Below are 334,947 nucleotides of genomic sequence, written 5' to 3'. Positions count from 1 at the left end.
ACACGAAAAAAGATTAGGGAATGTTCAAAAACATCCCTAATCTTTTTAATTTTTATTGCGGTAAATTTAGATTGCCTATATTTTCAGCAGTCTCCTAACCAGCAACCTTTTTTATAAAGTAATAACTGTCCACCTGGGGTGGACAGTGTCCACGAGCGGTGACAGGCACCACGTATTTAAATTATTCAAACAATGATGTATGATATGTATTATTAGTTTAGGAATGAGAGGGATGTAGGATGAAGTTGTCTGGTGAGGAGCTCGAGGTGTTGCAGATTCTTGAGGAGAGTCATAGGATTCCTGTTGAGGATATTGCCTTGATGGTGAATTCGACTGTGGAGGATGTTAATGCGCTCATTAAGAAGCTAGAGGATGAGAAAGTGATTGTTAGTTACCCGGCTTTGATTGATTGGAGCAAGGTAGCTGGCAAGGATAGTATTGTGGCGATGATTGAGGTTAAGGTGACACCCAAACGCGGGGTTGGCTTTGACGAAGTGGCGGAAAGAATTTATCGCTTTCCAGAAGTGACTTCCTTATACCTCATGTCTGGTGCCTATGATTTATCAATCACCATTGAAGGAAAAACGATGTCGGAGATCGCTCGTTTTGTTTCTGAAAAGCTGTCAACCATCGATAATGTCATTTCCACAACCACACATTTCATGTTAAAAAAATATAAACATGATGGCGTTATTTTTGGAGAAAACAATGATCGCGATCGTCGAATGGTGGTTTCACCATGATGAAGGAACACCAACACTATTTATCTGAAATGGTGAAGGAACTTAAACCTTCTGGAATAAGGAAGTTTTTTGACCTAGCAGCCTCCATGAAAGGCGTCATTTCCCTAGGAGTCGGTGAACCAGACTTTATCACACCTTGGAGTATCCGGGAAGCAGCCATTCTATCGCTAGAAGAAGGCTTTACATCGTATACAGCAAATCCAGGTTTGCTTGAACTAAGACAGGAAATCTCCTTCTACTTAAATAAGCGATTCGGAATCCAGTATAATCCGGTCGATCAAATCATTGTGACGGTCGGTGCCAGCCAAGCAATTGATCTCACCTTCCGTGCGATTTTAAACCCTGGGGACGAGGTATTAATTATTGAACCCGCCTTCGTTTCCTACGCACCGTTAGTCACGTTAGCCGGCGGCAAGCCAATACCCGTTTCAACACACCCAAGCAATGGCTTTAAGCTTACACCTGAACAAATTGAAAACGCGATTACCAGTCGTACCAAGGCAATTTTATTATGTTCCCCAAATAATCCAACGGGAACTTATCTAAATAAAGAAGAGCTGACAAATATTGCTGCTGTGGTCGAAAAACATGACCTGCTCGTCGTCTCTGATGAAATCTATGCAGAATTAACCTATGATGAAGACTATACTAGCTTTGCCTCGATTGAAGGAATGTACGAACGGACCATCTTAGTCAACGGCTTCTCAAAAGGATTTGCGATGACGGGCTGGAGATTAGGTTACTTAGCTGCCCCAGCATCATTTACGGAGCAAATGGTGAAAATTTTACAATATACTACCATGTGTGCGTCACATATGCTCCAGCACGGTGCAATTGAGGCACTAAGAAATACGTATCACGAAGTGGAAAGCATGAGAAGAAGTTATCGCAGGAGACGGAATTACATTGTTCAATCTTTAAATAACATTGGTTTGGACTGCCACACGCCAGGTGGTGCTTTCTACGTCTTCCCTTCTATTATAAAAACAGGGTTGACCTCTGAACAATTTGCGGAAGAGCTTTTATTAGCTGAAAAAGTAGCCGTAGTACCAGGAAGTGCTTTTGGAGAGAGCGGCGAAGGCTATGTCAGATGCTCCTATGCCACTTCTCTGGAACAACTCCAAGAGGCAATAAAACGAATCAAACGGTTTGTCGATTCATTAGAAAATAGCAAGGTTCAAGTCGAAGAACTGTATACAAAAAAGTAGCAGGAGAACGTCAATCCCCTCACACCCGGGGTTTGGCGTTTTTCATTTGGTTAATATTTGCATTAGCAACAATATTTACATAAGGAACCTTCGTTCTCTCTAAACCAAAATAATATGTTAAAATTCATTGATGGAAATTTAGTTAAGAAAAGAGGATAAAGAAAAGATGTCACAGCAGGAAAGTTCCAGATCAATTGTCTTACCACTCACGATTTCAATTATAGCCATATCGTTCTCAGCGATTTTTGTAAAATGGTCCGATGCGCCCGCTTCGATTTTAAGTATGTATCGGATGCTGTTAGCTAGCCTTTTAATGCTGCCCATCGTCTGGAAGTACCGTGCGGAATTTACAAAAATCACAACAAAAGATTGGGTGTTTTTATTTTTTTCAGGTCTGTTTCTAGCCCTGCATTTTGTTCTTTGGTTTGGTTCCCTAAAATTAACGACCGTTGCCAGTTCCACAATCATCCTTGCCCTGCAGCCAATTGTTTCATTGGTTGGCGGATACTTTCTCTTTAAAGAACGGACAACGACCCCAGCATTGATGACGATGGGCATAGCGATTATTGGCGCAATGATGATTGGCTGGGGAGATTTAGCCTTAAGTCAGGACGCTATTTTTGGTGACATTCTCTCATTTTTAAGTGTCATTGCTGTCGTTGGCTACTTGCTGATCGGCCAACGTATTGTAAAAAAAGTATCTCATTGGATTTATAGCTTTTGTGTGTTTTTCATTGCTACGATTATTCTATCAATTTATAACCTAAGCACCAGTGTAGCTTTTAACGGCTACCCTGCCGAGGAATGGGGAATTTTCTTATTACTGGCAACCGTTCCAACGATCAGTCATATCATCAATAACTGGCTTCTAAACTATGTGAATGCAACCACCATTTCAATGAGTATATTAGGTGAACCTGTTGGTGCTTCGATCCTGGCAGTCATTTTACTAAATGAGCATTTAGTAAACTGGCAAATCGCAGGTGGAATGCTCGTACTCCTTGGTGTCTTTTTCTTTTTAATGCAACAGCAAAAAAGAATTCATTTTAAGGGCAGAACCGCTAAAAGTGGAACCTAAGAAACCTCCAACTGGGGGTTTCTTTTTGAATTAGCAGGCTATTGTCTACCGTAAAATGTTTCTTTTACATAACATAGAATGAAACTGACAAATGGAGGTGTTTAAATGTACAAAGTATTTGCCGGGTCCTTCAAATCAAGGGAAAATGCACAGGAGCGCATAGGCTTCCTTCGGTCAAAAGGAATTCAATCCTTTATCGTTGCGACGGTCATCTCAGGTGAAACCTGGTTTCGGGTGCAGGTAGGTGCCTTCTCCATTCGGGAAAATGCAGAACAACGGGTAACTGATATCAAGGGAAGCACAGGAATAAATGCCTTTATACTAGCAGAAAATGTGAACAGCCCAACTCCAACTCCAAGCCCTGGGCCTATTGACCTAAATCCAACTTCAATTTTAGGTCCTACCCAGCTATCCGCTGAAAAAATGAACACATATGTAAGATCAATTAACCCAAATGCGCCATTACTAGGGGATTTTTACAAAAAACTGGGAGAGTATTATGGAATTAGAGGTGACGTGGCCTTTGCACAAGCGATGCACGAAACAGGCTATTTTCGGTTTACAGGTGACGTGAGAAATGGGCAGCACAATTTCGCTGGAATTGGAGCAACAGGTGGTGGATCACGTGGTGCAAGCTTCCCTACACGGGAGGAAGGTGTTCTTGCACATCTCCAGCATTTGTATGCTTATGCTACTAATTCACCCTTGCCTAATCGATACCCACTGGTTGACCCGCGCTTTCGACTTGTAAATAGAGGCTCTGCGACAACCTGGACCGCTTTAAACGGAAAATGGGCTGTACCTGGTACTAGCTACGGACAATCTATCCTGAATTTGTATAAAAGAATGTCAGAATTTTAATTTCATAGATGGTCATTAGAAAAGCAAAAAGCAGCTGGCTTTTTGCCTTTTATCGGTTTATAGTAAAAATGTTTCACTAGTGCTATTTCTCTACTAATTCCGTATTCTTTCGTGTTATTATTAAGGAAAATTAAGTAAATTTGAGGGCAAACGGATGAATAAATCGGGACAAACTACGCTGGTATTAATATCGGTATTATTTTCAATTTTTCAAGCCATTGTGGAGCATGATCATTTTTTTACAATAGACTTTCTTATTTTTACAACGATTGCTTGGGTGGTTGGCTGGCAATACGACCGGACACGTTACTATGGGAAACAAGCACGTGCTAGTGAAGAAAGCTATAAACAATTAATCGATTCATTACCTAAAGCCATTTTTATTCATTACAACAATAAAGTTATTTATGCCAATAAAGCTACTGTTTTCATGCTTGGCGCTGATAGTATGGATGGTTTGATTGGTATATCTCTTTATGACTTTATTTTACCCGAATATCATGAAAGGATGGTTGAACGCCTGAAACAAGTAAAAAAAGGGAAGCGGCCATTAATTAATACGGAATATAAAGCAAAACGATTCGATGGGACGTTTTTTTTCTTTGAAGGCTCTTCCATGTCCATTACCTTTAGAGGAAAAGATGCTGTGCTTTCCATCGGAAAAGACGTTACAGAACGAAAGGAACAAACCGAACAACTCCTGCAAAAGTCTGAAAAGCTGGCTCTACTTGGCCAAATGGCTGCAGGCATTGCTCATGAAATTCGGAACCCGCTTACTTCCATTAAAGGTTTCATACAATTGTTCAAAGTCGAGAAACACCAGGATGAATACTATGATATTGTGTTATCAGAGCTTGATCGTATTAATAACATTGTCGGAGAATTTCTAGTACTCGCCAAACCAACTGCGGCTGTTTTTGCCGAAAAGGATGTCAGGGAATTAATAAAAGATGTTGTGACCTTAATAAATACACAATCCATTTTAAGCAACGTACAAATTTTCGTGGAATTCGAATCTGACTTACCTAAAATTAGCTGCGAGGAAAATCAATTAAAGCAGGTTTTTCTAAATCTACTGAAGAATGCGATAGAATCAATGCCAAGTGGCGGTACCATTGATGTTAAGGTAAAAGAAAAGGAAGAAGGAAAAATTTCTATTCAGATCATCGATCAGGGCATCGGGATTCCAAAGGAAAGAATTCCAACACTCGGTGAACCCTTTTATACTACGAAAGAAAAGGGAACGGGTCTTGGCTTAATGACCTGTTATAAAATTATTGAAAGCCATAATGGAGAATTGTTGATATCCAGCCAGGTAAATGAAGGAACTACAATAGACATCATTTTGCCAACAATCATCCAGCCCGTATTTATCCTATCATAAAATGGAAAAACCCTCGCAAAGGGTTTTTTAAAATTGTAAAATGTACATCAAGGAGGCGAAGAGAGGTTTGAATAGTCGTAAAATCATTTATGTAAGCAAGGGTTTGCCAAAAAATAGTATGTATAAGGATGAATCCTATGTGTCCGGAATTTGGAAAGAACCATGCAATGAAATTTTTGCTGGTTTCGACCAAATAACAGGCGATCAGGTTGCGAACCCAGAGTATCATGGCGGTTCTGATCGAGTCGTTTGTGTATATCCCTTCGAACATTATGCCCATTGGCAAAGTGAGTTTGGCCAAGCCTTAACACCTTCTGCATTTGGAGAAAATCTAATAGTAACGGGGATGACAGAAGACCAGGTTTGTATTGGCGATATCTTTCAGATAGGGGAAGCTGTCCTGCAGGTATCACAAGGGCGGTATCCATGCTCAACGATCAATAAACGCAATCACAATCATCTTCTTTTAAAAAGAATCATTAAAACTGGCTATACAGGATACTTTTTCAGAGTCCTGGAGGAAGGTGTGGTGAAAGCCGATTCGCCAATTAATAAGCTATTTTCACATCCCGAACAAATCACTGTTTCCTCTATCCATCATCTCTACTTCCATGACCCATCGCCGTCCATGGAGATGATTGAAAAAATAGTCGGTGTGAAAGAGTTAGCAGCTCAATGGCGAAAATATCTGCTTGAATTAAAAGATAAACACCTGTAATGAGAAAAGCGCAAGCGCCCTGGTCAGCGGCGTATGGCCTGGAGCGCTCCAACCGAGATAAAGGAAACACGAAGAGCCGGAGGCGATTCGATGTTGACTTATCGTAGGGCGGAGAGCGAAGGACACTAGCCGCTAGGGTGCTGGAGCTAGACAGTAAACTAAATTCAAAAACTTATCCTTATCTTTAGGAAAACTCCCGGGGGAACCTGGGGGTTGTGTGTAACCATCCTAAGAAGCTGTATATCTCCGCTATACGAGAGTAAATCTCGCTATACGAGAGTAAATCTCGCCATACGAGAGTAAATCTCGCCATACGAGAGTAAATTCTGCCATACGAGAGTAAATCTCGCCATACGAGAGTAAATCTCGCCATTCGAGAGTAAATCTCGCCATTCGAGAGTAAATCCTGCCATACGAGAGTAAATCTCGCCATACGAGAGTAAATCTCGCCATTCGAGAGCAAATCCCGCTATCCGCAACTATTCTCCGCTATCCGCAACTAAATCCTGCCATCCGCAACTATTTCTCCCCATCCTGCATTATTTCTCCGCCATCCACTACAAGTGAGAGCCATCACCACTTATCATGAATATCCCATGGTTTCCATGAACGCTGACTTTCAAAACTACTTTATTTTGCGAAACAATCTTGATAAGCTAGAAATATACTTCCCTTAGCAATATAGTCAATTAATAAACGGAGATGTTCATTCTGAAAAAGGCCCTAAAAAGATTCCTTTTATTCATTCTTGTATTGTCCGTATTTATTTTTATTAACAACAGTTCGTTTTTTATGAAGGAACGTGATGGTGACCCTTTGCTTCTTGCGCATCGAGGGCTCGGACAAACCTTTAGTATGGAGGGAATTACCGGTGAAACGTGTACAGCAGAGCGAATTCATACACCTGAACATCCATATTTGGAAAACACCATACCTTCCATGGAAGCTGCCTTTCTTAATGGTGCGGATATAGTTGAATTGGATATTAAGCCGACAAAAGACGGTCATTTTGCTGTTTTTCATGACTGGACACTCGAATGCCGCACAAACTCCGAAGGTACCACAAAGGAATACACAATGGCAGAATTAAAGCTGCTAGATATTGGCTACGGTTACACCGCGGATAAGGGAAAAACCTATCCGTTTCGCGGTAAAGGTGTTGGTCTTATGCCCTCTCTAGATGAAGTATTAACCCCTTTTCCAGACCAATCACTATTAATTCATATTAAGAGTGATGACCCAGAAGAAGGAAAACAACTTGCTCAAGTTTTAGCAGAGCTGCCAGAAAACCGTTTAAAACAATTGACGATTTACGGGGGTGACCAGCCGATTGCCTCCTTGAAAGAAGAACTTCCTGACCTTCGCGTCATGTCAAAGGCTACGTTAAAAAGCTGCCTGCTTCCTTATATCGCGGTCGGTTGGACCGGTTATATCCCAACCTCATGCGAGAAAGCCCAATTGCATATCCCGGAAAAGTTCGCCCCATGGTTATGGGGCTGGCCAAACAAATTTTTAAGTCGGATGGACAGCGTTGATACGCGAGGAATCTTGGTTGCCGGTGACGGAGGATGGTCAGAGGGATTTGATTCCGCGGATGACCTGAAAAGGCTCCCATCCAACTATAACGGCGGAATTTGGACCAATCGGATTGATAAAATTGCTCCCCAATTGAAAACAGAGTGAGGGGGAATCCTTTCCCCCTTGCCATTAAAGCAGCATTTGTTTCACTAATTCCTTGTTACGCTTCTTAAAAAGTTCATTATGGGATGAAACCATGGCGACTTTCGCCGCGTCAGGTTGAATAAATTGTTTGGCTTTATTCACGGCGTTAGCTGCATCTTGGAATGCACCAGCAATCAAATTAATTTTTCCTTCGTACATTAAAATATCACCCGCAGCATACAAGCCCTCGATAGAAGATTCACTTGTCGCATTGCCCTCAACATAATAGTGATCGACCATCGCAATATCCAATTCACTATTTTTCAATAAAGCTGCATCCTGTTCATACCCATGACTAATCACCACTTCATCAATCGGCAAGAAGGAAACCTCACCAGAATCATGATTTGTCAATTCAACGGTCGCAATTTCATCACGGTCGCCATTAGCGATCAATTTGGTAATGGACGTTTGAAAGAAACAGTCGACAGAACTATTCAACAGCTTTGTTGCCTGTGCTTCCTGCCCATGTCCTCCTAAACTCTCTTTGCGATAGGTTAAATACACCTTTTTGGCAACCACTTCGAGCTCGTTTGCCCAATCAACAGCAGAATTGCCGCCGCCTGAAATAATCACGATTTTATCTTTAAATTGTGCAAACGATTTAACCGTATAATGCAAATTGGAGACTTCAAATCTCTCTGCTCCCTCTATTTCCAACTTTTGAGGCTTCAAAATTCCACTGCCAATGGCAACAATCACTGTTTTAGAAAAGTGCAGCTGCCCGGAGGATCCTTTTAAGACAAATATTCCTTCTCCATTCCGTGTAATCGATTCCACTTTTTCTTTCAAGACAACGGTTGGGTTAAAGGTTAATGCTTGCTCCACAAGCTGTTTGATAAGATTTCCTCCTGTGATCGGTGTTAATCCCCCTACATCCCATATCATTTTTTCAGGGTAGACATGAATTTTACCCCCTAATTCCGGCTGAAATTCGATGACCCTTGTTTTCATTTCTCGTAAACCACTATAAAAAGTAGAATAAAGTCCTGCTGGCCCTCCACCAATCACCGTCACATCAAACAAATCATGTTGTTCCATTTACGTTCACTCCTTAACCAATTGTAATTGATTATCATTATCAATAAGGTTAATAGATTCTCTTTCGTTTTACAACACCTATTTTTAAAATTCTATTGCACCTATATTTGACGACTTTTTGACAGACGAAAAATGTACAACAATCCTTGAGAACATAAAGAAATGAGATACGGTTGGTAAACACTATTAAACAATAAAAAAACTTTTCAAAAAATTGTAATTGACAATCATTATCAACCACCTTTATAGTAAGGTCATAACGACAATGATAATCATTATCAATTAATTCTTATTAGGGAGGTTTACAATGGATCGTCTCTTAACAGATGACCTAAGCATTGGCTACGGAGAACGCTTAATTGTCAAAAATCTCAGTATCGAAATACCAGATAAGAAAATCACAACGATCATCGGACCGAATGGCTGTGGAAAATCGACATTATTAAAAGCCATTACAAGAATCATCCCCCACCGTTCTGGGGCCATCCTTCTAGACGGAAAAAATTTAGCAAAGGTAAACACAAAGCTTCTAGCGAAACAAATGGCGATCCTTCCACAAACACCAGAAAGTGCTAGTGGATTAACAGTCGGCGAACTTGTATCCTACGGACGCTTTCCCTATCAAAAAGGTTTTGGCCGCTTAACAAAAAAGGATTATGAAGTAATTGACTGGGCTCTTGAAGTCACAGGAACAATCGATTTTAAGTTTCGCCCAGTAGACGCACTATCAGGCGGACAGCGACAGCGTGTTTGGATTGCGATGGCACTCGCTCAAGAAACGGAAATCATCTTCCTAGACGAACCCACAACTTATTTAGATTTGGCACATCAACTCGAAGTCTTAGAACTTCTGCAAAAATTAAATTATGAACAAGAACGGACGATTGTCATGGTCCTTCATGATTTAAACCAAGCAGCACGATTTGCGGATTATATCATTGCCTTAAAGGACGGGGAAATTGTAAAAGCAGGAAGTTGTGAGGAAGTGATCTGCCATCAAGTGCTGAAAAAAGTATTTAATATTGACGCTGTAATCGGTCACGATCCGCGAACAAAAAAACCAATGTGTGTAACTTACAATCTACTAAAAGGAGAAACAAAACATGAAAAAATTACTTCTGGCTTTTATACTGCTCGCAGTGTTAATTATTAGTGCTTGCGGCACCAAAACTTCAACAAAAGAGGACACAGCTGCACCCGAAGAAAAGAAATCCGAAACGATAACCTACCAATCTGAAAATGGATCAGTTGAAGTTCCAGCTGAGCCAAAACGTGTCATTCTGCTATCTGGCTTCACTGGTAATGTACTAGCCTTAGGTGTCAATGTCGTCGGTGTCGATGTGTGGTCAAAGAATAACCCCACTTTTGAAAAAGAAATGAAAGATGTTGAAGAAGTATCTGATCAAGACCTAGAAAAAATTATCGAACTAGAACCAGACTTAATTATTGGTCTATCAAACATTAAAAATATAGATAAGTTGAGCGAAATTGCTCCTACTGTTACCTACACATGGGGAAAAGTGGATTATCTAACACAACACTTAGAAATTGGAAAACTAGTAAATAAAGAAAAAGAAGCTCAAGCATGGATTGACGAATTCAAGAAAGAAGCTGAAAGTGCAGGTGAAGAAATTCGCGCTAAAATTGGTGAGGATGCTACTGTTTCTGTAATGGAAAGCTTTGGTAAGGATCTCTATGTTTTCGGCAGCAACTGGGCACGTGGAACAGAAATACTTTATCAAGCAATGAATTTAAAAATGCCTGAGAAAGTAAAAGAAGTTGCAGAGGGAGCAGGCTATTTTGCTTTATCTGCCGAAGTTATTCCAGAGTATGCTGGAGATTATGTCATTTTAAGTAAATACTCAGATGCGGATACTTCCTTCCAAGAAACAGAAACCTATAAGAATATACCTGCGGTTAAAAACAAACGTGTTTTTGAAATGAATGGTCAAGGTGCTTCTTTCAGTGATCCAGTCACACTTGAAAAACAGCTTGCGTTTTTCAAAAAATCATTTCTAGGAAACTAGTTTTTCAAGAGGGACTCTACTAATCTTAAATCCCTCTCCCTATTCTATCAAAGAAAAGATGAGAGACGTATGACAAACGAAAAACAGCGTTCTATTCCTTTTGTTTACAAATTGCTAATCGGTATTCTTATTTTCGTTGGAATGTTTGTTGTTTCCATGATTATGGGAGCTGTTGATATCACCCTACGAGATGTATGGTTGGCACTTTTTTCTGATACTAAAGGTGAAAATATATTAATCATCCGAGAAATCCGTTTACCACGTGAAGTTGCGGCCATTGTCGTCGGAGCCGCGCTTTCAGTCTCTGGGGCAATTATGCAAGGAATCACTAGAAATCCGCTTGCTGATCCTGGCATACTTGGTTTAACAGCAGGAGCAAATGCAGCATTAGCGATGGTCATTGCCTTTATCCCAGCAGCGAATTATTTCAGCATTACCATTGCCTGCTTTATTGGGGCTGCCGCTGGAACCACCATAGTTTTCGGCATGGGAGCGATGAAAAAAGGCGGGTTTTCCCCATTAAGAATTGTATTAGCAGGGGCAGCTGTTTCTGCCTTTTTATATGCGATTGCTGAAGGAATTGGCATTTATTTTAAAATATCAAAAAATACCTCGATGTGGACGGCTGGCGGAATGGCAGGGACTACTTGGGATCAGCTTAAAGTCATTGTTCCGTTCATCCTTCTGGGGTTATTGGTCGCTCTTTTTCTCTCAAGACAGCTAACCATTCTTAGCTTAAATGAAGAAGTGGCCGTTGGATTAGGTCAAAATACAACGATGATAAAGTGTTTTCTTTTCATTGCGATTATTTTATTAGCGGGTGCTTCCGTTGCCCTTATCGGTAATATGGTATTCATCGGCTTAATGGTTCCCCATGTTGTTCGGGCAATTGTCGGCACCGATTATCGTTTTATTATCCCAATGTCGGCTATTTCCGGAGCCACGTTTATGCTTTTTGCCGATACCATTGGCCGGACCATTAACGCACCATTTGAAACACCTGTCGCCGCTATTGTTGCAACACTGGGGTTACCTTTCTTCCTAGTGATTGTCCGTAAAGGAGGCAAAGCATTCTCATGATCCAGCCCTCTTTACTTAGAAAACAAAAAATGATTTTAACTATTTTATTCGCACTAATTATCATTACGATCGTTATCGGCTTGTGTTTAGGATACTCTTCTCTATCCTTTAATCGTTTAGTTCCAACTATGCTTGGACAAGGTACATTCAAAGAGGAATTCGTGTTGTTTTCGGTTCGACTGCCACGAATGACCATTACACTTCTTGCGGGTATGGCCCTTGCCTTATCCGGCGCCATTTTACAAGGAATTACCCGTAATGATTTAGCAGACCCTGGGATTATTGGGATTAATTCTGGTGCAGGTGTCGCGGTTACCATATTCTTTTTATTTTTCCCAATTGATTCAGGTTCGTTTACCTACATGATTCCAGTTGTTGCTTTTGTCGGGGCTATGTTGACAGCTATCCTCCTCTATTTATTTGCGTATAGCAAAACTGAGGGACTGCAGCCTGTTCGATTAGTGTTAATTGGGGTAGGTTTTTCAATGGCGCTCTCAGGAGCAATGATTGTGCTGATTTCTTCTGCTGAACGAGCTAAAGTAGATTTTATTGCCAAATGGCTGGCAGGGAATATTTGGGGAACAGATTGGCCGTTTATTTGGGCACTTCTCCCTTGGTTCATTGTTCTTCTTCCTTTTACCTTATACAAAGCCAATCGGTTAAACCTTCTTGGTCTTAGTGAACCAGCAGCCATCGGCCTGGGCGTTTCAATTGAAAAAGAACGAATCATCTTACTCATGACAGCCGTTGCCCTGGCAGCTTCTGCCGTTTCGGTTACAGGTGGTATTTCCTTTATCGGATTGATGGCTCCCCATATGGCAAAGGCGCTAGTTGGACCAAGAAATCAATTATTTATTCCGATTGCTGTTCTCATTGGAGGCTGGCTCTTAGTGTTTGCAGACACAATCGGACGTAATCTCATGGGCTCCGCTGAGATCCCCGCCGGAATAATGGTCGCTTTAATCGGAGCTCCGTATTTTATATTTTTATTATTGAAAAAGTAAGGCGCTACCCTGTGAAATCAGGGAGCGCCACTTTTTATATTTTTTTGACATATTCTGATTTTAGACTCATTGCCCCAAAACCATCAATTTTGCAATCGATATTATGATCTCCATCTACCAACCGAATACTTTTTACTTTGGTTCCTTGCTTTAACGTGGATGAACTTCCTTTTACTTTAAGATCCTTGATAACCGTTACCGCATCACCATCGTTTAAAATATTACCATTTGCATCTTTAACAACTTTTTCGTCTTCGGTGGCTGCAGCTTCTAAACTCCATTCATGACCGCACTCCGGACAAATCATTAGACTTCCATCTTCATATGTATATTCAGAATGACATTTTGGACAATTTGGCAAAGTAGACATACTTTAGTTCCTCCATTCGTTCCTATTCTGTATATATTGTGGCATAGTCCTATCAAACAGACAAGCCTCTCAAAGATTCGAAAAGATTAAACGAAATTTTTAAATTGAGAATTTAAATAGTATTAATTACTTGACATGGTTTAAAATCTATATTATATTTATCTCGAATTAAAAATAAGTTAATTGAATATATTTTAATTCAGACAATTAAAAATCAAAAAGCCTATATAGATTCAAAAATAACAACAAGGGGTGTACAGCATGGGTTTTTTAAACAAATTATTTGGTAATTCCACTAAGGAGGAAGAAACAATGACAAATCCAAAATTAAAAATCGGTATCATCTTAGGAAGCACACGTGATGGACGTGTAAGTCCACAAGTAGGCGAATGGGTTAAAGGAATCGCTGACCAACGTGGAGATGCAGATTATGAAATCGTTGATATCGCAGATTTCAAACTGCCATTCTTAGGCACTACTGATGGGTCAGAACCAGGAATCGCTGCTTGGAATCAAAAACTTGCTAGTTTAGATGGATTCGTATTCGTTGTTCAAGAATACAACCACAGCATTACAGGCGCTTTAAAAAATGCTCTTGATTTTGCACGTGAAGCTTGGTACAACAAAGCTGCTGGTATCGTAAGCTATGGTTCAACTGGTGGAGCTCGTGCGGCTGAACACTTACGTGGAATTTGTGGAGAATTAAAAATTGCTGATGTTCGCACACATCCAACATTGTCATTATTCACAGACTTTGAAAACGGATCTGTATTCAAACCAGCTGATTTACACCAAACGAATATGACTGCTATGCTTGACGAAGTAAACGCTTGGAGCGGAGCATTAAAAACAATTAGATAATATTTAGTGGACCCCGACTACAACTGTCGGGGTCATTTTTGTTCCCCTTAAGCCATCAGTGGGCTGGGTAAAATGACAATACAACGCTTTCAAAAAACTATTGACGAACATATTTTGAACATGTTATCCTTCTTAAGGATGATTAGTTTGTTCAGTGAACAAACTAATTAATAGTAAAGTGTAAACCCTTACCCCCTTTTACTTATTGCTCAATTCTTTATTTTAGGTAAGCGATGTCAATATTACTATTACACCTAGAAAATCAGGAGGAATCAACATGGAAAATTATTTACCAATTATTTGGGTTGCCCTTGGGGTTGCCTTGCTACTCTTCTTAAACATGAAAGTAAAACTTAACAGTATGCTTGCTCTTTTAATCTCTGCTATTTTTGTAGGGATTGCAAACGGGTTGACATTACCTGATGTCATTGCATCCATAAAAGCCGGATTTGGAGGCACGCTCGGAAGCCTCGCCCTCATCATCGGTTTCGGTGCCATACTCGGTAAATTGATGGTCGATTCAGGTGCGGCTCAACGTGTTGCAACAACACTTTTAAACAAATTCGGTGAAAAGTATGTTGAATGGGCGATTCTACTTGTCGGAGCCATCTTCGGTATTTCCGTGTTTTATGAAGTTGCCTTTATTATTTTAGCTCCACTTGTTGTAAGTATTGCTGTTGAAGCGAAAACACCGTTTTTACGTCTTGGGATGACAATGGTTGCTGCTGCTACCATGGCTCATAGTATCTTCCCGCCACAGCCTGGCCCGGTAGCATTAGTTGATGCATATGGTGCGGATATGGGTATGGTTTATATCTTAGGTCTTGTGGTTGTAATTCCTGCTGTCATTTGTGCCGGTATTATTTTACCAAGATTATTACGTAACTTGGACCGCCCAGTACCTCCTTTATTAAAAAAGGAAAAGGAATTCACGGAAGCAGAAATGCCATCCTTTGCAGTAAGTTTACTTGTTCCATTAACACCTGCCATCATTATTACTGCTGCAACGATTATTAATTATTTTATTGAAAAAGGTTCAACTATTTATCAAATTGTAAACTTCTTCGGAAGTGCAGAAATTAGTATGATTCTAGCTGTTTTAGTGGCTATTTATGTGTTTGGTATTCGTGTTGGACGGACTATGTCAGACACCATGAAATCATTCTCTGGTGCGATTGAAGGAATTGCCATGATCGTCTTTATCGTTGGTTCTGGCGGTGCTTTTAAACAAATCATTTTAGACTCTGGTGTTGGTAACGCCATCGCGTCGTTAATGCAAAATTCAAGTGTTTCACCATTAATCATGGCTTGGTTTATCACTGCCCTAATACGTATTGCAACAGGTACGGGTGTGGTATCTGCAATTACAGCTGCAGGTATCGTTGGTCCGCTTATGCATACCTTCGATGTAAACCCTGTTCTAATGGTATTAGCAACTGCAGCAGGTAGTAATACGATTACACATGTGAACGACGCTTCCTTCTGGTTATTCAAAGAATACTTTGGATTATCGATTAAAGAGACGTTCAAAACATGGGGTCTTCTGTTATTCGTAAACTCAATTGTTGGTCTTGGAATCGTTTTACTTCTAAGCTTGTTTATCTAAGATAAAAAGCGCCATAGTCTAAATCAGACTGTGACGCTTTTTTGTTTTTTCCAATTTGTCCAAGCCTCATTCTCAAGTATGCATACCTTATTTTTAGAGATAAATTAGTTATGTTGAAAGGAGAATGGACAAGTGTCAAAAGTTATCCATATGAATCTTAGAGTTGACCCAACTCAATATATTCCGCAGATTCGCGATATTCCTGGCTATGATTATATCCATTTGGTCAGGCAGCCTAAATATATGGTCAATCTTCCTCTTCTCAACGAGAAGGTTCACTACTATAGTGAGATATTTTCACCAGAAAAATATGTAAAAAAGAACAAAGTATCGCTCATCCATGCACACCATGGGCAATTAGGGCTTTTACTACTCCCATTTAAGGAAGAAACCCGTCTAACTTTGAAACTCAAGGTAAGGACCGATCACATATCCAGAGACTGTGACCAGTCCTTTTTTAATTGGACTTGGCTTTAACATCATCCTTTAAGGGTTAATAATTCCTTGCTCCTTGGCCTTAAACACAGCTTTATGCCTTCCCGTCACATCTAATTTAGAATAGATAGTGGAAATATAATTCTTCACAGTCCCTTCTGTTAAGAAAAATTTCCGGGCGATCTCACGGTTGGTTAATCCATTTGATAGTTCGCTTAATACCTCCATTTCTCGATCCGTAAGGCCAAAATTGTTTTTTGCAGTTTTCTCTTCTTTTTCCGGATTAAACGGTTGAATCCACTGCGTTATTAATTGCTTGGCAATTTCTTGTGTAATCAGTGTTCCACCATGATGCACGAGTCTGATTCCGGCTGCAAGATCTTTAGGATGTATCGCTTTTAATAAATATCCTTCTGCACCAGCAGCCAACGCCTCTCTAACATATCCAAGTTCTTCAAAGGTGGTTAAAATCATCACTTTAACACTCCTGTTACAAATTCAAGTAATCTATGAACAGGAAAGAGGATGACTTCAAATTGAAATCATCCTCTTTTTATAGCAATCTCAAAACCTTTAAAAAACAATCGTTTTATTTTGATGGACAATAATCCGGTCCTCGATATGCCACTTTACCGCTCGGGCCAGTACACTTCTTTCCACTCTACGGCCAATTTTCTTCAGATTGTCGACATCATTACGATGATCAACGCGGGCAATATCCTGTTCAATAATCGGACCTTCATCAAGATCATTGGTTACATAATGGGAGGTTGCCCCAATTAGCTTCACACCACGGGCATGCGCACGTTCATACGGTCTTGCGCCCACAAAAGCTGGTAAGAAGGAGTGGTGAATATTAATGATTTTGTTAGGATTTGCAGCCACAAAATCAGGCGTTAAAATCTGCATATACCGCGCCAAAATCACCAAATCAATCTCATGCTCTGTTAACAGTTGCAGCTGCTGGGCTTCAACTTGTCTCCGGATATCTTTATTTGCAGGAATGTAATAAAACGGGATATTCAATCCTTCCACCGCATCCCTTGCATCTTCATGGTTGCTGATAACAAGCGCAATCTCAGCCATTAAATCACCGCTTTGCCATTCCCATAATAGCTCGAGCAGACAGTGAAGTTCCTTCGATACAAAAATAGCAGCCTTTTTCACCTGATACACATGGGTTAATTTCCACTCCATTGAAAACTTCTCAGCAATACCAGCAAACTGCTCCTCCATATTCTTCGCCTTTTCCTTGAGACCAGGGCATTCGAATTCAATCCGAATAAAAAATACTCCGCCTTCCGGATTGGTTGAATATTGACTGGATTCGATGATATTGGCTTGATACGAAAACAAAAAATTTGAGATCGTTGATACAATACCAGGTTGATCGGCGCAGCTGACTAATAAACGTCCGCGATTCTGATTTACTTTCTGAAAAGATTCAATTTGTTCTTTAATATATGAATTCATCGTCATACCCTCTTTTTTATTATTAGAAAAGATTATACAGGAGCCAGACCTTATTAGCTAAATATTTTTCGAAAATTCCCGAAATTCGATTTTCCAAACAGAAAATGGTAAGATTTTTACAAAAAGGTGGTCTCCCTTTAAAGCTAGAAAGGAGGGGTTAAAAATATGCAGTTAGTTGTAAAAAATATGAATGAAGAATTGGCAAAGCAAATCCTCACTTGGAAATACGTATCACCCTATGATTTTTATAATAATGAAGAAAGCTCTGAATCTCTTAAGGAATTGCTAGAGAACCCCTATTATGCAGTATTGAATCAAAACAATGAACTGGTTGACTTTTTTTGTATTGGAAAATCTGCACAAGTTCCGTTTGGTTCCACTGTTGGTGCCTACTCCGAAGAAATAATCGATATCGGGATTGGACTGAATCCTTCTTTAGCTGGCCAAGGTTTTGGTGCTGCATTCTTCTCGTTCATCCTTTCCTATATCCAAGAAAACTTTAAGAGTGATTCCATCCGATTAACCGTCGCATCATTTAATAAAAGAGCCATTCATCTATATACAAAACTCGGATTTCTGCCAAAAATGAAGTTTAATAAAGAATCAACTGAATTTATTACAATGGTAAAGAATTTAATAGTATAAGTAACGGCCGTTGACAAATGGTCAACGGCCGCTTTATTCGACTAGTATTATTGAAATTTCCCCTGAATTCCCCGCTGTTCAGGCGTAAAAAACGTCTCGACCAATTCCACCTTAGCCGGTCTGCTAAAATAGTAACCTTGCATGTTGTGGCAGCCAATACTGCATAAGAACTGATATTGTTCCACCTCTTCTACTCCCTCTGCTACCACATTCATCCCTAGGTTTCTTCCCATGGCGACTAATGTTCGACAAACGGATCGTTGATTTTTGTTGTCTAACCTTTCGATAAAAGATTTATCAATTTTAATCGTATTAAATGGATATTGGACAAGGTAACTAATCGAGGAATAGCCAACCCCAAAATCATCAAGAATAATATCGACACCAACATCCTGTAATTCATTTATCGTATTCAAGGTACTCTGAACATTGGTCATAGCTGTTCTTTCTGTGATCTCAATCTTTAACAAGTTGGCTGGAAGTTGATACCGCTCTAGGTTTTCTTTTACACTTCCCAAAAATGACTCAAGATTAATTTGTCTTGCTGGCACATTGATCGATACATAAAAAGGCGGTAACTTCATATCCAGCCATTGCTTACGTTGTTTGCAGGCAGTTTCCAGCACCCAGTTTCCTAATTTTATGATCAAATCTGACTCTTCGGCAATCTCAATAAACTCTCCCGGTGACACCGCACCCAAAACAGGATGATTCCAGCGAAGGAGTGCTTCTAACCCGATCACTTGCTTACCGTAAACATCAACAATCGGCTGGTAATCCAAATACAATTCATTCTTTTCAATGGCTTTATGTAAATATTGTTCAAGCAGCAGCTTTCTGGAAAGACTTTTGGACATTCCCGCTTCATAGGGCCGAATTCCGCCTCCACTTTCCTTCGCTAAGTACATCGCATGGTCTGCTTTTTGAAGTAATCCTTCAGACTCAATACCGTGATCAGGAAAGATACTCAACCCTATACTGGCACTTAGTACATAGTCATTTCCTTGCAGTTTAATCGGTTCCGCGATGATCCTATTAATCCTAGCGGCTGCTTCCTCAAGGTCCGCTCTAGTCGTCATGTTTTTTAGTAGAATGACAAACTCATCTCCGCCTTGACGGGAAATAAGATCATCATATCTCAAACTGTCCCTCAATCGTTCAGCGATCACCTGTAACACTTTATCCCCCATTTTATGGCCAAGGGAGTCATTGATATTTTTAAATCGGTCAAGATCCAAGAATAAGATCCCTACCAACGTTTTCTTTTCTTTTGCTTCTGTTAATGCTTTATGGAGCTCATGATCCAATTTTCGTCTATTTGGCAGACCCGTTAATGTATCATGGTAAGCTAAATAAGTTAACTTTTCCTCTGCCTTTTTCCGCTTGGTTATATCTACTACTATTCGATCAATCCTAAGCGGCTCCTTTGTATAATCAGAAAAAATTGGAACGATAAAATCAGAGACCCATTTATGGTCACCGTTTTTCGTAACAATCCGGTATTCATGAAGTGAGGATTCCCCCTTCCTCACCAACTCCATATGCCTTAAGGCGCCTTTTTTATCTACGGGCAAAATAAGTTGCTCCCATAAATATGGTTCCTTAAGGAACTCCTCTTCACTATATCCAAAAATGGTTTGACATACTGGCGAAATGGAAATGTTTTTCATTGTTGTTGCCTCCAATGACCACAAACAAATCTCAATACCGGTGAAAATATTATCCCAATTACTTGGAATAGACTGCGAAGTATGATGCTTTTCGTTTTCGACTTCCGTAATATAGCCGCAAATTCCAAGAATCACACCATTTATTTCAATTGGAATCGACTGAATTTCCACATTTAATAGATTCCCGTTCCGATGTTTTAGCTTTGTTTGATAGCTCAACCTATCGCCTTTAAGCACAGCATTAATATGCTCGATTGTCCTGCCAATTTCCTCTTCTGCCAACATCGAAACAAAATTCCGCTGATACTCATCATGCCGCGAATAACCAGTAACTTCTTGGGCAGCTTCATTTGAAAAAACAAGACTGCCTTCCAGATTCATCAAAAAACAAGGTAGTGGCACACCCGAAAGTAAAGGCTTACAAATTTCGATAAAAGAACTCATTTCTGGCTTTTTGGTCTCATTTCTCAAAAGAAAGCTCCTTTCCACGAACACTGAGAATCAAACACCTTTCCTACTAATGAGACCATATCCTAAAATCAAAAAAATGACTGTGATAGATATCAACAAAATCAGACATTTTTTTCATCCTATAACCAGTAATTAAAAATGCCACAACCCTTTTGGAGAAACGAACCTTTGTCACTATCCTAGAAAGTATTTTGTCGTGAAAGGTCAGTTTTTCCGGACAGAAAAGGTCAAAAAACCCCCTTGTCTTTCATGAGAAGACAAGGGGGGTATTTTACTAATATTGTTGCTGATTATGCCATTTCCATGCGTCGGCAATTATCTGTTCTAAATCCCGCTCAGCTTTCCAGCCTAATTCACTGTAAATCTTCTGTGATGAAGCCACAAGTCTGGCTGGATCGCCTGCACGTCGCTCGGCCATTTCAACATTTGCCTTAACCCCGGTTACTCGTTCACATGTATCAATGACCTCTTTTACCGAAAACCCGAGACCATTTCCTAAATTATAGATCTCATTCCGTTTCTTCTCTGTCAATAATGCCTCCAGGGCAAGGATATGAGCGCTGGCTAAATCGGTTACGTGAATGTAATCCCGGATGCAAGTTCCATCTGCTGTATCATAATCAGATCCAAATACAGCAACCTTTTCACGTTGACCTAATAACTGCTGAAGGATAATCGGTATTAAATGCGTTTCAGGATCATGGCTTTCACCAATTTTAGAAGATCCATGTGCACCTGCTGCATTAAAATAACGCAGTACCACATAGCGCAACCCATAGGCGGAAGCAAAATCAGCAAGCATTTGTTCAATCATTAATTTGGAGTGGCCATAAGGATTGATGGGAGCTGTTACGGTTTGTTCATCAATGATTTCAACAGTTGGTATCCCGTATGTAGCGGCAGTAGATGAAAAAATAAAGTTTTTCACATTGTTTTTCATCATTACGTTTAAAAGAGTTAACGTTGCCGCGACATTATTTTGATAGTACTTTAGTGGATCCACAACGGACTCACCCACCAAGCTAAAAGCAGCAAAATGCATAACAGCCTTGATCGGATAACTAGAAAAGATCATTTGCAGATCTTCTTCATTTCCAAGGTCACCCTTAACAAAAATCGCCCTGTGATCAATCGCTTCACGATGACCGGTAGACAAATTATCTAATACAATAACCTCTTCTTTTTCTACTAATTCCTTAACAAGATGACTGCCAATATAACCAGCACCACCAACAACAAGAATCATAGTCATTTCCCCTTATGTAAGATATTTAACCCTAATGATTATTTTATCACATTTAGTATAACAATTTCTAAACCACTTACGTCCAAATTCTATACGTTGAAATAAATGGAAATTGTTTAAGTTGAAGGGATTGAAAATTTAGAATATAATTTCTTTTATGACACTGCTATCATTATTCAAAAGTAATAAATATTAGAGACAAATTGGGGTGATACTATGAAGCTTGTTAGATTGATTACATATTACTTACTAGGGATGATTTCCATTTTTTTCGTGAGTATTTTTCCACACTATTTTTCTACTAGAGGAGTCCCAGATTCTCAAGGCTACTTCGAGCAATTAATCACTTTTGGTCAAGACTTGTTTAAACCTGAATCGTGGATTTATAAAATGGAAGTTTCAAAAGCAGGCGGGGCTCCCATGATGGAGATTATGTGGCCGGCATTTATTTATTCCATGCAGATTTTAGCAGGGGCACTATCAATCGGTTTTATTGTGGCGATACTCTTGGCACTAGGATCAGCCTTCTTACCTGCGTTCGTGCTTCGACCGATAAAAAAGGTGCTTGATGTTTTGGAATCCGTACCAGACTTAATTGTCGCCACCCTCTTACAAGTGTTATCTATTTATATCTTTAAGAAATTTGGCGTTGATTTATTTAGTGTTGCCAGCTTTAAAGAAAAAGCTTATTTTGCACCAATCGTCACATTGGCTATTTTGCCGCTGGTGTCGATGTTCAAGATTCTTTTGCTCATGATCGAGGAAGAATTTTTAAAGGTATATGTCACTTTTGCAAAAAGTAAGGGGATTAACAAATTAAGGATTTTAATCAGTCATGTGATAAAAAATATCATGCCCATTTCGTTTCATCATATGAAGATTATTATTTGGGGAACGCTATCTAGTCAATTTATTATTGAACGGATTTTTAATGTCCACGGGCTGACGCACTATTTACTTGAGAACTTCCAACCGATCACCGTATTTGTTACACTCGCCCTTATTTTCACACCATTTTACCTCTTATTTCAATTAATCGATATTTGGCTAAAAGAAGAACAGCCATTATCGTACGAAAAAAAGCGAGGTTCCTCGTGGCATAAATGGCGGCTGCGAACTATCTTGGGATGGTCAAAGCGTTCGACTGAAAACATCCTTTATACCATTAAATCTATCAATCTTCGAAAATTATCGCCATTTCGTCCAATTGTCTCTTTTCTATTTTTATTTGGCGGCCACATGAAAAATTGGAAGTTTGCACTTGGAGCTTTATTTTTTATTTTAGCCATCAGTTACAGTGTGATTTATTCGGTAACTACCGATAATCATGTCGATCAAGTCCGGCTTCATTATTCAGAAGACGGTGTAACACTACTTGGTGCGGCGCCGCATGCACCAACCGAACCATTTTTCTTTGGTTCTGACAAGTTAGGATACAGTCTCTTTGACCAATTAGTAATTGGTGCAAAGTATACGTTAATCTTTGCCTTGTTAATTGCGTTGTTGCGTGTCGCGAGCGGGCTATTATTTGGTGTCTTTTACGCCTTTCACCTAGGACCACGCACCCAGCATTGGCTTGGAAAACTGGTAGATTCCATTCATTTTCTGCCGTTAAGTTTAATTGCCTACATCTTACTCGCACCGATTTTAATGCCGGCATTTACGGGTTTTGGCTATGATTTTACCTACTCCTTTATCGAACGTATTTTATTGGAAATGTTCATCTTAACCATCCTGGTCGTTCCGTTAACAACGGTTTTATTAGGCAAGGAGATAAAGCGTGTTCTCGACTATGAATTTATTGCCAGTGCGCGCGTTTTAGGGGGCAGTAAATTTCATCTGTTTTGGCGTCACATCTTCCCGCATATCGGACCGCGGTTAACGATTTTACTCGGGACTCAATTTATTCAAGTCCTGTTAATCTTTATCCATTTAGGGATTTTTAACTTCTTCTTTGGAGGAACAAAACTGTCATTTGACCCAATGGGGGGAGATCCGCCAACCTCTATGACACAAGAATGGTCAGGATTAGTCGGACAAGTCGGACGCACGGCTATCGGTGCCGGAAGATACTGGTACTTATGGATATTGGTTGCGTTCATGATCTCAATCTTTGCTATGCAGCTCATTATTCAAGGGGTGAAAGAGGTGCAGCAAGTAAAAGTCGGTGTTTTATACAAACTTCCAAAAGCGCGTAACCGGAGAGCGGCTGCAAATGCCGGTGATCTTCTAGACTATCAACTAACGAAGGATAGTTTTAAAGTAATGAACCCTGAACCTAGAAGTAATCGCAAAATGGAAAAAGGCTTTAAAATAACATTTAAGCAAAAAATTGAACGATTAATGTAAAAAGCGGAAGCGCCCTGGTTAGCCGCAGCGATTCCTATGTTTGGGCTTCATGGATGTTACATGAGGCCCATTTCCTATTGCGATTTCTGTTTTTGGGCTTCATGGACGTTTCATGAGACCCATCTCCTATCGCAATTCCTGTTTTTGGGCTTCATGATCGGTTAATGAGGCCCATTTCCCCTGATGGCCTATATGTTGGGCTTCATGAAAACCATCCATCTACGAATTCTCTAAATTTTTATAAACATCATTCGCAAATTCCTTGAAAGGTGAATCGGGTAAGGTCCCGAAATGATTCAAAGCTACTTGGGCAGCTTGAAGAGCTTCTTCCCTTTCTCCTAGTTCCCAGTGGCAAAGTGCTTTATAGGGATATCGAATATAATAAAGTGCCAAATCAAACGGATGGTGCGTGGTAGCTGCAGTCTCTACCATTTCAAAATAAGAAAGTGCTTCTGAAAATTGTCCCAGTCCAAATAGGGCTTTTCCTTTTTCCAATTGGTACAAATCCTCCACAACTTCCTCCATCTTTGGTGCCGCTAAGTATTGGTTTACAATGTCAAGTGCCTTAGAATAATCCTGCTTCACATTAATTAACGACATAACCACGATGAGATCGTGAATAAGAATGGAGGGTAAATCATCCGCAAATTCTCCGTATTGTTTTAGCTTCCGCAAATACAACTCCAACTGTTCTTCATTTTTAAACATAAGTGCCTGTCCTGCACCAAGTCGGTATAAATCATTAATCCGATAAAAGATTCGGTGCTCTTTTGAAAAATCAATCGCACTTTCCATCACCTGGCTGGCAGCCGCATTATCGCCAATTGCAAAATGCAAAATCGCTTCATGGTAATCAAGGTCAACGCGCGACATCGGGTCGATGTAGACATGGTTCAATTCAATCTCGGTACGCTCTCTTACCAGTAGGTCTAATGCATTGGAATAATCATGTTTAATAAAGTTTACCATTGACCTAAAAATCGTCATTTGCGCACGCCTAGCTGTCAGATTCATCTGGTCATACATGGTTGCGGCTTGGTCAGCGTAGGCCTCCCAGCCAGCTATTTTTTCCTCGTATAAACTGCGGCTATAGATATCCAGCAAGCGCGCAGACTCATAGCCTTGTGTAAGGTTTTCTTTAAAAGGTTCAATCAGCGTTAGTAGTTCATTGTAAGAGTCGGCAGACTTTTGATTATATAATTTCTCTGCTTTTTCAAGGACCTCCCTTAACTCCTGCGTGCTGATTTCCTCTAGTAGTTCGGTTACTTCAACCCCGAGCCCCTCAGCAATATATCCTAAGCTCTCCATGGAGGGCTTCGCTTTATTGTTCTCGATTAAGCTAAGCATCCCTTTTGTAAGGCCATCCCCTGCCAATGCTTCAAGCGTCAACTTTTTCTGCTTCCGTAATTTACGTATTCGGTCACCTAACATGAATAGAGCAGCTCCTCCAAAAATCTTCATTTGTTTAATTATATTAAACATACCCGTGATTTGGAAGATGCAAACATTATTAATTGTTACCGTAATTCTACTCATCTACTTTTATGGGCACTATCCTTACATTATTGTTACCGTAATACTCCTTCTCTTTTACGGGCATAATCCTCACATTATTGTTACCCTAACTCCACTCCTGCGCTTTTTACGGGTACAATCATCCTGCTTTTTAAAAAATGTTTAATTTAATTAAACTAACCTATTGATTTGGTAAAAACTTCATGTTATGATTTGTTTAATTAAATTAAACTTTTAAAAATATCCTAAAGGAATGAGGAAATTTAATGGATAATAGTAACATGTTGAAAAAAGCCACCTATCACCTTTGGACATTTACCATAAGCAAACTGATTGCGTCCTTTGGTTCACAGGTCTATTCCTTTGCCATTAGCTTTTATATTTTGCAAGCAACAGGATCTGCAAAAAGTTTTGCTTTGAACTTGATTTGCAATGTATTACCACGCACCATCGCAGCACCATTTGCAGGCTATATCATCGATAAATATCCACGGAAGAGGATTGTCATTATCTCACAAATAGCCACCACCTTGGCCATTGGTGGATTACTAGCCGTCAGTGTCACCTCTGGATTATCCTTAACTGCTATTTATATCACTTCCTGTATTTTGTCCCTTACATCGATGTTTTCGAGCGTAGCGTTCACTTCCTCTATTACAGGTCTTGTGGACGAAGCAAGAATTCAAAAAGCCATGTCGTTAAACCAAATGTCGATTTCCTTTGCGGCAATAGCTTCTCCGGCTGTAGGAGGTTTATTGTACGGAGTGATCTCTATGCCATTATTCCTTATATTCTATATGGCTGCATCCGCCGTCGCCATTGTTCTCGATGCAACGATGAATTTCACTTTGTTTGCCGCCCAAAAAGCGGAAACTGTTGAATCGGCGAAAGAATCTATGTGGCAGGGAATGAAAGCGGGTGTATCCTATTTAAAATTACAGCCAATGTTGATGACGATTATCTGGATAGCATTATTAGTTAATTTCCTTTTCAGTGCCTATCAGGTTGGTTATTCCTTCATTCTGATTGAAAAATTGAAAATGGTTTCCCAGCATTTTGGTTTTACAGAGGGCGCCTTTGCCATTGGCATGCTGCTGTTATCGATTTACCTATCAGTCCGGAAAGAGATCAAATTTCCGTTGCTCGTATCAAAAAGGGGAATAATCCTTATGGCAGCGATCATGGGAGGTACCACTTTACCTTTACTATTCACCATGTCTTATAACATCATGTTTGGCTACTATATACTACTTGAACTTGGCCTAGGAGCATGTATTGTTTTCGTCAATACACCAACACAAGTGATGATGCAAAAACAAATTGCTGACGAATTTAAGGGGCGCGTTTTTTCCCTCATTGAAACAGTTGCCATGGCTTTATCTCCATTAGGAATGGTGCTTTATGGATTTCTATACGATGTCTTCCCAGCTGAATGGGTTCTGCTCTTGTCATCTGGATTATGTGTGGGTGTAGTCCTTGCTATGTTAAGACCATCTGTCATCCGAAAAGTTCACCCAGAACTTACTGAAGAAAAGATAAGTAAGACAAATAAATACATTAAGCAGAAGGGTGTTATATGAAGAGTATAAAAAAAACAATTAAATTCATCGGAGTAGGTATCATAATAGTACTAATAATAGCACTCTTTTCTCCCACTTGGACTCAGCACATAAAAGGAAAGAACAGTATTAGTGTATTGGAACAAGTAGAGATAAATGGAAGTAATCACGAAATTATGATACGCGGCAATGATAAGGATAATCCAGTTATTATTGTTGTACATGGGGGACCTGGAACTCCGGAAATGCCGTATGCCGATCAATACCAAGACTTATTGGAAACCAATTTTACGGTTGTTCATTACGATCAAAGAGCAAGCGGTAAATCCTATCATTTTTTTGAGGACTATTCTAATCTTTCAACAGATTTATTGGTAGAAGACCTATTGGCTATAACGGATAATATATCAGAGCGATTTGGGCAAGAAAAGGTTATATTGATGGGTCATTCATTTGGTACTTATATTGCAACCCAAGCTGCCTATAAAGCTCCTGAAAAATATGAGGCATATGTTGGCATTGGGCAGATGAGCGATATAAGAGAAAGTGAGTTTGATAGTTTGAGCTACACGATTGAACAGGCTCAAAAGGCAGGAAATAAGAATGATGTTTTATATCTGCAAGGATTAACGGAGAAAATAAAAAATGGCGAAACAGTTGTCCCACGAAATTATGTTAGTAAATATGGCGGGAGTTCTAGATTGATTGATGATCTTGGTGATGATAACATAAGTGTTTTATTCAGCAGTGAGTATAACTTATTAGATGTAATTCGTTATAACGTTGGGATGGGCTATTCTCAAAAGATGTTGTTAAAGGATCTTTTAGAAAATCCATTACCTTCTAAAGTAACAGAGCTTGAATTACCATTCTATTTTATCATGGGTAAATACGACTATATGACTTCATCTAATGCAGCAAAAAAATATTTTGATAGGATTGAGGCCGATAGAAAGGAATTTATTGCTTTTGAGCAATCTGCCCATTATCCACAATTTGAAGAGAAGGAAAAATTTTATCAGTGGATGTCCGATACTTTTATAAAATAGGCTGTGTTAATGTAGACTTTTGATTTTAAACTTGTTGGGTGGAGCGAAAAGCGCTCGACTCCTCGAAAATGCTACGCATTTTCTTCGTGCGGTGATTATTCGAGGGAGTAAATTCAAAGTCCTGCGGGATGATGTTAATTAAAAAACCGCCTTCTCATCACGAGAAGGCGGTTTTGATTATGCGATTGAATTACCTCAACCGTTATTAAGCACCTAAAACATAAAATACATATCTGCTCATACCTTCTGCCGCCACAAATACAAGCAACGCAGCGTAGACAAGGGAGTAGCTGACTTTTGGTTTTGAAGATAATGAAAGATAGCCCATTACTCCAAGACCGAGCATTTCAATTGCCCATCGGAAACCAATCATCCCAGAATATGATTCTAGCTTGGCAGCAGCACTTTCACCCGTGATCAGTTGAATTTCAGGTGTATAGCCAGCAAACATCGCTGCACCGATTACCTGTATAGCCACGCCGAATATACCGATGAGAAATGCCCATTTGACGACCTTCTTCATTTGATCTGCTTTGATTGTCCGAAGCATCAAGCTTGCCCCAAGAACCGGTCCGAGTGAAAAAGCAGTACCATAGAAGACAACATAGGTATTCAAATGATCCCACCCATTAACTCGGGTGACAGCATACGCGGAAGCCATGCAATAGATATCAACCAATCCAATAAGGCCTGTGATAAGCAAAAGAATAGGATGGACTTTCTTTTGAACGAACAGCAAACCAGTTGTTAAACAGACAAGCGCAATAAAGGCACCGGTAAAAACAATTTCGTTACTCATCCATGATCGTCCAAATCCTCGTAAGACATTAAAGGCATTTTCCGGACTGCCAAGGTGAAAAAATGAAGCAATTAACCCAATAAACGATACCACCACAGTGACTAGCAGCGGTAATTTCATCATATTTACACTATTTCCGCCAGATTTTGTGATTTTCCCATGGATCAACCATAGAAAGAGCACACTTCCCACTGCAGCAGGAATCGTTACGGTAAATAGTAATAATGGCCATTCATGCATTGGAATCCCTCCTTATTAGATGTTGTTTGCTCCACCAATAACCAAATTTGGTTTTGTGATGGATGAGCTCGGTAAACCTCTGATATCCGCATTGGCACCATGTTTGGCACGCAATTCATCAATCGGTCCGAACTCAATGGCACGCATGACACATGAAGATACACAAACAGGGTCTTCACCGTTCTCCCTTAAGTCGTAGCACGTATCACACTTTGTCATTTTGCCGAGTTCTTCATTATATTGTGGTGCCCCGTATGGACAGTTCCACTCACAATACTTGCAGCCAATACATTTCGTATGATCTACAAGGACCACTCCATCACTTTCTCGCTTAAACATCCCACCCGTTGGACATCCTTGGACGCATGCTGGTTCGTCACAGTGATTGCACGAAATCGAAAGATGATAAAGCGTCGGCTTTGGAAAACTACCTTCTTCAAAATCATAGACTCTACGGTAGTTTCTTCCCACTTCTAAAGAGTTTTTATCCTTACAGGAAACGGTACATGTTTTACAACCGATACATTCTGCAACGTTTATATAAAATCCCATTTGCACCATGGGTCAAACCTCCTTCTTTTTAAAATTTAATGATGCGCTGATCCCACTTAACATCTTCCTTCAGAGGTTCGCCATCCCATTTTTTGATGTTACAAACGGCTGTATTCCATCCAGATGTTCCAAGACCGGTCGCAATGGGTCCTGTTAACATATTATCTGCTCCTGCTTTATCGATTTCTTCTTTTTCATCCAATTCCACCCAAGCGCCATGCGGCAGTGCAACAACCCCTGGTGTCATTGTTTCGGTCAAGTGAGCAGGACGTAAGGTTTTACCGTATTCATTGAATAGAAGCACGGTATCTCCCTCTTTAATTCCCAGACGCTTACCATCACTTTTATTGATAAACACTGGATTTGGCCATGCTTCTCGCAGCTGTTGGACATTATCAAAGGTACTATGAGAACGTCTTAGATAGTGTGGGTTATAGACTTGGAAAGGATATTTTCCTTTCTTTTTGGACTCCCAATCTTCAAAAGTATCTTCAAATCCCTTTGTTTTTGGTACATATTTTGGAATCGGGGCGATTTCGGTCCAGCCGCCCTTGGACTCTTCATGAATCGTTTTACAATGGATTTCAAATTTCCCACTTGGTGTTTTCAATGGTTTGCCTTCAGGGTTTTCAATAAAGTCTTTATAAGCAATAAAGCCGAAATTGTCACCAGGTTTGCGTTGGACCTGATAGACACCTTGATCGATTAACTCTTTTAACCCGATTCTTCCTTGCTGCGGTGTACCAACCACGCCCCACTCTTTAATGTCTTGTGCGGTAATCGTCACTAATGGCTCATAATCGACTCCATTCTCTGCAATCACCTTACTTGTTGCTAGTTTATTAAAGAATGCTTGTTTTTCACTAATAGGATAAAGCAGCTTAGAATCTAAGCCGAGTTTTGCTGCCAATTCTTTTGCTATTTGCACATCGCTCTTCGCTTCGTATAACGGAGCGGTAATGTTGGAATAGACAATATACATTTCACGATTGCCCTGGAGCATTCCGCCTTCTGTTTCCCACTCTGTCGTTACAGGCAGAACCACATCCGAATATTTTGCATTGGTGGTTAAGACATACGCATGAGAAACGACAAATTCAACCTTTTTATGTGCTTCAATTCCCATTTTCATCGCACCGCGGGTCTGAAGCGTAGCGTTAAATTGGTGATAGATTAATTGAATATTAGCCTTGCGCTCCCCTTCACCCTTTTGATGAAACTTACCATCTAAAACAGCTGTGAAGATTTCATTATGATTCAACAAATTGGTCACAGGATTCTTAACAGATAGATAGCCATCAGTTCCTGCTTTCACTAACCATGGTCCGCCATTACCGGCAGCCCGATGGCAGCTAACACCTGTCATACTTCCTGAACGGCCCATATGTCCTGTCATCATACCAAGTGTCGAAAAGGCTTGAACCCAGCCTTCGCCATCATTAATCCGTGCCGGTCCCCAGCCAGTTAACAACGCCACTCTGTTTGTTGAGCCAATTTGGCGGGCCAATTCACGAATTCTCGTTGGTTCTACACCACAAATTTCTGCTGCCCATTCAGGTGTTTTCGGCTGATTGTCATAGGTTCCAAGCAGATAATCCTTAAAGTTTTCCTTTTGATCTGCTCCTTCTGGCATATGTTCAGCATCAAATCCCACTGTATAACGATGCAAGAATTCCCAATCAATAAGTGGATTCGTAAGCTGGTCATCCTCATCCAATAAAGCATTCATAATACCTAGCGCCAATGCATGGTCGGTTCCAGGTCGAACAGGAACCCAATCCGCTTGGAAAGTTCTTGCTGATTCTGTATAGGATGGATCAATGGAGATAAACCTTGCCCCAGCCTTTTTTGCCTGCATAAAGTTGTAAGTAGGACTACCAGGGCTGCTCCATGCTGGATTTTCTCCCCATAGAACGATTAATTGTGAATTTCTAAGATCGATACGGTCGTTGATACCAAGATCGGTCCAGCCCTCTGCTACACCCATCATCGTTGGCGCCCAGTACCAAGCCCCCCAAGAGGTGGTTCCATAGTCTGTTGTACAGCCTCCATTTAAGGATAATACCTTGGTAATTTGACCTGCACCGGTTGCCCAAAGAGCTTCATTACCATATTTTTTTGAGATTCTCGTAATCTCGCTTGATACAATATCAAGTGCTTCATCCCAAGAGATTCTAACCCACTGGTCCTTACCACGAAGCTCTTTTTTACCTCCGCCAACTGCCCAGTTTTTTCTCTTCATCGGGTATTTTAAACGGTCGGGACCAAATACTTGATGGCGCTGAGAACGTCCACGCAGGCATCCTCTTTGTTGTGGGAAATCAGGGCTGTCAGGATGCGTGTCATCCGTTTTTTGGCGGATCACCACGCCATCTTGAACAAGAACTTTGTTCACGCAACGGCCGCCACAATTGTGCCAGCATGCTGCAGCCTTCCATATTCCCTCGCCATTTTTATCGTCTGTCCCAGTACCTGTTTCCGCTTTTACCACCAAACCTCTAGAAACCGGAATCACAGCAGTAGCTGCCGCTGCACTCGTCCACCCGATAAATGATCTTCTTGTCATTTTAAAGTCTTTGATTTTTTGCACTAGATCCAACATTTTTGAACCTCCTCGTCCTTACTTTTGGATCAATTCTATATTCAATAGTTCTGTTAGAACCTTTGAATCAATAGTTAAATAGTGTTGCAAGAGTGTTGCCAACCCTCGGTAAAAGTCAGTTTCTGCATGCTCCTGAACCAGATTTGCCAGCTCCGGAACAAATTTCCCTAAATGCTCGTTGATAAACTGCTTTTGTTCCTTTAGTAAATAAACAATCTCCTGAATGGCTGTTTCTGACTTTGACTCTGCTGACTCAATGCCTAATCGATTTAAGTGATAAAGAAAATCTAGTTCCAGTCCGATATGATCATCGGCTTCGATATTATAATCACCAGCTCGAAAGCCGTATTTGTTGTAAAGCTTCCTCACATCCATCGTTGTCTGTTGAAATAGTAATTTGTCTTTCCGGACATAGACAGATTCCCACGGGGATGCCTGTACTTCAAATGGACCAATAAACATTTTCGTGTAATCCCAATGTAAATCTTCATAATGTTTTTCAATCATTCCTGGATTAAAAACGGCTAAATAGTCTTTAATTTTATTAACACTAGCTCGAATCCCGTCTGACTCCTCTTTAAAAGGAAATAAATCGATCATGTTGTTTTGAATAAACAGCTTTACATACTCCCGCGGCGGCTCTTCAATAAAGAATCTCCTTAAAATGTCATAAGCAAATTCCCTTGCATAAAAAATATCCACTACATCTTCGATGGTTATTGCTGGTTTTGTTGTTTCCATCTGTGCACACCCCTTCTTGTTACATACTTTCAAGGATAAATTCTGTTGGTTTTGTCCAATCAAGATGGACTTCGCGAATGGTTTGCTGACCACGATCCACTTCCACAACATTTGAAGAAATAAGAATCTTTACATCCTTCTCTTTTAATTGCGGTATCGCCTTAATGGGAAACTGGACGTAATCATAATCCGCATTCGAACGATACGGAACTCCTTTACGTTCCAAAACCTTTACAACTTTTCGCTGATCACGTCCGAATACCTTCGCTGTTTTGAAGTAATAATCAACAGTAGAAAAATGATAGGTTTCGTCCATGATTTGATCATGGTTTTGTTGATAGATTTGCCCAGTAAATTTATTTTCTAGTGAGCAATAATGGACACCTAGTTTTAACTTCTTCTCCAGCGCATATTGAACCAATTCAAGACAAAGCTTCTCACTTTCAGCCACTGCCAGTCCCCCCGCATACCAAAAGTTGTAGTAGACATCATAAGGGGGATTTTTTAGTTTAAAGCCTTTTTCGCGGAAGGCTTCGGCATTTTCAAGCGGGAAGCAAAATTCTAGTAAGTTAATCCCAAAGATTTCAAGGTCTTCTAAATCAAGGAGCAGCTTCTTCATTTCATCGCCTGTTCCTGGAATCACTGGCATTTCCACTAGTACATTCGGAATATAGTTTTTCGCTAACGAAATTTTTCCAAGGATATGGTTCCTTTTTTGCTGGGAATCTTCTAACTTAATACTGAAGCGAATCTCCTTCAAACCGGCGTCACTTAAACCTTGAAGAACCTTTTCTGTTAATAGGTCCCCTGCTGTATACAACCTCGTGTGGGCTCTAGGAAACAATTTCTTTGCTGTCTGGAAAAATGCCATTGTTTCATCTGGATGTAACAATGGCTCCCCGCCAGTTAAGGCAAGATGTGTAAGCCCGATGTTTTGGTCAAACAAAGATTGCAGCTCCTGATTCACATTTTTTTGGTTCTGCAAATAAAATTGGTAGTTATCCTGATTTTTGTTAAAACAGAAATAGCAATCCCGGTGGCATTTTAATGAAACAAAACTGGTATAGCTGCCACTGCCTTTTTGACATGCTTCACAAGCACTCGAAATTTTTTGATTCGATAAAACACTTTTTCCATTATTTCTAAACGTAGCTCCATCAGCTTTAAGATTTTGAATTTGCAGTTCTAAATCCTTTTCATTTTTCCGATCCTCAAAAGGCAGACCGAATGTTTCAATTTGATTGATGGTGGCTTGTTCAATATTTTGGTAGATCGTTGTATAGTTATATAATGATGGATTGTTCACTATCTTCTCTTTTTCATTCATGAGAGTCTTCATCTTATCCACCTTTCTTTTCGCTCCTTGTGAATCATTTCACTTACTACTTTTAGTATAAAAGGATAATGAATTGATTGATATGTCCCCGGTGAACGAAAAATCCTGTCTTTTTTTGTGCGTCGCGGACATGAGGATTTTACGATCCTGTGACATTCATTGTTCTTCCTTCGTAAATGAGATACCATTAAGGTAACAATCATGAGTATGATAGAAAGGATGGGGACTATGAATGAATCGATGATTGTCCCAAACTTTGTACATCAATTGCTTTCTACTACAACAGAAGACACCGCACAACTAGCAAACAAACTGTGCAGCCTTCTCTCTCTCCCTGTTCTGATCACCGATTCCTACTATCAAATCCTTTCATCGTCCTATCCTCCAGGGGTTCCTGTACTTACTACCATTTTGGCTATTCAACCATTGGATTTGATTGAAAGCGTAACAGCCTTTAGTTGCCAAATTACAACAACAATGTCCGATGAATATGGTCTTGTTTCCCCGATTACACAGGGAAATAGTACGCTTGGTTATTTATTTATTTTGCCAAGTAAAAAGGAAAAACCTGAAACCTATTCATCCATACTTGAATTTGCCGCATCACTTGCTAGTATTCAGCTTCATAGAAAACTAGAAAAGCGACAAGAGAAAATGAAGTTCAAGGAACCATTCTTATTCGACTTACTCTATGGAAATCTCAAACAACCAGAGGATATTTATGAATATGGGAGTGTGTGGAATTGGGATTTTCACCTTCCACATACGGTGTTAGTTTTTTCATTAACCGACTTTAATCCTATTTTGACGGGCAAACAAATGATCAACCATCTACTCTATATCGTGGAGCGAACCTTAATCGATGGAAGAATAAAGCCCATTACTTTAAAAAGAAAAAGCCAAGTGATTGTGATTTTTCCTTTAGAGGATGATCAGCAAAAGAACCATCGAGCTGCGATTGAAGGTTTTTCCACTTCGATCATCAACCAGATGAAATCACTCCATCCCGATCAGGCTCTTTCCTGTGGTATTGGAAAAACGTACACAAGTCCTGTCGACTTATTTCGAAGCTTTCAGGAGGCTAAAGTTGCTTTAGAGCTTGGGGAATTAATGGGGATGATGATTCCATTTTTTTCAGATTTAGGCTTGGAAAGAATCTTATATAAGCATGACCTGCAAGATTTAAAAGAATTTTACGAAGCGACATTAGGGGAATTGCTGCTTTATGACGAAACGAATAACGCGCAATTAATGGAAACACTTGAAGGATTGGCCGCCAATCAATTCGATATGACAGCGACTTCAAAAGCCCTGTTCCTCCATAGAAATACTTTACGATACCGTTTGAAAAAAATCGAAGAAATACTCAATGTAAAGTTGGATGATTTGAACATCAAACTAAATATAACCGCCGCATTAAAAATCAAGCAGCTAAGAAAAATGTAAACGGGAGGCGGGTTAGCTTGAAAGAAGCTATCTATCGTAATACTTGTCCACGGAATTGCTATGGAACCTGCGGCATCCTCTCACATGTTAAGAATGGGAAGCTGATCAAGGTGACCGGGGATCCTGATCATGGATATTCGAAGGGGCGGCTTTGCGCGAAGGGTTATGCCTATACAGAATACGTATATAGTCCAAACCGGCTTAAATATCCGATGCTTCAAAGCCCTAGAGGCTCTGGAAATTGGAAACGGATTTCATGGGATGAGGCTTACACCATCATCGCTTCAAAAATGGTTGAACTGAATCAGCGCTATGGCTCTAATTTAGCAAGTGGCTACAATAAATATTCCGGTAATCTCGGTTTGCTTCATTATGCGACAGAAGGAATGTTTAACAGCATGGGACCACATACCATGCCCATTGGCAATCCTTGTGCACTAACAGGAAGGCTTGCCATGAATCGATCCTTCGGGGAGAATTACAGCTCTATTCCTGAGGATATGGCAGGAGCAAAACTGATTGTTCTTTGGGGGGCAAACCCAGCGATAACGAATGTGCACCAGATGAAATTTATCTATGAGGCTCGTAAACAAGGGGCAAAGCTCGTCGTCATTGACCCTGTTTTTTCGCAAACGGCGCAAAAGGCCGATCTTTATATTCAAATTCATCCTGGTACAGATCAGTTACTTGCTCATGGCATTGCCAAACTTGTTATCAATAGAAAGCAACACTGTATTCAGTTCCTTGAAAAACAAACAGAAGGCTGGCTTGAGTATAAACAATATCTTGAAAACCATTTATCGATTCAGGAGGTCTGTAGACAGACAGGTGTTTCCATCGAGGCACTCAGGGAACTTAGCGAGTTATACGGAACGACTAAACCGATTGCTACCTGGGCTGGGCTAGGTGTACAGAGGAATAAACGCGGAAGTGAGAGCATTAGCGCCATCAACAGTCTCGCAGCAGTCACTGGGAACCTTTTTATTCCAAATGGCGGACTTTACTATATGCATTTTGATGTCGAGGATTTTCCATGTGCACTCCTCAATCATAAAGGGCCAGAGCACCCGTCAATCCCAGCCTCACGGGAAGTGGATATTAGTGATTATGCAGCAAATGCCCTGCTGCTTTCTGACCCACCTCTTAAGCTGCTATGGATTGCATCAAGAAACATTACCCAGGATCAAAATTTTAACGCTTGGGATGAATTGTTTCAGCAAATAGAATTAATTGTTACCGTTGATCTGTACATGACAAAGACAGCAGAAAGATCAGACATTGTCCTGCCTGCTGCCACGCACTTTGAAGAAGAAGACTTAAATGTAGGCTATTGGCATTATTGGTTATCGTTCAATCAAAAGGCGATTCCGCCTTATTATGAAGCTAAAAGTGACCTTCAAATCGCCAGAGAGTTAACGACAAAATTAAACGAACTGTCACCGGGCTTTTCAAATTTCCCAGCTTCCAAAGAACCGATTGATTGGATTAAAGAAGAACTGACTCCGGAGATTATGGAGCTATATTCATTTTCAAGTTTTGAAGAACTCATGGAGCGGCCATTTAAAAAAGATATCACAAAGGTAATGAGTGAAGACAGAAACAAATTCCGCTTATTTTCACCTGCTAATCAAAGGGCACATGACCAGGCTGGATTCGATAAAGCAAATGAATATAAATTGATCACTCCGCAATCTTTATTAAAAATACATTCACAGTATGAATCGTTAAATTGGCTTAATAGCCCGCAGGATGAATCCTGCATCGAACTATCCATTGAAGCTGCCCGAGTGAATGGGATTAAAGAACGGGAAAAAATTGAGGTATATAATGACCAGGGAAAAATCGTAGGTGTTTCCAAAATTAATCCGCATTTGCCCAAAACGATCATCCTTGCTCATCAAGCTGGTGATCATCCTATCAATCAATTAATTTCACAACCAAATGACCAGATTGGCAGTACGTATTTCTATGACAGCATGGTAAAAATCAAAAAAGCGGAAGCACCCTGATCAGCGGCGTATGTCCTCCTCGTAAAAGCTAACGCTTTTCCTTCGTGCGAAACCTATGCTGCCGAAGCGTTCCTTGTGGAGCGCTCCAACCGAGATAAAGGAAACACGAAGAGCCAAGCCGCTACTTGAATTACTTCTTTGCAGCTTTGCGACGAGCTGAACAGCCGCTACTTTGAATATGCTTTGGCGCAGGAGCAGGTTTGGCGCATTCGATGTTGACTTATCGTAGGGCGGAGAGCGAAGGACACTAGCCGTTAGGGCCGCTTGCGCTGGACAGTAAACTAAGTTCAAAGACTTATACTTTTATTTTAAAAATGGAGGGAGACAAATGGTTAAACAGCTGGCATATTCCTTTAATGCCGATGATTGTATTGGCTGCAAAGCATGCGAGATTGCCTGTAAAAATGAAAACCAAACTCCTTCCCATATAAGATGGCGAAAGGTTAGTAAAATTGCATCTGATTTTTTTCTATCTGTATCATGCAACCACTGTGATACCCCAGAATGCTTTAGAGTATGTCCGGAGAGTGCATTTACAAAAAGACAGGATGGAATTGTCGAAATCGATGAAAGCCGCTGCAATGGCTGTCAATTATGTGTTTCTGCATGCCCCTACCATGCTCCACAGTTTAATCCAGAAACACAAAAAGTAAGTAAATGCCAGATGTGCTATCCGCGTCAGGATGCCGGACTGCCGCCTGCATGTGTGGAAGCATGCTCAACAGGCGCGCTATCGATTGTCGACCTAAACAAATTTTCAGACCCGGAAGCGGTCATGACCCTTCCAGGTTTTCCAGACATACGGATGACGTGTCCATCCATCGTATTCTATCCAGTAAAGCCGAGAAAAAGGTATTTTTTAAAGTAATGGGGCGGATAGGATGATGAAGGACATTTCTTCATAGATTCGCTTTGGTTTTGTCCTTCATAACACCGATGAAGGACATTTCTTCATAGATTCGCTTTGGTTTTGTCCTTCATAACACCGATGAAGGACATTTCTTCATAGATTCGCTTTGGTTTTGTCCTTCATAACACCGATGAAGGACAAATCCCACGCTCATTCATCTGAGATTTGTCTTCAATACATCTTCAAACCCACCCTACAGGGATATCCTTCCAGAAACTAGTTACTTTGCCCTGATTTATCCTTATAATAAATAACTCACTCATTTCAGGAATAGACTGAAGTAATCCCAGAAAGGAGTGAGCAGACGATGAGTGTGTTAGATCGCAGTCCTTTTTTATATTTATCCTGTATCATCGCTGGTTTTGCCTTATTAAAGGTACCGTTAACAGGATTTTTCACACCGCTTAGTCCGTTAGTTGTTCTTATTGGTATCCTAGCCATCCTTTTATTCTCCTTTGTCTTGATCATCCAGGGGTTACTATCGTTAGCAGGAAAAAAAAGATAGTTATATACGCATACATCAAAAAGAGAGCGTATTCCTTCGCTCTCTTTTCCTTTTCAATGGCTATCCACGAGCAGCGCCTGTCACCGTGTCCCGTTTCGCCGGAATCAGTGTTACCAAACTGCTTTTACAAAGACAATGTACGTGTTACAGTTGTTTTCATTAGTATGATCCTGGTTTCCACCAAGGGTTAAGGTGGTGCCGGCTTCGACTGTTTTTTCAAACACGGTGTGTGTCACGCCATCTACTAGGATTTTTTCAGGTGTTTCTGCATATTCCTCTGTTAACCAATCTGGCCGAATGATGCGGTCGTCGTGTGCAACCGATACTTTCGCCCTCTGAGTTACGGTAAAGTGGATAAGGTCTAACGCTTTATAGTTACTTTCAGTGTTTGCTACTTGAATATAATCACTGCCTAGTAAACTCTCTGGCAGCGATTGGAACTCATTTCCTCGATCAAAGTAAATTTGATCACCGTTCTGTGCGTTTACTTTTATGCCACCCGGTTCATATACGCCTGAATAGGAAAAATCAGAAATCAGCAATGAGCCTTCAGGTTCGATTTCATCTGCCACTAAGAGTTCTACAGGTCCATCTCCAATTGCCGGCTCTGTCCCTAGCTCATATTCTGGTAAGGTAGGAAGTTCAGTGGAAATCCCAGCATCACACGGTACCAAAATGGATTCGACGATAACCGTATCAGATGTAAGTCCCTCTATGAATCCTGAAACCTTGATCTTTCCTGGAGTAAGTGTGGAACGAACAGCTACCCGATTGATACCGGCTTCAATGTCTAAGTAAGTGTTATTGGTTGAGGCTTCTTTGCCACTGTTATAGCCACCCCGCCAAATCGCTTCGCCTTCCAGTACAAAATCAATCCGCCCTTCAAAAGTTGGAACGCGTTGACCCTCATCATCCACCACTTCCGCATCGATTAAGGCAATATCGGATCCATCTGCCTTTAGTCCCTGCGGACCTGTAATCACTGTAAGCTTGACCGCTTGAGGTTCACCTGCTGTTTTCTTGACATGCTCAGCTACGATCACATTATCTCGGTTATACGCAATGGCCTCTATTCTACCAGGCTCCCAGCAAATATTTTCAAACGTAAACAAATAGGTCGAGCTTCTCAAACCAAATCCTTTTGATTTTCCGTTCACATATAATTCAACTTCTTCTGCATTGGACATGACGTAAATGTCCTTAACAGTTCCTTCTGGATAATTCCAATGACCAATGATATGGACTTGTGGATCCACTCGATAAATAGCCTTTGCGGCATAAAAAGCTTCTTTTGGCAGCATGACACCATCAACTTGACCACTAACCCGAGATACTTCCGAATGGACACGTCCATGACTAGTAGAATCAGAGAATATCCAGTTCGCGCCGCCACAATGGGCCAGATCACTAATTTTTTCAAAATGCTTGGCTTGATTTCGAGCAAATTCTTCCGAAGTCAGATTATAGGCCGACCCAGACGCTGTTTGGTAATCTTCGTATCCTGGAGTATATCGGTCCCACACCCGTCTGGCTGCTTCTTCCCGGTTATATTCACCCTCAATCACTGGCTTACCTTTCTTCTTTAATTCCCAGCTTCCTTCCGTACCAATGGAAACATCGATATAGTTCGCCATAATTAAATTACTTCGTCTGTGAGCATATGCGCGCATGCCCATAGGATCCCAAGTATCGACGATTTCTATTAATGTTTGGGCTTCTTTCTCGGGTACACTTTGGTTTCCGCCTTCCCAAAGTAAAATCGAAGGACTATTACGGTAATATATCACCAAATCACGAAAGGCTTCCGATCGAATTTTATACGCGACATCGCTATACACACCGCCAACCGTACTGCCTTCCCCATCCACACCTGGCTGCAGCGTAATCAGACCTAATTTATCTGCGGCCTCGATATCCACTGGTGAACCGGCAGAATGGCCCCATCTGATAAAGTTCCCGCCTGCCTCTTTCATTAATTGAAAAATAAAACCATGCATCCAGTTTGGATAAGCGGTTCCTAAACCTGCCCATTCGTTGGTGGGTCTTTGCCCCCAACCAGTTAATTTCACCGGTTGACCATTGAGAAAGAATCCTTGATCATTGGTAAATTCAAACGTTCGAATTCCAAGTGGCGTATCATAGGAGTCTGCCACTTTCCCATCCGTTTTGATGAAGGTTCTGACCGTATAGATATAAGGATAATCAGTTGACCACCTGTGTGGATTGACCAATTGGCCCGTTGTCCGAAAGACAAACTTTTCATTTGATGCGAACTCCCTGCTATCATTCAACGTAAGGACGACTTTGCCGTCACGGTCGATCACTTCCGCCAAAAATTCAACCTTTTTTGCAGTGGAATACTCATTGATTACTTCTGCTTCCACCGCCACATTGGCAGATTCCCGCTCAATGTCAAATGCATAGACATACGTACCTTGCGTTTTTAAGAAACTATATAAAGGCAGGGTGATGTGCAGCTTATCCTTTATATGAAGATAAACATTTCGGTATATCCCGCCATGTGTGGGATGCCAATGGGAATCGTGCCAGCTAAGGACATCTTCTTCAGTCCCCTCGGCGATATAGGGAAACGTGTTATCCACCATGACGGCAAGCACATTTTCCCTTTCCCCAAAATGTAAAAATGGTGTTAAATCATAGCCAAATGGAATAAACCCATTTTCACTTTTTCCTTCCAATTTAATTCCATTCATGTACACATCGGCAGCTTGGCGAACTCCTTCAAATTCGATGAAGACCTTTTTGTCCGCATTTTTTTGATCTAGTTTAAAACACTTCCTGTACCAGGTTTTCCCAGTAAACATCCCTCGTTCGCCATTATGACCACCTTCCATAAAATTATCGAAGGTATCCACGTCATTAAACGTATGTGGTGTGCTGACGATTGACCAATCTGAATCATCAAACTTTGGATGTTGTGCATCTACCACAGCTTCCTGCTGAAATCTCCATTCTGAATTAAAATTTAATTTAGAAGAATTTACTGCTAGGATGGAATCAATTCGATCGAGCGTACCTGTTCCATTCTTTCTTTCTTTCATAACTATATCCCCACCTAGTTCACAAACTTTTAATCCACGAATTTTTACTGTGACAATTTATATAATTTTGGAGGTAATCCAAAATATTTTTTAAAGGTTCTTAAAAAGTAACTTTTGCTTTCAAAGCCTAATCGATAAGCGATATTTTCAATCGGCTCATTGCTAGTCTCGATTAATTCTTTGGCTTTCTCCATTTTTGCTCGATTCACATAATCAAAAAAGTTTTCATTGGTGCTTTTTTTGTATAATCTGCTAAAATAACTCGGGTTCAAATGAAGATGGTCTGCGACCTCTCCTAATGTAATTTTTTTATCTAAATTCATTAACACATATTCTTGAGCACGAAGGATTTCTGCATTTTTTGGCTGATCATGGATATTCTTAATCGCTCTTTGAACTTTTTCCAAACCCGCTATTAGCATTCTATCTTCTTTTTGTTTATCAAGTTTTTCCTTTAATTTCAGTAATATATCCCTTAAACTATCCGTATCAATCGTTTCTTTTAAGATATAATCAAAGGAATTCAACCTCAGAGCTTGCTGCACATAAGAAAAATCATCATGGCAGGTTAAGATGATAGAATGAAAATTCAAATTCAAATTTTTGGCATTTTTTACTAAATCTATCCCGTTCATGATTGGCATACCAATATCTGTAATGATCACGTCGGGATATTCCTCACCCATCGATTCAAGCGCCTGTTCGCCATCCTGATAGAGACCCATGACAGTAAACCCTAAATCTCCCCACGGAATCTTTGAATCTAGAAATTCTAAAACATGATAGTCATCATCAACGAGAATCACTTTATACATTTTCCGATTCCTCCTGGTTCCTTGGTATATAAAAGGTAATGATGGCTCCGCCTACTGGTTGATTCTCTATTTCCATATGGAATTTCTCACCATAAATTAGTAACATCCGTTGATAGACATTCGTTATGCCGATACCGGTAAACGAGGATTTATTCTTATTTAACCTGTTCTTTGACTTTGTCGTTAAAAGTGTTCTCTTTAATATCTCCAAATCTTCCGGAAGGAACCCTTTCCCATTGTCCTTAACCTGTATCAGCAAAAATCCATCTTCCATCCATGTGGAGATTAGAATAACTCCACTCTTTTGTTTATAGCCATGAATAATGGAATTCTCAATGATTGGCTGAAGGAAAAATCGAGGGACTTTTTCCACGAATGTGTTGAGTTCACATTCTTTTTTGATTTCAAAATTATACTTGCCTCTAAAATTCATTAATTTAATATAATGTTCAATCACTTCGATTTCTTTCTCTAATGGGATAAACTCATTATTTCTATTAATGGTCATCCGTAACAGCAAGGAAAGTGACTGAATCAATTTAGCAATTTCTTCATTTCCATCTATCAATATTTTTAACCGGAGGGAATTTAAAATATTGAATAAAAAATGAGGGTTAATTTGCGCCTGGAGCATTTCCAGCTCTGCTTTACGCTTACTATTTTCTTCTTCTTTGATTTGTTCTATCATGTTTTCTATTTGATCCATCATTTTGTCCAATGAATAACCTAATTGCTCAATATCACCCTCGCCTTTAATTCCTGAACGAAGTTTCAAGTTTCCATTTTCAACTTCCTTCATTACGGAGCTTAATCGAGTAACAGGTTTGGTCAGCCTTTTAACAAGTATGACAAGAATGATAAGAAAAACAAGGAAAAAAACTAGCTGCAAAACCAAAGTATTCTCTGTCACCTGATTAATGGTTCCAATCGCATTTTCATATGGAACCATGCTGACCAGCGTCCAATCTGCATAGGAAAAAGGATAGCTGACCATCAGATAATCTTTATTCTTATAGTGTACAATACTAGCATCATCGTTTTCGTTTCTATTTTTTTCCTTAAAGGAGATTTTCTTTTGTATTTGGCTTGCATTATTATGAGCTAAAATAACCCCATCAGAATTAAGCAGCATTAATTCCTGTCCTTCATCTAAGGCAATTTGTTTAAAAAGGGAGCTTATTTGTGTTTCATTAATACTAATCAAGGTAATTGCCTTTGATGTTTCAGACAGTCTTAATACTCTTGCAATCGAAATTAAATAAGGATTCACTTTTTTTTCAGAAAGGATATAGGTCGGATGAACGCCTATCCAGTAGGTTCCATATTCGTTTTCATCATTCAATTTTTTATACCATTCTTCCTGCAAGAAAAGCTCAGGATTATGACCATAATTAGAATAATTCGTGTAAGAGTAATCGCCATTTGTTAGAATCGTCAAATAAGAAGGATTTAAAAAATTCGTTACACCTTGCAAACTCCTTGTTATTTCAATTGTGTTTAGGGCTTTTAACTCTGGGGTAATCTGGTTTCTGTTTAAATTTTGTTTTAAGACCGCATTAATGTCATTGTCAAATTGGATATAATTAGTCAAATGTAACATTTCATCAAAGCATTTTGAAATATCTAAATTAAGACTTTGTAGGGTATCTTCTGATTGATTCGCCGCTTGCTGAACCAATCTATTTTTGATTAACTTATTGGATAGCAAAAAGTTCATCATAGAGGGCAGGAGTAGACAAATAACAGATGCGATGATTAAACGCCTTCTTAGCGGCAGACTGCCGACGATGTGTGACATCCATTTCATAGTTGCCTATCCCTCCTCAAGGATGTTTAAATGTAGTTAGTAGGAATGACTCTATAAAAGTTAATAAAGAGAGATCGCTGTCTCTCTCTATTTTATAAAAAGTTCATAAACGAAACAAATTTATTTTTTATTGGCGTCAATGACACCTTGCACGCTTTGTTTGGCTTTTTTCGCTGTTGTTTCTAAATCTTGTTCACCTAACAAATACAATTCAGCTTCCACATTAAAGGCATTATAAGCTTCCGTTAAATAGGATGCAGGAAGGAATTGTTTGGATGAAATGGTATTGCCTAATACATAGGTTAGAGCCTCAATATCAACTGCATCAGGATTGGTGGTATTAGCTGCTAGGTTTTTCAATACGTCATTCAAATCAATTTGTTTCCATGCAGGGATTGATTTATTCTGTACAAGCATCCCTTCTGTTGTCATCCAGCGAATAAATTCATATGCTGCATCTTTATGCTCTGATTTTTTGCTGATGGACATAATATCTGCTGTAGTAAAGGCATTTAATGAATCACTCTCACTATTCTTTGGCCATGGTGCCCATGTGATAGGAAATTCTGGCGTAAATCCGCCCCATTCTGTAACCATATAACTAGTAATCGGAACCATACTTGCTTGTTGAGAGAAAAACTGTTGGCGATAATCAAGCTTTTGCGAAATAATATCCGTATATGGTACAGAAGTTTTATCTTCTTTTTCTAATTCATAACGTAATTTCAATGAAGCTTTGACCATGGAATCATCCATATTAGAAGAACCATCTTCTTTTAACAGCTGTGTTCCTTCTGTTTGACTTAACAATTTCATCGTATGATGTTGATGCGGCCAAGTGTGAAGGTATGAACCAAAGTGGTCTTTCGTTGTTAATTTTTTAGCGTATTCTTTATACTCATCCCAAGTCCAATCTGTTGGAACCTCCAAGCCTGCTTTATCCAAATGATCTTTGTTCAGCATAACCAGGTACTTATTAAATTTACTTGGCAGTCCGTAGTATTCACCTTCAGCAGACGCGGGTGATGCACTCATATCATATTCTTCTTCTATCTTTAACTTCTCATCATCCATATATTTGTTTAATGGCTCGATCATTCCGACGGATGCCCTTTGAGATAGAAATCTAGAATTCGATAGCATGATGACATCCATTGTGTCTCCAGAGGCTGCAATTAAATCCAATTTTTTGTAATAATCTGCGGAATTCATGTTTTCAACAAGCACATTAACATCGACCTTAATGCCAGGATGTTCTTTTTCAAATGCCTCAACGGACTTTTTCCAATTCCCATTCTCTTCATTAATCCATGTATAGAACTTTAACGTTACATCTTCATTCTTCTTCTCTTTACTGCTGCTATTTGCATCTTCCTTGTTCCCACATGCTGCTAACACAAGGACCATCAACACACTAATCATCAGTATAAACCAATTACGTTTCATTTTTTCTCCCCCTTTTTTATACTAGCCATTTTACTTTGTAAAAAAATTCACATACTTTCGACCGCTCTACCCTTTTACACTTCCCATAGAGAGACCTTCAATCACTTGTTTTTGTCCAATGATAAATACAATTAACAATGGTACGATTGCAGAAACGGCAGCTGCCATCATTAAGGAATAGATAGATCCATGTGCATCTGCAAACTGCTGAATACCGATTTGAATCGTATACAGGGATTCGGTCCGTAAGAAGATGAGTGGATTTTGATAATCATTCCATGTCCAAATGAAACGCAGAATTGCATAAGTAGCAATCGCTGGGCGAACTAATGGAAGTGCTATACTAAAAAAGCTCCTAAAATGGCCTGCACCATCCATTTTTGCTGATTCTATGATTTCATCATTAATTCCCATAAAAAACTGCCTTAGCATAAAGGTTCCAAATGCACTAAAACTATTTAGTAAAATTAATCCTTGGTGTGTATCAATTAACCCTGCCTCTGAATACAAAAGGTACTGCGGTACGACTATAGCTTGAGGTGGAACCATATAGGTAGCGAGGACCACCATAAAAAGGAAATCCCTTCCCTTAAAATTTATCTTTGCAAAGGCATAGGCCGCTACACTGGAAACTGCAACAGAGAGGATCGTCGTAAGAACCGCTATTTTAATGGAGTTCCAATAAAATAATGCAAACGGTTTCTCGCCAAACCAAACTTCACTGTAATTTTCGACTGCATTCCATACAGAGGGAATCCATTCGATTGGGTATTTTAATACATCTCCCTCTAATTTAAAGGAGGATGATGCCATCCAAATAAATGGTAACAAAAATACAATTCCACAAATTCCAACTAGGACAGTTGTTAGGATTTTGCGAAAATCCAACTTTTTTATAATCTGTTCCATCTAACCCCTCCTTTTCGAAATAAACTCATTAATAATTAACCCATTTTTTCTGGCCAAACCATTGAATGACTGTAAACGCAATCAAGATAATGAATAACACAACAGCGATGGCTGAAGCATAACCAGTTTTTAACTCTTCAAACCCTTGTTGGTAGAGGTAAAAAACAGGTATGGTCGTTGAATTTGCGGGTCCCCCGTTGGTTAAAACCTTGATCAAATCAAATACTTTGAACGTGTGGACGATTCCTTGGATGAGCAGTAAAAAGGTGGTCGGCGTTACAAGTGGCACGGTAATCTTTCTAAATTGATACCAAGCCGACGCTCCATCAATCTCTGCTGCCTCATATAACTCTTTTGGAATATTTTGTAGTGCTGCAAGATATAGAATCAATTGGAAGCCGATTTGTGTCCAAATGATAATGATCATAACAGATGGCAATGCCCAGCTGACATCCGCAATCCACTGCGGCGGATTGGAAATTCCTAGTGCCATTAAGAATTGATTAATCGGTCCGGCTGACGGATGGAATAATACTTGGAAAACCAATGCTACAGCGACTGTACTTGAAATATACGGCAGAAAATAAATAACCTTGAAAGTCTCTTTTAAATAGATTTTCTTGTTAATAAAAACTGCAAGAAGTAATGATAGGAATAAACCAATTGGAACGACCAACAGTAAAAGAAAGTTATTCGTAAGCCCTTTCAAAAATACCTTATCTTGAAATAGTGTAATGAAATTTTCGAGACCTACAAAATTAGCACCCTCAAAACCTGAAACAAAATTCCAGTCTGTTAAACTTAACACAAAGGAAGCAATAATCGGATAAAGAATTAAGATAGAGCTTCCGATTACCATAGGAGCTATAAATACATAACCCGGTAAAGATTCTCTCCATTTATGAAAGCGCACTCTATTACTTGTACTCTTTTTTTTACTTTTAATAACTGTGGATATAGTAGTTTGATTATCCATAGCTTCTCTTTCACCCCCTGATACTATTTATTATAGTTTCATAATTTTCAAACGAAAATGCACTTTGTTTACCTGTTTGGTAATATATTTACCTCTTATGGAGTGTTATTGATAGACCAAAAGAAAGTCAGTATAATGAATTAGTACCTAGAAAGGTGGGATAAAATGCATACGAATGGAACGTTGGGGTTTATCTATAAATTGTCTGATTGGGCTATGAAATTGGCCTATTTAAATATCCTATGGATTTTATTTACTATCTTAGGAATAATAATTGGCGGTTTCTTTCCAGCAACCTTTGCATTATTTTCTGTCATTCGACTTTTACTTCAAAATAAAGAGGAAGCTTCAATTTTTACAACCTTTTGGAGCTTTTACAAAAAGGATTTTTGGAAAAGTAATAGAATCGGTTGGAGTATTGCCCTGATCTTTGTCATATTTTATTTGGATATACAGTTTGTCCAAGAATCGACAAATCCGTTTCTGCATATTTTCTATTATCCACTGCTTATTTTAGCTTTTATTTTTTGCCTGACGGTTCTTTATATTATTCCAACTTATATCCATTTCAATTTAAAAATTGTTCAGCTCTTCAAAAACTCCTTTATTATTATGATTTTGAATCCACTGAATACGATTACGATGATTTCGGGAGTGATGTTCATATACTTTGTCTCTATCTTTATTCCAGGCATTATCCCCTTCTTCAGTGTGAGCTTGTTGGCTTTATTCATCATGATTGCTGCATTACGCTCCTATAAAAAGGTAGAAGATAAGAAAGAACATATAGAATCAGCGAGATTTCATTAAGAATATAAAAAATAAAAAGCGTAGTGGACATCTATTTCGATGTCTTCTACGCTTTCTTTCATAAAACCCGCTATTTTTTCCGTTTCTCTCTGTCTGCTTAGGTTAATTCCTTTAATTTATTATTTTTAAAAAAAGGTAACTTTGTTTCTGATATGATGATGGCAACAAGAATCAGAATCGCACCAAGCACCATCTTTATCGTCATCGTTTCATTTAAAATCGCAACGGAAAATACCATTCCCCAAAATGATTCTGTCGAAAGAATAATCGCTGCCTTTGTTTCGGTTATCATTTTCTGTGCAACGGTTTGTAATAAAAATGCAATCGTTGTTGAAAAAACACCCAAGTATAAAAGAGATAGTACACCTTCCCTTTGGACCGCAAAGGATGTTTCTCCTTTGAATAAGACAACGATTACTCCAATGATTGCAGCTGTCATCATTTGAATGAGTGTTAATAAGACAGGGTCCGAATCCTTTACATATTTTGCCGTATAGAAAATATGAAAAGCAAAGCCAAATGCACAGCCAAGTGTCAACAAATCCCCGATATTGACACCAGCGGAAAGCTTAAGTGACAATACGCCAACACCAATCATCGCTAAAACAGCGCCCGTTAGTTCATAAATATCGATTTTTCGCTTATACATTACAAATGCAATAAACGGTACAATTACAACATTAACGGCCGTTAAGAAGGCATTTTTAGATGGTGTCGTATATTGGAGTCCCACGGTTTGGAGCGCAAAGGCCAAATATAAAAAGATACCAATGATAACACCTTGGATAATAGTAGCTTTTTTAATATTTTTCAGTCGTTTATGAAAGATAACACTTAAAATGATGGCCCCAATGATAAATCTTATTGCCAAAATTTGATAGGGTGTAAAATGTTCCAAGGCTATCGCACTGACAACAAATCCACTTCCCCAGATAATCGCTGTAATCGAAAGGGCTATTTCTCCCATATACTTTTGCATTTAATCACCCCTAAGATTGTTCTAATTGCACGAGAAATACACTCGAAGTCCATGTAAAGGAAGTATCAACTAACCCTTTTCCCGTATGAGGATCAACTCTCAACCGAGGTTCTACATTCTGAACACCAATATGACTTATTATAATTGCGGTTTTACTAAAAGCAAAGGATTAAAAACTAGTTTTTACTATAAATATAATTGTATATTTATAATTATCAAATTTTCCACCGAGATAAAACCAGCTAAAACAGCGCCTAGTTGATGTAGTACAGGTTCTCCGAGAAAGCATACACTTTCTACAAAAAACCGTACTGCTCCTACAAAATTGAGTCTATCCGTGATGTCCATTTTCAACCCAAAAACAAAAGACAATCCGTGGGGAGACGAATCGTCTTTTTAAAGAGCATTTTACCATTCTACACCCGTTGTCTCGAGTGTTTTACGTAATCGTTTGATGGCCTGATTATGAAGCTGTGAAATGCGGGATTTATGTAATCCAAAAACTTTACTTACGTCTGTGAAGCTTAAATTTTCGAAGTATATGAGTGCCAAAATGAGCTTTTCCCTTTCTGGCAAGGTGTCAATCAGTTCCGCTAAGGCTTTTTTTCGCTCCTTTGCCTCGAGCCATTCATCCTGCTTAATCGATTTGTTGTCCTCAATTTGCTGAACTGCTGCATTTTCTTCTAAACTTTTCGGTTCGTCTAATGAGTCTTGATGTATAAAGGATAGCTGTAATTGTGTTTGTTCATATTCTTTCATGCTTATCCCCATATGTTCACTGATTTCCTTCGGGGTAGGACGGCGCATATAGGACTGTTCTAATGTGTCCAAGGCATTCCGAAAGGTCTTCTCTTTTTTTCTTAATGTACGGGATACATGGTCATTTTGTCGTATTCCATCGAGAATTTCGCCGCGAATCCGCTGAGCCGCATAGGTTTCAAATTTGATTCCTTGTGTAGGATCAAACTTTTTGCCTGCATCCCATAAACCTGTCATTCCATAAGAAATGAGGTCATTTTCATCCGCCGCATCCGATAGGCTCCTTTTCATATGTCTTACAACTCTATGAACCAATGGAATATATTGATCCATTGCCTCTTCCACATTCCAATTCACTATATATTCCCCTTCCCATTGCTTCCTCTTGTCCTTTAAAATAAAACCACCATTATGACCTTAGCAATCTAGAAAAATTGCGAATAAACCCTTTAATCCCTTTGTGTTCTTGTGACACAGCAGTACCTGTTACAAATCTTTCCGCTAAATTTCTTAGCATCGTTGTCGCTTGAGCTCGTGGAAAGGCGATATAAAAAGGGACTTGTTTCAATACAGCCTGCGTGACGGCGGCATCATCTGGAATTGCTCCAAAAATCTTTATTTCTTTCTTTAAAAAAGATTGGACCGCCAGCTTGAATTTACTCGCTACCTCAATTCCTTCTTTTTGGCGCGACACCCGATTTACGACCAATTGAAACGATAATTCAGGATTTTGACTATGCAATATTTTCACAACCGAATATGCATCGGCTATTGAAGTCGGTTCAGGCGTTGTCAGGAGGATAATGTCATCCGCTGACAAATGACATTGCTGGGATTCAACGGTTAAACCTGCACCGGTATCGATCAGAATAATATCCGCATACCCATGTAATTTTTCTAACTCCTCAAAAAAATACTGCCTCTCCTCATCCTGTAAATGAAACAGTTGTTGGAATCCAGAACCTCCAGCAATATATTCCAGCCCATTCGGTCCTTTTTCTAGTACACTCCAAATGCTTTTCCGTTCACGAATCATATCCCATAAGTGATACTTTGGGGTCGTCCCCATTAAAATATCTAAGTTTGCCATGCCAATATCGAGATCGATCACGACTACTTTCTTTCCCAGCTCCATTAAACTAAGCGCGAAACTTAAGGTGAAGTTTGATTTCCCCACGCCGCCCTTACCGGAGGCAATCGTGACAACACGGGAAGTCCGTCCTTGGCTAACTAGTGAGTTAGATAATTGTCTTAATTGGTGTGCCTGATCCTGCTTCATTCTCATCTACTCCTAGTATCTTTTTTGCCAAAAAAAGGGGGTCTGTTTGCATAATATCCTGTGGAACTCCTTGTCCTAAACTCACATAGGTTAAAGGATACGGATAGTGATAGACCATATTAAGAGCCACACCGTAGCAGCTCGTTTCATCCCACTTTGTTAAAATAAGCTTATCGATTGGGACAGACTTCATCTGTTCAACGATCTTCCGCATATCTCTCCACCGGGTTGTCATACTTAGAACTAAATAATTTTCCTGTGGTGCATCGTAACGTAAATATTGATTGATTTCTTCAATATATTCTTCCTCTAGATAATTTCGGCCGGCACTATCCATAAAGATCATATGGCAGTCTTTCAATGCCTCCATCGATTTTTGCAAATCGTTTGGATTGGAAACTACTTCTAATGGGATATTCAAAATCCCAGCGTACGTTTTTAACTGCTCCACTGCTGCAATCCGGTATGTATCCGTCGTCAACAACCCAACCTTTTGCCTTTGTTGAAAAACGCGTGCTGCCGCTAACTTGGCAATCGTGGTCGTTTTACCTACGCCAGTAGGTCCTACTAAGGTAATCAGAAACGAACCAGATTCTGTATCTTTTGCTTTTCCTTCTTCAAAAAGCTGTTCAATAATCGCTAAGAAGCACTGCTCAATCTCTTTAGCAGATAGGTTTTGAATCTGCTTCAATTTTACTTTTTTTACTACATACTGAATCACTTCTTCGTCCACTTCTTGGTCTCGAAGGCGCTGTACCCACTTTTCCACTACGGTTGGGATTGTTTTCTGTTCATTCTTTACGATGGCACTAATTAATCCCTTTACCTCGGACAGCTCTTTCAGTACTTCATTTTGGGTGTCATTCACTGGTTTTCCGACTTCTAAAGCCAATTCCAAGCGAGGCGGTTTCTCGGCGAAATGATCGGCAGCCGCCACCACTTCCACCTGTTTTTTCCGAAATAGCCCGAGAAACCCTCCTGTTTTTATTGGTTTCGTATTTAAGATGAACGCTTCTTTCCCTAAATCGGCGAAGATCATCGGATAAGCTTCATTTACGTTTTTGACGACATAGGTTTTGATGATCATAGATTTACCACTCCAACACTCTGCACTTCGACATTTGGTTCCAGTTCGTTATAGGAAAGAATTGGAATATCCGCCAATGTCCGTTCCATCATTTGCCGTACATACATCCGAATCCCCGCTGAAGTTAAGATAATTGGTCGGATTCCTAGTTGAGACATCTGCTCAATTTTTTGCGAAAAGGAATGAATCATTTGGTTCGAAGATTCCGGGTCAATGGTAAGAACATCTCCTTGCTCTGTCCGTTGGATCGAGTCAGCTAATTTCTTTTCAATTCCTGCTCCGACTTGAATTGCGTGAACCACACCATTCCGTACATATTGGGACGTTAATTGCCGAGCTAAGGCTTGCCTTACATATTCCGTTAGGATGTCAGGATTTTTTGTATAGACCGAATAATCTGCGAGTGCTTCAAAGATTGAGGTAAGGCTTCTGATCGAAACATTCTCCTTTAACAGCTTTTGTAGCACTTTCTGAATATCACCAACAGAAAGGATATTCGGAATTAACTCCTCAACTAAGGATGGCTGGTTTTCTTTCACATGATTAATTAATTGTGTCGTTTCTTCACGCCCTAAAATTTCATGAGCAAATTTGCGAATCGTTTCTGAAAGATGAGTGCTGACAATCGAAGAAGGGTCGATGACGGTATAGCCAAATAGCTCTGCCTCGTCTTTCTTGTCCTCTGTAATCCATAACGCAGGCAGTCCAAATGTCGGCTCTACCGTTTCAATTCCATCGATTCCATGTTCTTCATCATTAGGATTTAGCATCAAGAAATGGTCTAATAAAATCTCACCCTTAGCTACTTCATTTCCTTTTACTTTTATCACGTACTCATTATGGTGGAGCTGGATATTATCACGAATGCGAATGACAGGAACCACTAATCCTAAATCCAGCGCAATTTGTCGGCGAATCGCAACAACCCGATCCAATAAATCTCCGCCTTGATTGACATCTGCAAGCATAATAAGACCAATCCCAAATTCGAATTCAATCGGATCTTCTCTCAGTAAGGCAAATACATTTTCTGGCTTGCGAACGGCTTCAATCTCTTGTTCCGTTTGCGTACTTTCAATCGCTTCCTCTTGTTTTGTGCGCTTCGTTTGAATAGAATACGCAGCAAAAGCGAGTAATCCAGCAATACCCCATGTAAGAAATATTCCAATTGGTGTTACGATACCGAGCAAGGCAATACATCCTGCTACAATATACAAAAGGCTCGGGTATGCGGACATTTGCTCCGTTAAATCATCACCAAGATTACCATCAGAAGCTGCTCTCGTTACCATAATCCCTGTTGCCGTCGAAATTAACAGTGCGGGGATCTGACTCACCAGTCCATCACCAACAGATAATAGTGTAAATGTATTGATAGCTTGTGAAAAATCCATTCCGTGCATCGTCATTCCAATGATAAATCCACCTATAACATTAATAATCAGAATAATAATGCCTGCGATCGCATCGCCTTTTACAAATTTACTTGCACCATCCATCGAACCGTAAAAGTCCGCTTCTCGTTCGACTTTGCTTCTTCTTAGACGTGCTTCCTGATCGTTGATCATCCCCGTATTTAAATCAGCATCAATGCTCATTTGTTTTCCAGGCATGGCATCTAACGTAAATCGGGCCGCCACTTCCGCTACCCGTTCTGAACCCTTAGTAATCACAATGAATTGAACAATCACCAGGATTAAAAAGACAATAAATCCTACAACCATATTCCCGCCAATGACAAAGTCACCAAACGTTTCAATAACTGCTCCGGCCTTTGCTGTTGAAAGGATGATCCGTGTGCTGGATACATTCAAAGCAAGACGAAAGAGAGTTGTCAGCAAAAGAAGGGCAGGAAAGATTGAGAAATCTAGCGGTTCTTTGGTGTTCATGGTAATTAATAGAATCATAATCGAGATCGATAGATTAATAATTAGTAATATATCTAAAAGTACCGTCGGTAATGGGATGACCATCATCGCAACGATCATGATGACAGCGAGCAATACTCCGAGATTTTTTATACTCACAACACCACCTCCTCTACTTGCTTAAAGTCCCTTTAACTTTATAAACGTAAGCCAACACTTCCGCTACGGCTTTAAATAACTCTTCTGGAATTTCTTCTCCAATTTCAACATTTGCATATAATGTTCTGGCTAACGGTTTGTTCTCCATGATGACCACCCGATGCTCCTTCGCCACTTCCCTCATTTTAAGTGCTATATAATCAGCACCTTTTGCCACTACAACAGGCACCTTCGTTTTACCCGCCTCATAAGCGATCGCAACCGCAAAATGCGTTGGATTGGTAACCACTACCTGGGCTTTCGGAATTTCCTGCATCATCCGTGCACTTGAGATTTGACGTTGTTTTTCCTTAATTTTATGTTTAATTAACGGGTCACCCTCGGATTTTTTATGTTCATCTTTAATATCTTGCTTTGACATTCTTAGTTTTTTGGCATGATCAAATCGTTGATAAAAAAGATCCGCTACCGCAACCACGAGATAGACCGCAGAAATCGTCACTCCCAGTTTTACCGTAAGGGAACCGAGAAACGAAGCCATCCTTAACGGTTCCATTTGCGGCATTTTCAGCAACACCGATTTTTGCTGCCAAAGAAATATCCCCGTTACCGTTACAATGACCACTAGTTTTAAAATCGATTTAATCAACTCTACCAAGGTTCGTGCCGAAAAAAGACGTTTCGCCCCTTCAACCGGATTGATTTTTTTTAGGTCCATTTTGATGGCTTCAGCGGAAAATAGAAATCCAACCTGTGCTAACGCAGAGACAAAGGCACCCAGCCAGGCGGCTAAAATAATGGGACCCGCTATCATCACGCTATCTTTTAATAAAGTAAAGAATAATAATGAAGTCGATTGTTGTGTTACATCCACCACTAACCAATCCGAGAATCCTATCCGATACATATGTAAGAAGCGTTTGGCCATCTGCTCTCCATAAAATGATAAGAAAGAGAAAGAACATAACAGGACAATCGCATTCGATAAATCGGTACTTTTGGCTACCTGTCCTTTTTTCCTTGACTCTTGCTTTTTTTGCGGAGTAGCTTTTTCCGTTTTTTCAGCAAATAGCTGCAAATCTAATGTTAAATACATCATTTAAGCCCCTAGTATCTTCAACATTTGTTCGAAAGAGTCAATCATTATCTGAATCAGCTTTTCCAAAACCAGTAAAAAGACTGGAATGAAAACAAACAATACGATAAAATGAACGGCCATTTTAATCGGAATCCCGATTACAAATAGATTCATTTGCGGTACCGTCTTGGCTAATATTCCTAACGCAATATCTACTAAAAAGATTGTTGCAACAATGGGTGAAGCAATTAATATCGCAATCCAAAACATATCCTTCACAATCAATAGCGATAAGTGAACGAGATTTTCCGAAACACCTGAAGGCAGCCAGGAATCAACTGGAATCCAATCATAACTCGCCAGCACCCCTTTAATGAGGATATGATGACCGTCTATGGACAAAAAAAATAAAATGGCTACGATGTAGAAAAATCTTCCTGTAAGATTTTCCTGGATTCCGGTTTGGGGATTAAACATGGTCGCCATTGCAAAACCACTCTGCAAGTCAATAAAGCTACCAGCCAGCTGAACAGCATACAATAAAAGATTTGTAAGAAATCCTAAGCATAGACCTACAAGGACTTCTTTTAAAACAAGCAGAATAAAAGTAGAATCCATCTCAATCATCTGTTCAGGCCCAATCAAGCCAACCACTAGCAAACTAGTAAAAAAAGCACTCCCCCACTTGAATGGTGCCGGAATTTTCCGCTCCATCCATAACGGCGCGGTTACAAAGAAACACGTTAACCGAACAAACACTAACAAGAATATTGGCAAAAGGTTGAGAACACTCATGGCATTACCCTATGTAACGTGTAAGATTTGATAGGATATTCCTTGTATAATCCACAAGATGAGTAAGCATCCAAGGACCAAAAAACAGCAAACTAACAAAAACAGCAATAATTTTTGGGGCAAAGGCCAGTGTCTGTTCTTGGATCTGGGTAATCGCTTGGAAAATACTAATAGTTAATCCGACCGCCAAGGCAACTCCTAAAACCGGGGCCAAAACGAGGATCGTTAAATAGATTGAGCTTTGCGCAAGCCCCATAATGCTGTCTGGTGTCATAAAGTTACTCCTTATTTAAAGCTTACGAACAATGATTGTACAACCAAGTGCCATCCATCTACCAAAATAAAGAGAAGGATTTTAAAGGGCAGAGAAATGAGCGAGGGCGGTACCATCATCATTCCCATTGCCATTAGCACACTCGCTACAATCATGTCGATAATAATAAACGGGATAAAGATTAAAAATCCCATTTGGAAAGCTGTTTTGAGCTCACTAATGGCAAAGGCTGGAACCAATGCTGTTAGTGGAATATCTTCAATCGATTGGATATTCTTCGTGTTTCTGTATTCTAAAAAAAGCTTTAAATCACTTTCACGTGTTTGTTTAGCCATAAACTCTTTCATAGGAGAAACCGCTTCATCCAGAGCATCTTCTTGACTTATCTTTCCTTCTAGAAAGGGTTGAAGAGCCTGATTGTTCACTTCTTGAAAAGTAGGCCCCATGACAAAGAAGGTTAATATTATACTTAGTCCCATGATTACTTGTGTCGGCGGCATTTGCTGCGTGCCGAGTGCGGTTCGGACAAACGATAGTACAATTGCAATCCTCGTGAACGAGGTCATTAAAAGTAGGATACTTGGCGCAACCGATAGAATCGTAAGTAGGAGGAGTAACTTAATCGATAAAGCTGTACCTTCTAAATCTTCCGAGCCTCCCATATCAAAATGAATCCCTGGAATGGAAGCTGTGCCTACTTCAGCAAAAACCGGTTCTTGTCCTAAAAATAGAAGTAAAGGTGTAAGAAGGAGTAGTTTTTTCATTCAGTCTCCCCCTTTTTTTGTTGGTCAGCGTCGGATTTCACATCATTTAATTGCTTTGAGAGAAGTTCATCCCACTTCTCCTGTGATGTTTTCTTAAGCCCAGCTCCCCATTTTGATACCGTATCAATTGGCTTTTCTGCAATGGATTCGAGTAGCCTTCTTTGTTCTACACCCGGGGGAATGGTTCGAATGAGATTCACATCTTCCGCCACACCTAATAGATATAAGGTATCTCCCACCATCACCATTTGTAAGGACCGATTGTTTCCAAGAGAATGTCCGCCAAGAGCATGAAACGGCCCCCCTCCAGGATACATCTTCGTTTTCTTCGAAAGATATTTTAGTACGATAAAAAGAAGGAACAAGATTAATAGGAAAGATCCGATAAATTTTAACGCATACGGGACCACTGAGGCCTTTTCGAGTTCGGGACTTGCTTTTGTTTCCGGTTGATCTGCCGGTGATTCTTTTTCGAATTGTTCATACACCATTCCCTCTTTTGCTTCTACGACCGATAGCGGTAAAAGGGAAAACAGCAGACTAATCGTTAGTATTCTCATCCATTTTTTCCATGTACACACAAGACTGTCCCTCTTTACTTGATTTTTTTCTCTTTTTCCTGGTCGGAGATCACGTCAGTAATCCGGATAGCAAATTTGTCATCCATGACAACTACCTCACCAACAGCAATTGAATGTTTATTCACCAGTACATCCACGTATTCACCAGCTAGTTTATTTAAGCCAATAACCGAACCCTTTTGCAGCTGAAGAATTTCGCGAACCGTTTTCTTGGTTCTTCCCAGCTCAAAAGATACTTGAAGGGACACATCCGTTAATGACTGTATTTGTTGTTTTCCTTGAGCAACCGGTGCATGGTCTGGAAGTGGTGAAAACTGCACCGACTGAACTGCTCCAAAGAAACCGGTCTTCTGTTCCTTCACGTTAGTCCACTCCTTTCAAAAGAGAGTTTTAGATTGATAGACGTTGATGAAAATGGCGAATCGTAGCTATTTCATCCATCAAATCCTGCTCAATTTTCTTCTGTTTCTGGACATATTTCTCAAATGCTTTTTCACGCAAATGATTCCATGTTTTTTCATCTTTTTGCTTATCTAAGAGATCTAGCTTCTTATTAGCCATTTCTTTATCAATCAAATTGATCTGTTCTTCTAACTGGGACATTTGCTGGTTTATATACGTCAGATACTCATTTCGTTGTTGGATATCAGCAATGGAGGCCGTCCCTTTTCTTGTTTCCGCCTGTTGTAAAAATAGATTTCTTTTCTGTTCCAAGGACCGATGTTCTACCATAATCGCTTCCTTTTTCCTCCCGATTTCCCCCAACTCTAGTAAAGCTTGCTCTTTTTCCTTTTCTTTAAGGTTTAAAATGTGAATATATGGAAAATAAAAAGTCACAGTTGTCCCTCCTCCCCAAATTTAGTTAGCAGTTGTTCAATGGTAGATTCTATCGATGGGGATTCGTTTGTCCCTTGCTTCACAAATTGATCAATCCATTCCTTTACATCCACTGCCCGATCAATATCCCGATCCGTTCCTCTTTTGTAAGCCCCAATATGAATTAAATCCTCTGCATTTTGATAGACACTTTGATGCTGCTTTAGGATCTCCGCCGCTTGTAAATGTTCCCGCGTCACAATCTCACTCATCACACGGCTTACACTTGATAAAACATCGATTGCCGGATAAACCCCTTTTCGAGCAAGGTTCCGGTCTAAGACGATATGTCCATCCAAAATCCCGCGAACACTATCGGCTATCGGTTCATTCATATCGTCACCATCTACCAATACCGTATAAAATGCCGTAATACTTCCGTTTGCATTGGTTCCTGCCCTTTCCAATAATCGCGGTAGCAAAGCAAACACGGAGGGAGTATAGCCTTTTGTTGCTGGAGGTTCACCAATCGCCAAACCGATTTCTCTTTGTGCCATGGCATAACGGGTGACAGAATCCAGCATTAAATTAACATTCATCCCTTGGTCACGGAAAAACTCGGCAATGGCAGTAGCAATCATCGCTCCCTTGATTCGGATCAGCGCCGGTTGATCCGAAGTAGCTGCTACAACAACCGACTTTTTCAACCCTTCTTCACCTAAGTCGCGCTCAATGAAATCCAATACTTCCCGGCCACGTTCACCTATTAATCCGATGACATTGACATCTGCTTCTGTATTCCTGGCAATCATGCCAAGAAGGGTACTTTTCCCAACGCCGCTGCCTGCAAAGACCCCTACTCTTTGTCCTTTTCCAACGGTTAAAAGCCCGTCAATCGTCCGAACACCTACACTCAAGGGTTCTTTGATCCTCGGTCTAGTTAAGGGGTTCGGAGGGAGATTATCCGTCCCAGCCTCCAGAAGTCCAGCTGGAAGTAAACTCCCATCCATTGGGTTGCCAAGCCCATCCAACACTTTACCTAAAAGGTCCATTCCAACCTTAACGGTTAGCGGTTTTCCCGTCGATACAACATCGCAACCGGGGGCAATCGATTGAAGTTCTCCAAGTGGCATCAATAAAACTTTATGATTACGAAATCCTACCACTTCGGCTTTGATTGGATTCTGTTGCTGTGGGGAAAAGATGTGACAGATATCTCCTAGTTTCACATCGGGACCTTGAGATTCAATGGTTAACCCAATCACCTGTGTTACTTTTCCGTTCATTTTGATTGGATTAATCGTTTCTAGCATATCGAGATAGGATTTAATATTCCATTTACCCACGGGAATCCTCCTGTTGATGAGCAAGTAACACTTTTTTGATTTCACTTAGCTGGACATCAATTCTCGCATCCACACTGCCAGATGAAGTTCGAATAATACATCCCCCCTGCTGGATTGAATAATCAGGGAAAACCTTTATCTCTACTTGTCCGTTGTCGATGGCGAGTAATTGCTCTCTTTGCTTTTGAACAAAAGAGAAATCTTCGGGAGCCACACCAATTGAAATCGAGTCGGTCTCATACACGGACGACAGTGTTTGTTTAATAATATGAAGTAAAGCGTCAGGTTGAGTTTTCAATTCTTGTTGTATCACCTTTTTGGCAATTTCCATCGTCAATTCAATCACAAACGGGTCAGCCTCTTGAATAATAGCAGCTTTTTCTTGATATGCTTGCTCTAAAATATCGGCTGCTTTTTGCAAAAAAATTTGATTTTGTTCCTTTGCATGCTGATTGCCATCCTCGATCCCAAGCTGATAGCCTTCTTCATACCCCAGCCTTTTCTCTTCTTCCAACTGTGAACGAAAACGTTCCTCTTCCTTTGTCCGCCACTCGTTTAATTCTTGGTGTGCACGTTCCTTTTGCCGCGCTAACTCCAACTGTAGTTCTTCTTTCTGTAGATCAACAAATGGCTGCGGTGGCATATCTTCCATCAATATTTGCTCTTTTGTTGGAACACCGACAACTTTTTGTTCGGTTTTAGCTACGACGTTAAATGCTTTTACAAGCCTAGATGACACGATTCTCTTCCCCATTTCGAGAAATGATGATAACGCCGTCTTCCTCTAATTTCCGAATAACCGTTACGATCCGACCTTGGGCGTCTTCCACATCTTTCACACGAACTTGGTCATTAGAATTTAACAGTTCTTCAAGTCCCTCTTCACGACGTTTTGAAATGTTTCGGTAAACCGTATCTTTTACACCCTGTGTTGTCATCCTTAATGCTAGATACAGGTCGTTATTTTGGACATCCATTAGAATCCGCTGAATCGAGCGATTGTCAAGATAGGCAATATCATCGAACACAAACATCCTCTGTTTGATTTCATTGGCTAATTCAGGATCCTCATTTTCCAACGTTTCCAAAATATTTTTTTCTGTCCCTCGGTCCACGCTGCTTAAAATACTGACAATGGAGTCAATTCCTTTTTGTGACTCGTGTTTTTGCGAACTTGTCATTGTGAGCTTTTCTTGTAAAACCTGTTCAACTTGATGGATAATTTCCGGCGAGGCCGTGTCCATCATCGCAATCCGCTTCGCAATTTCAATTTGCCTTTCTGGTGGAAAGACTGAAAGCGTCGCTGCTGCCTTTTCTGCATCTAAGTATGATAGAACCAAGGCAACGGTTTGAGCATTTTCATATTGAAGTAGATGAAAAATTTGTGTTTGTTCGACCTGCTGAATAAACTGAAACGGTCTGTTATTGGTCCGATTGCCCATCCGTTTCAGTAAGCCTGCAGCTTTATCCGGACCAAAGGTGCGTTTTAATAACTCTGTTGCCGTATCAATTCCTCCATACGAAACGACGTTTGAGTCAACGGCCAACTGATGAAATTCCCTTATAATCTTCTCCTTTACATCTGAGGTAACCTTGCGCAAATCGGTAATTTCCTTTGTGATACTCTCTATTTCATTCTCTTCTAAATGTTTCATAATCGAAGCAGAAACATCCGGTCCGACGGAAAGCAATAATATTGCTGCCTTTTGTGTGTTTGTATACTGTTCCATCTAATCGCTCCCTTAACCCTAATCCCTTGAAAGCCAATTTCGCAGCAGTCCTACAAATTCTTCCGGCTGTTGCACTGCCATTTGCTCCACTTGCTTTTTAATGGCCACTTTTTCATCTTCCTTCAACTCAACAGGCTTAACCGGGGCTTCTTGATAAGTAGGAAATGGGTCTTCTTCTTCCTCTTTTGATTTTCTCCGGCGCACTAAAGTGAATAGAAGGATTAATAACACCAATCCACCTGCACCAATAAGGGCATATTTCCACCAAGCCCATGCTGGGAGAACACTGGATTCCTCCACTATTTTTGGCATTTCTGCTTTCCCGTTAAATTCCTGAGAGAATACGGTAATTCGTGATTGGATATCTTGATCGGTTAAAGCTGGATTTGAACTTAGCGCCGTTCGAACGACATTTGAAAGAATTTGTTGAATACTATCCCTTGTATCCTGTGTTAAGGATGCAGGTTTGTCTGGATTAGGGGGTTCTACACCGACATTGATGGTCAAATCCTCAATTTTATAAGGACTTTGAACGATTTCATTTGTAATTCGATTTACTTCATAGTTCACCCGTTTCTCTAATTCTTCTGAAGTATTTTCTTGCGATGGGTTGGTACCTGCATATCCAGCAATATCCGTTTTTCCCGTACCGTCCACACCAGCAGCCGTATCTTTTCCACTGTATTTTTTCGAAATCTCTTCGACACTGACGGCAATACCCTCATTTTCAGCGGCTGGTTCTACTAAATCCTCTCGTGTTTTCACCTGATCAAAATTGAGGCGTACAAAGGCTTGTACGAGAACTTTGTTATGACCCATAATAGTTCCGAGCATCTGTTGCAGGTCTTTTTGAATATCTGCTTCAATGTCTTTCTGAATCTTCCTTTGCTGGTCATAGTTATCTGATGCGCCAGTCATTTGTTCCGGCAGATCCAATCCTTGCCCTCCCTGGTCCGTCATCACAATATTTTCTTTAGGCAGGTTCGGTACACTTTTTGAAATTAAATGATATAAAACCTGAATTTCCTTTGGTTCTAATTCATAGCCCGGTTCCAGTTCAATGACTGCGGAGGCTGAGGCTTTCTCCTTCTCATCTGGCTGCACAAATAGGCTCGTTTGAGGAGTTGTAATCACGACAGCAGCATTTTTCACCCCTTCGACATGCCGCAGCAGGTCGGCCACTTCTCCTTGAAGCGCCTCTTTTTCCATCGCATCCAACTGACGATCCGTTGCCCCAAACTGCAAACCCTTTGTCATATCAAAAAAACTGATCGTGCCTGTTTTGGGAAGACCTTTGGAGGCCAATGAAACCAATAAATCATCTACATCTTGCTGTGGCACTAGAATCGTTGTCCCGTTACGATCCAGTTTATAATCGGTAAAACCTTCTTGATCCAGTACCGCTTTGATATCACCAATCTCCTTTTGACTCATCTCCGTAGTGAATAATGGGACATAAGTGGATCTTGATAGAAAAAAGATAGAGAGAGACAAAACTACGATGATGGCGATAAAAGTACCAATAAATAGAAACTTTCTTTTTTTACTGATTGAATTCCAAAAATCTAAGTATTTTTCTTTAAAGTCACGTATTTGTTGATTCATGCTCACTCCACTATTTCATCGGTATATTTTACTAGATTTGCATTCTCATCATTTCTTGATAGGCTTCAACCGCTTTGTCTCGTACTTGTGTCGTGAGAGATACGGCAATACTCGCTTTTTGTGCCGCAATGGTGACATCGTGTAAATTAATGGCTTCCCCTTTTGCCAGTGATAGGGACTTCGATTCAAAGTCTTTCACTGCACCATTTGCGTCCTGGATATACTGATTCAGCATCGCCCCAAAAGAGGGAGAGGAATCCGTCGTACTTTGAGGCTTATTAATCGTTGGTAAACTATTCGTAAACGCTTGAATAGTAGATATGTTCATTATCTATTTCCCACCTTATCTTCCAATCTCAAGGGCTTTCACCAGCATGGCTTTACCTGCATTAAACGCGGTTACATTGGCTTCGTAGGCACGTGACGCAGCCATTAAATCGACCATTTCCTTTGTTACATCTACATTCGGCATCATCACATAGCCTTGTTCATTGCTGTCAGGATTCGAGGGATCATAGACTGCCTGAAATGGGCTTGTATCTTCTACAATTTTATTTACTCGGACTCCAGAGAGTTCTCTCTGGAGAAGATCTGTAAAGGATGTGGTTTGGTTTGCGGCCACTTCCACCATTTTTCTGCGATATGGGACCCATTCTCCATTAACAAATTGCCCTCTAGTCGTGTTCGCATTCGCAAGATTAGAGGAAACAACATCTAACTTTAATCGATTGGCGGTTAAGGCCGATCCGCTAATCGAAAGAGATTGAAATATCGACATTGTTCTAATCACCTCGCCCTAATCGCTGTTTTTAGTAAATTAAACTCTTCATTCAAGCCATATGTTAACGATTGATACCAAATCGTATTTTCACTTAACTTCGCCATTTCATAATCTAAATCCACACCATTACCGCTATTTTGAAAAACCGCGTTTCCCTGTTCAAGCTTAGGAGAGGGAATTTGATCTGTTTCTCCGATCAGGACATGCTTTGCATTTGAGCGGTTCCCAATAAACTGGCTCTTTACTTCTTGCTGCAGCAATTCTTCAAAGGATACCTTCGTAGGTTTAAAATTAGGAGTATTAACATTGGCGATATTATTTGAAATGGATTTTTGACGTAAAGATGAGGCATCTAAAGCTCTCGACATAATCCCAATCATCTGATTCATTTTTTCACCCACTTTTATTAATCTTCTAAACTACAATGATTTCATTGCCTGTGCCCAAGTTGTTTTTAATTCCTGAAACATTCCTTCTATTTCCTTAAGAATCTCGATGTCTTTCGTGATATTCGCTTCGATCAATCTTTGTTTCATATAATCATAGAGAGAAAAAAGCGAGTTGGACGTTTCAATCTCCATGTTTAACGTCACCAGGAGCTCCGTAATAATTTCTTGTGTTTTCATAATCAAAGAATGTGCTTTTGCTGGATCCTTTTTCTCAATCGCAAGCTTTGCCTGGCTTAGAAACTTCACGCCGCCATTATAGAGCATGAGTGTCAGCTCTTCTGATTTTGCCATCATGATTTGATTTCTTTGGTAGATTTCATTTGGATTTATCATTTTTCGGCTCCTCTTTTACTTCTTACTGTCATAAAAAACTCCCTTTGAAACCGTGACCCGATCTTCATATTGACTTCTAAGGTATTGTTCATTATGTACGTAGCGAACATGATTGGACAGTCGCTTCATCGTTTGTTGCATTTGGTTTTGAATTTCCATTTCAAGAGCTGTAAGTTCCGTGAGCTGCATCTGTATGGTTTCATTAATGAGGACCATTCCAGCTTCCTCGTCCAATTTATTAATAGTAGAGATACAGACTTCCCTCTGTTCAATCAAAACGGGTACCTTTTCCTCTTCCCCTTGATGCAAAGCGGTCAATATCGCCTTCGAAAGTGTAAAATATTGCTTCAGCTGTGTTTCTTTTACCTCTATCATCTCTTCATCACCCTATTACCTGTCATAAAGGAGATTGGCAAATTTCCTTTATTCTTACTCCGAAATGCTCTTCAATCACCACAACTTCACCTTTTGCAATCAACTTGCCGTTCACATACACATCCACGGGTTCTCCCGCCATCTTGTCCAATTCGACAATCGACCCACTAGTTAATTCAAGAACTTCGCTTATTTTCTTTTTCGTTCTTCCCAACTCCACCACAATCTCTAAGGGAATATCCAGTAAGAGGTCCAAATTCATTTTTTCATTTAGGTCTTGTCCAACATCATCCGATTCTAATTCAGAAAACTGAAACGGTTCATTGACTGCACTCTGTTTGTTGTTTCCAAGAAGTGCATCCATTTCATCTTGTGTGAGATTCCCCTTTTCAATCATTTTTGCCTTCTCCTTCTATCAAGTGCTCAATTTTAATGGCAACTCTTGACTTCTTCGTTCCCGGGTGTGCTAAAAACTTCATTTCTTCATTTACCCTTACTTGCAAGGGCTCATCCACCAATTGGTTTAATTGAATGACATCATTTACATTTAAGCCCAGTATTTCTTCCATCGTAATCGTCGCTCGCCCTAACTCCGTAATAACAGGGACAATTAAATGCTCGATCCGATCTTGTAAATATTCACTTTCTTCCCTGTTTTTCACCCATTTTCCATGACCGTACCAATTATGGGAGGATAACTTTGGAATATAAGGCTCTAACAATATGTATGGAATACAAAGATGCATCGTTTCTTCCACTTTTCCAACTGTTAGTTGAAAAGCGATGACGATGACCGTCTCCGTCGGGATTCCCAATTGCAAAAATTGGGGATTTGTTTCCATGTTTACATACTTGAGCGGGAGCACCATAATATCACTCCAGGCCTTCTGCAGGATTTGAACGACTCCCTCCAATAGACGCTTAAATACGTTTGCCTCAATAGGAGTTAAGGAAGACCGTCCCCATCCCTCTGCCGTTCCTTTGCCTCCTAAAAGTCGATCAATCATCACAAAAGCCATTTCAGGATTTAAATCCATCGCCATTCGAATTCCTTGTTCACCTGATTCAAATACACTTAAAATGGTGGAGTCCGGCAGCTTGTTAATAAATTCTTCATACAGCATTTGTTCAACAGTAGTAACTTCCACTTGGACAAACGAGCGTAACTCAGATGAAATTAAGGATGCAAGCTGATAAGCAAAGTTTTCATGGATTCTCGTCAGCACCCGTACCTGCTCCATCGATAACCGCAATGCTTTTTTAAAATCATATACTTTCAAATTGGTAGAGGTACCACCAATTTGGGAATTTGAAACACGATAGTCCATTCAATCACACCTCTTATTCCAAAATGAATGTTAAAAAAAACCAACAAAAAAAGACGAGACTACTCCGAAGAAATAGTCTCGTCCATAGATAAATAAACTAATAGATTAGGACAATCTAAATTTCGGTAACTGGCTGGCATATTGTTTTCACAATTTAGCCCCTATAGCTTTGCGTCTCTGAGTTTCCTCAGATTTGCCTTTTTCGTTTTTTTTAAAATTTAGTACAAAAAAAATCATAACATTACAATTATTAATTTTCAAATATTTTTTGTAGAATACCCCCACAAAATGGTGAATTATATCGAATGTTTACGAAACTTTAACATTATGTCTATATATATTGAAAAATATGTAAAAAAAGAGAGAATACCGCGATTGATATTCTCTCTTTTTTTATCTTTTTAGATTTACTAATTCTTCTAATATCGAATCGGAAACAGTAATGATTTTTGCATTTGCTTGAAACCCTCTTTGAGCAGTAATCATCTCAGTTAGTTCTTCGGATAAATCGACATTGGACATCTCAAGTGCCCCTGAGATAATTTGTCCATTACTTCCCTCTGTAAGGAGTGTGGCCATGGAGGCAGCATCTGCATTAGGTGTTAAAGTATAAAGCGACCCACCAGCTTTTAATAATCCCTTTGGATTATCAACTGCTATCGTTCCAATTTTAAAACCGGAATCTTCACTGGTCCCATCTGGGTTTACACCAATAATGCGGCCATTTGTATCAATGGAGAACGTAATGTATTTGTCAGGGACGTTAATGGGTTCCCCATCTTGGCCGACTACAAACATACCATTTTGATTGACTAAATTATTATTGCTGTCTAATGTGAAATTCCCAGCTCTTGTTAAAAACTGCTTCTGGGCAGCATCTTCAACCACAAAAAATGCGTCACCATCAAGATAGAGATCTGTGCCGATATTTGTTGTTGTTGGACTCCCCGGTGTATGCAGAGTATCAATGCTTCCAATCCTTGTTCCCAAGCCAACCTGAATCGGATTCGTTCCACCCGATAATGGAAGTGGATTCGGACCTAGGGTTTGTGTTGGACCTGTTGCGCCCTTAACTGTCTGACTAAAAATATCTTCAAATACAACCCGACCTTTTTTAAAACCTACTGTATTAACGTTTGCGATATTGTTACCAATGACATCTAATTTTGTTTGAAAACCTTTTAATCCGGATACCCCTGAATTTAATGAACGAAGCATGTGTTTGTTCCTCCTCTTATTGATTCATTTCCATTGAATGGATAGAACTTGATAAAATTTCTTGGTCACCGATTTTATAGTAAACTTGATTATTCTTGTAATTAATCCCTGTAACCGTACCGCTCTCTTCCACATTGGTTTCTGGATTTGTCCAGGTTACCTTATTCCCAAGAACATATGAATATTGACTTAAATAATTGCTTGATTCCAAGTAGGACGTCAGCGAGTTATTCAAGTTTGAAAGCTGTTCTAATACGCTTAACTGTGCCATTTGCGCAACGAATTCCCCGTCTTTTTGCGGTTGTGTTGGGTCTTGGTTCTGAAGCTGCGTAACCAGTATTTTCAAAAACGCCTCTTTTCCCAGCTCCTGCTTTGGCTGGGTGCTCGTTGTTACTGCTGAGTAGGAATTAATCGTATTAATGGATGTCATCGTTTCTTCTCCCCTTACACGGTTGTATTGATTTGTGAAACCCATCCAGTGTCCGTTATGTAATCGCGGTACTCATCTTGTGTTTGCAGGTGTACTAGTTCACTGCGCTTTCGTGAATCCTGCTGTCCCTGCCTTGCTTGGGAATCACCCTTTTGCGAGAAAGTCCCCATGAAGTTTGTGTTGGTGATTTGCTGCGATATATCTAATTTTCCAACTTGTAGCCCCTGTGTTTCTAAAGCAGAGCGTAATGCCTGAACATGGGTTTCAAGCAACTCCTTCCCCATAGGGGTACTGGTAAGGAACTCGGCTGCAACCTGTCCATCCTGTATCGTTACTTTTACTTCGATCTTACCTAAATGCTTTGGCATCAGGGTAAATGTAGCCTCTAGTCCATCTTCTAATCCTGTTACATTTATCGATGTTTGTAAAAACTTTGTTATTTCTTGATCAAATTGGTCGGCATGTATGGTTTGAGTAGTAGGTATTACCTTCTCACTTGAGATAATCGGCTGATTCGTCGGCGCTGAATTGGTCATGGTAAAAACATCCGCTTGCGGATTTTTGACAGTTTGTTTCAAGTCGGGTAATTCTTTTTGTTTGAATTCCTCACTAGATACCAGCTTTTCCGTCTTTTGCGTCACGATATCCGTTTCATTAACCATCTCACCTGAAACTGGCTCAAGAATCAATGCTGCCTCTACCGGTTGCATTTCTCCTGTTTGTTTGCCAAACGTCACCAGGTTTTTTACCGTCGATTGGAACAATGGGTTATCTGCTGTTTGTTTCACCATCATCTCTATGTTGGGCTCAACTTGTGTCTGCTCAATTACCGACAATTTCTTTATTCCTTCTGGTTCGATAACAGAACCAGGTATTACATTTTGCACGAGAAAGGAGGGTTGGACAAATGGGTTCATGAATCCAAAAGGCTCCGTCTCTTGTCCCTCTTGTTCCTCTTGCTGACCTTGGACTTGGCCGATTAGCTGTAGCAACGCCTCAAAACCAGCAGCCTGTTCTCCCTCACTCGCTGCCATTTTGCCAGTTTGATTACTGCTTTTCATTTGTATTCCCGAAAGCTGGATCACGTTCTGCCACCTACTCTTTCCTTTGTATAAAAGGTACCCATTAAGCGAAATTACCCCCTGTTGTTAAGGTATCAAAGTAGCGCTGAACACCTGTTACCCAGTGATTATTAAGTTGAGTTGGGTCATTTGCCGCTCCGATTGGTGCATACTTGGCACCGATTTGAGCGATCGTTAATTTCCCTTTATCTAGATAGTTTTGACGGAGGTTACGGGCCATATCAAAAATGCTTTCTTCAATGGATGAATAAGATCTTAAACCGTTTTTCCCCATCATCCCTGCCACATTATATTTAAAGCGAGCTGCGTTAGATGTTCCATTACCCGTTTCATGGATAGAAATGGCCGCCAGAAGAGCGGGAGCAATGCCATACTTTTTACCAGCTTCTTCAAAAAGGTGACCTGTATTCTGCAACACCCCTTTTAGATGGGCATCAAGATTGTCGCTGCCCGTCGTTTTTGAAGTAAGGGTTACACTTTGTGAAACTCCAGCACCTGTCTGAGGGACAACCGAGCCCAAACTAGTCATAAGCAGGGATGAAATATCTAGATTACCGCTAGACTTCTGATTCAATTCAGTTTGCAACAATACTTGTTCTAGCAATTGCTCAAAGGAACTGCTAGTTAGACTTGATAGACTCGAAAGTTTACTATTCCCCAGGCGCGAAGTATCCATAATGGTTTTTTGAAGTAGCCAATTACTAGATAATCCTCCAATATTCATAGCCTACATACCTCCGCCCATTTGCTGTGATAGCCAAGAGCTTTGTGAATTAAGACGTGACATCGCTTGCTCCATTGCCGCAAATTGGCGATAATATTGTTCTTCTTTCCGTTGTAGCTTCACGGTTTGGCGGGTAATATCTATTTGCGTATTTGACAATAACTTCCCTATAATACTTTGATCATACTGGTTATTCCCGGTATAACCCGCTTTATTGGTCAATTCTTTAATCCCGTCCTGTAAAGTCTCAGAAATCCGATTAATAATCCCACTTGTTCCTTTACTAGAATCTCCAAGTTGTGAAAACAGTTTTTCAACTGCATCAGGGTCAGCTTGAATGGCCTCTTTTAATTTTGTTTCGTCCACATAAAGTTTCCCTTTGTCCTGATAGCTTCTAGATGAAATCCCGATGGACGAAAGGGAATTGTAGGAACTGCCATTATCGACAATAGAAGTCATCGCACTGCGCATTTTCGTAACCAACCCAGAGAGGATACTGTCACTGCGAACAAGACCGCTTTTCGCTTTTTCTTCCCAATTTTCAATTTGTTTCTCAGACATCTCACTTTTCTGTTCTTCCAAGAGAGGTTGGAAGTCCCTATAAACAGGATCACTTACCGCCTTGTTGATTTTTTCCAGCAGACCATTATATTGATCCACAAAATCTTTAATATTTTTAACGACTCCGTCCGTGTTTTGGGAAACCGTTACCGTGGTTGCACCAATGGTTGGACTTTTAAAGGAAAAACTTATTCCCATGATGGTCGCATGATTTGATGTTAAGGTTGTTATTTCATTTCCATTAAAAATGACATTGGCATTTTGTCCTGTAGCGACTAAATTTGTTGTATCAAGGCCCAATGTATTTTTTAAAAACGCCTGACTTTCAGGACTTGTATTCATACTTAGGTCAATTTCGCTACTGACCCCAGTTTCCTTTGTTTTTAATATAAATTGCTGTAGCGTTGGGTCATAAAAGGCTTGCAGCCCTAAGCTTTTCCCCGTACTATCCTTGGCACCGTTTATTTTTGCAACGACATCGTTGATTTTATCGGTTGTTTTAATATCAAGTGTTACCGTTTCATTGTTTACTTTCATTACAATGGAAGTATCCGCTGTTAATTGCCCTGCACCTTGAACAGAATTTCCAAGCGACTTCGTTGGGTCCAGACTTACTTTATCCCCAGCAAAAGTAGCTGAACTTGCCAATTGTTTTACTTCTACTGAATAGGTACCTGCTATGGAAGTGCCTGGAGCAGTGGCTGAAACGGAATTCTCTTGGCTAGAAGCAACATCAAACGTATTATACGTTTTTGATAGACTCATATTTAAAACCGTATTCGACCGAAACGCTAACAAATCCGCATTCCATTGCCGGTATGTATCACTTAACCATGTTTGCTTTTGTTGGTTTTGTTTCAGTTTATTAAGCGAGATACTCTCCGCATTCATCAGCTTTTTAACAATAGAGTCTGTATCCATTCCTGAAGCAAACCCTGTTAACCTAGTGATAGAGGAATAATTCACAGCTAATCACCCCATATAAGTATAATCTCTATAGTAGTATCGGCAGGTAGTAGGAAAAAGGAGAGGGTTTTTTTAAAAAAAGATGGGATTTCCTGATATAGTGGGGATATTTCCTGATAAAATGAATTTTTTCCTGATTTCTGTCAGACTCCTAGCAGTGCTTTTTCAACATGGAAAAAAGGCCTTAGGAATTCTAAGGCCTTCTTGAAAAATTACTTAAAAAAGTTTGAATAGATTAATTAACCAGTATGCGATGTTACCGTTAGCATGTTGTTGATTTTCCTTTTTTACAGAGACAGTTGTATAGCCAATTACGAGTTGATTGTTGGACATACCTTTGAATTCCACTTGAACTTCTTCATATTTACTACCTTTTCCTGAATTTCCTCCACCGATAACTTGCCAGTTGAAGTCACTGCGTTCAAAGAAAAACGTTCCCTTTTCTGCCTGTTTAGCAAGCCCTTTATTCTTGGAAATCGGTTTAATCCCATTTAAAGTGACTGTCGAAAGGTCAAAATTCGCTTTCATACCCTTTGGTAAAGTTACTTCAACTTTAAAAACACCATTGCTTTCATTGTCTTCATCATTATCATGCTTTTTATTGTTATTATCGTTTTTGTTGTTTTTGTTGTTTTTGTTGTATTTGTCATCATCATCATCATCATATTTTTTATTGTTATACTCGTGCTTGTTGCATTTGTTATCATCGTCATCTTTTCCCCCACCAGGATACACACGAATGGTAGCAGGAATATATCCAGCAATTGTCTTTTCTAGTGTTGTTGTCCATCCTGCTTGATCCGTCACCGTTACAATTACTTTGTAGCTTCCTGGATCCTTTAGTGTTACAACGTCACCTTTCTTATAGGTTTTTCCATTTAAGGTTATGGTTTCATGAACAATACCAGATAGAGCATCTGAAGCCGAATAACTAAGTTTTATCTTGCTTCCTTGTGTATATTCTTCATTCCCATTCCATGTAACAATAGGGGCTGTCTTATCTACTTTCACATCTACTGTTTTTGCATTCTCAATGTTACCAGCCTGATCAACACTGTAGAAAGATATTTTATTTATGCCTTCTTCGGATACCGTAAATGCTGTTCCTTCTACGAATTCTGAGCCATTAATAGAATAGAATGTTTTCGCTACACCGCTTAGGTCATCAGTTGCTGTTAATTGGACTGCTACTTCCCCTTGATTCCATTGGTCGGGAACATTTGATGTGGTTTCTGGAGCGGCACTGTCAATTTTCACTTCAACAGTTTTTGTTTCTTCAATATTTCCGGCGTTATCAACACTGTAGAACGATACTTTATTTACGCCTTCTTCGGAGACCGTAAATGCTGTTCCTTCTACAAATTCTGTGCCGTTAATAGAATAGAATGTTTTCGCTACTCCGCTTAGGTCGTCGGTTGCTGTTAATTGGACTGCTACTTCCCCTTGATTCCATTGGTCGGGAACATTTGATGTGGTTTCTGGAGCGGCACTGTCAATCTTTACTTCTACTGTTTTTACGTCTTCTACGTTGCCTGCGTTGTCTACGCTGTAGAATGATACTTCATTGACAGCTTCATCGGTTACCGTAAACGTTGTTCCCTCTACGAATTCTGAACCATTAATAGAATAGAAGGTTTTCGCTACTCCGCTTAGGTCGTCAGTTGCTGTTAATTGGATTGCTACTTCTCCTTGATTCCACTGGTCGGTAACATTTGATGTGGTTTCTGGAGCGGCAGTATCAATCTTCACTTCTACTGTTTTCACGTCTTCTACGTTGCCTGCTTTGTCTATGCTGTAGAATGATACTTCATTGACAGCTTCATCGGTTACCTTAAACGTTGTTCCTTCTACGAATTCTGAGTCATTAATAGAATAGAAGGTTTTCGCTACTCCGCTTAGGTCATCAGTTGCTGTTAATTCAACTGCTACTTCCCCTTGATTCCATTGGTCGGTAACATTTGATGTGGTTTCTGGAGCGGCAGTATCAATCTGCACTTTAACTGTTTTTACTTCTTCTACATTACCTGCAAAGTCCTCACTGTAGAAAGAGACTTCACTTATTCCTTGATTTACGGTAAACACGGTTCCTTCCACAAATTCCGAACCATTAATAGAATAGTAGGTGTTTGCCACACCACTTAAATCGTCGGTAGCCAATAATTCTACGGCTACTTCCCCTTGATTCCACTGGTCACCAATATTCGATGTCGTCACAGGAGCAGTCGCATCAACTTTCACTGAAACCGTTTTTACTTCCTCTATATTCCCTGCGTTGTCCACGCTGAAGAAGGAAACAGTATTCAGTCCTGGATCACTAACAAAAGCTGTTGCCCCTTTAACATATTCAGCACCATTTACGGAATAATAAGTGTCTTTAATTCCACTAAGATCATCCGTTGCCGATAGTTTTACCAAGAAGGAATGCTTTTGCCACTCATCAGTCACGTTCGAAGTTGTAACCGGTGGATTCTCATCAATTTTCACTTCCACTGTTTTCACTTCTTCTATATTGCCTACGTTATCGACACTATAGAATGAAACAGTTGAAACTCCAGCCTCACTAACAACAAAGCTTGTACCCTCTGCAAAATCTGAGCCGTTAATTGAATAGAATGTTTTCGCAACTCCACTTAAATCATCTGTTGCCGTTAATTCTACAGTAACAGCTTCTCGATTCCACTTATCCGCAACATTTGATACCGTTACAGGTGCAGTTGTATCTGATTGGTCGACATCAACTGTCACCTTGGTGGATTCGCTGGATTCTTTTCCTGTTGGAGAGACCGGAACGATTGTATACGTATGTTCACCTGGTTCCAAGCCCTTTAATGCTAATTCTGGATCACTAGTATTTCCGACAAACACTTGCTTTCCATCTACTTCTTCATAGACATTATAGGAATCAGCGTCTTTAACTGGATCCCAGCTAAGCACAACTTCGTCACCTTTAACTGATGCTTTTGGAGTCGTTGGAGCCTCTAATATCGGCTCTACATCGGCAGTCACTTGGTTTGAAAAAGGTGAATCTCCATACTTACTATGTGCGATTACCTCATAGGTGTAAGTACCATAAGGCATATTGTTAAACACAATACGGGTATTCGGTGTGTTTTGTACAAAAACTCGTTCTCCATCTACTACTTGATAAATATCGTAAGAAGTTGCATAGTCGACTACATCCCACCATAGAGCAATAGACTTGGCTTCCTGATTCACGTAAACTTGCACTTTTGGTGCCGATATTTTAGGATAAACAATGGTAGCTTCTATTCGAGAAGCCTTTGCTGATTCACCAAAGCGATCACTATAAGAGGTGATTTCATACACATAGTCACCTTCTGGTAAATTGTTAATCGCTGTATAGGTATTGTTAATGTCTGAAACAAATTTTCGCTCGCCATTTATAATTTGGTAGAGCTTATAGCTTTTTGCATATTCTGCTTTGGTCCATTTTAAATAAAGAGTATCTACATTTAAAACTGAGCCTGTAAAACCTTCTGGCTTTTGCATATCTGGATGAATCACTTGTTGCTCCAGCCTAGCTCCCAATGATTCACCAAAACGGTCACTATATGCAGTTACTTCATAAATATAGTTTCCTTTTTCCATATTGGGTAAACTCAGCTGCTGATACGTTGTCTGTTTTAGTAATACCCTTGATTCATCGATGATCTGATAAATCTTGTAATTCGTCGCATAATCTACTTTACTCCAGCTTAGGGCTCCATCATTTCCATTTGTAATCGATAAATTCAAATTCCCAGGAGCCTTTACATCTGGATGGATTAGACTAACCTCAATGCTGGCAGCCTTTTCTGATTCCTTAAATGTATAGCTGAAAGATGTCACTTCATATAAATGTTTTCCTTCTGGTACATTCGTTAGTGTCACATTTAAATTAGTCGTGGAAGTAACAAGGGTTCTCTTGTTATCTTCAACCTTATAAATATTATATTTATTCGCGTGATTAGAACGAGCCCAGCTTAAGGTCACGTCATTACCGTTTGCTATGGTATATGTCAGATTAGCAGGTGCCTCCATATCTGGATATACGATATCTAGCTCAACACGAGACGCTTGTTCTGATTCACCAAATATACTATTATAGGCTGTTACCTCATAGATATAATGCCCTTCAGGTAAGGTAGTAAAAGCATAAGCGGTCTTCTCGGTGGTAGTGACTAAGCTCCTGATTCCATCCACCACTCGATAGATTTTATAATAATGGACATAGCTTGCCGTGTCCCAACTTAATGTTACATCATAAAGTCTTTCTACCTTTGATTGAATATTACCTGGTGCTTGCATCTTTGGATAAATGATTTCAATAGAAACTGGTTGCGAGAGGGGTGATTCCGATCCATTTACAATGGACGATACAACGAATGAGTAGGTTCCCTCTTTTAAGGTGATAAACGCTTTGTTAGTAGTTGGTTGTGACGTCAGCGTTTTCGTATTACCGTCCATTCTATAGACTTTATATCCGGAGCTGTAAGGCACAGCATCCCATTCGATCACAGCACTGCCAGGATAACGTTCATAGATTTTTAGATTAGCAGGTGCCTGGACCTCTGCAGCCAACACACCGAAAATAGGAAAGAATAGTTGAACGATCAGTATGAAACTAACAATGATTGGGAGTGATTTAATTTTCCTCAAAAAAACTCCCTCCTTTTTTATAAAATAGTTTTAAAAAAGAGATTTAAGTTCCCTTAAATCTCTTTTTTAGATATTAACGAAGTAATTGAAGTACTGCTTGTGGCTGTTGATTTGCTTGAGCAAGCATTGCTTGAGCTGCTTGAGAAAGAATATTATTCTTTGTGAATGTCATCATTTCTTTCGCCATATCAACATCACGAATACGAGATTCTGCAGATGTTAAGTTTTCAGCCGTTGTGCTTAAGCTGTTGTTTGTAAATTCAAGTCGGTTTTGCACCGCACCCATTTTAGAACGCTCAGCAGCAACCGTTTCAATCGCTGTGTTTATAGCTGTGATCGATTTATTAGCTGCAGCTTGTGTTGAAACGTCTGCACCACCAACTTTAAGTTCATCCTTATCCGTTAATGCTACAGTTGCTGAAAATACTGTCGAACCGTCAGCTCCCTTGAATGCAATACCATCTGTTGTACGTGCTACTACTTCACCATGTGTATCTAAAAGAACATTATCATTTGCATCAAATTTATAAGAACCAGCTTCAAGACCGCTATTATCGAATTGTGCAGTTGCTTTCACATTTGTTCCATCGTAGCTTAACGTACCAGATTTAACCGCTTGGCTGAATGTAAATGTATCATCACCAGCTGTACCATCAAACGCTTTCGTAGTAAAAGTTAAACCATCTGCACTATCTGCTACCACTTTTCCATTCTCGTCTTTCACTTCAAAAGTACCTGCATTATCGGATACACTGTAAGTTCCAGCCTTTAATGTATCACCTGTTGTTGTAGCCCCAGCAGTAACGGTACTAGATTGCTCAATTCCAACTTTACCCGCAACACCTAAACTAAATGATTGTGAATCCCCAATCTTAAGGCTCATATTCTGGTCTTGGTTAGCACCAATTTGGAATGTACCGTCAAATGAACCGTTTAAAAGTTTCTTACCATTAAACTCTGCAGAAGAACCGATACGGCTTACTTCTTCAGCTAATGTGTCAATCTCGGATTGAAGTTTTACACGGTCAGAAGATGTGTTTGTATCGTTGGCAGATTGTACCGATAGTTCACGCATACGTTGTAAAATTGAATGTGTTTCATTTAAAGCACCTTCAGCCGTTTGTAGTAAGGAAACACCGTTTTGTGCGTTCTTTTGTGCTGCTTCCAATCCGCGGATTTGTCCACGCATTTTTTCAGAGATTGCTAGACCAGCTGCGTCATCACTTGCACGGTTAATACGAAGACCGGAAGACAATCTTTCCATGTTTTTTGCTGCTGCATTTGATCCAACTGTTAACTGACGATGTGTGTTTAGTGCTGCTACGTTTGTGTTAATTCTCATTTTATGTACCCTCCTATAGTTGAGGAATATTTTCCCTCTCTATTCTTATATATCGACATGAATTTAGAGGAAGTAGAGGGGATAATAGAAAAACTTTTTATTTTATTGCAATTTTTCTTCGCTGGTTTTCCATTGCAAAGATTTCTTTCACCAATCGCTTTTCATCACTACTAGATAGATTTAAAAATTGAATGCCATAAAAAAAACTACTTCTATTGATTCTTTCGATTTTTCGAACGATTCTCCCTTCTAATGAGAATTCCTCATCATTTAGGTAAAAATGAACCCTAACGTATACCTGTTGCTTTAAAGAAAAATCATAATAGGAGATGATTCCTGCTCCACCTGCACTTATATCCTCGATCTCACAATAATCATTTTGATTCACATCGATACTTCCAACTTTGAGAACTTCCATAATTGAATTTTTGATCATCACGCGTAGTCTGAAATTGTCTCTTTGATTGGTCTGTTTCTCTTCTTTATTTAGCTTTTTTTGTTTCTTCCATTCTTTTCGTCTAGCTAAATATAGAATAGAAGAAACGATGATCACAGCAGCTACTATTAGTAAAATCAAATACGCTTCCATACTTCCTCCTCATTTTATGATGAAATAAGACATCCCCATCTCAAAAGGGAAGATGGGGAAATCCGAAAACTATTTTTTATCGTAAAAAGTCAGCTAAACTTAACTGCATGATTTTACCACCAGCGGTTAGCGCAGCTTTTAAAGCTGTTTCTTGCAAGGTCAATTCAGTAAAGGCTTTAGTAATATCCGTATCCTCAGTATTTGACAGCATCTTTTTATTTAAAAATTGGGCTTGATCCAATTTATTGGCCGCCAGTTCCAGTAAATTTTGATTGGTTCCGACAATGGTCCGTTGCGTAATCAGGTTATCCATTTGTTTGTCTACCGAATTCAGTAATGAACCTGGATTTTCCCCATTTTCTAAGGTTTGAGCAAGATTCTCCATTGTTTTAAATAAGTTTTCCCCGTCAACTTCAAATCCAAATACGGAAGAAGCATGAACTTTTCCATTTACATTGATTCCTTGGCCGATCGTCCATTCTTTTCCGTTGTCACTCGTCTGCTGTAACGTATCATATTGATACGGCTGAGTATTCAGATCTGTTCCCGAAAAGAGGTAACCACTGCCATACGCTGTATTCGCAATATTCCCCACCTGCTGAATCAGGGAGCGAATTTCAACTGCGATATTTTTTCGGTCGCTGCTATTTACAGTATCATTACTGGCCTCTACCGTTAGCTCGCGAACGCGATGTAGAACATCGGTGACATTCCCAAGTGCACCATCCATCGCTGTGCTCCAATCGATTCCATCTTGTGCATTTTTTTGAAATTGCTCAACATGACTAAGGGAGGAACGATAGGTTAATCCTTTTAGTGCGTCACCAGGTTGATCCGATATCTTTTCGAACTTTTTCCCAGAGGATATTTGTCCCTGAAGTTTCTCCATAGAGGTATTATTACGATTTAAATTTTGAATAAATTGCTGGCTCAGCATTTGATGTGTAACGCGCATTCTACTCCTCCTCCCTTGTCATAATCTACGTCCTTTACTTCATTCCGTTAATCAAGGTATTTAATAGATCGTTTACCGCAGACACATAACGTGCAGCAGCATTATAGGCTTGCTGGTATCGAATCATATTTGTCATTTCTTCGTCAATCGAAACTCCAGAAACAGACTGTCTACGATTGTCTACCATTTGGACCATCGCCGTGGCATTTTCACCTGATAACTGTGCTCCTAGAACGTCGGTTCCTAATTGGCCAATGACCTTTTTATAAAAATCACCAATAGTCGTGTTCGTTCCACCAATATCTATTTTTTGAAAAAACACATCACTCATCAGAGTTGCATTAGAGCCATCCCCAATATTATCAGAGGAAGCAGCCGCCACTTTAGCAGGGTAGTCAACCAAAGCTGGATTGATGATGATATTTCCAGCATCCTTCGGAGGCTGTGTCGGATCATCTTTATCGACAAAAAACAGTAATTTTTCTAATGGCGCAGTTGGATCCTCACTTCTCGCTTGAACATCATCCAAATTCCTTGCCTGATCACCCGCATGAATCGCATTCATGCTTTCTGCGATCGTCGTTGCCAAAAGATTGATACTTGTTTTTAACTCAGGAATCCTTCCAACGGTTGTACCCGTTGCATCCATATAACCAAGTGTTTCAAGTAATCCCTTGATTTCTCCGCCTTTTAATTCAACAAGATTACCAGCAATTTTAGCCCCGCCATCTTGAGGATTCACTGTAAATGTGTTGGCGGAATTCCCTTCTACCAACTTTACACCACTAATCGACACATCGACCTTTCCATTTACGGTTGGGGTAACTTCGATGTTAGCGATTTTAGAAAGGTTATCAAGCAGTAAATCGCGGCGATCAAGCAAATCATTGGGTTGTTTCCCAGCACCAATATTTTGTGCAATTTGTTGATTTAAAGTAGCAATTTCATTTGCCGCTGCATTCACTTCATTCGCTTTTACTTGTAGCTGATCTGTCAGACTTTTTTCGTAATCTGCTATACCCGAAAAGATTTGATTTAAGTTACTGGCTACCTCTTTTCCATTCGCTACGACAACTACTCTTGCAGATATACTTTCAGGTTGTTTTGAAAGCTCCTGCAGACCTTGCCAAAAACGATTGAGGGAGCTGCTTAAGCCCGAATCTGAAAGTTCGTTAAAAACATCTTCAAGCTGAGAGAGAGAATTTGCTTTTGCTTCCCAATATCCAGCTTTTTGCTGTTCGTTCTGAAATTGGTTATCTAAATAACTCTCGCGAATCCTCCGAAACTCCGAAACCTCCACACCCGTTCCCATTTGCATCGGGAGCGTTCCATTATTGGGATTTGGTGAGGCCAGTGGTCGGGTAGCCTGCAGTACAGCTTCTTGCCGCGTGTACCCCTTCGTGTTTGCGTTGGCGATGTTATGTCCTGTTGTACTAAGTGCAGTTTGTTGGGATAAAATTGCTCTTTTTCCGATTTCTAATCCATGAAAGGTTGAGTACATCTTTTTTCTCCCCTATGCTTTTAAATCAAACAAACGAGCATATTCTCTTGAATCCTGTGCTTCCGCTTCTGAACTATAAAGACCCGAATCCTTTGATTGTGGTATCATTTGCTCGATCATAAACTGTGTATAGGTTAACGACTGCTGAATCAATTGCTGATTATGTTTGTTTACATGATCAATTTCTTCAAATAAACGCTGAAGTAATTTCACTTTCGACGTCCACTCCGCTTTTGTCACTCCGTCAGGCTGTTGTTCAATTAACTTCGAAAGGGGAAGATAGGGTTTGTCGTGTTCTAATACTTCCATCCTCAGCTCATCTGCTTCTTTGATTTTTTTGATGAGCTTAGATTCATCCGCCATGACAGCAAGCAACGGATTGATTTCTGCAGAAATTAAGATGTCCTGCTTTTTCTTTGCGGTCTCTAATAATGTGATATGCAGGTCGGTTAACATCTGCAAAACTTCTGTGAGGCTATTCATCGATTTTCGCACCTGACTTCCAAGCTGAGAGTAATTTTTCCGCTAACTTTTCACTGTCTACTTTGTAAGTGCCATTGGCAATTTGACTTTTCAACTGCTCTATTTTTGCATCTTTTTCTTTTTGAATTTGCAGTTGAGCTTCGCTTGATAGCTCTACCTTATCCGTTTGAGGCTGTTTCGTTGCTTCAGACCGGTTCGGTTGTTGTTTTTGATAGGCTTGATAAACAGTATCGATTCGATTTATCGGATTAATTTTCATAACGTCCGCTCCTTTTAACTCTATCCATACTTTTTGTATCGGCAGTTTATTGCTGAATGTTTAGAGTAATTCTCATTTTTTCACAAAAAAGAAACGGCCGCCTGAACAGCCGCCGCTAAATTGGTATACATTCCACTATGTCCTCATAATTCCATTCGCGATTCCCATCATTTGATCTGCATAACTAAGCGCCCGGGCATTTGCTTGATAGCCCCTTTGTGCTTTGATCATATCGGTCATTTCCTGATTTAAATCCACATTCGAAGATTCTAAAAAGCCTTGTTTGATTTGATAATTAGCATTCACAGCGGTAACAGCTCCACCTGTTAACCGGTAAACTCCGCCATCATCCTTTAACAACTGTGGATTACTGAAGTCGACCAATCCGATTTGCTGGTTTGTCCCCGTAACGGTTCCATCGGTTGCCACCACAAATCCATTGTCCGTGCTCCATTCAATGGGATTTTGATTTTGATCAAGTAGCACATCACCATGGGCGTTTACTAGCTGAAATCTTCCCCCGCCAACAGGAGATTGCTGAAAGGCTCCACCTCTCGTATACAAAATTTCCGTTGTTGTTCCTGTTGTTCGTTGTACTCGAAAAAAACCGTTTCCTTCGACCATGAAATCAAAGGGTTGATCTGTTTGCTTTGGCGCGCCTTGAGTTTCATCCAATGGTGTTGCCGCTATACGCGCTCCAAAAGTAGTTCGAATGCCTAGAGGAGACAGACGTCCCATCTCCTTTTGCTGCTCTGCTTGGTTTTGCATCGAAACGGTTAAATTTTCACTAAAAACGGCTTCTCTGCGCTTAAATCCTGTCAATTCCACATTTGAAATATTATTGGCGATGGTATCTAACTTCCCTTGGTAGGCGCGAACACCAGACGAAGCAATAAATAAAGATGTATTCATAGCTTTTATACCCTTCCAATCGTATTTAATTGTTCTAGTGTTTTATCGTACGCTTGAAGTACCTTTTGATTCGCCTCATACAACCGAATATTTGTCATCATTTCGGTAATCGTTTGAGATGTATCAACGTTTGATTGCTCGATCATTTTATGGTGCAGCTGTAAACCTGCAGGGAGAGTCTGTGCCAGCATAGCGGGTGCTGCCCCCTCTAGCTCATATAAACCATTATCTTTTTTAACTAATTGATTCGGGTCATTGACCACCATGATTCCAAGTGAAGCAACCGTTCGTGCACGTGCTGGGTCATCCGGGTTAACGATAATATCCCCATTATTTCGGATCAACACATTTCCAGAAGTCAATTCTTGGTCCGATATGGGTCTGCCATTTTTCCCTAAAACCAAATCTCCAGACGAAGTTGTCAACTGCCCATTTTGATTTACCGAGAACCTTCCATTTCGCGTGAATTGGAAACTGCCATCAGCGGTTTGCACGGCAAAAAAAGCAGCTGGTTTTATGTATTCCCCGTTTTCTAACCTAGGCGGCACCGCTTGGTCGTTTATCGCGACATCATAAGGCATGTTGCTAGTCACTAGACTCCCCTGTGAAAAAAGTGGTAACGTTTCTTGATTATAGACCCCCATGGACAGTGTACCGATCTTTGGCGTTTTTCCCGAAGGTTCTGTTTGCCGAATGCGTTCTAGTAACATTTCCGGGAAGGAACGCAGCGGACTTGAATCCTGTTTAAAACCTGGGGTTTCGACATTAGCCAAATTATTCGTTAGTGCATTTTGTCTTCTCTGTAACGCAATCATCCCGGATGTAGCGGTATCAATTCCTCGTAGCATAGTCGTGCTCCTCTCTACATGTATAAATTTACTAACAGTCCTTTAATTTCACCAATCGTCTTCAAAAGGTCAACAGAGCCAGTTTGTTTTTCCATCACCTGCTCGGAAAGTTTGATCAACTGCTGATCAATTTGTTTAATTAATTTTAGCCTTTTATCTCTACCATTGGAGTGAAATGACCGATACTCTTCAATGGAGTAACCATTTTGAACGACTTCTTTTAAAAAGTCTTGAATGCTTTGTTTATACGCCAGTAAATCTTTTACAGATTGAGAAGTGCTTAAACGAATACCGTTTTGATCCAGACCTTTGAGGAGAGTTTGCAAACGATCCTGCGTTAAATCAAATTGTGTTTCTTGATAAATCTGTTGAAAAGAAGGGGATTCTTTCCCTTTCTCCCGCACAGGAATAAAGCGATCCTGACTGATAGCTTGGCTTTGTTGGATCTTCAAGCGGATACCCCTTTCGGTCGAATTTTTCCGTTTCATGGAGAATGAAATTTTTTTAAACTAAATTAAAGATAAACCAAAGGAGAATTTTATGTCTAGTATTTTTGGAATTTTGTTGGCACTCCTCGCAGTTGGTATTGGGATGATTTTAAAAGGAGCACCACTTGCATCCTTGAACAATCCAGCGGCATACCTGATTATTTTTGGCGGAACAGCAGCTGCCGTGCTTATTGCATTTCCGTTTCGAGAAATTAAAAAATTTCCGAAATTGTTAAAAATTGCTCTGTTTGAACCTAAACTTCCTTCAAAAGCAGAACAGGTTGCTAGATTAATAGAATGTGCAGAAATGGCCAAAAAAGAAGGCTTTTTAGCTTTAGAGGAAATTGCTGAAACAACTGACGATCCTTTTTTTAAAAAGGGGCTCGAAATGATCATCGATGGCTATGATGTCGAATTTATTGAGGAAGTTTTATTTGATGAAGTCGAGGCAATTGAGCAGCGTCATAAAACAGGCGCCCTTATTTTTACTCAAGCAGGCACGTATGCTCCGACTCTTGGTGTACTCGGGGCCGTAGTTGGTCTAATTGCTGCTCTCGGTTCATTATCCGAAATAGAAAAAATCGGTCATTCGATTTCAGCTGCATTCATTGCAACCTTACTTGGGATTTTTTCCGGTTATGTACTATGGCATCCATTAGCGAACAAATTAAAGCGTCTTTCCAAACAAGAGCAAGAATTAAAGCTGATTATCATTGAAGGGCTGCTCTCCATTTATCAGGGAGTTTTACCGAGTGCCTTGGAGAAAAAGCTGACGGTCCATATCCCTCCGTCTGAACGCAAAATAGTAGAAAAGGAAATGGAACAGGATCATCATTTTGAGGAGAAATCGGCATGAGAAAACGGAAAAGAGCCTTTACCTCTGACCATGAAGATCATGTAGATGAATCTTGGCTGATTCCATATGCCGACCTATTAACGTTGTTACTAGCATTATTTATCGTCTTATATGCTGCAAGTACCGTTGACAAGGTAAAGTATCAGTCCATCATGGAATCCTTTCAATCTGAATTAACAGGGACAAAGATTGACAATCAACAAGCGGGTTTATCTCCGAACCCTTCTTCTCCACAACCGGAGGTGGGTTTGCCGGAAGTAGAAGTAAAAGGCGAAACAAATGACGAAGAACTCGATGTATTGAAGAAACAACTTGAAGGCTACATCAAAAACAACAGCCTAGAGGATATGGTCACTCTCTTAGAAACAAAAAAGGGAATTGAAGTGTCCTTAAAAGATGTGGTGTTATTTGATTCTGGAAGAGCGGATTTAAAAGAACGCTCCTATCAAACTTTAAACGGGCTCATCGGCCTGATTAATACCGTTCCCAATCCGATAAGCATTGAAGGTCATACGGACAATGTTCCGGCACACAATACCATCTATACTTCCAATTGGGAATTGTCCGCCGCTCGAGCAGCAAGCGTTCTCCACTATTTTGAGTCACAAGGGGTTCAAGCAAATCGGTTGCAATTTTCAGGGTTTGGAGAATTTCAGCCCCTTTATCCAAATGATTCGGATGAAAACCGTCAGTCAAATCGTCGGGTAACCGTGGTGATTTTACGAGGTAGTTAAAAATTCTAGGGAGTGGAGGACGCAACTGTGAAAAAGGTTGTTTTATATGGTTTTAGTGTACTAGTTTTGTGTTTTTCTATATTAGCAGACGTGGGAACAGGACGTAACGAAGAAGAAGCAGTTGCTACTCCCTTCACAAAAGTGGTGTTAGCCGAAGAAATCCAATTGGATGTACCTTTACTTAATCAAATGGAAGAACCCCGGTTATTTAACGGCTGCGAAGTAACCAGTTTGGCAATGTTACTTCACTATTGGGGAATCGATGTGACTAAAAACGAACTCGCCGCACAAATCCCAAAGGTTCCTCTTCTCTACGATGATGGGAAAAGCGGAAATCCCAATATGGGGTTTGTCGGCAATATGGAAGATGGTCCTGGGTTAGGTGTCTACCATGGACCTATTTTTTATTTGGCGAATACCAATGTCAATAATCAGTTGAAGGTTCAAAATCTATCAAACTATCCTTTTTCTGTCGTTTTGGAAAAGGTCAGTCAAGGTCTGCCTGTTTGGGTAATTACTACAACGAGCTTTTCACCAATACCAACTGTCAATACATGGTCTACTCCACAAGGGTCGGTAGAGATTTCGTTTAAAATGCATAGTGCGGTTATTACCGGCTACGACCAGGAATACATCTATCTAAATGATCCCTACGGAACGAAGAACAAAAAGGTAAACAAAGAAAAATTCATCGCATCTTGGGAACAAATGGGATCACAAGCAATCGTCATTGAACGTAAATGAGAAATTTATTAAAAGGCTGTGTTAAAGGGTAATGTTGATATTTTAACTCGTTGATTTTTGCGGAAGGCGCGAGACTCCTGCAGGAGGACGGGACAGGGGAGACCCCGCAGGCGCTTTAGCGCCGAGGAGGCTTCCCGAACCGCCTGCGGAAAGCGAAGCGCCTGGAGCACAAATCAACAGCCAAGTTTAATACGGCTTTTAAAAAAGATTAAACTTTAAAAATAAAGTTACCGATACCTTATTACAATCAAATAAAAAACATGAATCGTACGAATGAAAATGGGGGGAAATATGTTAACGTTCATAGCAGGTGTAGTTACAGGATCTTTTTCCATGCTATTCATCATGAGCCTAATGTCAATCGGCAAAAACGCCGATCACCATATGGAAATGTCACTTCAAAAAGAACATCAATAGAACAATGCACTGTCCGCCTCAGGTGGACACTGTCCACGAGCGGTGCCTGTCACCCAAAAATTGTCACCCAAAAATGTCACCCAAAAATGTCACCCAAAAAAGGAAGGGACCTCCCTTCCTTTTTTTGCCTATTTACTTTTATACAAAGTTCGAATGAATTCTTCCTATTGAACATATACAGGAAAGGGAGCCTGTAGCACTCATGGTAAATGGGAGGAGGAAAATAAATGAACGTTTTAGAAGTAAAGAATTTACAAAAATCATTCGGTGCGATCCGTGCGGTTCAGGACATTAGTTTTTCTGTAGAAGCCGGAGAAGTATTTACTATCATTGGACCAAATGGAGCAGGAAAAACCACCACATTGGAAATGATTGAGGGCTTGGTTACACCGGACCAGGGAGAAATCCATTTCGGTGACATGAATTGGGGACATCATGCGGTAGCGATTAAGATGAAAATCGGAGTACAGCCACAATCGAGTGCTATGTTTGACTTATTAACCCCTGAAGAAAATTTAGAGCTTTTTGCTACCTTTTACGAAAAAGCTCGACCAACAGAAGAAATTCTAAAACTAATAAATCTAACTGAACATCGGAAAAACCAAGTAAAAAAACTATCTGGCGGCCAGCGTCAGCGGCTTGCGATAGGACTTGCGATGATTAGCGACCCCGATATTATTTTTCTCGATGAACCAACAACTGGCCTTGACCCCCAGGCTCGCCGAAATATATGGGACATTATCCTTGAATTGAAGAAGTTAGGTAAAACCACTATCCTGACTACACATTATATGGAAGAGGCAGAAAAACTAAGTGATCGCGTTTGTATTGTTGATCAAGGCAGCATTGTGGCGATCGATACACCATCTGCACTCATTGAAAAATTGACCAAAGAACGGGAAGTGCGCTTATCGTTTCTTGATGGCGAGGAAGCGGCAGCTGCGGCGGATGTTTTTGCAAGTAATTTCGAGTCTGTTTCCCGTACCGAGCGGGAAGGTACAACGTTAAAGCTTTGGACCATCAAGCCGGAAGATACACTCTTGGATTTGTTTAAATTCACAAAGGAAAAGGAGTATCAGGTCGAGCAGGTCTCGATCCGCGAAATGAGTCTGGAGGATGTTTTTATTGCTTTTACAGGGAAGGAATGGAGGGATTAGCTTGAATAAGTCAAAACAGTTCAAAAAAATGTTCATGGCGCAATTAAAACTGACCCTTCGTGAAAAACAAGCATGGTTTTGGGGGATATTTTTCCCTGTCATCTTAATGGTCATTTTCATGGTGATCTTTAGCGGCAGCTCAGATGATGAATTCCAAGCTGAAATTGCAATTGTCGCCGCGGAAAATCCGAATCCGACCTCTGACATGCTGCTAGCACAAATCACTCAACTTTCTATCTTGGATGTCAAATCAGGTAAACCCGTTAGCCGAGAAACAGCCGAACAATGGGTGACAGACAAAGAAGTGGATGCAGCGATCATCTTACCTGGATCTGCTGAAGACACTACATTCGGATTAGTCATCAACAAAGAAGACGAACGAGGAGTCACCACGCAAGCACTATCAGCCATTCTAGATAAGATTGTTCAGCAGGCAAACTTAGCTGCGGTCGGGGCAGCACCTACCTTTAATATTGAACTCGAATCAATTACAAGCGGAAGTAACGAATTAGATTATACAGATTTTCTGTTAACTGGGATGATTGCTTTATCCATTGCTCAAGGTGGATTGTTCGGAATGGTTGATTTAGTGGAAATGCGCCGCAAGGGATTGCTCAAGCGACTGCGAATGACACCTGCCAATATGAGCATCTTTGGTCTAAGTGATATGGTCATGCGCCTGTTATTCAGTGTCATTCAGATTTTACTTTTATCACTCATTGGGGTGTTTATCTTTGGTGCCAATCTCTACATTAATATATTTAGCCTGCTGATTGTCTTTTTAATTGGCGCTCTATCCTTTAATGCCCTAGGGTACTTCATTTCTTCCTTTAGTTATACGCAAAATGCTTATATGGGAGTTGCAAATATTGTCAGCTTCCTCATGATGTTTTTAAGCGGAGTATTCTTTCCGGTTGAAACGATGCCGGATTGGCTCCAGCCAGTGTCCAATCTATTGCCGCTCACGTATTTTGCTGAAGGCTTGAGAGACAGCATGGTGTATGAAACGGGTGTGTTTTCAAGTTCACTTTGGTTTGGAATTGGAATCATGGTCATTTGGGGTATTGTTGCCTTTTTGATTGGGTCTTGGTTGTATAAAAGAAAATCGATTGTTGCTACTAGGTAATCGATTGAAAAGAAAAGGCAAGCGCCCTGGACAGTAATCTAAGTTCAAAAACTTATACTTTCTTTTCTTACAAAAAAGGAAGGGGAATCCCCTTCCTTTTTGAAAAAACTATGAATAAAACAGTCAAAGCTACTAATTATTGATATTTGTCTAACTTTATTGGGTCAGATCAAGATATGTGATACGTTTTTCCTTCATTCCAACTTATCAATTTGGTTGAACTATTTTCTATTAACTAAACACTGGCAGCCAATCTCCATGTGCTTCTATTAAGTCATCACACAATGAAACAATATCATCTAATGATAATTCCGCTGCTGTATGTGGATCCAACATGGCTGCCTGGTAAATATGCTCTTTTTTCCTCGTAACCGCAGCTTCGATGGTCAATAGCTGGGTATTGATATTGGTTCGGTTTAATGCAGCAAGCTGTTCAGGAAGCTCACCCATATAGCATGGTGTTATTCCGCTGCGGTCTGAAACACACGGGACCTCTACCACTGCCTTCCGAGGAAGATTACTAATTAAGCCGCCCGTATTCAAGACATTGCCGCCGAACTTAAATGGAATATTGCTCTCCATGGATTCAATAATTCTTGAACCATATTCACTTGAACGGTCATGAGAAAGATTTGAATTCCTTGTTAGTTCTTCACGCATTCCATCCCAGCCGCGAATTTGATTTTCACAGCGTCTCGGATATTCATCAAGCGGGATATTGAACTTTTCAATTAAATCCGGATATTGACGTTTAATGAAATAAGGATGATATTCCGCATTATGTTCTGAAGATTCAGTCACATAAAACCCGAATTTGTCCATTAACTCAAACCGGACCTTGTCATGATGCTTAGACATCTGCTTCTGCTTAGCCCGTAGTTTAATTTCAGGATACAAATCTTTTCCATCCTTTTTCACTTCAAGTAGCCAAGCCATATGGTTAATACCAGCTATTTTCTCTGAAATGCCTTCATGCTCCATTCCCAATGATTCGAATAGCACCTTTGTACAGACTTGGACACTATGGCATAATCCAACTGTTTTCACGTTTGTATAGCGAAGCATCGCACCAGTTAAAGAAGCCATCGGATTCGTATAATTTATGAACAAAGCATCCGGGCAAACTTCCTCGATATCCTTTGCAAAGTCAAACAAAACAGGTATGGTGCGTAATGCGCGAAAAATCCCGCCGATTCCAATCGTATCCGCAATCGTCTGGCGGAGTCCATATTTTTTCGGTATTTCAAAATCAATGACTGTACTTGGTTTATAGCCGCCAACTTGAATGGCATTTATCACATATTTAGCTCCTCGTAATGCTTCCTTTCTGTCCAAATAGGCTTTAATATGAATACTTTTGTTATAACGATTTCTCAAATTCGCAAGCATGGCCTCCGATTCTTTTAAGCGTTTCTCGTCAATATCAAATAAAGCGAACTCAAACCCATCAAGGGCTGGTACCATCAGGCAGTCCCCAAGGACATTTTTTGCAAAAACCGTACTTCCTGCGCCTATAAACGTGATTTTTGACATGATTATTACCCTCCTGAAAAAAAAATTGTCATAAATCGTTTTGACTATTCGACCATTTAAAATAAAGAAAAACCTGCTATACTCATATTATAACGCTTACATTTTTCCTACAATGGTAATAACTTGCGAATGGAGGGTAAAATATTGTCTAGTGAAAAATATGGTAATTATGGGTTCTGTTTTCAGGATATGCCCGATAATAATGTAGCAAATATTTTTTCGATGGGATTGGAGCTTCAAACTTCTATAGATTATCATTGGGATGGGATGATAAGAAAGGATATTCAAGGGGTAGAAAAATATGTTTTTCAATATACTCTCTCCGGTCAAGGTGCAATTACCTTCAAGGATAAGCTGTATTCATTACATCAGGGTGATGCATTTTTCGTCCAGTTACCTAGTCAGCATTGCTACTTTCTTCCCGAAAGCAGTGAAAGCTGGGAATTTATTTATATTACATTAATAGGAAGTGCCGCCACTTCCTGCTGGAACTTTATTCATGATCATGCCGGCGGGACTGTAAATATTCCTCCCGAAGCAAATCTCATTCAGCTATTGCACAGCCTCCTGCAAGAAACAAAAGAACAAAAAATAATCGATGCTTATCTTTCATCGGCTAGAGCCTACGAATTTATCATGGAATGCTATCGTTTCACGAAAAACCTGAATACTACCAATCAAGAATTGCCTGAACCCATTTCGCAGGTAATTACCTTTATTCAACAACAATATGGGGAATACATTTCCGTTGAAAAAATGGCGGCCATAGCTGGGCTATCAAGTTATTACTTCATTAAACAATTTCGGAAGTACACAAATACGACGCCGTCTAAATACTTAACGAGAGTCCGAATAAAGAAAGCTTCGGAAATGCTTCTTCATTCCGATTTATCGATAAAAGACATCGCCGCTAAAACAGGATATGAAAATGCAAACTATTTCAATAAAGTCTTTCGAAAAATAACTGGTTTTTCTCCAGGAGAATTTAGAGAAGGCCGAATAAGCAATCTGGATTATTTAATCATCTAGTGTGCTGTAACCAAGCATTAAATAGGTTGCTATTGATTTCCTTTTCGATGGTTTCTAATATAAAAAATAGGACAAGTGGAAATTCATTGTTGCGGCTAGGTCATGAATGTAAAAAGGAAGGGGATTCCCCTTCCTTTTTTAAAAATCATGAGAATCCAACCATTGCAACTAAAATCGCTAAACCTACTAGTAGGATGAAAGCTAAATAACCAATAATACTTAAAATGGTAACTATCCAACCGATCACCTTGCGATCTGTCTTAATTAAATAGATTCCTAAAGCAATGGCACCAAAAACGAAACCTAAAATCCCCCAAAGAACAGGGCTTTTGCCATACTTTTTGGAATCAATAGCTAAATAAATCGTAATGATAATATTTATTGCAAATCCAAAAAACCCTTCCAACCTTCTCTCCCCTAACTATGTATCCAAGTATTTTCATTAAAATTATACCAGATAATTCTACTATATCTCGGTGATTTCCCCAAAAAAAGACAATTAGGTTATAATATTCGAGGGAGATTTTTACCGGAATTTTTCTTCTCTCTCGGTCACTCTAGACAAGTTAGATGCGGTGACTAGGACCGATTCTATAATTCTATCTTTGAAACAGGTAAAAGTAGCTTAATCCCCCGTTTATTAAATGGTAGTATTTTTAGGTCGGCTATCAAATGACTGATGTATCCACCAAGGCAGCAATAGAAAACTCCCTCGATTCCGACGGATACTTCAAATTTCGAAGCAATTACCCCAAAGAATATGACGCCCAAGATGGAATGGGTATAGCTCCGGTGCGAAGACAAGGACGCGATTATGATATAAACCCCAAGCAGGATTAGCCATATTTCCGCTAAAGAGATGCCTCCCATCAGTACACCAATTCCTGTGATCGTTAACATATGCTTTTGTTTGATAAACCCCGCAACCACCATAATCCCTAAGCCAATCCCGAGGCCAAGCCATTTCTCTCTTGCACTGCCTTCATAAAAGCTATAAAAAATCATCAATATCCCAATCAACTGAGCTGCCATTTGAATCAACTTATGAGACAAGGTGATTTTTCCGCGAAGCTTTCCATCAATATCAAGATCAGGCATTAATCCCGAAACTGCTCCTAATCCGACAAACAAGGCGGTCTCTGATGGAGAGGCTTGAAACGTGTTGGCAACGATGAATCCTGTTGCAGCGCCAATTGCTGCATGTGCTGTACCATTCAATGTTGATTACACCCCTATTTCGATAGTAACTCTTCTTATCTTACATTAAAACATTTGTTCTGTTTAGAAAAAACAAAAAATCCTACTATTATCCTATCCTATTAGCCAAACAAAAAAGCCAAGCAGTCCGCCATGCTTTCGGTAATTAGTTTGGCCCTAGGTATTTTTCAAGAAATTCAGCCATCATCGAATACGAATTTAGTTTATTTTTTAATTTTACCATCGAATGTCCTTCCTCTTCGATACGAATAAATGTAACAGGATGGTTCCGATCCTTTAGTTTAATGACCATCTGCTCGGATTCTTGAATGGAGACTCGCGGATCATTTACACCATGAATAACCATTAATGGGGCGGTAATTTTATCAGCATGATTCAACGGGTCAATTTGGTCAAAGTAATCTCCATCTTTTTCAATCGTTCCATATTCTGCTTCCCGCAGTTTTTTCCGCCAAGGGCTTGTTGTTTGTAAGAATGTTCGAAGGCTGGACATTCCCACAATATCGATACCAGCTGCCCATAATTTTGGATAGTGGCTGAGTGCAGCAAGCACAATAAATCCACCATAGCTGCCACCTACAATCGCTATTTTCTCCGGATTAATCTCCCCTGTTTTTTTAAGCCATTCCACTAGATAGATGACATCCTTCAGGGCGTCCATTCGGTTGCGGCCATCATCAAGGTGAGTGTATGTTTTTCCATAACCCGTACTTCCGCGGATATTGGGAGCAGCCACCGCATAACCTTGGGTTAAAAAATATTGTAAAAAAGGGCTGTAGACAGCACGAGTTTGACTTTCGGGTCCTCCATGAATATAGACTACAAGTGGGGATCCCTCGTCTCTATGATTAGGCTTAAAGTAAAAAGCAGGTATCAGACGTTGGTCAAACGATGGAAACGATATGATCTCAGGCTCAACTAATTTTTCCTCCAGGATTGGAGCACGTGAGATGTACGTAACCCGCTTGGCTTGGAGGGTGTTAAATTCAACCTCCCAGATATCAGAGGGATGCGCAGGTCCATTTAAGACAAACCCCACCTTTAGTTGATCAGGTGTAAATCTAAGATTGCTAATCACTCCCATTGGAGTCTCCCATGTATACAGCATACTTTGAACCAGGTCTACCAGATAGCCCTTCGATATTCCTCCTTCGTTCATGGAGAAAGCTAATTTATTTTTATCCTTATTCAAAACCAGGTCTTCAAGATCCCACTCTCCCTGCTCCAGCCAAGTCAATTGTTTACTGGCTATGTGAATGAATCCGAGTCCAAAGAATTCTCTGTCCTGATTCGTTAATAGGTAGATATGATCCCCATCCTTATTAAAATGAATATCTTTATAGCTAGCTTCCCCCTTATGCACTGTAATCCAGTCCATTTTTCCAGTTAAAAGTGAAAATACCCCTAAATCATGATCAAGGGGCGAGTTTGCTTTTTTAATCAATAGTGATTTTCCATCTGGAAACCATTTTTCAACTAAATACGTCCCTTCGGCCGCAAACACAAGTTGGATTTCCAATGTCTCCAGATTTTGAATATAAACATCTAAAGAATGTTGACTTCGGCGGTTGCTGGACCATGCAATCCATTTCCCATCGGGAGAGCTGTCACCAAACAAATGAATATGTTCAGGGGAGTTGGTCAGCGGTACTTTTTCGCCGTCCTCTTTTATTAAGTACAATTGCTCCTTTTCATTTCCATCCACGTCCATCCCAATAATAAGATCCGATGTGCTGGCAATATATTTAATAAAGGTGATTCCTTTCTTGGTAAAAGACGTTTGGGCAGGCCACCTAGCCTCTCGGTCAAGCTCCCATACCTGTGGTAACCCCGTAAAATCAGAAATAAAGCTAATTTTCTTTCCTTTAGGATCGTATTCAAAACTTTTCACCATACGTACATGAATAAAAGGGTCAATCGTTATTTTATCCATTCCATTACCACCATTCCTAAATTGAGTTATCATTACTCCATTCTATTTAGGAATAGCTCATATCATTCTGTATTTATTGAATGCAAAAAGAGTATTCGGAGGTTGAATCGTCTTTTTTATATACCGCTATTCTAGAAACTCAATGAACCATTTCACACATTGATAGGTGGTTTCCCAATCCGCCTGGTCCTCTATCCCCCAGCAAGCATAAAGTGTCCCTAAAGCCACTGCTGCTTTTAACAAGCGTTGCCGGTCTAGCCCTAGCTGATTACTGATTGTATCCACTCGGAGTTTCAGGATGCTTTTTGGATCAGTTTTTGACTCTAGCTGATTCACCAAAAAGGATACCACATCAAAGTATGAATCACCTGCGACTCCTTTTGGATCAATCGCCATCCACCCCTGCTGCTTGGAATACAAAATATTTTCATGATGTAAATCACCGTGAAGCAGCTCTGGTCCAGCTGATGTATCCTCGATATACTTGAAAAAATCCTCTGCTAACAGAACATGATCATGGGAAATCGGTCCATGGGGAAAGTTTTTCCGATAGCGCGGCAGCCCCGCGAACCAGTGTATGAGTGATGGTGTTGATGTTCCATTAGGTACAGGTCTGCGAATCTCTTTCCATACTTTTATAAATGTTTCCACAACAAGCATTTCATCCTTTTCTTCTGAAAGCATCCTTCCAGGAATGAGCCGCTCTAACAGCATCACACCATTCTCCGGATCAGTCTTCAGCAGTTTGGCACAGCTATTTCCATCATACGCCTGCAGGGTTACTATCTCATTTCGCGTATCAAAATTGGGCACACCGAGCTTTAAAATCAACCGGGTTCCCTCTGAAGTGTTTACCTTAATTACATAATTATAAGAGAGATTCTCAACAGGGCCATCACTGGTAAGATTCCATTTTTGTAAATAAATTTGGACAGTATCCTCCAATGTTTCTAACCAAAGCTTCCCATCGAAGCCAAAGGCGTTGATAATTTTTTCTTGAAAATCACGAGGTATTTTCATCAAACAAGATTCTCCTTACTATATTCCATTTCACAAATTAATAATTCAACATCCCCAGTACCAATCCCTTTTTTAGGGGGAAAAAGATTAAAGACGATTCGCAGGGACGAATCGTCTTTAGATAAATCAATTTATGCAGTAGCTCTAGCCTTATCTCTTCCAAATGTTCTGCGGATGAATGGTACCACCCAGCGATCTAAGCCGTATCTGCCTGCGTTGTATCCTGCTGTTAAGATAATGAAGCCTAAGAAAATATCTGTTGGGTTATGAGAAACAGTTCCTGCTAAGAAGAAGCTGAAGTTCATGACTAAGCCAAAGAATATTGCTGCTGTTGTTAAACATCCAAGAATAAGGCCTAAACCGATTAACGTTTCACCCCAAGGTACAATGTGGTTGAAGACATCAATATTTGGTAATGCAAAGCTTTCTAGGAAGTTAACATACCAGCCATAAACAATGTTGCCGTCTAGACCTTTAACTGGATTTGCGATTGCTCCTTTTAAGAATCCAGAAGCATCAAATGCACCACTCTGTAGTTTTCCTAGACCTGCAGTGAACCATGCGTAACCAAGATATAAACGAATAACAGTCAAAATAACTGTTGCGACATTACTTTCTCTTAAAAATTTATTAAACATATGTCATTCCGCCTTTCAAAATTTGCTTACTCTTTATATTTACACTATAGTTGATTTTAAACATTAACAACATGGAGATAGTGTTAAGTTCACAATTTGTTTGAAATGATTTGACGGATTTTTGAACAGCTAACCTACTCAATATTTTCCCCTCATTAAGATTGGTTATGCCACGGTCAGATACCACGATTGTGATAAAATAAGATTTGATGTTTCCCATTAAATACATTAATTGAGCTCCAATAAAAAAGGATATCCTAATAAAACATTAGGATATCCAATACTCAATTTATCTCGTATAACGTTAGTATCGCAGATATTGCCCCTACCCAAAGAAGTTCTTCACTACATCAATCACTTCTGTCTCATAACGTGCAGAGGTGTAGCAATGGTCACTTCCATGAATCCAATGGAGAGAGCCCTTTTCTGCAAAAATTTCGGCCAGTCTCCATGAAACAAGAGGCGGGACAGCATCATCATGTGTGCCATGAATCAACTGCACTTCGGCGGTAACCTGCTTTGCTGCCTCATAAATATTGAGTCCGAACACATCCTCGAGTAAGGATTTTCCGACCACATTGCCGCCGAGATCAATGGCTCCCGTTTCGATGTAATGGAGTAATGCTTCCCCATATAATTTTCTTGATAAAACATCCTGCATATTCGCTGCTGGACTTAGCAAAATGAGTTTCTTTACCTGCTCATGTAAAATTGAAGCGGCTAAAATAGAAACGGCCCCGCCCATACTAAATCCAAGCAGATTCATAAAATTCGCATCGACATACTCGAAATTAACAGCATAGTCAAAAATGGCTAAGCAATCTTTCACTTCAGATGTCATCGTCATGTCGATTAACTGACCATCACTTTCCCCGTTGCCAATAAAATCAAAGCGAAAGCTAACGATTCCCTTATCCGCCAATACATCCGCCAGCTTTTTAAATATAAAATGAGATTCGCCTTTATGCCCGGTAAACCCATGATTAAATATAACCGCTGGAAACGGACCCTCCCCTTCTGGTTTTGTCATCATTCCCCTGATGGTCATTCCGTCTCTCAACACTTCAAAATGTTTTATTTCCACCACAGCACAACCTTCTTTTAAAGTGGTTACCTTCGATTGAACATATGTTTTGCGCAAAAAGAGGACAGTAGACCTCCTAAAAGGCAGCTACTATCCATTTTTTATAACGAAACTTTAATAATCACATTCTTTTCTGCAGATTCAACAATGATTTCCATCAATTTCGATAACCTCAATACCTCTTCATTTTTTACTATTGGTTCTTGTCTTTTCTCGATTACTGATACTAGATTATCATAGAAATGCTCATCCAACTCAATTGGTTCCGGAAGCGGATGGGTAGTGGTCGCTTCCTCACTTGGAGGTGCCATGGTTTTGGTTAAGCCTTGGCCTGCTTTAATTGGTTTTGGTGCTGGGGCAACTACATCTCTATTTTGGATAATAATTTTACCGTTATTACTCCAATCTTCAATAACTGCAGTCCCTTCAGTCCCTTTAGCATACCATCTAGGCAGACTAATAAAGTTGGTTGTACCCACTTCTACTAACGCTCTAGCTCCATTTTCAAAAGTTATAATGGTTTGAAAGCCATCATCGACTTCATCGCCTAAAATATAGCTGAGGTTTGCATAGACACTTGAAATATTGCTATCTACCATAAACAATAGCTGGTCCAAAAGGTGGACGCCCCAATCAAGTAACATCCCTCCACCATTCTCTTTTAAATGACGCCAATCGCCTGGAATACCATTAGCGCCATGGACTCTTGATTCAACGTGGAATACTTCACCAATTTTTCGATTATCATAGATACTTTTTATCGTTAAAAAATCTTCATCCCAGCGGCGATTTTGGTGAACCATAAAGACTTGATCCGTATTCTTTACAGTATCCATGATTTCAATTAGTTCTTCACTATGAATCGTAACCGGTTTTTCACAAACTACATGCTTACCGGCAGCAATTGCTTTTATGGCAATTTCCTTATGAACATCGTTCGGAGTGGCAATTAAGACAATATCGACAAACTCATCGGCAAGTAATTCATCTAAACTATCGAAAACTTTATAGCCATCCTCCATACCTGCTTCATTTCTATTAGGTTTACTGTCATATACACCATAAACCTTGACTTGCTTATGGTCTATCAGGATATAGCGGGCATGGTAAGTTCCCATACCACCATATCCAACGATCGCTAGGTTATATATAATTTTTGTCATTATGTCCTCCCTAAACCCTTATACCCACCATATGTCTGCAGGTGTTTCTCGGATTAAGACATCCTTCAAGTTTTTCACTGCGCGATTAAAGCCTTCATCAATAGACATTAATGGGTCCTCATGTTCAATGCTAACCACATAATCATAGCCATAAGTAAGTAGTGCACTCAGCATATTAGACCATTCCTGCATGCCATGACCACAGCCGACACTTCTAAATGTCCAAGCGCGTGTTTGTACATTACCATATGGCTGCATATCAGTTAAACCATACATATTGACATTATCCTGGTCGATATAAGTATCTTTCGCATGGAAGTGATGAATCGCTCCAGCTTTTCCAAGTATTTTAATAGCTGCGACAGGATCAATTCCTTGCCACCACAAATGGGAAGGATCAAGATTAGCCCCGATTGCATCACAGGTTTCCTCTCGAAGCTTCAACATTGTATATGGTGTATGAACAAGGAAGCCACCGTGCAATTCTAGTCCGATTTTAACATTATGGGACTGTGCTAATTCACCAATTTCCTTCCAGTATGGAATCAGTTTGTTTTCCCACTGCCAAGTTAAAATATCGGCATATTCAGTTGGCCAAGCTACAACTGGCCAGTTAGGCTGTGTGGCATTTTCACTATCACCTGATGTTCCAGAGAAGCAATTCACTACAGGTACACCTAGCAATGAAGCTAATTTGATTGTTTTTCTTAAAGTTTCATCAGATTGTTTTGCAAATTCCTTATCCGGAGAAATCGGATTGCCATGGCAACTAAACGCGCTGATGATTAATCCGCGGGAAGTAACCGCCTTTAAATATTCTATGCGCATTTGTTCATCCGCTAAAAGCTCATCTAATGGGCAGTGGGCATTTCCTGGATATCCTCCAGTCCCAATTTCAATGGCATCAAGACCGGATGCCTTTACATGATTAAGCATTTCTTCAAATGACATCTGAGAAAATAGTACTGTAAAAACTCCTAATTTCACTCTAAAACCCTCCTTCTTTTTTTGAAGCAAAGCTGGGACAACGGGTCGGGTCCATTGCCCAACTTGTATTTTACAATGAATCTGGGATTGGGACAGGGGGTCTGTCCCTTAGTCCAGCTATAGGAAAGTCTAAATTCGTCAATCGGTGAGTTTTTTCTTGCATTTAACCTATCACAGAGAAACAATTCTCTTGGATACTTGAGACTCAATCGCTGCCAAGATAATTTCTAAGGATTTTTTACCTTCTTCTCCAGTTATTAGCGGCTCCTTATCTTCTAAGATAGCTTCAACAAAATGATCGATGACATTGGTAGTTGTTTGTCCGCCATCTTCATTGGTTTGAATTTTACTTAATTTATGGTAAATCACTTCACCATTTTGATATTGTTCAATCAAGGAATACTCAGGGTCTGCTTCTATTTTTAAAACTCCCTTTTCACCATAGATGATGGTAGAGTTATCAGCGCTGTTGGAAGTATAAGCCCAGCTTGCAGCTAACGTTCCAATTACGCCATCAACTGTTCTTAAAATACAGACGGCATTATCGTCTACCTCTGAGAAGTTCTTCGCATTGGTTTCAATGAAACTTCCAACCTCTGAAAATTCACCAAGCAGATAACGCATTAAGTCGGCTTTATGAACACCAAGGTCACCCATCGCACCAATGAAAGCTTGCTCTTTTTTGAAGAACCAGCTTTCTGCTCCGTCAATGCTCCAGTCTTCTGGACCGCCATGGCCAAAGGTAGTTTTAAAGCTGGTAATTCTACCAAGTTTACCGCTATTGATAATTTCTTTAGCTTTTTGGTGTGAAGCAACAAAGCGTTGGTTATGACCAATCATCAATTTTTTGCCGTTTTCCTTAGCTGCGGCAATCATAGCTTCTGCTTCTTCACTGGAAGTAGCCATTGGTTTTTCACACAATACATGTTTTCCTGCATTTAATGCGTCAATTGAAACTGGTGCATGCAGGTAGTTTGGCAAGCAAACACTAATAACATCTACTTCTCCAAGTTTTAAAAGTTCTTGATAATCCGTGAACGCCTTCGCACCATATTTTTCAGCCATTTCTTCCGCACGTTCCGGAACAATATCACATACAGCTGCGATTTCTACATTTTTATTTAACTGATACTCTGGTAAATGACGATATCTTGCAATACTTCCACAACCAACTACCGCTACTTTTAATTTACTCATATTCTTAATTCCTCCAATTGCATTTTTTTTGCAAGCGTCAAGTTATTTATTTAAATAAGGAAGCTTAGTTTTTAAGTAATTCAAGCTGATTCCAATGCTTTCAAATGGATCCAGGCGGCAAACATCCTGTTCAACCACCCACCATTTCACACCGGCTTCTTCACCTTTATTCAGTACAGCCTCAATATCTACTCCCCCTGTACCTAATTCAGCGAATGCTCGTTCCTCGTCAGTCGTCATATCTTTTAAATGAACAATTGGTGTACGACCCCGATATTTTTCGATCCATTCAACTGGATTTTCACCAGCCCTTTGAAGCCAGTAAATATCGAGTTCAGCCTGTAAACTTTCTGCCCCGATAGCTGAATAAATTGTTTCTAAAACAGATTTACCGCTTGTTGCTAATGTCCTCAATTCAAAATCATGATTGTGGTAAGCAAGTGATAGCCCCGCTTCAGTTACAACTGGTCCGGTACTTTTCAAGAAACTGATCAGAGATTGGTAGCCTTCTTCGGTTCGATCTGCTTCAAGAATATATGGACAGACAATGTACTCACAGCCTAAAATTTGATGGTCCTCAATTACTTTGGACAAATTCCGTTTCATTTCCACTAATGGCACATGACTTGAAGCCGCTTTCAATCCGAATTCTTCTAGTACATTTCGAATTTCTTGGGGGGAGTGACCATATAGTCCGGCAAGTTCCACGCCATGATAGCCAAGCTCTGCAACTTTTCTTAGAGTGCCGATAAAATCCCTCTCACAATATTCTCGTAATGTATACAATTGAACAACAACAGGAATCTCTCTCATATTTTCGCCTCCATTTACATTTTATAAAAACGCTTTCAAAACAGGTAAGGTGCGACTGCCCGCCGCACATTAAAATAACCCACCTATAATCATATAGGTTTTAGGTGGGTTTTTTGGTATTAATACAGCTTATCCAAAACAGACTCTGCCGTATTCTTAATCGCTTTTGTCGAGCGTTCTTTTAAACCTAATGCCGCCTTTGTCGATAAGATATCTAATAAGAAAAGTTGTGCGATTTTAGATAAAAAAATTCCGCCTTCAAATGGAGATTCTTTATTGGCCGAGAGTAGTTTGATATCAGCATATTTAGTAATTGGTGATCTTGCCTGATTGGTAATGCAAATGATAAAGGCTCCATTGTCATCTGCAATTTTTAGGGCATCGATTACATCTTTTGTACTGCCAGATGAGGAAATAGCAATCACCACATCATTCGGTCCTAATAATGAAGCAGTCATGGCCATAATATGAGAATCAGATACATGTTCTGTGTTATATCCCAGTCTCATAAATCGGTACTTTCCATCTAAAGCAGTAAATCCCGATGAACCTACACCATAGAAATAGATTTTTTGAGCCAGGTTTATTTTTTCTATAGCTTTTTCAATATCCCTTTGTTGATTTAAAGACTGGGTATCATTGATGCTACTATTAAATTGAATAGCAATTTTCTTTGAAATATCCTCAATTGAATCATTTTCATCTATTTTCCCGTATACTTGCTTATCATCATTCATTAGATTTTGAGCGATCGCTAACTTAAAATCCTGAAACCCTTTATAGCCTAGCTTTCTACAAAATCGAAGCACAGTCGTATCGCCGACCTCTGTTTTTTCTGCCAAATCGGTCACTGACGAATAAACCGCTTCTTCATGATGTGTCAGAATATAGTCCGCTACTTTTTGTTCAGTTTTCGTAAGTGAATTATATACGGATTGTATGACTAATAAAGGGTTTACCTTTTCTACCTTTGCCATAAGTCTTTCTCCTTTATAACGTCAAAGTAAATTTTAAACAGAACGGAGATTTATTTCCCCTTAATAAATACATTTTACCCAATCTTCACTGGTTTTTTATCCATAAATGATTGATAGGCTCCCAGTGCCACTTCAGCGGCTTTCATTCCGTCGACTCCAGAAACAAGTGGAGCTTTTCCTTGTTTTATACTTTCGACAAAATCTTCAAGTAGACCAGCATTCATATCATCTCCCCAACCTACCCATTGTGCACCACTTTGATTTGAATACATGGTCACCTTCTGGTCAAAAGCATCAACTTTTACCGTACCGTTGGTTCCAATAATTTCAAGTGTGACATCCCCCCAGGTGGGATAGGCCTTGTTCCTCGACCAGCTGCAGTCTAATGTTGCAAACATACCATTACTAAATTCCATTGTTAAAATTCCACTGTCATCGATCGGAACATCGCTAAACATGCTAGTTCCGATTTCTGCGTATACTTCCTTTACTTCGGCTCCGGTGTACCATCTCATAATATCCACTACATGAACTGTATGATCTAGAACAGCACCGCCGCCGGATTTATCTTTTTCAACAAACCAGCCGCCCGGATTAGATCCCCTATTGGTTCCTTTAATAGCTAGAATTTTTCCTAACTGACCTTGGTCAACGAGTTCCTTAACTTGTTTAACTGGGACATTAAATCTTACAGGAAAAGCTGTTTCTAATATTACATGATGGTCCTTGCAAACTTTAATCATTTCTTCCATTTCTTCTTTATTCACACCAAGCGGTTTTTCACACAATATATGTTTTCCCGCTTCAGCTGCTGCCAGCACATGCTGATAATGCATGCTATTTTCCGAAGTTATCACAACCGCATCAATATCTGTATTCAATAGTTCATGGAAATCAGGATAATACGCTGTTTCAAATTGAGTAGCATACTTTTTCCCTCTTTCCTCATTGTCATCTGCAATTCCTGCAATCATTACACCTTCCATACTTTGTAAAGCAGCCGCATAATCAAAGGCATGAAGGTGGGCAAAACTGATAATTCCTATTTTCATGATAAGGTATCTCCTTTACTGTCCAAAGTAACAGGGAGTCCTGTTTTTAAAGACTTTAAGGCCGCATAGGAAATTTCCATTGCCTTATATGCATCTTCAGCTGTTACAATCGGGGTCAGTCCATCCTGCAGGCATTTTAAAAAGTGTTCAAGTTCAACGAAATAGGGTGATTTCTTTAATGGACTATGAGGAACAGCTACTCCGCCATGTTCTTCACCATTTGATTTAACATCTATTAAAACTGGTTCTTCCTTTATACTGTCGTACTCTATAATTCCACCTTTACCAGCAAATTCAAATTGTGTGGAGAAGGTATTATGTGCCCAGGTTCCTTCTACATGGGCCATTACCCCCGATTTAAATCGTAAGGTGACTAAAGCATAATCCAGTTTTCCAACCTCGCGTCCAGCAAGTCCCTTTGCATATACTCTTTCGACTTCCCCTAAGGTCCAGCGCAGAAAATCAAAATCATGGATGATTAAATCAAGGATGACTCCGCCGCTTTTATTTAAATCAGCATACCAATCGTCCCATCCTTCGGGAAAGTGTCCCCCGCGCTTTGTTCGAACCACTCCCACTTCTCCAATTGATCCACTTTTCACCAGTTCTCTAGCCTTTTTATATTGCGGGAAAAACCGGACTACGTGCCCAACGAATAATTTCACATGTTTCACGTTGCAATATTCGATCATCTCTTTTGCATCTTCCAGATTATAGGCCAGTGGTTTTTCACAAATAACGTTAATACCATAATCTGCAGCTTTTAAAACATATTGTTTATGTAAAAAAGTAGGCACGCAAATATCGATTACATCAATGTGTTCAAGGCTTTTGACCGCTTCCTCAAGCGATTGAAAAACTCTAGTTTCTTCTGATAACCTGATTTTCTCAGCCCGCTCTTTGTTTAGATCGACGATGCCTGCTAGCTTAACATGATTCATTGAATTATAGGCTAAAGCATGTTCTTTGCCCATTGTCCCAGCACCGATCAACAATACATGTTGCATAATCTCACTCCTTTTGGAAAGATGAATAATTTTTACAATTTGTTAGAATATCACAAATTCGCTTTAGTGACTATAATCAAAAACTATATTCATAAACCATCTATTCGCTAAAGAACGATTAGTCGGAAAAAACACTATTCGATACAATACGATGGTATAAATTTCTTCCCAGCGTTCCTTCTTCGCCGAAAGTATAAATTCCATTATAGAAAAGCCGCTCCGCTTCAAGTTCCTCAATTCTAACCGTTGGATCATCAAGCCATTCTTGTACCCGCTCTTCGGCACTATGAATTCTTGTTAAAAGCCCTCCATATCGAATATCCAAAACTTCCCATCCGAAAGGCTTATTGGTAGAAAACCATAGTTTTTTGTGGGCCAGGCGTAATTTTTCCACATCTTTTCTTAATGATGATAGTTTTTCTGAACAAGCATGCACCGCATCCTTATCAGCTTGGTCATAAGCATTTTTTAGATTAATACCTAATTCTGCCTTCACACTCAGAACTCGTGCCAGTTCCTCATAGAAATGAAATAAAAGGTTCATATCGTGATTTTTTCCCTTGGCGTCATGCAAAGGCTGAATTAATTTTTCGTAATGCTGCGCGATCGGGAATCCTTCAATATTTTTATCATATAAACCGATTAGAATATCCTGCCAAAGAAGAAATTTAGAAGGATTGGATTCATATAAATTGTCCTTCATCACACCTGGCGTTTCATCAAAGTGATTGAGCAATAAAAAGTCCTCCAAATGATAACCAGTGCAAAATTCAAACCGTTCCGCTAGATGTTCAGGACCTACTTCTTGATGGTAGGTGTACTCTGCATATAATTGCATCCCTGGTAAAACTGTTTGAATTGGGGTTTCCGCTCCATTATCTCCCCACATCGTGGCAAAAACCTCTTTAATACCAAATTTTTTATTTGCCTTTAAAGCTGCTTCTGTTGTTCTGAATGCTTTTCCATAATTTGGTGCAATGCCATTCCAGGTCCATAATCCACCAGCAAAAATGGGTTCGTCAACCAACAATTTATGCATAGTCAACATTTTTTCATAATGACTTTCTTCGGTGTGATAGTAATCCCAGTAAACCATTTGTACATTTGGAATCATTTTTATAATCTCTTCTGGTATTGTTGCATCTTTATCATAGTAGTTGCCGACCTTGGAGGCTAAACGGAAATACATATCACTCCAAATCATGGGCTTCAAATCTAAGTCCTCAGTAATATGAATGACTTGTTTAAGATGTTGGTTCATAATTTCGAATCGGTTATGATACCCGTTTAGTTCCAGATATTTTCCTAATCCAAGCTCATGAGCCTCATCCATACCTATATGAATCCGGTTCGAACGATAAGGTTTGGTTGCAGATTTAATGATAGTCCTTAAAAATTCATAGGTCTTTGGTTCCCCTGCTAGTAAAATACTTTCTGTATCCCTAAATTCATTGGAATAATTCCACTTTAATGCTTCCTTTAAGTGTGCTAGGGTTTGGATGCAAGGGATCATCTCAATGCCCAATTCTTCTGCATAATCGTCACAGATTTTTATCTCTATTTCAGAGTATCTTCCACGCATATAACCAAAGTATGGATATTCCGGAACTTCATATGTATCCTCTGTGTAAAGCATTGCTAGATTTAACCCCATAACCGCCATTTTACGAAGCAGCATTTGAATCCCATCTGTTGTTAAAACGGCATTTCTCGATGCATCAATCATGACACCGCTCGTTTCAAATTGTGGGTGTTCGACGATATGAAATTCTTTACTCTTTTCGAAGTTTTGCAGCCATAATCCTAACGCTCTATAAAAATGGATCTTTTTTTCAAAACAAATCTCCCCTTGCCCATTCGCATTTTTCACTTCAATTGGGCCAGGTCTTTTTACAACCGAAATGGGATACCCATCACTACCAATTGTAAAGTTTAATTCCTCAGACAAATGGCTAATGCCGGTTAGTAGTTCTGAAATACTTCCAGTTACTTGTAATTTCATAGAAATTCCTCCTTTTGAAAAAATGATTAACCCCTCCACCATTTATGTAGATTCATAAAACATTAACGTCTACATACTTTGCCTATCGATAAAATGGTAAACAGCACCTATTATCCCTGAATGGTTAGAGTATTTTGCAAGTGACAGCTTGGTGTTTTTATGGATAAGTGGATTCGTATATTTCTCTACCACGCCATTTACCTCTTGTAAAAACCGTTCACCTCTTCCAGAGATGCCCCCACCTAGAACAACAACTTCAGGATTAAAAATATAGATAAGATTTGCTATGCCAATTCCTAGATGCTTGTAAAATTTCTCCACAGCCTTAGTCATTCCAGGATCACCATTATCAAAGAGCGTAAAGATTTCCTCACCCGTCCATTCTCGGTTTTCCTTATACTTTTTAGCTAGGTTAATCAAGCCAGAAATAGATGCTATCTTTTCAAATGGTTTGCCCTCAACAAGCATATAGCCCCACTCTCCGGCACTGAAGGAATGGCCAGAGTACAACTCGTTATTTAGAACGATTCCTCCGCCGATACCTGTTCCGATGGTTAATACAATAAAATCCTTTGCCAAGTGATTACCCTTCCATTTTTCACATAGAGCAGCACAATCTACATCATTCCTGACTTCTACTGGCAAGTTTACTGCATCTGAAACCAATTTTTTGATTTCCAAGCCTTGATAATTTGGAATTGTATCTCCCGCTGCGACAATGGTTCCTGTATTAAAATTCACCTGTCCGGCTGTGCTAATTGCGATCCCTTCAAATTCCTCTTCCAGCTTGGCCTCATTTGTTTTATTGATTACTTTTTCGACGATTGCTTTTCCGCCAAGATATGCGTCGGTATCCATATGTGAATGGCGAATGACATTCCCTTCTTCATCCACAACTCCAAACTTAATATGTGTGCCGCCAATATCAAATGCCAGATACTTTTTCATGGTATAAAGCCTACCTTTACTAAATTCCATTAAACATAAAAGTTAGTGATAATGAACCTTGAGCCCTACCTCAAACATTCTTTTCCAAGGTGAATATACTTGCTCCAGTTTTATGTGTACCAGTTCCGGTGTATTCAAATTCTCTTGGATAAAATCTTGGAGTTTTTCTTTGATTAGCTCTTCCATTTCATGGAGTTTTAGGGAAATATCAAAATAGTTTGCTCCAAACCGCTCGATATCATTTTGAAGAATGTCATGCTTCACAACTGCCTGATAGCCCCAATCCTCAATTAATCTTGCATAATAGAATTCTCTTCCCTGTTTTAAAAATTTTGATGGATCATGATTACGATTAAAAGCTTCTATTATTAAATGAGCGATGACAGTACCTAACGTATTACCCGATGTGTTCCAACCGGCATAGCAAGGCAACCTATCCACTAGTTTATTATCACGAAGGAGGTTCATTAGGATCACATCACTGCCATTACAGAGCGCTACATCCCCAACACCTACAACTTTCCCCTGGTCCAAATAAGAGCTAATCAAAGTAACAAATTCCTGATAATGAATCTCCGAAAAATAGGAAGGATCGCGCTCACTAAGCTTATGGGCAGGTTCTGCAATATCGTCTTGGCTTACTGCTGGTGAATGAATCATTAAGATGCCATCTGCACTCGTTGAATCATCAGTAATCAGTCCACCTGCTGCGGCAATTTGTGATGTTACACTTTCTCCTAATGGGCGATCTTCCAGTTTTGGAATAATCAAAGGTCCCTTTGTTGATGAATATCGGGTAAAAATAGTTGGCTTAAAGTTGTGAATGGTACAAAATACTCTCGAAAACAAGGTACAACCTACTTCATCTGCACCAGGATAAATTGCCACTTTCTCACTTATTCCCAAGTTCAAGACACTTTGTACAAGAGCACGCTGCTCCTTCGTGCTAAACCCATATTCCGCATTGTCATCTAGAGGAATGATTAAAAAGTCGATGATTTCCTCCTTTACAAGCTGCAATGCGTGGTGATTAGCTTGTGCATTTATTTTTCTCCGCTCCGTGTAATCTGATAGTACCTCGACTGGTATTTCCTTCTGTAATTGATTGAATCGATCTGTGTTATCAGTCACGATGGATCGATCTAGTTTATCTAAGAGCCTTCCATACAAGTGGAGCTTTTCTCCATAAAATGCATAATACTCTGGCTCTTCATCATCACTATTGTAAGCTGGGGACCTCATGATCAGGTTATTGGCATAGATTTTCATACCAGGATTCTTTTTCTTTAATTCTTTTAGTATGGTTAACCTGGTTAAGACTTCTTCAGGATGTAAATGATGAAGCCGTGATGGAACAATTCCGCCATAAAGAAGCATATCAAGTGACACAATCAGATAATCCGCATGAACCGTTTCTTTCTCCAGCCAGGTTACTAATTTCTTATAGGGCGCTGGCTGTTTTTTGTTACCTACTAGTTGTTTGTCTGGTACTATAAAATGTAAATCGGTCATTGCGGCTAGCTGAGAAGGGTATATGTAATTACATGGTCTTTCATCTAATGGTAGATAAACAATTTTCATTTCCCGCCTCCACTAATAATGCTTCCTTAATTGATCCTCTAAAAGTCCCATCAATAGCCCGCTTGAAATTTCTGCCACAGTCCATCCGGATTCAATAGCCCAAGGTCCCCATCCCATATCTGCAGGTGAACCAACTACTTCCATTCGTTCTACATCAAATGCCCGAGTCCATGCTCCATTGATTTGAGGATTCTCACTTTTTATTTGTGCATTTATAAAAAACTTACAGTTTTCAGTCCATAAATCCTTAAACAGTGAGTCGCCTGTTACCCAATAAGCTTGAATAAAACCGATAGGCAGCCAATTATTGGAATAAAGCATATCCACGATTGGGTCACCATTTTTCGCAACAAGGGAACTTTCACCCTCACCCATTTCATGACGCATACTAGCTTTATAACCTGTATCCTGTTCTAGGTAAGCACCTGATTGATGTTGGAAGTTTTGAAGGTCATTCGTCACTCTATATAACCAGGCTTTATGTTCACTATTATTTGAAACCCAATACAACCAGCTTAAAGGCAAAATTAGCCGACAATATTCTTCAGTCTCACTTTGCTCGCGAATTGTATCTGGATAAATACTCATTATTGTGGTTAAACCTTTGATCGCCGTTTCTTTAAATGCTTCAATATTTGTTACTTTATAGGCCAACAGTAATGCTGCATAGTAATAAGCATTGTAATGGGCGGATGGGAAATTTCCAGGCCTTTCTTTGAGTTCCTGTAATTTTCCCTTCGTTAAGTCGATGTTATCTGTCCTTGCTACCCTCGTACCATCTGTCCCGGTTGTTTGTACTAAAAACCTCAGTGCATGAACACATGCCTCTAGATGCTGATCTGTTTTTAGATAGTAGCATTTTAACAATTGGGGTATGAGGGCTCGGGCAACATCATCTTGATAACAAACTCCCCATGCTTCATTCGTCCATCGCATCATTCCGAATAAATCTCCAGGTTCCATACAAAGATAATTTTCAAATACAAAGTCCGATAAATTCTCAGAGACTTTGAGACTCCTAGGGTCACCATACAATAAATAATCAAGCAGGTATGGCAGTGAAATTTCACCAATACAATCTGCTCTTAAAATCTTACTAATCCGCTGGCTCCCATCACTGTAAATTTCTGTTCCCAATCCTTCGATGGCTCCGCTTTTTCCTTCATCTAAAATAATTCCGGCATTTTCAAACCAATCCTTTGCTGCGTGAGCTGTTTCCTTTAGTTGAACCTCAAAAGGAAGAGTTGGATTAGCTGATATAGTTGAATAAGCAGGTTGATAATCCTCTAAGTTGATATCCTGTTCAAGTAACCATTCCATTATAAATGCAATGACCTTCTTCACTTCATCCCAAGGACCAAAACGGGATTGCTTAAAGGAGCTTATTTGAAATGAACATATCAATAAATTTTCCGGTGTATCAAACCATAAACCGCGATCAGAGATTTCCGTATAGGTTTCATCCGTCACCTCAATAGAATCATGGGCGTGCTGTCTAACAAACTGCAGCATCGGAATTTCCTTACTGCAGGTGATATCGTGGGGTTTCAATCGCATACCGCACTGATTTTCAATCAAAGTTCCAACCTTCAAGTCCTTTATCGTTGGTTCAGGTGAACAGTAAACTAAGCGCTCATACCTGGTTCTCTCTGGTGGAGAAGAATAAACATGGCCAATACTTGCCACATATTCTACAAATGTCTTTTTTCCTTTAAGTATTTGCTCTTCAATCGCCCTGCGGCTCTTTGGATCTAGTAATAATGGTTCATCACTCACACCGCCAAGAATGGCAATACCATCAAAATCATTTAAATCTGTTTTTGTGATTTCCTCTGTAGGTAAGACAATGACTTCTGAAGCTGATTGTTCTACTAATAAATTTGAAAAATCACTCCTCTTATTTGTAAAAACAACGACTTTATTATTCTTCATGCCACTACCTCCGGGAATTCCAGTTAATTTTTCAATAGAAAGAGGCGGAAAATGTTTTTTAGTTATTTTATTTTCCGCCAACTCTTTCCAAATGGGATTTTATGGGTTATTTTTTACTTTAATATCTTTTGTGAATACTCTGGTCTTTTCGTTATAAGTTACTTTTACCTGGATGGTCGCTTTACCATTTTTTAATCCTGTCACGATTTGTTGATTCTCTCCAGTATCGCTATCTCTAATTGTTAGAACATCCTTTTTAGAAAGAATCGACCACTCATATTTCATATCCTGCCAAGGTATCTTGTAGCCATTATTGAAAAAGCTTTGAAGGGACAAAGTAGCTTCGTCGTTTATAGCTAGGACAGAATCGCCACCTTTTACCACATCGCGGTTCCAAGGGGATACCTCTACAACTGCTGATTCAGCTTCGATTCCATTCACAAACGCACGAATGGCCGCTTTTCCTTCTTTTAATGCTTTTAGTTGTCCATCAGCGTTTACTTCGATAATATCTGGAGCAGTACTTTCAAACCGAATATTTGTTTCAATTACCGGCTTCCCACTTTCATCAAGAACCGATTCATTGACAACTGTAGGTGTCCAAATACTGCCGATATCCATTGTTGGTACTTTTGAGGGCAACGAAATGGAATACTTCGGAACTTGGGTAATAGTTTCATATTTATTGAGTTTTATATTATCGAAATACAATGTAGCACCATTTGTTGCGAACTCATCCATTTTCAAGGTCATTCTGATTATATTAGTAAGATCGGCCCCGTCTGCGGCTAGCTCATCCAACATGATTTCTACCTGATTCCATTGCTTAGGCTGAATTTTGACCTTTTTTTCTCTGGATGAAGCCCAACTGTAGGCATTATACATAAATTCCATTTTTAGGACTTGCTCCTTTTCTGTATCATTGTAAACAGCAAAGGAAATGGAATCATAGTCACTCCAATTTTCATTCGTAAAGTTTGTATACTGCCTGTCAGATCCATCCAATAATGGGGAATCCGAATCAATAAAGGCTCTTACTGGTCCCCATCCGTTCGGGAAGGATGCCTTAAGTGATTGTTTACCAGAAAAAGTGTGTTCCTGGCTAAATGATCGGCCCACTACGCCATTGCCACCGACATTAAACTCACCTTGGAAATCACTAACTGTGTAGGACTCAAGTAAATTTTCACCCTTCGGATTGCCTAGAGTCACATCTCCGTAAACCGTTTCGTCAACAGGAATATCAAAGCTCAAGGTTTTGCTAGGATAACCTTCTTTTGTAAACGTAAAGGTATTTTTAATGGAAAATAGATCATTGACGATCATTCTTCCATCACGATCCGTCACTTCAATGGGTAAGCCATTTTCATCGGTTACGGTTACATCTGATAATGGCTTACCATCCCGGTCAACAACCCTGAGGTTTAGATTTCCTGTTGGTGGTGTATACTCACCTTTTGTGAAATGGTAGATATCGTTGTAAAATTGACGGCCAACCGGGCTCTTATGATGATACAAATCATGAATCGCATATACATCCTGGTAATAGGCGAGCATTGAATCAGACATATATTCATATTTCACTCCGCCTATTAAATAGTTATATAAAGCTTGACGATAATGCGGATCTTCAATGGCTCTTAAATCAAATTCCATTTCAATCCCTTGGTTATTGCCATAGGAAAGTTCTGCTGTTTCTTTAATTCGATCAATTGTTGTATCAGCTTGGAAGTAATGATTTGGTTGAACCAGTGTAAAGTCAAAGCCATGACGATTTCCATTTGCTTTTTCTCCAGCTCCTGACCAAGGAATCCACCCAAGACGCAAGTCCAGTCTATTCAAATATTCCGATGCATATTGAACATTCTCTTTTTCGCCAGGAACTGTTGTATCTAAATCTTCCTGGAGCCAGTAAAAGCCTGCAAGATTTAGATGTTTATAATTCCGTTCATTAAATCGGGAAACCATTTCATCAATGTACCACTTCACTAATTCATTACGAGTCTCTAAACTTTCTAAATTAGCAGAAGTCCCATCCCCTTTAAAATCGCCAAAGTCCTTGCTCTGAGGATCGGGAAAAGGAAGGGTTAGATATACATTCACTTTTTTGTCTTTATTATCTAAAGTAGAACCGACTTTTTTTACAGCTTTATCAAGGGCATCTAATTGCTGATTCTTCACAAATACCCGATCCATCGCCCATTTCCAGTCCTTCAACGTACCCGGTTTAGCCCCCTCAACCCATGAGTAATATCTTGCGAGACTTCCATTATAAGGTGATTTGGTAACCAGCATAAGAAAGGTATCGAAAAAGTAATCCTCTGCAATACCTTTATCATTTAAATACCCCACGTATGGCATAAACTTTTCTACATCATAATCCCCAATCTTTTCACCATCATAATTGGCTGGATCATAATAACCTGAATAGATTAATACCATATTCGAAGAATGATTGGTTTTTGGATCGTCCTTTGGTAAAAACTCTGCACGAACTGGAATCATCGGTGCGCCTAAAAATAAACAAATCGCAATAAAACAAAATATGATTCTTTTAAAATACCCCTTCATCTTTACACCCCACTCTTTTCATATTTTTAGTTCATGGACTAGGAACCTCATAAGTGAAACATGAGCTGTTGTTTTAAAGTGTAAGTTTCGCTTGCTGCTGTACGTTTTGCTTAACACCCTTCGTAGAAAAATCGAACAGTTTATAATTGATGAAACATAGTAGACTAAACACGCATAAGAATGGTAAAAAACGGAAAATATTTGATAGAAAAACGAGTAATCCGACAATTAGAATAAACACTAAAACTACCAGTGGCTTCGAAAAGGTTAAGTAAAAGACGTTTTGAAGCTGCTGCTTAAAGGTCATTTCATAATTCAGTAACAATGGATAAATGAGTAGACTCATTGAAATAATCGTAACAGCCGCAAATAACAGAAACGGTAAAAAGATAAATTGATAATGTTCCAATGATTTCATCAGCAACATAACACCGATTAAGACGATTATGGATGCCAATTGTAAAATACTAATCCATAAACCGCTCTTAAAATTCCGTTTTAATAGATTAAAAAATGTACGAGTAATAGGAGGCTCATTACCTTTTCTCCATTCCCGTATCATTCCCAGCATCGCCATCCAGGCAGGACCAATTGTTATAACAGGTAGTGAACTAAGAATGAATAACGCGTTTAAGTAGACAAAATTAGCTGCTACTTCTAATAATCCAGCTATTTTTCCATCATGCTCCATAATGAAACCTCCACTACTTACTTTTAAATTTCCTATTACTTAAATCCAGTCATCGAAATACCTTCAATAAATTGCCTTTGGACAAAGAAGTAAAGAATAACAATTGGTACTGTAAACATCGTGGCTGAAGCCATCAACATACTCCAATCGATTTGGTTAGAACCAATAAAGCCTCTTAATCCAAGGGATAATGTCCATGTTTCCGGATCATTCAAATAAATTAATGGTCCTAAATAATCACTCCATGCCGCTAGGAAGGTTAAGAGCGCCACGGTAAAAAGTACTGGCTTGGACAATGGCAAAATAATTTGCCAGTAAATCCTAAATTCTGATGCTCCATCCATTTTGGCAGATTCGGAATACTCATTCGGTATTCCCATAAAGAATTGGCGAAGTAAAAAGATATAAAAGGCGGCACCAAAGAAGTTTGGCAATATCAATGGCAATGTCGGAGCATTCTCCACAATTCCCATTTTGGTATATAAAACATATAACGGTATCATCGTTACCTGGTACGGTAAAATCATCGTAGCCATCATTATGTAAAACAGGACATTGCGGCCTTTAAATTTCATTTTTGCAAAGCCGTAAGCAACCAAAGGTGCCGATAATAATTGGCCCGCAACAGAAAATAGACAAATAACAACGGTATTCCAAATATACTTGAAAAACGGAATAGCTTGAGTTGCGTCTGTGTAATTACTCCACTGCCACTCACTTGGAAGCCATTTTGGAGGAATGGCAAATATTTCGTCCGGCGTTTTTAAGGATGTTAGGAAGAGCCATAAAAAAGGAACTAGGAATAAAAATCCTACTGACATTAAAATTGCATGAGGCAGGAAGCTCTTTTTAAGGACGACCGAAAACCTTCTTTTCCTTTTTTTAAGTATAAGTGGTTGTGGGGAATGCTGATTGGTAGCTTTCTTCCCATTTACTGAATATGAAGTGTTTGCCATTAATTCTCACCTCCGTAATACACCCATCTGGCAGACGTTCTAAAGATTACTAATGTTAAGATTAAAACGATAATGAACAGAATCCACGCCATGGCAGAAGCAACTCCATAATTCAGGAATTTAAATCCAGTTTGATAGAGATAAATAGCATAGAATAACATTGAGTTTTCAGGCCCACCTATGGATTGAGCTTGTGTACCGAGTACGTCCGCTTGTGTGAAAATTTGGAACGATCCAATTAAGCCCATAATTAACAGATAAAGAGTGATTGGCGAAATAGCTGGAATAGTAATGTGCCAAAACTTTTGCCATCTATTCGCACCATCAATTTCAGCTGCCTCATAAAATGTTCTTGGAACACCCTGTAGAGCTGCTAAGTACATAACTGTATTCGTTCCTGTCCCCCAGAAGCCCATGATGATAATGGCAAACTTCGTATATGCTGGATCCAGCAACCAGTTCGGCTCAATTAGTCCGATAGATCCTAGAAATTCATTTATTAGGCCATATTGAGAATTGAATAACCACATCCATAATAGTGAACTCGCAATAGCCGGAACTAACGTTGGCAGAAAATATATCGTCCGATATAGGGATTTACCCTTTACATTCATGTTTAAGATAACCGCCATTATAAGGGTGAATATTAATTGAGGAATCAACCCGAATATCGTAATAAAGACGGTATTATATAGCGATAAATAAAATTTATCGTCGGCAAATAATTCTGAATAGTTTTCCAGACCTACCCATTCTGGCGGATTAAAAAGATTATATTCTGTTAAACTGTAATACGCTGACATGACAATTGGATATAACTGAAACAGAACAAAGCCAATGATCCACGGACTTACAAATAGCAAACCTGTAAAAAATGTTTTGCGGCGCCTTTGTTGGGGAGATAATTCCTCTATTTTCTTGCCATTGATGCCAATCATTTATTTTTCCTCCTTTCGAACAAGACCGAATGGTATGTTGTGCACCATTCTACTCATCAGCAGCAAAATGTCGGATTGTATATAAAAGATAAATTATTTTCAAATCGTAAGGAGAAATTTAAAATATAGGCAATTGGCAAATTGCCAATTGCCTCAAACCATTTACATTGAACCTAAACTTCTACTATAGATTACTATTTTTTCTTTTTATTTTCTTTATCCGCAACAGGCTGAATTTTCTCTTTTACGTTGTCCATGGCTTTCTGTGCTGAAAGTTCACCTTTCAGTGCCTTTTCAGTTTGCTCAGACAATGCCTGTAAATATTCATTTATATAGACACTGTTTGGAAATCCAGTTAAATTCTCACTCTTAGCAGCTTCGTAGAATTCCCACATAATCTTCATGTCTTTATTTTCTGTCAACTTAGGATTGTCGAGAGCCGACTTTACAATTGGAATATTCCCTGATTCAATTGCATATTCAATTTGATTTTCTTCGGCTACAAGGAATTTCATGAAATCCCATGCTTCATCTTTGTGTTTTGCATTTTTAGGAATATACATAGCAGTTGGTGATACCATACCAGAACCCTTTAAATCAGGGCGATTTGCCGGATAAGGGAAATCGGCTACTCCGATTGGCCCATTTTCGACACGATGTTCGTTAAAGTTATTCTCCCAACCAATTAACATCGCTAATTTCCCTGTGAGAAGAGGATCTTGTGGTGTTTCCCATGCTCCCATACCCGAACGGATTTTATTGATTGCTTCAACACCGAATTCTTTATAAAATTCTTGTTGGAATGCAATAGCTTGGACGTTTTCAGGGTTATTAGGGGTTACTTCACCAGTTTTTTCATCATAGAAAGAACCGCCGAACATTACAGGCCAGAAAACGTTGTCAATCCAAGGATAGTCAGGAATAAATCCAATTTGAGTTAACTCACCATTTTCTTTTTTGGTTAGTTTTTTAGAATATTCAAGAAGCTCTTCCATCGTTTCAGGCGGATCGGTTAAGCCTGCGTCTGCAAACGCTTGTTTATTATAGAAAAGCTTAGAAGCCATACTCATTGTTAAAGGTAATCCATATTGAACATCCTCAACACGCATTCTTTCTGTAGCAGCAGGAATTAAGCCATCTAAATCAAATTTATCTTCGTCGATATACTTATTCAATGGCTCTAATGCTCCAGCTGACGCCCATGGTCCAACCATGTTCCAGTAAATATAAGCGATGTCTGGTGCATTTCCTCCTGAGATTGCAGTCAATTGTTTTTGATCATCCTGGGAGCCTAGAAATTTAACTGTTACTTTGTCCTGACTTTTATTATATTTTTCTACTAATGCTTCTAACGGACCAGAGTCTTTGTCACCTAGTACAGTCCAAAATTTGATTTCTACTTTTTCATCAGATTTTTTACTAGAATCTGTTCCTGCGTCCTTTGTACACGCGGTAGCAAATAGCAGTACTAGAATTACTGCTAACAATAACGAAAACTTTTTCATGATCTTAAGACCCCCATATTTTTAATAATTTTGGTTCATCGAGAAAACACGAAATCCACAAACTAGTAATCTGTAAATATCACCTCCCGAAATGAGTCGTTTTAGCTAAGTATGAAACTTCGAAGTTTCATATTTTTGCAGCCTAGCCCTACCTTTGTAACCGAATACATTTTTTAAAAAGGCAAACACTTTCACAACTTGTCTATTCTTCTCTGAACCCTAGTTAGGACAAACTGTTTGTAAAAGTTTCAATTTATCAACATATCTTTTCGTAATAACAGTCGGTCTAGTAATCGAGGTTCCCACCACAACTGCATGGGCTCCGTTTCTAATTGCGTGAAAAGCATCCTCAGGCGAATTAAATCTCCCCTCTGCAATGACGACTGTATCTGGATCTGCCTTTAATTCTTTAATAAGTTCAAAGTCAGGCCCCTCTATCTGTCTGGAATAAGGCGTATAGCCTGATAGAGTTGTGGATATAAAATCACATCCCGCAGTCATTGCGTAGCTTCCCTCTGCATATGTGGAGATATCCCCCATGATTAAACAGTCGCTATTTTGTTTAATATAGGCAACCAAATCCTCTAATCGCTCGTCATGAGGGCGCTTTCTTGTTGTTGCGTCCAGTGCGATAACATCTGTTTTACTTTCGATTAGTTCCTGAACTTCTCTTAAAGTCGGAGTTATAAACACATCACTATCCTCATAGTCCCTTTTAATAATTCCTATGGTTGGGAGACCAGTCGCTTCCTTGATAGCGATTACATCTTCCTTTCCATTTGTTCGGATTACAACAGCCCCACCCTCTTTGGCAGCCTTACTCATTTTGGCCATCACATCGGATCCAAATAACGGTTCACCTGGAAATGCTTGACAAGAAACAATTAATTTATGTTTAACAATGTTCAAGAACTCCTGTTTCTTCATACTTCTTCTCCTATCCACCTTTTTAGAGTCGTTTAAATATCTAAGGAAAGGTTTAATATTAAAAATGTCTGTTACCTTTTTTAGGTATACTTTTTAAGTCTCATAGAATCATATTAACTAAAAGGTGGAGATTTGCTCCATTTTTATACTTAATGTTGGATATATCCTCAATTTGAATTTATATGATAGAAGTTATGTTGTCAATTAAAATATTGGATTATTTAAAAAAATGTAAATCCCTCTCCCTTATTGTCCTTCCGTGTAACTTTCTTACTATTTTAAATTATCTACTAAATTATTGTTTCTAAAAAGACATGTTAATGATAGAATGAAAGCGTTACCTAAGGTGGATTTATTCTCCGTTTCATTTATTTATGTTGGTGCTCGTATCCTTTTTTTATTTTTTTGCTAAATACACCTAATTATGCAGGAGGGATTTCATGTTTAAAAAGAAGTTTTTTATCGGGACAATTATCTTTGCCATGGTGTTTCTGCAATTTCCGGGAGGTTCGATTATTTCCGCGCAGGAGAATCGTTCAGTAGAAACTATTGAAATATCAAATATTACGGATAGCAGTTACAAGAACCTGGCCGCAGGGCTCGAATATACTTTATCTCGGTCTCCGATTGACCCACACAGTGACGCGACAGGTAAAGAGTTAACAGATGGGTTTTATGGTGGAGTGGATCGCAACAATGCCAACTGGACCGGATTTAAAGGCGAACCTTTATCCGTTACCTTAGATCTTGGTTCCCAAAAATCAATTGAAAAAATTTCAGCCAACTTCCTTCGCGATTCGGCTAAAAGTGTCTTTTATCCAGCTGCGGTTACTTATTACGTATCCAAGAATGGAACCCAATGGAGTGTCCTTTCTCATCAAAGTCCAAAAAGTGCCTTATGGGGTTTGGGGCCAGCTGAAACCGACAATATGATGTGGAATGGTCAATTGGAAGGTATCACCGACCAGCCAGAAGCAACTTCTGTTTATGCTCGATATGTGAAGGTAGAGTTTATCCCGGAGAATTGGGCTTTACTTGATGAAATTGAGATTTGGGGATATGACGAACTGAAATCTGGAGCAGTAGAAATCCCTCCTACACCTTCAACATATACGACTCCATCTCAAGAAACAACTGGAGGAATCAGTGATCTTGTCTTGTTGTATAATGGAACCTATCCAAATGGACGAGGTGATTGGACACGCGATGAAATCAAACCATATGTCACCTATGTTGACAAAAATGGAAAAGCGCTGGATTGGCTTTACGATGGGGTCCTTTATTTAGCTATCACCTCTCAAAGTGGCAATGATTTGGGAGCACTAACTTCTGCAAACCCTTCTAATAAGGCAGATTGGCAATGGTATATAGACAAAACATTTGCCGAAAGTGGCGATCTCGAAGAGTTGAATCAAGCTGTGCAGGATGCAGGCGTTGAACTGAATGATCCTTCCCACAAAGTAAAAGTAGTATTAACCGTCCCTTATCCAAATATGTATCAAACAAACTTTGGCGATGTTGATGGTGACGGTATTTCTGAAAACTTAAGTACTTATGAAGGCAAGCAAAAAGCGGTAACCTGGTATTTAAAGCAAATTTTCTCCAATTGGGAAGAAGCCAACTTTTCTCACTTGGAACTTAGCGGCATTTACTGGATGAACGAAAACATTGAAAATGACGTTCCTTTTGAAAAAGAAATAATTGAGTACACCAGTAATTTAGTTCATGAAGAACAGTTAAAATTCTTCTGGATTCCAAACTGGTATACCAATGAGATTCATGAGTGGCAGGAAGTTGGCCTTGATGCTGTAGCCATGCAACTCAACCATTTCTTCTACGATAACACTGAATATCGGGTCGAGTGGGGAGCACATCGCGCCAAGAATTATGGTACAGGTGTAGAAATTGAATTTGATGAGCGTTTATTGACTGATCCAAATTACTTTGAACGTTATTTGCGTTACCTAAACGGCGGCGTTCAGTATGGTTATATGACAAATACATTCAAGGGTTATTATCAAGGTAACGATACTATCCTAAGTGCTGCCTATGGTGAAAGGTCCGAGCAAAGAATGGCATACGATTTACTCTATGAATTCGTAAAAGGTAGTTATAAACCTAGACCTATCATTGAACTTACACCTTCCACTAGTGGAGCTACAAGTGAACCCATTGTTTTTACCGTGGATGTAACCTTAACTGGTGAGGGTAATCAGGTTAAGTCCATGAAATGGGCCGAGGGTGAACGGGATCCTGGGTATTTCCATTCAAATGGAGTAGAGATAACGGATAACCAAATTACGGCATTAAAAAATGGAACCTACTCAATTTATGTTAAAGACAGCCATGGCATTGAAAGAGTACGAAATTTCGACGTTACCACGTTAATTCCTGCGGGATATACCAACCTAGTATCAGGCTTAGCTTATACGATTTCTCCAGAGGCGACTTTAGATCAACAAGGATTAACCGATGGAGTGTATAACGGAAGTCTTTGGAGTGGAAATTGGACGAAATTCCAATATACACCTGAAGCATCCATCGTATTTGATTTAGGTAAAATCAATACCGTTCAAAAAATCAATAGTAATTTCAGTAATGGGGGCTATGGTATTGCTTTCCCAAATTCGATTACTTATTCTTATTCCCAAGACGGCATCACTTGGATTCCTTTAAAGGAAATTGAACCATCCCGTATTGATTCAGCTACAAAGATGACCTGGGACGGCACTTTCGATGGAGTTCCTGGAGAAGAGGATACATCTGTTGTGTATGCTAGATATATTAAGATTGATATTATTCAAGATGCTGAATGGACTTTTATGGATGAAGTTGAGGTTTGGGGATTAGATGGAATTCAATATTTAGATAGTCCTGTACTCTCGGAAACAACCAAACCACACGGACAAACTGCTGGAAATGTAAAAGTAGATATATCCGCAAAAGCACTTGGTCTTGGAAATACAATTACTGAAATTAAATGGGCTAAAGGGGAAAAGGATTCGTTCTACTTTGCAGATGCCGGGAATTCTATTAAGTTAAACAACCCATTTTTCATGGTACAAAGCAACGGGGCATATACCATTTATGCTAAAGACTCAGCTGGAAATGAAGTACTGAAAACTGTTTTAATCACAAATATTAAAGAAAAGTAAGTGAGTAACCTTAGACCTGGTGTTAAGTAGATATTCCGATATCCTCTTAACATCGGGCTTTTTTAAAGGCTCTTTTCTTAAACTTTGTTGCTATTTATTATAAAAGGATATCCTAATAAAACATTAGGATATCCAATACTCACTATATCTCCTCTAACGTTGGTATTGCAGAAATGGCCCCAACCTTGGTGCAAACAAGTGCACCTACTTTATTACTAAATGAAATAATTTTTTTAAGCACTTCAAAGTCTTCGAATGCTGGATTTACATTGGCGAACTGGAAAAGCGTAGCACCAACAAAGGCATCGCCAGCACCGGTAGAGTCTATCGATTTTACTTTTACACTTGGAACGATTTCGCTCTTCTGACCATTAGAGATGTAGGTTCCCTCGCTTCCTAATGTAACAGCAACAATTTTGGCGCCTAATTGATGAAAAGCTTGGGTGCCCTCAGCTAAATCACTGATTCCCGTAATAATTTGTAATTCTTCATCACTTACTTTTACAAAATCCGCAATCGCAATCCCCTTCTTGGCTAATTTGATAAAATCAGGAACCCTGTTTTTCCAAAGGTCTATTCGAAAGTTAGGATCAAACGAAATAAACTTCCCCCTATTCTTTGCATTGCGCATGACATTGAAGTAAGTCGTTTGAAAGGGGTCATTTAATAACGCTGTTGCTGAGCCAAAGTGGTGAATAGCAACGTTATTAAGTTTATCATAATCAAGTTCTTCCTCTACTAAAAAGGCGTCCGCCCCGCGATTAAAGACAAAATCTCTTTCTCCATTTGCCTGTAAGGATACAAAGGCCAATGTTGTAGGGTGTACATCATCGAGCACAACCATTGACGTATTAACTTGAGCGTCATCAAGTGCCTTCTTTAAAAAATGTCCGAACGGGTCATTTCCAACTTTTCCACAGAATAGAGCAGTACCTCCGAGTTTTGCAATCGTTGCACACACATTAGCTGGCGCCCCTCCTGCTTGTTTTTGAAAATTGGTACCTTCCATTAAATTGATATCGACATCCGTACAGAAAAAGTCAATTAATAATTCACCGACACAAACGATGGATGAACTCATTCCAAACACCCTCCTATTAAAAAAGAGCTCTAACCAATTATCCGATTAGAGCTTCAAATTGTTATCTCCAAATTGAATCAAGTTCAGTTAATGTTAAATTCAACACCTTTGTTGTTCCTTCATTTGAAAATAAGAGAAGTTCTTTGCTTCCTTCACTTGGGAAAAGTAAGTTAGTAATAGCAACCTCCCCATTTTTGGCAAATACCTCGATAGAGGAAGTATCCAAAAATACCTGTAGCTTTAAACGTTGTTGATCCAATTTCAGAGGTGCTTCTTGTATCGCTGGAAAAGATGTCGAAAAGCTACTATCCCCAGAAAGAGTTCGGTCCACGAATACCTTCTCTTCTAACACATCATAACCTATCACCGTTTTTTCTTCTTCAGAATGTTTGATGACAAATCCAAATTGGTTTGAACTTTCTTTTTCAAATTCAATATTTATTTCCATTAAGGAAGATGATAATGGAATATTGCCGGCTTCTTCTGTAGAAATTTTTATTTCTTTTCTAATCGTACTAATTTCAGCAACAGGTTTTTGGAATAAGCGAATTCCATCTTCGGTTGAAACTAATGACAATTCTCTCGGTAAGGTCATCGCACTCCGCCATGCTTCAGTTGGAACTTGATTCGCATAGCGCCAGTTACTCATCCAGCCCAGATAAATGCGTCTTCCATCCTGTATATCAGACCAACTTACACCTGCATAATTATCCCGTCCGTAATCTAACCATAGAATTGTTGAATCATCATGATCATTTACAAAAGTCGTACCATCAAACCGACCAATAAAGTATTGTGTTCTTGACCCTTCTTTGGTTTTACCATTATCACCGATGCTTACAATCATGACCCACTTATTTTCTCCACCCTCTACTGGCAGGTTAAATAAGTCAGGACATTCCCACACTCCATCATGTGAACCTGCCGCATGTCCAAATTCACTTGCAAACTCCCATTCCTTTAGGTTTAGCGAAGTGTAAATCGTAATGGTTTGACCAGTTGCCAGCACCATCACCCATTTATTTGTCTCTTCATGCCAAAAAACTTTTGGATCACGATAATCGATAATGTCTATATCCGAAAGAACAGGATTGCCTTCATACTTTATCCATGTTCTTCCATTATCCTTGCTAAAAGCTAAGCTTTGCTGCTGAAGGGGTCTGTCAGAATTAGGATAGGTGCCTGCGCTTGTATAAATGGCAACCAATCCTTGCTGACCCTGGTCAAAAAAGCCAGTAGTATTATTCCAATCTACCACTGCACTTCCTGAAAAAATCGCTCCTAACTCATCAGGGAACAACGCAATCGGTAGGTGTTCCCAATGAATCATGTCCTTACTTACGGCATGTCCCCAATGCATCGGTCCCCAGGTAGTACCATAAGGATGGTATTGATAGAACAAATGATATTCCTCGTTAAAATAGACCATTCCATTTGGATCATTCATCCACTTTTCTTTTGGTGAAAAATGAAACTGAGAACGGTACTTCTCTTTATATGCTTGTGTCATAAAATATCTCTCCCTTTTTCCAAGCTAGTGAAAAAGACTGTACGCATGTGCAAGCACTGTACAGCCTTATTCTGTTTATTCTTGATTTCGATCATAGCCTTTTTGTTTAATGTCCAACCACTCTTGTAGACCAAGTCGATCTAATTCTACTAGATAATCAGACCATTCTTTTTCGACACCGCCATTGGCAATCCATTCCGCACGTTTTCTTTTAATAAAAGCAAACAAGTCAGTTTCGATGGCAGAAATTCTGTCAAGGTCCTCAATCGAGAAGAATACTTTTGGATAAATATTTTCAGCTTCCATATAAGGAACCATGACTTCCTTCATTAAGTTCAATCTCCAAGCCGCATCATCTGGTTTCGTTGTCACTGTTCCATAGTAGCTGTCTAAGATCGCTAACGGTCCGCCAACAGATGTCTTTTCTCTTAATTCAACTGGTGCCGTACCTTCTAGAGGAAGGTGTTTTAACATTTTTACACTGTCATCCCATTCAAAAATATTTTGCTGCTTTTTATCTCCAAATGTACCCCAGTTGTTTTGGACAGATTGTGCAGGATCATAAAGTTGGTCAATCCACTTCGCTGTTAATTCCAGATTTTTATTTGCTGAAGTAACAACCAATTTAGAACGATCAAAGCCCATTCCATTAGTTCTTGCTACATTTTGGTGCCCTTCTGGTCCTTTTAATGGAGCAAGTAGATCGTAGTCATCACCCATTCCGGTGATATTCCCTTTATCCCATGTAAAGTACAAACCATACTTTTTGTCTCTGCCTTTTGCTAGATACGTATTCCAATCATGTTCAAATGCTTCAATATCGATAAGACCTTCATTATATAAATCGTTGAACCAGCTAATCGCCTTTTTATAACTCTCATCCGCTGCGGTAAGTTTTACTTCTCCGTCATTCGTTACCACCGTGAAATCCCAGTTATCGCCGAGACCAAATGCGCCGAATAATGAATGTGGATCTTGTCCGCCATCATTAATAATGAAAGACATTGGGATTTCGTCTGCTTCGCCATTGCCATTTGGATCCTGTGTTTTAAAAGCGATTAAAACTTGTTTTAATTCTTCTGTTGTTTTCGGTACAGCTAATCCTAATTTATTTAACCATTCCATATTGATCCATGGGAACGCATCAAGTGAGTGAATACTTTCTTTCCCTTCACCTAACTCCTCAATCCATGGGAATGCATACATATGGCCATCAGGTGCTGTCATCATCGCTTTATACTGTGGTGCCTTTTCAAGGACAGCTTGTAGGTTCGGCATATATTGGATTAAATCTTCAACTGGAACAATAACCCCGTTTTTTGCATGCTTTAATAATTCATAGTCGCTGAAGGCAGCGTTAAAGATTGCGTCTGGAAGTTCTCCACTAGCAATAGCTAGATTTCGTTTTTCACCAAATACATCACCGGTATAGTTTCTCCAATCAATTTTTACTCCCGTTTGCGTTTCTAGGCGTTGAAAAATTAACTTTTCATTTGGGTCCTTGGGAGCAAGCGGTGAACTGGATGTCATAATCTTTAATGTTTTTTCTTCTTTCAATGGAAACTTTACATTTGTAAGCTCATAATCCTTAGAAGAGAAACTCCCGCTGCTGCTTTTACTGCTGCAGCCGGTAAGAATAAGTGACCCTGAAAGAAGTAGTGCTGAAGCGGTTGTTAGTACCTTATTTTTCATCATAGACCCTCACTTTTTTTTATTTTAGCGAACCAACCATTACTCCCTTTTCAAAATATTTTTGGAAGAATGGGTACATAATCAATAATGGTAAACTTGCAATCACAATTGATGAATAACGAATCATTTCTGAGATTCTCATCAGCTCATTTCGAGCCTGAATATCTGCAACCATCCCTGGCTGTACTTCGTTTTGAATCAGAATCGAACGCAGGACTAATTGCAATGGATATAATTCTCGATCATCCAGGTAAATCATGGCATCGAAGTAAGCATTCCATTGACCTATAAAGGCATACAGGGCAAGAACAAAAATGATTGGTTTTGATAAAGGTAAAATAATACTTAGAAAAATTCTTAAATCCGAGGCCCCATCGATTCTCGCTGCTTCCTTCAGTTCATTTGGAACCGCTTTAAAGTACGTTCTAGCAAGGATAATAAACCAGACATTAACGGCACCTGGTATAATAATCGCCCAAATCGTATTGAGCATTCCTAAATCTCGGATCACAAAATAAGTAGGAATCAAGCCTCCTCCAAAAAACATCGTGAATAAGAAGAACATCATAAATACCTTTTTACCAACTAAACCGTCTACTGATAACGTATAGCCAGCAAGAACGGACACCGCTACGGTCACAATCGTAAATCCAGCTGAATATAGGATTGAATTGATAAACCCTCTGACGATCGTGTCATCGGTAAAAATTCGGATATAACCTTCTAGTGACCAATCTGAAGCGTTTAACGAAAGTCCTTTTCGAATGATTGCATTCGGTTCTAAGAAAGAAGAGAGAAACACATACAATAGTGGGCCCACAATCGCAATCACAATAACCGTCAATAGGATATTATTGGTGAGAAGCAGGATTCGATCGCCTTTTGAATGCTTAATTTGGTTGTTCATTGTTTCCCTCCTTCCTTAGACGAGACCTTCGCCTTCGTTTAGTTTTTTAACCACTTGATTGACAAACACGAGTAAAAACACATTCACAACAGCATTAAATAATCCAACAGCAGTAGCAAACGAGTAATCCCCTGCCAGTAAGCCTCGTTTATATACATAAGTGGCAATAATCTCTGATGATGGAGAATTCATCGGAGTTTGCATTAAGTAGGCTTTTTCAAACCCAATTCCCATGATTCCTCCAGCCGCTAAGATAAACAATACCGCCATTACCGGCTTAAGCGTTGGAAGATCAATGTGCCAGATCCGCTGTAAAAGTGACGCTCCATCGAGTGTTGCAGCCTCATGTAGCTGCGGGTCAACGTTAGCAAGTGCAGCAACATAAACAATCGATGCCCAGCCTGCCCCTTGCCATACTCCTGACCAAATATAGATGGATCTAAAATAGTCTGGGTCCGACATGAACGATATCGGCTTATCTAAAAACGTAGATAACATTGCATTAATCGGTCCAACCGGTGATAGAAAGAGGAAAACCATCCCTGAAACAACTACCACTGATATGAAATGCGGAGCATAAAGGGCTAATTGAATGTTCTTTTTGACACTCGATTTTCTTAGCTGATTCAACATCAGAGCCAAAATGATCGGAATCGGAAAACCTATTAGTAGTTCAAAAGAACTTAATTTAATCGTGTTCATTAATATTTCGATGAAGTTCGGTGATGTTAGGAAGTTGGTAAAGTGTTTAAAGCCAACCCACTCACTTCCGGTAATTCCCCTGATTGGGCTAAAATCCTTAAAGGCAATCGTTGCTCCATATATGGGAATATACTTAAATATGATCGTTAGAATAACGGCAGGAGCAATCAGCAAATAAAGAATATAATTCTTTTTAATATAAAGAAGGTTCCTGCTCAACTTAGTTGGTTTACTTGCATGGACCTGCATAACTTTCTCTGTTTTCACTACTTCTTCCAATCTCTTACCCTCCCTTTACAAAGTTTGAAACCCCTTTCAATGACCTAAATATAACAAAATGATAAAAAAGAAGAGTTTAATATTTTTGGTTGAAGCAGTTTAAAATTTTCGGGAGTTACTATCGCTTTCACAAAGTATCCATTCTCACATATATAGAAAAATCCTCTAGTTCATAAACTAGAGGACCCTACGGCTTTTTGATATCCTTTAAGCCATTATTAATTTTTTCCGCTGCTTGATTAGCAGCGATGCCAACATCTTTTCCTTCTTTACCTACTTCCTCAAACAATTCCTTAATAGCTTCGCTGATGATTGGGTAAGCTGGAGTTGCTGGCCGATTTTTCGAGTAGTTTTGGTCTTGTTGGACAAAGATATTTTTGGGATACTTATTGAGTTCAGGGAAGTCTTTTGCAACTGAATACCTAGCAGGTAAATCCCCGGAAATTTTGACAAACATTTTTGAACCCTCATACCCTGTAGCGAATTTTACAAATTCCCAAGCTTCCTTCGGATGCTTGGTTTTGGATGAAATCCCAAGTGCCCAGCCGCCATTTGGAACAACTTGATTTTTCCCCTTCGGCAGGGGGGCGACCCCAAAATCTTCTCCTAGCACAAAACCAGGAGTTTGTTGCAATTCCGACATTGCCCAAGAACCCAATATCGTCATCCCAAGCTTATCAGTTTCAAAAGGAGCCGGAGGCATTTCCACCGTCGCTACCCCATGCTTCCTATATAAATCTTGATAAAAGCGCAAGGCTTCTAATGCTTCTTTAGAATTGATATACCCCTCCGCAGTTGATCCATCTGGACTAATCACATCTGCCCCGAACTGCCATAGAATCGGCATTTTAAAATAAGCAGGACCTTCTCCAACATTAAAGCCTTGTGCAGGATCAATCCCTATGATACCTTTTGTTGGATTGTTGATTTTTTTAGCAATCTCTAGCACTTCATCCCACGTCATGGGATGGTTTGGATCTCCTGAAGGAAAGGGGATTCCGGCCTCTCTGAAAAGATTCATATTGTAAAATAAGGCAATACTCGATTCGACAATGGGAGCGAGATAAATTTCATCTTTATAGATTAAACCCTTTAATACTCCTTCTGGAATATCTTCAATATTCCCTTCCTCTTTCATATAAGGATCAATCGATAATAGCGAACCTGAATTTGCATAAAGTGCTAGGTTCGGACTATCAATGGCCATAATATCGGGATGGTTTCCTGCAGCTAGTTCAGTACGCAGCCTTAATTCGTATTCATTTCCCCAGTGCATCGATTGCATATTAATCTTAATTGTGGGGTGCGATGCTTCAAAAGCTGCGATTAACTCTTCATAGGCTTGATTAAACGCTTGATTGCCTAAATTCCGTAAAAAGGTCAACTCGATTTGCTTTGCCGGTTTTTCATTATCTGGTCTGTCACTTGAAAGTGGGGAAAAATAGAAAAAAGCAAAACCTGCTAAACCGAAAAGAAGAATGACCGCTATCCATTTCTTCACCTTTATCTCCTCCTCCCTTCAAACCAACCTATTCCCTTATCGAGTTCCGAAATTCTACTGGTGTTTGTCCAAAGTGTTTTTTAAAGACCGTACTAAAATAACCCGAGTTTGAAAACCCAACTAAGTTGCTGATATCAATGATTTTCAGCTGTTTATCTTTAAGTAATTGTTTGGCCTTTTCCATTCTTAAGGTAACCAGATAATCACTGAAGTTCTGGCCGACATGATGTTTGAAGGTTTCCGATAAATGGGCACTATTAATGTGAAACAAAGTGGATAAGGTGGTAAGGGATATTTCACTTGCATAATGCTGGTCCAAATAATGGCGGATACTATCGATTAATTTCTTATTGGAAAAACGAGCAAGACGTACCTTTTCAATGATTGACGTTGCTAATTGAATCAAATCCTCTTTCACTTTATGTTGAGAATAAAGCTTCCAAATATTTTGTTGGCAATTCCAAATCGAATTTTGAATGTCTTTCGTCTCGACATCATACTTTTTGACTAATGACCCTAACATAAACAACACTTGGTTGGCCGCAAATGAAAACGACATAACCGAACGACCTTCCGTACCTTCAAGAACAATCTGTAAATTATCTGTAAAAGCAGCAAAATTGAGATTTTCAATTGAATTCGTTATCCGTTTCTCGAAATCTGGTGAAAAGTCAAACACTTCTTCACTTGCAGCAGTTTGATCCATAATCTGCGACTTCGATCCAAGTTGACTTTGACTCCAAGCAAGTAAACTGGAAATATATCCACTCCTGTATTCTGACAGCCCATTCACAATCATACCAATACCAATAACAGTTTCTAATTTTAGTAATTTGTTAATATTTTGCTGGATGTGCAAAACGAACTGATTGGTCGGTGGAGAATCGGATTCTATTAGCAGTAAAAATTGAACCATATTAGGGTAACTTGGATCCGTAAACACATAGATCGCTGTCTGCTGTTGGGCGATTTCCTTACACAGCAGCTGGAATGGTATCCTTAGTTCCTCTATACGATTGGAATCATGGCTTTCTCTAATTTCCACTGTTATAAACTGTACTTTTCCATTTTCATTTGCCAGTTCTTCTAACTGAAGCTGCTGAAGCCTTTCCATCACAATTGGAAGCTGTAAACGCTCTTCCTTTGCTAAATGAAGGATAAATTGTTCCTGTACTTCTTGTAAATGAGAATGAACGAGTCGGCTCATTTGTGCAAATTCAATTTGTTTTCTTTTCTCTTCCTCTACTTCTTTCCGTATTCTTCTCAATGCTTCTATTAATTCATCAGGGGCAACAGGTTTCAATAAGTAGTCTTTAACGCCTTGTTGCAGTGAATTCCGCACATAATCAAAATCGGAATAACCCGATAAGACAATGACTTTTACATGAGGAAACTCTTGATGACAACGTTTTGCCAATTCTACTCCATCCATAATAGGCATTCTCATATCGGTAATCACTACATCAATATCCTTGGTTTGGAGGATTTCAAGAGCTTCCTTCCCATTTGAAGCTTCTTCAACAAGTTGGAACCCCTCTTCTTCCCAGTCCACCTTTAAGCGTAATCCTTTTCGAATTTGAATCTCATCGTCCGTGATCAACACCTTCATCCTGTCCATCCCCCCTTTTCAAATCAATTCGTAATGTTATCTTAGTGCCCTCATTTTTAATAGATTCAATATGATAGGAAAAGTCATTTCCATAGGTAAGCTTTAATCGTCCTAGAACATTTCTCAAACCAATGCTGTTCCCTTTGCTTTCCAGCACCACCATCGTTTCATCCGTTTGCTCTAAGTTTGAAATCATCTCCTCTGACATCCCTATACCGTTGTCTTCCACGGATATGCTGATCTGATTTCCAACTTTTTCAGTTTTAATAAAAATATCTGCAAACGTCTTTTCGCTGAAACTATATTTCACAGCATTCTCCACGAGTGGCTGCAAAATGAACTTAATGACGGGGAGCGTTTCCGTGTCAGGATCCACATCCAAGTGAATCATGAGCATGTCCTCATATCTCAACTTTAAAATATTCGTGTAACTTTTGATATAGTTTAATTCTTCACCTAAAGAAACAATATTGTTTTTTGTATTTAAGGAATATCTCAACATCTTTCCTAAATATACACTAACATTCATGACCTCTTTATTTTTCTCTTGAAGTGCTAAACTTCCAATAATCTCAAGCGTGTTATTCAAAAAATGTGGATTTATTTGTAATAGTAAGGCTTTATATTCCGCATCTTTCCGGCGTAAATTGGCGTCATATTCTGTTTCAATTAAATACTGTAATCTCTCAATCGTATGTTCAGTTACATTGATAAGATAATCAACTTCATTATTTTGAGCTTTAATGGTTGGCATAAACCTTTTTGCACCTGAAAAATCTCCCCGTTCGATAAACCCCATCGCTTTTGCTAGTTTTCCTAATGGACTTGTAATGTTGTTAGACAAAATAACCGCAGCCACAATTGTTATGATAAAAAGAATTGCACTGGTTAGCAGAAGATTCTGCTGCAAATGATTGGCCCTTGCGAACAATTCGGACTCCGTCACTTCACTAATTAATATCCAATCACCAACTGGCAGCTTTTGAAAGAACACTAGATACCTTTCCTTCTGATAAGCAGCCTCAATGAGTCCTTCTTGGTCCTCGCCTGTGGTAATTTGCTTCAGACTTTGTTGCAGTATCGAACTTGGGGTCTTTATCTTCCCTGACAAAACATTTTCACCGTGCTGATTTAACAAATAGGTATGCTCATTTTGTCCCTTCGATATTTTATTTAGTGAAGTTTCTAGTAATGCCGAAGGAAAATTCACTTTTATGACCCCTGCCGAAATCATCGTATTGGTATCAATGAGAGGTAAAATATAGCTATTGATCTTCTTCACTTGCATTTCATGACTTTGCTGAAATGGGTCTAAATGCGACTTAGCATAGTCCTGATTATTTTGGGTATAGTCCTGATACCAATCCGTCTCATGGAGTAAGGAATTCATCCCCCAAGTCCCGGCCCCATCATCAAGCACCAACGAAATCGACATCGCATTGGAATTGTTTATCATGATTGAGGATAATCCCTGTCTAAGCTGATTCGTCACTGAATCAAGTTCTTCCTTACCAGCACCTTGTCTATTTAATCTCAGCCATTCTTGTGTAGTCTTGTCAACTAGCACTTGTTTGCCTAAATCCTCTGCCTGCGTCGTGATGGAATCAACATAAAGAGAAAACTGATCCATCATTCCAATGGTCAACTCTTGTGCCTGTTCGCGAATAACAGACGTAAAAAAGCTAGGAATAATAATTGATAGAATAATAAATGGAATCGTTAGCAAACATGTAAAAACAAGTAATAATCGATTGCGTAATGAAAAAAGCATGTTACCCCCCTTTTAAAAAAAGACGCGAAAACCCTTACAATTATTCGAAATAGGAATAACCTATTATAGCATTTTGCTATTACTAGACTCTAGTACTTGAAAAATCACTGTTTTTCGTAAATTTTGATACTATCCTGCGAATGTGTCAAAATAGGTAATGAATGGCAGTGGAAATTTTATCAAATTGGAGGTTATAGACGATGAGAACAATGAAACTAGGAAATAGCGCCTTAGAAGTACCAGTGGTTGCAGTTGGCTGCATGCGAATGAAATCGCTGGAAAAGAAAGAAGCCGAAACCTTTATTCAAACTGCTTTAGAGGAAGGGGCAAACTTCTTTGACCATGCTGATATTTATGGCGATGGCACAAGTGAGGAAATTTTCTCTGACGCGATACATATGAATACAACTGTTCGGGAGAACATCATCCTGCAATCAAAGTGCGGTATTCGTAAGGGAATGTTCGATTTTTCAAAAGAGCATATTTTGAATTCTGTTGATGGAATTTTGAAACGGTTAAAAACCGACTACCTTGACACTTTACTTCTACACCGCCCTGATGCATTAGTGGAGCCGGAGGAAGTAGCAGAGGCATTTGATATTCTTGAAAGCTCCGGAAAAGTACGACATTTTGGTGTCTCCAACCAAAAGCCAATGCAAATCCAACTGCTGCAGAAATATGTGAAGCAACCGATTGTGGCTAATCAGCTGCAACTGAGTATCACGAACGCGAATGTAATTTCCAATGGGATTAATGTAAATATGGAGAATGAATCAGCGATTGATCGCGATGGAAGTGTCCTTGATTTTTGCAGACTGAATGATATTACTATCCAGCCTTGGTCACCGTTCCAATACGGATTCTTTGAAGGTGTCTTCCTTGGTAGTGAAAAATTTCCTGAATTAAATCAGAAGATAAATGAAATCGCTGCAAAGTATGAAGTAAGTAATACAACCATTGCTATTGCCTGGTTACTGCGTCATCCGGCAAAAATGCAGCCAGTCATTGGGACAATGAATGCGGAAAGGCTGAAGGACTGCATAAAGGCAAGCGAAATTCATCTAAGTCGTGAAGAATGGTATAGCATTTATCGTGCTGCCGGGAATATCCTGCCGTAGTTTGACCACATCAAAAAAACGCTCAGAGATATGAATCACTCTGGGCGTTTTTTACTAATCAATAAATTGAACAATGAGCATCCAGATTGGGACAATAAACAGGGAGGCAATGGTAGAAACAGTTACCATTACCGCTGCATATTTTGAATCTGCTTTATAAACTTTTGCTACCACAGGAGCATTTGTCATAACAGGCATGGCTGCCTGCATAATAAATACTTGTTTCATCAGTAAGGGAATGGGTAAAAACCAAACTAACAACGCCATGATTCCTGGTGCAATAACAAATCGTCCTATTAAAATGCCAGCCATGTCTTTTGAAAACTTTATAGAAGTAATTCCTGTAAAGAAAATAGAAATTCCAATAAAAAGCATGGACAATGGCGTCACTAAACTCCCTGAAAATTCAAAGTAAGACATTAAAAAGCTTGGTAACGAAGCATTAAGTAGTAATAATAGTAAGGCTAGTAAAAATCCAATCAGTGGTGGATTAAAAATCTTTTTTAGATTTGAGGCAAAAGTGTTTTTACTTGCATCATAATCCAAACCGTCTTTACTAATCATTTGCACCCCTAAGGTCCAAAAGAAAAACGTATTAGCAAAATAGTAGAGGAGGACAAAAGGTAAGCTTTCCGGCCCAAACAGGGCAAAATTTAATGGAACTCCGATAAATATACTGTTTGAATTAAAAAACATAGAAGAAAATGTGCCTTTCCGACCATCCTTTACCTTTAAAAGACGGACAGCTCCGAAGGAAATAAACATGGTAATCAAGATGGAAGCAACAGGAATAATCAATCCAGGAGCCAAGTGAATTAACTTATTTCTCGAAAAATCAGTCAGTATGAAGTAAAGCATATTTGCCGGTAATGCAAAATTTGTAACTAATTTGGCAATAAGACCTGAATTCTCGTTAGTAAACCATTTTCGAACTGATAAATAATACCCCGTCCCCATTAAAAGAAGCATGGTTAAGACACTTTCAATCGCTAACATTAAAACATCCATTTGTAGTTCTCCATGATAAATTTTGTCTAATTGTGTGAAACAATCATCAAAAAATAGTTTAGCATAAAATCAAAAATAACTTCATGCAATTTCCAACTTCAACCCAATCAATCCTCCTTTTTATCTAAGTTTTCCAGTTTAACAAGCAATATGTTAAACATTACAAAAAGGCATCTAATTATCTAATAGGTTGATAAGCATGTATTCCCAGGATAAAATGAAAATTAGGACAAATGGGCGGACTTAAAAGATGGAAGTGAATTCAACCAAAAGTGTAATTGAAAAATTAAATTTCAGTAAGTATCCAGCAAAGCTTATTCTTAATATGCCTGTGGACGTTGAAGAATTCAAATCAATTGAGTATGACACTACTATTAATAATGATCAATATGACCTCATTTTTACCTTTATTTTTCAATTGGAGGATTTCGTAACAAATCTACGGGAAGTCGTTGAAAAACAATTAGTGAAGGATAACGGATATATCTACTTTGCTTATCCAAAGAAAAACAACCCAAAATATAAGGAATACATCGAACGAGATAGTATCTATACGGAAAAACATTATGATGAAGAAGGATTTTTTCGTGGCAGTAACTTGAAGTTTTCAAGAATGGTAAGTTTCAATGAGGTATTTACCGTAATCGGACTGAAGGCAATTCCAGTAAAGAAGAAAACGACCACAAAGAGCACAAAAAATAGCCAATGTGTGGATGACTACATCCAAAATGTGGAGGATATTAAACAATACCTCCAAAAAAGTGAGACCCTGTTAAACATATACAACGAACTAACACCAGGCTATCAAAAGGATTGGGCACGCTATGTATACAGTGCAAAAAGAAAAGAAACCCAAGAAAAACGACTGCTCGAAATGGAAACCGTTCTGACCGAAGGCTACAAAACAATGGATCTATATCGAAGAGCTAAGAAATAGGAAAACAGTGGAAGCACTTGGGGTGAATACCAATGTTTTTCTCACTTATGGAATCAAAGGTTAGCTTGAAATGATGATTAAATTCATCTAGGGTTTCCCGGTATGGGCCATGGATGTCCGTTACAGTTCCTGGCTCCGAATTTACCATTTGTGTAACTTTTAAGCCTAAATTATAGGTGAATTCACTATAGCCGCTAAAACCAAGCTTCTTACAAACTCGGATAATCTAAGTCGTTGAGACAAAAAGATCATCCGCTGCTTTTCGAATGCTGAGTGACTGATTTTCAAATTTCTTTTCTATTAAAAAGGAGAGAATATCCTTTTCAGATTGATTCAAATCCTTATCATTTATGTAATCTAAGAAAACTTTTTCTGACTTTTTCATTTTTCTACCTCATGTCTTTCCTATTTCTTATTAGTATAACTCTTCGTTCCATTCCCATTACACTAGCAGATTCTCGTTTGCTCTAGATGAATCCTTCATAATAATCAAAAAAGGCGATCCGATTGAAGTCGAATCGCCTTTTTTATTAAATGCTAATTTACAATTCTGATACCACTTGATCTCCTTGTTTGCTTTTCCCTGTATGAATAAGGAATTTTGGTCCAAAAACCATCACTACGAAGAAAACAATCGACAGGATAAACACCCAAATATAGATTTGATTGACGGCAGGTGTATTCCAAACACCTAAAAAGTGAAGCATTGCTGGAACGGTTAGTGTTACCCATGACAGGACAATGGCTACTATACCAACATAGGCATCAATTTTCATTTTAAGTGAACCTGTTAAAAAGAATAAAAACCATAAAAATGCCCACAGTCCCCATGTTAAAGCATTGACAACATCATGGAAGTGAATAAGAGAGACAACCGTGTACACGACGGCAATAATGGATACCCATAAGCTATACCAGCCTAGGCCGTTACCCTCAAGTCCCTTCACGGAGGTAACCCCAACATATAAAAACGTTAAACCAAATAAAAAGATGGCAGCATTATTATATAGATCCCAATTACCTTGACTAGACGTCATGATTAAATAAAATGGGTTAATGATTTGGATGATTCCGACGAATAGATTAAAATACCCAACAGGCTTTGCTCCTGCCTTTCCTAAAAACATAAGTCCGTTTAGAAAAACAACAGCACCTGATAAAAATAGACCTACAAAACTCATAGTATTCGCTGCTGTGAAAATACCATTCTCACAACTTTCCCCTCCTTTAAAATAAGAAAAAGCAGTTTCCCCTCCTTAGTAAGGAAAGGAAATGCTTTTTGTTCCTGTACCAATATATCATATTGATAGAACAAAAGTTAACAAGCCTTTGAACAAAATTTAAATTTAATTATTTCCAATTTCGCTATAAGCAGCCATAAAAAAACCGCCCCTAATTAAGAGGCAGTTCGTTTAATGCTGTATGAATGTAACTGTTTGACCAGGTTTGAGATAAGAAAGAAGAACAAAATCTTCCTCAATAACTCTACCCGCAACATTAACCCGTTCATCGGCCGGCAAGTCACAAAGGGTGATTTGGACCTCGCCGCGGTATCGCCCATAGCGATCATTATCCCTTGTAATACTGCCAACCCAACGCTCCGTTGTATTCTCTGGAAAGATTGGATCAACACTTCTTGTATCCATGAACCTTAAAACATCACGGGAAAAATCAGGGCGAAGCTTGAACTCTCCTTCTTGGAAACCATCGATTCGAATCGTGATACGATGATCACGATCAAAATCGATTAATTTCTGAAGAAGCTCCTCGCTTACCTCTGGATCACCGATATAGACATCCTCAACTCCAGTGTCGAATAACTCCAATGCAGCCACAAACGGGTCCATTTCACGGTGTTCTTCCAAGGTTGGCAGCCCTTCAAATAGTGGACCCCGTTTTTCTCCATCACCTGGAATATAGGCACAAACTGGAATACCCAGCTTTTTAAAAAGTTCATTTTGCTTCTGAAAAAACACATCAGATAATCCAGTCTCACGCCTTGGATAGAAATTATGCCATGCTAAAAGCTGACTCGCTTTTAATCCACCATCCAAAAGGGCCTGTACTTCATCCTCAAACAAAATGCTCGCATTCAAGGCAAGCTTAAACTCTTGTGCCAAACCCAAAATCATATCATGATCAAAAAAGTCATCTAATCGGAGTCCGATAACACCTAACGTTTTTAACTCATACAAGCTAGCCAATCCCAAATGCGCAGGCGTTCGTAACGACACATCCGCATAAACCTCTATACCACATTCCTTTGCAAGTTGAAGCAGGTTCATCGCACGACTAGCTAAATCCCCAGATTCCTCTGGAATGTGAAGCGAGGTAAACGCCCGCTTCACACCCATTTTTCCAGCAAGTGCAATTCGCTGTTCTGCTAAAGGATCATTTAAATAGAAGGAAATACCGATCAATCGAACTCACCAGCCATCTCATCTTTGAAACCGAATAGATACGTAAACACAAATCCTGCTGCATAGGCGATTAATACACCCACTAAATAAAGGAGAACTTGACCTGTTACCACAATGAAAGCAAGTGGAAGACCAGATACTCCGATTGCAATCGTTGCAATACCAAAAGCTGCTTGGAACGCACCACCGACACCAGCACCTAAACATGCTGTTAAGAACGGACGGCCTAACGGAAGCGTAACACCGAAGATTAACGGCTCGCCGATTCCAAGAATCCCTGCTGGCAGACCGCCGCCGATTGCTTGTTTTAAACGTTTTTTCTTTGTTTTAACATAAATTGCAAACGCAGCACCGACTTGCCCTGCTCCACCCATTGCTAGGATTGGCAGAAGTGGGTCATCACCAATGGTATTAATTAACTCTAAGTGTATTGGTGTTAAACCTTGATGTAATCCAGTTACAACAAGCGGCAGGAAGGTAGCACCAAGAACAAATCCGGCGACAGCACCGCCCATATCAAGTAACGAAGTTAAACCTTTTGTGATAATATCTGAAACGAAACCACCAAGCGGCATAAATACAAGATAAGTAACAATACCAGTAACCAATAAAGCAACCGTTGGCGTCACAAATAAATCAAGAGACGTTGGAACATACTTACGGACTTGTTTTTCAACTAAAGCGATAAAGATTGCAGCAAACAGAACGCCAATTAAACCACCGCGTCCAGGAAGTAAATCGGTTCCAAACAAATGAATACCTGCAACGGCCGGATTAATAATTAAGATACCGGCAATCGCACCAAGTGCTGGTGAACCTCCAAATTCCCTTGCTGCATTCGTACCTACTAAAATTCCAAGATACCCGAATAATCCACCGCCGATAACGGATAAAATAGTCGCAAGCTGTGAATCTCCTGCTAACCAGCCTGCTTGGATAATGGCTTTTGTGATCCCAGTAATTAAACCTGAAGCTATAAGGGCTGGAATTAACGGAATGAAAATTCCAGATATTTTTCGTAAAAACAACTTAAATGGTGTTGCATTTTTCTTGTTGATTTCGGCCTTTGTGCTTGCAGCCCTCTCTTTTAAATTGATTCCGCCTGAAGCATCAATCAACTTACCAAACTCTTCAGTTACTTTATTTACTTTTCCAGGCCCTAGAATGATTTGAAGTGTTTCTTCTTCTACCACTCCAAGAACTCCATCTATCTTCTTGATTGCAGCCATATTAACAGAAGCCTCATCATTCGGTGTCACACGAAGTCTGGTCATACAATGTGTGTAATTGCCAATATTACCAGCCCCGCCTAGTTGTTCAAGAATCTTTTCAGCTAAAACTTTATTATTTTCTCCAGCCATTTCATTTCCCCTACTCTCTGTTGTATTTGTAATGTTATCCCCAGTCAACACGATGTAAACAGTGTTCACATCACCCCCTGCAAGTCTAATTCCTTTCTTTTATAAACCGTATCGCTTCTCTTGTTTGATCAATGGCTTGAATCGTATGCTCATATTGAACGGTCGCCATGGATAAAAACAAAATATCCATCATATATAACTGTGCGAGACGTGATGACGTCGCAGCACTTCGGAAAGCAGCTTCTCCTGAATAAGAAGTAAAAAGTTTTATGTCTGCTAAAGACGAGACGGAGGATTGTCCGTATTTAGTCAAACTAATTGTTTTCACCCCTCGTTCTTTCGCAAGTGACATTACGTTGATAACCTCAGCCGTTTCCCCAGAATGAGAAACACCAAACACCACATCATCTTTATTGGCATTGGCAATGATGGTCGCCACAAGATGTGTATCAGTAAAAGCGGTTGCATTTTTTTGGATCCGAAGAAACTTCTGCTGGGCATCCTTGGCAATGATATTGGAGGCACCAATCCCAAAAAAGTGAACATTTTGAGCGGGTAACAATGATTGAACCGCTCGTTCCAATTCCTCATAATTGATGATCTCCTCTGAATCTCGGATGCTCTGAATACTATTGCTTGTAGTCTTCTGGACGATAGAAAAATAAGATTCACCAGGTTCGATGTCTCGGTACCCTTGTTCAACAGGCTTCACTAAATCACCTGCAATTCTAACCTTTAAATCCTGAAAACCATTTAAACCAAGTGATTTACACAATCGAATCACGGCAGCTCCGCTTGTTTTAGCTTGAGCACCGATATCACTAACGGTACTGTTTAAAATACTTCGAGGATTTTCAAGAATAAATTGGGCTATTTTCCGCTCGGAAGCCGGAAGCTGCTCAAGCATATTTTGGAGCATTTTCAATCCGCCTGTTGCCACAAAAATTACCACCTTTTCTCCAAATCAGTTTTCAACATTTTTGATGGCGATTTTCACATATCCATTCGCATTCGCTAATAACTTTTCTGCTTCTTCTTTCGTTTTATCCACTTTAATCATGACAATCGCTGTTTTCACTTGCAGATCCGCTTTTTCCAGGGTTTCTACTGCTGTTTCATAGGAAACTCCAGTAATTTTGCGGATAATGCCGATGGCCCGTTCCTTCAACTTAAGATTACTTACCTTCACATCCACCATAAGATTCTCATACGCTTTACCAATGAGAACCATCGATGACGTTGAAATCATATTCAAAATCATTTTATGAGCCGTACCAGACTTCAAGCGGGTTGAACCAGTCAGCACCTCTGGACCGACAATGACCTCAATCGCCTGATCAGCCTCTTTACTAATCGCCGCATTTTTATTACACGAAAGTGCTACTGTTTTCGCACCGATGCTTCGTGCAAAGCGAAGCGCACCAATGACATAAGGTGTCCGACCACTGGCAGCGATCCCAATCACCGTATCGTTCTCAGTTAGTTCCAGATTCTTCAAATCATGAACACCAAGTTCCGGATCATCCTCGGCTCCTTCAACCGCCTTCAAAAATGCGCCTTCCCCCCCAGCCATCAATCCAATGACCATTTCAGGATCAGTGCTAAAGGTAGGCGGACATTCAACAGCGTCTAATACCCCTAATCTGCCGCTCGTTCCAGCACCTAAATAAATCAGGCGGCCGCCCTTTTTAAAGGATTCAAATACAAACTGAACCGCAGTCTCTATTTCAGGTAAAACCGCTTTGACAGCAAGTGCTACCAATTGATCTTGTTCATTCATGATCCGTAATATTTCGTGGCTCTCCGCTGTATCAATTTGCATAGAATCTTTATTTCGGGATTCGGTGGTTAATAATTCGAGATTTTCTTCGATCATATTCCTTCTCCTCCAGTTGGTTTTTCTAGTTGTAAACGATTACTGTAACTTCAGTATACCGCCAGTGAAATAGTAAATCAATATTTTTATTTAAAAAGTAAAATTTTATTTCAAAATTTATTCTAGTAGGTATCGTCGGATTGCCTGTGCAACTCCCGCTTCATCATTTCTCCCCGTCACCACATCTGCCAGCTTCTTCACTTCCTCTGGTGCATTCCCCATCGCAATTCCAAGCCCGGCAACGCGAAGCATCAGCGTATCATTATAATTATCTCCAATAGCAGCTATTTGAGAGATCGGGATTTGGTGCTTCTCACTAAGCTTAATTAGCGAGGAGGCCTTACTCACTCCTGACGGTGAAATTTCCAAGTTAAGAAAATTTAAACTGCTGCTAATTTCCAGCCCTTCTACCTTTTCCCCCATCACCTTTGAAAAATCAGCAAGTCTGTCTCCTTCATCAAACACAGCAATTTTGGTAATCTTAGGCTGATTACTCCTAAAGTAATGATAAAAATCATCCACAAGCTTTACCTGGCACTGCCCCCGAAATTGTTCAAGCTCACCAGACTTTCCACCTGTTTTCGCGAGGGTTGGAATATTATTGGCAATCCAGTTTTCATTCCACTTGGCTTCTCGTGGAACCAATAGCGTATCCCCCTCGTAAAAATGTGCATAAAGGCTTTCCCCTTCGCATAATTCCCAGAAATTCAACAGATGATCATGCTGAAAAACAGCTTGCTCACTGATTTCACCATACTCATCAAGCATAATCGCACCATTATATGCAATAATCGGCTCCCCTTTTAGCCCAATGGTATTAGCTATCCAGCGCGTCGCCAGCGGAGAACGGCCACTGCAGATAACGACCCTCCCTCCTCTTTCGCGGTACGCTTGAATCGCTTGAATATTTTCAACATCAATTTCTTTTTGCTCATTTAATAATGTTCCATCCAAATCAGTCGCTAATAATTTATATTTCAAACTACTCTCCCCTTTGTACTATTTTTTCAATATGAATATTGTTATTATTAAAATAAAATTTCAAAATAAGCAACCCTATATACATAAGGTAGGTGCTGAACATGCTACAGCCAGAGCTTGCAGAAAAAATTGTCAGGGAAGTTCAAAGATTAATATCCGAAGAAATTATTGTCGTGAGTACAGATGGTATGATCATCTCCAGCACTAACCGGGAAAGAGTTGGCACCTTCCATCAAGGCGCCTTAATTACTTCCCAGCAAAAGAAAAAACTGATTATTACCGAAAAGGAATCCCATCAATTAGAAGGGGTAAAGTCTGGTATCAACCTCCCGATTTTTTTTCAGAATGATGTCATTGGTGTAATTGGGATAACCGGTGATCCTAAAACCGTCACTCCCTTTGGTGAAATCATTCGCAAAATGACAGAGCTGTTAATTAGCGAAAACTATTATGGTGAACAATTTGACTATCATTCCCGCGCAATGGAAACCTTTGTCCTTGAGTGGCTCCAAGCAAAAGAACCAAGTCCTGACCTGCTGGAACGAGCACGGGCACTGTCTATTAATTTAGAGCTTAACCGAACAGCTGTCATGATCCAGTTCAAGCAAAGTCCTTTAACAAGAGACGCATGGTCGTCCATTTTGAACTCCTTTTCTCAAAATAAAAATGATGTCCTAACAAGGTACGGTAATGAACGGATCATCGTCTTAATCGATGGTTCCAATTCCATTCAACCCTCTGCTATCAAAAATCGACTGAAACACTTTTTGGATTTTATCAAAAATAGCTTTGGGATTGCTGCTTATGCCGGAGTTGGCCATTGTACACCTCCTTCCAATCTGCATGAATCCTATATACAGGCCAAAAGAGCATTAAACATGGCTAGGGGAGATCGCAGTATTATCTTCGATGAGGAACTAACACTTGAGATGATTACAGGGGAACTTACTACCGCAACAAAATCTGAATATATAAAGCGAACCATTGGACCCATTTTAAAAGAAGCTGACCTGTTAGAAACGTTAGCTGAGTTATTTAACCAAAACCATTCCTTAAAAAATACAGCAAAATCGTTACACATTCATATTAATACCCTTCATTACCGTTTGAAAAAAATTGAGGAGCTTACCCACCTAAACAGCAGCCGAACACATGATTTACTTTGTTTGTATCTGGCCGTACTATTTTTGGATGAATATCCAAAAAACAAATAAAAACAAGCGAATAATTTAGATGTTTATCCATAGCAGGCATTGGCCTGCTTTTTTTATAATGTAAATAGCATGAAAATAGTACGAAAACAGGGGGAAATCACATGCTCTCGAATGATGTAAAAGAAAAATTAATTTCTATCGTCACCAAAGAAAACTTCGATGATTCTAAAATAGAACGTTTAGTCTATTCCTATGATGCCACACCTAACTTCCAATCGATGCCGGACGCGATTGTCAGCCCGCGAAATGCAGAGGAAGTTTCTGAAATTTTAAAGCTTTGCAATGAATATAAAGTTCCGATTGTTCCGCGCGGCTCTGGGACTAACCTTTGTGCAGGAACATGCCCGACCGAGGGCGGTGTCGTCCTTCTTTTTAAACATATGAACAAAATCCTTGAAATTGATGAAGAAAACCTAACGATTACTGTCCAGCCAGGTGTCATCACACTGGATTTGATTCATGCCATCGAGGAAAAAGGTCTGTTCTATCCACCAGATCCAAGTTCGATGACAATCTCGACGATTGGCGGCAATATCAATGAGAATTCAGGCGGCCTGCGCGGCCTCAAATATGGCGTAACGCGAGATTATGTGATTGGACTTGAAGCAGTACTGGCCAATGGCGATATCATTAGAACCGGCGGAAAGCTTGCAAAGGATGTTGCCGGGTATGACTTGACACGTCTATTTGTAGGATCTGAAGGAACGCTTTGCGTGATTACCGAAGCGACCCTGAAACTGGTTCCGATGCCGGAAACCCGGAAAACGATGCTAGCCCTTTATCAAGATTTGTCGGCTGCGGCTCGTTCTGTTTCAAAGATTATTGCCAATAAAATTATTCCGACAACACTGGAATTCTTGGATCAGGCTACCTTAAAGGTAGTCGAGGATTATGCACAAATCGGACTTCCAACCGATGTTCAAGCGGTGCTGTTAATTGAGCAGGATGGGCCTCCAGAAGTAGTCGATCGCGATATGAAAAAAATCGCAGAAGTGTGCAAGCAGGAGCAGGCAGTATCGATTCAAATTGCCGCAACCGAAGAGGAAGCAATGGCGCTAAGAACCGCTAGACGTGCAGCCCTTTCAGCGATTGCCCGGTTAAAGCCAACAACTATCCTTGAGGACGCAACCGTTCCACGTTCAGAAATTGCCAATATGGTAAAAGCCATCAATGAAATTACTGAAAAATATCAGTTGACGATTTGTACTTTTGGCCATGCTGGAGATGGCAATCTCCATCCAACCTGTGCGACGGATGCACGCGACCATGAAGAAATGGAGCGAGTCGAAAAAGCCTTTGCGGAAATTTTTGAAAAGGCGATTGAATTAGGCGGAACGATTACCGGGGAACACGGAGTCGGCGCCATGAAGGCACCATATCTTGAGTGGAAGCTGAAAAAAGAAGGAATCGCGGCCATGATGGGAATTAAACAGGCATTTGATCCGAATAACATCATGAATCCTGGAAAAGTCTTTGCCAAAGACAGCAAGAAACGCGTGGTGATGACAAGATGACAACCCTACTCGAACAAGAAAAGATTCAGGAACAATTTAAAGAGCGGATGAACGAGGATGAACTGTTAAACTGTATGCGCTGCGGTTTTTGTCTGCCCACCTGCCCAACCTATATTGAATCAGGGTATAAAGAATCCCATTCGCCTCGCGGCAGAATTGCGATGATGAAAGCGGTCGTCGACGGAATCGTCGAACCCGATGAGGATTTTGAACGATCACTCGAACTCTGCCTTGGCTGCCGGGCATGTGAACCCGTCTGTCCCTCAGGTGTCAATTACGGTCACTTGTTAGAAGAAGCAAGAGATATTATCAATCAAAACAAAAAACACTCGCTGCCCGTAAGAGCGATTCGAAAAACAGTTTTTGAAGGGTTATTTCCACATCAAAACAGGATGCGTACAATGGTAGGTCTGCTTGGCCTTTATCAGCGTTCTGGAATTCAAACTCTTGCTCGCAAAGTGGGCTATTTAGGTCTTTTACCTGATAATTTAGCGACGATGGAAAAGGTGCTCCCAAAAGTACCAACCATGAAGGAAATGAAAAATAGACCAGAGCACCTGCCGTCTTTAGCGGAGAAAGTTCATAAGGTTGCTTTTTTCAGCGGCTGTTTAATGGATACAATGTTCCTGAAAACAAACGATGCCACGATGAAATTGCTGCAAGTAGCAGGCTGCGAGATCGTGATTCCTAAAGAGCAAACCTGCTGTGGTGCCTTGCACGGACACAGCGGTGAAAAGGACGCTGCAAAGGAGCTTGCCAAGAGAAATATAGCGGCCTTCGAAGATTTGGGTGCAGACTTTATTATTACCAATGCCGGCGGCTGCGGCGCTTTCCTTGTGGATTACGACCACCTTTTGAAGGATGACCCGGTTTGGTGCGAACGCGCAGCAGCTTTTAAGGCAAAAATTAAGGATATTTCTGAAATCCTCGTTGCGGTTTCTTTTCACAAAAAAGTGAAATTAGAGCTGCCGGCAACGGTGGTTACCTATCAGGATTCCTGCCATTTACGAAATGTGATGAAAACCGCATCTGCACCTAGAACACTGCTACAATCTATTCAGGGTGTGCACTATCAAGAAATGAAAGAAGCAGACCGCTGCTGCGGTTCTGCCGGAATCTACAATATCGTCGAATCAGAAATGTCGATGGTCATGCTCGACTATAAAATGGCTCAGGCAAAAGCAACCCACGCAACGACGATCGTAACAGCTAACCCTGGCTGTCTGCTGCAAATGCAGCTCGGCATCGAGCGCGAAGGCTTGACTGATAAAATGCGTGCGGTTCATATCGTAGATTTGTTAGCGGAAGCAGTGGAATAGTATAGAAAAAAGACGATTCGAGGGGGAGCGAATCGTCTTTTTGTACTATATATCTGCGATTCGAGGGGGACGAATCACCTTACTATTTGTTATGCACTTGCTTTCGCCTTATTTTTACCAACTTTTCTATTGATGAATGGAACCACCCAGCGGTCAAGACCAATACGACCTGCGTTGTATCCAGCTGTTAAGATAATGAAGCCTAAGAAAATGTCAGTCGGGTTATGAGATACCGTTCCTGCTAAGAAGAAGCTAAAGTTCATTACTAATCCAAAGAACATTGCTGCTGTTGTTAAACATCCAAGCATAAGGCCTAAACCGATTAGTGTTTCGCCCCAAGGAACGATGAAGTTGAAAACATCAATGTTTGGTAATGCAAAGCTTTCTAAGAAGTTTACATACCAGCTGTAAACCATGTTGCCATCTGGTCCTTTTACTGGATTAGCGATTGCTCCTTTTAAGAAGCCAGAAGCGTCGAAAGCACCGCTCTGTAATTTTCCTAGTCCTGCTGTGAACCATGCGTAGCCAAGATATAAACGAATAATTGTTAAAATAGCTGCAGAGATTTTATTTTCTCTTAAAAAATGATTAAACATAAAACATTCCGCCTTTCAAATTTAACTTGTTCTCTATACTTACACTATACTTGTTTTTACCATTTCGAACATTACAAATGTGAAAATGTTCACAATATGTTAAAATTGTTTTGACGGAAATATGAACACACCCAAATTTGCACATAAAGAGGATTTTATTAAAAATTATGTCGAAAATGGTCGAAAATCAATGTGTTTGTGGTCTGTCCTTTTTGTCTTAATTTTCGTAAAATGAAAGTAGCTCTCGATAATACCCATTTTTTTCACACATTCCACCCAATAAATACATAATTCGTCTTAAAATATCAGGAATCTCTACCTATTTAGTTGGGAATTTTTCAAAAATGGCTTCAAAATGTGATAAATGGTTACAATGAGAGAATTAACACAATGAAAGGGGTTATTAACATGGCTTTATCATTATCTAAAGGTCAAAAGGTTGATTTAACAAAAACAAACCCAGGTCTAACAAGAGTGGTAGTAGGTCTTGGCTGGGACACAAATAGGTACGATGGAGGAGCAGATTTCGATTTAGACGCAAGCGTTTTTCTTTTAGATTCAACTGGAAAATGCGCTTCAGACCGCGACTTCATTTTTTACAACCAACTTGAAGGTGGAAATGGTTCTGTCGTCCATACTGGTGATAACCGTACTGGTGAAGGCGAAGGCGACGATGAGCAAGTTAAAGTAAACTTAGCCAATGTTCCTGCAAACGTTCAAAAAATTTCCTTTGTTATTACGATTCATGATGCGGAAGGACGCGGACAAAACTTTGGACAAGTTTCAAATGCTTTCTGTCGCATTGTAAACGAAGACACGAACCAAGAAGTGATTCGTTATGATCTTGGTGAAGACTTCTCAGTGGAAACAGCGATCATTGTAGGTGAATTATACCGCCACAATGGTGAATGGAAATTCTCAGCAGTAGGGTCAGGTTATCAAGGTGGGCTAGCCCGTATTGCTACAGACTTTGGATTACAAGTTTAAAAAAATGAAGACAAGTGGGAAATTTCCTTCTTGTCTTCTATGTCGTTAACAAATCTTATAAGAAGGAGACTACTATAATGGGAATTCAATTATCAAAAGGTCAACGTATTGACCTGACAAAAACAAATCCAGGTTTGGTTAGAGCTATTATTGGATTAGGTTGGGATACAAATAAATATAATGGTGGATCTGACTTTGACCTGGATGCATCTGCATTCCTTGTTGATGCTAATAACCGGTGTATGAACGATTCTGACTTTGTTTTTTATAATAATCTTCAACATCCAAGTGGTTCTGTTACACATACGGGAGACAATCGTACCGGTGAAGGCGATGGAGATGATGAGCAATTGGTCATCGATTTTTCAAAGATTCCTTCTTATGTAAATAAAATTGGGATTACCGTTACCATTCATGATGCGGATCAGCGTTATCAGAATTTCGGACAGGTTTCAAATGCATTTGTTAGACTGGTTGATGAATCAACCAACATCGAGCTGCTTCGATTTGATCTTGGAGAGGATTTCTCTGTGGAAACAGCTGTAGTGGTTTGTGAACTTTATCGTCATGGAAACGACTGGAAGTTTAATGCCATTGGTAGTGGTTTCTCTGGCGGACTCGCTGCTTTGTGTAGAAACTATGGTCTACAAGTATAATAATTTTCTAGGTTTATAGAAGGAGAATTTCATAATGGACATTATTAATCAGGTACTTGCAACGTACGCTTCATTTTTTGATTGGGAGATGTGGGTTGTAGTTTTGTCCGACCCCGTTTCTTGGGGTTACATCGGTTCACTTGTCATCTTAGAAGGATTACTTTCTGCTGATAATGCATTAGTTCTAGCTGTAATGGTAAAACATCTTCCTGAAAAGCAGCGTAAAAAGGCATTAACCTACGGACTTATTGGAGCTTATTTCTTCCGTTTTATCTTCATTGGTCTTGGAATGCTTCTCATTAAGTTTTGGTGGATCAAAGTCCTCGGTGCAGCTTATTTAGCTTGGATTGTTATCAAGCATTTCTGGCTGGGTGAAAAGGATGAGGACGCAGAAGAAATGAAAAAACAAGGATGGCTAGTTCGAACATTTGGAATGTTCTGGGCAACTGTCATTTCAGTTGAAATAATGGATTTGGCTTTCTCCGCTGATAGTATTTTGGCTGCCTTTGCCGTATCCGAACAAGTATGGATTTTATTAATTGGCGGTATGCTAGGAATTTTAATGATGCGTACGGTTGCAAAGTTTTTCTTAGTCTTAATTGATAAGGTACCTGAATTAGAAACGACAGCTTTTGTCTTAATTGCGATTATTGCTGCTAAAATGTTTGCAAGTGTTTTTGGATTCCATTTGCATCACCTTGTTTTCTTTGGTCTGTTAATTTTAGCATTCCTAGGAACATTCGTTGTTCACCACTTTAATAAACAAAAATCAGCAGAAGGTGAAGTAGCTGCGACGAAAAAATAAGGCAAAAAAGAAGGACCAGGAATGTTTCTACTTTTATAAAAAGGAGAGGGAAAAATGATTCAGTTAACAAAAAAAGGCGAGTCTATTAATTTATCCAAGGATTCAACCGCTACATTTGGCGAGATCCTAGTAAACCTAAATTGGAATCAAAAGCCTAAAGCTTCCGGTGGATTTTTCTCCGCTCTCTTTGGCGGCGGCTCCCAAGCGGCAGACCTTGATTTAGGCTGTCTCTATGAATTGAAAAATGGCCAAAAAGGTTGTGTTCAAGCTTTAGGAAATGCTTTTGGCAACTTAAAATATGAGCCTTATATTCAACTCGATCACGACGATCGAACTGGCGCTTCTGTTGGCGGAGAAAACGTTAGAATAAATGGAAATAAGCTATCTGAGATTAAACGCATTCTAGTGTACACGTTCATTTATGAGGGAGCTGCCAATTGGAATGAAGTGGATGGCGTCGTAACTTTAAAATACAAGGATGGGCAAGATATTGTCGTAAAAATGGATGAGCACCGCAATGGTAAAACGATGTGTGCCATCGCCATGATTGAAAATGTTCAGGATAAAACATTTAACGTAAAAAGATTGGTTGAATATTATGATGGTCATGAAAAGATGGATCAAGCCTATCGCTGGGGCATGAGATGGACGACAGGAAGAAAATAAGTTTTGCACGTAGAAAGGGCCTGTCCAATAAGTCCCGAAAATAAAGCACGTGGAAAAAGACGATTCGCGGGGGAGCGAATCGTCTTTTTGCTACTCGTTATGAAGTTGTTTTCCCCTTACTTTTACGCTTTTTGCATGATTTGTTTTATGTTAAAGTATTAAATGCTAGTTTAGATAGCTAAACTATGTTTAGGAGGGAAAAACATGTCATTTATTAGCGATATTCAGCTACACATCCAAAATATTAAGTATTCATCCCCTACCATATACTCCGGCATCGAAATTCTCCTAGTATTAGACGGTACACTTGTTGTTGAAACAGATACATCCATGCACCAGCTAAGTGAAGATCATTTATTTGTGATTAACCGTAACCAACCATATGAAATTCGCGGTATCCAAAAAAACACGGTACTGAAAATGGGTATTCCTGATTCTTATCTATCCCACTTTTATCCTGAATATCGCTTCCATAAATTCAATTTATTTTCTCCAGAAATTGACAGAGGGAAAGAAAAGACGATTACAGAATTACGAAAGCTGCTCGCTGAAGTGATGGTCATCCATTTTCGTCAAGAAGAAGGCTATAAACTAGAGATGAGTGAAAGGATTTCTAAAATCTTACTGATCTTAATTAGACGATTTAAAGCGGATGAAACAATAGATGTCGATGTAAATGTGGAAGATGATCGATTAAAAGGAATTATTGCTTTCATTGAACAACATTATGATGAGCCGCTTACGTTAGAAGAAGTAGCAAATAAGTTTTATTTATCATTTAGTTACTTTTCACGTTATTTTAAAAAGCAATTAGGTATTGGTTTTACCCGATATATAATGAATATTCGCTTAAAACACAGCTTAAAGGATTTATTATATACAAAAGATTCCATTTCTTATATCGCATTGAAACATGGGTTCCCTAACGCAAAAGCATTTACAAATTTGTTTAAAGAAGTCTATGGGGAAAACCCCTTTTCCTATCGTGAAAAAAATGCGAAAGAGCATGTTCGTTTAGTCCAAGATTATCATATTGAAGATAAAGAAACACTTCTAAGTTCCCCTGAAATCTTAATAAAACTAAGACTTTTAATAGCACAAGGGGAAGATACAAAAACGATTAGCGATAGTGAAACAAATTTTGAATCGATAACGATTGATATCCAATCTCCTAGTAAACGGAAATTATTTCATCCAGACAATTTATTGATGATTGGTGAACTTAGAGAACTGCAAAAAGAAAGTGTACGAAATCAAGTATTATTAGCTAAAGATGGTTTGCAAATAAAATATATTGGGATACATAAACTTCTGACAGGTAGAACAATTGCTCCTGACGTAGAAACGGATGAATTAATTCCAACTACGTCACCTTATTATAATTCAGATGAAGCGATTGAATTTTTAAAATCCAATCATTTATCTTTATATGTTCATGTTAGGTATAATCGGATTGCTTCAGAGCAAGAGGCATATTTGGAAAAACTTCAAAGATTCTTTAAACACTGTATAACAATGTTTGGATGTAGGTATGTAGAATCTTGGTGCATTATGATTACTGACGCTTTAGATATATATCCAAATAAGAAGGAACTAGAAATTTTTTATTTAAAAATACACGGATTACTAAAATCAATGACCCCTAACCTTAAAATAGGAGTACATTTACCCTTCTCATTTAAAAAATCTACTATAAACAGTAATGATAATTGGATACTGCAGCAAAGTGAATATATTGATTTTATTGCATTTCAGGCAAATATACATGAAGTTATTGATTATAAAGAACTTGATGACACGAACTTTGAATTAGCAAAAACTTTTATTAAAGAAAAGACGGAGAAAGTAAAACGATATTTAAAACATTATTCCATAGAGAAACCACTTCATTTAATTACTTGGAATACGATTTCGGGTAATACGCGATATACAAATGGTACTTTTTTTCGCGGGGCTTTAGTTTTAAATGATGCGATTAGTATTTCAGATGCGATTGAAACACTCGGTTTCTGGATAAACACGGAAACCCATGAAAAGAGTTTAGATATGAATAGTATTCCATTAGAAGGTTTGGAAATGTTTCATTATTTTAACGGCAAACGCCCGGTTTATTTCGCGATGTCATTTTTCAACAGACTACAGGGGAACATAATAGCTAGAGGACCATTGTTTATTATGACAGAGAACGAAATAGGTTATCAGCTTGTACTAATGAACTCAACGATTATCAATCCTTTTTTATCAATTGAAGATACGTTTCTTCAAAAATTAATGAAAGAAATGAGAGTGACTATTAACGGTATTCCTAGTGGGACCTATCAAATTCGAAAATTTATTTTTGATAAAGATCATGGTGCGTTATATAAGCTGTGGTGGGAAAATAACAGTGAGTTTGGGATCGACCGAGAAATTATTGACTATATTACACAATCAAGTCACCCATCACTTGAAGTCTTTGATGAAAAAATCGACGGGGAATGGTCATTTTATTCTTACCTAACTGTAAATGCCATTCACTTTTTTGAAATACGAAAAGTATTCTTCTAATTCTAACCCCACTAGGGTAAAAAAAATGCGGTGAATTTTTATCTCCTATTACCAAGCGTTGAGAATTTCATGTAGGAATGAATAAAATACAACAAGAAAAGCCTCCTATTTAAAGGGGCTTTTTTTTATAATAATGAACGAAAAGGAAAACACCGGTAGTTTCCAATTTTTTCACGGTCTATTATCTACTTTTATTTGGAATTATAAAATAACCGATACGTTCTACTCAGGAGGTAGGAAACATGGAAACCAGTTATAAAGGAACGAATAAATTAATCACAGGGATTGTCTTTGGTGTTATCACGTTCTGGCTATTTGCTCAATCTTTAGTCAATGTAGTCCCTGCAGTCCAAAAAGATTTAGGAATTTCACTTGGGACATTAAACATAGGTATCAGTTTAACCGCATTATTCTCAGGTATTTTTATTGTAGCAATGGGTGGTTTAGCTGACAAAATAGGTCGAAAGAAAATTACCAATATTGGGCTCATTTTAAGTATCATTGGTTCTCTCTGTTTAGTTTTAGCGAATGGAGCAACTCTCCTTATTATTGGCCGTATTATTCAAGGTTTCTCGGCAGCATGTATTATGCCTGCAACGATTGCTTTAGTAAAAACGTATTATGAAGGGGCAGATCGTCAACGAGCACTTAGTTACTGGTCTATCGGTTCTTGGGGTGGATCTGGTGTCTGTTCATTTGCAGGTGGTTTAATTGCTACCTACTTAGGTTGGAGATGGATCTTCATTTTCTCGATTGTTTTTGCCATTCTTGGTTTGTTTTTAATTAAAGATACTCCAGAGAGCAAAGCAGAAACTTCAGGGAAATTCAAATTCGATTTTCTCGGGTTAGGTATCTTTATTATTGTCATGCTCGCATTAAACGTTTTAATCAACTACGGATCTGATTTAGGCTGGACAAGCCCACGTTCCATTATTTTGGCCGCAGTGACGGTTGTTGGGGCCATTATCTTTATTAAAGTAGAAAAAAGTAAAAAAGTGGTACTGATCGATTTCTCTTTATTTAAAAATAAGCCATATGCAGGTGCAACATTTTCAAACTTCTTGCTCAATGCGATTGCAGGTACAATGGTTGTTGCCAATACGTATGTACAAGTAGGTCGAGGATTTAGTGCCTTCCAATCAGGTATGCTATCACTTGGTTACTTAGTGGCGGTTTTAGCGATGATTCGTGTCGGAGAGAAGATTTTACAAAGAATTGGTGCTAAAAAGCCTATGATATGGGGAACCATTATTACGACAATCGGTGTCGCGATCATGGGCTTAACTTTCCTACCCGATTTACCCTATACCATTGTTGTATTTATTGGATACGCCTTATTCGGTCTGGGACTAGGGATTTATGCCACGCCATCTACTGATACTTCTGTATCAAACGCTCCATCCAATAAAGTGGGTGAAGCGGCTGGTATTTATAAAATGGCAAGTTCACTAGGCAGTGCATTTGGGGTGGCGATTTCAGCTACTATTTATGGCATCATGTCAGCAAATAGCCTAGAAATTGGGGCAACTTGGGGGATTGTTACCAATGTTATCTTTGGGGTATTAGCACTTCTTTCAATTATCTTTATGGTTCCTAAAAATGCAGGGATAGAAGATCATGAAGCAAGTGGAGATAATGTCGCATAATCTTATTTGGAGGTCATGACAATGAAAAATAAATTAATGCAAATGCTTGAAGACCGTAAAGATGAAATCATTCAGATACGCCGTCATCTTCATGAAAATCCTGAACTTTCTTTTAAAGAAGAAAAAACAAGCAAATATATTGAGGATTTTTATAAAGGCAAGGATGTACAGGTTGATACAAAAGTAGGCGGAGGTCATGGCATTATTGTCACCATTAAAGGCGGGAAACCAGGAAAAATAATTGGCCTCAGAGCGGACTTTGACGCACTTCCCATTGAAGAAGAAACAGATGTACCGTTCAAATCAAAAAATCCTGGTGTCATGCATGCCTGTGGACATGATGGTCATACAGCTTACCTGCTCGTTCTTGCAGACTGTTTAATTCAATTAAAAGCTGAAATCCCTGGTACGATCAAAATTGTCCATCAACCCGCTGAGGAAGTTCCGCCAGGTGGAGCAATCGGCATGATTGAATCTGGTTTATTAGATGATTTAGACAATATTTTCGGTATTCACCTATTACCACTTGGACCATCTGGTTTAGTTGGATATAACAGTGGTTATGTATTCCCAGGCCGTGCCTACTTTAAGGTAAAAGTCCAAGGTGTCGGCGGACATGGTTCCTCCCCACATTTGGCGAATGACTCTATCGTTGCAGGGGCACACTTTGTCACCGCGGTTCAAACCGTGGTGAGCCGCCGGTTAAATCCATTTGCTATGGGTGTCGTCACCATTGGTTCATTTGATGGAAAGGGAACCTTTAATGTCATTAAAGATAGCATTGAAATCGAGGGCGACGTTCGCGCAATGACGGACGAAACGCAGGAAACGATTGAGCGAGAAATTCGCCGCATCGCAAAAGGAATTGAAGAAGAATTCAATGTTAAGTGCGAGGTAACCTATACACCTGACTATCCGCCAGTTTATAATGATCCTGAAGTGACGGAAATGGTAGCTTCTTACTTAAAAAAGGCAAACGATAAAGACATTGCGGAGGTTCAAGAATTTCCTCCAATGTCTCCATCAGAGGACTTTGCCCATTATGCGAAAAAAATCCCAGCATGCTTCTTCTACATTTGCTGTACACCAAAAGGGGTTGAAAAACCATACTTCAACCACCATCCTAAATTTGATATTGATGAAGATGCCCTTTTAGTCGCAGCAAAAGCAGTCGGAACGGTCGTTTGTGGATATTACAATATGGACTAAAGAAGAAACGACAAGGACCATGTTAGTGGATAACATGGTCCTTGTTATTTCGGTACCATTCAATCGTTCTCCTCAAACCCGATTCAAAGTCATACACCGGTTTCCAACCCAACAGATCTCTGGCCTTTTTCGCAGATAGGTATTGATTGCTTTCGTTGCTCATTTGTTTTAGAATCATCGGCTGTAAATCACTGTTCATGTTTTTCAAGATTCGCTCCACCACTTCCAAAATGGTAAGCGGGGTTTCATAACTGAAATGAAAGGCTTCACCAGCAAACCGCTCGATTTTTTCTGCTGCCAGCAAATGTGCCATAACCGCATCCTCTATATAAAAAAAGTCCCTGACAGAGCTGCCTTCACTGTGAAGCACTGGCGGTTTACTTTTTAAAACAGATTGTATCGTTTGTGGGATGAGTCTAGTAAAATTCAAATCACCGCCCCCAAATAAATTCCCGCAGCGAACAATACATACCGGCAGCTGATACGTATGAAAATAGCTAGTTGCAAGCAGATCAGCACAGCTTTTTGAAACATTATAGGGATGTCTGCCAAGTAAGGGCATGGATTCGACATAGGGGGGAATGGCCAAATCACCGTACACTTTTTCGCTCGAAGTGACGATCACGCTTTTAACAGAAGCTTGCCGACAAGCCTCCAACACATTCCAAGTTCCACGGATATTGGTTTCAAAGGCAGCCATAGGATTTAGATGAGCTTCCCCGACAACTGCCAGGGCTGCCATATGAAAAACAGTATCAATCCGATTGTCAACCAAGGCTTGTTTAATCACATCGAAATCCCCCAAGCTGCCATAAACATTATTCATTCCTTGGAACGACGGAGGTTTTCTAACCAACCCCGTTACATTTGCCCCTAATCGAAGCAATTCCTGTACCATATGTCTTCCGACAAAACCTGTACAGCCTGTCACTAATACGTTTTTATTGTTCCAGCCATGCATGTCTATCAAGCCTCTCTAATGCAGAATCCCTGAACAGTACTCCTACCCTGCTTAGAAATTACCCATTCCATTTGAGCTTTATTTCTAGCAAACTGAAAATCTCCTTGATCAACAAGGATGCCAAAGTACAAACCTATTTTCGCGATAAGCACTGGCAGAACATTGATTTCTTGCTTGGTTAAACCGCCATACCCCTTCAGAAATTCCTTTCCCAACTCTTCGTTATGCTGTTGGATTAAAAAGAAGTAAAGGGCATAGGCAACGTCAAATATTCGTTCTCCCCGCTGTAAGGTATCAAAATCCATAAAACATTGAACCTCGCCATTCTGGTTATACAGTTGATTCCACGGATTCCAATCACCATGAATAATCGTCTTTGGAAGATTACTTGTATCTATGGCATGCTGATTCATCAACGCATAAAATTCTTCAAATTCACTATTCTCATGACTCGCTTCTGTATGCCCATTTTCCTTTAACTCATGCATAAGCGATAAAGGATCAAGCTGATAATACTGATACCCTCCAGTAGACTTCAGACTTTCTTTGACACTTATTAGGTTTTGATGGATCTTGCGAAGCATTTTTCCACTATGATAGGCTTGAAGCGGGATCCATTGAAAAGGAGCCGCCTCTATAAACGGAGTAACTTGAACCAAATAATCCTTATACCTTGCGTAAGGATGACCATCACGATTCAAGACAGGGAGCAACGCTGGTAAACCTTCCTTCGAAAGCATTGAAATAATCCCATAAGCATGCTGCAACCGCTTTAGTTCCATATTCACAAGGAAGATTCGCACAACATATTTGCCCTTGTTGGTACGTATCTTTAGATTCACATTAATATAACCCCCACTAAGAATGTCCTCCACCTCAACCAAATGGCCAATTTCAAATTCCTTGCAAAGTCGTCTAAGGTCTTTCACGGCAGTTCCTCCCTTCTTTCGACCTACCAATACTTATTTAAATCCTCCTGTGTTGCAAATCCATCAAAGCTAGGCTCCAATTGCTTAACCATCTTCACAAGCTTAGTGATTATATCTTGATAAATCGTAAACACCATCGGGGTATTTTCGTGTGTTTCATGGATAACTTCTGCACGATTATCACGATTAATGACTCTAACACCGCTAAAATGATAAAAGATAAGCGGACTTTGGTCGATCCATACATGACCATCTTTTTCTGTAAACGTATATTTTTGATAATTCCAGATCCCAACATTTACGCCAGCTGTTGTAATATCACAGATGTTGGCAAATAATTGCGGCATCTCATTTAAATATTTTTGATCACCAAAAATTCCTTTGCGCGGGTCGATATTACAAGCCTCCAAGGTCTTTTCTCTCCACCAGGCTAAACATGCCAGCCCCATCTCATCATGCTTAAAGCTGATAAAGCCTGAATTGTATTCTCCCGTTAACCTTGTTAATCTTTTGATAAATTTCTGTCCCCATTCTGGCCTGTATTTTTCTTCCCGTGATAATAAAACAGAGCAATCTGGCTGCGCTTTAAAAATCAATTCAGGGTCTTCCCAAAAGTATAAATCTGAATCCATAAACGTTACCCGCGAGGATTTTGCATATTTTTTAAGAACCGTTTCCAACCATAGTGCTTTCAATGACCAGCAGTATTCATGGATTCTCCGTTCCTTTTTAAGAGCTACAATATCCTCACCCAGTTCTTCATCCCGTGAAACAATGACCGAATCCCAATTCATTTTTTCCAGCAGATCGTACGTTTCTTTATCGACACAGAGAACATGAAAACGAAATTTTCCCGCTCTAACTTTAGTAAGAGAGACAATAAGCGCAAGAAACTGATACAATCTACTCTTCGTCATGATCGTGCAGTAGACACTTTCCAACCTAAATCACCTCAATTTCTACTCTAATTCTGCTAATTTAATGGTTTTGATCAGCTTATCGATATCAATGACAATCGGATCTTTATGAGTGCTGCGGTCTGTCTCCGGTGGTACCTCTTCCCCAATTAATCCATAATAATCAAGTTCCATGTGATTGCTTATGATATGAAAGCATGGCATTAAATAGGTGGGTGTAAACAACTCCACTACCTTGGTTCCTGGGTTACAAAAGATAAGGTTCGTAAGCCCAGCCCCATGCGGAGAGACGATGACTTCTGCAGTGTTAAATAGCTCAATTTTTTCAATAAATGACAAGGTAGATAATGTAACCATCTTAAATCCGTATTTTTCTAAAACAGAAAATACCTCTTTTTCATTCACTACCTTCCGATGTGGTGCATCCTCGCGACTGATATAAATTCGTTTCTCGTGACTTTTTTTTCGAATCTGAACCTTTGCTAAAAATTCATTTCTTAGAAACTGACAGACATTTTTCGGTACATGGGCGGTGTAGCCTGCCATAGAAGAAACAATTACTTGCTTGGCTAAAATATGCGTATCCGGTTGACATTCAATCAGCATGTCTTTTGCAATCCCAAGCAATTGCAAGCTTTCATCCTGAAATTGACAATACTCCTCTTTATAATGGATACCGCGATTGATGACAATTCGATCGTAGGCTATTCCACTTTTACGCAGTAATTCCAACCGTGGCAAAACATCAAACATCCAATGGAAGTAATTGAAGCTAACTTGAAAGGTGATCACAGCTAAGGTTTCAATGGTATAGGTAATCGGGGAAAGTTCTTTTAGATTAAAAATGTGATGCTTTGTAGGAGTTAGATTATACTCAAACGAAACATCCCACAGCAGCTTATTATCAGGTGTGATGACACTTCCGTTCCTTCCCCAGACACGTCCCCAAGGAATACATGCCACAAATTGCCTAGGAATTTGGGGATGATACTGCCAGTTAATGGCTTCGACTCCCTTTGGCTCGTTCTTCATCACGGTCCGCTGGATCGGAATTCTTTTATACATAGCAGTGCCGGTCTTATCATCGAAATTGGAGATAAAATCGACTGTCCGACCGTAGTAACCTCTAGGGGGATCTATTTTCATTTACGTTCACCACCTTCATTCCAATATCTATTCAAATCCCGCTGCTCTACAAATCCAGTAAAGGTGGGATCTATTTTTTCCACTAGCTCAATTGCCTCGTCAACCGCTTCACCATAAAGTTGATAGAGGAATATTCGTCTCTTACTCACTCGATTAACCGATTGAATATTGCCTTTGGCTGTTACTCGTAAACCACTAAAATGATAAAAAATGAGCCAATGATCATCGATTTTAATGGTTCCATCTGCTTGTGAAAACTGATACTTCAACTCATTCCAGGGGCCAATATTGATGCCAAATGTCGTGATGTCGCAAATCGCAGGAAACAAACCTGGGAGCTCGTCTAAATATTTTTGATCCCCAAAAAGGCCTTCTGCTGGATCAATCCTGCAGTCTTCCAAGCATTTTTCCTTCCACCAGCCAACAGCATTGCGGCCAATTTCATCCTGTTTAAAAGAGATAAATCCAGAATTGTATATACCCGTTATCTTACTTCTCTGTTGAATGGCTTGGTTGGCTCTAGGACTATATTTTTCCTCAATAGAGAGCAGTACCGAACAGTCTGGATGCTTTTTAAAAACTTGTCTTGGGTCCCCCAGAAAATACAAATCCGAGTCCAAATAAGTAATCATGTTGACGGCTGGATACTTCCGGAGCACATAGTCACAGATTACCGGCTTTAATGTCCAACAATACTCATGAACCTTTCGTTCATTCTTTAGCGAGACAATCCGGTTTGGTAATTTTTTTTCCGGGATCAGCTTTGAATTTTTCCATTTCATTTTTTTCAAAAGTGTAAACGTTTCTTCATCAATGCAATGAATAAAGAGGTAAAAATCGTCACCCATCACCTTTTTTAGCGAGGTAAGTAAGGCTAGACCTTGATAAAGCCTCGTTTTGGATAAAATCGTGCAAAAGTAGTACCTCATTTTAGCTTCGGATTCCATGCAATGTTCCCTTGCTCCCACATCTGATTGACGTCTAACACATTTTTATACGTATCAATGGCTGTCCAAAATCCATCATGCAAATAGACAGACAACTGACGGTCTTCGGTTAATTTTTTCAACGGTTCTTCTTCAAAAGTGCAATGGGGTTCATCCTTTAAATAGTGGAATACCTCTGGAGTTAACACAAAATATCCCCCATTAATAATTCCTTCTGTCTGCGTTTTCTCTTCAAAGGATTCCGCCAGCCCCTTTTGAACGGATAGCGTACCAAATTGACTTTTCCTCTTGGTGCCTGTCACCGTTGCTATAGTTCCCTTTGTCTTGTGGAATTTGACCAACTCGTGTAAATTTACATCCGATAGGCCATCACCATACGTTAAAAGGAAGCTTTCATCCCCAATTAATTTCTGGGCCATTTTGATTCTTCCACCCGTCATCGTATTAACACCGGTTTCAAGAAAAGTAATCTTCCATTTCTCTTTTTGACCTAAGATATTAATTTCTCCAGTAGAGGAATCCATCGTAAAACTATTGTTCTTCCATTCATAGTCCATAAAATATTCCTTGATTTTCTCACCCTTGTACCCAAGTAATAAAACAAACTCATTGAATCCATAATTCTGATAAATTTTCATGATATGCCAAAGAATCGGCTTGTCCCCTATTACCGCCAGTGGTTTCGGAAGGTCATTGGTGATTTCACTCATTCTCGTGCCTTTTCCTCCGCAAAGTATAACGACTTTCATGGTTTTCCCCCCTTCGGTTTGTTAGCTTTTTGAATACTCCTCGATTTGCTGTAAGCAGATTGTCTTTACGTCCCCTTGTGCTAAGTATTCCTTTGTCCATTCCACACTTTTATTAATCGCTTGCTCCACATTCCATTTCGGAAACCAGCCTAATAAGGATTTCGCCTTCGAACAATCCAGCCGTAAATAATGCGCCTCATGTGGATGTTGACCGCTATCCATTTCATAGGAAGCATTGTTTCCCCATTTAGAGCAAATTTGTTTCACAATCCAATCCACTGTTTTTCCATCGCCATCATCCGGACCGAAATTCCATCCTTCGGCAAATCGTGTTCCATGTGCGTATAAGTTCTCCGCTAATATCAGATACCCGCTCAAAGGATCCAAAACATGCTGCCATGGCCGAATCGCGTGCGGGTTGCGGATTTTCACTTTTCCGCCCGAGCTTAGCGTCCGAAAGCAATCCGGCAGCAAACGATCCGGAGCCCAATCCCCGCCGCCAATCACATTTCCAGCTCGCGCGCTAGCAAGACCAACACCATTTTGAAAAAAAGAATTTCGATAGGCATCGGTGACAAGTTCTGAACAGGCTTTGCTATTGGAATACGGGTCATAGCCGCCAAGTACATCGGTTTCCCGATATCCCCATGGCCACTCTTTATTGCTATAGCATTTGTCTGTCGTAACATTTACTACCGCTTTGATGGTGATCCCCTTTTTGACGGCCATTCTTACTGCCTCCAATAGATGAACAGTACCCATTACATTGGTTTCGTACGTTTCCACCGGATTGAGGTAAGAAGCTCGTACCAGCGGCTGTGCCGCCATATGAATCACAATCTCTGGCTTCGCTGCCAGCAACGCTTTTTGAAGTGTATCTTGGTCGCGAATATCGGCATAGTGTGTGGGGATGTGCTGCTCCAACTGACATAACTCAAATAGACTGGGAGTAGTCGGCGGCTTTAAACTATATCCGGTTATGTTTGCACCTAACGAATGCAGCCATAAGCACAGCCAGGATCCCTTAAAGCCAGTATGACCAGTCACAAAAACATTTTTATTTCTCCAAAAATCCGTATTTACCATCTTCTAATTCCTCTCTCTTCTTTTTGGACAATCCCCGTTGAATCCTTAAACATACTATGATTCATTGAAAAAAGAGTTTGGACAAATGACCGGTATACCTTATTTTTCTTGACGAAGTGGGTATCAAATAAGCTGGATGAAGGACATTTGCTTCGGTTTTGTGCTGGGGTTGTCCTTCATACGCTGGATGAAGGACATTTGCTTCGGTTTTGTGCTGGGGTTTGTCCTTCATACGCTGGATGAAGGACATTTGTTTCGGTTTTATGCTGGGGTTTGTCCTTCATACCCCGGATGAAGGACATTTGTTTCGGTTTTGTGCTGGGGTTTGTCCTTCATACCCCGGATGAAGGACATTTGTTTCGGTTTTTTGTTAGGGTTTGTCCTTCATACCCCGGATGAAGGACATTTCTTCCGGTTTTATGCTGGGGTTTGTCCTTCATACCCCGGATGACTATAGTAATCTTCGATATAACGCTAACTGCCTTTGTGCCGTAACCTCCCAGGTAAAATTAGCTCTGACATGTAGTGCACTATCCAGGCCCATCTTTATGACTTGCCCAGGATTAGATAGAAGTTTAACAATCTGCCAAGTCAGTTCATCTACCACCCGTTCTGGATGAATAAGGATGCCCGTTTTCCCGTGTTCAATGATTTCTGGAATGCCACCTGAATTTGTCGCAATTACAGGAGTGCCTACTGCCATCGCCTCGACATTCACAAGTCCGAACGGTTCAGCGACCGAAGGAACTAGCAGCAAATCCGCCATTTGAAACCATGTGTGAATCTCATCGTGAGTAATAAAAGGATTAAAAATCACATGACCATTCACCTTCTCTGCGAGCTCCTGCAACCGCGATTCATATGCTCTAGTCTCAGAGGTAGGTGCAAGGGAACTGCCGGCAATAATAAGCATAATCGACGGATCCGCTTTAATGAGTGCCGGCATCGCCTTGAAAATATGGTGTACGCCTTTTTTTTCAATCAGCCGGCCAACAAAAAGGAGAACTTTTCTATCGGTTACACCCCATTCTTTTCTCAACCGCGCCACATTTGCTTTTGATTCCTGGTGCCATTTAGGCTGAAATTGATCAACATCCACCCCTAAATGGTTAACCGTAATCTTTGACGAAGAACATAAAGTTTCTTTTACCATATGATTCTTTAAAAAATGACTATTGACGATTATCGCATCAGCCGCCTCTAGGCATATCATCAATTCCTCTTTGCCAATATGCGGTCGTGACATAAACAAAGTAGACTGAAGCACTAATACAATCTTAGTCTTCGGCATCGCTAAACGGACCACTCTTGCCAATCGCGGGCGATTTTCAATATGGATAATATCCGGCTTTACCTCCTGCAGGCACTCAATTGTTTGATTTATATATGGATTGCTCTTCGAGGACAGATAACGATAGAAAGTAATCGAACCCCTCTCCTCGAAGGCCGGCTGATTACTAAACAGCTTACCAAACAGCGTTACATCTGCCTCTGCTTGGAAAAGCTCCGCCAGTTTCACCATCAACATCTCAATCGAACTAGATCTTCTACCACCAATCGGGAAAGTACCTGGTGAAACCATCGCCACCTTTATCCTTCTCCCCATACCTCCACCCCTTTTCCATAACAGACGATCACTCTAGTTTATTCTTATGAGTACAGAATGGTGTGGACAAGGTGCTCAATCATGACAAAATTCGATGAATTTCCCGGGAAACTTTCCGAACCCTTTTGAAAAACGAACTATATATAGCTTTTAAGAAAGTTTTTTGTCGAGGATAAAACCTTAGCTTTTTGACATAGCCTCCAAATCCAGTCAAAAATAGCTAGAAATTTCAGTCCTCCTGCATTGATCCAAATGCCCTTTCTGAATGCACTTCGGTCACTTCACATATGTTTGAATTTCTCTACTTCAAAATGGAAAATTTCGTTTATGATAGATAGAATGAATGTAAAAGGGGGAATTTATCAATGGAAATTCAGAAAATTGGTCAAATCGGGGTACCCGTGAAAGATTTAGAACGCGCGATACAATTCTATAAGAATAAGCTAGGTCTTCCACACTTATTTACTGCTGGAAATTTAGCATTTTTTGAAAGTAGTGGAACTCGTCTTCTACTTAGCCTTCCTGAAAGTGATGAATTTGCAAATGCCAGCTCCATTCTTTACTTTCAAGTAGAAGACATTCATGCAAGCTATGAGGAATTACTCTCGAAGGAAGTAAATTTTATCGATGAACCCCATCTCATCGCAAAAATAGGACAAACTGAAACCTGGATGGCGTTTTTTAATGATGGCGAAGGCAATACACATGCGTTAATGAGCGAAATTCAAGAGAAATAAAAACAAGGCATGATTCAATCAGACGTTGAATCATGCCTTGTTTTTGCTATCCTAATATCCGAAAATAGCAACATACTGATTTTGCAGTACAAACCGATTTTCTAACCATCCTAATGTGTTCAGAACATACCCTAAAGAATCTGCATTATATCTTCCAGCAATTTTTTGATACGCCAATAGCTCATACACTTTATTGGAATCAAAATCTACAGGATATAAGCCACTTAGAGGATTTACAAAACCAGTAATTGGACTTTTCAGTTTACCGTTTTCTTCATATATTTCATTTAAATACTCAGCATCTCTTGTTGAAATGTCTATCAAGTACTTTTTATTATTGATTTTACTGATAACTTCCACTTTGTAATTGTCTTGATAGGCAACCTCATATTGGTATTGCTCATTATATAAATTGAAATCAAATAGTAATTGTGCAGTATTTTCCACAAAGGAATAAAGATAATGGTACATGATTCCACCACTGCCACCTGTAGCAATACTGATTAAAATATCATCTACTCCATTGCCAGTAAAATCCCCTAAGAATATCGTAGGATTGTAGCCAGCATTTTCACGAAGTGGAACACTTTTTACGCTGCCTGTTCTTCCATCTTGAACGTGCAGGGTGATATTTTGAGTAAACGGACTAGCTGGTGTCTTACTTCCGGTTAAATAGACATGATCAGGTACTCGATCCCCCGTTACATCACCACGTGCAAACGAAACAATATTCGGCTGATTCATAGTTGTCCTAGAATAATCGTTATACATAACATACCTCTTTTCATGATGAGATCATCATCTTAACTGGCCTTCATTTAGTACTATCTAAGCACCAGCATCATAAAATTTATAAGGCCAGCTGTATTTATCTAAAACATTGTACGCTCCGCGCTTTCAAAGTTTCCGGAGGATTGAATATCTTTAATGATTCATCATAAAGGGGGAGGTAAATAAATGAAGAAATACGGTTCTTTTTCTGGTACGGTTACCATGATTCAAGATTATTCAGTAGGATCAGATGAAGAATTAAAAGGGTGCTTTAAATTAATGTCCTTATTAGGTGAAGATGGTTCAATCGTAAATTTCGTTATTAGCCCAACAACCTATTTTCTAGACCGTGTTATGGTTTCCGTTGGAGACCGTGTAACTGGTTTTTATGATGCCAATGTACCCGTCATTCTTATTTACCCGCCACAATATCAAGCCCTCATAATCGTAAAAGATAACAATTATCAAAATGTAAAGGTTGACTATTTTAACAGCCAGTTGGTGAGTAGTGATGGTCAGCTACAATTGAATTTCTCTAGTTATACACCGATACTATTACAAAACGATCAACCCTTCACATTGAATCCTGCAAACCGAAATCTACTTGTTGTATATGGTCCTGCCACATTTAGCATTCCAGCCCAAACTACTCCCTATAAAATCATTGTTTTGTGTTAGTCATATTTAGTAAATTAAAGAGGGTGCCCCTAAAAGTTAGACTTTTGGGACACCCTTCTTTTACATTCTGTTACTCGTGTCTATTTCAGCTTTTTTACAGGAACTGTATCTAATTAATTCGTCCTTCTCTGCGTCTATGGAGGCGTCGAGAAAAGCAGTGAGCCCGCGGCCTCGGCGAATCACGCCGAAGCCCGCGGGCTCACCACCTTCGTGATGCCTGACGACTCTTACCGGGTCGCCGACGTCATCACATGGCCAAGGGTGGCCTACCGATTAGAGTTCCCCTGGCCATAGCTTTTGCCATAGCCTTTGCCATAGCTTTTGCCATTGTTGTTGCCATTGTTGTTGCCATTGTTTGTTGCCATTGTCGTTGTTGTTGCCTTTGTCATTGTTAATGCCTTTGTCATTGTTGTTGCCTTTGCCATTATTGTTGCTTTTGTCATTGTTGTTGCCTTTGCCATTATTGTTGCTTTTGTCATTGTTGTTGCCTTTGCCATCGTTGTTGCCTTTGTTATTCTTGTTGCCTTTGTCATTCTTGTTGCCTTTGTCATTGTTGTTGCCTTTGTCATTGTTGTTGCCTTTGCCATTATTGTTGCCTTTGCCATCGTTGTTGCCTTTGCCATTGTTGTTGCCTTTGTCATTGTTGTTGCCTTTGCCATTGTTGTTGCCTTTGCCATCGTTGTTGCCTTTGCCATCGTTGTTGTCTTTGTCATCGATGTTGCCTTTGTCATCGATGTTTCCTTTGTCATCGATGTTGCCTTTGTCATCGATGTTGCCATTGCCGTTGTCCTTGTTGAGTTTGAAGTTCAACGGGATGTCCTTTTCCAGCGGAGTGCCTGCCGAAGAACCACCGACATGCACGCTGTACTTTCCATCAACGGTAGCCCACTCGCCATCAGCCCAGTTCCCTAGGTTGTCCGGGTCTTCCGGAATGAAATAAGAGAACGGGTGGTTGGAATCAGCCTGGTTAATCCTCACCGTCACCTGTTGGCTCTCACCGGGCTCAAGGTCAACCTTCTGGAAGTTGACAAGTCGCTTGGTCGGCTGCCCCGCCTCGTCCGGGAGTGTCAGGTAGACCTGTGCCGCTTCGGCACCGGCAACGTCGCCTGTGTTCGTGATGGTGAAGGACACGTCAATACCAGACAACGAGCCTTTGTCTTGGACCTCCTTCACCTTGAGATCGTCATACTTGAAGGTCGTGTACGACAGGCCGTACCCGAATGGGAAGAGCGGCTTCACGTCGTTGGCTTCGTACCAGCGGTAGCCCATCTCGAGGCCCTCGGTGTACTTGGCAATTAGCTGGTCGGAACCGTTACCGTACGGACCAGGGCCACCTGGTTTGCCGGTGTCTTGACGGGTTCCGGGGTACTGCTCCTCGGTCGCAAAGGCGGCCTCACGCTCGGTGGCACCGAACGTCATCGGCAGCTTACCGGAAGGATTGACCTTACCATAGAGCAAGTTGGCCACGGCATTGCCATCCTCCATGCCTGGGAACCAAGCCTCAAGCACGGCAGGTACCTTATCCAGCCACGGCATAAGCACCGTACCGGAAGTCTTCAGAACCACAGCGGTGTTCTCCGCATTGGCCCCCAAGACCGCATCGATTAGCGGCTCTTGCTCCACCAAGTCCTCTTTGTCCGGGTTCGTGTTAAGGTCAATGGCCGGGAATCCCAGGGTGTCGCGGTCCGCGGTCTCATGCGGGTTGTCGCCGACCATCAGCAGCACGACGTCGGACTCAGCAGCCAGCTTAGCGGCAGCCTCAGGGTCACGTCCATCGTTGTATGTTACTTTGGTGTCGTAGCCCAGCTCCTTGATGACATTCTCTAGGCCCTCCTGTGGTGTGACCGTGTAAGGGGTCACGACGTTCTCGTTGTTGTCCCGAACAGAGCGCGGGGACATCTTGGCCTCACCGGCAAACCATTCTACGCCGATCAGTGCGATCGACTTCGGCTCACCATCCAGTGGCAGGAAGCCGTCATCGTTCTTCAATAGCACCGCCCCTTCCTCAGCCATCTTCAGTGCGCTGGCACCGTTAGCAATCGGATCGACGATTTCCGGGAGGAACTTGTCGTAAGGCTCATCCATGTGGCCATACTCGATCATCTTGACGTACCGCGGACGAAGTAGATTGTCGATGTCGTCCATTGTTACCTTACCCGAGTCGAGGACCTCCTGGATCTTCTCCTGGGTGTAGTACTGCGGTGCCCAGTCGAGCTCGACATTCATACCCGCCTTAATGGCAGAGACCATGTCGTGAATCGCGCGACGGTCACTCATGACGTAACCATCAAAGCCCCACTTGTTCCTTAGTGCATCTTGGAGCAGTTCAGAGCTGTCACAGGCAAAAGTACCGTTGACATCCGGGAACGAGCACATCACGGAGGCCGGATCAGCATCCTTGACGGTCATTTCGAATGGAAGCATGTACAGCTCATTCATGGCCTTTGAGGGAACCTGGACACCCATCGTCCACCGCTCGGTTTCCTGCTCGTTGCCAGCTAGATGCTTGAGTTGGGCCTGGACCCCTTGGTCCTGGATGCCCTTGACTTGCTGTGTCGCAAGGGTACCCGTCAGGTACGGGTCTTCACTGAAGTACTCATAGTTCCGGCCATTGTACGGGTGACGCACGAGGTTCATGCCCGGTCCGAGCAGCACGTGATGCGCGAAGGCCCGTGTCTCCTCGCCAAGAATCCTGCCGGCCTCATAGTTCAGCCCTCGGTCAAAGGTCGCGGCCATGGCCAGGGTGGACGGTAATCCCGTCGCCTCCGGATCATTGCCACACGATCCGCCCTTCACGCCCGTACCACCGTTGGTCATGCGAACTGTGGGAATGCCCAGTTCTTCGATCCCACGGATCTGCCGGCCGGTGTCCTGCCACTCACACCCGGGCAGGGTACCCTGGGGAGCGAATTCTCCGTTCATATACTTGCTACTACCGCCCCTTTTGATGATGACCGTTTCACCAGTGTCATTCTCATTGAAGCGCGAGATGGCAATTTGCTGGATCTTCTGTTCCAGCGTCATCGCATCTAGAAGTAGCTCGGTGCGCTCCTCAGCAGAGAGCTGGGTGTTCATCCAGGGTCTGGTCCCTTCCATCCCACCGTTCATCGCATAAGTTGGAAGTACTAACGCAGACATGAAGATCATTGCTGTCAAAAAAATTAAAGTAATGCGTTTTATCATCTTATTTCTCCCTTAAAATCTATTTTTCTATCAGTATTTAAATAATTCGTTTTGTCATCTCCCTTACTTTCTATTAAGTCTATTACTATAGAGGAAAACTATTACGCTAGCATGAACCCATAATTACAGAACAATAACAAATAACACGAGATTAGTAATGCTCCCAAAGTCCTCATGGCTTTTCACTCTAGCATATAGAAAATTTTTCCTGTACAATTTAAGTAAGGAAAAGTAAAAAGTGCGGTGAATCGTTTGTTTAAATTATTGCTAATTGAAGATGATGAAACATTATTTAATGAAATCAAAGATAGGTTGTCTGGGTGGTCTTACGATGTATATGGTATTGCTGATTTTGGTCAAGTGATTCAAGAGTTTACAGAAATAAGGCCTGATTTAGTCATTATTGATATTCAATTGCCAAAATTTGATGGGTTTCATTGGTGTCGAATGATTCGATCCCATTCGAACGTTCCCATTCTATTTTTATCTTCACGTGATCATCCTACCGATATGGTTATGTCCATGCAGCTTGGTGCAGATGATTTTATTCAAAAACCTTTTCATTTTGATGTACTCATTGCGAAGATACAGGCGATACTTCGGCGAGTATATAATTACAATAATGAACCAATTTCACTTAGAACATGGTGCGGTGCAACAGTAGATTTTGAGAAAAATACTGTCGTAAGCGACTCAGGATCAATTGAGCTAACAAAGAATGAAATTTATATCTTAAAACTACTAATTGAACAGAAGAATAAAATAGTTAGTCGAGAAGAATTAATCAAAAGCTTATGGGATGATGAGCGCTTTGTAAGTGATAATACCTTAACTGTCAATGTAAACCGATTACGAAAAAAACTGGAGGAGCTTGACTTAGGACAGTTTATCGAAACAAAAGTTGGCCAAGGGTATATCGCTATAGAGGAAGGGAATTTTAGATGATCAAAAAATATTTAATTGAAAGGATCAGCTGGATTCTTCTCTTTTTATTTTTACAATTCTTTATCATCCTAGTCTCTTATTTTGATACAGCAATCCCATTATTACCTATCGTCTATATTGTCTTTTTATCAACGATTATTTTCATCCTATTTTTAATCATCCGTTACAATAAGGAAACAAAATTTTATAAAAGTATTGAAGCATGGGAAAACAATCTTGATTTAACGAGTATATCTAGTCCAGAGAGTCCTTTTGAAAAAATCATTGAGAATGCGGTTACGAACCAGACTGAATTGCTGAAACAAATTGCTTCACAAAATCTGATTTCCCTAGAGCAGGAGAAGGATCAATTATTATCTTGGATTCATGAAGTGAAAACACCGTTAACAGCTTTACGATTAATGATTGATCGTATAGACAATAAAACAATGAAATCTCAATTAACCTATGAATGGTTGCGAATTCATCTACTACTAGACCAGCAGCTTCATCAAAAACGTATACCATTTATAGAAAATGATTTGTATATTGAGGTTATCGATTTAGCCGTCTTAATTACGAAGGAAATTAAAGATTTACAATCGTGGTGTATTCAAAAAGGAATGGGCTTTGATTTACAAATAGAGGTTAAAGAAGTACTTAGTGATTCCAAATGGCTGACCTTTATCATCAGACAGCTTTTAACAAATGCAATAAAATATAGTGATGCTTCCGATATTATCATTAAAAGCTATCAACAAGATGAACAAACCATTCTTGAGGTAAAAGACTTTGGCCGCGGCATCGATCAAAAAGATTTATCTCGTATATTTGATAAAGGCTTTACATCAACCGCAAAACATCAAGATAATGCTGCAACAGGCATGGGGTTATATTTAGCAAAAAGAGCAGCAAAGCCATTATTAATAAATATAGATGTACATTCAACCCTTGGAACTGGTACAACTTTTACTTTAATCTTTCCAAAAAGAAATCAATTCCTTCATATCACAAGCATGTGACAAAAGTGTCACATGCTTTTATTATTTGTATTGTCAATCGAAGGAATTGAACAACAAAGCCATTTATACTAAAACTATCAAATCATGGGGTGTGTGGATATGAATATATTAGAAGCAACAAAAATTCATAAAAGCTATGGCAATAAATTTAACAAACAAGAAGTACTGAAGGGCCTGGATGTAACCATTAAAAAAGGGGAATTTGTTAGTATCATGGGAGCATCGGGTTCAGGGAAAACAACTTTGCTCAATGTTCTTTCCTCTATTGATAAGGTTAGTAATGGGACAATTAGCGTCGAAGGAAAAGAAATGACAGCAATGAAGGAAAAGCAACTAGCAGAATTCCGAAAGAATCATTTAGGCTTTATTTTTCAAGAATATAATTTACTAGATACACTAACAGTGAAAGAAAATATACTCTTACCATTATCGATTACAAAAACACCAAAGAGCGAAGCAGATCATAAATTTCGTACTTTGGCAGAAGAACTCGGCATTTATGACATTAAAGATAAATATCCAAATGAAATTTCCGGTGGACAAAAACAACGTACATCAGCAGCTCGAGCCTTTATTCATGAACCAAGTATTATTTTTGCTGATGAACCAACCGGAGCGCTCGATTCAAAATCTGCTTCAGATTTGTTAAACAAACTAAGCGATTTAAATCAAAAACGAAATGCCACGGTTCTAATGGTCACTCACGATCCTGTCGCTGCAAGCTATTGCAATCGGGTTATTTTTATCAAAGACGGACAAATTTATACTCAATTAATAAAGGGTGAAGAATCGAGACAGAACTTCTTTCATGACATCATGAAAACACAAGGGGTATTAGGCGGGGTGCAAAATGAGCATTAACCAACTCATCGTTCAAAACCTGAAAAAGAATGTGAAAAATTATTATCTCTATGTGTTTGCCTTAATCTTTACGGCAGCTCTCTATTTCGCCTTTGTCACACTTCAATATGACCCTTCGATGGATGAATCAAAAGGTTCGATTAAAGGTGCAGCTGCACTCCAGGCAGCATCCGTTTTACTCGTTGCGATCGTCTCGATTTTTCTTATATATGCAAATAACATTTTTATTAAACGACGCAGTAAAGAAATCGGTTTATTTCAATTAATAGGAATGACGAAAAGTAGAATTTTTCGCATTCTTACAGTTGAAAATTTAATCCTATATTTCGGTTCCTTAATCATTGGGATTTTTATCGGATTTTCTATTTCAAAATTAATCATGATGATCTTATTTAAGATTACCGGTGTAGAGGCCGTCGCCACATTAAGATTTTCAACAGAAGCATTGGTTAAAACTATTGTGGTTTTTGCTGTTATCTATCTCTTTATCATGTTGATGAATTATATATTTATTAAAAGACAAAGTATCTTATCTTTATTTAGAGTTCTTTCATCGACAGAAGAAAAAGTAAAAAAAGTGTCCATTTTTGAAATGTTATACGGAATGATAGGTATCTTAATGATCCTTTTAGGCTATTATATTTCATCCAAATTATTTGGTGGGGACTTTACAACAATGAATGAACTATTCTTAGCCATGCTCTTCATTTTAGCATCTGTTATTTTTGGAACTTATCTTTTTTACAAAGGATCTGTTCGCTTTATCTTTTATGTGATTCGAAAAAAGAAAGGCGGTTATTTAACGATTAATGAAGTATTGTCTCTTTCATCCATTATGTTTCGGATGAAATCAAATGCTTTATTATTAACAATCATTACGACCGTATCCGCACTTGCTATCGGCTTGTTATCCTTAAGCTATATTTCGCACTACTCAGCAGAAAGATTAGCCCAAAATAATGTGGTTGCTGATTTTTCAATGACAAATAAACAAGATGCTGAAAATTTTAAAGAAGCATTAGAAGGAAATGAAATTAAGTATATCGAAAAAATGATTGATGTCATTCAGGTAAATGCAAACTTAGAAAAAATAACGGAAAAAAATTTAGAGGAGCTAAATTCTGATCTAAAGAACATGACCATTCCTGTCATCAGTGACAAGGCCGTCAATAGTATCGATTTATCTGCAGAGGAAACCCTTTTTACCGGTTATAATGATTTACTACAAAAATTTATGCCACTAAACAGTTCAGGTCAAATCCAATTAAAAGGAAAAAATGAAGTGATCCCGCAAAAATATTTAGGCTTAAGGAAGGATTACATCGTATCATACTATTTTACAAGCGGTGGATTACCCGTCGCCATTGTGGACGAATCTATTTTTGAGCGATTGAAAAAAGATATTGACCTAGAAATTCAAAAAAAATCGACTCTTTATATTGGAATTGATTTGCAAGATGAAAGTAATTTGGAAGAAGCGAATGATCTTTTTCAAAATATGACTTTTACTGGTAAAAATGATTCGCTTCTAGAAATGAGCAATAAGCAGAAAAGAAACATGGGGCTTATCATGTTTATCGTTGGATTTTTAGGATTAACCTTTTTAGTTACATCTGGTTGTATTTTATACTTTAAACAAATGGATGAAAGCGAAGAAGAAAAGCCAAATTATACGATATTAAGAAAACTTGGATTTACACAAGGAGACTTATTAAGAGGCATTCAAGCTAAACAAATCTTTAATTTTGGTATCCCTTTAGTGATTGGCTTAGCCCATAGTTATTTTGCCGTAAAATCTGGTTGGTTCATGTTTGGTACTGAATTATGGACACCAATGATAATTGTCATGTTATTATATACCGCATTATACTCAATTTTCGGTATACTATCCGTCCTCTATTACAAAAAGGTGATTAAAGAAGCACTTTAATCATAGAAAAAGATAAAGCTCCAGTCTACTATGACTGGAGCCCAATTTATAACTATACATTTGCAACTACTTTCGGCATAGCGACCCAATGACCCTTACTTATCTCAACGAGCTCAGATTGATGCAAGTGATATTTATCTTCATCTGTCTGCTCTTCCATTAACGTTCTTTTCTTCTTCGCTTCGATCTTCGGATCGGGAATTGGAATGGCAGAGAGCAGGGATTTTGTATAGGCATGCTGCGGGTTCGAATAGAGCTCCTCGCTTTCGGCAAGTTCTACGATTTTTCCGGCATACATGACTGCGACACGGTCACTTATATGCTTAACCATTGAAAGGTCATGTGCAATAAATAAATAAGTCAACCCAAGGCGATGCTGTAGGTCTTCTAACAATGTAATGACCTGAGATTGGATGGATACATCAAGTGCGGACAGCGGTTCATCACATACGAGAAATTTTGGTTCCACCGCAAGTGCACGCGCAATTCCGATCCGCTGCCGCTGCCCGCCGGAAAATTCATGCGGATAGCGTAAAGCATGTGATGGCTCAAGCCCCACCATATCTAGCAGCTCTTCGACTCTCTTTTTTCTCGCATCCTTACTATCTGCGAGTTTGTGAATATCCAATGCTTGCCCGATAATATCAAGCACTTTAAAGCGTGGATTAAGCGAGGCATACGGATCCTGAAAAATCATCTGCATATGCCGGCGCATCACTTTCATTTCACCTTGCGAAAGCCGGTTCACTGGAATCCCTTGGTATAAAACCTCACCACCAGTTGGTTCATTCAGACGTAAAACAGCTCTTCCTGTTGTCGATTTGCCGGATCCGGATTCACCAACGAGCCCAAGCGTTTCACCCGGCTTAATATGGAAGCTAATATTATCTACCGCTTTTAATACATTTCCTTTACCTAAATCAAAATATTGCTTGAGCGAACGGACATCAAGTAATGGTTTGCTTGAATCAGTGCCAGGCAAAATTAGCGGAGTACGCTTCGGCTTCTTTTTCTCATTAAGCCGAGGCAGTGCATGTAATAGCTTTAATGTATAGGGATGCTTCGGATTTTCAAAGATTTCCTCCGTCGTACCTGACTCAACAATTTCTCCATTCTTCATGACCGCCACACGGTCACACATACCAGCAACAACACCCAGATCATGTGTAATTAAAATAATTGATGTACCAAATTGCTCTTGCATATGTTTCATCAAATTTAAGATTTGCGCCTGTATGGTTACATCGAGGGCTGTAGTTGGTTCGTCCGCAATTAATAGTGTTGGTCGGCAGGCAAGGGCGATGGCAATCATAACCCGTTGGCGCATCCCTCCAGAAAATTCATGCGGGTATTGATTATAGCGTGTCTCGCTGTTACGAATCCCTACAAGCTTCAGTAATTCAATGGCTTCCTTCTTCGCTTCTTTCTTCGATAATTTTTGATGTTTTCGTAAACTTTCGGCTATTTGCTTCCCAATCCGAATCGTCGGATTCAAGGAAGTCATTGGGTCTTGAAAAATCATCCCGATATCACGGCCGCGAATGCTTTCCATTTCTTTTTCCGTTTTATCGGCAAGATTTTTCCCTAAGAATAAGATTTCTCCCTCTTTCATGAAGGAAGGCGGAGATGGCAGCAGTCGCATAATCGACCGGGCAGTAACACTCTTACCGCTTCCTGATTCTCCAACAATCCCTAATGTTTCCCCTTTTCTTACCTCGAAGCTCACGCCGCGTACTGCTTCAAATTCTTCATCTCGGGACATAAATGATACCCGTAAATTATTTACCTTCAAAATTGGATCCACTGTTTTCCCACCTGCCAAATAGTCTATCTTCAAAATCCTATAATTTACTTTTAGGTTGTTTTTGTTGCTCTATGAAATACTACAATATAGTAAAATAACTTTATATTGACATTATCCAAGATTAAAGTATACTATTTCTATCGGAATTACGCAATTGGAATTATTGAGAGAGGAGGTCGTTTCAATGGAAGCTGCCAACGCAGCAAAAGGTAACCGTGTTCATGAGGGTTCAAATTTTTCCGACATGATTAGCCGTACATATGCCAAGATGCAGCTGCATCCATCTTATAAATGGGTTCTTTTCATACTTGGTCTTCCCGTTCAGCTTATTGTATTCCTTATTTATTTAAATAAGAAAAAAAGAGATGCATATTCTTCTTTAGTAGAAAAAAGTAGACAAGAATTACTGGAATCAGGGTTTAAGGAAGAATTAACACTTAAGTATAAGAACCAGCTGCAATGTAAGCAGGCATTTTTCGGTCAAAAGGTTGATGAAGCTAAAACCAATCAGCTGGCAGAGAAATGGGCGGAGGAACAATTACAAAAAACAGTAATCGAAACAACAGAAACTATATTAGAAAAGCATGGGCAAAAAAGGCTAACCTTTCAATCTACTTTTCAAACGCTGCTATTGAATCCGCTTTTTTTATGTTTAACCTTTATACCTGGTTTGCCAATGTATATCTTCATTTTGCTTTATAGCAATCCGTATGTAAAATACATTTTCGAACGGCTTATTATGAGTATATTCGTTATTATTGGCGTTGCTTTTTTCGTATTTACTATTTTGTACATATCACCATTAGATCCGGCAGCAAATATCCTGGGCGAAACAGCTACGAAGGAACAAATTGCTGCATTTAACCACTTGTATGGACTTGATCAGCCGTACCTGACTCAATTATGGAATGCACTAAAAGGAATTTTTACGTTTGACTTAGGCTCATCCTTCTCAGGGAATGAAGAGGTTGCAGCAAGCATTGCCAGGAAATTTCCGATTACATTAATTCTGACATTAATCGCAATGATCATGGCGATTGTCATTGCAATACCAATTGGAATTATTTCAGCAACAAGACCAAATTCTTTTCTGGACTATACGTTCATGTTTATCGCTCTTATCGGCTTATCTATTCCTAACTTTTGGCAAGGGCTAATCTTTATTTTAAATTTCTCGATTAAATTACAATGGCTGCCAGCAACCTTCAATCCAGAAAACTGGCTTTCAATTATTATGCCGGCCGTCGTTCTTGGGACAGGTCTAACTGCTTCCATTGCGAGAATGACAAGATCATCGACACTTGAAGTAATTAATGAGGATTATATTATTACAGCCAAAGCAAAGGGCCTGAATCAACGGCAAGTGCTCTGGAAGCATGCTGTCGGGAATGCGATGATTCCTGTCATTACCGTAATCGGATTGATGTTTGGCGGAATGCTTGGAGGGGCGGCTGTTACCGAAAAGGTTTTTAATATCAGCGGGATTGGAAGTTACATTGTAGACAAACAGTTCATTCCTGATATTCCTAGTATTATGGGCGGAGTCGTCTATGTCGCAATCACGATTTCATTAGTGAATTTATTCATTGACATCTTGTATGCGTTTTTCGACCCTCGCATCCGTTCAAAAATGAAACAATCGTAAAGCAGGTGAAGTGATGTCTAAAATCTTGAAAGAAAATGAAAGCTTTTATAAGAGGCATGCGCTAAAACTATCTCCTGAATATACACAAGGAAGCTTTACTTGGATAACATCGCTTGCACTGACTGTTGTATTTCTACTAAGCAGTATCGATTTTTCAGAGATGGCAATCAAGCCTGTTGTATTTGGAGTCTTTACTGCCTATGCATTGTTTACACTCATCCAAATAATCATTACCTTAAAGATCAAGCAGGATTTGAAAAAGCTTGGGCTGATTAGGCAGTCAACAAGAATGTTAGGCTATATCCAGCTTTTAAGTATTTTTACAGGGAATATTTTTGTCGCAGCCTTTGCTTTTCAATTAATAAAAAAGAAAAAAACGCCTGAATATGTATTTGCTGTTTACATGCTGCTGATTCAGTTTTTTGTAATGGCCGTATCAGCACTCAATTTGTTTAAGCCTTATGTTTCAGACACGTTTCTACCGGCGATGTTTGTCTTCCTCATCATCGCTCTGTTTCAGCTAACGGTCCTTTTCCTGATTGCGAAGGAGAAAAAGGGCGCAAAAGTGGCGGGATGGAAGCCTTTTATCGGCATCCCTCTTCTCCTGACTGCGTTAACAGGTAACCTGTTCGCACTCGTACTTGGCTGGAACATGTTAATGGAAAAACGTAACCGCAAAAATCCTAGTACCGGAAAGTGGTACAAGGTTTGGGAGAAGATCACCAGTAATACGACATCGATGCTTGGCTTATTTTTCATCGTATTTGTATTTGCCATTTCTGTCTGCAGTTACCTGACATTTGACTATGGGATGGCGATTGAAAATAATTACAGCGCCATCCTTCAAGCTCCAAGTCTTGTGTATCCGCTTGGCACGGACAACTTTGGCAGGGATTTATTTTCACGAATTGTATTCGGAGCCAGAATCTCTCTGATTGTCGGCTTCTTATCAACGGCAATTCCTTTCATAATCGGAGGTATACTGGGGGCCATTTCCGGCTATTACGGCCAGCGCACCGACAATATCATCATGCGTGTGCTTGATATTTTGTACGCTATTCCCGGTATATTGCTAGCGATTGTGATTATCGCTGCGTTTGGTTCCAACACCGTGACACTTGTCATCGCCCTAAGCGTTGGATCGATTCCGACATACGCACGAACGATGCGCGCGAATGTGCTGATGGTTTCAAATTATGAATATGTTGACTCTGCCAGGGCGCTCGGTGCAAGTAATCTATCCATCATTTTTAAACAGGTGGTGCCCAACTCGCTTGCCCCGATGATTGTAAAAGCTACGCTAACGATTGGCGGAGCGGTTATTGCGACAAGCAGTTTAAGTTATTTAGGACTTGGGATCGAGCCTCATATTCCGGAATGGGGTAATATTTTAAAGATTGGAAGCACCTATCTGGAGTCCCATTCTTATCTTGCCATCTATCCGGGACTCGCGATTATTGCTCTTGTCTTATCCTTTAACTTTTTGGGAGACGGACTCCGGGATGCCCTGGATCCAAAGCTAGATTAATAGTTTTATATTTTGGCTATGTTATTACCCATTGTTGATTTTCGTTTAGGTATGAGAATTCATAGGCGGAGAATTTCCGGTTATTGTCTATAGTAGAGGCTTTAGAGGCAGAAATCAGCGGAGATATTCCGCTTAACTGCTCTAAATAAGACAAAATCCATCGATTTGGATCGTATAACCGGAAAAACTCCGCTTATTTTAAGGGAAATATGGGTATTTCACAATATAAACGGAATTTCTCCGCTTATATTTCGAACAGCGTGAAATCAACATTCAGTTATAACAGAGCCTATATTTTAAGGAGGAAATTATTATGAAGAAAACCCTTTTACCTTTACTCCTCGCTTTCGTTTTACTGTTGGCGGGATGTGTAAAAACAAAATCTGATGTGGCAGAGAAACCATCATCTGATTCAAAATCAGGCGGTAATGCAAGTGAGCAAGTGGAAATTGAAGTTCTTGGAATGAGCAGTGGTGAAGCAGACCTGAATATTGTCCGCGATCAGCTCGTAAAGAACGGCTTCAAAGTGAAGCTTAATATTCAGCCAGACTATGGCAGTTATAAAGCACAGCAAGATGCAGGAAATTTTGACGTCGCTTTATCAAGCTGGACAACCGTTACAGGAAACCCGGACTATGCCGTCCGTTCCCTTTTCAAAAGCGGAGGGGATTACAGCATTATGGCTGATCCTGAAATCGATAAGCTGATTGACAAAGCAAGCACGCAAACTGCCAAGGACTATGTAAAAACATATAAAGAATTGGAACAGCGTCTTGTCTTTGATAAAGCCTATATCGCGCCACTTTATATTTCTTTAAAAACACAAGCGATCAATAAAGACGTGTTAAATCCAAAATCAGTCAGACTATCAAAATCTCGTTCCATGGTGTGGGAAACAATAGACTTCAACGATGCAGCCAAGCGTGTAACGGAGCCGTTTATTTTATCGCAAGCGATGCCAACCCTAACATCACTTGACCCCATTAAGGGCAATGATGGTTCCATTAACATGATTAATACGAATATGTATGTTCGTTTAATTAACTTAACCGATGATGATAAAATTACAGCAGATGGATCTTTATCACGCAACTATAGCATTGCAGATGGCAACTCTGAGTATTACTTCTTATTAAGAGACGATATTAATTTTGCCAAAATAACGGATAAGAAAGCTGTCGACACAGACGAGCGTGTTGGTGCTGATGATGTCATCTTCTCCTTGGATCGTGCAAAGGATAAAAACTCTGTACCAGATCACCGCACATACAGCCTGCATGAGCATATTAAAACGGCAGAAGTTGTCACGGATTTAAGCGCGCTTGAAAAGGCAAAGCAATCCGGCAGCGATAAATCAGTAAGAGAAGCACTTGAAAAAGGCTTGGATACGCCTATTTCCACGCTTGTAGCTGATAAAACTCAAGCGAGTAATAAAGAAGGTAAATATCAGGTTGTAAAAGTAACAACAACAGAGCCATTCCCGCAAGTGCTTAACTATTTGGCACACCAATCTGCCGGAATTGTTTCTAAAAAGCAAGTTGAAAGCATCAACACATACGATGTTGCATCCTTCGATGTAACCAAGGACATTCCTTACGGTGACCAAAACACAGTTACAGAAGGGGATAAATTTAACAATACGTTATACGCAAGTGGTCCATACATCCTTTCTTATAAAAACGATTACGAAGCGATTTTTCACAAAAACCCTGGCTATATGAAGGGAACTGAGCACGAAGCTAAAATCTCAAACATTAAGCTTCGATTCATCAAAGATATCGATAGCTCCATTTCAGCATTACGCAACGGCGAGATTTATGTATTATACAGCGTTCCCGAAAACAAACAGGATGTTGTAGAGAGTGATAGCAAGCTGAAACTGCAAAGCATGGAAAGCAACGGTGTAACGTACCTGCTCTTCAACACAAAAAATCGTGAAGTAGCTAAGAGCGAAGACCTTAGAAAAGCAGTCCTTTACTCGATTAATCAAGATGAAATCATTAGCTACTACCAAGGCAAGAAAATCAAAGCCGTATCAACGGTAAGCCCAATCGTAAAAACTGGAAACGAGCTTAAAGCAGATCCAGACAAGGTAAAAGAATTCTTAAAAAAATAACTGTGTTAAATGATACTGTTAATTTTATAACCTGTTGATTTGAGCGGAAGGCACGAGACTCCTGCGGGACTAGCAGGTCAGGGTGAGACCCCGCAGTCGCACAGCGGCGAGGAGGCTCACCGACCGCCCGCGGAAAGCGAAGTGCCTGGAGCTCAAATCAACAGCCAAGTTTAACACAGCCAAAAAAATAAATATCAAGTAAGTAAAATGTAAACGGATGGTGACGAACACCATCCGTTTTTTGAAATTTGTTGGATTCTCCTTATAATGTTTTATCTAAAATAAAGAGCCACAGAACAAAATTTCTTCGATTATTCCTACCGATGACTAAAAAAGCACTTTAAGTAGAAAATACCAAGGGGACGGTTCGGTTCTCCTGGTTCTTTTAAGCCAGAAGAACCGCCCCCTTGGAAACTTTCTCAATTAGAAACTTTCTAGTTGACAAAACATCGGTACTATACGATAATAATAACTGTATTAGAATTATTCTAATTTAAGTTTTACTATATTTGAGGAAAAATTTTCAAAACATATACTTAGGAGGAAATTGATTATGTCATTAATCGGTAAAGAAGTACAAGCATTCACAGCTAACGCATACAAGAACGGAGATTTTATCACTGTTTCAGATGCAAACTTTAAAGGTCAGTGGAGTGTAGTTTGCTTCTATCCAGCAGACTTTACATTCGTTTGCCCTACTGAATTAGAAGACTTACAAAATGAATATCCAACATTAAAAGATCTAGGTGTTGAAGTTTACTCTGTATCAACAGATACTCATTTCACACACAAAGCTTGGCACGACAACTCACCTGCTATCGGCAAAATTCAATATACGATGATTGGTGACCCATCTCAAAGACTTACTCGTGCATTTGATGTACTTGATGAAGAAGAAGGTCTTGCACAACGCGGAACGTTCATCATTGATCCAGATGGTGTTGTACAAGCTATGGAAATCAATGCAGACGGTATCGGCCGTGACGCAAGCACACTTGTAAACAAAATTAAAGCAGCACAATATGTTCGTAACAACCCAGGTGAAGTTTGCCCAGCTAAATGGCAAGAAGGTTCAGAAACTCTTAAGCCAAGCCTTGACCTTGTAGGAAAAATTTAAGGAGTAGATAAAATGTTACTAGATGCAGATATTAAAGCACAGTTAGCCCAATATCTAGATTTGATGGAGGGCGATGTCCTTCTAAAAGTCAGCGCTGGATCCGATGAAGTATCGCGCGACATGTTGCTTTTAGTAGAAGAATTAGCTGCCATGTCCTCCCACATTAAGGTTGAGAATACAGAACTACAAAGAACACCAAGCTTTAGTGTAAATCGTATCGGCGAAGATACTGGCATAACTTTTGCTGGTATACCTCTAGGACACGAATTTACTTCATTAGTATTGGCTCTCTTGCAAGTTAGCGGAAGAGCCCCTAAAGTGGATCAAAATGTCATTGATCAAATTAAAGCCATTAAAGGTGACTATCACTTTGAATCCTACATCAGCTTGACTTGTCACAACTGTCCTGATGTTGTCCAAGCTCTGAACTTAATGAGCCTTCTTAACCCTGGTATTACTCATACCATGATTGATGGGGCTGCTTATAAAGAAGAGGTTGAAAGCAAAAACATCATGGCCGTTCCAACCGTTTTCCTAAATGGAGAAAATTTTGGCGGCGGTCGTATGACGGTTGATGAAATTCTTGCAAAGATGGGTTCTGGTGTAGATGCATCCGAGCTTTCTGATAAGGAACCATTCGACGTGCTTGTAATTGGCGGCGGACCAGCAGGTGCAAGTGCAGCTATTTACGCTGCCCGTAAAGGCATCCGTACTGGTATTGTTGCTGAACGTTTCGGCGGTCAAGTGATGGACACAATGGGTATTGAGAACTTTATCGGTACGAAATATACCGAAGGTCCTAAAGTTGCTGCAAGCCTTGAAGAACATGTCAAAGAGTACAATGTTGATGTGATGAATTTACAGCGTGCTAAACGTTTAGAAAAGAGAGACTTCGTTGAAATCGAACTTGAAAACGGCGCTATTTTAAAAAGTAAAGCTGTCATCCTTTCAACGGGTGCCCGCTGGCGTAATGTTGGCGTCCCAGGTGAAGCCGAGTTCAAGAACAAAGGTGTAGCTTACTGTCCTCATTGTGATGGTCCATTGTTTGCAGGAAAAGATGTTGCTGTTATTGGCGGCGGTAATTCCGGTATTGAAGCAGCGATTGACCTGGCAGGTATTGTGAATCATGTCACAGTTCTTGAGTTTGCTCCAGAGCTAAAGGCTGACTCTGTCCTGCAAGATCGTCTGAACAGCCTACCGAATGTAACGGTTATTACGAATGCGCAAACGAAGGAAATTACCGGTACTGACAAAGTAAATGGTATTACCTATATTAACCGTGAAACCGGCGCAGAGAAGCATATCGAATTACAGGGTATTTTTGTTCAAATCGGTCTTGTTCCTAATACGGATTGGTTAGGCGATACGATTGAACGCACCCGCTTCGGTGAAATCATTGTAGATAAGCACGGTGCTACAAACGTCCCTGGCGTATATGCGGCAGGCGACTGTACAGACAGTGCTTATAAACAAATCATCATCTCAATGGGATCAGGTGCAACTGCAGCACTAGGAGCATTTGATTACCTTATCCGCAATTAAACTTCCAAAAGCCGCTTGCTATCTTATCGATAGTAGCGGCTTTTTTCACTGTAAAAATCTCCCTTTTGTTTGAAATGATATGAAGAGTCTTTCTGACTCTAATCCATTGTTTATGCTATACTTTAGAAAGTTTGTTATCTGAGAGGAGTTATTTTTTTGGAGTTGTTAGACTCAAAAGCCAAAACGAAATCATTCTCTATATTTATATTTATTACGGGGATTGTACTTGTAGCCTTTAATTTACGCCCCGCCATTACATCATTAGGACCTTTAGTCGGGATGATTCAGAAGGATGTTGGACTATCACATTGGAGCGCAGGTTTATTGATGAGCTTGCCGTTAGTGATTTTCGCCCTCCTGTCTCCGATTGTTCCAAAAATAGCTAATCGACTAACAAATGAATTGACATTGCTGATTGGTCTATCATTCCTTTTGATCGGTATTCTCATTCGTTCAATCCCGATGACTTTCTTTCTTTTTACAGGGACGCTTTTAGCTGGCATGGGTATCGCCATCGGAAATGTTCTATTACCAGCCATTGTTAAAGACAAATTCCCAGAAAAATTCGGTTTAATGACAAGTGTTTATTCCACATCAATGGGCTTAGTCGCATCCTTGGCATCAGGAGTAAGTATTCCTTTAGCCATTAATTTAAAGCTAGGATGGCAGGGTGCCCAAATTGTCTGGGCGATACCGGCAGTTGTGGCAATCCTAGTGTGGCTCTTTCTTCACAAAAAGAATAAAAAAGAGACCAGAGTCTTCCAACAGAATGCAGGCTCTAACACAACGCGAATTTGGCGTACACCTCTTGCCTGGCAAATCGCTATCTTCATGGGGTTTCAGTCCTTTTTATTTTATGTAACAATTTCATGGTTACCTGAAATTTTGCATAGTCAGGGCATGAGTATGGAAACAGCGGGATGGATGCTTTCTTTAACCCAGTTAGTAGGATTACCGGCAAGTTTCTTCATTCCTGTTCTAGCTGGACGTACTCAATCACAAATTTGGATTGGCTTCATGTTAGGGATGTGCTCAGTTTTGGGTTACAGTGGATTATTATTTGGCTCATCCTATCCTATTTTGATTGTCAGTATCACCCTAATTGGTTTGGGATTGGGAGGAGCTTTTCCCTTAGCTCTAACGTATATCGGACTTCGTGCTCGAAACGCAAATCAAGCGGCAGCATTATCTGGAATGGCACAATCGACAGGTTACCTCCTCGCGGCAGTTGGCCCGTTGTTTATCGGCTATTTATATGATATAGCCCATTTGTGGACCATTCCAATCGCTACGCTCATCTTCGTTTCAGTAATCGTCATGATTTTTGCCATGCTGTCCGGACGTAATAGGTTTGTATAAGAACGATGAAAAAAGACGATTCGGATAATGAATCGTCTTTTTTGCTATTGCTCGTTAGGAAGAATGCCGGTTATTTAAGCTTTTACACCTTGCAAAAGTTCCCCGTATTTATGAAGACTATTTTCCTTTGTATAAACATCCGCTTGACGCAATGTTTCAACGATCGTCGGCATATCCAATGCCTTTACAAATTCATTAATCGCTTGAACACCTGCATCTGCATAAGCTTCTCTTTCTTCTGGTGTTTTCAAGAGCGGTGTAGCCATATGATCGGATGGTGCATCAAAGTAAGATCCCACTGCACCAGATTGATAAGCATATTTTCCTAATAGATTACCAGGATTCTTACCCATCCCGGCTAACATATGCTGCACATCATACGTAACTGAATTAGATTCAGGTACATTTAATGGAACATCTTCTAGTCGGCCTAAAACTTTATATGCACCAATGCTCATATCATGGAACGCATCCATCAGATTGAATTTGGCTGCCTCTGCTGCTTTTAATACATCCATATACAGGATGGGCACATTTGTTTCATCAAAGAAATCACGAACCATGCCACTTACTGTCATGTGAGCTGGGCCATGACTCGTAATATATACTTGTCTTCTAAAGCCTTGTTTTAGCAATGACTTTGCAATTTTATCCAAATAAGCCATTCCGTCTTTTATGCTCATTTGAATGGTCCCCCGGCCAATAATCGTTCCCCCTGGGAAAAAATAAGGTAAGTTGTGCAAAACAAGCCCATCAGATGCTTCAGCCATTTTTAAAGCAATCGCTTCTGCTAAAACAGTTTCAGAATCCAGTGGCAACGCTCCATGAGTTTCCGTTACGCCAACTGGAACATAGATAATATCATTTCGATCTAAATATTCCTCGACTTCCCCATTTGTCATTTTTGAAAGGAATCTAGTACGCATTTAAACCTCTCCCTACAATTTCTTTTTATTAACTTTTACGACGCTCTTCTTTCTTTTAACACGGCATACATTTCATTTGTGCTCTTTGAATTTAGATTAAAGATTAACCCTACACCGATTAGGATGATAATAAACGCGACAACTGGCATACCTGTGTACATTTTTAAAATACCTTCTGCCACTTCTTGTGGTTGTGACTTTGCACCAGATACAAATCCAACCCAACCTAAAGAGTAACTTCCCACCGCTGCTCCTACTCCCATTCCTACTTTACGAGCGAAAGAATAGAGGGAGTAAAGGGTTCCTTCAATTTTCTTGCCAGTTTTGTACTCTGTGTAATCGATACAGTCGGTAACCAATGCCCAAACTAGCATAACGAACACGGATGAACCGATTGTTGCGAAATTGTATAATGCCGCAAATACATATACATTTTCAAACGTAACTAAAGTCATTAAAGTGGTTGCAACTAAACTGAATGCTGATGTCACAAGAATCAAGTTGCGTTTATTGAATTTTGCTACGAGTTTTGGAATAACAACGAATAACGCAAGTATAATTCCCATGCTTATGAATGAGTTAATCGCAAATGCACTAGGCATGTTATAAAACTCTGCAAATACATAAGCAGCTAAAGTAGCAACCCCTGAAATAATTAACGTAGATCCAAGAGTTGCCACCATCATACCGATTAATGGTCTGTTGGAAAGGGCTACTTTAAAGGCATCCTTGAAATCGTATTCCGGCTTAGCTCCAGCAGGCTTTTCGTCACGGATACGTTCCGTTGTTAATTTTACAAGCCCTGTATAGGATAATAAGGATAAAATACTGAATACAATCGCGATATAAAAGAATGCCTCGGGAACGATATTTCCAGCTTTATCATAGATGAACATTGGAACAAAAGATAAGAATCCAACTCCTACAATCATACCGCCGATGGAACGAGCACGAGATAATTTTGTACGTTCAACAGGATCATTTGTGATAACAGATGCTAATGAACCATATGGAATGGCATCAGCCGTATAAGCAACACAGAAGAATAAATAAGCAGCGACTACCCAAATGTGAGTAGCGGTAGAACCCCAACTTGATATGTCTGCAAAAGCGAGTAAACAGGCTGCTGCTAGTATCCATTTAGAAAAGCTGATCCAAGGCAAGAACTTATCTCCGCTTTTCCCTATTCTAAAACGGTCAGTAATGGTCCCCATAACTCCTGTGACAAGAGCATCGAATACTTTTCCGACTAAAAACATTGTCCCCATAAAGTAAGGGCTTACACCCAATACGTACGTACAAAAGACAATAAAGAAAGAACCAATATATAAGTTAACGAAACTTCCTCCAACATCCCCTAGCATATAGCCAACTTGATCTTTTACTCCAAACTTCTTCATATAGTAACCCCCCTGTGTGTCCTTTTGTTTTTTTGTAAGCGTTTTATTTATTTCTTGAATTAAGTATACATCGTATAGTAAAAACATTTTTATACTACAATTGCATGTATTTATAGTATAATTGCGTAATTTTCATTCAAGTGGCAGCAGCATAAATAGACGCATGATTTCTCATGCGCCCCGAAAAGATTCATTACTTAAACTTTTTTCTATACTCTTTCGGTGTTACACCTTCTACCTCCTTGAAAAACGTAGAAAAATACTGGGAGTTGCTAAACCCCACCATAATAGCAATTTCAGTCATGGAAAGGTTGGAGAATCGGATCAATTCTTCTGCTTCTTTGATTCTTCTAAGATTCCGATAATTACTAATCGTGATTCCCTTTTCTTTTTTAAACGAACGCATTAAATGGGAAGGATGAACATGTATTTTCGCAGCCAGTTCTTCCATAGAAATATCCTCTGCAAAGTTCATCTCTATGTAGTTTTCGGCTTTTTCTACAATCGTTAAGTTATTACTGTTAGACTTTCTGATGGCTGGATCAGAATACTCGGTTATCATATTTGAATGAATCTTATCTAATTCAGAAATGGTTTCGGCATGCTCGATCATAATCGCATACTTTTCGGATATAAAATGACCTTGCCATGAACTTAACCCGCCCTTTTCGGCGACATAACTATAAAGGGTATTGTGTGACAAAAGTATATTTTTAAAGGAACGGACTTTATCATTTGGAATTCTGCTAAGAATCTTTAATTGATCCCCTTGAAACACCTTAGCCACGACTATTTTGTATTCCGCTACCAACTCTTGATCACTATGTTGAATAGCATAGAGTAACTTTTCCCTTTTCATTCGTAAATTTTCAATATGTTCATTCGTAAGCCCGTTGCGACTTTTAGGTGAATGGGAAGATTCTGTTTGTCGATCGTCTTTCATCTAAATCCCTGCCTTATGTATTACGCGATAATATCCTATTGTATCATTCTTTTCCATATTTCGGATTTGATTCTTGAGGAAATGCTGCGATAAAAGTATTTTTCCCGCTTGTTAACAGTAGAGAGCATGAATAAAAGAAGTGGTCATTAGACTAAAAAAGACGATTCGAGGGGGGCTCAAATCGCCTTTTTTGACTTCCGGTTAGGCTGATAACTTATTTGCAGATTTTTTGTTGTATGTCTTGCGGATGAATGGTACTACCCAGCGGTCAAGACCAATGCGTCCTGCGTTGTATCCAGCTGTTAAGATAATGAAGCCTAAGAAAATGTCAGTCGGGTTATGAGATACTGTTCCTGCTAAGAAGAAGCTGAAGTTCATCACTAGACCAAAGAACATCGCAGCTGTTGTTAAGCATCCAAGTAAAAGACCTAAACCGATTAATGTTTCGCCCCAAGGAACGACGAAGTTGAATAAATCAATGTTTGGTAGGGCAAAGCTTTCTAAGAAGTTAACGTACCAGCTGTAAACCATGTTGCCGTCTGGACCTTTTACTGGATTAGCAATCGCATTTCCTAAATACCCTGATGCGTCGAATCCGCCTGTAATTTTATGAAAACCAGCTGTGAACCATGCGTACCCGAGGTATAAACGAATAACGGTTAGAATAGCTGCTGCGATCTTATTTTCTCTTAAAAATTTGTTAAACATAAAGCATTCCGCCTTTCAAATTTAACTTGGTTTCTATACTTATACTATATTGGATTTCAATGGTTATTAACATGGCTATAGTGTTAAGTTCACAGTTTGTTTGAAATGTTTTGACGAAACAATGAACAGCATATCGTGACTGATTTATGCCATACTATTTATGCGTATATGTTACTTACATAAACACGTAACAAGTGATAGGATAAAAATGAATTACACTCAGTTTTATAAAAAAAGACTAATAAGTGAGGATGAAAAGGATGGAATTAAACAAAGATTGTATGTATTGCATGGAGGATGAAAGACGTGACAACCTGATGATTGAAATTGCAAAGCTGGATGTATCTACAGTCTTTCTTTTTAAAGAACAGACATATACCGGCAGATGCAATGTCGTTTATAAGAATCATGTAAAGGAATTATTTGAGCTTGACCAGCATGAATTAGCCGCGTTCATGAATGACGTAAAGAAGGTTGCGGCTGCAGTAGATAAGGCTTTCCATCCTAGTAAAATTAATTATGGTGCCTACGGAGATACACTACATCACCTCCATATGCACATTGTGCCTAAATACGAAAACAAAGAAAATTGGGGATCCACTTTCGAAATGAACCCTGGGAAAACATACCTAACAGACAATGAATATAGCGAAATGATTGAAACAATAAAAAACGCTTTGTAACACCATTAAACAAAGCATGAATCAAACATGTTGATATCATGCCTTGTTAATTTTTAAATATAAGGCTGTGTTAAAGGTAAATGTTGATTTTATAACTATGTTGATTTTTGCGGAAGGCGCGAGACTCCTGCAGGAGGACGGGGCAGGGGGAGACCCCGCAGGCGCTTCAGCGCCGAGGAGGCTTCCCGGACCGCCTGCGGAAAGCGAAGCGCCTGGAGCACAAATCAACAGCCTTGTTTAACACAGCCAAATATAAAAACTAACTATTGATTAAATAACAGCTCCCACTAACACTTTTACATTTTCTTTTAACAACTGCTGCATATTCCACTAATTCTTCCACACTTTCAAATGCTTGATCCTGATTGGTCACAATCGCAATAGACAATGATACCAGCGCTATTTTTTCTATAACACCCTGCCGATTTTCTGCTATTACGTAATGTTGTGAGAGATGGTTGGGAGTATAAAAGTCAATAATAATCTGATCAAAATCATTAATAAGGGATTCGCAAATAGAACGGATATCATGATGGTCTACTACAGCGATAAAATCGTCTCCACCAATATGTCCTAAAAAAGACCCTTTATTAGTAAAATCTCTTTTAAGAAGCTCTGCTGTAGATTTGAGAAGATTATCCCCTTTTTTAAATCCATATGTATCGTTATAGGCTTTGAAATGGTCTAAATCAAAATATAAAATACTAAACTTTTCCTGATGGATAATTTCTCTTAGTTTTTCTTCAATGGTATGGTTCCCCGGCAGCCTGGTTAAAGGATTTAAAACGCTTGCAAATTCTACCTGAACTTCAACTAATTTCATTAGTAATCTTTGAATACTTACAACTCCGATATATTTATTCTCTTTCGTCACAATGACATAATCGTATCGATCCTTTTCTTCCCTGTCCATTGCTAGTTTGCTTACCTCTGTTATGGATTGAAAGTAATCGACAATGAGAGAATCTGAATTCACGATTAATTCAATCGGTCTCCCCATATAGAGATGGTAACCATATTGAGTTCCCAATTTTTGATAAAAATGTGTCCTTGATATAAGAGAAATAGGGACTTCGTTATTTACGACGACTATTCCTTGTATTCTTGCATTTTCATTAAACAGCCTATCCACAGCACTATTTATTTCAAATTGGGCAATACAAGGCACCTGTTCTACAAGATCACCTATATATGCAATGATTGTTTTCACCCTCTTTCTACTACACTGTTTTTAATAGTAAATTTCTCGGTGAAATTTCATGATGATGAATCGCATACTGCGGGATTATCCCTGGTTTTATTTCCTCTTTTGGTTTACCTAAAGCATATCCTTGACCGTAATGAACTCCTTGTTCACAGAGAAAGGCCAATTCCTCTATTCTTTCTATTCCTTCTGCAATAATTTCCGTAGAGGATTGCTTCGCATAATCAATAATAAGTTTCACCAACTGCTGTTGCTCTCTATTTTGATCAATATTTTGAATAAGTGCTTTATCTAGTTTAATAAATTCAGGCTTTAAATAAATTAATGTTTTTAGACTATTATATCCAGATCCTACATCATCGATGGCAATTCGGAACCCTTGTTCACGATAATTTGAAAGAACCTTTTCAAACATGGCAAACTCTGTAACGGCACTTTTCTCAGTCAATTCAAAAACAACCTGCTTAGGATCAATTCCAAGCCCAGATAATAGTTGAAGTGTTTCTCCACTATGATAATTAGAGTCGAGTAAGACATGGGGGTGAATATTGATAAAAATTAATGAAGTTCTCTCTTGTTTATTCTCTTTGTATCTTTCAATAAAACGTTTAAGCGATAGATTTCTACAAAAACATTCAAAAAAGAATACTTGATTAGATTGTCCGACAAAATCATAAAACGTTTCTGTGTCCGAAAATAGGTTGGTTGCAGCAGGTCGATTTAATGCTTCATATCCTATGGTTTCTCCTGAGTTTAATTTAAGAATGGGTTGAAAAAACGTATCTAACGCTTGATTTTTTATTATTTTTCGTAATTCCTTCAACCTCTTAAAATAGACGATATCATTTTTTCTTCTGTTGATTAGATACATTAGAAAAGAATAAAAGTGGTTAGACCTTAGATTTGAATGTAATTGACTATACATAACTGCACCTACTTTATTTGGTTACTTTATATTTTACTTGTCTAATGTTAAGAGAATGTAAAATTTTGTCGGATTTTACGTTAACTTCAAATAAAAGTAGACAAAATGGCACTTCCCCATAAAAAAAAGGGGTCTAAACGACCACTCTAGAAAAAAATAAGGTTCAACATTAAACATCTTAATGAGATTTTTTATTGCTATTTTTCCACAATGATTTCATCAATTTCTTCACCTAAATGACGGCCAGGCTTGTCCTGAATGCACATGATTCGATCTCCTGCTTTTAAATCAAGAATAGAAACTTCACCTTTCTGCTCTTCAACTAAATAAACGCTGGAGGATTTTTGTAAAGTTGCTGAGATAATTCCCTCTTCACCACGGCATTCTACTCGCATAAACGGTCTTTTTTCTATTTTTACTCTTCCAACTGGGATGGATTTTTCAGCCTCTTCCCCGTTTATTGTTAGTTGTGCCCCGGGGTTAATTTCATGAAGATACAAGGTTTTTCCATGTTGAAATAAATATTGATGAAAGGATCCACAATTAATCCGAAATGGACGTGGGGGATAACCTTCTGAATGGCGGTTTTCTGATAAAACTTTAACATATCCATGACCTGTGTTGCCCACAAACATACCATCCGATTTCTCCAAGATATCCACGAAGTCAACGCAAACCCGCATTCCTTCGCCAATTTCCTTTATTTCAATGACTTCTAAAAATGCATTATTTTCAAGTTCTGTCATATCTGCTCACTCCTAGTCTTCTATTATACTACGCTTCCTTAGGAGAGTTGCAGGGGTTTTTATGAAAAAAAATCCTAGAATAAAGGAAACTATCCTACCTAGTTATCTTATTAGCTTCATAAAAGAATTGAAAAAAAAAACGATTCGAGGGGGAGTCGAATCGTCCTTTTGCTACTACTAGTTATGCTGCTGCTTTTGCTTTGTTCGCGGCCTTCTTGTTGAATGTTTTGCGGATGAATGGTACCACCCAGCGGTCTAAACCAAACTTCCCTGCGTTGAATCCTGCTGTTAAGATGATGAAGCCTAAGAAGATGTCTGTTGGGTTATGAGATACTGTTCCTGCTAAGAAGAAGCTGAAGTTCATCACTAGACCAAAGAACATTGCTGCTGTTGTTAAGCATCCAAGTAAAAGACCTAAACCGATTAATGTTTCGCCCCAAGGAACGACGAAGTTGAATAAATCAATGTTTGGTAGGGCAAAGCTTTCTAAAAAGTTAACGTACCAGCTGTAAACCATGTTGCCGTCTGGACCCTTTACTGGATTAGCAATCGCATTTCCTAAATACCCTGATGCGTCGAATCCGCCTGTAATTTTATGAAAACCAGCTGTGAACCATGCGTACCCGAGGTATAAACGAATAACGGTTAGAATAGCTGCTGCGATCTTATTTTCTCTTAAAAATTTGTTAAACATAAAGCATTCCGCCTTTCAAATTTAACTTGGTTTCTATACTTATACTATATTGGATATCAATGGTTATTAACATGGCTATAGTGTTAAGTTCACAGTTTGTTTGAAATGTTTTGACGGAACTATGAACAGCTGGCATGAGTGTTAGTCCGTCTTTATATATCTTCTAATTTGTTATACTTTAGACGTTATTACAGGATAACTTGTTTTCCACCCTCATGAGTACGAAATGTAGCGAGTTAGGAGGTCGCTTTGGCATAAAACTATCCTAAAATTATTTACCCTTTTTTTAATTTTTCTACTATTTAAATGGTTGTTCACATCACGGCAGAACTATGTTACTATCGGGAAGGTTTTGGTAATTAATGCAGCAATCGTTAACGTAGGAAATGGATCATCATGCCATCCAAACCAATATCTTTAAAAATACATATGAGGTGTATGATGAAAGCACACAAACTAATTCAATCGGAAAACACGAACCTTCTAAAGGACATTGTCGATCTTAAAATAAAACTAAGCAAACTATATAACCAAACGGGACCAAACACTTCCGAGTATGTAAGTTTATCCATCCAACTAAGTAAACGAATGAATGAATATTTTGATGAAAAAGTCGCCCAGCTAAATTAAACTTGAAAAGACCAGCTTAATTTAGCTGGTCTCTTTCTGTTGGTGCATTTTCAACCTACCAATTAGGTTTCATATTAATCGTTTAACTCCCGCATTGACCCAAACACCTTTTCCGAGTGTCTTTCGGTCACTCTAGGCCTCCTTCAATTAATAGTTCAAAACATATATGACTTACATCCTAATCTTTATTTTTTCAACCATGTCCTTTTTGCCTTTTTTCTTCTATATATATGGTGAAAGGGGGCCTAAAATAAAGAAAGGAGTGAAATCTCTTGGAGCAAATGATCCCTATCATTAGTGAGGTAGGATTTCCAATCGTTGTCACCCTCTATTTGCTATACCGGATTGAATCGAAGCTAGATATGGTGGTCCAATCGATTCAAAATCTCCCCGAACGCATGAAGGGCTAAAGACAAACCCTTGTGGTGACCCGTTAATATTAATAGAACCTTAAACCTTTGTTCATAGTTTGTTCATACTTTAGCGGTAAGATAAATACATGAAGAGGACAACCTTTTTTATTCTCTCTTCCATAACCCCCCTTTTATAGATTTCTTTTGGATTCGGCAACTGGCCGAATCTTTTTTTTGCCTTTTTTGGAATGAGGCAATTACCCCTTTTCCTTCTATTTGTTTAACAACCAATCGATTTTACTTGCCAGCAAACTTGAAACGTTTTCATTTAACACTCCCTCTCTTGTATGCGCTGGAGTCAAGCAGCATATCTTTCCCTTTCCATAACGGTGCTTCCAGCCAGCGATCGAATCCCCATCAATTCCCGTACTCCGAAGGTACACTTCTGTATTTGCCTCATCACAAGTAACAAAATAGTGTTCATCAGCAAGGTTAAATGTTTTTTCTTTTTGAATATAGGTAACTTCATGAAGTCCAGGCGGATGATAATCAAAAGCTCCTCGCAACATTTGAGTGTACCTGCTTTCACTTGGATAGCCAGCCAAACCAGCATGCCAGGCTAGGAAACTGCCGCCCGCTTTAACATAGGGTTCGATTTTCTTGTCTAATTCCTCTGTCAACCAGGTGATTACCTGCCTATCTTTTGGGTTAAGTTTGTTCATTTTCGCATTGATGAACAAGTCTGGTTGATTGTCGATTACGTGTGAAACTTCCTGATAGCGAATGTATTGTAGTTCCATTTTATCTTTGATTAATAATCTTGTAATCGCGGCCTCTAAACCAGCCTTTACACCCCTCGCATCATGCCAATAATCCCCAACTAATGCAGCAACTTTTACCATCCCTCACTCATCCCCACAAGTCCAAACTTTTTAAAAAGAAATAATTATCCCGTCTTTACCAGCATAGGTTCCCATTGTGGCGCCCATGTAATTGACGATGATATCCTTTGGGCGGAATCTCTCAATCAATTCCTGTTTCAGAGCTTCAACATCTTCTTCATTTCCCGTATGTGTGATTCCAAAGATAGTTGAAGAAAAATCGGTACCTCTTTCTTGAATCACATCTAGCACTCTCTTTTTGAACTTCTTTTTACCGCGGATCTTTTCAAAAATCTCTACCTTCCCGCCTTCAACTCTTTCTAGCAGCACTTTGATATTGAGAATTTTTGCAAGCGATCCTTGGAACTTGCTAAGTCGGCCGCCCTTCACGATATTCTCCAATGTGTTTAATAAGACTAGTATATTCATATTTTCACGGTATTCCATTAAATCAGCAACTATTTCATCCACCGTATATCCTTGTTGTGCAAGTTCTGCTGCACGGGTAATTTGGAGCCCATGTCCGAGCGAACCCGCCAGTGTATCAAATACAGTAACCTTAGCATCGGACAGGTCCTTTCCAATGCAGGCCGATTGATAGGTACCGCTGAGTCCAGACGAAATCGTAAAACATAGAATTTCCGTATCTGCGCTGAATTGAGAGAACGCTTCAGCAAAGGAGGCAGGCGAGGGCTGTGATGTCCTCGGAAGAGCCTCAGACGACCACATTTTTGCGAAGAATTCCTTTGGGGTAAGATCAACTTTTTCTAAATAATCATGTCCTTCGATCGTAACAGTCAAAGGCACTAAGGTAATATCATATTTTTTGATTAAATCTATGGGTAAATCAGCCGAGCTGTCTGAAACAATCTTAATCATGTTACTCTCCACCTTTAGTACAATTTACTCAATCCAATTATACCAATCGGGATTATTTTTTTGCTAATAAAAAGATTTTGTAAGGTTTTTCCCTGTAAAGGTAATAAAAGTAAAACTGTGGCATTATTGTATTAAAAAGTGACTACAGCATACATATAGAGAAGTGCTATTTTTTAAACATTGTCAATAGTTAATTTGAAGGGAGTTTTCCAACATGCTGCGAATAAAATGGATGATCCAACTTTTTTTAAAAGAGCCTTTGTGGTTTAAACTACTAATCACTTTAACCTTACTCGCCTCGATTACTTTTAGCAGTTCCTTTTTTTCAAACAACCCATTGTATCAAAGTATTAGTAAATTAGCTGCCGCAATCTTTTTCTGCGCTTATGGCTTTAAATTGAAGATGAATCGCAAAATATCAACCATCTTCTTTACTGTAGCGGCTATATGTATATACCTATCTATCATGGCTGTTTATTAGGGGATCTACTATTTTTCATGTTTTGGTGTTCTAAGTTGAAATTTTGGTCAACATGGTGTGTCTGCTATGATAATAATGAAGAACGATTTTAATTGTTAACGCAAGGATGTGAAGCGTAATAATGTATGATGTGATTGTGATTATTGGTATTACCCGGAGATTCTAAAGGGTTTCCAACCAAAGATGAAATTGCTAATTATCTGGAGTAGTACTCCCAGACTTTTGACTTACCAGTTGAATTAAATACGAATGTCCAAAAGGTCTATAAGAAGACTGTCACACAACGCTCCCTTCTCAAAGAACGCCTGCGGAATTACATGAGTTGTCCGAATGCCACACTACTACTTCAGATACGAACTCTTAATTGAAACAAATTCATACAGATAGCAACAAAGTTTAAGAAAAGAGCCTTTTTTTATTTGTATCGAAAAGATCCATTCACCATGCTTTGTAATAAATAGGTATTTTCATCGTTTTATTCTTAAAATCAATCTTTGGAGTTAAGCTATTTGACGTTTTTTTTAATTCAATTACCCCTGCATCGGTAATGCTAAAACGAGCTATATATTCATCATTATTATTAATAATTACAAATTCATCTTTATTTGTAAATAAAGCAAAATTGAATTGCATGATGAGTTTCCAATTGTGAACTAAATTGTATTTATCTAAGGGGATGACTTGTTCTTCCACGGTTATTTCTTCATCTGGCTCTTTTTTTTGTTTATTATCATCCCCTCCAATTACTCCTTCTCCTCTCTTTTCTACTCATATAGATTAACTATGATTGGTTTTGTAACCGAGTGTGGATGTTTGTACCAAAGATAAAAAAAAGAGTCTATTTATCCCCCTGAACACTAGGCATTTTCATTAAATTTGAACCTTTTAATAAATCGATGGATAAAAGGGGTAACTTCTTTAAATAATGGTTTTAATTGTTTAGATGTTGTAACAATCATATCGATAGTTTCCATAAGCAATTCAACATCGATATTATTAAGAATATTTTCTATCTGGTTTTGAGTGGCTTGTGTTCTGGTTGCGGGTTCTATTCCCCTAAAGCCCAGAATCCAATCTTTGTTCCGAAGCGAGCTGTTTTCAAAAGAAGATTGCTCTTTTTTTTCGGACTCGGGCATTATTTTTGAATGATTGTCGCCTTCGTCGTAGGTTTCTCTATGTTTCCTGTTTCCAAACATTAATCTTGAGAAATGGTCGATTTCTCCATTAGGTTTCTGTACCTGTCTATTTTCCATCTCCTCCAATGGCATTATCCTTCTTTCCTGTACTTTTAGATAAACTATGATTGGTTTAGTATCAGAGTGTGGGCGTAGGTACAAAAAATAAAAATGTGGCTGTCAACCAGAATGTGTATACAATTACCCCGCAAAATTTCCACTCAATACTTGTTTCTCATTCTGATTTGTACATAAAAAAGATGCCACAATAGATATTCTATTATTATCTTGTTTTTCATATTTTTCGATCGTTACTTCACACACTATTCTATCTTCCGTAAAAACTGGTCTTAAAAACTCAAAACTCATAGTTCGAGCCAGTACATTGTTATCTCCACCCACTTTTGTAGGTAATGTAGCTGTCAACAACCCTTGTATGACAAGTCTTCCCAGATCATCAGGAGTAGTATGGTGAGCGCCTTCATCACCTGAAACCTTAGTAAACAATTCAACATCTTCTATTGTGAAAGTCCGTTCAAATGTAATGATATCGCCTACATGTAAAGCTATTATTATTTCCCCCTGTATGATTAAATGAAAACTCTCCTCAATTTATTTGTGAGAGTATCTTCAGATGCTGTTGTTCTATATATGCTTTTAAACTATTTAATTATTTATTTTTTTCAATCCAATCAAATTTCCAGTAAACCCTATAAAACCTGTAACTGCAAATACGATGGGAATGATCAATGTATTAACAGGAGATGGAACTTCAACCACTAAACGATAAACACCAAATAGACAAATGATCAGACTTCCTATTAGTCCAATAATCCGTTTTGTTTTATTATCCATATTATTCCCTCCCTTTATATACAATTTCATCTTTCTCTTTTAATTTCCTTCTTTTCCGAACTTCTATATGAAATGCAAGATAGGTAACCCCTAATAATCCTACAATACCAAAAGATATTGCAATAAAATCTTGTTTTGAATAAGTAAAGTTACTAAAACCAATAAACAAATTGATCACTACAAAGACAATTAATAGCAAATGTATATTCTTTGATAAAAATTTCTTCATCACTTTCTCCTCCTTCAAATACCTTCTCATCTTTATCTACATCATACAGTTTTTTGGTATTAATTTGATTCTTCAAATAAAAAAGGTGTCTGTCCCTCAGTAATTTGTCCATTCCTTAATGCATTTGAAGAATAAACCGTTTAACAGGTAAAGGAAAAGGGGTGGATAAATTTGATTAGGCGACAATTTAATAATCAAGGAAATCAGTCTGAGTTTAAAAGTTCTAATAACAAGAATAACAAGAACAACAATAACAACTGACTGTGGAAGAGTTTAATGAAGCAGTAAGGCGACTTGAAAATCTTACCCAAGATAGGGAATTTAACGGCGCTTCATTTTTACCAAATAATGTTTCAAATGTAAAATTATTTACAAGAAATCATAGAAGAGTGGATTAATCTGTCCACTCTTTTTTTGATAATAGATTAAAGTTGGCTTTAGATAAACAACATTAAAAAACATTGGATTGTCCCAATGTTCTTTACTTTCTTCCTAATTATGTTGAATGACCGATTTTAGCGATAAAATCTCTCTTGCCTCATCAGGCGTAGCCAGCTCTTTTCCTACTTCTTTAACTAATCTCTTTGCTTGTTCTACAAACTCTACATTGGATTTCGCCAGTACCCCTTTTTGAATGAAGATATTATCCTCCATCCCTACTCGCAAGTGGCCGCCCAATGCCAACGTTGTCATCATAATCGGAACACTCATTCTTCCAACTCCAAAGGCACCCCAAGTTGTATTTTCTGGGAGCAATCCTTTTAAAAAAATTAAATTCTCAACCGTAGCAGCGATTCCGCCAGGTGCCCCCAGGACAAATTGAACATGCAGAGGCTCTTTTAGAATTCCCTTTTTTACATAATACAAGGCATTATAGAGCATCCCCGCATCAAACACTTCGATCTCTGGTTTCACGTTGACCTTACCCATCTCGGTGCCTAAGCGTTCTAAAAATTTAGGATTGTTATCAAAAACAGTTTCATGTCTCCAATTCATGGTCCCGGCATCAAAGGTTGCTAATTCGGGAAGCAATTCAACAAAGGGACGAATGCGGTCATCTTCATTTAATCCAATCCCACCTGATGATGTAAGGTTAATCACGATATCACAGCGTTCCCGAATTAACGTAACGGTTTCACGGAATTTTTCGATATTCATAGAAGGTGTGCCATCATTCTCACGCACATGTATATGGGCAATCGCTGCTCCTGCTTGGTAACACTTGAACACTTCATCCGCTATTTCTTTTGGTGAATGAGCTAAGTTGGGTGTATCTTCTCTCCTGGTGACAGCACCTGTGGGAGCAACTGTCAGGATTACTTTATTTTTCAAATGGTCCATGCTCAACATTAACACTCCTTCTTATTAATCTAAGATCGCAACTGCCCTCACCCAGCCGGCACTTGCACTCTTTATTTTCACTGGAAAACAGGAAACTTTAAATCCAGTAGGCGGCAATTTTTCTAAGTTTGTTAGTTTTTCAATTTGACAATAGGCCTTTTCAATTCCGGCAAAATGGCCTTCCCAAATGAGGCTTTTATCCTTCGTCTTAGCAAAGTCCTCGGCAATATAGCCAAGCGGCCGATCCCAGCTCCAGGCGTCGGTTCCCATTGTGCGTATTCCTTGATCAATCAGCCACAATGTGACATCTCTGCCCATTCCGCAGCCTGACGTCAAATACTCCTTGGTTCCCCACTTTTTAGAAGCGCCTGTGTGAATTAAAACGATATCGCCTTTTTTCAAGGTATAATTGATTTTTTCGAAATACTGTTGAAAATCTTCAATCGTAGTGGCATACCCATCTGGTTTATCGGAAAAATCTACGACCACACCATCACCATAAAACCACTCTAACGGAACCTCATCAATGGTCCAAGACTTCTCCCCATTATTCATTGTTGGGTGGTAATGCCAAGGGGCATCCACATGTGTTCCGGAATGTGTCGTAAGTTTTACATTTTCTAGTGCCCAAGCCAAACCACCTGGAAGGTCGTCTTTCGTTGCCTTTGGGAAAAAACTTAACATGTAATCGATTTGGTTTTCGTGACTTTGATAATCAATTTCAGGAATCATTTTCGGTGGATCCGACGGAAGATTGCTTTCAATCGCAACACTTAGATCGATAATTTTCATATTGTTCTCCTTCCAAAGAGAGTGCCATGGGGACGGTTCTGCCCATGGCTTCCCATGGTTACCCTAACGTTTCTTTTTGAAGAATCGGTTCTGTCATTTTTTTCAATGCTTGGCCAAATGTAGCGGATGGATTGATGCTTGGATCGAGTTTGCCTTCCCAGTCAAGTTTCTCCCATTCCACTAAATTAACAGAAGTTTCAACGACCAATTTAGACCGTTCGATTCTTTGATTCATAAATTCAGCTAGTAATCTATCGATATCCTTCTCACGGGCAACCAGCTCAGCTAGTACCACAGCATCTTCAATAGCAAGTGCGGCACCTTGCCCTAATTGTGGCGGTGACGAGTGGACAGCATCACCAATGAGCAATACGCGCCCTCTGTACCAAGGTGACGGCATTAAAATTTCCTCATATGGTCGGTAAACAACTTGCTTTGGATCGACAATCTTTTCCCGTAATTCTGCCACAATGCCGCCAAATTCTTTTAAGCGATCACGCATTAACAAGTGTAATTGATCCTCCGGCATATGCGCATCGCGTGCCTCTGGAGAAACAGCTGTAAGATAGATGGAATCTGGACCCATCGGAACGATGACCGCTTTATTTTTTTCACCGTAGACAAGCCCGCCCCATTCAAGGCCTTCTGGTTTAGCCATTGGGTATCTCCAGCCGCCCTGTCCAACAAAATTTGGCTGGAATTCGTCACCAAACACCTTGCTTCTAACCTGTGACCGAATTCCATCTGCACCAACCACTAAATCGTATTCTCCGGAAGTGCCCTCTGTAGATTCTACATACACACAATCTTCCCGATTCTCTATTTTTGAAAAAGTAATCCCCATTTTAACCACAGCACCATATTTAATCGCATGATCGAGTAAAATTTGGTGCAAATCTCTGCGGGAAACTCCATTATTCGCTGGATAGTTATCCGCTCTAGGAGTTGGTACTTCCGTTAAAACATCGCCCTTGGCATTATAAAAACGCCACCCTGGAAATTCACAGCCCTTCGCTAGACATTCATCCGCCACACCTAATACGCCTAATTCCCTTAATTGGTTGGACGCCTGAATAATTCCTACTCCATAAACATTCCACTCACTATTTTTTTCCCATACTTCTGTTTGAACACCCTTTTTTTGCAATGCAATGGCAGTCGATAAACCGCCGATCCCGCCGCCTATAATTAGCACCTTTTTAATTTCTCCCACAGTAACATCCCCTTTTTGCGGAATATTCAAAACCTTCCAAGCAGAATCATACCTTTCGGAACTAAAACACCTATTTACTGCTGACTAACTCGCTCTTTGGAAGCTTCGCATTAAGCTGCTGCTGAATCCAATCAAACAACGGAAAGGCTTGCGTTAGATTATCCGATTGACAGTGAGCTGCACCTGTTTGATCAGCTGTCACAATGTTTAATACTTTTTCACAGGTTAATGCATTGTAGACACGGTAGGCTTGGTCAACATTAGCTTGTTTATCCTCTTCACCATGAAGAACATAGGTAGGACATGTTATTTTTTCAGCTACGCCGCGTAAATTATAATTTTTGAGTTTTTCTCTTGCCTCTGGCATGCTGTCTACACCCATTACATGCTGCAGAATGTTCCCTAACGGATGATCTTCTGCTCTCGTTTTCCACATATCGTTATAATCATAGACTGCACTATAAATCCCACACGCCTTAAACCTTGGTTCAAATGCTGCGATTCGAGCAGCCATATATCCACCCATCGACCAAGCCATGATCGCCATTCGGTCCGAATCAACGGCTGGATGATTCTCAGCCCAATCCGCGACAGCAGAACCTGCCTTCTCAAAATCATAGCGAGAAGCAATATGGTTTAAACGTAAGGCTGCGCCTTGACCTGGACCATCAACCGCAATCAATCCCAACCCACGTTCGTATAGAATTTGAGATAACGCAAAATAAATTTCTTCAGCGGTAGAATCAAGTCCTCCGAACATCACGACAACAGGTGATTTTTCCGCTTGCGAACCACGGCAAAAATAACCCGGTAAAAAAGAATCCTCATAAGGAATTTCGATGATTTCAGGAGGGTTTTCCATCAACTTAGCCCCTTTTCGAAACACGTCAATTCCCTTTACATACGTATCCATTTTCCTTGGATCATCCGGCTGCAAGAAAAATTCACCGAGGCGGGTATAATTAGAAGCACGTAAGAAATGAGCACGCGCTGTAACGAGATTTCCTTGATCAGACGCTTCATGTCCTTGAGCTAAAACCCTGTCACCCAATCTCGTCCATTCTGTGTACCAGCTATCATAATCTCCGAGCGTAATTCGTTCAGCCGCCTGCAAACATTCACTGAAATTACTGCCGCCAAAATTAGAATGCCCAATGATACGTACTAACTGATACGACCACATATAGCTTTCTGGCCAATAATGCCACATAATCGATAACGCATCCTTCCTAGTAGATTCATAGCTATCTAATTAGCTGTATTTTAAACTTCCATCTGGATTAAATAGATTAAAGGAAGACCAGGCATCATTTGGGTTTTCAGAAACTTTCCATTTTTTTGGACCCCAATCTGGCGCGAATACTAAATGTGCTCCTGCGTACAGTTCAATTCGATTTCCACCTGGCTCGATCGCATAAAGGTTCAGGCCTTCGGCAACGGCATGTTTTCCTGGGCCCGATTCAATTTCAAACCCATGCTCGCGGATCGTATCAGCAGCATTTAGTAATTCTTCTCTGCTCTCTACCGCAAAACATACATGATGGAATCCACCTTTAAATCCCGCATTAATAAAAGCAATATCATGGGAAAGGTTCGACACAGACATCCAAGCGCCAATCTCATCTCCAAAATCCGAATAAATCCCCTCATTGTATCGAATTCCTAAATCTTGATAGAATAAACGATCCACAGTCGTATTATCCGTTAGTACCGTAACATGGTCTAAACGACGTACTCCAATTCCACGGCGTACTTGCTTTTGTGGGCGGTTTTTCCAAACGCTCTCTTTTCCTTCAGGTGCCTGATACCATTCAACATCCCAAAATACCTCAGATAAGTGTCCTCCAGGGGCAATAAATTGATAGGCTTTACCGTGCCCTAAATCACCGTCAATCCAACCCTTTCCTAACTCAGTTCTTTCAAGATGCTGAACTACATTTTCTAATGCTCCCTGACTGTCAGCCCGCCAGCCGATATGACCTAATCCAGGACCAGCAGCTTCTGTGATTTTTAAAGAATGGTGAAAGTAGTCTCCCCATGCACGTAAATAGACAGACTGTCCCGTTCTAGTCGTCTCTTCAAGCCCCCATACTTCCTTTAAATAATTGACTGTTTCCTCCGGTTTAGGGGATAGCAATTCTACATGTGCCAACTGCGATAAAAAATGTGGATTTACCATTATTCGTCACTCCTTATGTTTTAGTAGTTTTCTAATGTTTAAAAAAACACTATTTTAACAATGAATCCCTCCCTAAAGTGTTAACGCTTTCAAAAACAGTCAATAAATTAATAGTTGTTTTATTAACAGTTAACACAACAACTATTAGAGGTTATTTTATCAACAGGTGATTCGTTGTGTCAATATAAAGAGTCAAACTTTATCCAATTTTTAAAATATTATGATTATACTTAGATCTTTATGAATGATTTAATAGTTTTACTATTTTGCTTATGATAAATTTACAAAGACGAGACATTTTAATAAGATAGTAGTACTAGAACGAACTATTAAAGGAGAAACACAAATTGGAACATAGTTTACTTGACTCATCCGTTGGTTATTTATTAAATAGAACCGCCTTAAATTTAAATAATTTGTTTGCTCGAAGATTAAAGGACTATAATATAACACCTGAACAATTTGTGTTAATCACACGATTAATAGAGGAAGAAGGCATCAGTCAAAAAGAACTAGCCTTACGATCGGAAAAAGATCCTCCTGGTATTACCAGAATGTTAGACAACATGCTGGCAAAAGGATTAATCACTAAACAACATAACGACAGACGCTCGCTCGCCATTTATCTAACGGAAGAAGCTAGAGCGATCTATAAAGACCTTTTAATTATTGAACACCAAACCATGAAGGATATTATTAATGGGCTGACAGAAGAACAAGTGAATAGTCTTAAAACCTTGTTATCACAAATTAAGCAAAACATTGGGGAATTGGTTTGAGGAATTGGCCAATACCATAGGGAGTAGTTTATTTATAAGAACCACCCCTTTTGCGTCCTACGGCGCAGGGGTGGTTTTCTTGTATCTACACGCGATTAAAGAAGCTACAGTAGGTTTCTAGTCGATTACTTCCTTATTCTTTTTATCCTTTTTCACCATGTAAAATAAATAGAGTCCAATTAATACATAAGTGATAAACATGCTAGTAATTAACTGTGTTTCTACATTGAAGGAAGTGAATGATAACAAAAATGTCGGCAGGTGAAGTGCTAGTAATGTTACAGGCAAAATGGCCGTCTTCGCCCAAACAGAAAATAGGATAATAAAACAAAGAAGTAGCAATCCAATGACCCAACTGCCTATCATTCCAAAATCAATCATGGGCGTTTTATAAATAGAATCAACGAATAGTACTCCTACGAAAATAAGCATACTAAGGATAATCGGCAATAATAAAATGAAAAACTCCATTATTCTCGATACTTGATTTCTAGCTACATAGCGATAAGCAAACATTACTCCTCCAAAGAACAGGATACTATATACAAGCGTTCCGATAATTTTGAATAAACTATAGCTTAACGTACCTTGTATAAGGTCTCCAAAAATAGTAAATGACATGGAACCAATAATAATGAGTGGAATATATTTCGCCCAAGATCGATAGTCCGTCTTCATCTCACTTGAAATAGTCATCATATATTCCTTTGGAGATGCCCCTACAATTTGATCAATGGATTTTCCATTTTGCTCAGCCTCATGTAGATGAGCCTCAAGTTCTTCCGTAATTTCTTTAATCTCATGGTTGTTTTTCCCGCTTGAAAACAAATATACCCTTAAGTCATCAAGAAACTTCTTACTTTTTACAGATAGTTGATTTTCTACCACGTTCTCCACCTCAACCCTTAATTTTCTTACTTAATAACCGCATTCACACATTTTTCAAGTTGGCCCCATCTACTTAGAAAATCATTTAATGCTTGCTGTCCCTCGTTCGTTAATGAGTAGTACTTTCTCTTAGGGCCTGCTGTAGAATTCCTCAGAACAGAAGTGACAAGTCCTTCACGTTGCATTCTCATCAATAATGGATAGATGGTACCTTCACTGATCGTATCAAAACCATACTTACTTAAGCTCTCAGCCATCTCATATCCGTAACATTCCTTCTTCGCAATGATTGCTAAGAGGCAGCCATCTATTATTCCCTTCATCATTTGTGTTTGTGACATCCACTCACCACTCTCAATGTCTTGTATTGCAAGGTATATACCAAGTATAAATATATATACCTTGCAATGCAAGAGTATTAAGAAAATATTTCAAAGTCCAACTAAAAAGCATCCTTTCCGGTCGTTTAAAATAAGTATAAATAAATAATTACCAATAACAATAAGAACACTGCAAGTAACAGTGTTCTGTTGTTCGTCATCGATCTATATTAGTTTTCTGAAATATTTGAGAGGTAATCAGCCAGTTGAACGAAGGTTCCTGAAAAGACCTCCTGAATCATTACTTGCGACCCTTCGTAAAGCACGCTTAGATGTTTAGATGCCAATGGCTGGCGAATCTAAAGTCGGTCTGCAATTTCTCCCACGGTGAGTAGTCCGTCTCTAAGGATATTTCAACAATCTTTAATCGATTGGGCTCGGCAAGAGCACTTAATAAAGTAGTATTCATCTTAACACCACGATTTATTAGCGTTATAAACTGAACAACCTACAAATATCGACAAAGTTACACTTACCCTTCTGGTAAAATATAGTAGTCAAAGTTTTAAAATAGAATGTCGCAGGTTGTGGGGGGGAATATATTTGGGCATCATCGTAGAAAAAAAAGTTGAAGAAAATCTTCATTCACAGAAATGGTTTAAAAATTGGAAGGTTATCACGTTAAGTACCATTAGTATCATTGCACTTATTCTTGCCGCCATCAGCTATTATCAAGCAACTCACTTTAATGCCAACAGTAAGATTAATAGCATAGAAGTCAGCGGCATGACGGCAGACCAAGCTCTAAAAAGGTTACAAACATCCGTTTTAACAAATGAAATCCACATAGGTGAACAACAAATAGTAGATGGAAAAGATACGAAGATGGGATTCACAACGGATGATCTACCCAGAGTCAAACAACATTTAAAAAACCAGTGGTCATTCTTTCCCTCTTTTAAAGAAAAAGATTATACCTTAATGCCTGGCCAGCAGGACCAATATCGCCGCGAAACACTCAAAAACGAACTGGAACAAAAGCTCACCTCAATGAATCAAAGCTTAACAGCTCCTATTCATGCACATGCGTCCCTGGTAGAAGGAGAAATCGTTGTCTCGAAAAGTGTGGACGGGACACAATATGATGTCGCTAGTCTAATGGAGGAATACGAAAAGCATGGATATACGAGTGAAATTCATCTAAATCCTATCTACCTGCTTCCATTCAAAGAAGACAGCGAGAAGGTTAAAAAAGAAGAACAAAAACTACAGGAACTTCTTCAACATTCCGTTGAGTATAAAGTACAGGATAAAGTACATACATTAAGTGGCAGCGAACTAATAAAAAATGCAACGATCTCTGAGGATTTGCAGGTCTCGTTTGACCCGAGCACGATTAAAAGTAAAATTACCGAAATTAATGCTGCCCAGTCCACATTGGGTAAGGATTTCAGCTTTAAGACCCATTCAGGTTCCATTATTTCTGTTAAAGGACAAGGCTATGGCTGGGCACTAGATATGGAAAAGGAAACAGCCCAGATTCAAGCAGCATTTGAAAATGGAGAGACATCGATTACAGCTTCCAATACTCATGGAAATGGCTGGAGCGGTGAAGGCTATGGCTATGAAACCACAGCAAACAATGGGATTGGGGATACCTATGCGGAGGTGTCTATTGCCGAACAGCGGATTTGGATTTACAAAGCTGGACAATTAGTCCTGACAACCAATGTCGTTACCGGTAAACACAGCACCGGAGAAGATACATCTCCAGGAGTATGGTATATCCTTTTTAAACGAACACCTTACACATTGAAGGGCAGTGCCGTCGGCAAAGCCGATTATTCCGTTCCAGTAAGTTATTGGGCACCCTTCACAAACAGTGGTCAAGGTTTCCACGATGCTGGTTGGCGGACAAACTGGAGCAGTACTGCCTATCTAGCGGCAGGCTCCGGTGGCTGTATCAACGTCGCCCCTAATGTCATGAAAACCGTCTATGATAATCTTAGTGTTTATCAGCCAGTTGTTGTGTATTAGGAATTTAAATATCAGGAGAACGGCTTAATCCAAGATGGGTTAAGCCGCACTTTTTTAAAGAATAATTGGAAGAATGCCTACCAACTATTGAGTTTTCTTATTAGGTATTTAAACCCCTCGTATTCCGGCACTTCGGAAAACTACTGCAACCCAGAAATGCCCCTCTTTTCCCTGTCTTTAGGACCATTGGGCTCCCGCATTTACCACAGGTCTGATTAAAACCGTTTGAATCAGAATCTACCATTTTCAATGGAATGGGCTTTGCACTTCCTGGATTTAACAGCAGAATATAATCAATTAACTCATCCCTATTTACCAGCATCACTTGTCCTTTAGCGGCTAATTCTCTTGCTGCTTTGGTAAAATAGCTATTCGAAACGACCCATGCTTCCTCGGCCTTATAATACGATTTTGCCCCCAATACCTCTTGAACTGCTTTTATCCCTACATCCTTTGCATACCGCTTTGCTTGCACCACAATCTTTCTTCCGTCCTTCTTAAGCAATAGATCAGCCCCATAATCCCCGCTAGCACTCGTTACTTCCGCAGCATATCCTCTCGATTGATAAAGTTCCTTAAGATAATGCTCAAACAGAATACCATCCATCTTATCGATATCCTCAATCCCAGAATTCCTTAACCGCTCCTTTTCTCTATTACTCTTTAAAACTGCAAAAACAATAATTAATACCACGATCACTCCTACCACCATTAGTGTTAGATAAAGTTGTCGTGTAAAGTAATAGGAAATTCCAGCCACCACTAAAAGAACCGACTTTATACCATCTTCTAATTGTCTTTGTTGCTTCTTTGTCCTTCTCTTACTCAATTAAATTCCCCCATAAGAGCATAATCACCCCCCCATTCTACCATTTTCAACCAATACCCAACTACTATCTTCGACAAATAATGAGCAAATTCTTCTTAACTAAATGATTGATTAAAAGTGCCACAAGCCCTTTTGAAAAACGGGCTTTAACTCCATTTCAAGAGAATTTCTTGTCGTGGACGAAGTTTTTTTTCAATTAAATTTCTAAAAGTCTATTCAACAAAAACTATTTCCGAATTATCAATCTATTTTGTATACATTTGTATACAATTCGTAGTATATTGCTGTTAAAAACGAAAGGAAGTTTTTTATGGCTGAAACATACCGAAAATCGAAAGTTGAAAACCTCCATAGTTTAATTAAAATTTTCCTAGACCAAACAAATGAAAAATATAGTAGTCAAAGGCACATATCGGATAGAAATTACTTAAGTGGTCAATCAGATGCTTACAAGTTAGTTCTTAAAATTATAGAAAAAGACTTTGGAATACCGTTCGAGGAAAAATAACCGGTAAGGAACAATGGATAGAGGGGGAAAAAAGAGGAAGAAATACCAATTGATATTTCTTCCTCTTTTTTTCACCTCCCAACCGTTTCCCCTAAGAGAAGTTCTGAGCCCCTGTATTGTTTAATTTCATAGAAAAAGCGCCTTTACATAGTGCGAGACGCCCTAGTTAAACATTCTATTATTCTGGGTTATATTGTACCGATATACATATCAACCTCTGGAGTTTCACCAAATGTAGAAGAAAAATAATATAAAGAAAAGGGAATCAATAGGGGTGGAGCAGCTAAATATTCTCTAGTTTATGAGCGAATAAGGAAAGGGAGCAAGTATTTTTTCAGCGCTATCCACATGAGGATATTCCTTTAACTTTCCTTCATACACGAATTGAAATTTGCAAACCTTCTGCAAGTCATGTGGTGCGATAAGGGATGGAGGTTTCTCAAAATGGTTGATGTTACATTCTATTAGTAAAGTTGCAACAAACTGAGAACAGAAGTAAGCTTTTTTCCTATCTATTGGCTTATTAAACATAACACCGAATAAACCTAAAAAATTATAGCGATAGTGTTTCTTTTGGGCTTCGATCTCTTGTAAATAGTGTTTCAGCTTTTGCATTTGATCCTCTGTTACAGTAAAGGAATAAATGGCACAGTCTGCATGTGTAAATAAACCTGCCCTAACTTCCTCTTTAACAAATCCCCCAATAAATGGGTTTCTAGCTGTTTTTCTCCCGAAACTATATACCTCGGACAACTCGTTATCAAAGGCTATGGATGCATGATTATATGGTTTTCTCGTATAGAGCTTAATCAACTTTGTTAAAAAGGAACCTGAATTTGTTAAAAGAATATACACCCTTTTTCCCATCATTATCAACCTCCTCAAAGAGACACATTGGTGATGAGCTCCGTTTTTAACCGCTCACTTTTAAGTTCGCTATCCACTGCATTTTTCAACCCATCCGTGTTGCTGTTGATAGGTAGGATTTTCCCTCGTATCAAAGGATTAAGGGCTATTAAAAACGGATTAATGCAAATGTCAGCCCTAAAGAAATTTACATTAAAAATTGGAAACTAAGAGGGTGTAAAAAAAATGGATATTATATCCTCTAATTTCCTATTGTCTTTTTTTTATTGGCTGTGTTAAAGGAAAATGTTGATTTAATAACTATGTTGATTTTTGCGGAAGGCGCGAGACTCCTGCAGGAGGACGGGATAGGGGAGACCCCGCAGGCGCTTTAGCGCCGAGGAGGCTTCCCGAACCGCCTGCGGAAAGCGAAGCGCCTCGTGACAGGCAAAGACCGCCTGTCACTGCGGTGATTATTCAAAGAAGCATTCCTTAGTGGAGCACAAATCAACAGCCAAGTTTAACACAGCCTTTTATTAAAATGCTATTTCGTATGATAAAAAGGTATTTTCTCGTTTTAAAATCTGTATTTGTTAAATTTTTGAAGGTTATCTTTATGACATTGGGCCTGACCCCAAAATCAAAGATGAGCAACTTCTCTTCATTCAAAGAAGCAAGCTGCTTGATTTGAGGAAGAAAAGAATGCCATCACCACTTTGATACATTCCTATTTTCCTTTTGATCCGTACCTTTAATATTTTAAAAAGCTATCGATACATACTTTACTTCTAGGTACTCTTCAATCCCGTGATGACCACCTTCTCTTCCTAAACCACTATCTTTAAACCCTCCGAACGGTGCTTGAGCAACAGCAGGAAGTCCATCATTAAGACCTATTATTCCATATTCAAGTTTTTCACTAATCCGGATTAAACGGTAGCGATAGCTCAATGTAATCTAAATCGTTTGTAGTTGGAATTTCGTTATTTGCATAGAAGTAAATCTAGGAATGGGGCAGTTTATCCTTTTTGCAACGTGGCTATTTGTTTTCTAGTTGTACCTCCTAAGGGTGGCATAATGAATAAAAGCCGGAACATCATTCCGGCTTCCTTCTATCTATTCTAATGCTGCTTTCACTTCTTCTACCATCGATTGTGTTGACGTAATCCCATTTCCTGCAATGTACCAATTCACCGCGTCTAGGTAAATTATCTTTCCATTTTTATACGCATTTGTTTTCATTACCAACTCATTTTCAAGGGTATCTTTTGCTCCTACTTCCCCACCAATTGCAGCAGAACGGTCAACAACAAATAGAACATCTGGATTTTTTTCTAAAATATATTCAAACGTGACACTTTGACCGTGCTGGGAAACTTCCAGGTTGTCGTCTACTGCTTTGAAGCCAAATACATCATGTACAAATCCATAGCGCGATCCCTGGCCAAAGGCACTTACTTTTCCTTCATTAGCCAATAAAATCAATGTTTTGCTGTCAGATGCGGAGGCTTCTTTATTTAACGCTTCAATACTAGCATTTAGCTCATTCATTTTTTCATCAAGTGCGTCTTCCTTTTCAAAAACTTCAGCTAAAAGTTTGAAGTTCTTTTCAAGAGAGGACATGTAGTTTGCATAATCTACATCTACAAATACCGTTGGGGCAATTTCTGCAAATTGGTCATATAGCTCTGCTTGCCTTGATGAAATGAAAATAACATCTGGCTGCAATTCATGCAGCGCTTCAAAATCAGGTTCTTTTAAGCTTCCAACATTGGTATATTCTGAACCTGCATACTTCTCTAACTTCTTTGGTACAATTGCTTGTGGAAGAGCAGTAATTTCTACACCCAAAGTATCTAGCGCATCTAGTACTCCAAAATCAAATACAACTACTTTCTTGGGGTTCTTTTCAATGGTAACCTTTCCGTATTTATGGGTAATCCTGACTTCTTTCGCTTCTTCCGTTTTCTCACCTTCATTACCTGAGGATTTACTCGCTTCTTCTGTGCTGCCGCACGCTGCTAATATGAAAATCATTGCGAACATAATAGCTATAAATCTTAATTTTTTCATCCTTTTAGTCTCCTTTAGAATTAAATTTAGCCAAAATACGTATGTACACTCGTCTTTTAGAACATCAGAAAAACTCTCTGTCTACCAGTTGAATCTTGTGTTCAGCTCCTCTTATTTATCGATTTAATTGAAAATGATTATCATTATCACATTTATATATTATAGTCATAAGAAAATTGTGTCAATAGGTAATTGAGAATTATTTTCAACTAAAGTTCTTAATAAATGGTGCCAGGTTGGTGCCTGTCTTTTTCAGTGGCGGGTTAACGACCATAAAGCTATTAATCAAAATGGGCTTGTTATGGAAGAGTATTATAATGTCTCGTATGATTGAGTAATTTTCGTAAAAAAAGGTAAAGCTCGAATTTACATGCAGCCATAAATCGAAGCAACAAACGCGCCGTAGAGTTTAACACAGTCTTAAAAAAGGTTATTTTCAACAAAAGGAGAACTTAATAAAGGAGTATCAAAATTTTGATTAGAGGGAAATGAAATGATTACATTAGAGGAAGTAACTAAACAAAACTGGTTAGACATTATAAGACTTAGTAGTGCAGAAGACCAACAAAACAGAGTATTCGAAAAAACAATTGCATCAAACTGTTTATCTTTAGCACAAGCCAGTATGGAAGAGAATTGGACAGTTAAAGCTATCTATCAAGGTGATACACCAATAGGCTTTACGATGTATGGGTATTCAGAAGAACTTTCTGGCTATGAAATTTGTAGAATTATGATTGATTACAGGTTTCAAGGAAATGGGTATGGTAGGGAGGCATTACTGTTGGTCATAAAAGAAATGGTGAACCAATTTAAGTGTGACGAAATATTTATAACCTTTGTTCCCGAAAATGAAAAAGCAAAACAACTATATGTATCAGTAGGTTTTAGAGATACCGGCAGAGTAATCAAGGCTGTTGATGATGAATTAATCTATTCCATAAAAAGCAAGAACCAAATACACTAGAGGATGAACGTGTTATATCCCTGTGTTAATAGCCCCATTTTGGCTGAATCTACTTTTTTTTTGTTTTCTAATGAAAAAAACACAAACGAAAAGCAGTGAATATCACTGCTTTTCGTTTGCCGTCTTATTCGAATGCTTTAATGGACGGAGCCTCATAGTTTAAAAACCTTTCGAGTAAGGCCGCAGGTTCATCCTCAATAATCGCCATTGAACGGAATTTCTCTTGCAAGAATTTTTGGTCGATCATATGATCAAACAAGCTGATCAGCGGATCATAATAATGATGAATATTGAGCAGGCCGCATGGCTTTTTATGCAAACCAATTTGCCCCCAGGTGAATACTTCAAAAAATTCCTCTAGCGTACCAGTTCCTCCAGGCATGACGACAAACCCATCGGCAAGCTCGACCATTTTAGCCTTTCGCTCATGCATCGTTTCCACTTTATACAGCTCTGTTAACCCTCGATGTGATATTTCACGTTGTTCCAACACTCTCGGGATTACACCAATCACATTCCCGCCTTCACCTAAAACGGTATCCGCAACTGCCCCCATCAGGCCAATACTCGAACCACCGTAAACTAAAGTGATGTTCCGTTTTGCAAGCTCTTTTCCTAATTGGATCGCGCCTATTTTATAAGCTTCTGAAGCACCCAAACTTGATCCGCAATAAACCGCTAATCGTTTCACGCTACAGCCTCCCAAATTATTAATCCCACTTTAATCTGATTATAGTTAATACTAGCGTTGAAAACAAAGTAAAAGCAGGGAGAATCCCCTGCTTGTTAAGAAAAGCTGCGTTCTTGTTTTTTATATGTGTGAGAAAATGCTCCTGGTTTCTCCCACTTATACGGCAAATGTTTCGTTTTTTGATTGATGATAGAGATAAGTTCATCGAATCCCTTCATCGCATAGAGATTAAAGGCTAGACCACCGGTAGTCTTCACCAGTATACTCCGTGTAGGCAAATGGTCCTCTTCGCTTACGTTATCATAGAATTTGGTTTCCGCGACCTCTTGCCATCCATATTCATGGATTGATGTTCCTTTCCCCCTATTGGTATTCTTCACCGTGAAGCCGTCTTCGTGACAAATAACGGTTGTATCGTTGCCATATATATAAAACAAAAATGAAACCACCACTGCTAACAACAGAGCTAATATACCGAGTAAAACATGAATCGTAATAACTCCAATACCAATAATTCCAATGATAGCAGCCGCAATTGCCGCCAATCTTACCGAATTTTTATTCGAAAACTCTTTACCCATCACAACACCCCTTTTGAAAATTTCATGTAATCCATTTCATTATATGTATGTCCAAAAAACTACATAAAAAACACACACTAACCACTAGCACCCTTTAATATTCATTATTTAATGTATAATTGCCCAAAAATGCATAAACGGTGACAGGCACCATTACTATCTTAAGAAATTCTTAAGATTTCTCGTAAATCAATATTAAGATTTTTAGTTTACTATTATGATATTAATAGCAGTAATGAGAGAGCAGGGTGAAGGATGGAGCATTATTTTGTACTAGTGGTCGATGACGAAAAGGAAATCCGCGACGCGATTGAAATTTACCTTAAGAATGAGGGAATTACGGTCTTAAAAGCAAAGGACGGATTGGAGGCACTTGAGGTTCTAAGTGAGCGCCAAATCCATCTAATCCTTTTAGATGTAATGATGCCAAGGCTTGATGGAATTTCAGCTACCTTTAAAATACGAGAAAAGAACAATATCCCGATCATCATCCTAAGTGCCAAGAGTGAAGATACCGACAAGATTCTTGGGCTACAGGTTGGCGCAGATGACTATATCACAAAGCCATTTAATCCCATGGAACTTGTGGCCCGCGTTAAATCACAGCTGCGAAGATATGTAACCTTTGGCACCTATGAAGGAATTAAAAAAGTCATTGATTTGAATGGACTCACCTTCGACCGAGAAGCAAAGGAAGTCACCGTCCATGGCGAACCTGTGAAACTAACACCGATTGAATACAAAATCGTAGAACTCCTCATGACCAATGCCGGGAGGGTGTTCTCGATTAATGAAATCTATGAGAGAGTTTGGAAAGAGCCCGGCTACAATGCTGAAAACACAGTAGCCGTCCACATTCGCAAAATCCGCGAGAAGATTGAAATTGACCCGAAGAATCCAAGATTTGTAAAGGTGGTGTGGGGCATTGGCTACAAAATTGAAAAATAGAATGGCGATTGCTGTCCTGACACTATTGTTCACCTTCGGACTTAGCAGTCTCTTATCCTTGTTCATCTTGGCAAACTCGTACTCAAGCAAAGACTATTTCCAAACTCCACAATTTTGGAGCGAGCTCGAGCAATTTTCCGGCTATTTAAGTGTATTTGAACTAAATGACAAGACCTTAGAGGAAGCGAAGAAATCACTGAAGATCGAAGAAGCGGGGATCAATCAATATCGTTTTCGCAATGGAAACTTATCCGAGCAGATTGCAAGTATTGAAGCAGAATTTGCGTCCCAGCCGGTTTTTGATAACCCAGGGGAAAATGCTCCATTAGCAGCGAAAAGAGATACAGAAATTGCGGAAATTACGAAAATTTTTAACGATGAGGAGTATGTGAAAACGAAGATACTCAAAGAAAAAGAACAGCGTTTAGAAAAGTACTACAAAGAAAGAGAAAACTATCGGAAAGACTTTTTACGCTACCAAAAGGCTTTTCTTTACTATTTTACAGAGGGCCCAAAGGTTTACACCAATTTAAATCTGGCTTCAAACGATTCAGCCACTAAATACTGGAGTGATAAAAATACCGCTTTATATGTAACTAGCTATTCACTATCAAGAGATCATGGGTTTCGCTTTACGATTTCCGATGATGGCGAAATCATCGACTCTATTTTTCCAGAAAATAATGAAGTGGTAGAAGGGCAAATCGCTGTCCGTAACTCCGCTAACTTCTTAACGGAACAAAAGAAAGAGTATGAAGAAACACAATTCTTCCTGATAATCTATAGCTCGGCTGGTTTACTTGCGCTCATTTTATCGCTTTTTTGGATAAAAAGATCAAAGGCATTGACGACTGAAGTGGAGCGGTGGCGACCTATTTATACGAAACTTCCAATTGATGTAAGAGCGGTTTTACTGCTTGGTAGCTTTGTCGCTGCAATGCTTACCCACATTATTGTCAGTGATTATTGGCTTTATATAGACAGGAATACCTATTTATATAGTGTCGAGCTCGGTCTGATGGCTATTTTAGCAACCGTTCTGTGCGGCGTAACCCTTTTGCAGTGGAAGCTTTTATCGACAGAAAATTGGACATCCGCTTGGCAAAAGACACTTTTACAAAAAGGTGGACGTTTTGGTAAGGTCATTTACCAGAAGTCAGTCGTTTATCTTGATCGATTGGCGGACAGCCTGCATGAAGCCTTTTTAAATCGCAGCACAGGTACACAGCTGTTTATCGTTTTGGGAACGGTGTTTGCGCTAGGTCTAGCGGCCATCATGGTCGTCATTCACCCTGTTTTTATACTCGTTTATCTAATACTTCTAGCTGTGATTGGAATTCCACTTATGATCACCATCGTCAATCGAATTGGCTATTTTAACCGAATCGTTGAAAAAACAAATGAACTGGCCGTAGGTAAATTAGGTGAAGACCTTCAGCTGACCGGAAAAACTGCATTGGCGACCCTTGCTGGTAATGTAAATGTATTAAAACAAGGCGTGAAGGCCTCCGAAAACGCACAGGCAAAAAGCGAACGCCTAAAAACGGAGTTAATCACAAATGTCAGCCATGATCTGCGGACACCGCTAACCTCGATTATTACCTATACTGAGCTTTTAAAAGCGGAAGCATTAACAAACGAGGAAAAAAGTGCTTATCTAGAAATCATCGACCGAAAATCAAAGCGTTTAAAGATCCTGATTGATGATTTATTCGAAGTATCAAAGATGGCGAGTGGGAACATAGAGTTATCGAGGGAAAAGGTCGATCTCGTCCAGCTTTTACAACAAGCACTTGGTGAATATGATGACATGATTCAAGAATCGACGTTGCAGTTCCGCGTCACCAACCCAGAAAGTCCTTTATGCGCTTGGGTCGACGGTCAAAAGTTCTGGCGTGTATTCGATAACGTGATTGGCAACATCCTTAAATACTCACTTGAAAACTCACGGGTTTATATTGCAATCGTTGAAAAAGATGACCAAGCGGTAATCACCTTTAAAAATATATCTAAATATGAAATGAGTGATAACAGTGATGAACTGTTTGAACGCTTCAAACGCGGCGATACTTCAAGGCATACAGAAGGATCAGGCCTCGGTCTTGCGATAGCCAAATCTATCATCGATCTGCATGATGGTACACTGGACATCGAAACAGACGGCGATTTATTTAAAGTCATGATTCTATTAAACATACTAGATTAATAGATTCTTAACGATTACTTAATAATGAATTTACAATTAAGAGATAGTATTAAATAGAGGAAGAGTAAAGCCAATTTGCCCTTTTTCATGACCCCTATTGGATTCGGCTTAGCCGAATCATTTTTTTTTGGAAAATTTTACGAAACCATTACTACTATCATCCGTATAACTACTATTAGGAAAGAAGGTGACGCATATGCAGAAAAAGTGGTTTACTAGCTTAATCTTGTTTGCAATGCTATTTATTTTTCCAAGCACAAGTTTGGCTGTGGAGTATTCCATTACCAATGTAAAAATGGACGCGTTCTTACAAGAAAATGGAGATGTCCAAGTTGAAGAAATCCATACATATGAATTTGCAGGTAAATTTAACGGAATAACCCGTGAAGTGATTCCTAAAAAAGGAGCTGCCATCAGCCAATTTACGGCAAGGGAAAACGGGCAGCCTTTAAAAATTGAAAGAGAAGATGACCTCTACAAAGTCCACCGTAAAGGAGCGGATGAAACCATTACCGTAACGCTCCACTATACGATTAAAAACGGGATGGAGATTTATCAGGATGTGGCCCAAATTTACTGGCCGTTTTTCGATGAGCGGAATGAATCTTCCTACGAAAATCTGACAATCACCATTCATCCGCCTAAACCGACTGACGATGTGATTGCCTTCGGATATGATGAAGCCACTAACAAGGTAACGATACAGGAAGATGGTGCTGCACTTTTTCATTTAGGCTTTGTTCCTGACGGTACCAACGGGGATATCCGCGTTGCCTATCCAGTCAGCCTTTTTCCGGCTGCGCCTAAAACTGCAGTTAAACCGATGAAAGAGGACATACTAAAGGCAAAGCAAGAACTTATCGACCAGGCTGCCGCTGATGCGGCAACAAGAGAAACACTTTCCACGATTAGCACGATAGGCATTCCCGCTTTTACACTTGTTTTACTAGTGTTAATGGGAAGTAATTGGCTGGCAGCACGAGCCAAAACAAATGACTTCATGCGGGAAGGCAGTACGTTTCATTCTGTACCAAAGCAAATCTTGAGCTTACCAGCAACGATTTTCTTTACAAACAATGGCTATCTGCCCCCACAAGCGATGGCTGCTGGATTGCTTGATTTGGTGCGACAGGGCTATGTGAAAAAGACGTCAACCGACAGCTTTGAGAGGATCAATCCTAAATCACCTTTAAAGCACGAGAATGTGTTACTGGAGTTTCTTTTTGATAAAATCGGGTCAAAAAATACCTTTAGCTTTAACAATTTAACAACCTATACCATTAACAAGCTAAATCATGGTAAATACCGTTCATTTCAAGCACAGTGGCTGCAAGCAGTTAAGCAAGAAGTTGTAGACCATTCCCTTTATGAAAACAAAACGGGTTATCGATTACTTGTTGGTTTTTCTAGTGTATTGTTGCTTCCGTTTTTGTTCCTTTTCCCGATTCATGACCTTGTAGGATCCTTTTTTGCGGCACTTCTACTGTTTCTTACGGTTATCATCTACGCCATTGTTTATCGCCCTAAAACGTGGGAAGGTGCCCGAATTGCTTACGACTGGAAACAATTTAGGGTTCGCTTTAAAGAATTACCACAGGAAGAGTGGGAAAAATGGTCGGAAGATGATCAGATGCGCGCCTATATATACGGACTCGGAATCAGCAGCAAAGAGATTGATCGAAAGCATGATGCACTAATAGAAGCACTAACTTCGGATAATGACGTTTATGACGATTATAATGTTTCTGCTGGCTTCTACGCCATTGCCTTTATCGGACCTGACACTTCTGCAAAATTCCGCTCTGCTAATGAGTCAACAAGCAGCAGTGACGGCGGCGGGAGTTCCAGTTCTGGTGGGGGATCAGGTGGAGGCGGCGGTGGGTCAGGTGCTTTTTAAATGAAGCTTGAGATAATTCTCAAGCTTTTTTACACTATAAAAAGAAGGATACTAAACAATGAAACGGGAATTAGTAGTGTTATTAGGCCCTGTTATTATTCATTGTTGATTTTCGTGTAAGTATGAGATTTCATAGGCGGAGAATTTCCGGCTAATGTATATAGTGGAGGCAGTAGAAGCAGATATAAGCGGAGATATTCCGATTAACTGCTCTAAATAAGCCAAAATCCATCCATTTGGACAATATAAGCGGAAAAATGCCCCTTATTTTAATGGAAATATGGGTGTTTCCCAATTTAAACGGAATTTTTCCGCCTATTTTTCAAACAGAGTGAAATCAACATTCAGCTATAACAGAGCCTATTATTGATTCTATAATTTAATGGAGGTTATCGTATGTATCCAAATATACTAAGACATCCGGGACCAACACCCATTCCTAAAAAGGTTCAGCTAGCCATGAACCAGGATATGATTAGCCATCGTACGGAAGAGTTTGTACGGCTCTATCAAGAAACAACCAATCGGGTAAAACCTATTTTCGGGACAAAACAAGATATTTTACTGCTGCCATCAGGCGGTACTGCAGCATTAGAAGCGGCGGCCGTAAATACGGTTTCCCCTGGAGAAGAAGTGGTGGTCATCACGGTCGGCGCCTTCGGAAATTACTTCGTCTCGATTTGTGAGAAATATGGATTCAACGTACATAAGCTCGAAAAAAATTGGGGCGAAGCATGTACGGAGGAAGACCTAATCGAGTTTCTTAAACCCCTATCAAATATAAAGGCTGTTTTTGCAACCTATAACGAAACCTCAACAGGGATCATAAACCCGATTGGAAAATTAGCAAAAGTTGTCCGTACGCACACTGATGCGCTATTTATCGTCGATGGAGTCAGTTGTCTAGGCGGTGCTCCAGCTGAAATGGATCAATGGGGAATTGATATCTTAGTAACAGGATCACAAAAAGCGATGATGCTGCCCCCTGGTCTTGCGCTAGTAAGTGTCAGCGAACGGTCATGGAAAGTGATAGAGGAAACTACGAAACCTGCCTATTACTTAGATTTGCTAAGCTATCGCGACTGGGCAGCAAAAGGGATGACCCCCAATACCCCTGCCATTTCACTGATTTTTGGACTTTCCGCTGTCTGTGATTTAATCGAGGAGGAAGGCGGATTTTCGCAAACAGTAGCCCGCCATGACCTAATGAAAAATATGGTTCGTGAGTCCATGAAGGCTCTTTCGATTGGACTGTTGACATCCGATGAGCATGCCTCACCGACGATAACGGCGATATGTGCTCCTAAAGGTATCGAAATTCCAACATTTATTGGCCATTTAAAGGAGAAATACCACCTTGATTTTGCAGGCGGTCTTGGCCACCTGCAAGGGAAGATTTTTAGATTTGGCCATATGGGCTATTGCTTCCCAAGCGACATCCTTCAAGCCGTTTCTCTTATCGAAGCTGGATTACAGGATTTCTCCTATTCCTTTGAAGCAGGTGCTGGAGTGAAAGCAGCACAGAATGTTTTCTTGGCTGCGCAGCGGAACTAACATTGTACGCACGAGATATTGTCGAAATGACAATGTCTCGTGCCTTTCCAAATCTTGCACCTCTACAAATCCAAACATGTTATATATTTAAACTTTTTTTGCATTCCCCTTATCAAAAAAAATACTCACAAATGCTGACATCCAACATTTGTGAGTATTTTGGATTGATTTTTTATTCTGCTTCGCCCACTACAGTAAATCTTTCATTTACATGCTTTGGATTTTCGACTTCATCTACTACGGCAAGAGCAAAGTCTGCATAGCTTATATAGCTGTCACCGTTTGAATTGACCAGAAGGTGATCTTTCCCTGACTGATAAGTTCCTGTTCTTTTTCCTTCCGCATCGAAGACAGCAGAAGGGCTGATAAATGTCCATGTTAAGTCCGCCGATTCCTGTAATTCTTGTAGGTTCCTTCCTTGACCTTTCGCCGTTGGTTTAACAAAATCCGGAAATTCAGGAGTATCAATTAGTTTTACGGTTTTGTTTTCGTCGACAAAAAGACTTCCAGCTCCGCCAACAACGATTAATTTGGTACCTGTTCCTTTTAGTGCCTCAATTAGCGCATGACCTGCATCCACATGAGCTTGCTCTTCTCCAAGCGGAGCACCAAAGGCATTAATAACAACTTCAAATGCATTTACATCACTAGTTGTTAAATCGAAAACATTTTTCTCAATGACTGCTACATTTTTATCTTGAAGTTTTGATGCATCTCTTACAATAGCCGTTACTTGGTGTCCCCTGCTAACGGCCTCTTTCAAAATCAGACTTCCTGCTTTTCCACTTGCTCCGATTATCGCGATATTCATAAAATTCCTCCTGATCGTTATTTCCTTGTTGCCTTTCTAACCACTGGCGCAACCTCTGTTGCTAATAATTCAATATTTTCGGCTACTTTATTAAAAGGTAAACCACCTATATCAACTTGCGCTAGGAAACGTGTGTGACCAAAAAGTTCATGTTGGCGAAGAACTTTCTCGACAATTTGCTGCGGACTGCCTACGAACAATGCTGTATTTGGACTAGCCATATGCTCAAAGTCAGCCCTTGACATCCTCGTTCCCATTCCCCGTTGGCGATTCACATAGGCCCAATAATTTGAATAGTAAGGAAAGAACTCGTCTTTGGCTTGCTGTGTCGTTTTAGCCATGTACGTATGCCCTGTTACACCCACTTTTAATACTTCTGGTGAGTGACCTGCCTCAAGCCCTGATTTACGGTATAGGTCTACTAGCGGCTTAAAACGTAATGGATCACCGCCTAAAATGGCCAGCGCCATTCCTACCCCAAATCTTCCAGCACGAACAGCACTCTCTGGGGTTCCACCAACGCCAATCCAAATCGGGATTTGACCCTGTACAGGTCGTGGTGAAATTTCGGCATTTCTTAAGGCTGAACGATGATTTCCTGACCAAGTAACGGTCTCATTTTTATTTAATTTTAAAAGCAAATCCATATGTTCGGTAAAAAGCTCATCATACTCATTTGTGCTATACCCAAAAAGAGGGAATGATTCAATAAAGGCACCTCGGCCAGCAAGTATCTCTGCACGACCGTCTGATAGCAAATCCAAGGTTGCAAAATCCTCGAATAAGCGTACAGGGTCAAGTGTACTTAACACACTTGTTGTACTGGTTAATCGAATACGTTCGGTGACTTGGGCAATGGCCGACAAAACAACAGCTGGGGAGGAGACGGCGTAATCTAACCGATGGTGTTCCCCTACCCCAAATACATCCAATCCGGCTTCATCGGCAAGCCTTGCAGCTTCTAAGATTTCTCTCATCCGCTGCTTGGCCGTAATCGTTCTACCCGTTAGAGGATCCGGACCAATATCTGCAAGTGTGTAGATGCCAATTTCGATGCCGTTTTCTTCAATAGTAGACAATTGGATTCCTCCCAATTTTATATTGCTAACTCCACTCGATTTCCAGATGGATCATGCGTTACGTATTTATTGTTTTCTTCCGTAACATTCGCACCAATCTGTCTCAAATTGCTTACGACTTGATTACGTGCTTCTTCATTCGACAAAATGAGTGTGAAAGCTTCTAGACCTACGCTATTTTTAGCAGGAGTTGGTGCTCCTACCCCATTCCAAGTATTAAGGCCAATATGATGGTGGTATTTTCCAGACGAAATGAAAAGCGCCTGGCCGCCATATCGATTGACGACATCAAATCCAAGTCCTTTTACATAAAACTCTTCTGTTTTTTTCAATTCAGAAACATGTAAATGAATATGGCCCATTACCGTTCCCTCTGGCATTCCATTCCAAGTGGTGCCTGGCACCACAGTGGTTAGTAGATTTTTAAAATCAAGTGGATCAACGGTCATCGCCACTTCTTCACCTTTCCAGCTCCATTCAGCAGGAGCTCGATCGATATAAATCTCAATTCCGTTTCCATCCGGATCATCTAAATACAATGCCTCACTTACAAGGTGATCCGAAGAGCCAAACTTTACTCCCTTATTTACCAAATGAACAACAATATTGGCCAAATCCGACCTTTTTGGTAAAAGGATCGCAAAATGATATAAACCTGTTGTTCTTCCTTTTTTCGGTATAACATTTTCAGGTTGTTCCAGTGACAAAATACTCGTTTTACCATCACTTGTCAGCTTTACTGTGGAAGCTGTTTGTTCTAAAATATCGAAACCAAGGACTTCTTGATAAAAAAATAACGAACGCTGTAAATTTTCTACCTTAATTTTGACATGCCCTACAAATGTAGTTGGTTTAGTGTGAAAGCCCATTTGATTGTCCTCCTAGGATTTTTAAAATTTTGTTAAGTTACTTACTTTATGTAACTAAGTATATTTCTGTATATAGTTTTTGTCAAGAAACTAGGTTTATATTTGTTACCCCTTTGTGGTATACTATTTTATATAGAGAGGTGTTAGTACGATGACGATGAAACAGCCAACCATTTGTCCTAGATTTGAAAAAGCCATTTCGCTATTAAGTCAACGATGGACTGCATTAGTTATTTATCAATTATTATCAGGTACGCACCGGTTTAGTGAGATCCAATCAGCGATTGGTATAAGCGGAAAAGTATTATCCGAGCGCTTGAAGGATTTAGAACACCAAGGTGTCGTTACACGTAAGGTTATACCTGAAACACCTGTAGTGATTGAGTACTCATTAACAGAAAAGGGTCATTCACTCGAACCCATTTTACGAGAAATCGAGAACTGGTCTCAACTTTGGGTTCCACCTGTAACGGAGTGATTCTTTTCGCTAACTAAATCAAAACAGCTAGTATGATTATGTGCAAAAAAGCTACAAAAAAAAGGTAGAATTTTTTTTAAAAATCACTATTGCTATTATGAACATATATTGATAATATAAAATAGCTAATTGGAAAGCTAATATTCAATCTATATCGAGTCTTTCCAAGCAGATAATTTTGACCACTTCTTCACCGGAGTTAAGGCCATACGGACAGCCGGGTCAAATGCCGATTGGCAACTTTAGTTGCCTTATTGATTGAGTTAAAAGCTCAAATTTTATAAGTTGGTTACTTTACAACCAGTGCATATGCACAAAACTTGTGAAACGGTCAATAAGAGTGGTAAAAGTGATTATTTGCTATATAGACTCTGATCTTATGATGATATATTTTGAATATTAAAAGAGCTTTCTTACCTATGGTCCTAGGACTTTTATAGGAGACGTATGACTATGGTCATTCGTATGCCTTTTAATATGAACGATTATATCTAAAGCAAGCAAGTGTAGTGCGCGATGAGGCGTTTTCCACTTGCTTTTTTTGTTGGAAAAAAATTTTATTTTAGTTGGGAGATAGGGAAAAATGGGAAAAGCACTTATTATTGGCGCTGGCGGCGTAGCTTCAGTAGCCGTTCATAAATGTGTTCAAAACAGTGAAGTTTTTGAAGAAATTTGTATCGCAAGCCGTACAAAATCTAAATGTGATGATTTAAAAGCAAAATTAGATGGAACTAGCAAAACGAAAATCACTACTGCACAAGTCGATGCAGATAATGTGGATGAGTTAATCGCTTTAATTAATGAAGTAAAACCAGATATCGTTATGAACTTAGCGTTGCCATACCAAGATTTAACGATCATGGATGCGTGTCTTGCTACAAAGACACATTATATGGATACAGCAAACTATGAGCCAGAAGATACGGCAAAATTCGAATACAAATGGCAATGGGATTACAAAGAGCGCTTTGAAAAGGCTGGCATTACAGCTCTTTTAGGAAGCGGATTTGACCCAGGTGTAACAGGTGTATTCTCTGCATATGCGCTAAAGCATTATTTTGATGAAATCGAATATATCGACATTCTTGATTGTAATGGCGGCGACCACGGCTATCCGTTCGCTACTAACTTTAACCCTGAAATCAATATCCGTGAAGTTTCTGCTAACGGCAGATACTGGGAAAATGGTGAATGGATCGAAACTGAGCCAATGGAAATCAAACGCGAATATAACTTCGCTGAAGTTGGCCAAAAAGATATGTACTTGCTTTACCATGAAGAGCTTGAATCACTTGCGCAAAACATCCCAGGAATTAAGCGTATTCGTTTCTTCATGACATTTGGCCAAAGCTATATTACGCACCTTAAAGCGCTTGAAAATGTTGGTATGACGAGCATCGAACCAATCGAATTCGAAGGAAAGCAAATCATTCCACTTCAATTTTTGAAGGCAGTTTTACCAGATCCAGCTTCCCTTGGACCACGTACAGTTGGTAAAACCAACATCGGCTGTATCTTCAAAGGCAAAAAAGACGGAAAAGATAAGACGTATTACGTGTACAATATTTGTGACCACCAAGAATGCTATAGAGAAGTCGGTTCACAAGCCGTCTCTTATACAACAGGCGTTCCTGCCATGATTGGTGCAGCGATGATCATGACTGGCAAATGGAATAAACCAGGCGTATTCAATATTGAAGAATTTAATCCAGATCCATTCATGGAAGAGTTAAACAAATGGGGACTTCCATGGGTAGAAGATTTTAATCCAATTCTTGTTGATGAGTTGCCAGAAGAAGCACATCAGCCTGAGTTAGTTAAGTAAACATGCGTTTCGAAGAACTACCTACACCGTGTTATGTAGTCGATAAAGAGCTAATTGAAAAAAACCTTAAAATCCTGAACGGTGTTATGCAGCGTACTGGAGCGAAGATTGTTTTAGCACAAAAAGCCTTTTCGATGACAACAATGTATCCCCTCATTGGACAATATTTAAGCGGTACAACAGCAAGCGGCTTATATGAAGCACGTCTAGGCTACGAAGAAATGGGCAAAGAAAATCATGTCTTTGCCCCTGCCTACCGTGACGATGAAATCGATGAAATTATCTCCATTTGTGATCATATAATCTTTAATTCCTTCTCTCAGTTGGAGAGATTTAAACATAAAGCACTTCAAGCCGGCAGAAAAGTCGGCTTGCGCATCAATCCTGAATGTTCTACCCAAATTGGGCATGCTATCTATGATCCATGCTCACCAGGTTCTAGATTTGGTGTAACGTTAGAGCATTTCCGTCCCGATTTGCTTGACGGTGTTTCCGGACTTCATTTCCATACACTTTGCCAGCAAAACTCAGATGATTTAGAAACCACTTTAAATGCAGTCGAAGAAAACTTTGGGCAATGGCTTCCGCAAATGGAATGGATTAACTTTGGCGGCGGTCACCATATCACAAGAGAAGATTATGATATTCCTAGATTAGAAGCTTGCATTAAAAGAATGCAGGAAAACTACGGATTAGAAGTATATCTTGAGCCAGGCGAGGCCATTGCGCTCAATGCAGGATACCTAATTACGTCTGTCCTAGATTTACATCAAAACAAGTTGGATATTGCGATTCTTGATACGTCTGCAACCTGTCATATGCCGGATGTATTGGAAATGCCTTATCGCCCGCCTCTTTATGGATCAGGTGAAGCAGGGGAAAAGCCCTATACCTATCGTCTTGGCGGACAAACCTGCCTAACAGGCGATGTGATTGGCGATTATTCTTTTGACCAGCCGTTACAAAGCGGTGATCGACTCGTTTTTGGCGATATGGCGATATACACGATGGTTAAAAACACAACCTTTAACGGTATGCCGCTTCCAGCGATTGCGGTTCAAGATAAAGACGGAGATTGCCAAGTCGTGCAAAAGTTTGGCTATCAAGATTTTAAAATGCGATTAGCTTAATCGTGAAAAACCAGATTCTGAAAATGGGAATCTGGTTTTTTTATAGCATCAAACCTATTCGTTACCTTGAACCGCAAAAATGAGCTGCGGAGGGCACGAATAACTACTATTCGTTACCTTGATCCACTAAAACGAGCCGGCGAGGGCACGAATAGCTTCTATTCGTTACCTTGATCCACTAAAACGAGCCGGCGAGGGCACGAATAGCTTCTATTCGTTACCTTGATCCACTAAAACGAGCTTAGACGGGCACGAATAGCTTCTATTCGTTACCTTAAACCACTAAAACGAGCTTGTGCGGGCACGAATATAATCGAACAAAAAAACCATCCTGCCCGGTATCCAGCAGGATGGTTTTTTCAGTTATGCTGCTCTTCTTTTTTGATAGAATACGATGCCCCCGCCAACGATCACAAGAAGTAATCCCATCACTAAGAGGTTAACATGATTGGTCGCTGTATTAGGCAGTTTATGTCCAGTATTGCTTGCCTTTGATTCGACCAACGTATTAGTAGGCTTATTATTATCTGAAGAAGACACTTTACCTACTCCATTTGAATCCTGTTTACCGCTGTTATCAACCGGTGCAGGAGGAGTTGGTTCCGCTACCGTAATGCTAGCTGTCGCTGTGTGCGCTCCACTCTTAGTTTGCACGGTAATCGTTGCACTTCCTGCACCGACCGCCGTTACCAATCCATCACTGGTCACGGTAGCCACTTTTTCATCAGAGCTTGTCCAAGTAACTACCTTATCATCTGTTGCATCAACTGGTTGAATAGCTGCACTTAATTTTACTGTTTCGCCAACTTTAAGACTTGCTTGCGTTTGATCAAGAGTTATTCCTGCAATACGTTTAATTGGATCAACTTGAATTTCATTTACAGAAACCGTTCCACTCACTTCGTTTCCAACTAAAACAAGCGGACGTCCGGTTGGACTTACCTCTGCGGCAATAAATTCAAGTCCTTCTGGTGATACATCTCCAGCAATCGCTTGGGAGAAATCTCTGCTGTTAAGATAGTTGGCAAACTGAGGATTCTGTGGATTTGAAATGTTATAGGTCATAAACCCGCCAATTCTCTCAAGTCCAACAAATGCATAGACCTGATCGCCAATCATGCCCACTTTTACATCTTCTGGCTCCGGCCCTTTTTTCGCACTGCGTTTTTCAAATACATTATCATCATTTGACCAGTTAAAATTGTCCGGATAACGTTGAGAGGTAATCATTTCGAAATCACTGCCACTATCATAGACAAGCTCCATGGTGTCGGCATTCCAAATAGAGAACGAACGGCCGCCTAATGTATAAATCGCATCAGTTCCCCGATCGGTTAGTACTTCAAGTTTATTATAATCCTTTGAATTTTTCATTTTATCAAATGCAGCTTGTGCTTCTTCTGCAGTAAATCCTTCAAAAAGGTCAGTGTTTAATGCGATCGTATCCTTCACATCTTTAAATTCAGCTACATTGATAAAAGTGGGATCATCCTCTGGCCATTCAGTGGCATCTCCTTCATTAGCCGTAAGCAGATAATCAGTACCACTAATGTTTACATAGGCAACAGAATCTGGCATATATGCTCCTAAAATTGGAAGTCTTTCGATTTCGATTTTTCCATTTCTTGCAGCATCCAGTTCATTTCCTACTAAAGAATGGTCTTTATATCCAAGCGACTTTACAGATAACACTTTGCCTGCTTTGATATCAATGGTGGCAATCGCATTATTCTCTTGCAGAGTTACAAACGCTTTCGTGCTATCGTTAGAAACAGCAATGAATTCTGGTTCTAAATCTGTTACCGCGTCTGCTTTTGATCCATTTTTCCGAATATGAACATCATCAGCAATAACAGTTTCATCGGTAAATTTCACTTGCGTTACGATACCTGTTTCAACTTCAACAATCGTAACCGATCCTTCCGGGTCCACCCCTTCAAGTCCACCGCGAGGCTCTGCTTCATTTGCCGATAGAATGTATTTCGCATCAGGTGTTAGTTTAACCATATCCGGCTGGACACCTGCATCGTATGTTTTTTTGATGTCGCCATCATAATTCATCACAACAATTTTCCCGTTTTTGGTATAATCAACATCTTGAACAGCTGCCACGATCGTATCGTTTGACGTATTAATTTCGATACTCGTTAAGTCACCATATGTAAAACTATCTGTGTTTACCGCTGCTGCAATATTAATAGATGTTTCTTTTTGAAGCTGTTGCTCTGTGTCCGAAGAGATTAACCCTTTTAAACTAACAATATCAAGAGTTTGTCCAAAGCCATTGATGACGTAAAATTTTTGGTTGTCCGCATTGTATTTTACGATTTCAGCAACGCCGCCATCTTTATTGGTTTGCCCTATGCTATACCCTGCGATTTTTTTGATGTCTAACGTAGTAGAAATTCCCGTTTCCGCACTCACATTTTGAACATTAAATGGAACGCCTGTTAACAGGATACTTCCTGCTAATACCAATTTTCCGAATATGTTGCGCTTAACATGACTCTTCATTTCATTTCCCCCTGATCGTTAATGCTGTTCCTATATCTTGCGCATTCTAGGTATTTTGACACTATTACTATAGTAGCAAAGGGTTTTGTTTATTTTATTGAATATTTGTAAAATTACTGTAAAGATTGGTATGTTGCCTTATACCTCTAATTTCTTTTTTAAAATGGCTTTTAACCGATTCGCTTCGGATACTCGCTCATGCAAATCTTCTGCCACTTCCCACGTGAATTGTCTATTTAAAATAGCGCTCTTTAATTCTCTTACATTCCTGCATGGCCGATAAAGAATCGTGTATACGGAACCGTATTGCATAAAATGATGAGTATCACTTCCGCCGACAACAGGTTTATCCAGCGATACGCCGAGCAGCTTTACATCTCTAATATTTTCCTCAATCCCACGAGTATGCAAATCCTTCCCATTTAAATCGAAAGCGTCCAGTTGTTTTAACAAAGAAGGGTCTAAATCCTTTAATGGCGTGGATGGACGAAAAGGATGGGCACCAATGACAAGCATTTCATAGTTAGACCGCAGCTTCAAAAGCTCAGCAAGGGGAATAAACGATCCCTCTTCTGTATACTCTACTAACTGCGCTCTTAATGCACGCACATCTTGTAGATCACCAATACATAAAATATGACCAACCTCTAAAATATCAACTTCCATTCCAGGGAAGACTTTTAACCCAAAAATATCATAATAGCCATCTATATATGGAAAATGTGCATCTAACGTATCATAAACCTCATGAAAATTCTTTGTATTAAAATGCTCGGTTAAGGCGAGACCATCAAGACCGGATTGCAATGCCTTTTTAGCCATTTCTTCTATATATGATAGTGAAAAATCGGACTTCTTCGATAATTTACCATGGGTGTGAAAATCAAAATTCAACTAGAAGCACTCCTTTATTAAGGCTCTTTGGAAAAGAGCCTGCAAAATATATTTTATAGCGCAAAAATAGCTATTCTCACGTTAAAATCGGCTTTAAGATTTTAACAACAATCTTACGAAAGTAGCCTTCATAAAACATAATGTAAAGCATGGACGATAATTAAAAATAAAAACGTGATCATGATAAACGCGTAATCGATATACGTTAATTTTAAATAACTCGTTTTTAACTTAATCATCTCTTTGTTCTGGGCACCGTAGCTAAAGCCCTTCGTTTCCAACGCCTCTACCGTGGTTCTTGAGCGCTTTGCTGTGTTTAAAATAAGCGGATAAAAGGAACGAATAAAAACAATCAAGAAATAACTGAGCTTTCGCCAATAGAAAAGGCCATTTTTCGCAGGTGCCTTGCCCCGCAAGCGATACGATAAAATGATTTGCTGAAATTCTTCTAATAAAGTAGGTAAAATTCGATAACCATAGGCAACACTAAATGAAAACTGAGCGGGAAAACCCATTCTTAATAACGCATCGCTAAACTTCTCTGGATTTAAGCTTGTAAAAACAGCGACACTCGCCAGCGAAATAGAACCCAGCTTAATGCTTAGCCAAAACATAGGAAGAACGGTCTCTAGAGTCCCTCCAAAAAATAGGGAAATGATGAAGAGAATCGCCATTTCCCCTAGTAATCCAAGTCCAAGAACTCCTAAAATTAGCGGACTTACTTTGGCTTTATAGGTTAGAAACACCATGAATAGTAAATAGCCTAGTAAAACCACATGACTATGAATAAACCAAGGAACAATCGCAAAATAGCTATACCAGATTAGCAGTACGCGCGGATCAAGCTTAGTAAGCATGTTTTCCTCGATCCCATAGGCTGTCCGCACCAGTTCACCCTTCACATATTCAAGCGAAAGCTTTTCATTCAGAAATTTACTAACTTCCATTCAACACACCTCGCTGTTCCGCTTGTTTCCAGCATTCTACAAAGGAATCAATCGTCACACAATGCGGAAGGTCCAGCTGATTGCACAATCTGATCAATTGAGGCGGTACCAAACCCGCACGATTTAAAATCTCCTTTTGTTTAAAAATATCCTCACTGCCATCATCTGCAATCAATTCACCATCATGCATCACTAGCATTCGATTTGCCCATTCCGCTACAAGCTGCATATCGTGCGTGGCAATAATAATGGTATCGACATGTTTTTTTAAATTCTCGAGCATCAGTACGACGTTACTCTTCGTCGCCATATCTAAATTCGCTGTCGGCTCATCTAAAATAATGATCGAAGGACGCATGGCCGCACCAATCGCTAACGATACACGACGCTGCTGCCCGCCACTCAGTAAACGTGCATCATGATGCTGAAAATCTGTTAAATGAAAATCTGCTAAAATTTGATCAACAAGGACATCTAGATTTTCTACTTTTCTAGCTTTTAAATAATATTCAATTTCCCCTCGAACACTATCATCGATAAACATTTCTTCTGCATTTTGAAAAACAAAAGCCACATGATCGGATAGTGTTTCAGGTGTAAATTTTTTCAGCGGATTTCCGGATAGCTCCATTACACCTTCTGTTGGCTTCACAATCCCACCTAAGATTTTTAACAAAGAGGACTTTCCTGCACCATTATTCCCAACGAGCGCTACTTGATCGCCTTTGTAAAAAGTAGTCGAAACCTGGTGTAGGGCATCTTTTGCTTGCTTCCCAAACGTTCGATAACGAACACTTATATTTTTCAAAGCGAGAACTGGTACCTTTTCATCGTGATGATTTCGTTCTGGAAGCGGGCCAAAATGTGGTGTCACACCGCTAAAGTAGCCAATGGCTTCGTCTAATGTAATGGGGTAAGACGTATTTCGCTTTAAAGAATGAGCGGCTAAGGTAACTTGCGGCGGGAAAATTTGCTGTGCTAGCAATTCCTCCACTGAACAAAGAGCCTCACGTACATCCTTCTTCCAGCACACTCTCCCCTGATCCATTAACACGACCTGCTTACAATACGTAGCAATAAACTCTGTATAATGTTCAATTACAATAATCGTCGTCCCATACTCTTCATTCAAGTTTTTGAGTACGTCATAAATCGTCTTGGCATGCTGTGGATCTAACTGGGCAATCGGCTCATCGATAATCAATACTTTTGGTCTCATGGCAATGGCACCCGCTAAAGCAAGTAAATGCTTCTGCCCGCCGCTTAACTGCCAGACAAATTCCTTCGCCAATCGGGAAAGACCCGTTACCTGCAATGCCCATTTTCCACGTTCTTTAAAATCCGCAAAACCATAATTTAACGGAACAAATGAGGCATCATCTAAGACAGTTGGACGCAGCAGCTGATTTTCAAAATCTTGATAGACATAACCAATCGACTTCGAAAGGGTGGCGACATCATGTTCAGAAGCAGTTAGCCCATCAGCCACTACTTCTCCCTCAAATTCACCAACATAAAATTTAGGGATTAGACCATTAATGGTTTTACAAAGGGTTGATTTTCCAGAACCGTTTCCACCGATAATCGCTAAAAAATCCCCTTCTTCAACCGTTAGGCTAGCCTCATTCAGAACCTTTTTTTCATTTCCAGGATAGTGAAAAGACACATTGCGAATTTCTACGATTGGTTTAGACACTCTCACTTATATCCTCTTTGCCTTTTTTCAATAGGTAAAAAATAATCGCAACAGAGCATACGGCTGCCACACCTATAATAATCCAGATAAAAGAAGTCCCGTATGTTTCAACAAATTCCGGCTCCCATACTCCTACTTCAAAATCTGATTCAGATAACGCTTCTGCAAAAAAGGCAACCACCGACAATACAAGACTAATCACGACAAATTTCGGTGTGACAATATTTTTCAATGGAATCGTCACCTTATTGCTTCTAGGCTTCATGCCTAATAAAGGTTCAATTTTTCCATATAAACGAGGAACTAAGTAAAGCGTTGGCAGTAAAGCAAATAAGGTACCAGAGAAAATTAGATCGGTTAAAAATTCAACACCTTCTACGACAAATATACTTTCTGCTAACCCAGGAACGGCCTCGAATTCTTCCACCCCAACCATTACTTTAACAATATCAACAATCGTACTTAAAACGAGGAATATACCATAGCCAAGTACTGCCCCAATAGCCACTTGTGATTTTTTCTGCGGATTGCGGACCAGCAGTCCTCCGATCACCATACCAAGTGAAAATAAAATAAATTTCTCCACTTCACCAATTCCACCAAACTGCCCTAACATTAACTCGCCAAAAATCAATTCCCCCGTTGAGGCTCCAATGGCAGCGTAAATTGGGTGGAATAGCATACATAACGCTAACGGAATAAAGGCAAACGCATCAATCTGTAATTCGATTGGCCCAACATTTACAGAAGGCACAAGCTCGGTAAACATATTACTTAACCCGTAAAGACACATAGACAAAATAAATACCATCATTTTTTGAGATTGTGTTAATTCATATCGCTTCGTTGACATCATTTTTCCCCCTTAACCCTTATTACCATTTATTGTAGCGGTGGATTGTAAAGAAGGTATTAAGAAATAATGAGAAAATTGTAAAAAAAATTTATTTTTAAAATTTATGAAAAATATTTTTCATTTTGTGGTAAATTACATAGGGAGGGATTTTATGAAGTGGGATGTTACAAAACTAACTCCTAGCCAAAAAAGGATCGCCGACTTCATCGAAAAAAGTGGCGAACATATTTTATATTTTTCTGAAACGGAATTAGCACAGAAACTGCATGTGAGTAATGCGACTATATCTCGCTTTTGGAAACAAATTGGCTACGACAATTTCAAATCATTTAAAGCAGCAATAAAAGAAAATGAACAGGTTTCGCCAGAAAGTAAATTGAAAAATTCCTTACTGCAAATTCAACATCAGCAGCTTGCCATTCACGAGCATTTACTAACCATGACGCAGAATCAGTTTGTGAATACGCTGGAGGCACTAGATCGTGAGCAATTTGAACAAGCGATTACCTTAATGACGAATTGCAGGAAAATTTATATCCATGCACCTAGTTCGGCAGAAGGAATAGCCGTGTTAATGAAACACCGTCTTGCCCGATTTGGGCTGGAAATCGAACTGTTGCCAAAAAGCGGGCATGATTTATTTGAGTCCCTTATGCATTTCCAAAAAGAAGACGTTGTATTTATGTTCGGATTTGTAGAGATGAGTCGAGAGGCCTCCGTGCTGTTGGATTATGCAAAAAAAGTGAAGTATAAGACGATCATAGTGACTGACTTACTTATTTCCGATTTTTATGAGGAAGGAGATTATATTTTCTATACAAATCGAGGAGAATTGTGGGAATTTCACTCGATGATTGCACCAACCCTTTTAGTAGAAACCTTTATTCTTGGCATTGGCCAAAATCTTGAACAGCAATCACTCGAGAATTTACAAAAACTAAGTGAAATACGAAAAATGTATAAAGACCAATTACCAAGGCTACCGTAGTTGGGGGGTTATTCAATCTGCTTGGCAGCTGTATTGCTTTTGCTGACTAGTTCCAGATTATTCGGGTTCAAAGGGAATCAGGGGGGCTCGGCTGATTACCTTTAACAGGGTTTTTCGGGTTCAACGGGAATCAGGAGACTCGTCTGTTTACCTCTAACAGGTTTTTTTGGCTTCAACGGGAATCAGGAGACTCGTCTGATTACCTCTAACGGGGTTTTTCGGCTTCAACGGGAATCAGGAAGCTCGTCTGTTTACCTCTAACAGGTTTTTTCGGGTTCAACGGGAATCAGGAGGCTCGGCTGATTACCTCTAACAGGGTTTTTCGGACTCAGAGGGAATCAGGTAGCCCTTCTGATTACCTCTAACAGGGTTTCTTGGGTTCAGAGGGAATCAGGAGGCTCATCTGTTTACCTCTAACAGGGTTTTTCGTGTTTAGAGGGAATCAGGAGACTCGTAGATTCATTAAAGTTGGACATGGTTCTATAAGCAACAAACTTATAAAAAAGGACTGTCCGATAAGTCCCTAAAAAGGGGAGCTTCCAAAGGTCAGTTGCCTGACTTTTTGGACAGCCCCCCTTCTTTGTCGTATTAATCGCAAAAAGCAAATGTACCAATAATAATTAATAAAATAAACAAAATGATAATAATGATAAAGTTATCGCACCCACGAGTTTGAACACATGGTGCTGGGGCCGCATAGCCGTAATACATGGGAGACTGTGGAAGAGCAGTAGCCCCCATCGTAAATTGTGGAATCATATTATCCATTGTAACAACTTCCTTTCCTATGCACGAGAGCTAGTAGGTCAATACCCAATATACTACTCATGCAAAAGGAAATTGGAGCCCGTCTAGAAATAAAAAATGGGTTCACCAAATATCATTTCCTAGACCAGATAATTCCTACCTATCTAGTATAAATTAAAAGTTATTGTTTTTGCTTTGCAGTTATTGATACCCTTATTTAATTCCTAGTTGACAAATCGGATTAATCTGTATTATTATGTAAATATGGAAAACAAATAAAAACCAACCTAACGGAAGTCAACAGAATCCTTTAATAAATCAACTGAATAGGGGAGATAGTGAATGAGTAAAGTCATTAGGTACGATGAAGAGAAAAGACGTAAGGAATTAATAAACAAACTGATTACGTATGGCGTCTATAAAATCGACAATACCAATCTTTTTCAATTATCCCTTCCTGATTTAGAAAAGGAATACAAAAGATTGCAAACCAATGTCCACCCACATTGTACCACGGGTTTACGCTGGGTCAATAAAAGATAATCTCGAATTTCCTGTCCTACTATTAACTATTAAATATGCCGAAAAGCCTAATTCTGGTAGCGAATTAGGCTTTATTTTTTTTTTCAACAGATAGTTATCCTCTTACTTTCCCACAATCACTTCACGAGAAAATGTCCCTTTTTTGACTACTGCACGGTCTATAATTGCAAATCCTGCTTTGATGAGAACTTTATCAATCGGCTCAACCGTTACCACGACAACTTTATCTGCAAACCGGCGCGCACTTTGGAGCATTTCGAGCTGCTCTTCAGGCGAGATAACGGAGCACAGATTATAGGGTAAATCGATAATGGCGACATCATAGTGTTGGCGGATAGTACGCATATCGGTGAACGTTACTTCTCCCGAATACCCAAAATGCGCGATATTCTCCCTTGTCCCAGCAAGAATAATGGGGTTATGATCGCCCCCGACAATATCAATCCCCATTGACAGTGCCTCCACGAGTACAGTCCCGATGCCGCAGCAAGGATCAATCGCCTTTATCCCAGTTGGGTTCGGAATGGCGATATTCACCACCGCTCTTGCCACACGGGTGCTGAGCGCCGTCGAATACTGATGAGGCTTCTGTTGATGGCGAAACCATACAGACTCACTTTTCAGATATTCCCCAAAAACCCATCGTCCGTTACGATTCATAATTGCAAACAAACGCTGTGGGTTATGAATATCCGCGTTACCGACTAGCTGCAATCCCACTTCCCTCTCCATTTTCCGCCGCATCTCAAAGCTTTCCTCTTCACTGCCATTTTTTACATACATGACTTTGAACGATTCCCCGCTTACCTCGAATGTTGCGACTTTGGCAAGAAGCTCTTGAAAGCTTGCCCCCTCAAAAAGCACCGCAATTCTTTCTTTCATAAACGGACTTCTGCTCGGGTCTATTTTTACCGTGCTTTCTATAATATTCTTTTCAGAATCCATACCGAAAAAGCAGCGCATTTCTAAAGCACTCAAAGCCTGCTCATCCTCATAGCTGGAAAAAGTATAAATATATTTATCCAATTTGCTCTCATCCTTTTTCATAGCATTAAAAGAGGCGTACATGATTTTTAAATGCAAAAAAGCACTAGGTCCGTCCCTAATGCCTTTCCTTTTGAGGCGCAACATGCTATTTGCACGTTAAAATCGCCTTTAAGATTTTAATATCGATCGTTACGAAAAACAGCCTTATCTAAAAAACACCTTATCGACATTGTACTTCGATTTGGATTCATTAATAATGAATGTTTCATAAATTTCTCTATGTACAGGGTCATCAATCACACAAACCTGAATCTTCGTCACTTCATCTCGATGAGGTTTCATCGGCGATACATTATCCTCAAAATGCTTTTTGATTCTTGGGCGCAGCTTTCTTGCTTTCCCTACAAATAAAAGCTCCTTATCCTTGTTATAAAACATGAAGATACCACCCTTATCACGAGGGATAAGATGAAAATCGGTAAACCCATAAATATTGCTTAGCTCTGGATTGTCTTGTTTGGTAATCGTAACGTCTGATTTTGGAACGGTAATGTTTATCATGTAAGTCCACTTCCTTTTTCTACAGTGCTTTAAATGCTAACACAAATCGATATTAATTACTATGTCCAACTGCCGAGAATTCTACAAATTTAGACATAATTATATCCAATTAATCGATTCATAAACAGTGTTAAGAATCCTTTTAAAAAGTGAACCTCGGACTGTTTCATCACTTCGGTCACTCCAGCACCCCTACATTGACCCAAATGCTTTTTTACCCTGCACTTCGGTCACTCCGGCACCCCTACATTAACCCAAATGCCTTTTTATCCTGCACTTCGGTCACTCTAGGTCCTCTGCATTGACCCAAATGCTTTTTTATCCTGTACTTCGGTCACTCCAGCACCCCTGCATTGACCCAAATGCCTTTTTATCCTGCACTTCGGTCACTCCAGCACCCCTGCATTGACCCAAATGCTTTTTTATCCTGTACTTCGGTCACTCCAGCACCCCTGCATTGACCCAAATGCCTTTTTATCCTGCACTTCGGTCACTCCAGCACCCCTGCATTGACCCAAATGCTTTTTTATCCTGTGCTTCGGTCACTCCAGCACCCCTGCATTGACCCAAATGCCTTTTTATCCTGTGCTTCGGTCACTCCAGCACCCCTGCATTGACCCAAATGCTTTTTTATCCTGTGCTTCGGTCACTCCAGCACCCCTGCATTGACCCAAATGCCTTTTTATCCTGTGCTTCGGTCACTCTAGGTCCTCTGCATTGATAATCCATACTTGAAAAAGACAGTGGATTCACACCTACTCCTTAAGTAAGGTCTTTTTCCATAGGCAAACAAAAAATCCCGGCTGATAAACAGTCGGGATTTTTGTTTCTGATTTAATCTTCATGCTTCTTTTTGCATGATTTGATATATAGACAACGTTTTTTGTAATTCTTTGAGGATTAAGGTTTGCTCTGATGCCTTTTGTTTGTATTCGTTTCGCATTTTTTTTAAGTAGGAGGTTTCTGTTTTGGTTAACGAAAGTATAGACATGCGAATCCATTCATTCACCGCTTTTTCCTGGTTATTTAAATGTTGTATGTCACTTTCAACCATTGAAAGGAAAAACTCAAGATGCTGTTCGGGTCTCACTTTTTTTCTCATTGCATTTACCTCCTATATCCTTTTATTCATTTTATAAAGGATTAGGTTAAATGAGTAGGTATTTAACCGTATCTTTACTTCAACTTAACAAACTTAATTTAATATCAACGGTACTTCCTCATTAAATTAGAGGATTGACTCAACAAAAATAGGCATATCAGGGCATGAAGATCGAACCTTTTTGAGAGTGCCCTTTTGAAAATCTTACAACTTTCAGCCCGAAGTTGAATACTGTGTTAAAAAGCCTTTTTAGGAGTGGTTATTCATGGATATCCCTGTTTCTGGCTTCATGTATGCTTCAGATGGTTCAGACCCTATGCATTCCCATCGACTTTATATTACTTCCTGGGATGGAAGAGCTGTTCATACCCATGGATTTAGCGGAATTACCTCGTTTGAAGATGGACACACCCATCAATATGCCGGAATGACCGAACCAGCACAAACTGGTGTCCCGCATACACATAGATACTTTACCTTTACCTCCGTTGATAACAGACATAGACACCAAATACAGGGAACGACAGGACCGGCCATTCCAATGGCAAACGGCGGACATTATCATGAATTTAGTGGCTATACCACGATTGAGGGGGCCAATCCTCATAGACACCTTTATAGAGGAAGTACGACTCTTTGATACCAGGCTCAAAAAGGTAATCACAGAAAGTGTATTAAGCATGATTTCATTATAGAAATCATGCTTTTTTCTTTATTACTAAATTTCCTTTCAAACACCATGTCCTTTTCGCCTACTTTTCTATATATAAAGGGTGAAGGAGGTGATAACGATGGCACAAGCAGTGATTACCACATCTAAGTTACGCCTAGTGTTTCAAGTGGGCATGAATGATGATGGTAAACCAATCGTAAAGGCAAAGACATTCAGCAACATCCAGAAATCTGCGACACCTGACCAGCTGTTACAAGCAGCACAAGCCATTATTGGTTTGTCAGGCGATACTCTCAGCAATATCGAGAGAGTCGACAATTCTGATTTACTAGTTTAATCGGAAAATAAATAAAGTGAGGAGGTGAATAGAATGGCTAAAACATTAGAGTTAGAGTTTGTGACCGAGTTTGGCAAATCTGCTCGGTTATCGGTAGAAAATCCAAAGGAACCGATTGAAGAAGCAGTAGTAAAGCAAGCGATGGAGGAAATGATCGCGTCTGGCGTTTTCACTTCAACAAACGGTAATTTTGCTGCTGTGAAAGGAGCAAGAGTAATCGATCGCAATGTAACCGAATATGAGATTGTTTAATAGCAAGGAGGCCAGTTTCCATTGAAACTGACCTTCTATTTTTTATCACCATTCGAGCCTATAGTTACCGGAAGCTTATTTTCAAAGGGGGGTGGGGCACTATAACCGGCCTATAGTTACCGAAACCTGTTTTTTCAAAGGGGTTGGGGCACTATACTCAAAAAAGCAGCCTGATGACTACTTCATCGGGCTGCTCTTTTTTAATTACTAGCAATCATAGGACTAGATACCAATTTTGTATACACGATATACCGATCAGGTGCATCCCCAATAAAATTAAATGGGTAGCAGGTTGTTAAGGTGAGCGTTTCGTAATCAGTTGGTACCATTACCGTCATATCGTCTGCTGATACAACTTTTAACTCTATGGTTTCATAAACAAAATCACCATAGGGAGTAGTGAAGGTCACTTGTTCACCTAGTTTTAGATGTTCCAGCTTCCTAAACACCGTATCCCGATGTCCACTTAAAATGACATTGCCGCCTTGACCAGGCAAGGCGCTGCCAGCAAAGTGACCTGCACCTTTTTTCAACTCATTGTCATGAGTGCCTTGGACAACAGGGACAGTTAAGTCAATCGAAGTGAACTGTAATTCACCAATGGACGAACCTGGGTCTGGCAGTTTGGGCCAGGCCTGCTCAAACGTATGATTAGGTAATTCTGGTTCATATTTATTGACCACTTCGTGGGCTAAGAGGACTGTCTGTTTTGATAAATCCCACCCAAAATAGGCTACAATACCAACACCGGTTAAGATGAGCAAAATTGGAAAACTAAGCAGTACCCATTTCAACTTTTGATACCATTTCTTTTTCCGCTTTTTCTTTCTTACTTTTTCCATGCTGTATTAAGCTTCAATTTCGGATTTGCGCGCAAAACGCATTGCAGGGACAACCGCAACTCCGCCTAATAAAATTAATAATCCGCCTAAAGCCATATATTCTACAGTGTTGCTAGCTGTGTTTGGCAGTGGAGCATTTGGCATCGGAATGAATTTACCAGCTGATTCTAATTGTTGTTTAGCTTGGACTGCGTTATTTAATGCAACCATTTTCGCCTCAATAGCAGCTGGATTTAAATCAGCTTTAGTAGGATTAACGACTGCTAATACGTTTCCTTTTAAATCCATTAACTGAACTTTAAGGCCCAAAGTTCCAGATTTATACGTTGTGATATCAATAGGATTTCCTTTGTCATCAACGATTGACGCTTGAAGGTGTGCTAGTTTAACACTTTCAAGGAATAAGCGTGATAATTCCGCTTTTTGAGCTGTCGGAAGATCTTCCGGATTAGCTGCACCCTTTAAAATTTGGCTTACTTTATTCGTATTATCAAGAATACCTTTATATTCTGCGTCACTTAAATTAACAGATTGTAAATATGCATATAAATAATCGACATCTGCGATATTTAATGCTTTTAAAGAATCTACTAATTTTTGTGCTGCAGGATTTGTTTCTGCTGCAAAAACAGCATTTCCTGGAACTGCTGCAAAGGCAGATAGTCCTAGGCTTAGTGCTGCAATGACAGCGCCTTTCTTCATGGTTGACTTTACGTTCATCTCTTCACCCTCTAGTTTTCTTTAGAATATCAGATTTACAATAACATATTTTGCTAATTCCCTCAATACAACATAGTGAAAATTGTCACATTTTGTTAGAGTTATAGGACAAAGGGGACGGTTCTCATGGCTCTTTATGGCCAAAACCCGCTGAAAAAAGCCGGAAGAACCGTCCCCTTGGCCAAAATATTATTCTGCAAAACTGTATAATGGCAGTACCATACCCTTGAAACCCCCTACATTGTAATCGTTTTCCCGCATTCACAAAAATATCATTCTAGTCTAAATTATTCAAAAATACTTTACAACCTATCTAGTTAATGCCTATAATCACTTTTATGGTTTCAAATTTTCTGCATATATTTAATATTTGAAACAAAGTAAAAATGAGGAGGAAAAAAAATGAAAGCAAAGAATTGGTTATTACTTTTAGCATTTGGTTTGATGCTCAGTGTACTAGCCGCATGTTCCGGAGAGAAGTCAAAGGAATCTGGGGGTACAAAAACGGGGGAGACGGCAGAGGGAAAAGTACTAAACTTTTTAAACCCTGAAGCCATTCCGTCAATGGACCCATCTTTAGCTACAGATGAGTCTTCCTTTATCTATTTGGCTGCAACAATGGAAGGACTATACCGTTTAGATGAAAAAACACAAGCAGCTCCAGGGATTGCTGAAAGTCATGAAGTAAGCACGGATGGTCTGACTTGGACCTTTACATTACGTGAGGACGCAAAATGGTCAAATGGAGATCCAGTAACAGCACATGACTTTGTCTATGCATGGCAGCGTGCCGTTGATCCGGCAACAGGATCAGAATATGGACCATACATGATGAGTGGCGTAATCAAAAATGCGGAAGCTATAAACAAAGGAGAACTTGCCGTAGATCAGCTGGGAGTAAAAGCTGACGGTGATTTTACACTTGTTGTTGAATTAGAAAACGCAACACCGTACTTTGAAACATTAACAACATTCGGCACATTCTTCCCGCTAAATAAAAAGTTTGTCGAAGAAAAAGGCAATGGTTTTGCTACAAGTTCCGAAAACTTATTAGCAAATGGGCCATACACGATTTCCAATTGGACAAGCACAAGCGATTCATGGGAACTAGTGAAGAATAAAGAGTATTGGGATGCAAAAACAGTAAAAATGGACAAACTGACGTTTAAAGTCGTAAAAGATCCACAAACGGCTCTAAATTTATATGAAGAAGGAACAGTAGATAGAATGGATCTAACATCCGATCTAGTTGACCAATATTCTACAAATGATGATTATGTGGTGTCAGCAGAAACATTTTCTTATTTCCTAAAATTTAATCAAACAAAATCAGAAGCATTAGCAAATACAAATATCCGTGCTGCACTAAGCAGAGCATTTGACAAAGAAGCATTAGTTGGCGAGATTTTAAACAATGGATCCATCGCTTCAAACGGCTTAATTCCGAAAGACTTTACACCAATGCCTGATTCAGGTGAGGATTTCCGTAAAGTAAGTGGCGACCTTGTCAAGTATGACCTTAAAGCAGCGAAAGAATTCTGGGAAAAAGGATTGGCGGAATTAGGCACTGATTCCGTTGAGCTTGAGTTCCTAGCTGATGATGACAAGACAACGAAAAACCTAGTGCAATACGTTGCAAACCAGCTTTCAACGAACCTAGAAGGATTAAAAGTTACCATTAAACAAGTTCCAAAAGAACAGCGTTTAAATTTAGATTCTACTATGGATTATCAAATTCAGCTTTCCCGTTGGGGCCCTGACTTCCTAGATCCATTTACCTTCATGAACCTATGGACCACCGACAGCGGAAACAACTGGACTGGATATTCCAGCGCAACCTATGACAAGTTAGTGCGTGACACAGCATCAACGCTTGCTACCAATGCAAAAGCACGTTACAACAACTTCTTAGAAGCTGAAAAAGTGCTATTTGAAGATGCGGCGATTGCTCCTGTTTACCAGTCTTCTAGAGCACAATTAGTATCTCCAAAAGTTCAAAATGTGTTCGTAAACCCATTTGGTGCAACATACGAATATAAATGGGCAGATATAAACGAGTAAACAAAAGGCCATGGGGACGGTTCGGTTCTCATGGCTCTTTTTAATATCCTCTAAAAAAGCCGAAGAACCTTCCCCATGGCCACACTATTATTCTGCAAAACTGTACAGTGGCAGCACTTCACCCCAAGAACGCCTCGTGTTGTAATAGTTATCCACCAATTACAAAAAATAACATTATAACCAATAATTATATAAGAATACTTTACAACCCACTAGGTTTTTGATTATAATCATTTATAGTTTCGAATTTTCTGCATATACATAATATTCGAAATGGAGTAAAAAACAAGGGGGAAAAAAAGTGAAAGCAAAGAAATGGTTATTATTTTTAGCATTTGGATTAGTACTTAGTGTACTAGCCGCATGTTCTGGCGATAAGACAAAAGAACCTGCTGGCACGAAAACAAATGACACCGCAGAGGAAAAAGTACTTAAGTTTTTAAATCCAGAAGCGATTCCATCCATGGACCCTTCTTTAGCTACAGATGAATCTTCTTTTATCTACCTAGCCGCAACGATGGAAGGTCTGTACCGATTAGATGAAAAAACACAGCCATCGCCTGGGATTGCTACTAGTCATAAAGTAAGTACCGATGGTCTGACTTGGACCTTTACATTACGTGAGGATGCAAAATGGACAAACGGAGACCCTGTAACCGCACATGATTTCGTGTTTGCGTGGCAGCGTGCCGTTGACCCTGCAACCAAATCAGAATATGGCCCATACATGATGAGTGGTGTAATCAAAAATGCGGAAGCCATAAACAAAGGTGAGGCAGCAGCAGATCAGCTGGGAGTAAAAGCGGAAGGCGATTTTACACTCGTGGTTGAATTAGAAAATCCAACACCATACTTTGAAACATTAACAACATTCGGCACATTCTTCCCGCTTAACAAAAAGTTTGTCGAAGAAAAGGGCAATAGCTTTGCAACAAGTTCCGAAAACTTATTAGCAAACGGACCATACGTCATTTCCAATTGGTCAAGCACAAGCGATTCATGGGAACTAGTGAAAAATAAGGATTATTGGGATGCAAAAACTGTAAAAATGGATAAACTGACCTTCAAAGTCGTAAAAGATCCCCAAACAGCATTAAATTTATATGAAGAAGGAACCGTTGATCGAATGGATCTAACATCCGATTTAGTCGACCAATATTCTACAAATGATGATTACACGATTTCAGCAGATACATTTGTCTACTTCCTAAAGTTTAATCAAACAAAATCAGAAGCTTTAGCAAATAAGAATATCCGCGCTGCACTAAGCAGAGCATTCGACAAAGATGCATTAGTAGGCGAAATTTTAAACAATGGATCCATCGCTGCGAATGGATTGATTCCGAAAGACTTTACACCAATTCCTGGATCAGGTGAGGATTTCCGTAAAGTCAGCGGCGACCTTGTTAAGTATGATCTTAAAGCAGCGAAAGAATTCTGGGCAAAAGGGTTAGCAGAAATAGGCACCGATTCTGTTGAACTAGAGTTCTTAGCAGATGATGATCAGACAACGAAAAACTTAGTTCAATACGTTGCGAACCAACTTTCAACGAATTTAGAAGGATTAAAGGTTACGATCAAACAAGTACCTAAAAAGCAGCGTCTTGCTTTAGACTCAGCCATGGACTACCAGCTTCAGCTTTCCCGTTGGGGCCCTGACTTCCTAGATCCATTCACCTTCATGAACCTATGGACCACGGACAGCGGAAACAACTGGACTGGATATTCCAGCGCAACCTATGACAAGTTAGTGCGTGACACAGTATCAACGCTTGCAACCGATGCAAAAGCACGTTACAACAACTTCTTAGAGGCTGAAAAATTGCTGTTTGAAGATGCGGCAATCGCTCCTGTTTACCAATCTTCTAGAGCACAATTAGTATCACCACGAATTCAAGGTGTATTCGTGAACCCATTCGGTGCAACATACGAATATAAATGGGCAGATGTAAACAAGTAAATAGATGAAAAAAAGGCCATGGGGAGTTCTCATGGCTCTTTTTAATATCCGCTAAAAAAGCCGGAAGAACCGTCCATGGCCAAACTTTTTATCCGTCTATTTTTTGTACAAATGATTTATGAAAATCCGCCTGACTTTTTCCCTTTTTTCCTTTCCATTCAACAAAAAGAAGATTCATAGCAATAGCAAGGTAGACAGCTATTGGGAAACTGAGTGACGCATCCAAAAAGATGGAGAATGGGATAACAACAATTCTAAAGGAAACAAACACCCATGTAATCGCATAACTTCTTAGGATCCATGTTTTGTGTGAGGGTATTCTTTTCTGGAATCCCCGCAGGACCCCCATAGCGGTTGTCACAAGCCAAAGAGCATTTAACACCAGGAAAGCAATCATAGTTGACCTGCCACCTGTAGAAAAGAGAGAAATGTATGGAACCAATAAGACATTAATAAAAATGGTAAACCCATAAATTTTCCCCAAATTTCGATGTAGCTTTGGGTATTTCCGACTCATTTTAGTCAATTGAAACGGTCCGATCGCCAGGGCAATCGTACCAAGGATAATATGAGGATAGAAAAATGCTTCCCAAACTGGCAAATTAAAGTTTGCGTTTTTCATTTTTCCCTTCACCATCGGTGCGTTTTCAGTGCCAATGACAAAAAACATCACTAATATATAGACACTGAATAGTAAAACCATCGCATAGAGTCCAATTACAGCCAGATTTACCTTTTTATCTTTTTTCAAAATCCTACTCCCCCTATTAATTTAACTTTTTATGATTTTTTCAAAACATAAGTATGGAACTTTCCGTAATGGAAACCGAATAGATCCTCTTACTTGATAACCAGCTCTTTCATACATCCCAACCGCCGTAGGATTTTGGGAATACACATCCATACGAATACTGGTATGTCCTTTTTCCATGACATATTCCTCAGCAAAGTTTAGCAGTTTTTTTCCTATCCCCTTACCTTGATGGAGAGGATGAACTGCTAATCGATGAATAATTAATGGCCTGCCTGTAAGATCCCCCCATTGAAGCTTCTGATACTGTTTGCTTTCCTTCGTATCGAGAACCATGGCACCAATAAGGCGATTTTCCTCTTTGATTCCAAAAAGAGTTCCATTTTTTAAATCATTTTTCATAACAAAACGGTTGGGGTAAAAATAGTCCCATTGATCAATACCCCTTTTTCTTAAATCTGAAGTGACTTCAGCGTAAAATTGATTCACTTCGGGTAATTCTTTTATTCCAATTGTTACGAATTCCATGCCCATCACCTCTTGTTTTGAAAAATAAAACCGCCAGTCGGTTTGGTAAAGGGGTGGGAGAACCCTTATACGGATTTTGCCCACCAGTTATTTTATAATCTATGACAATGTTCGGATAAGCAATCTAAAAATATCACTTGTTGCTACTTGTTCCTCTTCAGATGAGGAAAGGATTTGCGTTACTCTAAGGCCATATGAAAAAGTCATAAATAAACTGGCCATTTTCTCTGCATCGATATGGGGGGGAATTACACCATTTTGTTGCCCCATCTCAATCCATTGAACACCAGTTGCCTTACTATAGTGGTAAACACTTTTTAAAATACTTTTAACCTTTTCATCATCCTGGCTTAACAGATAAATGAATATTAAATTTCCTACATCATTTGGGTTCTGTCTAGTATGGAAAAATTGAGTGGCCATCCCAAAACGTCCAGCAGCAGGGTCTTTTTTCGAAGGCTGGCTGATGATCTGATTAAATTTTTCATTAACTTGTTCTATTTTGATTTTTAGAATAAGGCCAAACAATTCATCTTTGCTAGCAACGTAATGATAAATAGCTCCTTTCGAAAGTCCTGTTCTATCAATAATGTCTTTGAGTGTCGTTTTTCTGCAGCCTTTTTCCAGAATAAGTGCCTCAGTTTCTAATAGGATATTCTGATAGGTTAAGTTATCATGAGAAGTGGAGTTAGACATTTTTTGTACCATCCTTAGTAAATTTCTAGAAGTATTATTTTACATTCATGATTAAATCTAAGCGAGTTTTTGCGTATCGGCGATAGATGACTGTCCATAGAATCGTAACACCGAGCACACTGTAGAAAATAATTTGTGAAATGGCTAAAAAGGCAGAAATCGAGAGTTCGTACACAAGAATCGTTTTAATGACTGCCTCGGCTAACAGGGAAATTCCCCACACAACAGTCATTAATCGAATGACAAAGCGAAAATAGGGAAACTCCCAGTTAGTCGCAAACTTTCCCTTCTGTTCTGACTCATTAGTTGAACTGAATCGAATGGCAAAATGATAAATGAGCGGTTTTGAAGAAAATAGAGACCCAATAAAGATGAGTCCTAATATTCCCGTTACTAGGGATTCTCTCATTAAAATCAATTTCTCACTGCCGCCTAACAAAAACGCAAATAAGCTAAGAACGAAACCCGTCAGAATAAACAGGCCAAAAGCGTCGGCTTTCCTATGTTTGATAATTTGATAAAGATTATCCAGCAACGGAACCAATGTTGCAATGAGCAATGAAACAAAACTTGAAAAGTGATCCAAAAGTAAATTATAAATGAGAACAGGTACGAGTCCATTTATAAAGATACTAACGATAACGGTTTGAATGACTTTTCTTTTAGAGGTTATGCTCAAGGTACTCACTCCTTTTATTCTTGGATTTATATTCCAATTATACAAACCGACCGTCGGTTTGTCAAACGTATTTTCAATCTGCATAGCCACGGTTGTCCACGGGGACGTTCTCGTGGTTCCATTAAAAGCCACCAGAACCGTCCACTTTCCCTTATGCGAATAACCAGAAATAACAACAAAAGAGGGGGAAATGCCATTTGGTTTTGGCAGTTCCCCCCTCTCTTTTCTATATGCTCTTTACACTTGTAGCTGCTGTTACCACTTTTCTTTTTTTGATCAACTGTCGGATGTTTGAGACAGTAAATATGGCTAAAGCAAGCCAAATGCATGAAAAGGTGATGACATGGTCCATTGTAAACGACTCCCCGTAGATAAGGACGCCGAGAACTAAGCTAATGGAAGGTGCAATGTATTGTAAAAAGCCGATGATGTAAAGTGGAATCTTTTGTGCTCCGATACCAAACCATAATAGCGGTACGGCTGTAACAACACCTGAACCTAGTAAAAATAAATCAATTTTAAGAGACCCTCCCAAGAAGCTTCCCTGACCGTTTACGCCTAAATAGGTTATAAACAATAAAGCGAAGGGTAAACTAAATAACGTTTCCAGCAGCAGTCCTAGAATGGAATCTACTTTTATTAGTTTTTTAGACAAGCCATAAAAACCGAAGGATAAGGCTAATACCAGCGCAATCCATGGAAGCTTCCCAAGCGAGATTGTCATATAAATAACACCAATACCCGCCAGCACAAAGGAGACGGCCTGCCATCTATTCATCCTTTCACGTAATACAAAAACCCCTAATAAGACTGTAACAAGAGGATTAATATAATAGCCTAAACTTGCCTCCACAATGTGGTTCGTGTTCACAGCAAATATATAAGTGAGCCAATTGATACTAATCAAAAGTGAAGATAAGATAAGGCCAAACCACGTTTTTTTCTGACTCATCTGAACTTGAAAGAAGTTCTTTAATTGTTTTCGCTTCATAAGAACCACGATAACTAAAACGAATAAAAACGACCAAATAATCCGATGGGCTAAAATTTCAAGCGCTGGAACTTGATTTAAGAATTTCCAGTAGATTGGTAGTATCCCCCAAACTATATAAGCCCATGCTATAAAGGAAATACCGATTGTATTATCACGATCCATATTTTCACCAGTTTCTATTTTTATCTGAGCTACTAAAGCTCAGCCCACAAAAGGATATATAATTATATCACAAATTCCTTTTTTGAAAAGGAAGATAAAGGTTGATTCATAAAATAGAAAAACTCACAATTGGATATTTATGTTAAAATGAATACATAAATAAGTCCAAGGGGTGTTAATGAAAATGAGAAAGATAATAGTTGGTTTAGTAGTTTTTCTTGTGATAGTCCTTACTGGATGCGGCAAAACGACTGAGGATTCTACCAAAACTCCCACAGAAAGTTCGGAACAAAAATAGAAACGACAGAAACGACATCACAATCTGAAAGTTCAGCATCCCCAGAAGTATCAACGGCGAGTGTGGATGTCGGTGGTGTTTGGAAGGCAACGGGAAAAGAGGATAAGGTAAGTAGCAATTGGTACTTCAATAGCGGGCAATTAGTAGTAAATTACCTAAATAATTTTTCTTATGTAGTCGCTAAAAATAAAGATCCTAAAGGGTATACTGTTGTGACGATAAAAAATAATGTAGGCAAGGAACATGCCTTGTTGTTGAAAGAAAATGGCAGTAATCTTGAAGGTATAACTGTTGAAGATGAAGCTTACGACCAATACTTAGCTGATCGTACTGTGCCAGATGGACAGGTTATCGAATATACTTTTCAAAAGAATGCATGGGGAAGTATGGATGAAGCAATTGATTTTTGGGAGAACACCTATAAGAATACTGATAATGAGGTTTCTAAAAAAATATTATGGGAAAATTACCGAAGAGATTTGTGGAGTTTAGTTGAGGATGGGACTTCAAATAATACGATAACGTTACACTTTAAAAATAGTGGTGGGGCTGGTGGAAGCTATTATCAATTTGTTAAAAATGGTGACAACACGGAAATCACCAGCTTCGATGGAAATGCCTCGTATCCAAATAGTCCTACCATGAGATATACAGTTCAGAATGCAGATTATAAAGTGATAAAGACAGAAGAATTGTGGAAGCAATAATAATAAAATTAAAAAAAAAAGGATACCAAACACTTCGTAAATGGTATCCTTTCCTTATTCCAATACAACATATCCTGTATCTAAATTTTAAGCATCAATTGTTTTTGGATCCCCTTTTCAGTGCCATTTCTCTTCTTAATGGGAACACCATAAATAACGCAAATGGCTAAAATTGCATCGACAATGGCAGCCACGATTATGTTGGAACTATTTCTCGAATAGATTGATTTCAAAATCATCAGAAAGTGTTTCTATGATCTTATTTACATCTTCTTCGTTCGCGGTCCCTTTTTCGGCTTTTTCTTTAATGCTTTCGAGAAGTGTGGTTTTTTTGTTAAGTTCTTTTATCACCACTTTTTTTGCAATATTTGCTATAAATGGTGCTTCTTCTTCTTTAAATTTATCAATTACTCTAATTGCTGCATCTGTTTGTTCAACAATCAATGCTTGATCTTTAGAGGATAAATTTGTTTTGTCCTTTAGCGATTCCATTTCGTCTCTCACATCGTTAAGTGTACTCGATAATTCTTCTGCAGTGGAGGCAAACTCCTCTGATTTCGAAGAAGCATTATCAATACTAACAGAGCATCCTGTTAGTAAAAAAACCAGTAGCATTCCAATTAATCCATATTTTTCCATGCCCTTATCCCTACCTTCTTCCCCTTTTACGTGACATTTATAGAAATTTCAGATCTTAAACTGCATTTTTCACTATTATAGGCTGTGGAAGAACCACTGTCTTTTGTCAAATAAAATAGATGTTATTCCATTCATAAGCTTGGAATAGATCCATTCGGAACCTATATTACTGAAAATGATGATGGATAAATCTTGATCCTGATAATGATTTACTCCAACTCTTAATCCTGGTAATGAGCCTCCATGAGCATGCATTTTCTCGTAAAATGACATTGGCCCATTTGCTACGTACCAGCCATATCCATAACCAATTCCCAATAGATTAACCTTCGTTGTAAAGGAATGCATTTTTTCTCTTTGCTCTGGGGTTATGAGTTTATTCGAATCAATGGCTGATAAGTATTTGACCATATCCTCTTTTGTCGATAAAACATTTCCTGAAGCAAATAACAAGGATGGATGAATTTGTTCTGCCAACTTCCCATTCTCATACCCCTTTACCTTCACTTTTGTCATCGTTTCATCATTCAGTATGAAAGTATGATCCAATCCTGCTTTGTCAAAAATATTCTTCTCTAAATAGGTAGCGTAATCAACGCCGGACACCTGTTCAATGATTTTCCCCAGCAAATAATAACCAGTATTAATGTAAGCAAATTTCTCTCCAGGTTCGGATACTACAGGTTCATTCTTGAAGCTGTTTAAAATTTCCTCATCCGTATGGGGTTTCGTATAATTTTTTATTATCTGTTTTGCATCTAGAAAATCAATATATCCAGAAGTGTGATTTAGCAATTGATGAAGTGTTATCTTTTTACTATTTGGGAGATCCGGAAAATACTTCGATAATGAATCGTTAACGGAAAGCTTACCTTGTTCCTCCAATTGCAAAATAGCTATGGCAGTCATTGATTTTGTCAACGAACCTACCGGAAACAAGTCGTCATTGGAAAAAGAAAGGTTATCGTCTTTATCCGCTTTTCCATAGGATTGATCTAAAATGACCTTCCCTTCTTGAAGTACAAGTATGGAGCCGCTGAATTTTTCTTCTTTCACGTAGTTAGCTACATAATTTTCTACCTTCTCCTTTTTGTTTCCCTTTAAGTCAGAGTGAGTAGTACTCGTAGCAAAAGCAGCAGAACCTCCCAATACCATTAAGCTGACAAAAGCAATGCCTGCAATTTTAAATATTTTTTTCACGTTTTTTCCTCCTATATTCTGAATACCCTAACTATAAATTTTTGAAGTCATATCAAAAAGTGAAGGTTGGCTATATCTTTTTGGAAAAAAGTCATATTGGTTCATCATCATCAAAATGATAAAAAAAACCTTGAAACAGCGATGGCTATCACTGTTTCAAGGTTTTAATTTCAAATAGTTGGATAGCGGAATCGAACAGAGAACTTCCGAGCCTTCATTCTTATCTGATTCAATCCGTAAGGAACCACTTAATGAAGTAATTCGATCGTTCATGGTTTGTAATCCAAACCCCAGATGAAGAGAATCTGTTCCTATTCCATTATCCTTTATTCGTAATATGAGTTCTTGCTCATGATATGAAATTTTGACACTAATTTTAGTTGCCTGACCATGTCTTTTCGCATTGGTTAACCCCTCCTGCAAACAACGAATACATGTATATTTAGTCCTCTCTCCGAGTTCTCTTTCGTAACCTTCAATCAGAAAATCAACGCTTGTACCGGTGTGCTTCGTAAATTCGTCAATCACTTGATGAAAAGATCGGGATAAGGACTGATGTGCTTCTAAGGGCGACAGCTGATGAATGGTTTTTCTCACATCCGCCAAACCTTTTCTCGCAAGACTGGAAATTTCCTTAATGCTATTTTCTGCCTCTCCATTTTTAATAAGAAAGGGAAGAGCATCTAAACTCGTAATAACGGAAGTGAAAATATGGCCGACGGTGTCATGCAAATCTTGTGAAACTCGGTTCCTTTCTTCCATAATGGTTAGCTCTTCGATTCTCTTAGAATATTGCTTTAAAGCCTTATTTTTTTCTTGAATGGATTCAATTAATAGTTTCTTCTTATTATTTAAAACCGTTACCCTGCCAAGGCAGAACCCGATCATATAAAAAAGAGAAGTATTAATCGTAATATATAAGAAATTTTCTGTGAAATGGCCACCTAACCATGTACCAGTTAAGAAAATAACTAAACTCATGAATGCGCCAATCCATAACAATGGCCGAATTTGACAAACGTAAGCAATCATAATAAAAGGCACAAATAAGAAATCATATGAACCGATCAAATGAAATTGCTTCATCATAAATAAAAACATACTCCCCGTCAACAACGTTTCTGCAATAAAATAGCTGATAAGTTGAATAGATCCTGGACGATAAAAAAGCACGGTACAATGGCTGGTCTCCTTTTTCACAGCGCAATCCATCTTTTAAAGCGCCTTTTTACAAATAATAGTAAACATACATTGTAGATCAAACCTATTAATAGTGTTATTTCGATAACAATTAAACCAATCGCGATATCATAGGGGTAACCATTGAAACCAATTTGTGTGATTTTAATAAATAAAAGTAAATATCCTATCAATAGCCAACCGATTAATAATAGGATCATCAGACAAATTCTCCACCAACGAATTTTAATAGAATGATTTTCCCGAGTGATTCTTTTATAAAAAGACCAACCTAAAATCGCTAGGATAATGGTACAAATGATTGTTACGACGAGCATAAAGATTCCTGCCATTTTAAAAAGTGGCGGAGGAAATTCAGATATTGTGGGTTCACCGCCAATCAGTATTTGCAGCATGCCCTTGGCTATATCCTGTTTAGGCTCAGAATTCGATTCCCCAATAAGTAAGACCACTCCTATGTTTTCTTCAGGCAGCATCATAACCACTGAGGATGATCCAATTCCGTCACCACCTTTGTAAAGCACTCTTTGATCGGAAAGCATTCCCACTTCAAAGCCTCCATTTGTATACTGCCAGGATTTGTGCTCTGTAGGAACTACCCCTTCATACGACAACGCTAATGTATCTTGATTTAGTAATGAAAATGTTTCATCACCTAAAGTGGCAGAAACAAACTTAGCCAAATCTAAACTATTGGTATATATGCCGCCCTCTGGGTCCTGACTTTTCCCAAATGTTTGATAGTTTAGCAAGTTAGTATTCCGGAAACCAAAAAACCAGCTATACTCTTTAGCGATATCCTTTGACTCCATGGTTTTAAGGTCTTCACCAAAAGCGGTATGCTCCAGACCTAATGGCTCAAACACATTTGTTTTCATATAATCGTAATAGCTCATTCCGGTAACTTCTTCAATTAGTAAGCCAAGTGTATTAAAACAGGAATTACAATATTGACCTTCTTTACCTGGATTAGATGTCATATCAACGGTTCTTAACGCTCTAATCGAATTTTCTAATGAATTTCTATTTTTCTTTTCATCTGTAAAAATAGCACCGTCGGCTTCAAATCGATCTACTCCAGCTGAGTGAGTTAATAAATGTTGAATCGTTACTTCTTTTGATTTTTCCTTGTCTTTATACGTAAACCAAGGTAAATATTTTTGAACACGATCATTAACCTTTAATTTCCCCTGTTCCTGGAGTTGAAGAATAGCTGTTGCTGTTAATGACTTTGTTACAGAGGCTATGGGATATATTGTTTCAGCCATTGCTTTTTTTTCTAATTTTATATCCCTGTACCCTACCCCATTGGCTGCAATCACCTGATTATTCGATACAATCGCATAGGAACCACCTACAATCCCAGCGTTTTGAAATTGCTCTTTTACATAGGTATTCACTTTATTTAGTTTTTCATCTGAGATACCATCAATCTCTGCGGATACATGGCTGGATAAAAGAATAGTAAAAAAAGAAAGAGCCAAAAGAAACAAACTAATTTTCCTTCTCATTATGACCTTCTTTTTACTGCGGTTAAAGTAGAGAGGATTAGAAAAATTACTCCCCCAGCCCAGCCAATTAATGGAGCATTTTCAAAGTCTGCTGTTGTTCCAATTATAATAGCAATTATGGCAAGTAAGAGAAAAAACACAGTTAGTCCTTTCATGATAAGCCCTCCATTTTCAAGAATATTTTATGATAAGTCCAAACGTCACGTGTAAGCTGCTTTTTTTACTATTAAGCAGCAACATCCCTTTTCTTAAACACAGAAAAGGCCAGGAATTGGAACAATAAGAAGTAAACCACAAGCATGATGATGGAGAATGTCAATGTCATCCCCTCCACCATTGGCATTCCCTCAAAATACTGTATGAGATCGGTATTAGCAAACAGCACAAATTTTGCCCATTCAAATTTGGGGGCTAAAATACTTGTCAACTGACTACCTGTAAACATTAAGAATATCGATATACCAATCGCGAGGGAGCTATTCCTGAACACTGCAGAAATCATAAAAGCCATCGTGGTCAGCATAATCATTGTGATGGATTTTAATCCATAAAAAACGACAAGATGGAAGAACATGCTTTGTTCGGTTACTTTTCCATTTACAAAATTTAAATAAGGGACCGCTTGATCTGGTGTTCCGAATAAAATCACTCCAATTAGTGACGAAAGCCCAAACAATAAGACAAGCATCATGAGCGCAAACGATACAACCGTTAGGTACTTAGCAATGAGAATTCTGCTGCGGCTAATGGGCCGAATTAACAAAAGTTTGATGGTTCCCCAGTTAAACTCCGAGGCTACAATCCCCGCTGCAATGATAATCGTAAATAGTCCCGCAAATTGAATAATACCTGAACATTCATCCACGAAAGTCCACACTGAACTCTTTTGTGTTGGCGGAATATTATGTTCGAGTCTGTACTCATTTACAGCTATTTCCTTTTTTAAATAGTTCGTTAGGGTCGTATTACCATTTCCCATGTCATCTAATTCACTCTTGTATTCTTTTAGATCCTGTTGAACCTCCTGCCTCCAATTTGTTTGATTTGGGACGCTCTGATTTTCTTGAACCTTAATCACCGTACCGACAATCCCTACAATTAAGACGAGTAGACCAATCATCACATACGTTCCAGGCCTTTTAAAAATTTTCATTAGCTCATTTTGAATCAGCTTAAACATATACCTCTTCCTCCTTATTTTCCGTTACCTCTAGGAACCGGTCTTCTAACGTTTTGACCATTTCATTAATACTAAAGATTTGAACATCCGCTGCTACAAGTTCATTTACAACCGAAGGAATATCTTCTCTGGTTAAGGGTGCAAGAATACTAGTTTCTTGGATTTCGACACCCATTCCCGGATGGAGTTTCGCGAGTACAGCGACAGCTTTTTCCAACGGTGCCACCTCAAATTTGTAGGAATTCTCTGAATCCTGTACAAAATCGTTAATCAATTGCACATCGATCAGTTTTCCACCCTGAATAATACCGATTCTGTCACACATCATTTCCATTTCTGAAAGCAAATGACTGGAAACAATCACAGCCATATTTTTTTCTCTTGTTAGCATCCGCAAGTGGTCGCGAATTTCTCGAATTCCGGCAGGGTCTAATCCATTGGTTGGTTCATCCAGGATCAGAACCTCAGGTTCATGTAACAGTGCTTGAGCCAAGCCTAATCTCTGTCTCATACCCAATGAATAAGTTTTGACTTTATCGTGAATTCTAGCTGTTAAACCAACCAGTTTAACCACTTCATCAATCTTTTCTTTACCGATGCCCTTTGATAAGCGGGCATAATGAAGCAAATTTTGATAGCCGCTTAAAAATTTATACATTTCTGGGTTCTCGACAATGGCACCAATATGGCTGACTGCTTTTTCAAAATTATGTTTAATACTGTAACCGCCAATCTTGATATCACCAGACGTTACCCCAATCAATCCAACCATCATTCGGATCGTGGTAGTCTTCCCAGCTCCGTTTGGACCTAAAAATCCAAATATCTCACCTTTATTTACTTCAAAACTAATGGAATCAATAATTTTTTTCCCTTTAATCACCTTTGATACATTTTGTATTTCAACAACACCGTTCATTTTTAGTCTCCTCTCCTCTATCCCTTTTCGATTCTTTTGACAAATTCGTTATCCGTTAACAAATATATCCAATAAAAGTCACATTAAAAAGTGACCAATGTATAATGAAGAGTCACTTTTTTCAAAAAAAAATAAACCTTCGAAAAAAGGTTTATGATTTGGACTTATTTTTTTTAACAGGAATTAGACTTTCTTCTACTGCTTTCATAATCGCAGCAGAGCGATTTTTTACATTTAATTTTGAATAAATAATCGAAACATAATTTTTGACTGTCCCCACCGACAAAAACATCATTTCCGCGATATCACGGTTTTGCAGCCCCTGAGCTAGGTAGCTTAACACTTGTATTTCACTTTCCAACAGATTATAGGGATTATGATTCGTGACATGACTCTCTGAATTTGACTGTACCAATTGATCATTACGATCGGAAAGCGATAAATACACTTCTTTTGCAAGTTGTTGTGGTATTAAGGAACCGCCATGATAAACCAATTCAATACCCTTTACTAAGAATTCAGGATCGACGGCTTTAAGGATGTATCCTTCTGCTCCTGCATTAAGGGCATTTCTCACATTGGTAATATCCTGAAAGGTCGTTAAAATAATGACCTTTACTTCCGGCCAGCGCTCCTTAATTATTTTTGTAGCCTGGACTCCATCCATAATAGGCATTTGAATATCCATTAAAATGACTTCCGGAAGTGCTTCTTCGCAGAGCCGGATTGCTTCTTGACCATTCTCGGCATATCCAATCACTTTTATGTCGGAGATGCTTTCTAAAACAATCCCCAAACTTTTCCGAATCAACTCCTGATCTTCTACTAAAATAGCACGAATCATATCGTAATACCTCCTTTAAAAGGATTGACTTAACCTTTGGAAGCTCGTAATGTCTTAACTCTACTCTTATTAATTGTATCTTATTTCAAGCAAACTATAAATCTGCTTCTTTCACAAGTCCCTGTATCTTTAAATATAAATTTACGTCCTTACATTCAATTTAACATCCACTTTTAAGTGCTTTAAATTTCTACCGTTCTTTTGGCAAAATCTTTCGGTGACCTTTGGCAATGATTATGAAATATCCTTTTAATAATTTATAAAACACCCACACAAGACCTGCACTAAGCAATGCTAGAAACAGTCCTGGTGGAATCGGCAATATGAGTGCTAATTTCCAAAATCGCCTCCTCACGTTCTTCTTTAGGCATCGCATGCAACTGTCGTCTTAATTCATCTAAATAACGATTCTCCTTATTCTCCATTAAAATCCTCTCCTTTATTTTTTCAATACTTTAAACAATACTCATTTAAAGTCATAAAAAATAGTGACTTTTTTCCAAAAAATAAATTTCTATACAAGTAAAAAAGAGAACCCATTGGCTCTCTCTGAATTATCCTGCATGTAAGTCCTTTGGTACTGGAACAGTGCATGTCACCGTCGTTCCAAGATTTAGTTCAGACTGAACTTTGAATGTTCCCCCAACCGTACGCATCCTGTCTGACATGGAACTCAGTCCAAAACCATATTTAATATCCTCAATTCCTATCCCGTTATCCTTTATCTGCATTTGAATCGCATCATTAAAAAACTTAATATAAATAGAGACTTGTGATGCATGTCCATGTCTTTTTGCATTGGTCAAAGACTCTTGAACGCACCGTACTAACGAGTATCTAACCAAATCTCCTAATGGCTCCTCGTTTCCTTCTGTTCGTATTGTGACTTTAGTTCCCGTATGCTTGATAAATTCATCAACTAAGTTTGTGCATCTCTCCAAAAACGTTTGCTCTTTTTCTACTATAGATAAATGGTGGATGGTATTGCGTACATCTGTTAACCCTTTTCTAGCTAAATTTGCTAGTTCTTTAATGTATAAATTTGCCTCTTCCTTATTCGTAATGAACGGAAGTGCATCCAAGCTAGTAATAATCGCAGTAAAGACATGCCCTACCGTATCATGCATATCTTTAGAGAGCCTGCTTCTTTCCTCAAGTATGGTTAATTCTTCAATTCTTTTAGAATATTGTTCTAACGTTTTGGAAAACACTTTTAAGTTAGCATAATTATCCTCAATCATGTTCATTTGAAGGATGGCTGTTTGAATGAATTCATCGGTGGTGATCTGGTCTGTTTCAGATTCTTTATCCGCTGCTTGTGTATTTTCTGTAACTTGATGTGCAGTGGAGATTACTTTGCTAATTAAACTCTTTATGTTTGTAACCGCTGAATTAAAACCTTCAGCTAGTTGTCCTAAATCATCTTTTCTGTTTATTTTAAGTTGAATACTAAAGTTTCCCTGTCCTAATTCCTTGACCGCTGTTAATAGCAGTTTTAATGGAGCTAAGGTGCTTCTTAAGGCGAGCGTTTGAATAATAATCGAGAATATAAGTAACAGTGTAAAAGCACTAGCTAGGCGCGTTAACATCTTTAGTTGGGCATCCCTTATTTCACTTGCACTAAAATCCATTACAAACATGGCGATCACTTTTCCCTGCTCATCCTTTATAGGAATTAAAATACTGCTCCATTCACCGAGTATATCTGAATAAATACCGGAGCTTTTCATTTTCCCAGTTCGTGCAATTTCTTTGTACAGTTTAACGAAAATAGGATTTTGTTCAACCAAGTCGCCTGGTCTCATACCAATGTCCAAATAGTTTTTATGTATGGCCAATGCCATTGATTCATCATCGTTATTAACCCCAATGTCCACGATAACAATCTGTGCAATATTCGGATTTTCTTTTGATAGTTTTGTAATCTCCTTTAAAATTCTTTGATGTACATCAGAATTTAAATCGTGATTCGTAAGGATTTCCTTAATATCCTTTAATTCAAATCGGCCAAATGCCATTTGTGCTACACCACGAGCCTGCTTATCCAAGTTTTCAAACATTAGTTTTCCCTGAATGTAGTAACTGGCGGCAGTCAGTACGGTACCGATTAGGATGATACTTATACTGGATAAGATAATCGTCCGTTGGATAATGGAGAACTGAAAGTAATCCTTTATTCTGTTCATGGTTTCTTCCCTTCAAACATATTTAATTAGGAATAGATTCTCTATATAGAAAGGATTCTTCATAATCCTTTCCCAAACCAGCTAGCCACGTTAAGACAAATTCAAATATTTTAGGAATGAGTTTTATTACCAATATTATCCTATCATCAAAGTCACGGGGTCAATATTATATTAGAATTCCGAACGTTTTTATTCTTAATAGTAAACCTAAATTCTACTAATCTAATTAATAGATTGTTACACCTTTGTTCATAGTTTGTTCATCCTTAATGGGTATGATATGTACATGCAAGAGGAAAACCTTTTACTTTCTCTTTTTCAATCCCCCCTTTATTTTTGGATTCGGCAAAGTGCCGAATCCTTATTTGTTGTATCCGACCACCATCTTCGACTGATATTTCTTATAAAAAGGCCACGAGCCCTTTTGAAAAACGAACTTTGTAGTCGCGACTTAGAAAAAGCTTGTCGAGGACAAGCTTACTTCTTTACTGCAAGGGTACATAAACGATCATATTGGGCTAGATTTTTACAAAAGTTGACGACCGATGACAAATGCGTGGATTGTCGAGGTTAAGGAAATTTTTTTGCTGCAAAACAAAAAATGGCAGGTCCGTGGACAATGAATCATCATTGCCACAGACACACGCCACTAATTTTGCCTTTTTAAATGGTTGTTTGCTCTGCATACTTTTTGAAATTGTCTAGAATCGCCTGCCAACCCTGTTGTTGTAACTCGACTGGATTCTCAGTTTCAGCATCAAACGTTTCAATTACCTTGGTTTCGTTATCATGTCCGTTAAAAGTGATCGTAACTTTTCTTCCATCACCCAGTGTATATGCAATAACTTCATGTAATTTCACTTCATCATAAATTCCGCCGAAATCGAAACCAAAACTGCCATCTTTGGCTTCCATTCTTGAACGGAATTTCCCACCCACTCTTAAATCATTCTCTGCAATGGGCGTGTGCCAGTCATCGGAAGCTGAGTTCCATTTTGTTATATGAACAGGTTCTGTCCAATATTCCCAAACCTTTTCTACAGGTGCTTGAATGGTTGCTTCTACTGTTACTTTTTTAGATGTTTCCATGCCATTAACCGCCTCTCTTACTACAAAAATTTAAATGTTAATTTCCAAAATTTGCTACTAGCTATATTGTTTTGAAAAATAACACTACTTCTTCAATATTGTATCCTTTTAACGCCCAACTAATCCACTTATTTCCTTCCGAACCATGCCTAACCTGCCGACTTTGCCCGCCAACCTGCCGATCCGCCAGTATTTCTCGCCATCCACCAGTATTTCTCGCCATCCACCAGTATTTTTCGCTATCCGCCAGTATTTCCGCCTATCCGCCAGTATTTCCGCCTATCCGCCAGTATTTCCACCTATCCGCCAGTATTTCCGCTCATCCGCCAGTATTTCCGCCCATCCGCCAGTATTTCTCGCCATCCGCCAGTATTTCTGCCCATCCGCCAGTATTTCCGCCCATCCGCCAGTATTTCTGCCCATACGCCAGTATTTCTCGCTATACGCCAGTATTTCTCGCCATCCTCAGCCAAATGCTTTAAATAGGAAGATGTCCCTAAAATTTTCTTCTACCCTTGAACAATTTTATAAAATTTACATAATCTATGTATATGAGGTACACCAAAAAAGACCGTGACTTGTACCTACACCACGGTCAAAAACAACTCTTTAATTGATTGTTTAATCCATCCTGTCTGGACCACGGGGTGGATTATTCTTTTGGGGTTAACACGCAGACATCACGCTCTTTCTGAAAAGAATTATGGTAATTGAATGGTTTTGATATGCTCCAAATTCCAATAGATGGGGTTCCCTTCGGCGGTTATCAAAGCTATTTTATAATCTTGGACCCTTTGCAATAAACCGATTTTCTCCTCCTTGTCCCCACCATCCAGGATGACCAATTGATTTTCCAATTTCTTCAACTGCTCTTCCAATGATCTTGCCAACGCAGTAGCTACTGGCTTCAAAGATAGATTTTCTAATGAATACGGGGTTGCATCCGCCGGGTACGGGATCAGCCATTTTACATGGTTCATGGAAATAAACATCGTTTTATAGACCGGGGAGTGAAAAACAAAATAGTCATTCATAATGCTGGTTAAATAGCCATGGACCGATTTGTTGCCGGTCACATAAACCTGTACAAATAATCCTTTCGCACTCATTAATATTTTTCGATAGGAGATTGCATCCGTTGCAATCGGTGTTTCAGCTGGCGGGTCATATACCGTATCATCCTCTTCTTTTTTCGTCTCATAAAATCGTTGAATATGAACATATGGAATATAATTAAAGTTCCTGCCATCATATAAAACAAACAGGTCCGATCCAGATTCAATAACAACACCTCTTTTTAAGCTGCCGCCAGAAATCTCAACATCTATAGTTTTGCCTACAAAGTCTAAAAACATCTTCCTTCTCCTTCCGTTTTACCCTTGAAGAGCTCCGCCAAATAGCCAAGAAACCCAATAATATAGAATGACTAACGTAAACAAAGTCGCTGGTGGGATAACAACCACGGTTATTTTTATATATTCCATCCAACTGATCATGACTTTTCCTTTTCTTACAATATGCATCCACATTAATGTTGCCAGCGTCCCCATTGGAAGCAGTAACGATCCCATGTCGCTGCCAATGACATTCGCCAGGTAGGCAATCTTTAAGGAGAGCGGATTTAAATTCATCTCCATTAACGTGAGCGTTCCAACCATTAGCGCAGGATGGTTATTAAAGATATTGGAAAGGACAGAAAGCAGGATCCCCATTAACACACTTGCATTCAGCAGGCTGCCAGAAACCATCGGACGCATAAATTGAATGAGCCAGTCAGTTAAACCAATATTATTCAAACCGTAAATAATCACATACATACTAAAAGCAAAAACGATGATATACCACGGCGTCTTTTTCAGCATATCGCTTGGTGGAATTTTTAAATAAGCCCATCTCCATCCCAACAGGACAAGCGAGCCAATCACAGCCATGATTGACACAGGAATGTTAAAGAACGATGCAACAAAGAGACTTAAACGGACCGCAAAGACGAATAATAGAACGTTTCTCATAAATCTTGAGCGCGCCTTATCTGAAGTATGCTCCACCAGACTTGGCTTGAGCGGGTGATACCTACTGTGAGTTAACCCCTTCACGTTCGTCGGCACTTGTTTGGGCAGGACCTTTTTAAACCGAAGGAACAATAACCATGTAAGCAGCAGTAGGCCAAGAGTCGCTGGAACAAACATCATCGCTGTATGCAAATAAAGATCCATGTGCACGATTTTCAACGCAATCAAATTTACAATATTACTTACGCCGATAGGAGCACTTGAAGCAGTGGCAATTAAAGCCCCAGACAATAAATATGGTATTTTTTGATGATTTTTTAAACCCATATTGTTTAATAACATCACTAAGATCGGAGTGGTAATTAATATACTGCCATCGTTGTTAAAAAAGAGGGTCATCAGGAAACACAGAAGATTGACATACCAGAACAATCGAATGCCGGATCCATTTGCTTTTTCCGCAAGCTTCTCGGCAGCCCAGTTAAAGAATCCAAAGCTTTCTAACACAATCGCCATTACAATCGTAGCCATAATGGTAATCGCCGCACCACTGATGGTCTCCGTTATAATACCAAGGTCCGTTAAGGAAACACTTCCACAAAGCACCACAATAATCGCACCGATTGTGGCGGGGATGGCTTCATTAATGCCCCTTGGCCTCCAAAGAATGAATCCTAATGTAATTAAAAAAGTTAGTACCGTAATCCAAACCACAGAATTTCTTTCTCCCTTCATCTAGCTAGTATGATCTTGGTGAGATATCCTCCTCAATTCCTTCCGCACTTGTCCCCCCCTTCCATCTATCCCTCTTGTCAGGTTGTACAATAACTTATGTAACACAGTACTGGCAGGCTTTAGGTTTGTACCCGATTTTCCGAAATTCCACGTGAGTCTAAATATGAATGGACATATCACTCGCCTAAGATTTCCTTGATTTATGAAAAAAAAATAAGGAAGATGCGTAATCACATCTTCCCAATAATCTTATTTTATTGTGATTTTTATCATAAGAAAAGCGCAAGCACCCTGGTCAGCGGCGTATGGCCTGGAGCGCTCCAACCAAGATAAAGGAAACACGAAGAGCCGGAGGCGATTCGATGTTGACTTATCGAAGGGCGGAGAGCGAAGGACACTAGCCGCTAGGGTGCTGGAGCTGGACAGTAACCTAAGTTCAAAAAATTATACTTTCTTATCTTTTAAAAAAATGGCTGTCAAAATGACTGCCAACCAAAACCAATATACATGTTCTGCATAGAAAGTTACTTATTAATGATTTGGCATCTGTTCTCTAACTTTAGGCTATCAGGGGCAGGAGAATAATAAATTCTGTCCCCTTATCCTTTTCACTGATCACTTCTATTTTTCCTTTGAAAGAACGGCTCTCTGAAATAAATGTATAGTAAATAAATATAGGTAATATCGTAACCGTTAGTTGCAGCAAAAAATCCTTTATTATACTCATCTTCGCTACCTTCCATAATCTGATCTAAATCTGAATCCTAGTAATCATCCCCTATTATACTTAATGCTTCTATAATTTGTAAATTCCGACTCTTCTTAAAAGTCTTTAGAATGAATTATGAATTCCCACGACTCGCTATTTTTTTCTTTAAGGCTGATTTAGCTTTATCGTCGATAAATATCCAAGTGCGAAAACTTTTCTAAGTCTCACTCGGGGAGTGACTAGGCACTGATATTTCACTTCATTACAAGAAACAAAACCATCAATCCAATCGAAACTCCCTGTCCTACAGCTAACCCGATGAGCCATTTTTTAAATAGCTCTTCTCTCTTGGCACCACTCTCAATGCTAAGCTTCCATTTTTCTTCCCACTTAGCCTGCAATTCTTTTTGATCATGCACAATTTGCTGATTAAACTGTGCAAATTCTGCCTTGTGACTCTCTTCAACCACACTAACCTCTTGTAAAAGCACACCTAACCGATCGCTCACAGCTTCATATTTCACATTCAAGGTAGCAGCCTGCTCACTCAAGGCTTCCGTCAACTGTTCTTGAAGAAGTCTAATCGCTGTCAGCACCCTTTCTGCTTCCCCTACAATAAACTCCTGGTCATCCAGCTCCAAACCTTTTACTTCCGCTAACAGTTTTTCTGTCTTAAGCAGATAATCTTGATACTCCTGATGCCAGAAAGAGATTTTCTTTTCTAAACAGGCTATGGTCTCATCGAACCGTTCCATTCCGCGATCAAAAACTTGTGACTGTGGGTCAATAACCTCTTCCTTTAGCTGCTCACTGACTTGCACGGGAAAGTGTTTCAATGATTCCTTCATTTTATCAATAGATTCATATACTTCTTCATTTAATTCCGCTAGTGTTTCTTCCCGCTCTTTGATCATCTTCTTTAGGTCATCATAGAAAAGATCGTTATTAATTTTTTTTAATGATTGAATGGCTTTATTATATTTCTCATCGATTGTCGTATTAGAAGTAGTCATTTCCAATGATCCTTTCTGCTTGTTTTAAAATAATTTGGCAGTACTGATGATAGGCCCATCGTTCCACATCAGAAGCATCATCAGCGAACAATTTCTCCTGCCAACTCGATAAGGCCTTCACAAACTCTGCTTTTAATATATCATCCAACAGCTTAGGCCGTAGCAAATCCTGTTCCCATTCCCGCTTCGCCCGTTCCAATTTATCCTGAAGTTCAATCCTCCGTACTTCCTTTTGTTGTTGCTTTTCCCGCTCTTCTAGCAAGTTTTCATCCGCTAACCGCTTGTGCTCGTTCTTTAGCGTCAATAGCTGCATGATATCTTTTTTACCATTGCTCTTAAACTGATTGATTTGGCTGACATAATAGTCATAAGTGATATCGTTATTCCGCTCCAACGTATCCAGGACAATCCGATAATCCTCTTCAAAATTTCCAGGCTTTAAGTATTGATCGATACCCCGGCCATGTTTCAACGAAAGACCGACAAGCGTTGGATCTGTGTTAAAATCAAACCTTGCCGTAGAAGAAATATTCTGCATGCTGCGCGTCAACAGAAGCCAAGTATGGGATAACTGCTTTTGGTAAAAATCAAACATTGCCATCTCTACCATTTGGAAGCTTTGCAGCAGCTTCGAAATCTTCCGTTCCTTGAAAACAACCTGATCTTTTTTATCAAATTCAAAATGCTCACCTAACAGGCACCTGTATTTCTCTAACTGAATCTCATCCAAGACCCTACCTTCAGCCTCATAAAACTCAAGTTCCTCTTGTAAATAGTGAACCGTCGATTCCAAACTCACGTAGACCCGCTGATCTTCATCCTTGCTTTCTTCAATCATTTTAATCTCGTTTCTCATCCGTTCAAGGTCGAGGTTCTTCTGCTTGCTAATGCTATACTCGATGTTTCTAATCTGCATAATCTGGTTTTCAGGCGTTATTCCTACTTGGGTCGGTCTATAAACACCAATCAGCACCTGACCCTTCTCATACTTTTGACCACCATCCCGTACAGTTTCCTCATTGAAATGGTCAATCGCTTCATAAATCCACTGGTCCTTTTCTTCCTCAAGCCTCGTAAGCAAATCGGCAATCATGCATCATAACCTCTTTTATTAACTATTTATTCGTCTTTAAAATACTGTTTGCTTTGAACTGAAGTTTCATTAAATTTTGGTCGTAGCGCATAGCTGACCGCTTCCACTCATGCTGCACGCTGACTCGCTCTTCCATTTTTTCAAAAACACCTCACAAACTTGCATTCAGCATTTCTGTCACTCTAAAACTATATATTTCCATTTTACTATAATTCTGGGCAAACTTCGACAGTATCCTATTTAATCAAACGTTTGATTGAAGCAGCCGTAACTCCTTTTTAAAAACGAACTTTTCGTTGTTTTCATGAAAATTATTTGTCGAGGAAAGAACAGTTTCTTAAGAATCAGTTTCAAAAACGATTATCAAAGGCTAGATTATTACAATTATAGACTGGCAATGTCAAAAATGGGTTCAATCAATTGTTTGATTAGTTTGAGGAAGAATCCATTAGCAGCATGGATATTTCCAAAAAGGAAGTGCGAGAATTGTCGAGAGTTATTACCACTGAATACACTTTCGTGTTATTCAAAATAATGATAATATTAAAATTACAATAATAATCAATCAGATAAAGGCAAACCTATTGAAAAATAGCGACGCAAAGTCACAGATCTAATGTTAAACCAACGATGATGGCTGGACTGCCAGATTTAATTTTTCAAGGGGAGCTGTTCTGTTTGAATCTTAAATCCATTCTTTGTTTCTTTCGCAGACGACACAAATATAGTTATTACACGAGCAAATGCATCAGATGTGGCAGAAGCAGCAAATCTATTTAAAAAAAGTTCATGCACTACTATCCACATCATTAGATTATTCGGTAAAATAGAACACCAGCTGCGGCCATTTCCCTGTATTCAATAGGGAGAGGCCGTTATTATTTTCCTAATGGCTTTTTTTAATATATAAAGCCATACGCCAGTATTTTTCTCCATACGCAACTATCTCCCGCTATATGCAACTATTCCCAATTACAAACTCAAAATTTCACCTTCTTTACTGTATTTTTTTTCCTATTTATCTGCTATTCTAAATGGTAAGGTAGTGTATTGGAGGGAGATAGTATGCGATCTAAAAAAAAGAAACGAAAGTGGCCAAAAATCACAGGAATCGCCTTATTAGTAGTGCTCGTTTCCGCTGTTATCTATGGGTTCACTTTCTATAACTCATTAACCACAGCTGTTGAACAAATGCATGAACCTCTCAAGCGTGAACAATCAGAAAAGCGTCAGAAACCAGTAGTATTAGAACAAAAGGATCCATTTTCCGTGTTAATGTTAGGTGTCGATGAACGAGAAGGTGACCGCGGGCGTTCTGATACGATAATCGTTTTGGCGGTCAATCCAAACAATAATTCGGTGAAAATGCTCAGCATCCCACGAGACACACGAACGGAAATAATAGGTAAAGATAAAGAAGATAAAATAAACCATGCATATGCCTTTGGTGGCGTGCCAATGGCGATGGATACTGTCGAGAATTTCCTTAATATTCCGATAGATTACTACATGCAAATAAATATGGAGGGCTTCAAGGACCTTGTCGATGCCGTTGGCGGTGTAACGGTCCAAAATGATTTAGATTTTTCTGTAGGAGATTTCAAATATCCGATTGGAGAAATCAAGTTAAACGGCGATGAAGCATTGAACTACGCTAGAATGAGGTATGAGGACCCAAGAGGTGACTTTGGCCGCCAAATGAGGCAGCGGCAAATTATTCAAGCGGTGATTAAGGAAGGGGCAAGTCTATCTAGTCTGACTAACTTCTCAAATATATTCTCAGCCCTAGGGAATAATGTAAAAACAAATCTTTCATTCGAGCAAATGTTGGATATCCAAAAAAATTATAAGAATGCTAGCAATACCATTCAGCAAATGGAAATCAAGTCCCAAGGAACAACAATGGATGGAATTTACTATGGAATTGTCTCCGCCGAAGAACAACAACGCATCCAAAACGAGTTGAAAGGGCAATTAGAAATAAATTAGAAAAACCACTGTGGGACTCACAGTGGTTTTTCAGTAGCTGGTCGGTGCCTGGCACCATCTTACATGTACTCCATGGTTGGTTGTTTTAATTATTTTTAAAAAAGTATCAAAATTGCTTTTTCGTGCTAATGGGTATAAAAAATAGCCTATTTTAATGCTCAAAAACACATTTTGACGGCTTTTTGTGTTTCAAATTAACATTTTCGCCTTTTGAAAATCAATCAAACCATGTCTATTATATATGAAGAGAAAGGGAGTGCTTTGAATGGAGAAACGCCAGATTTCCGAAAGCTTTTATCAGGTAAAAAGCAGAGATCGAGTAGGCGGGACAATAAGGACGGACGTGTTTAGATTAGAAAGTGGCCTTTTTGAAGCCTTCTCCTCCTACCGGCAGGACCAAGATGGGAGTATCGTGGGGTTTGCTACAAGCTTCGACGATGAATATGCTATCCTGCAGTCAAGAAAAGTATTGAGAAAAGAATGGAAAGAAAACTAGACCATGGGGACGGTTCGGCTCTCATGGTCTTAACATCAAGTACAGAGCTAGCAGAACCGTCCGAAACCACTAAAAAAGTGACATTTTTTAAAGCCTCGAAGATTTTTATCTATATGCAGACAATATTAAGAAGCTAACAATCTACATAATGTAGATTGTTAGCTTCTTTTTCTCATTAAATGGACTTTTTTCATCGTCATCGAACCGTCCCCATGGTCGTCTATGGCATATTTTCCGCAAGACTAACATATTGTCTTTACAATAAAAAGATAAGAGGTGTTTTAAAAATGGGAATTTTATTTATAATCCTTGGATGCTTTGTTATTTACTACGTGTATAAAGTTTGGAATGACTTCCAATCTGGTAAATCTTCTAGGAGATCATTCACTTCAACTGAATTGAAAACTAGAAATGATATTAATAGATATAAAGAAATTCAAAAAGTTAAATATGAAAAACGAGATTGATAATAGGCCATCGAGTTATGGCGGTCTGATCCCAGAAACTTTCTATAAAGATTCCACTCAAAAACGCAGACCCGTTAAAAGGTCTGCGCTTTTTTTCATACTTGAAAGTTACTCTTGTTATCTTGGTGCTTGGCAGCTTGGGCATGTACTATGACTTGAATCATATTGTTTCCCGCAGTTTCTACAGAACACCACTCCTGAAACTCCTGCTGGCTTCGTTTGTCTTGAAGCAGCTACTTGTGCGGAAGCCTGCTGCTCCACTTGAATTGAACTTTTCTTACCGGATTTCGTTAAAGAAACAATCACCAATATCATCGTAATAAGGTTAACAACTAAGCTCGCAATGGTAAGCCAATTCCATAGGGTAAAATCTCCAAACATCTGTGTTAACCTCCAACTACTTCATTATCAGTTTCTATGTTGTTTTTCTTTTGTTTACGGAACATGACCAATGCAGCAATGGCAATACCTAGTCCACCAATTCCTCCAATAGATCCCGCAAACAATGGCTTGTTGTTGTACCAGCGGACGATCGGGTTCGTAGATACAAGCAATTCTTTCACTTCTTTAGAAAGTTCATTACCTGCTGCATCAACTGCAGTAATCTTTACATTCTGCAACTCGTTAGAGCTTGGGATAGCAAATGTAAAGTTCTCTCCATCTGCCTTGTGGGTAACGATTTTACCATTCAAATAAATGGTAGCACCCTTAAGAACAAGATTGTCCTTGATGGATACCGATACGGTTTTCGTTTCAACTGGATACTGGTGACCATTTTCTAGATCGATTGGTACAATCACAGGAGCGGTCTTGTCGATCCCGAATGCAACCTCAGCTTTTTTCACTTCATCGATGGTTTCATTAATATTACCAGCTACATCCTCTGAGTAAATAGCAACGGTGTATTTACCATCTGCAGAGAATAAGCCTTTTTTCACCACATACTTGTACTGACTCCAAGTACCCTCACCACCTGTTTCCATTACAGTGTAATCTGTTCCTTCAACCAAATCATGAGGTGTTCCATTTTTCGTCATCTTCACCTTAATGGTATCTTTCTTCAAGCTGTCGACATTTGTTTCTGTCAAGATAACGTCTTGTTCATCCTTAATATACTTACCATCAATCGCTTTTAAGGTTTCATCAAAGGTATAAACAGAACCAAAACGGTTCACAGAGAACATGATCGTTTGGGTTGATACATTTCCAGCAAAGTCAGTAAGTGTTGCTGTTAAGGTATAAAGATCGTCATTTTCCTTCGTTTTTTCAAAGTTATTAAACGTATAGACTTGACCGTTTGCAGCCTCTGCAGAGCTTCCAGCCAATGTCACGTTGCCCTTATTCCAACCTTTCAAGCTAATCGAAACGGCACTCTTATTGAAATTCGTATCTGAATAAGAGATAACTGGGGCAACATCGCCATTATTAGCAGACTTGTCTGCTACGCCCGTGATGCTAAGCTCAGGCATGGTTTGGTCAATGATGAATTCATCCACGGAATAATCAGCAGCCACATTACCGGCCATATCCGTATACGCTATATCAAAACGATACGTCGCATCTGCAGAATATTGGATGGTAGCGGTGTGAACATCACCTCTTGTAGACCATCCACTTGTATTCGGGAATGCTACTGGTCTACCACCATCTGTTGCGGTGCCTGTCACCTGAATACGACTTGTTTCAAAGTTATGCTCTGTAATAGAAATCGTCGCTGTTCTAGCAGCTTTAAAATAATTACCGTTAGCTGCTGAATTGTTATTATACGCTACGTTAATAACAGGAACCGTTTTATCAAGTGTAAATTTATGCTGGGCGATAGGTGCAGCCCCATTGCCTGCATTATCTTTGTACGTAATATCAAAGGTGTAATCTCCATCTGCACTGTATTTCACCGTTGCAGTATGAGTGGTTTTGTTTGGGTCCCCTGAATTTGCTCTGGTTGTCCAACCTACTAATTCTGGAATAACACCATCGGTATTCGTAATCGCATGTACTACATCTTTTGCTTTAAAGTTACGCTCCGTAATAACAATGGTCGCTGTGCGGTCCTCCTTGAAGAAATCAGGGTTTTGCGCATCCGCTGTGTTGTTATCATACGTAACCTCCACTGTAGGAGCTGTCTTATCGATGCTAAAATCAATAAACTTTTCCGAAGTGTTTCCTGCTCGGTCAGTTATTTTCACTTTGACAACAATTGCATTACTATCATGATTGACAGTAATCATTTTGGTCATTTCATTGACGAGGTTCTCTTCTGTCTTTGTTATATTCCAGCCTGCAGTATCTGTGTCAGTAGCAAGATTTCCATCCTTTTTGACTTGGACGATTCCCTGTTGATTATTCGTCGTATCATAAGGAGCAACAACAGACCATTCCACTTCTGCAAGACCTGAATACGTATCTGTAACGGTTACCTTTACATCAACATTTTTGTTATAAAGATCTTTATTTTCATTGTCTTTAAAAGTTGTTTTTTCAACTGGGTCAATCTTGATTGCAGATGTTTCTTCGTGTTTCTTAGCATCTTCAATGACTGCACCATTTGGTGTTACAAACTCACTAGTATTAGCAACTTGGTCTGTTGCTTTAGCAAAAATTTGACCTTTAAATGATGCTGGAACTCTGAAGGTAACTTCACTATCAGTTGAAATAGCTGCAATACTTCCAATAGCCGTTTTCTCTATTTCAGATAAAGAACCATTTGGTTGTAATGCATAGTATTTTCCATTCTCGTAATCTTGTAAATAAACGGTTATTGATTTAACACCACTCGCTGCCTTGCCCGTTTCGGTTTTATCTTCTGCATTTACCGTAACTTGCGTTGGCTTCTTGAAAAAGAATCCATATTCTGTTAGCTCAACAGAATTTTTCGGACCAGACAGTTCCACAGCATTTTCACCTTCTGCTTTAAAAGTGAACTTGGTGATTTCTGGGAGCTTTTTATCGATAAAAATCGTTCTTTCTAATTTGTTCTCAGGAATATCCAGTAGATTACCAGCATTATCACTTACCTCTACTGAAATATCGTATGACCCATCATCGTTAATTTCTACATCAGCGCTAGGAACAGAATCAAGAGACGTACTTGGTACTAGCTCATGGTCATAATGATATCCTTTTTCGAATAAGTTCACCTGAACTTTAGCATTTTTAATACCCGATACAATGTCAGATTCTGTATCTTGAACATTCACTTTAAAAGTTACATCATTGCTGTAAAAAGCGTTACCCGTTTGTTTGTCCACATATGATCTTACATCTTCACCGTGTGCAATCTGAATATCTGCAGTAGGAGCTGTTTTCTCAATCATTAATTCGTCATTGCCCTCTGCTTTGATATTTGAATTGCCTTCATTTACCGGGTAGGTGTCATGATTGTTCACATTGTCTGTCACGACTACATCAAAAGTGCCTTTAAAACTTTCAACGTCAAGAGTAAATGTTGCATTGGCATTCAAGCCATTTCTTGTAATGTCTGCTTCTAACTTTTTAACTTCCTGTCCATTGGATGGTTTCGCATTAATATATAGATCTTTAATTCCAGCAATGTCATCCTGAACATTTACGGTGATTTCAATTTTTTCATTAAAGAATGTACCAAAGCTAAGGAAATTGATCGCTTTTGCAATTCCACTATCATACCTAGGCTCAAAGGTTACCGCTTCTTTGCCAGGAATTAGTTCTGGCTTTTTCGTATCGATATAAATCGTTTTTTCTGCTACAGTACGATTACCTGCATTATCCTTAACATCAGCAGAAACCTTGTAAGAACCATCTTCTTCAATACTTATTCCAGCGTTGTTTAAATCAACTGTTGTCAAAGTATAAGCAACCTCAGGAGTTTCCTTATCAGAATATAGATCATTTTTGTAGATCTTATCATCGTTCGATTTAATGGTAACAGAATTTACACCTGATTGTAGATCGCCCGCTAATAAATCAAACGTTACATCATCACTATAAATATCATTTCCAGAGTCATCGACATAGTGTGTTACCGTTTCTTTATCATATTTCACGCGTAGGGATGTATCAGGATTAATACTCTCAATCATGATTTTTCCATTTTCTGCAACCATATTTGAATATTCATTTGTGATTTTCACTTGATTTTCATTGTTAACATAATCTGTCACTACTACAGTTAGTGTTCCAATATGGCCATCTTTAAGAGTGAATTTTTCTTTGGCAGTCAACTTTCCTTTTTCAAAGCTGCCCTCTACTCTTTCAGGGACATTTTTTTCATCCGTAGACTTTAATGTAATCCCTTTAACTCCTGAAGCATCGTCTTTACCCATAACGGTCACTTCAACTTCCTTATTAAAGAAAGTCCCAAAAGAAAGGAAGTTTATGACACTCGCAAGGAACCCATTATTTTTTGGAGCTAACGTAACTGCTGTTTTTCCACCATCAAGTTCAGGAGCAACTTTATCGATATTAATGTTTACTTTCTTTACATTCGATTCATTACCGGCTTTATCCACACTCCAAATACTGTAAATGCCTTGATAACTTTTATCCTCAGTTTGGAATGTAAATTGATTGGTGTCAGAGTCAAATGTTGCTTCTTTGCGATTTTCTAGAGAGTATTCACCTTCACTATAGTAGACCTTATCAATCGGAGTGGAATAGCGTACACCATTTTTGCCAATTTTCTCTTCCACATTATTGATACTACCAGAGACAGTAACAGCCCCACTAAACCAAAGCGAATCTCCAACTTTTACTTTATCATTACCTGTTAGTAGGATTGACTCCTCTACTTCAGGCTTTTGTTTATCAAATACAAGATATAAATTTCCAGGTAATTTAATCGATTGTTCATTTTTTGAATAGAGGGGTTTCTTTATTTTAACACTAAGACTTTTCATCATAATAGAATCATTAATGTTTAAATACTCGGATGCCCATCCTTTGTCAAATTTCAACCGGTCAAATGGCTTCACTGGTTTTAAATCAAATTTTGCATCTTTTGAAAAAATATACAAATTTTTTATTTCATTTCCATCCGTAGCTACTTTTTCAATTAATGATCCAGTCGTTGGTATAATCTCCATATAATTTCCCCATGGTTCATCGGAGATTGGGATCGGTTCAAATGAAACTTCAACGGGTGTATCATCCTTAATGTCTTTTAAGGTGTAAGTATACGTCCCATCATCATTGTCAATAAAGTTTACGGATTCAAGATCTTTACTTATATGATTCACAAATATCTCTTTTACTCGATAAGATTCATCAGGTGTTATTGTTATAGCAGCTTGACTGCCATGGTCAATTTCAGAATCTACGGATGTAATCGTACCATATTCAACATATTCACCATTTTCATCTATTTCACTAATTACAGAGGTAGTCACTTCATGCGTATTGATCGCAAATGTTACTGTAACCTCCATATTTTTCTTAACCTTTTCAATAGTATAGGAAAAGTTTTGTGTGCTTTCCTTCACATCTTCTGGAATGTCTACTTCTACATACTCTTCTTCTTTTGCGTTTTTAATTTTAATACTATCAACATGATAATCAGCTTCTGGAATAGCTGTAAACTTAGCCTTGTCACCATGCGTTACTTTTACTTCTCCACCATTTGAAGTATAAGTATCAACTGTTCCAAACTCATTAGTCGTAAACGTAATAAAATAGGATTTGGTTACAAATTCAACTGCAATGGTTGTATCTCCTGAAATTGCTGGTATCTTTGTCGTATAACCATGCTTTTCTTCATTTGAAACCTCTACTAGATCCTTATCACCAATCTTTACAGACTTAATTTCAGAATTCGTGTCTGGAGTGATGATTACTTCAACTTCTGTACCTTCTAAAACAGGAACAGGACTTGAAGTATATTCTGTACCGTCGACTTCAACTTTACCAGTTCCGGTGCCTGTAGATTCAACTGTTACATTATAGTTAACCGGTTCAGGTTCTGGGGTTGGCTCAAGTTCTGGATCATCAGCAGTCAAGTCATCCGTAATGGGGGGCACTCCTTCTGTGATCTCAAGCGTATCTTCCCCATTTTCTGCATATACCGGTAGGTTTGTTCCCACTGGTATATTATAGGTTACGAGCAAGATGGCAAGTACCATCGCCAAAATGCGGCTGCCCTTTGATTTCTTCCTTGTATGCATTTGTTTCTCTCTCCTTAATGAATGAAAATCATGTAGTTGGTTATAAATCTTAAATCACTTCATTTGTATGGGTGATTTTAATATCCTTCACGATCTTAAATTCAATCGCTAGCGGCTTTGTAACATTCTCTCTTTCTAATTCCGCAGTTGGATTTAACACGGTTGTCCCAAAATCCTGTGCCAGGACTACGGTACCGTTATCAAGTACTTCCGTTTCATTCATCAGAACTTCAGTACCGTTTTCGAGTACCTCCGTTTCATTCATCAGAACTTCTGTCGAATCAGAATAAATCTCTTCAACCATTAACACTTGAGTGTCTTCAGCCAGGACAGTTGTAGCCTCATTTGTAATAGAAAAGTTCGCCTGCTCATTAATAACCTCTGTCGGCAGACTTTTCACCACTATCGGATGAGAAGTTTGTTCCGTAATTCCTTTTCTCTCCAAGCGCTTAGACTCCTCAGACATTGAAGGCTTGGTCTTTGCTGTCTTTCCTGTCTTTCCTGTTCTGCCAAATCGTGAACTTACTGGAGCAGTCAACGTTCCTCTTTCTACATTAAATGCACTAGGTCGATGATGCTTATTGCCCGTAAGTTGGTTTTGTTCCCGGATTTTTTGTATCTGTCTTGCAGCCGTTTTACCATTCAAATCGCCAATAATAGCGGGAATGTTCATCTTGAAAAACATAAATATCACCACTATCAACAGAACGGCTGCAAGGGAATATCCGACAATAGAAATCATTAACCAAGTTGTTGCACTCATTCGAATTCCCCCTGTCAATTCCGATATGCTTTATCAATTTCTTGAGCGATTAAATCAAAACGATCCACTACATCATTTTTTATAGCTATCGTTTTGTCTGTTGATACGTCTACATTATTTGTGCTTTTCTTCACAGATTCAACAACAGAACGAATATCACTTTCTGTTACACCATCCGCTTTAAACTTCCTTGCATGCTGTTCGACAGAATAGATCGTCAATCGGTAAAGTTCCAGTTTGACAATTTCACTTTCATCATCAATCAGTTCAATCAACTCTTTGATATTTTCCCAATAAGGCAGATATTTTCCTTTATCAGAAGCCTCTTCAACCAAAATAGTAATATCCTGATTAAATCGGCCAATATCCCGGTAGATAACAGCCATTTTATAAAAATCACTATCCTGTGAACCATAACGGACCGCATCATCAAACCACTTAACCGAGCTGATCATTCTAGTAGTCTGATTATCACTGTTCTCATTTTTTCCATAGTCGTAGTAATACCAATAAGCTTTACCGATTTCAAATGCAAGATTGGCATACGTAGGATTTTCGTACAAGTCCATTAAATGGGGACCGATTTTCTTTGTAAGAGCTTCTTCTTCTTCAACTGAAAAGGAAGCATTATTTTTAAAGGTATTCACTAATTCCTCATAAGCCTTTGTCTCTGTTGGCTTAATATCAATGGCCTTCAAATAATAGTCAATTTTATTACTATCCGCAGTTGCAGCCGAGGCATTTTCGATATTGGTATTGTAATCATCATTTGTTGTTGAAATGTTCATTACTTGACCCAGAATGCCTACCAACAAGAAAAGAACCGCTGCCCCGCTTACAAGACTAAAGTTGCGTAGCCTTGCTTTTTGTTTTGCGCGATAAAGATCATCCACTTCTTCGTAATGATTCAGTGCATATAACAACTCGGCACAAGATTGATAGCGGTCAGCAGGATTAAGCTGCGTACATTTTTGAATGATTCTTTCCAAACCGCCGGATAATTGTGGATTCCAATGACGAATGGGATATAACTCGTAAGGAGGTTCAGTAGGGTTCTGCCCTGTTACCAAATGATAGAGCGTGACACCAAGACAATAGACATCCGTTCTCGCATCCGTTTGACCTTTACCGCCGAACTGTTCAGGTGCCGCATATCCTTTTGTTCCCAAGCTTACCGTATCTGCCAAATTTTGCTCCTTGTATTCCCTGGCGATACCAAAGTCGATTAGTTTAATGTTGCTATCCGGTTTTAACATCACGTTTCCAGGCTTCATATCACGATAAATGATGGGAGGATCATATGTATGCAGGTAATCCAGGACCTCACAAAGCTGCTTGGACCATTCAATGACTAAATCCTGCGGCTGAGCTCCATACTCATCCAAAATTTTATTCAACGGTTCACCTTCAATGTAGTCCATAATGACATAAATCACATTTTCATGTTCAATAATGTCTACAATACGAGGTAACGAAGGATGGTCTAGCTTCTTAATCATGTTAGCTTCGTCAATGGCACTTTGAATGAAAATTTGGTTATTCTTATCTCTTCCGTTTTTCACAATTTCTTTTACTGCCCACTGTTTGTTGAGACGCTTGTCCATTGCCAGGTATACCTTTGACATACCGCCTTGTCCAATCAGCTTCAGTATTTCATATTTACCTTCTACAACTGACCCAATTGCTGCCAAACGAATTCCCCATCCTTACAGAATTTTAACAAGCACGACGGTGATATTATCGGTTTCTTGTCGTTGCTTATTAAGTTCAACCAACTCTTTTGCTTTTTGTTCCATTATGGCTTCATCCCTTAGTGACACTGGTGAGAAGGCATGATAAATTTCAGCCTCCGAAATCATATGACGGAACCCATCTGAACAGAGCAAATAAACCTCTCCCCGTTTAGATGTTCCAGCCATAAACTGCGGCTCTACGAGTTTAGAAGCTCCGATACATTGCAAAAGAACATTTCGTCGTGGATCTAACTCGGCTTGCTCAGGCGTTAGTGTTCCTCGTTTAATCTCTCTACCGACAACCGTTTGATCTTCGGTCAATACTTCAAGCTTTTGGTCCAACCGATACACTCTCGAATCTCCGACATGGCCAATCAACATAAACTGGGAATCTAGTAAGAGCAAAGCTGTCAATGTGGTTCCTAGCTGAATTCTCATTCGTCTTCCATACTCTGCGATTCTCTGATTTTGCTCTTTAATGATTCGCTCCCAGCGATATCTGATTTCATCCATATTACCATCCGCAAGTTGTATGGGAAGTTCCTGTTCGAACCATTCTGAAAAGGCATTGATGACACTTGCACTGGCAACTTCACCTTTGGACAGTCCTCCCATTCCGTCACAAATGACGGCTAGAACAACCTTTCCAACCGATGTATCAGCAATCTTTACACATAAACTGTCTTGATTGGTTGCTTTTTTTATCCCGATATCGCTGTATGCCGCTGTTAATACTTCCATTTTGCGAACCTTCCTTGCTTATATGTAAAAAACGAAGTCTTCGTTTGCTAGTCTTAGTTTCGTTCCTGAGAAAATCTCAACCTCTTTTTCTACCGGAATCGCTCGTCCTTCTACATACGTTTTATTTGTCGAGTTATGATCGATAATATAATAACGACTATCCTTTGTAATAATATCTGCATGACTTCGGCTAATGGCATTATTATTGGATATAAAATAATCACAATATTGACTTTCCTTTCCAATACGGAAGGATGGCTTGTCAACACTGACTTTTTCCTCTGTTTTTTCTCTGATTAAATACGGGAAAATCGGTTCTTCTCCACTATCTGCGCCAAGCACCGTTGTACCACCATCATAAGGTTCTGCTCCAAGTACGGTAGTTTCACTAAAACTTTGTGTATCAGCTTTTCTAGTTTCAGGCTCATCTGCTACTGGTTCTGGAGCCGGAGTAGGAGTTAGAGGCGATTCAACCTTATTAACAGGTCTGCCACAGTAAACACAAAACGTTGAACTTTCCATATATTGTTTGCCACAATGGCTACAAAATTTTGAAACTACTTCTTTTACCTCAGGAGCGCTAAATGGATCGTAGGCAACCAGGGCATCGATCGACTTTCCATCCTCCGGCTTAGCAAAAGAACGATTACGATCTCCAATTTTTCTCGAATCAGATGGAAGATAAGACTTGTTTTCAATAGGTTTTCCTATGATTTCAAAGACGGTTTTTTCAAAGCCGTTAATCGAAAAAATAGCGTTACTCTTAAAATAGTGCAAATACGTACTAATATACCCATGATCTTCGTGTTTTGTAAAAACAACACGAAATGGCAAATCAGAAAAAAAATCTGCCAAACCATATGGATTTTGGTTATTCACAATGGGCCAGAAAATACATTTAATCTTTTTTGTTCTAGGATCAAGAAATATCGATTGACAATCTAACATGAGATTGTTTACATTCATCAAATTCTTTTCACATTCCTTCACAACAGCTACAAGTTGTGCGATTACATCCAAAAACATTTTCTTGCTTACAACACCACTAAAATAGGATTGTAGCGTCGTCATATCAACGATTGAACTAGTTAACGCTACACCCTTTTTGTTCAATACTGCATGAACAGGAATAAGATTCTCAAATAATCCCCCAGCAATTGCGTTTAATTCACGTTCATTGATGGCTTCGGGATGTAGTAACTTGTTCACAACATTATATTTATTCTTACTCTGTTCAACTGTTGTTTTACCCATAAATGTCTCCTGCTATCAAAATTCTACTCTTATAACCAATTTGCTCTATTTACTGCTTTTGATTGCGCATCCTTATATTGGCTTGCTGCATATCTTAAAAACTTCCCATAGTTTTCTAACGCCTTCGTCATATTTTTTGAAGTGGAATCATTGCCATCCACCCGATTCCACTGCTGCTGGAACTGTTTGGAATCCTTACCCTGCCAAGTTGCACTAAGTGTCTGCACGTCCCTATCGGCTGCAGTCATATTTTTTTTATGTCTTGATATGTATGTATCAATGGCGTCTGCAGCCGTTTCAAACTTACTGTGGTTTACCTTTATAAAATGACTCAAAAAATCTCCCCCTTTAAAAACGGCTTTAAGATTTTAACAACAATGGTTGCAAACACAGCCTTACTTAAACAAATCTGCCAAAGTTGTGTTCGCTTTTTCAGCCTGAGTATAGCCGGGATCAACCTGTTGTTGCAGAAATTTTACATAATTATCAACCACTGTATATCTTGGTTCATGAAACGTACTCTTTATTTTATAGAAGGAATCCATCGCATGCTCAGCAGCAGTACCATCCCAGACACTATTTAAAGCTCTTATTGCAGACTCCACAGATGAAAAATCATCCTTGATTCTATTATTATAGTTAGCAATATTTTTCGCAGCCGCTGCCACACGCCCGGTATCTACTTTTATTAGATCAGCCATTGTTATCCCTTCTTTCCCTATTATTGAAGGCAACTTATCACGCTAGATTTAGGCTCTACTGGTACTATTCGTACTTTCCTCTTTCACTTTGGAGGTATCAATATTATTCAATTTTCGCTTAACATCCCGATAGTGATCCGCTATTTTATAAAGCTTTGAGGCGCACTTTTCATTACCGATCCCTTCAAAGCCCCTATCGATTCCCGCTGCAATACTTTCGATTTCGTTTATGATGCTTTGAAGCTCTTGTTTAATATAATAGAGCTCATGCTGTGCGTTGGCACTCATGGACAATCCCCCTACCCCAGATTATTCATAATTTTCCGTTCCGTTGCTTCAAAATCCTCCGCCGTTTCTTCCAAATAGGAAATATGTCTTTTGATTTTCCAGCTTTCCCCTGTCATCAAATCAGCCTGCAGTAGGCTCCATAAATCCACAAGCTCAACCTTGGAATAAAGGGAGTCCAGACTGCGATCAAGATTGTTCAATCTTTTATTGACTGTGCTTAGGCGCTGAGCATAGTTTCGAAGTTTTTGCGTATCTACCTTTATCAAAGGGTGGGCACTAGCGTATTTGTAACCAGGGTTTAATTGCATTTTCGCCCATGATATGAATCCTGTGATGACATCCCCGACGTTAGCGATGATTTTATTGACGAACTCTTTCGCCATATTGGCAGCCTCAAGCACCGCAGCAATAACAGCTGTTACGCCATCAATCAGCTTTTGCACCATATCTGCGGTAAAAGAAAGGGCATCAAGGAGGAACGGTATTAACACTTCGCCAAAAAACTCCGGATTAATCCAAGCGATTACACCAAGTGTTACCCCCACAAGCACTGTCGCAATGAGTGCAATAGGGTGTGTGGCAAGAAACAATCCGATGTTCGCTATTAACGCACCAGCCAATAATTTCTTTTGACCATCAGGCAGGGACATGAAGCCTTCCACTGCATGAATCAGTGCGTTACCTACTCCAGCCGGCAGTTCATCCATCTCCCGTGTGAATCTGCCTATGCTTTCGGCAAAACGATCCATTTCCCCTTTGATGACACGTCCATGTTCATCAAAGTCAACAAAGGTCATACTATGTTTGGCTGTTAAGGCGCCCAACCCATAGTCTCCATAAACATTGTCTTTTGTTTGGAGCGACATGTAATTGGAGCCGGGAACCGGATTCAATATCGCACCTACCAATGACCACTGATAATGGTTCATCTTCCCCGTCATATCCCGAATTCCGTCTGCATAAAGCGGATTATTTAGAAATTCCTCCGCGAACCCCGGGCCGTCGCCATTTAATGCCTGGATGATTTTCGCCCTCATTTCCGGCGGCGCAGTAATCGCTGCATAGAAAGATAAGTTCCCTCCGAGCGAGTGTCCTGCTGTGGCATAAGCGTCATACGGATACTGTGAATTAATATATGCCATATATTCTGTAGCAATCTTCTGCTGATCGACACCAACACCCTCATTGATCATTTTAAAATCGGTATTAACCCAGTCTTTTTCAAACTGATTGCCATGGGCTTCACTGCCCCTAAATCCAACAATGGCATTATTCGGGTTCGTTTCAACCAACAATCCATAAAACCCAGAGTGTTGGTTGTCATCCTTTATATCAACAACCTTCCACGAACTGTATTCAGAATCTGGCGAAATGAACTCTTCATATAAATCCAAATCTGCTTCAGCTTTGCTTACTGCAAGAGGGGTCTTTGCATCTTCAAGGTTTTTATCCAGAGTTGCCTTCACATTGGTATTGTAGTCAAGGATGTTGGCCAAGGTAGGCTCGATTCCTTTCTTTTTCAAGTAGGCAAGATCTTCAACACTAATTTCATAATAAGCAAGCTGCGACGCGACAAATAGATCTTGATCCGAATATGACATGATTACTGCACCTGTCTTTGATCAATGTATTGATTTAACGGAATATTGATCTGTCCATCATCTAGACCGAACCCATTTTCCTGGAACCCTTTTAGCATTTGATGGAAATCATCATAAGCCTCGGCATTTTTCTTAAAATATTCCTCGGATTTTTCGATTGTCTCTCCATCCGTATAGTAGATTTCAAGCGCAGCATTTATAGGGAGTTTTTCAGCAAATAATTCCTGTAACACTTGGTATTCCTTCTCTGCGTCAATGGTAGATACGGAAGTTTTATCCAACAGCAAGGTAATAACAATAGGAACTTTCGTATATTCTTTGGTGAATTTTTCTATCGAAACCATACTTTTATCTGTATATTTGGTATCGGCAAAACCAACATATACCTTGATGAAAAATTTATCTGTTAGTTCACGGATTTTGTCACTTGCAGTCTGTTTGATTTCATCTTCGAGCAGTGCCTCAACATATTCATCAATAATCCAGTTACCTTCCTTTTGGATCTTAGCTTCAAACTTTAACTCTTCCTTACCTTCCGGCGCAGCGACTACCTTAAACGTATTATTCGTCAATGTGCCATACCCTTCACCCGAAGTAAAAATGCTAAAATCCTCATTATATTTTTCCTTCAAGAGCTTTTTAGCTATTTCCGCCCGATCCGGACTGTTTGACATGAAGCTCATACATCCACTCACTCCCAATAAAGAAATAATCGCTAAAAATGACCATGCTGCACGCTTTACTCTTCTCATGTATACATCGCCTTTCATCGGTAAATCTATATAAACCATAAAGTAATTTTCATTTTTAAATGATACTAAAGGCGAAGGGACTCCAACGCCTTTAGTTCAGGGAAGATATCTTATTTAAATGCGTCAGCTAAATTAATATTTGCTGTTTCTGTTTCGAAGTAGCCTTGTTCCACATTTGTTCTTAAAAATCTTACATAGTTATCAAGAATATCTTGATAGTTTTGGAAAAATTTCGCTGCAAATTCATCAAAAGAAGCAATTGTTGCTTGGGCTGCTTCACCATCCCAAGAATTCGAAAGATTTTGTAACGTTTTTTGACTTGTTTTTAACTCTTCAGCAAGTCTTGCATTCAACCCTTCAATCGTTGTTGCAATTTCGCCAACCTGGGCCGTATTTACTTTAATTTGTCCAGCCATTCCCCTCACTCCTTTTCATTTCAATTAGTTTGTCAATTTCCTTACTTGAGCCGTATTACTATCTTGCATGGCCGCATAATTGGCTCTTTGAGTCTCAAGAGCTTGACTAGCTGTTAATAGTTTATCCGCCATACTCTTTAAATCATCGTTGAAGCCACTGATTTGATCAACAAATGCAAGGTTATCTTCGCCCTCCCATGCTGCCCCCATTGTTCCTGCTACCTGCATAAGTTGGGTATAGATCCCTGTGTAAGTTTCAGATAGCTCGGCAATTTTTTTAGAAGCAGTTTCTAGTTCTTGAGGTGTTACTCTAATCACTTTTCCCATTTTCATTCTCCTTTCAATCGTTAATAATCTATATCAGCATGAGCTTAGAACCGTTTTGAATGCCCAGTTCTGCAACAGCCATGTTAATATTGTAAATAATGCCAGAGGTTGCATCACACAACACGGCACTTTTGGTAGCTTTGTATTTTCCATCTGATAAATCACTTAGCAAAGCAGACACTAGTTGTAGTACCTCACTCATTTGACTTTCTAACGGTAGGTAAACATCAAAGCTCCTATTGGCAGCAGGAAGGAAAATTTCAACAAGTACTTTATTCATCGTTGTCCTCATTCTCCTTTTCCGAGTTTAATAGCTTCACTTTGACACTTTTCCCTTTTTGTAAAGAGAAACCAAATTGAGCCGTCATATCCTCCCGTAATTCAGCTGTTGTTTTTAATGGTTTGAGGTTGTATTGTTCAGTGATGCCACTGCCAACCCAGATACCATCACCAGGATTGATATGTTGTTTATACCACTTATCAAAAGTGATTCCTGATAGATTTTTAGATTGCTCGGCAAAAACAATCGTAATATTATACTTCGCCTCACCCTTAAGGAGTATTAAGCCAAGTTTTTCTTCGCCTTCTTTTGAAAGAGCATTTTTTAACGCAACAACAGAATGAATGATAATGACTTTTTGATCAAAGTGTTCCACTTCAATTCCTTTTTCTATTGCCTCTTTATAGGTGTTATTACGATAAACCACGAGATCAAACATCGACGCGACAACATTTTCAAACTCTTTAACAGTGGAATAATAAGTAATATCCTTATTATTTTTATTAATAAAACTTTGCTGTCCATCAATAACGGTAACATCAAAGCCACATTTCTGTGCCATGAATCTAGCTAATTCATGAGTAAAGCCAAGATGTTCACTGGATGCAGATAAAATCATGTTAATATAGGCTTTGCCGAATGGATAATAATGAACATTCAGCGAGCTCTTTTCAACACCCATCGGGATAGTCAGGCTTCCATTTGGACTGACATAGTCACCAAGGAATTCCATATCCACCACATCTGGTAAAATCGGAATCTTCTTCGCTGTATTTCCCTTCCAAGCAGCATGAAGCTTCATGGATTCACGTTGGATGAACGGATATGGTACTGGTTCGTCTGTAATGTGAGCCACCTGGAATTCGTAAATGGCATCTCTTTTAACAAGACCTCTGCCTTTGAATTTAGAAGGATATAAACCATCTGTTTTCCCTACCACAGTGGAATAATCTGTTTCATCATTCAACTGTAACGTTAACAGCTGCTTAAAGTTTTGAAGCAATCGGAATCTTACCGCATTCGTTCCAAGTGCCGTTAAGACAAAATAGATTCCATATTTCGTCCCTTCACGTGACAGGAATGATACAGCCGTTTCTTTTTCTTCGTAAATTTCCGTAAAGGCAGCAAAGTTATTGATGGCAACCACAATCGAAGGTACCTTTTCACCTGTCGCATTCATATAGGAAGCATGATCGCCGCCATAATCGGCAAATAATTTTTTTCTTCCTTCCACTTCACTTTGAAGCAATTTAAACAAGTTGCTGATTTTTTCACTTTCATAGGAAAGAATAACATCTCCCACATGCGGAGCTTTTGCAAAAGCCCTTAATGTTTCAGAAGCAAAATCGAGTATATAGATATTGACTTCATCTGGCGTATGCTCCTGCATAAGGGAATAAACCATTGTATTTAAGAAGGTTGTTTTACCGCTGCCAGCTACCCCGTAAACAATGGTATTTCCTTCTTCTGAAAGAGGGAGACGGAGCAGGCATTGCTGTTGTCTGGCTGGATCATCGTATTCACCGATAACCGGGTTCAATACAAATGAATTGGTGTGATCAGCTTTATATTTTTTCGTAACATCATTCAAGAGAATCATCGCTGGAATCGGCTCCAGCCAAAGCGGACGGATTTTAATCTGTTCTTCAGCCGCAATGTTCCTTAGGTAATCGGTAATAACATCCATCTGCTTCTTAGGATTGGCAAATAGGCTTTTCTTTTTATCCAATTTTGCTTGTTTAATTGGACGACCGTTCCGGTCAATGACCACGACACTGTTATCCTTTTCGACGACCACTTTATCCGATGGATAATAAGGTGCCCCTGCCCAGGCTGACTGCCCCATTTCAAACAATTCGTTATATCCTACTTGGAGATAGAAGCGTCCTGTATCGGTTAGTTCTGCAGCATCCGGGCGTTTTAACATATCCATACTGTCTGCTCGTTCCTGAACTTTAAGACTTACTCGGAATTTACTATTACTCCAGATTTGATCATCAACGACGCCACTTGGCTTTTGTGTTGCCAAAATTAAGTGTATCCCCAGGCTTCGGCCGATACGTGCCGCACTTACCAACTGGGCCATAAACTCCGGCTGCTGTGTCTTAAGCTCAGCGAACTCATCCGATATGATGAATAAATGCTGTAGTGGTTCACGAACAACACCCTCGCGATAAAGCTTTTGGTATTTATAAATATCAATATTACTTTCGCCAACCTGTTTACTTGCCTCGGCAAAAATCGCTTGTCGTCGTTTCAATTCACTTTCGATTGAGATTAACGATCGTTTGATGGCAGCACCATCTAAGTTCGTGATAATCCCCGCCGTGTGCGGCAGATTTTCAAATGATTTCGCCATACCGCCGCCTTTATAGTCAATCAGGATAAAGGCTACTTCGTTCGGATGATAGTTCACGGCCAGAGATAAAATATAGGCGATAATAAACTCACTCTTCCCTGAACCTGTCATACCTGCAACTAAACCATGCGGACCGTGGAACTTTTCATGTAAATCAAGCTTAAATAATTCGCCTAATGTGTCGACACCAACAGCCGCTTCCAATGACTTCGTCGGGTCGTTATCCCTCCACCGCGTTAAAGCATTTAGATGCTCGACCTTCCCTACACCAAACAGCTCCAGGAAGGTAACCATTTTCGGTAGATTAAAGGAACTTGCCAGCGTATCAAGCGGCACATTGGCAAGCTTTACACTTAATTCATTTGGATCATCTGTTACAAAGATATCCGGAACAAACGATGTTGATTTCCCTGTAATATCGTTTTTATCGAACAATATTCCACTGTTTTCATCTAGCTGAACAACCATCGTACATTCCTTCGGAAGGTTTTGAAGTTCATCATAGAAAGTAACAACACTGATATGTATATTCTTTTTCTTGGAATAAACCTGCTTTAACATTTCAGCCCTAACAGCAAGCTGCCTACTCATCGCAAACACAATATAGTATGGCTTCACATCTTCCATTTCACTATCATTGGTCCCGGCACGAACCTCAATTTCCTTTTCTATGTAAGCTGAAACTTCCTTTACTTCATTGTTATTGGTTGCAATAAAACGAAATTTATTATCATTGCTCCACACATGTGGCAGCCACTTGGTAAAACCAAATTCGTCTTCTTCCTCCTGGTCATAAACAAAGACCATTTTCACTTCATCGTAACTATACATGGCCGCTACTTGAAAAATTAACCCTTTAGTAAATTCAACCGTTTGTTTCCGATTGCCAATGACACCAGATATGTTGTTTTCAAATAATGATAAAGTGATAGGAATGTTTTTTAATACTTTAGGAGCCTCGACTAATGTATACAGCTCTTCCTCTAAGTTATCGTCGTCAATGGAGAATTTCTTTTCGGAATAGGTAATATCGGCTGCGATTGTCCCGCTTCCTGTACCCACTCTTACCTTCAAGAAATCATTTTGTCCAAGTCCGCGTTCCCAAAGGTCTCTGCTGACATGTTTAATCCTGCTAATAAGATCGGTTATCGGAACATGGTTTTCCCGCAGGATTTCCTCCTGCTTTTCACTTTCCTCATTAAACATAACGGCGATTTTATCTAAGTATTCTTTATATTTTTCTTGGCGAACTTTTTCCTTTTTACGCCTGCGTCTCCTATCATATTTTTTAGACAAAATCGGCCATAGGATCGTTCCAAGCAGCATACTGCTGGACATCATAATGGAAGGCATCGCTCTTGAATAATCGCCGGTCGCCATTGCATTGTTAATCGCAAATAAAGCCGTAGCCATCGAGGCCATCCCCATCGTCACCGACGGACCTAACACCAACATCAGCGGCATCTCTTCCCCAATCGCATTGGGCGGTGGTGAATCGATTTTAATAACTGCCTTTTCTACATCTCTCTTAAAGCGAGGGGAACGATAAAAATAATCCATAGCCGGCGCTTCATATTCTTCCTCTTCGTCTGGAATTACTGCTTGTTGATTAATAAATGGTTTTAGGAAATTGCTTTTTAACGAAAGCGTTCCATCCGGATTATTAACCGCAACGAAGAAGCTTCCCACAATCAGTTTGTAACCCATTATGTAGATCATATCGCCTATCTTTAAATCCCTGCTTTTCACTCGATCGCCACCGACAAAGGTTCCGTTGGTACTGTTAAGATCGGTAATGCTCCATTTTCCGCTCCGGAACGATAGTTTTGCATGTGAGGCTGACACGAAGTGATTGTTCAATATGATATCGTTTTTATCGGTTCTTCCGATGGTAATATCCGTATCTTTGTCTACCAAATATTTCGTGAAGGTTTGGCGATCATCCGTGCTGGGTTCAATAAACACAATGGTTTTATTATCCTGTTCCTGCGTATCCAAATTGTAGATACTCAACGGACTTAGCACCGTATTACGGATGGGTTTCCCAGAATGATCCATAACCTTAACATCTTTGTTAGACTTAAGAATCCACTCACCATTGATTCCTTCAATCCCGATTAATTTTTTCGACCAATCATTAGAATCATATATCCAATATTGGCCTCTAATTTTCTCAGGAAGAGTAATCGAATTGATACTTGCTTTGTTTATTAACGTTACAATCATGTACTACTTCTCCTTACTGCGTGTGTTGAAGCTAACCTGCGTTAAGTAAATGACTATCAGCACCTATATTATTATATTGAAATAATAATTGGAAAACAGGTCCGACAATGGAGAAACAATTCGTTTACTGTATGTAAATGAACGATTTTTTCTGTTGAATTTTTAGTCCGACTACAGACCTATAAAAAATCCATTTTACTACATCTTGAAAAAAATTGTCCGATAACTAACTGGGTAAAATATCCCGAAAATACCTGATTGTAAACAATCACTAAAATCTTGTGGTGTCAGGTAACTTTACGATTACGGATTGATCACATTGAATTTTTCCGAGGGGGTATTGAGGTTTTTACCATAAACACTGTGATAACTTACCACTTATTCTACCACTAAAATGTAAATTTTTTGATAAGTTTTTATAAAAAGTTTAAATACTTTGGATTGAAACGAAAAAAGGCTATAGGTTAGCACCCACTGCCTTGATCGATCCATTTCCTTGTTACCTGCCAAAATCGTATTCCCCCCCAAATTCATTTGTTTACCTGCCTAATCATTCCCGCACCACCATGGTGCCTCCAACCCATTAAAAAAGCACCATATTCCCAGTTTCCTTTGCATGGGTTTCTGCTTTTTTTAATAGGAAAGCAGAAACGATGGTCAAAAAGGCTAGAACCCCAAACAGGACAAAGAATTGTTCTGCCAACTCAATCAATCCTTTGCCGTTAAGCACTAAATCACGAAAAATTTCAAGGACATAGGTTAATGGGAAGATCAATGCAATCATTTTTCCCCATAATGGAAAGGCAAGTACAGGTATCCTGACACCTGAGAAAAATTGCATCGGTTCTTCAAAGAGGGTAAACAGAATCCCCGCATCACGTGAGAATAAAAAGACAATGTTAAGGAACCCACCCCAGACAATCGCCGATACGCTCAGTAATCCTAATCCTAAAGGCACATTCCACCAATGAATATCTCCAGCATTACCTGTAACCACCAGAACGATTAGAGTGAACCCAGTAAAAAGCCATACAGCTTCCAGAAGATTACCTGCAGCTCGTGAAAACATCACGACTATACGTGAAACAGGAGTCAAAAAAATCAGTTCAAGTGTTCCGGCTTGTCGTTCATAGGACATTCCCCAAGCCGATTGTACAAGGCTCCAAAAAAAGATATATCCTAAATAGCCCGTTAAGAGAAACATCGTAATTTGATCAACGTCCATGTAAGTAGAAAGTGGACTTGAATCTGATAAGTTAAAGGGTTTAAAAGAATAATAGGCTGTTACAAATAAAAGGGCTGGCCAGATGAGCAAAGAAAAGTAAATGAGCTTGTTATGAAAATTATGTTGATGACTTTTTACCGTCTCTGCAACTAAAATCGAAAGAAGCTTCATGCCAATTTCTCCTTTGCTAATGTTAGAATTGCATCCTCTAGGCGCGGACGTTTCAGTTCAAGCTTTTGAATGGGTACTGATTCCTTCATGCAAACACTAAAGATCAATGCTGTCGGATCAAAAGGCGCCATAATATGCATTTCCGAAGAATCCCCTAGTTCAGAAAATTCAATGGAACACCCTGTAAGACTTTGTTTGATACGATTTTGCTGGGAAGTAGATATAGCAATGCTTTCAATTTTTACATGAAAATTCTTTACGACTGAGGCGGTAATATTTTCAGGAGTATCATGCAAAATCAACGAACCTTTCTCGATGATATACACTCTGTCACAAAGCTCTTCAACCTCTTCAAGATAATGACTGGTAAGTAGGATTCCCTTCCCTTGATCTTTTGCTAAGCTTTTAACCATTTCCCGAAGTTGTTTCGCAACTGGAGCATCAAGTCCAAGCGTCGGTTCATCCAAAAATAAGTACTTCGGGTCATTAATGAGTCCGCGAGCAATTTGCAGCCTTTGCTTCATTCCTTTCGAATACAATTCAACTGGCGTATTGGAGGCTTCAGTCAACCCAACTTTCTCCAATAAAACTTGAATCCGAGCCTCCAACTCACCGCCTGATAATCCGTATAGCTTACCAAAGTAGCGGAGGTTTTGTGCTCCGGTCAAACGCCAGTACAGCATTCGTTCGCCCCCAGCAATCATATTAACCATACCTTTCACCTTTATGGCATCCTTAACCGCATCGAGACCATCAATCGTGATTTTTCCTGCTGATGGATTTAATAGAGTGGAAAGCATTTTAATCGTAGTTGTTTTACCAGCACCGTTTAAACCTAGTAATCCAACAATCTCTCCTTCCACTATCTTTAAATTAAGCCCCTTTACAGCATTGACTTTCTCCTTTTCAGAGCGAAAAAAGTTGATCTTTTTCTTCACGGTATAGACTTTTCCTAGATTCATAGCTTCTATCATAAAAATCAACACTCCTTATCCAAAATGCTTTTCTAATACGTACTTTTCCATTCTCTTAATAAAAAAAGCACCAATGGGAAAATAGATGATTCCTAGAATGATCATTTTCCATAGGAACGGGAGGATATCGGAAAGTGATTTTTCTTCAATCCAAACCATCCTTAGCGCATCCACTCCATAGGTCAGAGGCATAATACTTCCAATCCAGCTTACTGCCTCAGGAAGAAATTGAACCGGAAACGTAATGCTGCAAACCAATCCCATCAAGACAAACAGTGTGTTTTGCGTAATATACGTATCTCTGAAATAGAGCATAAATGACCCGAGCACGAGTGCCTGGCTAAAGGTAGCAACAATCACAATAAACAGAACGACAACGACGCTAAGCCAATTTATATTTTGTAAATGAAGTCCAAAAAAATAACCAGTACCCGTAATGACCGCGAATTCAATAGCTACACGGGTTAATCCTTGCGCTACATAACCAAGAAAGTATCCTTTTCTGGAGGAAGGGGTCAGAAGGAGAGCTTCAAGAGTCCCTTCTCTTAGTTCTGTGATAATCGCTCTACTTGCAATCATTAAGAGGGATACTGAAAAGGAATAGAGTAGTCCTCCTAATATCACATAGGAAAGATAATCATCTGTGCCCGCATATGTAGAAAAACTTACTGACAAATCTTTTTTGAAAACGTAAAAGTAAGTTAAATAGGCAAAGATGATGATGTAAAAACCGCTTAATATATGACCTAAAAAGAATGACCAAGGAAATGCCCGTTTCATCACGAGATAATTACGCCCAAACGTAGCAGAAAAGGCTAACCACATTATTTTTCCTCCTTATGGCCAATAAAAGGCTGATCAAAAAATTGGTTAAGGTCGACCTTTAATTGGTCCAATGTTTTTTCGTTTGCTTTATAAAATACAAAATATCCATGCCGTTCTCCCTTAATAAGACTTGCCTTCTCTAAAATCTTTAAGTGTTTAGAAATCGTAGCTTTTGCCAAACCTGTTGATTCTGTTAATTGCTGTGTGCAATAAGAATGATGATAGAGCAATTTAAGGATTTGCATGCGTGACCGATCACTTAAAGCAGAAAGAATCGTTAGTAAATCCTCTGGAACGGCCTCTTCTACCTTTTCGTCTGGAAGAGGTACCTGTAAATACACAATGATTTCTGGGACTTCCATTCCAACAAGCAGATGAGGTGCGATAAAACTAGATGGATAAATCGTTACCCTAGTAATCTCTTCATATCGAAAGACCCATGTTTCTGCTTTGTAGAACTTTAACGTTCTTGCATCTAGCTTGAAACGGGGATGGATCGAATTCATGGCGTCCAAGGGATTTTGTTCAAATTGATTCTTTAGTTCATGTACGGATTTTATTAACCATGGTTCAACTCGGAACAACTCTCTAGCGAAATGTTCTTGGTGATAACGATAAAGAAAGTCACACAGAAATTCTCGGTAGTATCCTGGCTTTGAATGAACTTCCATTTCATTTGCAGTCGATTCGTTTACAGACAAGTTAGCCCGATTTCCTAGTAATAAAGAGAGAAACTCCGTTTCACTTATTAGTTTCATTCGTTCAATGACTTCTTCAACATGTTTTTCCTCATACTGAAGAACATCAACTAAATCAAGAAAGTTTAACCATTCATTGCTTAACTCACCAAAGAGACAGCACGTCTCCCATAAAGAAGGTGACATGTTCCTTTTTATTTTCTCCGCCCATTCAAGCCTCGTCAGGTGATGGGAGGGATTATTCAAAACATGTAAACTGGTCATGAGCTCACGAAACGGCGAGTAAATAAAGCGTACATGTTTAGATAACCATTGATTTACAGATTCCATTCTGATCTTCCTTTTATTTGATTCGCTAAACGACGAATCAAATTGATAATTTTGCAAAATTATTCAATATTCTATATAGCGGCTTTGGAAATGTCAACACAAAAAAGGTTATTTTCACCAAAAGGAGTATTTATTAAAGGAGTATTAAAATTTTGATTAGAGGGAATGCAATGATTACATTAAAAGAATCCATTTCAATGAAAATGGCAATACAAAAAAGCATATTTACCTCTATCCTTGAAGAGGTAAATATGCTTTTCTACTTTTATGTTACCATGGGTACCATGGTTTTTGTTTTTTAGGAAGCTGGAAAGCGTATCGTGACTGTAGTTCCATGGTCTATAGAGGATTGGATGTCAATCGTGCCTTTAAATTTTTCAACGATATTAAAGCAAATCATCATCCCTAATCCTGTTCCTTTACTTTTTAAAGAATAAAAAGGAGTACCTAGAGATGCAACTTCTGCTTCTGACATTCCTCGTCCCTGATCGATTATTTTAATGACAACAAAATCTTTTTCCCTTCCAGCTGTCACAAAAACCACATCACCAAAATTGGAAGCCTCAATCGCATTTTTAATAATATTTATGAGTAATTGTTTAAACTCTATGTTGTTAGCTGAAATCGTACAATCTCCCGTTACGTTTAGTTCAATCCGATTATCATGTAAAAGTCCATAGGAATGAAGCAAATCTGTTACACTCTGAAGAACAACCTTTGCATCGACATTTTCAGTGACATTCTCTTTATCTGGTTTAGCAATCGATAAAAATTGTGATATAACCTGTTCAGCTGTATTTAATTCATCAATCATCAAAGTAACATGTCCTTTTCGATCATCGCTTAAGGACGAGTCTTGCTCAAATAGCTGCAAAAATCCTTTTACAACGGTCAGTGGATTTCTAATTTCATGTGCAACAGCAGCTGCAAGCTGGCCGGTTGTTTTCAAACGCTCTGAATGTTGTATTTGTGCGTAATAGATTTGTTGTTTTTTAATTCGTCTATTCGTTAAATAAAAAATAAAATAGATAATGATTTGACTCGCAATAAAGTTAATGAAATTTCCTATTAAATCCTCTTTTATATAGGGATATTGAAGTCCTCGATCAATCAGCATAATATATCCAAATATTACCGTGATTGATATACCGTTTAATATCAACGAAAAATAAAAAAGCTTTGAATCAAAAAATAAGATTGAAAGTGCTGGAATAAAACATAGAAAAATAAAGGTAGACCACGTCTCTGGATAAAAGAGGAAAAGCATATAAAAGTAAACGGATGCGACAATGATGATGATCAATCTTAGAATATCAGTACTATTCTTAGGATATAGCAGTAAACATACAGACAGAATGAACACCAATATACTGTGAGATATGTAAACAACTCCGAATTCACCAAATCGCGGGTTATCAATTAACAATCCAGCTATCATAATGGCTACTATAATCCACACGACAAAATAATATATTTTTTTATTAAATGTAATCGAAATCTCCTTCATACAAACCCCTTTTGCGGTAATCTAACTTGCATACTTTAAAATATACCATTTATAGATACAAAAGGATAATGAGTTTTTATCATGGAATGCTCTGGCCAAAACAGGCAATAAGTAAAAACCAGGCACTACTAAAGGAGGCTATCCTTCAGGGGTACCTGGTCCAATAAATTTATCCTAATCAATCATCTCAAACAGGAGCCTGGCGATATCACTATTTTCCATTCTTCCACTAAACTTATGTTTATTTAATCCATATGCATAGATGGGGACGTCCTCACCGGTATGACCTTTTGTTGTCCAGCCGGTACTGGAATAGTGATTGATGATGTTAATAAGAGCCTGTTTTGTATCTTCTACTTCCATCTCTAATGTTGTTTGGATGGTCTTCCAGTCTTCTTGATGAAGAGATAGGTGCATGTGACGTGTGATCCTTGATAATTCTTTTGTTTTATGCAAATCTGCTGCAATAACAGAAGGAGTTGATTTAATAGATCGGATCACCGCTGGATTCCATTTATAATTATCATTTCGATCAATACTCATTCCGCCCGTGGAGTGATCAGCTGTTGCAATCACGATGGTATCCTCCCGATTTAAGGCAAATTGTATTGCCTCATGAAAGGCTGCTTCAAAGTCTTTCAACTCACTCATGGCTCCAACAATATCATTGTCATGCCCTGCCCAATCAATTTGGCTTCCCTCTACCAAAAGAAAAAAACCATTTTGATTTTGCTGGAGGCGTTTAATCGCAGCATTGGTCATTTGCGAAAGAGAAGGTACTGTTGTTCCATAGCGATCGAGGTGTTTAGGAAGTTCGATTGGGGCAAATAAGCCTAGCAATTTCTCGTTCCGATCTGCTAAAAGTTCGATTGAATTTGTGGCAAAACCAAAACCATCTTTTATAAACTCTTCAACTAAATTCCGATCATTTCTAGAGAAGTAGGAGGCTCCTCCCCCTAACATGACATCGATTTTGTGTTTGCCACCAATTCGTTCATCCAGATAATCATCGGCAATTTCATGATATTTCTCCCGGGATTCATGGTGTGTAGCGAACGCCGCAAGTGTAGCATGATTGATTTGGCTCGTTCCTACGAGTCCAGTAGATTTGCCACGAAATTTGGCATATTCCAAAATACTCGGAACTGCCTGCTTTTCACTATTCAATCCAAGTGCACCATTATAGGTTTTATAGCCTGTTGCTAAAGCAGTACCTGCTGCAGCCGAGTCGGTAATGTTACTTTTTGCGTCCAATGAATAAGTCGATTGGGTGCCGACAAAATAGTGATCAAATAAAGTAGGATTCATGAGCCCCATTCGCGAGTCATGATTAAAATAACGAAGGCCAGTCGTGTACGAAAAACCCATGCCATCCCCAATTAATAAGATAATATTTTTCACTTTCTTCGTTCTATTGAACGGATGGTCTAACATGGAAGGCAATGTATTTAAACGAAAATCACTTAACGGGGCGGTGGAATGTAACAAATCAAACAGCACCTTTCGCATTTAGGTAGGTATTTCGTGTTTATTTAACCAACGGAAGCAAGTAATGTCACTCAAGTTATAGCACAGAAAAGGGGAACTTTTTCATGAAATACAATTGTTTTACAAAAACTCAAAAAATTCTTAATAATTCATTTGAGTTCCACCCTAAACTAGACAAAAAAACTCCTACTCCGATGCAGGAGTAGGAGTTAAATTTCGTGATAACTTTGCCATTTTTCGGGACTGAACAAGGCGCCCCAAGAACCGCCTCCTCGGTCCAATGGCAAAATAAATGTATACTTCGCTTTACATCATGCATACAATACATTACACAATGTAAAATTCACCATACAGGAGGTGTAATGCATGACCTATCAAGAAAAGAAAAGTATTGTATCATTGATCAGCGCCATCGTTATTTTCGTATCTTATTGCTTGTACATGTTTCCTCAGTATCCTGAAGGTGGCCTGGAGTCGATGGAAACCTTTCGCTATTGGGGATCCTTTGTCCTCATCTTGACTCTCGTTTCCATCGTTGCGCACATCGTGATCAGCATTATTTTTAACATTGTCTTTAGAATGACGACGCGGGAAAAGGAACCCAGATTTGCGGATGAACTGGATAAATTGATTGAGTTGAAAGCGTTTCGAAATTCATTTTTTGTGTTTATCCTCGGCTTTCTTATTTCAATGGGATCGCTGATTTTTTATCAGCCGTTACAGGTAATGTTCATAATCCTAATCATTTCAGGTTTCATTTCCGATTTAACCGGCTCCATTACAAAATTTTATCACTATCGGAGAGGAGTGTAAGAGTGGCTAAAAATCTTGTCGGTAATCATATTCGAAAATTACGATTCAACCATGATGAAATGACCCAGCAGCAGTTGGCTGACAAGGCGGGAGTAACCAGACAAACGATTGTAGCTCTCGAAAAGGGAAACTACTCCCCATCGCTAGAACTGGCTTTTCGAATTGCACTTGCCTTTAACTTACCTTTGGAAGAAGTATTCTTTTATGGGGATAACACGAAGTTATAGGAAATAGCTTTACCGTTTATTAAATATAAAAGGCGGAGATCAAATGAACTCAAACAAAAAAGCAGCAAGAATTGTGGGAGTACTGTTTATACTTGCGGCCGTATCAGCCATAATCGGTCTACTTTTATATGATCCCATCCTAAATGAACCCGATTACCTGATTAAAGGTAGCGAGCGTGGTAACCAAGTGGTACTGGGAGCGGTGATGGAATTAATTCTTGTCGTTGCCGCGATTGGAACGGCAACGACCATGTTTCCACTATTAAGAAAGTATAATGAGACGATCGCTCTTTGGCATCTGTGCTTCAGGTTTCTTGAAGCAATTGTCATTACAATTGGTATCATCAGCATCCTGTCCCTATTAACCTTAAGTCGCGAGTATGTTGCAGCAGGTTTCCCAGATATCGCCTTTTATCAAGCTTCAGGAACTTTATTAAAAGCAACACACGATTGGACATTTTTGCTTGGCCCCAATTTCTTGCTCGGTATCAATACAATGATGTACAGTTATATATTTTATAAAACCAAGCTTGTACCAAGGTTTATCCCTATCCTAGGTATGACAGGGGCAACGCTCGTTTTTATCTGCTCCTTTTTAGTCATGTTTGGTTTGATAGAACAGCTGTCTATTTGGGGAGGTCTGTTAGCCCTGCCTGTAGCAGCAAATGAAATGATCTTAGCAGTATGGCTACTCACTAAAGGATTCAATGAATCGGCAATCGATTCACTGACTGCAAAAAAGGACATGGATTGAAAGTGCCTGTCACCGTAGGTCTCCATTGAGGGCATTTGGGATTTGTCCTCAATAGGTGGTCTTGAGGACGAATCTCCATTGGGCGCATCAAGGATTTGTCCTCAATAGGCGGTCTTTGGTTGCCAACACACGTTTAGCCCCGCACTAAAGAAGCAGGTAATCGTTAATGATTACCTGCCTCTTCTCTTAAAATATTAGCATTGTTTATAATGCAGCCGATCCACCATCGATTGAAATGACAGCACCATGAATATAGGATGCTTCGTCGCTAAGCAGAAATGCTACGACATTCCCTACTTCATGGGGTTGACCTAATCTGCCCATCGGAACCGCATCAGCCATTGCTTTAATCGCTTCGGCCGGGAATGCTTTTACCATTGGTGTCTCATTCGTTCCTGGAGCAATGGCATTGATACGAATATTTTCTCTTCCATATTCTCCAGCAATGGTTTTTGTTAGACCAATGACAGCATGTTTTGTCGCAGAATAAGCTCCTAATGTCGGCATTCCAACTAAGCCGCCAAGAGAGGCAGTATTGACAATCGATCCACCGCCCGTTTTTAGCATCTCATTGACGACATATTTCAAACCGTAGAAGACACCTTTTAAATTAACATCCACAATGGTATCGAATTCTTCTTCGGAACATTCTAACGTTCGAACGCCAGAACCGGAAACTCCAGCATTGTTAAAAAATAGATCTATTTTTCCAAAGCGGTCAACTGTTTCAGCTACATATTTTTTTACATCCTCAACTTCACTCACATCTGCTTGAATAAAAATAGCATCACTGCCTAATTTTTCACAAAGCTGTACCGTCTCTTCTCCTTTTTCTTTAGACAAATCTACGATTGATATATTTACTCCTTTTTGAGCAAGCTTTAATGCAGCTTCTCTTCCGAACCCACTGCCCCCACCTGTAATAATCGCTGTTTTCCCTTGCATTTGATTCACTCCAATTTAAATTATTTGTGATGTAGGATTATATAACCATTATAAGGATTTTCATTATGTGAAATAGTGAGCAATCCATGCTTTAATTATAGCACTTTCTGATTTACTCGAAACAATTTACGGAAAGCTGCATGTGGCAATTTCTTGACATCTTCCCACAGGCGTCCCCATGGTCTTTACAGAAATTTTACAATGAATTCCAACCTATGAAAAAATGTTTTCTAAATTTCCGTGTCTGACTTTGTACCTATATGTCAGATTATGATTCTCTCTCGAATACTTAAACCAGCTCAACACGTTGAAAACCATGCTAATATTGGTTGGTTTGTTTGTATAAAGATCACCTCAATCTTTCATATTCTCTCTATTTTAAGAAGCAGAAAATTCAAGCAAACTAGTACCTTTCTAATATTAAGACATGTTTGACATTAGTCATTATTCCCTATTTATCAACACCTAGTGGTTTGTTAACATTTGTAACTGTTAGGAATATATTTCCACGCAATTGTTAAATTGTGGATTATGACGCAGCTATAGTTTGGATAGTACTAATGAGAAATTTGAAGTGTGGGGGAGTCAGGTGGGACTGTTTAAAACATATGCATGCACGATGCAGCATGACGCCGCTGATTGCGCTGCAGCAGCTATTTCAACGATATTACTAGAATATAAAAGTGAAATGTCCATCATGAAAATTCGTGAAATAATAGGTACTGATTCCTATGGGACAAGTGTTAAAGGGATCGTAGATGGATTAGAAAAATTACACTTTAATGTAAAAGCCATTAGAACCATCGCCAGTGACATGACAAAAGACATAACCTTTCCAGCAATCGCCCAGATTAGAACCAAAGAGGGCTTAAATCACTTTGTTGTGATACATAAAGTATTGAAGAATCATCGTTTTTTAATTGCCGATCCGGAATTAGGATTGATGAAAACATCGTTTGAGGAATTTGAGGAATTATTCACAGGTGTTTTAGTATTAATGGTTCCAAATAGTGAGTTTGAAAGAATTACATATAAAAATATGGGAATGTTCGATTTGTTTCGCGCCATCATATTGCCTCAAAAGAGAATGCTAGTTACCATTATTTTGGCATCCTTATTGTTGAGCATTATTGGGATTTTTCTAAGCCTATTTCCAAAGATATTGATGGACGAAGTGATTCCCTATCAACTGAAAAATAGCCTTTATATTCTACTAATCGCCTTTGGAACGGTTACGCTTTTTCAAATCTTATTATCTGCCTTCAGACAGCATATTCTTTTATTTTTATCGAGGAAAATAGATATCCCGTTATTATTGGGTTACTACAATCATATCGTACACTTACCTTACCAATTTTTTGTCACCCGAAAAGTGGGGGATATTATTACGAGATTTCAGGATGCCATGACGATTAAAGATATTTTTACGACTGTTTCGATCTCGTTGGTTATGGACATTCTGTTAGCTTCGATCACTGGGATTGTCTTGTGGAATATCAATTCTACCTTATTTATGATTCTACTCGTGATCGTTTTCATCAATATTCTGCTTATTTACTTTTTTAAAAAGCCCTATAAAAAGCTAAATTATGAACAAATGGAAGCTGGAGCTGCTCTCAATTCGCATTTAATTGAATCGATAAAAAATATCGAAACCGTAAAATCTCAAAATGATGAAAAAGCGCAGATGTATAAATTAGAAAGTAAATTTGTGGCCACGCAAAAAATTGGTTATCGCGAAGGGGTCATCGGCAACTTTCAAAATTCGATTTCTACTTTTATCGGCTCTTTAGGAAACATCCTGTTTATGGCCATTGGGGCGATTAGCATTATGGATGGAAAAATGAGTATCGGAGATTTATTGGTTTTTCAAACGTTAAGTCAATATTTTACGGAACCTGTTCAGAATCTCGTTTCTTTACAATTAACTTTTCAAGAAGCTCAAATTGCGATGAAACGATTGAGTGAATTGATGACGCTGGATCGTGAGGATTCGAAAAAAGAACAAGTAAAAAACATCCCGTTAAATGGAGAAATTGAATTTAAACAAGTCAGCTTCGCATATGGCTCTAGGCCGCCGGTTATAAAAGATTTATCCTTAACCATCCCGCAAGGTACACGGGTTGCATTTGTTGGCGAAAGTGGTGCAGGAAAAAGTACGATTTCGCGTCTGCTGTTAAAATTTATTGATCCTCTAGAAGGAAAAATAACGATATCCGGGTATGATCTTAAGGATGTCGATTACAATTTTGTTCGATCAAGAATAGCGTATATCCCCCAAAATATTGAGTTATTTACAGGGACCATCATCGACAATATTAAAGTAGGAAATCCTGACGCTACATATGAAGAAATTGTTTTAGCCTGTAAAAAATCCGGTGCGAGTCAGTTTATTGATAAGTTACAAAATCGGTATGAAACATTCGTTGAGGAGTCCGGCAGTAATTTTTCAGGTGGTGAGAAACAACGAATTGCCATTGCAAGAGCCTTAATTGCTAAACCGGATATTTATATTTTTGATGAAGCCACATCAAACCTAGATTCGTTTAGTGAACAGAAGATTCAAGATCTTATATTTGGTCAGAGAAGTGAAAAAACAGTCTTTATTATTGCACACCGTCTGTCGACCATCATATCCTGTGATTTAATCTGTTTTATCGAGAATGGGAGAATCATCGAGCAGGGAACACATGAAGAATTAATGCAATTGAATGGCAGGTATGCACAGATGAATACTTTGCAGTCTGGAAGAAAAGTTGAAATCTTTGAGGATTTATTTGATCAGGAGGTAATGGCATATGAGTAAATTAGAAGTGAAAGAGAATAAAAAATTAACCTTAAAAAATGTCCTTATTAATGAACTACGAAACATTGAAATAGAGAAGCTGGAATCTGAAATCCAAAAATTTGTAAACTATATACAGATCCTACATATTCAAGCCTTTGGTCCGCTGATCACCAAGTTAGTAGGAACCAATATTCATGATGATGGAACACTCACCTTTGATTATGATTTGATTGTTCAAGCACATGATTATCACCTTCATAAAGATAAGTTTAAGGTAAAACAAGCATATGCTTGTGAAAATTGTCTCTATACTCGATTTGAAGGGAAAGCAGAATACCTAAATTATGCGCACTCCAAATTAGATTTACACATTTATGAAAATGATCTGATCACAAACGGTGAAATATATAGTGTGTTCTTATCGAACGCCCCAGATAATATGGTAGTGGACTTATTTAGACCGGTGACAAGAAATGAAACTTTATAATACCAATGAACTCAAAGATTCAAGAATATTTTTTGATAAAAGGCCACCGATATTCTTAACCCTATTTATCGGTATGGTAGTCGTTATTCTTGTGGTAACCTTTTATTTCTCCAAGGTTTTTGTGAAACCATATATTGTTAAAGCACAAGGAGCAGCGATAACAAGCGATACTCAACTGATCTCTTCACAAATGAATGGCGAGGTAATATCCATTCATACAGAAGAGGGGCAAAAGGTTTCGACAGGTGATGTCTTATTTACGATATCCAATGGACAAGAGGGCCTGCAAAATGCCGCCTTAACCGAACAAGTAGCGAACCTGAATGAGAAATTAGGAGTCATGACAAGGTATGAAGAATCGCTAAATAAAAAAGTGAACCATATGAGTAACTCGAGTCTTGAGCAGGAGTATTATGGTAAAGTTGAATACTATTTACTCCAGGTAAAGACAGAAAGCTTCAATAAGAAAAACTTGGATATACAATTAAATGATAAGAAGAATAAAAAAGTCGAGCTTGATCGTGAACTTACGAGTCTTACCAATGAGCTAAAGACGTTGAAGGAAAACAGGAATAAGGTGAGCAGCGTACAGGAAACGAGTACAGAAGAACATATTGTCGAAAGCATCGTCGAAGAAAACAAGCTGAAAGAGACTGAAATGGAAGGAAAAATCGACGCGAAGAAAAGTGAAATAGAGGGTATTAAGGAAGAAATAAGCCAAATCGAGCAGCAGGTGAACAACCCTTCCTCGCAAATAAAAGATACATATCATCAATTAACGAGTGAACTAGGTGTAGCAAGATCCGATGTTCAATCAAAATTAGTAGAATTAGAGGGTCAGATGGCTATTAATACCGGTCAAGAATCTTCTTTGGTCGTAAAAGCAAAAAATGATGGAATTGTTCACTACCTCCTACCGCTGCAAGTGGGGATGTCCATTCAGACCAACCAAGTCGTGGCAGAGGTTTCTAACAACTCAGATGATGATTTGCAGGTAGAAGCCTATATAGATGCGAAAGACATCTCAAAAGTAGTCGTTGGTCAAAAAGTTCGCATTGCGATTGAAGGGATAAATACCTATAAATACGGGACAATCGATGGAGAACTTATTTCTGTAGATTCTGGAGCTTTAACCCAAGAAACAAATGAAGGGAATCAACTCTATTTTAAATGTTTGGTCAGTGTCCCTACGAATAAGCTGGATGCAGGCGATGGAAGTACGGTAAAACTAATCAAATCGATGCCTGTGGAAGCGAGAATTGTTTATGAAGAAGAAACCTATCTTGAATGGGTCCTTGGGATGCTCAATTTTAAGAATTCATGATATCGGCCAAACCATTAACTTATAAAGGAAATAAAAAAATGAAAATAATGATGAGACTTCATATTCTTTATTATCTATGCCTATTGGTGTTTATCCTAACCATTCCCAAGCTTTCAACAGATGCCAATATCTTAAAAATCGTATTGTTTTTACTCACTATCGGGGTATTTATCTTTTTATGTAGTTATTATATCGTACTGTCTTTTAATAAAAAGATTGGCGCGGTAAAAAAATATTCAAATATAAATGTAGGCATCATGTGTGGCGGCATTATTTTAACCCTCACCTTTGGGCATTACATCTATACAAAATGGAACAGTCTAGTAGTATTACTAACGATTTTCATTATTCTATTTATCGTTTCAAACTTTTTAAATTATAAAATTAAAAAAATAGTAGAAGATCAACAGTTTGATCTCATGAAGGAAGTCAAATTGTTTTATAAGATGGGTCAAGCTTTAGATAAAACGCCCATCAATAATGCGATTTCTAAACTGGACTATCTGTTTTATGGGTTTTGTATTGCCGTTTTTATCGCAGAGGATATTTATATATTTGCCGGGGCTGTAGGTGTCATTTTGATTTTATCCATCAAATATGTACGAGCCATAAAGTCGGAATTTCTGAAAAGCGGATTAATCACTGTAAAAGAAACCAATTTATCCATTGCTGCTTATTTTTTCTTTTATTTGTTTTCGATTGTATGGATGATGTTTATTCCGAACCTTTCTACCCTGTTAGTGGGAGCCGCTAGTTTATTAGCGATTAAAATATATATTCGTAGAATTGCTGAAAAAGTGTATGAAGAAAAAAATGGCATTTCGAAGTAACCCATACATTTGGTATATCGTACATTTATGTACTTTATATAAAAAAATAAAAAAGTGGAGGAATTACAAATGGAATTAGTATTACCAGCAAAGTATGTAGAAATTGAGCAAGAGGAAATGGCTTATCTTGATGGAGGTGCCTACCTTTCAGCCTCTCAATGTACAGGGATCGCTGCAAGTATCGCGATGTCTCCAGGTGCATTAGTCGCAGGAGCAGCAACAGCAGCAGTTATTTCTAAAATTATTAAGTATGGAAAAGGTGTTGGCGGTCCTCTAGGATTTATAATTGGAACGGCAGCTGGTTATGCAACTGGATTTATTTCTAAGATTGCATACGGAATTGGAAAAGGTGCCATTTCAGGCAAAGGATTATCGATCGCCTGGTCATGGGATCCGTTTAACTTTGGAACACAAACTTATATCGGCAAAGCTTCATGGGCTTGATTGAAGTGAGGTTGGGTGTACCCTCCCCTTCATACATCTCCTACTAGCGCCAAACAGCTTATGTTCGCCCGAGAAATAAGTATATCCCCATATAACTTAAAGCTCGTACATAAGTAGTGATCCAGGAAAAAGGCATTAGGGATGTAAGGAATTCAATAATGAGATTCAGGCGGGGAGTCAAGGAAATCATGACATAATCCCCCTGAATCGTCAAGTTGGTTGATTTGGCGCAAAAAGGTTATTCTTAAGAAGTTGTCCTCTATTTAATAGGGGGCAACTTTTTTTATAGACAAAAAAGAGAGGTTTCTAAGTTGCCAGAAATCCTCCCTCGTTATTTACCATGAAACTACAATCCACTCATCCTGCTTGACGATTGAAAAGTCATCGTCAAATTCTTGTGGTCCTACCAATTGAACACTTTCTCCCGTTTGAGCCACATGGTTGATACCTTCTATCATTTTTTCTGCAGACTCCCCTTTATCCACCATCAAATCACATAAAATATCGATATTGTTTAGCGCAGCACTTGCAACCCCAGTACTCATCCCGACGAGCACCTCATCATCTTTCACAATGGCAAAAACATCAGAATACGGAATCGCATAAAGTGTGGCCTCATATTTCACCGCAACATTTATCCAATCCTGAAATTTTTCTTCATGCATCAAATTAATATATTTCGAATCACCGATCATAATAAAATCTTCGGCCGATGTTTCTTCCTTTTCATCCACTAGGGTTTCCGAAGGCTCCTGTGATAAAGATGGAATTTCATTTTCCTTTTCATCTCCTGTTTGAGAAGAAATGAAAAGGGGACTTTGCATTTCAACATTGTCATTATTTTCACTGTTAACGAGTTTCATATCTTGATTGCTCTCAATCATTTCTTTTTCAGCAATCGTTTCGGTATGTTCCAAGGTGATCGTTTGTGGAGATAATTCATTGGTAGCATCCAACTTCCTCTGAGAAACATCTTCAGTAGAACATGCAGCCATTAATAGTAGAAAAGTTATCAAAATTAAACCATGCTTCATCTTTTTCACTACCTCCCAAAATAATCTCTACCTTTTAAACGTTTTACAATTAAAAATGTTCCCTATTTTCTAAAAAACAGTTCAAAAGTTACAAATTTAAAAATCAACTACTCCAAAACGACCACTTATATTCGAAATGCAAGTAGAAAAAGATTCTCCGTCCCTATTTAATTACCCGCATCTACATGGAAGTAAACTACTTTCGCGGAATTTTCACTCAATTTATTAAATAGAACGGGCACCTCGTATCTGGATAGTCCTTTTTGGCTGTTTTTTTAGAGTAGAAAAAACAAAGGACATGAGTCAGTATGTACCGAACTCATGTCCAACGTATTGCAAATATGGTCTAGCCTTTTACTGTTCCAGCAGCTGTCAGCCTTATTACTATTCATTGATTCAGTATTAATTTTTCGATTGCAAAGGCTACTCCATTTTCATTATTCGATAACGTATGGAACTGAGCTGCTTCTTTTACGATGGATTCTGCATTGGCCATGGCCACTCCACAGCCCGCATACTCAACCATACTGAGATCATTCTCGCCATCCCCGATGCAGATGACCTCTTCCCGTTTAATCCCAAGTTTTTCGGCAAGTAGTCTGACTGCATTTCCTTTGCTGACACGTGGGTCAAGGATTTCTAAAAAGAACGGAGTACTTTTAACGAACGTATATTTTTCCCAAAATGATTCAGGTATGTTGGCAATGGTCGTATTCAAACGTTCCGGTTCATCAATGAACATTACTTTCGGAATCAGCATGTCCTCTGGTACTTCATCAATTGGCCGATAATGGATAGGAATTTGATTGATATGGGCTTCATGAACGGTGTATCGGCTTATCTCTCTGTGAGGTGTATAAAGATTTTCTGTATCAAAGAACTGGAGCGGTGAATCGATCTTTTGGCTCAATTCGTATAGTTCTTTTAAGTTTTTATAGGTTAAGGTAATTTGGGATTCGACATCCTTGCTGTACGTATTTTGCACAAGAGCCCCATTAAAGGTAATCACATAGTCATCTTCATCGTTTAATTTCAATTCCTCAATAATCGATTGGACACCGACGATGGGCCTCCCCGTACAGATGACCACCTTCACGCCTTTTGCTTTTGCAGCTTGAATGGCGTCATTTACTTCCTTTGTAATTTCTTTTCGATCATTCATCAGCGTTCCATCAATATCGATTGCTATTAATTTATACAAAACTTGTCCTCCTACATCCTGGTTGTCCGTTAGCATATACCTATACTACAAGAAGGGCAATGAATTATCCAGAAATCCAGACTATTTCCAATACGCCGCAGCAAACAACACACTATCGAGAGTCTTAATCATTTTTATTAGGACATCCTGTATTAGTAAAGAAATTACCGAGAAAAATGACAAAGCAGCTTGATGACAGGATCATCAAGCTGCTTCTTTTTGTTCTATGTAAATTTTGATATTACCGAAACTTCCACTTTGTATGCGCTTTGTAAACTTGGCCTTTGTCAATGATGCAAGATGGGAAGTGTTGATGGTGAATGGAGTCCGGCATGCCTTGTGTTTCGAGGCATAGGCCAAAATACTTCCGGATGGGAATACCATTGATAGAAAAATCCCCTTCTAATTGGTTCCCGGTGTATAGCACCACACATGGCTGGTCGGTTTCCACCTTCAAAACACGACCGCTTTCCTGATCACTCAGAACGATTTTGTTTAGTTCATTTTCTTGCAGAAGGAAAGGATGGTCATAGCCATTTCCGGCCAGTATATTTTGTGGGTGTTCTGATACCACACCATCCTGTATCATTCTTCCGGCAGTAAAATCAAACGGAGTATCCTCCACTGTGAGGATTTTCCCAGTTGGAAGCAGATCTTCAGTTAGTTCAAGAAACTGCCTGCTTTTTAACTGTAACACATGATCCTGTATATCCCGCTTACCATTACCAGATAGATTAAAATACGTATGGTTGGTGACATTCAGCAAGGTTGGTTGATCAGCCACGCCTTCATATACTAGGAGAAACTCATTCTTATTATTCAAAGTATAGATGACTTTCATGTGAAGATTTCCTGGATATCCATTTTCTCCGTCCTTACTTAAATAAGAAAAGACCAGACTCACATGGTCCTCACCTTCTTGAACCTCCGCCTTCCAAATCACCTTATCAAAGCCCTTTAACCCACCATGCAGATGGTTTCCATGATCATTTTTCTCCAGTTGATACACCTTATCATTCAATTCAAACTGGGCTCCTTGGATTCTTCCCGCTACACGGCCGACTACTGCTCCAAAATAGGGAGAATGCTTCTCATAGTCCTCCAGTGTATTAAAGCCAAGAACGACATTTTCTACACTTCCCTGTTGGTCTGGAACCATGATTTTTGTGATGATGCATCCATAATCAAGGCACGTTACTTTCATTCCTTTATCATTGACCAATGTATAGGCAGTCACATCCTGCCCATTCAACTCTCCAAACTTTTCTTGATGTAATTTCATTTTAGAAACTCCAATCCATTTTATTAAAAGAATAATCACAAACACGAGAACCGTTCCCCGTGTTTTTGCGAGAACCGTCCCCGTGTTTTAACAGTCTAAATTTTATAGGGCAGAGTTTCTATGCCTCTTTTGCTTTTCTTTCCTGAATAATTCGTATGCATTCATTAAATTCAGTTTCTGTATAATCATATTTTGATAACAATACTAATCGTAAGAATGATCCTAAAGCAGGTAAAATCGATACGACTAGAAATAATGATTTTAAAGTAAATTCTGTTTGTTCAACATTCGCTTGATAACCGATAAATGTCAAAATAAGCCCAGTGGTAGCTCCTGCTAAAGCAACAGATATCTTTCCAGCAAATGTTTGTCCACCAAATACAATGGCTTCAAATCTTTGTCCTGTTTTCGCTTCACTATATTCAACCGTTTCTGATAGCATCGCAGAAATAATCGGGCCTGTCGCAGAATATAAACATTGAGTAATCGCTAAAAATGTGATAACTAATGGGATACTCTCATAACCCACGGAGAAGAAAATAATACGTAAAATGATATCACTTACTAACAGAGTGATTAAAATGTGTTTCTTCTTAAAGTATTTTGTTAAAAGTGGAATAAATAAAAATCCTACTGCACTTAATGTCCCGATGATTCCAAATACACTCATTAATTGAGGAGCATTCAAATTATAGGTAAAGAAATAAAGGATAATTCCTTGTACAATATTCATAAAAATATTTAAGAAAAATACCGTTAAAATCATAAACATATACTTATTAACTTTAGCGGATGCTATAACATCTTTAAATGTAACTTTTTCACTATGAGTTGGTTCAACTCGTTCTTTTGTATATTTATAGCCAATAAACATTAAGATATAGGCTGCTACCATGATAATCCCAACGGTTATCAAATAACTTGTAGATGGAGTGAAGCTTTTATTGAAAACCCCTAACATGATTGGAACTAAAAATCCTACCATGCCAATTCCGCCGTAAACGCCTAAATTAGCTACTGTTAGCAATGTTGTACGATCTTGACCCTTTTTAGAAATCACTGTAGAAAGAGACCAAAACGGAATATCAGAAAATGCGTACATCGTTCCCCAAAGAATATAAGTAGCTCCTGCATAAAGGATTTTCCCTGTTACACTTATGTCTGGTGAAATAAAACAAAGGATGGATGAAATCACAATAAATATGGGAGCAAATTTCATATACCCTCTAAATTTCCCATGTTTTGTTCTTCTTGTATCCATAAATCCCGCTACGATCGGATCAATAACTGCATCCCAAATTCTAGCAACTAAGAAGATGATACTTGCTGCTACGGCTGAAATCCCTAAAATATCCGTATAAAAGAATAAAATGAATGTACCTACCAAACCAAAACTAAAACATTGCCCGAAACCATAAGAAAAATAGGCAAGATATTCCTTAATACTTATTTTTTCATGAAGTTCATCTATCTTCGTTTCTTCAACACGAACTGCTGCACTTTGCATTTTATTTCCCCCCCGTATTATTTGAAAATGAACCCATATTGACGGTCAGAATCCATAATCGCTTTAATTGTTTTAGGATCAAATTTATAGTTATGATTGTGATCTAATAATCCATTCACTTCTTGTTCAACATCTGTTAACTGTGTATAGCAAAATCCACTACAAAACTCTATTTTCATTACGGCTTTTGTTAGATTCTCTATTTTTTGTAACACATCATCTTTCGATTGAATACGTTCCCCATATCCCCAAGAAGCTTCTGAAATATCTTCCTGATAGGCTACACCCCCATATTCACTAATAATGAATGGTTTTTGTTGGTGCTCATAACCTTTACAGTATGTTTTTCGACCACTCGTTAAGGAAGGACTTTCTTTTATCGCCATTTCTTTATTTTCATAAGAAGCAATTAATGTATCCTCATTCGTATTGTAATCATGAATGGTACATACATCTGTCAATGTATGCTCCCAGCCATCATTTCCAATCACTAAACGTGTGCAATCTAATGATTTAACGGTGTAGTACAAGGCATTCACAAAATGTTGTTCTTCTTCATGGTGAGATATTTCATTTACTCCCCATGACTCATTCATCACAACATAGGTAATAACAGAAGGATGATTGATATGTTTGTCCACAAATGGATGAATCTCTTTGAACATATTTTCGTTTGACTTACGGCTAAACTCAAACAAACTTGGCATTTCTGCCCAGACAACAAGGCCTAATACATCACATAAATATAATAACTTATGACTTTCGAGCTTTTGGTGGATTCTCAAGCCATTAAAGCCCATTTCCTGAATTTTCTTCAAATCATCTAAAAACTCATCTGTCGTTCCTGTTAAGCCAGCATTCGGATAATATCCCTGATTTAAAATGAGTTTTTGATAGAATTCTTGATCATTGATATAAATTTTTTCTTCATGGGATTCAATTCCTCTCATCCCAAAATAACTCTCGATTGAATCTTCTACTCTATCATTCTCATCCAAAATATTGAGTTCAATATCATATAAATTAGGATCCGTTGGATGCCAGTAAAATAATCTAAAATTAGGCAAATTACTACTAACATCGATTGAAAATTTAGCACGACTATTTTTAAAGGAACTCATCATTTTTGTAATCAATTGACCCTTATATGTAACTTTGGCTTCAATAAAAACGTTTTTATGATGGTTGATGGTTGCATCAATGGCTAGTTCTGCTGTGTGAATATTAGGCTTCATCGTAAAGTTCGTAATGTAAGTAATTCCTGTTTCCTCCAACCAAACATTCTGCCAAATTCCAATTGTACGGGTATACCAACATAAAAAGTTTTCATCTTTCCAACTTTGCTTTCCAATTGGTTGATTGGTATCATTATGATCTTCTACTCTGATGGTGATTGTATTATTTGTACCAACAAAATTCGTTACATCCACTTCAAAAGGCACATGCCCTCCTTCATGAGTACAAACCAATACATCATTGATCCAGATATCGCATTTATAGTCAATGGCTTCAAAATTTAAAAGATAACTTTTATTTTCTTGTTTATTCAATTGGAATTCTCGATAATACCAAACTACAGGGTAATATTCCTGAATATCAATACCTGACTTTTCAAACATATAACTATAGGGCACGGTAATTTCTAAATCAAATTCTTCCTTTTTAATCGGCCCAGTAATGTTTGCGCCTCCATTTTTATCTAACTTAAATAACCATTTTCCATTTAAATCTATCCAGTTCTTCCTAATTTTCTGAGGATTTGGATACTTTAGTTTTTCCAAATTAGACACTCCTTTACGTTAACTCTTAGTTGATAGTAATAGACTCAATATACCATACCAACTGTAGGTTTTATTCTTCCTATTTTTACTACTTTTCCTGTATGAACTGCGATAATTCAGTAAAAATAACTCCTAACCCATGAGCACCAGCATCTGGATACCCAAGACTTCTTTCTCCAACAGTTCCTGCGCGTCCCATATGCGCTACAATCTTTTCAGTTGCTTTTGCTCCTTCTACAGCAGCTTCTGCAGCTTTAACAAAGGCATTTTTCATCCGATCTCCAGTCGCAGCACAAGTCGACAAGGTATCTGCATATGGTACCAACGCATCAATTAACGTCTTATCTCCTACAACCGCACCACGGCCGAAAGAACGTTCTCCAACTGCTTGGATACCTTTCACTGAGGCTTGGACCATATCGGCAAATTCAGATAAAGTCAATTCTGCTTTTGGACCAACATTTTTACCGGCTGCTCTAAATGCAGATCCCCAAATCGGACCGGATGCCCCACCACAATGCTCCATAATGACCATGGAACAAGCATCAAGGAAAGCGCCAATGTCACTAGATTTGTTTTCCATAATTTCGTGCCATTCAGCTTTTAGCTGTTTAAATCCTTTAGCAACACTCATACCGAAGTCTCCATCACCAGCATGGGAATCTAGTTCACAGAATGGTACTTCATTTCGAATAATACATTCACTCATTTGATCGACGATGAAAATCATATTATTTAAAGTGATTTGATTATTGTGTATGAAAGAGTAATCCTTATTTGTTTCTACCACAAAAGAAACCTCTTTGTTTTCTTTATCATTTCCTACTACTTCAGCATAAGTAACAGCTGGAACCTCACCACTAATTTTAAGTGCTGGAGTATCACAAGCATCTGATAATAGACTTTTTAGATCTTCATCTAATTTCATAATCGAAACAGATGCTCCTGCCATATCAATCGCCGTCATATAGTTTCCGACAAAAGTTCTTGCAATGGTAACATTTTTATGTGACAATTCGCGAATCACAGAATGGTTTAATAAATATAGTTCTTGAAGTGGCGAGCTGCCAAATCCATTGATCAATACAGCTACTTCTTCTTCTCCATCTTCTATTTCCAGCTCTTTTAATAGTGAAGTCACCATGCGTTGTGCAAGTTCATCTGCTGAAATGATTTTTTCACGACGGATACCAGGTTCCCCATGAATACCGACCCCAAACTCCATCTCATCTTCAGCAATCTCAAACGTAGGAGTTCCTTTTGCAGGGACTGTACACGAAGTAAAGGCAAAGCCAATACTTTTCACATTATGAATAGCTTTCTCAGCAGCTGCCTTAACTTCAGAAAGCTCATAACCGCGTTCCGCTGCAGCACCAGCGATTTTGTGGACGAGAACAGTCCCAGCAACTCCACGTTTTCCTACTGTATATAGGCTATCTTGTACAGCAATATCATCGTCTACTTTTACATAATCGACTAGAATTCCATCTTGCTGTGCAAGATAAGCAGCATTCTTGAAATTCATCATATCGCCACTGTAGTTTTTGATAATCAATAAAGTTCCTTTATCGCTAGCCGTTTCTCGAATGGCTTGATAGATCTGGATTTGGGAAGGTGATGCAAAAACATCACCACAAACTGCTGCATCCAACATACCTTTACCGACATAGCCAGCGTGGGCGGGTTCATGCCCACTACCGCCTCCACTAAGAAGGCTTACTTTATTTTTGTTGATTTCTTTCCTTTTAATCACTTTATACTTCTCTAACAAATCCAACTCCGGATGTGCTAGGACAATTCCCTTGCACATTTCACGAACGACATCTTCAGGTCTATTAATAATTTTTTTCATATTATTTTGACCTCTTTTTATAATCGGACCCAATTTTATCTGCTGCAATGATAGCGGCAGCTACTGATTCGGGTGAAACTGGAAAAGGCATCGAATAGATTGACTCTTCTGGGATACAAGCTTTTTCAGCTACTTCCATTAACTCTTCCTGTGTAATAGTGTCCACACCGATATCAGAAAGACAAACTGGAAGTCCAACTGCCAAACAGAAGTCTAATACTTCATCTATTTCCTCAGTAGGTGCGTTTTCCAGTACTAATTGTGCCAATGTACCAAAAGCTACTTTTTCACCATGAAAGTAATGGTGTGCTCCTTCTAAAATCGTAAGACCATCATGAATCGCATGTGCGCCTGCCAATCCGGCACTTTCAAAACCCAATCCTGATAATAAGATATTGGCTTCAATAATATTTTCTAAGGCTGGAGTTACCGTATTACAATCGCTGGCAGCTTTTGCTTTAACCCCATCCTCTAACAATGTCTTATAACAATGTGTAGCTAAAGCGAATGCTGCATTGGTTCCTCTTGCAGGTGGGCATAAGCCTTCACGTACTCCGCAAGGCAAACCAGCATTGACGTTAGAGTAAGAACGTGCAGTTGCTCTTGCTTCGAAATAAGTTGATAATGCGTCTCCCATACCAGCAACTAAGAATCTAGTAGGTGCATTTGCAATGACCGTCGTATCAATTAATACAACACTTGGACTTTGCTTGAAGTATGCGTAATCATCAAAAGCACCATCTGGTGTATACATAACTGCGGAATGGCTTGTAGGTGCATCTGTAGCAGCAATTGTTGGCACGATGATTAATGCATCACCCTCTGCTACACATTTTGCTGTATCAATAGCCTTACCGCCGCCTAAACCAATCGTACAATCGCAGTTACTTTCTTTAGCTACTTGTTTTAATCTTGCAATTTCCTGGCGCGAACATTCACCATTGAATCCGCTTTCTACGAATGTAATCTCGAATTTGTCTGCTGTTGCATCCAATTTTCCCTTTACACGCTTCACATCTTCAGGATGTGCGATTAATAGAGCAGATGTACCGAATGTTTTCACGAAATAACCTAAATTTACTATTTCATCTTCACCTTGAATATATTTTGAAGGACTAATAAATGCTTTTCTCATGTGTAAAACCTCCTAATATGCTTTGAAATCCCTTACATAAGAGTCTACTCTCCCTTGACCTAGATTACATTAGAATTAAATGCAGAGTTTTTACAATTATCTATAGTACTTTTTTGCGTTTTTACAATTTAAATGGTATTATTTTGACATCTTAATAGATAAAAATAATATCATTTTCAATCTATTAACCTTGGAATATTACTATTAATTTCTTAATTAAAATGACCATTTTCAAGCTAATTAAATAGAAAAAAGGATAATAAAATTTAGTAATCTATTTTATCTCACAGGAGGTAGAAACAAATTGAAAACTAGTTTAATGAATTTAAATAAAATACTTGATTTAAAAAAGTGGAAAAGTCTTCAAGATTCTCTTGCACTTGTTACAAAATTAGCGATTATTACCGTTGATTATAAAGGAGTACCAATCACTCATCACAGTGGTGTTCGTCCATTCTGTAAGGCTATGCGTGACGATCCAAATACGGCAAAGCTTTGTGAAAAGTGTGATGCACGAGGAGGATTAGAAGCAGTCAGAAAGAATGCGCCCTATATCTATTTATGCCACTGGAATGTTATCGATATTGCCATTCCAATCATCATTGATGATAAATATGTAGGTGCCATTATGGCGGGGGAAGTAAAGCTTGCAGATGGTAAAGAACATGATTCATTGGAACAAATGCTTACCGTTCCATCAAAGGGATTTGAACACATCAATAATAAAGAAGAAATTCAACGTTTATACGATTCCATCCCTACCCTCTCCTATTCAGAAATTAACGAGGCTGCTCAAATGTTATATAGTCTTTGCAACTATATAGTAGAGGAAGCCATGAATAAAAATTTAATTTTAGAAGTATATGAAAAGATGGATCCGGTAACAACTGTTGATTTTTCAAATGGATATTCTCTAGATAATATCCAACATATACAGAAGGAATTGGCAAATACGGTTACGAATGCTTACGTAAAAACTTCACTGAATGATCATTTTGTGTGTAAAAACAAAACATTACAGCCTGCCTTTGACTATATATATAAAAATAAAAGTGAAAAAATATCTCAACAGATGATGGCTGGTTTATGCCACATCACCACCAGTTATTTCAGCCGATTATTTGTAAAAGAAACGGGTAAGAATTTTTCTACCTTCATTTCTCTTCAAAAAATAGAATGGTCAAAACAACTATTAGAAAAAACGGATCTATCCATTGCTCAAATTAGTGATGAATTGGGATTCAACGAACCTGGGTATTACATAAAGACATTTAAAAAATATGAAAATATAACTCCTAGCGTATATCGGAAATACTATCAAGAAACGTTATAAAAACTTTTTTTGCATAAATCTTTATGTGGAGCATTATGATTGTTGGAGTCTCGGACGGCCACATTAGCGGTAAAACTTAAAGAGGATAGCAGCGATACTATCCTCTAATATAACTGGATTTCTTAGTGAATTTATCATTTATTATCCGAAAATTGTAATATTGGCTATCTGACAAAAAAAGAGGTGAAAAACGTTCGTTATTCAACGGTCTCGAACCGTCCCCATGGTGAGATGCATAACTATCCACGTTAAAACACAAACTATCCTATCTTATTCATTACAGGTGGGATTTTCCTATGCCTTTTTTTCGAAGATACGGAAAGAAATTACAGAAGCAAGATTTATCTCCAAAAAATCAAAATATCCCCTCCCAATATCTGATAAGCTCGAAGCTTGTTGAGAACATAGCTAAAATTCAAGACATATTTACCGATACTCCAGATTTAGTTATGAAAAACTTTGTACTTAAACAATCAACCAGACAAGTAACACTAATCTATTTAAGCGGGCTTACGGATAAAAATACGATTAATAACGCGGTGTTGAAATCATTATTATTTGAAGCTGATCATGCGGATAAAGACCTTGAAGAAAAAGTGGCACTTGGGCAAATAAAAGAAACAAACACCTGGAAGGACATTGAAGATGCCATTCTACAAGGAAATAGTGTCCTATTTATAGATGGGCGGACTGAGGCATACGAATTTGATACACAAGGATGGCCTCAACGTGGAATCGAGGATACTCAAATTGAGTCATCTTTACGAGGGGCACATGAAGGGTTCATCGAATCTGGAAGCTCGAATATTGCCTTGATTCGCAGGCATATTCCAAGCCGAGAGCTGAAAATAAAAGAAATGACGATTGGTGAAAGAGGAAAAATCAAAATTTCGATTATGTACTTAGCCGATGTCGCCAATCCTGAAGTATTGCAAGAGCTTGTTGACCGAATTAACAAACTAAATGTTGATTTTATTATAAATGCGGGTTCATTGGCAGAATATATTGAGGACAACCCGTATTCTCCGTTCCCGCAATTATTTCTAACAGAACGTCCTGATTTTGCTGCGTCGGAAATATTTCAAGGACGAATCGTTATAGTGGTAGACCGATCTCCAAATGTCCTCATTGGACCGGCAACATTTGAAACTTTTTTCAAGAGTATGGATGATTATAGTGTTCGCTGGATGGCTGCCTCTTTTTTACGGTTCATGAGGTATTTAGGTTTTTTCGCCGCTATCTTTCTGCCAGCAACCTATATTGCTGTCATTTCCTTTCATTTTGAAGTCATACCCTTAAAGCTGCTTTTATCTGTTGCTGCCTCGAGGGAACGAGTTCCATTTCCGCCATTTATCGAAGCCATCATCATGGAAATCACGTTAGAAATGTTGCGCGAAGCAGGGGTACGCCTTCCTGAGAAAATCGGTCAAACCGTTGGTATTGTTGGTGGTATCGTGATTGGCCAAGCAGCTGTTCAAGCAGGTATCGTTAGTAATATCATGGTGATTGTCGTAGCTTTAACAGCCATCGCTTCCTTTATTATTCCCAATTATGATATGGGGGCGGCGATACGTATGCTCCGTTTTCCGATGATGATTGCTGCTTCCTTATTTGGTTTCGTTGGACTCTCAGTCGGATTAATGACCTTAATTGTCCATTTTGTTGCCCTTGAATCATTAGGCACCCCTTATGGCAGTCCACTCGCTCCTTTACGATTCCCAGATTGGAAGGATCTATTTATTCGTCTTCCGGTGCGGTCTATCGTAAAACGCCCTGAAAGTACTAGGGCCATTCAAAGGAAAAAAGCGAATCCCAAACTTCCAGAAGGTGAAGAAAATTGGTGAAACATAATAAAAATCAACTAACGGTTATGCAATATATCTTTTTAATTCATGGTGTCCAAGTAGGCGTTGGACTATTATCACTACCACGTGAATTAGCAAAAATAGCAGGGACGGACGGATGGATCTCCATTATTATTGGCTATTTTTTATCAACAGTTGCTGGTTTACTCATCATTCAGGTAATGAAAAAGTACCCAAATGGAACCATCCTTGATCTCATCACCCATTATTTTGGGAAGTGGGTCGGAAAGATCGCTGCTCTCGTTTTTGGCTTGTATTTTGCCTTTTTAGCATCGATCATTTTTATTAGGGAATGTCTCTTTATCCAATTTTGGATTTTACCGCAAACAGACATGTTTATCTTGATGTTATTGTTGTCCATTCCTACTTACCTGCTTGTGCGGAATAATATTAAAATAATCGCCAGGTACTCCCAATTGGTTTTTTTTATGACGACATGGCTGATTTTCTTATATTTTCCGCCTTTGAAGGAAGCCCACTGGCTCCATTTCCTTCCTGTTGTAAAGGAAGGCTGGATACCCATTTTCACAGCAGTTAATGTAACGATTTTTTCCTTTATAGGCTTGGAAATCGCCTTTTTTCTCTATCCTTTACTGCAGAAAAAACAAAAGGCATCAGCAGGACTTGTCATTGCGAATACACTTACACTACTTATTCTATTGACGACCACAATAATCACCTTTGCTTTTTTTAGTCCAGACGAAATTACTCAATTTAAAGAACCAACCATTAGTGTGTTAAAAATCGTTGAATTTAAGTTTTTGGAAAGAGTGGAAATTGTCTTTCTCTCCTTCTATTTCTTTGTCATCTCTACGACAGTCTTGCCTTTAATGTACTCAACTGTTTATTGTGTAAGTCAATTAGTTGGCGCACAAAATCACAGTAAATTTGTAGGCTGGTATCTCCTTTTAAACCTTGTATATATTGTGTTTATCACTCAATCGTTTGATAAAAATGATCAACTTTCAAAACTAGTTCAGCCAATAAGTCTATTCCTTGCTTACGTTTTTCCAATTTGTTTATTACTTTACGTTTCGATTCATGACCGTGTAAAAAGGAGGGCCAATCTATGAAACGTTGGGTACTTGCGCTGGTTTCCATCCTCCTTGTTTTCCTTCTATCTAGTTGTGGAGGTAAAGCTCCATTAGAGGATTTGACCCTTGCCTTAATCCTTGGTGTGGATTTAGATGATAACAATAATTTGACCTTTTATGAATTAGATCCAGTTTTTAGTAAAGGCGCCAAGAAAGGATTGGAGGCTTATGGAGTAAAGGCAAAAACAATTCGAGATTCCAGAAGAGTATTTGACGGCTTAACAATGGGAGAAGTCATGGCTGGAAAAATCCAAGTCTTACTCGTGGGCGAACGTGTCTTGGAACAGGCTGGCTGGTTTTCTATTCTCGATACCGTCTACCGGAATCCCAATTTCTCTATGAATACACGAGTAGTAGCCGTTAAGGGGACTGTTTCAGATGTTGTCTTTTACAATCCAGGTGAAAAACCGGATTTATCATTGTACATAAAAGCAATGATAGATAAAAGTTATGATCGAACGAGGGCAGTAAAAGGGACTCTTCAAGAATTACACAGGGAGGTCTACGAGAAGGGGATAACTCCCGCTATTTCCGAAGTGAAAAAGGAAAAAAAACTGGAATTATCGGGAATGACTCTCCTTTATAATAAAGGGAAATATGCTGCTTCCCTGGATGTTCCTGAATCGACATTGCTACTTGTGTTAAAGAATGAAAAGAGACATGAAGTCACCATGTCGATTCCGATTTTCCCAATCGAAAAAGAGGACAACATCTTCCATAAAAACGTGATGAGCTTTCAGGCCAGTAAAGTAAAAACGAAGATAAAAACAGGATATAAAAACAATACCTTCCATTTTGACGTGAAAGTCAAAATGAACGTAAATATAGTGGAACGTATTTTTCCAGAGGACAAAGTCAAAAAAGCAGAGCTCGTAAAGTTAATGGAAAAAGAACTGCAAAAACAATTTACGGACCTTATTAAGAAAATTCAAAAGAAAAAAGTTGATCCCATCGGATTTGGTCTTTACGCACGTGCATACCATTATGAACAATTTAAAAAAGTAGACAACGACTGGGGTAAAGCACTCGCTGAATCCAAAATCAATGTTTCTGTAAACGTAAAAGTAAACGCGTATGGGGCTGTCAAATAATGGGGGGTGGTCATGGGGACGTTACTAACACATTCTTTTACCCTCCTCTCGTGAGGATGGTGCCTGTCACCGGGAGTGTCACCGGATTGATGTTGACAAATAGTTTAAGAAATCATATGATAAAAATCCTGCCAATCGCACGGTTGGCGTTAAGGGGACTTGAAAAGTTCATTCTACTTTGAAAGGGATGGATACTATGAATAAAGAGCAATTGATGGACAGTGCACGTAATATGAAGGATAAGGCCTATATACCCTATTCTAAATTTCCAGTTGGCGCAGCATTACTATTAAAAGATGGTACTGTTATTAATGGAGTAAACGTGGAAAATGTTTCATTAGGTGCAACAAATTGTGCTGAGAGAACAGCTATATTCACCGCAATAGCAAGCGGTTACAAAAAAGGTGACTTCCAAGCGATAGCGATCGCTGGTGACACCGTCGATTATCTTCCACCATGTAGTATTTGCAGACAAGTGTTAGCAGAATTTTGCTTGCCTGACATGCCAGTTTATCTAACCAATGAAAAGAAAGAAATCTTAGAATTGACCTTAAAAGATCTATTACCATTTGCTTTCACCGATTTACAAATGTAAAGTGTGGGTGCCGTAGGAACGGTTCTCATGGTACAAAAAGAGAACTAACCAGTTCTCTTTTTTGTATTTAAAACCTATTATTACCTTTCCACATCCCGACAAATGTTTCTCCCCATTCGGCTATCAAGAGGGTCCGCACTTATCGGTTAAGGGTTCTGGTTAAGTACCCGAGCTGATAAATAGACGGAAAAATTCCGCTTAATTAGGAATAATTATTAAAATAAGCTTAATTAGACGGAGAGATTCCGCCTATTGACTCGAAAAACGTGAAAAAAGATGAAATTGCTTTGCATAACCGGAAAACCTCCGCTTATTTTCCCTAAAACAAGCTCTATTCTGCATTTAACCGGAAACTCTCCGCTTATTTTACTTTGGCTGGTTACTCGATTAAGGACTAGACATCTTATTTAAAAGAGAGTGAGGTTTATCTCAAAAATCCAAGAGAACCTCATTTTGGTGCATTACGGTGAGCCGTATCATAGTAAGTTAGGTTTAATATAAATCAGGTTTTGGTATTCCCAATAACGAAACTCGCCACTCCTTATGACTTTTTCAGCGGTCTTGAACCTTACCCTTGCTTCAGATTATTATTTACAAAGTTTTGAATGTATTCTAGCTGCTCTTCAGTTGGTATGATTCCCCGGGCCTCTTTAAATCTAGAAACGGCTTTATCAAGAACAACCTCTTTATCGACAATTTCCCCTACATTTATTAAATCGTCAAAGAAGCTCCACATTTCTTCACGTGTTTTAGGATCTTGATGGCCGGTTACATACAAATCCACATCATATTTTTTTATTTTATCGAACAGGATGGTAAGTTCGTTCTTATCATAGCTCCATTCACCGCTATAAAAGTCCTGATAGATACAATCACCTAGAAACATTATCTTTTCATCAGGAATGTAAATAATGGATGAATCGTGTGCGTGTACTCCTCCTACATGTTCCACTATACAAGTTATCCCGCCCAAATCTATTTCAATCTTACAATTAAACGTTATATCCGGCACCTGTAATTCTAAATTGTCCCGTGAAGGCATTTCACGTTTAATCATATCCCGGCAAAATTCAATTTCTTCACCGGTCTCCACTCGTGCGTCTAATGAAGCATCATCCCACTTTAGTGTTTTTAAATACTCCAATTTCTTCTTAGTTTCTTCATGACTAATCGTTAAAAGTCCCATCGTCTTAATCCCAAAGATATGATCCCAATGCCAATGGGTAATGGCAACAAACTTCAGGGGTGCTATATCCATACCTGCTACCAGGTTAAGAAAATCGCTCGCATGTGCAGGCGAATTTCCGGCATCTACCACCAAGCTATAGGAATCTCCACAAATTAGACCTAATGCGGGTCGATCTGTTTCTGAATAGTGCTGCATATAATAAACTCTATTTGTTATTTTTTTCAACATATTAATACCTTCTCTCCTTTTACTGTTTATTCTACCTTCATCGAGCCGGAAATATTGAGAAAATTAATTTTAAAACCAAAAAGCCTGCCAGCAAAACTACTCGGCAGACTTATTCTTAATCATATTACTCTACTTAGAAAATGTTCTAAAAACCGATTTGCTTCTACTCGTACAAACGCGAAATTTTGGCTCCCCTTCGACGTGTCCGACTGTTCTTCCTACTTCTTCTCCTTCTGTGACAACCCGGACGTTCATTGATTCCATCGTCACAAAACTTGAATCACTTGCAACAGCTACTGCAAGTGGGTCATGAAGCGCACAGCCACTCATTCCTGGATAACTGGATTCATAATATCCCATATAATGCTCAGCCATGTCTGCATAAAAATGAGCCGTTTTCCAGCCTTAAATCATTATTACTTAATCCGAATTTTTCCTTCCCCCTCAATCCAGCTTGGATAGAAGGAAAGCTCTAAGGAAATAGGACTCATCTCAGGTGTCAGTCTCGGCAAATGGATTCCGATTTCCATTTGCCCTTCATAACGAGACATCGATGTTTCCGGATTCTCAATTTCATTCCCATTCCTATCCTTAGCCCCTGAAATCAGATGATAATTAAATTCTTCCTTAGTATCGATTTTAAAGCCTACATGTGTCCCCTCAACAATCAGATTAGTTAATAAGTTCCCTTCTGGCTGCTTAAGAATTTGTTTATTTTGGGTATCAATAATGATATTTGCATCCTCTTTATCGACCGCCTGAATTTTATTGAGGATGATATATAATTCTTTGGGCTCATTGAAGTAGTTGCTTTGCAAATAAATGATCGCTTCATCATCAGAAATCCTGCTTGCTGTCACTCCATTTGCAATTTTATTCCAGGTCTGCCCTTGTTCATCAACAATGTGCAGGTCTTCAAATTCCAGCAGTTTCTTCGTATTCGCAGGATCCATTTTTACGTGCACAGCTACTCTTAGCGGGTAAATTTCAGCAGTGACAAATGTAATCTTTTCCCCTTCAATCGTTACGGTTTTATCTAGCTTGATGGTCTTCTTCTTTTGAATATCCTTTTTCAGTTGGAATTGAAGGAGATACTCCTCTGTTTGCCGATCCTTTTTCACCTTTACCCTTAATCGAAAGCTTCTTTCTTTTAACGGCGTATGAAAGTGGTATTCGAACATATCATTAAAGGTGGTTTCGCCATCCTGAGAAATAAAATCTCTTCCCCCAGAGTAGGAACCAAAATCAAGCTTCTTACCATCAAATCTTTCTAAATGGACTTCCTCAATTGTTAGCTCCTTTTGCTTTTCCAACGATTCCAAAGAGTAGAATAGTACCAAGCTCTCTTCATCTGCAATCGCTCCATCAACTGTGAACGCTAAGCCATTCTTCTCTTGCGATACATTTATTTCTTCATAGTAATCATGTTGGATTGCCTGCAATTTCCCTTTGTCGAAACGAATTAGTTCTACCAATTTTTCCATCCCAGGGATGACCGCAACGTATTCTGCAAAGGCTGGTGAAAGTCGTACCGATGTGAAAAAACCAATAAATAGGATGGCAGCAGCAACGCTAAGCATCCACTTCTTTGCCCGCGGCCTACGCTTTTTCTCTACTTTCGCTTTTTGAAAACCTGCCACTATCGCATCATCCAGTAACTCTAGCGGTATATCGATGTTATCATAGCTGTTTTTATGGTTGGTTAATTTCTCTTCTTCCCTTTCAAACATGAAGATCACCGTTCCTTTCCTCCAGCTTTTCTCGAAGTGACTTTAAGGCTTTGTTCAGCCAAGTCTTAATTGTGCCTTCCGGGCATTGCATCGTTGCTGCGATTTCAGATATTTTCATATCATTAAAATATTTTAGCATCAGGATTTCACGAGATCGGTCATCCAATCCTAACATCGCATCTTTCAGTTCCATTTCTATGTGATTCTCCGAAATGCCCTGGTGAATTAGAATCTCATCACCTAACACTACACGCTTTTTCTTTTTCAGCTGATCATTGCAATAGTTAATCATAATCCGAATCAGCCAGGTCTTAAAATAGGCTGGCTCTTTGACTGTGCGAATACTCTTATAGGCACGATAGGTAACTTCCTGAATTGCCTCTATTGCCTCTTCCTCATTTCTAAAAAAAGAAAGGGCTGTTTTATATAAATCGATTTTGTATAAGTGAATCAGTTTTAAAAAGGCCGCATCATCGCCTTTGATGGCATCCCTCACTAATTGATGGACTTCACTCATGTTTCCCTACCCCCTACCTTAACTACCTGCTGTGTTACATATTAGACTATTAAGGTGGGAAAAGGTTTTAAAGATAATTATTATTTTAAAATCATTAAGTATATACAGGAAATTATTATAAAAAAATCTATATCATGACTAAATGGGGTGATTAAACATCAGGATTCCAAATCATAGTTGGCGAGTTTCTTTATTAGAAATACAAAAACCTGAAAATTCTAGCTGCGTGGGGGTCCGACTCCGCAGCAACACCGCGTTAAACTTTAGCAGAGTGGGGGTCTGACCCCGCAGCAACACCGCGTTAAACTTTAGCAGAGTGGGGGTCTGACCCCGAAATTTGGTGTACAATAAGATAAAAGAAAAACGGTAGGTTAGGATGAACGCAATGAAAATCTTAGTGGTGGAAGATGATCGAACGATTGCTTCTGGATTGGAGTATTCCTTGAAGCAAGAAAACTATGAAATCGTGCTTTGTCATACTGCAGTCTCAGCCATAGAGGTGATAAATCATCGTATTGAAGAAATCGATTTATGCTTATTTGACTTGTCTTTACCCGATGGAAGCGGGTATGACTTGTGTAAGCATGCGAAACAGATTCGCGATATCCCAGTCATTTTTTTAACCGCTTTTGACGATGAAGTGAATGTCGTGATGGGGCTTGATATCGGGGCAGATGATTATATTACAAAGCCCTTTCGCATCCGTGAACTGATATCAAGGATCAAAACGGTCCACCGTCGCTACAACCGCCATTCCCAACCGAAAAACACGATTGATCTCGAAACTATTCAGATCAATACATTAGAAGGAAAAGTCTACAAAAATGGCCAGGAAGTCGTGTTAACCGCCTTAGAATATCGACTCTTCCTCTTATTTGCCACGCACATTGGACAAATTCTCACAAGAGCACAGCTGCTAGATCGTATTTGGGATGTTGCCGGCGATTTCGTCAATGATAACACCTTGACCGTGTATATCAAACGCTTGCGGGAAAAGCTGGAGGATGACCCGCAAAAACCAACAATACTGAAGACGGTTCGCGGCATGGGCTATAAGGTGGGTGATTGAATTGCTTCGCAATCAAGAAGTTCAAATCTACCTCACCCTCCTTCTTTCGATAAGTGTCATCGGAGTTACAGTGGCGGTCCTTTTCGTATCGCTGCCTGCGGCCGGATTGGTGCTGGCACTATCCGTTTTGCTGATTAGCTTCAGTTTGATTTTCACAAAATGGCGTTACCGTCAAATCGAAAAACTCTCAAGCTATTTAAAACAAATCAGCAGCGGTGACTTCCATTTGGACGTCCGTGATAATTCAGAAGGAGAACTGAGTCTATTAAAAAGTGATATTTTTAAAGTGACACGAATGCTTTCAGAGCAAGGAACACTTTTACAAGAAGATAAAGCAAAACTGACCAATGCGATTTCCGACATCTCACACCAATTAAAAACCCCTCTTACCTCGATGATCGTCATGGCCGACTTGTTACGTGACAAACGGCTGGAGGATGGTAAGCGGGCAGAATTCACTCGGAATCTTCAAGTCCAGCTCGAACGTATGGAATGGCTCGTTTCTTCCTTATTAAAACTTTCGAAAATCGATGCCGGTACGATTTTCTTTAAAAAGGAAAAGGTCCTGGTCGCTCCCCTCATTCAAGCGGCCACAGCTCCGCTGCTGATTCCTATGGATATTAAAATGCAACATGTAAAAATCGGTGGGGATGAGCAGGCAGCTTTTATCGGTGACTTTAATTGGACCGCTGAGGCACTGATCAATCTCATCAAAAATAGTGTTGAGCACACGGCCGAAGGCGGCGAAATCTCCATCCACTTTTCCGAGAATGCTTTATTCACTGAAATCACGATTTCGGACAATGGGAAAGGCATCGCAAAAGAAGACCTTCCTTACATATTCAGACGGTTTTATAAAGGAAAAAATGCAGGTGACGATAGCGTCGGCATCGGGCTTGCGTTGGCGTATAGCATCATCACAAGTCAACATGGCGATATCGAAGTGAACAGTTCACCCGGTGTGGGCACCAGTTTTCAGATAAAGTTTTACAAGCAGGTGATTTAAATCCCTGCTTCTTTTTATTGGCTCCGAATGTGAATAAAATGTCACTTTCGAGTCACTTTAAAGTCATACTAGCTCGATATACTAACCTCAAGACAATGAAATACTGGAGGTTTTCTCATGAATATAGTAGAAGTTAAAAATCTATCAAAGGTGTATGGCAAAGGTGAAACAGCGGTTACGGCGCTTGATAACGTGTCCTTTTCGGTAAAAAAAGGCGAATTTGTTTGTATTATCGGGCCGTCTGGTTCGGGAAAGTCAACGCTGCTACATTTACTGGGCGGGGTTGATAGGCCCACAAGTGGAAAAGTCCTCATTGATCAAACCGATATTTATGACTTAAATGAAACCCAGCTGGCAATTTTTAGACGCAGGCAGATCGGCTTGATTTATCAATTTTATAATTTGATTCCCATCTTAACGGTGGAAGAAAATATCACGCTGCCGATGCTTTTAGATGAGCAGAAGGTGGATCCCGGCCATTTTAACAGAGTGGTTGAGATTTTGGGTTTGAGAGAGCGTCTTTCCCACCTGCCCAACCAGCTTTCCGGCGGCCAGCAGCAACGGGTCTCGATTGGACGAGCGTTAATCAGTAATCCTGCGATCATGCTGGCCGATGAGCCGACAGGCAATCTTGATAGTAAAAATAGTAAGGAAATTATGGAACTGCTCAAGATGTTTAACAAGACCTACAATCAGACATTAATTGTCATTACCCATGATGAGCGTATTGCCCTTCAGGCAGACCGGATTATTTCCATTGAAGACGGCAAGGTCGCCAAGGATGAGGTGCTTCGTTCATGAACATTGTCCAAAAAGTCACCATAAGGCATTTAAAAGAGAAAAAACGTCAGTCCCTTGTAACGATGATCGGAGTGATCATCTCGGTGGCAATGATCACCGCGGTTACCACCCTTGGTTATTCGTTTTTAGACCTAATGGTTCGCCAGCATATTGCCAAACATGGAGAATGGCATGTTCTGTATAAAGATGTCACGTTAGACCAACTCAAAGCCATTGAAAAGGACAGCGGAACGAAATCCATGATCCTCTCTAGCGATGGCTATGCCACATTAGAAGAATCAAAAAATGAAAATAAACCTTATTTATTTTTTCAAAACTATAATCCCATTGGCATGAAGCAATTCCCAATCGAAGTGATCGATGGAAGACTTCCGCAAAATGAAAACGAGATTGCGATTTCGGAAGCGGTGATCAAAAATGCAAAAGTCGATTACAAAATCGGGGATCAACTCACGGTGGACATTGGTGAGCGATGGAACCCAGCAACCGAAAAAGAGTTTACTCAGACGGACGCTCTTCAACGGGATGAGGATGGTGTCACAGAAGAGCTGCGAACCAACGAAACCAAAACCGTCACCATTGTTGGGACGATTGAACGCCCTTCTTGGGAACCAACATGGTCACCTGGTTACACCGTGATTGGCTATATTGACGAAACATCCGTAAGCAAAACCGATAGCGTCGATGCTTTTGTGGTGGTAACGGAATTAAACCGTTCGCTCTTTAACCATGCAAAAAGTCTCGCTGCTGCACAGGGGATTGAGACAGTAAATTTTAATAGTGACTTGCTCCGTTACTATGGAGTAACGAATAATGCTCAATTACACAAGACCCTTTATTCCTTAGCGGCCATCATTATGAGTGTCATCATTATCGGCTCTGTGGCTTTGATTTATAATGCCTTCTCAATTAGTGTATCCGAGCGGACCAGACATTTAGGGATGCTATCAAGCGTTGGCGCAACCAAAAGGCAAAAGCGAAATTCTGTCTTTTTTGAAGGATCCGTGATTGGAGCAATCAGTATCCCGATTGGAATTCTTGCCGGTCTGGCGGGGATTGGCATCACCTTTGGTTTTATCAACCGTATGTTAGAACAGGCTCTTGGCGTTTCCGAAAAACTGGCGTTAGTGGTCACACCATCATCGATTCTCATTGCCTGTGGGATTTCGATTATGACGATTTTTATCTCAACCTTTATCCCGGCGCAAAGGGCCTCAAGGGTTTCAGCGATTGATGCAATCCGCCAAACCCATGACATCAAGCTGACGGGGAAAACCGTGAAAACCTCAAAGCTTGTAGGTAAAATCTTTGGGCTTGAAGCTGAAATTGGGTTGAAGAATGTCAAAAGGAATAAGAAAAAGTACCTAGCAACCGTGTTTTCGCTCGTGATTAGCATTGTCCTGTTCTTATCGGTAACCTATTTTACCGACAATCTGAAGAAATCACTGACCATGTCGCAAAATGATCTGACGTATGATATTCAAATTTACAGCACCCAAATGGAGAAGGAAGACTTGGCAGACTACACAAAGCTTGATCATGTCACCAAATCTATCGTCGTCGAGGAAGCAAATTTGGAGACATTCTTCGAGCGGGAAGAAGCACCAGTTCAACTGAAAAATCACCTAGAAGCCCAAGATGGAAAGTACCTTTATTATGTTAAGCTGCATGGGTTGGATCAAACAAGTTTTGAAGCATATGCTGAACAAGTCGGTGTCGATGCGAAAGGTTTCACGAAGCAAGACACACCAAGAGCGATTGTCATTGACCAAATTTCCTATGAGGACGGTGAAACGAGAAAGTTTGTTGAAACAAAATCAATTCATTCAGAGGTTGGGAAGCAGATTGACTTATTGACGATGCCTACCGGGGATAGAGAGAATGAACAACCGAAACGAGAAGTAGTGGGAAGCGTGCAAATTGGCGCACTGACTGACCAAGCGCCAATGGGCATCGATACCGTTGGGATTGGCGGCGTTAACCTCATCGTCCCACAAAAAACCATGGATTCCTTGTTAACGAATACGGACATCGAGGTGACCCCGTATGTGTACCTCAATAGTTCAGACCCAATGGCGACCCAAACGGCGATTGAAGACCGAAAAGATTCGAACGTTCATGTATTTAATGTCTACCAAATGCGACAACAAGATGAACAGATGATTATGCTCATGTCGGTCTTTACCTATGGGTTCGTCACGCTGATTTCCCTTATCTCGATTGCCAATATCTTTAATACCATTTCCACCAGCATTTCGCTCAGGAAACGGGAATTTGCGATGCTCCGCTCGGTGGGCATGACCCCGAAGGGATTTAACAAAATGGTCCAATATGAAAGTATTTTTTATGGAGTGAAGGCCCTTACCTACGGACTGCCCATCAGCGTCCTCGTCATGTTTGGCATTCACCGCTCCACTGGCTACACCTTTGAATACGGATTCCAGCTTCCCTGGATGAGCATACTCTTCGTCATCATCGTGATTTTCCTGATCGTCGGATCCGCCATGCTCTATTCCATTTCAAAAATAAAAAACGAAAACATCATTGAGAGCTTAAAACAGGAATAGTCATGGAGACAGTTTGAGACCAGCCATGCAAACGGTTCTCATGGTTCCAGGAAAAGTGGCAGTCACCTTCCAAATTTTTGGATGGTGCCTATGGCACTTTAAGTTACTTAGCCCTTATCTACCAAGATAAGGGCTCTGACTAATGTCGTGGACATTCATCCTATTAAGGAACCGAGCAAAACCAATTAACCTACCAATCTTCAACAAAAATCGAGGAGTGCCAGTGGAATTTGGTGCCTGGCACCCAGTTTTCTGAATACCCCCTATTCGTTACCGCTAGCACTACTTTTTCCCCTCAATGGGCACGAATCCCCCCTATTCGTTACCGCTTGCCCAGCTTTTTCCCCTCAACGGGCACGAATACCTCCTATTCGTTACCGCTTGCCCTGCTTTTTCTCCTCAACGGGCACGAATACCTATTGGTTACCGCGGGTATGCGGAGGGGACTGACCTCATTTCATTGGAAGATATGAAGATAAGCACGAATTTTGTCGAATTCATAGTGACTTTATTCTTCTTTAATGTTTATAATAGGTAGTATCTCAAAAAGGGCAAACTCACTGAAAAGTGAAGACGCAAAGCTATAGGGGCTTCTGTCCTAGGGACCAGCCAGCCAGCTACCATCAAATGAAAAAGGGGAATTTTGATGTCAAAAAGTATTTGGATCACACCTGAAGAGGCAATGAGAAAGAAGAAAATGAAGAAGAACCTAATGTATATTTCAATTATGATTTTCACAATCATTCTTAGTACAGTTGTTACAATACTAGCCAGCTCAATTTAGAATTGACTATGCATATGTAGATCGTTTTGGTTTCCTAATCTTTCTACTAATACACTAATAAAAACATAACTAGCAATATACCCTACTGGGGACAAAATCGGCATTTTGCCGATTTTTTTTTGCCCATAAAACAATACTAAGCGCTATGTTCCTTGGCAAAAGCGCCAGGCACTTGGTTCTTTCAAGTACTGCCTTTTCTGTTAGAGGTTAGTCCATTCAAACCTATGATTGGATTGTAGATGTTGCCCAGCACGGGTTCTTCTCGCTGTTTCAATACCTATTAGCCTTATTAAAGGGGCAGTTTATAATAGGTTATTAAGATAAATTTAAAGATTCTATGGATTGAAACGAAGATTTATCGAAGGTTAAAGGATGTATCTAATCACTCATCTTTATTTTATATTACATAATACCAACCCAAATAAGTTGCTTTAGACAAAAAAATAACCTACGAATAAAGTAGGTTTTCTTGACAGTAGAATCTTTTATTTTGTTATTATTATACCGATTCGACTTGATTTTCTTTTACGATAACCTTCTGCTTTAGTTTAAAAATTATAGGCAATCCTATTAAACCTAAGAAAACAGTCATTGATCCAGCTATTGCAACAAGAAGTCCAACACCAATAGTCTCAGCCAACACTGCTCCAATTGCTGGGGCGATTAGCATCGCGAAAGTTTGAGAAGATTGGGTGACTGATGATACCCTTCCAATCAATTGGGATGGTGTTTGAACCTGAAGAATATATCCAAATGGAATGGTCGCCCCTGCACCAACTGCTCCAAGGATAAAAGCAAAGACCAACCACAATAAAAGCGGAACTTCTACAAGCCTCATACCACCGATGCCCATTAATATGACTGTTGACCCACTAAATATAATAGTAGAACTCATAAAGAGTAACGGGTGTTTTTTCCAAACTTGAATGAATCCGACTGTTAGGGAACCCACAACACTTCCTAACCCAATTGCACTAACCATTAATCCAAAGCCTGCTTCATCAAAGCCTAGGTTTTGGGATAAATAGACAAGTAATCCATCGTATAAAAAGATAATAAACATAACAATGGCTGTACCGATTATCGCTAATTTTAAGACAAAGTTTCGATTAATATGAGATAGCCCTTCTTTGAACTCATTCCAGAATTTACGATTAGTTTTATTAGTATTGGTTTCTGTTGACTCACTCTTTAAACTTGGTAGTCCAATTAACAAGAGAGTGGCAATAGTAAAGCCGAATGCAATAACAATAAATGGACTGTTTGGTCCAAACGTAGCAATTAAGGCACCTCCAAGAGCTGGACCAATCACTTTCATTGAATTTACGGACAACTGACTTAATGTAACTGCCTGTGCTAAATTCTCCTCTGAAACAGTAAGGCGGATGGCTCCTTGTTTGGCTGGATCAAATATAGCACCACATGTTGATTTTAATAAAACAAGAAATAGTAGGAAGTAAATGTTTGGAACAAAAATTAATGAAATTGCTATGGCTATCCTGATACCTGTACAAATATACATTACTTTATTTCTTGACAATCGATCCACAAAAACACTTGCGAATGGTCCGACAACTACCCACGGCAGGCCTATTGATATTGATAAGGCTGCGACCCAGATTTCACTAAGTTCCCATGCATAGACAACTAGGGCAAATATAGCCGTAAAGTCTAGCCAGTTTCCTAAATCAGATAAGACTTGCGCGGTAAAAAGCTTACGATAAGGACGTTCACTTAACGGGGTGATTAATTGCTTCATTCGTTTTCCTCTATTTCTTTAAAGGCTTTATCTCTTCTTTCCTTAATTTTTGGATACATTCCAAACGGGTCCTGAGTAGGTGGTTGTGCAGGTCCTTTAAAATGTTCAATGGTTTCTTCAATCCACTCCAATTCAGCTTTTAATATTTTTTGACCATAATTAATGGCTATTTCTCCATATTCACTGATAAAAGAGTAATCATTCTTCGGCCACTCTATAAAGTAATTAAGCATGTCTTCAGTTTCCCTTTTTCGTTGTTTCAAGTGGTCAATAAATAAGATTCTTTCATCAGGCAGCGCTGCTTCCCAAGCTGTCATTTTAACCATAAGTTCATCTCGAATAACTCTTGATGAGGTTAAGCTTTTTAACCAATTTTGAAGCTCAGTCCATCCCTCACCAGTAAGATCATAAATCTTTTTCTGTCTACCGCCTTGTTCCTCGTTAATAGTTTGAATTAAACCTTTCTGCTCTAATTTTTTTAGATGAGGGTAAATACTTCCAAAACTTATTCCCCAATAAAGACTTGCACCCTTATGTTCGAATTCAGCTTTAATATCATATCCAGAACATGGTCTAGAGCTTAATACGGCTAAGATTGAATGTTCTACTGACATTATTATGACCTCCATGTATTATTTTTTATACCGCTTAATATATCGCATAGATACATCAAATTGATATATCAGATTGATATATAGTTTATAAGAGTCTTTACTAATTGTCAAATGTTTCAAGAAAAGGATATGATATGATTACCTTTTTGGTTAGTTTGTGAAATGTTTCACTTAAACTAACGAAGCAGGTTTGTTCAATAACTATTGCTTATTTATGGTAATAATATTATTATGTCTTTATACATAGAATTTCTATATACATAAAATATCTAAGTATAAAAAATTTAATCTGTAATTGGAAATGGGGGATTATGATTTTAATTTTATTTGGTAT

The 334,947-nt window shown here is 39.2% G+C and carries 304 protein-coding genes, 3 pseudogenes and 3 riboswitches; of the genes and pseudogenes, 98 read left to right on the top strand and 209 right to left on the bottom strand.

Annotation, left to right across the window (positions count from 1 at the left end):
* Positions 1-239 precede the first annotated feature (239 nt).
* From BLR86_RS13640 to BLR86_RS13610, 7 genes are all read left to right on the top strand, one after another.
* A complete protein-coding gene (locus tag BLR86_RS13640; protein ID WP_090762290.1) occupies positions 240-743 on the top strand; it encodes an Lrp/AsnC family transcriptional regulator in 504 nt (167 codons plus the stop codon).
* Positions 743-1,951, top strand: a complete 1,209-nt coding sequence (locus BLR86_RS13635; RefSeq protein ID WP_090762324.1) for an aminotransferase — start codon at positions 743-745, stop codon at positions 1,949-1,951. The genes BLR86_RS13640 and BLR86_RS13635 overlap by 1 nt, the downstream gene beginning before the upstream one ends.
* A 166-nt stretch (positions 1,952-2,117) precedes the next feature.
* On the top strand, positions 2,118-3,029 hold the full coding sequence (locus BLR86_RS13630; protein ID WP_090762288.1) for a DMT family transporter: 912 nt from the start codon (positions 2,118-2,120) through the stop codon (positions 3,027-3,029).
* 105 nt (positions 3,030-3,134) lie between these two features.
* Complete coding sequence (locus tag BLR86_RS13625) at positions 3,135-3,890, top strand: SPOR domain-containing protein (protein ID WP_090762286.1); 756 nt, start codon at positions 3,135-3,137, stop codon at positions 3,888-3,890.
* Between the two features lie 154 nt (positions 3,891-4,044).
* Entirely contained in the window at positions 4,045-5,274 is a 1,230-nt protein-coding gene (locus BLR86_RS13620) for an ATP-binding protein (RefSeq protein ID WP_090762284.1), read from the top strand.
* 67 nt (positions 5,275-5,341) lie between these two features.
* The gene (locus tag BLR86_RS13615; protein ID WP_254782328.1) at positions 5,342-5,992 is read left to right on the top strand and encodes an MOSC domain-containing protein; all 651 of its coding nucleotides are present in this window, start codon (positions 5,342-5,344) and stop codon (positions 5,990-5,992) included.
* Positions 5,993-6,694: 702 nt separating this feature from the next.
* Positions 6,695-7,675 carry a glycerophosphodiester phosphodiesterase family protein gene (locus tag BLR86_RS13610; protein ID WP_090762281.1) on the top strand — a complete coding sequence of 327 codons (981 nt, stop codon included), beginning with the start codon at positions 6,695-6,697 and terminating at the stop codon, positions 7,673-7,675.
* 24 nt (positions 7,676-7,699) lie between these two features.
* Here the strand turns inward: BLR86_RS13610 and BLR86_RS13605 are convergent, their stop codons facing one another.
* Positions 7,700-8,755 (bottom strand): NAD(P)/FAD-dependent oxidoreductase, encoded by a 1,056-nt coding sequence (locus tag BLR86_RS13605; RefSeq protein ID WP_090762279.1) that lies wholly within the window; start codon positions 8,753-8,755, stop codon positions 7,700-7,702.
* 307 nt (positions 8,756-9,062) lie between these two features.
* Between BLR86_RS13605 and BLR86_RS13600 the strand changes: the two genes are divergently transcribed.
* The 4 genes from BLR86_RS13600 to BLR86_RS13585 all read left to right on the top strand — a co-directional run bounded on the left by BLR86_RS13600 (position 9,063) and on the right by BLR86_RS13585 (position 12,866).
* Entirely contained in the window at positions 9,063-9,908 is an 846-nt protein-coding gene (locus BLR86_RS13600) for an ABC transporter ATP-binding protein (RefSeq protein WP_090762277.1), read from the top strand.
* Entirely contained in the window at positions 9,859-10,782 is a 924-nt protein-coding gene (locus tag BLR86_RS13595) for an iron-hydroxamate ABC transporter substrate-binding protein (RefSeq protein ID WP_090762275.1), read from the top strand. The genes BLR86_RS13600 and BLR86_RS13595 overlap by 50 nt, the downstream gene beginning before the upstream one ends.
* 69 nt (positions 10,783-10,851) lie before the next feature.
* Positions 10,852-11,862, top strand: coding sequence for a FecCD family ABC transporter permease (locus BLR86_RS13590; protein ID WP_090762273.1), 1,011 nt, complete (start codon positions 10,852-10,854; stop codon positions 11,860-11,862).
* Positions 11,859-12,866 (top strand): FecCD family ABC transporter permease, encoded by a 1,008-nt coding sequence (locus BLR86_RS13585; RefSeq protein ID WP_090762271.1) that lies wholly within the window; start codon positions 11,859-11,861, stop codon positions 12,864-12,866. Before BLR86_RS13590 ends, BLR86_RS13585 begins: the two co-directional genes overlap by 4 nt.
* Positions 12,867-12,900: 34 nt before the next feature.
* On the opposite strand, the gene BLR86_RS13580 is transcribed toward BLR86_RS13585, so the two are convergent.
* A complete protein-coding gene (locus BLR86_RS13580; RefSeq protein WP_090762269.1) occupies positions 12,901-13,236 on the bottom strand; it encodes a zinc ribbon domain-containing protein YjdM in 336 nt (111 codons plus the stop codon).
* 261 nt (positions 13,237-13,497) lie between these two features.
* Here BLR86_RS13580 and BLR86_RS13575 point away from each other — a divergent pair, with 261 nt between their 5' ends.
* The 3 genes from BLR86_RS13575 (at position 13,498) to BLR86_RS13565 (ending at position 16,180) form a co-directional block, all read left to right on the top strand.
* Complete coding sequence (locus BLR86_RS13575; RefSeq protein WP_090762267.1) at positions 13,498-14,097, top strand: NADPH-dependent FMN reductase; 600 nt, start codon at positions 13,498-13,500, stop codon at positions 14,095-14,097.
* 277 nt (positions 14,098-14,374) lie between these two features.
* Complete coding sequence (locus BLR86_RS13570; protein ID WP_090762265.1) at positions 14,375-15,703, top strand: gluconate:H+ symporter; 1,329 nt, start codon at positions 14,375-14,377, stop codon at positions 15,701-15,703.
* Between the two features lie 132 nt (positions 15,704-15,835).
* Positions 15,836-16,180 carry a hypothetical protein gene (locus tag BLR86_RS13565; RefSeq protein WP_175492890.1) on the top strand — a complete coding sequence of 115 codons (345 nt, stop codon included), beginning with the start codon at positions 15,836-15,838 and terminating at the stop codon, positions 16,178-16,180.
* Positions 16,181-16,189: 9 nt separating this feature from the next.
* Here the strand turns inward: BLR86_RS13565 and BLR86_RS13560 are convergent, their stop codons facing one another.
* Together BLR86_RS13560 and purU are read right to left on the bottom strand one after the other, a co-directional pair.
* Entirely contained in the window at positions 16,190-16,612 is a 423-nt protein-coding gene (locus BLR86_RS13560; RefSeq protein ID WP_090762263.1) for a response regulator transcription factor, read from the bottom strand.
* A 99-nt stretch (positions 16,613-16,711) separates the two neighbouring features.
* A complete protein-coding gene (gene purU / locus BLR86_RS13555) occupies positions 16,712-17,611 on the bottom strand; it encodes a formyltetrahydrofolate deformylase (protein WP_090762261.1) in 900 nt (299 codons plus the stop codon).
* A 165-nt stretch (positions 17,612-17,776) separates the two neighbouring features.
* Between purU and BLR86_RS13550 the strand changes: the two genes are divergently transcribed.
* Positions 17,777-18,256: a GNAT family N-acetyltransferase gene (locus tag BLR86_RS13550; protein ID WP_090762260.1), complete on the top strand. Its 480-nt coding sequence runs from the start codon at positions 17,777-17,779 to the stop codon at positions 18,254-18,256.
* A 47-nt stretch (positions 18,257-18,303) separates the two neighbouring features.
* On the opposite strand, the gene BLR86_RS13545 is transcribed toward BLR86_RS13550, so the two are convergent.
* Both BLR86_RS13545 and galE read right to left on the bottom strand, forming a co-directional pair.
* A complete protein-coding gene (locus tag BLR86_RS13545) occupies positions 18,304-20,397 on the bottom strand; it encodes an EAL domain-containing protein (protein ID WP_090762258.1) in 2,094 nt (697 codons plus the stop codon).
* Between the two features lie 274 nt (positions 20,398-20,671).
* Positions 20,672-21,643: a UDP-glucose 4-epimerase GalE gene (gene galE, locus BLR86_RS13540; protein WP_090762256.1), complete on the bottom strand. Its 972-nt coding sequence runs from the start codon at positions 21,641-21,643 to the stop codon at positions 20,672-20,674.
* A 216-nt stretch (positions 21,644-21,859) separates the two neighbouring features.
* On the opposite strand from galE, the gene BLR86_RS13535 reads away from it, so the two are divergent.
* Complete coding sequence (locus BLR86_RS13535; protein ID WP_090762254.1) at positions 21,860-23,992, top strand: ABC transporter permease subunit; 2,133 nt, start codon at positions 21,860-21,862, stop codon at positions 23,990-23,992.
* A gap of 219 nt (positions 23,993-24,211) precedes the next feature.
* Here BLR86_RS13535 and BLR86_RS13530 read toward each other — a convergent pair whose 3' ends face one another.
* Positions 24,212-25,528 carry a helix-turn-helix transcriptional regulator gene (locus BLR86_RS13530; protein ID WP_254782327.1) on the bottom strand — a complete coding sequence of 439 codons (1,317 nt, stop codon included), beginning with the start codon at positions 25,526-25,528 and terminating at the stop codon, positions 24,212-24,214.
* Positions 25,529-25,773: 245 nt separating this feature from the next.
* On the opposite strand from BLR86_RS13530, the gene BLR86_RS13525 reads away from it, so the two are divergent.
* Positions 25,774-27,087, top strand: a complete 1,314-nt coding sequence (locus BLR86_RS13525) for an MFS transporter (RefSeq protein ID WP_090762250.1) — start codon at positions 25,774-25,776, stop codon at positions 27,085-27,087.
* Positions 27,084-28,115, top strand: a complete 1,032-nt coding sequence (locus tag BLR86_RS13520) for an alpha/beta hydrolase (protein WP_090762248.1) — start codon at positions 27,084-27,086, stop codon at positions 28,113-28,115. The genes BLR86_RS13525 and BLR86_RS13520 overlap by 4 nt, the downstream gene beginning before the upstream one ends.
* Positions 28,116-28,320: 205 nt before the next feature.
* Here BLR86_RS13520 and BLR86_RS13515 read toward each other — a convergent pair whose 3' ends face one another.
* The 5 genes from BLR86_RS13515 to BLR86_RS13495 are packed head-to-tail and all read right to left on the bottom strand — an operon-like array spanning position 28,321 to position 34,388.
* Positions 28,321-29,154, bottom strand: coding sequence for a dimethyl sulfoxide reductase anchor subunit family protein (locus BLR86_RS13515; RefSeq protein WP_090762246.1), 834 nt, complete (start codon positions 29,152-29,154; stop codon positions 28,321-28,323).
* Between the two features lie 15 nt (positions 29,155-29,169).
* Positions 29,170-29,715, bottom strand: coding sequence for a DMSO/selenate family reductase complex B subunit (locus BLR86_RS13510; RefSeq protein ID WP_090762244.1), 546 nt, complete (start codon positions 29,713-29,715; stop codon positions 29,170-29,172).
* A gap of 19 nt (positions 29,716-29,734) precedes the next feature.
* A complete protein-coding gene (locus BLR86_RS13505; RefSeq protein ID WP_090762242.1) occupies positions 29,735-32,308 on the bottom strand; it encodes a molybdopterin-dependent oxidoreductase in 2,574 nt (857 codons plus the stop codon).
* 18 nt (positions 32,309-32,326) lie between these two features.
* Entirely contained in the window at positions 32,327-33,049 is a 723-nt protein-coding gene (locus BLR86_RS13500) for a TorD/DmsD family molecular chaperone (RefSeq protein ID WP_090762240.1), read from the bottom strand.
* Positions 33,050-33,068: 19 nt separating this feature from the next.
* On the bottom strand, positions 33,069-34,388 hold the full coding sequence (locus BLR86_RS13495) for a radical SAM protein (RefSeq protein ID WP_090762238.1): 1,320 nt from the start codon (positions 34,386-34,388) through the stop codon (positions 33,069-33,071).
* Positions 34,389-34,613: 225 nt separating this feature from the next.
* Between BLR86_RS13495 and BLR86_RS13490 the strand changes: the two genes are divergently transcribed.
* The 4 genes from BLR86_RS13490 (at position 34,614) to BLR86_RS13475 (ending at position 39,255) form a co-directional block, all read left to right on the top strand.
* On the top strand, positions 34,614-35,831 hold the full coding sequence (locus tag BLR86_RS13490; protein ID WP_175492889.1) for a PucR family transcriptional regulator: 1,218 nt from the start codon (positions 34,614-34,616) through the stop codon (positions 35,829-35,831).
* Between the two features lie 17 nt (positions 35,832-35,848).
* Positions 35,849-37,840 (top strand): molybdopterin-dependent oxidoreductase, encoded by a 1,992-nt coding sequence (locus BLR86_RS13485; protein WP_090762234.1) that lies wholly within the window; start codon positions 35,849-35,851, stop codon positions 37,838-37,840.
* A 328-nt stretch (positions 37,841-38,168) separates the two neighbouring features.
* Complete coding sequence (locus tag BLR86_RS13480) at positions 38,169-38,708, top strand: 4Fe-4S dicluster domain-containing protein (RefSeq protein ID WP_090762232.1); 540 nt, start codon at positions 38,169-38,171, stop codon at positions 38,706-38,708.
* A 349-nt stretch (positions 38,709-39,057) separates the two neighbouring features.
* A complete protein-coding gene (locus BLR86_RS13475; protein ID WP_090762230.1) occupies positions 39,058-39,255 on the top strand; it encodes a hypothetical protein in 198 nt (65 codons plus the stop codon).
* A 110-nt stretch (positions 39,256-39,365) separates the two neighbouring features.
* Here the strand turns inward: BLR86_RS13475 and BLR86_RS13470 are convergent, their stop codons facing one another.
* The 6 genes from BLR86_RS13470 to BLR86_RS13445 form a co-directional block, all read right to left on the bottom strand.
* Positions 39,366-42,317 (bottom strand): glycoside hydrolase family 2 protein, encoded by a 2,952-nt coding sequence (locus tag BLR86_RS13470; protein WP_090762229.1) that lies wholly within the window; start codon positions 42,315-42,317, stop codon positions 39,366-39,368.
* A 44-nt stretch (positions 42,318-42,361) separates the two neighbouring features.
* Complete coding sequence (locus tag BLR86_RS13465; protein WP_090762227.1) at positions 42,362-43,132, bottom strand: response regulator transcription factor; 771 nt, start codon at positions 43,130-43,132, stop codon at positions 42,362-42,364.
* On the bottom strand, positions 43,125-44,939 hold the full coding sequence (locus BLR86_RS13460; protein WP_090762225.1) for a cache domain-containing sensor histidine kinase: 1,815 nt from the start codon (positions 44,937-44,939) through the stop codon (positions 43,125-43,127). The genes BLR86_RS13465 and BLR86_RS13460 overlap by 8 nt, the downstream gene beginning before the upstream one ends.
* Positions 44,940-45,059: 120 nt before the next feature.
* A complete protein-coding gene (locus tag BLR86_RS13455; protein WP_090762223.1) occupies positions 45,060-46,385 on the bottom strand; it encodes an ABC transporter substrate-binding protein in 1,326 nt (441 codons plus the stop codon).
* Between the two features lie 66 nt (positions 46,386-46,451).
* The gene (locus BLR86_RS13450; RefSeq protein ID WP_175492888.1) at positions 46,452-47,294 is read right to left on the bottom strand and encodes a carbohydrate ABC transporter permease; all 843 of its coding nucleotides are present in this window, start codon (positions 47,292-47,294) and stop codon (positions 46,452-46,454) included.
* A gap of 28 nt (positions 47,295-47,322) precedes the next feature.
* Positions 47,323-48,153 (bottom strand): carbohydrate ABC transporter permease, encoded by an 831-nt coding sequence (locus BLR86_RS13445; RefSeq protein ID WP_368086783.1) that lies wholly within the window; start codon positions 48,151-48,153, stop codon positions 47,323-47,325.
* Positions 48,154-48,435: 282 nt separating this feature from the next.
* Between BLR86_RS13445 and BLR86_RS13440 the strand changes: the two genes are divergently transcribed.
* The gene (locus BLR86_RS13440; RefSeq protein WP_090762219.1) at positions 48,436-49,080 is read left to right on the top strand and encodes a YesL family protein; all 645 of its coding nucleotides are present in this window, start codon (positions 48,436-48,438) and stop codon (positions 49,078-49,080) included.
* A gap of 97 nt (positions 49,081-49,177) precedes the next feature.
* Here the strand turns inward: BLR86_RS13440 and BLR86_RS13435 are convergent, their stop codons facing one another.
* The 38 genes and pseudogenes from BLR86_RS13435 to BLR86_RS13250 form a co-directional block, all read right to left on the bottom strand.
* Positions 49,178-50,059, bottom strand: a complete 882-nt coding sequence (locus tag BLR86_RS13435) for a DMT family transporter (RefSeq protein WP_090762217.1) — start codon at positions 50,057-50,059, stop codon at positions 49,178-49,180.
* Between the two features lie 408 nt (positions 50,060-50,467).
* Positions 50,468-51,175 (bottom strand): sigma-70 family RNA polymerase sigma factor, encoded by a 708-nt coding sequence (locus tag BLR86_RS13430; RefSeq protein WP_090762215.1) that lies wholly within the window; start codon positions 51,173-51,175, stop codon positions 50,468-50,470.
* Positions 51,176-51,227: 52 nt separating this feature from the next.
* Positions 51,228-52,097 carry a MinD/ParA family protein gene (locus BLR86_RS13425; protein ID WP_090762213.1) on the bottom strand — a complete coding sequence of 290 codons (870 nt, stop codon included), beginning with the start codon at positions 52,095-52,097 and terminating at the stop codon, positions 51,228-51,230.
* Positions 52,057-53,184 (bottom strand): flagellar biosynthesis GTPase FlhF, encoded by a 1,128-nt coding sequence (flhF, locus tag BLR86_RS13420; protein WP_090762211.1) that lies wholly within the window; start codon positions 53,182-53,184, stop codon positions 52,057-52,059. The genes BLR86_RS13425 and flhF overlap by 41 nt, the downstream gene beginning before the upstream one ends.
* Positions 53,181-55,211, bottom strand: coding sequence for a flagellar biosynthesis protein FlhA (gene flhA, locus BLR86_RS13415; protein ID WP_090762208.1), 2,031 nt, complete (start codon positions 55,209-55,211; stop codon positions 53,181-53,183). The genes flhF and flhA overlap by 4 nt, the downstream gene beginning before the upstream one ends.
* 13 nt (positions 55,212-55,224) lie before the next feature.
* A complete protein-coding gene (gene flhB, locus BLR86_RS13410) occupies positions 55,225-56,310 on the bottom strand; it encodes a flagellar biosynthesis protein FlhB (protein ID WP_090762206.1) in 1,086 nt (361 codons plus the stop codon).
* A complete protein-coding gene (gene fliR / locus BLR86_RS13405; RefSeq protein WP_090762204.1) occupies positions 56,311-57,084 on the bottom strand; it encodes a flagellar biosynthetic protein FliR in 774 nt (257 codons plus the stop codon). It abuts the gene before it with no gap.
* Between the two features lie 4 nt (positions 57,085-57,088).
* The gene (fliQ, locus tag BLR86_RS13400) at positions 57,089-57,358 is read right to left on the bottom strand and encodes a flagellar biosynthesis protein FliQ (RefSeq protein ID WP_090762202.1); all 270 of its coding nucleotides are present in this window, start codon (positions 57,356-57,358) and stop codon (positions 57,089-57,091) included.
* 11 nt (positions 57,359-57,369) lie between these two features.
* Complete coding sequence (gene fliP, locus BLR86_RS13395) at positions 57,370-58,122, bottom strand: flagellar type III secretion system pore protein FliP (protein ID WP_090762200.1); 753 nt, start codon at positions 58,120-58,122, stop codon at positions 57,370-57,372.
* Positions 58,119-58,703, bottom strand: coding sequence for a flagellar biosynthetic protein FliO (locus tag BLR86_RS13390; RefSeq protein WP_090762198.1), 585 nt, complete (start codon positions 58,701-58,703; stop codon positions 58,119-58,121). Before BLR86_RS13390 ends, fliP begins: the two co-directional genes overlap by 4 nt.
* A gap of 14 nt (positions 58,704-58,717) precedes the next feature.
* Positions 58,718-59,065 (bottom strand): flagellar motor switch protein FliN, encoded by a 348-nt coding sequence (gene fliN, locus BLR86_RS13385; RefSeq protein WP_090762196.1) that lies wholly within the window; start codon positions 59,063-59,065, stop codon positions 58,718-58,720.
* A gap of 28 nt (positions 59,066-59,093) precedes the next feature.
* Positions 59,094-59,540, bottom strand: coding sequence for a flagellar export protein FliJ (fliJ, locus tag BLR86_RS13380; protein WP_175492887.1), 447 nt, complete (start codon positions 59,538-59,540; stop codon positions 59,094-59,096).
* The gene (fliI, locus tag BLR86_RS13375; protein WP_090762321.1) at positions 59,537-60,832 is read right to left on the bottom strand and encodes a flagellar protein export ATPase FliI; all 1,296 of its coding nucleotides are present in this window, start codon (positions 60,830-60,832) and stop codon (positions 59,537-59,539) included. Before fliI ends, fliJ begins: the two co-directional genes overlap by 4 nt.
* A 25-nt stretch (positions 60,833-60,857) precedes the next feature.
* Positions 60,858-61,604 carry a FliH/SctL family protein gene (locus BLR86_RS13370; protein WP_175492886.1) on the bottom strand — a complete coding sequence of 249 codons (747 nt, stop codon included), beginning with the start codon at positions 61,602-61,604 and terminating at the stop codon, positions 60,858-60,860.
* Positions 61,594-62,595, bottom strand: a complete 1,002-nt coding sequence (gene fliG, locus BLR86_RS13365) for a flagellar motor switch protein FliG (protein ID WP_090762190.1) — start codon at positions 62,593-62,595, stop codon at positions 61,594-61,596. The genes BLR86_RS13370 and fliG overlap by 11 nt, the downstream gene beginning before the upstream one ends.
* 18 nt (positions 62,596-62,613) lie before the next feature.
* Entirely contained in the window at positions 62,614-64,200 is a 1,587-nt protein-coding gene (gene fliF / locus BLR86_RS13360) for a flagellar basal-body MS-ring/collar protein FliF (protein WP_090762188.1), read from the bottom strand.
* 31 nt (positions 64,201-64,231) lie between these two features.
* Complete coding sequence (gene fliE, locus BLR86_RS13355; RefSeq protein ID WP_090762186.1) at positions 64,232-64,528, bottom strand: flagellar hook-basal body complex protein FliE; 297 nt, start codon at positions 64,526-64,528, stop codon at positions 64,232-64,234.
* A gap of 15 nt (positions 64,529-64,543) precedes the next feature.
* Positions 64,544-64,978 (bottom strand): flagellar basal body rod protein FlgC, encoded by a 435-nt coding sequence (gene flgC / locus BLR86_RS13350; protein ID WP_090762185.1) that lies wholly within the window; start codon positions 64,976-64,978, stop codon positions 64,544-64,546.
* Between the two features lie 8 nt (positions 64,979-64,986).
* The gene (gene flgB, locus BLR86_RS13345; protein ID WP_090762183.1) at positions 64,987-65,370 is read right to left on the bottom strand and encodes a flagellar basal body rod protein FlgB; all 384 of its coding nucleotides are present in this window, start codon (positions 65,368-65,370) and stop codon (positions 64,987-64,989) included.
* A gap of 30 nt (positions 65,371-65,400) precedes the next feature.
* Positions 65,401-65,763, bottom strand: a complete 363-nt coding sequence (gene fliS / locus BLR86_RS13340; RefSeq protein ID WP_090762182.1) for a flagellar export chaperone FliS — start codon at positions 65,761-65,763, stop codon at positions 65,401-65,403.
* Between the two features lie 15 nt (positions 65,764-65,778).
* Positions 65,779-66,138 carry a hypothetical protein gene (locus BLR86_RS13335; RefSeq protein ID WP_090762180.1) on the bottom strand — a complete coding sequence of 120 codons (360 nt, stop codon included), beginning with the start codon at positions 66,136-66,138 and terminating at the stop codon, positions 65,779-65,781.
* A gap of 22 nt (positions 66,139-66,160) precedes the next feature.
* Positions 66,161-66,406: pseudogene (gene fliN, locus BLR86_RS13330) on the bottom strand (flagellar motor switch protein FliN); the annotation flags it as partial.
* 121 nt (positions 66,407-66,527) lie between these two features.
* Positions 66,528-67,466, bottom strand: coding sequence for a flagellar motor switch protein FliM (gene fliM / locus BLR86_RS13325; protein WP_090762176.1), 939 nt, complete (start codon positions 67,464-67,466; stop codon positions 66,528-66,530).
* A gap of 121 nt (positions 67,467-67,587) precedes the next feature.
* Positions 67,588-67,674: riboswitch (cyclic di-GMP riboswitch) on the bottom strand.
* Positions 67,675-67,859: 185 nt separating this feature from the next.
* Positions 67,860-68,684 (bottom strand): flagellar hook-basal body complex protein, encoded by an 825-nt coding sequence (locus BLR86_RS13320; protein ID WP_090762174.1) that lies wholly within the window; start codon positions 68,682-68,684, stop codon positions 67,860-67,862.
* Between the two features lie 16 nt (positions 68,685-68,700).
* Positions 68,701-69,114 carry a flagellar hook capping FlgD N-terminal domain-containing protein gene (locus BLR86_RS13315; RefSeq protein WP_175492885.1) on the bottom strand — a complete coding sequence of 138 codons (414 nt, stop codon included), beginning with the start codon at positions 69,112-69,114 and terminating at the stop codon, positions 68,701-68,703.
* A gap of 14 nt (positions 69,115-69,128) precedes the next feature.
* Entirely contained in the window at positions 69,129-70,199 is a 1,071-nt protein-coding gene (locus tag BLR86_RS13310; RefSeq protein WP_090762170.1) for a flagellar hook-length control protein FliK, read from the bottom strand.
* A 40-nt stretch (positions 70,200-70,239) separates the two neighbouring features.
* Positions 70,240-70,920: a glucosaminidase domain-containing protein gene (locus BLR86_RS13305; RefSeq protein WP_090762168.1), complete on the bottom strand. Its 681-nt coding sequence runs from the start codon at positions 70,918-70,920 to the stop codon at positions 70,240-70,242.
* A gap of 3 nt (positions 70,921-70,923) precedes the next feature.
* Positions 70,924-72,447, bottom strand: a complete 1,524-nt coding sequence (gene fliD, locus BLR86_RS13300; RefSeq protein WP_090762166.1) for a flagellar filament capping protein FliD — start codon at positions 72,445-72,447, stop codon at positions 70,924-70,926.
* A 216-nt stretch (positions 72,448-72,663) separates the two neighbouring features.
* A complete protein-coding gene (locus tag BLR86_RS13295; protein WP_090762164.1) occupies positions 72,664-77,106 on the bottom strand; it encodes an OmpL47-type beta-barrel domain-containing protein in 4,443 nt (1,480 codons plus the stop codon).
* A 73-nt stretch (positions 77,107-77,179) separates the two neighbouring features.
* Entirely contained in the window at positions 77,180-78,448 is a 1,269-nt protein-coding gene (locus BLR86_RS13290) for a flagellin N-terminal helical domain-containing protein (RefSeq protein ID WP_090762162.1), read from the bottom strand.
* A gap of 97 nt (positions 78,449-78,545) precedes the next feature.
* The gene (locus BLR86_RS13285) at positions 78,546-79,037 is read right to left on the bottom strand and encodes a PilZ domain-containing protein (RefSeq protein ID WP_090762160.1); all 492 of its coding nucleotides are present in this window, start codon (positions 79,035-79,037) and stop codon (positions 78,546-78,548) included.
* A 76-nt stretch (positions 79,038-79,113) separates the two neighbouring features.
* Positions 79,114-79,992 carry a flagellar hook-associated protein FlgL gene (flgL, locus tag BLR86_RS13280; protein ID WP_090762158.1) on the bottom strand — a complete coding sequence of 293 codons (879 nt, stop codon included), beginning with the start codon at positions 79,990-79,992 and terminating at the stop codon, positions 79,114-79,116.
* Between the two features lie 34 nt (positions 79,993-80,026).
* Positions 80,027-81,493, bottom strand: coding sequence for a flagellar hook-associated protein FlgK (flgK, locus tag BLR86_RS13275; RefSeq protein WP_090762156.1), 1,467 nt, complete (start codon positions 81,491-81,493; stop codon positions 80,027-80,029).
* Positions 81,494-81,505: 12 nt separating this feature from the next.
* The gene (locus BLR86_RS13270) at positions 81,506-81,976 is read right to left on the bottom strand and encodes a flagellar protein FlgN (protein ID WP_090762154.1); all 471 of its coding nucleotides are present in this window, start codon (positions 81,974-81,976) and stop codon (positions 81,506-81,508) included.
* Complete coding sequence (flgM, locus tag BLR86_RS13265) at positions 81,969-82,235, bottom strand: flagellar biosynthesis anti-sigma factor FlgM (RefSeq protein ID WP_090762152.1); 267 nt, start codon at positions 82,233-82,235, stop codon at positions 81,969-81,971. Before flgM ends, BLR86_RS13270 begins: the two co-directional genes overlap by 8 nt.
* A gap of 135 nt (positions 82,236-82,370) precedes the next feature.
* Positions 82,371-83,147, bottom strand: coding sequence for a flagellar hook-basal body protein (locus tag BLR86_RS13260; RefSeq protein ID WP_090762150.1), 777 nt, complete (start codon positions 83,145-83,147; stop codon positions 82,371-82,373).
* A 5-nt stretch (positions 83,148-83,152) separates the two neighbouring features.
* Positions 83,153-83,995, bottom strand: coding sequence for a flagellar hook-basal body protein (locus tag BLR86_RS13255; RefSeq protein WP_090762148.1), 843 nt, complete (start codon positions 83,993-83,995; stop codon positions 83,153-83,155).
* Between the two features lie 14 nt (positions 83,996-84,009).
* On the bottom strand, positions 84,010-84,447 hold the full coding sequence (locus tag BLR86_RS13250; protein ID WP_175492884.1) for a YaaR family protein: 438 nt from the start codon (positions 84,445-84,447) through the stop codon (positions 84,010-84,012).
* Positions 84,448-84,535: 88 nt separating this feature from the next.
* On the opposite strand from BLR86_RS13250, the gene motA reads away from it, so the two are divergent.
* The 6 genes from motA (at position 84,536) to BLR86_RS13225 (ending at position 89,517) form a co-directional block, all read left to right on the top strand.
* Positions 84,536-85,339 (top strand): flagellar motor stator protein MotA, encoded by an 804-nt coding sequence (motA, locus tag BLR86_RS13245; RefSeq protein ID WP_090762144.1) that lies wholly within the window; start codon positions 84,536-84,538, stop codon positions 85,337-85,339.
* Positions 85,336-86,073 (top strand): OmpA family protein, encoded by a 738-nt coding sequence (locus BLR86_RS13240; protein ID WP_090762142.1) that lies wholly within the window; start codon positions 85,336-85,338, stop codon positions 86,071-86,073. Before motA ends, BLR86_RS13240 begins: the two co-directional genes overlap by 4 nt.
* Positions 86,074-86,100: 27 nt before the next feature.
* The gene (locus BLR86_RS13235; RefSeq protein ID WP_254782326.1) at positions 86,101-86,817 is read left to right on the top strand and encodes a C39 family peptidase; all 717 of its coding nucleotides are present in this window, start codon (positions 86,101-86,103) and stop codon (positions 86,815-86,817) included.
* A 291-nt stretch (positions 86,818-87,108) separates the two neighbouring features.
* Positions 87,109-87,234: a DUF3789 domain-containing protein gene (locus BLR86_RS25670; protein WP_139185612.1), complete on the top strand. Its 126-nt coding sequence runs from the start codon at positions 87,109-87,111 to the stop codon at positions 87,232-87,234.
* 227 nt (positions 87,235-87,461) lie between these two features.
* Positions 87,462-88,391 carry an ABC transporter ATP-binding protein gene (locus BLR86_RS13230; protein WP_090762140.1) on the top strand — a complete coding sequence of 310 codons (930 nt, stop codon included), beginning with the start codon at positions 87,462-87,464 and terminating at the stop codon, positions 88,389-88,391.
* 1 nt (position 88,392) lies between these two features.
* Positions 88,393-89,517 carry an ABC transporter permease gene (locus BLR86_RS13225; protein ID WP_254782325.1) on the top strand — a complete coding sequence of 375 codons (1,125 nt, stop codon included), beginning with the start codon at positions 88,393-88,395 and terminating at the stop codon, positions 89,515-89,517.
* A gap of 231 nt (positions 89,518-89,748) precedes the next feature.
* On the opposite strand, the gene BLR86_RS13220 is transcribed toward BLR86_RS13225, so the two are convergent.
* Positions 89,749-91,050 carry an alpha-glucosidase/alpha-galactosidase gene (locus BLR86_RS13220; protein ID WP_090762138.1) on the bottom strand — a complete coding sequence of 434 codons (1,302 nt, stop codon included), beginning with the start codon at positions 91,048-91,050 and terminating at the stop codon, positions 89,749-89,751.
* 144 nt (positions 91,051-91,194) lie between these two features.
* Between BLR86_RS13220 and BLR86_RS13215 the strand changes: the two genes are divergently transcribed.
* Positions 91,195-92,079, top strand: coding sequence for an AraC family transcriptional regulator (locus tag BLR86_RS13215; protein WP_254782324.1), 885 nt, complete (start codon positions 91,195-91,197; stop codon positions 92,077-92,079).
* Positions 92,080-92,224: 145 nt separating this feature from the next.
* Here BLR86_RS13215 and BLR86_RS13210 read toward each other — a convergent pair whose 3' ends face one another.
* From BLR86_RS13210 to BLR86_RS13095, 23 genes are all read right to left on the bottom strand, one after another.
* Positions 92,225-92,485: a hypothetical protein gene (locus tag BLR86_RS13210; RefSeq protein ID WP_090762134.1), complete on the bottom strand. Its 261-nt coding sequence runs from the start codon at positions 92,483-92,485 to the stop codon at positions 92,225-92,227.
* Positions 92,486-92,670: 185 nt separating this feature from the next.
* Entirely contained in the window at positions 92,671-93,297 is a 627-nt protein-coding gene (locus BLR86_RS13205; RefSeq protein WP_090762132.1) for a metal-dependent hydrolase, read from the bottom strand.
* Positions 93,298-93,442: 145 nt separating this feature from the next.
* Positions 93,443-95,230, bottom strand: a complete 1,788-nt coding sequence (locus BLR86_RS13200) for a S9 family peptidase (protein WP_090762130.1) — start codon at positions 95,228-95,230, stop codon at positions 93,443-93,445.
* Positions 95,231-95,356: 126 nt separating this feature from the next.
* Complete coding sequence (locus tag BLR86_RS13195) at positions 95,357-96,250, bottom strand: aminoglycoside phosphotransferase family protein (RefSeq protein WP_090762128.1); 894 nt, start codon at positions 96,248-96,250, stop codon at positions 95,357-95,359.
* A 131-nt stretch (positions 96,251-96,381) separates the two neighbouring features.
* Positions 96,382-96,888, bottom strand: coding sequence for a DoxX family protein (locus BLR86_RS13190; RefSeq protein ID WP_090762126.1), 507 nt, complete (start codon positions 96,886-96,888; stop codon positions 96,382-96,384).
* Between the two features lie 325 nt (positions 96,889-97,213).
* The gene (locus BLR86_RS13180) at positions 97,214-98,029 is read right to left on the bottom strand and encodes an alpha/beta hydrolase (RefSeq protein WP_090762121.1); all 816 of its coding nucleotides are present in this window, start codon (positions 98,027-98,029) and stop codon (positions 97,214-97,216) included.
* A gap of 44 nt (positions 98,030-98,073) precedes the next feature.
* Positions 98,074-99,135, bottom strand: a complete 1,062-nt coding sequence (locus tag BLR86_RS13175) for a Gfo/Idh/MocA family protein (RefSeq protein WP_090762119.1) — start codon at positions 99,133-99,135, stop codon at positions 98,074-98,076.
* 18 nt (positions 99,136-99,153) lie between these two features.
* Complete coding sequence (locus BLR86_RS13170) at positions 99,154-100,122, bottom strand: sugar phosphate isomerase/epimerase family protein (protein WP_090762117.1); 969 nt, start codon at positions 100,120-100,122, stop codon at positions 99,154-99,156.
* Between the two features lie 171 nt (positions 100,123-100,293).
* Positions 100,294-101,319, bottom strand: a complete 1,026-nt coding sequence (locus BLR86_RS13165) for a Gfo/Idh/MocA family protein (protein ID WP_090762115.1) — start codon at positions 101,317-101,319, stop codon at positions 100,294-100,296.
* 42 nt (positions 101,320-101,361) lie between these two features.
* Entirely contained in the window at positions 101,362-102,132 is a 771-nt protein-coding gene (locus BLR86_RS13160; protein ID WP_090762113.1) for a sugar phosphate isomerase/epimerase family protein, read from the bottom strand.
* 119 nt (positions 102,133-102,251) lie between these two features.
* A complete protein-coding gene (locus tag BLR86_RS13155; RefSeq protein ID WP_090762111.1) occupies positions 102,252-103,109 on the bottom strand; it encodes a MurR/RpiR family transcriptional regulator in 858 nt (285 codons plus the stop codon).
* Positions 103,110-103,183: 74 nt separating this feature from the next.
* Complete coding sequence (locus BLR86_RS13150) at positions 103,184-104,161, bottom strand: Gfo/Idh/MocA family protein (protein ID WP_090762109.1); 978 nt, start codon at positions 104,159-104,161, stop codon at positions 103,184-103,186.
* The gene (locus BLR86_RS13145) at positions 104,158-105,168 is read right to left on the bottom strand and encodes a Gfo/Idh/MocA family protein (RefSeq protein WP_090762107.1); all 1,011 of its coding nucleotides are present in this window, start codon (positions 105,166-105,168) and stop codon (positions 104,158-104,160) included. The genes BLR86_RS13150 and BLR86_RS13145 overlap by 4 nt, the downstream gene beginning before the upstream one ends.
* A gap of 118 nt (positions 105,169-105,286) precedes the next feature.
* Positions 105,287-107,170 carry a beta-N-acetylhexosaminidase gene (locus BLR86_RS13140; protein ID WP_090762106.1) on the bottom strand — a complete coding sequence of 628 codons (1,884 nt, stop codon included), beginning with the start codon at positions 107,168-107,170 and terminating at the stop codon, positions 105,287-105,289.
* A gap of 69 nt (positions 107,171-107,239) precedes the next feature.
* On the bottom strand, positions 107,240-108,118 hold the full coding sequence (locus BLR86_RS13135; RefSeq protein ID WP_090762105.1) for an ROK family protein: 879 nt from the start codon (positions 108,116-108,118) through the stop codon (positions 107,240-107,242).
* A 42-nt stretch (positions 108,119-108,160) separates the two neighbouring features.
* Positions 108,161-109,699, bottom strand: a complete 1,539-nt coding sequence (locus BLR86_RS13130; protein ID WP_090762103.1) for a DUF4127 family protein — start codon at positions 109,697-109,699, stop codon at positions 108,161-108,163.
* Positions 109,700-109,711: 12 nt separating this feature from the next.
* A complete protein-coding gene (locus BLR86_RS13125) occupies positions 109,712-111,631 on the bottom strand; it encodes a type 1 glutamine amidotransferase family protein (protein WP_090762101.1) in 1,920 nt (639 codons plus the stop codon).
* Positions 111,632-111,730: 99 nt separating this feature from the next.
* Entirely contained in the window at positions 111,731-114,202 is a 2,472-nt protein-coding gene (locus tag BLR86_RS13120) for a DUF4855 domain-containing protein (protein ID WP_090762099.1), read from the bottom strand.
* A 73-nt stretch (positions 114,203-114,275) separates the two neighbouring features.
* Entirely contained in the window at positions 114,276-114,893 is a 618-nt protein-coding gene (locus BLR86_RS13115; protein WP_090762097.1) for a YesL family protein, read from the bottom strand.
* A 35-nt stretch (positions 114,894-114,928) separates the two neighbouring features.
* Positions 114,929-115,714 carry a carbohydrate ABC transporter permease gene (locus tag BLR86_RS13110; protein WP_254782330.1) on the bottom strand — a complete coding sequence of 262 codons (786 nt, stop codon included), beginning with the start codon at positions 115,712-115,714 and terminating at the stop codon, positions 114,929-114,931.
* Positions 115,715-115,848: 134 nt separating this feature from the next.
* Complete coding sequence (locus BLR86_RS13105) at positions 115,849-116,787, bottom strand: carbohydrate ABC transporter permease (RefSeq protein ID WP_090762093.1); 939 nt, start codon at positions 116,785-116,787, stop codon at positions 115,849-115,851.
* A gap of 194 nt (positions 116,788-116,981) precedes the next feature.
* Entirely contained in the window at positions 116,982-118,292 is a 1,311-nt protein-coding gene (locus BLR86_RS13100; RefSeq protein ID WP_090762091.1) for an ABC transporter substrate-binding protein, read from the bottom strand.
* Between the two features lie 219 nt (positions 118,293-118,511).
* Positions 118,512-119,219 carry an N-acetylmannosamine-6-phosphate 2-epimerase gene (locus BLR86_RS13095; protein ID WP_090762089.1) on the bottom strand — a complete coding sequence of 236 codons (708 nt, stop codon included), beginning with the start codon at positions 119,217-119,219 and terminating at the stop codon, positions 118,512-118,514.
* Positions 119,220-119,659: 440 nt separating this feature from the next.
* On the opposite strand from BLR86_RS13095, the gene BLR86_RS13090 reads away from it, so the two are divergent.
* Positions 119,660-122,374 (top strand): DUF4855 domain-containing protein, encoded by a 2,715-nt coding sequence (locus BLR86_RS13090; protein ID WP_090762087.1) that lies wholly within the window; start codon positions 119,660-119,662, stop codon positions 122,372-122,374.
* A 142-nt stretch (positions 122,375-122,516) separates the two neighbouring features.
* On the opposite strand, the gene BLR86_RS13085 is transcribed toward BLR86_RS13090, so the two are convergent.
* The 8 genes from BLR86_RS13085 to BLR86_RS13050 all read right to left on the bottom strand — a co-directional run bounded on the left by BLR86_RS13085 (position 122,517) and on the right by BLR86_RS13050 (position 133,426).
* On the bottom strand, positions 122,517-123,455 hold the full coding sequence (locus tag BLR86_RS13085) for a carbohydrate kinase family protein (protein ID WP_090762085.1): 939 nt from the start codon (positions 123,453-123,455) through the stop codon (positions 122,517-122,519).
* Between the two features lie 61 nt (positions 123,456-123,516).
* Positions 123,517-124,965, bottom strand: a complete 1,449-nt coding sequence (locus tag BLR86_RS13080; protein ID WP_090762082.1) for a glycoside hydrolase family 32 protein — start codon at positions 124,963-124,965, stop codon at positions 123,517-123,519.
* Between the two features lie 75 nt (positions 124,966-125,040).
* Positions 125,041-126,657 (bottom strand): ABC transporter substrate-binding protein, encoded by a 1,617-nt coding sequence (locus BLR86_RS13075; protein ID WP_090762080.1) that lies wholly within the window; start codon positions 126,655-126,657, stop codon positions 125,041-125,043.
* Between the two features lie 19 nt (positions 126,658-126,676).
* On the bottom strand, positions 126,677-127,564 hold the full coding sequence (locus BLR86_RS13070) for a carbohydrate ABC transporter permease (protein WP_090762078.1): 888 nt from the start codon (positions 127,562-127,564) through the stop codon (positions 126,677-126,679).
* 15 nt (positions 127,565-127,579) lie between these two features.
* Complete coding sequence (locus tag BLR86_RS13065; RefSeq protein ID WP_175492895.1) at positions 127,580-128,515, bottom strand: ABC transporter permease; 936 nt, start codon at positions 128,513-128,515, stop codon at positions 127,580-127,582.
* Between the two features lie 217 nt (positions 128,516-128,732).
* On the bottom strand, positions 128,733-130,046 hold the full coding sequence (locus BLR86_RS13060) for an ABC transporter substrate-binding protein (RefSeq protein ID WP_254782323.1): 1,314 nt from the start codon (positions 130,044-130,046) through the stop codon (positions 128,733-128,735).
* Between the two features lie 28 nt (positions 130,047-130,074).
* On the bottom strand, positions 130,075-131,655 hold the full coding sequence (locus BLR86_RS13055; protein WP_090762072.1) for a response regulator transcription factor: 1,581 nt from the start codon (positions 131,653-131,655) through the stop codon (positions 130,075-130,077).
* Entirely contained in the window at positions 131,630-133,426 is a 1,797-nt protein-coding gene (locus tag BLR86_RS13050; protein WP_090762070.1) for a sensor histidine kinase, read from the bottom strand. Before BLR86_RS13050 ends, BLR86_RS13055 begins: the two co-directional genes overlap by 26 nt.
* Before the next feature lie 200 nt (positions 133,427-133,626).
* Between BLR86_RS13050 and BLR86_RS13045 the strand changes: the two genes are divergently transcribed.
* Positions 133,627-134,544 (top strand): aldo/keto reductase, encoded by a 918-nt coding sequence (locus BLR86_RS13045; protein ID WP_090762068.1) that lies wholly within the window; start codon positions 133,627-133,629, stop codon positions 134,542-134,544.
* A 54-nt stretch (positions 134,545-134,598) separates the two neighbouring features.
* On the opposite strand, the gene BLR86_RS13040 is transcribed toward BLR86_RS13045, so the two are convergent.
* Positions 134,599-135,552 carry an AEC family transporter gene (locus BLR86_RS13040; protein ID WP_090762067.1) on the bottom strand — a complete coding sequence of 318 codons (954 nt, stop codon included), beginning with the start codon at positions 135,550-135,552 and terminating at the stop codon, positions 134,599-134,601.
* 250 nt (positions 135,553-135,802) lie between these two features.
* Here BLR86_RS13040 and BLR86_RS13035 point away from each other — a divergent pair, with 250 nt between their 5' ends.
* A complete protein-coding gene (locus tag BLR86_RS13035; RefSeq protein WP_090762065.1) occupies positions 135,803-136,489 on the top strand; it encodes a YdeI/OmpD-associated family protein in 687 nt (228 codons plus the stop codon).
* A gap of 226 nt (positions 136,490-136,715) precedes the next feature.
* On the opposite strand, the gene BLR86_RS26100 is transcribed toward BLR86_RS13035, so the two are convergent.
* The 7 genes from BLR86_RS26100 to BLR86_RS13005 form a co-directional block, all read right to left on the bottom strand.
* A complete protein-coding gene (locus BLR86_RS26100) occupies positions 136,716-136,874 on the bottom strand; it encodes a hypothetical protein (RefSeq protein ID WP_175492883.1) in 159 nt (52 codons plus the stop codon).
* Between the two features lie 157 nt (positions 136,875-137,031).
* Positions 137,032-137,670 (bottom strand): AmiS/UreI family transporter, encoded by a 639-nt coding sequence (locus BLR86_RS13030; protein ID WP_090762063.1) that lies wholly within the window; start codon positions 137,668-137,670, stop codon positions 137,032-137,034.
* Positions 137,671-137,901: 231 nt separating this feature from the next.
* Positions 137,902-138,909: a MupG family TIM beta-alpha barrel fold protein gene (locus BLR86_RS13025; RefSeq protein WP_090762060.1), complete on the bottom strand. Its 1,008-nt coding sequence runs from the start codon at positions 138,907-138,909 to the stop codon at positions 137,902-137,904.
* Positions 138,906-140,270, bottom strand: coding sequence for a PTS transporter subunit EIIC (locus tag BLR86_RS13020; protein WP_090762315.1), 1,365 nt, complete (start codon positions 140,268-140,270; stop codon positions 138,906-138,908). Before BLR86_RS13020 ends, BLR86_RS13025 begins: the two co-directional genes overlap by 4 nt.
* Positions 140,271-140,355: 85 nt before the next feature.
* Positions 140,356-141,210, bottom strand: a complete 855-nt coding sequence (locus tag BLR86_RS13015; protein ID WP_090762058.1) for a MurR/RpiR family transcriptional regulator — start codon at positions 141,208-141,210, stop codon at positions 140,356-140,358.
* Positions 141,211-141,234: 24 nt separating this feature from the next.
* The gene (gene murQ / locus BLR86_RS13010; RefSeq protein WP_090762056.1) at positions 141,235-142,146 is read right to left on the bottom strand and encodes an N-acetylmuramic acid 6-phosphate etherase; all 912 of its coding nucleotides are present in this window, start codon (positions 142,144-142,146) and stop codon (positions 141,235-141,237) included.
* Between the two features lie 117 nt (positions 142,147-142,263).
* Positions 142,264-143,127, bottom strand: a complete 864-nt coding sequence (locus BLR86_RS13005; RefSeq protein ID WP_090762055.1) for a Cof-type HAD-IIB family hydrolase — start codon at positions 143,125-143,127, stop codon at positions 142,264-142,266.
* Positions 143,128-143,228: 101 nt separating this feature from the next.
* Between BLR86_RS13005 and BLR86_RS13000 the strand changes: the two genes are divergently transcribed.
* The 3 genes from BLR86_RS13000 (at position 143,229) to BLR86_RS12990 (ending at position 147,174) form a co-directional block, all read left to right on the top strand.
* A complete protein-coding gene (locus BLR86_RS13000; protein ID WP_090762053.1) occupies positions 143,229-144,341 on the top strand; it encodes a CdaR family transcriptional regulator in 1,113 nt (370 codons plus the stop codon).
* 101 nt (positions 144,342-144,442) lie between these two features.
* Positions 144,443-145,855, top strand: a complete 1,413-nt coding sequence (glcD, locus tag BLR86_RS12995) for a glycolate oxidase subunit GlcD (protein ID WP_090762051.1) — start codon at positions 144,443-144,445, stop codon at positions 145,853-145,855.
* The gene (locus BLR86_RS12990; protein WP_090762049.1) at positions 145,852-147,174 is read left to right on the top strand and encodes a (Fe-S)-binding protein; all 1,323 of its coding nucleotides are present in this window, start codon (positions 145,852-145,854) and stop codon (positions 147,172-147,174) included. Before glcD ends, BLR86_RS12990 begins: the two co-directional genes overlap by 4 nt.
* An 89-nt stretch (positions 147,175-147,263) precedes the next feature.
* Here BLR86_RS12990 and BLR86_RS12985 read toward each other — a convergent pair whose 3' ends face one another.
* Positions 147,264-147,770, bottom strand: a complete 507-nt coding sequence (locus tag BLR86_RS12985; protein ID WP_090762047.1) for a DoxX family protein — start codon at positions 147,768-147,770, stop codon at positions 147,264-147,266.
* 408 nt (positions 147,771-148,178) lie between these two features.
* Between BLR86_RS12985 and BLR86_RS12980 the strand changes: the two genes are divergently transcribed.
* The 7 genes and pseudogenes from BLR86_RS12980 to BLR86_RS12950 all read left to right on the top strand — a co-directional run bounded on the left by BLR86_RS12980 (position 148,179) and on the right by BLR86_RS12950 (position 156,286).
* Complete coding sequence (locus BLR86_RS12980) at positions 148,179-148,757, top strand: TerD family protein (protein ID WP_090762044.1); 579 nt, start codon at positions 148,179-148,181, stop codon at positions 148,755-148,757.
* A gap of 77 nt (positions 148,758-148,834) precedes the next feature.
* A complete protein-coding gene (locus tag BLR86_RS12975; protein ID WP_090762042.1) occupies positions 148,835-149,413 on the top strand; it encodes a TerD family protein in 579 nt (192 codons plus the stop codon).
* 34 nt (positions 149,414-149,447) lie between these two features.
* The gene (locus tag BLR86_RS12970) at positions 149,448-150,218 is read left to right on the top strand and encodes a TerC family protein (protein WP_090762040.1); all 771 of its coding nucleotides are present in this window, start codon (positions 149,448-149,450) and stop codon (positions 150,216-150,218) included.
* 51 nt (positions 150,219-150,269) lie between these two features.
* A pseudogene (locus tag BLR86_RS12965) lies at positions 150,270-150,884 on the top strand (Tellurium resistance); the annotation flags it as partial.
* A gap of 204 nt (positions 150,885-151,088) precedes the next feature.
* Entirely contained in the window at positions 151,089-153,431 is a 2,343-nt protein-coding gene (locus BLR86_RS12960) for a helix-turn-helix domain-containing protein (RefSeq protein WP_090762036.1), read from the top strand.
* A gap of 242 nt (positions 153,432-153,673) precedes the next feature.
* On the top strand, positions 153,674-155,077 hold the full coding sequence (locus BLR86_RS12955) for an MFS transporter (protein ID WP_090762034.1): 1,404 nt from the start codon (positions 153,674-153,676) through the stop codon (positions 155,075-155,077).
* 21 nt (positions 155,078-155,098) lie between these two features.
* Complete coding sequence (locus tag BLR86_RS12950; protein ID WP_090762032.1) at positions 155,099-156,286, top strand: amidohydrolase; 1,188 nt, start codon at positions 155,099-155,101, stop codon at positions 156,284-156,286.
* 22 nt (positions 156,287-156,308) lie between these two features.
* On the opposite strand, the gene BLR86_RS12945 is transcribed toward BLR86_RS12950, so the two are convergent.
* The 8 genes from BLR86_RS12945 to BLR86_RS12910 form a co-directional block, all read right to left on the bottom strand.
* Positions 156,309-157,247: an NAD-dependent epimerase/dehydratase family protein gene (locus BLR86_RS12945; RefSeq protein ID WP_090762030.1), complete on the bottom strand. Its 939-nt coding sequence runs from the start codon at positions 157,245-157,247 to the stop codon at positions 156,309-156,311.
* Between the two features lie 5 nt (positions 157,248-157,252).
* Positions 157,253-158,176 (bottom strand): phosphotransferase, encoded by a 924-nt coding sequence (locus BLR86_RS12940; protein ID WP_175492882.1) that lies wholly within the window; start codon positions 158,174-158,176, stop codon positions 157,253-157,255.
* A gap of 23 nt (positions 158,177-158,199) precedes the next feature.
* On the bottom strand, positions 158,200-159,093 hold the full coding sequence (locus BLR86_RS12935; protein WP_254782322.1) for a putative nucleotide-diphospho-sugar transferase: 894 nt from the start codon (positions 159,091-159,093) through the stop codon (positions 158,200-158,202).
* 42 nt (positions 159,094-159,135) lie between these two features.
* Positions 159,136-160,239 (bottom strand): glycosyltransferase family 61 protein, encoded by a 1,104-nt coding sequence (locus BLR86_RS12930; protein ID WP_090762024.1) that lies wholly within the window; start codon positions 160,237-160,239, stop codon positions 159,136-159,138.
* Positions 160,236-161,186: a putative nucleotide-diphospho-sugar transferase gene (locus BLR86_RS12925; RefSeq protein ID WP_090762022.1), complete on the bottom strand. Its 951-nt coding sequence runs from the start codon at positions 161,184-161,186 to the stop codon at positions 160,236-160,238. The genes BLR86_RS12930 and BLR86_RS12925 overlap by 4 nt, the downstream gene beginning before the upstream one ends.
* Positions 161,165-161,935, bottom strand: coding sequence for a sugar phosphate nucleotidyltransferase (locus BLR86_RS12920; protein WP_090762020.1), 771 nt, complete (start codon positions 161,933-161,935; stop codon positions 161,165-161,167). Before BLR86_RS12920 ends, BLR86_RS12925 begins: the two co-directional genes overlap by 22 nt.
* Positions 161,936-161,956: 21 nt before the next feature.
* A complete protein-coding gene (rfbG, locus tag BLR86_RS12915) occupies positions 161,957-163,021 on the bottom strand; it encodes a CDP-glucose 4,6-dehydratase (protein ID WP_090762018.1) in 1,065 nt (354 codons plus the stop codon).
* Positions 163,022-163,472: 451 nt separating this feature from the next.
* Positions 163,473-164,627 (bottom strand): glycosyltransferase family 4 protein, encoded by a 1,155-nt coding sequence (locus BLR86_RS12910; RefSeq protein WP_090762016.1) that lies wholly within the window; start codon positions 164,625-164,627, stop codon positions 163,473-163,475.
* 365 nt (positions 164,628-164,992) lie between these two features.
* Here BLR86_RS12910 and BLR86_RS12905 point away from each other — a divergent pair, with 365 nt between their 5' ends.
* Positions 164,993-165,364, top strand: coding sequence for a VOC family protein (locus BLR86_RS12905; RefSeq protein ID WP_090762015.1), 372 nt, complete (start codon positions 164,993-164,995; stop codon positions 165,362-165,364).
* A 51-nt stretch (positions 165,365-165,415) separates the two neighbouring features.
* On the opposite strand, the gene BLR86_RS12900 is transcribed toward BLR86_RS12905, so the two are convergent.
* Complete coding sequence (locus tag BLR86_RS12900) at positions 165,416-166,135, bottom strand: spore coat protein (RefSeq protein ID WP_090762012.1); 720 nt, start codon at positions 166,133-166,135, stop codon at positions 165,416-165,418.
* A 186-nt stretch (positions 166,136-166,321) separates the two neighbouring features.
* Here BLR86_RS12900 and BLR86_RS12895 point away from each other — a divergent pair, with 186 nt between their 5' ends.
* The gene (locus tag BLR86_RS12895; protein WP_090762010.1) at positions 166,322-166,813 is read left to right on the top strand and encodes a hypothetical protein; all 492 of its coding nucleotides are present in this window, start codon (positions 166,322-166,324) and stop codon (positions 166,811-166,813) included.
* A 273-nt stretch (positions 166,814-167,086) separates the two neighbouring features.
* Here BLR86_RS12895 and BLR86_RS12890 read toward each other — a convergent pair whose 3' ends face one another.
* Positions 167,087-169,996 carry a beta-glucosidase gene (locus BLR86_RS12890; RefSeq protein ID WP_090762008.1) on the bottom strand — a complete coding sequence of 970 codons (2,910 nt, stop codon included), beginning with the start codon at positions 169,994-169,996 and terminating at the stop codon, positions 167,087-167,089.
* Between the two features lie 252 nt (positions 169,997-170,248).
* On the opposite strand from BLR86_RS12890, the gene BLR86_RS12885 reads away from it, so the two are divergent.
* The 4 genes from BLR86_RS12885 to BLR86_RS12870 all read left to right on the top strand — a co-directional run bounded on the left by BLR86_RS12885 (position 170,249) and on the right by BLR86_RS12870 (position 174,733).
* Complete coding sequence (locus tag BLR86_RS12885; RefSeq protein ID WP_090762006.1) at positions 170,249-170,941, top strand: response regulator transcription factor; 693 nt, start codon at positions 170,249-170,251, stop codon at positions 170,939-170,941.
* Positions 170,938-171,942 (top strand): sensor histidine kinase, encoded by a 1,005-nt coding sequence (locus BLR86_RS12880; protein ID WP_090762004.1) that lies wholly within the window; start codon positions 170,938-170,940, stop codon positions 171,940-171,942. The genes BLR86_RS12885 and BLR86_RS12880 overlap by 4 nt, the downstream gene beginning before the upstream one ends.
* Positions 171,943-172,041: 99 nt before the next feature.
* The gene (locus BLR86_RS12875) at positions 172,042-172,803 is read left to right on the top strand and encodes an ABC transporter ATP-binding protein (RefSeq protein ID WP_090762002.1); all 762 of its coding nucleotides are present in this window, start codon (positions 172,042-172,044) and stop codon (positions 172,801-172,803) included.
* Positions 172,793-174,733 (top strand): ABC transporter permease, encoded by a 1,941-nt coding sequence (locus tag BLR86_RS12870; RefSeq protein ID WP_090762000.1) that lies wholly within the window; start codon positions 172,793-172,795, stop codon positions 174,731-174,733. The genes BLR86_RS12875 and BLR86_RS12870 overlap by 11 nt, the downstream gene beginning before the upstream one ends.
* 52 nt (positions 174,734-174,785) lie before the next feature.
* Here the strand turns inward: BLR86_RS12870 and BLR86_RS12865 are convergent, their stop codons facing one another.
* Entirely contained in the window at positions 174,786-176,537 is a 1,752-nt protein-coding gene (locus tag BLR86_RS12865; RefSeq protein WP_090761998.1) for an ABC transporter ATP-binding protein, read from the bottom strand.
* A 244-nt stretch (positions 176,538-176,781) separates the two neighbouring features.
* Between BLR86_RS12865 and BLR86_RS12860 the strand changes: the two genes are divergently transcribed.
* The 6 genes from BLR86_RS12860 to BLR86_RS12835 all read left to right on the top strand — a co-directional run bounded on the left by BLR86_RS12860 (position 176,782) and on the right by BLR86_RS12835 (position 185,844).
* Positions 176,782-178,182 (top strand): ABC transporter permease, encoded by a 1,401-nt coding sequence (locus tag BLR86_RS12860; protein WP_090762313.1) that lies wholly within the window; start codon positions 176,782-176,784, stop codon positions 178,180-178,182.
* 13 nt (positions 178,183-178,195) lie between these two features.
* A complete protein-coding gene (locus BLR86_RS12855) occupies positions 178,196-179,710 on the top strand; it encodes an ABC transporter permease (protein ID WP_090761996.1) in 1,515 nt (504 codons plus the stop codon).
* A gap of 313 nt (positions 179,711-180,023) precedes the next feature.
* Positions 180,024-181,826 carry an ABC transporter substrate-binding protein gene (locus BLR86_RS12850; RefSeq protein ID WP_175492881.1) on the top strand — a complete coding sequence of 601 codons (1,803 nt, stop codon included), beginning with the start codon at positions 180,024-180,026 and terminating at the stop codon, positions 181,824-181,826.
* Between the two features lie 553 nt (positions 181,827-182,379).
* Positions 182,380-182,943: an alkyl hydroperoxide reductase subunit C gene (gene ahpC, locus BLR86_RS12845; protein ID WP_090761992.1), complete on the top strand. Its 564-nt coding sequence runs from the start codon at positions 182,380-182,382 to the stop codon at positions 182,941-182,943.
* 12 nt (positions 182,944-182,955) lie between these two features.
* Positions 182,956-184,485, top strand: a complete 1,530-nt coding sequence (gene ahpF / locus BLR86_RS12840; protein ID WP_090761990.1) for an alkyl hydroperoxide reductase subunit F — start codon at positions 182,956-182,958, stop codon at positions 184,483-184,485.
* A gap of 156 nt (positions 184,486-184,641) precedes the next feature.
* Positions 184,642-185,844: a CynX/NimT family MFS transporter gene (locus BLR86_RS12835; protein WP_090761989.1), complete on the top strand. Its 1,203-nt coding sequence runs from the start codon at positions 184,642-184,644 to the stop codon at positions 185,842-185,844.
* 74 nt (positions 185,845-185,918) lie between these two features.
* Here BLR86_RS12835 and BLR86_RS12830 read toward each other — a convergent pair whose 3' ends face one another.
* From BLR86_RS12830 to BLR86_RS12815, 4 genes are all read right to left on the bottom strand, one after another.
* A complete protein-coding gene (locus BLR86_RS12830) occupies positions 185,919-186,770 on the bottom strand; it encodes a creatininase family protein (protein ID WP_090761987.1) in 852 nt (283 codons plus the stop codon).
* A 35-nt stretch (positions 186,771-186,805) separates the two neighbouring features.
* Positions 186,806-188,170, bottom strand: coding sequence for an MFS transporter (locus tag BLR86_RS12825; RefSeq protein WP_090761985.1), 1,365 nt, complete (start codon positions 188,168-188,170; stop codon positions 186,806-186,808).
* Between the two features lie 193 nt (positions 188,171-188,363).
* The gene (locus BLR86_RS12820) at positions 188,364-189,113 is read right to left on the bottom strand and encodes a helix-turn-helix transcriptional regulator (protein WP_090761983.1); all 750 of its coding nucleotides are present in this window, start codon (positions 189,111-189,113) and stop codon (positions 188,364-188,366) included.
* A gap of 201 nt (positions 189,114-189,314) precedes the next feature.
* Positions 189,315-189,821, bottom strand: coding sequence for a DoxX family membrane protein (locus tag BLR86_RS12815; RefSeq protein ID WP_090761981.1), 507 nt, complete (start codon positions 189,819-189,821; stop codon positions 189,315-189,317).
* A 260-nt stretch (positions 189,822-190,081) separates the two neighbouring features.
* Here BLR86_RS12815 and BLR86_RS12810 point away from each other — a divergent pair, with 260 nt between their 5' ends.
* Entirely contained in the window at positions 190,082-190,504 is a 423-nt protein-coding gene (locus BLR86_RS12810; protein WP_090761979.1) for an HIT family protein, read from the top strand.
* Positions 190,505-190,763: 259 nt separating this feature from the next.
* Here BLR86_RS12810 and BLR86_RS12805 read toward each other — a convergent pair whose 3' ends face one another.
* From BLR86_RS12805 to BLR86_RS12790, 4 genes are all read right to left on the bottom strand, one after another.
* On the bottom strand, positions 190,764-191,714 hold the full coding sequence (locus BLR86_RS12805) for a GGDEF domain-containing protein (RefSeq protein WP_254782321.1): 951 nt from the start codon (positions 191,712-191,714) through the stop codon (positions 190,764-190,766).
* 10 nt (positions 191,715-191,724) lie between these two features.
* The gene (locus BLR86_RS12800; protein ID WP_090761977.1) at positions 191,725-192,633 is read right to left on the bottom strand and encodes an EAL domain-containing protein; all 909 of its coding nucleotides are present in this window, start codon (positions 192,631-192,633) and stop codon (positions 191,725-191,727) included.
* Between the two features lie 197 nt (positions 192,634-192,830).
* Positions 192,831-193,379, bottom strand: a complete 549-nt coding sequence (locus tag BLR86_RS12795; RefSeq protein ID WP_090761975.1) for a 3-dehydroquinate synthase II domain-containing protein — start codon at positions 193,377-193,379, stop codon at positions 192,831-192,833.
* A 181-nt stretch (positions 193,380-193,560) separates the two neighbouring features.
* The gene (locus BLR86_RS12790) at positions 193,561-194,073 is read right to left on the bottom strand and encodes a DoxX family membrane protein (protein WP_090761973.1); all 513 of its coding nucleotides are present in this window, start codon (positions 194,071-194,073) and stop codon (positions 193,561-193,563) included.
* A 438-nt stretch (positions 194,074-194,511) separates the two neighbouring features.
* On the opposite strand from BLR86_RS12790, the gene BLR86_RS12785 reads away from it, so the two are divergent.
* Positions 194,512-194,703: a hypothetical protein gene (locus BLR86_RS12785; protein WP_139185609.1), complete on the top strand. Its 192-nt coding sequence runs from the start codon at positions 194,512-194,514 to the stop codon at positions 194,701-194,703.
* Between the two features lie 272 nt (positions 194,704-194,975).
* Positions 194,976-195,113, top strand: coding sequence for a YvrJ family protein (locus BLR86_RS12780; protein WP_090761969.1), 138 nt, complete (start codon positions 194,976-194,978; stop codon positions 195,111-195,113).
* 215 nt (positions 195,114-195,328) lie between these two features.
* Here the strand turns inward: BLR86_RS12780 and BLR86_RS12775 are convergent, their stop codons facing one another.
* Both BLR86_RS12775 and BLR86_RS12770 read right to left on the bottom strand, forming a co-directional pair.
* Positions 195,329-195,958, bottom strand: coding sequence for a ThuA domain-containing protein (locus BLR86_RS12775; RefSeq protein ID WP_090761967.1), 630 nt, complete (start codon positions 195,956-195,958; stop codon positions 195,329-195,331).
* A 30-nt stretch (positions 195,959-195,988) separates the two neighbouring features.
* Complete coding sequence (locus tag BLR86_RS12770) at positions 195,989-196,816, bottom strand: DegV family protein (protein ID WP_090761966.1); 828 nt, start codon at positions 196,814-196,816, stop codon at positions 195,989-195,991.
* A gap of 214 nt (positions 196,817-197,030) precedes the next feature.
* On the opposite strand from BLR86_RS12770, the gene BLR86_RS12765 reads away from it, so the two are divergent.
* Positions 197,031-197,297, top strand: coding sequence for a hypothetical protein (locus BLR86_RS12765; protein WP_090761964.1), 267 nt, complete (start codon positions 197,031-197,033; stop codon positions 197,295-197,297).
* A 438-nt stretch (positions 197,298-197,735) separates the two neighbouring features.
* Here BLR86_RS12765 and BLR86_RS12760 read toward each other — a convergent pair whose 3' ends face one another.
* From BLR86_RS12760 to BLR86_RS12715, 10 genes are all read right to left on the bottom strand, one after another.
* On the bottom strand, positions 197,736-197,990 hold the full coding sequence (locus BLR86_RS12760; protein ID WP_090761962.1) for a hypothetical protein: 255 nt from the start codon (positions 197,988-197,990) through the stop codon (positions 197,736-197,738).
* A gap of 164 nt (positions 197,991-198,154) precedes the next feature.
* On the bottom strand, positions 198,155-198,550 hold the full coding sequence (locus BLR86_RS12755; protein ID WP_139185608.1) for a hypothetical protein: 396 nt from the start codon (positions 198,548-198,550) through the stop codon (positions 198,155-198,157).
* A 123-nt stretch (positions 198,551-198,673) separates the two neighbouring features.
* On the bottom strand, positions 198,674-199,042 hold the full coding sequence (locus tag BLR86_RS12750) for a hotdog family protein (protein WP_090761958.1): 369 nt from the start codon (positions 199,040-199,042) through the stop codon (positions 198,674-198,676).
* 96 nt (positions 199,043-199,138) lie between these two features.
* Complete coding sequence (locus BLR86_RS12745) at positions 199,139-199,327, bottom strand: hypothetical protein (RefSeq protein WP_090761956.1); 189 nt, start codon at positions 199,325-199,327, stop codon at positions 199,139-199,141.
* Between the two features lies 1 nt (position 199,328).
* A complete protein-coding gene (locus BLR86_RS12740; protein ID WP_090761954.1) occupies positions 199,329-199,556 on the bottom strand; it encodes a hypothetical protein in 228 nt (75 codons plus the stop codon).
* A gap of 492 nt (positions 199,557-200,048) precedes the next feature.
* Positions 200,049-200,906, bottom strand: a complete 858-nt coding sequence (locus tag BLR86_RS12735; RefSeq protein ID WP_217642383.1) for a beta-keto acid cleavage family enzyme — start codon at positions 200,904-200,906, stop codon at positions 200,049-200,051.
* Between the two features lie 15 nt (positions 200,907-200,921).
* Positions 200,922-201,689: a cyclase family protein gene (locus BLR86_RS12730; RefSeq protein WP_090761952.1), complete on the bottom strand. Its 768-nt coding sequence runs from the start codon at positions 201,687-201,689 to the stop codon at positions 200,922-200,924.
* Positions 201,690-201,747: 58 nt separating this feature from the next.
* Positions 201,748-202,902: an FAD-dependent monooxygenase gene (locus BLR86_RS12725; RefSeq protein WP_175492880.1), complete on the bottom strand. Its 1,155-nt coding sequence runs from the start codon at positions 202,900-202,902 to the stop codon at positions 201,748-201,750.
* A 70-nt stretch (positions 202,903-202,972) separates the two neighbouring features.
* Positions 202,973-204,112, bottom strand: a complete 1,140-nt coding sequence (locus BLR86_RS12720) for an alpha/beta hydrolase family protein (RefSeq protein ID WP_090761947.1) — start codon at positions 204,110-204,112, stop codon at positions 202,973-202,975.
* A 42-nt stretch (positions 204,113-204,154) separates the two neighbouring features.
* Positions 204,155-205,081 (bottom strand): VOC family protein, encoded by a 927-nt coding sequence (locus tag BLR86_RS12715; RefSeq protein ID WP_090761945.1) that lies wholly within the window; start codon positions 205,079-205,081, stop codon positions 204,155-204,157.
* A gap of 347 nt (positions 205,082-205,428) precedes the next feature.
* Between BLR86_RS12715 and BLR86_RS12710 the strand changes: the two genes are divergently transcribed.
* Positions 205,429-205,860, top strand: coding sequence for a MarR family winged helix-turn-helix transcriptional regulator (locus BLR86_RS12710; protein WP_090761943.1), 432 nt, complete (start codon positions 205,429-205,431; stop codon positions 205,858-205,860).
* Between the two features lie 117 nt (positions 205,861-205,977).
* On the opposite strand, the gene BLR86_RS12705 is transcribed toward BLR86_RS12710, so the two are convergent.
* Positions 205,978-206,748: an HAAS domain-containing protein gene (locus BLR86_RS12705; protein ID WP_090761940.1), complete on the bottom strand. Its 771-nt coding sequence runs from the start codon at positions 206,746-206,748 to the stop codon at positions 205,978-205,980.
* 26 nt (positions 206,749-206,774) lie between these two features.
* The gene (locus tag BLR86_RS12700; RefSeq protein ID WP_090761938.1) at positions 206,775-207,089 is read right to left on the bottom strand and encodes a PadR family transcriptional regulator; all 315 of its coding nucleotides are present in this window, start codon (positions 207,087-207,089) and stop codon (positions 206,775-206,777) included.
* Positions 207,090-207,671: 582 nt separating this feature from the next.
* On the opposite strand from BLR86_RS12700, the gene BLR86_RS12695 reads away from it, so the two are divergent.
* Entirely contained in the window at positions 207,672-209,105 is a 1,434-nt protein-coding gene (locus BLR86_RS12695) for a L,D-transpeptidase family protein (RefSeq protein WP_254782320.1), read from the top strand.
* A gap of 100 nt (positions 209,106-209,205) precedes the next feature.
* On the opposite strand, the gene BLR86_RS12690 is transcribed toward BLR86_RS12695, so the two are convergent.
* From BLR86_RS12690 to BLR86_RS12670, 4 genes and pseudogenes are all read right to left on the bottom strand, one after another.
* The gene (locus BLR86_RS12690; protein ID WP_254782319.1) at positions 209,206-209,934 is read right to left on the bottom strand and encodes a restriction endonuclease; all 729 of its coding nucleotides are present in this window, start codon (positions 209,932-209,934) and stop codon (positions 209,206-209,208) included.
* 802 nt (positions 209,935-210,736) lie between these two features.
* Positions 210,737-211,312: a hypothetical protein gene (locus BLR86_RS12680; RefSeq protein ID WP_090761934.1), complete on the bottom strand. Its 576-nt coding sequence runs from the start codon at positions 211,310-211,312 to the stop codon at positions 210,737-210,739.
* A gap of 735 nt (positions 211,313-212,047) precedes the next feature.
* Positions 212,048-212,218, bottom strand: a pseudogene (locus BLR86_RS12675) (aldehyde dehydrogenase family protein); the annotation flags it as partial.
* Between the two features lie 186 nt (positions 212,219-212,404).
* Positions 212,405-213,361: a siderophore ABC transporter substrate-binding protein gene (locus BLR86_RS12670; protein ID WP_090761932.1), complete on the bottom strand. Its 957-nt coding sequence runs from the start codon at positions 213,359-213,361 to the stop codon at positions 212,405-212,407.
* A gap of 493 nt (positions 213,362-213,854) precedes the next feature.
* Here BLR86_RS12670 and BLR86_RS12665 point away from each other — a divergent pair, with 493 nt between their 5' ends.
* Positions 213,855-214,328 (top strand): GNAT family N-acetyltransferase, encoded by a 474-nt coding sequence (locus BLR86_RS12665; RefSeq protein WP_090761930.1) that lies wholly within the window; start codon positions 213,855-213,857, stop codon positions 214,326-214,328.
* A gap of 124 nt (positions 214,329-214,452) precedes the next feature.
* Here BLR86_RS12665 and BLR86_RS12660 read toward each other — a convergent pair whose 3' ends face one another.
* Positions 214,453-215,019: an LOG family protein gene (locus BLR86_RS12660; RefSeq protein WP_090761928.1), complete on the bottom strand. Its 567-nt coding sequence runs from the start codon at positions 215,017-215,019 to the stop codon at positions 214,453-214,455.
* A 95-nt stretch (positions 215,020-215,114) separates the two neighbouring features.
* Positions 215,115-215,600 (bottom strand): hypothetical protein, encoded by a 486-nt coding sequence (locus BLR86_RS12655; RefSeq protein WP_090761926.1) that lies wholly within the window; start codon positions 215,598-215,600, stop codon positions 215,115-215,117.
* Between the two features lie 255 nt (positions 215,601-215,855).
* Between BLR86_RS12655 and BLR86_RS12650 the strand changes: the two genes are divergently transcribed.
* The 4 genes from BLR86_RS12650 to BLR86_RS12635 all read left to right on the top strand — a co-directional run bounded on the left by BLR86_RS12650 (position 215,856) and on the right by BLR86_RS12635 (position 222,205).
* Entirely contained in the window at positions 215,856-216,548 is a 693-nt protein-coding gene (locus BLR86_RS12650; protein ID WP_090761924.1) for a response regulator transcription factor, read from the top strand.
* Positions 216,526-218,754 (top strand): sensor histidine kinase, encoded by a 2,229-nt coding sequence (locus tag BLR86_RS12645; protein ID WP_090761923.1) that lies wholly within the window; start codon positions 216,526-216,528, stop codon positions 218,752-218,754. Before BLR86_RS12650 ends, BLR86_RS12645 begins: the two co-directional genes overlap by 23 nt.
* A 196-nt stretch (positions 218,755-218,950) precedes the next feature.
* Positions 218,951-220,651: a DUF2207 domain-containing protein gene (locus BLR86_RS12640; RefSeq protein WP_090761921.1), complete on the top strand. Its 1,701-nt coding sequence runs from the start codon at positions 218,951-218,953 to the stop codon at positions 220,649-220,651.
* 396 nt (positions 220,652-221,047) lie between these two features.
* The gene (locus BLR86_RS12635) at positions 221,048-222,205 is read left to right on the top strand and encodes a pyridoxal-phosphate-dependent aminotransferase family protein (RefSeq protein ID WP_090761919.1); all 1,158 of its coding nucleotides are present in this window, start codon (positions 221,048-221,050) and stop codon (positions 222,203-222,205) included.
* 172 nt (positions 222,206-222,377) lie between these two features.
* Here the strand turns inward: BLR86_RS12635 and BLR86_RS12630 are convergent, their stop codons facing one another.
* From BLR86_RS12630 to BLR86_RS12620, 3 genes are read right to left on the bottom strand one after another with little or no spacing between them, the layout of a single operon-like run.
* Positions 222,378-223,016 (bottom strand): NAD(P)-dependent oxidoreductase, encoded by a 639-nt coding sequence (locus BLR86_RS12630; protein WP_090761917.1) that lies wholly within the window; start codon positions 223,014-223,016, stop codon positions 222,378-222,380.
* Between the two features lie 17 nt (positions 223,017-223,033).
* On the bottom strand, positions 223,034-224,095 hold the full coding sequence (locus tag BLR86_RS12625) for an LLM class flavin-dependent oxidoreductase (RefSeq protein WP_090761915.1): 1,062 nt from the start codon (positions 224,093-224,095) through the stop codon (positions 223,034-223,036).
* Positions 224,096-224,112: 17 nt separating this feature from the next.
* Positions 224,113-224,964, bottom strand: a complete 852-nt coding sequence (locus tag BLR86_RS12620) for a VOC family protein (RefSeq protein ID WP_090761914.1) — start codon at positions 224,962-224,964, stop codon at positions 224,113-224,115.
* 157 nt (positions 224,965-225,121) lie between these two features.
* Between BLR86_RS12620 and BLR86_RS12615 the strand changes: the two genes are divergently transcribed.
* The 3 genes from BLR86_RS12615 (at position 225,122) to nspC (ending at position 228,397) form a co-directional block, all read left to right on the top strand.
* On the top strand, positions 225,122-225,442 hold the full coding sequence (locus tag BLR86_RS12615) for a winged helix-turn-helix transcriptional regulator (protein ID WP_090762302.1): 321 nt from the start codon (positions 225,122-225,124) through the stop codon (positions 225,440-225,442).
* Positions 225,443-226,025: 583 nt separating this feature from the next.
* Positions 226,026-227,267, top strand: a complete 1,242-nt coding sequence (locus tag BLR86_RS12610; RefSeq protein WP_090761912.1) for a saccharopine dehydrogenase family protein — start codon at positions 226,026-226,028, stop codon at positions 227,265-227,267.
* A 2-nt stretch (positions 227,268-227,269) separates the two neighbouring features.
* Complete coding sequence (gene nspC / locus BLR86_RS12605) at positions 227,270-228,397, top strand: carboxynorspermidine decarboxylase (protein WP_090761910.1); 1,128 nt, start codon at positions 227,270-227,272, stop codon at positions 228,395-228,397.
* A 363-nt stretch (positions 228,398-228,760) separates the two neighbouring features.
* Here nspC and BLR86_RS12600 read toward each other — a convergent pair whose 3' ends face one another.
* From BLR86_RS12600 to BLR86_RS12580, 5 genes are all read right to left on the bottom strand, one after another.
* Complete coding sequence (locus BLR86_RS12600) at positions 228,761-230,911, bottom strand: choice-of-anchor I family protein (RefSeq protein WP_090761908.1); 2,151 nt, start codon at positions 230,909-230,911, stop codon at positions 228,761-228,763.
* Between the two features lie 138 nt (positions 230,912-231,049).
* On the bottom strand, positions 231,050-231,805 hold the full coding sequence (locus tag BLR86_RS12595; protein WP_090761906.1) for a PHP domain-containing protein: 756 nt from the start codon (positions 231,803-231,805) through the stop codon (positions 231,050-231,052).
* Positions 231,806-231,933: 128 nt separating this feature from the next.
* Positions 231,934-232,752: an energy-coupling factor transporter transmembrane component T family protein gene (locus BLR86_RS12590; protein WP_090761904.1), complete on the bottom strand. Its 819-nt coding sequence runs from the start codon at positions 232,750-232,752 to the stop codon at positions 231,934-231,936.
* Entirely contained in the window at positions 232,742-234,454 is a 1,713-nt protein-coding gene (locus tag BLR86_RS12585) for an ABC transporter ATP-binding protein (RefSeq protein ID WP_254782318.1), read from the bottom strand. The genes BLR86_RS12590 and BLR86_RS12585 overlap by 11 nt, the downstream gene beginning before the upstream one ends.
* Positions 234,441-235,304, bottom strand: a complete 864-nt coding sequence (locus BLR86_RS12580) for a DUF8171 family membrane protein (protein ID WP_254782317.1) — start codon at positions 235,302-235,304, stop codon at positions 234,441-234,443. The genes BLR86_RS12585 and BLR86_RS12580 overlap by 14 nt, the downstream gene beginning before the upstream one ends.
* 151 nt (positions 235,305-235,455) lie before the next feature.
* Between BLR86_RS12580 and BLR86_RS12575 the strand changes: the two genes are divergently transcribed.
* Positions 235,456-236,292, top strand: coding sequence for a MurR/RpiR family transcriptional regulator (locus tag BLR86_RS12575; RefSeq protein ID WP_175492879.1), 837 nt, complete (start codon positions 235,456-235,458; stop codon positions 236,290-236,292).
* A gap of 588 nt (positions 236,293-236,880) precedes the next feature.
* Here the strand turns inward: BLR86_RS12575 and BLR86_RS12570 are convergent.
* Entirely contained in the window at positions 236,881-237,060 is a 180-nt protein-coding gene (locus BLR86_RS12570; RefSeq protein ID WP_090761900.1) for a hypothetical protein, read from the bottom strand.
* A gap of 321 nt (positions 237,061-237,381) precedes the next feature.
* Between BLR86_RS12570 and BLR86_RS12565 the strand changes: the two genes are divergently transcribed.
* Positions 237,382-237,582 (top strand): Fur-regulated basic protein FbpA, encoded by a 201-nt coding sequence (locus tag BLR86_RS12565; RefSeq protein ID WP_090761898.1) that lies wholly within the window; start codon positions 237,382-237,384, stop codon positions 237,580-237,582.
* A 102-nt stretch (positions 237,583-237,684) separates the two neighbouring features.
* On the opposite strand, the gene BLR86_RS12560 is transcribed toward BLR86_RS12565, so the two are convergent.
* From BLR86_RS12560 to BLR86_RS12550, 3 genes are all read right to left on the bottom strand, one after another.
* Positions 237,685-238,650: a TRM11 family SAM-dependent methyltransferase gene (locus tag BLR86_RS12560; protein WP_254782316.1), complete on the bottom strand. Its 966-nt coding sequence runs from the start codon at positions 238,648-238,650 to the stop codon at positions 237,685-237,687.
* Between the two features lie 123 nt (positions 238,651-238,773).
* Positions 238,774-239,130 carry a nucleotide excision repair endonuclease gene (locus BLR86_RS12555; protein WP_090761896.1) on the bottom strand — a complete coding sequence of 119 codons (357 nt, stop codon included), beginning with the start codon at positions 239,128-239,130 and terminating at the stop codon, positions 238,774-238,776.
* An 841-nt stretch (positions 239,131-239,971) separates the two neighbouring features.
* Positions 239,972-240,232, bottom strand: a complete 261-nt coding sequence (locus BLR86_RS12550) for a hypothetical protein (protein WP_090761894.1) — start codon at positions 240,230-240,232, stop codon at positions 239,972-239,974.
* 265 nt (positions 240,233-240,497) lie between these two features.
* Between BLR86_RS12550 and BLR86_RS12545 the strand changes: the two genes are divergently transcribed.
* The 3 genes from BLR86_RS12545 (at position 240,498) to BLR86_RS12535 (ending at position 241,494) form a co-directional block, all read left to right on the top strand.
* Positions 240,498-240,872: a YmaF family protein gene (locus BLR86_RS12545; RefSeq protein ID WP_090761892.1), complete on the top strand. Its 375-nt coding sequence runs from the start codon at positions 240,498-240,500 to the stop codon at positions 240,870-240,872.
* A 151-nt stretch (positions 240,873-241,023) separates the two neighbouring features.
* A complete protein-coding gene (locus BLR86_RS12540) occupies positions 241,024-241,242 on the top strand; it encodes a DUF1659 domain-containing protein (RefSeq protein ID WP_090761889.1) in 219 nt (72 codons plus the stop codon).
* Between the two features lie 33 nt (positions 241,243-241,275).
* Entirely contained in the window at positions 241,276-241,494 is a 219-nt protein-coding gene (locus BLR86_RS12535; RefSeq protein ID WP_090761887.1) for a DUF2922 domain-containing protein, read from the top strand.
* 200 nt (positions 241,495-241,694) lie between these two features.
* Here BLR86_RS12535 and BLR86_RS12530 read toward each other — a convergent pair whose 3' ends face one another.
* Positions 241,695-242,336: a class D sortase gene (locus BLR86_RS12530; protein WP_090761885.1), complete on the bottom strand. Its 642-nt coding sequence runs from the start codon at positions 242,334-242,336 to the stop codon at positions 241,695-241,697.
* 6 nt (positions 242,337-242,342) lie between these two features.
* Entirely contained in the window at positions 242,343-243,056 is a 714-nt protein-coding gene (locus BLR86_RS12525) for a hypothetical protein (RefSeq protein WP_090761883.1), read from the bottom strand.
* A 402-nt stretch (positions 243,057-243,458) separates the two neighbouring features.
* Here BLR86_RS12525 and BLR86_RS12520 point away from each other — a divergent pair, with 402 nt between their 5' ends.
* Positions 243,459-245,117 carry a peptide ABC transporter substrate-binding protein gene (locus BLR86_RS12520; protein ID WP_090761881.1) on the top strand — a complete coding sequence of 553 codons (1,659 nt, stop codon included), beginning with the start codon at positions 243,459-243,461 and terminating at the stop codon, positions 245,115-245,117.
* A gap of 301 nt (positions 245,118-245,418) precedes the next feature.
* Positions 245,419-247,077, top strand: coding sequence for a peptide ABC transporter substrate-binding protein (locus BLR86_RS12515; RefSeq protein ID WP_090761879.1), 1,659 nt, complete (start codon positions 245,419-245,421; stop codon positions 247,075-247,077).
* An 88-nt stretch (positions 247,078-247,165) separates the two neighbouring features.
* Here the strand turns inward: BLR86_RS12515 and BLR86_RS12510 are convergent, their stop codons facing one another.
* The 5 genes from BLR86_RS12510 to rarD form a co-directional block, all read right to left on the bottom strand.
* Positions 247,166-247,828 (bottom strand): DUF2306 domain-containing protein, encoded by a 663-nt coding sequence (locus BLR86_RS12510; protein WP_090761877.1) that lies wholly within the window; start codon positions 247,826-247,828, stop codon positions 247,166-247,168.
* 21 nt (positions 247,829-247,849) lie between these two features.
* The gene (locus BLR86_RS12505; protein WP_090761875.1) at positions 247,850-248,356 is read right to left on the bottom strand and encodes a GNAT family N-acetyltransferase; all 507 of its coding nucleotides are present in this window, start codon (positions 248,354-248,356) and stop codon (positions 247,850-247,852) included.
* A 99-nt stretch (positions 248,357-248,455) separates the two neighbouring features.
* The gene (locus BLR86_RS12500) at positions 248,456-249,064 is read right to left on the bottom strand and encodes a TetR/AcrR family transcriptional regulator (RefSeq protein WP_090761873.1); all 609 of its coding nucleotides are present in this window, start codon (positions 249,062-249,064) and stop codon (positions 248,456-248,458) included.
* 22 nt (positions 249,065-249,086) lie between these two features.
* Positions 249,087-249,731, bottom strand: coding sequence for a VC0807 family protein (locus tag BLR86_RS12495; protein WP_254782315.1), 645 nt, complete (start codon positions 249,729-249,731; stop codon positions 249,087-249,089).
* A 226-nt stretch (positions 249,732-249,957) separates the two neighbouring features.
* Positions 249,958-250,887 carry an EamA family transporter RarD gene (rarD, locus tag BLR86_RS12490; protein WP_090761871.1) on the bottom strand — a complete coding sequence of 310 codons (930 nt, stop codon included), beginning with the start codon at positions 250,885-250,887 and terminating at the stop codon, positions 249,958-249,960.
* A 360-nt stretch (positions 250,888-251,247) separates the two neighbouring features.
* Between rarD and BLR86_RS12485 the strand changes: the two genes are divergently transcribed.
* Complete coding sequence (locus tag BLR86_RS12485; protein WP_090761869.1) at positions 251,248-251,892, top strand: hypothetical protein; 645 nt, start codon at positions 251,248-251,250, stop codon at positions 251,890-251,892.
* 207 nt (positions 251,893-252,099) lie between these two features.
* Here BLR86_RS12485 and BLR86_RS12480 read toward each other — a convergent pair whose 3' ends face one another.
* From BLR86_RS12480 to BLR86_RS26430, 19 genes are all read right to left on the bottom strand, one after another.
* Positions 252,100-252,531: a hypothetical protein gene (locus BLR86_RS12480; protein ID WP_090761867.1), complete on the bottom strand. Its 432-nt coding sequence runs from the start codon at positions 252,529-252,531 to the stop codon at positions 252,100-252,102.
* A gap of 75 nt (positions 252,532-252,606) precedes the next feature.
* Complete coding sequence (locus BLR86_RS12475; protein ID WP_090761865.1) at positions 252,607-253,731, bottom strand: serine hydrolase domain-containing protein; 1,125 nt, start codon at positions 253,729-253,731, stop codon at positions 252,607-252,609.
* Between the two features lie 156 nt (positions 253,732-253,887).
* Positions 253,888-254,931 (bottom strand): sensor histidine kinase, encoded by a 1,044-nt coding sequence (locus BLR86_RS12470; protein WP_175492878.1) that lies wholly within the window; start codon positions 254,929-254,931, stop codon positions 253,888-253,890.
* On the bottom strand, positions 254,928-256,442 hold the full coding sequence (locus BLR86_RS12465; RefSeq protein WP_090761862.1) for a serine hydrolase domain-containing protein: 1,515 nt from the start codon (positions 256,440-256,442) through the stop codon (positions 254,928-254,930). The genes BLR86_RS12470 and BLR86_RS12465 overlap by 4 nt, the downstream gene beginning before the upstream one ends.
* A complete protein-coding gene (locus tag BLR86_RS26095; RefSeq protein WP_175492877.1) occupies positions 256,442-256,597 on the bottom strand; it encodes a hypothetical protein in 156 nt (51 codons plus the stop codon). Before BLR86_RS26095 ends, BLR86_RS12465 begins: the two co-directional genes overlap by 1 nt.
* Before the next feature lie 71 nt (positions 256,598-256,668).
* Positions 256,669-257,622, bottom strand: coding sequence for an ABC transporter permease (locus BLR86_RS12460; protein WP_090761860.1), 954 nt, complete (start codon positions 257,620-257,622; stop codon positions 256,669-256,671).
* Positions 257,615-258,541, bottom strand: coding sequence for an ABC transporter ATP-binding protein (locus BLR86_RS12455; protein WP_090761858.1), 927 nt, complete (start codon positions 258,539-258,541; stop codon positions 257,615-257,617). The genes BLR86_RS12460 and BLR86_RS12455 overlap by 8 nt, the downstream gene beginning before the upstream one ends.
* Positions 258,542-258,692: 151 nt before the next feature.
* Complete coding sequence (locus BLR86_RS12450; protein ID WP_090761856.1) at positions 258,693-259,385, bottom strand: response regulator transcription factor; 693 nt, start codon at positions 259,383-259,385, stop codon at positions 258,693-258,695.
* A 284-nt stretch (positions 259,386-259,669) separates the two neighbouring features.
* On the bottom strand, positions 259,670-259,810 hold the full coding sequence (locus BLR86_RS26090) for an HAAS signaling domain-containing protein (protein WP_175492876.1): 141 nt from the start codon (positions 259,808-259,810) through the stop codon (positions 259,670-259,672).
* 129 nt (positions 259,811-259,939) lie between these two features.
* Complete coding sequence (locus tag BLR86_RS12445) at positions 259,940-261,571, bottom strand: sensor histidine kinase (protein ID WP_090761854.1); 1,632 nt, start codon at positions 261,569-261,571, stop codon at positions 259,940-259,942.
* Positions 261,572-262,234: 663 nt separating this feature from the next.
* Entirely contained in the window at positions 262,235-262,660 is a 426-nt protein-coding gene (locus BLR86_RS12440) for an SRPBCC family protein (RefSeq protein ID WP_090761852.1), read from the bottom strand.
* A gap of 61 nt (positions 262,661-262,721) precedes the next feature.
* Positions 262,722-262,883, bottom strand: coding sequence for a hypothetical protein (locus tag BLR86_RS26085; protein WP_175492875.1), 162 nt, complete (start codon positions 262,881-262,883; stop codon positions 262,722-262,724).
* A 56-nt stretch (positions 262,884-262,939) separates the two neighbouring features.
* Positions 262,940-263,083: a hypothetical protein gene (locus BLR86_RS26080; protein ID WP_175492874.1), complete on the bottom strand. Its 144-nt coding sequence runs from the start codon at positions 263,081-263,083 to the stop codon at positions 262,940-262,942.
* Positions 263,084-263,361: 278 nt separating this feature from the next.
* Positions 263,362-264,015 carry a DUF2642 domain-containing protein gene (locus BLR86_RS12435; RefSeq protein WP_090761850.1) on the bottom strand — a complete coding sequence of 218 codons (654 nt, stop codon included), beginning with the start codon at positions 264,013-264,015 and terminating at the stop codon, positions 263,362-263,364.
* An 18-nt stretch (positions 264,016-264,033) separates the two neighbouring features.
* Entirely contained in the window at positions 264,034-265,407 is a 1,374-nt protein-coding gene (locus tag BLR86_RS12430) for an arsenic transporter (protein WP_090761848.1), read from the bottom strand.
* Positions 265,408-265,966: 559 nt separating this feature from the next.
* Positions 265,967-266,134 (bottom strand): hypothetical protein, encoded by a 168-nt coding sequence (locus BLR86_RS26075; RefSeq protein ID WP_175492873.1) that lies wholly within the window; start codon positions 266,132-266,134, stop codon positions 265,967-265,969.
* 236 nt (positions 266,135-266,370) lie between these two features.
* A complete protein-coding gene (locus BLR86_RS12425) occupies positions 266,371-267,129 on the bottom strand; it encodes a hypothetical protein (protein ID WP_090761846.1) in 759 nt (252 codons plus the stop codon).
* Positions 267,116-268,222, bottom strand: coding sequence for a hypothetical protein (locus BLR86_RS12420; protein WP_090761844.1), 1,107 nt, complete (start codon positions 268,220-268,222; stop codon positions 267,116-267,118). The genes BLR86_RS12425 and BLR86_RS12420 overlap by 14 nt, the downstream gene beginning before the upstream one ends.
* A gap of 564 nt (positions 268,223-268,786) precedes the next feature.
* A riboswitch (cyclic di-GMP riboswitch) is annotated at positions 268,787-268,872 on the top strand.
* A 1-nt stretch (position 268,873) separates the two neighbouring features.
* A complete protein-coding gene (locus tag BLR86_RS26430) occupies positions 268,874-269,032 on the bottom strand; it encodes a hypothetical protein (protein WP_217642382.1) in 159 nt (52 codons plus the stop codon).
* A gap of 255 nt (positions 269,033-269,287) precedes the next feature.
* On the opposite strand from BLR86_RS26430, the gene BLR86_RS12415 reads away from it, so the two are divergent.
* Positions 269,288-270,211, top strand: coding sequence for an LCP family glycopolymer transferase (locus tag BLR86_RS12415; RefSeq protein WP_090761843.1), 924 nt, complete (start codon positions 269,288-269,290; stop codon positions 270,209-270,211).
* Between the two features lie 265 nt (positions 270,212-270,476).
* Complete coding sequence (locus tag BLR86_RS12410; protein ID WP_090761841.1) at positions 270,477-270,707, top strand: hypothetical protein; 231 nt, start codon at positions 270,477-270,479, stop codon at positions 270,705-270,707.
* 584 nt (positions 270,708-271,291) lie between these two features.
* Here the strand turns inward: BLR86_RS12410 and BLR86_RS12400 are convergent.
* The 19 genes from BLR86_RS12400 to BLR86_RS12310 all read right to left on the bottom strand — a co-directional run bounded on the left by BLR86_RS12400 (position 271,292) and on the right by BLR86_RS12310 (position 294,972).
* Positions 271,292-271,555, bottom strand: a complete 264-nt coding sequence (locus BLR86_RS12400) for a hypothetical protein (protein WP_090761839.1) — start codon at positions 271,553-271,555, stop codon at positions 271,292-271,294.
* Positions 271,556-271,560: 5 nt separating this feature from the next.
* Positions 271,561-277,308, bottom strand: a complete 5,748-nt coding sequence (locus BLR86_RS12395) for an Ig-like domain repeat protein (protein WP_090761837.1) — start codon at positions 277,306-277,308, stop codon at positions 271,561-271,563.
* A gap of 49 nt (positions 277,309-277,357) precedes the next feature.
* Entirely contained in the window at positions 277,358-278,071 is a 714-nt protein-coding gene (locus tag BLR86_RS12390) for a hypothetical protein (RefSeq protein ID WP_090761835.1), read from the bottom strand.
* A 14-nt stretch (positions 278,072-278,085) separates the two neighbouring features.
* Positions 278,086-279,762, bottom strand: coding sequence for a serine/threonine protein kinase (locus tag BLR86_RS12385; protein WP_090761833.1), 1,677 nt, complete (start codon positions 279,760-279,762; stop codon positions 278,086-278,088).
* A gap of 15 nt (positions 279,763-279,777) precedes the next feature.
* Complete coding sequence (locus BLR86_RS12380; protein ID WP_090761831.1) at positions 279,778-280,545, bottom strand: PP2C family protein-serine/threonine phosphatase; 768 nt, start codon at positions 280,543-280,545, stop codon at positions 279,778-279,780.
* Positions 280,546-280,563: 18 nt separating this feature from the next.
* Positions 280,564-281,799: an FHA domain-containing protein gene (locus BLR86_RS12375; protein ID WP_090761829.1), complete on the bottom strand. Its 1,236-nt coding sequence runs from the start codon at positions 281,797-281,799 to the stop codon at positions 280,564-280,566.
* 29 nt (positions 281,800-281,828) lie between these two features.
* Entirely contained in the window at positions 281,829-282,134 is a 306-nt protein-coding gene (locus tag BLR86_RS12370; RefSeq protein ID WP_090761827.1) for a WXG100 family type VII secretion target, read from the bottom strand.
* Between the two features lie 60 nt (positions 282,135-282,194).
* Positions 282,195-282,500, bottom strand: a complete 306-nt coding sequence (locus BLR86_RS12365; RefSeq protein ID WP_090761825.1) for a WXG100 family type VII secretion target — start codon at positions 282,498-282,500, stop codon at positions 282,195-282,197.
* Between the two features lie 48 nt (positions 282,501-282,548).
* The gene (locus tag BLR86_RS12360) at positions 282,549-282,788 is read right to left on the bottom strand and encodes a hypothetical protein (RefSeq protein ID WP_090761823.1); all 240 of its coding nucleotides are present in this window, start codon (positions 282,786-282,788) and stop codon (positions 282,549-282,551) included.
* A gap of 11 nt (positions 282,789-282,799) precedes the next feature.
* Positions 282,800-284,389 carry an Mbeg1-like protein gene (locus tag BLR86_RS12355; RefSeq protein WP_090761821.1) on the bottom strand — a complete coding sequence of 530 codons (1,590 nt, stop codon included), beginning with the start codon at positions 284,387-284,389 and terminating at the stop codon, positions 282,800-282,802.
* Between the two features lie 2 nt (positions 284,390-284,391).
* A complete protein-coding gene (locus BLR86_RS12350) occupies positions 284,392-285,141 on the bottom strand; it encodes a hypothetical protein (RefSeq protein WP_090761819.1) in 750 nt (249 codons plus the stop codon).
* A 110-nt stretch (positions 285,142-285,251) separates the two neighbouring features.
* Positions 285,252-285,557, bottom strand: a complete 306-nt coding sequence (locus BLR86_RS12345) for a WXG100 family type VII secretion target (RefSeq protein WP_090761817.1) — start codon at positions 285,555-285,557, stop codon at positions 285,252-285,254.
* A gap of 24 nt (positions 285,558-285,581) precedes the next feature.
* The gene (locus BLR86_RS12340) at positions 285,582-285,884 is read right to left on the bottom strand and encodes a WXG100 family type VII secretion target (protein WP_090761815.1); all 303 of its coding nucleotides are present in this window, start codon (positions 285,882-285,884) and stop codon (positions 285,582-285,584) included.
* Positions 285,885-285,912: 28 nt separating this feature from the next.
* Positions 285,913-286,176, bottom strand: coding sequence for a ubiquitin family protein (locus tag BLR86_RS12335; protein ID WP_254782314.1), 264 nt, complete (start codon positions 286,174-286,176; stop codon positions 285,913-285,915).
* Positions 286,157-290,749, bottom strand: coding sequence for a type VII secretion protein EssC (gene essC, locus BLR86_RS12330; protein WP_090761811.1), 4,593 nt, complete (start codon positions 290,747-290,749; stop codon positions 286,157-286,159). Before essC ends, BLR86_RS12335 begins: the two co-directional genes overlap by 20 nt.
* 583 nt (positions 290,750-291,332) lie before the next feature.
* Positions 291,333-292,145, bottom strand: coding sequence for an ABC transporter permease (locus BLR86_RS12325; RefSeq protein WP_090761809.1), 813 nt, complete (start codon positions 292,143-292,145; stop codon positions 291,333-291,335).
* Positions 292,142-293,119, bottom strand: coding sequence for an ABC transporter ATP-binding protein (locus tag BLR86_RS12320; RefSeq protein WP_090761807.1), 978 nt, complete (start codon positions 293,117-293,119; stop codon positions 292,142-292,144). Before BLR86_RS12320 ends, BLR86_RS12325 begins: the two co-directional genes overlap by 4 nt.
* 15 nt (positions 293,120-293,134) lie before the next feature.
* Positions 293,135-293,944 carry an ABC transporter permease gene (locus BLR86_RS12315; RefSeq protein WP_090761805.1) on the bottom strand — a complete coding sequence of 270 codons (810 nt, stop codon included), beginning with the start codon at positions 293,942-293,944 and terminating at the stop codon, positions 293,135-293,137.
* The gene (locus tag BLR86_RS12310) at positions 293,944-294,972 is read right to left on the bottom strand and encodes an ArsR/SmtB family transcription factor (RefSeq protein WP_090761803.1); all 1,029 of its coding nucleotides are present in this window, start codon (positions 294,970-294,972) and stop codon (positions 293,944-293,946) included. The genes BLR86_RS12315 and BLR86_RS12310 overlap by 1 nt, the downstream gene beginning before the upstream one ends.
* A gap of 152 nt (positions 294,973-295,124) precedes the next feature.
* Between BLR86_RS12310 and BLR86_RS26070 the strand changes: the two genes are divergently transcribed.
* Positions 295,125-295,274 carry a hypothetical protein gene (locus tag BLR86_RS26070; RefSeq protein WP_175492872.1) on the top strand — a complete coding sequence of 50 codons (150 nt, stop codon included), beginning with the start codon at positions 295,125-295,127 and terminating at the stop codon, positions 295,272-295,274.
* Here the strand turns inward: BLR86_RS26070 and BLR86_RS12305 are convergent.
* Both BLR86_RS12305 and BLR86_RS12300 read right to left on the bottom strand, forming a co-directional pair.
* A complete protein-coding gene (locus BLR86_RS12305; protein WP_090761801.1) occupies positions 295,271-296,479 on the bottom strand; it encodes a sensor histidine kinase in 1,209 nt (402 codons plus the stop codon). The two genes, BLR86_RS26070 and BLR86_RS12305, sit on opposite strands and share 4 nt — an antisense overlap.
* A 174-nt stretch (positions 296,480-296,653) precedes the next feature.
* The gene (locus tag BLR86_RS12300; protein WP_175492871.1) at positions 296,654-297,967 is read right to left on the bottom strand and encodes an alkaline phosphatase; all 1,314 of its coding nucleotides are present in this window, start codon (positions 297,965-297,967) and stop codon (positions 296,654-296,656) included.
* Between the two features lie 366 nt (positions 297,968-298,333).
* Here BLR86_RS12300 and BLR86_RS12295 point away from each other — a divergent pair, with 366 nt between their 5' ends.
* From BLR86_RS12295 to BLR86_RS12285, 3 genes are read left to right on the top strand one after another with little or no spacing between them, the layout of a single operon-like run.
* Positions 298,334-298,780: a hypothetical protein gene (locus BLR86_RS12295; RefSeq protein ID WP_090761797.1), complete on the top strand. Its 447-nt coding sequence runs from the start codon at positions 298,334-298,336 to the stop codon at positions 298,778-298,780.
* 2 nt (positions 298,781-298,782) lie between these two features.
* Complete coding sequence (locus BLR86_RS12290; RefSeq protein ID WP_090761795.1) at positions 298,783-299,007, top strand: helix-turn-helix transcriptional regulator; 225 nt, start codon at positions 298,783-298,785, stop codon at positions 299,005-299,007.
* A 43-nt stretch (positions 299,008-299,050) separates the two neighbouring features.
* The gene (locus BLR86_RS12285; protein WP_090761793.1) at positions 299,051-299,761 is read left to right on the top strand and encodes a DUF4386 domain-containing protein; all 711 of its coding nucleotides are present in this window, start codon (positions 299,051-299,053) and stop codon (positions 299,759-299,761) included.
* Positions 299,762-299,965: 204 nt separating this feature from the next.
* Here BLR86_RS12285 and BLR86_RS12280 read toward each other — a convergent pair whose 3' ends face one another.
* A complete protein-coding gene (locus BLR86_RS12280) occupies positions 299,966-300,706 on the bottom strand; it encodes an SDR family NAD(P)-dependent oxidoreductase (RefSeq protein ID WP_090761791.1) in 741 nt (246 codons plus the stop codon).
* 589 nt (positions 300,707-301,295) lie between these two features.
* Here BLR86_RS12280 and BLR86_RS12275 point away from each other — a divergent pair.
* The 5 genes from BLR86_RS12275 (at position 301,296) to BLR86_RS26810 (ending at position 306,579) form a co-directional block, all read left to right on the top strand.
* On the top strand, positions 301,296-303,512 hold the full coding sequence (locus tag BLR86_RS12275; RefSeq protein WP_217642381.1) for a peptidase domain-containing ABC transporter: 2,217 nt from the start codon (positions 301,296-301,298) through the stop codon (positions 303,510-303,512).
* Complete coding sequence (locus BLR86_RS12270; protein WP_090761789.1) at positions 303,505-303,981, top strand: AraC family transcriptional regulator; 477 nt, start codon at positions 303,505-303,507, stop codon at positions 303,979-303,981. The genes BLR86_RS12275 and BLR86_RS12270 overlap by 8 nt, the downstream gene beginning before the upstream one ends.
* On the top strand, positions 303,968-305,305 hold the full coding sequence (locus tag BLR86_RS12265; RefSeq protein WP_090761787.1) for a beta-barrel domain-containing protein: 1,338 nt from the start codon (positions 303,968-303,970) through the stop codon (positions 305,303-305,305). Before BLR86_RS12270 ends, BLR86_RS12265 begins: the two co-directional genes overlap by 14 nt.
* Positions 305,306-305,343: 38 nt before the next feature.
* Complete coding sequence (locus BLR86_RS12260) at positions 305,344-306,135, top strand: hypothetical protein (protein WP_139185606.1); 792 nt, start codon at positions 305,344-305,346, stop codon at positions 306,133-306,135.
* Between the two features lie 69 nt (positions 306,136-306,204).
* Complete coding sequence (locus BLR86_RS26810) at positions 306,205-306,579, top strand: hypothetical protein (protein WP_090761783.1); 375 nt, start codon at positions 306,205-306,207, stop codon at positions 306,577-306,579.
* Positions 306,580-306,914: 335 nt separating this feature from the next.
* Here the strand turns inward: BLR86_RS26810 and BLR86_RS12250 are convergent, their stop codons facing one another.
* The 7 genes from BLR86_RS12250 to BLR86_RS12220 form a co-directional block, all read right to left on the bottom strand.
* Entirely contained in the window at positions 306,915-307,613 is a 699-nt protein-coding gene (locus BLR86_RS12250) for a hypothetical protein (RefSeq protein WP_090761781.1), read from the bottom strand.
* A gap of 388 nt (positions 307,614-308,001) precedes the next feature.
* Entirely contained in the window at positions 308,002-308,814 is an 813-nt protein-coding gene (yidA, locus tag BLR86_RS12245) for a sugar-phosphatase (protein ID WP_090761778.1), read from the bottom strand.
* Positions 308,815-309,055: 241 nt separating this feature from the next.
* A complete protein-coding gene (locus BLR86_RS12240) occupies positions 309,056-310,096 on the bottom strand; it encodes an aldose epimerase family protein (RefSeq protein WP_090761776.1) in 1,041 nt (346 codons plus the stop codon).
* A 118-nt stretch (positions 310,097-310,214) separates the two neighbouring features.
* Positions 310,215-311,603 carry an MFS transporter gene (locus tag BLR86_RS12235; protein WP_090761774.1) on the bottom strand — a complete coding sequence of 463 codons (1,389 nt, stop codon included), beginning with the start codon at positions 311,601-311,603 and terminating at the stop codon, positions 310,215-310,217.
* Positions 311,604-311,620: 17 nt separating this feature from the next.
* Positions 311,621-313,384 carry a glycoside hydrolase family 2 protein gene (locus BLR86_RS12230; protein WP_090761772.1) on the bottom strand — a complete coding sequence of 588 codons (1,764 nt, stop codon included), beginning with the start codon at positions 313,382-313,384 and terminating at the stop codon, positions 311,621-311,623.
* A gap of 88 nt (positions 313,385-313,472) precedes the next feature.
* A complete protein-coding gene (gene dhaK / locus BLR86_RS12225) occupies positions 313,473-315,236 on the bottom strand; it encodes a dihydroxyacetone kinase subunit DhaK (protein ID WP_090761770.1) in 1,764 nt (587 codons plus the stop codon).
* 1 nt (position 315,237) lies between these two features.
* The gene (locus BLR86_RS12220) at positions 315,238-316,371 is read right to left on the bottom strand and encodes a glycerol dehydrogenase (RefSeq protein WP_090761768.1); all 1,134 of its coding nucleotides are present in this window, start codon (positions 316,369-316,371) and stop codon (positions 315,238-315,240) included.
* 304 nt (positions 316,372-316,675) lie between these two features.
* Here BLR86_RS12220 and BLR86_RS12215 point away from each other — a divergent pair, with 304 nt between their 5' ends.
* From BLR86_RS12215 to BLR86_RS12190, 5 genes are all read left to right on the top strand, one after another.
* Positions 316,676-317,704, top strand: a complete 1,029-nt coding sequence (locus BLR86_RS12215) for a PocR ligand-binding domain-containing protein (RefSeq protein WP_090761766.1) — start codon at positions 316,676-316,678, stop codon at positions 317,702-317,704.
* Between the two features lie 296 nt (positions 317,705-318,000).
* Positions 318,001-319,548, top strand: coding sequence for a spore germination protein (locus BLR86_RS12210; RefSeq protein ID WP_090761764.1), 1,548 nt, complete (start codon positions 318,001-318,003; stop codon positions 319,546-319,548).
* Positions 319,545-320,642 carry a GerAB/ArcD/ProY family transporter gene (locus tag BLR86_RS12205; protein WP_254782313.1) on the top strand — a complete coding sequence of 366 codons (1,098 nt, stop codon included), beginning with the start codon at positions 319,545-319,547 and terminating at the stop codon, positions 320,640-320,642. Before BLR86_RS12210 ends, BLR86_RS12205 begins: the two co-directional genes overlap by 4 nt.
* Positions 320,639-321,754, top strand: coding sequence for a Ger(x)C family spore germination protein (locus BLR86_RS12200; RefSeq protein WP_090761760.1), 1,116 nt, complete (start codon positions 320,639-320,641; stop codon positions 321,752-321,754). Before BLR86_RS12205 ends, BLR86_RS12200 begins: the two co-directional genes overlap by 4 nt.
* A 196-nt stretch (positions 321,755-321,950) precedes the next feature.
* Positions 321,951-322,349 carry a cytidine deaminase gene (locus tag BLR86_RS12190; RefSeq protein WP_090762292.1) on the top strand — a complete coding sequence of 133 codons (399 nt, stop codon included), beginning with the start codon at positions 321,951-321,953 and terminating at the stop codon, positions 322,347-322,349.
* A gap of 568 nt (positions 322,350-322,917) precedes the next feature.
* Here the strand turns inward: BLR86_RS12190 and BLR86_RS12185 are convergent.
* The 4 genes from BLR86_RS12185 to BLR86_RS12170 form a co-directional block, all read right to left on the bottom strand.
* Positions 322,918-323,766 (bottom strand): MBL fold metallo-hydrolase, encoded by an 849-nt coding sequence (locus tag BLR86_RS12185; protein WP_090761756.1) that lies wholly within the window; start codon positions 323,764-323,766, stop codon positions 322,918-322,920.
* Between the two features lie 129 nt (positions 323,767-323,895).
* Positions 323,896-324,141: a nucleoside hydrolase gene (locus BLR86_RS12180; RefSeq protein ID WP_090761754.1), complete on the bottom strand. Its 246-nt coding sequence runs from the start codon at positions 324,139-324,141 to the stop codon at positions 323,896-323,898.
* A 41-nt stretch (positions 324,142-324,182) separates the two neighbouring features.
* Positions 324,183-325,496 carry a DUF4179 domain-containing protein gene (locus tag BLR86_RS12175; RefSeq protein ID WP_254782329.1) on the bottom strand — a complete coding sequence of 438 codons (1,314 nt, stop codon included), beginning with the start codon at positions 325,494-325,496 and terminating at the stop codon, positions 324,183-324,185.
* A complete protein-coding gene (locus BLR86_RS12170; RefSeq protein ID WP_090761749.1) occupies positions 325,489-326,013 on the bottom strand; it encodes a sigma-70 family RNA polymerase sigma factor in 525 nt (174 codons plus the stop codon). The genes BLR86_RS12175 and BLR86_RS12170 overlap by 8 nt, the downstream gene beginning before the upstream one ends.
* Before the next feature lie 385 nt (positions 326,014-326,398).
* Here BLR86_RS12170 and BLR86_RS12165 point away from each other — a divergent pair, with 385 nt between their 5' ends.
* From BLR86_RS12165 to BLR86_RS26065, 5 genes are all read left to right on the top strand, one after another.
* The gene (locus BLR86_RS12165) at positions 326,399-327,082 is read left to right on the top strand and encodes a response regulator transcription factor (protein WP_090761747.1); all 684 of its coding nucleotides are present in this window, start codon (positions 326,399-326,401) and stop codon (positions 327,080-327,082) included.
* A 1-nt stretch (position 327,083) separates the two neighbouring features.
* Positions 327,084-328,088: a sensor histidine kinase gene (locus tag BLR86_RS12160; protein ID WP_090761745.1), complete on the top strand. Its 1,005-nt coding sequence runs from the start codon at positions 327,084-327,086 to the stop codon at positions 328,086-328,088.
* A 117-nt stretch (positions 328,089-328,205) separates the two neighbouring features.
* A complete protein-coding gene (locus BLR86_RS12155) occupies positions 328,206-328,889 on the top strand; it encodes an ABC transporter ATP-binding protein (protein WP_090761743.1) in 684 nt (227 codons plus the stop codon).
* Complete coding sequence (locus BLR86_RS12150; RefSeq protein ID WP_090761741.1) at positions 328,886-331,456, top strand: FtsX-like permease family protein; 2,571 nt, start codon at positions 328,886-328,888, stop codon at positions 331,454-331,456. Before BLR86_RS12155 ends, BLR86_RS12150 begins: the two co-directional genes overlap by 4 nt.
* A 540-nt stretch (positions 331,457-331,996) precedes the next feature.
* A riboswitch (cyclic di-GMP riboswitch) is annotated at positions 331,997-332,081 on the top strand.
* A 21-nt stretch (positions 332,082-332,102) separates the two neighbouring features.
* Positions 332,103-332,240, top strand: coding sequence for a hypothetical protein (locus BLR86_RS26065; RefSeq protein ID WP_175492869.1), 138 nt, complete (start codon positions 332,103-332,105; stop codon positions 332,238-332,240).
* 499 nt (positions 332,241-332,739) lie between these two features.
* Here BLR86_RS26065 and BLR86_RS12145 read toward each other — a convergent pair whose 3' ends face one another.
* A complete protein-coding gene (locus BLR86_RS12145; RefSeq protein WP_090761739.1) occupies positions 332,740-333,999 on the bottom strand; it encodes an MFS transporter in 1,260 nt (419 codons plus the stop codon).
* Positions 333,996-334,613 carry a PadR family transcriptional regulator gene (locus tag BLR86_RS12140; RefSeq protein ID WP_090761737.1) on the bottom strand — a complete coding sequence of 206 codons (618 nt, stop codon included), beginning with the start codon at positions 334,611-334,613 and terminating at the stop codon, positions 333,996-333,998. Before BLR86_RS12140 ends, BLR86_RS12145 begins: the two co-directional genes overlap by 4 nt.
* Between the last annotated feature and the right edge of the window lie 334 nt (positions 334,614-334,947).

Source organism: Bacillus sp. OK048 (assembly GCF_900103525.1).
In the GTDB taxonomy this organism is placed as follows: domain Bacteria; phylum Bacillota; class Bacilli; order Bacillales; family Cytobacillaceae; genus Neobacillus.
This window is presented reverse-complemented; position numbering and strand designations above follow the sequence as displayed.

Bases quoted from the DNA above. Each gene is read 5' to 3' on its own strand.
- BLR86_RS13640 (WP_090762290.1), top strand. From the start codon at position 240: ATGAAGTTGTCTGGTGAGGAGCTCGAGGTGTTGCAGATTCTTGAGGAG.
- BLR86_RS13635 (WP_090762324.1), top strand. From the start codon at position 743: ATGAAGGAACACCAACACTATTTATCTGAAATGGTGAAGGAACTTAAA.
- BLR86_RS13630 (WP_090762288.1), top strand. From the start codon at position 2,118: ATGTCACAGCAGGAAAGTTCCAGATCAATTGTCTTACCACTCACGATT.
- BLR86_RS13625 (WP_090762286.1), top strand. From the start codon at position 3,135: ATGTACAAAGTATTTGCCGGGTCCTTCAAATCAAGGGAAAATGCACAG.
- BLR86_RS13620 (WP_090762284.1), top strand. From the start codon at position 4,045: ATGAATAAATCGGGACAAACTACGCTGGTATTAATATCGGTATTATTT.
- BLR86_RS13610 (WP_090762281.1), top strand. From the start codon at position 6,695: ATGTTCATTCTGAAAAAGGCCCTAAAAAGATTCCTTTTATTCATTCTT.
- BLR86_RS13605 (WP_090762279.1), bottom strand. From the start codon at position 8,755: ATGGAACAACATGATTTGTTTGATGTGACGGTGATTGGTGGAGGGCCA.
- BLR86_RS13600 (WP_090762277.1), top strand. From the start codon at position 9,063: ATGGATCGTCTCTTAACAGATGACCTAAGCATTGGCTACGGAGAACGC.
- BLR86_RS13595 (WP_090762275.1), top strand. From the start codon at position 9,859: ATGAAAAAATTACTTCTGGCTTTTATACTGCTCGCAGTGTTAATTATT.
- BLR86_RS13590 (WP_090762273.1), top strand. From the start codon at position 10,852: ATGACAAACGAAAAACAGCGTTCTATTCCTTTTGTTTACAAATTGCTA.
- BLR86_RS13585 (WP_090762271.1), top strand. From the start codon at position 11,859: ATGATCCAGCCCTCTTTACTTAGAAAACAAAAAATGATTTTAACTATT.
- BLR86_RS13580 (WP_090762269.1), bottom strand. From the start codon at position 13,236: ATGTCTACTTTGCCAAATTGTCCAAAATGTCATTCTGAATATACATAT.
- BLR86_RS13575 (WP_090762267.1), top strand. From the start codon at position 13,498: ATGGGTTTTTTAAACAAATTATTTGGTAATTCCACTAAGGAGGAAGAA.
- BLR86_RS13570 (WP_090762265.1), top strand. From the start codon at position 14,375: ATGGAAAATTATTTACCAATTATTTGGGTTGCCCTTGGGGTTGCCTTG.
- BLR86_RS13560 (WP_090762263.1), bottom strand. From the start codon at position 16,612: ATGATTTTAACCACCTTTGAAGAACTTGGATATGTTAGAGAGGCGTTG.
- purU (WP_090762261.1), bottom strand. From the start codon at position 17,611: ATGAATTCATATATTAAAGAACAAATTGAATCTTTTCAGAAAGTAAAT.
- BLR86_RS13550 (WP_090762260.1), top strand. From the start codon at position 17,777: ATGCAGTTAGTTGTAAAAAATATGAATGAAGAATTGGCAAAGCAAATC.
- galE (WP_090762256.1), bottom strand. From the start codon at position 21,643: ATGATTCTTGTTGTTGGTGGTGCTGGTTATATTGGCAGTCATCTTGTT.
- BLR86_RS13535 (WP_090762254.1), top strand. From the start codon at position 21,860: ATGAAGCTTGTTAGATTGATTACATATTACTTACTAGGGATGATTTCC.
- BLR86_RS13530 (WP_254782327.1), bottom strand. From the start codon at position 25,528: ATGAGTAGAATTACGGTAACAATTAATAATGTTTGCATCTTCCAAATC.
- BLR86_RS13525 (WP_090762250.1), top strand. From the start codon at position 25,774: ATGGATAATAGTAACATGTTGAAAAAAGCCACCTATCACCTTTGGACA.
- BLR86_RS13520 (WP_090762248.1), top strand. From the start codon at position 27,084: ATGAAGAGTATAAAAAAAACAATTAAATTCATCGGAGTAGGTATCATA.
- BLR86_RS13515 (WP_090762246.1), bottom strand. From the start codon at position 29,154: ATGCATGAATGGCCATTATTACTATTTACCGTAACGATTCCTGCTGCA.
- BLR86_RS13510 (WP_090762244.1), bottom strand. From the start codon at position 29,715: ATGGTGCAAATGGGATTTTATATAAACGTTGCAGAATGTATCGGTTGT.
- BLR86_RS13505 (WP_090762242.1), bottom strand. From the start codon at position 32,308: ATGTTGGATCTAGTGCAAAAAATCAAAGACTTTAAAATGACAAGAAGA.
- BLR86_RS13500 (WP_090762240.1), bottom strand. From the start codon at position 33,049: ATGGAAACAACAAAACCAGCAATAACCATCGAAGATGTAGTGGATATT.
- BLR86_RS13495 (WP_090762238.1), bottom strand. From the start codon at position 34,388: ATGAAGACTCTCATGAATGAAAAAGAGAAGATAGTGAACAATCCATCA.
- BLR86_RS13490 (WP_175492889.1), top strand. From the start codon at position 34,614: ATGAATGAATCGATGATTGTCCCAAACTTTGTACATCAATTGCTTTCT.
- BLR86_RS13480 (WP_090762232.1), top strand. From the start codon at position 38,169: ATGGTTAAACAGCTGGCATATTCCTTTAATGCCGATGATTGTATTGGC.
- BLR86_RS13475 (WP_090762230.1), top strand. From the start codon at position 39,058: ATGAGTGTGTTAGATCGCAGTCCTTTTTTATATTTATCCTGTATCATC.
- BLR86_RS13470 (WP_090762229.1), bottom strand. From the start codon at position 42,317: ATGAAAGAAAGAAAGAATGGAACAGGTACGCTCGATCGAATTGATTCC.
- BLR86_RS13465 (WP_090762227.1), bottom strand. From the start codon at position 43,132: ATGTATAAAGTGATTCTCGTTGATGATGACTATCATGTTTTAGAATTT.
- BLR86_RS13460 (WP_090762225.1), bottom strand. From the start codon at position 44,939: ATGAAATGGATGTCACACATCGTCGGCAGTCTGCCGCTAAGAAGGCGT.
- BLR86_RS13455 (WP_090762223.1), bottom strand. From the start codon at position 46,385: ATGAAACGTAATTGGTTTATACTGATGATTAGTGTGTTGATGGTCCTT.
- BLR86_RS13450 (WP_175492888.1), bottom strand. From the start codon at position 47,294: ATGGAACAGATTATAAAAAAGTTGGATTTTCGCAAAATCCTAACAACT.
- BLR86_RS13445 (WP_368086783.1), bottom strand. From the start codon at position 48,153: ATGGTAATCGGAAGCTCTATCTTAATTCTTTATCCGATTATTGCTTCC.
- BLR86_RS13440 (WP_090762219.1), top strand. From the start codon at position 48,436: ATGCATACGAATGGAACGTTGGGGTTTATCTATAAATTGTCTGATTGG.
- BLR86_RS13435 (WP_090762217.1), bottom strand. From the start codon at position 50,059: ATGCAAAAGTATATGGGAGAAATAGCCCTTTCGATTACAGCGATTATC.
- BLR86_RS13425 (WP_090762213.1), bottom strand. From the start codon at position 52,097: ATGAAGCAGGATCAGGCACACCAATTAAGACAATTATCTAACTCACTA.
- flhF (WP_090762211.1), bottom strand. From the start codon at position 53,184: ATGATCATCAAAACCTATGTCGTCAAAAACGTAAATGAAGCTTATCCG.
- flhB (WP_090762206.1), bottom strand. From the start codon at position 56,310: ATGATGTATTTAACATTAGATTTGCAGCTATTTGCTGAAAAAACGGAA.
- fliR (WP_090762204.1), bottom strand. From the start codon at position 57,084: ATGAGTGTTCTCAACCTTTTGCCAATATTCTTGTTAGTGTTTGTTCGG.
- fliQ (WP_090762202.1), bottom strand. From the start codon at position 57,358: ATGACACCAGACAGCATTATGGGGCTTGCGCAAAGCTCAATCTATTTA.
- fliP (WP_090762200.1), bottom strand. From the start codon at position 58,122: ATGAAAAAACTACTCCTTCTTACACCTTTACTTCTATTTTTAGGACAA.
- fliI (WP_090762321.1), bottom strand. From the start codon at position 60,832: ATGCTAGAAACGATTAATCCAATCAAAATGAACGGAAAAGTAACACAG.
- fliG (WP_090762190.1), bottom strand. From the start codon at position 62,595: ATGGAACAGTATACAAACACACAAAAGGCAGCAATATTATTGCTTTCC.
- fliF (WP_090762188.1), bottom strand. From the start codon at position 64,200: ATGAATCAACAAATACGTGACTTTAAAGAAAAATACTTAGATTTTTGG.
- fliE (WP_090762186.1), bottom strand. From the start codon at position 64,528: ATGAACATATCTACTATTCAAGCGTTTACGAATAGTTTACCAACGATT.
- flgC (WP_090762185.1), bottom strand. From the start codon at position 64,978: ATGTCGATATTTCAATCTCTTTCGATTAGCGGATCGGCCTTAACCGCC.
- flgB (WP_090762183.1), bottom strand. From the start codon at position 65,370: ATGAATCAGATGATTGGGATTATGTCGAGAGCTTTAGATGCCTCATCT.
- fliS (WP_090762182.1), bottom strand. From the start codon at position 65,763: ATGATAAATCCAAATGAAATCTACCAAAGAAATCAAATCATGATGGCA.
- BLR86_RS13335 (WP_090762180.1), bottom strand. From the start codon at position 66,138: ATGATAGAGGTAAAAGAAACACAGCTGAAGCAATATTTTACACTTTCG.
- fliM (WP_090762176.1), bottom strand. From the start codon at position 67,466: ATGGACTATCGTGTTTCAAATTCCCAAATTGGTGGTACCTCTACCAAT.
- BLR86_RS13320 (WP_090762174.1), bottom strand. From the start codon at position 68,684: ATGCTTCGTTCATTAAATTCAGGGGTATCCGGATTAAAAGGTTTTCAA.
- BLR86_RS13315 (WP_175492885.1), bottom strand. From the start codon at position 69,114: ATGACATCCATTAATACGATTAATTCCTACTCAGCAGTAACAACGAGC.
- BLR86_RS13305 (WP_090762168.1), bottom strand. From the start codon at position 70,920: ATGAATATTGGAGGATTATCTAGTAATTGGCTACTTCAAAAAACCATT.
- BLR86_RS13290 (WP_090762162.1), bottom strand. From the start codon at position 78,448: ATGAGAATTAACACAAACGTAGCAGCACTAAACACACATCGTCAGTTA.
- BLR86_RS13285 (WP_090762160.1), bottom strand. From the start codon at position 79,037: ATGGAAGCGTATTTGATTTTACTAATAGTAGCTGCTGTGATCATCGTT.
- flgL (WP_090762158.1), bottom strand. From the start codon at position 79,992: ATGCGCGTTACACATCAAATGCTGAGCCAGCAATTTATTCAAAATTTA.
- flgK (WP_090762156.1), bottom strand. From the start codon at position 81,493: ATGTACTCAACCTTTCATGGATTAGAAATCGGAAAAAGAGCAATTTTA.
- BLR86_RS13270 (WP_090762154.1), bottom strand. From the start codon at position 81,976: ATGAATAGCCTCACAGAAGTTTTGCAGATGTTAACCGACCTGCATATC.
- flgM (WP_090762152.1), bottom strand. From the start codon at position 82,235: ATGAAAATTAATCCGATAAATCGAATCGATACTGTTTATCAAGCCTAT.
- BLR86_RS13260 (WP_090762150.1), bottom strand. From the start codon at position 83,147: ATGAATACATCTTTATTTATTGCTTCGTCTGGTGTTCGCGCCTACCAA.
- BLR86_RS13255 (WP_090762148.1), bottom strand. From the start codon at position 83,995: ATGCTACGAGGAATTGATACCGCTACATCCGGGATGATTGCGTTACAG.
- motA (WP_090762144.1), top strand. From the start codon at position 84,536: ATGTCTAGTATTTTTGGAATTTTGTTGGCACTCCTCGCAGTTGGTATT.
- BLR86_RS13240 (WP_090762142.1), top strand. From the start codon at position 85,336: ATGAGAAAACGGAAAAGAGCCTTTACCTCTGACCATGAAGATCATGTA.
- BLR86_RS25670 (WP_139185612.1), top strand. From the start codon at position 87,109: ATGTTAACGTTCATAGCAGGTGTAGTTACAGGATCTTTTTCCATGCTA.
- BLR86_RS13230 (WP_090762140.1), top strand. From the start codon at position 87,462: ATGAACGTTTTAGAAGTAAAGAATTTACAAAAATCATTCGGTGCGATC.
- BLR86_RS13220 (WP_090762138.1), bottom strand. From the start codon at position 91,050: ATGTCAAAAATCACGTTTATAGGCGCAGGAAGTACGGTTTTTGCAAAA.
- BLR86_RS13200 (WP_090762130.1), bottom strand. From the start codon at position 95,230: ATGGATAAAATAACGATTGACCCTTTTATTCATGTACGTATGGTGAAA.
- BLR86_RS13195 (WP_090762128.1), bottom strand. From the start codon at position 96,250: ATGAAAATACCTCGTGATTTTCAAGAAAAAATTATCAACGCCTTTGGC.
- BLR86_RS13190 (WP_090762126.1), bottom strand. From the start codon at position 96,888: ATGTTTAATAAATTTTTAAGAGAAAGTAATGTCGCAACAGTTATTTTG.
- BLR86_RS13175 (WP_090762119.1), bottom strand. From the start codon at position 99,135: ATGACAAAAATTATATATAACCTAGCGATCGTTGGATATGGTGGTATG.
- BLR86_RS13165 (WP_090762115.1), bottom strand. From the start codon at position 101,319: ATGAGTAAATTAAAAGTAGCGGTAGTTGGTTGTGGAAGTATTGCAAGA.
- BLR86_RS13160 (WP_090762113.1), bottom strand. From the start codon at position 102,132: ATGAGAGAGATTCCTGTTGTTGTTCAATTGTATACATTACGAGAATAT.
- BLR86_RS13155 (WP_090762111.1), bottom strand. From the start codon at position 103,109: ATGGCAAAGGTAGAAAAGGTAAACCCTTTATTAGTCATACAATCCGTA.
- BLR86_RS13150 (WP_090762109.1), bottom strand. From the start codon at position 104,161: ATGAAAATAGGAATTATCAGTTTTGCCCACCTTCATGCCTTTGATTAT.
- BLR86_RS13145 (WP_090762107.1), bottom strand. From the start codon at position 105,168: ATGCAACATGTATTGTTGATCGGTGCTGGGACAATGGGCAAAGAACAT.
- BLR86_RS13140 (WP_090762106.1), bottom strand. From the start codon at position 107,170: ATGAAATTACAAGTAACTGGAAGTATTTCAGAACTACTAACCGGCATT.
- BLR86_RS13135 (WP_090762105.1), bottom strand. From the start codon at position 108,118: ATGAAAAAGTATCTGGCATTTGATATTGGCGGCACACATATTAAGTTT.
- BLR86_RS13130 (WP_090762103.1), bottom strand. From the start codon at position 109,699: ATGAAAATTGTTTATCTACCATTAGATGAAAGACCATGTAATTACATA.
- BLR86_RS13125 (WP_090762101.1), bottom strand. From the start codon at position 111,631: ATGAAGAATAATAAAGTCGTTGTTTTTACAAATAAGAGGAGTGATTTT.
- BLR86_RS13120 (WP_090762099.1), bottom strand. From the start codon at position 114,202: ATGAAGGGGTATTTTAAAAGAATCATATTTTGTTTTATTGCGATTTGT.
- BLR86_RS13115 (WP_090762097.1), bottom strand. From the start codon at position 114,893: ATGGAGCATGATGGAAAAATAGCTGGATTATTAGAAGTAGCAGCTAAT.
- BLR86_RS13110 (WP_254782330.1), bottom strand. From the start codon at position 115,714: ATGTCAGTAGGATTTTTATTCCTAGTTCCTTTTTTATGGCTCTTCCTA.
- BLR86_RS13105 (WP_090762093.1), bottom strand. From the start codon at position 116,787: ATGATTGGCATCAATGGCAAGAAAATAGAGGAATTATCTCCCCAACAA.
- BLR86_RS13100 (WP_090762091.1), bottom strand. From the start codon at position 118,292: ATGAAAAAGTTTTCGTTATTGTTAGCAGTAATTCTAGTACTGCTATTT.
- BLR86_RS13095 (WP_090762089.1), bottom strand. From the start codon at position 119,219: ATGAAGAAACAGGAGTTCTTGAACATTGTTAAACATAAATTAATTGTT.
- BLR86_RS13090 (WP_090762087.1), top strand. From the start codon at position 119,660: ATGTTTAAAAAGAAGTTTTTTATCGGGACAATTATCTTTGCCATGGTG.
- BLR86_RS13085 (WP_090762085.1), bottom strand. From the start codon at position 123,455: ATGAGTTCATCCATCGTTTGTGTCGGTGAATTATTAATTGACTTTTTC.
- BLR86_RS13080 (WP_090762082.1), bottom strand. From the start codon at position 124,965: ATGACACAAGCATATAAAGAGAAGTACCGTTCTCAGTTTCATTTTTCA.
- BLR86_RS13075 (WP_090762080.1), bottom strand. From the start codon at position 126,657: ATGAAAAATAAGGTACTAACAACCGCTTCAGCACTACTTCTTTCAGGG.
- BLR86_RS13070 (WP_090762078.1), bottom strand. From the start codon at position 127,564: ATGAACAACCAAATTAAGCATTCAAAAGGCGATCGAATCCTGCTTCTC.
- BLR86_RS13065 (WP_175492895.1), bottom strand. From the start codon at position 128,515: ATGCAGGTCCATGCAAGTAAACCAACTAAGTTGAGCAGGAACCTTCTT.
- BLR86_RS13055 (WP_090762072.1), bottom strand. From the start codon at position 131,655: ATGAAGGTGTTGATCACGGACGATGAGATTCAAATTCGAAAAGGATTA.
- BLR86_RS13050 (WP_090762070.1), bottom strand. From the start codon at position 133,426: ATGCTTTTTTCATTACGCAATCGATTATTACTTGTTTTTACATGTTTG.
- BLR86_RS13045 (WP_090762068.1), top strand. From the start codon at position 133,627: ATGAGAACAATGAAACTAGGAAATAGCGCCTTAGAAGTACCAGTGGTT.
- BLR86_RS13040 (WP_090762067.1), bottom strand. From the start codon at position 135,552: ATGGATGTTTTAATGTTAGCGATTGAAAGTGTCTTAACCATGCTTCTT.
- BLR86_RS13035 (WP_090762065.1), top strand. From the start codon at position 135,803: ATGGAAGTGAATTCAACCAAAAGTGTAATTGAAAAATTAAATTTCAGT.
- BLR86_RS26100 (WP_175492883.1), bottom strand. From the start codon at position 136,874: ATGAAAAAGTCAGAAAAAGTTTTCTTAGATTACATAAATGATAAGGAT.
- BLR86_RS13030 (WP_090762063.1), bottom strand. From the start codon at position 137,670: ATGAGTTTTGTAGGTCTATTTTTATCAGGTGCTGTTGTTTTTCTAAAC.
- BLR86_RS13020 (WP_090762315.1), bottom strand. From the start codon at position 140,270: ATGGCTGGAGAAAATAATAAAGTTTTAGCTGAAAAGATTCTTGAACAA.
- murQ (WP_090762056.1), bottom strand. From the start codon at position 142,146: ATGATCGAAGAAAATCTCGAATTATTAACCACCGAATCCCGAAATAAA.
- BLR86_RS13000 (WP_090762053.1), top strand. From the start codon at position 143,229: ATGCTACAGCCAGAGCTTGCAGAAAAAATTGTCAGGGAAGTTCAAAGA.
- glcD (WP_090762051.1), top strand. From the start codon at position 144,443: ATGCTCTCGAATGATGTAAAAGAAAAATTAATTTCTATCGTCACCAAA.
- BLR86_RS12990 (WP_090762049.1), top strand. From the start codon at position 145,852: ATGACAACCCTACTCGAACAAGAAAAGATTCAGGAACAATTTAAAGAG.
- BLR86_RS12985 (WP_090762047.1), bottom strand. From the start codon at position 147,770: ATGTTTAATCATTTTTTAAGAGAAAATAAAATCTCTGCAGCTATTTTA.
- BLR86_RS12980 (WP_090762044.1), top strand. From the start codon at position 148,179: ATGGCTTTATCATTATCTAAAGGTCAAAAGGTTGATTTAACAAAAACA.
- BLR86_RS12975 (WP_090762042.1), top strand. From the start codon at position 148,835: ATGGGAATTCAATTATCAAAAGGTCAACGTATTGACCTGACAAAAACA.
- BLR86_RS12970 (WP_090762040.1), top strand. From the start codon at position 149,448: ATGGACATTATTAATCAGGTACTTGCAACGTACGCTTCATTTTTTGAT.
- BLR86_RS12960 (WP_090762036.1), top strand. From the start codon at position 151,089: ATGTCATTTATTAGCGATATTCAGCTACACATCCAAAATATTAAGTAT.
- BLR86_RS12955 (WP_090762034.1), top strand. From the start codon at position 153,674: ATGGAAACCAGTTATAAAGGAACGAATAAATTAATCACAGGGATTGTC.
- BLR86_RS12950 (WP_090762032.1), top strand. From the start codon at position 155,099: ATGAAAAATAAATTAATGCAAATGCTTGAAGACCGTAAAGATGAAATC.
- BLR86_RS12945 (WP_090762030.1), bottom strand. From the start codon at position 157,247: ATGCATGGCTGGAACAATAAAAACGTATTAGTGACAGGCTGTACAGGT.
- BLR86_RS12935 (WP_254782322.1), bottom strand. From the start codon at position 159,093: ATGACGAAGAGTAGATTGTATCAGTTTCTTGCGCTTATTGTCTCTCTT.
- BLR86_RS12930 (WP_090762024.1), bottom strand. From the start codon at position 160,239: ATGAAAATAGATCCCCCTAGAGGTTACTACGGTCGGACAGTCGATTTT.
- BLR86_RS12925 (WP_090762022.1), bottom strand. From the start codon at position 161,186: ATGGAATCCGAAGCTAAAATGAGGTACTACTTTTGCACGATTTTATCC.
- BLR86_RS12920 (WP_090762020.1), bottom strand. From the start codon at position 161,935: ATGAAAGTCGTTATACTTTGCGGAGGAAAAGGCACGAGAATGAGTGAA.
- rfbG (WP_090762018.1), bottom strand. From the start codon at position 163,021: ATGGTAAATACGGATTTTTGGAGAAATAAAAATGTTTTTGTGACTGGT.
- BLR86_RS12910 (WP_090762016.1), bottom strand. From the start codon at position 164,627: ATGGGGAGAAGGATAAAGGTGGCGATGGTTTCACCAGGTACTTTCCCG.
- BLR86_RS12905 (WP_090762015.1), top strand. From the start codon at position 164,993: ATGGAAATTCAGAAAATTGGTCAAATCGGGGTACCCGTGAAAGATTTA.
- BLR86_RS12900 (WP_090762012.1), bottom strand. From the start codon at position 166,135: ATGTATAACGATTATTCTAGGACAACTATGAATCAGCCGAATATTGTT.
- BLR86_RS12895 (WP_090762010.1), top strand. From the start codon at position 166,322: ATGAAGAAATACGGTTCTTTTTCTGGTACGGTTACCATGATTCAAGAT.
- BLR86_RS12890 (WP_090762008.1), bottom strand. From the start codon at position 169,996: ATGATAAAACGCATTACTTTAATTTTTTTGACAGCAATGATCTTCATG.
- BLR86_RS12880 (WP_090762004.1), top strand. From the start codon at position 170,938: ATGATCAAAAAATATTTAATTGAAAGGATCAGCTGGATTCTTCTCTTT.
- BLR86_RS12875 (WP_090762002.1), top strand. From the start codon at position 172,042: ATGAATATATTAGAAGCAACAAAAATTCATAAAAGCTATGGCAATAAA.
- BLR86_RS12870 (WP_090762000.1), top strand. From the start codon at position 172,793: ATGAGCATTAACCAACTCATCGTTCAAAACCTGAAAAAGAATGTGAAA.
- BLR86_RS12860 (WP_090762313.1), top strand. From the start codon at position 176,782: ATGATTAGCCGTACATATGCCAAGATGCAGCTGCATCCATCTTATAAA.
- BLR86_RS12855 (WP_090761996.1), top strand. From the start codon at position 178,196: ATGTCTAAAATCTTGAAAGAAAATGAAAGCTTTTATAAGAGGCATGCG.
- BLR86_RS12850 (WP_175492881.1), top strand. From the start codon at position 180,024: ATGAAGAAAACCCTTTTACCTTTACTCCTCGCTTTCGTTTTACTGTTG.
- ahpC (WP_090761992.1), top strand. From the start codon at position 182,380: ATGTCATTAATCGGTAAAGAAGTACAAGCATTCACAGCTAACGCATAC.
- ahpF (WP_090761990.1), top strand. From the start codon at position 182,956: ATGTTACTAGATGCAGATATTAAAGCACAGTTAGCCCAATATCTAGAT.
- BLR86_RS12830 (WP_090761987.1), bottom strand. From the start codon at position 186,770: ATGCGTACTAGATTCCTTTCAAAAATGACAAATGGGGAAGTCGAGGAA.
- BLR86_RS12825 (WP_090761985.1), bottom strand. From the start codon at position 188,170: ATGAAGAAGTTTGGAGTAAAAGATCAAGTTGGCTATATGCTAGGGGAT.
- BLR86_RS12820 (WP_090761983.1), bottom strand. From the start codon at position 189,113: ATGAAAGACGATCGACAAACAGAATCTTCCCATTCACCTAAAAGTCGC.
- BLR86_RS12815 (WP_090761981.1), bottom strand. From the start codon at position 189,821: ATGTTTAACAAATTTTTAAGAGAAAATAAGATCGCAGCAGCTATTCTA.
- BLR86_RS12810 (WP_090761979.1), top strand. From the start codon at position 190,082: ATGGAATTAAACAAAGATTGTATGTATTGCATGGAGGATGAAAGACGT.
- BLR86_RS12800 (WP_090761977.1), bottom strand. From the start codon at position 192,633: ATGTATAGTCAATTACATTCAAATCTAAGGTCTAACCACTTTTATTCT.
- BLR86_RS12795 (WP_090761975.1), bottom strand. From the start codon at position 193,379: ATGACAGAACTTGAAAATAATGCATTTTTAGAAGTCATTGAAATAAAG.
- BLR86_RS12790 (WP_090761973.1), bottom strand. From the start codon at position 194,073: ATGTTTAACAAATTTTTAAGAGAAAATAAGATCGCAGCAGCTATTCTA.
- BLR86_RS12785 (WP_139185609.1), top strand. From the start codon at position 194,512: ATGATGAAAGCACACAAACTAATTCAATCGGAAAACACGAACCTTCTA.
- BLR86_RS12775 (WP_090761967.1), bottom strand. From the start codon at position 195,958: ATGGTAAAAGTTGCTGCATTAGTTGGGGATTATTGGCATGATGCGAGG.
- BLR86_RS12770 (WP_090761966.1), bottom strand. From the start codon at position 196,816: ATGATTAAGATTGTTTCAGACAGCTCGGCTGATTTACCCATAGATTTA.
- BLR86_RS12765 (WP_090761964.1), top strand. From the start codon at position 197,031: ATGCTGCGAATAAAATGGATGATCCAACTTTTTTTAAAAGAGCCTTTG.
- BLR86_RS12755 (WP_139185608.1), bottom strand. From the start codon at position 198,550: ATGGAAAATAGACAGGTACAGAAACCTAATGGAGAAATCGACCATTTC.
- BLR86_RS12745 (WP_090761956.1), bottom strand. From the start codon at position 199,327: ATGGATAATAAAACAAAACGGATTATTGGACTAATAGGAAGTCTGATC.
- BLR86_RS12740 (WP_090761954.1), bottom strand. From the start codon at position 199,556: ATGAAGAAATTTTTATCAAAGAATATACATTTGCTATTAATTGTCTTT.
- BLR86_RS12735 (WP_217642383.1), bottom strand. From the start codon at position 200,906: ATGTTGAGCATGGACCATTTGAAAAATAAAGTAATCCTGACAGTTGCT.
- BLR86_RS12730 (WP_090761952.1), bottom strand. From the start codon at position 201,689: ATGAAAATTATCGATCTAAGTGTTGCGATTGAAAGCAATCTTCCGTCG.
- BLR86_RS12720 (WP_090761947.1), bottom strand. From the start codon at position 204,112: ATGTGGCATTATTGGCCAGAAAGCTATATGTGGTCGTATCAGTTAGTA.
- BLR86_RS12715 (WP_090761945.1), bottom strand. From the start codon at position 205,081: ATGGTAAATCCACATTTTTTATCGCAGTTGGCACATGTAGAATTGCTA.
- BLR86_RS12700 (WP_090761938.1), bottom strand. From the start codon at position 207,089: ATGTCACAAACACAAATGATGAAGGGAATAATAGATGGCTGCCTCTTA.
- BLR86_RS12680 (WP_090761934.1), bottom strand. From the start codon at position 211,312: ATGATGGGAAAAAGGGTGTATATTCTTTTAACAAATTCAGGTTCCTTT.
- BLR86_RS12670 (WP_090761932.1), bottom strand. From the start codon at position 213,361: ATGAAAAAATTAAGATTTATAGCTATTATGTTCGCAATGATTTTCATA.
- BLR86_RS12665 (WP_090761930.1), top strand. From the start codon at position 213,855: ATGATTACATTAGAGGAAGTAACTAAACAAAACTGGTTAGACATTATA.
- BLR86_RS12655 (WP_090761926.1), bottom strand. From the start codon at position 215,600: ATGGGTAAAGAGTTTTCGAATAAAAATTCGGTAAGATTGGCGGCAATT.
- BLR86_RS12650 (WP_090761924.1), top strand. From the start codon at position 215,856: ATGGAGCATTATTTTGTACTAGTGGTCGATGACGAAAAGGAAATCCGC.
- BLR86_RS12640 (WP_090761921.1), top strand. From the start codon at position 218,951: ATGCAGAAAAAGTGGTTTACTAGCTTAATCTTGTTTGCAATGCTATTT.
- BLR86_RS12635 (WP_090761919.1), top strand. From the start codon at position 221,048: ATGTATCCAAATATACTAAGACATCCGGGACCAACACCCATTCCTAAA.
- BLR86_RS12630 (WP_090761917.1), bottom strand. From the start codon at position 223,016: ATGAATATCGCGATAATCGGAGCAAGTGGAAAAGCAGGAAGTCTGATT.
- BLR86_RS12620 (WP_090761914.1), bottom strand. From the start codon at position 224,964: ATGGGCTTTCACACTAAACCAACTACATTTGTAGGGCATGTCAAAATT.
- BLR86_RS12615 (WP_090762302.1), top strand. From the start codon at position 225,122: ATGAAACAGCCAACCATTTGTCCTAGATTTGAAAAAGCCATTTCGCTA.
- BLR86_RS12610 (WP_090761912.1), top strand. From the start codon at position 226,026: ATGGGAAAAGCACTTATTATTGGCGCTGGCGGCGTAGCTTCAGTAGCC.
- nspC (WP_090761910.1), top strand. From the start codon at position 227,270: ATGCGTTTCGAAGAACTACCTACACCGTGTTATGTAGTCGATAAAGAG.
- BLR86_RS12600 (WP_090761908.1), bottom strand. From the start codon at position 230,911: ATGAAGAGTCATGTTAAGCGCAACATATTCGGAAAATTGGTATTAGCA.
- BLR86_RS12590 (WP_090761904.1), bottom strand. From the start codon at position 232,752: ATGGAAGTTAGTAAATTTCTGAATGAAAAGCTTTCGCTTGAATATGTG.
- BLR86_RS12580 (WP_254782317.1), bottom strand. From the start codon at position 235,304: ATGATGTCAACGAAGCGATATGAATTAACACAATCTCAAAAAATGATG.
- BLR86_RS12575 (WP_175492879.1), top strand. From the start codon at position 235,456: ATGAAGTGGGATGTTACAAAACTAACTCCTAGCCAAAAAAGGATCGCC.
- BLR86_RS12570 (WP_090761900.1), bottom strand. From the start codon at position 237,060: ATGGATAATATGATTCCACAATTTACGATGGGGGCTACTGCTCTTCCA.
- BLR86_RS12565 (WP_090761898.1), top strand. From the start codon at position 237,382: ATGAGTAAAGTCATTAGGTACGATGAAGAGAAAAGACGTAAGGAATTA.
- BLR86_RS12560 (WP_254782316.1), bottom strand. From the start codon at position 238,650: ATGTACGCCTCTTTTAATGCTATGAAAAAGGATGAGAGCAAATTGGAT.
- BLR86_RS12555 (WP_090761896.1), bottom strand. From the start codon at position 239,130: ATGATAAACATTACCGTTCCAAAATCAGACGTTACGATTACCAAACAA.
- BLR86_RS12550 (WP_090761894.1), bottom strand. From the start codon at position 240,232: ATGAGAAAAAAAGTGAGACCCGAACAGCATCTTGAGTTTTTCCTTTCA.
- BLR86_RS12545 (WP_090761892.1), top strand. From the start codon at position 240,498: ATGGATATCCCTGTTTCTGGCTTCATGTATGCTTCAGATGGTTCAGAC.
- BLR86_RS12540 (WP_090761889.1), top strand. From the start codon at position 241,024: ATGGCACAAGCAGTGATTACCACATCTAAGTTACGCCTAGTGTTTCAA.
- BLR86_RS12535 (WP_090761887.1), top strand. From the start codon at position 241,276: ATGGCTAAAACATTAGAGTTAGAGTTTGTGACCGAGTTTGGCAAATCT.
- BLR86_RS12530 (WP_090761885.1), bottom strand. From the start codon at position 242,336: ATGGAAAAAGTAAGAAAGAAAAAGCGGAAAAAGAAATGGTATCAAAAG.
- BLR86_RS12525 (WP_090761883.1), bottom strand. From the start codon at position 243,056: ATGAACGTAAAGTCAACCATGAAGAAAGGCGCTGTCATTGCAGCACTA.
- BLR86_RS12520 (WP_090761881.1), top strand. From the start codon at position 243,459: ATGAAAGCAAAGAATTGGTTATTACTTTTAGCATTTGGTTTGATGCTC.
- BLR86_RS12505 (WP_090761875.1), bottom strand. From the start codon at position 248,356: ATGGAATTCGTAACAATTGGAATAAAAGAATTACCCGAAGTGAATCAA.
- BLR86_RS12500 (WP_090761873.1), bottom strand. From the start codon at position 249,064: ATGGTACAAAAAATGTCTAACTCCACTTCTCATGATAACTTAACCTAT.
- rarD (WP_090761871.1), bottom strand. From the start codon at position 250,887: ATGGATCGTGATAATACAATCGGTATTTCCTTTATAGCATGGGCTTAT.
- BLR86_RS12480 (WP_090761867.1), bottom strand. From the start codon at position 252,531: ATGGAAAAATATGGATTAATTGGAATGCTACTGGTTTTTTTACTAACA.
- BLR86_RS12465 (WP_090761862.1), bottom strand. From the start codon at position 256,442: ATGAGAAGGAAAATTAGTTTGTTTCTTTTGGCTCTTTCTTTTTTTACT.
- BLR86_RS26095 (WP_175492877.1), bottom strand. From the start codon at position 256,597: ATGAAAGGACTAACTGTGTTTTTTCTCTTACTTGCCATAATTGCTATT.
- BLR86_RS12460 (WP_090761860.1), bottom strand. From the start codon at position 257,622: ATGTTTAAGCTGATTCAAAATGAGCTAATGAAAATTTTTAAAAGGCCT.
- BLR86_RS12455 (WP_090761858.1), bottom strand. From the start codon at position 258,541: ATGAACGGTGTTGTTGAAATACAAAATGTATCAAAGGTGATTAAAGGG.
- BLR86_RS12450 (WP_090761856.1), bottom strand. From the start codon at position 259,385: ATGATTCGTGCTATTTTAGTAGAAGATCAGGAGTTGATTCGGAAAAGT.
- BLR86_RS26090 (WP_175492876.1), bottom strand. From the start codon at position 259,810: ATGGAGAATAAGGAGAATCGTTATTTAGATGAATTAAGACGACAGTTG.
- BLR86_RS12445 (WP_090761854.1), bottom strand. From the start codon at position 261,571: ATGAACAGAATAAAGGATTACTTTCAGTTCTCCATTATCCAACGGACG.
- BLR86_RS12440 (WP_090761852.1), bottom strand. From the start codon at position 262,660: ATGGAAACATCTAAAAAAGTAACAGTAGAAGCAACCATTCAAGCACCT.
- BLR86_RS26085 (WP_175492875.1), bottom strand. From the start codon at position 262,883: ATGGCGAGAAATACTGGTGGATGGCGAGAAATACTGGCGGATCGGCAG.
- BLR86_RS26080 (WP_175492874.1), bottom strand. From the start codon at position 263,083: ATGGGCAGAAATACTGGCGGATGGGCGGAAATACTGGCGGATGGGCAG.
- BLR86_RS12435 (WP_090761850.1), bottom strand. From the start codon at position 264,015: ATGTTTTTAGACTTTGTAGGCAAAACTATAGATGTTGAGATTTCTGGC.
- BLR86_RS12430 (WP_090761848.1), bottom strand. From the start codon at position 265,407: ATGAAGGGAGAAAGAAATTCTGTGGTTTGGATTACGGTACTAACTTTT.
- BLR86_RS26075 (WP_175492873.1), bottom strand. From the start codon at position 266,134: ATGAGTATAATAAAGGATTTTTTGCTGCAACTAACGGTTACGATATTA.
- BLR86_RS12425 (WP_090761846.1), bottom strand. From the start codon at position 267,129: ATGACTACTTCTAATACGACAATCGATGAGAAATATAATAAAGCCATT.
- BLR86_RS12420 (WP_090761844.1), bottom strand. From the start codon at position 268,222: ATGATTGCCGATTTGCTTACGAGGCTTGAGGAAGAAAAGGACCAGTGG.
- BLR86_RS26430 (WP_217642382.1), bottom strand. From the start codon at position 269,032: ATGATGTGGATAGTAGTGCATGAACTTTTTTTAAATAGATTTGCTGCT.
- BLR86_RS12415 (WP_090761843.1), top strand. From the start codon at position 269,288: ATGCGATCTAAAAAAAAGAAACGAAAGTGGCCAAAAATCACAGGAATC.
- BLR86_RS12410 (WP_090761841.1), top strand. From the start codon at position 270,477: ATGGAGAAACGCCAGATTTCCGAAAGCTTTTATCAGGTAAAAAGCAGA.
- BLR86_RS12400 (WP_090761839.1), bottom strand. From the start codon at position 271,555: ATGTTTGGAGATTTTACCCTATGGAATTGGCTTACCATTGCGAGCTTA.
- BLR86_RS12395 (WP_090761837.1), bottom strand. From the start codon at position 277,308: ATGCATACAAGGAAGAAATCAAAGGGCAGCCGCATTTTGGCGATGGTA.
- BLR86_RS12390 (WP_090761835.1), bottom strand. From the start codon at position 278,071: ATGAGTGCAACAACTTGGTTAATGATTTCTATTGTCGGATATTCCCTT.
- BLR86_RS12380 (WP_090761831.1), bottom strand. From the start codon at position 280,545: ATGGAAGTATTAACAGCGGCATACAGCGATATCGGGATAAAAAAAGCA.
- BLR86_RS12375 (WP_090761829.1), bottom strand. From the start codon at position 281,799: ATGGGTAAAACAACAGTTGAACAGAGTAAGAATAAATATAATGTTGTG.
- BLR86_RS12365 (WP_090761825.1), bottom strand. From the start codon at position 282,500: ATGGCTGATCTAATAAAAGTAGATACCGGGCGTGTGGCAGCGGCTGCG.
- BLR86_RS12360 (WP_090761823.1), bottom strand. From the start codon at position 282,788: ATGAGTGCCAACGCACAGCATGAGCTCTATTATATTAAACAAGAGCTT.
- BLR86_RS12355 (WP_090761821.1), bottom strand. From the start codon at position 284,389: ATGTCATATTCGGATCAAGATCTATTTGTCGCGTCGCAGCTTGCTTAT.
- BLR86_RS12350 (WP_090761819.1), bottom strand. From the start codon at position 285,141: ATGAGAAGAGTAAAGCGTGCAGCATGGTCATTTTTAGCGATTATTTCT.
- BLR86_RS12345 (WP_090761817.1), bottom strand. From the start codon at position 285,557: ATGGCTGGACAAATTAAAGTAAATACGGCCCAGGTTGGCGAAATTGCA.
- BLR86_RS12340 (WP_090761815.1), bottom strand. From the start codon at position 285,884: ATGGGAAAAGTGATTAGAGTAACACCTCAAGAACTAGAAACTGCTTCT.
- BLR86_RS12335 (WP_254782314.1), bottom strand. From the start codon at position 286,176: ATGAGGACAACGATGAATAAAGTACTTGTTGAAATTTTCCTTCCTGCT.
- essC (WP_090761811.1), bottom strand. From the start codon at position 290,749: ATGATTGTAACGTTAATAAACAAAGCAAGTATCAATTCGATTACTCTT.
- BLR86_RS12325 (WP_090761809.1), bottom strand. From the start codon at position 292,145: ATGAAGCTTCTTTCGATTTTAGTTGCAGAGACGGTAAAAAGTCATCAA.
- BLR86_RS12320 (WP_090761807.1), bottom strand. From the start codon at position 293,119: ATGATAGAAGCTATGAATCTAGGAAAAGTCTATACCGTGAAGAAAAAG.
- BLR86_RS12315 (WP_090761805.1), bottom strand. From the start codon at position 293,944: ATGTGGTTAGCCTTTTCTGCTACGTTTGGGCGTAATTATCTCGTGATG.
- BLR86_RS12310 (WP_090761803.1), bottom strand. From the start codon at position 294,972: ATGGAATCTGTAAATCAATGGTTATCTAAACATGTACGCTTTATTTAC.
- BLR86_RS12305 (WP_090761801.1), bottom strand. From the start codon at position 296,479: ATGAAGGAGATTTCGATTACATTTAATAAAAAAATATATTATTTTGTC.
- BLR86_RS12295 (WP_090761797.1), top strand. From the start codon at position 298,334: ATGACCTATCAAGAAAAGAAAAGTATTGTATCATTGATCAGCGCCATC.
- BLR86_RS12285 (WP_090761793.1), top strand. From the start codon at position 299,051: ATGAACTCAAACAAAAAAGCAGCAAGAATTGTGGGAGTACTGTTTATA.
- BLR86_RS12280 (WP_090761791.1), bottom strand. From the start codon at position 300,706: ATGCAAGGGAAAACAGCGATTATTACAGGTGGGGGCAGTGGGTTCGGA.
- BLR86_RS12270 (WP_090761789.1), top strand. From the start codon at position 303,505: ATGAGTAAATTAGAAGTGAAAGAGAATAAAAAATTAACCTTAAAAAAT.
- BLR86_RS12265 (WP_090761787.1), top strand. From the start codon at position 303,968: ATGAAACTTTATAATACCAATGAACTCAAAGATTCAAGAATATTTTTT.
- BLR86_RS12260 (WP_139185606.1), top strand. From the start codon at position 305,344: ATGAAAATAATGATGAGACTTCATATTCTTTATTATCTATGCCTATTG.
- BLR86_RS26810 (WP_090761783.1), top strand. From the start codon at position 306,205: ATGGAATTAGTATTACCAGCAAAGTATGTAGAAATTGAGCAAGAGGAA.
- BLR86_RS12250 (WP_090761781.1), bottom strand. From the start codon at position 307,613: ATGAAGCATGGTTTAATTTTGATAACTTTTCTACTATTAATGGCTGCA.
- BLR86_RS12240 (WP_090761776.1), bottom strand. From the start codon at position 310,096: ATGAAATTACATCAAGAAAAGTTTGGAGAGTTGAATGGGCAGGATGTG.
- BLR86_RS12235 (WP_090761774.1), bottom strand. From the start codon at position 311,603: ATGCAAAGTGCAGCAGTTCGTGTTGAAGAAACGAAGATAGATGAACTT.
- dhaK (WP_090761770.1), bottom strand. From the start codon at position 315,236: ATGAAAAAAATTATTAATAGACCTGAAGATGTCGTTCGTGAAATGTGC.
- BLR86_RS12220 (WP_090761768.1), bottom strand. From the start codon at position 316,371: ATGAGAAAAGCATTTATTAGTCCTTCAAAATATATTCAAGGTGAAGAT.
- BLR86_RS12210 (WP_090761764.1), top strand. From the start codon at position 318,001: ATGCCTTTTTTTCGAAGATACGGAAAGAAATTACAGAAGCAAGATTTA.
- BLR86_RS12200 (WP_090761760.1), top strand. From the start codon at position 320,639: ATGAAACGTTGGGTACTTGCGCTGGTTTCCATCCTCCTTGTTTTCCTT.
- BLR86_RS12190 (WP_090762292.1), top strand. From the start codon at position 321,951: ATGAATAAAGAGCAATTGATGGACAGTGCACGTAATATGAAGGATAAG.
- BLR86_RS12185 (WP_090761756.1), bottom strand. From the start codon at position 323,766: ATGTTGAAAAAAATAACAAATAGAGTTTATTATATGCAGCACTATTCA.
- BLR86_RS12180 (WP_090761754.1), bottom strand. From the start codon at position 324,141: ATGGCTGAGCATTATATGGGATATTATGAATCCAGTTATCCAGGAATG.
- BLR86_RS12175 (WP_254782329.1), bottom strand. From the start codon at position 325,496: ATGTTTGAAAGGGAAGAAGAGAAATTAACCAACCATAAAAACAGCTAT.
- BLR86_RS12170 (WP_090761749.1), bottom strand. From the start codon at position 326,013: ATGAGTGAAGTCCATCAATTAGTGAGGGATGCCATCAAAGGCGATGAT.
- BLR86_RS12165 (WP_090761747.1), top strand. From the start codon at position 326,399: ATGAAAATCTTAGTGGTGGAAGATGATCGAACGATTGCTTCTGGATTG.
- BLR86_RS12155 (WP_090761743.1), top strand. From the start codon at position 328,206: ATGAATATAGTAGAAGTTAAAAATCTATCAAAGGTGTATGGCAAAGGT.
- BLR86_RS12150 (WP_090761741.1), top strand. From the start codon at position 328,886: ATGAACATTGTCCAAAAAGTCACCATAAGGCATTTAAAAGAGAAAAAA.
- BLR86_RS26065 (WP_175492869.1), top strand. From the start codon at position 332,103: ATGTCAAAAAGTATTTGGATCACACCTGAAGAGGCAATGAGAAAGAAG.
- BLR86_RS12145 (WP_090761739.1), bottom strand. From the start codon at position 333,999: ATGAAGCAATTAATCACCCCGTTAAGTGAACGTCCTTATCGTAAGCTT.
- BLR86_RS12140 (WP_090761737.1), bottom strand. From the start codon at position 334,613: ATGTCAGTAGAACATTCAATCTTAGCCGTATTAAGCTCTAGACCATGT.